At 51.4% G+C, this 461,373-nt stretch carries 419 protein-coding genes, 2 tRNA genes, 2 pseudogenes and 1 riboswitch (2 of these 424 cut by a window edge); of the genes and pseudogenes, 230 read left to right on the top strand and 193 right to left on the bottom strand.

What is annotated here, in order from left to right:
* The 6 genes from ACR64Q_RS20480 to ACR64Q_RS20455 all read left to right on the top strand — a co-directional run.
* Nucleotides 1-735 carry the end of a hypothetical protein gene (locus tag ACR64Q_RS20480; protein ID WP_313732937.1) on the top strand. It extends 1,755 nt beyond the left edge of the window, so the window shows 735 of its 2,490 coding nt (coding positions 1,756-2,490); its start codon lies beyond the left edge, outside the window; it ends in the stop codon at nucleotides 733-735.
* 6 nt (nucleotides 736-741) lie between these two features.
* Nucleotides 742-1,077 (top strand): J domain-containing protein, encoded by a 336-nt coding sequence (locus ACR64Q_RS20475; protein ID WP_313732936.1) that lies wholly within the window; start codon nucleotides 742-744, stop codon nucleotides 1,075-1,077.
* On the top strand, nucleotides 1,074-1,724 hold the full coding sequence (locus ACR64Q_RS20470; protein WP_313732935.1) for a nucleotide exchange factor GrpE: 651 nt from the start codon (nucleotides 1,074-1,076) through the stop codon (nucleotides 1,722-1,724). The genes ACR64Q_RS20475 and ACR64Q_RS20470 overlap by 4 nt, the downstream gene beginning before the upstream one ends.
* Nucleotides 1,725-1,741: 17 nt before the next feature.
* The gene (locus ACR64Q_RS20465; protein ID WP_313732934.1) at nucleotides 1,742-3,496 is read left to right on the top strand and encodes an Hsp70 family protein; all 1,755 of its coding nucleotides are present in this window, start codon (nucleotides 1,742-1,744) and stop codon (nucleotides 3,494-3,496) included.
* A complete protein-coding gene (locus tag ACR64Q_RS20460; protein ID WP_313732933.1) occupies nucleotides 3,496-3,900 on the top strand; it encodes a hypothetical protein in 405 nt (134 codons plus the stop codon). The genes ACR64Q_RS20465 and ACR64Q_RS20460 overlap by 1 nt, the downstream gene beginning before the upstream one ends.
* Nucleotides 3,901-3,993: 93 nt before the next feature.
* A complete protein-coding gene (locus ACR64Q_RS20455) occupies nucleotides 3,994-4,464 on the top strand; it encodes a hypothetical protein (protein WP_313732932.1) in 471 nt (156 codons plus the stop codon).
* 24 nt (nucleotides 4,465-4,488) lie between these two features.
* Here the strand turns inward: ACR64Q_RS20455 and ACR64Q_RS20450 are convergent, their stop codons facing one another.
* Nucleotides 4,489-5,238 (bottom strand): zinc ribbon domain-containing protein, encoded by a 750-nt coding sequence (locus tag ACR64Q_RS20450; RefSeq protein WP_313732931.1) that lies wholly within the window; start codon nucleotides 5,236-5,238, stop codon nucleotides 4,489-4,491.
* A 145-nt stretch (nucleotides 5,239-5,383) separates the two neighbouring features.
* Here ACR64Q_RS20450 and ACR64Q_RS20445 point away from each other — a divergent pair, with 145 nt between their 5' ends.
* The gene (locus ACR64Q_RS20445; RefSeq protein ID WP_313732930.1) at nucleotides 5,384-5,905 is read left to right on the top strand and encodes a GNAT family N-acetyltransferase; all 522 of its coding nucleotides are present in this window, start codon (nucleotides 5,384-5,386) and stop codon (nucleotides 5,903-5,905) included.
* Nucleotides 5,906-5,950: 45 nt separating this feature from the next.
* On the opposite strand, the gene ACR64Q_RS20440 is transcribed toward ACR64Q_RS20445, so the two are convergent.
* From ACR64Q_RS20440 to ACR64Q_RS20425, 4 genes are all read right to left on the bottom strand, one after another.
* Nucleotides 5,951-6,871 (bottom strand): response regulator, encoded by a 921-nt coding sequence (locus tag ACR64Q_RS20440; RefSeq protein WP_313732929.1) that lies wholly within the window; start codon nucleotides 6,869-6,871, stop codon nucleotides 5,951-5,953.
* A gap of 298 nt (nucleotides 6,872-7,169) precedes the next feature.
* Nucleotides 7,170-9,554, bottom strand: a complete 2,385-nt coding sequence (locus ACR64Q_RS20435; RefSeq protein WP_313732928.1) for a Lon protease family protein — start codon at nucleotides 9,552-9,554, stop codon at nucleotides 7,170-7,172.
* A gap of 8 nt (nucleotides 9,555-9,562) precedes the next feature.
* A complete protein-coding gene (ribA, locus tag ACR64Q_RS20430; RefSeq protein WP_020484109.1) occupies nucleotides 9,563-10,171 on the bottom strand; it encodes a GTP cyclohydrolase II in 609 nt (202 codons plus the stop codon).
* Nucleotides 10,172-10,198: 27 nt separating this feature from the next.
* Nucleotides 10,199-10,438, bottom strand: a complete 240-nt coding sequence (locus tag ACR64Q_RS20425) for a DUF7230 family protein (protein ID WP_020484110.1) — start codon at nucleotides 10,436-10,438, stop codon at nucleotides 10,199-10,201.
* A 54-nt stretch (nucleotides 10,439-10,492) separates the two neighbouring features.
* On the opposite strand from ACR64Q_RS20425, the gene mnmG reads away from it, so the two are divergent.
* The 25 genes from mnmG to ACR64Q_RS20300 all read left to right on the top strand — a co-directional run bounded on the left by mnmG (nucleotide 10,493) and on the right by ACR64Q_RS20300 (nucleotide 46,178).
* Entirely contained in the window at nucleotides 10,493-12,361 is a 1,869-nt protein-coding gene (gene mnmG, locus ACR64Q_RS20420; RefSeq protein ID WP_036277597.1) for a tRNA uridine-5-carboxymethylaminomethyl(34) synthesis enzyme MnmG, read from the top strand.
* A complete protein-coding gene (gene rsmG, locus ACR64Q_RS20415; RefSeq protein WP_313732927.1) occupies nucleotides 12,361-12,987 on the top strand; it encodes a 16S rRNA (guanine(527)-N(7))-methyltransferase RsmG in 627 nt (208 codons plus the stop codon). The genes mnmG and rsmG overlap by 1 nt, the downstream gene beginning before the upstream one ends.
* On the top strand, nucleotides 12,980-13,756 hold the full coding sequence (locus tag ACR64Q_RS20410) for a ParA family protein (protein WP_026602692.1): 777 nt from the start codon (nucleotides 12,980-12,982) through the stop codon (nucleotides 13,754-13,756). Before rsmG ends, ACR64Q_RS20410 begins: the two co-directional genes overlap by 8 nt.
* Nucleotides 13,753-14,601: a ParB/RepB/Spo0J family partition protein gene (locus ACR64Q_RS20405; RefSeq protein ID WP_026602691.1), complete on the top strand. Its 849-nt coding sequence runs from the start codon at nucleotides 13,753-13,755 to the stop codon at nucleotides 14,599-14,601. Before ACR64Q_RS20410 ends, ACR64Q_RS20405 begins: the two co-directional genes overlap by 4 nt.
* Before the next feature lie 310 nt (nucleotides 14,602-14,911).
* Nucleotides 14,912-15,280: an ATP synthase subunit I gene (locus ACR64Q_RS20400; RefSeq protein ID WP_313732926.1), complete on the top strand. Its 369-nt coding sequence runs from the start codon at nucleotides 14,912-14,914 to the stop codon at nucleotides 15,278-15,280.
* Nucleotides 15,281-15,297: 17 nt separating this feature from the next.
* The gene (gene atpB, locus ACR64Q_RS20395) at nucleotides 15,298-16,062 is read left to right on the top strand and encodes a F0F1 ATP synthase subunit A (RefSeq protein WP_026147085.1); all 765 of its coding nucleotides are present in this window, start codon (nucleotides 15,298-15,300) and stop codon (nucleotides 16,060-16,062) included.
* A 42-nt stretch (nucleotides 16,063-16,104) separates the two neighbouring features.
* Nucleotides 16,105-16,389 (top strand): F0F1 ATP synthase subunit C, encoded by a 285-nt coding sequence (atpE, locus tag ACR64Q_RS20390; protein ID WP_020484117.1) that lies wholly within the window; start codon nucleotides 16,105-16,107, stop codon nucleotides 16,387-16,389.
* An 84-nt stretch (nucleotides 16,390-16,473) separates the two neighbouring features.
* Entirely contained in the window at nucleotides 16,474-16,947 is a 474-nt protein-coding gene (locus tag ACR64Q_RS20385; protein WP_026602690.1) for a F0F1 ATP synthase subunit B, read from the top strand.
* A 3-nt stretch (nucleotides 16,948-16,950) separates the two neighbouring features.
* Complete coding sequence (locus ACR64Q_RS20380) at nucleotides 16,951-17,481, top strand: F0F1 ATP synthase subunit delta (RefSeq protein ID WP_313732925.1); 531 nt, start codon at nucleotides 16,951-16,953, stop codon at nucleotides 17,479-17,481.
* Between the two features lie 21 nt (nucleotides 17,482-17,502).
* Entirely contained in the window at nucleotides 17,503-19,044 is a 1,542-nt protein-coding gene (gene atpA, locus ACR64Q_RS20375; protein WP_020484120.1) for a F0F1 ATP synthase subunit alpha, read from the top strand.
* 11 nt (nucleotides 19,045-19,055) lie between these two features.
* Nucleotides 19,056-19,919 carry a F0F1 ATP synthase subunit gamma gene (gene atpG / locus ACR64Q_RS20370; RefSeq protein ID WP_020484121.1) on the top strand — a complete coding sequence of 288 codons (864 nt, stop codon included), beginning with the start codon at nucleotides 19,056-19,058 and terminating at the stop codon, nucleotides 19,917-19,919.
* Between the two features lie 44 nt (nucleotides 19,920-19,963).
* Nucleotides 19,964-21,337: a F0F1 ATP synthase subunit beta gene (gene atpD / locus ACR64Q_RS20365; RefSeq protein WP_026602689.1), complete on the top strand. Its 1,374-nt coding sequence runs from the start codon at nucleotides 19,964-19,966 to the stop codon at nucleotides 21,335-21,337.
* 24 nt (nucleotides 21,338-21,361) lie between these two features.
* Nucleotides 21,362-21,784: a F0F1 ATP synthase subunit epsilon gene (locus tag ACR64Q_RS20360; RefSeq protein ID WP_026602688.1), complete on the top strand. Its 423-nt coding sequence runs from the start codon at nucleotides 21,362-21,364 to the stop codon at nucleotides 21,782-21,784.
* A 72-nt stretch (nucleotides 21,785-21,856) separates the two neighbouring features.
* Nucleotides 21,857-23,278 (top strand): bifunctional UDP-N-acetylglucosamine diphosphorylase/glucosamine-1-phosphate N-acetyltransferase GlmU, encoded by a 1,422-nt coding sequence (glmU, locus tag ACR64Q_RS20355; protein WP_026602687.1) that lies wholly within the window; start codon nucleotides 21,857-21,859, stop codon nucleotides 23,276-23,278.
* 1 nt (nucleotide 23,279) lies between these two features.
* Nucleotides 23,280-25,109: a glutamine--fructose-6-phosphate transaminase (isomerizing) gene (gene glmS / locus ACR64Q_RS20350; RefSeq protein ID WP_313732924.1), complete on the top strand. Its 1,830-nt coding sequence runs from the start codon at nucleotides 23,280-23,282 to the stop codon at nucleotides 25,107-25,109.
* A gap of 48 nt (nucleotides 25,110-25,157) precedes the next feature.
* Entirely contained in the window at nucleotides 25,158-25,436 is a 279-nt protein-coding gene (locus ACR64Q_RS20345) for a hypothetical protein (protein ID WP_313732923.1), read from the top strand.
* A 398-nt stretch (nucleotides 25,437-25,834) separates the two neighbouring features.
* Nucleotides 25,835-26,746, top strand: a complete 912-nt coding sequence (locus ACR64Q_RS20340) for a zeta toxin family protein (protein ID WP_313732922.1) — start codon at nucleotides 25,835-25,837, stop codon at nucleotides 26,744-26,746.
* Nucleotides 26,747-26,756: 10 nt separating this feature from the next.
* On the top strand, nucleotides 26,757-27,074 hold the full coding sequence (locus tag ACR64Q_RS20335; protein WP_313732921.1) for a hypothetical protein: 318 nt from the start codon (nucleotides 26,757-26,759) through the stop codon (nucleotides 27,072-27,074).
* Nucleotides 27,075-27,387: 313 nt separating this feature from the next.
* On the top strand, nucleotides 27,388-27,858 hold the full coding sequence (locus tag ACR64Q_RS20330) for a hypothetical protein (RefSeq protein WP_313732920.1): 471 nt from the start codon (nucleotides 27,388-27,390) through the stop codon (nucleotides 27,856-27,858).
* 917 nt (nucleotides 27,859-28,775) lie between these two features.
* Nucleotides 28,776-29,993, top strand: a complete 1,218-nt coding sequence (locus ACR64Q_RS20325) for a glycosyltransferase (protein WP_483823417.1) — start codon at nucleotides 28,776-28,778, stop codon at nucleotides 29,991-29,993.
* A gap of 720 nt (nucleotides 29,994-30,713) precedes the next feature.
* Nucleotides 30,714-31,277, top strand: a complete 564-nt coding sequence (locus ACR64Q_RS20320) for a hypothetical protein (RefSeq protein WP_171697108.1) — start codon at nucleotides 30,714-30,716, stop codon at nucleotides 31,275-31,277.
* A gap of 645 nt (nucleotides 31,278-31,922) precedes the next feature.
* Nucleotides 31,923-41,183 carry a calcium-binding protein gene (locus ACR64Q_RS20315; protein ID WP_313732918.1) on the top strand — a complete coding sequence of 3,087 codons (9,261 nt, stop codon included), beginning with the start codon at nucleotides 31,923-31,925 and terminating at the stop codon, nucleotides 41,181-41,183.
* 144 nt (nucleotides 41,184-41,327) lie between these two features.
* Nucleotides 41,328-43,469 (top strand): type I secretion system permease/ATPase, encoded by a 2,142-nt coding sequence (locus tag ACR64Q_RS20310; RefSeq protein WP_313732917.1) that lies wholly within the window; start codon nucleotides 41,328-41,330, stop codon nucleotides 43,467-43,469.
* Between the two features lie 3 nt (nucleotides 43,470-43,472).
* The gene (locus tag ACR64Q_RS20305; RefSeq protein ID WP_313732916.1) at nucleotides 43,473-44,906 is read left to right on the top strand and encodes an HlyD family type I secretion periplasmic adaptor subunit; all 1,434 of its coding nucleotides are present in this window, start codon (nucleotides 43,473-43,475) and stop codon (nucleotides 44,904-44,906) included.
* Between the two features lie 624 nt (nucleotides 44,907-45,530).
* Entirely contained in the window at nucleotides 45,531-46,178 is a 648-nt protein-coding gene (locus ACR64Q_RS20300) for a hypothetical protein (protein WP_313732915.1), read from the top strand.
* 415 nt (nucleotides 46,179-46,593) lie between these two features.
* On the opposite strand, the gene ACR64Q_RS20295 is transcribed toward ACR64Q_RS20300, so the two are convergent.
* From ACR64Q_RS20295 to ACR64Q_RS20285, 3 genes are all read right to left on the bottom strand, one after another.
* Nucleotides 46,594-51,228 (bottom strand): EAL domain-containing protein, encoded by a 4,635-nt coding sequence (locus tag ACR64Q_RS20295; RefSeq protein WP_313732914.1) that lies wholly within the window; start codon nucleotides 51,226-51,228, stop codon nucleotides 46,594-46,596.
* 69 nt (nucleotides 51,229-51,297) lie between these two features.
* Entirely contained in the window at nucleotides 51,298-51,987 is a 690-nt protein-coding gene (locus ACR64Q_RS20290; protein WP_026602679.1) for a tetratricopeptide repeat protein, read from the bottom strand.
* Nucleotides 51,988-52,218: 231 nt separating this feature from the next.
* On the bottom strand, nucleotides 52,219-52,692 hold the full coding sequence (locus tag ACR64Q_RS20285; RefSeq protein WP_313732913.1) for a CYTH domain-containing protein: 474 nt from the start codon (nucleotides 52,690-52,692) through the stop codon (nucleotides 52,219-52,221).
* A 124-nt stretch (nucleotides 52,693-52,816) separates the two neighbouring features.
* Between ACR64Q_RS20285 and sodB the strand changes: the two genes are divergently transcribed.
* Nucleotides 52,817-53,398 carry a superoxide dismutase [Fe] gene (gene sodB / locus ACR64Q_RS20280; protein ID WP_020484147.1) on the top strand — a complete coding sequence of 194 codons (582 nt, stop codon included), beginning with the start codon at nucleotides 52,817-52,819 and terminating at the stop codon, nucleotides 53,396-53,398.
* A 213-nt stretch (nucleotides 53,399-53,611) separates the two neighbouring features.
* Here sodB and ACR64Q_RS20275 read toward each other — a convergent pair whose 3' ends face one another.
* The gene (locus ACR64Q_RS20275; protein ID WP_313732912.1) at nucleotides 53,612-54,262 is read right to left on the bottom strand and encodes a glutathione S-transferase family protein; all 651 of its coding nucleotides are present in this window, start codon (nucleotides 54,260-54,262) and stop codon (nucleotides 53,612-53,614) included.
* A 115-nt stretch (nucleotides 54,263-54,377) separates the two neighbouring features.
* On the opposite strand from ACR64Q_RS20275, the gene ACR64Q_RS20270 reads away from it, so the two are divergent.
* Both ACR64Q_RS20270 and ACR64Q_RS20265 read left to right on the top strand, forming a co-directional pair.
* Complete coding sequence (locus tag ACR64Q_RS20270; RefSeq protein ID WP_313732911.1) at nucleotides 54,378-54,950, top strand: TetR/AcrR family transcriptional regulator; 573 nt, start codon at nucleotides 54,378-54,380, stop codon at nucleotides 54,948-54,950.
* Between the two features lie 105 nt (nucleotides 54,951-55,055).
* Nucleotides 55,056-56,537 carry an oligosaccharide flippase family protein gene (locus tag ACR64Q_RS20265; protein WP_313732910.1) on the top strand — a complete coding sequence of 494 codons (1,482 nt, stop codon included), beginning with the start codon at nucleotides 55,056-55,058 and terminating at the stop codon, nucleotides 56,535-56,537.
* Here ACR64Q_RS20265 and ACR64Q_RS20260 read toward each other — a convergent pair.
* Both ACR64Q_RS20260 and ribF read right to left on the bottom strand, forming a co-directional pair.
* On the bottom strand, nucleotides 56,534-56,764 hold the full coding sequence (locus tag ACR64Q_RS20260) for a DUF1289 domain-containing protein (RefSeq protein WP_313732909.1): 231 nt from the start codon (nucleotides 56,762-56,764) through the stop codon (nucleotides 56,534-56,536). The genes ACR64Q_RS20265 and ACR64Q_RS20260 overlap by 4 nt on opposite strands.
* Nucleotides 56,761-57,705: a bifunctional riboflavin kinase/FAD synthetase gene (gene ribF / locus ACR64Q_RS20255; RefSeq protein WP_313732908.1), complete on the bottom strand. Its 945-nt coding sequence runs from the start codon at nucleotides 57,703-57,705 to the stop codon at nucleotides 56,761-56,763. Before ribF ends, ACR64Q_RS20260 begins: the two co-directional genes overlap by 4 nt.
* A 156-nt stretch (nucleotides 57,706-57,861) precedes the next feature.
* Here ribF and ACR64Q_RS20250 point away from each other — a divergent pair, with 156 nt between their 5' ends.
* The gene (locus ACR64Q_RS20250; protein WP_026602672.1) at nucleotides 57,862-58,452 is read left to right on the top strand and encodes an LOG family protein; all 591 of its coding nucleotides are present in this window, start codon (nucleotides 57,862-57,864) and stop codon (nucleotides 58,450-58,452) included.
* A 107-nt stretch (nucleotides 58,453-58,559) separates the two neighbouring features.
* Entirely contained in the window at nucleotides 58,560-59,444 is an 885-nt protein-coding gene (locus tag ACR64Q_RS20245; protein WP_197026965.1) for a PilZ domain-containing protein, read from the top strand.
* Nucleotides 59,445-59,522: 78 nt separating this feature from the next.
* On the opposite strand, the gene ACR64Q_RS20240 is transcribed toward ACR64Q_RS20245, so the two are convergent.
* Entirely contained in the window at nucleotides 59,523-59,879 is a 357-nt protein-coding gene (locus ACR64Q_RS20240) for a hypothetical protein (RefSeq protein ID WP_026602670.1), read from the bottom strand.
* Nucleotides 59,880-60,287: 408 nt separating this feature from the next.
* On the opposite strand from ACR64Q_RS20240, the gene ACR64Q_RS20235 reads away from it, so the two are divergent.
* The 8 genes from ACR64Q_RS20235 (at nucleotide 60,288) to ACR64Q_RS20200 (ending at nucleotide 69,011) form a co-directional block, all read left to right on the top strand.
* A complete protein-coding gene (locus tag ACR64Q_RS20235) occupies nucleotides 60,288-61,280 on the top strand; it encodes an SPL family radical SAM protein (RefSeq protein WP_313732907.1) in 993 nt (330 codons plus the stop codon).
* Nucleotides 61,268-61,981, top strand: a complete 714-nt coding sequence (locus tag ACR64Q_RS20230) for an SDR family oxidoreductase (protein ID WP_313732906.1) — start codon at nucleotides 61,268-61,270, stop codon at nucleotides 61,979-61,981. The genes ACR64Q_RS20235 and ACR64Q_RS20230 overlap by 13 nt, the downstream gene beginning before the upstream one ends.
* A gap of 6 nt (nucleotides 61,982-61,987) precedes the next feature.
* Nucleotides 61,988-63,592: an NAD-binding protein gene (locus ACR64Q_RS20225; RefSeq protein ID WP_020484158.1), complete on the top strand. Its 1,605-nt coding sequence runs from the start codon at nucleotides 61,988-61,990 to the stop codon at nucleotides 63,590-63,592.
* On the top strand, nucleotides 63,589-64,293 hold the full coding sequence (locus tag ACR64Q_RS20220) for a potassium channel family protein (protein WP_026602667.1): 705 nt from the start codon (nucleotides 63,589-63,591) through the stop codon (nucleotides 64,291-64,293). The genes ACR64Q_RS20225 and ACR64Q_RS20220 overlap by 4 nt, the downstream gene beginning before the upstream one ends.
* A complete protein-coding gene (locus ACR64Q_RS20215; protein ID WP_026602666.1) occupies nucleotides 64,274-64,771 on the top strand; it encodes a disulfide bond formation protein B in 498 nt (165 codons plus the stop codon). Before ACR64Q_RS20220 ends, ACR64Q_RS20215 begins: the two co-directional genes overlap by 20 nt.
* Nucleotides 64,772-65,202: 431 nt before the next feature.
* On the top strand, nucleotides 65,203-67,410 hold the full coding sequence (locus ACR64Q_RS20210; protein WP_313732905.1) for a primosomal protein N': 2,208 nt from the start codon (nucleotides 65,203-65,205) through the stop codon (nucleotides 67,408-67,410).
* Nucleotides 67,411-67,585: 175 nt separating this feature from the next.
* Nucleotides 67,586-68,338 carry a DUF5765 domain-containing protein gene (locus ACR64Q_RS20205; protein WP_026147088.1) on the top strand — a complete coding sequence of 251 codons (753 nt, stop codon included), beginning with the start codon at nucleotides 67,586-67,588 and terminating at the stop codon, nucleotides 68,336-68,338.
* Nucleotide 68,339: 1 nt separating this feature from the next.
* Nucleotides 68,340-69,011 (top strand): NAD(P)H-dependent oxidoreductase, encoded by a 672-nt coding sequence (locus ACR64Q_RS20200; protein WP_313732904.1) that lies wholly within the window; start codon nucleotides 68,340-68,342, stop codon nucleotides 69,009-69,011.
* Here ACR64Q_RS20200 and ACR64Q_RS20195 read toward each other — a convergent pair.
* From ACR64Q_RS20195 to ACR64Q_RS20155, 9 genes and pseudogenes are all read right to left on the bottom strand, one after another.
* Nucleotides 69,008-69,502, bottom strand: coding sequence for a C40 family peptidase (locus ACR64Q_RS20195; protein WP_026602662.1), 495 nt, complete (start codon nucleotides 69,500-69,502; stop codon nucleotides 69,008-69,010). The two genes, ACR64Q_RS20200 and ACR64Q_RS20195, sit on opposite strands and share 4 nt — an antisense overlap.
* A 353-nt stretch (nucleotides 69,503-69,855) precedes the next feature.
* Nucleotides 69,856-70,365 carry a hypothetical protein gene (locus tag ACR64Q_RS20190; protein WP_313732902.1) on the bottom strand — a complete coding sequence of 170 codons (510 nt, stop codon included), beginning with the start codon at nucleotides 70,363-70,365 and terminating at the stop codon, nucleotides 69,856-69,858.
* A gap of 72 nt (nucleotides 70,366-70,437) precedes the next feature.
* Nucleotides 70,438-71,448, bottom strand: coding sequence for a hypothetical protein (locus tag ACR64Q_RS20185; protein WP_155931130.1), 1,011 nt, complete (start codon nucleotides 71,446-71,448; stop codon nucleotides 70,438-70,440).
* A 368-nt stretch (nucleotides 71,449-71,816) separates the two neighbouring features.
* Nucleotides 71,817-73,241 carry a hypothetical protein gene (locus ACR64Q_RS20180; RefSeq protein WP_313732901.1) on the bottom strand — a complete coding sequence of 475 codons (1,425 nt, stop codon included), beginning with the start codon at nucleotides 73,239-73,241 and terminating at the stop codon, nucleotides 71,817-71,819.
* The gene (locus tag ACR64Q_RS20175; RefSeq protein WP_026602658.1) at nucleotides 73,241-74,632 is read right to left on the bottom strand and encodes a bifunctional glycosyltransferase family 2/GtrA family protein; all 1,392 of its coding nucleotides are present in this window, start codon (nucleotides 74,630-74,632) and stop codon (nucleotides 73,241-73,243) included. Before ACR64Q_RS20175 ends, ACR64Q_RS20180 begins: the two co-directional genes overlap by 1 nt.
* Before the next feature lie 98 nt (nucleotides 74,633-74,730).
* A complete protein-coding gene (gene dinB, locus ACR64Q_RS20170; RefSeq protein ID WP_026602657.1) occupies nucleotides 74,731-75,825 on the bottom strand; it encodes a DNA polymerase IV in 1,095 nt (364 codons plus the stop codon).
* A gap of 6 nt (nucleotides 75,826-75,831) precedes the next feature.
* Nucleotides 75,832-76,135 (bottom strand): annotated as a pseudogene (locus ACR64Q_RS20165) (DUF4389 domain-containing protein).
* A gap of 7 nt (nucleotides 76,136-76,142) precedes the next feature.
* The gene (locus tag ACR64Q_RS20160; protein ID WP_020484171.1) at nucleotides 76,143-77,162 is read right to left on the bottom strand and encodes a DUF2333 family protein; all 1,020 of its coding nucleotides are present in this window, start codon (nucleotides 77,160-77,162) and stop codon (nucleotides 76,143-76,145) included.
* A gap of 108 nt (nucleotides 77,163-77,270) precedes the next feature.
* Nucleotides 77,271-77,543 carry a YcgL domain-containing protein gene (locus ACR64Q_RS20155; protein WP_313732899.1) on the bottom strand — a complete coding sequence of 91 codons (273 nt, stop codon included), beginning with the start codon at nucleotides 77,541-77,543 and terminating at the stop codon, nucleotides 77,271-77,273.
* An 86-nt stretch (nucleotides 77,544-77,629) separates the two neighbouring features.
* Here ACR64Q_RS20155 and ACR64Q_RS20150 point away from each other — a divergent pair, with 86 nt between their 5' ends.
* From ACR64Q_RS20150 to ACR64Q_RS20120, 7 genes are all read left to right on the top strand, one after another.
* On the top strand, nucleotides 77,630-78,220 hold the full coding sequence (locus ACR64Q_RS20150) for a CPBP family intramembrane glutamic endopeptidase (RefSeq protein ID WP_020484173.1): 591 nt from the start codon (nucleotides 77,630-77,632) through the stop codon (nucleotides 78,218-78,220).
* Between the two features lie 9 nt (nucleotides 78,221-78,229).
* On the top strand, nucleotides 78,230-78,697 hold the full coding sequence (locus ACR64Q_RS20145) for a hypothetical protein (RefSeq protein WP_036276016.1): 468 nt from the start codon (nucleotides 78,230-78,232) through the stop codon (nucleotides 78,695-78,697).
* 94 nt (nucleotides 78,698-78,791) lie between these two features.
* Nucleotides 78,792-80,258, top strand: a complete 1,467-nt coding sequence (gene guaB / locus ACR64Q_RS20140) for an IMP dehydrogenase (protein ID WP_026602653.1) — start codon at nucleotides 78,792-78,794, stop codon at nucleotides 80,256-80,258.
* Between the two features lie 87 nt (nucleotides 80,259-80,345).
* Nucleotides 80,346-81,305, top strand: coding sequence for a methyltransferase domain-containing protein (locus tag ACR64Q_RS20135; protein WP_313732898.1), 960 nt, complete (start codon nucleotides 80,346-80,348; stop codon nucleotides 81,303-81,305).
* 73 nt (nucleotides 81,306-81,378) lie between these two features.
* The gene (guaA, locus tag ACR64Q_RS20130; RefSeq protein WP_026602651.1) at nucleotides 81,379-82,965 is read left to right on the top strand and encodes a glutamine-hydrolyzing GMP synthase; all 1,587 of its coding nucleotides are present in this window, start codon (nucleotides 81,379-81,381) and stop codon (nucleotides 82,963-82,965) included.
* A 1,377-nt stretch (nucleotides 82,966-84,342) separates the two neighbouring features.
* The gene (locus tag ACR64Q_RS20125) at nucleotides 84,343-84,849 is read left to right on the top strand and encodes an RNA polymerase sigma factor (protein ID WP_313732897.1); all 507 of its coding nucleotides are present in this window, start codon (nucleotides 84,343-84,345) and stop codon (nucleotides 84,847-84,849) included.
* Nucleotides 84,850-84,993: 144 nt separating this feature from the next.
* The gene (locus ACR64Q_RS20120; RefSeq protein WP_313732895.1) at nucleotides 84,994-85,938 is read left to right on the top strand and encodes a FecR family protein; all 945 of its coding nucleotides are present in this window, start codon (nucleotides 84,994-84,996) and stop codon (nucleotides 85,936-85,938) included.
* A gap of 110 nt (nucleotides 85,939-86,048) precedes the next feature.
* On the opposite strand, the gene ACR64Q_RS20115 is transcribed toward ACR64Q_RS20120, so the two are convergent.
* Nucleotides 86,049-86,549, bottom strand: a complete 501-nt coding sequence (locus ACR64Q_RS20115) for a septal ring lytic transglycosylase RlpA family protein (RefSeq protein WP_313732894.1) — start codon at nucleotides 86,547-86,549, stop codon at nucleotides 86,049-86,051.
* Nucleotides 86,550-86,821: 272 nt separating this feature from the next.
* On the opposite strand from ACR64Q_RS20115, the gene ACR64Q_RS20110 reads away from it, so the two are divergent.
* From ACR64Q_RS20110 to ACR64Q_RS20095, 4 genes are all read left to right on the top strand, one after another.
* Nucleotides 86,822-88,123 carry an NAD(P)/FAD-dependent oxidoreductase gene (locus ACR64Q_RS20110; RefSeq protein WP_313732893.1) on the top strand — a complete coding sequence of 434 codons (1,302 nt, stop codon included), beginning with the start codon at nucleotides 86,822-86,824 and terminating at the stop codon, nucleotides 88,121-88,123.
* A 25-nt stretch (nucleotides 88,124-88,148) separates the two neighbouring features.
* Nucleotides 88,149-88,670: a YcxB family protein gene (locus ACR64Q_RS20105; RefSeq protein WP_256606615.1), complete on the top strand. Its 522-nt coding sequence runs from the start codon at nucleotides 88,149-88,151 to the stop codon at nucleotides 88,668-88,670.
* A 46-nt stretch (nucleotides 88,671-88,716) separates the two neighbouring features.
* On the top strand, nucleotides 88,717-89,055 hold the full coding sequence (locus ACR64Q_RS20100; RefSeq protein ID WP_313732892.1) for a hypothetical protein: 339 nt from the start codon (nucleotides 88,717-88,719) through the stop codon (nucleotides 89,053-89,055).
* 126 nt (nucleotides 89,056-89,181) lie between these two features.
* Nucleotides 89,182-89,556 (top strand): cupin domain-containing protein, encoded by a 375-nt coding sequence (locus ACR64Q_RS20095; protein ID WP_313732891.1) that lies wholly within the window; start codon nucleotides 89,182-89,184, stop codon nucleotides 89,554-89,556.
* 34 nt (nucleotides 89,557-89,590) lie between these two features.
* Here the strand turns inward: ACR64Q_RS20095 and ACR64Q_RS20090 are convergent, their stop codons facing one another.
* On the bottom strand, nucleotides 89,591-90,550 hold the full coding sequence (locus ACR64Q_RS20090) for an IS110 family RNA-guided transposase (RefSeq protein WP_026601506.1): 960 nt from the start codon (nucleotides 90,548-90,550) through the stop codon (nucleotides 89,591-89,593).
* A 1,044-nt stretch (nucleotides 90,551-91,594) separates the two neighbouring features.
* Between ACR64Q_RS20090 and ACR64Q_RS20085 the strand changes: the two genes are divergently transcribed.
* Entirely contained in the window at nucleotides 91,595-93,115 is a 1,521-nt protein-coding gene (locus tag ACR64Q_RS20085) for a fumarate hydratase (RefSeq protein ID WP_313735045.1), read from the top strand.
* 43 nt (nucleotides 93,116-93,158) lie between these two features.
* Here ACR64Q_RS20085 and ACR64Q_RS20080 read toward each other — a convergent pair whose 3' ends face one another.
* Nucleotides 93,159-93,728, bottom strand: a complete 570-nt coding sequence (locus tag ACR64Q_RS20080) for a Uma2 family endonuclease (protein ID WP_313732890.1) — start codon at nucleotides 93,726-93,728, stop codon at nucleotides 93,159-93,161.
* Between the two features lie 153 nt (nucleotides 93,729-93,881).
* Between ACR64Q_RS20080 and ACR64Q_RS20075 the strand changes: the two genes are divergently transcribed.
* The 5 genes from ACR64Q_RS20075 to ACR64Q_RS20055 all read left to right on the top strand — a co-directional run bounded on the left by ACR64Q_RS20075 (nucleotide 93,882) and on the right by ACR64Q_RS20055 (nucleotide 98,121).
* A complete protein-coding gene (locus tag ACR64Q_RS20075) occupies nucleotides 93,882-94,886 on the top strand; it encodes an AraC family transcriptional regulator (protein WP_313732889.1) in 1,005 nt (334 codons plus the stop codon).
* A gap of 162 nt (nucleotides 94,887-95,048) precedes the next feature.
* A complete protein-coding gene (locus tag ACR64Q_RS20070) occupies nucleotides 95,049-96,338 on the top strand; it encodes an NAD(P)H-binding protein (RefSeq protein WP_313732888.1) in 1,290 nt (429 codons plus the stop codon).
* Nucleotides 96,335-96,808: a DUF2269 family protein gene (locus ACR64Q_RS20065; RefSeq protein WP_313732887.1), complete on the top strand. Its 474-nt coding sequence runs from the start codon at nucleotides 96,335-96,337 to the stop codon at nucleotides 96,806-96,808. Before ACR64Q_RS20070 ends, ACR64Q_RS20065 begins: the two co-directional genes overlap by 4 nt.
* A 3-nt stretch (nucleotides 96,809-96,811) precedes the next feature.
* Nucleotides 96,812-97,393, top strand: coding sequence for a DUF4166 domain-containing protein (locus ACR64Q_RS20060; protein WP_313732886.1), 582 nt, complete (start codon nucleotides 96,812-96,814; stop codon nucleotides 97,391-97,393).
* 233 nt (nucleotides 97,394-97,626) lie between these two features.
* Nucleotides 97,627-98,121: an SRPBCC domain-containing protein gene (locus tag ACR64Q_RS20055; protein ID WP_313732885.1), complete on the top strand. Its 495-nt coding sequence runs from the start codon at nucleotides 97,627-97,629 to the stop codon at nucleotides 98,119-98,121.
* A gap of 76 nt (nucleotides 98,122-98,197) precedes the next feature.
* On the opposite strand, the gene ACR64Q_RS20050 is transcribed toward ACR64Q_RS20055, so the two are convergent.
* The 6 genes from ACR64Q_RS20050 to ACR64Q_RS20025 all read right to left on the bottom strand — a co-directional run bounded on the left by ACR64Q_RS20050 (nucleotide 98,198) and on the right by ACR64Q_RS20025 (nucleotide 105,349).
* Nucleotides 98,198-99,274 (bottom strand): alkene reductase, encoded by a 1,077-nt coding sequence (locus ACR64Q_RS20050; RefSeq protein ID WP_313732884.1) that lies wholly within the window; start codon nucleotides 99,272-99,274, stop codon nucleotides 98,198-98,200.
* Between the two features lie 970 nt (nucleotides 99,275-100,244).
* The gene (locus ACR64Q_RS20045) at nucleotides 100,245-100,463 is read right to left on the bottom strand and encodes a DUF3820 family protein (RefSeq protein ID WP_020484197.1); all 219 of its coding nucleotides are present in this window, start codon (nucleotides 100,461-100,463) and stop codon (nucleotides 100,245-100,247) included.
* A 58-nt stretch (nucleotides 100,464-100,521) separates the two neighbouring features.
* Nucleotides 100,522-101,568 (bottom strand): bifunctional nicotinamide-nucleotide adenylyltransferase/Nudix hydroxylase, encoded by a 1,047-nt coding sequence (locus ACR64Q_RS20040; RefSeq protein ID WP_313732882.1) that lies wholly within the window; start codon nucleotides 101,566-101,568, stop codon nucleotides 100,522-100,524.
* Nucleotides 101,569-101,579: 11 nt separating this feature from the next.
* Nucleotides 101,580-103,280 (bottom strand): NAD+ synthase, encoded by a 1,701-nt coding sequence (locus ACR64Q_RS20035; RefSeq protein ID WP_313732881.1) that lies wholly within the window; start codon nucleotides 103,278-103,280, stop codon nucleotides 101,580-101,582.
* 20 nt (nucleotides 103,281-103,300) lie between these two features.
* Complete coding sequence (pncB, locus tag ACR64Q_RS20030) at nucleotides 103,301-104,491, bottom strand: nicotinate phosphoribosyltransferase (RefSeq protein WP_313732880.1); 1,191 nt, start codon at nucleotides 104,489-104,491, stop codon at nucleotides 103,301-103,303.
* A gap of 9 nt (nucleotides 104,492-104,500) precedes the next feature.
* The gene (locus ACR64Q_RS20025) at nucleotides 104,501-105,349 is read right to left on the bottom strand and encodes a cysteine hydrolase family protein (protein WP_313732879.1); all 849 of its coding nucleotides are present in this window, start codon (nucleotides 105,347-105,349) and stop codon (nucleotides 104,501-104,503) included.
* Between the two features lie 168 nt (nucleotides 105,350-105,517).
* On the opposite strand from ACR64Q_RS20025, the gene ACR64Q_RS20020 reads away from it, so the two are divergent.
* A complete protein-coding gene (locus ACR64Q_RS20020; protein WP_313732878.1) occupies nucleotides 105,518-106,186 on the top strand; it encodes an NUDIX hydrolase in 669 nt (222 codons plus the stop codon).
* 16 nt (nucleotides 106,187-106,202) lie between these two features.
* On the opposite strand, the gene yfbR is transcribed toward ACR64Q_RS20020, so the two are convergent.
* From yfbR to ACR64Q_RS20000, 4 genes are all read right to left on the bottom strand, one after another.
* On the bottom strand, nucleotides 106,203-106,823 hold the full coding sequence (gene yfbR, locus ACR64Q_RS20015; protein WP_313732877.1) for a 5'-deoxynucleotidase: 621 nt from the start codon (nucleotides 106,821-106,823) through the stop codon (nucleotides 106,203-106,205).
* Nucleotides 106,823-107,608 carry a retropepsin-like aspartic protease family protein gene (locus ACR64Q_RS20010; RefSeq protein ID WP_313732876.1) on the bottom strand — a complete coding sequence of 262 codons (786 nt, stop codon included), beginning with the start codon at nucleotides 107,606-107,608 and terminating at the stop codon, nucleotides 106,823-106,825. Before ACR64Q_RS20010 ends, yfbR begins: the two co-directional genes overlap by 1 nt.
* A 421-nt stretch (nucleotides 107,609-108,029) precedes the next feature.
* Nucleotides 108,030-108,485, bottom strand: coding sequence for a hypothetical protein (locus tag ACR64Q_RS20005; RefSeq protein WP_313732875.1), 456 nt, complete (start codon nucleotides 108,483-108,485; stop codon nucleotides 108,030-108,032).
* 492 nt (nucleotides 108,486-108,977) lie between these two features.
* Entirely contained in the window at nucleotides 108,978-109,238 is a 261-nt protein-coding gene (locus ACR64Q_RS20000; protein WP_313732874.1) for a hypothetical protein, read from the bottom strand.
* A 282-nt stretch (nucleotides 109,239-109,520) separates the two neighbouring features.
* Here ACR64Q_RS20000 and ACR64Q_RS19995 point away from each other — a divergent pair, with 282 nt between their 5' ends.
* A complete protein-coding gene (locus tag ACR64Q_RS19995; protein ID WP_020484207.1) occupies nucleotides 109,521-110,333 on the top strand; it encodes a sulfite exporter TauE/SafE family protein in 813 nt (270 codons plus the stop codon).
* 68 nt (nucleotides 110,334-110,401) lie between these two features.
* On the opposite strand, the gene typA is transcribed toward ACR64Q_RS19995, so the two are convergent.
* The 4 genes from typA to ACR64Q_RS19975 form a co-directional block, all read right to left on the bottom strand.
* Nucleotides 110,402-112,210, bottom strand: a complete 1,809-nt coding sequence (gene typA, locus ACR64Q_RS19990; protein WP_020484208.1) for a translational GTPase TypA — start codon at nucleotides 112,208-112,210, stop codon at nucleotides 110,402-110,404.
* 107 nt (nucleotides 112,211-112,317) lie between these two features.
* Entirely contained in the window at nucleotides 112,318-112,710 is a 393-nt protein-coding gene (locus tag ACR64Q_RS19985; RefSeq protein ID WP_313732872.1) for a rhodanese-like domain-containing protein, read from the bottom strand.
* 12 nt (nucleotides 112,711-112,722) lie between these two features.
* Complete coding sequence (locus tag ACR64Q_RS19980; protein WP_313732871.1) at nucleotides 112,723-113,292, bottom strand: class I SAM-dependent methyltransferase; 570 nt, start codon at nucleotides 113,290-113,292, stop codon at nucleotides 112,723-112,725.
* The gene (locus ACR64Q_RS19975) at nucleotides 113,289-114,191 is read right to left on the bottom strand and encodes a LysR family transcriptional regulator (protein ID WP_020484211.1); all 903 of its coding nucleotides are present in this window, start codon (nucleotides 114,189-114,191) and stop codon (nucleotides 113,289-113,291) included. The genes ACR64Q_RS19980 and ACR64Q_RS19975 overlap by 4 nt, the downstream gene beginning before the upstream one ends.
* 526 nt (nucleotides 114,192-114,717) lie before the next feature.
* Between ACR64Q_RS19975 and ACR64Q_RS19970 the strand changes: the two genes are divergently transcribed.
* The 8 genes from ACR64Q_RS19970 (at nucleotide 114,718) to ACR64Q_RS19935 (ending at nucleotide 120,177) form a co-directional block, all read left to right on the top strand.
* On the top strand, nucleotides 114,718-115,038 hold the full coding sequence (locus ACR64Q_RS19970; RefSeq protein ID WP_313732870.1) for a phosphoribosyl-ATP diphosphatase: 321 nt from the start codon (nucleotides 114,718-114,720) through the stop codon (nucleotides 115,036-115,038).
* A 23-nt stretch (nucleotides 115,039-115,061) separates the two neighbouring features.
* Nucleotides 115,062-115,277, top strand: coding sequence for a twin-arginine translocase TatA/TatE family subunit (gene tatA / locus ACR64Q_RS19965; protein WP_020484214.1), 216 nt, complete (start codon nucleotides 115,062-115,064; stop codon nucleotides 115,275-115,277).
* A gap of 8 nt (nucleotides 115,278-115,285) precedes the next feature.
* The gene (gene tatB, locus ACR64Q_RS19960; protein ID WP_020484215.1) at nucleotides 115,286-115,609 is read left to right on the top strand and encodes a Sec-independent protein translocase protein TatB; all 324 of its coding nucleotides are present in this window, start codon (nucleotides 115,286-115,288) and stop codon (nucleotides 115,607-115,609) included.
* Nucleotides 115,584-116,339 carry a twin-arginine translocase subunit TatC gene (tatC, locus tag ACR64Q_RS19955; RefSeq protein ID WP_313732869.1) on the top strand — a complete coding sequence of 252 codons (756 nt, stop codon included), beginning with the start codon at nucleotides 115,584-115,586 and terminating at the stop codon, nucleotides 116,337-116,339. Before tatB ends, tatC begins: the two co-directional genes overlap by 26 nt.
* A complete protein-coding gene (locus tag ACR64Q_RS19950; protein ID WP_313732868.1) occupies nucleotides 116,332-117,015 on the top strand; it encodes a YggS family pyridoxal phosphate-dependent enzyme in 684 nt (227 codons plus the stop codon). Before tatC ends, ACR64Q_RS19950 begins: the two co-directional genes overlap by 8 nt.
* Before the next feature lie 57 nt (nucleotides 117,016-117,072).
* The gene (gene argS, locus ACR64Q_RS19945; protein ID WP_313732867.1) at nucleotides 117,073-118,830 is read left to right on the top strand and encodes an arginine--tRNA ligase; all 1,758 of its coding nucleotides are present in this window, start codon (nucleotides 117,073-117,075) and stop codon (nucleotides 118,828-118,830) included.
* Nucleotides 118,830-119,471 (top strand): SPOR domain-containing protein, encoded by a 642-nt coding sequence (locus ACR64Q_RS19940; RefSeq protein ID WP_313732866.1) that lies wholly within the window; start codon nucleotides 118,830-118,832, stop codon nucleotides 119,469-119,471. Before argS ends, ACR64Q_RS19940 begins: the two co-directional genes overlap by 1 nt.
* A gap of 145 nt (nucleotides 119,472-119,616) precedes the next feature.
* The gene (locus ACR64Q_RS19935) at nucleotides 119,617-120,177 is read left to right on the top strand and encodes a FlgO family outer membrane protein (RefSeq protein WP_313732865.1); all 561 of its coding nucleotides are present in this window, start codon (nucleotides 119,617-119,619) and stop codon (nucleotides 120,175-120,177) included.
* Nucleotides 120,178-120,267: 90 nt separating this feature from the next.
* On the opposite strand, the gene ACR64Q_RS19930 is transcribed toward ACR64Q_RS19935, so the two are convergent.
* The gene (locus ACR64Q_RS19930; protein WP_313732864.1) at nucleotides 120,268-121,284 is read right to left on the bottom strand and encodes an asparaginase; all 1,017 of its coding nucleotides are present in this window, start codon (nucleotides 121,282-121,284) and stop codon (nucleotides 120,268-120,270) included.
* A gap of 56 nt (nucleotides 121,285-121,340) precedes the next feature.
* On the opposite strand from ACR64Q_RS19930, the gene ACR64Q_RS19925 reads away from it, so the two are divergent.
* From ACR64Q_RS19925 to phoU, 6 genes are all read left to right on the top strand, one after another.
* Nucleotides 121,341-121,847 carry a dihydrofolate reductase gene (locus tag ACR64Q_RS19925; RefSeq protein ID WP_313732863.1) on the top strand — a complete coding sequence of 169 codons (507 nt, stop codon included), beginning with the start codon at nucleotides 121,341-121,343 and terminating at the stop codon, nucleotides 121,845-121,847.
* A gap of 119 nt (nucleotides 121,848-121,966) precedes the next feature.
* The gene (locus tag ACR64Q_RS19920) at nucleotides 121,967-122,956 is read left to right on the top strand and encodes a PstS family phosphate ABC transporter substrate-binding protein (RefSeq protein WP_313732862.1); all 990 of its coding nucleotides are present in this window, start codon (nucleotides 121,967-121,969) and stop codon (nucleotides 122,954-122,956) included.
* Between the two features lie 215 nt (nucleotides 122,957-123,171).
* The gene (locus tag ACR64Q_RS19915) at nucleotides 123,172-125,451 is read left to right on the top strand and encodes an ABC transporter permease subunit (protein ID WP_313732861.1); all 2,280 of its coding nucleotides are present in this window, start codon (nucleotides 123,172-123,174) and stop codon (nucleotides 125,449-125,451) included.
* Complete coding sequence (gene pstA / locus ACR64Q_RS19910) at nucleotides 125,448-127,103, top strand: phosphate ABC transporter permease PstA (protein ID WP_313732860.1); 1,656 nt, start codon at nucleotides 125,448-125,450, stop codon at nucleotides 127,101-127,103. Before ACR64Q_RS19915 ends, pstA begins: the two co-directional genes overlap by 4 nt.
* 36 nt (nucleotides 127,104-127,139) lie before the next feature.
* Nucleotides 127,140-127,973, top strand: coding sequence for a phosphate ABC transporter ATP-binding protein PstB (gene pstB / locus ACR64Q_RS19905; RefSeq protein WP_020484227.1), 834 nt, complete (start codon nucleotides 127,140-127,142; stop codon nucleotides 127,971-127,973).
* Nucleotides 127,974-127,983: 10 nt separating this feature from the next.
* Complete coding sequence (phoU, locus tag ACR64Q_RS19900) at nucleotides 127,984-128,703, top strand: phosphate signaling complex protein PhoU (protein WP_020484228.1); 720 nt, start codon at nucleotides 127,984-127,986, stop codon at nucleotides 128,701-128,703.
* A 199-nt stretch (nucleotides 128,704-128,902) separates the two neighbouring features.
* Here phoU and ACR64Q_RS19895 read toward each other — a convergent pair whose 3' ends face one another.
* The 4 genes from ACR64Q_RS19895 to ACR64Q_RS19880 form a co-directional block, all read right to left on the bottom strand.
* Nucleotides 128,903-129,403, bottom strand: a complete 501-nt coding sequence (locus ACR64Q_RS19895; protein WP_026602610.1) for a YfiR family protein — start codon at nucleotides 129,401-129,403, stop codon at nucleotides 128,903-128,905.
* A gap of 66 nt (nucleotides 129,404-129,469) precedes the next feature.
* The gene (locus ACR64Q_RS19890; RefSeq protein ID WP_313732858.1) at nucleotides 129,470-131,458 is read right to left on the bottom strand and encodes a TOL_0244 family TonB-dependent receptor; all 1,989 of its coding nucleotides are present in this window, start codon (nucleotides 131,456-131,458) and stop codon (nucleotides 129,470-129,472) included.
* A gap of 98 nt (nucleotides 131,459-131,556) precedes the next feature.
* A complete protein-coding gene (locus tag ACR64Q_RS19885) occupies nucleotides 131,557-132,174 on the bottom strand; it encodes a class I SAM-dependent methyltransferase (RefSeq protein WP_026602608.1) in 618 nt (205 codons plus the stop codon).
* A 6-nt stretch (nucleotides 132,175-132,180) separates the two neighbouring features.
* The gene (locus tag ACR64Q_RS19880; protein WP_026602607.1) at nucleotides 132,181-133,152 is read right to left on the bottom strand and encodes a Tim44 domain-containing protein; all 972 of its coding nucleotides are present in this window, start codon (nucleotides 133,150-133,152) and stop codon (nucleotides 132,181-132,183) included.
* 140 nt (nucleotides 133,153-133,292) lie between these two features.
* On the opposite strand from ACR64Q_RS19880, the gene ACR64Q_RS19875 reads away from it, so the two are divergent.
* The 6 genes from ACR64Q_RS19875 to ACR64Q_RS19850 all read left to right on the top strand — a co-directional run bounded on the left by ACR64Q_RS19875 (nucleotide 133,293) and on the right by ACR64Q_RS19850 (nucleotide 140,390).
* A complete protein-coding gene (locus tag ACR64Q_RS19875) occupies nucleotides 133,293-133,688 on the top strand; it encodes a hypothetical protein (protein ID WP_026602606.1) in 396 nt (131 codons plus the stop codon).
* A 127-nt stretch (nucleotides 133,689-133,815) separates the two neighbouring features.
* Entirely contained in the window at nucleotides 133,816-135,126 is a 1,311-nt protein-coding gene (locus tag ACR64Q_RS19870) for a TolC family protein (protein ID WP_026602605.1), read from the top strand.
* A complete protein-coding gene (locus ACR64Q_RS19865; RefSeq protein WP_026602604.1) occupies nucleotides 135,123-136,214 on the top strand; it encodes an efflux RND transporter periplasmic adaptor subunit in 1,092 nt (363 codons plus the stop codon). The genes ACR64Q_RS19870 and ACR64Q_RS19865 overlap by 4 nt, the downstream gene beginning before the upstream one ends.
* On the top strand, nucleotides 136,214-139,276 hold the full coding sequence (locus tag ACR64Q_RS19860) for an efflux RND transporter permease subunit (RefSeq protein WP_313732856.1): 3,063 nt from the start codon (nucleotides 136,214-136,216) through the stop codon (nucleotides 139,274-139,276). The genes ACR64Q_RS19865 and ACR64Q_RS19860 overlap by 1 nt, the downstream gene beginning before the upstream one ends.
* Entirely contained in the window at nucleotides 139,273-139,578 is a 306-nt protein-coding gene (locus tag ACR64Q_RS19855; protein ID WP_026602602.1) for a DUF3240 family protein, read from the top strand. Before ACR64Q_RS19860 ends, ACR64Q_RS19855 begins: the two co-directional genes overlap by 4 nt.
* Before the next feature lie 98 nt (nucleotides 139,579-139,676).
* Nucleotides 139,677-140,390, top strand: a complete 714-nt coding sequence (locus ACR64Q_RS19850; RefSeq protein ID WP_020484238.1) for a DUF3240 family protein — start codon at nucleotides 139,677-139,679, stop codon at nucleotides 140,388-140,390.
* A 92-nt stretch (nucleotides 140,391-140,482) separates the two neighbouring features.
* Here the strand turns inward: ACR64Q_RS19850 and fdxA are convergent, their stop codons facing one another.
* From fdxA to ACR64Q_RS19825, 5 genes are all read right to left on the bottom strand, one after another.
* The gene (gene fdxA, locus ACR64Q_RS19845; protein ID WP_020484239.1) at nucleotides 140,483-140,806 is read right to left on the bottom strand and encodes a ferredoxin FdxA; all 324 of its coding nucleotides are present in this window, start codon (nucleotides 140,804-140,806) and stop codon (nucleotides 140,483-140,485) included.
* 148 nt (nucleotides 140,807-140,954) lie between these two features.
* Nucleotides 140,955-143,060 carry an elongation factor G gene (fusA, locus tag ACR64Q_RS19840; RefSeq protein WP_313732855.1) on the bottom strand — a complete coding sequence of 702 codons (2,106 nt, stop codon included), beginning with the start codon at nucleotides 143,058-143,060 and terminating at the stop codon, nucleotides 140,955-140,957.
* A gap of 220 nt (nucleotides 143,061-143,280) precedes the next feature.
* Nucleotides 143,281-144,219 carry a ketopantoate reductase family protein gene (locus tag ACR64Q_RS19835; RefSeq protein WP_313732854.1) on the bottom strand — a complete coding sequence of 313 codons (939 nt, stop codon included), beginning with the start codon at nucleotides 144,217-144,219 and terminating at the stop codon, nucleotides 143,281-143,283.
* Nucleotides 144,216-144,908, bottom strand: a complete 693-nt coding sequence (gene hda / locus ACR64Q_RS19830; RefSeq protein WP_313732853.1) for a DnaA regulatory inactivator Hda — start codon at nucleotides 144,906-144,908, stop codon at nucleotides 144,216-144,218. Before hda ends, ACR64Q_RS19835 begins: the two co-directional genes overlap by 4 nt.
* Before the next feature lie 11 nt (nucleotides 144,909-144,919).
* Nucleotides 144,920-145,264, bottom strand: coding sequence for a DUF2069 domain-containing protein (locus ACR64Q_RS19825; protein WP_313732852.1), 345 nt, complete (start codon nucleotides 145,262-145,264; stop codon nucleotides 144,920-144,922).
* 106 nt (nucleotides 145,265-145,370) lie between these two features.
* Between ACR64Q_RS19825 and ACR64Q_RS19820 the strand changes: the two genes are divergently transcribed.
* Both ACR64Q_RS19820 and ACR64Q_RS19815 read left to right on the top strand, forming a co-directional pair.
* Nucleotides 145,371-145,937: a YceI family protein gene (locus ACR64Q_RS19820; protein ID WP_313732851.1), complete on the top strand. Its 567-nt coding sequence runs from the start codon at nucleotides 145,371-145,373 to the stop codon at nucleotides 145,935-145,937.
* 86 nt (nucleotides 145,938-146,023) lie between these two features.
* Complete coding sequence (locus ACR64Q_RS19815; RefSeq protein ID WP_313735044.1) at nucleotides 146,024-146,473, top strand: GNAT family N-acetyltransferase; 450 nt, start codon at nucleotides 146,024-146,026, stop codon at nucleotides 146,471-146,473.
* A 269-nt stretch (nucleotides 146,474-146,742) separates the two neighbouring features.
* On the opposite strand, the gene ACR64Q_RS19810 is transcribed toward ACR64Q_RS19815, so the two are convergent.
* The 3 genes from ACR64Q_RS19810 to ACR64Q_RS19800 form a co-directional block, all read right to left on the bottom strand.
* Nucleotides 146,743-149,100: a TonB-dependent siderophore receptor gene (locus ACR64Q_RS19810; protein ID WP_313732850.1), complete on the bottom strand. Its 2,358-nt coding sequence runs from the start codon at nucleotides 149,098-149,100 to the stop codon at nucleotides 146,743-146,745.
* A gap of 98 nt (nucleotides 149,101-149,198) precedes the next feature.
* Nucleotides 149,199-150,155: a FecR family protein gene (locus tag ACR64Q_RS19805; protein WP_313732849.1), complete on the bottom strand. Its 957-nt coding sequence runs from the start codon at nucleotides 150,153-150,155 to the stop codon at nucleotides 149,199-149,201.
* A 110-nt stretch (nucleotides 150,156-150,265) separates the two neighbouring features.
* A complete protein-coding gene (locus tag ACR64Q_RS19800) occupies nucleotides 150,266-150,787 on the bottom strand; it encodes an RNA polymerase sigma factor (RefSeq protein ID WP_313732848.1) in 522 nt (173 codons plus the stop codon).
* A 12-nt stretch (nucleotides 150,788-150,799) separates the two neighbouring features.
* Between ACR64Q_RS19800 and ACR64Q_RS19795 the strand changes: the two genes are divergently transcribed.
* Nucleotides 150,800-150,967, top strand: a complete 168-nt coding sequence (locus ACR64Q_RS19795; RefSeq protein ID WP_160167681.1) for a hypothetical protein — start codon at nucleotides 150,800-150,802, stop codon at nucleotides 150,965-150,967.
* Between the two features lie 463 nt (nucleotides 150,968-151,430).
* On the opposite strand, the gene ACR64Q_RS19790 is transcribed toward ACR64Q_RS19795, so the two are convergent.
* The 7 genes from ACR64Q_RS19790 to ACR64Q_RS19760 form a co-directional block, all read right to left on the bottom strand.
* Nucleotides 151,431-153,812 carry a TonB-dependent siderophore receptor gene (locus tag ACR64Q_RS19790; protein ID WP_313732847.1) on the bottom strand — a complete coding sequence of 794 codons (2,382 nt, stop codon included), beginning with the start codon at nucleotides 153,810-153,812 and terminating at the stop codon, nucleotides 151,431-151,433.
* A gap of 106 nt (nucleotides 153,813-153,918) precedes the next feature.
* A complete protein-coding gene (locus ACR64Q_RS19785) occupies nucleotides 153,919-154,902 on the bottom strand; it encodes a FecR family protein (protein WP_313732846.1) in 984 nt (327 codons plus the stop codon).
* 71 nt (nucleotides 154,903-154,973) lie between these two features.
* Entirely contained in the window at nucleotides 154,974-155,501 is a 528-nt protein-coding gene (locus tag ACR64Q_RS19780) for an RNA polymerase sigma factor (protein ID WP_313732845.1), read from the bottom strand.
* A 370-nt stretch (nucleotides 155,502-155,871) separates the two neighbouring features.
* Nucleotides 155,872-157,086, bottom strand: a complete 1,215-nt coding sequence (locus ACR64Q_RS19775) for a sialidase family protein (RefSeq protein WP_313732844.1) — start codon at nucleotides 157,084-157,086, stop codon at nucleotides 155,872-155,874.
* Between the two features lie 52 nt (nucleotides 157,087-157,138).
* Complete coding sequence (locus ACR64Q_RS19770) at nucleotides 157,139-159,646, bottom strand: TonB-dependent siderophore receptor (protein WP_313732843.1); 2,508 nt, start codon at nucleotides 159,644-159,646, stop codon at nucleotides 157,139-157,141.
* A 176-nt stretch (nucleotides 159,647-159,822) separates the two neighbouring features.
* Nucleotides 159,823-160,815: a FecR family protein gene (locus ACR64Q_RS19765; protein ID WP_313732842.1), complete on the bottom strand. Its 993-nt coding sequence runs from the start codon at nucleotides 160,813-160,815 to the stop codon at nucleotides 159,823-159,825.
* Nucleotides 160,816-160,887: 72 nt separating this feature from the next.
* Nucleotides 160,888-161,403: an RNA polymerase sigma factor gene (locus ACR64Q_RS19760; protein ID WP_313732841.1), complete on the bottom strand. Its 516-nt coding sequence runs from the start codon at nucleotides 161,401-161,403 to the stop codon at nucleotides 160,888-160,890.
* Between the two features lie 61 nt (nucleotides 161,404-161,464).
* Between ACR64Q_RS19760 and ACR64Q_RS19755 the strand changes: the two genes are divergently transcribed.
* The 3 genes from ACR64Q_RS19755 to mtgA all read left to right on the top strand — a co-directional run bounded on the left by ACR64Q_RS19755 (nucleotide 161,465) and on the right by mtgA (nucleotide 165,471).
* On the top strand, nucleotides 161,465-161,713 hold the full coding sequence (locus tag ACR64Q_RS19755; RefSeq protein WP_313732840.1) for a hypothetical protein: 249 nt from the start codon (nucleotides 161,465-161,467) through the stop codon (nucleotides 161,711-161,713).
* A 107-nt stretch (nucleotides 161,714-161,820) separates the two neighbouring features.
* A complete protein-coding gene (locus ACR64Q_RS19750) occupies nucleotides 161,821-164,229 on the top strand; it encodes a TonB-dependent siderophore receptor (protein ID WP_483823416.1) in 2,409 nt (802 codons plus the stop codon).
* A gap of 501 nt (nucleotides 164,230-164,730) precedes the next feature.
* Nucleotides 164,731-165,471, top strand: coding sequence for a monofunctional biosynthetic peptidoglycan transglycosylase (gene mtgA / locus ACR64Q_RS19745; RefSeq protein ID WP_313732838.1), 741 nt, complete (start codon nucleotides 164,731-164,733; stop codon nucleotides 165,469-165,471).
* A gap of 7 nt (nucleotides 165,472-165,478) precedes the next feature.
* Here mtgA and yjgA read toward each other — a convergent pair whose 3' ends face one another.
* Nucleotides 165,479-166,123, bottom strand: coding sequence for a ribosome biogenesis factor YjgA (gene yjgA / locus ACR64Q_RS19740; RefSeq protein WP_313732837.1), 645 nt, complete (start codon nucleotides 166,121-166,123; stop codon nucleotides 165,479-165,481).
* Between the two features lies 1 nt (nucleotide 166,124).
* Nucleotides 166,125-166,307 carry a hypothetical protein gene (locus ACR64Q_RS19735; protein WP_020484262.1) on the bottom strand — a complete coding sequence of 61 codons (183 nt, stop codon included), beginning with the start codon at nucleotides 166,305-166,307 and terminating at the stop codon, nucleotides 166,125-166,127.
* Nucleotides 166,308-166,789: 482 nt separating this feature from the next.
* Here ACR64Q_RS19735 and rdgC point away from each other — a divergent pair, with 482 nt between their 5' ends.
* Entirely contained in the window at nucleotides 166,790-167,698 is a 909-nt protein-coding gene (rdgC, locus tag ACR64Q_RS19730; protein WP_026602583.1) for a recombination-associated protein RdgC, read from the top strand.
* Nucleotides 167,698-168,660, top strand: coding sequence for a L,D-transpeptidase family protein (locus ACR64Q_RS19725; RefSeq protein WP_026602582.1), 963 nt, complete (start codon nucleotides 167,698-167,700; stop codon nucleotides 168,658-168,660). The genes rdgC and ACR64Q_RS19725 overlap by 1 nt, the downstream gene beginning before the upstream one ends.
* Nucleotides 168,661-168,726: 66 nt before the next feature.
* Here ACR64Q_RS19725 and ACR64Q_RS19720 read toward each other — a convergent pair whose 3' ends face one another.
* Together ACR64Q_RS19720 and ACR64Q_RS19715 are read right to left on the bottom strand one after the other, a co-directional pair.
* Nucleotides 168,727-169,005 (bottom strand): Lpp/OprI family alanine-zipper lipoprotein, encoded by a 279-nt coding sequence (locus ACR64Q_RS19720; protein WP_026147103.1) that lies wholly within the window; start codon nucleotides 169,003-169,005, stop codon nucleotides 168,727-168,729.
* Between the two features lie 84 nt (nucleotides 169,006-169,089).
* Nucleotides 169,090-169,644, bottom strand: a complete 555-nt coding sequence (locus ACR64Q_RS19715; protein WP_026147104.1) for a L,D-transpeptidase family protein — start codon at nucleotides 169,642-169,644, stop codon at nucleotides 169,090-169,092.
* Between the two features lie 72 nt (nucleotides 169,645-169,716).
* Between ACR64Q_RS19715 and ACR64Q_RS19710 the strand changes: the two genes are divergently transcribed.
* Nucleotides 169,717-171,351, top strand: a complete 1,635-nt coding sequence (locus tag ACR64Q_RS19710; protein ID WP_313732836.1) for an alpha-D-glucose phosphate-specific phosphoglucomutase — start codon at nucleotides 169,717-169,719, stop codon at nucleotides 171,349-171,351.
* A 46-nt stretch (nucleotides 171,352-171,397) separates the two neighbouring features.
* On the opposite strand, the gene ACR64Q_RS19705 is transcribed toward ACR64Q_RS19710, so the two are convergent.
* Entirely contained in the window at nucleotides 171,398-173,509 is a 2,112-nt protein-coding gene (locus ACR64Q_RS19705; RefSeq protein ID WP_313732835.1) for a hypothetical protein, read from the bottom strand.
* A 295-nt stretch (nucleotides 173,510-173,804) separates the two neighbouring features.
* Here ACR64Q_RS19705 and ACR64Q_RS19700 point away from each other — a divergent pair, with 295 nt between their 5' ends.
* The gene (locus ACR64Q_RS19700; protein WP_020484269.1) at nucleotides 173,805-174,011 is read left to right on the top strand and encodes a cold-shock protein; all 207 of its coding nucleotides are present in this window, start codon (nucleotides 173,805-173,807) and stop codon (nucleotides 174,009-174,011) included.
* Between the two features lie 212 nt (nucleotides 174,012-174,223).
* Nucleotides 174,224-174,490, top strand: coding sequence for a hypothetical protein (locus ACR64Q_RS19695; protein ID WP_020484270.1), 267 nt, complete (start codon nucleotides 174,224-174,226; stop codon nucleotides 174,488-174,490).
* A 228-nt stretch (nucleotides 174,491-174,718) separates the two neighbouring features.
* Here ACR64Q_RS19695 and ACR64Q_RS19690 read toward each other — a convergent pair whose 3' ends face one another.
* Nucleotides 174,719-175,399, bottom strand: a complete 681-nt coding sequence (locus ACR64Q_RS19690) for a zinc ribbon domain-containing protein (protein ID WP_026602579.1) — start codon at nucleotides 175,397-175,399, stop codon at nucleotides 174,719-174,721.
* Between the two features lie 260 nt (nucleotides 175,400-175,659).
* Here ACR64Q_RS19690 and mutY point away from each other — a divergent pair, with 260 nt between their 5' ends.
* The 3 genes from mutY (at nucleotide 175,660) to ACR64Q_RS19675 (ending at nucleotide 177,681) form a co-directional block, all read left to right on the top strand.
* A complete protein-coding gene (gene mutY, locus ACR64Q_RS19685; protein ID WP_313732834.1) occupies nucleotides 175,660-176,727 on the top strand; it encodes an A/G-specific adenine glycosylase in 1,068 nt (355 codons plus the stop codon).
* Nucleotides 176,711-176,980, top strand: coding sequence for an oxidative damage protection protein (locus tag ACR64Q_RS19680; protein ID WP_036275993.1), 270 nt, complete (start codon nucleotides 176,711-176,713; stop codon nucleotides 176,978-176,980). The genes mutY and ACR64Q_RS19680 overlap by 17 nt, the downstream gene beginning before the upstream one ends.
* Nucleotides 176,981-177,135: 155 nt before the next feature.
* Nucleotides 177,136-177,681 carry a globin family protein gene (locus ACR64Q_RS19675; protein ID WP_313732833.1) on the top strand — a complete coding sequence of 182 codons (546 nt, stop codon included), beginning with the start codon at nucleotides 177,136-177,138 and terminating at the stop codon, nucleotides 177,679-177,681.
* Between the two features lie 59 nt (nucleotides 177,682-177,740).
* On the opposite strand, the gene ACR64Q_RS19670 is transcribed toward ACR64Q_RS19675, so the two are convergent.
* The 4 genes from ACR64Q_RS19670 to aceE all read right to left on the bottom strand — a co-directional run bounded on the left by ACR64Q_RS19670 (nucleotide 177,741) and on the right by aceE (nucleotide 183,689).
* Entirely contained in the window at nucleotides 177,741-178,187 is a 447-nt protein-coding gene (locus ACR64Q_RS19670) for a hypothetical protein (protein WP_313732832.1), read from the bottom strand.
* Nucleotides 178,188-178,284: 97 nt separating this feature from the next.
* Nucleotides 178,285-179,700 (bottom strand): dihydrolipoyl dehydrogenase, encoded by a 1,416-nt coding sequence (gene lpdA / locus ACR64Q_RS19665; protein ID WP_313732831.1) that lies wholly within the window; start codon nucleotides 179,698-179,700, stop codon nucleotides 178,285-178,287.
* A 10-nt stretch (nucleotides 179,701-179,710) separates the two neighbouring features.
* Nucleotides 179,711-181,003, bottom strand: coding sequence for a 2-oxo acid dehydrogenase subunit E2 (locus ACR64Q_RS19660; RefSeq protein WP_313732830.1), 1,293 nt, complete (start codon nucleotides 181,001-181,003; stop codon nucleotides 179,711-179,713).
* A gap of 13 nt (nucleotides 181,004-181,016) precedes the next feature.
* The gene (aceE, locus tag ACR64Q_RS19655) at nucleotides 181,017-183,689 is read right to left on the bottom strand and encodes a pyruvate dehydrogenase (acetyl-transferring), homodimeric type (protein WP_313732829.1); all 2,673 of its coding nucleotides are present in this window, start codon (nucleotides 183,687-183,689) and stop codon (nucleotides 181,017-181,019) included.
* Between the two features lie 284 nt (nucleotides 183,690-183,973).
* On the opposite strand from aceE, the gene ACR64Q_RS19650 reads away from it, so the two are divergent.
* Entirely contained in the window at nucleotides 183,974-184,585 is a 612-nt protein-coding gene (locus ACR64Q_RS19650; protein WP_020484279.1) for a VPLPA-CTERM sorting domain-containing protein, read from the top strand.
* Between the two features lie 62 nt (nucleotides 184,586-184,647).
* Here ACR64Q_RS19650 and ACR64Q_RS19645 read toward each other — a convergent pair whose 3' ends face one another.
* Both ACR64Q_RS19645 and ACR64Q_RS19640 read right to left on the bottom strand, forming a co-directional pair.
* Nucleotides 184,648-186,483 (bottom strand): retention module-containing protein, encoded by a 1,836-nt coding sequence (locus tag ACR64Q_RS19645; RefSeq protein WP_313732828.1) that lies wholly within the window; start codon nucleotides 186,481-186,483, stop codon nucleotides 184,648-184,650.
* 112 nt (nucleotides 186,484-186,595) lie between these two features.
* Nucleotides 186,596-188,200, bottom strand: coding sequence for a protein adenylyltransferase SelO (locus ACR64Q_RS19640; protein ID WP_313732827.1), 1,605 nt, complete (start codon nucleotides 188,198-188,200; stop codon nucleotides 186,596-186,598).
* Nucleotides 188,201-188,310: 110 nt separating this feature from the next.
* Between ACR64Q_RS19640 and bamE the strand changes: the two genes are divergently transcribed.
* Nucleotides 188,311-188,655 carry an outer membrane protein assembly factor BamE domain-containing protein gene (gene bamE, locus ACR64Q_RS19635; RefSeq protein WP_026602570.1) on the top strand — a complete coding sequence of 115 codons (345 nt, stop codon included), beginning with the start codon at nucleotides 188,311-188,313 and terminating at the stop codon, nucleotides 188,653-188,655.
* Between the two features lie 12 nt (nucleotides 188,656-188,667).
* Nucleotides 188,668-189,609: a peptidoglycan DD-metalloendopeptidase family protein gene (locus ACR64Q_RS19630; RefSeq protein ID WP_313732826.1), complete on the top strand. Its 942-nt coding sequence runs from the start codon at nucleotides 188,668-188,670 to the stop codon at nucleotides 189,607-189,609.
* Here the strand turns inward: ACR64Q_RS19630 and ACR64Q_RS19625 are convergent.
* Both ACR64Q_RS19625 and ACR64Q_RS19620 read right to left on the bottom strand, forming a co-directional pair.
* Nucleotides 189,606-191,846, bottom strand: coding sequence for a PAS domain S-box protein (locus tag ACR64Q_RS19625; protein WP_313732825.1), 2,241 nt, complete (start codon nucleotides 191,844-191,846; stop codon nucleotides 189,606-189,608). The genes ACR64Q_RS19630 and ACR64Q_RS19625 overlap by 4 nt on opposite strands.
* A gap of 143 nt (nucleotides 191,847-191,989) precedes the next feature.
* Nucleotides 191,990-193,189 (bottom strand): MFS transporter, encoded by a 1,200-nt coding sequence (locus ACR64Q_RS19620; RefSeq protein ID WP_313732824.1) that lies wholly within the window; start codon nucleotides 193,187-193,189, stop codon nucleotides 191,990-191,992.
* Between the two features lie 157 nt (nucleotides 193,190-193,346).
* Here ACR64Q_RS19620 and ACR64Q_RS19615 point away from each other — a divergent pair, with 157 nt between their 5' ends.
* Nucleotides 193,347-194,132 (top strand): dienelactone hydrolase family protein, encoded by a 786-nt coding sequence (locus ACR64Q_RS19615; protein WP_313732823.1) that lies wholly within the window; start codon nucleotides 193,347-193,349, stop codon nucleotides 194,130-194,132.
* On the opposite strand, the gene ACR64Q_RS19610 is transcribed toward ACR64Q_RS19615, so the two are convergent.
* Nucleotides 194,133-194,828: a TetR/AcrR family transcriptional regulator gene (locus ACR64Q_RS19610; RefSeq protein ID WP_313732822.1), complete on the bottom strand. Its 696-nt coding sequence runs from the start codon at nucleotides 194,826-194,828 to the stop codon at nucleotides 194,133-194,135.
* 193 nt (nucleotides 194,829-195,021) lie between these two features.
* On the opposite strand from ACR64Q_RS19610, the gene ACR64Q_RS19605 reads away from it, so the two are divergent.
* Nucleotides 195,022-196,137, top strand: coding sequence for an efflux RND transporter periplasmic adaptor subunit (locus ACR64Q_RS19605; RefSeq protein WP_313732821.1), 1,116 nt, complete (start codon nucleotides 195,022-195,024; stop codon nucleotides 196,135-196,137).
* Entirely contained in the window at nucleotides 196,137-199,199 is a 3,063-nt protein-coding gene (locus tag ACR64Q_RS19600; protein ID WP_313732820.1) for an efflux RND transporter permease subunit, read from the top strand. Before ACR64Q_RS19605 ends, ACR64Q_RS19600 begins: the two co-directional genes overlap by 1 nt.
* A 19-nt stretch (nucleotides 199,200-199,218) precedes the next feature.
* Here ACR64Q_RS19600 and crp read toward each other — a convergent pair whose 3' ends face one another.
* Entirely contained in the window at nucleotides 199,219-199,872 is a 654-nt protein-coding gene (gene crp, locus ACR64Q_RS19595) for a cAMP-activated global transcriptional regulator CRP (protein WP_020484290.1), read from the bottom strand.
* Nucleotides 199,873-200,000: 128 nt separating this feature from the next.
* Here crp and ACR64Q_RS19590 point away from each other — a divergent pair, with 128 nt between their 5' ends.
* Entirely contained in the window at nucleotides 200,001-200,420 is a 420-nt protein-coding gene (locus ACR64Q_RS19590) for an OsmC family protein (RefSeq protein WP_026602562.1), read from the top strand.
* A gap of 4 nt (nucleotides 200,421-200,424) precedes the next feature.
* A complete protein-coding gene (gene speD, locus ACR64Q_RS19585; protein WP_020484292.1) occupies nucleotides 200,425-201,204 on the top strand; it encodes an adenosylmethionine decarboxylase in 780 nt (259 codons plus the stop codon).
* Nucleotides 201,205-201,263: 59 nt separating this feature from the next.
* Here speD and ACR64Q_RS19580 read toward each other — a convergent pair whose 3' ends face one another.
* From ACR64Q_RS19580 to apaG, 3 genes are all read right to left on the bottom strand, one after another.
* Complete coding sequence (locus tag ACR64Q_RS19580) at nucleotides 201,264-201,584, bottom strand: periplasmic heavy metal sensor (protein WP_205451662.1); 321 nt, start codon at nucleotides 201,582-201,584, stop codon at nucleotides 201,264-201,266.
* Between the two features lie 75 nt (nucleotides 201,585-201,659).
* Nucleotides 201,660-202,493, bottom strand: coding sequence for a symmetrical bis(5'-nucleosyl)-tetraphosphatase (locus tag ACR64Q_RS19575; RefSeq protein ID WP_313732818.1), 834 nt, complete (start codon nucleotides 202,491-202,493; stop codon nucleotides 201,660-201,662).
* Nucleotides 202,493-202,870 carry a Co2+/Mg2+ efflux protein ApaG gene (apaG, locus tag ACR64Q_RS19570; protein WP_020484295.1) on the bottom strand — a complete coding sequence of 126 codons (378 nt, stop codon included), beginning with the start codon at nucleotides 202,868-202,870 and terminating at the stop codon, nucleotides 202,493-202,495. Before apaG ends, ACR64Q_RS19575 begins: the two co-directional genes overlap by 1 nt.
* Before the next feature lie 71 nt (nucleotides 202,871-202,941).
* Between apaG and ACR64Q_RS19565 the strand changes: the two genes are divergently transcribed.
* The 4 genes from ACR64Q_RS19565 (at nucleotide 202,942) to ACR64Q_RS19550 (ending at nucleotide 207,249) form a co-directional block, all read left to right on the top strand.
* Nucleotides 202,942-203,463 (top strand): ankyrin repeat domain-containing protein, encoded by a 522-nt coding sequence (locus ACR64Q_RS19565; RefSeq protein WP_313732817.1) that lies wholly within the window; start codon nucleotides 202,942-202,944, stop codon nucleotides 203,461-203,463.
* Between the two features lie 62 nt (nucleotides 203,464-203,525).
* The gene (mpl, locus tag ACR64Q_RS19560) at nucleotides 203,526-204,944 is read left to right on the top strand and encodes a UDP-N-acetylmuramate:L-alanyl-gamma-D-glutamyl-meso-diaminopimelate ligase (protein WP_313732816.1); all 1,419 of its coding nucleotides are present in this window, start codon (nucleotides 203,526-203,528) and stop codon (nucleotides 204,942-204,944) included.
* A 3-nt stretch (nucleotides 204,945-204,947) separates the two neighbouring features.
* The gene (locus ACR64Q_RS19555; RefSeq protein WP_313732815.1) at nucleotides 204,948-205,235 is read left to right on the top strand and encodes an Rdx family protein; all 288 of its coding nucleotides are present in this window, start codon (nucleotides 204,948-204,950) and stop codon (nucleotides 205,233-205,235) included.
* Between the two features lie 43 nt (nucleotides 205,236-205,278).
* The gene (locus tag ACR64Q_RS19550; RefSeq protein ID WP_313732814.1) at nucleotides 205,279-207,249 is read left to right on the top strand and encodes a serine/threonine protein kinase; all 1,971 of its coding nucleotides are present in this window, start codon (nucleotides 205,279-205,281) and stop codon (nucleotides 207,247-207,249) included.
* Nucleotides 207,250-207,402: 153 nt separating this feature from the next.
* Here the strand turns inward: ACR64Q_RS19550 and ACR64Q_RS19545 are convergent, their stop codons facing one another.
* The 3 genes from ACR64Q_RS19545 to ACR64Q_RS19535 form a co-directional block, all read right to left on the bottom strand.
* Entirely contained in the window at nucleotides 207,403-211,446 is a 4,044-nt protein-coding gene (locus ACR64Q_RS19545) for a hypothetical protein (protein ID WP_313732813.1), read from the bottom strand.
* 374 nt (nucleotides 211,447-211,820) lie between these two features.
* A complete protein-coding gene (locus ACR64Q_RS19540) occupies nucleotides 211,821-212,216 on the bottom strand; it encodes a diacylglycerol kinase (RefSeq protein ID WP_026602554.1) in 396 nt (131 codons plus the stop codon).
* Nucleotides 212,217-212,219: 3 nt separating this feature from the next.
* Nucleotides 212,220-212,855 carry a phosphatase PAP2 family protein gene (locus tag ACR64Q_RS19535; RefSeq protein WP_026602553.1) on the bottom strand — a complete coding sequence of 212 codons (636 nt, stop codon included), beginning with the start codon at nucleotides 212,853-212,855 and terminating at the stop codon, nucleotides 212,220-212,222.
* Between the two features lie 513 nt (nucleotides 212,856-213,368).
* Between ACR64Q_RS19535 and ACR64Q_RS19530 the strand changes: the two genes are divergently transcribed.
* Complete coding sequence (locus ACR64Q_RS19530; protein WP_020484304.1) at nucleotides 213,369-213,674, top strand: hypothetical protein; 306 nt, start codon at nucleotides 213,369-213,371, stop codon at nucleotides 213,672-213,674.
* A gap of 109 nt (nucleotides 213,675-213,783) precedes the next feature.
* On the opposite strand, the gene ACR64Q_RS19525 is transcribed toward ACR64Q_RS19530, so the two are convergent.
* The 3 genes from ACR64Q_RS19525 to ACR64Q_RS19515 form a co-directional block, all read right to left on the bottom strand.
* Nucleotides 213,784-214,488, bottom strand: coding sequence for a DUF2490 domain-containing protein (locus tag ACR64Q_RS19525; protein WP_192392673.1), 705 nt, complete (start codon nucleotides 214,486-214,488; stop codon nucleotides 213,784-213,786).
* Between the two features lie 396 nt (nucleotides 214,489-214,884).
* Nucleotides 214,885-215,319 (bottom strand): hypothetical protein, encoded by a 435-nt coding sequence (locus tag ACR64Q_RS19520; RefSeq protein ID WP_020484306.1) that lies wholly within the window; start codon nucleotides 215,317-215,319, stop codon nucleotides 214,885-214,887.
* Nucleotides 215,320-215,505: 186 nt separating this feature from the next.
* Nucleotides 215,506-217,068, bottom strand: coding sequence for a bifunctional aminoglycoside phosphotransferase/ATP-binding protein (locus ACR64Q_RS19515; RefSeq protein ID WP_313732810.1), 1,563 nt, complete (start codon nucleotides 217,066-217,068; stop codon nucleotides 215,506-215,508).
* Between the two features lie 317 nt (nucleotides 217,069-217,385).
* Between ACR64Q_RS19515 and ACR64Q_RS19510 the strand changes: the two genes are divergently transcribed.
* From ACR64Q_RS19510 to ACR64Q_RS19485, 6 genes are all read left to right on the top strand, one after another.
* The gene (locus ACR64Q_RS19510; RefSeq protein ID WP_313732809.1) at nucleotides 217,386-218,213 is read left to right on the top strand and encodes an undecaprenyl-diphosphate phosphatase; all 828 of its coding nucleotides are present in this window, start codon (nucleotides 217,386-217,388) and stop codon (nucleotides 218,211-218,213) included.
* A 62-nt stretch (nucleotides 218,214-218,275) separates the two neighbouring features.
* Entirely contained in the window at nucleotides 218,276-219,259 is a 984-nt protein-coding gene (locus tag ACR64Q_RS19505; protein ID WP_020484309.1) for a calcium/sodium antiporter, read from the top strand.
* 2 nt (nucleotides 219,260-219,261) lie between these two features.
* On the top strand, nucleotides 219,262-221,928 hold the full coding sequence (locus ACR64Q_RS19500; protein WP_313732808.1) for an MMPL family transporter: 2,667 nt from the start codon (nucleotides 219,262-219,264) through the stop codon (nucleotides 221,926-221,928).
* Nucleotides 221,929-222,043: 115 nt separating this feature from the next.
* On the top strand, nucleotides 222,044-222,889 hold the full coding sequence (gene motA, locus ACR64Q_RS19495; protein ID WP_483823415.1) for a flagellar motor stator protein MotA: 846 nt from the start codon (nucleotides 222,044-222,046) through the stop codon (nucleotides 222,887-222,889).
* A gap of 11 nt (nucleotides 222,890-222,900) precedes the next feature.
* Nucleotides 222,901-223,872 (top strand): flagellar motor protein MotB, encoded by a 972-nt coding sequence (gene motB, locus ACR64Q_RS19490; protein WP_483823414.1) that lies wholly within the window; start codon nucleotides 222,901-222,903, stop codon nucleotides 223,870-223,872.
* A 42-nt stretch (nucleotides 223,873-223,914) separates the two neighbouring features.
* On the top strand, nucleotides 223,915-224,655 hold the full coding sequence (locus ACR64Q_RS19485; protein ID WP_483823413.1) for a class I SAM-dependent methyltransferase: 741 nt from the start codon (nucleotides 223,915-223,917) through the stop codon (nucleotides 224,653-224,655).
* 98 nt (nucleotides 224,656-224,753) lie between these two features.
* Here the strand turns inward: ACR64Q_RS19485 and ACR64Q_RS19480 are convergent, their stop codons facing one another.
* The 11 genes from ACR64Q_RS19480 to pyrF form a co-directional block, all read right to left on the bottom strand.
* A complete protein-coding gene (locus ACR64Q_RS19480; protein ID WP_483823412.1) occupies nucleotides 224,754-226,592 on the bottom strand; it encodes a polysaccharide biosynthesis protein in 1,839 nt (612 codons plus the stop codon).
* Nucleotides 226,589-227,620, bottom strand: coding sequence for an MraY family glycosyltransferase (locus ACR64Q_RS19475; RefSeq protein WP_483823411.1), 1,032 nt, complete (start codon nucleotides 227,618-227,620; stop codon nucleotides 226,589-226,591). Before ACR64Q_RS19475 ends, ACR64Q_RS19480 begins: the two co-directional genes overlap by 4 nt.
* A 7-nt stretch (nucleotides 227,621-227,627) precedes the next feature.
* Nucleotides 227,628-228,581, bottom strand: coding sequence for an NAD-dependent epimerase/dehydratase family protein (locus ACR64Q_RS19470; RefSeq protein WP_483823410.1), 954 nt, complete (start codon nucleotides 228,579-228,581; stop codon nucleotides 227,628-227,630).
* Between the two features lie 71 nt (nucleotides 228,582-228,652).
* Nucleotides 228,653-229,111 carry a DUF411 domain-containing protein gene (locus ACR64Q_RS19465; RefSeq protein ID WP_483823409.1) on the bottom strand — a complete coding sequence of 153 codons (459 nt, stop codon included), beginning with the start codon at nucleotides 229,109-229,111 and terminating at the stop codon, nucleotides 228,653-228,655.
* A 10-nt stretch (nucleotides 229,112-229,121) separates the two neighbouring features.
* Nucleotides 229,122-229,541, bottom strand: a complete 420-nt coding sequence (locus tag ACR64Q_RS19460; RefSeq protein ID WP_020484318.1) for a secondary thiamine-phosphate synthase enzyme YjbQ — start codon at nucleotides 229,539-229,541, stop codon at nucleotides 229,122-229,124.
* A 157-nt stretch (nucleotides 229,542-229,698) separates the two neighbouring features.
* The gene (gene hemE, locus ACR64Q_RS19455; protein WP_483823408.1) at nucleotides 229,699-230,763 is read right to left on the bottom strand and encodes a uroporphyrinogen decarboxylase; all 1,065 of its coding nucleotides are present in this window, start codon (nucleotides 230,761-230,763) and stop codon (nucleotides 229,699-229,701) included.
* Nucleotides 230,764-230,786: 23 nt separating this feature from the next.
* Nucleotides 230,787-232,349 (bottom strand): AAA family ATPase, encoded by a 1,563-nt coding sequence (locus ACR64Q_RS19450; RefSeq protein ID WP_483823407.1) that lies wholly within the window; start codon nucleotides 232,347-232,349, stop codon nucleotides 230,787-230,789.
* On the bottom strand, nucleotides 232,339-233,421 hold the full coding sequence (gene aroB, locus ACR64Q_RS19445; protein ID WP_313732797.1) for a 3-dehydroquinate synthase: 1,083 nt from the start codon (nucleotides 233,419-233,421) through the stop codon (nucleotides 232,339-232,341). Before aroB ends, ACR64Q_RS19450 begins: the two co-directional genes overlap by 11 nt.
* Nucleotides 233,393-233,947, bottom strand: coding sequence for a shikimate kinase (locus ACR64Q_RS19440; protein WP_020484322.1), 555 nt, complete (start codon nucleotides 233,945-233,947; stop codon nucleotides 233,393-233,395). The genes aroB and ACR64Q_RS19440 overlap by 29 nt, the downstream gene beginning before the upstream one ends.
* Nucleotides 233,948-234,222: 275 nt before the next feature.
* The gene (locus ACR64Q_RS19435; protein ID WP_483823406.1) at nucleotides 234,223-234,597 is read right to left on the bottom strand and encodes an endonuclease domain-containing protein; all 375 of its coding nucleotides are present in this window, start codon (nucleotides 234,595-234,597) and stop codon (nucleotides 234,223-234,225) included.
* A gap of 240 nt (nucleotides 234,598-234,837) precedes the next feature.
* Nucleotides 234,838-235,563 carry an orotidine-5'-phosphate decarboxylase gene (pyrF, locus tag ACR64Q_RS19430; protein ID WP_020484324.1) on the bottom strand — a complete coding sequence of 242 codons (726 nt, stop codon included), beginning with the start codon at nucleotides 235,561-235,563 and terminating at the stop codon, nucleotides 234,838-234,840.
* Nucleotides 235,564-235,864: 301 nt separating this feature from the next.
* On the opposite strand from pyrF, the gene ACR64Q_RS19425 reads away from it, so the two are divergent.
* The 15 genes from ACR64Q_RS19425 (at nucleotide 235,865) to ACR64Q_RS19355 (ending at nucleotide 254,530) form a co-directional block, all read left to right on the top strand.
* Nucleotides 235,865-237,286, top strand: coding sequence for an undecaprenyl-phosphate glucose phosphotransferase (locus ACR64Q_RS19425; RefSeq protein ID WP_483823405.1), 1,422 nt, complete (start codon nucleotides 235,865-235,867; stop codon nucleotides 237,284-237,286).
* 974 nt (nucleotides 237,287-238,260) lie between these two features.
* A complete protein-coding gene (locus tag ACR64Q_RS19420; RefSeq protein WP_445367273.1) occupies nucleotides 238,261-238,662 on the top strand; it encodes a VanZ family protein in 402 nt (133 codons plus the stop codon).
* 219 nt (nucleotides 238,663-238,881) lie between these two features.
* Nucleotides 238,882-240,240: an O-antigen ligase family protein gene (locus tag ACR64Q_RS19415; protein ID WP_445367272.1), complete on the top strand. Its 1,359-nt coding sequence runs from the start codon at nucleotides 238,882-238,884 to the stop codon at nucleotides 240,238-240,240.
* Nucleotides 240,230-241,726 (top strand): oligosaccharide flippase family protein, encoded by a 1,497-nt coding sequence (locus ACR64Q_RS19410; protein WP_445367271.1) that lies wholly within the window; start codon nucleotides 240,230-240,232, stop codon nucleotides 241,724-241,726. Before ACR64Q_RS19415 ends, ACR64Q_RS19410 begins: the two co-directional genes overlap by 11 nt.
* 22 nt (nucleotides 241,727-241,748) lie before the next feature.
* On the top strand, nucleotides 241,749-242,978 hold the full coding sequence (locus ACR64Q_RS19405) for a glycosyltransferase family 4 protein (RefSeq protein ID WP_445367270.1): 1,230 nt from the start codon (nucleotides 241,749-241,751) through the stop codon (nucleotides 242,976-242,978).
* Between the two features lie 29 nt (nucleotides 242,979-243,007).
* Nucleotides 243,008-243,829, top strand: coding sequence for a beta-1,6-N-acetylglucosaminyltransferase (locus tag ACR64Q_RS19400; RefSeq protein ID WP_445367269.1), 822 nt, complete (start codon nucleotides 243,008-243,010; stop codon nucleotides 243,827-243,829).
* A 53-nt stretch (nucleotides 243,830-243,882) separates the two neighbouring features.
* Nucleotides 243,883-244,650 (top strand): glycosyltransferase family 2 protein, encoded by a 768-nt coding sequence (locus tag ACR64Q_RS19395; RefSeq protein WP_445367268.1) that lies wholly within the window; start codon nucleotides 243,883-243,885, stop codon nucleotides 244,648-244,650.
* On the top strand, nucleotides 244,647-245,534 hold the full coding sequence (locus ACR64Q_RS19390) for a glycosyltransferase family 2 protein (RefSeq protein ID WP_445367267.1): 888 nt from the start codon (nucleotides 244,647-244,649) through the stop codon (nucleotides 245,532-245,534). The genes ACR64Q_RS19395 and ACR64Q_RS19390 overlap by 4 nt, the downstream gene beginning before the upstream one ends.
* 83 nt (nucleotides 245,535-245,617) lie before the next feature.
* A complete protein-coding gene (locus tag ACR64Q_RS19385) occupies nucleotides 245,618-246,514 on the top strand; it encodes a beta-1,6-N-acetylglucosaminyltransferase (RefSeq protein WP_483823404.1) in 897 nt (298 codons plus the stop codon).
* Between the two features lie 178 nt (nucleotides 246,515-246,692).
* Complete coding sequence (locus ACR64Q_RS19380; RefSeq protein WP_445367265.1) at nucleotides 246,693-247,763, top strand: acyltransferase family protein; 1,071 nt, start codon at nucleotides 246,693-246,695, stop codon at nucleotides 247,761-247,763.
* Nucleotides 247,764-247,926: 163 nt separating this feature from the next.
* Nucleotides 247,927-249,060 carry a glycosyltransferase family 4 protein gene (locus ACR64Q_RS19375; protein WP_483823403.1) on the top strand — a complete coding sequence of 378 codons (1,134 nt, stop codon included), beginning with the start codon at nucleotides 247,927-247,929 and terminating at the stop codon, nucleotides 249,058-249,060.
* 73 nt (nucleotides 249,061-249,133) lie between these two features.
* Nucleotides 249,134-249,838 carry a class I SAM-dependent methyltransferase gene (locus ACR64Q_RS19370; protein ID WP_483823402.1) on the top strand — a complete coding sequence of 235 codons (705 nt, stop codon included), beginning with the start codon at nucleotides 249,134-249,136 and terminating at the stop codon, nucleotides 249,836-249,838.
* A gap of 83 nt (nucleotides 249,839-249,921) precedes the next feature.
* Complete coding sequence (locus ACR64Q_RS19365; RefSeq protein WP_483823401.1) at nucleotides 249,922-251,028, top strand: acyltransferase family protein; 1,107 nt, start codon at nucleotides 249,922-249,924, stop codon at nucleotides 251,026-251,028.
* Between the two features lie 645 nt (nucleotides 251,029-251,673).
* Nucleotides 251,674-252,882, top strand: coding sequence for a group II intron reverse transcriptase/maturase (gene ltrA, locus ACR64Q_RS19360; protein WP_483823304.1), 1,209 nt, complete (start codon nucleotides 251,674-251,676; stop codon nucleotides 252,880-252,882).
* 487 nt (nucleotides 252,883-253,369) lie between these two features.
* Nucleotides 253,370-254,530: a glycosyltransferase gene (locus tag ACR64Q_RS19355; RefSeq protein ID WP_445367261.1), complete on the top strand. Its 1,161-nt coding sequence runs from the start codon at nucleotides 253,370-253,372 to the stop codon at nucleotides 254,528-254,530.
* 965 nt (nucleotides 254,531-255,495) lie between these two features.
* On the opposite strand, the gene ACR64Q_RS19350 is transcribed toward ACR64Q_RS19355, so the two are convergent.
* From ACR64Q_RS19350 to ACR64Q_RS19340, 3 genes are all read right to left on the bottom strand, one after another.
* Nucleotides 255,496-257,592: a right-handed parallel beta-helix repeat-containing protein gene (locus tag ACR64Q_RS19350; RefSeq protein ID WP_483823400.1), complete on the bottom strand. Its 2,097-nt coding sequence runs from the start codon at nucleotides 257,590-257,592 to the stop codon at nucleotides 255,496-255,498.
* A 161-nt stretch (nucleotides 257,593-257,753) separates the two neighbouring features.
* A complete protein-coding gene (locus ACR64Q_RS19345) occupies nucleotides 257,754-259,862 on the bottom strand; it encodes a right-handed parallel beta-helix repeat-containing protein (RefSeq protein WP_445367258.1) in 2,109 nt (702 codons plus the stop codon).
* Between the two features lie 813 nt (nucleotides 259,863-260,675).
* Nucleotides 260,676-260,846, bottom strand: a complete 171-nt coding sequence (locus ACR64Q_RS19340) for a hypothetical protein (RefSeq protein WP_445367257.1) — start codon at nucleotides 260,844-260,846, stop codon at nucleotides 260,676-260,678.
* Between the two features lie 397 nt (nucleotides 260,847-261,243).
* Here ACR64Q_RS19340 and ACR64Q_RS19335 point away from each other — a divergent pair, with 397 nt between their 5' ends.
* Together ACR64Q_RS19335 and ACR64Q_RS19330 are read left to right on the top strand one after the other, a co-directional pair.
* Nucleotides 261,244-261,864, top strand: coding sequence for a hypothetical protein (locus tag ACR64Q_RS19335; RefSeq protein WP_033158191.1), 621 nt, complete (start codon nucleotides 261,244-261,246; stop codon nucleotides 261,862-261,864).
* A 355-nt stretch (nucleotides 261,865-262,219) separates the two neighbouring features.
* Complete coding sequence (locus ACR64Q_RS19330; protein WP_026602518.1) at nucleotides 262,220-262,999, top strand: WecB/TagA/CpsF family glycosyltransferase; 780 nt, start codon at nucleotides 262,220-262,222, stop codon at nucleotides 262,997-262,999.
* Nucleotides 263,000-263,244: 245 nt separating this feature from the next.
* Here ACR64Q_RS19330 and gltA read toward each other — a convergent pair whose 3' ends face one another.
* From gltA to ACR64Q_RS19285, 9 genes are all read right to left on the bottom strand, one after another.
* On the bottom strand, nucleotides 263,245-264,540 hold the full coding sequence (gltA, locus tag ACR64Q_RS19325; RefSeq protein WP_026602517.1) for a citrate synthase: 1,296 nt from the start codon (nucleotides 264,538-264,540) through the stop codon (nucleotides 263,245-263,247).
* 346 nt (nucleotides 264,541-264,886) lie between these two features.
* Nucleotides 264,887-266,011, bottom strand: a complete 1,125-nt coding sequence (locus ACR64Q_RS19320) for a HupE/UreJ family protein (RefSeq protein WP_483823399.1) — start codon at nucleotides 266,009-266,011, stop codon at nucleotides 264,887-264,889.
* The gene (locus ACR64Q_RS19315; RefSeq protein ID WP_483823398.1) at nucleotides 266,011-266,682 is read right to left on the bottom strand and encodes a hypothetical protein; all 672 of its coding nucleotides are present in this window, start codon (nucleotides 266,680-266,682) and stop codon (nucleotides 266,011-266,013) included. Before ACR64Q_RS19315 ends, ACR64Q_RS19320 begins: the two co-directional genes overlap by 1 nt.
* 27 nt (nucleotides 266,683-266,709) lie before the next feature.
* Nucleotides 266,710-267,087 (bottom strand): copper resistance CopC family protein, encoded by a 378-nt coding sequence (locus ACR64Q_RS19310; protein ID WP_020484346.1) that lies wholly within the window; start codon nucleotides 267,085-267,087, stop codon nucleotides 266,710-266,712.
* 23 nt (nucleotides 267,088-267,110) lie between these two features.
* Entirely contained in the window at nucleotides 267,111-268,241 is a 1,131-nt protein-coding gene (locus ACR64Q_RS19305; RefSeq protein ID WP_483823397.1) for a sialidase family protein, read from the bottom strand.
* Between the two features lie 434 nt (nucleotides 268,242-268,675).
* A complete protein-coding gene (locus tag ACR64Q_RS19300; RefSeq protein ID WP_483823396.1) occupies nucleotides 268,676-269,230 on the bottom strand; it encodes an HXXEE domain-containing protein in 555 nt (184 codons plus the stop codon).
* A gap of 200 nt (nucleotides 269,231-269,430) precedes the next feature.
* The gene (locus ACR64Q_RS19295; RefSeq protein WP_026602511.1) at nucleotides 269,431-270,843 is read right to left on the bottom strand and encodes an ATP-binding protein; all 1,413 of its coding nucleotides are present in this window, start codon (nucleotides 270,841-270,843) and stop codon (nucleotides 269,431-269,433) included.
* A complete protein-coding gene (locus ACR64Q_RS19290; RefSeq protein ID WP_313732773.1) occupies nucleotides 270,843-271,502 on the bottom strand; it encodes a response regulator in 660 nt (219 codons plus the stop codon). Before ACR64Q_RS19290 ends, ACR64Q_RS19295 begins: the two co-directional genes overlap by 1 nt.
* 136 nt (nucleotides 271,503-271,638) lie before the next feature.
* On the bottom strand, nucleotides 271,639-272,868 hold the full coding sequence (locus ACR64Q_RS19285) for an NADP-dependent isocitrate dehydrogenase (protein WP_313732771.1): 1,230 nt from the start codon (nucleotides 272,866-272,868) through the stop codon (nucleotides 271,639-271,641).
* 291 nt (nucleotides 272,869-273,159) lie between these two features.
* Here ACR64Q_RS19285 and ACR64Q_RS19280 point away from each other — a divergent pair, with 291 nt between their 5' ends.
* From ACR64Q_RS19280 to ACR64Q_RS19255, 6 genes are all read left to right on the top strand, one after another.
* On the top strand, nucleotides 273,160-274,917 hold the full coding sequence (locus ACR64Q_RS19280; RefSeq protein WP_313732770.1) for a GMC oxidoreductase: 1,758 nt from the start codon (nucleotides 273,160-273,162) through the stop codon (nucleotides 274,915-274,917).
* A gap of 23 nt (nucleotides 274,918-274,940) precedes the next feature.
* Nucleotides 274,941-276,680, top strand: coding sequence for an alpha/beta hydrolase family protein (locus ACR64Q_RS19275; protein ID WP_313732769.1), 1,740 nt, complete (start codon nucleotides 274,941-274,943; stop codon nucleotides 276,678-276,680).
* 11 nt (nucleotides 276,681-276,691) lie between these two features.
* Nucleotides 276,692-278,287: a hypothetical protein gene (locus ACR64Q_RS19270; protein WP_313732768.1), complete on the top strand. Its 1,596-nt coding sequence runs from the start codon at nucleotides 276,692-276,694 to the stop codon at nucleotides 278,285-278,287.
* Nucleotides 278,288-278,353: 66 nt separating this feature from the next.
* A complete protein-coding gene (locus ACR64Q_RS19265) occupies nucleotides 278,354-278,938 on the top strand; it encodes a MarR family winged helix-turn-helix transcriptional regulator (protein WP_020484355.1) in 585 nt (194 codons plus the stop codon).
* Between the two features lie 5 nt (nucleotides 278,939-278,943).
* Nucleotides 278,944-279,195, top strand: a complete 252-nt coding sequence (gene ubiK, locus ACR64Q_RS19260) for a ubiquinone biosynthesis accessory factor UbiK (RefSeq protein ID WP_033158177.1) — start codon at nucleotides 278,944-278,946, stop codon at nucleotides 279,193-279,195.
* Between the two features lie 6 nt (nucleotides 279,196-279,201).
* Nucleotides 279,202-280,710: a YifB family Mg chelatase-like AAA ATPase gene (locus ACR64Q_RS19255; protein ID WP_313732767.1), complete on the top strand. Its 1,509-nt coding sequence runs from the start codon at nucleotides 279,202-279,204 to the stop codon at nucleotides 280,708-280,710.
* Nucleotides 280,711-280,890: 180 nt separating this feature from the next.
* Here the strand turns inward: ACR64Q_RS19255 and ACR64Q_RS19250 are convergent, their stop codons facing one another.
* Nucleotides 280,891-281,493: a peroxiredoxin gene (locus tag ACR64Q_RS19250; RefSeq protein WP_313732766.1), complete on the bottom strand. Its 603-nt coding sequence runs from the start codon at nucleotides 281,491-281,493 to the stop codon at nucleotides 280,891-280,893.
* Between the two features lie 250 nt (nucleotides 281,494-281,743).
* Between ACR64Q_RS19250 and ACR64Q_RS19245 the strand changes: the two genes are divergently transcribed.
* Nucleotides 281,744-282,256 carry a hypothetical protein gene (locus tag ACR64Q_RS19245; protein ID WP_020484362.1) on the top strand — a complete coding sequence of 171 codons (513 nt, stop codon included), beginning with the start codon at nucleotides 281,744-281,746 and terminating at the stop codon, nucleotides 282,254-282,256.
* A 16-nt stretch (nucleotides 282,257-282,272) separates the two neighbouring features.
* On the opposite strand, the gene nadC is transcribed toward ACR64Q_RS19245, so the two are convergent.
* The gene (nadC, locus tag ACR64Q_RS19240; RefSeq protein WP_313732765.1) at nucleotides 282,273-283,100 is read right to left on the bottom strand and encodes a carboxylating nicotinate-nucleotide diphosphorylase; all 828 of its coding nucleotides are present in this window, start codon (nucleotides 283,098-283,100) and stop codon (nucleotides 282,273-282,275) included.
* A 105-nt stretch (nucleotides 283,101-283,205) separates the two neighbouring features.
* On the opposite strand from nadC, the gene ampD reads away from it, so the two are divergent.
* Nucleotides 283,206-283,823 (top strand): 1,6-anhydro-N-acetylmuramyl-L-alanine amidase AmpD, encoded by a 618-nt coding sequence (gene ampD, locus ACR64Q_RS19235; RefSeq protein WP_026602500.1) that lies wholly within the window; start codon nucleotides 283,206-283,208, stop codon nucleotides 283,821-283,823.
* A gap of 56 nt (nucleotides 283,824-283,879) precedes the next feature.
* Here ampD and ACR64Q_RS19230 read toward each other — a convergent pair whose 3' ends face one another.
* From ACR64Q_RS19230 to ACR64Q_RS19170, 13 genes are all read right to left on the bottom strand, one after another.
* The gene (locus ACR64Q_RS19230; RefSeq protein ID WP_026602499.1) at nucleotides 283,880-285,811 is read right to left on the bottom strand and encodes a dynamin family protein; all 1,932 of its coding nucleotides are present in this window, start codon (nucleotides 285,809-285,811) and stop codon (nucleotides 283,880-283,882) included.
* A gap of 102 nt (nucleotides 285,812-285,913) precedes the next feature.
* Nucleotides 285,914-286,552, bottom strand: coding sequence for an orotate phosphoribosyltransferase (gene pyrE, locus ACR64Q_RS19225; protein ID WP_313732764.1), 639 nt, complete (start codon nucleotides 286,550-286,552; stop codon nucleotides 285,914-285,916).
* Between the two features lie 48 nt (nucleotides 286,553-286,600).
* A complete protein-coding gene (hemW, locus tag ACR64Q_RS19220; protein WP_313732763.1) occupies nucleotides 286,601-287,776 on the bottom strand; it encodes a radical SAM family heme chaperone HemW in 1,176 nt (391 codons plus the stop codon).
* Nucleotides 287,743-288,183, bottom strand: coding sequence for a VOC family protein (locus tag ACR64Q_RS19215; protein WP_313732762.1), 441 nt, complete (start codon nucleotides 288,181-288,183; stop codon nucleotides 287,743-287,745). Before ACR64Q_RS19215 ends, hemW begins: the two co-directional genes overlap by 34 nt.
* Nucleotides 288,184-288,459: 276 nt before the next feature.
* On the bottom strand, nucleotides 288,460-289,290 hold the full coding sequence (locus ACR64Q_RS19210) for a CheR family methyltransferase (RefSeq protein WP_313732761.1): 831 nt from the start codon (nucleotides 289,288-289,290) through the stop codon (nucleotides 288,460-288,462).
* Nucleotides 289,291-289,340: 50 nt separating this feature from the next.
* A complete protein-coding gene (locus tag ACR64Q_RS19205) occupies nucleotides 289,341-291,275 on the bottom strand; it encodes a HAMP domain-containing methyl-accepting chemotaxis protein (RefSeq protein WP_313732760.1) in 1,935 nt (644 codons plus the stop codon).
* 508 nt (nucleotides 291,276-291,783) lie between these two features.
* Nucleotides 291,784-292,350 (bottom strand): chemotaxis protein CheW, encoded by a 567-nt coding sequence (locus ACR64Q_RS19200; protein WP_313732759.1) that lies wholly within the window; start codon nucleotides 292,348-292,350, stop codon nucleotides 291,784-291,786.
* A gap of 9 nt (nucleotides 292,351-292,359) precedes the next feature.
* Entirely contained in the window at nucleotides 292,360-296,163 is a 3,804-nt protein-coding gene (locus ACR64Q_RS19195) for a methyl-accepting chemotaxis protein (RefSeq protein ID WP_313732758.1), read from the bottom strand.
* A gap of 184 nt (nucleotides 296,164-296,347) precedes the next feature.
* Nucleotides 296,348-301,285: a methyl-accepting chemotaxis protein gene (locus tag ACR64Q_RS19190; protein ID WP_313732757.1), complete on the bottom strand. Its 4,938-nt coding sequence runs from the start codon at nucleotides 301,283-301,285 to the stop codon at nucleotides 296,348-296,350.
* Nucleotides 301,286-301,328: 43 nt separating this feature from the next.
* On the bottom strand, nucleotides 301,329-303,503 hold the full coding sequence (locus ACR64Q_RS19185) for a chemotaxis protein CheA (protein WP_026602489.1): 2,175 nt from the start codon (nucleotides 303,501-303,503) through the stop codon (nucleotides 301,329-301,331).
* A 12-nt stretch (nucleotides 303,504-303,515) separates the two neighbouring features.
* On the bottom strand, nucleotides 303,516-303,803 hold the full coding sequence (locus ACR64Q_RS19180) for an STAS domain-containing protein (RefSeq protein WP_020484375.1): 288 nt from the start codon (nucleotides 303,801-303,803) through the stop codon (nucleotides 303,516-303,518).
* Between the two features lie 70 nt (nucleotides 303,804-303,873).
* Complete coding sequence (locus tag ACR64Q_RS19175) at nucleotides 303,874-304,242, bottom strand: response regulator (protein ID WP_020484376.1); 369 nt, start codon at nucleotides 304,240-304,242, stop codon at nucleotides 303,874-303,876.
* A gap of 11 nt (nucleotides 304,243-304,253) precedes the next feature.
* Nucleotides 304,254-305,336: a methyl-accepting chemotaxis protein gene (locus ACR64Q_RS19170; RefSeq protein ID WP_313732756.1), complete on the bottom strand. Its 1,083-nt coding sequence runs from the start codon at nucleotides 305,334-305,336 to the stop codon at nucleotides 304,254-304,256.
* 264 nt (nucleotides 305,337-305,600) lie between these two features.
* On the opposite strand from ACR64Q_RS19170, the gene ACR64Q_RS19165 reads away from it, so the two are divergent.
* Complete coding sequence (locus ACR64Q_RS19165) at nucleotides 305,601-305,936, top strand: ASCH domain-containing protein (RefSeq protein ID WP_313732755.1); 336 nt, start codon at nucleotides 305,601-305,603, stop codon at nucleotides 305,934-305,936.
* On the opposite strand, the gene ACR64Q_RS19160 is transcribed toward ACR64Q_RS19165, so the two are convergent.
* The 5 genes from ACR64Q_RS19160 to nth all read right to left on the bottom strand — a co-directional run bounded on the left by ACR64Q_RS19160 (nucleotide 305,914) and on the right by nth (nucleotide 309,453).
* Entirely contained in the window at nucleotides 305,914-306,672 is a 759-nt protein-coding gene (locus tag ACR64Q_RS19160; RefSeq protein ID WP_313732753.1) for an HvfC family RiPP maturation protein, read from the bottom strand. The two genes, ACR64Q_RS19165 and ACR64Q_RS19160, sit on opposite strands and share 23 nt — an antisense overlap.
* Nucleotides 306,672-307,523, bottom strand: a complete 852-nt coding sequence (locus ACR64Q_RS19155; RefSeq protein WP_313732752.1) for an HvfB family MNIO-type RiPP peptide maturase — start codon at nucleotides 307,521-307,523, stop codon at nucleotides 306,672-306,674. The genes ACR64Q_RS19160 and ACR64Q_RS19155 overlap by 1 nt, the downstream gene beginning before the upstream one ends.
* A gap of 3 nt (nucleotides 307,524-307,526) precedes the next feature.
* On the bottom strand, nucleotides 307,527-308,108 hold the full coding sequence (locus ACR64Q_RS19150; RefSeq protein WP_313732751.1) for a DedA family protein: 582 nt from the start codon (nucleotides 308,106-308,108) through the stop codon (nucleotides 307,527-307,529).
* Nucleotides 308,109-308,137: 29 nt separating this feature from the next.
* Nucleotides 308,138-308,710, bottom strand: a complete 573-nt coding sequence (locus ACR64Q_RS19145) for a hypothetical protein (protein ID WP_313732750.1) — start codon at nucleotides 308,708-308,710, stop codon at nucleotides 308,138-308,140.
* A gap of 107 nt (nucleotides 308,711-308,817) precedes the next feature.
* Nucleotides 308,818-309,453 carry an endonuclease III gene (gene nth / locus ACR64Q_RS19140; protein WP_313735043.1) on the bottom strand — a complete coding sequence of 212 codons (636 nt, stop codon included), beginning with the start codon at nucleotides 309,451-309,453 and terminating at the stop codon, nucleotides 308,818-308,820.
* Nucleotides 309,454-309,664: 211 nt separating this feature from the next.
* Between nth and smbP the strand changes: the two genes are divergently transcribed.
* The gene (gene smbP / locus ACR64Q_RS19135) at nucleotides 309,665-310,000 is read left to right on the top strand and encodes a small metal-binding protein SmbP (protein WP_020484384.1); all 336 of its coding nucleotides are present in this window, start codon (nucleotides 309,665-309,667) and stop codon (nucleotides 309,998-310,000) included.
* A 56-nt stretch (nucleotides 310,001-310,056) separates the two neighbouring features.
* On the opposite strand, the gene ACR64Q_RS19130 is transcribed toward smbP, so the two are convergent.
* Nucleotides 310,057-310,890 carry a thymidylate synthase gene (locus ACR64Q_RS19130; RefSeq protein ID WP_313732749.1) on the bottom strand — a complete coding sequence of 278 codons (834 nt, stop codon included), beginning with the start codon at nucleotides 310,888-310,890 and terminating at the stop codon, nucleotides 310,057-310,059.
* Between the two features lie 60 nt (nucleotides 310,891-310,950).
* Nucleotides 310,951-311,163, bottom strand: coding sequence for a hypothetical protein (locus ACR64Q_RS19125; protein ID WP_313732748.1), 213 nt, complete (start codon nucleotides 311,161-311,163; stop codon nucleotides 310,951-310,953).
* 229 nt (nucleotides 311,164-311,392) lie between these two features.
* Between ACR64Q_RS19125 and ACR64Q_RS19120 the strand changes: the two genes are divergently transcribed.
* A complete protein-coding gene (locus tag ACR64Q_RS19120) occupies nucleotides 311,393-312,235 on the top strand; it encodes a PEP-CTERM sorting domain-containing protein (RefSeq protein ID WP_313732747.1) in 843 nt (280 codons plus the stop codon).
* Between the two features lie 334 nt (nucleotides 312,236-312,569).
* Here ACR64Q_RS19120 and ACR64Q_RS19115 read toward each other — a convergent pair whose 3' ends face one another.
* A complete protein-coding gene (locus ACR64Q_RS19115; RefSeq protein WP_269319479.1) occupies nucleotides 312,570-313,037 on the bottom strand; it encodes an EAL domain-containing protein in 468 nt (155 codons plus the stop codon).
* A gap of 89 nt (nucleotides 313,038-313,126) precedes the next feature.
* Here ACR64Q_RS19115 and ACR64Q_RS19110 point away from each other — a divergent pair, with 89 nt between their 5' ends.
* The 3 genes from ACR64Q_RS19110 to ACR64Q_RS19100 all read left to right on the top strand — a co-directional run bounded on the left by ACR64Q_RS19110 (nucleotide 313,127) and on the right by ACR64Q_RS19100 (nucleotide 315,092).
* Entirely contained in the window at nucleotides 313,127-313,717 is a 591-nt protein-coding gene (locus ACR64Q_RS19110) for a DUF4124 domain-containing protein (protein WP_026602477.1), read from the top strand.
* Nucleotides 313,714-314,547 carry an SDR family oxidoreductase gene (locus ACR64Q_RS19105; protein WP_313732745.1) on the top strand — a complete coding sequence of 278 codons (834 nt, stop codon included), beginning with the start codon at nucleotides 313,714-313,716 and terminating at the stop codon, nucleotides 314,545-314,547. Before ACR64Q_RS19110 ends, ACR64Q_RS19105 begins: the two co-directional genes overlap by 4 nt.
* A gap of 164 nt (nucleotides 314,548-314,711) precedes the next feature.
* Nucleotides 314,712-315,092, top strand: a complete 381-nt coding sequence (locus tag ACR64Q_RS19100; RefSeq protein WP_020484391.1) for a hypothetical protein — start codon at nucleotides 314,712-314,714, stop codon at nucleotides 315,090-315,092.
* Between the two features lie 81 nt (nucleotides 315,093-315,173).
* Here ACR64Q_RS19100 and ACR64Q_RS19095 read toward each other — a convergent pair whose 3' ends face one another.
* On the bottom strand, nucleotides 315,174-315,995 hold the full coding sequence (locus tag ACR64Q_RS19095) for a 5'-methylthioadenosine/S-adenosylhomocysteine nucleosidase family protein (RefSeq protein ID WP_313732744.1): 822 nt from the start codon (nucleotides 315,993-315,995) through the stop codon (nucleotides 315,174-315,176).
* Nucleotides 315,996-316,104: 109 nt separating this feature from the next.
* On the opposite strand from ACR64Q_RS19095, the gene ACR64Q_RS19090 reads away from it, so the two are divergent.
* Nucleotides 316,105-316,542 (top strand): Rsd/AlgQ family anti-sigma factor, encoded by a 438-nt coding sequence (locus ACR64Q_RS19090; protein ID WP_313735041.1) that lies wholly within the window; start codon nucleotides 316,105-316,107, stop codon nucleotides 316,540-316,542.
* Nucleotides 316,543-316,579: 37 nt separating this feature from the next.
* On the opposite strand, the gene ACR64Q_RS19085 is transcribed toward ACR64Q_RS19090, so the two are convergent.
* Nucleotides 316,580-319,216, bottom strand: a complete 2,637-nt coding sequence (locus tag ACR64Q_RS19085) for a UPF0182 family protein (RefSeq protein WP_313732743.1) — start codon at nucleotides 319,214-319,216, stop codon at nucleotides 316,580-316,582.
* 460 nt (nucleotides 319,217-319,676) lie between these two features.
* Complete coding sequence (locus ACR64Q_RS19080) at nucleotides 319,677-321,407, bottom strand: multicopper oxidase domain-containing protein (protein WP_026602472.1); 1,731 nt, start codon at nucleotides 321,405-321,407, stop codon at nucleotides 319,677-319,679.
* 255 nt (nucleotides 321,408-321,662) lie between these two features.
* Here ACR64Q_RS19080 and ACR64Q_RS19075 point away from each other — a divergent pair, with 255 nt between their 5' ends.
* Together ACR64Q_RS19075 and ACR64Q_RS19070 are read left to right on the top strand one after the other, a co-directional pair.
* Nucleotides 321,663-323,363 (top strand): glycoside hydrolase family 17 protein, encoded by a 1,701-nt coding sequence (locus ACR64Q_RS19075; RefSeq protein WP_026602471.1) that lies wholly within the window; start codon nucleotides 321,663-321,665, stop codon nucleotides 323,361-323,363.
* 237 nt (nucleotides 323,364-323,600) lie between these two features.
* Nucleotides 323,601-324,287 carry a hypothetical protein gene (locus ACR64Q_RS19070; protein WP_026602470.1) on the top strand — a complete coding sequence of 229 codons (687 nt, stop codon included), beginning with the start codon at nucleotides 323,601-323,603 and terminating at the stop codon, nucleotides 324,285-324,287.
* A gap of 126 nt (nucleotides 324,288-324,413) precedes the next feature.
* Here the strand turns inward: ACR64Q_RS19070 and ACR64Q_RS19065 are convergent, their stop codons facing one another.
* The 4 genes from ACR64Q_RS19065 to ACR64Q_RS19050 form a co-directional block, all read right to left on the bottom strand.
* Nucleotides 324,414-325,724, bottom strand: coding sequence for a GGDEF domain-containing protein (locus ACR64Q_RS19065; protein ID WP_026602469.1), 1,311 nt, complete (start codon nucleotides 325,722-325,724; stop codon nucleotides 324,414-324,416).
* 15 nt (nucleotides 325,725-325,739) lie between these two features.
* Nucleotides 325,740-327,266, bottom strand: coding sequence for a diguanylate cyclase (locus ACR64Q_RS19060; RefSeq protein WP_020484399.1), 1,527 nt, complete (start codon nucleotides 327,264-327,266; stop codon nucleotides 325,740-325,742).
* A 125-nt stretch (nucleotides 327,267-327,391) separates the two neighbouring features.
* Entirely contained in the window at nucleotides 327,392-327,997 is a 606-nt protein-coding gene (locus ACR64Q_RS19055; RefSeq protein ID WP_026602468.1) for a thiol:disulfide interchange protein DsbA/DsbL, read from the bottom strand.
* 374 nt (nucleotides 327,998-328,371) lie between these two features.
* A complete protein-coding gene (locus ACR64Q_RS19050) occupies nucleotides 328,372-329,055 on the bottom strand; it encodes a c-type cytochrome (RefSeq protein ID WP_026602467.1) in 684 nt (227 codons plus the stop codon).
* 110 nt (nucleotides 329,056-329,165) lie between these two features.
* Here ACR64Q_RS19050 and yihA point away from each other — a divergent pair, with 110 nt between their 5' ends.
* The 4 genes from yihA to ACR64Q_RS19030 all read left to right on the top strand — a co-directional run bounded on the left by yihA (nucleotide 329,166) and on the right by ACR64Q_RS19030 (nucleotide 331,689).
* Nucleotides 329,166-329,786, top strand: coding sequence for a ribosome biogenesis GTP-binding protein YihA/YsxC (gene yihA, locus ACR64Q_RS19045; RefSeq protein WP_313732742.1), 621 nt, complete (start codon nucleotides 329,166-329,168; stop codon nucleotides 329,784-329,786).
* Between the two features lie 502 nt (nucleotides 329,787-330,288).
* Complete coding sequence (locus ACR64Q_RS19040; RefSeq protein ID WP_313732741.1) at nucleotides 330,289-330,675, top strand: hypothetical protein; 387 nt, start codon at nucleotides 330,289-330,291, stop codon at nucleotides 330,673-330,675.
* Complete coding sequence (locus tag ACR64Q_RS19035; RefSeq protein WP_313732739.1) at nucleotides 330,675-331,070, top strand: glycine zipper family protein; 396 nt, start codon at nucleotides 330,675-330,677, stop codon at nucleotides 331,068-331,070. Before ACR64Q_RS19040 ends, ACR64Q_RS19035 begins: the two co-directional genes overlap by 1 nt.
* A gap of 103 nt (nucleotides 331,071-331,173) precedes the next feature.
* Nucleotides 331,174-331,689, top strand: a complete 516-nt coding sequence (locus ACR64Q_RS19030) for a septal ring lytic transglycosylase RlpA family protein (RefSeq protein WP_313732738.1) — start codon at nucleotides 331,174-331,176, stop codon at nucleotides 331,687-331,689.
* 148 nt (nucleotides 331,690-331,837) lie between these two features.
* Here ACR64Q_RS19030 and ACR64Q_RS19025 read toward each other — a convergent pair whose 3' ends face one another.
* The 5 genes from ACR64Q_RS19025 to ACR64Q_RS19005 form a co-directional block, all read right to left on the bottom strand.
* On the bottom strand, nucleotides 331,838-333,307 hold the full coding sequence (locus ACR64Q_RS19025) for a methyl-accepting chemotaxis protein (RefSeq protein WP_020484406.1): 1,470 nt from the start codon (nucleotides 333,305-333,307) through the stop codon (nucleotides 331,838-331,840).
* Nucleotides 333,308-333,310: 3 nt separating this feature from the next.
* Nucleotides 333,311-333,850, bottom strand: a complete 540-nt coding sequence (locus ACR64Q_RS19020; protein ID WP_313732737.1) for a PAS domain-containing protein — start codon at nucleotides 333,848-333,850, stop codon at nucleotides 333,311-333,313.
* Between the two features lie 157 nt (nucleotides 333,851-334,007).
* Nucleotides 334,008-334,802 (bottom strand): response regulator, encoded by a 795-nt coding sequence (locus tag ACR64Q_RS19015; protein WP_313732736.1) that lies wholly within the window; start codon nucleotides 334,800-334,802, stop codon nucleotides 334,008-334,010.
* Nucleotides 334,803-334,805: 3 nt separating this feature from the next.
* Nucleotides 334,806-336,248 (bottom strand): HDOD domain-containing protein, encoded by a 1,443-nt coding sequence (locus ACR64Q_RS19010; protein WP_313732735.1) that lies wholly within the window; start codon nucleotides 336,246-336,248, stop codon nucleotides 334,806-334,808.
* A gap of 4 nt (nucleotides 336,249-336,252) precedes the next feature.
* Nucleotides 336,253-339,060 (bottom strand): valine--tRNA ligase, encoded by a 2,808-nt coding sequence (locus ACR64Q_RS19005; protein WP_313732734.1) that lies wholly within the window; start codon nucleotides 339,058-339,060, stop codon nucleotides 336,253-336,255.
* Between the two features lie 535 nt (nucleotides 339,061-339,595).
* Here ACR64Q_RS19005 and ACR64Q_RS19000 point away from each other — a divergent pair.
* Together ACR64Q_RS19000 and ACR64Q_RS18995 are read left to right on the top strand one after the other, a co-directional pair.
* The gene (locus ACR64Q_RS19000; RefSeq protein ID WP_313732733.1) at nucleotides 339,596-340,330 is read left to right on the top strand and encodes a PEP-CTERM sorting domain-containing protein; all 735 of its coding nucleotides are present in this window, start codon (nucleotides 339,596-339,598) and stop codon (nucleotides 340,328-340,330) included.
* A gap of 177 nt (nucleotides 340,331-340,507) precedes the next feature.
* Nucleotides 340,508-341,065, top strand: coding sequence for an MOSC domain-containing protein (locus tag ACR64Q_RS18995; protein ID WP_313732732.1), 558 nt, complete (start codon nucleotides 340,508-340,510; stop codon nucleotides 341,063-341,065).
* Between the two features lie 110 nt (nucleotides 341,066-341,175).
* Here the strand turns inward: ACR64Q_RS18995 and ACR64Q_RS18990 are convergent, their stop codons facing one another.
* The 6 genes from ACR64Q_RS18990 to ACR64Q_RS18965 all read right to left on the bottom strand — a co-directional run bounded on the left by ACR64Q_RS18990 (nucleotide 341,176) and on the right by ACR64Q_RS18965 (nucleotide 344,687).
* Nucleotides 341,176-341,448 carry a BrnA antitoxin family protein gene (locus ACR64Q_RS18990; RefSeq protein ID WP_064037249.1) on the bottom strand — a complete coding sequence of 91 codons (273 nt, stop codon included), beginning with the start codon at nucleotides 341,446-341,448 and terminating at the stop codon, nucleotides 341,176-341,178.
* Nucleotides 341,423-341,701, bottom strand: a complete 279-nt coding sequence (locus ACR64Q_RS18985) for a BrnT family toxin (protein ID WP_313732731.1) — start codon at nucleotides 341,699-341,701, stop codon at nucleotides 341,423-341,425. The genes ACR64Q_RS18990 and ACR64Q_RS18985 overlap by 26 nt, the downstream gene beginning before the upstream one ends.
* 110 nt (nucleotides 341,702-341,811) lie before the next feature.
* Entirely contained in the window at nucleotides 341,812-342,573 is a 762-nt protein-coding gene (locus ACR64Q_RS18980; protein WP_313732730.1) for a hypothetical protein, read from the bottom strand.
* 3 nt (nucleotides 342,574-342,576) lie between these two features.
* Nucleotides 342,577-342,999, bottom strand: coding sequence for a YqaA family protein (locus ACR64Q_RS18975; RefSeq protein ID WP_313732729.1), 423 nt, complete (start codon nucleotides 342,997-342,999; stop codon nucleotides 342,577-342,579).
* A gap of 60 nt (nucleotides 343,000-343,059) precedes the next feature.
* Nucleotides 343,060-343,959, bottom strand: coding sequence for a cupredoxin domain-containing protein (locus ACR64Q_RS18970; RefSeq protein WP_313732728.1), 900 nt, complete (start codon nucleotides 343,957-343,959; stop codon nucleotides 343,060-343,062).
* Nucleotides 343,960-344,093: 134 nt separating this feature from the next.
* Nucleotides 344,094-344,687, bottom strand: coding sequence for a hypothetical protein (locus ACR64Q_RS18965; protein ID WP_020484418.1), 594 nt, complete (start codon nucleotides 344,685-344,687; stop codon nucleotides 344,094-344,096).
* A gap of 311 nt (nucleotides 344,688-344,998) precedes the next feature.
* Here ACR64Q_RS18965 and pgi point away from each other — a divergent pair, with 311 nt between their 5' ends.
* A complete protein-coding gene (pgi, locus tag ACR64Q_RS18960) occupies nucleotides 344,999-346,636 on the top strand; it encodes a glucose-6-phosphate isomerase (protein ID WP_313732727.1) in 1,638 nt (545 codons plus the stop codon).
* Nucleotides 346,637-346,847: 211 nt separating this feature from the next.
* On the opposite strand, the gene ACR64Q_RS18955 is transcribed toward pgi, so the two are convergent.
* Both ACR64Q_RS18955 and ACR64Q_RS18950 read right to left on the bottom strand, forming a co-directional pair.
* On the bottom strand, nucleotides 346,848-347,681 hold the full coding sequence (locus ACR64Q_RS18955) for an alpha/beta fold hydrolase (protein ID WP_313732726.1): 834 nt from the start codon (nucleotides 347,679-347,681) through the stop codon (nucleotides 346,848-346,850).
* 149 nt (nucleotides 347,682-347,830) lie between these two features.
* Nucleotides 347,831-348,577, bottom strand: a complete 747-nt coding sequence (locus ACR64Q_RS18950) for an Lcl domain-containing protein (RefSeq protein ID WP_313732725.1) — start codon at nucleotides 348,575-348,577, stop codon at nucleotides 347,831-347,833.
* A 198-nt stretch (nucleotides 348,578-348,775) separates the two neighbouring features.
* On the opposite strand from ACR64Q_RS18950, the gene ACR64Q_RS18945 reads away from it, so the two are divergent.
* From ACR64Q_RS18945 to ACR64Q_RS18905, 9 genes are all read left to right on the top strand, one after another.
* A complete protein-coding gene (locus ACR64Q_RS18945) occupies nucleotides 348,776-349,834 on the top strand; it encodes a hypothetical protein (RefSeq protein WP_313732724.1) in 1,059 nt (352 codons plus the stop codon).
* 145 nt (nucleotides 349,835-349,979) lie between these two features.
* Nucleotides 349,980-350,372 (top strand): hypothetical protein, encoded by a 393-nt coding sequence (locus ACR64Q_RS18940; protein WP_026602448.1) that lies wholly within the window; start codon nucleotides 349,980-349,982, stop codon nucleotides 350,370-350,372.
* A gap of 118 nt (nucleotides 350,373-350,490) precedes the next feature.
* Nucleotides 350,491-350,691 carry a hypothetical protein gene (locus ACR64Q_RS18935; RefSeq protein ID WP_313732723.1) on the top strand — a complete coding sequence of 67 codons (201 nt, stop codon included), beginning with the start codon at nucleotides 350,491-350,493 and terminating at the stop codon, nucleotides 350,689-350,691.
* Between the two features lie 205 nt (nucleotides 350,692-350,896).
* Entirely contained in the window at nucleotides 350,897-351,850 is a 954-nt protein-coding gene (locus ACR64Q_RS18930) for an IS110 family RNA-guided transposase (RefSeq protein WP_483823395.1), read from the top strand.
* A gap of 337 nt (nucleotides 351,851-352,187) precedes the next feature.
* Nucleotides 352,188-352,838 carry a response regulator transcription factor gene (locus ACR64Q_RS18925; protein ID WP_313732721.1) on the top strand — a complete coding sequence of 217 codons (651 nt, stop codon included), beginning with the start codon at nucleotides 352,188-352,190 and terminating at the stop codon, nucleotides 352,836-352,838.
* Nucleotides 352,838-354,655 (top strand): ATP-binding response regulator, encoded by a 1,818-nt coding sequence (locus ACR64Q_RS18920; protein WP_313732720.1) that lies wholly within the window; start codon nucleotides 352,838-352,840, stop codon nucleotides 354,653-354,655. The genes ACR64Q_RS18925 and ACR64Q_RS18920 overlap by 1 nt, the downstream gene beginning before the upstream one ends.
* A 91-nt stretch (nucleotides 354,656-354,746) precedes the next feature.
* On the top strand, nucleotides 354,747-355,151 hold the full coding sequence (locus ACR64Q_RS18915; protein ID WP_313732719.1) for a hypothetical protein: 405 nt from the start codon (nucleotides 354,747-354,749) through the stop codon (nucleotides 355,149-355,151).
* Nucleotides 355,152-355,285: 134 nt separating this feature from the next.
* Nucleotides 355,286-356,341, top strand: coding sequence for a MerR family transcriptional regulator (locus tag ACR64Q_RS18910; RefSeq protein ID WP_313732718.1), 1,056 nt, complete (start codon nucleotides 355,286-355,288; stop codon nucleotides 356,339-356,341).
* 99 nt (nucleotides 356,342-356,440) lie between these two features.
* Entirely contained in the window at nucleotides 356,441-357,238 is a 798-nt protein-coding gene (locus ACR64Q_RS18905; protein WP_313732717.1) for a hypothetical protein, read from the top strand.
* Nucleotides 357,239-357,289: 51 nt separating this feature from the next.
* On the opposite strand, the gene ACR64Q_RS18900 is transcribed toward ACR64Q_RS18905, so the two are convergent.
* Nucleotides 357,290-358,363 carry a class I SAM-dependent methyltransferase gene (locus tag ACR64Q_RS18900; RefSeq protein WP_313732716.1) on the bottom strand — a complete coding sequence of 358 codons (1,074 nt, stop codon included), beginning with the start codon at nucleotides 358,361-358,363 and terminating at the stop codon, nucleotides 357,290-357,292.
* 130 nt (nucleotides 358,364-358,493) lie between these two features.
* On the opposite strand from ACR64Q_RS18900, the gene ACR64Q_RS18895 reads away from it, so the two are divergent.
* Entirely contained in the window at nucleotides 358,494-359,510 is a 1,017-nt protein-coding gene (locus tag ACR64Q_RS18895; RefSeq protein WP_313732715.1) for a GlxA family transcriptional regulator, read from the top strand.
* 22 nt (nucleotides 359,511-359,532) lie between these two features.
* On the opposite strand, the gene ACR64Q_RS18890 is transcribed toward ACR64Q_RS18895, so the two are convergent.
* The gene (locus tag ACR64Q_RS18890) at nucleotides 359,533-360,660 is read right to left on the bottom strand and encodes a GlxA family transcriptional regulator (protein WP_313732714.1); all 1,128 of its coding nucleotides are present in this window, start codon (nucleotides 360,658-360,660) and stop codon (nucleotides 359,533-359,535) included.
* On the opposite strand from ACR64Q_RS18890, the gene ACR64Q_RS18885 reads away from it, so the two are divergent.
* A complete protein-coding gene (locus ACR64Q_RS18885; protein WP_313732713.1) occupies nucleotides 360,659-361,459 on the top strand; it encodes a sterol desaturase family protein in 801 nt (266 codons plus the stop codon). The two genes, ACR64Q_RS18890 and ACR64Q_RS18885, sit on opposite strands and share 2 nt — an antisense overlap.
* Nucleotides 361,460-361,615: 156 nt before the next feature.
* On the opposite strand, the gene ACR64Q_RS18880 is transcribed toward ACR64Q_RS18885, so the two are convergent.
* The 6 genes from ACR64Q_RS18880 to ACR64Q_RS18855 form a co-directional block, all read right to left on the bottom strand.
* Nucleotides 361,616-362,197, bottom strand: coding sequence for a DUF2452 domain-containing protein (locus ACR64Q_RS18880; RefSeq protein WP_313732712.1), 582 nt, complete (start codon nucleotides 362,195-362,197; stop codon nucleotides 361,616-361,618).
* A gap of 189 nt (nucleotides 362,198-362,386) precedes the next feature.
* Nucleotides 362,387-363,949, bottom strand: a complete 1,563-nt coding sequence (locus tag ACR64Q_RS18875; protein WP_409521145.1) for a cryptochrome/photolyase family protein — start codon at nucleotides 363,947-363,949, stop codon at nucleotides 362,387-362,389.
* Entirely contained in the window at nucleotides 363,913-364,062 is a 150-nt protein-coding gene (locus ACR64Q_RS18870; RefSeq protein ID WP_081733800.1) for a DUF2256 domain-containing protein, read from the bottom strand. Before ACR64Q_RS18870 ends, ACR64Q_RS18875 begins: the two co-directional genes overlap by 37 nt.
* On the bottom strand, nucleotides 364,062-365,582 hold the full coding sequence (locus ACR64Q_RS18865; RefSeq protein ID WP_313732710.1) for an FAD-binding domain-containing protein: 1,521 nt from the start codon (nucleotides 365,580-365,582) through the stop codon (nucleotides 364,062-364,064). The genes ACR64Q_RS18870 and ACR64Q_RS18865 overlap by 1 nt, the downstream gene beginning before the upstream one ends.
* Nucleotides 365,583-365,585: 3 nt before the next feature.
* On the bottom strand, nucleotides 365,586-365,822 hold the full coding sequence (locus ACR64Q_RS18860; protein ID WP_313732708.1) for a TIGR02450 family Trp-rich protein: 237 nt from the start codon (nucleotides 365,820-365,822) through the stop codon (nucleotides 365,586-365,588).
* Nucleotides 365,823-365,906: 84 nt separating this feature from the next.
* Nucleotides 365,907-367,046, bottom strand: coding sequence for a S1C family serine protease (locus ACR64Q_RS18855; protein WP_313732707.1), 1,140 nt, complete (start codon nucleotides 367,044-367,046; stop codon nucleotides 365,907-365,909).
* Between the two features lie 366 nt (nucleotides 367,047-367,412).
* On the opposite strand from ACR64Q_RS18855, the gene ACR64Q_RS18850 reads away from it, so the two are divergent.
* On the top strand, nucleotides 367,413-367,679 hold the full coding sequence (locus ACR64Q_RS18850; RefSeq protein ID WP_313732706.1) for a hypothetical protein: 267 nt from the start codon (nucleotides 367,413-367,415) through the stop codon (nucleotides 367,677-367,679).
* A 219-nt stretch (nucleotides 367,680-367,898) separates the two neighbouring features.
* Here the strand turns inward: ACR64Q_RS18850 and tadA are convergent, their stop codons facing one another.
* The 4 genes from tadA to ACR64Q_RS18830 all read right to left on the bottom strand — a co-directional run bounded on the left by tadA (nucleotide 367,899) and on the right by ACR64Q_RS18830 (nucleotide 372,743).
* Nucleotides 367,899-368,363 carry a tRNA adenosine(34) deaminase TadA gene (gene tadA / locus ACR64Q_RS18845; protein WP_313732705.1) on the bottom strand — a complete coding sequence of 155 codons (465 nt, stop codon included), beginning with the start codon at nucleotides 368,361-368,363 and terminating at the stop codon, nucleotides 367,899-367,901.
* A 1-nt stretch (nucleotide 368,364) separates the two neighbouring features.
* Nucleotides 368,365-369,333: an L-threonylcarbamoyladenylate synthase gene (locus ACR64Q_RS18840; RefSeq protein WP_313732703.1), complete on the bottom strand. Its 969-nt coding sequence runs from the start codon at nucleotides 369,331-369,333 to the stop codon at nucleotides 368,365-368,367.
* A 151-nt stretch (nucleotides 369,334-369,484) separates the two neighbouring features.
* Entirely contained in the window at nucleotides 369,485-371,308 is a 1,824-nt protein-coding gene (gene oadA, locus ACR64Q_RS18835; protein WP_313732702.1) for a sodium-extruding oxaloacetate decarboxylase subunit alpha, read from the bottom strand.
* 16 nt (nucleotides 371,309-371,324) lie between these two features.
* Nucleotides 371,325-372,743: an acetyl-CoA carboxylase biotin carboxylase subunit gene (locus ACR64Q_RS18830; protein WP_313732701.1), complete on the bottom strand. Its 1,419-nt coding sequence runs from the start codon at nucleotides 372,741-372,743 to the stop codon at nucleotides 371,325-371,327.
* Between the two features lie 437 nt (nucleotides 372,744-373,180).
* On the opposite strand from ACR64Q_RS18830, the gene ACR64Q_RS18825 reads away from it, so the two are divergent.
* The 3 genes from ACR64Q_RS18825 (at nucleotide 373,181) to ACR64Q_RS18815 (ending at nucleotide 375,933) form a co-directional block, all read left to right on the top strand.
* Nucleotides 373,181-373,660 (top strand): hypothetical protein, encoded by a 480-nt coding sequence (locus tag ACR64Q_RS18825; RefSeq protein ID WP_313732700.1) that lies wholly within the window; start codon nucleotides 373,181-373,183, stop codon nucleotides 373,658-373,660.
* Between the two features lie 200 nt (nucleotides 373,661-373,860).
* On the top strand, nucleotides 373,861-374,943 hold the full coding sequence (locus ACR64Q_RS18820; protein ID WP_313732699.1) for a GNAT family N-acetyltransferase: 1,083 nt from the start codon (nucleotides 373,861-373,863) through the stop codon (nucleotides 374,941-374,943).
* A gap of 39 nt (nucleotides 374,944-374,982) precedes the next feature.
* On the top strand, nucleotides 374,983-375,933 hold the full coding sequence (locus ACR64Q_RS18815) for a glycosyltransferase (RefSeq protein ID WP_313732698.1): 951 nt from the start codon (nucleotides 374,983-374,985) through the stop codon (nucleotides 375,931-375,933).
* A 10-nt stretch (nucleotides 375,934-375,943) separates the two neighbouring features.
* Here the strand turns inward: ACR64Q_RS18815 and ACR64Q_RS18810 are convergent, their stop codons facing one another.
* Entirely contained in the window at nucleotides 375,944-376,543 is a 600-nt protein-coding gene (locus ACR64Q_RS18810) for an arylesterase (RefSeq protein WP_313732697.1), read from the bottom strand.
* Between ACR64Q_RS18810 and ACR64Q_RS18805 the strand changes: the two genes are divergently transcribed.
* The 5 genes from ACR64Q_RS18805 (at nucleotide 376,542) to ACR64Q_RS18785 (ending at nucleotide 383,768) form a co-directional block, all read left to right on the top strand.
* Nucleotides 376,542-377,234, top strand: a complete 693-nt coding sequence (locus ACR64Q_RS18805) for an ABC transporter ATP-binding protein (RefSeq protein WP_313732696.1) — start codon at nucleotides 376,542-376,544, stop codon at nucleotides 377,232-377,234. The two genes, ACR64Q_RS18810 and ACR64Q_RS18805, sit on opposite strands and share 2 nt — an antisense overlap.
* The gene (locus tag ACR64Q_RS18800; protein ID WP_313732695.1) at nucleotides 377,231-379,711 is read left to right on the top strand and encodes an ABC transporter permease; all 2,481 of its coding nucleotides are present in this window, start codon (nucleotides 377,231-377,233) and stop codon (nucleotides 379,709-379,711) included. The genes ACR64Q_RS18805 and ACR64Q_RS18800 overlap by 4 nt, the downstream gene beginning before the upstream one ends.
* 124 nt (nucleotides 379,712-379,835) lie before the next feature.
* Nucleotides 379,836-381,299, top strand: coding sequence for a 4-hydroxy-3-polyprenylbenzoate decarboxylase (gene ubiD, locus ACR64Q_RS18795; RefSeq protein WP_313732694.1), 1,464 nt, complete (start codon nucleotides 379,836-379,838; stop codon nucleotides 381,297-381,299).
* A gap of 40 nt (nucleotides 381,300-381,339) precedes the next feature.
* Nucleotides 381,340-382,476 (top strand): PP2C family protein-serine/threonine phosphatase, encoded by a 1,137-nt coding sequence (locus ACR64Q_RS18790; protein WP_313732693.1) that lies wholly within the window; start codon nucleotides 381,340-381,342, stop codon nucleotides 382,474-382,476.
* 206 nt (nucleotides 382,477-382,682) lie between these two features.
* Nucleotides 382,683-383,768: an HD domain-containing phosphohydrolase gene (locus ACR64Q_RS18785; protein WP_026602417.1), complete on the top strand. Its 1,086-nt coding sequence runs from the start codon at nucleotides 382,683-382,685 to the stop codon at nucleotides 383,766-383,768.
* A gap of 90 nt (nucleotides 383,769-383,858) precedes the next feature.
* Here ACR64Q_RS18785 and ACR64Q_RS18780 read toward each other — a convergent pair whose 3' ends face one another.
* From ACR64Q_RS18780 to rlmKL, 6 genes are all read right to left on the bottom strand, one after another.
* Nucleotides 383,859-385,094: a heme biosynthesis HemY N-terminal domain-containing protein gene (locus ACR64Q_RS18780; protein ID WP_020484454.1), complete on the bottom strand. Its 1,236-nt coding sequence runs from the start codon at nucleotides 385,092-385,094 to the stop codon at nucleotides 383,859-383,861.
* Between the two features lie 12 nt (nucleotides 385,095-385,106).
* A complete protein-coding gene (locus ACR64Q_RS18775; RefSeq protein ID WP_313732692.1) occupies nucleotides 385,107-386,273 on the bottom strand; it encodes a uroporphyrinogen-III C-methyltransferase in 1,167 nt (388 codons plus the stop codon).
* Nucleotides 386,257-387,039, bottom strand: a complete 783-nt coding sequence (locus tag ACR64Q_RS18770; RefSeq protein WP_020484456.1) for a uroporphyrinogen-III synthase — start codon at nucleotides 387,037-387,039, stop codon at nucleotides 386,257-386,259. Before ACR64Q_RS18770 ends, ACR64Q_RS18775 begins: the two co-directional genes overlap by 17 nt.
* Nucleotides 387,036-387,962: a hydroxymethylbilane synthase gene (gene hemC, locus ACR64Q_RS18765; RefSeq protein WP_026602413.1), complete on the bottom strand. Its 927-nt coding sequence runs from the start codon at nucleotides 387,960-387,962 to the stop codon at nucleotides 387,036-387,038. Before hemC ends, ACR64Q_RS18770 begins: the two co-directional genes overlap by 4 nt.
* Nucleotides 387,963-388,164: 202 nt before the next feature.
* Nucleotides 388,165-388,437: an acylphosphatase gene (locus ACR64Q_RS18760; protein WP_020484458.1), complete on the bottom strand. Its 273-nt coding sequence runs from the start codon at nucleotides 388,435-388,437 to the stop codon at nucleotides 388,165-388,167.
* The gene (gene rlmKL, locus ACR64Q_RS18755) at nucleotides 388,434-390,629 is read right to left on the bottom strand and encodes a bifunctional 23S rRNA (guanine(2069)-N(7))-methyltransferase RlmK/23S rRNA (guanine(2445)-N(2))-methyltransferase RlmL (protein ID WP_313732691.1); all 2,196 of its coding nucleotides are present in this window, start codon (nucleotides 390,627-390,629) and stop codon (nucleotides 388,434-388,436) included. The genes ACR64Q_RS18760 and rlmKL overlap by 4 nt, the downstream gene beginning before the upstream one ends.
* Before the next feature lie 364 nt (nucleotides 390,630-390,993).
* On the opposite strand from rlmKL, the gene ACR64Q_RS18750 reads away from it, so the two are divergent.
* Complete coding sequence (locus ACR64Q_RS18750) at nucleotides 390,994-391,629, top strand: chemoreceptor glutamine deamidase CheD (protein WP_313732690.1); 636 nt, start codon at nucleotides 390,994-390,996, stop codon at nucleotides 391,627-391,629.
* 454 nt (nucleotides 391,630-392,083) lie between these two features.
* Here ACR64Q_RS18750 and ACR64Q_RS18745 read toward each other — a convergent pair whose 3' ends face one another.
* The 4 genes from ACR64Q_RS18745 to ACR64Q_RS18730 form a co-directional block, all read right to left on the bottom strand.
* On the bottom strand, nucleotides 392,084-392,758 hold the full coding sequence (locus ACR64Q_RS18745; protein ID WP_313732689.1) for a type 1 glutamine amidotransferase domain-containing protein: 675 nt from the start codon (nucleotides 392,756-392,758) through the stop codon (nucleotides 392,084-392,086).
* Nucleotides 392,759-392,808: 50 nt separating this feature from the next.
* Complete coding sequence (locus tag ACR64Q_RS18740) at nucleotides 392,809-393,096, bottom strand: putative quinol monooxygenase (RefSeq protein ID WP_313732688.1); 288 nt, start codon at nucleotides 393,094-393,096, stop codon at nucleotides 392,809-392,811.
* Between the two features lie 545 nt (nucleotides 393,097-393,641).
* Nucleotides 393,642-394,127 (bottom strand): FKBP-type peptidyl-prolyl cis-trans isomerase, encoded by a 486-nt coding sequence (locus ACR64Q_RS18735; RefSeq protein WP_020484465.1) that lies wholly within the window; start codon nucleotides 394,125-394,127, stop codon nucleotides 393,642-393,644.
* A 36-nt stretch (nucleotides 394,128-394,163) separates the two neighbouring features.
* Nucleotides 394,164-394,754, bottom strand: a complete 591-nt coding sequence (locus tag ACR64Q_RS18730) for a transglycosylase SLT domain-containing protein (protein WP_313732687.1) — start codon at nucleotides 394,752-394,754, stop codon at nucleotides 394,164-394,166.
* A gap of 65 nt (nucleotides 394,755-394,819) precedes the next feature.
* Here ACR64Q_RS18730 and ACR64Q_RS18725 point away from each other — a divergent pair, with 65 nt between their 5' ends.
* Complete coding sequence (locus ACR64Q_RS18725; protein ID WP_313732686.1) at nucleotides 394,820-395,452, top strand: PilZ domain-containing protein; 633 nt, start codon at nucleotides 394,820-394,822, stop codon at nucleotides 395,450-395,452.
* Between the two features lie 36 nt (nucleotides 395,453-395,488).
* Here the strand turns inward: ACR64Q_RS18725 and ACR64Q_RS18720 are convergent, their stop codons facing one another.
* Together ACR64Q_RS18720 and cyoE are read right to left on the bottom strand one after the other, a co-directional pair.
* Nucleotides 395,489-396,487, bottom strand: a complete 999-nt coding sequence (locus ACR64Q_RS18720; protein WP_313732685.1) for a glycosyl transferase family protein — start codon at nucleotides 396,485-396,487, stop codon at nucleotides 395,489-395,491.
* On the bottom strand, nucleotides 396,484-397,374 hold the full coding sequence (cyoE, locus tag ACR64Q_RS18715; RefSeq protein WP_313732684.1) for a heme o synthase: 891 nt from the start codon (nucleotides 397,372-397,374) through the stop codon (nucleotides 396,484-396,486). The genes ACR64Q_RS18720 and cyoE overlap by 4 nt, the downstream gene beginning before the upstream one ends.
* A 107-nt stretch (nucleotides 397,375-397,481) precedes the next feature.
* On the opposite strand from cyoE, the gene ACR64Q_RS18710 reads away from it, so the two are divergent.
* The 17 genes from ACR64Q_RS18710 to ACR64Q_RS18630 all read left to right on the top strand — a co-directional run bounded on the left by ACR64Q_RS18710 (nucleotide 397,482) and on the right by ACR64Q_RS18630 (nucleotide 412,879).
* Nucleotides 397,482-398,852 (top strand): M16 family metallopeptidase, encoded by a 1,371-nt coding sequence (locus ACR64Q_RS18710; RefSeq protein WP_020484470.1) that lies wholly within the window; start codon nucleotides 397,482-397,484, stop codon nucleotides 398,850-398,852.
* Complete coding sequence (locus ACR64Q_RS18705) at nucleotides 398,842-400,140, top strand: M16 family metallopeptidase (protein WP_313732683.1); 1,299 nt, start codon at nucleotides 398,842-398,844, stop codon at nucleotides 400,138-400,140. Before ACR64Q_RS18710 ends, ACR64Q_RS18705 begins: the two co-directional genes overlap by 11 nt.
* A gap of 2 nt (nucleotides 400,141-400,142) precedes the next feature.
* Nucleotides 400,143-400,727: a 16S rRNA (guanine(966)-N(2))-methyltransferase RsmD gene (gene rsmD / locus ACR64Q_RS18700; RefSeq protein WP_313732682.1), complete on the top strand. Its 585-nt coding sequence runs from the start codon at nucleotides 400,143-400,145 to the stop codon at nucleotides 400,725-400,727.
* A gap of 26 nt (nucleotides 400,728-400,753) precedes the next feature.
* Nucleotides 400,754-401,239: a pantetheine-phosphate adenylyltransferase gene (gene coaD / locus ACR64Q_RS18695; RefSeq protein WP_020484473.1), complete on the top strand. Its 486-nt coding sequence runs from the start codon at nucleotides 400,754-400,756 to the stop codon at nucleotides 401,237-401,239.
* Nucleotides 401,240-401,241: 2 nt separating this feature from the next.
* Nucleotides 401,242-401,487 (top strand): YfhL family 4Fe-4S dicluster ferredoxin, encoded by a 246-nt coding sequence (locus tag ACR64Q_RS18690; RefSeq protein ID WP_020484474.1) that lies wholly within the window; start codon nucleotides 401,242-401,244, stop codon nucleotides 401,485-401,487.
* 86 nt (nucleotides 401,488-401,573) lie between these two features.
* Nucleotides 401,574-402,623 (top strand): NAD(P)-dependent alcohol dehydrogenase, encoded by a 1,050-nt coding sequence (locus ACR64Q_RS18685; protein WP_313732681.1) that lies wholly within the window; start codon nucleotides 401,574-401,576, stop codon nucleotides 402,621-402,623.
* Between the two features lie 198 nt (nucleotides 402,624-402,821).
* A complete protein-coding gene (locus tag ACR64Q_RS18680; protein WP_483823394.1) occupies nucleotides 402,822-406,784 on the top strand; it encodes a CHASE domain-containing protein in 3,963 nt (1,320 codons plus the stop codon).
* 134 nt (nucleotides 406,785-406,918) lie between these two features.
* On the top strand, nucleotides 406,919-407,545 hold the full coding sequence (locus tag ACR64Q_RS18675; RefSeq protein WP_313732679.1) for a glutathione S-transferase family protein: 627 nt from the start codon (nucleotides 406,919-406,921) through the stop codon (nucleotides 407,543-407,545).
* A gap of 28 nt (nucleotides 407,546-407,573) precedes the next feature.
* Nucleotides 407,574-408,422 carry a glutamate racemase gene (gene murI / locus ACR64Q_RS18670; RefSeq protein WP_313732678.1) on the top strand — a complete coding sequence of 283 codons (849 nt, stop codon included), beginning with the start codon at nucleotides 407,574-407,576 and terminating at the stop codon, nucleotides 408,420-408,422.
* Nucleotides 408,423-408,479: 57 nt separating this feature from the next.
* Nucleotides 408,480-408,956, top strand: coding sequence for a cupin domain-containing protein (locus ACR64Q_RS18665; RefSeq protein WP_313732677.1), 477 nt, complete (start codon nucleotides 408,480-408,482; stop codon nucleotides 408,954-408,956).
* Nucleotides 408,957-408,971: 15 nt separating this feature from the next.
* Entirely contained in the window at nucleotides 408,972-409,253 is a 282-nt protein-coding gene (locus ACR64Q_RS18660) for an antibiotic biosynthesis monooxygenase (RefSeq protein WP_313732676.1), read from the top strand.
* Between the two features lie 180 nt (nucleotides 409,254-409,433).
* Entirely contained in the window at nucleotides 409,434-410,117 is a 684-nt protein-coding gene (locus tag ACR64Q_RS18655) for a TIGR04283 family arsenosugar biosynthesis glycosyltransferase (protein ID WP_313732675.1), read from the top strand.
* Complete coding sequence (locus ACR64Q_RS18650; RefSeq protein WP_313732674.1) at nucleotides 410,117-410,908, top strand: sterol desaturase family protein; 792 nt, start codon at nucleotides 410,117-410,119, stop codon at nucleotides 410,906-410,908. Before ACR64Q_RS18655 ends, ACR64Q_RS18650 begins: the two co-directional genes overlap by 1 nt.
* A gap of 197 nt (nucleotides 410,909-411,105) precedes the next feature.
* On the top strand, nucleotides 411,106-411,282 hold the full coding sequence (locus tag ACR64Q_RS18645; RefSeq protein WP_020484487.1) for a hypothetical protein: 177 nt from the start codon (nucleotides 411,106-411,108) through the stop codon (nucleotides 411,280-411,282).
* A 158-nt stretch (nucleotides 411,283-411,440) separates the two neighbouring features.
* A complete protein-coding gene (locus tag ACR64Q_RS18640; protein ID WP_313732673.1) occupies nucleotides 411,441-411,716 on the top strand; it encodes a DUF5710 domain-containing protein in 276 nt (91 codons plus the stop codon).
* Between the two features lie 25 nt (nucleotides 411,717-411,741).
* The gene (locus tag ACR64Q_RS18635; protein ID WP_313732672.1) at nucleotides 411,742-412,245 is read left to right on the top strand and encodes a M48 metallopeptidase family protein; all 504 of its coding nucleotides are present in this window, start codon (nucleotides 411,742-411,744) and stop codon (nucleotides 412,243-412,245) included.
* Nucleotides 412,246-412,411: 166 nt separating this feature from the next.
* The gene (locus tag ACR64Q_RS18630) at nucleotides 412,412-412,879 is read left to right on the top strand and encodes a CBS domain-containing protein (protein ID WP_020484490.1); all 468 of its coding nucleotides are present in this window, start codon (nucleotides 412,412-412,414) and stop codon (nucleotides 412,877-412,879) included.
* A 54-nt stretch (nucleotides 412,880-412,933) separates the two neighbouring features.
* Here ACR64Q_RS18630 and ACR64Q_RS18625 read toward each other — a convergent pair whose 3' ends face one another.
* Nucleotides 412,934-413,299 carry a Rieske (2Fe-2S) protein gene (locus ACR64Q_RS18625; protein WP_020484491.1) on the bottom strand — a complete coding sequence of 122 codons (366 nt, stop codon included), beginning with the start codon at nucleotides 413,297-413,299 and terminating at the stop codon, nucleotides 412,934-412,936.
* A 501-nt stretch (nucleotides 413,300-413,800) separates the two neighbouring features.
* The gene (locus ACR64Q_RS18620; protein ID WP_313732671.1) at nucleotides 413,801-414,880 is read right to left on the bottom strand and encodes an AI-2E family transporter; all 1,080 of its coding nucleotides are present in this window, start codon (nucleotides 414,878-414,880) and stop codon (nucleotides 413,801-413,803) included.
* A 154-nt stretch (nucleotides 414,881-415,034) separates the two neighbouring features.
* On the opposite strand from ACR64Q_RS18620, the gene moaB reads away from it, so the two are divergent.
* The 14 genes and pseudogenes from moaB (at nucleotide 415,035) to ACR64Q_RS18550 (ending at nucleotide 425,059) form a co-directional block, all read left to right on the top strand.
* The gene (moaB, locus tag ACR64Q_RS18615; RefSeq protein WP_313732670.1) at nucleotides 415,035-415,556 is read left to right on the top strand and encodes a molybdenum cofactor biosynthesis protein B; all 522 of its coding nucleotides are present in this window, start codon (nucleotides 415,035-415,037) and stop codon (nucleotides 415,554-415,556) included.
* Complete coding sequence (locus ACR64Q_RS18610; RefSeq protein WP_313732669.1) at nucleotides 415,556-415,927, top strand: DUF423 domain-containing protein; 372 nt, start codon at nucleotides 415,556-415,558, stop codon at nucleotides 415,925-415,927. Before moaB ends, ACR64Q_RS18610 begins: the two co-directional genes overlap by 1 nt.
* Nucleotides 415,928-416,470 carry a phosphate-starvation-inducible PsiE family protein gene (locus tag ACR64Q_RS18605; protein ID WP_313732668.1) on the top strand — a complete coding sequence of 181 codons (543 nt, stop codon included), beginning with the start codon at nucleotides 415,928-415,930 and terminating at the stop codon, nucleotides 416,468-416,470.
* Between the two features lie 3 nt (nucleotides 416,471-416,473).
* Nucleotides 416,474-419,116 carry an aminopeptidase N gene (pepN, locus tag ACR64Q_RS18600; RefSeq protein ID WP_313735039.1) on the top strand — a complete coding sequence of 881 codons (2,643 nt, stop codon included), beginning with the start codon at nucleotides 416,474-416,476 and terminating at the stop codon, nucleotides 419,114-419,116.
* Between the two features lie 49 nt (nucleotides 419,117-419,165).
* A complete protein-coding gene (gene hisB, locus ACR64Q_RS18595; protein WP_020484497.1) occupies nucleotides 419,166-419,759 on the top strand; it encodes an imidazoleglycerol-phosphate dehydratase HisB in 594 nt (197 codons plus the stop codon).
* A gap of 47 nt (nucleotides 419,760-419,806) precedes the next feature.
* On the top strand, nucleotides 419,807-420,448 hold the full coding sequence (hisH, locus tag ACR64Q_RS18590; RefSeq protein WP_313732667.1) for an imidazole glycerol phosphate synthase subunit HisH: 642 nt from the start codon (nucleotides 419,807-419,809) through the stop codon (nucleotides 420,446-420,448).
* A 68-nt stretch (nucleotides 420,449-420,516) separates the two neighbouring features.
* On the top strand, nucleotides 420,517-421,263 hold the full coding sequence (gene hisA / locus ACR64Q_RS18585; RefSeq protein WP_026147134.1) for a 1-(5-phosphoribosyl)-5-[(5-phosphoribosylamino)methylideneamino]imidazole-4-carboxamide isomerase: 747 nt from the start codon (nucleotides 420,517-420,519) through the stop codon (nucleotides 421,261-421,263).
* 25 nt (nucleotides 421,264-421,288) lie between these two features.
* Entirely contained in the window at nucleotides 421,289-422,062 is a 774-nt protein-coding gene (hisF, locus tag ACR64Q_RS18580; RefSeq protein WP_313732666.1) for an imidazole glycerol phosphate synthase subunit HisF, read from the top strand.
* The gene (gene hisI / locus ACR64Q_RS18575) at nucleotides 422,059-422,445 is read left to right on the top strand and encodes a phosphoribosyl-AMP cyclohydrolase (RefSeq protein WP_313732665.1); all 387 of its coding nucleotides are present in this window, start codon (nucleotides 422,059-422,061) and stop codon (nucleotides 422,443-422,445) included. The genes hisF and hisI overlap by 4 nt, the downstream gene beginning before the upstream one ends.
* A gap of 10 nt (nucleotides 422,446-422,455) precedes the next feature.
* Nucleotides 422,456-422,531: transfer RNA gene (locus tag ACR64Q_RS18570), tRNA-Thr, on the top strand.
* 250 nt (nucleotides 422,532-422,781) lie between these two features.
* Nucleotides 422,782-423,906: a fatty acid desaturase family protein gene (locus ACR64Q_RS18565; protein ID WP_313732664.1), complete on the top strand. Its 1,125-nt coding sequence runs from the start codon at nucleotides 422,782-422,784 to the stop codon at nucleotides 423,904-423,906.
* A gap of 150 nt (nucleotides 423,907-424,056) precedes the next feature.
* On the top strand, nucleotides 424,057-424,242 hold the full coding sequence (locus ACR64Q_RS18560) for a hypothetical protein (RefSeq protein ID WP_313732663.1): 186 nt from the start codon (nucleotides 424,057-424,059) through the stop codon (nucleotides 424,240-424,242).
* Between the two features lie 352 nt (nucleotides 424,243-424,594).
* Nucleotides 424,595-424,657: pseudogene (locus tag ACR64Q_RS18555) on the top strand (zinc-ribbon domain-containing protein); the annotation flags it as partial.
* A gap of 54 nt (nucleotides 424,658-424,711) precedes the next feature.
* Nucleotides 424,712-425,059, top strand: coding sequence for a DUF805 domain-containing protein (locus ACR64Q_RS18550; RefSeq protein ID WP_026147136.1), 348 nt, complete (start codon nucleotides 424,712-424,714; stop codon nucleotides 425,057-425,059).
* A 74-nt stretch (nucleotides 425,060-425,133) separates the two neighbouring features.
* On the opposite strand, the gene ACR64Q_RS18545 is transcribed toward ACR64Q_RS18550, so the two are convergent.
* Entirely contained in the window at nucleotides 425,134-425,328 is a 195-nt protein-coding gene (locus tag ACR64Q_RS18545; RefSeq protein ID WP_483823393.1) for a hypothetical protein, read from the bottom strand.
* Between the two features lie 12 nt (nucleotides 425,329-425,340).
* Here ACR64Q_RS18545 and ACR64Q_RS18540 point away from each other — a divergent pair, with 12 nt between their 5' ends.
* The 6 genes from ACR64Q_RS18540 (at nucleotide 425,341) to ACR64Q_RS18515 (ending at nucleotide 431,441) form a co-directional block, all read left to right on the top strand.
* A complete protein-coding gene (locus tag ACR64Q_RS18540; protein WP_483823392.1) occupies nucleotides 425,341-425,616 on the top strand; it encodes a J domain-containing protein in 276 nt (91 codons plus the stop codon).
* A gap of 798 nt (nucleotides 425,617-426,414) precedes the next feature.
* Nucleotides 426,415-427,368: a retron St85 family RNA-directed DNA polymerase gene (locus ACR64Q_RS18535; RefSeq protein WP_313732660.1), complete on the top strand. Its 954-nt coding sequence runs from the start codon at nucleotides 426,415-426,417 to the stop codon at nucleotides 427,366-427,368.
* Nucleotides 427,355-428,980 carry an AAA family ATPase gene (locus ACR64Q_RS18530; protein ID WP_313732659.1) on the top strand — a complete coding sequence of 542 codons (1,626 nt, stop codon included), beginning with the start codon at nucleotides 427,355-427,357 and terminating at the stop codon, nucleotides 428,978-428,980. The genes ACR64Q_RS18535 and ACR64Q_RS18530 overlap by 14 nt, the downstream gene beginning before the upstream one ends.
* The gene (locus ACR64Q_RS18525; protein WP_313732658.1) at nucleotides 428,964-429,602 is read left to right on the top strand and encodes an HNH endonuclease family protein; all 639 of its coding nucleotides are present in this window, start codon (nucleotides 428,964-428,966) and stop codon (nucleotides 429,600-429,602) included. Before ACR64Q_RS18530 ends, ACR64Q_RS18525 begins: the two co-directional genes overlap by 17 nt.
* Nucleotides 429,603-429,809: 207 nt before the next feature.
* A complete protein-coding gene (locus tag ACR64Q_RS18520; RefSeq protein ID WP_313732657.1) occupies nucleotides 429,810-430,022 on the top strand; it encodes a hypothetical protein in 213 nt (70 codons plus the stop codon).
* A 1,185-nt stretch (nucleotides 430,023-431,207) separates the two neighbouring features.
* Nucleotides 431,208-431,441, top strand: a complete 234-nt coding sequence (locus tag ACR64Q_RS18515; RefSeq protein ID WP_313732656.1) for a hypothetical protein — start codon at nucleotides 431,208-431,210, stop codon at nucleotides 431,439-431,441.
* Nucleotides 431,442-431,571: 130 nt separating this feature from the next.
* On the opposite strand, the gene ACR64Q_RS18510 is transcribed toward ACR64Q_RS18515, so the two are convergent.
* The 3 genes from ACR64Q_RS18510 to metG form a co-directional block, all read right to left on the bottom strand.
* A tRNA-Arg gene (locus ACR64Q_RS18510) sits at nucleotides 431,572-431,648 on the bottom strand.
* Nucleotides 431,649-431,801: 153 nt separating this feature from the next.
* Complete coding sequence (locus ACR64Q_RS18505; RefSeq protein ID WP_313732655.1) at nucleotides 431,802-432,374, bottom strand: RnfABCDGE type electron transport complex subunit B; 573 nt, start codon at nucleotides 432,372-432,374, stop codon at nucleotides 431,802-431,804.
* Nucleotides 432,375-432,404: 30 nt separating this feature from the next.
* A complete protein-coding gene (metG, locus tag ACR64Q_RS18500) occupies nucleotides 432,405-434,474 on the bottom strand; it encodes a methionine--tRNA ligase (RefSeq protein ID WP_313732654.1) in 2,070 nt (689 codons plus the stop codon).
* A gap of 258 nt (nucleotides 434,475-434,732) precedes the next feature.
* Between metG and ACR64Q_RS18495 the strand changes: the two genes are divergently transcribed.
* The 4 genes from ACR64Q_RS18495 (at nucleotide 434,733) to ACR64Q_RS18480 (ending at nucleotide 438,815) form a co-directional block, all read left to right on the top strand.
* The gene (locus ACR64Q_RS18495; protein WP_026602353.1) at nucleotides 434,733-435,134 is read left to right on the top strand and encodes a hypothetical protein; all 402 of its coding nucleotides are present in this window, start codon (nucleotides 434,733-434,735) and stop codon (nucleotides 435,132-435,134) included.
* Between the two features lie 290 nt (nucleotides 435,135-435,424).
* A complete protein-coding gene (locus ACR64Q_RS18490; RefSeq protein ID WP_020484530.1) occupies nucleotides 435,425-435,673 on the top strand; it encodes an EexN family lipoprotein in 249 nt (82 codons plus the stop codon).
* Between the two features lie 539 nt (nucleotides 435,674-436,212).
* Entirely contained in the window at nucleotides 436,213-436,551 is a 339-nt protein-coding gene (locus tag ACR64Q_RS18485; protein ID WP_313732653.1) for a hypothetical protein, read from the top strand.
* A gap of 71 nt (nucleotides 436,552-436,622) precedes the next feature.
* The gene (locus ACR64Q_RS18480; RefSeq protein ID WP_313732652.1) at nucleotides 436,623-438,815 is read left to right on the top strand and encodes an EAL domain-containing protein; all 2,193 of its coding nucleotides are present in this window, start codon (nucleotides 436,623-436,625) and stop codon (nucleotides 438,813-438,815) included.
* A 13-nt stretch (nucleotides 438,816-438,828) separates the two neighbouring features.
* Here ACR64Q_RS18480 and ACR64Q_RS18475 read toward each other — a convergent pair whose 3' ends face one another.
* Nucleotides 438,829-440,166, bottom strand: coding sequence for a L,D-transpeptidase family protein (locus tag ACR64Q_RS18475; protein ID WP_313732651.1), 1,338 nt, complete (start codon nucleotides 440,164-440,166; stop codon nucleotides 438,829-438,831).
* A 259-nt stretch (nucleotides 440,167-440,425) separates the two neighbouring features.
* Here ACR64Q_RS18475 and apbC point away from each other — a divergent pair, with 259 nt between their 5' ends.
* Nucleotides 440,426-441,517 carry an iron-sulfur cluster carrier protein ApbC gene (apbC, locus tag ACR64Q_RS18470; protein WP_026602349.1) on the top strand — a complete coding sequence of 364 codons (1,092 nt, stop codon included), beginning with the start codon at nucleotides 440,426-440,428 and terminating at the stop codon, nucleotides 441,515-441,517.
* A gap of 43 nt (nucleotides 441,518-441,560) precedes the next feature.
* Here the strand turns inward: apbC and proB are convergent, their stop codons facing one another.
* The 4 genes from proB to rplU all read right to left on the bottom strand — a co-directional run bounded on the left by proB (nucleotide 441,561) and on the right by rplU (nucleotide 444,395).
* The gene (gene proB, locus ACR64Q_RS18465; RefSeq protein WP_026602348.1) at nucleotides 441,561-442,682 is read right to left on the bottom strand and encodes a glutamate 5-kinase; all 1,122 of its coding nucleotides are present in this window, start codon (nucleotides 442,680-442,682) and stop codon (nucleotides 441,561-441,563) included.
* Nucleotides 442,669-443,727: an Obg family GTPase CgtA gene (gene cgtA / locus ACR64Q_RS18460; RefSeq protein ID WP_313732650.1), complete on the bottom strand. Its 1,059-nt coding sequence runs from the start codon at nucleotides 443,725-443,727 to the stop codon at nucleotides 442,669-442,671. The genes proB and cgtA overlap by 14 nt, the downstream gene beginning before the upstream one ends.
* A gap of 81 nt (nucleotides 443,728-443,808) precedes the next feature.
* A complete protein-coding gene (rpmA, locus tag ACR64Q_RS18455) occupies nucleotides 443,809-444,066 on the bottom strand; it encodes a 50S ribosomal protein L27 (RefSeq protein WP_020484554.1) in 258 nt (85 codons plus the stop codon).
* 17 nt (nucleotides 444,067-444,083) lie between these two features.
* A complete protein-coding gene (gene rplU / locus ACR64Q_RS18450; RefSeq protein ID WP_020484555.1) occupies nucleotides 444,084-444,395 on the bottom strand; it encodes a 50S ribosomal protein L21 in 312 nt (103 codons plus the stop codon).
* Nucleotides 444,396-444,601: 206 nt separating this feature from the next.
* Between rplU and ACR64Q_RS18445 the strand changes: the two genes are divergently transcribed.
* Nucleotides 444,602-445,606, top strand: a complete 1,005-nt coding sequence (locus ACR64Q_RS18445) for a polyprenyl synthetase family protein (RefSeq protein WP_026602345.1) — start codon at nucleotides 444,602-444,604, stop codon at nucleotides 445,604-445,606.
* A gap of 4 nt (nucleotides 445,607-445,610) precedes the next feature.
* On the opposite strand, the gene ACR64Q_RS18440 is transcribed toward ACR64Q_RS18445, so the two are convergent.
* Entirely contained in the window at nucleotides 445,611-446,015 is a 405-nt protein-coding gene (locus ACR64Q_RS18440; protein ID WP_313732649.1) for a hypothetical protein, read from the bottom strand.
* A gap of 198 nt (nucleotides 446,016-446,213) precedes the next feature.
* Nucleotides 446,214-446,321, top strand: a riboswitch (TPP riboswitch).
* Between the two features lie 32 nt (nucleotides 446,322-446,353).
* Here ACR64Q_RS18440 and thiC point away from each other — a divergent pair.
* The 7 genes from thiC (at nucleotide 446,354) to yacG (ending at nucleotide 453,886) form a co-directional block, all read left to right on the top strand.
* Nucleotides 446,354-448,222 (top strand): phosphomethylpyrimidine synthase ThiC, encoded by a 1,869-nt coding sequence (thiC, locus tag ACR64Q_RS18435; RefSeq protein ID WP_064010718.1) that lies wholly within the window; start codon nucleotides 446,354-446,356, stop codon nucleotides 448,220-448,222.
* A 200-nt stretch (nucleotides 448,223-448,422) separates the two neighbouring features.
* Nucleotides 448,423-450,138 carry a type IV-A pilus assembly ATPase PilB gene (gene pilB, locus ACR64Q_RS18430; protein ID WP_313732648.1) on the top strand — a complete coding sequence of 572 codons (1,716 nt, stop codon included), beginning with the start codon at nucleotides 448,423-448,425 and terminating at the stop codon, nucleotides 450,136-450,138.
* Between the two features lie 2 nt (nucleotides 450,139-450,140).
* The gene (locus ACR64Q_RS18425; protein WP_313732647.1) at nucleotides 450,141-451,358 is read left to right on the top strand and encodes a type II secretion system F family protein; all 1,218 of its coding nucleotides are present in this window, start codon (nucleotides 450,141-450,143) and stop codon (nucleotides 451,356-451,358) included.
* Between the two features lie 73 nt (nucleotides 451,359-451,431).
* The gene (locus ACR64Q_RS18420; RefSeq protein ID WP_026602340.1) at nucleotides 451,432-452,298 is read left to right on the top strand and encodes a prepilin peptidase; all 867 of its coding nucleotides are present in this window, start codon (nucleotides 451,432-451,434) and stop codon (nucleotides 452,296-452,298) included.
* Between the two features lie 3 nt (nucleotides 452,299-452,301).
* The gene (gene coaE / locus ACR64Q_RS18415) at nucleotides 452,302-452,913 is read left to right on the top strand and encodes a dephospho-CoA kinase (protein ID WP_026602339.1); all 612 of its coding nucleotides are present in this window, start codon (nucleotides 452,302-452,304) and stop codon (nucleotides 452,911-452,913) included.
* A complete protein-coding gene (zapD, locus tag ACR64Q_RS18410) occupies nucleotides 452,910-453,683 on the top strand; it encodes a cell division protein ZapD (protein ID WP_051427004.1) in 774 nt (257 codons plus the stop codon). The genes coaE and zapD overlap by 4 nt, the downstream gene beginning before the upstream one ends.
* Nucleotides 453,683-453,886, top strand: a complete 204-nt coding sequence (gene yacG, locus ACR64Q_RS18405) for a DNA gyrase inhibitor YacG (RefSeq protein WP_020484564.1) — start codon at nucleotides 453,683-453,685, stop codon at nucleotides 453,884-453,886. Before zapD ends, yacG begins: the two co-directional genes overlap by 1 nt.
* Nucleotides 453,887-453,899: 13 nt before the next feature.
* Here the strand turns inward: yacG and ACR64Q_RS18400 are convergent, their stop codons facing one another.
* From ACR64Q_RS18400 to ACR64Q_RS18370, 7 genes are all read right to left on the bottom strand, one after another.
* Complete coding sequence (locus ACR64Q_RS18400) at nucleotides 453,900-454,844, bottom strand: Nudix family hydrolase (RefSeq protein WP_313732646.1); 945 nt, start codon at nucleotides 454,842-454,844, stop codon at nucleotides 453,900-453,902.
* 13 nt (nucleotides 454,845-454,857) lie between these two features.
* Complete coding sequence (argJ, locus tag ACR64Q_RS18395; RefSeq protein ID WP_313732645.1) at nucleotides 454,858-456,072, bottom strand: bifunctional glutamate N-acetyltransferase/amino-acid acetyltransferase ArgJ; 1,215 nt, start codon at nucleotides 456,070-456,072, stop codon at nucleotides 454,858-454,860.
* Nucleotides 456,073-456,497: 425 nt separating this feature from the next.
* Complete coding sequence (locus tag ACR64Q_RS18390; protein WP_313732644.1) at nucleotides 456,498-457,544, bottom strand: hypothetical protein; 1,047 nt, start codon at nucleotides 457,542-457,544, stop codon at nucleotides 456,498-456,500.
* 145 nt (nucleotides 457,545-457,689) lie between these two features.
* A complete protein-coding gene (locus ACR64Q_RS18385; RefSeq protein ID WP_313732643.1) occupies nucleotides 457,690-457,914 on the bottom strand; it encodes a sulfurtransferase TusA family protein in 225 nt (74 codons plus the stop codon).
* On the bottom strand, nucleotides 457,911-458,954 hold the full coding sequence (locus ACR64Q_RS18380; RefSeq protein ID WP_313732642.1) for a tRNA (5-methylaminomethyl-2-thiouridylate)-methyltransferase: 1,044 nt from the start codon (nucleotides 458,952-458,954) through the stop codon (nucleotides 457,911-457,913). Before ACR64Q_RS18380 ends, ACR64Q_RS18385 begins: the two co-directional genes overlap by 4 nt.
* Before the next feature lie 195 nt (nucleotides 458,955-459,149).
* Nucleotides 459,150-460,904: a methyl-accepting chemotaxis protein gene (locus tag ACR64Q_RS18375; protein WP_483823391.1), complete on the bottom strand. Its 1,755-nt coding sequence runs from the start codon at nucleotides 460,902-460,904 to the stop codon at nucleotides 459,150-459,152.
* A gap of 116 nt (nucleotides 460,905-461,020) precedes the next feature.
* Nucleotides 461,021-461,373 carry the 3' end of a putative bifunctional diguanylate cyclase/phosphodiesterase gene (locus ACR64Q_RS18370; protein ID WP_051427002.1) on the bottom strand. It continues 2,194 nt past the right edge of the window, so the window shows 353 of its 2,547 coding nt (coding positions 2,195-2,547); its start codon lies off the right edge, out of view; the stop codon is at nucleotides 461,021-461,023.

The raw sequence follows: 461,373 nt of genomic DNA, 5'->3' as shown, positions 1-461,373 counted from the left end.
GCGTCGCTCGATTATTACGATGAGCAATTGGACGATAGAAGCTTGTTGTTCAAAGCCTTGGATAAAGTCAAAGCGCCGCTGAAAAAGTCGGTGGAATGGCTGCTGGACCATGACACGCTGTTGCTCGGCTGGTGCCAAGCTTTGGAAGCCATCGGTCATTACGAGCTATTGAAACACTGCGCCAAAGCGGCTCAGGCCCGCCGGCACAGGCCAGCCTGGATGTATTACCGGACGCTGGCCGAATGCCAAGGCGATGCCAGCCATTTGGACTTCATGAGCTTATACCGCTTGAAAATTGCGCTGGAAGACGCGCGGGCGGATAACGACAATAAGACCGCCGGGTTGATCGCGCGCCTGCTTGAGCGGGCCAGCGGCGCTCCCGAGCCGCTCGAAGATGAAGCTGAGGACTTCGACCAGCCGCCCATCAGCGACGATCCGATAGAGGATTTGTTCGGCCCCATTCCGGATGCCATGTTCAAGCGCATCGAAAAGAAAATCGAGGAAATCATACGCAAGCGCGGCCCCGATTTTTTCACCGCCCAAATTATGCGTGAATATGGCGAACAGCTCGGCCAGCAACGGCTGGCGATCTTGTTTATGAACCAGGATTTCCTTTGGTCGGTGGCTATACTCGCCGGCGCGGAGGAACTTAAGATCGAGATCGGCGTCGGTTTCGACGACATCCTCGCGCGTTTCGAGCATAACTCCCCGCAATATTCATTGCCTTTCAATTGAGTACCGATGATTTCACCGTACCGTATTCTGGGTGTGTCCGAACAGGCCGCCGACGCCGACATCAAACAAGCCTATTTGCAGCGGGTCAAGGACAATCCGCCCGACCGCGATCCCGGGCGCTTTCGGCAGATTCAAGATGCCTACGCTGCGATCAAGGACGAAGACTGCCGCCTGCGCCACGCACTATTTCATGTTCCCAGCGTCCAATTCGATGCGCTGCTAGAGCAAGCCTTTAGCCGAGACGATGCCATTGGGCCGATGGCCACGGACGACTTCTTAAAACTGTTGAGCACGCTGTCCATCGAAAAAACGCTCGCCAAATTCACTAAAACGCCAACATGACCCCAGAAACCCCGCAAGACGAATTGCTGGCAGCCTTGCAGCACTATCTACAGGAAACCGATTTTGCCCATTTGACCTCGGTCGACCAACCGGATTTGACCGCGTTATTCAGCGATCTGGCCGGCCTGAAAACCGAAGTCAAGGCCGAGTCGCGGCAATTCAAGGCCACGCTGGACAGCTTGAGCGATGCCGTCGAAACCTTGAAAGCCGACAACCAAGCTCTGGCTGGCGAACTGGCGAAAGCCAACGAACGCTTGCAACAACAACGCCGAGACGTCGAGCGGGCTATGCTGCTGGAATGGCTGGATATTTATGACCGGCTCGATGCCGGCTATCGGGCCTTACAGCAGTATCGGCCGGTCGATGGTTTGTTCCGGCATTCCAAACAGCAGGACGTGCGCTTCGTCGCCAGCATTGGCGAAGGCCAGGAAATCACCTTGAAGCGCCTGGAACAAATGCTGCAACGCCGGCGGGTGTTTGCCATCGATTGTGTCGGCAAGCCGTTCGTTGCGCAAACGATGACGACCATCGCCGTCGGCAACGATCCTACGCAGGAAAACGCCGTCGTTCTCGAAGAACTGCGCAAGGGCTTTTTAATCGAAGATCAGGTACTGCGCTTGGCGGAAGTCAAGGTCAATAAACTTTAAGTATTCAGGGAACGCATATGAACGACATCATCATCGGCATCGATCTGGGGACCACCAATTCAGAAGTAGCTATCGTCGAAAACGGCAAAGTCACTGTGATCGCCGACAACGGTCACAAGATTTTGCCGTCTTTCGTCGGACTCGACGATAACGGCGAGATTCTGGTCGGCACCAGCGCACGCAACCAATATCTGATTTACCCGGAGCGCACGGTCAAGTCGATTAAACGCTTGATGGGGCAGGATGCCAGGGTGACGATGGCCGGTCAGTCGTACACGCCGCAGGAAATTTCCGCGATCATTCTGAAACGCTTGAAAGGCATTGCCGAACAGTACGTCGGTCGGTCGATCTCCAAGGCGGTTATTACCGTACCGGCCTATTTTTCCGACGCCCAGCGCCAGGCCACCCGCGAAGCCGGGGAAATCGCCGGGTTGGAAGTGGTGCGCATGATCAACGAGCCGACTGCGGCGGCCCTGGTTTACGGTGCCGGCCGGCTCGACGCCAAACGCATGCTGGTGTACGACCTGGGCGGTGGCACCTTCGACGTGTCGGTGGTCAACGTGCAGAGCGGTGTCGTCGAGGTCGTCGAGGTGCTGGCCAGCCATGGCGACAATCACCTGGGCGGCGACGATTTCGACCAGTTGATCGTCGATCGCATCCTGGCGCATATTCGCGAGCAATTCGGTATCGAAGTCGAGCCGCACGGCAAAGCAATGGCGCGTATCGTGCGGGCGGCGGAACAGGCGAAACTAGTTTTGTCCGACGAGCCGTTTGCGACGATAGAGGAAGAATATTTACTGGAACGCCAAGGCACGCCGCTGCATTTGACGATGGAGTTGGCGCGCTCGGACTACGAAGACCTGATCGCGGACCATATCAACGCCACCATGGACGCGATCCACATTGCGCTGAAGGGTGCCAAGCTCACCGCATCGGACATCGACGAAATCATTCTGGTCGGCGGATCGACGCGCACGCCGTGTATCCGCGAGCGCCTGTTCGACGAATTCGGTTTCGAACCGCACGGCGAAGTCGATCCCGATCTTTGCGTGGCGATGGGCGCAGCGATGCAGGCGGCGATGATCAACGGCGAGGACATCGGCACGGTATTGGTCGACGTAACGCCGTATACCTTCGGCACCTGCGCGGTCGGTTATCTGGACGGCTTGCCGTATCCGTATCAGTTCGTGCCGATCATTCATAAAAACAGCGTGTTGCCGGTACGCAAGGCGGAAGCTTTCGAGACCTATCACGACAATCAACGCGAAGTGAATGTGCGGATTTTTCAAGGCGAGGACCCGGATGCGCTGAACAACGTCGAAATCGGCGAATTTTTGGTCGAAGGTTTGTTGGACGTGCCGGCCGGCAATATCATCACCTTGACGCTGGACTTGGATTTGAACGGCATCTTGCATGTCTCGGCGCGGGAAAAAGCGTCCGGCAAGGAAAAAGCCATCACCATTAACAATGCCATTTCCCGCTTCGATAGCGGTGAGCTTAGTAATGCCAAACAACGTATCGACGGCTTGTTCGGTGAAACCAGCGGTGGCGAGGCGGGTTCGGTTCTGGTTCCGGAAAGCCTGGCTGTGGCCGCCGCGCGCAATGCGATCAAGAAAGCCGAAGCGCTGTTCGAAACCGTTTCCGCCGAAGACAAGGAAGACATGGTCGATTTGATCGAAACCATCTCGACTTGTCTGGAAAACGGCGACGAGGCCGGGCTAAGCGTGCCGGTCGAGCGCTTGAACGACATCATCTACTACCTGGAATCGTAATGCAGTGCTGCCCGGCCTGCAACGCCCGGCTCGGGGCGGCCACGCTCTGCCCACGTTGCGGTGCCGAGCTGAAGCAAATCGTTCGGAGCGAACGAGTAGCTCAGCAGTGGCTGAGCGTGTCCTTACAAAGCGCGGAGGCCGGCCGATTGGATTTGGCGGTGCCGGCCGTGTTGCGCTCTTTGAGTTTCAAGCAAACCCCAGCCGCCAAGCTGCTTAGAGGCTTTTTGGTTCAGCGCCTATATCGGACGCTTTATGATACTGTAGCGCAGCAACGCTGGCCGGAAGCGCGCGATATTCTAGGCCATTTACAAATGTTGGAAGGTCAGAACGAAACCTTACGCCGGTTTGACGAGATGATAGGCCAGCTGTCGGTTAAATCGGCGGCAAATTCCAGTGGTGATTAGCGGCGTGTGTTGCGGCCGGGCCAAGCCGCCTAAATCTGGCGGGCGGGTCCGGCTACGCTAACGTGTCTTGCGTTTAACTTTCGGTAGATGAACATGAAAAAACTCCTGCTTACCCTGCTGGCTATCCTGCTGATCATTGAGGAATGGTTGTGGGATTTTCTGTCGGCCTGCGGTCATTATCTGGCCTTGCTGCTCAGGCTGGAAAGCGCCGAACGCTGGTTGGCGCAAACCTCGCCGGCTATGGCTTTGTTGGCATTTACGATTCCGGTATTGATTGTTACGCCTATTAACCTGGCGGCCTTGTCTTTGCTATTGCACGGCTTGTTGTTGCAGGGCATTTTGCTGGAAGTGTTCGCCAAGTTGCTCGGCACTTTGCTGGTGGCGCGGGTGTTTAAATTGACCAAGCCGCAGTTGTTGACCTTTGCCATTATCGCTTTTGTTTATCACACCGTGATGGGCTGGTTGCAATGGGCGCATGCCAAGATAGTCGATACCGAGATTTACCGTTGGTCGCGGCAGATAAAAGCGCAGGTGAAGGCGAAAGTTAAAGCGTGGTTGGGTTAAATTCTCGGGAGATATGAATCGCTCCTAGTCCGGATTGGCCCCGGTCAACGCTTGCCGTTGTTTGAACAGCACGTAGCCGCAGACTATCAGCGCAGCGATCATCAATATCGCCCCCAGCAGCTGGGATAGTTTTGCCAGAGTATGATCCTGCGCCAACAGGCCGGATTCTGTCAGCAAATATTCCCAATCGTGAAAACCGTAAGGCGCGGAATGGCCGAAATTGCCACCTAGCAAGGGTAGTTGTCCGGCACGAGCGTCGTTGATATACGGCGCAATATCCAGAAAGTTCTCGCCTACCCACCATATACACAAGCTGGCGCCGAACGGATCTCGGGTTTTTAGCAATAAGGTCAGCATGCAAATCGTCGGCATCAGGAGTTGTCCCAGCGTGCCGCCCAGCGAGGTGACAAATTGCCCGAACGGCCGGAAAATCACATGGCCGGCTTCGTGAAACGGCAGGTTGACCAGATGCAGAAACGATTCGCCGACCGCATTGCTAGCCAAGCCCGGCGTAATCAGCAACCAGCTCCACAGCAAAAATCCTGGTAATAATAGGCAGCGGCCCATAAAAATGGCTTCGCTATCGCGATAGGCGTCGTCGCCCAATACTGTGTCTCTAGGGGCATCAATCGTAATGACAACTTGCGGGCGTTCCGCTGCTGGGGTGTGTTTATCGCTGTGGTATTTATAATATTTTGCAAAGACGATGCGGCAGTGCGGGCAGGTACCTTCGGCGGGCGGCACGTCCCGATTACACTTTGGGCATGGTTTCATTGACGGGCTCCTGGCTTGGTGGGTGAAGATGGATGCAGGTTTTGCCACTAAACCTTAGCAGCAAGGCCGGGATTTTTTCTGCTCCGGCAAGATTTATTTGCACGTAAGGTGTTTTGCCGAATGAGCGAGTTTTTTGAGGTTAATCATGTTGGAACTGACATTTTCCAGAGCCGAGCCGGTAGATGCGGAGCAACTGGCGGCGCTGATCAATTCGGCGTATCGCGGCGAATCCAGCCGGCAGGGCTGGACCACCGAAGCCGATTTGCTGGACGGCCGGCGTACCGATGCTACGGATATTCTGGACTTAATCAGCCGTGACGAATCGATGATTCTGCTGTGTCGGCGGCAGGCTGATTTACTGGGTTCAGTGCATTTACAAAAAATTGATCAGCAGGTGCAAATCGGCATGTTGGCGGTTGCGCCGGCTATGCAAGGTCTGGGAATTGGCAAGCGTTTGTTGGCGGAGGCGGAAGCGGAGGCCAAGCAAGCCTGGTTGGTTAAGAATTTGGTGATGGCGGTGATCCCTTGTCGGACCGAGCTAATGGCGTTTTACGAACGGCGCGGCTACCAGCGCACCGGGATTATTAAGGCGTTTCCGGTAAATCCGGCATTGTGGCAACCCAAAGTGGCCGGTTTGTCTTTGGAATTATTGGAGAAGCATCTCTAAGCGGTTGCGCCCGGCTTGATGCCTTTGATGGTAAATTTAGCGCGATCAATTGCTCGGGCTGTTCACCGTGGCTACGACTTGATTGCCGTTTCCAAGATAATCAAGTGAGTCGAAACTCAACATCCGGGATAAAGCAATGCCCCGGCCGTGCAGGTCGGTTGCGCGCTCCGGCGAGAAGGTCAGGAAATTCGAAGGATCGAAGCCCTGGCCCTGATCTTTAATCGTAAAGGTGGTGCGGGTTGCTTCTCTGACAATTTTAACCACCACGAATTTATCTTCATATTCAGGCTGATTGAGCCGGCGTTCGATTTCTTCACGCCAACGACCCTGGCTAACCAATTCGGTTTTTTCTTGATAGCTGATGCCGAGATTACCGTGTTCGACAGAATTTAGCAGCAACTCGGAAAGTCCGGTGGCGACTTTTTCCGGGTTGCATGACAAGTCGGCAAGCAGCGTGGTCAAACCTTTGATTTCATTTAAGGTCCGGAAGCCAAATTCCGCTTTGCGCAGCAAGCTTAGCGCTACACGCTTATTGGTAATCCGGGTTTTCAGCGCTTTGTGGCGACGGCTGTCATCGATAGCTGAGGCCACAAAAGCCAGTAGAACTTTTTCGTCGTAAGGTTTGGTCAAATAATGATAAACCCCGGCATTGATGCCTTCCACAATGGCGTCCCGTGACGAAATTCCGGTCTGAAAAATCACCGGCAGCTCGGCAAACCGCGGATCGCCTTTGATTTTGGCCAACAATTCCATGCCATCCATCTGCGGCATATCCCGATCAGTCACGACGATATCGAAGGGTTGTTCGCTGCCGTTGAGTAATTGCCAGGCATCTAAACCGTTGCTGGCGGATTGAACCAGGTAACCGTCTGACTCCAAGAATTTGCGGAGTATTTCCCGCATAAGTTTCATGTCATCGACGATCAATACCCTGGCTTTAAAGTCATGGTCAGAAAATTTCAACACCAATTCTCCTGTAAAGGCAGCGGTTAAAGTAAGTTGATGCGAAAATTAAATCTAGTGGCTTAAATGATGCTATCTGCGTTCGGGCAAATAAACAACTGTATCGATTTTGCGGAATATCGTTGAGTGATTGGTTTGGAGGGGCTTAGTAATCAATAATTGTTTTGCAATTGTTTGGTCGCGGCATTCGACTGAAGCCGCTTGCAAATCAGTTGCGTTTTTATGCTCCCTACATGGAAGCGCTACCGCATGATTTTACTTGTCAATCGGGCCGTTGCGCCGACCAACTGCCGTGGCTGGTTTAGCCCGTCTCGGTTTCCTTATCTTCGTCAGTGGACATATCGGAAATTTCCTTTAAACGGGCAACGGCCTTGAAGTTGACGCTGCCTTCCGGGTACTGGCCTTCCGCATTGATGGTGCCGGCTTCTTGTCCGGTCAGCAGGCTCAACGCTTCATCGACGCTGGATACGGTGTAAATTGCAAATAGGCCCTGCTCGACCGCGTCTACTACTTGCTGTTTCAGCATCAAATTGCGTTTGTTGGATGCCGGGATGATCACGGCTTGTTTACCGGTCAAACCGCGCGCCGCGCATAGCTCGAAAAAGCCTTCGATTTTTTCGTTGACGCCGCCGATGGCTTGCACTTCGCCGTATTGATTGATCGAGCCGGTCATCGCGAAGCCTTGTTGAATCGGCGTACGCGTCAGTGCGGAAATCAGGCAGCACAGCTCGGCCAGCGAGGCGCTGTCGCCGTCGATGTGGCCGTAAGACTGTTCCATCGCAATGCTGGCGGAGATGGCCAACGGAAATTGCTGAGCGTAACAGTGCCCAAGGTAACCGCTCAAAATCATCACGCCCTTGGAATGGATGGGTTGGCCCAGTTCCACTTCGCGTTCGATGTCGACAATGCCTCTGGAGCCGGGATGAACGGTGGCGGTGATCCGCGCTGGCGCGCCGAAGCTGCTGCCGCCAATGTCCATCACTGTTAAGCCGTTGACCTTGCCGATGGCTTCGCCGTCGGTGTCGATCAGAATGGTGCCTTCCAGCATTTCTTCCAGGATCGCTTCGGCGATGCGGCCGTTGCGTTGCTCACGCGCGGCTAGAGCCAGTTCGATTTCGGTTTTATCGATGCTGGCTGCATCGGTTTGTCCGGCCAGTAAATTGGCTTCGGCGATGATTTCCAGGCAGCTGTTCACGTGCGCGGAAAGACGTTGTTGGTTTTCCGCCAGCCGGCAGCTGTATTCGATTAGGCGCAGCAAGGCGCCATCGGTCAAGGTTTTGGCGCCGGAGTCAGCGGCGTGGCGTTTCAGCAATTGCACGAATTGAGCAACGTTGTCCGGGCTGCGCTTGATGTGGTCGTCAAAGTCGGCCAGCACCCGAAACATTTCGTTGAACTCGCTATCCAGCTCTTCCAGCAGATAGTAAATGTCGCGCGAGCCGACCAGTATGACTTTGACGTTGAGCGGGATCACGCCGGGTTTCAGGGTGATGGTATTAATGCCCAGCTCGGAATAAGGTGATTCGATTTCGACACGCCCAGCTTGCAGGGCCCGCTTCAGGCCTTCCCAAACGAAGGGATAAGTCAGTACTTTTTCGGCATCCAGGATCAGGTAGCCGCCGTTAGCGCGGTGCAAGGAGCCGGGGCAAATGCGCCGGTAACTGGTCACCAAGGTGCCTTGGTCACTGATGTACTCAATGCGGCCGAACAGGTTTTGATAGATCGGATGCGGTTCGTAAATCACTGGCGCGCCGTTGCCGTCGTGTTTGCAATCTACGAGGATATTGGGCAGATATTGCTCGATTAGCGCTAGGCGCTTGGCGATGATCTCCCGGCTATCCTGGCTGCGGCTGGGCATCAGCAACTCGCCGATGGTGTTGCTTAGGCTTTTTTCGATCTCCGCCAGATAAGTAATCACGTCGTCGACGTTTTGGTATTTGGTGTTCAGCTCGGCCAGCAGCGGCTCCAAGGCTTGCTTGATGGTGTCGTTGTCCAGCTGGCGTGTTTCTTCCACCAGCGTGCGCCGCCACTGCGGCAGTTCCAGCAATACGTCGCCGAGAAATTCTTCCAGTTCTTCAGTGTGTTGATGAAAGGCATCGCGTTCGGCTTGCGGCAGCAAGGTGAATTGGTCTTCGTCCAGCGCCTTGTCGTTGCGGATCGGCAGAAAAGTGATGGTATCGCTGTCGCGGTACAGCGCCACGCTCGTCTCGCGGGCTTTGGCGTCCACCAGATCGATGGCGGCGTTGTAACGCTGGTTAAAGCGGCGTTCTATGGCCGTCTTTTTTTGTTGGTAACTAGGACTTTCGAAGGCGGCCGGAAAGGTGGCCAGCACGTCGTCGATCAGCTTTTCGATGTCCTTGGCAAAACTGTGCCCTTCGCCGGACGGCAATTCGATAGCCACCGGCTCGCGCTGATTCTCGAAGTTATCGACGTAAGCATAAGACAGCGGCGATTCTTGCTGTTCGGCATAGGTGCTTAAATAATGGCTGACCATGGACAAGCGGCCGGTGCCGGGATCGCCCATCACGAAGATGTTGTAGCCCGGCGCCTTCATCGCAATGCCAAAGGCCAGAGCCGATTGGGCGCGCGTTTGGCCGAGGATGGCGTTGGGTTGTTCGTTTGGCGCTGCGCTGGGCAAGTCAATCGCCAGCTTCAAGGCCGAGACCGGCAATTTCAATTGTTCAAGCATGTTGCTGGTTATTTGCTGTTAGGCATCGACAGCATGTGGCTCATGCGTTCGGCTTTGGTTTTCAGATATTCAAGATTGTCTTGATGAATGCGGGTTTCGATAGCGATACGGTTGTTAACCTTAATTCCCAGCTTGGTCAGTTCGTCGATTTTCAATGGATTGTTGGTGATCAGTTCGATAGAGCGGACTTGCAGGCTATTCAAAATCAGTGCGGCAATGTCGTATTGGCGTTCGTCGGCCAGGTGGCCAAGCTTGATGTTGGCATCGACGGTATCCAGGCCTTGGTCTTGCAGATTGTAAGCCTGGAGTTTTTTCAGCAAGCCGATGCCGCGTCCCTCCTGGCGCAGATAAATCAAGACCCCGCAGCCGGCGGTGTTGATCAAATCCAGGGCCATATCCAGCTGTTCGCCGCAATCGCAGCGCCGTGAGCCCAGCACATCGCCGGTAAAACACTCTGAATGGATGCGTACCGGCACGTCTTCCTTGCCGGCTACTTCGCCTTTGACGAAGGCTACATGTTCTTTTTTATCGAGGCTGTTGCTGTAGTAGTGCAGAATGAATTCGCCGTGTTTGGTGGGAATCCGGGTTTGAACTTTATCTTCTATGCTTGCTTTCACTGCTGTGGAAATCCTCAATCTGCGGCATTAAGCGGCAAGTGCCCGCGACTGTTTGTTGACAGAAGCGATGGCGACTGGCCTGGAGCCTTTCGTAATTGCTGAGTAGGCAACGATTACGAAAGGCTCCAGGCCTGCATGTTTGGCTTTGCGACGATACCGGGTTTTGTCGGCGAAAATCTGCGCTTTGTTGAACTGATGGGCGAATTTCGCCACCGGGTTTTTGCAGGGCTTGGCTTGCAAGTCCTTGCTGGGGTTTTGTTTTCTCATGCTTTTTTCTCCGCAAGCTATTAAAATAACGTTTTATTTGAACATAGAATGCCTGTGAAATTCCAGAAAGACTTTGATGTGATCGTAGTGGGCGGTGGTCACGCCGGCACTGAGGCAGCCTTGGCTGCTGCTCGTTCTGGTGCGCAAACTCTGTTGTTATCGCAAAACATTGAGACCTTAGGGCAGATGAGTTGCAATCCGGCAATAGGCGGGATAGGCAAAGGGCATCTGGTCAAGGAAGTGGACGCGCTGGGTGGCATTATGGCGCAGGCCATCGATAAAGGCGGTATCCAGTTCCGTATCCTCAATGCTAGCAAAGGCCCGGCGGTACGGGCGACCCGGGCGCAGGCGGACCGGATGCTTTACAAGCAAGCGGTGCGCACTGCGCTGGAAAATCAGCCCAATCTGGCTTTATTTCAGCAAACCGTTTCCGATTTGCTGGTGGAAGGCGAACGCGTGGTGGGTGTAAAAACCCAGATGGGTCTGGAGTTTAATGCTCGAGCCGTGGTGTTGACTGCCGGTACCTTCTTGGCTGGCCGTATTCATATCGGTCTGGAAAATTACAGCGGTGGCCGCGCCGGCGATGCTGCTTCGATTGCGTTAGCCGAACGCTTGCGGGAACTGCCCTTCCGCATCGGTCGTTTGAAAACCGGCACGCCGGCCCGCATCGACGGCCGCACTATAGATTACAGCAAATTGCAGGAACAACACGGCGACACGCCGTTGCCTGTGTTTTCGTTCATGGGTAGCCGCGAGCAGCATCCGCGGCAAATCTGTTGCCACATCACCCGAACCAACGAACAAACCCACGACATCATTCGTTCCGGTTTGGATCGGTCGCCTATGTATTCCGGCATTATCGAAGGTGTTGGCCCGCGTTACTGTCCGTCGATTGAAGACAAAGTCGTGCGCTTTGCGGACCGCGATTCGCACCAAATTTTTGTCGAACCGGAAGGCTTGACCACCAATGAAGTGTATCCCAACGGCATTTCCACCAGTTTGCCGTTCGACATTCAATATCGCTTCATCCGCACCATGCTCGGTTTCGAGAATGCGGAAATTGTTCGTCCCGGTTATGCCATCGAATACGATTTCTTCGATCCACGCGATCTGAAAACGTCTTTAGAAACTAAGCATATGAACGGTTTGTTCTTCGCCGGCCAGATCAACGGCACTACCGGTTACGAAGAAGCCGCCGCCCAAGGTTTGATTGCAGGCTTAAACGCGGCGCGTCTGGCTAAGGGCTTGGAAAGCTGGTGCCCCGGTCGCGACGAAGCCTACATTGGCGTGATGATCGACGATCTGATCACGCGCGGCACTGCCGAGCCGTACCGCATGTTTACCAGTCGCGCCGAATACCGCTTACAACTGCGCGAAGACAATGCCGATTTGCGTTTGACCGAACAAGGCCGGGAGCTGGGTCTGGTTGATGATGCCCGCTGGCAGCGCTTTGAAGAAAAGCGCGAAGCCATTGCTAATCTGCAAGGTAAGCTGGCCAAAAAGTGGATACGCACCGAATCCGACGAAGCTGCTTTGGCCGAGGAATTGTGGGGTAAAAAACTGTTGAAAGAAGCCAGTCTGATGGAAATGCTGCGTCGCCCGGAAGTGGATGTCGAGAGTCTGCTGCGATTCAGCGACGAAACCGAAGTGGATGAGCAAGTGGCCGAACAGGTAGCGATACAAGCCAAGTACGCCGGCTACATTGATCGCCAGCAAACTGAAATCAACCGTACCTTGCGTTACGAGCATTTGAAACTGCCGGACAATGTTGATTACAGCCTAGTGTCCGGTCTATCTAACGAAGTCAGCGAAAAATTGAAAAAGCAGCGACCGGAAACCTTGGGCCAAGCCTCGCGGATTCCTGGCATTACCCCTGCAGCGATTTCCTTGTTGTTGGTGCATCTGAAAAAGAAAAGCGCTTGATGGATGCTTGTCGCGATAAGCTGGAGCTCGGCCTAAAAGCGCTCGGGCTGGATATCGGTGAGCACGGTAACGATGCGTTATTGCGCTTTATCAAGTTGATTGCCAAATGGAACACAGCCTATAACCTGACGGCGGTGCGCGATCCGCTGGAAATGGTCAGTCTGCACATCCTGGATAGCTTGGCGATTCTGCCGTATCTTCACGGTTCGCGCGTCGCGGACATAGGTACCGGTGCCGGTTTGCCGGGCATTCCGTTGGCGATTTGTCGGCCAGATTGCCATTTCACCTTGGTCGATTCCAACTCCAAGAAAACCCGCTTTGTACAGCAGGCCGTGCTGGAGTTGAAGTTGAAAAATGTCGTGATAGTGCATAGCCGCGCTGAACTGCTGCAACCGGCTGAGTTGTATTCCACGGTTATTTGCCGAGCCTTTGCCAGCATGCCCGATATCCTGCAACTCACCGGTCATTTGCTGGCTGACGATGGCGTACTGCTGGCGATGAAAGGTCAGCAGCCCGAGCAAGAGCTGATAGACTTGGCCGCAACATACAGCGTGATTCCGCTGATGGTGCCCGGCATAGACGCCGAACGCTGCCTGATTCGACTGGAGAACCCCAAGCATGGCTAAGATTATTGCGATTACCAACCAAAAAGGCGGAGTCGGCAAAACCACCACCAGCGTCAATCTGGCGGCGGCTTTGGCGGCAACTAAGCGCAAGGTGTTGTTAATCGACCTGGACCCGCAAGGCAATGCGGCTATGGGTTGCGGGGTGAATAAGGAAGAAATCGAATATTCCAGCTGTGAGTTACTGCTGGAAGAAGTGCCGGTTTCCGAGATTGTCGTGAAAAATAAGCAGCTGGGTTTTGATTTGATCCCAGGGAACGCCGATCTGACCGCAGCCGAAGTGCAGTTGATGAGTGCGCAGCATCGCGAGCGCCGCCTGGCCGATGCTTTACTGACGATAAAAGATCAATACGATTACATCTTGATCGACTGTCCGCCGTCTTTGAATATGCTGACCTTGAACGCGATGGTGGCTGCTAATAGCGTGTTGATTCCCATGCAGTGCGAATATTATTCGCTGGAAGGCTTGTCTTCATTGATGTCGACCTTACGCAGCATCCGCGATAGCGTCAATCCGGGTTTGTATCTGGAAGGCATATTGCGAACCATGGTGGATAGTCGCAGTCGCTTGGGTAAGGATGTTTCCGATCAGTTAATCGAATATTTTGGCGACAAAGTTTTCCGAACTACCATTCCCAGAAACATTCGTCTGGCTGAGGCGCCCAGCCATGGCGTGCCGGTGTTGGCTTACGATAAATCCTCGCGCGGCGCGATGGCATACATCGCGTTGGCGGGTGAAATGATCAGAAAAGAAAAAGCGGCAAAAAAATGATGCAAAAAAAACGCGGTTTAGGGCGAGGTTTGAGCGAATTGCTGGGCGACGTTAGCGCGCCGGTGCCCGAAAAATCTCAAGACTCGCAAAGTTTGCCCATCGAGTTCCTACAGCGCGGCAAGTATCAGCCACGCAAGGACATGGACCCGGATAAGCTGAAGGAGTTGTCCGATTCGATTGCTGCGCAAGGCATCATCCAACCGATCATTGTCCGCAAAATAGACGGCGAGAAATATGAAATCATCGCCGGTGAACGCCGTTGGCGGGCGGCGCAATTAGCCGAGTTGCAGGATGTGCCGGTGCTGATCAAGGATTTGGATGATCGTTCGGTGATGGCGATAGCCTTGATCGAAAACATTCAGCGCGAGGATTTGAATGCGTTGGAAGAAGCCGAGGCACTGCATCGTTTGCAGGACGAGTTCGAGCTCACCCATCAGCAGATCGCTACGGCGGTAGGCAAGTCGCGTACGACGATCACCAATTTGTTACGCTTGCTGGAGCTTGCTGGTGAAGTGAAAGGCATGTTGGGCAAGGGCTTGTTGGAAATGGGGCATGCTCGAGCATTGCTGGGGCTGGACGAAGCCAAACAAGTCGAAATTGCCAACAAAGCCGTCAAACACGGTTTGACTGTCAGGGCGGTAGAAAAGTTGGTGCGCGAACAGCATGAAGATAAGCCGGCGGCAGTGAAAAAAATCGACCCGGATACCTTGCGGTTGCAGCGGGACTTGAGTGAAAGAACCGGCGCCAAGGTGGAAATCAATCATCAGAGCAGTGGCAAAGGCAAATTGATTTTTACATACACCAGTTTGGAAGAGCTGGAAGGCATCATAAAAAAAATCAATTGAGTGCTTCGGTGCTGGCAAATGTCGTATTCCGGTCATGATATGGCGCTTTGTCGGGTTTGCTACATTGCCTATTTTGGCAATATTTTAGAAAATCAGTGGCTTACAAAATGGCATGTGTATTGCTGTAAGCGTTGAGATTGAAAGTTCGATATAAAGCCTCTGTGCTTGCTGTTGATCGAGTGTTGGGCAGGGATAGTCTAGCCAAATCAACAAGGTGGCAATGCCAATTGGTTCCTACCGGACGTGCTTACCTTGCTTTAGAAGTGCTGGCTGGATATAATCGCCCAGCTCAAGACGAAAGGGGAAGTAAATGACAGCTAGAAATGATTTTTCTACTGTCAGAAAAGTAGTTTTTGGACAAGTCCTGATGGCTGCATTGGTGGCGTCGGGATTTTTGTTGATAGGCGGTTGGAAAAGTGCAGTGTCTCCGTTACTCGGAGGATTCGTGGCTTTGCTGCCTAATCTGTATTTTGCCTACAAAATCTATCTGGCCAAGGATTTGGGCGCGCAGGGCATCGTTAATGCATTTTATGCAGGCGAAACGGTTAAGTTAATTTTGACGGTAGCCCTGTTTTCTATCGTGTTACAGATTCCCTCTGTTGATTTCTTAACGCTGATGGTGGGTTACATCGCAGTGTTGTCGGTTTTTTGGTTTGCGCTGTTTTTGTGGCGTGATTAGTTTTTTTGCGAGGACAAATGAGTACTGAAGGTGGCGCAACAGGTTATATAGTCCATCACTTGACACCATTGTCGGTGGGTGAGGGATTTTGGACATTGCATCTGGATACCTTGTTTTTCTCCGCGTTTTTGGGCGGATTGTTCATTCTGTTCTTCAAAACGGTGGCGGAAAGAGCGACATCCGGTGTGCCTGGCTTGGCGCAAAATATTGCGGAAACCTTGGTGGAGTTCGTCGATACCCAAGTTAAGGACAGTTTCCACGGTCGCAGTCCTTTGATCGCGCCGCTATCGTTGACGATCTTCTGCTGGGTGTTCATGTGGAACGCCATGGACATGTTGCCGGTGGATTTGTTGCCCATGATAGGTAGCTTGATGGGCATGGAATACATGCGTGTGGTGCCGAGTACCGATTTGAACGGTACCTTTGCATTGTCGATCAGCGTATTTTTCCTGATCTTCTTTTACAGCATCAAGGTTAAAGGATTGATGGGGTTTGCCAAGGAAATGACTTGCACGCCTTTCGGCCCGAAAATGATGCCGTTCAATCTGCTGCTGAAAACAGTCGAAGAATTGGCAAAACCTATCTCGCTGGGTCTGCGGTTATTCGGTAACTTGTATGCCGGTGAACTGGTATTTATCCTGATCGCCTTACTGCCGCCTATCGTTCAGCCGTTGCTGGGCTTTCCATGGGCTGTATTTCACATCCTGGTTATTACTCTGCAAGCCTTCATATTCATGGTGTTAACCATCGTTTATTTGAGCTTGGCCCACGAAGATCATTAATAGTTTTATTTTCAACTTTCATATCAATATTTAGGAGACACTATGGAACTCGCATCATTAATTGCCAACGTACAAGGCTTCACAGTTATCGCAGTTGGCATCATTTTGGGCTTGGGCGCAATCGGTACTGCTATCGGCTTTGGTCTGCTGGGCGGTAAATTCCTGGAAGGTGCTGCTCGTCAACCTGAGTTAGTTCCAATGTTGCAGGTCAAAATGTTCATCATCGCCGGTTTGCTTGACGCGGTAACCATGATCGGTGTTGGTCTGGCGCTGATGTTGACCTTCGCAAACCCATTCCTTTCAGCCGTTCAATCTGTCGCAGGTTAATTAGCAATTATCGGATTGAGATGAATAGGCTAAACACTATTCACATACCGATAGAATGACAACGGCATTACGAGGAAAGCATCAATGAGCATCAATGCTACTCTGATCGGGCAGATGATAACTTTCACACTTCTGGTTTGGTTTACCATGAAGTATGTCTGGCCACCGATCATTGCCGCTCTGGAAGAGCGCAAAACCAAAATTTCCGAAGGTTTGGCCGCGGCCGAGAAAGGCCAGGAAGAAATTAAATTGGCCGAGAAAAAAGCCAAGAGCCTGCTGAAGGAAGCTAAAGAACAATCGGCGGAAATCGTCAGCGCAGCGCAGAAACGCGCCAATCAGCTGGTTGAAGAGTCGAAAGATCAAGCCAAAAAAGAAGGCGAGCGTTTGCTTGAAGCAGCAAAAGCCCAGATAGAGCAGGAAATGCTGCAAGCCAAAGAGAGCTTGCGTAAAGAAGTATCCTCACTGGCTTTGCGTGCCGCTGAACAGATTTTGAAAGAAGAAATCGACAAAGCCAAGCATCAAGACATTCTCAGCAAAGCAGCGGATCAATTGGGTTAAGCAATGGCTGAATTATCGACATTAGCAAGACCTTACGCGGAAGCAGCTTTCAAGCGCGCCAAGGAAACGGGGTCGTCCAAGCAATGGTCCGATTCGTTGACGTTTTTGTCTTTGGTCATTCAGGATGAGGCATTGGCTAACATTGTCAAAAATCCTCGGGTTGGCAAACAGCATACAGCACATTTGATTCTGGATATATGCCAGGATCAGATACAAGACGAAGCCAAGAATCTTCTGAAAGTGTTGATAGAAAATGACAAGCTGCCCTTATTGCCGCAAATTTCGGTGATGTTCGAGCAGTACAAAGCGGATGATGAAGGCTACGTCAATGTTGATTTATACAGTGCGTACTCGCTAACAAAAGCCGAGCAAGGCAAATATGTCGCCATGCTGGAAAAGCTTTTGCATAAAAAGGTCAATGCATCCGTTTCTGTCGATAAATCGTTAATTGGGGGCATCCTCGCTAAAGCGGGCGACAAAGTCATCGACGGTTCTATCAAAGGCCAGCTTCATCAATTAGCTAAAAGACTTTAAGAGTTAGAGCGGGAAAATAAAATGCAATTAAATCCATCAGAAATAAGTGATCTGATCAAAAAGAAGATCGAGAACTTCGACGCCCATATTGAGGCACATACCGAAGGCACCGTAGTCAGTGTCACCGACGGTATTGTTCGGGTTCACGGTCTGTCGGAAGCAATGCAAGGCGAAATGCTGGAATTCCCTGGCGGCTCTTACGGCATGGCTTTGAACCTGGAAAGAGACTCGGTCGGTGTGGTAATGCTCGGTGCTTACCAACATATTACCGAAGGCGATACTGTTAAATGTACCGGTAGAATTCTGGAAGTGCCGGTTGGTGAAGCCTTGCTGGGTCGTGTGGTCGATGCCTTGGGTAACCCAATTGACGGTAAAGGCGCTATCGAAACCAAATTAAGCTCGCCTATCGAAAAAATTGCTCCAGGCGTTATCGCCAGACAATCGGTAGATCAACCGGTGCAAATCGGTTTGAAAGCGATTGACTCGATGATTCCTGTTGGTCGCGGCCAACGTGAATTAATCATCGGGGACAGACAAACCGGTAAAACAGCCATTGCGATTGATGCGATCATCAATCAAAAAGGTACCGGTATCAAATGTATCTATGTGGCTATCGGCCAAAAACGTTCTTCTATTGCCAACGTGGTTCGCAAACTGGAAGAGCACGGCGCGATGGAGCACACCATCATCGTGGTGGCTTCGGCTTCTGAATCGGCGGCGCTGCAATTTATTGCGCCCTACACCGGTTGCTCGATGGGCGAATATTTCCGCGATATCGGCGAAGATGCACTGATCATTTATGACGATTTGACCAAGCAAGCTTGGGCGTACCGCCAAATTTCCTTGCTGTTACGTCGTCCGCCAGGTCGTGAAGCGTATCCTGGTGACGTGTTCTACATTCACTCTCGCTTGCTGGAACGTGCAGCTCGCATCAACGCGGTTGAAGTAGAAAAATTGACCAACGGTAAAGTGAAAGGCAAAACCGGCTCATTGACTGCGTTGCCGATTATCGAAACGCAAGGCGGCGACGTGTCGGCTTTCGTTCCGACCAACGTGATTTCCATCACCGACGGCCAGATCTTCCTGGAAACCGGTCTGTTCAACTCAGGTATTCGTCCAGCGGTTAACGCCGGTCTGTCGGTATCGCGGGTGGGTGGTGCAGCACAAACCAAGATCATTAAAAAGTTGGGTGGCGGTATTCGTCTGGATTTGGCGCAGTTCCGCGAGTTGGCGGCGTTTGCTCAGTTCGCTTCCGACTTGGACGAAAGCACACGCAAGCAAATTGAACGCGGACAACGCGTTACCGAACTGATGAAACAAAATCAATACGCGCCGATGTCGGTCGCGGACATGAGTGTTTCCTTGTATGCGGCTAACGCTGGTTTCCTGGATAGCCTGGAAGTTAAAAAAGTCCGCGATTTCGAAGCGGCTTTGTTGGACTTCATGCATGCTGACGAGTCAGCTTTGATGGCTAAAATTAACGAGAAAGGCGACTATAACGACGAAATTCAAAAAGGCATTCACAGTGCCATTGAACGTTTCGTCAAGACCGGTAGCTGGTAAAGGGTCCGCACATGGCTGTTGGCAAAGAGATACGTACCAAGATCGCGAGTATTAAAAATACTCAGAAGATTACTCGGGCCATGGAAATGGTGGCCGCGAGCAAGATGCGTAAAACCAAAGACAGAATGCAGGCCACCCGGCCTTACGCGAAGAAGATAGGCCAGATCATCAAACATCTGGCTTATGCCAATCCCGAATACAAGCATCCTTTTTTGATCGAACGCGAAGTCAAGCGCATCGGCATTATCGTAGTGAGTTCAGATAGAGGTTTGTGTGGTGGTCTGAATGCCAATTTGTTCCGGAAAGTGTTGGGCGAAATGCAACAATGGCAAAGCCAGCAAATCGCAGTAGACGTCTGTACTATCGGCAGCAAGGCTGCGGGCTTTTTCAGCATGATCAAAGCCAATTTGATCGGACAAGTCTCCAAATTGGGCGACACACCGCATCAGAACGACATCATCGGCACGATCAAGATCATGTTGGATGCGTTTACTGCCGGCGAGATTGATGAATTGTTTTTGATCAGTAACGATTTCGTAAACACTATGACGCAAAAACCGGTCGTGCAAAAATTGTTACCGGTTGCTGTGGGCGATTTAGGCGAAGAGTCCAAAGGTCGCTGGGATTACTTATACGAACCTGATGCTAAAGAAGTATTGGATAGTTTATTGATCCGATATGTGGAATCCGCGGTTTTCCAAGGTTTAGTGGAAAACAACGCCTGCGAGCAGGCTGCCCGAATGGTGGCAATGAAAAGCGCATCCGATAACGCTGGGAATATCATTAAAGAATTGCAACTGGTTTATAACAAAGCCAGACAAGCGGCAATTACGCAAGAGATTTCCGAGATCGTGGCCGGCGCTGCTGCTGTTTAGAGCATCACGACAAGTTTAGATAGATTTTAAAAGAGGACGACATAATGAGTTTGGGTAAAATCGTTCAGATCATCGGTGCGGTCGTAGACGTGGAGTTTCCACGCGATAACCTGCCGAGAGTATATGATGCGTTGAATGTTAAGGGCGGTCTGGTTTTGGAAGTTCAGCAGCAATTGGGCGACGGCGTAGTCCGGACCATTGCGATGGGTTCCACCGATGGCTTGAGCCGAGGCGTTGAAGTCAGCAATACCGGCGAAGCGATCAAGGTGCCGGTCGGTCAGGCGACACTGGGACGCATCATGAATGTCCTCGGCGAAGCTATCGACGAAAAAGGTCCTATTGGTGAGAAAGAGAAGTGGACTATTCACCGCGATGCACCTTCTTACGATGAGCAAGCGCCAGCTAACGAACTGTTGGAAACCGGTATCAAGGTTATCGACTTGGTCTGCCCTTTCGCGAAAGGCGGTAAGGTCGGTCTATTCGGCGGTGCTGGCGTAGGTAAGACCGTTAACATGATGGAGCTGATCCGTAACATCGCGATCGAGCACAGCGGTTTCTCGGTATTTGCCGGTGTAGGCGAGCGGACTCGTGAAGGTAACGACTTCTATCACGAGATGACCGACTCCAACGTTATCGACAAAGTATCGCTGGTTTACGGCCAAATGAACGAGCCACCAGGCAACCGTTTGCGTGTCGCGCTGACCGGTTTGACCATGGCTGAGTTTTTCCGTGACGAAGGTCGTGACGTACTGTTCTTCGTTGACAACATTTATCGTTATACCTTGGCGGGTACCGAAGTATCGGCGCTGCTGGGACGTATGCCTTCCGCGGTAGGTTATCAGCCTACACTGGCTGAAGAGATGGGTGTGTTGCAGGAACGGATTACCTCGACTAAAACCGGTTCTATTACCTCTATCCAAGCGGTATACGTACCTGCGGACGACTTGACCGACCCGTCGCCTGCTACTACCTTCGCCCACTTGGATGCGACCGTAGTATTGTCTCGGCAGATCGCCGAGCTGGGTATCTATCCGGCTATCGATCCGCTGGATTCCAGCAGCCGTCAGCTTGATCCTTTGGTGATCGGCCAAGAGCATTATGACGTTGCTCGCGCGGTACAGGGCATTTTGCAACGCTATAAAGAACTGCGCGATATTATCGCCATCTTGGGTATGGACGAATTGTCTGAAGACGACAAGCTGACTGTATCCAGAGCGCGTAAAATCCAACGTTTCTTGTCGCAACCGTTCTTCGTTGCCGAAGTCTTTACCGGTTCTCCTGGTAAATACGTCTCTTTGAAAGATACCATTGCTGGATTCAAAGGCATTATCAGCGGTGAATACGACAGTCTTCCCGAGCAAGCTTTCTACATGGTCGGCACAATCGACGAAGCCATTGAAAAAGCCAAAGGCATGTAAATCAGCTCATAGGAGAGTTTTAACATGGCAATGACAATTCATGTGGATATCGTCAGCGCGGAGCAGGAAATCTTTTCCGGCTTGGCTGAAATGGTCTTCGCACCGGCTGAAATGGGCGATGTCGGTATTGCGCCGCGCCACGCGCCGTTGATCACCAAGCTAAAACCCGGTGAAGTACGGGTTAAGTTGAGCGACAAGGAATCGCAGGCGTTTTATGTCTCGGGCGGTTTTCTGGAAGTTCAGCCGCATTTGGTGACCGTTTTGGCGGATACTGCGATTAGAGCAAAAGATATCGACGAAGCCGCAGCCTTGCAAGCCAAAGCCCGAGCGGAAGAAATGCTGAGCGATAAATCGGGTAAATACGATTACGCGATTGCACAAGCCGAATTGGCGCAAGCTGTAAACCAGTTGAGAACTTTGGAAAGACTAAGAAAACGTGGTGCGTAAACCATTCATTACGTAAAAATATAAGCCCGATGACGATTCGTTATCGGGCTTTTTTTGTTTTAAGGAATAGCAATGTCGATTAAAACCATCATCTTGGCAGCCGGCCAAGGCACTAGAATGCGTTCGTCGCGGCCCAAAGTACTGCATGAAATCGCCAATAAGGCGCTGCTGCAACATGTCTATGAAACCAGCCTCTCGCTCGAGAATAATCAGATTTTCATCATCTACGGTCACGGCGGCGAGACGGTCAAACAAACCTTAAGCAGTTTGAGCGCCACCTGGATCGAGCAAAAGCAGCAGCTAGGCACCGGACACGCGGTACAGCAAGCGATCCACCATGTGGACGATCCGGATACTGTTTTGATTCTGTACGGTGATGTTCCGCTATTAAAAGCCAAAACCATCCAAACCTTATTACACAAGGTCAGCTTGACGTCTTTGGCTTTGCTAACAGTCAATCTAGACGATCCAACCGGTTACGGGCGCATCGTTCGCGACAAAGATCACGCCGTCGTCAAAATAGTTGAGCAAAAAGACGCCAACGAAGTGGAATTGCAAATCACTGAAGGCAATACCGGCATCTTGGCCTGCAAAGGTAGCCAGTTAAAGCAATGGTTGTCCCGGCTGAGCAATAACAACGCCCAAAATGAATACTATTTGACCGACATTATCGAAATGGCCGTGGAAGATGGCTTGAGTGTAGAAACTACACAAGCCGGCAGCCAGGATGAAGTGCTGGGTGTAAACAATCGCAGCCAATTGGCGCATCTGGAACGCGTGTATCAACTGGAACAAGCGCAAGCGCTAATGGAAAAAGGCGTCACGCTACGCGATCCGGCCCGGGTAGATGTGCGAGGCAGTTTTGCGGAGATTGGTCAGGATATCGATGTGGACGTCAACGTAATCTTCGAGGGCACAAATCGTATTGGCTCCAACGTTAAAATCGGTCCCAATTGCCTGATTAAAAACGCCAGCATCGCCAATGATGTCGAGATATTCGCCAACAGCGTGATCGAGGACGCCACAGTCGGCGTCGGTAGCCGAATCGGCCCATTCGCCCGTCTACGTCCGCAAACCGAACTGGCCGATCATGTACATATCGGCAATTTCGTGGAAATCAAGAAATCCACCGTCGCCACCGGCAGCAAAATTAACCATTTAAGCTATATTGGCGATAGCGAAGTGGGTAGTAAAGTCAATATCGGCGCCGGCACGATCACCTGCAATTACGACGGCGTGAATAAATTTAAAACCATCATCGAAGATGGCGCGTTTATCGGATCGGATACCCAATTGGTGGCGCCGGTGACGGTGGGTAAAAATGCTACGATTGGTGCCGGTTCGACCATTACTCGCGATACGCCGGAAAATCAGTTAACCCTTAGCCGGACCAAACAGCTTAGCGTGCCGACCTGGCAGCGTCCGGTTAAACAGGCGGAGATTGTTCCCGACAATTCTCCGCACTCCTTACCTCCTTGTAAGTCGGAGAAATAGTATGTGTGGGATAGTCGCGGGAGTTGCACAGCGTAATGTCGTGCCGATTTTGCTGGAAGGCCTGAAGCGCCTGGAATATCGCGGCTACGACTCAGCCGGTTTGGCCGTGGTCAGTCAGGGCGAAATATTCCGAAAACGTGAGTTAGGCAAAGTTAAAGGGCTGGAAGCCTTAATCGCCGCCGATCCTATCGAAGGGACTATCGGTATCGCGCATACGCGCTGGGCCACCCACGGCAAACCCAGCACCCGCAACGCTCACCCCCATGTTAGTCGCGATAAAGTGGCGGTAGTGCACAACGGTATTATCGAAAATCACGATCATTTGCGTACGGCCTTGCAACAGAACGGTTTCGAATTCACTTCAGAAACTGATACCGAAGTCATCGTGCATAAAATTGCCGAAGATCTGCAAACCACCGACAGCCTGTTAAGCGCGGTAAAAGCCACGGTCGCCACTTTACGGGGTGCGTATGCGCTGGGCGTGGTATTCATCGACTGCCCGGATACCTTGATCGCCTGTCGCAAAGGCAGCCCCTTGGTGATTGGCGTCGGCATCGGCGAATATTTCATTGCATCCGATATAGCCGCCCTCTTACCGGTTACCCAGCGCTTCATTTTCCTGGAAGACGGCGACATTGCCGAACTGAAAATCGACAGTCTGGTGATTTATGATGAAAACGATCACCGCGTTGAACGCCCTATCGTCGAAAGCCAATTAAAAGCCGATTCGGTCGACAAAGGCAAATACCGCCACTACATGCTCAAGGAAATTTACGAGCAAGCCTGGGCGGTGTCGGAAACGCTGGAAGGCCGTTTCATCGACAACCGGTTGCAGGACAATGCGTTTGGCCATAACGCCGCCGAAGTATTCGACCAAATCAAATCGGTACAGATTCTGGCTTGCGGCACTAGCTATCATTCCGGCTTGGTGGCTCGTTACTGGTTCGAGAAACTGGCACGGGTGCCATGCTCCATAGAAGTGGCTAGCGAATTCAGGTATCGCAATCCGGTTATTTCCCCGGATACCCTGGTCGTCACCATTTCCCAATCCGGGGAAACCGCCGACACCTTGGCAGCGTTATTGGAAGCCAAACGCCTGGGCGTCAAACATTCGCTGGTGATTTGCAATGCACCGGAAAGCTCGCTGGTGCGCGAATCCGATCTGGTCATGATGACCCGCGCCGGCCCGGAAATTGGTGTGGCTTCCACCAAAGCCTTCACCACCCAGTTGGTGGCCCTGCTGATGTTGATCATTGCCGTGGGCCGCCGCTTTGCATTGACCAAGGAAACGGAAGAGGAAATCGTCTCCGAGCTATTCAGCTTACCCGGCCACATCGAAAAAGTGCTGAAACTGGATAACGCTATCGAATTGCTGTCGCAGCGCTTTGCCGATAAACACAACGCGCTCTTCCTCGGTCGCGGTACCCATTACCCGATCGCGATGGAAGGGGCATTGAAGCTGAAGGAGATTTCCTACATCCACGCCGAAGCCTACCCAGCCGGCGAGTTGAAACACGGCCCGCTGGCGTTAATCGACTCGGAAATGCCGGTCGTAACCGTGGCGCCCAACAACAACCTGCTGGAAAAACTGAAATCCAATATCCAGGAAGTCAGCGCCCGTGGCGGGCAATTGATCGTGTTCATGGATGAAGAACTGGCGGAAAGCAGCGACGAAAACGTGCAAATCGTCAAAATGCCCAGCGTCGCCAACATCATCTCGCCTATCGTCTACACCATCCCGCTGCAACTGCTGTCCTACCACGTTGCCGTGCTCAAAGGCACCGACGTGGATCAGCCGCGCAACTTAGCCAAGTCGGTCACGGTGGAATAGCAGACAGTTGGAAGGATCTTCTAGAATAACTATTACAGCGAGGTCGTTATGTTGAGCATTAAATCAAAAGAAAGTAGATTGGCAGTATGTCTTTGCACACTATTAGTACTGTTCACTCCAGTGGCAACCCAGGCAGACACAGTAATGTTGTTGGCTGCGGCAGAAACCGGGTCGGTAGCGGCGAGACAGGCGGCTGATCAGAAGGCCGCGCTGGCAAAAAAGGCGGCAGAGAGAGAGGCAAAAAAGGCAGCTGAGGCACAAGTGCCAGCTGAGGCGGTAGTGCCTGCCGAGAACAAGGCGCCTGCTGAGGTTCAAAAGGAAAAATAATCGGTGTGTAGAAACCAATGGAGTCAGACTCCATTGGTTTTGAGTAGTCGTCTAATTCAACGCGCCAGGGAACTGCGCTAAACATAGCGTTATTTCGAAGCCGATTTTAGTTTCAAGTCTGTGCTGAATGGCGGTTTATCTCACGGTTGCCAGCCGATCTATTGTCTCCGGATAAGATTTAATTTGCGGTGATAATAAAAGGCCAATGAGCTGTCATTCAAAATGTAAGTGCGATTAGCTTGCCTACTCGCGCATTTCGAAGTCAACCTTCCTCCGATTACGCTATCGCTAATCGGAGCTACGCGGACTGAGCACTTATATTTTTAGATTTCCATGCAGATAGTCTGCTAGAAAAGCTTAGGCTAATTGATTTGAAAGTTTTTTGATAAAATAACACGATGAGCAATAATTTTGCGAGACCACTCAACACCAATGATCTTGTTTTTAGGTTTTTAACTAAAACATTGGAGATCGATAATGATGATGCCGCTGAATATACCCAAGATGTAACTAAGGCGGAAATTTTATTAGAGGAAATGAAGTGTCGGCCTACTTTAGAGTTTTCTGATAATCGTAATCCAAAATACAAACAAGATGAAATTAGGAAAATATTACGATCGCGAATATTTGATGAATTGCGCCAACTCAACCGCCTTGAAGACGATGAAAAAATAAGCCTGGGAAATGGGGGGGCAAAACCAAATAGCGCTGTAAGAAAAGAAAACCAGGCATTTTTAGTTATTGGATTACCTGCATCAGGGAAATCGAGCATTTCATCAAAAGTTGCTGATTATTACGGCGCCTATGTTGTAGACTCAGATTATGCAAAGCGAAAATTCCCTGAATATAAACATGAGTTTGGAGCGTCGATATTGCATGAGGAATCAACATTAGTTACCTATGGGTCATCTGATAATCCAAAGCACAATGATGAACCATGCCTAATAGAGTATTGTTTGTCTAGTGGAATAAACATAGTTATTCCGAAGATTGGGCATAGTATGGAATCTTTAAGCAAGCTTTTCGCTATTGTGAAAGCTTTTGACTATAGTGTTCATCTTACGTTAGTTAGTCTTGATAGACAGGAATCATGTAGGCGGGCGCTCGATAGATATCTGAACACTAAGAGATACGTCCCTTTGGGATTAATATTCGATGATTATGCGAATGATCCGGTGCTGACTTATTATCGGTTGAAGAGCAAAAAAGATTGGGCCTCAACGGGAAAGATATCAACATTGAACTTAAGAGAGCAAGGGCCAACCTTTATTGAAGGTGATTACAATAATCCTGCGTGTATATTTAAGTAGGGTGGTAAATGTGAAAAAAAACAATTCTTTAAGAAATAAAAAATCGGGAAAATATGTTTTTAAAAGAGATCCCAAAACAGGAAAATATATTATCGTGCGCACAGATGACCATTCCGTTATTGCGATAGATCCAAATGGAGCGGTCAGTATAGGGACGAGCGCACGTACTGCAAAGCATAAAGCAAAGAAGATGACTACATACACGAATAATGTAAGAAGGATTTATTCGCGAGATGGCGATGAAATCTCTGCCGCTTGGGCTCTTGTCAATCTGAGTAAGGAAAAGCTGAAAGAAAAATATAAAAGATACCAAGAAGAAGGTATATAAGATAGCCGGGCCGTAGGATGCGCTGAACAGCGTGAAGCGCATCGTTCGCGTTAGTGTATTTGTCCGGCAGTTTTGGCCGCTTTAAGCCTTTCCTTTCAGGCCACAGCAAGTATGGCCTGAATCAAGAACAGCCATCAAATGTGACTCTCAACCCCGGATTCCGCTCCACTCAATCCCGATCACAAGCTTTGCCGAATAAAAACGCCAATCTCTAACATATAAAATCATTCCTTTTTAGAAATATAGCCTACGCTTTTTCTCTGCGGACCGGCGCGGTCGGTGCGCGTTTTCGGCAACTTTGCAGGAGATTGAGATGAGTCAGAATTTGTTATCGTTAACTTTCAGCGATGCGGCATTGGCGGAGATCGATGCGGCTTTGAATACCTTGGAAGCCCACTTTACCGGCTTTGCGTCGCTGTCGCCCGACCAGCGCCGCAATATTCTGAAGATGGGTGATAAAACTGAAGCGTTCTGTCGGCAGACCATGCTGTTGGCAGGACAAAACGCTCAAGCGATTCCGCCCAATTTGAACATGGCAGAGGCGCAAGCGGACATGACCAGCCTTGACCAACTGCGGCCCAGGTTACATCGGCTGCGGGATTTGCAGGCGCGCGGCGACGATACCGACATGGCGCTGGGCAGTGATATTTACAGCTTCTGTCTGGACGCCTACGCCTCACTGAAAATTGCCGGCAAAGGCGCGGCGCTGGAAACTTTACGCCAAGCGATGGCGGTGCGCTTCAATCGCGGTGCCAAGAGCAAAGTCGAGTCAGCCGCCGGCTAAGCTTTTCGCTGGAATTGACAGCTGGCCGTGGGGGACGGCCAACCGTCATACTAGGCCGCTTAGCTTCAACGCTACTGTTGCCAGGCTGTTCGCTCCACCCCAATACCTTTTATCTTTAAGTGCCGAGCGTTGCGGTAGAGAGGCGAGCCAAAAAGCCGGTCGTGCAAGGCAAATAGCTTCAAGCGCAAGCAAAGATAAGCGTGTTCGCCAGGTAAAAAGCGATTCGGGCAAGCCACATTGGTGCAACCCCAAATCTCGACGACCTTGCGCGCAGGCCAACAAGCCGTTCGTACACGGCAAATAGCGTCAATCGCAAACCGGACTAAGCAAACGCGCAGGCAGAAACGGTGTTCGCCAATAGCAAATTACCTTAACCGCAAGCCACGAAACGCTTGCGCGCAGGGTAAAAAGCTAATCGGGTAAGCCAAATCGATTGAAATTCTAGCCTCCAGTACTTGCGCGTTGGCCACCGAGCCATTTGCACACGGCAAATCGCTGCAGCCAATAGCTGTCCGACTGTTAGCTGCAGGGCTTTCGGTGTCGCCCCAATTTCAAAACAGTGTGTGCGCAAGGTGTTAGGGGCGTAAGGTCTTCAACAGAACGGTCACCTGACTGTTGGATTGATGATGCTGCGAAAGCTAACGCAGTCTGGCAGGCCGTGGCATTCTTGTTGTCGCCCATCGCTCTTTGTAGATGAGACTACAAATATTGGAGATGTCACCATGTTTAAGGCAGTCTGTTGTCCACACCTATCTGCCTAATCGTGCATAGGGACGGGGGCTCGCAATTTTCAAGAACTCGTTTATAGTGCCGTGTCATCGCCGATATAACCGGGTAATGCGAGTTTTATGGCATCAACTTTAGCTATGACCGCGCCCCTGGCCCACTAGCATATTGACAGAGTAGGTAAAACTGACATGAGCCGTATCCTGTTCGCCTGGGAATTGGGCGGTAACCTTGGGCATATTACTCGCCAATTGCCGATAGCCCGGCAACTGCGGCAAATGGGACACCAAATTTTCTTTGTGGTGCGGGACACCGCCGTGGCGGCCCAACTGCTCACGCCCGAAGGATTTGCTTACGCCCAAGCCCCCATCAATGTCGACAAGAAGCGGCTTCCCCACCCGGTCAACTACGCCGAAATCCTGATTGCGTCAGGCTATGCCGACCGGGCAGTTTTATTGGGCTTGGTGCAGGGCTGGATTAGTTTAATCCGGCTGTTCAAGGCCGATCTCATAGTTGTAGACCACGCGCCCACTGCCCTCGTTGCCGCCCGCCTGACCGGTTTGCCCGCCATCACCATCGGCACCGGTTTTGAGATACCGCCCAATTGTTTACCGCTGCCTTCTATCCGTCCGTGGGAAACCATCCCGACGGAACGGCTGTTACGAGCTGAACACTATGTCCTGGAACGGCTTAATACCCTTTCGACCTTTTTAAAGGGTGGCGCTATCGAACGCATCACCGATTTATTCCAAGGCGCTCGCAAAGTATTGGCAACCTTCGCCGAGTTAAACCATTATGGTGTACGCGAAGGCGAAAATTACGTTGGCCCGATATATACAGGTAGCACAGGGCAAGCCATCACCTGGCAACTAACCGACAAACCCCACGTATTCGCCTATTTGCGGCCTGACGTGCCTGGTTTTGAAAACCTGCTTAAAGCCCTATCAAAACTCTCGGCGGAAATCATTGTGGTTGCGCCTGGGACCAAACCCACCCACATTCAGGCGTTTGCCAAACCAAACTTGCGCATCCTCACCCAACCTGTCCAAACCGAACAGCTTTTTAAAATGACACACTGTGCCGTAACCACCGGCGGTACGGGCACCGTGAGTCAATGCCTATTGGCAGGCATCCCGCTGTTGCTCGTGCCGCAAAATGTCGAGCAATTTCTGATGGGCCTGCGCGTTGAGGCGTTGGGCGCCGGGATAGCGGTAAGGAACAGCCGTCAGGAACACGATTTCGCCGGGCTATTGGAGGACGCATTAAATAAATCGCGTTACCGGCAATCCGCACAAGCGTTTGCCCAACAATACGCCGGCTATGAGCCCGGCTGCACCATAGATAAAGTCATTCAGTTGATCGACAACACCTTAAAAACGTCGGCGTGCAGTGACATGAATGCTAGCTAAGGCAGTGCAACTCAACTTGCAGATAAGCGTCGATATGGATTTCTTGTCGAAATAACGGGTGATCTCCGGCTGTTTTTCAAGCAAAAGCTCATTGGCTGCTGAATTTATAGGCTAGATATTTTTACCCACAGCCGCCCCCTTTTCTGCTAAAAATCGGCGCAATGTTGGTTTACCCAACTTTTTAGAAGCAACGGGTCAGGAATCGCATTCAGCCTGTTTCGACATCTAACCTAATCCGATTGCCATATGCCGCGCATTTAATGTTCGGCGTTGAGGGATTCGTCTCGGTAAAGCGCCTTTTAGTGGATTCCACACACCTATCGTTTTGAGATGCGACTCATATCCCTAGCCGAACACGCCAAATAAAAAAGCAAAACCAATCACACAAGAGCGGTTCGCTAGGCCAAAAACCGAGACTTAGCTCAAAGATAATTTAAATAAATGGCTGCCGATTGGACTTTTGGACAGGCGTAGCCTAAAAAGCTTTCCGTGATAATGCGCTAACGCGGATTGTTATCGGCTACATCAGTCGGATGCAATAAAACGCAACAGCCACTCACTTACAGCCTCTAACTACATTTTATGGAACCGATTATTAATAGGGGACGTTCTTACCATATGTATACCAACAACCTTTTGTACGATAAATCGATTTGATGCCTTCAGGTCTTTTAGGAAACGGTAACCATTTTGACGATCACGGGAATAACTGAGATTGATATGAATTTGAATAGTTTGAAAATACGGCGCAATGCCCGCTGGTTATTGCGCCTTACGGCCTTGGTAATAGGACTATTTATTTATCAGAAAATATCAGCAAATGATGAACCTATACCTGTTTTTGAGCTAACAGAATCATTTATGGGACAACCTTATTACGTCATCAAAATTTATCGTGATGGTAAAGTCTATTACCATGGTGATATGGTCTTAGCACGAGGTAAATCAACCCAATCGGTTGGTGTTATCGGTGACCGTTATGCCGAATTAACACAAACGCAGCAAAATGAATTAATCGTATACTTTTTATCGATGCCCTTCGAGCTTTCTAAAAAATATGAAATGAAAAGAGGTAATGAAATTACTGGGCACAGAATAAATTACAAAGATTTTTACATGAGCATCTACATGAATGACCCTGTGTTTTACGCCGTATTAACAAAAAGATTAGATAAATTGATCAATATCCGACAGTGGGTATGCTTTCCGAAAGATCATCCAGAATACAAGACTTGTTTACTTCGCGATGATGCCCCAGATACTATCGAATCTTTTTTCAAGTAACTCATTTTAATTTTTACAATTTTCATCTGGATCAAACACATGGCTGATGTTAACGAAGATCAAATAAAAGCTGCACTTATTAGAAGCAACGGCTGGAATGGCGGCGGAAAATTGAATACCCCTCTAAAACTGACTTATAGTTTTGGCGAAAAGAAGATTCCCTATTGGAATGGACTTGATTATGCAATTGGTGAAGTTGTGCCTGGTACATTTGGTAGCCTATCACCGGGTCAAAAAGCTACTTTTGAAACTGCAGTTAAGCTATGGATGAATGTGGCAAACATTAATCTAATACCAACAAAACCTGACACCGCGTATACCGTTACCAACGGATCAACTACATTATCGTTTGGCGATATAGTCGTCGTAGGCGGCGAGCTAAAAGACAATATTTTAGGTTCTACTATATCAGCAACAAGTACTCGATCTGCTGATTCCGCTGGAGATATTGTTATTGGCAATACCGGGTCGGCAATTTACAAAAACAATCTCCTTCAGCCCGGCCAAACTGGTTTCAATACGATTCTCCATGAATTGGGCCATGCATTAGGTTTGAATCATCCTGTAGATTACGACGCATTAGATAAGGGCTTACCTTCGTCACTGCCTTTTCTGCCATCTGATCCGGGCCAACGCTACACCGTTATGTCATACAAACCAGTGACGGGAATATCGGGCTTTTTGGAATGGTGGGCTTCTAAACCCATGCTCTACGATATATTAGCGATACAAACCTTGTATGGTGTAAATACAACTGAGCCAAAACTTGATAATACCGGGGACAAAGCTTACAAATTCAAAACCGGTGCGGATGCCATCCAAGCAATATGGGATAGTGGTGGCACTGATACCATTGATGCCCATGAGCAAACCGACTCTGTCACAATCGATCTGCGACCCGGACATTTTAGTTTTGTTGGCACTGACGAAGGCAGCAGTCAACAGCAAATAGCTATTGCCTACCAAGTTGCAGGCCAAGAAAACAACTGGATCGAAAACGCTATCGGCGGTTCCAAAGACGACCATTTGATCGGCAATGCTGGCGACAACCGGCTTGAGGGCGGCGCCGGTGCCGATACATTAATCGGCGGCGACGGGATCGATACCTACGTAATTGAAGGCGACGACATTATCGTTGACAGCGGTCTAAACAGGATTATTTACCAGGGAAAACTTATTTCCGGTTTGTTTGTCGGTAACGGTAGTGGAACAACCTTTACTTCTCTTGACGGCGAGATTATACAGTTCCATTCACCCGGCCATCTGACGCTAAGTGCCGAAGATAGCATAACCTTTCTAAACCAAACTAGCGCTAGTGCATTTGCAGATAACGACTTCGGCTTTCATCTGCAAGAAACAGCAATCAATATTTCGGGTAGTCTTATTCCCCACGGTGACATCAAACCCCTCGACCAAGACCCCAACACCGACGGTATCCAGATTGGCACGGACGCCTTGGGCAACGTCATCGTCGGTACAGAAGCCGATCCGGGCCATGAAGATACTCTCTACGACGACATCGGCAACGACCGGTTGGAAGGCTATGCCGGCAGCGATATTCTGCTGGCGAATCGCGGTGGCGACAATCTGCTTTACGCCGACCAACAACAAGACTTTCAAGCTCTCTATAGCCAAGGCCAAACCACAACGGGAACTGGACAACGCGGCGACTTGTTGAGTAGCGGTGCAGGTAGCGATCAACTCTACGGCAGCAATGGCCGAGACGCCCTGGCAGGCGGGGACGGCGCGGATATTTTGCTCGGTGGCGGCGACGACGATTTGCTCTACGGCGATGGCGGCTTCGTCGGGGTCGGCAGCGGATGGAGTGTCAATGCCAGTGTACAACTTAGCGGAGCCAACTATCAGGCCTCAACCCTGAGCGGCAATGACATTCTTTACGGCGGTACCGGTAACGATATCCTGAACGGCGGCCAAGGTAGCGACGTGCTGGATGGCGGTGCCGGGCGCGATATTTTGCAAGGCGGCGACGGCAACGACGTTCTCTACTCTGACGAACAAAACAGCGAGGCCGCCAATGGGACGGATCAGGCCAATCTGAGCGGCGACTTTTTGTCGGGCGGTCTTGGCGACGACATGTTGATCGGTGTCACCCTATCCAATGCCTCCACGGGGGAATCCGGCGGCAACGACTTGATGCTGGGTGGCGATGGGCAGGACTGGGTCGATGGCGGCGGCGGTGACGACACCCTTTACGGTGATGCCAGCGGCTACGCCAACAGCAATTGGGCGGTGATACGCGAATTGACCACGGTCGGTACTACCACGACCGCAAGCGTGCAATTCTCGAATGCGGATGCGACAGACCTAGGGATTGGTTCTGCTGACACTATTTACGGTGGCGCTGGTAAAGACTGGATTTTTAGCAATCAGGGCGATGATGTTGTCGATGCGGGGATAGACGATGACGTGGTGTTTGGCGGATTGGGTCAGGACACTATTTTCGGTCGGGACGGCAATGATTTGCTCTTGGGCAACCATGGTATCAGCAGCCAACTCGGCGATGGTTCAGACTACCTTGATGGGGGTGACGGCGATGATAGGTTATGGGGAGACGGCGGCGATGATGTGCTGCTGGGAGGCTCTGGAAATGATGGGCTGCAAGGGGATGGCAATGGAACCATTAGCCAAGAACAAGGCGACGATTTGCTGGACGGCGGTGCAGGCAATGACCAGCTCTACGGCGACGGTGGCAACGATACTCTGATCGGTGGAACCGGAAATGACGATCTCTACGGCGGCTCGGGTTTTGATACCTACATCATCAATGCCGGCGACGGTATCGACCACATCATCGATAGCGATTCCGAGAAAAACAGCAAGATCATCTTCGGTAATGGCGTGAAGTCGAGCGATGTTAAATTGCGTTTGGGTTCGCTGATGCTCGATCTGGGCAACGGCAACGCCGTGCACATCGAAAACTTTGACCAGACCGACGTGTTCAACACCTCATCGGTCAGTAGTTTTGAGTTCGCCGACGGTACCACGCTCAGCATAGACCAACTCCTAGCGCGCGGCTTCGACCTGGACGGTACCGATCAGAACGATACCGTTCTCGGTACCAATACCACCGACCGCATCAACGGGTTGGACGGCAATGACCAGTTGGTTGGCGGCGCCGGCAACGACACCCTTTTGGGGGGTGCCGGCATGGATTATTTGCAGGGTGACGATGGGGATGATTATCTTGACGGCGGGGATGGCGATGAGCTCAGCACCCTAAATGGTAATGTACTGTTCAACGGCGGCCTTTCAGGCGGGGCCGGCGACGATACGATTTATGGCCGAGCAGGAAAGGATGAGCTGGTGGGAGGAGACGGGCAAGACCTGCTTGACGGCGGCACGGAAAACGATTTTCTGTTTGGCGAAGCCGGCAATGACAGGCTATTAGGAGGGGATGGCGATGACCAACTGAGCGGCGGAGAAGGCAACGACACGCTCACAGGCGGCGCAGGTGTGGATTATTTCAATGGCGGCGGCGGTGACGATACTTATCTCGATCTCACTGCCGAGGACGTGATATTTGACAACCAAGGCAGCGACACTATCGAATTGTTAGGTGCGAATGGGCTGGCTGCAACTGGCGGCCTCAGCAAAACCGGCAATTCAAGCGTGGCCGTCAAGCTGGATAACGGCGACACTCTAAACCTGATCAATGCATTTTATGGCACCCATTACAACCTAAAATTTGCCAATAGCTCGATCATCGACCTTGAGGCTATGATCGGCAACACTCTTACTACTGCCGTTTCCTTGGGGCTGGACGACAACGGCGGGCGCTTGTACGGTGGTGCCGGGGCGGATAACTTATACGGCGGTGCGGGCAATGACGCACTTAGCGGTGCCTTGGGTGCTGACAAACTCTATGGATATGCGGGTAACGACACTCTAAACGGCGGGGCCGGCAACGACACCCTGGATGCCGGCGCCGGTGACGATACTCTGATCGGCGGTGTCGGCCAGGACTTGTTGTTGGGCGGTGCCGGGAATGACGTGTATCAACTGGATGCCAATTCCGGTCCCGATCTGATTACCGATAGCCAAGGCCAAAATTTGATCCGTTTCGGTGCCGATCTCGATCAGGCCGCGCTGACCGTTTCGGTTCTAACCATTGCCGGCCAAACCGCGCTCACCTTGAAAGTAGCCGGCGTCGAACTGGCCACTATTACCCAAGGACTGACAACTTACCGCTTCGAATTTGCCGACGGCAGCCAAATGAGCGCGGACGAATTCACGTTGAATTTTCGCACCGATGCAGTCACCCAAACCGGCAATGACAGCGATAACACTTTATTCGGCGGACGCGCCGCCGACAGTCTTTCCGGCAATGCCGGCAACGACACACTGTGGGGCGGTGCCGGCAACGACCAATTGCTCGGCGGTTTGGGAAGCGACGACTATCACTACCGACTGGGCAACGGCCACGATATCATTCAAGAAACCGATGGCGCCAATGCCGGCCAAAGCTCGCAAGACCGCGTCGTGTTCGGTCCCGGCATCGAGGTAAGCGACGTGGTCTTTAGTCATCGAGCCAACGGTGATCTTTCGCTTAGCGTCGCCGGTCTGGCCGATGCCATCACCGTGGTCGGCTGGTACGCGGATCCGGCTCAGCGTGTGGAAAATTTTGTGTTTGCCGATGGCCAACAAGTCGGTGCCGATACCCTGCTTCAGCTGCCTTTAGCGCCGCAGCTTGGTGGCGGCGGCGACGATAAATTGATCGGGAGCGCGTTTCGCGACATTTTGCGGGGCGGCAACGGCAACGATCTGTTGGCTGGTAACGGCGGCAACGACGAACTGTATGGCGAAACGGGTACGGATAGCTATGTGTTTGCTATGAACAGCGGCGCCGATCAAATATTCGAAGTGGCCGGCGAAACCTCTATCATCGAACTTAACGATTACGATTTATCGCGCTTGGCCGGTACCCGCGTCGGCGACGACTTATTACTGAGTGTCAGCGGTGCCGGCGACAGCATGACCTTGAAAGATTTTTATACGCAAAGTCACGATTGGCAAGTTAAAACACCCTCAGGTACTTCGCTTAGCGTTGCCGAGCTGCTATCCAACAACGCAGCCTATCTGACCAGTCGTAGCGAGCTGACAGGCTTGCAGGATCATTGGCTCGCGGGTGTTCGAGATAGTGTCACTCAGGCGCAAAAAGCGGCAGGCATGGTAAGCACCGCCGGAGAGATGTCTTTTCAATTTGATATTAGCCAAACGGCGACCAGTTACACTCGGGCCAACGGTTACGGCGGATGGATGCCGTCGAATGGGGCTAGCTACACGTTTAATAGGCCAGCAGTGGCGATTGGTGGCGTCAGTTTTATACCTTATGCGAGCGACAACGCCAATATTAACTATCAAGTCGATTCACCCGGTTCTGTTCTGAAGAACGTAGTTGTGGACTGGAGCGGGCCGGAAGTGGCATCAAGCTCACGCGTATACTCCTCGACAACCGGACACTATCTGTACACTACGGAGCAAATAGTTAATCTTATTCTATCGCTAGGGGTTAGCGGTATGGAAAATCCTTATGTGTATACCGAAACCCCGCTGTATACCGCCACCACAACGACTACCCACTATATCGGCACGGTGCGGTCGATGACACCAGCGGACGGCACAGGCTACAGTGTCGACAATGTTCAGGCGCAAAACTTTTTCCAACTGGGTAACTATCCGACTACGCTGTCCATGTCCGTAGCAAACTCGGCTATCATCATTGACCAGATTACGGCGGGCGATAGTGATAACACTATTCATTATTCGGGCGACTTAGGCATTGTGCAAGGCGGGGCCGGCAATGACACCATTCGGGCAAATGGTTATGATGTTTCGATTGGCAATCAGTCGTTCGATAGCCAACTTTTCTTGGATGGCGGTGTCGGTAACGATTTGATTGTCGGTGGTCTCGATAGCGATACTATCGTCGGTGGCAGAGGTGACGACATGCTGCGTGGTGAAACGGGGGATGATCGTTACTACTTCCTCGCTGGCGATACCGGCACCGATCTAGTCTATGACGTGGGCTACGGTGGTCCAGTGGACAATGATACGGTGGTGTTCGGCGCGGGCATCACCTTGGCCAATCTCAGCTTCTCGTGGGGTAACGAAGCGTTGCCGGGTTACACCTATGGCAATTACGACGAATCGCGCCTCCGGATGTTTCAAACCTTAGACATCACTTGGCAACCCGGCTCTGTAGCCAGAATTGTCATGCCCACACCGTTTGTTAATAGCTATGGAACAACCGTTGTCAGCAACGATTGGGAGCAAACCGGCATCGAGTATTTTGAGTTTGCCGATGGCAGTCGCATGAGGATGACGCAAATATTGGCGTCGGCCAATGTGCCGGTTCGGCCTACTCTGGGCCGTCCAGGTGACAATATGGTGGCTGGTACGGTGGGCGCTGAAGAGTTGCTAGGATTATCAGGGGCCGACGATTTGTATGGTGGCTTTGGCGCGGATACGCTGATTGGCAACGCCGGCGACGATTGGCTGTTTGGCGGAGCCGGCGATGACCGCCTGGAAGGTGGGATGGGTGATGACAGTTATTATTTTCTAGCGGATGAAGTCGGGACAGATTTGCTGTATGACTTGGGGTACGGTGGAAACTATGGCGGCGGTTACGGCGGCGGTTATGGAGGAAGCTACGGCGGTGACTATGGTGGAAGCTACGGCGGCGACTATGGAGGAAGTTACGGCGGTGGCTATGGTGGAGATTATGGCGGAAATAACGACACTGTCGTGTTCGGTGACGGTGTCAGTCTATCTAACTTCAATTCTGCTTGGAACGAGGAAGCGCTGACCTCAGCAGCTGATGGCAGTACTCAGTGGTATCAAACCTTGGATATTACCTGGCAACCGAATTCTACCGTCAGAATCGTCATGCCGCGCGTCGATAGAAACGACGCCGAGAAGATAGGCATTGAATACTTCAAATTTGCCGATGGCAGTCAGATGACAATGGCACAAATGCTGTCGCTAGCCGGACCATCTCCTGAACATAGTCCCATCATTAACACCCCGTTGGCTGATCAAGTGGCGACGGAAGATATGCCTTTTTCTTACACTATTCCACAGGATGCATTTATCGATCTCGATGCCGGAGACAGCTTGCGCTATAGCTATGATAGCTGGCCTGGGTGGTTGAATTTTGATCCGGAAACCTTGACCTTTAGCGGAACACCGCCTTTTAGCGGCGCTACGGATCTTTACTCACCCAGCGATTGGTGGAACGTTAGAGTTACTGCCACTGATCGATTCGGCGCATCGATCAGCAATAGCTTTACGTTAACCGCAAATCCTATTAATAAAGTCACGGGGACCACGAGCGGCGACAGTCTGTTGGGAACGGCCCTAGCCGATGAATTAATCGGCCTGGCCGGTTCCGACCAACTGGATGGCGGATCAGGCACCGATAAGCTGATCGGTGGTTTAGGTGACGATAGGTTAAATGGCGGAGCCGGTGATGATCTGCTTTACGGTGGCGACATCTTGGATAATTCAGTTGCCACGCCGATTAATCAGTTAGTGGTCAATGCCAAGGCTAGTTTACTGAACGACGGGGTCGGTGCTCGGATGGATGTGTATATTGATGGCCTACTTAAAACCAGCTTTAGTGTCACCAATACCCAAAACTATCAAGCCTACACGGTCGACCCGGCATTGCTGGGTGTCGACGGACACCGGATCGAGGTGGTTTTCGGTAACGATAGTGCGATTGCTGGTCCACCGGCACAAGACCGCAATCTTTTCGTCAGCGGTATTGTTTTGAATGGCTCAGTCATTGCCTCCACTGCAAATGGTGTTTATTACGACATTGGCGCTGGGGCCGCAGCGTTGGACGGTCAAAACTTGTTGGCCGGTCAAGTGACAATGCCGTGGAACGGTGCTTTGCGCTTCAATCTGGATGGCAACGACCGGCTGGATGGCGGCATAGGCGCGGACAGCATGATAGGCGGATTCGGGAACGATGTATATGTCGTGGATAATGTTGCCGATACGATTAATGAAACGATCGATGCCGGCATAGACATGGTGCAGAGCAGCATAGACTATGATTTGAAAAACGCCGTTAATGTCGAAAATCTTATGCTACTCGGAACCGAGGCGTTCGACGGTATTGGCAATTCGCTAAACAACACCCTATTTGGCAACATGGTTGACAATTGGCTGGACGGCGGTATTGGAAGGGATCGTATGGTTGGTGGTAAAGGCGATGACTATTATATTGTCGACAACATTGGGGATATCGTCGTGGAAAACAGCGGTGAAGGTACCGATACCGTGTTGTCTGAGGTGAGTTACAACTTGTCCGCCAATGTCGAAAATCTTTCCTTGACCGGTACTGCCGCAATTAACGCTACCGGCAATACGCTGAACAATGTCCTGGAAGGCAACACCGGCAATAACACTCTGAATGGCGATGCTGGCGACGATATTCTGAAAGGTCAAGCCGGTAACGACAGCGTTAATGGTGGGGCCGGAAATGATGTGCTCTACGGCGGCGATGTCATTGATGCCCTGCCGGCCACCCTTGTTAACCAATTGGTGATCAACGCCAAGGCCAACCTGTTGATCGATGGTGTCGGCGCCCGGATGGACGTGTATATCGACGGCGTGCTGAAAACGACCTTCAGCGTCACCAACACCGCTGCTTACCAAAACTACACCGTTGACCCTGGTTTGCTGGGTATCGGCGCGCATCTTATCGATATCTCCTTTAGCAACGATGCCGCGATTGCCTCGCCACCTCAAGACCGCAATCTGTATATCAATACGCTCACGGTCAACGGGCAGAGCATCGCGAATACCGCCGACGGCGTTTATTACGATATCGGCGCGGGTACGGCGGCTTTGGACGGTAAAAACCTGATCGCCGGCCAAGGGGTCATGCCGTGGAACGGCGCGCTACGTTTTAACCTGGATGGCAATGATCGATTGGACGGTGGAATCGGCGCGGATACGATGGCGGGCGGATTAGGCAACGACATCTACATCGTTGGCGAAGCCGGCGACAGTGTTATCGAAGCCGCAAACGCCGGCATCGATCTTGTGCAGAGCAGCATCAGCTACGATCTGACTCAAGCCGCCAACGTTGAAAATTTAACCTTGACTGGTTTGGCAACTATAAACGCCACCGGCAACGCGCTGGACAATACCTTACTGGGGAATGCGGCAGACAACCGGCTGGATGGCGGCTTGGGCATCGACCGTTTAGCCGGTGGCCTAGGCAACGATACCTACGTGGTCGACAGTAATAGCGATGTGATAGTGGAAAACGCCAATAGTGGTATCGATACGGTCGAGTCTTCCGTCTCATGGACGTTGGGTGCTGAACTGGAAAACCTGACCTTGACCGGCTCCACAGCCATCAATGGCACGGGCAACGCGTTGAACAACGCGCTAAAAGGCAACAGCGCCGTCAACAGCTTATCCGCTGCGGCGGGTAACGATACCCTGGATGGTGGTGCAGGCGTGGATACGTTGACCGGCGGCACCGGCAACGACACCTATCTCTTGGGCCGGGGTTACGCTGCGGATACGGTAGTGGAGAACGATGCGACGGCTGGTAACACCGACATCGCCCAATTCTTGTCGGGGATCACAGCCGACCAAATCTGGTTACGCCACGTTGGCAACAACCTGGAAGCCAGCATTATCGGTACCGACGACAAGCTGATCGTTAAGGACTGGTATACCGGCACCGCCAACCACGTCGAGCAGTTCAAAACGACTGACGGTGCGTTGACCTTGCTGGACAGTCAAGTGGAAAACCTGGTGTCGGCGATGGCCGCTTTTGCCCCGCCGACCGCCGGCCAGACCACCTTGCCAACCGATTACCAAGCCGCGTTGGCACCGGTGATTTCGGCTAACTGGAAATAAGCTATAGGCAAGGCGCAGGGATCAGGTAAAAGCCGCTCGGATTAGTTAGTCTGACTCGATGCGGCTTTAGCCTTGGTTTGGTGCTCCGGGTCCCAATAACCCGTTTAATATTTTTACTCTCTTTTCAAGCTATTTTCGCGTGTAATGACAACTAATTCTCCCGCTAGCGGTGCTCCCACCGCTACCCTCGACACCGGCCTGGCCTGCCTGGCGATGCTGGCCCGTCTGCACGGCGTTGCCGTCGATCCTGACCAACTGGCTCACCAGTTTCGACCCAGTGGTCAGCTATTGGGTTGTGACGATATTCTGCTAGCTGCCAAGAGGCTGGGTTTGCAGGCCAAACGGGTCAAGACTTCACTGGCCCGCTTGGATAGGACGCCATTGCCGGCGGTGGCCGTTTCAGCTGATGGGACGTTTTTCGTCCTGGCCCGCGTCGATAACGGCCAAGTCCTGATTCACGACCCGGTCGCTGCCCGCCCCGAACAAATGCCGTTAGAGGCTTTCGCCGAGCGTTGGTCCGGCGCCCTGATCTTGTTCACCTCGCGGGCCTCGCTGGCTGCCGAGTTGGGCAAATTCGATTTCACCTGGTTTATCCCGGCCATCGTCAAATACCGCAAGCTGTTGTTGGAAGTGTTGTTGGTCAGTCTGGTCTTGCAGTTGTTTGCCCTGGTCACCCCGCTGTTCTTTCAGGTGGTGATGGATAAGGTCCTGGTGCATCGAGGTTTTACCACCTTGGATGTCATCGCCATCGGCCTGCTGGTAGTGACCTTATTCGAAGTGCTGCTGACCGGCTTGCGCGGCTATGTGTTCGCCCACACCACCAGCCGTATCGATGTCGAGTTGGGAGCCCGTCTATTCCGGCATCTGTTGAATCTGCCGATGGCCTATTTCGAAGCGCGCCGGGTCGGTGATTCGGTAGCGCGGGTTCGCGAATTGGAAAACATTCGGGCCTTTCTGACCGGCAATGCGGTAACGGTCGTGTTGGACTTGTTGTTCTCGGTAGTGTTTCTGGCGGTGATGGCCTATTACAGTGTGGACTTGACCTTGATCGTGTTGGTGTCCTTACCCTGCTATGTCTTACTATCAGTATTGTATACCCCGCTATTACGGGGCCGCTTGCACGAGAAATTCAATCGCGGCGCTGAGAATCAGGCCTTTCTGGTGGAAGCGATTTCCGGCATCGGTACCGTCAAGGCCATGGCGGTAGAGCCGCAACTGACCCGGCATTGGGACAAGCAGTTGGCCGGTTATGTCTCGGCCGGCTTTCGTACCGCCAGCGTCAGCCTGTTCGCCAATGCCGGTGTCACCTTTATCGGTAAATTGGTCACTGTGGCCACCATGTGGCTGGGTGCCCGCTTGGTGATTGATGGCGAACTCAGCGTCGGTCAATTGATCGCCTTTAACATGCTGGCCGGCCATGTCGCCCAGCCGGTGATGCGGCTATCGCAGCTGTGGACCGACTTTCAGCAGACCGGCATCTCCATGCAACGGCTGGGCGATATTCTCAATACCCGTGGCGAAGCCGCCGGCAATAAGAGCAGCTTGCCGCCGATACAAGGCAAAATCGGTTTCGAACAAGTGATCTTCCGCTACAATCCAGACGGCTCGGAAGTGCTACGCGGCATTACGCTGGACATCGCCGCCGGCGAAGTAATCGGCATCGTTGGTCGCTCCGGTTCCGGCAAGAGTACCTTGACCAAATTGCTGCAACGCCTCTATGTCCCCGAACGTGGGCGGGTGCTGGTGGACGGCATGGATTTGGCCTTGGCCGACGTCTCCTCCCTGCGCCGGCAGATCGGCGTGGTATTGCAGGAAAACGTGTTGTTTAACCGCAGTATTCGCGACAACATTGCCTTGACCGATCCCGGCGCGCCGTTACCGCAAGTGATCGCCGCCGCCAAACTGGCCGGCGCCCACGACTTTATCCTAGAACTGCCGGAAGCCTACGACACCATGGTCGGCGAACACGGCTCCACCCTGTCCGGCGGCCAACGCCAACGCATCGCCATCGCCAGAGCCTTGATCAGCAATCCGCGCATCCTGATCTTCGACGAAGCCACCAGTGCGCTGGACTATGAATCCGAGCGCATCATCCAGAACAATATGAAAGCCATCTGCCAGGGCCGCACCGTGATCATCATCGCCCACCGCTTGAGTGCGGTGCGCGATGCCAACCGCATCGTGGTGATGGATAGAGGCCAGATCGTCGAAGCCGGTAGCCATAGTGAACTGCTGACTCATGAGTTGGGGCATTACAGCCGGCTGCATCGGTTGCAGATGGGATAAGCGATGATTAAACTCCAAGCAACTTTAGATCTGTTACACCGCTACCGACAAGCCTTCCGGCACGCCTGGTCACGGCGCGCGGAATTGGACAGTGTACCGCGCTTAGCGCACGAAAGCGCTTTTATGCCGGCCGCGCTGGCTTTGCAGGAAACTCCCGTCTCACCGGCACCGCGTGTGGCAATATGGTTGCTGATTGGCTTTGCGCTGTTGGCGGTGCTGTGGGCCTGTTTCGGCCGGATCGACATCGTCGCCACCGCCCAAGGCAAGATTGTCCCCAACGACAGGGTCAAGACTATTCAGCCCTTGGAAACCGCCACGGTCAAAGCCATCCACGTCAACGACGGTCAAGCCGTTAAGGCCGGCGATGTGCTGATAGAACTGGACGCGACCGCCGCCGATGCCGATACCGCCAGCATTGCCAACGATTTACGTACCGCGCAACTGGCAGCGGCTCGCGACGGCGCCTTTTTGCAGAGCCTGGTAGCGCTGCAAAACGGTAAACCGCAAAAGCCGCAACTCCAGGCGCCGGACGCGATGCCTTCTGAGCAAGTCCAACACGAGCAACGGCTGCTGGATGGCGAATGGCAGGAACTGACCAGCAAGCTGGAACGGCTGGAAGCGGATAAATCCAGCCGTCAGGCGGCTTTGCGTTCGGTACAGGCCACTGTGGCTAAACTGGCGCAGTCCGCTCCGATTGCCCGCCGATTGGCCGAGGATTACCAACAATTACAAGCCAAGAAATTTGTCTCCAGCCACAACTACCTGGAACGCGAACAGGCCCGGATCGAACAAGAAGGCGAACTGGCGACGCAACGGGAAAAACAACAGGAACTCAGCGCGGCGATTCAGGAAGCCGCCAAACAACAAAGCGAACTGTTGGCCGCCGCTCGCCGCACGGCATTGGACCGGCTGCACGACAGCGAACAGAAAATCGAAACCTACACCCAGGCCGGCATCAAGGCCCGCCAGCGCGGCCAACTGCTGACCCTGACCGCGCCGGTGGACGGCATCGTCCAGCAACTGGCGATTCACACCGTCGGCGGCGTGGTCACCCCGGCGCAACCATTGCTTATCGTAGTCCCGGCCGACCAAGCGATGGAAATCGAAGCGTTCGTTGAAAACAAAGACATCGGCTTCGTCAATCCCGGCCAGGAAGCCGAAATTAAAATCGAAACCTTTCCTTACACCAAATACGGCACCCTGCACGGCGAAGTGACGCATGTCTCCAGCGACGCCATCAACGACGAGAAACGTGGTTTGATTTATTCATCCCGAGTCAAACTGCCGCGGACCACGATGCAAGTCGAGAACAAAACCGTCAACCTGACGCCGGGCATGGCGGTGACGGTGGAAGTCAAGACCGGGCAAAGGAGAGTCATTGAATATTTCCTAAGCCCACTGATCGAACACGTCGGGGAAAGTTTACGGGAGCGATAAGTTTGAATGCCCAGTCAGCATTGGCACAGCCAACTTCATCGTCGGTGTCACCAGCTGTTTGGTATCTGAAAATGCATCGTTGACTACGCAGCTCCGGGGCGGTATGAAAATGCAATAGTCGATTGCCATGCCGTCTAAGTGCTATTCGGATCAGTATGATACTTCATTTTTAAGTGCCGATTTATGGCGCCGTTAGATAAGGCTTTCACGGTGTTTTAGTATGAAACTTTATTGCCTTCCTACAATTCCGTATGTGTTCGGTTTGAATTTAAGGGTTTGTCGGGCTTTCGCTCGGCAAACCCTTTTTTGTCGATTTGGAGCCGATTAGCTTTGTTCGGGAGTGAAATAAAGGGAAGAGCGGAATATCATCCCAATGCTGGCCTTTGTGAGCGAGCACCATCAGGCGGTCAGTTGGTCAACAGCAGAAGGCTGGGTTGAATGATAATGAAACCCAGCTTAGAAGCTGATAAGTTTGCTACTCCAAAGAGCCGTTGGAATGTTAAGAATTTTAATTATTTCAAAGCATTTGCTGGGTTTCGCATTGCTCTAACCAGCCTACGGCCCTGGCTTTGCCATCGGCATTTATCGGTTATGTCAGACGTTGGACGCCAAATTTGGAGAAGCATGAATATTTCATTTCGGATCATTGCGGCAACTTTTGCTCTCGCATCAGTTTCCGCATGCACGAAGTACAGTGGAGATAGTTTGTTGAATCTCCCCGAGCACGAGAGCGCTTACGATCAGAGCAGCATTATTTCGAAAGCTAAAAGCGAAGTGTCTGACATATTCGATAACCTTGGAATTTCCGAAGAAGCAAACAACTCGCTTCGGAACATTTCCCCAAAGAGCGTTATTCGTGACAGCGAGCCTCTCAAATTGACTCAAGTAGATAATCAGCTTGTAGTTGCAGGGGCAGATACGAATATCGCTTTCGCAACCAATTCCATCATCATTTCAACCGGTGCCGTGCATATCGCCCACAGCAGCAATAGCGTTGTTGTTTGTGGCAGTGACGTAGATATCAGTCACGACGGAAGTTTAGGTAATGGAAGCCTCGTCATATCGAAGGGTAAAGCCAACATCAGTCATGCTGAAAACACCTTGATATATGCCATAAACGGCGTGGAAATTTCACATGCCAATAATGTTAGGGCGTATAACACAAAGGAGCGTAAGACGTCGTGGGGACACATCAATAACAACCTCGTGAAACTACTATTCCATGAAGAAACGAAGTCAAACCTGGCAGTCCACACGGGCGCTGTGCAATAAAGCCGCGCAGCGGCCTCATGCCCTATTATTAGGAGCCTCTTGATGACCGAGCATTTGAAGAAACATTTTGACGAGTTGCTCTCCCAAGCCGATGCAGTAGCGGCCACCAAACAACGAAAGCAAGCCTCGATGTAATCGAGTACTCGAAGGCAACCCCCTCGATTCCGCTAACGCTGCATCAAGGTTACGCAAGGGCCATAGATGTGTTGAACAGCGTGAAGCGCATCGTTCGCGATTGGTGGCGGTTACCCAGCTGGGCAGGCCGATCACGTGCCATGCCCAAAATTCGTCTAACTGATTTGTGGGGAGGCTAAGGGGTAGTTTGGTTTTCACAGGATTTATGCAAAAAAGTCCGAACACAGCAAGACTAAAGTCAGATCGTCGCAAACGAAGTCTGCATGTGATCAGAATAGGCTTAGGCCGCTGATTCTAGGCGCTCCAGTAACTGCACTATTTGCAGATTGGCTTCGCGTAATTGGCTGAAATCTGCGCTGTCGCCGCTCTTGCCTTCCAGCCGATGCCGCTGGAGATTTTCCGCCAGCATTTGTTGTCGGGATTGCGCCCGCTCCAGTTGTTCCAGTAAACGCGCATCAATGCCGCGTTCGTGTTTGAGCCGTTCCAGCCACCTACCCAGATGCGATTTTTTCGAGTTCAGGATAGGCCAGCGCGGACTGCTGCCAGCTGGGGGGTGCAGACATTGTTCCAGACGGCGCAACCAATACTGCTGCTGAAGTTTCAGTAATTCCAATTGGTTTTGCCAATTAGTCAGCGAAAGTCTGGCGCAATCAGTCCAGGCCGGATGGTTGCAATAACTGTTGACCCAAGCCAACACCGCGTCGGCCGGCATGGCTTCGGCGATGGCGCAACCCTGGGCGATGCTGCATCCCAAATCGATCAGAAAAATACCGTGTTCTATATCTTCTACGCCTTCGGCAACCGCTTCGCGTTTGAAGGCCTTGGCTAACGCAATCACGCTTTCGACAATGGCCATGTCATCCGGGTCGTCTATCATGTTGCGTACAAAACTCTGATCGATCTTTACCGTGTTGATGGTCAAATGCCGCAAATGCGCCAGCGACGAATAACCGGTGCCGAAATCGTCCAGCGCACTGGGTACGCCCAGGTCGTGATAGCATTGTTTCAGGGTCTCGCCCACCGAGATCAAATCCTCCAGTACGCTGCTTTCCAGTACTTCCAATTCCAATTGGCTGGAAGGAATTTGCGGGTATTCCGTCAGCAAGGTTTCCAGGGTTTTGATGAAATCCGGCCATTGCAGATGGCGCGGGGATATGTTCACGCTGACTTGGAGATTCAGACCGAGATCGTGCCAGATCTGCAATTGCTTGAATGCTTGTCTTAGTACCCAATTGCTCAGGTCGATTTCCAAAGTGGTGTTTTCGACTATCGGCAGAAATTCGGCCGGCGGCAACACACCGCGTTCAGGATGGTGCCAGCGGATCAGGGCTTCCGCTCCCACGACTTCACCGGTTTTGATATTGACCCTGGGTTGGTAGTACATGCAAAACTGATTATCCATCAGCGCCTGACCGACCTCGGCCAAGGCTTGCTCCAGACGGCTGGGGCGATGATTGATGCTAGTCGATTGTCCAGACAAATGATCGTAAATCCGATAGCGATTGCGACCGTCCAGTTTGGCTTGGTACATCGCTTGGTCGGCATGACGCAACAGAATATCCGGATCTTCCAGGTCGAGGGGATAGATGGTAACGCCGCTGCTGGCGGCAATCCGCACATGGCGGTTTTCCAACTCGAAAGGTTCGGCCATGGCCTGATGAATGCGGGTCAAGGCATCTTCGCATTGCTGCACCGATTGCAAGTTTTCAAATAACAACGCAAATTCATCGCCACCCAGCCGGCAAACCGTGTCGCCTTCGCGCAGCTTTAACTTGATGCGTTTGGCTACTTCCACCAATAATTGATCGCCGGTCTCGTGGCCGAAGTTATCGTTGACTTGCTTGAAGCCGTCCAAATCCAGATAGCACACCGCCAGCAACGATTCGGCCCTTTTGCTGTGGGCTATAGCCTGGGCAAAGCGGTCGGCAAACAGGGCGCGATTGGGGAGTTGGGTGAGCGGGTCGAAATGCGCCAACACTTCCAGCGCCTGCTGCTGTTGCTTGCTCTCGGTGATGTCCGAGAACAAACCCAGATAATTGATGATATTGCCTGCATCGTCGCGCAAGGCCGAAACCGTTAACAATTCGGCATACAAATCGCCGTTTTTTCGGCGATTCCAGACTTCGCCTTGCCAATGCCCGGTCTGGTTTATGATCTCCCACATGGCTTCATAAAATTCCGGCGCTTGCCGCCCGGATCTCAGAAAGCTTGGATTTTGCCCAAGTGCTTCCTCGCGACTATAGCCGGTGATGTCGGTGAAGGCAGCGTTGACATCGATGATCGACGCATTGATGTCGGTGATGATGATACCTTCGTGGGCGTCCGAAAATACCCGCGCCGATAGCCGCAGTTTCTCCTCGGCCGCTTTGCGTTTGCTGACATCATGGACAATGCCGCGCATCCGCACCGGTTTGCCGCTGCCGTCTCGCTCGACCTGACCCACCGAGCGCATCCAGCGTTTTTCGCCGCTAGGGGTTTGGATACGATATTCCACATCGTAATTGGCGCCGCATTCAAGATGTTGGCGGGTCGCCTCCAAGATTAAAGCCCTATCTTCCGGGCAAACCACTTCCAGGAAATCGTTCCAGGTATGCAGTGCCTTATGCGGAAAACCCAATTCAGTCGTGACAATTTCCGACCAAAACTGGCGGTTTTTCAATAAATCCGCTTCCCAGATGCCTACGCCGCCATAGATTTGGCTGATACGAAAGCGTTCTTCACTTTCTTTTAGCGCCAGTTCGGTCTGTTTGCGCGCGGTAATGTCCTGGACCAATACCACAAAACGGTCGGGACCGGCTTTATAGCTATCGATGGCATACCAGCGGCCCAGATCGGTCACGCAGTTTTCAAAATGTTGGGGCTCGCCACTGGTGTCCAGACCGTCAAAGCTAGCGATCCAGGCTCCCTCGGTATTCGGTAACACCTGCTTAACGGTTTTGCCTATCCAGTTGTCGCGGGCAATGCCGGTCATTTTTTCAAAGGCCGGGTTGATATCCAGATAGCGATAGTCGACGATTTTACCGCTGTCGTCGCGTATCACCTGATGCAATGCAAAGCCCAGCGACATATTGGTGTAAAGCCGGGCCAGGTCGGCCTCGCTACGTTTGCGGGCCTTGATTTCCTTCCGTAGCCTGAACACCCAATAGACGAAAAACAACAGGGCCAGCAGGACCACGGCGGCGGATCGCAACAACGCGTCAACGCGAATGCCTTGCTCGACCTTTAGTCCCATCCAGCGGTTAATAATGGCATCGTGTTCGGTTTGACTGATACTGGCCAGGGCCTTTTCCAGCAGCGACAGCAATTGTGGATGGGATTTGAGCGCGGCCATCCGGGTTTCGTTGACATACCCAGGTTGGCCGGCAATATGCAGATTCAATAAGCCTTGTTGCTTGATCACATAACCGGCCGAAGCCGCATCGCCGATATACGCTTCCACCTTGCCTTCGGCCAGCAGATTCAGCGCTTCTTGTACCGAGGGGGCGGTCAGCAGTTGTATCCCTGGGTAGTCTCTGCTCAGCAATTCCTGAACAAAATATCCTTGTTCGATGGCTACACGTCCCCCCGTTAGGAGTTGTAGAGAATTAATATAGCCACTGTTTTTGTCGCCGATGATTACAGTCGGCGTGCTGATATAGGGTTGGGTAAAATTCAGATATTGTTCTCGCTCGGGGGTTTTGGTTGCGCCGGCGATCATGTCCAATTCGCCGTGCTTGGCCATGTCCAACACTTCCTGCCAGGATTTGTCCATGATCAGAACAAACTTAACCCCCAGTTTCTGCTCGATTAGCTTTAGATGTTCGGCAATCATGCCTTGATGCTCGCCAGCCGCATCCAGCCATTCATACGGCGGAAAATTTCTATCTATACCCACTCGAATTTCAGCATGCTCGGCCAGCCATTGCCGTTCCGCGTCGTTCAATTGCAAATCGGCGGATTTACTGCCGCCGTAGACAAACTCATTGAGCTGGCCGTCGCTTAAAGGGCGCGCTAATTTCAGGTTGGCATAAATGTCGGCTACCCGGCGTAAGCGGGCAGCTTCGATCTGGCCCAGCGGGATGTAGTCCGGCATGATCAGCTTACGGGTTTCCTCGGCTTCGTAGCGCAGTTGCTCCGGACTGAGTTTGCTTGGGTATTTGTGTTGGATCAGCTCGATCAGCAAATCGGGGTGAGACAGCGCATATTCCCAGCCTTTCAGGCTGGCCCGGCGGAAGCGCTCGGCACGGCCGGGATGTTGCTGTAGCTCTTTGCGGCTGGTGAAAAGCAAGTCGCCGTAAAAGTCGATACCGTAATTTTGCGGATTGATAATGTTGAATTTGATGCCGGCGGCGCGAAAGCTAAATGGCCGGTCGGTGATATAGCCGGACATCACATCGACTTTATCCGCGATAAAGTCGGTGTTGTTAAAGGTCTCGGCAATTTTTTGATAGCGGCTTTCGGTTAGATTGGCTTCGGCGAGTAAGGCGCGAATCTGCGCATTATTCTCGCCGACCACATCGTACATGATGCGCTTGCCGGCCATTTCGTAGGGGCTGACGATGCCGGAAGCTTGTTTGCTGAACAGCACCAGCGCATCGTGCTGAAAAATGGCGGCTAGGGCCGCGATGGGCTTGCCGTTGGCATACTGGGCGATGATGCCGGAATCGCCGATGCCGTATTCGGCTCCCCCGGATGCGACTTGTTCTACGTAGTCCTGGTCAGGATTGCGCTCGCGTATCGCTACCTGCAAGCCTTCCTCGGCATAATAGCCTTGCTTGATAGCAGCGTAATAACCGGCAAATTGGAACTGGTGAAACCACTTTAATTGCAGCGCTACTGTTTCCAGCGGTCGATTGGCTGCGGGTGTGTCTGCGGCGCTGGACGTACAAAACAGTAAAAAAAATACCGCGGACAGTCCGAAAATGGTTTTTTTCATAAATGCCAGTCGTGGCCCGTTTTGAAAGTAGGGTTATTCTACAGCCAAAGGCAAACGGGCCAGGCGGATTTAGTCGGCTGTCGCGGAAGTGAACAACGATTGAAATTTATTTTTGCCGGCGTTGGATTTACGTTGCTGGGTATGTGCCAGCGCAAGTTTGGCTTCGTTTTGCAACTGGCTATCGGCAAATACTTGCTGTTTGCGCAGCGGGGCCTGGACGGCCTTGTACAAATATTCCTCGGCTTCGGCGTTGCGATCCTGTTGTAGTAGATAATCGGCGTAGAAGTAATTGGCGTCGATACCGTTGGGGTTGATTTTCAAGCTGGCTTTCAACATTTGCTCGGCAAGCTGATTATCCCCAAAAGATACCGGCCAGCCAGGCACCATGTAATACAGCGTGCCCAGCGTCACATAGGCCGCGCCATCCAGCGCATTGGGATTTTGGGCAATGGCTTCTTCCAAAAGGGTCTTGGCGGTTTGCAGGCTGGACAAGGCGCTCAGCGAAGATTGAAACGCCGCATTGGTGGCGATAATCGTCGCTTGCCAGATTTTCGGCTCGGCAGCATTCGGATAGCGTTTGGTCAATTCGGCGGCTTTCTCCAGCAATTGCGGATAAGTTTGTCTTTGCCGGGTCTCGTCGCTTTGATAATAAACGCTGGCCCAGTCGCTTTCCAAACGGGCGATAGCGGTCGCCAGCTCCGATGCATGCAGCGGGCCGGCAAAAAGTATCAATAAAACAACAATAGTAGCTTTGCTCATACATTTAATATAGAGCATTGCATTTTGGATTTCAATACGTCCTTTAAATTATTGTTTTAACAAAGTATTGCCTGTAGCAAAAATTCGCTAAGCGCCAGGCTTCAGTAAGGCAGCTTAGGTCTGTGTTTGTAGCGCTGTAGCGACTCTGCGAATATCTTGTCCCAGTTTTGCAACAAGCGCCGCAAACCTCTGAAAACGGCAACTTTTATCGCCTGTCTGGATTGTTGCCAGTTATTTGCCCCAATCCTTGAACGGATGCTTGCAGAGATTATTGTTGTAATAGCGTATATCGTCGGTAACTTCCATTCCGACCCAGTCCGGCTTAACAAAGGCCTCGCCTACTGTCGACAATTCGATTTCCGCGACAATCAAACCTTGGTTATCGCCCATGAACTCGTCAATTTCCCAAACGTGCCGATCCCGATAAACAAAATGACGGGTTTTTTCCACCAACGGCTTGTGGCATAGTTCGTCGAGAATACTGTTGGCGTCAGGCAAAGGGATTTCATACTCAAATTCTTGACGATGGGTGCCGATAGTGGCGCTCTTGATATTCAGCCAAGCCTGGCTATCGGAAATCCGCACCCTTACTGAGCTAAGCGGACTGCTACTCAAATAGCCCTGTTTGTAGTGTACGGAATGATCGATTTCGTCGCGCCAGTCGTCGTTCGCCAGTAAAAACTTATGTTCAACCTCAAGTGCCATCGTTGTTTTCCTTAGATTAGGTAGTGTTAAGCAATAATTCTTTATTATAATGCTGGGTAATTAGGTTTGGGCTGTAAGTCCGCACCTAATCACTGCTGCTGTTCAATCAATCTGGAGAATAAAGATGGCTTTTGAATTACCTGCATTACCGTACGCAAAAGACGCATTGGCGCCGCATATTTCCGCAGAAACAATCGAATTTCACTACGGCAAACATCACCAAACTTATGTCACCAATCTGAACAATCTGGTTCCCGGCACCGAGTTTGAAGGCTTGTCTCTGGAAGAGATCGTGAAAAAATCCTCTGGCGGCGTATTCAACAACGCAGCGCAAATCTGGAACCACACCTTTTATTGGAACAGCCTGTCTCCCAACGGCGGCGGCGAACCTACCGGCGGTTTGGCGAATGCCATTGAGAGAACTTTCGGTTCTTTCGAGAAATTCAAAGAAGAATTTACCAAATGCGCGGTCACCACTTTTGGCTCAGGCTGGGCGTGGTTGGTGAAAAACGATAAAGGCGGTTTGGAACTGGTTAGCACCAGCAACGCCGGTTGCCCGTTAACTGCCGGCCAAACGCCGTTGTTGACTTGCGATGTTTGGGAACACGCTTATTACATCGATTTCCGCAATCTGCGTCCTAAATATCTGGAAGCTTTCTGGGCATTGGTTAACTGGGAATTCGCCAGCGCCAACTACGAAGCTTAAGCATTAAAAAGGCGCGGGCCGGCGTCCTCACAGGCCCGTCCGCGCCATTCTTACTGTCGTGCTGGTGCAGCCGGCTTCATTGCTCAACGTCTATTCAGTCTTGGCTGGATCATTTCTTTACCCAAACCTATAGTCGTCGAAAGACTTGCTGGCCGGCGGCCGGGCTCGGATGATTAGACAGCGCTAAACCTAAGGTGAAACGCGGCAAAGGCCCTACTTGCTACTAAAAAACGCCTCCAACGCCTTTGCCCGGTCTGCACTGACTATTTGCGCGTGCGGCCGGCTTTCGATTAGTTGTATATAAGCCTCAATGCCAGGAATATGTGTGTTCACCAAATTCTCGCCGTAGATTTTTTGGGTGGCAAAGCCCACCAGTTGCAGATGCGGCCAAGCCACGATGTCTGCCGTACTAAAACTGTCGCCCAACGCATAGGGAGATAATTTCAGCAGCTTGGCTAAACCGGTTAAACCGGTATCGAGTTTGGCTCTGACTTCGTCTTTGGTTTCTTGCGACGCGGTGTTGCCGAACAGGGCTTCTCCATACAGACGGCGGGCGATCAGTTCAACATTCAGTTCGATATGTTGAATGAACTCCCGACATTTGCCGCGTTCGTAAGCATCGGCCGGATACAGCGGATGCTCCGGAAATGCGTCTTCCAAATATTCCAGAATCGCTTGCGATTCGGATAGATAACCCTCGCTGGTTTTGATGAACGGGACTTTTCCCAGCGGTGAACGTTGCAATAACTCCTCGTTCTGGCTGGGTGCGGTAAATTCTTCAATGAACGCTATATCCTTTTCCATCAACGCAAATTTAACTTTGTTGTAATAGTTGCTAATTGCCACGCCATACAAAGTAATCATCGAATAATCTCCAGTAGTTGAATTAAAGACTGCGCCATAACAGACCGGTCAGTCTATTGAAATAATACATACCGGTCTGTATAGTTGCAACATGTTTTTTCCCCGGTACTCAATTATGGCCCGCAATCTCCAAGATCACATCCTGCAAACCGCCTCTGCGCTGTTTTACAGCCAAGGCATTAAGGCCACCGGCGTCGATGCGATAGTAAAAGCCGCCGGCACCACCAAGATGAGCCTGTATAAGTACTTTCCATCAAAAGACGATCTGGTCTTGGCGCATCTAAGCAAAAGCCGAGAGGCCATGCTCAATCGCATCCTGGCCGGCGTAGAATTGCGCGCCAGCGAACCCAAGCAAAAGTTGCTGGCGGTGTTTGCGGTATTCGAAGAATTATTAGCCAGCCCGGAGTTTCGCGGCTGTCCGTTCATCAATGCCTCGGCCGAATTTGCCGAAGCGTCCAACCCGGTGCAACTGGCTGCTGCTGAATTTTCCGACACCTTCCGGGAAATATTGGCGGATTTGGCCCGGCAAGCGGGGGCATGGAACCCGGAACAACTTTCTCAACAACTAGCAATGCTGATCTCCGGCGCGATCGTCAGCGAACAAGTGCGCAGACAATCCGGGGCGATGCATATTGCTTCGGCGGCGGCGGAAATCCTGATAGAACAGAGTTTAAGCAAAGCCGGTTAGATTCAGCGGAGCCGGAGACAACAACCCTCTGCCCGCAACTGACTTACAATATCGCCACCCTAGACCTCACCCAGAGGTCGCATCATTCTTTGGACTTAACCGCTTTTGAGCTCACTACGCCAACTCGTTTCGCAAACCGCCATTTACGGTCTCAGCAGTATCGTCGGCCGCTTTTTGAATTATCTGCTGGTGCCGCTGTATACCTACACCTTCAGCGCCGGCGAATACGGCGTAGTTTCCGAGTTTTACGCCTATGCCGGATTTTTTGCGGTGCTCTTAGTACTGGGTTTGGAGACCGGCTATTTTCGGTTTCGACAACGACAAGAGTTTAGTAGCGACGAAGTCTATCGCAATGCCCTAGGCTTTCTGTTGATTACCAGTCTCGGCTTTATCGCGGCAATCTACTATTGGCAACAGCCGCTGGCCGACTGGTTGCAATATCCGCGACATCCGGAGTATTTGCTCTGGTTCGGCTGGATATTGGCGCTGGATGCCTTGTCAGCGCTGCCGTTCGCCCGGTTGCGCGCCGAGAACCGGGCCTGGCGTTTCGCCGGCATCAAAATGACCGAGATTTTTATCGCCATCGTATTAAATCTCCTGTTTTTGTTAGCCTGGCCCAAGTTGCAAAGCCTCTGGCCGGATAGCGAACTGGCTGCTTATTACGACCCTGAACTGGGCGTAGGTTACATATTTTTAGCCAATCTGGCCGCCAGTGTTTGCAAGTTGCTGCTGTTACTGCCGCAATTTCGCGCGGTGCGCTTCCAGCTCGACCCGCGCGTGCTCGGACCGATGCTGCGTTATTCTCTGCCCATGGTCATTATCGGCTTTGCCGGCATGGTCAACGAGATGCTGGATAGGGCCATTCTGAAAGTCTTGTTGCCTTACGATTTGCCCACCAATCTGAAGATGCTGGGGATTTACGGTGCTTGCTACAAGCTTTCGATTTTGATGAGCTTGTTCGTACAGGCCTTTCGGTATGCCGGCGAACCGTTTTTCTTTTCCTATGCCGGCCGTGCCGATGCCAAACGCGCCTACGCGCTGGTGATGCAGTATTTCGTGATTGCCGGGGTATTTATATTTTTAGTCGTGATGCTGTTCATCGACCTCTTCAAGTATTTTATCGGTGAAGAGTATCGCGCCGGCTTGGAGGTGGTGCCGATTTTACTGATGGCCAATCTGCTGCTGGGGATTTATGTCAATCTGTCGGTCTGGTACAAGCTTAGCGACCGCACCGGCTTGGGTGCCTGGGTATCGCTGGCCGGGGCAGGCCTGACGATTGTATTGAATATCTGCTGGATACCGGTTTGGGGTTATGTTGGCTCGGCGTGGGCAACGCTGGCTTGCTATCTGTTTATGGTGGTTATATCTTGGGCTTTGGGCCGGCGCTATTATCCGGTGAGCTATCCGGTCGGCAAGATAGCCGGCTATTTTGTATTGGGTTTGGCGCTGTATTTTGCCAACCGCTATGTGTTGGATAGCTATCAGATAAATGTTTGGTTGGCTGGCGCTGTGGGCTTGTTGCTTTATTTGAGCGTTGCGGCTTGGTTGGATGTTCGACCGATATTGCGCAGCCGCCGTCCGAATTAAATGCCCGGCAACTGTTCGGGATAGAAAGGTCCAAGCCGGCGGGTTTTTAAAATATCGACGCGGCGCTCAGCAACGCGCTGCAAAAACACGTTACGTGTCTGCGCGTCCGCGGTAGACCAAAGGCGGATTTCATCCAGGGAACGAAAGCAGCCCAGGCAAATATCGTCGTCGTTCAGGCAACAGTTTCTGACGCATGGCGATGTTGGGTTGGATTCTGAATTCATCATGGTCTGGCCGTATGTTGTTGAAAATACTGCTGAGCCTGCTCAACATCGCGGTGTATCTGCTGTTTGAGCTCGGTCAGCGAGGCAAAACGGATTTCGTCGCGCAGCTTCTTTTTAAAATGCACTTCAACGTAATGACCATAAATGTCCTGATTGAAGTCGAATAAATGTGTTTCCAACACCACTTTAGCACCACCGTCGAAGGTGGGGCGGGTGCCCACATTGGCGACACCTTGGTACTCGCTGCCATGCAAGCCGGTCATCGTCACCGCGAACACGCCGACGATAGGCGTGTTCTTCCTGAACATTCTGACATTAGCGGTCGGAAAACCCAACTCTCGGCCGCGCTTGTCGCCGTGCGCCACCCGGCCGCATACAGAATAGTCCCGGCCCAGCATTAGTTTGGCTTGTTCCAGTTGGCCTTCGCCGAGGGCATCGCGAATCAGGGTGCTGCTGACTCTTAAACCGGCCAGCTCGAAAGAATGACTATCTTCCACCGCAAAGCCGTAATCCTGGCCGCGATGCTGTAACAGCGCGAAATTGCCGCGCCGCGCCTTGCCGAAGTGAAAATCGTCGCCAACCACCAGATGCTTGACGCGCAAGCGCTCGACCAAAATGTCGCGAATGAAATGCTCGGCATCGCAATCGGCCAGGCTGCGGTTAAAGGGTAAAACCAGTAATTCGTCGACAGGTAATTTAGCAAATTGAATCGTTTTCTCGCGCAACCGGGTCAATCTGGACGGCGCATGATCGCCAAGAAAATACTCTAAAGGCTGAGGTTCGAAGACCATGGCTACGGTCGGTAAGTTCAGACGCCGGCCGTGCTCGGCCAGCTTTTCGATCACTAGCCGATGCCCAAGATGCAGGCCGTCGAAATTGCCTATGGTCAACACGCAGCCGTCGCGTAACGGCTCAAGATGATTCAAACCCCGAATTAAGCGCATGATGCCTGTCTGACTAAAAAGCCTAATTCTATCAGTAACAGCCGGTGAGCGGCCATGTCGGCAGTGACCAACACATTTGGCGGCAGTAAAATTCGTCTTGCCGCCTCATGGTTTTCCACCGAATATAAGCCACCCTGATTTTTCGGCATACCCGACATGACAACGATAAACAGTATTTGTATCTATTGCGGTTCCAGCCCTGGACGGATTGAGTCATACGGCACGGCCGCGCAAGCCTTGGCCGCCGCGCTGGTCAGCCGTAATATCCGCTTGGTATACGGCGGGGCCGGGATCGGCATTATGGGTATGGTCGCGGACCAGGTCTTAAAGCTCGGCGGCCAAGCGATTGGCGTTATTCCCAAAGCCTTGGCACACAAGGAGGTCGCCCATCCCAATCTGACTGAATTGCACGTCACCGAATCCATGCACGAACGAAAGATGCTGATGGCCGAACTAGCGGACGGCTTTATCGCGCTGCCCGGCGGAATAGGTACGTTGGAGGAATTATTCGAAATTTGGACCTGGGCGCAGTTGGGTTTTCATCAAAAACCCTGCGGCGTATTAAATGTGGCGGGCTATTACGATGCCTTGATTAGCTTTCTGGATCATGTTGCCGCCGAACAATTCGTCAAACCGCATCATCGGGCCATGTTAATGGTGGAGGCCGATCCAAATTTGTTACTGGATCGCTATGTCAATTATCAGCCGCCTGCTGTAAAACATTGGGTGAATAAACACGAAACCTGAACAAACGCGCCAGTCTGCGTCCGGGTTATTTTTATGCGGATTGAGAGTTTGCAGTCTTGGACTATCATCGACAGTATGTAATACGCGATTTTTAAGGTTTGATGGATATGGCTAAGGTAAACGGCAAAAAATTGAATCGCAGAGTGGCTTTTCGCATTTATGAGCAAGCCAATCTTTTCTACCGCAAGCTTGATTATGATGGGCAACTGCAAGCGCCGGAAAACTTCGATGATTTGCTACACAATAATCCGCCGGACATCGACCAAGCGTTACCCGATTCGCAAAGCAGGGAAAACGACACGCTAAACGTCAATATCAGTGCCAGCGGCATCGCCTTTACCTCGCAAGAGCCGCTGCAAGCCGGCGATTATCTGATGCTGCGGATATTGCTGTTATCCAGCATGACCGCAATCATGACCTGCTGTAAGGTGGTGTATTGCAAGCCCAGCAACCCCTTCGAAAACGACCGTTATCCGTATTTAATCGGCGCCCAATTCGTCAATCTGACGCCGGAAGATACGGCGCTGTTAAGCAAACATATCGACAGAACCAAAAAACAACAGTGGGCCGTTAACGGCGTACTGCTAAGCCTGGTCTTATTTGTCCTGGCGATGCCGGATGCCGCATTCGGGCTGTTAATGGGCTTGGTTCATCATATTTTCGAAGTGGTTTTACACGTCATACATTTGATCTTTGAGTATGCCGAATACAATCTGGACCATGTCATCGAGCATGCATTCCATACCGATACCCACACTACCCAAGTCATCGTGTTTTATATTCTGTGTACGGTCGGCCTGATCGGTCTTTTCTTTCTTTGGCGGATTGTTCCGCATAACTGTCGGCGGGCGGGCAATAGTCTGATAGCCTTCTGGTGCCGCAAAAAAGCCAGTTGTCTTTACTTTTGGGGCCAGCAAGCGCTGGTGGATAAGGTCAAGATTGTCGGAATCGGCGTTATAGCCGTTACTGGCTATGCCTATTTTGGGATGTGACTGTGTTGCTTATTAGGGGTTGCGTTTCTCCCCTGAATTTAGGCTGGACCGACGTAACAGCCCAGCCCTGTTCAAGCTTTAAAGTGCTTTATACAGTTCGATAGTCTTGGTCAATTCTTCGGTTGCTTTGGCTACGTTACCGCTTTTAGACAGGATCTGTCCTTGCATCAAAGATGCGTGGGCTTTTTTCGCGGCTTCGGAGTTGCCGGCAATTGCTTCGGAGCTGGTTCTGGCGGCTTTCAGATGAATCTGCGCGGCGGAGAAATCACTTTTGCTGATTTCAACCAGCGCTTTTTCGATGTGAGCGATAATGCCGGCGCTACCGGATTGCGCTGCGGCAGCTGGTGCTTCTTCAGCAGCAAATGCGCAAACGTTGGTCAGACTCAAAGAAGCTGCCAATGACAAGGTTAATACTGCTTTTGTAAATAATTTCATTAAGTAGATTTCGTGTGATGGTTAATAGGTCCAATGCCCTAAAAAACACGTCATCACAGAATAGATTTTTTGTACCGGCAACTTATAGGTCTAAGTTCGTCTTGAAATAGCACCGGCACAGCACCTTTTGCCATATAGCCGACAAGAGGCTTGAAGCAAATCCATGCTGATGGGAAGTATCTTTTTTCCTACTGGGTCCAATTGAAAAACTTTATTGTTTCTCAGGGACCATCATAACGGATTTAGCGCGCCTGCAACGGACCATTTGCACAGGGTGGTTGCGACAAGTTGCCGCAGTGCTCCGATTCGCTGTTTTCTAAGGTGCAATTCGCGCCCTATCGCCGTCACCACGCCCTGTCCGGCAATCATTTATAATGCCCAACCGCCTTTTTGCCGCATTCAGTCATCATGATAGACACCCTTTATATAGAATCCGCTATCGAGCAGCATCCGCGCGTAGCGACGATTCGGCGGCGTTTTCCGCAAGCGCGGACGGTGGTCTGCGAGCGATTCGGCGAGGTGTTTAATCCCAAGGCGCAGAATTTTCGCTTACAAAAGCAGCATCCGGCGCTGATTCTGGCGGAAAAGTACCAGAAGTTCGTGTTGCCGGCGCCGTCTGGTTATGGCATCGGCGGCCAGCGCAATTATTACTTTTCGCACATGCTGAATTGCTTGTACGACTGCCGATATTGCTTTTTACAGGGCATGTATCAGTCGGCCAATTACGTGCTGTTTGTGAATTACGAGGATTTTCAGGAACAGATTCGCCAAACCTGCCGGGAAACGCCGGATCAGGATGTGTACTTTTTCTCTGGCTACGATTGCGATAGCCTAGCGTTTGAGCCGGTCACCGACTTTGCCGAACAATTTTTGCCGGTGTTTGCCGAACTACCTAATGCCTGGCTGGAATTGCGCACCAAGAGTACGCAAATCAGAAGTTTGTTGAATCGGGACGTGGTGCCGCGCTGCGTGGTGGCTTTCAGCCTCTCTCCGGATGCGGTGGCCGAGAAGGTGGAAGCGAAAGCGCCGAATGTGGCCAAGCGTATCGAAGCGGCGGCTAAATTACAGCAACAAGGTTGGCAAATTGGTTTGCGTTTTGATCCGTTAATTTATCAGCACGACTACCGCCAGCAATATCGAGCCTTGTTCGAGCAAGTATTTGCGGCAATCGATGCGCAGGCCTTGCACTCGGTCAGCTTGGGTGTGTTTCGATTGCCGGAGCAATATTTCAAAAAAATCCACAAGCTGTACCCGGATGAAAAACTATTCGCCAGCCCGCTGCAAACCGCGTCCGGCATGGTGTCTTACCGTGCCGATTTGGAACAGGCGATGATGGCCGACTGCTCACAAATGCTGCTGGAATACATCCCGCAAAGCGCTTTTTTTCCATGCACGCTCTAAAGCGCACGGTACTGGTGACCGGCGCCAGCTCCGGCATTGGCCGGGCGATTGCCCGACAACTGCTGGCGCAGGGGCACCAAGTCATTGGCACGTCCCGGGACTGCCGGCGGTTTGCCAAGCTTCACCCCAATTTTGTCGGCCTCGAGCTGGATCTGGCTAAATTAGCCGGCGTTCCGCCGTTTGCCAAACAACTGCAAAGTGATTTCCCGGCACTGGATGCGGTGGTCTTCGCCGCCGGTTTCGGCCAATTCGGCGGCCTGGAGCAATTTTCATACGCACAAATCGAAACCTTGATGACCGTAAACTTCACCGCCCAAGCCTGTCTGACGCGGGCGTTGTTGCCGACACTAAAGCAAAAATTACATGCTAACCTGGTGTATATCGGTTCGGAAGCGGCTTTAAAAGGCAGCCGCAACGGCAGCATTTATTGCGCCAGCAAATTTGCGTTGCGCGGCTTTAGTCAGGCTTTGCGCGACGAGTGCGGCAAAAGCTCGGTGCGGGTGTCTTTGGTCAATCCGGGCATGGTCGATACCGCGTTTTTTGATACATTGTCGTTCGCACCCGGTAAACAATCCGGCCAAGCCTTGATGGCTGAGGATGTTGCCGACGCGGTTTCTTATATCCTGCAAGCCGGCTCGCATTGCGTGATAGACGAAATCAATCTAAATCCCTCCAGCAAAGTGATCGAATTTAAGAAATAAGCCCAGATGCTAGCCAAACTCATCGTTTATTGCGCGTACTACTTAAAATCCGCCGATTGGTATCGGTCAGCCAAGCTGTTTTTTTACGATCTGCTGGAAAACAGTCATAGCCGGAAGAAGAAGTATTTCGACGCGACGATGATAGCCCTGCTGATTTTGAGCGTAATTTTTCTGATTTACGACATCGAACACGAAGACAGCAAAATGGGCGGCTATTTCGAGCTGGCGATTCTGATGGTGTTTATCGTCGAATATTGCCTCCGGGGCTGGATTTACTCCGACACCTACAAAGTAATCATCGAGGAATATGAGAAAGCGCTGTATTTGAACCTGGATTTCAATCTGCTCGGGGTGTTTCGCAAAGCCTTTGTCAGGGATATGGAGTACATCACTTCGCCGTTTGCGATCATAGATATCTTGGCGATTCTGCCCAGCTACCGACCGCTGGCGATCTTGCGCATCTTCATCATATTCCGGCTGTTTAAGCTGTTTCGTTATTCCAATAGCGCCAAATTGTTTGCCGACGCCTTGGCCAGTAAGCGCTTCGAATTGATGACCTTGTTGATCTTCACCTGCTTTCTGGTGTTTATCGCCAGCGTGTCGATTTATATGTTCGAGTACCAAGCCACCAACAGCGGTATTCATAATTTATTCGACGCCTTTTATTGGACCATCGTCACCTTGGCCACTGTGGGCTTTGGCGACATTACCCCGCAAACCACCGGCGGCCGCTGGGTGACGATTTTTTTGATACTGGCCAGCTTGGGGGTGCTGTCGTTCTTCACCTCCATCCTGATCGCCGCGTTCAGCGAGAAAATGTTGTCAATGCGCGAGAGCCGAACCTATGCCCAACTTGAGCGTTACGATAGCTTCATCATCATTTGCGGTTTCGGTCGGGTCGGCCAGGAGATCGCCCGCCATTTGCAGAACGACCGACAGAAGTTTTTAATCATTGATCGAGTCCCTGAACGAATCGAGTTAGCCAAGAAGCGTGGTTATCTGGCGATAGAAAGCGATGCCAGTAATAATGAAGTGCTGATCAACGCCGGTATTTGCCGCGGCGCCAGCGCTATCTTGTGCATCACCGGCGACGATGTGATAAATGTTTATGTGACGTTAACCAGCCGGCATTTAAATAAAAACCTGCGCATAATTTCCCGTGCCAACCGCCACGATAATGTCAATAAACTCTACCAGGCCGGCGCTGATAATGTCATCAGGCCGTTTGAGATTGCCGGTTTGCTGGCGGCGGAATTTGTTGGGCAGCCCGTCGCTTTCGAGGCCATCTCCGGTATTTTGCATAACCAAACCGAGACGGTAATGGAGTCGGTATTGGTCAGCGAAAAGTCGCCTTTGGATAATCAACAAATCGGTCAACTGGATTTACAGCAACGTAAGCTCACCTTGTTGGGCGTGATCAGCGACAATCCGATTCATCTGAAACATAAGAATAAATACCAGGTTAAGCAGCAACATTTTTATTTCAATCCGGAAGTGGACTTTATTCTGCGGCATGGCGATATGCTGGTGTTATTGGGCCGTAAGTACGGCATCGATCATTTTCGCGATCAAGTGGAACAACGCCGTCTATTCAGCAGGAAGCCCAAATGAAAAACATCGCCGTATTCGGTTACAACCGACTGTCGTTCGAGGCCATTAGCCGGTTGGACAAAGAGCTGTATCAAATCACCGTCATCGATCACGACCCGGCCAAAGCTACGCTTGCCCGTGAAAACGGCTTTGAAACCGCCAACATCGATTTCCGTAGCGATGACGATTTGAAGCTGATCGGCATCGGCGCGCATATCGATACACTATTTTGCTTTTTCGACACGGACTCGGAAAATGTATTTCTGACACTGTCGGCGCGGGCGCTGGATAAGCAGTTGAATATCGTCGCGATTGTCGATAGCCCGGAGTCGGCGGAAAAGCTGTTGGCGGCCGGCGCCAACAAGATTATCGACCCTTACGAAATCTGCGGGCGCAAGATTCACGACATGCTGAAGCGGCCGGATATCAACGATATTTTTGATCATACGGTGTTCGGCAGGCACGATTTGCATCTAGCCGAAGTGACGATTCCAGAAAACAGTTATCTGGAAAACACTCATGTCACAGAGTTACAGCTGAGTTCGCAGTACAATTTGATATTGATCGGTATCGTCAATAAGCAGGTTAGCGAACAACTACACTTTGTAGTTGAGGAGTTCGACCGCCGCCTAAGCGTTGGCGATATCTTGGTTATTTTGGGTCCCTCGCGGGAAATTAGAGCATTCAAAAAAGACGTCGAAAATGAATTTAGTAAAAATTAATCCGCGTATTGGTTTTTTTCTGGGCTTTGCCGCCTGCGCTTCGCTGTTGGGGGTTGGCGCGTATTTACAGTTTGTCGAAGAGTTGGAGCCTTGCCCGCTCTGCATTTCGCAACGTTTGGCTATTTTGGCAACAGGCGTCATTTTTTTGATGGCCGGTTTGCACAATCGTGGCCGAAAAGTCTATGCGGTGTGCAGCGCGGTTGCGGCCTTGATCGGCGCCAGCGTCTCGGCCCGCCATGTCTGGTTGCAACATCTGCCGCCCGAAGAAGTGCCGGAATGCAGTCCGGGGCTGGAATACGTATTTCAACATTTCCCGCTGGCCGATACCATCAAATTGATGCTGACCGGCACCGGCGAATGCGCGAAGATCGATTGGACCTTGCTGGGCTTGAGTATTCCAGCCTGGACCTTGTTCGCGTTTTTGTTGTTGGCGGGTTGGGCGGGCCTGCAATTTTTTAACGATGCCGATGCCGTCTAGCTGCGCGATTGGCAAGTTGCTTGGGGAAATCGTTCCTGCTGATAAAGAAGCTTAAGCCATGTCAAGAGTCTTCAGAGTCGGAACCCTGATTTTTTCGGGGCACCCAATTGATGGATCTGCCGCAGTTACCGCGTCGAATCGATACAGCTCCGCAACAGGTTATGCACAAAAACGGGGCATAGCCTGCGCAGCATTGCAATAGCGCCTGCGATATTTAACACAGATTAATTTTTTACGTAAGTCATTGATTTATAATTGGCAAATCAGCTGGCTTAAATTTGCACAATTTAACAAATGTGTAATAAAAACCGACACTAAGCGATTCTCTCAAAAGCCTATCCACAGAGTTATCCACAGTTTTTGTGGGTAACTCAGATTCCTCAATCCTGTTAACGACTTAGCGATCTAATATCAAAAAAACATCACGAGACATGCCTAACTGTGACACTTCCGGCAATTTAATTTTGAAAGTTGCTGTGCCAGTTCCGCTGGACCGGTTATTCGATTACCTGCCGCCAGACGGTGTTAGTGTGACCGCATTGCAAGTCGGTATTAGGGTGTTGGTGCCCTTCGGTAAGCGTCAGCAAGTAGGGGTTTTGCTGGCTGTCGCGGACCATTCCAGCGTCCGGGTGGATAAACTTAAACCGGCTATCGCCATTCTGGATACCCAGCCGCTATTGGCTGACACCGACATCCAGTTATTACGCTGGGCCAGCCGATATTATCACCACCCCATTGGTGAAGTGCTGGCCGCAGCGTTTCCGGTGGCCTTACGCCAAGGCCGGCCGGCTTTGCTGCAACGGCAGCCCTGCTTCGGCCTCAGCCCGCAAGGTCGGTTGGTTGCCCCGGAACAGCTACGCCGCGCGCCCAAGCAACAAGCGCTATTGGCATTGTTGCAATCTACCGGTAGCGCTATGACCGCTGCCGCGCTTAGCGCCTACAAACCCGCGCTGAAAGCCTTGCTCGATAAGGGCTTAGTCACGGCGCAAGACCCAATTCCAGGCTCTGAATTAGCCTTGACCAAAACCGCGTTACCGGCCAATCCGGAGCAACAAGCAGCTATCGCTGCGGTCATCGCCAATCTGGGTCGCTTTGCCGTATCCCTGCTAGAGGGCGTTACCGGAAGCGGCAAGACCGAAGTGTATATGCAGATCATCGCTAAGGTGTTGGCGCAGGGCAAACAAGTCCTGGTTTTACTGCCGGAAATTAGTCTGACGCCGCAATTGGAGCAGCGCTTTCTAAAGCGTTTTGCGGTGAACATGGTGTCCACGCATTCCAAACTAACCGATAACCAGCGTTTGCAGGCCTGGCTGAGTATGCAGCAAGGTGAAGCTGCGATTATGCTCGGCACCCGTTCCGCGCTGTTCACACCAATGCCGCGTCCCGGGCTGATTATTCTCGACGAAGAGCACGATAGCTCGTTCAAACAACAGGAAGGCTTTCGCTTTTCGGCGCGGGACGTCGCCATCGCCAGGGCCAAGGGCTTAGGCATCCCGGTATTGCTGGGCTCGGCAACGCCGTCGCTGGAGAGCATGGCGAACGTCGCCCAGCACCGCTACCAACTGCTACATTTGCCCAATCGGGCCGGCAATGCCACAGCGCCGAGTTTTCAGCTACTGGACATTCGCAATAAACGAATGCAAGCCGGTGTGTCCGAACCGCTGCTGGCAGAAATCCACGCCACCTTGGACAAGAAGCAACAAGCACTGATTTTTCTCAACCGGCGTGGCTATGCGCCGGTGCAGATTTGCCATGGTTGCGGCTGGGTCTCGCGCTGCCGGCGCTGTGACGCCAATCTGGTGATTCACGCCGCCGACCGGTTGTTGAGGTGCCATCACTGCGGCAGCGAACAACCTTTGCCCAAGCAGTGCCCATCCTGTAAAACCGGCGAATTACAGGCGCTGGGTTTAGGTACCGAACGTATCGAACAGACCCTGGCAACCTTATTTCCGGACAAGACCATCGTGCGCCTGGACCGGGATACCACGCAGCGCAAGGGCTCGCTGGAGCAGTATCTGGAGCAGATTCACGATGGCGGGGTCGATATTATTCTCGGGACGCAAATGCTCGCCAAGGGCCACCATTTTCCTGGGGTGACGCTGGTAGCCATTCTGGATATAGACAGCGGCCTGTTCAGTATTGACTACCACGGTAGCGAAAGACTGGCGCAGTTGATTGTGCAGGTGGCGGGGCGGGCCGGTCGGGCGGATCAACCCGGTAAGGTTATGTTGCAAACCCGGCATCCGCAACATCCTTTGCTGGATACCTTGCTAAGCTCGGGCTATCGCGCTTTCGCGCAAAGCGCGCTGCAAGAACGGCGGCAGGCCGGCTTGCCGCCGTTCGGCCATCAGGCTTTGCTTAGGGTGCAAGCCGGCAAGGCCGAGGAGCCGAAGCAGTTTTTACAGGCCGTTTGCCAAAAAATCAGCGAACTGAACCCCGGCATAGTACAGGTCTTGGGGCCGGTGACGGCGCCGATGGCCCGGCGTGCGGGCTTGTTTCGTTACCAGTTGCTATTGCAGAGTCCGCAGCGTAAAGAGCTGCATCATCTGCTGGATAGTTTGTTGCCGGCCATTTATGTCTTGAAGGAAGCCAAAAAGGTGCGCTGGTCGCTGGATGTCGATCCGGTGGATTTGTACTAGTCTGATCCGCCAAAATCCGGCGATTTAGTCCGGTTTATGTAATAATTCCCGCCCTTTACGACGGATCGTAGCAAAACCCATAGACATCTGAATCGGTAAATTAAACGCCGTTGGATTGCACGGTTATAAAACTAGATGCCTATGCCTATAACTAAAATAAAGAAGGTATTTTTCAATGTGTTGGAGTGGAGAAGCGTCAGGCGTTTTGGCTGCCGCAGGTTTAACGACCGCTGTTTACGTGGCCTACAAAGGCGAATCCAAGGAACTGTGGATTCCTTTAACTTATTTTGCCTTGATGGAACTGTTGCAGGCATTAACGTATGTGTACATCAATCTGTGCGATAACCCGAATAACCAGGTGCTCACTCTACTCGGCTATTTACATATCGCCTTCCAGCCGTTTTTCGTGAACATGGTGGCGATGTACTTCATTCCGGAAAGCGTCAAACTAAAGATCAGAACCACGGTTTACACCTTGTGTGCGATCAGTTCGCTGGCGATGTTGATTAAGATGTATCCCTTTGCATGGGCCGGCGACTGTGTGCCAGGTACCGAGGGTTTCTGCGGCGTGCAAACTTGCTCGGTGTCCGGGGATTGGCATATCGCCTGGCAAATGCCTTTAAACGGTTTGATGTCGCAACCGGTGACTTGGCTGTTGGGTTTCAACTGGGGTTTGCATGCGTTTTCGTATATTTTGGCGGCGTTTTATCTACCTATCATGTATGGTTCCTGGCGCTTTGTGGCTTTCCATTATTTGATCGGACCCTGGATTTCAGACGTTACCACCAACGATCCGAACGAGTATTGTGCGGTATGGTGTCTCTTTTCGATCGCGCTGTGCGTATCGGTGATCAAAACCCCGATCAGAAAACATCTGCACGTGAAGAAATGGCCGTTCTATCAACGTGAAGTAGGCGACAGCTTGTAAGATGACCATTAGTAAACAGGACATTCTCGACGCGTATCAATTTCGTCACGCCTGTAAGGAATTCGACGCCGAGCGCAAAATCGCCGGCACGGATTTCGATTTTATTTTGGAAGTTGCCCGGCTCTCGCCCAGTTCCTTTGGACTGGAGCCTTGGCAGTTTCTGGTCGTGCAAAATCCGGATTTACGCGAAAAACTCCGGACTGTTACCTGGGGCGGGCAAAAGCAGCTGCCTACTGCCAGCCATGTGGTGTTGACCTTGGTGCGGAAAAGCCATTTCATGCGCTACGACAGCGCCTATCTGCAACATATCATGCGCAACGTGCAGCAGTTTCCGGAAGACATCATCCAACTGCGTAGCGGTCTGATCGAGAAATTCCAACGTAGCGATTTTGACTTGCTGGGTTCCGAACGCACTTTGACCGACTGGGCGACCCGGCAAACTTATCTACCGTTGGCTAATATGATGACCGCGGCAGCGATGATAGGGATCGATTCTTGTCCGATTGAAGGTTTCGAGCGCGGGGAAGTGGAGCGGATCTTGGCGGAAAACGCCAACGTGAATTTAGAGCACTGGTCCGCCGCTTACCTGGTTGCGTTCGGTTACCGGAAAAATCCGCCGGCTAGACCGAAAACTCGGCAAGAGCGCGATGCGGTAGTGCGCTGGTTGGACTAATTTATCCTACAGCTATTGTTGTCGCTGTCGTTTAGCGACAGGGAATAGCGAGCTACGGGGCGGCGCACCCCGATAAAGCGCTCCCGCCAATACGGCTGCCGGAGGTCGGAGACCATCACCTGGCCGGTCCGGCTACTGGGCGCATGCACGAATTGCTCGCCGCCGATGTAAATCCCGACATGTGAAAACGGTCGCTCAGTGGTGAAAAAGAGCAGATCGCCCGGCTGCCTTTGCTCAGGCTGCACTGCCGGCAGTTGCCGGGCCAACGATTGGGTGTCGCGCGGCAGCCGCACTCCCTGGCGGTTATAGACGTAATAGACCAAGCCGCTACAATCGAAGCCTTGGCTAGGTGACTCCCCCCCATAGACATACGGCGCACCTCGCAATTGTAACGCGTCGTTGGCGGCGATCCGGTTGCCGCCTTCGGGAGCAGGCAATACGGTTAGCGGTGCTTTTTCTTTGCTGGCGCAGCCGGTAAGCTGACTCAGCATGACAACCGCCACTATCTGACCCAGCAGTAATAAAGCACAGCGGTAAGATAGACACGTAGACATCGGATTTATCGGCAAAAAATTTATCAATTTGCATATTATAGACAGGCTATTCGCTGCCCGCTCGCTGTTTGTCGCCAACAGGCACTGCTTTGCGCTTACCGACGTGGCAAACACCAGCCTCCGGGATCACATGTGCGTATTGCGAACAAAACAGCCGCTCCTTACGACTTCAAAACCACCACCAATTCCAATGTAAATCCTGCCAGATTTTGAACGTCTTGGATCGACTATTTGCGGCCTACATGGCTTTCATTTGTCTGGGGATACAGCTTTTTTCATGATCGTTAGTATCAATGAACAAATAATTTTTCGATTTTTGTAATCAGTTGCGCGGCTTCCGCTGGTTGATCGTTAACGATAGTCACGCATTTTTGATAATCGGCGAGTTGAATGCACAGCTTCTTACTGCTGGTATCGGCCATTTTCATGGCCGTGGTTGCAACTAGAAAGTTATTGCGCAGCAACACTTGCTTTTTTACTTGGTAGGTATCGGCTAATTCAAAGAAATGGATGCGATAAAAGTCGTTGAGCATATCGATCAAGGTGACGCTTGAAATGTGCAGTTCGGTTTTTAGCGCATTTTGTAGATAAAAGCCGTTGCCATCGCCCTGAATGGCGATTTCGTAACCGCCCGGAATGCCGTGGCCGGTCTGATGTAGTATCGAAATGGCCACTTGTGCCAACGGATATTGTGTTGGCGGGGCGCTTCGCGCTAACGTTTCGTCTGCTTCCGCGAGATTGAACATGGCTATAACGCCTAACAGCAACAAACTGGAAAGTGACGATTTATACATTTTCATGGACAACTGGAAGGCAACTGGGAAATGAGGTTCCCGAAAAAACCTCATCTTCTAATAGACAGACGAAACCGATCAGACGGCTCTACGTTGGCGATTGACGCCAAACAAACCGAGTAGGCCACTGAGCATTAACCAAGCTGCGGCCGGTACGGGAACTGCTGCTGGCGCGGCGATTTGGGTGTAGCCGATGTCTTTCAGTATACCAAGCTCTATAGCCGATATTTCGCGAGTTTTTAATCCTTCGGAGACGGTTGATGCCATGATCAACTGAGAAAGAGCCGGTGTATCGTCGTCAAGATGCGCAATACTGCTGCCATCAGTCCAAGTAGTCGGTGCATATACGTTAACGCCCACGCCGCCGTTGGCAGCAACGGCATTGGCACCGCTAAACAATACACTGCCGCTACCACCGGTCAGAGCTGCGACCTTAGTGCTATCGAAAACACCGTCGGTACTGATCAGTCGATTTCCTGATGCATCGGTTAAAAAGTTTTCAAATTTGGACCAGGTGTCCGGGGTGCCAGGAGCGTTGCCACCAAATCCTGCACCGGTAGCGTTACCAAATGTAGTAAACCCAAATGAGTGCAATAACTCATGCATGCCGACTTTTTTGAAGTCATACGCATTTGCCGCGACGTTATCAGTCAACCCCCAGTTATAGAAAAAATTCCAATCAATGCTGCCATCGGCATCGCCACCGTTGCCGTCAGTTGCGCCATTAGTCAAAATTTTTGTTTGTACAATGGTTTGTTGAAAGGTACCGGGAACGATGAATGAATCGCTACCCGCCGACGCTAAGGTGTTTTTATTGATACTGTATGAAGTCACGTCATAGGTTAAGTTTGCCGTGTAGTTGCTGAAATAAGCCCCTAACATGCCTGCGGCTTCATTTAGCGCGGTTTTTCTGGCCGCACCAAAAGTGGGGTCATCAAAACCTTGGCCCGGATTCAGATAATTAAAGCTGAAGGTCAACGCTGCTTGCGCCGGTTGAGCCAACAGCCCGAGTGCTAAAACCCCCGCCACGATGACTGGTTTTGTCTTACTTAGCGATCTGTCGTGGTTCTTGTGTCCAATAATATTCATATTTGTTACCTAGGATAAATGTTAGAGTCTGAAGTATAGGTTAACCAAATCAAGAAAACCAATGACAGTCGTGTGACACGGCGTGAGGACATTCATATAGCCCATACATCCCTCCGATTAGCGAGGGCGTAATCGGGGGTGCTGGCTTCACAATGTGCGATTACACCAGCTAACCTACATTTTCAAAGACAGCGGATTTACCTTTCCCTGTCCCCCCAAATTAAATCTTATTTGTCGGAAATGGATCGATTATGACAATTCGTCACTTCCAGAAGCCGTCATTCACTACTGGCACAATTGGCGGCTGACCGTAAATTTGGAACAGAGACGGTTTGGGGCGGTATACGCAATATGCAAAAGCCAAATTATTATTTGGCTTTTGCCATCCAAGGACGCGCCAGCAACAATAAGCTCAGCAAGCTGCAAAAAATCATGTAATGCGAGTAACGAAAGTCCGGTGAGGGTGCGGCCAACATCAAACCCAATTCATGCAAGATGGCGCTGGAAGTTAGGCAAATGACTTCGATATTGGCCGTCACGCGGCGAAACGCAGCGGCAAAAAATAGATAAATTGTCAGGACAAAATAAGGCCAGGGTTGAAAAAACCAGTATTCGACATACTTGGTCATACCTGCCTCAAGCCACTCTTGCAATTTGGTCGCTTTTGGATGAGATCCATAAAAACGTTCTAAGTCGCTGGGAAAATCTTTAGCCATCATCACCGGGCTCCAACTGTTATCCGGCACCAAACCCAGAACATATTTCGATACCGCCAAGCGGTGACGCACCCATAAAACCGGCTCCGCCAGTATGGTTTGTATCCAAAGTGTATGCAGAGTTTGCCGTTGCTGGTCGGAAAGGCTGGCAAAGCCATGTATCTGCGATTCCATAGAATTTTTCGGCAGCTCTAACGTGGGCGGCTTAGTCCGGAAAATTTCCCGCCAATACATTGGCGTATAGGCTTTTAGCAGGGGTTCGACTGAGCCAGTTGAATTCAAGGTGCCGGCCAGTTGATCGAAAATAGCTTGTTGCCGGCCTTTATCCTCAAGCCGTTTGATCACGCCGGCAATATCGAACGAGGCGTTGGCCACCCAGGGATAGGTGTGTCTATCGGCGAGCCGGTTATTTATCGCTCCCGTGACTGCAAATAATACAAGAGCTAGCACCGCGCCCGGAATTGCCGCGCGTACCAAGCCGAATACGCTGTATTTTGGAAATAAGCGAAATATGGCAAAGCTGAGTACGGGAATTGTTGCGAAAAATGCATTGTGTCTCATCAGGATGGCTAACCATAAGCCCAATACTGTTAGTGCGAATAACAGTAACGCCAACCGTAGGGTTTGCCCCTTATGGTTTTTTATATGCCCCGCGATGCCGAAAGCACTGAATAACGCGCCCCACATCAGCATGTCTTTCAAAATTGCGCCGCTGATACCGAACAGTGGTGGCAAAAATAGTAAAACGCAAAGCCATGGTGCGGCAACCTTTGCGCCGTACGGTTTAAAATAAGCCTGAAAGGTCAGATATGCGCCGGTCCACACCAAGCCGAGTTGCAGAAACAACATACCCGCCGGCCCAGGCGTCAGGCTATCGCTGAATCGCCAGATAATAGCCATTAAAGGTGGATGCCAGTCGGAAAAGCGGCCTTCGCGAGCTTCGAGGATTTGATTGACCGCGTCATAACACAGGAAGCCCGGATACATGATGCCGAAATGGATCAGGAATCCGCTGATAAAAATCCATTCGATTGGCAGCGCTCCGGCCAGACTATTTATTTTTTTGGTAACCGTCATCAGGCTTGACGAATTTTCTTAAAAACGATTAATCGTGAAGCCGAAAAATTTAATACCATACCGGCCAATGAACCCACGGCAACAGCCAATGCGGGATGCTGATAAGCAAGGGGTACGCTGAAAATCATCCACAAGTAAGCGCCGTTATTGGCTGTCCAGCCCAGCATATTGGCCAGCACATAACGCAGCCACTCATGATGCATGGCGTGGTGGCTGGCACCAAAGGTAAAGCGCCGGTTAAGCCACCAGGTGACGGTAACGGCTGCCGGAAAAGCCAACATTTGCGCGCGTAACGGCCCCATGTTCACTACTAGGGACTCTACCAAGCCGGCATTCACAATATAGCCGACTACTCCGACCAGTCCGAAGCGCCACATCTGTCCGAGCAGATCATCGTTACCAGCAGATAAAGCAGTATTGTCGGCAGATAGGATAGCGGCGGAATCGGCAAAAGCGTTCGGCACAAAGACCGGTGGCGGATATTGTAAATAGGTCAGCATACGCAACTCCTTGCGCCCGCGCGTCACTGTATCCAAAATCGTGCCGGTAAAAACGCTCAACGACGCCAGCAGCATAATACCCATGGCAAGAAAGGCTGTCGGGAATCTAGGCACCAGCCCCGTATCCAGGTAAGTCAAGATTACGGGCCAGATCAGCAGCAAGGCTAATGCCACCAGCAAACCGGCCAGCCCCCCAAAAAACACCATGGGCCGCTCATGTCTAACCAATCGGATAATCAACATTAGGATGCGCCAGCCGTCGCGATAGGTGCGCAATTTACTTTCCGAGCCTGCAGGGCGTCCCCGGTACTCCCCTTCGATGTGTGCGGCCGGCATCGACAACTCGAGTGTATGCACGGTTAATTCGGTTTCAATATCAAAGCCGGTGGACAGCGCCGGAAAGGATTTAACGAAGCGCCGGGAAAACACTTTGTACCCGGAGAGCATATCGAGAATCCGGTTGCCGAAAATTTGCCGTACCACACCGGTCAACAGCCGGTTTCCGAAGCGGTGTCCGCCTCGGTATGCAGCATCGCCGGTTTCGCGGCGGATACAATTCACCAAATCGTAAGGCCCGCTCATGGCCAACTTGATCATGTCCGGCGCCAAATTGGCGTCATAGGTGTCGTCGCCATCCACCATCAGGTAAAAATCGGCATCTATATCTCGGAACATGCGGCGTACGACATGGCCTTTCCCTTGCTGGGTTTCATGGCGGACCATCGCGCCCGCCGACCGCGCTGCGCTGACGGTGTTATCGCTGGAGTTGTTGTCGAACACGTAAATAGCCGCATCCGGCAAAACCTGTCTGAAGTCGCTTACTACTTTCGCAATAGACACTTCTTCGTTATGGCAGGGAATAAGGACGGCAATTTTTAACTGATTGAACATGTTTGGTAAGTTAGCTTCCAGTGAAAGAGAGTGAATGTATCAATACGGACAAGATTGGGGCAGGCCTATTCCTGCGGGCCTTGCTACGGCGAAGTAGTTCAACCATCCAGGTCGAACAAATCCATTTGCCTATATTGGCGCAGGCGGCTGTCGCCATTTTCCAGACCCGATAAGGTAACGCCCAGTAGTCGCACTTTGGTGGTGCCGATGCCGGTATTTTTCAGTAATTCGCTCAATAGCATTCTAGTAGTTGGGCTATCGCTGATCGGTTCCGCCAAGGTTCGCCCGCGGGTGATCTGCACGAAATTTTGATATTTTATTTTCACAGTCAGCGTGTAGGCCGTCAGCTGTTTTTCGGCCAATCTGCCCAGGGCTTTTTCCAGCAAATCATGTAAATAGCGCAGAATGCTCGTCTGGTCGGCGATGTCTTGATCAAACGTGGTCTCGATGCCCACCGATTTGCGGGCTCGATTGGTATTGACCTGGCGCGGATCAATACCCCGGGCAATGTTGTAATAGTGTTGGCCGGCTTTGCCGAAATGCCGTTGCAATTCCGCTAGCGGCAATTGTTTTAGATCTTTGCCGGTAACGATGCCCAAGTCGTACATTTTCTGTTCGGTAGCGCGGCCGATGCCGTGAAACTTGCCTATAGCCAGATTTTCCACAAACGCCGGGCCTTGTTCGGGTGTAATGAGGTACAAGCCGTCCGGCTTGCCCAGGTCCGAGGCGATTTTGGCGAGAAATTTATTGTAGGAAATGCCGGCGGACGCCACTAACTCGGTTTGTCGGCGTATCTCCTGCTTGATGTGCTTGGCCAGCAAAGTCGCCGAGCCTTGATAAAGCTCGCTATCGCTAACATCCAGATAGGCTTCGTCCAGCGACAAGGGTTCGAAACGTTCACAGTAACGAGCGAAAATCCCACGGATAGTCTCGGACGCTTCCCGGTAAACATCAAAACGCGGCTTAACGAAAATAGCTTGCGGGCAGAGTCGGTAAGCATGCGCGGAAGGCATGGCCGAACGTACGCCAAACTGGCGGGCTTCATAACTACAGGTGGCGACTACGCCGCGCGAATCAGGCTTACCGCCGACAATGATGGGTTTATTTCTAAATTGGGGATGGTCGCGCTGTTCAACCGCCGCATAAAATGCATCCATGTCTATGTGGATGATTTTGCGCGGCGCTGCTTCCATGGAAAATCACTGCTTGCCGATCAATTCCAGTTTGGCGGTTTCGTTCCAATCGGAAAACGGAAACGGCAGCTGCTCGGTATTGAACGTCAAAAACAGCAAAATATGATAATGGTAAGTTGACAGGCTACGGCCAAAGTTCAGGATATTCGCGTTAGCGTCACCGGTAAACAGCACCGAGCCGACCTGCAACAAAATCACCAGCCACAACAATAGTTTAACCAAGCTATCGATGGCCGCGAAAATCAGCATGAAAATGATGCGTTTCCAGGTCTCGATTTTTTTTCAGATTTTCGTTAATTTGTTCCTGCATGATGGCATTAACCTCTGTTCATCACGTCCCGCAAGTCCAGCGCAGCCGCGTTGGCACGAGCAATGTAGTTGGCCATCGCCAGCGAATAGTTGGCGAAGATCCCAAAGCCGTCACCGTTCAGTACCACCGGGCTCAAGGTGGGTGATAAGGCGTTTTCCAGAGCTTGGATCATATTATCCAAAGTGTTCATTGCCCGTTTGTCGAGCAGGATATCGGAAAAGTCATGCTTGATGGCTTTTAGAATATGTAACAACGCCCAGCAGGAGCCGCGCGCTTCGTAGAATACGTTATCGATTTCCATCCAGGGCGTTTGGCCGATGGTCGGCATATTGATGTCGATCGGATTGGATGGGTCGCCGTGGGTTGCGCCGGAAAATTTGTCGGTACTGGCCGCCAAGCGGGTCGAGAGACCGCCGAGTCGCTTGATGACAACCTCGGTATATTGCCACAGGTTATCCGCTCTGGAGTGGAACTGCGCGGCTTTTGACGTGGAAGACGGGTTTTGCAGGCGAACCATATAAGCGTGCAGCGCTTCGATACCTTTTACATATTCCGATTCGGTGGACGGCAAAGCCCAGGAATTGCGTTCATAGTAAAAGTACGGCTCGGCTTTTGCCAAATCAGGGTCTTCCGCGGATTGCGATTGGTCGCGGGCGAAATGGTTACGTAATGCGGTGGTGCCGTCGCGCAACATGACCAGCGCGCCGTACTCGAAGTTTTGAATGTTATCGCAAAACAGGCCGGGCGGGGCCACGTCGTTGGACAGGTAGCCGCCGGATTTAAACAGTATTACGTCGGCGATATGCGCCAGCGTGTTGGCATAGACGTAACCAATCGGCATTTGATCGGTATGGGTGACATTCATACGCTCAATCGCTTCGTCCTGAACGCTGAATTGCTCGGGCTCGCGGCTCCACCATTCGCCTAAAACCAGCATGACAATCAGAACAACGCCTAACAGCGAACCAAAACCCCAAAGTATGCCCTTAGACTTTGCGTCTTCGTAAGCTAATGGATTATCTGACATGTGGTGCGTATCCTGGTCTGACTAAATAAGTGAGCAAAAACCGTGCTTTCCGATAAAGATTTTTTGTGAGCATGTTAGCACGGATATACCAATATGGCGCGTGCGATTTCAGTGCAGCTGCTTGTCCAGCGACGGTGGTAAGGCGCTGATCAATGTCGGTGGCAATTGCACGAAAAAGCCTTTGCTTTGCAGGCTGGCGATTACTTTTTCCGGATTTTCCCTGGCTAATTTGCGATCCGGGCTCAACTGCAACTCCATCACAAATGTTAAGTGGCCAAGGCTTTTGAACAAGGCTTCCGGCACGGCCGAAAAGTCGTCTTTTTTATCCAGATACAAATAGAGTTCGTCTTTTTTCAGGCTTTTATAGATAAAACATTGCATGATGATGACCTGTTATTGCTAATGCTGCCAATTCTAATGGTTTTTGTTTAGAATTTTCAGTCCCCGTTTGCCTAAAGCCCAACATCATGGAAAACCAGCCCGCCGCTTCAAACGCTTTTTTCAGAATTGCCTGTTATTTCGAGGGTTCTTTAGCGGTATTGGCGCTGGCTTTAGGCTGGCTTGCCGACCTTGATCCGTTTGCCAATCTGGAGTTTTCCGAGTCGGCATTGGGTATTGGCTTATTCGCGACCGGGCCGCTACTGGTATTATTTTTTGCGATGCAACAACTGACCTATCCGCCAATCCAAAAAATTCGTGATTTACTGCTGGAAACCTTGGGCGCCAGACTGGCCTACAGACATTGGACCGATTTATTGATACTGGCTGCTATCGCCGGTTTTGCCGAAGAGGCCCTGTTTCGCGGCTTTCTACAACCTTGGCTGGAAAATGGCTGGGGCGCGAGCGTAGGCTTGTGGGTTAGCAATCTGCTGTTTGCATTGGTGCATGCGGTCACGCCGCTTTACGCGGTTTTAGCGATGTTGATGGGCTTGTATATGGGGGTGATGCTGGACTATGGCGGCGAACGCAATCTATTGGTGCCCATGGTAATTCATGCGGTTTATGATTTTGTGGCGTTTGTTGTTATTCTCCGCGATTACCGCAACCGCTCTCGTTAGGAGTTATCGATGTCCGCTCACCCCCAGCCATCAGCCGAAGATCTTAGGCCGCACTGGCTCATCTGCGCCGCCATGCTCTTGACGGTGTTAGGTTATAACCTGGTTTGTCATTTTTGGGCTAGCGAACTGCAAATCGGCGTTGATGAAGCGCAACGTGTGCTGATTAGGAGCGTGCTCTACGGCCTGGCTATTTTGTTGTTTCCGTTCACCAAGTTGCTAAGGCATATCCTGCTGCGGCTAAACCAGACCATGCCGGGGCCCAAAACCGCTAGGCAACGCTATCTGTCGACTATAATCATCACGCAAACTTTGATCGAGTTTGTGAGCTTGTCCGGTTTAGCGATGTTTATTTTGGGCGACGGCTTCAACACTTTATATATTTTCAGTGTGATGGGCGTGCTAGGGATTTTCCTGCATAAGCCCAATCCCAGCGAATATTTGGGCATCGCGGCGGCGCTCTCAATCGAAGACAAATAGAGACCTAAATACCATTGACTATTTCCGATTTTTCGGAATGCGGGTTAGGTTGTACAATGGCTGGCTTATTTACGATTAGCCACCCGGTGTGATTATGCAAATCATTCAAGAAGCTCTGACCTTTGACGATGTTCTATTGGTGCCCGCCCATTCCAGCGTACTGCCGCGCGAAGTCGAACTGAAAACCCAACTGACCCGCAAGATTAAGCTGAACATCCCACTGGTTTCGGCGGCAATGGATACGGTGACCGAAGCGCGCCTGGCTATTGCGATTGCTCAGGAAGGCGGCATCGGCATCATCCATAAAAACATGACTGTTGAGCAGCAAGCCGCGGAAGTCAGACGCGTTAAAAAATACGAAAGCGGCGTGATCAAGGACCCGATTACCGTTTCACCTAACGTGACGGTTCGCGAAGTAATGGAATTGACCCGCGCTAAAAATATTTCCGGCGTACCGGTTGTTGACGGCGAAGAATTGGTCGGCATTGTCACCAGCCGTGATTTGCGATTCGAAACCCGGCTGGACGAATCTATTAGTTCGATTATGACGCCTAAGGAAAAGCTGGTTACTGTCCACGAGTCGTTTAAGCATAAAGAAGTCATCGACTTGCTACACAAACACCGAATCGAAAAAGTGCTGGTCGTCAACGATGCCTTTCATTTGCGCGGCATGATTACCGTCAAAGATATCCAAAAGGCCAAAGACAACCCACAAGCCTGCAAGGACGAACAGGAAAGGCTGATCGTCGGCGCGGCGGTCGGTACCGGTGCGGACACCGGGGAACGGGTTGGCGCATTGGTGGAAGCTGGTGTCGATGTCATCATCGTCGATACCGCTCATGGCCATTCCCAAGGCGTGTTGGATAAAGTGCGCTGGGTAAAACAAAACTTTCCGCAAGTTCAGGTTATCGGCGGCAATATAGCTACCGCTGCGGCCGCATTGGCATTGGTCGAAGCCGGCGCCGACGGCGTTAAGGTTGGTATTGGTCCCGGCTCTATCTGCACCACCCGGATCGTTGCCGGTGTCGGCGTGCCGCAAATTACTGCCGTTAGCAATGTGGCGGATGCGTTAAGAGGAACAGGCGTGCCTCTGATTGCCGATGGTGGCATTCGCTATTCGGGTGATGTTGCCAAAGCCTTGGCGGCGGGGGCGCATGCCGTGATGCTGGGTGGCTTGTTCGCGGGTACTGAAGAAGCACCTGGCGAAGTGGAGCTGTTTCAAGGTCGCTCTTACAAATCCTACCGCGGCATGGGCTCATTGGGCGCGATGTCGCAGTTGCAGGGCTCCAGTGATCGATACTTTCAGGAAGACACCGATCAGGTCGAAAAATTGGTACCGGAGGGTATTGAAGGGCGAGTGCCGTACAAAGGCAGCGTGTTGGCGATTGTGCATCAGCTACTGGGCGGTATCCGCTCCAGCATGGGTTACACCGGCAACAGCACGATCGCCGCGATGCACGAAAATGCCCAGTTTGTGCGCGTCACCAGTGCCGGTATGCGCGAAAGCCATGTGCACGACGTGACGATTACCAAGGAAGCGCCGAATTACCATATGAACTAAGGCCGGCCCAGCGGCGTTTACTCATCAGGTCCGCGTATTTTGCGCGGACTTGGACTTGTTTACAGAAAGCAACCAAAATCCATCGCAATGACCGAAACCTCCTCAACTCCATGCAATCTTTGCGGCGGCAACCACGTTGCCGTGTTATCCATGCGCAGCCGCAGCGGCGCCGAGTTGCGTAGCGTAATTTGCAAGGATTGCGGACTGGTCTGGAGCGATCCGTTTCCGCACGATCCTCGCCAGTTTTACGAAGAAGATTATCGGCTGGAATACAAAAACACGTATGCCCCCAAGACCAAGCATATCTTGCGCGCCGGCCGAGTCGCTGTTACCAGGCATGAGAAAATCAAGCATTTGCTACACAAACCGCAAACCATGCTGGATGTGGGCACCGGCGGCGGCGAGTTTGCCTATTTAATCAAATCGCTGGGACATGATCTGCACGGCATAGAGCCGAACAAGGGCTATGGTCAGTATTCGGCCGCGCAGTACGATTTGAATTTGCAGTTTGGCTTTATTCAAGATGCGCAGTTTACAGAAAGCAGTTTTGACGTGATTACCATTTGGCACGTACTGGAACACACGGAAGATCCGTTTTTTGTCCTCGGCAAGTTGCGCAGTTTGTTGAAGCCGGATGGTGTGTTGGTAGTGGAAGTGCCAAACATAGAAGCCACCTGCCAATCGCCGAGCAGCACCTTTCACGAGGCGCATCTGTACAACTTCAATCTGGCGACACTGCGGCGGATGGGCGAGAAAGCCGGTCTAGTTGAGGATAGGCATGTGTTTTCCGAGGACGGCGGCAATGTCACGCTGTTTTTTAAAAAAGCCGAGTCGGTCGCCGATCAGCCTGACAATTGGGGGCTTCCCGGTAATGCCGAACACATCACCGCGATTGTACGCGGCCATACCAATTTAAGGCATTACATGCGTGCGGCGCCCTATTTGCGGTTCATTAAACGTATGACGCGTTCGCTGCTCGAAAATCGGCACGTAACAGGTTTCGAAAACAATAAAAGCCTGCTCGATCAGTTGTATCGAGGCTTGTAGTACGCTCGTAATTTAGATTTTCCGGTGGGTGCTCGATGCTTGCCCACCCTACATTTTTGAAAGGTTTCCCGTCATGTCATCCCACGCGACCAACATCCATTCCGACAAAATCCTGATTCTCGACTTCGGTTCGCAGTACACGCAATTGATCGCCCGCCGTATCCGCGAAATTGGCGTGTATTGCGAAATCTATTCCTGCGATTGCAGTGCTGACGAGGTCAAAAACTTTGCCCCAAAAGGCATTATCCTGTCAGGTGGTCCGGAAACGGTGACCAGCAGCGACACCCCTCGCGCGCCGCAAATTGTTTTTGAGTTGGGTGTGCCGGTACTAGGCATTTGCTACGGCATGCAAACCATGGCGGAGCAGTTGGGCGGCAGAGTGGAATCGTCCGATCACCGCGAATTCGGCTATGCGCAGATTCGCGCTCGCGGCCATTCCAAATTGTTGTTGAATATCGAAGATCATGCCTCGCCGGAAGGTTTCGGCTTATTGGATGTCTGGATGAGTCACGGCGACCGCGTCGTCGAATTGCCGACCGGCTTTAAACTGATCGCCAGCTCCGACGGCGCGCCGATAGCCGGTATCGCCGACGAAGACAAACATTTTTACGCGTTGCAATTTCATCCCGAAGTGACCCACACTAAACAGGGCGGACGGATCTTGAGCCGGTTTGTGTTGGAGATTTGCGGCTGCCAAGCGCTTTGGAACGCCAGCAATATCATTGAAGACAGCATCACTGCGGTGCGCGAAAAAGTAGGCGGCGACCAAGTTATTCTGGGCCTGTCCGGCGGTGTTGATTCATCGGTGGTCGCGGCTCTGCTGCATCGCGCTATCGGTGAACAACTTACCTGCGTATTTGTCGACACCGGCTTGCTGCGTTTACACGAAGGCGATCAGGTCATGGCGATGTTCGCCCAACATATGGGCATCAAGGTGATACGCGTCGATGCCGAAGACCGCTATATGGCGGCACTAGCCGGCGTTAACGACCCCGAACAAAAGCGCAAAATCATCGGCGGTCTGTTCGTGGAGATATTTGACGAAGAAGCCGGCAAACTGACCGACGCCAAATGGTTGGCACAAGGCACCATTTATCCGGATGTCATCGAATCGGCCGGCGCCAAAAGCGGCAAGGCGCATCTGATCAAATCGCATCACAATGTCGGCGGCCTGCCGGAAAACATGAAGCTAAAACTGGTCGAGCCCCTGCGCGAACTGTTCAAGGACGAAGTACGCAAACTGGGTCTGGAGTTGGGCCTGCCCGCCGACATGATTCACCGCCACCCCTTCCCCGGTCCGGGCCTGGGTGTGCGCATCCTCGGCGAGGTGAAAAAACCATACGCCGATTTACTGCGCCAAGCCGATGCGATATTCATTGAAGAACTGTATCGCCATGATCTTTACCATAAAGTCAGTCAAGCTTTTGCAGTGTTCCTGCCGGTAAAATCCGTCGGCGTGATGGGCGATGGCCGCAAATACGACTATGTTGTCGCCATCCGCGCTGTAGAAACCATAGACTTTATGACCGCGCGCTGGGCGCATCTGCCTTACGACTTCCTGGATTTGATCTCACGCCGAATCATCAATGAAGTGCCCGGTATTTCCCGCGTCACCTACGATATTTCCGGCAAACCACCCGCGACGATAGAGTGGGAGTAGCCGCTTCAAATTAAAATGGAACTTTGAAAATGTCTTCCGGTCATTGCAATCGCGGAGTGTGAAAATTTGCTCCGTGCAATAGCTTATTCATTGTTTCTCCCAAGCCGGTAGTCAATTGTTTTGACTACCGGTTTTTTTTGCAATGTATGAGCAATCTTGGTCGCTATGCCGAACTGAAGTTAATAAAAACGCGGCTTGCCAACGTTAGTTTTTACAGGCAAATGTCCGTCAACTCTCATAACAATCAGCCATTTGCGCACTTCGGTCTTAGCGGGTATGGGCTTGGTCCGGCCATGTCGATGCTGACAGCTCCTTTCTTGAGTATTGAGTTTTTCGTAGCTGGGCTGCAAGTGTTGCACGTTACGAAAAAACCTTAAGTTGAGGAGTTGTCCTAGTAATTTCCTTTGCGGCCGATAAAGGTTCGCCAAATCAACCAGCCATCCACGATTTGTTGGCGATATTAACGTTGGCCAAGCCATCGAATAAACAGCCTGTGTGCGATACGGCAATTAGTGGGCATTAAATGACAATAGCATGAATGTTCCCAGGCAAATTTAGCATGGTTTCAGGTGGAAAACGGTTAGATTATTTAGGCAAAAATGCAAGGGATTAATTTTAATTATGCACAAAAAATTACTTGACACTGCCGGCAGCCAAAGAATGCCTGGTCGTAGGCTCTAATATCCGCATATTGCATGTAAGTTATTGATTTTAAATTGTATAAACTGTTGTCTAAAATTGAGTCAATCTAAGCAAAGGCCCCAAAAATTAGGCATTTAGAGCGTGAAAAAACTTTTTATCCCCAAGGTTATCCACAGCTTTTGTGGATAACACCATAACTTAGTTGCCTGTCAGACAGTTAGCTCTAAAAGCTATATTCCCGTGCAGGTTTTTGTCTTATTTCCGACACGGTCGCAACCTGGCTTGACTTGGATCGGGTAAAGGGATGTAAGGGCATCGCTACAGTGGTAGTGGCTTTGGGATTACAGCATATTAAATGCGGGAATCGTCGCGTTGTTGCTGCTGATTCTAGCGTTATTAACGCCGCCCTTAAATACCGCCGCCTTTATGCCCTTGAGGGTACTGAGCCTGTCGATGGGCACACCCGTCAGGGCTTCGACGAGTTTATCCCGAACGGAATACCAGTGATGAATAGGGCCGGGTTAATCATCTATCGGCTTCAACTGCGCCCGATTCAAATTAACTATGTTAAATAACTTTTCTGAATAGGCCATATCCCGCATTGTTTGAAGTGCGCTGCTCCGGTAATGCTGGTCAATTTGCTGCGAAATGCCCTAAATACCGCTAATTTAGTGCTCTGGCATGAATCTTGGTAGTTCGCCCAATTAACGACACCAAAATTCGCAGATCCTAACCATGAGCAACGCTCTCCACATCTCCCGCCTGATTGAGGCTTACGACGAGGAATTACGCCGGGTGATGTTTAGACGCTGTGGTTGTCTCGATACCGCCGCCGACATCGTGCAGGAAACCTATCAGCGTATGTTTACCGGCAATTTATGGCAGCAAGCCGATAACCCGCGCGCCTTGCTGCATCGCATCGCCGCTAATCTGGCTACCGATTACGAGCGCCGCCGCAATACTCGCAATCAGCATGTAGACCATGGTGATACTGGCGACGCGGCCTTGCAGGTTAGCGACGGCATCGATCCTGAGCAAATCAATCTGGCTCGCGAGCGTTTGGACCGTTTGGTTGCGGCGGTCGATAGCCTGCCCGCGAAATGTCGGACGGTTTTTGTACTGCGCAAATTCGAGGAACTCAGTCATGCGGAAATCGCCCAACGCTTGGGCATATCCCGCAATATGGTGGAAAAACATTTGCGCAATGCTTTAGCCGCCTTGCAAGAACTCGACGATCTTTAGCCGATTCACTCCTGTTTTCACGGGGTTATGCGTCCTATAATGGCAAGCCACCAACCCTGAATTGCTCCCGATGACAATCTTTAGCCTTTATCGCCCATCTGGCGGGATGCGTTGCTCCATGTCGGCTCTAAACAGACACAGGCAATGAAAACCTCTGCCGAGATTAAAGCCGCAGCTCGCGACTGGTGGGTCAGGCTGGATACCGGCAAACTTAGTGCCACTGAACAGGCCGAGTTTAGCCGCTGGTTGGCCGCCGATCCCTTGCATAGTCAAGCTTATGAGCAGTTGCGCGAATTATGGGGAGCGCTGGATGCGGTAGCGCCAAGAATAGAAATTCCGGCCATACGCAAACCCAAACCGACCTTTCGTCCCTGGCAGTGGGCGCTGCCTGCATTGGCCGGCGGCTGTCTGGCGCTGTGGTTGTTTAATCCTTTGTGGGGGATATTGCGTGCCGATTTTCATACCGGCTTCGGCGAAAGGCGTGACGTGTATCTTAGCGATGGCTCTACGCTACATTTGAACAGCAATAGCGCCTTGAATGTAGATATTGCCGGCGCACAGCGGCAATTAACCTTACTGCAAGGTGAAGCCTGGTTTGAAGTCAGCCCCGACAAAGCTCGGCCGTTTCGGGTAAATACCGAGCATGGCAGTGTCACCGCGCTGGGTACGGCGTTTAATGTGCGGCTGCGTGACGGTAAAACCGAAGTCAGCGTTACGCAACACAGCGTGGCGGTAGACCTGGAACAAGCCGACGGCAAAGCACTGCACACTGTTGTCGCCGAGGGCCAGCAAATAAGCTACAACATCGAATCCGGGCTGAGCAATTTGCAAAACATCGATAGCCAGGCCGTTACCGCCTGGCAGCGCGGCAAACTGGTGTTCGAGAACCGGCCTTTGGGCGAAGTGCTCGCCGAGCTGAATCGCTATCATCGCGGATTTTTGCTTATCAACGATGCTGAACTGGCCCAACGCCGCGTCAATGGTGTGTTTCGTACCGACCAAGCTCTATCGGTGCTGGCGGCCTTGGAAACCTCACTGCAACTGCGTTCCACGCGGTTTGGCGATTATCTGATCGTGCTGCACCGCTAAATTTAAGGGCCGGGTTGATAGTTGCGGGTTGCGGTTTCTGGCTGGCTAATGCTTTCGACCAGGCTGGATCTCGCAACTGCACCAGCCAAAACCCTCTCCGCCGCCTGCCCTCATTCGCCACCGGACGGCACTGCCAGATAACTTACCTCTACCTCCGTCAAACCGCTGATGCCGATTTGCTTGGCCGCGCCTTGCGATAGATCGATCAATCGATTCGGACTGAATGGACCTCTGTCATTAATCAGCACATCGACAAAGCGGCCATTGCGCAAGTTGGTAACCCGAACTTTCGTCGGTATAGGCAAGGTTCTATGCGCCGCCGAAAAGGCTTGCGGATCAAAGCGACTGCCGTCGGCGGTGCGATTGCCCGATTCCGCGCCATACCAGGAAGCCAGGCCGGTTTCCCGATAACCATTCGCCGATGCCAGCGGATAATAAGTGACGCCTTTTACGGTATAAGGCTTGTTGTAGGCAGCGTTGCTTTGATAGGCCGGCAGTTGGGCAGGCCCCGGAGACCTCGGCGGCTCTGATGCGCAGCCCGCCAGTAGCCCAAGTAAAACCGGCAAAAGGCCTGGATTGGCAAGCATCTGGACTAGTTGGTTTCGCGGCATTCGATAACTCCACTGGGCACACTTTATTTGGCGCCTAAGCGCAGACAATATCTAAGCATAATTTGAAGCTCTCGTTAAAATCCGTTCGCTTTATCCGCACCTTTTCAGGCTTCATGCTGGCAGACCACAGTCGACACGAGTCCATCCCGTCAAAATCGGCCGGCCCGGACAGGTTTGGTTATAATGCCCGCATCAGGAAATAGACAACTAAGGCCGGGATAGCGATTTTTTTGTTTGCCAACGCGGCAAACAGCACTTGAGGGGAAAGATACATGGCGAATGCATTACCTAAAATCTTGATCGTCGGCGGCGGAGCGGCGGGGCTGGAATTGGCCACGGAATTGGGGCATAAACTCGGCAAAGCCGGAAAAGCGGAAATCACCTTGCTGGATGCCGCCTCCACCCACATCTGGAAACCCTTGCTGCACGAAGTGGCGTCCGGCACGCTGGCCGAGGCCGAGGAAATCGAATATCTGGCGCAGGCGCACAGCAACCACTTCCGTTTCCTGTTCGGCAAAATGGAAGGTTTGGATAGAGCCAATAAGGAAGTCATCGTCAGCGCGATTACCAGCAAGAAAGGCGAAGAGATCATTCCGCAACGCCGCTTCAAATACGACACCTTGGTGATGGCGGTCGGCAGCGTCAGCAATACGTTTGGCATCAAGGGCGTGGATAAATATTGCCGCTTTATCGATACCACTAAGGAAGCCTTCCGCTTTCAAAAACAGCTGGTGGAAACCTATTACATTCAGTCCTACGCCAACCAAAGCCGGCAGCGCGACAAGCCGCTATCAATTGTCATCATCGGCGCCGGGGCGACGGGTGTGGAATTATCCGCCGAGTTGCACGAAGTAACCAAATTGCTGGCGACTTACGGGCTGGAAGGTTCGATAGATGTCAACATTACCATCATCGAAGCCGCCACTAAATTGTTGCCGGCCCTGCCACCGCGCCTGTCGCAAGCCACCCAGGAGCAATTGATTAAGTTGGGCATCCAGTTAAAGCTGGGCCGCAAGGTCACGGAAGTCACTGAAACTGAGGTACACACCTATGATGGCGAGGTATTCGATGCGGACTTAAAAGTCTGGGCGGCCGGCATCAAGGCGCCTGATTGGATGAAAAACCTGGATGGTTTGGAATCCAACCACATCAACCAGTTGGTGGTCGATCAGACTTTGCAAACTAGCGATCCCAACATTTTTGCCATCGGTGACTGCGCCGCTTGCGAATGGGTCGGCCACGGCGGCAACGTGCCACCACGCGCCCAATCCGCGCACCAAATGGCCTCCACCGTGGCCAAAACAATCGTCAACCGCTTGAAAGGCAAACCGGCTGCGAAGTTTGTTTATCGCGACTACGGTTCGTTGGTATCGTTGGGTAAATTCAGCACGGTCGGTTCCTTGATGGGTAGCTTGATGGGCACGGTCAGCGTCGGCGGTTTGATTGCCTATGGCGTGTATTTATCCTTGTACAAAATGCACCAAGTGGCTATCCACGGCTACTTCCGCACTGCGATGTTGACCTTATCCAATCTGTTCCGGCGCAGTACCCACGCCAAAATGAAAATGCACTAACCCACAACTCCACTGAGCGATACACATGTTAGAAATCGAATACGAATTCCGCGAAGAAGACCTGGTCCACTTTAATGAGGAAAGGCTGAAAAAAGACCCGGAAATGCAGAAAAAAATCCGCCAAAACCGCATCTTCGCGCCCGGCGTGATGATGGCCATCGGCTTGTTTTATTACGTGTATTACGTGGACATGACCACCACCGCCTACATCACCATCCTGGCGCTGGCCTGGTCGTTTGCCTCGCCGTTCATCATGAAGATGGATTTACGCCGGCAGTTTTTTGATAAATACACCGAAGCGGAAAAAAAGGCTTTATTCGGCATTCATTGGCTGAGCATCGAGCCGGAATTCCTGCAAGAACGCGCCCCCGGCGGCAAAAGCAAAACCCCCTGGAAAGACATGCTGCGGGTGGAGAAGCATAAAGACTATGTTTACATCTATGTGGATATCGACGCGGCGATTGTGATTCCGCGAGCCACGGTCAAGAAAGGCGATTTGAAGGCGTTTGCTAAGCAGGCTGAGGGGATGATTGAGAGGGCGGGTTGAGTTTGCTGGCAGTTTTGGTGGCATGTCGTTTATTCAGCGTATTTTGATGATATACAGAAACTTTTTAATTATTGTTAGGAGTGTCATGGGCAGGAAGCTATCGCCACCTGACGAAGAACTTTACAGACGAGTCGATGAAGTTCTTCATTACATCTGGGACCCAATTGGTGTCTCTGGCGTCCCGATGGCACGAGACGAGTACGATTCTTACTTTCCACATGTGTTCAGCCTTCTCAAGACGAATGTGAAACCTGAGCCAATTGCAGAATACCTTTTCGAAGTTTCCACAGATCGAATGGGGCTCAAAGAAAACCGAAAAAAGGATTTAGAAGTTGCAGAAATATTGTTGGAGTGGAAGGAAACAATTTATGCAAAACACTCCTAATCCTACGCTCAAGCCTGTAGGTACGATTAGCGAAGCGTAATCGTACGAATTGATTCACTTCCCCCGATTACGCTTCGCTAATCGGGGCTACGATACTGACTCTTTAAGCCATCGCAAGGAACTCCGATGAAAGTCAACTTGACCGATTTGGTTCACAGACAACTCGTGTCTTCTTTGACCGGCGAGGAATACTCCTTGCACGCATCAATCTCCAAGCTGTTTGGGTTTAACCAAGTCGCAATTCATCACGAAATTGTTCCCCCTGGCAAAAGAGCTTCAAGCAAGCACTTCCATACACAACGGGAAGAATTGGTTCTTGTCCTTGAGGGTGAAGTAGTCGCACATCTTTCTTCGGGCAGCATCACATTGAGAAAAGGAGATGTGCTTGGGTTCAACCCAGGAGCACAATCGGCGCATCACGTTGAAAACCACGCTAACACGGTCGCCCATTTAATAGTTATCTCTTCATTGCCCAGTAACGATGAGGTCATCTATGTATAAACTCTCAGCCATGTAGATACCGTCTTAAACCCGCTCATGCAAGGGAAAAATTAGGATCAAAAGGTTTACCGGATTTCAAGATAGCGAAAGCCAGATGAATGAGCTTACGCATGGCGGCGCAGACAATGAGCTTGCCGTTTTTGCCATTAGCTTTTAGTCGTTGGCATTGGACGCGAATGGCTGGATTATGTTGCCAGGCGACCAAAGCGGGTAGATAAAGCGCTTTGCGCAACCGAGCGTCACCGGTCTTGGCAATACGCGTTTTGCCCTGCCATTGTCCTGACTGTCGGATGGCGGGTGCGAGGCCGGCTTGGGCCACGACTTGTTTGGCGTTGGCGTAGCCATGGTGAGGACTTAAGGCCACGAGCAAATAGGCGGTCGTGGCGGGGCCGATACCCGGAATGGAGGTCAGCAGATCGCTTTGCTGCTTGAGATCGGGATCCTTGTCGACATGGTCTTGGATGGCTTGACGGGTAGCCTTCAGTTCGGCCGCCAATGTTGCCAGTACCGTGTTGATGGAAGGGACAATAGCGGTATCAGCTGTCTCCAGTCGGTTTTGCTCCATGCGCTGCATCTCCAGCAAGTGCTCCAAGCGACGCGTGAGGGCTTGCAACTGGCGCAGATTCGCGGGTAGCGGCTTCCAGGCAACCAAGTCGGCTTGCAGGGCATAGCGGGCAATCAGCTTGGCGTCGGCCTTATCGGTTTTGGCGCGGCTCAGCTCGCTTTTTCCGAAGGCATGAATTTGAGCGGGGTTCACCACGCTGACGAAGTAGCCACCGTCGGCGAGAAACTCTGCCAGGGGCAGGCCGTAAGCGCCAGTGGCTTCCAGGCAAAGGCGCCGGTCGGTGTCGCCAAAACCGTCTAGCCAAGCGGCGAACGCGGCAAAGCCCTCGAGGTTGTTGGCGAACTTGGCATGTTTATATTTGCCTTCGGCGAGCCGGGCTACGTCGAATTTGAGCTTGGCAATATCGATGCCGATGATAGTAGAAGTCATGAGCGCTATCTCTGGGTAAAAATGACAAACTTAGACTGCTTGATCAGAATGGACACTCGCAAAGTTCAGCCTTATGAATACAGGGTCAAGGCGAACCAAGCCCTTAGAATACCGTTCGAACTTTAAAGTGAGTGCGGGCGATGGAGAGAACTATCTACAAGGCAGGCTTTCAAGCCTCAGGGTGGGCACGTCTTCCCCATCGCCCCCCGATGATCAGTCGGGGATTCTGCCGCTTTTTTCGGTCAGAATCGAGATATAAGGGTGGGCACGGTTTTTGTGCCCACGGGGTCAATAGGCTTTTTATCGTTCCCACGCTCCAGCGTGGTAATGCATCCCTAGACGCTCTGCGTCGTCTTGCAAAAACAATGTTTTGGTGTCGCTAACGCGACGGCTGGTTTTAATGTCGGGTCTCGGCCCGACAGCCGAGATACTTTCTTTTGCTTGGCCAAAAGAAAGTATCCAAAGAAAAGGCCACCCGGATGCTGCTTATTCCCTGCGCTCCTCGCTTTTGACCGGGGTTGCCGAAAGGGGCTTCCTGCCCCTTCGGCAACGCGCCGCATCCCTGCGGCGCCCCTAGCGGGCTGAACCGTTCAAAAGCTCCGGTGCTCGGCGCAGCATACGGGAACAAAACCATCTCGATTTCACGATAACCCGTAGATACTGTTAGCGAAGCGTAATCGTACGAAAGACTTACATTCCCCCGATTACGCTCCGCTAATCGGGGCTAAGTCCTTATGTAAAAGTATGAGTAATATCATCGTCCGCGCATTTTTCCGTGTTCGTCTCTTTTGAGAATGGTCGGGCTGTGCCGATTATGAATCTCGCACCCTTAGCCAGCAACGCCCCGGATTTGACTGGAAAATCAGCGACTCCGGCAGCTTAGCGCCTATAGCTGGGGGGCAATGACGCCGCCTGACATCCAACTTGTCGTTTTAATTTTTATGCCGATGGCTTGCGCCGGTTTCGGCTACCAGATTTTGATTCAGGGCAGTAGCGGTTCGTGATAAATTTCCAAACATTCTCCTTCATAGCCCGATGACTACCATGACCACCATCCGCCAAACCGAATTTATTCAAAGCATCGCCGATGCTTTGCAGTTTATCTCCTATTACCATCCCAAAGATTTTATAGACGCGCTGTATGCGGCTTACCAAAAAGAGGAAAGCCCGGCGGCGAAAGATGCGATGGCGCAAATCCTGATCAATTCCCGAATGTGCGCCGAGGGCCGGCGGCCGATTTGCCAGGACACCGGTATCGTTACGGTATTTTTGAAGATAGGCATGGACGTGCGCTGGGATGCGGCATTGAGTGTGACCGAGATGGTTAACGAAGGTGTGCGCCAGGCTTATTTGCATCCGGACAACGTCTTGCGCGCGTCGATTCTGTCCGATCCGGCCGGCAAGCGCATCAATACCAAAGACAACACCCCGGCGGTGGTGCATATGGAATTGGTGCCGGGCGACAAGGTGGACGTGGAAGTGGCCGCGAAAGGCGGCGGCTCGGAAGCCAAATCCAAATTTGTGATGTTGAACCCGGCCGACAATATCGTCGATTGGGTGTTAAAAACCGTACCAACCATGGGCGCCGGCTGGTGTCCGCCGGGCATTTTGGGTATAGGCATAGGCGGCACCGCCGAGAAAGCCATGATATTGGCCAAACAGGCTTGCATGGGTTCAGTCGACATTCAGGATTTGATCGCGCGTGGCCCCAGCAATGCGCTAGAAGAATTGCGGCTGGAGTTGTACGACAAAGTCAACGCGCTGGGCATCGGCGCCCAAGGCCTGGGCGGCCTGACCACGGTGCTGGACGTCAAAATCCTCGATTACCCGACCCACGCCGCCAACAAGCCGGTGGCGATGATCCCCAACTGCGCCGCCACCCGCCACGCGCATTTTGTATTGGACGGCTCGGGCCCAGCCGTATTAACTCCGCCCAAATTATCGGACTGGCCGGAAATCACTCAATCTGCCAGCACGGCGCGGCGGGTCAATATCGACGGCCTGACCAAGCAAGACGTTGCCGACTGGAAACCGGGCGAAACCTTGTTGCTCAGCGGTACGCTATTGACCGGCCGCGACGCGGCGCACAAGCGTATCGTCGATCTGCTAAACAAAGGCGAACCCTTACCGAACGGCGTCGATTTAAAAGATAAATTCATCTATTACGTCGGCCCGGTTGATGCTGTGCGCGACGAAGTGGTCGGCCCGGCTGGCCCGACTACTGCCACACGGATGGACAGTTTCACCGACACGGTGCTGGAAAAAACCGGCTTGCTGGGCATGATCGGTAAATCCGAACGCGGCCCGATAGCAATAGCCGCTATTGCCAAACATAAAGCGGTGTATTTAATCGCGGTCGGCGGTGCGGCTTATTTAGTCTCCAAGGCCATTAAGCAGGCGCGGGTGGTGGCCTTTCCCGAGCTGGGTATGGAAGCGATTCACGAATTTGTGGTGGAAGACATGCCGGTGACGGTGGCGGTGGATAGTCGCGGGGAGTCGATCCACAATACCGCACCGAAGGAATGGCAATCAAAAATCGGCAAAATTCCGGTGGTGTTGGCGTAAGTTATAAGTAGATCGGAAAATTAGAGACGCAGGGATTGCGTCTCTAAGCCACATTGTCGAACGCTATCCCCTCATAAATTTCGGCAACCGCCAATTCCAAGCCGATAGACTGCAACACTGCACGATCACCGCCTTGATAAAGCCGTAAGTCCCATTGATTGTCGCGGCTATAGCATTCGACTCGTTGTGTATCTTGAGCAATCAGCACGTATTCTTCCAGACTGGATAGTTTGCGGTAATGGTGAAACTTTTCGGCGCGGTCGTAGCGTTCGGTGGTGTCAGATAACACTTCGATAATCAACTTCGGCTGGCTGTTGTAATGTTCGGCGGTGTCGGTCGCAGAACAGGTAATATGCAAATCCGGGTAAAAGAAACAGTCATCCTGGGCGGTTTGGATATTCACCTTCATATCTGAATTGAAAACCCGACAAGGTGTGCCGCGTAAATGCGAAAAAACCAACCCAGACAGGTTCATGCTGATAATGTTGTGTGACCTTTTCGCCCCTGCCATCGCATAAACATCACCATTAATATATTCATGCTTGATGTCACTGACCAATTCGCCTTGCAGATAATCCGCCACGCTGATCGATAATTTTTCCGCTAACGCCATGTACGTTTCCTCGTGTTCGCCTACCTGTGATTTTAGCGGCTACCGGCGTTAAGCGATAGCACCGAACCAAAACCATGCACTGTACCCGGCTGCCGATTAGCCGGCATGAAAAATAATGGCTAAACTCAAAACGTCTTTTCCGCTTGGTCTGCCATGCAAATCGCTTCTCTACTATTCATCGGATTTTCTTTAGGCGCGGCACTGTTGTTAATCGTCGGTAAGCTCTTGCAGCGCCAGGAACTGCAACGCGGCTCTGCGCCATGGGCCGGATTTTTGTTGATCGCCGGCTTGGCAGGTATTCAAATCCTGCATCTGGGCTGGATATTAAGCCGATTCGATTACCTGCACTCATCGCTGTATTTGCTACTGCTATACAGCATCGCCCCCAGCTTTTATTTCTACAGTCGCCAACTATTACTTACCCAAGTTGACTACCGCTGGCATGACGGCCTGCATGTTTTACCGTTGGCGTTATGTTTTGTTTTTCCTTACCACCTGGCCTTACCCGGTGCATTTTTAATCGGCAGCGGCTATTTGCTCTGGCTGGCGAAAACGGTTTATGCGTTGCGCGAACAACGCCGGCGTTTTCATCTGGAACTGTTGGCGTTGGGGATTTTGTTTGCGATTGCCCTGGCGGTGTTGGTGTTGGGGTTTATTTGGCCCTTGCTCAATGAAACGGACTTTATCGGCGCTTACAGTATCTTGATTGGTATGGCGTTTTTTGCGGTGGCGTTGACCTTACTGCGTTTCCCCGGCATCGCCGCCGACGTGTCGGAAGCGGTGCAAGCGACTTATGCGGAATCGACATTAAAAAATGTAGATAAGTCCGCAGTGCTGGCTAAGCTCGACGTGTTGATGACACAGGACAAACTATATGCGCTGGAAACCCTGAATCTTGCCCTGCTGGCCGAGCAATTGGAGGTGAGTCAGCATCAGTTGTCGGAGCTGATCAATACCGAATTTCAACAAGGCTTTTCCCGCTATATCCGCGAGCAGCGCATAGCCGCAGCGAAACAACTGTTATTGGCAGAGCCCAATGCGTCGGTATTGTCGATAGGCTTGACGGTGGGCTTTAGCACCCAGTCCAATTTTTACGCGGCGTTTCGCGATATCGTCGGTGTGGCGCCAGGACAATTTCGCAAAACGCACGCCGGCTAAAGAAAAAACTCCATTTTTATCATTTTGTAAATATATATGATGTTGATATTTATGGGTTTATATCCAGCTTAAATTATTTATATTCCTGTCCTATCAATCTGGAAGTTCGTCCAAATTGCTGTCGTTAACCTGCTCCTGCCTCTCAACTTTTGGAGCAAAACCATGAATATTCTATTAACCGGCGCGACCGGTTTTATCGGCAACGCCGTACTACGCGAATTGCTGCGACAGGGTCACCGGATCACGGCCTGTTGTCGTCACCCCGAACAGCTGCTGATCGATCATCCAAACCTGACCCCATTAAAATTGGACTTCGCCAAGGCCGGTGCAATCGACTCCTGGCTACCGCATCTGCAAGCTGTCGATGCAATCGTCAACTGCGTGGGCATTATTGCCGAGAACAAAGGCCAAAGTTTTGCCCAATTGCACACCCAAGCGCCGGTAGCCTTATTTGAGGCAGGTGCCCAAGCCGGGGTAAAAAAGATCGTGCAACTTTCAGCTCTGGGTGCCGATGCGGATGCGGAATCGGCTTACCACCTGAGTAAAAAAGCCGCCGACGTTGCCTTACAGGAATTGGTCGTGGATTGGTTTGTCTTGCAACCGTCGCTGGTTTACGGCCACGGCGGGCAAAGTAGTGGCTTGTTTCATGCCTTTGCGGCCTTACCAGTGCACTTGCTACCGGATGGTGGGCACCAGCTTTTACAACCCATTCATATCGCCGATGTAGCCGCTACCGTCTGTCGTTGTCTTGAGCCCGCTGTTTCCGGCCGTAAGACCTTAGCCTTAGTCGGCCCCAGTCCGATAACTTATGCGGACTGGCTGCAAGGACTCAGGCGGCGACTGGGCAAACCCATGGCAAAAACGTGCTCCATTCCTTACCACTATGCGTTGACCATGGCGGGTTTTGGCAAATGGCTGGGCGAGCCGATTTTGAGCAAAGACAACGTAGCGATGCTGAATCGAGGCAATTGCGCAGATCCAGGCCCTCTCACTCAGTTTTTAGGTCGAGCGCCCGTCAACTTGAACGAACAATGGTTCGAACAAGCGGCCAGCCAAGCCGAGCGTTGGCATGCCGGCTTGTATTTTCTCAAGCCTTTGCTGCGATACACGATTGCCTTCGTCTGGTTATGGAGCGGTATCACCTCGCTGTTTTTCTATCCGCATCAGCTCAGTTATCAGTTGCTGGAACCGCTCGGCATCACAGGCTTTGGCGCGCCAATGGCTTTATACGGTTTGGCGGCAATGGATATTGCCTTGGGTCTGGCAACTTTAGTGCGGTTTCGGATCAACAAACTGCTGCTCTGGCAGTTCTGGATCGTATTGGGCTATAGCCTGGTAGTGGCGTTGTGCTTGCCGGCGTTTGTATTCCACCCGTTCGGCCCACTATTGAAAAACCTGCCGTTTTTAATGTGTTTGTTGATGGTTAGAGCAATGGAAGGAGAACAGTCATGATGTATTTATCGTTAAAATTGATCCACATCCTCAGCGCCATCGTCCTGTTCGGCTTGGGTTCCGGCACGGTGTTTTACAAGGTAATGGCCGACAAAAGTGGCGATCATGCGGCAATCGCGACAACCAGCAAACATGTAGTGTTGGCCGATTGGTGGTTCACCACACCGACCGTGATTATCCAGCCGTTAACCGGTGTTTTACTGGCCGAGCAATTGTCGGCCTCGTTCGGCGACGGCTGGCTGTGGTGGACGTTGGTACTGTATTTAATTACCGGGCTGTGTTGGTTGCCGGTGGTGATTTTGCAGATCCGCATGCGCGACATCGCCGTTCAGTCACTGGCCCAAGGCCGCGCCTTGCCGTATCTGTACCACTATTATTCCAAGATTTGGCTGTGGCTGGGCGTGCCGGCCTTCTTCGGCATGATAGGCATCACCACCTTGATGGTATTTCATAACTCACTCTGGAGCTAAGCCATGTCTGTGTCATTAATGCAAAAAGTATTGGGCGACGACTGGCAACAGTTACCAGACGTTATTCAAAGACACTATCGAATTAGCGACGGCCAGCAAAGCCGGTTAGTGGGTACGATGGAGATAGGCTATCCAAGTTATCTGTTTCCATTGATCTGGCTGATTCATTTGTTCGGCGGCTTGTTGTTATGGCGCGGGCAGGCGGCGCAAGCCGAAGTCGACAAGACCGCCAACGGCGAATTATTGGCTTGGCACCGGACGATGACTTATGCGGACGGTAAAACCGATTGCTTCAGTTCCAGGATGAGTTATGCGGCTGACCACGAGTTAGTCGAGCTGATAGGCTTTGGCTTTGGTTTGTGCTTGAACGTCAGCGTCAGGAACGGCGAATTGCTGTATTGCAGCAATGGCCATTTCTGGCAATGCGGTTCGCTACGGATGAACATTCCGGATTGGTTGTTACTCGGTTCGGCAAGCATCAGCGAACGTGCAATTTCAAAGGACGAGTTCTATCTGGACTTCAGCATCCGCCATCCCTGGTGGGGTGTGAGTTATTACTACCGGGGTAATTTTCGTTATCGCTGATAGGTTTATCGGCGGGAAGGGCGGCTAAAGACCAGGATACAAATGGTGCTCTTCCCAAGCGTGATGTGCGGCGTGCATATCCATCAGGCCGCGGTGTTTCAGTTTTTGCAAGCAATCCAGAATAATCGCGGATAGGTTGGAAAAGGCTGTTAAGGTGGGGGTTAAATCGGCTGTAGAAATATTTTCTGGACGATACCGATCAGTTAAAAGTTTTACATCAGGAGAGTTACCTTATGAACGACCAATCAGGCATCCAATGGCCAGAGCATTACCATCCGCAAAATTGCCCGGTGCATGTGCGCAACGAACTGGATATGACGGCTCAGCCAGAGCGGGTTTGGGCTTGGCTGGTGCGGGCGCCATTGTGGCCAAGCTGGTATGTCAACTCGGCCAATCTGCGCATCCTGGAAAATGCCGGTACGGAACTTAAGCCGGGCACGCGGTTTCGTTGGAAAACCTTTGGCGTCACCATTACTTCCACCGTATTGGAGTATGTGCCGAATGAGCGACTGGCTTGGGACGCGAAGGGCATAGGGGTCGATGCTTACCACGCCTGGCTGTTACGACCAAGCGCGAAAGGTTGCGATGTACTTACCGAAGAAACCCAACATGGTTGGCTGGCGCGTCTCGGCCAACTATTTTTACCGAAGCGGATGTCCAAATATCACCAAATTTGGTTGGAGTCATTGCAGGAAAAGGCGTTGTCCGGGCTTCCGGGTGGCGATTAATATCGCCTTGCGAGCATCGCAACCAACTGGCGCGTAGAATTTGTGGCTCCCGCTTGTGCGGGAACCACAAGATTATTTAACCCACTTCTGCTACCAAACTCGGGTAATCGGTATAGCCAACTTTCGGATCTTGCCCCGCAGCGCCATAAAAAGTTTCAGCATGGTAGGGGTTAAGAGCCACATTCAGTTGCAGGCGCCGGACTAAATCGGGATTGGCAATATAGTCCTTGCCAAACGAGACGGCATCCGCTTCGCCAGCCGCAATGACTTGTTGCGCGGTTTCGCGATTAAAGCCTTCGTTGGCAATCAGCACACCGCCGAAACGCTTTTTCAACGCCGGACTGATACGATTTTCTCCGAGCGATTCTCGGGTAAAAATGAAAGCAATGCCGCGTTTGCCTAATTGCTCGGCTACATAGCCAAATGTATTTAATGGATCTGAATCACCCATCGTATGCGAGTCTCCTCTGGGCGCAAGATGCACGCCGACCCGACCCGGCCCCCATACCGAAATAGCAGCATCGGTTACTTCCAACATCAAGCGTGCGCGGTTTTCAGTCGAGCCGCCGTAGGCATCGGTTCTTTTATTGGTGCTGTCCTGCAAAAACTGGTCTAGCAGATAGCCATTGGCGCCGTGAATCTCCACGCCGTCAAAACCGGCCAGTTTGGCGTTTTCCGCGCCTTTGCGGTAAGTCTCGACAATGCCGGGGATTTCGCTGATGTCCAAGGCTCTCGGTGTCACGTAGTCCCGCATTGGCCGGAGCAGACTGACATGCCCCAAGGGCGCAATCGCGCTGGGTGCGACGGGCAACTCGCCGTTTAGGTAATCAGGGTGCGACACGCGACCGACGTGCCAGAGTTGCAGCAAAATTCGTCCGCCGGCTGCATGCACCGCTTGGGTCACCTTAGTCCAGCCTGCCACTTGCTCATCCGACCAAATACCGGGCGTATCGGGGTAACCCACGCCTTGCGCGGAGACACTGGTGGCTTCGCTTAAGATCAGCCCGGCATCCGCTCTCTGCGCGTAGTATTCGGCCATCAACTCGTTAGGCACGCGGCCGACACTGGCCCGGCAGCGCGTTAAAGGCGCCAGAACGATGCGGTTAGGTAAATTGATGTCTCCAACTTTGATGGGCTCAAACAGGTTGCTCATGTAGTCTCCGTATTAAATGCAATTGTTAGCTGTTTTACCTTACAACACGCTATCCAGCCAGGTATTTTATGGAAAGATGAAATCAGGAGGAACCATCGATCAATACCTGCCACCAAAAAAGTCAGTTCAAGAATAATCGTCAGTTAAGAGATGTTTAAGCCTGCGAGAGAACAATGAGCCGCAACTGAAGATCCCGGATAAGGAGGGTTTATGTTCAGGCTTACCACACTATTAGCAATCATCTTGCTCTTTTCGAGTGCAACCTTTGCACATGAAGGCAATTGGGGTGGCAGACATCATCCTAATTATCAGCGCGATAACTGGGGGTATACCTATAACACCCCGTATTACCGGACATATGCGCCGCCGCCCGCAGTGGGCTATTACCAAGCACCGGCAGATTATTATGGGTTGCCGCCAGTTAGAGGATTTGTTTACCAACAACCCATCCGTGCGCCGCGTTGTGATCGGAATATACGGCGAGGTTGGTAGTCGTGAGCACAAGAATACGCCTGGCGCTAATTTTTTTGAGTCTGACGATGTTGAGCGGCTGTGTGGCTTACGCGCCCTATGCCGATTCCTATCCAGCAACGTACAGGCCCTATGGGTATGGTAGCTATGGATATAGTTACGGTTATTCAGCGCCGGTTGTGCCGGTACCCGTACCAATGTTTCGCGGCGGCTGGGGATATGGTGGCCATAGGGGCTATGGCGGGCATCACGGTCACGGGCATTTCGGTCACCACGGGCATCATTAAGCCGAGTTTCGGCCAACTGGAGCGTGACATTATGTCGCATTCTCCGCATTAGAAAACACTGATACTATGTTCGCCATTGCAGAGATGTTCAGCGCAATAACTTCCTCCCTCAATCCGACCTTGTGTCGGAATTTTTTTGCCTAAAAAATCAAGCCATCTGATACCGGGGAAATACCGCCCAATGCAGGTGGTACAGATATCCGACCGACTAATCAAAACCTTATTTGTCTGAGCGGATCGAGCAGAGGCTTAAGGCCGTTGTGATCCATTTCCTGCATCAATGCCAATAACCTGCCTAGTTCACCGCCAGGAAATCCCTCTCGCGCAAACCAGTTGAGGTAGTGGCCGGGCAAATCGGCGATAACGCGGCCCTTGTATTTGCCGTAAGGCATAGTAACACTGACCAGCTTTTGTAAATCTTCGGGTTTCATTGATGAGTTTCCCTGGCTATTCCGTCCGACCTGTTAAGCTTAAATAAAGTACATCGTTCTAATTGGCTTGAAATGACAGGAAGTTGCACAAGATAGCGAAATGGTCTTCAAACAGCGCTTCTTCCAGCGCTGGCAGCTGCGTGATTGGCACCCAGGCCACGCTTTCAAGATCGTCCGCAGCTTTAATCTCAGGCCAAGTCTTATCCGGCCAAGGGGTTGCCAAAGCAAAGTGATGCGCATGAGTAATGACGCGTCCACGGCACGATCTTCTTGGGTGGGAAAAAACTTTAACGTGTTGCAGACAATCTCGCAAACTGGCATCCGGCACGTTCAGGCTGGTTTCTTCCTTTAACTCGCGTATCGCACCTTGTAATAAGGATTCGCGTTTTTCCAGGAAGCCACCGGGGATAGCCCATAAGCCTTTACCGGGATAATACTTGCGTTTGCCAAGTAATACATGATCGTTGTAGGTAACCACGGCATCCACTGTCGTCGAAATAACATCCCAGGGAATGCCGGCGTAGACTTGATTCTCTTGGTCGATTTTGGCGTATTCGGCTTTTAATATCGTGTATTCAGGACTATTGGACCAATCATTTAGAAATTCCCGCACTGGCATAGAAATGCGACTGGCGATATTTGCCAAGGCTGTCCCGGCACTTTCCGCTGCAAAAAGCTGGTTGCGCAACGCCGTGGCATCGATATCCAGCTCGGACTCAATTTCCACCATCGACCAATCGGGAAAATTATCCAGATAATAAGTGGACTCGTCCTTTTTAAAGCCTACCAACGCGACCCGGTCGGCATCGGAAACACATGCGCCAACCTGCCGTCTGACATCGGCATTCCAAAGTGTGTCGTCGTAATAATCCCGCACCGGCAAAAACCGCAGGCGGGCTTGATCGCTCTCCGGCAGCGTGGCTGTGATCATAGCGGCCCGCTCGGTCCATTTGAACGGATTGCGGATGTTTCTGGACTGAAATGAGGAGCCGACAATCACCAATACCTCATCGGCGATTTCCAGCGCCCGGTTGGTAAGCTGCTCGTGACCCTTGTGATAGATTTGGTAACGGCCAATCACAATGGCTTTTTGGTATTTGGTCATCGCGTTTACCCTTAGTGCTTGGCCGCAATCGGCATTTGCCGGCCGGCGCCGAACGCTCTGGGCCGCACCCGAATAATCGGCGGCGCTTGCCGGCGTTTGTATTCGTTGCGCGCTATCATGCCGACGATACGTTGGTACACCGCTTCGCCGGCGGCGGTGGCTCGATAACTAGCCACAAAGTCGCGGGCTTGTTGATATTCGTGGTCAGCCAGCTGCTTGCCTTCGATCAGCAGTTTCAAGATTTCATCCAACACCTCGTAAGGCGGCAAGCTATCGGTATCTTTCTGATCGGGCGCCAATTCGGCGGAGGGTGGTTTCGTTAATATTGCTGCGGGAATAATTTCTCGTCCCGCACGCTGATTGATGTAGGCGGACAAGCGATACACCTCGGTTTTGTAGAGGTCGCCGATCAGGCCCAAGCCGCCATTGGTGTCGCCATAGAGCGTGCAATAACCCACCGATATTTCGCTTTTGTTGCCGGTGGTAAGGACCATCGCACCGGAGTGGTTGGAGTACGCCATCAGGATGGTGCCGCGCAGACGAGCCTGCAAATTTTCCAAGCTCAAACCGCGCAATTCATCGGTAAAACTGTTTTGAAATTGCGTGCCAAAATCATTCACCAGCGTCTTGATCGGGTAGCTGTAAAGCCTCACACCCAAGGCATCGCAAAGCAATTGGGAGTCACTCACCGAACCACTACTGGAGAATGCAGACGGCATCGTGATGGCGATGACGTTCTCCGGGCCTAAGGCCTCGGCGGCTAGGGCTATCGTCAATGCCGAATCGATGCCGCCCGACGAGCCCACCACGACTTGCTTGAAGCCGCAGCGCCGCACATAGTCCCGTAAGCCCAACATTATGTGTTGCAGAATGAATTCCTGATCGTTATCAATTTGGGATTGGGCCGGCTGAGGAATGATTTGAAATCCGCCCTCTGCAAAACGCAACGTGTCTATCACGGTTTGGAAAGCCGGCCATTCGCGCGCAATTTCGCCATCGGCATTCACCGCAAAGGAAGCACCGTCGAACACAATACTGTCTTGCCCACCGACTTGATTGACGTAAAGTATCGGCAAGCCATGTCGGCGGGCCGCGCCGCAAATCACCTGATGCCTTTGTGTGCGTTTACCAATATTGGACGGGCTGGCATTAATGCTGACCACAAAATCCGGGTGAGTTTCAGCAAGCGCTTCGTAAGGATTGACCGGATAATCGTCGGTATTGTCGTTCCAGCCGTCTTCGCAAATCATCAGCCCGACCTTGTAGCTGCCGATCTCGATGCTAACCGCGCCTTGCTGGCCCGGTTCGAAGTGACGGCGCTCGTCGAAAATATTGTAGGTAGGCAGTAGTTGCTTGTGATATTCGGCAATCATTTCGCCGTTATGAACGGCAATCAGCGCGTTATACAGCGGCTTGCCTGGCCCGGTCGACTTTATCGGCATGCCGACAATGGCGGTAATGTCCGGAAACTGTTTCGAGAAAGCGGCCAAGTTCGCCAGCGCCTCGTAGGCTTTACGGATAAAAGCCGATTCGTTCAACAGATCGCCAGGGTAATAACCGCACAAGGACAGCTCCGGAAATACCAAAAGCTGTGCCTGATGCCCGTCGGCTTGTCGGAAAGCGTCCTTGGCAATCTCAAGATTGCCGGCAAAATCGCCGACCATCGGATTAATTTGCGCGATGGCGACAGTCAAGGCATTACGTGTAGACATAAAAAATTCCTATGCAGAATTTAGGCGTAGTGATTAAAAATCTGCCGCAAATAGGCAATAAAGGTTTGGTCATTGCATAAGGTCTTGCCGGGGGCGTCGGACAATTTCGCCACCGGGTCGCCGTTACAGCGCACCAGCTTCATCACAATATTCAAAGGCTTGGGGCCGCCAAGATCATTAGTTAAATGGGTGCCGATGCCAAAGCCCAGTTGAATGCGATCCGCAAAGTGTTCATACAGGCCAATTGCCTTGGGAATATCCAAACCATCGGAGAACACCAGGCGTTTGCTATGCGGATCGATGCGTAGTTTTTGATAATGGGCGATGGCTTTTTCGCCCCAAACCACCGGGTCGCCGGAGTCATGCCGCAGGCCGTCAAACAGCTTGGCAAAATACAAATCAAAGTCGCGCAGGAACGCATCCATACCGATGGTGTCGGTTAAGGCTACGCCTAAATCGCCCCGAAACTCCTGCGCCCAATCTTCCAAGGCCATCCGTTGAAACTCGCGCAGCCGCACCACATGGGCTTGATAAGATTGCAGGTACTCGTGCGCCATCGTCCCAATCGGCGTTAAACCGAATTGTTTGGCCAGATAGACGTTGGACGTGCCTTTGAACAAGCTAGGCACTTCGGCTTGAAACGTGCGCACGACTTCTTCTTGCCAGCTACCCCAGGCGCGCCGCCGTAAACCAAAATCGAAAATCTCAAACGCGTGGGATTTTGTTGGCTGCTCAGCAAAGGCTTTTAGCGTTGCCAATTTTTCCTGCAAACGCCGTCTGCCTTCCGCCAGCAGTGCCGCCTGGTCGAAGCGGCGAAAATACAGTTCCGAGACGATGTACAAACAAAATATCTCGAAATTCATCACATGCACTTGCGGGCCTTGGGCTTGAATTCTCAGGGTGTCACCTTCGGCAAATACCTTGATGTATTTGCTTCTAAACCGAAACAAGGACAAGAACTCGATGAAATCCGGCTTTAAGTAACGCAGCTTGGCTAAATAGGCCAGTTCGTCATCGGCAAATTGCAGGGAACAGAGCTGATCCAGTTCTTGTTTGACATCGTCCAGCAACTCAGCCAGTGGGTATTCCGGTGTGCTCCGACAGATAAAATCGTATTCGGCACTGGCTTCCGGGCGCTTATGCAGCATGGTTTGCCACATCGGAAATTTGTACAAATCGTTTTCTAGCAGGCTTTTGACGATGGCAGTCATGGGCATTCCTTAAAATTTAGTGTTTGGGGGGGCGAGTTCTAAAGCAATTTCGGTGCTGGTCGCCAGACGAATACCCTGTAAGCGCAGTTCGGTAAAAAATTGCTCAACTGCCGCTTCGAATCCACTCACAGGACTCATGCAGTCAGTCAGAATTACCAGCTTGTGTTTTAGCTCTGCGGCACCGAACTGCAAGATGTCGCTAATCGTTTCTTTGACGCAATGACTGCTGGCTTGGCCGGCGATTATTAAACGATCCGACTGAGCGAGCATTTCCAACACGGCCAGATTCAACTGCGTAGCCTGATCGGCAGGATCGGGGATGACCGCCTTTAACGCCGAAAAGCTTTCCGTCCAAATGTTTTCGCCTTTTTGCATAAAGGTAACGGGCTTGCCGGTCCGCGTTTCCCAATTGCTTAAGGCTTGGGCCAGTTCAGGATTAAGATTGTGTCCCGGTGTGCCGATTAAACAATGCGGCGGCCACAGTATAAAAGGCCGCTGCATCTGTTCCAGTTGCGTCAGGTAGTTTAGAACATAGTCGTTTTGCTCTGGTGGAGTTTGCGCCGCTGCCAGTCGGTAGCGACCGGCTATAAAGTCAGCGGAAGTGACCAAGGAAAAGGGCGGCGGGGCTACCTCATGTTCAGTTAGCCAAGAGGTGTTGTGCGCCAGATCTACCATGTGATGGGTATCTAGCGTGGCGACAATCACTCCAATAGCAGATCCTGCCTGATTAATTAACTGTGCCAATCTCAGGCAATCCTGATACGCGCCGGGCACGGGCAAAGCCGGAACGTAAGCCTCTGTGGAGTAATCGCAAAAGTCGTTTTGCGCATCGATGATCAGTAACTGAGTATTTGGCATGGGCTTGAACCTGCAACAATATTTGAGATGGGCTTAGCTTAACCAAGTTAGTTACATTATGCAACTAACAAAAATATTTCACGACCCAGTTTTTATAAAGGTATTGATAGAACTGTTTATAATCCTTTACTAAGTGAGATCTCTCGCATCGCCCAACTCCATATTGATATGTCCGAGCCAATTATTTCAACCGTGGATATCGTCTTGCTGATCATCCAAGAGGATCGCTTGTGCGTCACGCTGTCCAAACGCGATAAAGAACCCTACGAAAACCAGGACGCATTGCCCGGCGGTTATATCCACGCCGAAGACGATAGGGATTGCCTGGACGCCGCAGTACGCATCCTGCAACAAAAAACCGGCTTGCTACCGCCTTATTTAGAGCAACTGAAAACCTTCGCCGGCGCCGCAAGAGATCCGCGCGGCTGGTCAATCTCGGTGGTGTATTTTGCCTTGGTCGATGCCGATTTGATCCTGTCCGCAACCAATCCAGGCCTAACGATTTGTCCTGTGGATGCGTTGCGGCGCTTACCGTTTGACCATAACGAGATTATTGCCGCCGCCGTAGACCGGATTCGTAACAAGTCGCAGTATTCCTCCTTGCCTTGTTACTTGGCCGGTGAAACCTTCAGCCTGCCAAGATTGCAGAAGATTTACGAGGCCTGCTTGGGCGAAACCTTGAACAAAGTCAGTTTCCGACGAAAGATGGACGAATTAGGGGTATTGGAAACAGTCGCCGGGCAAACCGAATCGGCCGGTGCGCATCGGCCGGCGCAGCTTTATCGGCTGAAAAGCGAATTTAAAAATCAGTTGAAACTATTGGTGCGCGGACTATAGCGCCCGATCTTTTAGCTTAGTGCCGGCCTGTTTCGGAATCGTTTTTTTGCATTAAGCCATCCAGGGTTAAGCCGCAACTGGGCGCAAAGGCCTGCATAAAAAACACCACTTCCGGCTGTTGCAGTTCGTGGATATTTTTAGCCAGTTGCTCCGCGGCCATCTCAAACTCGGTATTGCCGGCCTTGAGTTCGGCTTGGCATTTTAAGTAGGCGGAAATCTTGTCGGCCGCTTTAATGATGTGCTGATGAGCATCCGGCAGGTTTTCGTGTTGAATAAATGATCGAAAATCCTCGCGCAATGCGTCCGGCAACAGGTTTAACAGTTCGGTTTCGGCCTGCTGTTCGATTTGCTTATACGCGCCAAGTATCGCCGGCGAATGGTATTTGATCGGCGTCGGCAAATCGCCGGTAATCACTTCGGTTACATCATGATACAACGCGGCGGTGGCCACGGCATTGGCGTCGACTTGACCGGCGAAATAGCGATTTTTGATCAACGCCAGGGTGTGGGCAATCACCGCTACTTCCCAGCTATGCTCCATGACGTTTTCCTCATGGGCATTGCGCTTCAAACCCCAACGCTTGATCCAACGCAAGCGCGATAGGTAAGCATAAAAACTGCTACTAATGGCTGGCATCAATGATCGCTGTAGGTTGTCGTGCAGACCTTATGTTCATCGCAGTGCACGGTCTTTTTGATGGTGGTGGGCTTTTTAACCGGCTGATTGGCGGCCACAGTTTCCAGGCTGGTCATGGACTGATTCGCGGGTCTGTTGCCGGCTTGGTTATTGGCTACCAAGGTCAGCGTATTGCCCGTTTGCGTGATCTGGAAATATTTTAAAGTATTCATGCCAATCAACACTTCATCCAAATGGTCGTTGATGTGCGCCTCGAGATTTTTGATGACAGCACTACCCAGCACAAGGCTCGTGATTTGAGTCGCGCGATCCGCTACTTTGCCGCCGGCGGTGTAGGATTCCACCACGCCGCCGAAGGGCAGACCTGCTTCGATTGCCATACCGCTCGGAATCACGGTTTTAGTCGCGCCGGTATCGATCAGAAAAGGCATGGGCACATTATTGACTAATACCGTACCGCGAAAATGGCCTTGCGGGTCGGTTTTTAAAACCACGCCACCGGCTTTTGGGGAAATGAGATTGGATTGTGGTTGGGCTTGCGGAGCAATAGCCACTGGTAGCGGTATGTCAGCCTGCCTTTTGGCCTTTTCGAACCGCAAAAAGGCATCGGCGCCGTACCACAGCGCGGCAATGGTTAAGACCGGAAACAAAAGATAGCGAATGCCGCTGTTACTTGATTTTCCGCGACCCCGCTGAATCGTCTGATTGGCGACAAAATCAGGACCGCCAACTTTAGACGCTTGTTTATATTTTTCCCGATAGTAGTCGCGATCCTGTATACCCATGTTCTGTTCCGATAATCTGCGTTCAGCGATAAAACTCGTAACATTCTCAGCTACGTGCCGATTATTACCTAAAACACATCATGCCGGTGAGCGGGAAGTGAGAAAACTGCATATCGATACGGAGCATCCGAGACCGAGAGATAATCAAAAATCTGGATCTCCGCCTGAGTGTGGCGGGCGTTTCAGGGAAACCAACTATTCGAAGTTAAGGACAGAATTAGAATTCAAGGTCGATCATGGTTATTCCAAACTTTATATTAGCCAAGCCCTTAAATTCCCTGATACCGTCATTCCCGCGTAAGCGGGAATCCAGTGTGAAAACAGGGCTCCCGCTCACGCGGGAGCGACGATATTTGAGGGCCGGGTTAATAAACTGGGTTTCGCTTGGCTCAACCCAGTTCTATGCCGATCAATCCACCGGTTACGCGAAATACAACGCGCGCAGCTCACTCTGCGATGTAGCGCTTAACTCTTTGCCATCGCTTTTGCGGGTGACGGTGTACACACCTTTGCCGAGAACGATTTCCTCGCCATCGCTGGCAAAGCCGACGACATTATGATTGGCGTCGAAAGGAATACGATGCAGACCGCCGTTGTGGCTGTTGAAGTCGGCGATAATGCCCATATGCGGCGGGTTTTTTACCGAATCCCACCAAGGCAGTTTGCCGGCATCCTGCGCCCAAGTTTCACTCAAGGCTTCAGGCGGCAGGCAACGTTCGACCAAGTACTGGCCGATCACAGCAAATTGCATACGGGCGATTTTCTCGGGTTCGGTGCCGACCATATCCCGAGTTTCCAGAATATCACCGCTTAGAAACGCATCGCTTTTTGAAACAACGCGGTTCCAAGTGCCGTCAAGATTTTTGTGTTCAAACATATTATTCTCCTTAGTCGATTTGATTTGCACAGGCATCAACACCCAAGCAAAATCATGACCAACTTCTGCCAGCTGCAAAATCCGAAAATAACTGTTTGTTTTTAAAAGCTTAAGGACTCTCTGATTAAGTTCTTCGACAGGTTCAAGGCGAACCGTATGTTATTGATTCCGTTCGTGGTGAGCTTGTCGATCCACTAGTGCGACCAGCGTGTTCAGCGTGTCCTTGTAAACAGAAAGTCGGCACTTTCATGGCAACCCCCAAGCCCGCCAAAAAGCCTATCTCCGGGAACGCTTGCCAACTGTCCGACAATTTATCGAATTCCCGACAAAAACGCTCAGAATCATAAGGTAAATCTTAGTGAAAAAATGTCGAAAGCCTGATGCCATTTTTCATGCTAAGGATCAATAATTAGTTTTGCAGCTACCAGCGTCCGCGAGGGTGATTCTCGAACCCCGGTATTTGCTGCGGTTGCGGTGGGTATACGAACCCCCTTACTGGCGGTAATCCATAATAATCGGCTGGAGCCTGATAGCCGGTCGGAGGCTGAGGAATATAGCCCCGATAACCACCTCGATAGCCCTGAAAATCTTGGTTGCCTTGATTTCTTTGATAGTCTTGATAATCACGATCACGATCACGATACTGGTCATGGTCATTGCTGTAATTGTCTCGGCGATTGTATTGCCGCTGTTCGGGTTGCTGCCGGTATTGTCGTTGCTGCGGCTGTTGACGAGGCGTGTAGACCCAGTCATCTTGATCACCGAAGGCCGTACCTGACAAAAACCAGCCAAATACTAAAACTATTGCATGCCTAACCATAAATCCTCCTAAAGTTGGATTTTAGCGAATAAGAGTCAGTTTACTAGAGGATGGCGTCGAGCTCAGGTATTTAGGTGTTGAGTAAATTTGCGCTCAGGCAGATAAATATCTAAAAATTAAATATACATATGCAATTTAATCATTAATAAGCTGAGTGACTGCGCTGGCATAATGAGGTCACTTATCGAATATTATGAAGTTTAAGGTGATTGTCTATGAATTTAATGTATACGGCATCCGGATTTGTCGTGGGTATGCTGGTCGGTGTTACCGGTGTTGGCGGCGGTTCTTTGATGACGCCGCTTCTGGTGTTTTTGTTTGGCTTTAAACCGGCCGTCGCGGTAGGCACGGATTTACTGTATGCGTCGATTACGAAAACCGCCGGCGTGTTTGTTCATCACGGCAAGCATGGTTCGGTGGACTGGAAAATCGTCGGCTGGTTGGCACTGGGTAGTTTGCCGTTCGCCGGTATCACTTTGTATGTGCTGAAAAATCTGATGGAGGTCGGCAAGGAAGTGACCGGCGCAATTACCTTTACTTTGGGTGTGGCCTTGTTACTGACGGCTCTGGCTTTGCTGGTTCGCAGTATTCTGTTGCGTAAAGCCGCCAAGACGGGGGCAATCGATGATGAGCATAGCAACCAGGAAAATAGCGGCCGTTTTTCGCCGCGCTGGGAAAAAGTTGCGACGGTGTTTACCGGTGCGGTACTTGGAGTGTTGGTCACTTTATCCTCGGTTGGCGCCGGCGCTTTAGGAACTGTGGCTTTGTTATTTCTGTATCCGAGAATGACCACGTTGAAAATTGTCGGTACCGATTTGGCGCATGCGATTCCTTTGACCGCAGTGGCCGGTTTGGGGCATTTGAGTTTGGGGAATTTCGATCTGGATTTGTTGATCAGTTTGTTGCTGGGGTCGGTGCCGGGAATCTGGATCGGCAGTCATCTGAGTGCCAAGATTCCGGAATATTTTCTGCGTCCGGTACTGGCAACCTTGCTGCTGGTGATAGGTGTTAAGTTTGTATTGCAGTAGAGCCGGAATGAATGGTTTAGTTTGAAAAAGCCGTTCTCGTTAGTAACGAGAACGGCTTTTTAGTTTGACTATTTCGGGGCGCGTTTGCGTTCGTTTTCAGTCAATAAGATTTTACGTAGACGAATGGATTTTGGTGTCACTTCAACCAGCTCATCATCGCTGATAAACTCCAAAGCTTGTTCCAGCGTCATTTTTTGAATTTTGGCGCAGGTCAAGCTGTCGTCTGTACCCGCGGCACGAATATTGGTTAAAGGCTTGGGTTTGGTTGGGTTAACCACTAAATCACTACTACGGGAATGGATGCCGACTAATTGTCCTTCGTAGATTTCATCACCATTAACCACCAACAACTCACCACGCGCTTGCAGCGGATATAGCGAGTAATCGACCGCTTTACCTTTGGCCATGGAGATCAAGACGCCGCGCACGCGACTGCCAACCGCACCTTCTTTCACGGGGCCATAATGGTCGAAGACATGATAGAACAAGCCGGATCCGGAGGTTGCCGTCAAGAACTCGGTCTGGAACCCCAATAAGCCCCGGGAAGGCACGACGTATTCCAAGCGGATACGGCCTTTGCCATCGGGCACCATGTCTTTCAGGTCGCCTTTACGCTCGCCCAATTTCTCCATGATGGTGCCTTGATGTTGTTCTTCTACTTCAATCGTGACGTTTTCAAACGGTTCCGATTTAACGCCATCAATTTCGCGAATGATAACTTGTGGACGCGATACGCCTAGCTCGAAGCCTTCGCGGCGCATGTTTTCGATCAAGACCGATAAATGCAACTCGCCGCGACCCGATACTTTAAATTTGTCTGGATCATCGGTGGTTTCAACGCGCAGAGCGACGTTGTGCTGCAATTCTTTTTGTAAACGATCATAAATTTGGCGGGTGGTAATGAATTTACCTTCTCTGCCGGCAAATGGTGAGTTATTGACCTGGAAGGTCATGCTCACGGTTGGTTCATCGACCGATAGTGGCGGCAAGGCAACCACATTATTAGGGTCACATAAGGTTTCCGAGATTTTCAGGTTTTCAATACCGCAGAAAGCAATGATGTCGCCCGCTTGCGCGCTTTCCACTTCGACGCGTTCCAAGCCATGGAAACCATACAATTTCAACATCCGACCGCTACGATTTTTACCTTCGTTATCCACGATGGTTAACGGCATATTGCGTGTGACTTTGCCGTGTTGAATGCGACCGATACCGATAACGCCGACATAGGAGTTGTAATCCAGGCTGATGACCTGCATTTGGAAGGGCGCGTCCACCTCAACCGGGGGTGGCGCAACTTTATCAACAATAGTTTGAAACAGCGGTGTCATATCGCCGCCGGATACGTCAGCTTCTAGCCCGGCAAAACCATTTAACGCAGAGGCATACACAATCGGGAAGTCCAATTGCTCATCAGTTGCACCCAAGTTGTCGAACAAATCAAAGGTTTGATCGACCACCCAATCAGGGCGTGCGCCAGGACGATCCACTTTGTTGATGACGACGATGGGTTTTAAACCCAAAGCAAAGGCTTTTTTCGTGACGAAGCGGGTTTGCGGCATTGGGCCGTCAACGGCATCTACTAACAACAAAACCGAATCCACCATCGATAACACCCGTTCAACTTCGCCACCGAAGTCGGCATGGCCTGGGGTGTCGACGATGTTGATGTGATAGCCGTTCCAGTCAATCGCGGTGTTTTTCGCCAAGATGGTAATGCCGCGTTCTTTTTCCAGCGCGTTGGAGTCCATCACCCGTTCGTCGACTTTGGTGTGCGCGTCGAAGGTGCCGGATTGCTGTAAAAGTTGGTCAACTAACGTGGTTTTGCCGTGGTCGACGTGAGCGATGATCGCGATGTTTCTGAGTTTTTCTATCACAATAATTTACTAGATGATTTTTAAGGAACAGATAGGCCGAACGGACAAGCCGCCCAGCGGGATTTAGTTTTGGTTTCCGCGCTGGCGCGGACCGATTGGCTGAGGGATTAACTTTGTTGCCAAGGCAAGCCGTGAAAACGCCAGCCGCCAGTATTGCCGCGGTGCTTGTTTTCATCCAGCGGGCCTTCGAAGCCTTCCAGAATGTTGATTAGATGTTCATAGCCCGCTGCTTCCAGGGCTTTGGCAGCGTCTACAGAGCGCTGTCCGCTGCGGCACAGCAGCAGAATCGGCGTGGCTTTATTCGGGGCGTACTGCCGTACTTGGTCTACGAAACCCGTGTTTAACTGCATGCCCGGAAATTCTTTCCAAGCGACATGAATCGCTTGCGGCGGATGGCCGACAAAGCTGTGTTCGATGGCTGTTCTGACGTCGATCAGTACCGCGGCCGGATTAGTTTGTAATACAGCCCAGGATTGTTTGGGGTCGAGATTTTCTATCATTAATTTACCGCTTCATTTTTGCCCGATAAAACAGGCTTCGTTTCTATTGCCGAATCGCACATCGCCGAGTTTTGCGTATTCTTGGTAAAAAACCACGCTTAAGGGGCTGAATAGCCGCAATAATTCGTTGTTTGCCAGTAAATACTCGGGATTGCTGGGGCCTTGTTGGTCAAGTTTGTTGCGGGTAAATGTTTGATAAAACAGCAGGCCGCCCGGTTTCAAGGCTGCCATTATCGCATTACACAGGGTTCGGTCAAGAAAACGACAGATGACAATCACATCGTAAGCCTGTTGCGCCAGCGTTTCGGCGCTGATATGGCATTGCTGAGTGGCGATTGACAGGCCTTTTTCGGTAGCTTGTTGTTGCAATATTTGTAAAGCGACCAAGGAAATATCCCAAGCGTCCACAGCAAGGCCGGACTCGGCCAGGAGGACGGCGTTGCCGCCCAGGCCGCAGGCCAAGTCCAACGCTTTGCCCTGCTTGGGTAGCAAGTACTGGTGTTGGCTCAGCACCTCGGCAGGGAGTGGCGGAGAGCAGGCATTTCGGTAAATGGTATCCCACTTGTCTTGCAAATCGGTCATGGGTTCATGCCGATCCGATGCGGTAGCCAGGCTTGAATAAACTCTAAAAACGAACGTACTTTGGCCGACAAATATTTGCGGTGCGGGTACACCGCATAAATTTCCAGCGGTGCGATACCGTATTGCTCCATCACTACTTGCAGCCGGCCTTGCTCGATGTCGCGGCCGACGATATAGCGCGGCAACATGATCAGGCCCAAGCCATTCACCGCGGCGTTGCGGATCGGATCGGCCATATTGGCCTGCATCCTGCCCGTGACGGTTACAGTGCGCTCCCCGAGAATGCCCTTGAAGCGCCATTTGTTCCGCGGCGGGATCGCCCAGTTGATCAAGCAGCTATGGTCTTCCAGGTCTTCCGGGTCTTGCGGAGTGCCATGTGCTTTAAGATATTCTGGGGACGCGCAAACGACCAGCGAGGAACTGGCCAACTTTCGGGCTACCAGGCTAGTGTCGTTGAGTTGTCCCAAATAAATAGCCAGATCGACGCCCTCATCGATTAAATCGACTTGTCCGCCTTTCAGCACCATCTCTACGGAGAGGTCGGGGTAGTTTTTTAGATATTCGGTCAAGCCCGGCGAAATATGGCTGGCGCCGATGACCGGTGGCGCCAGAATTTTTAGGGTGCCGCGCGGCTCTGTTTGTAGGTGAGTGATCGCCGATTCCATCTCCGCTACGTCCAGTAGAACTTGCTGGCAACGCTCCAGGTAAGCCTCGCCGGCTTCCGTCAGGCTTAAGCTGCGGGTTGTGCGATTGAATAAACGCGTGTTCAGTTCGCTTTCCAGCTGCATAATATGTTTGGTAGCCATGGCTCTGGAAATATCGAGATCTTTGGCGGCTCCGGCAAAGCTGCCGGCTTTGGCGACGCGGACAAAGACATTCATGCTGGTTAGTTTGTCCATGGTATCTCCTGGAAAGTAAAAAAATCACCAAAAAGCGTTGACATTTCTATTGTTTCTAAATTGTATACAATTTATTTAGTAAAAGCCTAATTGTAAACTTTTTTCTATCCTGTATAGTGCGCTGCAACTGAAGAGCAAGCACATGAAGCCTTGTCAAGCGCAAGATTTAAAAATAGAGAATTTGAGCACAATGAACGACGTTAAAAAAGACATCTTGATCGGCGTTCTTTTTATTGTCGGTGTTTGGAGCTTTATTTCCGGATTGTTCGTCATCTCCACAATGTTATTCGCTGCCACTTCCATATTTAGCAATATGTCGACTAAGGCGCTGCTGAATAGCCGATCCAAGAATTTGTAACTACCTCCTGGTGTTGTAATAACGAGCGGAACCTCCTTCTAAGCACTCCGCTGGTTTTTTTGCCTTCCTCTGCGCAAGCATAGGGAGGCTTTTTTTTGCCGATAGATTTTTTTTGGCTGTTTCGGCAACGTGCTATGATTTTGCAATTTTCAATCTAAACAAAAGCTAATGAGCGAAGTTTTACAGCAATTGGCCCAGGTTCTTGAACAGCGTAAGCTGCAAACTGCCGATCAGTCCTACGTAGCCAGTTTATACGCCAAGGGATTGGATCATATTTTGAAAAAAATAGGCGAGGAAGCCACTGAAACGGTGATTGCCGCCAAAGACGGCGATAAGGATAAAATAGTGTATGAAACCGCCGATCTTTGGTTTCACTGCATGGTGATGTTGGCGCATCAGGAACTCGGGCCGGAACATGTGATCAATGAGTTGCAAAGGCGCTTCGGATTGTCCGGTTTACAGGAAAAAGCGCAGCGCGATGTTTCCTGATGGTTAAAATTAAGGAGTGAACAATGGGTTTAAGCATCCCTCATTTATTAGTAGTGTTAGTTATCGTGATCTTGGTGTTTGGCACCAAGCGTCTGAAGAATATCGGCGCCGATCTCGGCGAGGCGATTAGGGGATTCCGTTCGGCTGTTAAGGAAGGTAGCGAAGATAAGGCGATTGCAAGCAAGGAAGAAGAGCCTTTGGAAGGCGAAGTGACTAATAAAGAAAAAGATCGGGCTTAGTCTGCGATATGTTCGATGTCGGCTTTTCAGAATTGTTGATGGTTGGGTTGGTGGCGCTATTGGTACTAGGCCCGGAAAAATTGCCGAAAGCGGCCCGATTGGCTGGGTTTTGGGTAGGAAAGGCCCGTACTGTGCTGGCGACTGCTAAGGCGGAAATTAAACAGGAATTGCACGCCGAGGAGATGCGCCAGTTAATCCAGCAACAGTCCATAGCCGGCGAATTGCAGAAAGTGGTGCAGGATACTCAGTCGGCCCTTGACGATATTAACTTCAATGCTCAGGCAGCGACCGAAATCAATCAGGACGATGACAAGCCAAGCACCGCTGGGTAACGAGCAGTCTTTTTTTAGCCATTTAGTCGAACTGCGCGACCGCCTGTTGAAGGTGGTGCTATGCGTGCTACTGGTGTTTGTCGCTACCGCAAGCTACGCCAACGAGATTTATGCCTATCTGGCCGAGCCGCTGTTGCAGCACATGCCGAAAAACAGCACGATGATCGCCATTGATGTAGCATCGCCGTTTTTCACGCCGTTCAAACTCGCATTCGTAGTTGCGGTGTTTATTTCCATTCCCTTCATTCTTTACCAGTTCTGGGGCTTTGTGGCGCCTGGCTTATATCGTCATGAAAAGCTGATGGTGGCGCCGTTGCTATTGGCTAGCACGTTGTTGTTTTACAGTGGCGCGGCCTTCGCCTATTTTCTGGTATTCCCGTTGGTATTCGGCTATCTCACGTCGGCGGCGCCGGCCGGGGTGGCGGTGATGACTGATATAGCCACTTATCTCGACTTTGTATTGGCGATGTTTTTTGCCTTCGGGTTGTCGTTCGAAATTCCGATTTTCACTATCGTATTGGTCTGGACCGGCATCATCACCCCCGAGACGCTGTCTGAAAAGAGGCCGTATGTCATCGTCGGAGTGTTTGTCATCGCGATGTTTTTGACGCCGCCCGACGCTTTGTCGCAAACCCTGTTGGCAGTGCCGATGTGGCTGTTGTTTGAATCCGGATTGCTGTTTTCACGCTTATTTGTCAAAAAAGAATCGGCGGCTGAGGATCGTGAATAGTATCGCTCAGCGTTTTGCCAATGTAAGCAAGCAACTCCGCCAGGCCGAAATCGATTCACAACGTCCGCTTGGTAGTGTGCAACTGTTGGCCGTCAGCAAGACCAAGCCAGCGGCTGATATAGCCGCTGCATACCGGATTGGTCAGCGCCATTTCGGCGAAAACTATTTGCAGGAAGCGCTGAAAAAGCAACTGGAATTGGCGGCTTTTAACATTAGCTGGCATTTCATCGGGCCGCTTCAATCCAATAAAACTAAGGCAATTGCCCAGCACTTTGCCTGGGTGCACAGTGTTGATCGTCTGAAAGTAGCCGAGCGCCTCAGCGAGCAGCGTCCGGACTATTTGCCGCCGCTGAATATCTGTTTACAAATCAATATCAGCGATGAAGCCAGCAAATCCGGGATTGAGTTGGCCGATTTGCCGGAGCTGATCGAGCAAGTCAGAAAATTGCCTAACTTGCGTTTACGGGGAGTTATGGCGATTCCGGAGCCGCAGCAGGATTATCAGGCGCAATGCCTGCCGTATCGGCAGCTCTATCAGGCAGTGCGGCAACTTGATCGTAACGATCTCGATACCTTTTCGTTTGGGATGAGTGGTGATTTGCAGGCGGCGGTTGCCGAAGGTTCAACATTGGTGCGGATTGGCACGGCGCTGTTCGGCGAGCGTCCTAGCCAATAATTTGTTTTTAATGGATAATGGCGGCTATTTTCCGATAAATCCCCATTTTTCAACGCGATGAAACAAAAGCTGGAATCCCTGTTACAACAAGCCGTTACAGCCCTTAAAACTCAAGGTATTCTCGAAAACGATTTTATTGCGCAAATCAATTTAGAGCGCACTCGCGATGCGCAACACGGCGACTTCGCCACCAACCTGGCGATGTTACTGGCCAAGCCGGCCAAACTTAATCCTAGACAACTGGCCGAAAAAATCGTCGCCGCGCTGCCGAGCGATGCGCTGATCACCAAGGTTGATATCGCCGGCCCCGGATTTATCAATTTCTTCATCAATCCCGATAGCCAGTTCCAAATTGTCAAACAGATACTCGATGCCGGAGCGGAGTTCGGTTTAAGCAAGATTGGTGCGGGCAAACGTGTCCAAGTCGAATTCGTTTCCGCCAATCCCACCGGGCCTTTGCATGTCGGCCATGGTCGCGGCGCGGCTTACGGTTCGGCTGTGGCGGATTTGCTGGCGGCAGCCGGGTTTCAAGTCGAGCGAGAATACTATGTGAACGATGCCGGCCGGCAGATGGATATTCTGGCTACCAGTGTCTGGCTGCGGTATCTGGAAGCCTGCGACGAGGTTCTGCCTTTTCCGAGTAACGGTTATCGCGGCGAATATGTCCGAGATATTTCCGCTAATTTGCATAAGAAAGCTGGCGACGCCTACCGCCGAGCCGCCGCGCTAGTGATGGCGGATTTGCCCGCCGACGAGCCGCAAGGCGGCGACAAGGAAAAACACATCGATGCGTTGATCGACCGTGCCAAAGCCTTGCTCGGCGACGCTTATAAAGAGGTATTTCAAGCCGGTCTGGACGAAATTCTGGACGATATCAAAAACGACTTGGCCGAATTCGGCGTCAGCTATCAACAGTGGTTTTCCGAGCGCTCGCTGATGGACGATCATTCCGTCGAACAAGCCCTAAAACGTCTGGATGCGGCCGGGTACCTCTACCAGCAGGAAGGCGCCACTTGGTTTGCCTCCAGTCGCCTGGGCGACGAAAAAGATAGAGTAGTGGTACGTGATAACGGTCAGACCACCTATTTTGCTTCCGATATTGCCTATCACATGAACAAGCTGGATCGCGGCTTCGATCAAATCGTCAACATCTGGGGTGCCGATCACCACGGTTATATTCCGCGCGTGAAAGCGGCGATGCAAGCCCTGGGCGCCGACGAATCCAAGCTGAAAGTATTGCTGGTGCAATTTGCGATCTTGTATCGCGGCGACGAAAAAGTACAAATGTCGACCCGCTCCGGCGAGTTTGTCACCCTAAGGCAACTGCGCAACGAAGTGGGTAGAGATGCGTGCCGCTTCTTTTACGTGATGCGTAAATCCGAGCAACATATGGATTTCGATCTGAAGCTGGCTACTTCCAGAAGCAACGAAAACCCGGTTTATTATGTGCAGTATGCGCATGCCAGGGTGTGTAGCGTGTTGCGCCAGATCGACGAAAAAGGTCGGCAACGCAATCCGCATTTGGGTACGGAGCATCTGAGTCTGTTGACCGAAGAGCAGGAAGCCGCGTTACTGACTACACTTTCCAAATACCCGGAAGCTTTGGAACGTGCTGCTGTGAATTACGAGCCTCATCAATTGATTCATTACTTGCGTGAGCTGGCCAATCAGTTCCACAGTTATTACAACGCACACCAGTTCCTGGTAGACGACGACAAACTTTGTAATGCCCGCATTAATTTGATTTGTGCCGTCAAGCAAGTATTGGTCAACGCCCTATCCTTATTGAAAATCAATGCACCTGAAGCGATGTAATGGCCAGAGACTATAAGCACCGCGTTCAAAGCCCCAGTTACACCAACAGTCGCAGAAAGCCGAAAAAATCTTCGGTTGCACCTTGGCGTTGGTTGCTGGTCATCGCGCTGATTGTAGCTTTTGGGGTGTTTTTGAACATGATCCGCAAAATGGTTCCGGAATTAGTTGCCGGCAAACCCGAGGCGGAAACACCGCAAATAGTGGAAAAATTAAAGCAGGAATTACCGGTCAAACCGCAAACTCAAGCGGTCGTTGAGCCGGAAAAACCGGCGGAGCCGTCACAACCTGCGGAACCGGAAGAGCCGCGTTACGATTTTTATACCATACTGCCACAGGCGGAAGTGGTGGTGCCCGATTACGAAATCAAAACCCGGGTACGTGAGCAGCTGGTCGGTAAAACCAAGGCTGCCAAATACATTATGCAGGCGGGTTCCTTCCGGGAGGCCTCGGAAGCCGAACGCCACAAGGCTAAGCTGGCATCGCTCGGCATAGAGTCCCGGGTCGAGAAAGCTAAAGTCGGCAATGTTATCTGGCATCGCGTTAAGGTCGGTCCCTACGATAATCCCGCCAGCGTTTCCACGATTAAGGAATTGCTGCAGAAAAACGGCATCGGTGTGATTGTTACCGAAAGCGGTCAATAAGCGTTCAAAAATATCCAGGGTTTTGCCTGGCATCGTTCAAGCAATTCTCCAGCGCAATGCTGTGTATACTGCGGTAGTAAATTAGATTGACTGGCTTGCTGTTTTAAGCTCTGATAACTTCAACAATTACGAGAGGAGAGGTCTTATGGTTAACAAAAAGACGATGGTGCTGATGCTGTTGGCGCTGATGATGCTGAGCGGTTGCAGCCGAGGGTTTCGGGCTAGCGAAGTCAAAGATGACGATTTGGTCGAGGTAAGCTTCGAGGCGGTTGATCAGCTGATTCTCGATTTGCGCGAACCTTTACCTAAAGGTAGTTTGGTGGTTATCAATTCGCTGGTTAATGTCGGCGAACTGGAGCAAACGCTGGCGTTTGGCCGAATTGTCTCCGATCAAATTTCCTCGGCCTTTCATCGTTCCGGTTACCGGGTGATGGGTATGGAGTTGCCTACCGAAATTTTTGCTAAAAACGAAGCCGGCATTCTGCAGCTACCAGATAAAACCAAGGAAGCTTTAAATAACGTCGGGGCTAAAGCGGTCGTCATAGGATCGTTTGCGCCAGGCTACAACAACGTCTACGTTTCGCTAAGGGTTGTGGACATCGCCAGTCAGAACGTAATTTCCTCCACCGACTATTCTGTGTCGATGGGGCCGGATGCCAAGGTTTTGGTTAAAAAACCGCCAGTACCCGCGCCAGCTAAGCCATAGTGCCCAACTATTAAGCGGATTGCCTTTTGGCAATCCGCTGCTCGCTACAGTTGAGCCATCAGGCTCGACGCACTATAAATCCAACCGTAATCACAGCTGTTCGTGGGCCAAGTTCTGTGCCAAAAACCCAGAAATTGCCGGCGGTGTGTCGAAATTGCCGTAAGCCAATAGTAATTTGGCGTAAGCCGCTTCCAACGACGTATTCCAGATCATTTCCGCGCCCACATCCAACAGCTCGTGAGTTGAGGCGTATGCGCTTTCTGAATATAGCGCCGGTGTCAGATAAATTTTGACTCCCTGTCTGATGCAATGTTTGACGAACTCCACCAGGCTGTATTGCTCTCCTGCTGCACTTGACGCGCAAGCCGTCCCGGAATGGTACAGGTCGTGCAGCACTGCATCGACGTTATCGAGATTGTAGGCAGAGTAATCCAGGCCGGGATAAGGTCTGATCACCAATATTCGCTTGGAAAAGTCGGGTTTAAGCGCAATTGGCGAACGCGTACCTAGCTCCAAAATTTGCAGAGGCTGGAACCGCCCGTCCTCGAAGCGCATCCAGGCCTGCGACTGCACGCTGATGAAATCGCTACTTAACGGCAGGCAGGACGATAGGCGACAGCCGAGATGAATCAGCATCGCTTGTCCTGGATTTCGATACGGCACAAACACGCCGGCTCGGCCGAGTTGGCGGATAAATTCCACTGCACACAGAAAGTTGGCCACGCCGTTGGCTTGGGGATTGTCTAGCGGCAGATCGCTGGAAACCAGCAGTAGCGGAATCGACAAACCATTAAAATACAGGCTCAGCGCAGCGGCGCTAAATGCCAGGCTGTCGGTGCCGTGGGTGACGATGATGCCGTCGAATTGGCTTAAATCCTCGGCTTCAATCGAAGCGATGATCTGCGGCCAGTGGCTGGGATGCAGGTTTTCGCTGAGAATCTGCACGGGCTGCAAGGTCTTGAAGTTTACCGAATTGGGCTTGGGATCTTGTTCTGCAAAGCGTTGCAATAACTTAAAACCGGCGTTGCCGTCGGTACTGATGGTGTCGCCGCGAAGCTGCGAACCAATGGTGCCGCCGGTAAACACCAGCAGGATGTTTTTCTTCATAAACGATGGTTTCTAGTATGATGTTTTGTTCACAAAGCCCATCTTAAACACTCCGCATGAAAATATCACTGATCGTGGCGATGGCCAGTAATCGTGCCATTGGCCTGAGCGGCCAAATGCCCTGGCATCTCTCGGCTGACTTGAAGCGCTTCAAACAAATCACCATGGGTGCGCCGATCTTGATGGGCCGTAAAACCTTTGAGGCCATCGGCCGGCCTTTGCCGGGCCGGGAGAATATCATTGTCAGCCGCGACCCGAGTTATCAACAGCCTGCTTGCCAGGTGTTTACTGACATCGATAGCGTGTTGCAACGCTATGCCGATAGCCCGGAATTATTCGTGATTGGCGGCGCCACCTTATACGAAGCAATGCTGTCGTATGCCGATTATTTGTACCTGACCGAAATCCACAAAACTTTCGCGGGCGACACTTTTTTCCCGGAGATCGATGCCAGTCAATGGCGGGAAGTTGCCAGGGACGATGTTAAAAACGATCAAGCCGTTGATTTTAGCTACAGTTTTTTAAAGCTGGAACACATCCGGGTTGGTTCTGGCGGGCGCTAGATTTTAGCGGTCGGTTAGAATTGGGCATTTTTGTCATAAAACTGTCACATTTGCTTCATACTATTGTCATGCTAGGTTGGCAATATGAATCTTAAGTTTTAAACATTTCGAGAAAATATATGAAAAATACATTCAAGCTGAAATCGCTGGTTTTAGGATTTGGTTTTGCATCGACTGCTTTGCTCGGCGGTGAAGCAGTGGCGGCTCCCGCGACATTGGATCCGGCTTTGCCTGAATATGCGGCAGCCAGCGGCGTGTCCGGCAACATCTCCAGCGTTGGCTCGGATACTTTGGCTAACTTGATGACCTTGTGGGCCGAAGAATTCGGCAAGATTTACCCCAACGTCAACATTCAGATTCAAGCAGCCGGTTCTTCGACCGCTCCACCAGCGTTGACCGAAGGCACCGCTAATCTGGGTCCGATGAGCCGGAAAATGAAAGATAACGAAATCGACGATTTCGAAAGCAAATACGGTTACAAACCGACCGCGATTCCGGTTGCTATCGATGCCCTGGCAGTGTTCGTCAACAAGGATAATCCGGTTAAAGGCTTAAGCATTCCGCAAGTGGATGCCATTTTGTCCTCAACCCGTAAATGTGGTTATGCCACTGATATCACCACTTGGGGCCAAGCCGGCCTGACGGGCGGCTGGGCAAGCAAACCAATTCAGTTGTATGGCCGTAATTCGGTGTCCGGTACTTACGGTTTCTTCAAAGACGAAGCGCTGTGCAAAGGCGATTTCAAAAGCAACGTCAACGAACAACCTGGTTCCGCTTCGGTTGTGCAATCGGTTACTACATCTGCAAACGGCATCGGCTATTCCGGTATCGGTTACTCCACCTCGGGTGTAAAAGCCGTGCCTTTGGCCTTGAAAGATGGTCAGCCGTTTGTTGAAGCTTCTCCTGAGAACGCCACATCAGGTGCGTACCCGCTGTCTCGTTTCTTGTACGTTTACGTCAACAAAAAACCTAATGAGCCGTTGGCTCCAATGGAAAAAGAGTTCATTAAAATGGTGTTGTCTAAAACCGGCCAACAAGTCGTGATCAAGGACGGCTACATTCCGCTGCCAGCCAAGGCCGTAGAAAAAGCCTTGACGCTGATTCAGTAATTAAAACAGCCAAGGATGTCTGATAAAGGGACAATTCTGCATGGATGCAGCAAGGGATTGGCTAATGGAAACAATGTCATTACCTCCTCTCGCCAAGTAATGGCGGATGATCTTGTATAATATCAAGCCGATAATTCCTAAGTTTTATCGGCTTTTTTGTCTCTGAATGCGTTGCAATTTTCCAGCGCCGCTTTGTTAACCAACGATACCTTGTTATGACTGAAGCCCATTTTACTCAAACGAAAGCCACGCTGTTTCAGACAGCGACTAGCGACCGTTACCAGCGCTGGCGTCTGGTCAAAGACAAGATGGTGGCGCGCGGCGTGGTAGCCGGTGGCTTAAGTATCATCCTCGCCGTGGTGTTGATCTTTTTTTACCTATTGTATGTGGTTTTCCCGATACTGCTGCCGTCCCACGCGGAAGCGGTCGCTCGTTACGACGTGCCCGAGCGGGCGCTGGGCAATACCGTTTTCCTGTCGATGGAAGAGCAGAACGAAGTGGCGGTGCGTTTTACCGACACCGGCAAAGCGATATTTTTTAGCGTCGCCACCGGCCAGCTGATTCGCACCGAGGTATTACCGATTCCCGAGCAAGTGCAAATCACCAGTTACGCCCATGGCGGCGTCGATAAAGGTGTTATCGCCTTTGGTTTGTCGGATGGCCGTGCCGTGGTCGTCAGGCACGATTACAAACTGTCATATCCCAATGGCAAGCGGGTAATTACTCCCGCTATTCAATATCCGCTAGGCGCCGAACCGCTGGTGGTGGATAAGCAGGGCCAGGCGCTAGTCAAGTTGGCGGTGAAGTTAGGCGATAAAAACAGCACTTTGCTGGCAAAAACCGCCGATAACCGCATGGTCTTGACTAGTCTCAGTAAAAAAGAATCGCTGTTCGACGATGAAGCCACTTGGGAAGCCACCGATTCGGTGGTTGAGATGGCCGCGGATGAAGTGGATTTCATCCTGCTGGATAAAGAACTGCGCAATCTGTACCTGGCCAGCCGTGCCGGGGATTTGACCGTAGTCGATATTCTCGACAAGAGCAAGCCCGAGATCAAACATAAATTGAATGTGCTGCACCAAGGCGTGCAAATCAGCAGCATGGAGTTTTTGAACGGCGATATTTCGCTATTGATCGGCGATACCAGCGGGGTGATGGCGCAGTGGTCCATGGTCCGCGACCAGCAAAACCATTTCAGCATTGAAAAATTGCGGGCGTTTAAGGTATCCGACGCGCCGATTATTACCATTAACCCGGAACAGCGCCGCAAAGGCATGTTGGCAGCCGACGCCAACGGCGAGATCGGGATATACAGTTCCACCGCCGCACGGGAATTGATCAAGGAAAAAATCGCCGGCGGAAAGCCTGTTTCCGTCACCTTGTCGCCGCGCGCCAATGCCATGTTACTGCAAACCGAAGACGGCAAAATCAATCATTGGACTATCGAAAACGAACACCCGGAAGTATCGTGGAGTTCGTTATGGAACAAGGTTTGGTACGAAAGTTATCCAAAACCCGATTACATCTGGCAATCATCGGCGGCCAGTAACGATTTCGAACCGAAAATGAGCTTAACGCCGCTGGTGTTCGGCACCTTAAAAGCTTCGTTCTACGCGATGTTGATGGGCGTGCCGCTGGCTTTGTTTGGGGCGATTTATACAGGCTATTTCATGGCGCCCAGCGTGCGCCAGTACGTGAAGCCGGGCGTGGAAATCATGGGCGCATTGCCGACCGTGATTCTGGGCTTTTTGGCCGGTTTGTGGCTGGCGCCTTTCGTGGAAGCCAATCTGACCGGGATTTTTGCGTTGTTGATGATCGTGCCCTTGTCGGTGATGATTTTTGCTTATTTTTGGCAATTCGTACCGGAACAAACCCGTCACAAAATTCCCGACGGCTGGGATGCGGTGGTGCTGATCCCGGTGGTGATATTCGGCGCCTGGTTGTCTTTTCAGTTAAGTCCGTCCATCGAAGCCTTGTGTTTTCACGGTGATTTGCGCACCTGGATGCGTGAGGAATTCGGCATCGGTTACGATCAACGCAATACTCTGGTGGTTGGTTTAGCGATGGGTTTTGCCGTGATTCCGATGATTTTCTCCATTGCCGAAGATGCGATTTTCAGTGTACCCAAACATTTGACGACCGGTTCGTTGGCGTTGGGCGCTACGCCTTGGCAGACCATGACCAAGGTGGTGTTACTGACCGCTAGCCCCGGCATTTTTTCGGCGATCATGATCGGTTTCGGCCGTGCGGTCGGTGAGACGATGATTGTGTTGATGGCTACCGGCAATACGGCGGTGATGGATTTGAGCATCTTTCAGGGTCTGCGCACGCTGTCGGCTAATATCGCGGTGGAAATGCCTGAATCGGAAGTGAATAGCACCCACTATCGGGTGTTATTCCTGGCGGCTTTGGTACTGTTCATGTTCACTTTTGTAGTCAACACGCTGGCTGAAGTCATTCGGCAGAATCTAAGACAAAAATACAGCTCATTATGATTAAAGCATGGTTTAAGAGCGGTTCGCCCTGGATATGGATGACCGCCGGCGCGGTCAGTTTAAATCTGATACTGGTGGTGGGCTTGCTGCTGCTGATTGCGGTGCGGGGCTTGGGACATTTCTGGCCGGCTGACATCATTGAATATCGTTATCAAGATCGCGATGGCCCGGAAAGCTCCATCATCGGTGAAGCGGTGGCGACTTCGTTACTGCCCGCAGCGCAAGCCAGGGCCGCCGGCCATGATTTGCTGGATAACGGCGAATATTTGGTGCAGCATCTCGTAAAAACCGGTAACCGCGATATTCTCGGTAGCGATTTTCGCTGGATCCAGCAGCAATACATTCACCGCCAATCCACGCCGGACGATTTGATCATGGTCGAACGCCGTGAGTGGGGCAATTTCTACGGCAGATTGCTGGCGGTGAAGGAAGACGGCGTGGTAATCGCCCAAGGCGAGCAGGCCTGGCAGGTGGCGCAGCAGAAACTGGCGACAGTGTTGGAACAACACGACGAAATCGATAGTTTACAAGACCATGAAGTTGGGGCGATCAACTATGAATTGGAGCGTCTGCGTCTGAAGCAACGCGGCTTGGAACTGAAAAATGCCTGGAACGATGCGGCTAAGCAGGAGTTTGCCGCGCAAAAACAGACTTATGAAAAACAATACCAAGTGATCCAGCAACAAATCGGCAAGCTGAGCAAGGAAAGCAAGCGCTATAGCTTGCTGGTTGCGGAAGCCGGAAACAAGGAAATTAGTCTGCCCTTGAATCGGGTGGTGAAAATGACCCGCCCCAACACGATGAGCGTGCTGGACAAATGCGGCGAATATGTCGCTAATTTCGCCACTTTTGTGAGCGACGAACCGCGTGAAGCCAATACCGAAGGCGGTATTTTCCCGGCTATTTTCGGTACTGTGTTGATGGTGATGCTGATGGCGGTCGTCGTCACGCCGTTCGGGGTAATCGCTGCGGTTTACCTACGTGAATACGCCAAGCAGGGCTTTATTACCCGAGTGATCCGAATTGCCGTTAATAATCTGGCCGGCGTACCGTCCATCGTTTACGGTGTGTTCGGCTTGGGTTTTTTCGTGTACATCATCGGCGGCAATATCGACAGCTTGTTTTTCCCGGAAGCCGCGCCCGCCCCGGTTTTCGGTACGCCCGGTTTGCTGTGGGCCTCGTTAACCCTGGCTTTGATGACCCTGCCGGTGGTAATCGTGGCCACCGAGGAAGGTTTGTCGCGGATTCCCAAATCGATTCGAGAAGGTAGTTTGGCGCTGGGCGCCACCAAAGCCGAAACCTTGTGGCGCACGGTATTGCCGATGGCCAGTCCGGCGATCATGACCGGCTTGATTTTAGCGGTGGCACGCGCCGCCGGCGAGGTAGCACCTTTGATGCTGGTCGGTGTAGTGAAACTGGCGCCGACTTTACCTTTGGACGGCAATTTTCCTTATTTGCATCTGGATAGAAAGTTTATGCATTTAGGGTTTCATATTTACGACGTCGGCTTCCAGAGTCCGAATGTCGAAGCCGCCAGACCTTTGGTTTACGCGACGTCATTATTACTGGTGATGGTGATTATTGGTCTGAATATGTTCGCTATCTCGATACGTAACAATCTGCGGGAAAAATACCGCGCCCTGGAAAACTAATTTCGCATATCCATCCGGAAGACTGGACCCCATACCATGACAACAGCCCAAAAGAATACCCACGCCATTGACATTAGCGCGTTGAAAAGGGAAGACAGAAAAAGCGCCGAGCAGCTAGAGACTTGCATCAAAGTCGAAAATCTGGATTTGTTCTACGGCCAGAAGCAGGCCTTGCATAGCGTGAATATGGAAATGCCGCACAAGAAAGTGACTGCCTATATCGGTCCCAGCGGTTGCGGGAAATCGACGCTATTGCGCTGTATCAACCGGATGAACGATCTGGTCGACGGCGTCACCATCAAAGGCAAGATTCTGCTGGATGGCGAGGATATTTACGATAAATCGGTCAATGTCGCAGCTCTGCGCCGGCGAGTGGGCATGGTGTTTCAAAAGCCCAATCCGTTTCCGAAAACCATTTACGAAAACGTGGCCTACGGCCTAAGGATTCAAGGCATCAACGATCGACGTATACTCGACGAAGTGGTGGAAAAATCCTTGCGCGGCGCGGCGCTTTGGGATGAGATGAAGGATCGACTGAACGACAATGCCTTGGGTATGTCCGGCGGTCAACAGCAAAGGTTGGTGATTGCCAGGGCAATTGCCATTGAGCCGGAAGTGATCCTGTTGGACGAGCCGGCTTCGGCGTTGGATCCAATCTCGACCTTGAAAATCGAAGAATTGATTAACGAATTGAAAGAAAAATATACGATAGTGATCGTTACCCATAATATGCAGCAGGCGGCGCGGGTATCCGATTTCACCGCTTTTATGTACATGGGCGAATTAATCGAATTTGGTGAAACCAGCGAGTTGTTTACCAATCCGGCGAAAAAACAAACAGAAGATTACATTACCGGCAGGTACGGCTAGGAGGTAGACAATGGATAACAGCAAAATCAAACAGCACATTTCCCGTCAATTCAACGAGGAGATGGAAGACATTCGCAACAAAGTGCTGACCATGGGCGGCCTGGTTGAGCAGCAAGTCGATTTGGCGACCAAGGCTTTCATGAGTAACGACATGGAGAATGCCGAAAAAGTGGTGCAGCAGGACCAGTATGTCAACGAGATGGAAAAAGACATCGATCACGAATGCACCGAAATCATGGCCAAGCGCCAGCCGGCGGCTTTTGATTTACGCATGTTGATTGCCACTATCAAAATCATCACCGACCTGGAACGGATAGGCGACGAAGCCGCACGTATCGCCAAAATGACCATGCGTCTGGAAGGTGCCGATTATTATCAAGACAAGTACTATGAAATTGAACATCTCCTGAATTTGGTCAAGGACATGCTGAACGGCGCCTTGGATGCCTATGCCCGAAATGATGTCGAGGAAGTGATTGCCATCACCGAGCAGGACGCCAAGGTAGACCGGGAATACACCAGCATCACCCGCCAATTGATCACGCAGATGATGGAAAACCCGCGTAACATCACCAGAGCCTTGGATATGTTGTGGGCAGCCAGGGCTTTGGAGCGGATAGGCGACCACTCCTGCAATGTCTGCGAGCAGGTAATATACATGGTGAAAGGCAAGGATGTGCGCCATCTCAGCCGCGAAGAACTGGAACGTACCGTTAATTCGGTGCGCTAGTTATAAGGCCAATTTGATTCAGGGTATCGGTTAATCCTGTACCCTGATTTACTTGTTCAGATACTTGGGTGTGCCGCCCATCAGTTCCAAAGTCGCACATATGCATTCGACGGCACAGATACAGACCCGTGCGCGGCGGCGAGTTCAGTAACTCTCGTTGAGCCATGTTCAAAATTGTCCAGAGAATTGCTACCGGCAGCTACTCAATCAGCCGCGAACTGCGCAATAGCTTGGAACTAATCGCCAGCCCTATTCGCGTCACATTTTTCAGTTGTATAACCGGTTGAACCCGAAGGCCGTCGTTAGCCAGACGGATCATGCCGCCTCGGTGTTCGAAATCGGCGATATCGCTGACCGTCAACACCGGAAATGGTCTGACAAACTCCAGGGTCGCGGCGAGAATTCTTTCCTGTTGCGCCGGAATATAAATTACTTGGCATTCGTGCAATTGTTCGGGTATTGGGTCGATAATCAGCTGAATCGGTAAGTCGTTTACCCGCTCGCCTTCGATCAGTTTTGCCAGTATGCCGGTGACCGGCGAATTGGCGTAACTGCAAAACTGAAACGCCTTATTGGCTGTCGGCCAAGTAACGAAGTAGGCAAAGTTGTATAAATACGCTGCTTTAAGTTCTGTCTCGTTAAAGCGCGGCTCGTCCGCTCTGCCCGACTGCGGCGATGGTAAACAGCTTAGCAACAGCATTAACACACACCGCCGCGCAACTGCGCCGGTGTTTGCCAAGAACCTGTGTAGGCTCGGATACCGCATTTAGTAGCGTACCGTCGCTTTAAGGTAATAATTGCGTTCGAATTCGCTACTGATCACCGCGTTATCGATATTAGGGCTGAACTCCAGATGCCGATTGTCCAGCAAATTCTGCGCACCGACAGCCAATTCAAAATGTAGATTCGGCTGCCAGCCCAAGCGCAAGTCCAGACGATGATAGGCCGGCACCTGATTGATCAGGTGATCGGTGTAATACCAATGCGCATCGAATTCCAGTTGATACGGCAGATTGAAGTAGGAGCTGAGGTTGAAACGGTTGCGGGCGCTATTGCCTTCAGCCACCGTCGCGGCGCTATCCAGGCTACCGTCGCGCTGGTGCAAGGCAATCGCAAACAGGCTGTAACTACCTTGTAATCGCCAGCGTTCGGAAACCCGCCAATTCAGCGCTGTTTCCCAGCCGTAGGCTTCGCCGTTTGCCTTGTTGGCAATTAGAAACGGGATAGTGATGTTGTCGCCGTTGATAAGCGGCGTTTGCGGTTCGGTGGTGCTGAGCCGGCCGTAATCGCTATAAAACAGCGTAGTATCCAGGTTAAAGATGTCGTTGGGGAAAAAGCGGTAGCCCAATTCGTAAGTGATTGCGCTCTCCGAGTCAAAATTATCGTCGCCCATAATGTTGGCTGTGGTTCCGGGGGCTACGTTGAACAAGACATTGACGTCGTGATCTGCCCTGGCCGGCACGCGAACTGCTCTGGATACCGCGCCCCACAGGCTGTGTTGTTGACTGGGCACCCACAACAGCCGGGCGGAAGGCTGGATCTCAAAGCCGGTAAAATCGTTATGCTCGACTTTACTGCCGTATATCAAGCGCAGTTCGTCTGCCAGAAATCGCCATTCGTCTTGAGCAAAGACGTTGAACAAGTGCACATCGCGCTCGGATGGATCGAAGTGTAACAACGCCTGTTTTTGCTGAAGTTGATCGCTATTGAAGCGATAACCGGCACCCCACGTTACGTGATGAGCGTGCCAATTGAAATCATGCTGTAAATCCAGGTCGAAGGTGCTGCGCCGATAATCCAGTCGGCTTTGGTTGCGGACGGCATGATCGAAATAACTGCGGATTTGTAGGCGGCTATCGTTTTCCAGGGTTTGTTGCCAACGTAACAGCAGGTTACCGCCATATTTTTTGGTGCTGTCGGGGCTAATGGGCGAAACCGGGTCGAGGCTATTCAGCGACTGCTGCATGTCGCCATTGAAATAGTCGCCCTGCACGATCAGGTTTTTGCGGGCGTCCGGGGTCCAGTCGCTGCGAAAACCGGCGCGGCCCATGTCCAGGCTGTCATTGGCTTTTTCGCCGTTACCGAAATGAAAAGCCTCGCGATGATTGTATTTGCCATAGACTCGATAATTAAAGTCCGGATTGAGTTGGCCGCCATAACGAAAGGTGCCGAATCCGGGTTCTTCTTTGCTGGTGCCGCCTGACAGCAATACACCTTGCGATTCCTGGGCGGAACGAGTGACGATATTGATGACACCGTTGACGGCGTTGGAGCCCCACAACGTTGCGCCGGGGCCGCGAATCACCTCGATGCGGTCAATGTCCTCCAACGGGTAGTCCTGCTCGTTCCAGTAAACGCCGGAGTTCAGTGGGTCGTAGACAGTGCGGCCGTCCATCATCACCAACAGCTTGTTGGCATTTATCCCGTTAAAGCCCCGGCTACTGATCGCCCATTGATTGCCATCCACCCGTGCGACTTCCAGGCCTGGCACCTTGCGCAGCAGTTCTGGTATCGATTGCATGCCGGAACGCCTGATTTCTTCGTGGCTGATGACGAATACCGCCGACGGGGTTTCGCTGATAGGTTGTTGGTTTTTCGAGGCGATGGAAACGGTGGACGCACTCAGCTCTTGGAGAGATAAGGTTTTTAAATGGGATAGAGTATCGTCCGCCCCGGCAGGCGCGGCAGTCCGCAGGGCAATACAGAAAAGCGCCAAACGCTTATTTTTGCTCGCCAATTTTAACTTGTTTGCCATAATTTCCGTCATTTACGCCCGATTAAGCACGCGTGCATTGTAGACGGCGGCGATTAAATAGTAAAAACCGCCCGAATGAGCGGCCTTGCGAAGAAGATTTATTTGATGGCGCGGATCAGTTTGATCATGTCGCTGCTGGCGGGATCGACGAATATTTTTTGGAACGGGCAAGCTTGCACGCTTTTTAACGTCTGCCGGTTTATATTGGCGCCCAAAGTATTCAAAATCAGCGGGTTGAACAAATTCATCATCATCGCCAAAGCTTTGTTGGAGCTTAATACGTGTTCCAACAACAGCACTTGACCGCCAGGTTTGCAAACGCGATAGAGCTCTTTCAGGCCTTTTCTGGGTTTCGGTACCGAACAAAACACAAAACTGGCAATGACCGTGTCGAAGCTGTTATCGGCATAATCCAGAGCCTGCACATCCATCAAAGTCAGATCGACAACAATCTGTTTACGCTGTTGTTTGCGGCGGGCCATTTCCAGCATTTTCGGGCTGAAGTCGATAGCTGTGATCCGGCCATCATCAGGGTAAAACGGGAAGTTCTTCCCCGTTCCGACCCCGACTTCCAATATATGGGCGCCGCTAGCCTGCGACCAGAGCTTTTTACGTAAACGGCGAAACAGCAAGCCTTCCAGAAAGCCTTCCAGACCATCGAAATAGGGCGCAAGCCTATCGTAACGCTGTCTGACTTTAGTGCTGTCCGCCGTCATGCCGGATTATTCTGCAAATTGCTGAATGCCGTCCAGGAACCAGCGGGTTTGATTGCTGTTTATGGGTTTGACGAAATGCCATACTTCTTTGATCGGTTCGGCTTTCGCGCCATCTTCGCTGATCAATGCGTCGAATAACACTACCGCTTCCAACTCCGAGCCGGCTTCGCGGACATCAATTAATTCAGCGTTGAGTTTCAGAACCTCAGTTTTGTTGCTGGCGCTGGATGCTTGCAATTGCTCTTGAATTTCCACAAATACCTTGTCCGTGGTTAAGCCGCGGATTTCCGCCAAGTCGCGACTATCCCAAGCTGCTTGCAGGTAGCGGTACGCACTTTCTGCGCCGCTCAAAAAGGCGCGCTGATCGAATCCAGCCGGCAGGTTGTTCGCGTCGAAGCCAGCGGGCTGTTGATAGTCGCTGCTATTTGATCCCGCCGTTCTGCCTTTTTTGAACAGCACATCGGTATCGAAGCCGGAGCCGCCAGCTGCCGGTTGTTGAGTTTCGCGATAATAATTTTGCGATTCCGCTGGTTGTGAGTGAGCTGGTCCGTAACCGGTCGGTGCGGCGGGTTGCTGACGTGATCTGGCCGCAAACAAGCGATACAGCAGATAGGCGACGCCGGCAAACAGCAGCATGTCCATCAGATTGATGTTTTCGAATGCGCCACCGAAGAACAATGAGCCCAATAGTCCGCCTAAAGCCAAGCCACCCAGCATACCCATCAGGCCGCCGCGACCGGCCCAATTTTGTCTGGCTGTTTGATTTTGTGCGGCGGCTTGTTGCTGGCTAGCCGAACGGGTAGGCTGGCTGCTGGCTCCACTGGGAGAGGTGGAGCGTTGAAACGGTGTGCTATAGCTCGGTTTGCTGCCGAAAGACTTTCCGCCGCCCATGCGTTTCGCCTGCGCTTCCTGGACACTGCCTAGCAGTAAGGCCAGCGCAATGAATAATGTTGCCAAGGTACCGATCTTTCTGTTCATAGGTGTTTGCCTAAAGTGAATAAATGTATGCCGATATTCGGGGTAAAATCGCGTAATTCAAGTAGAATAGCCTTTCGCATGGTCCTATACAACCGCCGTCTACTGATTAACGACATCCAACAGACATTCTGAAAACATAAATGGTTGCATATTTGCGTCAATTTCTAGTTATGTTTTTGCTGCTTTTGCAAGTGGCAGCGCCGCTGGTGCATGCCCATGTCGGTAGAGATGCCATGCAGGGCGGCCTGCATTTGCACGAATTCGAGTCGCTACATATCGACCATGATGGCGACCCCGCCTTGATGGCTGTCGAGCACGACCTGCAAATTCAAAATAGTATTGTCAATCTGGGCTCCGCGATCAAACAGCAGCAATGGCTGGACAGGCTGGAGCCGGTTTTCTACCTGCTGGTCAGCGTGGTTGCCGATTTGGCGGTTACGCGGCAAATCCAAGTCGTTAATTTTTCTCCGCTTATACCGCTGTTCGCGCCAGACCCCGTACTTAGTCACAATCCATCCCGCGCGCCGCCGCTCTGAAAGGGGTTGGCTTCGTTGTTGAAGTACGCTTATTTAACACGTAACAGCCCCTCGTTCTAAAAATGGTCAAAAGCCCATTAGGCCTTTGGCTGCTCAGCCCTATTCAATTATTGCTTTGGAGTGCTCCATGAATGGATACCGTTATCTGAAATGCGGTTTACCTGTTTTACTGCTGGTTACGGCGCCTTGCCTTGCCGAAATAAATCCTGTCGGAGAGAGCTTGGCGGCGACTCGCGGCGAAATGTTTTCGGAAAATTTGATTGTCGAGCACATGGATCCTATCGAAACCGATCAATCGCTCAGCTTGTCGCAATTAGTCGAAATAACCTTGGAGAAATACCCGGATCGATTGGTTGGCGAAGCCTTGACCCAGGAAGCCAACGCCTTGGCCGAACGCAGCGATGCTTGGGTGGCCGGCTCCACGGCTGTTGGTTTAAATTACATGGATGACCGAATTGCCGACGACCTGGGTTCACGTGAGGCCTCGGCCCAAGTCGAAATCACTACCTGGAAATGGGGGCAGCGCGATGCCGGCCAGGCCGTGGCGGAGCGGGCCGGCGTTTCCGCGCAAAAGCAATCGGCGGCGGTTAAGCTGGAAGTCACACGCTTGATCAGAGATGCCTTGTGGAATATGGAAATCGCCAATATCGGTTTGCAACAGGCGCAAAATGCTTTGTCGATTTCCGAGCAATTGATGAAGAAAGTCGAACGCCGGGTGGAACTGGGCGATTTGCCGCGCGCGGATTTGTTGCTGGCCAAGGGTGAATATCTGCAAAACCGGGCGTTGGTAACCCAAGCTGAGGCGGAGGTAATGCATAGCCGTAAAGCCTATGCCAGCTTGACTACTTTGTCGCGGGTGCCGGGCAATTATCAGGAAAAACTCAGCGATATTACCTCCGTGACCAGCAACCACCCGATGTTGGAAGCTATCAATGCCATCATTGACCGCAAACAAGCAGAAATTGAATGGACCAAATCCACCGATCCTATCAATCAACCCAAGCTCAGTGTAGGCGCGAAAAGCCAACGGGATGGCCGCAGCGGGCAAGACATCGAGAGTGTCGGCGTCGGCGTGGTGATGCTATTCGGCGGAGAGGCCTATAACGCGCCGGAAATCGCGAAGGTGAATCTGGAGCTGAACAATGCCAAGGCGCAACGCGAACATCTTTACCGGCAGTTGGAGAAAAATCTGCACGAAGCCGAGCATGCTCTGGAAGTGACGCGGGCGGAGCTGGCAATAGCCAACGAGTTGAAACAAATCGCCGAAACCCATCTGAAAATGACCGAAGTCAGCTTCTCGGCCGGCGAAATCAACCTGTTGGATCTCTTAAAAATCCAGGCTCGCAGTCTGGAAGCGATTCGCAATGCCAAATTGCAGGAGGTTAAATTACAGCGCAACATCGCTTTCTATAATCAAGCGGTAGGCATACAGCCATGAGGCGGTTAATCTTCGGCCTGTTATTGACGCAGGCGTTAAGCGTGTTTGCTCAAGATACGCAGATCAAAATTACTCAGCAGCAGATCGACAATTTGGATATAAAAGTTGCGCAGCTTACCGCTAGCCAACAGATTCCGTTGTTTTACGCGCCGGGCAAAGTGGTGGTGCCGGCAGATCGGGAGGTGTTGATCAGTAGCAGCCAGCCCGGTTTGGTTACCCAATTGCCGGTCAATATTGGCGACAAGGTACACAAAGGCCAACTGTTGGCACAGTTGAACAGCCCGGAACTTGTCGGGTTACAACAAGCATTTTTAACCGCTGCTAGCGAACTGAATTTATCCGGCCAAGAGCGCAGCCGCGATCAAAAATTATTGCAGGAAGGTGTGATTGCGCAGCGGCGCTGGCAGGAAACCCAAATGCTGTACAGCAGCAAATCGGCCAAGGCCGATGAGGCCCGGCAGTTGTTACTGTTGGCCGGCATGTCGGCCGCCGAGATTAAAAGTTTGGGTCAAAACCACAAGCTGGACAATCGTTTGACTATTCGGGCGCCCATCGACGGGGTGGTGTTGGAGCGTCTGACCAATTTGGGTGCCCGCTTGGATATGCAGGCGCCGCTGTATCGGATTGCCGATTTGTCTGAGCTGTGGCTGGAAATCAATATTCCGCAGGAGCGCTTGAGCGGGATTCGGCTCGGCGATTCGGTGTGTCTGAAAGGCAGCGAGATCACTGCCAAAATTAGCTTGCTGGGTCAAAGTGTCGATCGCGATAACCAAACGGTATTGGCCAGGGCGGTGATTGACGGCAAAGCCGAGGGTTTACGCGTGGGACAGAACGTCAATGCGCAGATCATGCAAAACAGCTTAGAGACCGGCTTCCTTGTACCTAATACCGCCATTGCGCAGAACGAAGGGCGCGCTTATGTATTTGTGCGCAATCAAGACGGATTTGCCGTGACCGAAGTGACGGTTACCGGTAAGCAGGACGCCAATTCCTTGATCAGCGGACCTTTGTCCGGCAACGAGCAAATCGCCATAAAAGGCGCGGTGGCCTTGAAAGCCAATTGGTTAGGTTTGGGAGGCGGCGAATAATGGCTGGGTTAATTCGCTTTGCGTTGACCCAGCGGCTGTTGATTTTACTCGGCGTACTGTTGCTGGTGGGCGGCGGTTATTATGCGGTCAAGCATATTCCCATCGATGCCTTTCCCGAGGTGTCGCCTACGCAGGTCAAGATCATCGTCAAAGCCAATGGCATGACGCCGGAAGAAGTGGAAGCTCGGATTACCGCGCCGATTGAAGTTGAGTTGCTGGGCATTCCGCATCAAACCATGCTGCGCTCGTTGGCTAAATATGCCATTACCGATATTACGCTGGACTTTGAAGAAGGCACTGATATTTATTGGGCCAGGCAACAAGTCGCGGAACGGTTGAACGCCTTGTGGGGCAATTTGCCGGAGGGCGTACAAGGCGGCATCGCGCCGATGACCACGCCACTAGGAGAGATGTTTATGTTCGCCATAGAAGGCGGCGATTTAACTCTGATGCAGCGGCGAGAGTTACTGGATTGGACCATCCGCCCTGCTCTGCGTACCGTAAGCGGCGTGGCGGATGTGAATGCGCTGGGCGGGCTGGTGCGCAGCTTTGAAGTGGTGCCCGACAATATTCGCATGGCGTCTCGAAATATCGATACCCAGCAATTAAGAGCGGCTTTGCAAAACAATAATCGCAACGACGGTGCCGGTCGGCTGAGCGAAGGCGAGGAAGCGCTGATAGTGCGCGCCGAAGGCCGTATCAAGAACGAGCAGGATGTGAAGGCCATTGTGGTGGCGCAACACGAGGGCTTGCCGACGCGAGTGGACGATATTGCCGAGGTAAGAATCGGCGCATTGACTCGTTATGGCGCGGTCAGCAAGGACGGTAACGGCGAAGCCGTGACAGCGGTCGTGCTCAGTTTACGCGGCGCCAATGCTCGGCAGACTATCGAGCAACTGGAAAGCAAGTTGGCGGAATTACAACCAAGTTTGCCTGAAGGCGTGCATCTGAATGTGTTCTATAACCGTGGTGTATTGGTTGGCAAGGCAGTAAACACCGTTTCCAAGGCGTTGTTGGAAGCCATCGTTTTGGTAGTGGTGCTGCTGATTCTGTTTTTAGGCGATTTACGCGCGGCCCTGACTGTCGCATTGGCCTTGCCATTGGCGGCGCTGGTGACCTTCATCCTGATGCACGCGTTCGGTATGTCGGCTAACCTGATGAGCCTGGGCGGTTTGGCTATCGCTATCGGGATGTTGGTGGATGGTGCTGTGGTAGTTGTGGAGAACGTGATTACTCAGCTGGCCGATCATCAAAAGGCCGAAAGGTTGCCGCGCCTGCATCTGATTTATCGGGCTACCCGCGAAGTAGCGGTGCCGGTGACATCGGGCATCTTGATCATCATCATCGTATTCTTACCGCTGTTGACCTTGCAGGGGCTGGAAGGCAAGCTGTTCGGGCCGGTGGCAATGACTATCGTATTTGCCTTAAGCGGTTCCTTGATATTGTCATTAACCGTTATTCCGGTGCTGGCGTCGCTGTTGCTGAAACAGGTATCCCATGAAGAACCCTGGTTGCCGCGCAAACTGTTGCAGTGGTATCAGCCAGTTCTGGTCTGGTGTCTGGCTAACAGCACAAAAGTTTTTATCGGCGCCGGCGCGATGTTGGCGGCAAGCGTATTGGTATTCACCCAAATCGGCAGTACCTTCATGCCGACGATGGACGAGGGCGACATCATCGTGCAGTTGGAGAAATTGCCGTCCATTACCTTGCTGGATTCGGTGGCCTTGGATGGCCGTGTGCAGAAAAACATCCTCGAGCATATCCCGGAAGTACAGACTGTGGTGTCCAGAGTCGGTACCGATGAGTTGGGTTTGGACCCGATGAGTTTGAACGATACCGACACTTTTCTGATTCTGAAGCCCAAAGCGGAATGGCGCATGGAAACCAAGGAAGAGCTGATCGAGGAAATCCGGAAGATTATGGACCATACGCCGGGCATTGCTTTCGGTTTCACTCAGCCCATCGAAATGCGGGTTTCGGAAATGTTGACTGGGACCCGCGGTGACGTGGCGATCAAATTATTCGGCGCCGATCTGGATACTTTGAATCATAAAGCGGAGCAAATCGAAGCGGTGCTGAAGACCATACCCGGTGCCAGTGATGTGTTTACCCGTAAAAATGAAGGCATGCAGTTTCTGCAGTTGAGTATTGATCGAGAAGCTGCCGGCCGTTTCGGTTTGGATAGTAATAGCATAGAAGATATGTTGCGCGCGCAGATTGAAGGTGTACAACTGGGTATTGTCCAAGAGGGGGTGAAGCGCACACCTCTGCTTCTGCGCGGCGACAGTAACACCGCCAACTTCGATAATTTACAAATCAGTTTGCCGAATGGCGACCATGTGCCGATTACCGCAGTCGCGAAAATTCAAGCGGTAGAAGGGGTGGTGTCTATAGATCGGGAAAAAGGCCAGCGCTTCGTGGTGATCCGCTGTAATGTTGAGGGCCGCGACTTGGTCGGTTTTGTCGACGAGGCGCGCAAGGCGGTGGCCGAGCGCGTCAAATTGCCGGGCGGTTTCCATGTGGCGTTCGGCGGGCAGTTTGAAAATCAACAACGCGCTTCCGCGCGTCTGTCTCTGGTGATTCCATTATCGTTAGGTTTGATATTTCTGTTGCTGTTTTCCACCTTCGGCTCGGTGCGGCAGGCGGTGCTGGTGTTGTCCAATATCCCGCTGGCCATGATAGGAGGGGTGTTTGCCTTGTGGATGTCAGGCGAATATCTGTCGGTGCCGGCTTCGGTAGGCTTCATCGCCCTGCTCGGTATCGCGGTATTAAACGGGGTGGTGATGGTCAGTTATTTTAATCAGCTGTGCGCGACCGGTATGGAACTGTCGCGGGTGGTGATTATCGGTTCCGGGCGGCGGTTGCGGCCGGTTCTGATGACGGCCAGCATCGCTGCCTTCGGCTTGATTCCATTACTGTTTGCCTCGGGTCCCGGTTCGGAAATTCAACGGCCATTGGCTATTGTGGTCACCGGCGGTCTATTGTCTTCGACATTATTAACCCTAATCCTGTTGCCGATACTCTATCAACTATTCGGCCGCCATCCGGAGCATTGCAGATGAGTCACGAAGCATTTTTACTGACTGTGAATGTGCCGCCCAGCCTGGAAGAGGCGTTGGTCGATTGTTTGCTGTCATTGGAATGGTCTCAGGGTTTTACCAGTTTTCCGGCCAATGTTCACGATCACAATCGGCAGGGTTTGTCGCTGGCAGAGCAGGTCGCGGGACATCAACGCAAAATTCGTTTTCAAATGTATGTGGAAAGACAAAACATTTCCGCATTATTGACTAAGCTAAAGGCGGATTTTAACGGTTCCGGACTTCATTATTGGCTGGTGCCGGCTATCGAACAAGGCATCATCTAAGCATAAAGCATGCAGAAAACGACTGGGGATGCTACAGTTCGGACAAACAGCAGTTAAACATTTTTGAATGAGCTATTTTTCTTGCCACACATAGCCCTATGAACATCTTTTTGCGACGCATTCCTGCTAATACCAGGCATACTGAAATTTCCGAGTTTGTGGCCCCTGCTTTGAAAAGTGGCTTATTCAGAAAATCCGGCCGTATAGTCGATGTGGAGATTCTGGCCTTACAGGATACCCGCATAGGTACTATCGAATATCACGGTGTGGTAACGCTGGATTCCGAGCTTTCCGTGCAAAGAGTTGTTAAAGGTTTAAAAAATCGCCGGTTTAACGGCAGAATGGTGGTGGTTAGGCCTTATTACCATCGTAGCTGGTACAACGACCCTCGCCAAAATCAGACGCCTGTGTCTGCCGATATTATCGAAAAGCGCAAGGGTGATCGCAGGCGCGGTAAGTATCTACAAGTAATCAAAAATGCGTCTGATCGTTTTAACAGTGAAGATGATTTTTTCCGAACCGTGCATCATCAACAGTTCTCCATTTCATTTATCGTGCCACCTGTCATGGAGGGGCCGATGATGGAGTGCCTGATCAGTTTTGAGGAAGAGCTGCTCAATAGTGATACCGGCGAGCACAAAATCACCAAATTTCTCACCGAAGCCGACGATGCCGATCAGCAAACCGCGCGCTTTCAGATTTACGCCGAGAAAATGGCTATTTCCGCCTTGCTGGAAAAGTTGAAGTCCGAATTTGCCGGCTCCGGTATCCATTACTGGATTATGCCAGTGGTCGAGAAGGGTGAAATCTAGTTATTAAGCGGATGCTTTAACGATGGGTTGAACCAATACCCTTCCGGTTGGGAAGAGCATTGGTTCGGTATTGCATTCGATAATGACAGTTCTTACTTTTCCAACAACGCAAGTTTGCCGGGTTTGCCGTTCCACTCGTCGGCGTCCGGCAAAGAGTCTTTCACTTCCGTAATGATAGGCCATTGTTTGGCCAGTTCCGCGTTCAGTGCCGCGAAGTGCTCTTGACCTTCCGGTAGCTCGTCTTCGGCGTGGATGGCGTTGGCTGGACATTCAGGTTCGCACAAGGTGCAATCGATACATTCGTCGGGGTCTATAACCAGAAAATTGGGACCTTCATGAAAGCAATCGACGGGGCATACGTCAACACAGTCGGTAAATTTGCATTTGATGCAGTTTTCGGTGATTACAAAAGCCATATTGTTCTTCCAAGGTTAGGTAAATGAACAAGTGTCCGTGCATAGCGGATACTGTATGGTAAAAATGCACCTGCCGCTTAACGCGGCAGGTGGCTGATCGGCAATATTAAGCAGGGTAAAGGGCCGACAAGGGCAGCCCCTATGATGCTTATTTGTCTTTGTTACGTTCCTTAACTTCTTTGATCACTTCTTCCGCGACGTTACGAGGGCAAGCAGTGTAATGCGAGAACTCCATGGAGAATTGGCCGCGACCTGAGGTCATGGTACGCAAATCGCCAATGTAACCGAACATGTCGCTCAGTGGTACATCGGCTTTGATACGTACACCGGTAATGCCTGCATCTTGCGATTTGATCATGCCGCGGCGACGGTTCAAGTCGCCGATCACGTCACCGACGTGCGCATCCGGGGTGAATACGTCAACTTTCATGATCGGTTCCAGCAATTGCGGATTACCTTTCGGGATCGATTGACGATACGCGGCACGCGCAGCGATTTCGAAAGCGATGGACGAGGAGTCAACTGCGTGGAAGCCACCGTCGGTCAGAATGACTTTGAAATCCAAGCAAGGGAAGCCTGCCAACACACCTTTGTCGATACTGGCTTTAAAGCCTTTTTCAACAGCAGGCCAGTATTCGCGAGGTACGTTACCGCCGGTAACTTGTGATTCGAAAACAAAACCGCTGCCTGGCTCGCCTGGCTCGATGACGTAATCGATTTTCGCGTATTGACCTGAACCACCCGATTGTTTTTTGTGGGTGTAGCTGTCTTCGATACGTTGGGTAATGGTTTCGCGGTAAGCAACTTGTGGCTTACCGACGTTGACGTCTACACCATGGGTACGGCGCAAAATGTCGACTTTGATGTCAAGATGCAACTCGCCCATACCTTTGATGATGGTTTCGCCGCTTTCTTGGTCGGTTTCGACGCGGAAAGACGGGTCTTCCTGCACCATTTTGCCGATCGCGATGCCCATTTTCTCGTTGCTGCCTTTGTCTTTTGGCGAAATGGCAATCGAGATAACAGGATCTGGGAATACCATCGGCTCCAGAGTGGCCGGTTGGTCTGGGTCGCACAAGGTATGACCGGTTTGTACGTTTTTCAAACCGATCAAGGCCACGATGTCACCGGCTTGCGCGGTTTCGATCTCGTTGCGGTCGTCGGCGTGCATTTCCACCATACGGCCGATACGCTCGGTTTTACCGGTAAAGGTGTTCAGCAGGGTGTCGCCTTTTTTGATGCGGCCGGAGTAGATACGGACAAAGTTCAAGGCGCCGAAACGGTCGTCCATGATTTTGAACACCAGTGCGCGCAATGGGCGGTCGGCATCGACGATCGCGTGCTCGCCGGTTGGGACGCCTTCCAGGTCGGTTTCAGGCTGTGGATTAACTTCGGTTGGGTTCGGCAAATACTCGATAACGCCGTCCAGCACCAATTGCACGCCTTTGTTTTTGAAAGACGAGCCGCAGAAAGTCGGGAAGAAATCCATCGCGATGGTACCTTTACGGATGCAACGTTTGATTTCTTCGATGGTAGGCTCTTCGCCTTCCAGATATTTTTCCATGATGTCGTCGTCTTGATCAGCCACTTGGTCGATCAATTTCGCGCGCCATTCTTCGACTTGCTCTGCCATATCAGCAGGGACGTCTTTAATTTCGTATTTCAATGGGTCACCGGAGTTATCCCACACCCAGGCTTTACGGGTCAGCAAATCGACCACGCCGACAAAGTTTTCTTCTTCGCCGATAGGCAGGGTCATCACGACCGGTTTGGCACCCAATACTTGTTCGACCTGTTTAACGACGCGATAGAAGTCCGCGCCCAATCTGTCCAGTTTGTTGACGTAGATGACGCGAGAGACTTTGGAGTCGTTCGCATAACGCCAGTTGGTTTCGGATTGTGGCTCAACGCCGCCGGAACCGCAGAATACACCGACGCCGCCGTCCAACACTTTCAAGGAACGATAAACTTCGATAGTAAAGTCAACGTGCCCAGGGGTGTCGATGATATTGAAACGGTGCGGTTGAAATTGGTTGGTGCTGCCCGGCCAAAAACAGGTGGTCGCAGCTGATTGAATGGTGATGCCGCGCTCTTGCTCTTGCACCATGAAGTCTGTAGTCGCCGCGCCATCGTGCACTTCGCCGATTTTGTGGATTTTTCCGGTCAGCTTCAAAATCCGCTCGGTGGTAGTGGTTTTACCGGCATCGACGTGAGCGAAGATGCCGATGTTTCTGTAAAGCGATAGATCAGTCATGGTTATACTCTAAAAATGGACATAAAAACTTTTAAACCCCAGCACCATTGCCACGGTTGGTTGTGGATCACATAGCTGCTAGTCTAGCGAAATATGCGGCCGGTCTTCGCTTTGCAAGGGTCTGAGGCGAAATTCACACGGCTTCTTCAAAGACAAGGTCAATGAAAATCTTCACATTCTAACCGAAAAATAACAAAAAGCAGAATGTCAATTGTGTGAATTAGTTAAGAAGGCTATTGGAACGGATTTGCAGCTCCCGGAGTTGCATCAATACATAAAGCGATTGTAGGCAGGGGCAGTCTACACCTTGCCGCTGGGCGGCGCGCACCGCGTTACCGAGAATGGCCTCGGTTTCCATGGTATGTCCCCGTTCGAAATCCAGCAGCATGCTGGTTTTGTAGGGCGGCATATCGCGTGTCAGGGCAATGTGATTTTCGACAATATTGGCCGGCAGTGGATGGCTGCAAGCCTCAGCAATAGTACAGACTTCTTGCATGACGCGACGAACAAAATTTTCCTGATTCTGCAATATCGCCTGAGTTGCCAGTCCGCCGGATAATACCGATAGCGGATTGAACGGCGCATTCCAGACGCACTTTTGCCAGCGGCTGGCGACAATATCTGCACTAACCAAACATTCGATGCCGGCCCGCAGGAACAAGTCGCGCAAATACTGCGTTTTCGGCTCATCAATCTCCGACAGATTGCCCAGGATCAGTTTGCCGTAGGCCAAGTGGCTAATCTCGCCGGGAGCCAGTCGGTTGCAGCAGATAAACGCCAAGCCGCTGATTAACAGATTATCCGGGAAAGCTTGTTGGAACTCTGGTTCAATCTCGACGCCGTTTTGGATCAGCACAATCGCCGTGTGCGGCGTTACTGCATCGCGAATCAGCGCAACTCGGTCAATGTCCGGGGTGACCTTGGTGCATAGAATCAAGTAATCCGGTTGACCTTGATACTCCGACGCCTGGTGTAAAACCTGGTTTGGCATGAATTGCCAACTACCCAAGGCATGGCTTTCGATACGGTAACCCTGCTGTTTGACAATAGCATAGTCGGAGCGGCACACCACCGAGACATCGGCACCAGCCTTAGCTAGCAGGCCGCCATAAAACCCGCCGATGGCACCGGCGCCAACAATCAATACTTTGCTGTTCATGTTTCGTCAGCCAGAATCTGCTTTAAAAACGGAATGGTTAATTTGCGTTGCGCAGCCAAGGTGGCGCGGTCGATTTTTTCCAGGAGCAACCATAGCGCCGCCAAATCGTGAACGTAATGATTCAACAAAAACCGCCCCACTGCCGGCGGAATGTCAAAGCCCAGAAAATGGGCTTTATACGTCAGCGCCTCGATTAACTGATCATCGCGCAAGGGCTGAATTTTTAAGGTCAGCCCCCAAGCCATCCGGGTTTTCAAGTCGGGCAAGGCAAAGCTTAAAAACTTCGGCGGGCAATCGGCGGCCAGCAGCAGTTTATGGTTGTTTTGCCGATGGGTGTTGTAAAACGCGAATAGCGCGTGTTCCCAATCACTATGGTCGGCAAGCAATTGAATATTGTCGAAACAGACCAACTCCAGGTCTTCCAAGCCTTCCAGCAAGGTCGGTGCCGGCAGTTTGTCAGCGTTAAAAGCCAGATAAAACGGATCTTTCCCCGCCAGCTTGGCTTGTTGACAACAGGCCTGTAATAAATGGCTCTTACCGCTACCGGCATCGCCCCAAACAAAAATCTGTTGCTCCTGGCCGTTTGTGGCCAAGGCCTGCAACTGAGTGACGATTTCGGTGTTATTGCCGGGAAAAAAACTGGCAAAGGTCTGATCGTTCTGAAACTCGAATTGTAAGGGGACTTGCATGCCGAATATGCTCAGGCTTTTTCCGCTTTGTAGACATACAGGCCGGCGCCGAAGCACAGCAGTAGGCTGAACAACACTTCCAGCAGCGCATAAGGTCGTTCGATTTGACTGACATAAGCTTCGGCGACGCCATGCGCAAAATACGGCAGGCTTAAATAAGTCATCCAAGTACAGCTTTTCAGGTCGCGGTTCAATAAACCTTTAAATGGCAGCAATAGCGGTCCGACTGAGATTAACAATAGCAATGCGGTTGGTAACTGGTTGGATGGGAACAATAGCGTGTGCCAAGCCATCATTAACAAAAACAGGCCGAAAAAGCCGATCAAGGCCGCGTAATAGTAATAGATTCGTTGCATGAGAGCGGCAAATGGCCAGAGTGATGGAGTTAAAGCTGATCTATTATCACAAAGTCTCTGCAATAATGCAGTGCCACTGGTGTTTTAACCCACAAAGGAGATGATCATGATTAGAAAACTAAGCACCGCAACCGCCGCCTGTCTGTTAAGTTTTAGCGTACTGGCCGCCGATAGTTATACCATCGATAGCCATCACACCTTTCCCAGCTTCGAAATCAGCCATTTGGGTTTTTCCACGCAACGGGGTCGGTTTAACCAAACCAGCGGCAAAGTGACATTGGATGCCGCGGCGGGTAAAGGCAGCATAGACATCAGCGTCAACACCGCGTCTATCAGTACCGGTTTGGCGGAGTTGGAAGAGCATTTGCGTGGCAAGGACTTTTTTGACAGTGCGCAATATCCGGTGATGAGCTTCAAATCCGACAAGCTCAGTTTTCAAGGCGAGAAACTGGTCGGAGCGGACGGCATCTTGACCTTGCACGGCATCAGCAAGCCCGTACACCTGAATGTCGAACGCTTTTACTGCGGGATGAATGTCATCAGATTGAAAAATACCTGCGGCGCCGATGCGGTTGGCACGATAAAACGCTCCGAGTTTGGCATCGACAAATATGTACCGGCAGTGGGCGATGAGGTCAAGGTGCTCATCCAGGTTGAGGCCGTTAAGGATTAAGTTGCCAAGTGGTTTGATCTATGCGGAAACAACTCTTTACCAATGTGCCGAACAGTGCGCTCTAAACACTTGGTCGGAGACGGGAGATAGAAGTGGAAATAAGCCTGGCCAGCGTTGCCGACATACCGGCGCTTTGCCGTCTGCTAAGCGAACTATTCACTCAAGAAGCAGAGTTTCGGCCGGATTATGAGGCTCAGAGTCGGGGATTGACGCGCATCATAGCGGACCCGAACATCGGCCATATTTTTGTCGTGCGCCGTGACAGCCAAATTGTGGGCATGGTTAATCTGCTGTACACAGTCTCCACCGCGCTGGGGGAACGGGTGGCCTGGCTGGAAGACATGGTCGTGTCAAGCGATGTTCGAGGCCTGGGCGTTGGTAGCCGGTTGTTGGAGCACGCAGTGGAGTTTGCCCGGCAAAATGGTTGTCGCCGGCTTAGCTTGTTGACCGATGCCGATAACCTGCATGCTCAGCAATTTTACCGGCGACAGGGCTTTCGGGTGTCGGAGATGGTGCCGATGCGCTTGGTTTTTTGAATGTCAGTGCCATATTGCGCAAAAGAAGTACGCCTGATGGTCGAGGTCAATGTGAGGATGGGCAAGGATTATATTTATCCCGATATGTCCGTGGATTGCAGGAAAACGGCCAGCGATGTTTTTTCGGGCGATGCGGGGTTTTTGAGTCCATCGTCGGCGTGGGAATGATGATACGTAGGTCGGGTTAGTGCGATAGCGCGTAACCCGACAAATCGATGTCGACCTATAGGGTTACGCTAGCGCCAAACCCAGTCTACGTGGCTCGTGTTTTAGAACTCATATTTCAACGAACCCAATACGCTGATAGGTGAGCCGGGAATGCTGGTGTGACGTCCACCGGAGGTATTTGCGTAATAGTCCTTGTCCAACAGGTTGTTGATGTTCAATTGCAGCGTCAGCTTGTGCTGCCCGATACGGGGACTGTAAGCCGCCATCGCATCCAGTCGCGCATACCCGGGCAAGGAGCAGGTATTGGCGGTATCGCATGGACGGCTACCGACCGCAACCGCACCTAAACCCGCTTTAAAGGCATCGTTAAATTGCCAAGTTCCCCAGAGGCTGCCTTGATGTTCGGGCACATTCTCCAAACGATTGCCTTTCAAGCCGCTAAAACTTTGCACATAATTAACTTGCGTATAAGCATACGTGCCTAACAAATGCAGCTGATCGGTAATTTGCCCAGCGAGATCCAGTTCTATGCCTTTACTCCTGATCTTTCCGGCCAGAATTTGATAGTCGGGATTGGCTTGGTTGGGGTCGTCGGTAAGCAGATTACCTTTAGTTAAATGGAAAAACGCCAGGGTCGATGAAAAGCGTTTGTCATGCGACTCTGTCTTAAGGCCTATTTCGTATTGCTTGCCTATCTGCGGCTCAAAACTCGTACCTCCGACACTCACGCCGTTGTTGGCACTGAAAGACTTGGTGTAACTGCCGTAAACCGACAGCCAATCCTGGACTTGGTAAAGAATACCTGCTCGCGGACTAAAAGCATTGTCCTCCCGTTCTATGCGTGCCGCTTTGGCCGCATCCAGGGAGGCCGTCGAGGCGATAGCGCCGGTGGTGACGTTATCGTAGCGGCCCCCCAGCAAAATATGCAGCTTATCAAACAGTGTTATCTGATCCTGAGCGTACGCGCCCACCCAGGATTCCTCGCGATAAAAGAATCTGTTGTAGGTGGACAAGGCGGCAAAATCTACTCGCCCATAAACCGGATTGTATATATCGATAGAAGCTGCTGAACCGTTTGCGGACGGGGCCTCGGTCGTGGCATGGAAGCCGTCGACACCGACCAACAGATTATGCTTGCTGCCCAATATTTCGAATTTGCCGTTCAAATCGATATTGCCGGAATGCGTCATCACATCTTGTACACCCACCGAGGCCGAACGATTCAGTATGCGGTTGTTAGCCTGTAAGCCACCATTAAAAATGGCTGGGCCGCTCAGCGACCAATCTTTAAACAAGTAGCGCTGGGTGATTTTCCAATCCTCGTTAAAGTGGTAAGTCCAGTCGAAGCCGACCAGGGTACTTTCCACCGTTTGGCGCTGAAAGCCGTCCTTTAAACTGCGCGTGATTGGGATAGGTGCAGGCCGGTCGCCAATGGCGGGAATGCCAAAATCGGCGTTAAAGTTATCATGCTTGTATTCCAGTTCGAGATTGGTCTCGAACTTTTCATTCGGTCGCCAAGTAACAACCGGCGCGACAAATACCCTTTCGTTGCCGACAAAATCCCTGAATGACTGATTGTCCGTGTAAGAGCCATTGAATCGATAGAGCAGCGTCTTGTCGTCATTAATCGGCCCGGTGGCATCAAGCAAGGTGCGATATTGATCGTAACTTCCGAACTGTTGCTGTAGAGAATAGTACGGTGTATCGCGCGGTTTCTTGGTCACATAGTTCACCAAGCCGCCTGGCTCGATTCTGCCATACAGCACTGCGGCTGGGCCTTTTAGTATCTCGACTTGCTCGATGTTCGCGATGTCGTAAATATCCTGACGATTGAACAAACCATTGCGATAGGCATCGCCAAAGCCGGATCCTGCCAAGCCACGAATGATAAAATTGTCATACAGAAATCCGCCACCCGTGCGGCCCAACACGCCGCTGACATGGCCGTTGACCGCATCCGGTAAGGTCATCGCCTGTTTGTCCGCCAGCACGGCTTTGGGAACCACTTGTATGGAAATCGGCGTCTCCATGATCGGGGTATCGGTCTTGGTGGCGGTCGTGGCGTTGGGGCGGTTGTAATCGGTATTGTAGGGATCGGTGGCGTCGTAAACCGTCTGACCGATGACGTTAACCGGTTGTAACATCGTCGCGTCCTTGCTCGCCGCCTTGATCGATACCGAACCGTCGCCGGCAATCGCAAAACTCAGGCCGCTGGCGGATAACAACCTGCTCAGAGCCTCGTTTAGCGTCATCGTGCCTCGTAACGCCGGTCCGCTGCGGCCGGTCACGCTATCGTGAGCGTAAAAAATTTGTACGCCGGATTGCGCCGCCAGTTTTGGCAGCGCCGCCGCCAATTCCTGGGCGGGGATATCAAAGCTGTAGGTGGTTTCTGTTGCCCGCACTTCACAGGCTAAGGTCAATAGAGCACCGAACAATAGCGGTTGGGTTAAACACTTCATCCATCTTCTCCTTTTGCGTGGGTTTTCAGAATGAAACGCACCAAGCCGAAAAAGACGCCAAAATTTATTCGGGAAGAAGATCGGGGGCCTAACGAGGCTCAGCGTCTGACCAATAACGCCTGCCCCGGCGCGGGCCGTTGAATATTGACCGGCAGGGTCATCGCGATCACATTCAGCGCGCCATCAAGATTACCGATATGGAAGGTACCGCTGACCTTTAGCTTGGCCAGGCTTGGGTCGGCCAAGGTCAGGCGCGTGTCGTGAAAGCGTTCCAGTTCGTTTAGTACTTCGTCCAAGCGGCGGTTTTCGAATACCAGTTGGCCGCGCAGCCAGGCAGTGAGATTGGCCGAACTGTCCGGGCTGTCCTGAAAATTGCCTTGTGAATCGTAGTTGAGTACTTGATTGGCGTTGATTTCCCGACTGCCCTTGGTTTCTACTTTAACGGCGCCTTCCAGCACCGCAACGGCTACCTGCCGGTTTTGCACCTTTACGTCGAATTGCGTGCCGATGTCGACGATAGTGCCGTTACCGGCCTTGACCTCGAAGGGTTGTTGCGGATTATGAGCCACGCTAAAAAATGCCTCACCCTTGATCAGTTCGACCGAGCGCCGCCAACGGTTGACCCGCAGATTCAACTCGGTATCGCCACTCAGCTCCAGACGCGAGCCGTCGGCCAATTGCACGGTCTGGCGGCCACCAGGCTCGGTCACGTAGCTGCTGCGATGACCGTACCAGCCCTGTTCCGAGAAAGTACCCACGCCCAAACCCAGCAACAAACAAGCGGCCAGTGCCAGTTCGGTAAAACGGCGCAGAGGCTTGCGCGGCGGGCGGTAACTTAAGGCTTGCCGGCGCACCGGAAAATCCCCGCCCTTGAAACGATCCAGCTTGCGCCATTTGTCGGCTAATTGCCGGTAAATGCGTTGCCGGTCCTCGCCTAGCGCGAGCCATTCCTGGAAGGCCTGACGCTCCGCAGGCGTGCAGGCAGCCGAATCCAGTCGCAGAATCCACTCTATGGCTTGCTGTTGCAGATCGGGCGAAGCTTCGGTTTTGGGCATGTTAAACAGGGGGCGATGGGTTGCGCTAAGCACAGGCATTCTATCCCTTAGCCGCCCGACATTTAAAATCCGGTATCAGAAACGATGAAAAAAACTCACCAGCCACGGGCTTAGTCATCCGTAGAGTCGAAACGCAGCAGCACATGCTGCGCGGCGAAGCCGACTAGTCTTACGGAATTGCGTTCGGAAATTCCCAGCCGACGACCTATTTCCCTATGTGACAGCCCTTCCAGCCGGTAAAGCACGAAGGCGTTGCGGGTAGTCTCCGGCAGTTCCAATAAAATCCGATTCAAAGATTGCAGTTCCTGTTCGGAGGCCAATTGATCCTCGGGTAGCGGCTCGGCGGCCGTTATGTCATGCAGCGCCTGGTCGTCGTCGGTTTCGATATGAAAACGGTCGCGAACACTCTGGCGGCGGTGTTGATCGACGCTAAGATTATTGATAGTGCGATACAGGAAGGCTCTGGCATTATCGATCGATTCAGGTTCGGGATGTTGCATCAAGCGCAAATAGGCTTCCTGCACCAAATCCTCGGCAAACTCATTGCCGCCGCGCAGGCCGGCAAAGACTCGGAGCTCATGGCTATGCCGCTGAAACAGCCGATCAAACAGCGATGGTTTGGATTTAGGCACTAACAAGTCCCGATGGCGAAAAAGTTAATGGTTAAGCAACGTACCAAGCGTAGTCAGGCCAACTTCGGCTTGGCGGTGTTGACCGAACGAAATGGTCAGCAAAAAATATTCCATCCGGCCGAATTCAGGCATCCTGACGAGCCTGGTGCGCTACAAAGTCTATTTAAAACAAGGCTGTAGTTGTTTGAAAGTGATGATTGCCAATTATGAGCGGCAAACACTGCCACGGAATCGAATGCGGCAAATCACCTAAATTAGGTTTGAAAATGGGCTGAATCACTAGGCCGGTCCCGTGCTATGTAATTCGCGTCGAACTAAAAGGTATCGCCCAAAAACCGGAAGGTCTCTTTGGTAGGGGAGCATGAAGAAATTCGGAAAAATCCCGTGAGATATGGCGATAGCCGCAGAGTAAGCCTGTAACTCGCAACCAGGTTAAGGCCAATACCGATAATTCAAACTAATCTAGCCATTTGCGATGGTCTTAAATTAAGGCTATGTTTGCGTTAATAGTTGCCGTTGCTCCGCTAGGGGTTGCCGAAGTCCAGCGGCCATGGATGGCGAGGTTTCTTCATGTCCTTGTGAACCGGATCCCGGCAATCCCTGCCGGGATGGAGACACATACGTGGAGCCTGATGGTGTAAGCCTAAAACTCCACCTTAACCGAGCCCAAGAAAGTCCGTGGTGCACCGGGCATGGTTTGGTAAATAAAATTACCGTAACCGTTGCTGGATGCGATGTATTCCTTATTCAACAGATTTTCTATGTTGAATTGCCAGGTTATACGGGAAGGTCCGGCTTTGTGCTGGTACTTCAGCATCGTATCGACGCGGGTATAGCCGGGTATTTCGAAGCTGTTATCGACATCCCCCGAGCGCTTGTCAACCACGTAAACGCCTGCGCCGGCACTGAAGCCCTGTGCCCCCAGACCTGAAAAATCATAGGTGGACCATAAGCTGGCGGTATTTCTGGGGATATTCTCTAGGCGATTGCCTGCTTTGCCCACGCCGCTGAACGGCGACTCGTTGCCGCTGGTGACGACTGCGCCTATGTAGGTATAAGTGCCAATGATGTTCCAGTAATCGGTCAACTGCCCTTGCAAGTCGAACTCGATGCCTCGGCTGCGTGCCGCGCCGATTGTGGCGTAAAAGCTGTTGTTAGGGGCCGGCAGTTGCGATTTAATATTGGTTTTGGTTAATTCGAAGAAAGCCAGATTGGCGCGGAGTTGTCCATCCAACCATTCGCCTTTCAAGCCAAACTCCATTTCCTTGGATTTTTCCGGGGCGAAGGCGGAACCGTCGATAGGCCGTCCTGCATTGAAGGCGTTGAATCCATTAACGTAATTAACATAAGCACCTAGCCACGGCACGGGTTGGTACAACAAACCTATGCGGGGACTGAAGTTGTCGTCGTCTGTGTGATTGGTGGAAACGCCTTGCGCATCGTAATTGCTGTGCATGGCATTATCGAAGCGTCCGCCCAGCAATAAATGCCATTGATTCCACAACGAGATTTGGTCCTGAATGTAAATGCCATACCACTCATTGACGGTATCGTTCTGTCCTCCTAGCGGCAGGTCCAGCAACTCGGTAAATCCGTATTGTGGGTTGAAGACATTGATATTGGGAGCGGTCGTATAAGCGCTAAATAGATTTCTGTTCTTGGAATGGTAGTAATCCGCACCCAGCAAAACAGCATGTTTCAACGGTCCCGTCTCGAAATGACCGGTTATGTCCACGGTGCCATATTGATTTTGAAAATCGTCGCTGGTCTTGATAAAACCTCTAGCCAAATTACCCAGAAGATCGACGTTTTCATTCGAAGAAGTCTGTGCGGTTAAAAATGTTTGGTTATGGGTTGAGTATTTTGCCCGCACTTTCCAGTCTTGATTAAACTCGTGGGTCAGGGTTAAGCCGCCGGTATAAGCTTCTTTGTTGGCAAAGTCGGTCGGTTCGTTGCCGGAAAAATGCAATGGAATTTTGCCGGGAATCGCTCCGGACTGTTGTAAGCTGTAAGGGATACCGGAATCGGCGACATCTTTGATGTTCTGATACATAAAATCCAGATCCAATCGGGTTTTGTCGCTAATGTTCCAAGTCAGGCTCGGCGCCACAAAGTCGCGAGTGACCGGATGGTTATCCCTGAATGTCGCGCTGTCCAAATGTTCGTAATTCAGACGATAGGCCAATGCACCGTCTTCGGTGATTTTATTGGTGGCATCCAGCAAAGTGCGGTAAGTATCGAAAGAACCAAATTGCTGTTGTAGCGAATAATAAGCATCTGTTCGCGGTCGTTTAGTCACGATATTGACTAGACCGCCAGGTTGGGCACGACCGTAGAGCATGGCCGAAGGCCCTTTCAACACCTCAATACGCTCGGCATTAGCCAGTGAAATGGGCGTATTGGGTGTTAATACGCCGTCGCGATAAATGTTGTTGGTATTGGTGAAGCCGCGAATGTAGAGATTCTCGTCTTTATCGTTACCAAACCCCCAGCCCTTGGCAACGCCGCTGACGTTTTTCAGGGCATTTTCCAGCCCGATGGCTTGCTGGTCGTCGATGATGGCTTTGGGTAGCACTTGCACGGAAATGGGGGTGTTGAACAAAGGCGTATCGGTTTTCGTGCCGGTCACAGCGTTGGAGACTGCGTAATCTTTATTGTAAGGATCGCTGGGATCGCGCGTGCCTTTGACCAACACGGCCCCTAACATCGTCGCATCGTTGCTGGAGGATGTCGGCTTTAGTGTTACGGTACCATCGTTATCTATGCTGTAAGTTAGACCGCTACCGTTTAACAGCTTACGAACCGCTTCCTCGATAGTGTACTCGCCTTGCAACGTCGGACTGGTTTTGCCGGCAGTAGATCGTTCCGCATACAGCATCGCCGTGCCCGATTGCGCGGATAGTTGTTGCAGGGCTGCGGCCAGGGGTTGGGCCGGAATATCGAAATGGTGTTTGCTGTCGTCGGCGTAGGCTTGCGCCGAGATCAGCGCGATGGCTACGCCGAGGCGCTTGATGGTCAGTGTCATACTCCATGTCTCCTTTATTTGGGGTTCATGGGCATAGACGCGGAGGAGAAAAAAAACCGCCAAGCAACTTCAATTAATTTATTGAATTGAATGGAGGTAGAACGTTTTAGTGCTTGCCCGCAAGCGCTTCCAACACAATCTCACGCTCACCGATGCGTTTAATGTTGACCGGTAGTAGCGTGGCCACCGCATTCAACATCCCGTCCAATTGCTCGGTGCGGAAACTGCCGTTGACGCGTAGCTCGGCCAGTTTCGGATCGGGTAGACGAATCTGCACGTCGTGATAACGGCCGATTTCCGCCAAAACCTCGACCAACCGCCGACCGTTAAAAATTAATTGCCCTTGGCGCCAGGCCGTCGCGGCGGCAATATCGCTTGCGATGACCGGCACGAAGCGATGATCGTCGCTATACGCCAGTTGCTGTCCCGCATGCAATTCGCGATGTTCGCTCTGAACGGACATTTCCACCACACCTTCTTGCACCGCGACACTAACCCGGTCGGCTTGCTTGTACACATCAAAAGCCGTGCCTATGTCGCGCACGCTAAGATTGCCCGCCTGCACACTAAAAGGCCTGTCGGCATTGTGAACGACTTTAAAGAACGCTTCGCCGCGTATCAACTCAACGCGGCGTTGGGCATGATTGAAATGCACCCGCACTTCAGTATCGGTATTCAATTCCAGCTCGCTACCGTCGGATAAGGCCACCACCTGTCTTTGCCCCTTAGCCGTGTTGTAGCTGTGCGGCAGTCCGTACCAGCCTTGCGGCGAAAATATTGCCAAGCCGACGCCGAATAGTAGTGCCGCCGCTGCGCTGTATGCCGGCCATTGCCGCCAAGTGGAATGATGAGTTTGCGGTCGATAGCGCAAGGCTTCGTCACGGGCACGAAACGCCTGATCTTTAAGGGGCTCCAGCCAGTCCCATTGTGCCTGCACCTGCCGGTACGCCGCTTGGTGGGCGGGATCGACCGCCAACCAGTCCGCGAAAGTACGCTGGAGTTGCGCGTCCGCGGGCACATCGCGCAAGCGCAGCAGCCAGGCTATTGCTTGGTCGCGCGCGGTTTGGCTGGTAGATTCGCTGTCGGACACGCTGATTTACTGAAATATGTTTATCGAAGGAACAGTTTACCGGACTTTTTCATAGACGGGCCAGGCGGCAATCACCGCCAATCATGATCCGATTCTGTGCTGAGCTTGGCGCTGATATGTTGCATCGCCAGCATCACATAGCGTTCAGAGCAACGTACTGAAATGCCCAAGCGCTTGGCTATTTCGGCATGCGAGCAGCCTTCTATGCGGTATAACACGAAGGCATGGCGGCGCAATTCCGGCAATTCGTCCAGCCAGGCGGAGAATTTCTCCAATTGTTGATGAGTTTGCCAATAATGCTCCGGCGAAAGGCGCAGGTCGGCAACATGCTCGATGTCTGCGTCGGGTTCATCGAAGCGTGCGCGCGTTTCGCGGCGGCGATGCCGGTCAACCGTTAGATTGGTAGCGGTCTGAAATAAAAACGCCCTGGGGTTTTGAATGGTTTGCGGCTCTGGATATTGCGATAGGCGCAGAAAAGCTTCCTGCACAATATCGTTTACATCGGGTTCTCGCGGCCAACGGCCGCGTAAAAAGCTGCCGATTTCGTGCGCGTGTTGCAGAAACAGCGTGTGCAGAAATCCTGGTGATTCTTTGGACATTGAAGGCATTCGTGGCCGGGGCAAGTAAAGATGCTTTTCAGCAATAACCAAGCCAAGCCAGCCGTGTTGTCATTAGACACCGCACGTTAGCGCGACTATGCCGTCGGTAGTAATGTTTTGGCGGCGCTTAAAAACAAAGTAGATACGTGATATGACCTGTTTTAAGCGGGAATTGCGGCATATGCCGCAGTCTTTGGCAGAGTCTTTGCCTTAAGTGAGCTGGTGACAAGTAATCGTGACCATTACCCGGCCCTTAAATATCGTCGCTCCCGCGAAGGCGGGACCTCGCGGCTATATTGGATTCTCTGCGCGGTTTAACGGCTTCAGGGAATTTAAGGGCTGGGTTAATAATTACCTTCGATCTCTTGTCTTAGTCGATGGTTAAAGAGACTAGCCGCACTTTCTTTTGCATCGGATCGGTCCAGGCGACAAAAGCTTGCTTGCCGACGCGGGCCATCGCCAGGTATTTGCTGGGCCATTTCGGGAAGCTGCCGCGATACACCGTGGTTTGCCGGCTGACTTTGCCGTTGGTCGTCACTTTGGCGACTCGTAACTCATCTTCTGGCCCATTGCGGCCGCGCCAGCTGACCAGGGCCGAGCCGTCGTCCAGCAGTAAGGCGTTGGCATAGCCGCTGGCGTCGGCATCCAGCTCGATAGGTTGGTTAAACTGTGCGCCCTTGTCGGTGGAGAAGGCTAGTTTCACCCGGCCTTTACCGTCGGCGGCAGTGAACCAGGCCGCCACGCCGGCGGTTGGCGTTAGATCGATGGATGGTCCGTTACTGGGGCAGCCGCCGATCACCCAACCGTCCGCATGCACATTAGTGATTTGCGGATTGCCGCCGGCTTGCCAGCGCACCGCGCTGATGTCGCGGACTTCGCCGACGGCATGATCACGGTAGACCGTGACCAATTGCTCGCCCTGCGCGTCGGTATAGCTGCGGCAGCAGGAGCAGACATCGTCATCCAGCACTAGCTCCGGGCCGGCGCGCCAGTTTTTATCGATTACGCTGGCCATCAATTGATAGCGGTTGGTTTTCTTGTCGGCCGCCGGATCGTGGCTGGCGTTGCGCATGTCGGTCCAGACCAGCGCCAGCCGTGCATCGGGTAGCGCGGCCAAGGACATTTGCGCATCGTAGATACGTGCTTCGTCGCCATACGGCTTTAACGGCTGCGACCATGTCAAGCCGCCATCAATCGAGCGCGCCAGATAAATATCCGCCGCGTATCGGCTGGCCGCACCTTGGGTATAGGGCATCCATGCAGCGGCCAGGCTGCCGTCGCTCAGGCCCAGCACTACCGGCGGGTCGGCCAGTTTGCCATCGACCTTGACCACGGTTAACGGCATACTCCAGCCTTGTTCCTCCAGTACGGCAAATTTCGCCGTACTGGTCCCCACATCGGTTTCCACCCAACTGAGCAGCAAATGCCCATCCGCCGTTTTTTCCAGGTGATGCTGCTGGCTAAAGCCAGCCACCGGCAGCTCCAGCTCGCGTAATGGCAACGGCTTTGCCGACACCCCCTGGCAGATGCCGCAATACAGTACAAAGCCGGCGACGGACTTTAAAATTAGCGTGATTTTGGACATGGCAGACTTCTCGACAACGATGACATAGCTGAGCAATTTAGCGGGTTTGCGCTCAATATTCCACCCGAATCGAACCTATCGCGGTCAGCGGCGCACCGGGGTACGCGCCCAGGGCCGGCGCGACGTTGGAATCGGGGTCGGTGGATTCGTAGTAGCGTTTGTCGAGTAGGTTACGAATATTAAACTGCGCGCTTATTCGCGAGCCGCCGACTTTTTGTTTATACGCGACGAAGGCGTCCATCCTGACATAACCCGGCATCTGGAAGCTATTGGCGTTATCGCCTTCGCGCGTGCCGGCGGCCACACCGCCCAGACCGGCGCTAAAGCCATCCCGCGCCGCATAGCCGTTCATGTCGTACTTAAGCCATAGGCTGCCGGAATGTTCGGGGACATTGTTCAAGCGGTTGCCCTGGGTGCCGCCGTTGTGGTCCTTGATGATGCGGGCATCGGTAAAGGCGTAGCTGCCGATCAGGCTGAAGTTATTGCTCAGATACCCGGTCATGTCCAGCTCGATACCTTGGCTGCGTTGTAGATTGGCAATTTTGTCGTAGAGATTGGCCGTGCTCAGATCGTTGACCAAGATGTTATCCTTGGTCAAATGGTAGTACGCCAAGGTTGCCAGCAGGCGTTGATCAAACAATTGGGTCTTTATGCCTGCTTCGAATTGCTCGCCGATTTGCGGATCGAAGCGGTTTCCGTTCGAAGCCGGCGCATTATTGGCGCCGAGCGAAGTTATCCAATTGCCGTATACGCTCAATTGATCAAATGCTTCGTAGAGTATACCGACTCGCGGGCTAAACCCCTCGTCTTTGCGGGTGTTAGGCTTCACCAGTGCGTCGGCGTCCGCAAAGCTGGCGGCATTGCCGCGTCCGGTTTCCGCCCAGTCGTAACGGCCACCGCCCATGATATGCAGTCTGTCCCAAAGCGTGATTTGGTCTTGGAAATAAGCACCGTACCAATTGTTGTATATCACGCTGCGATTCAAACCCGGCTCGGAATCGCTCAAGTAAGCAGCGTCGAATGTCGCCGGCGAGATGCCGTAACTGGGAAATGGGTTATTGATGTCGATTGCCAGGGCCGGATTCGCGTCAACCCATTGTCCTGAAGTGCCGTATCGGTTAAAGGTGCGGTAAAAATCGAAACCGAACAATACGTCGTGTTTGGTTTCGCTGATCGCGAACTTGCCGGTAACATCCAGGTTAGTCGCGTAATGTTCTTGCTCTGAAGTTTGCCGAAAGATGTTGCGTTGCAGAATGCCGGTGGCTTGATTCAACGCTAAGCCAGGATCGAAAGCCGGCGCGGGGTTGACGAAGCTAGTCGTGCTGTCGGATAGGCTGGCCAGGAAACGGTTATGTATCGCCCAATCATCGTTAAAGCGATGGTTAATTTCGCTGCCGACTTTGGTGCTGGATTGATCTCCTATCCGTGTATTCGGATCACCCAAGTTGCGACTGATCGGGATGTTGGCCGGACGTTTGCCTAGCGCGGGAATCCCGAAATCCGCCGGTGCGTTTTTTTCGCTGCCTTCAATATCGACGGTAATGTCGGTAGTGTCGCTGGGGCGCCAGGTGATGCTGGGATTGAACAGCATTCGGTCCACGGATACAAAGTCGCGGAACGAGCCGTTGCTTTGGTACGCGCCGGAAAAGCGGTACAGCAGCGATTTATCGCCATTAATCGGCCCACCGGCGTCCCATTGGGTGCGATATAAATCGTAGGAGCCAAACTGTTGTTCCAAGGAGTAATAGGGGTGGTCCAAGGGTTTCTTGGTAGTCAGGTTGATCATGCCGCCCGGTTCGGTCCGACCGTAGAGTTGCGACGGGCCTTTAATGACCTCGATGTTCTCCAAATTACCGGAGTCCATGTCGCCGAAATAGCCACCGTCTTGTAACAGGCCGTTCCGATAGATGTTATTAGTATTAAAACCGCGCACAATGAAGCCGACACCACCGCCTAATGACGGCTGGGGACGCACGCCGCTAACGTTTTCCAACACCTCTTTAACCTTGCCCGATTTTTGGTCGTCCATCACCGATCTCGGTACGACCTGAATTGAAATAGGCGTTTCTATCAGCGGGGTGTCGGTCTTGGTGGCGGCAAAGGCGTTGGTTACTGCGTAATCCTGGCTGTAAGGGTAGGCTGCGTTGGCATACTGGCGATTGCCGGACACCGTGACCGCCGACAGCGTTGAAACGTCATTGTGTGAATCCGGCGCTCTTTGTAGCGTAATAGTGCCGTTACCGGTGGTACCGGCTACCACGCCGGTACCGGCCAGTAGTTTTTGTAAAGCTTGCTGGGCCGTCAATTGGCCGCTGACACCGGACGATTTCAAGCCTGCCGTCATTTCCGCCGGATAACTGAGCTGTACGTTGGCGGTGTCGGCAAATGCATTTAATGCGCTGCTTAAGCTTTGCGCGGGAATGTCGAAAGCGATGCTTTGTTCGGCGGCAATCACGGTCGGGGTGCTCAGAGCGGTGGCGATTGTCAGCGACAAAGGCCAAAGGTGGTATTGGATCGGTTTGCCCATGCAAGGGGCTTTGCGGAACGGATAAGATGCCATTAGATTCTCCCTAAGCGAATGAATTGATCCCCCGAACGATTGGGGGTGCAATGGAGACGGGCGAAATGAGTTTTCCCTCAGCTTGAGGTAAAACTATTTTTTGAGTCAAACACGGTAAGGCTGAATGACGGCTGGCTTTGTCGGGTGTTTTGGCTAGGCGATAAGCTTTGCGACGCTCAAGCGATCAGTACCAGCCATGGCGTTAATCGATAAATTCGTATCGGCAGTGTTTGCTGTAAAGATTCCAATGCCTTATCGGTATCGCGAATATCGAAACGGCCGCTGACTTTCAGGTTCTGCAATCCCTGATTGCGGATTATCAGGCTACCACGCCGATAGCGGCCAATTTCCGCAATCACCTCCTTGAGCGGAGCGTTGTCGAACGAGGCGCTGCCTTTTAACCACGCCGTGGCGTTGCCGGTTGGCTGGTGGCTGACTTCGCTTTGGTGACGAGCGTCGACCGCGATGCTGTCATTGGCTTTTAAGGTGGCCGGATTTTGCCGATCCCGGCTGACTTCCACCACCCCGCTCACTACGCTGACAATGTCGCTGTCGGCGTTTTCTCTAACCACGAAACGCGTACCCAATACCCGCGTGTTGCTGTAGCGGCCATCCACCTGAAAAGGATGTTGGGGGTCGTGTTGCACTTCAAAAAACGCTTCGCCCCGGGCTAGCTGGACATGGCGCTGACCATTACGTATGTTAACGTTAAGAGCGGTGCCGGAATTTAAAGTGACTTGGCTGCCGTCGCTGAGCTGTACGGTTTTTATTTCGCCGACGGCGGTGCAGTAGTCCGCCTGCCAGCAGCTTAAAGCCGACCGATAAATAATCGCGGCGATGACCAGGCTGGCGGCTGCGGCTAACAACGGTCTGGCGCCGGGGGCGATGCCGAGACGCCGCCATGGGCTTTTGGCCGGTTTACAACACCGCAAAATTTGCGGCGACAATGTCGCGGCGTCTAGCGTTGCGTGGAAATCGGCATCCTCCCAAAATGCAGCGATTTCGGCATAGGCCTCGCGGTGAGCCGGGTCGGCTTGATGCCAGATTCGAAATTGTCTGCGCTCATCCACCGTTACCGACTCGGCGCGCAGTCGCACAAACCACGTCGTCGCCTGCTCGCTAATGGCATCGGGGTTATCAGAGTCTGCGGGCGGTTGGTTTTCGGTCATGGCTGCATTATACGGCGCTGGGGTAGGCGTATGCCTTGGAATAACGGTAAGACGGTTAAGGCGGCAAAAACCTCAATCGGTCCGATAGGGGCGGCCAAAATGACTGCCTAGCTGTTTGCGGCAATACATCAAGCCTTTGACGATGTGTTTCTCCACGGCGCTCTCGGAAATATCCAGAACACTAGCCACTTCCCGATAACTCAATCCATGAATTTTATGCAGGATAAATGCATCGCGGCAGCGCGGCGGCAATTCGTAGATGGTTTGGTGCAACAGGGTGCGCCATTGCTGATCGGCTAATTCGCTTTCCACTCCGGCCAGTTGCAACTCATCCAGATGCCGCGTCGCTTCCTGATGACGCTCGATGACTTTATGGTGGCGCAGGTGATCCATCGCCAGATTGCTGGCGGTGCGGTATAAAAATCCGCGCGGGTGGTCTATGGGCGTATCGTTGGCGGTGCGGGCCAAGATCAAGTAGCTTTCTTGCAGCAAATCTTCCGCGGTTTCCGGGCATTTGACTATCCGCAGCAAATGGTGCAGCAGCTCCTTGCAATGCAGTCGATACAGCGAGCTGATGTCCGGGGTCATGAGGCGGGGCTGGGTTTTAGTCGTTTGAGAAGCTCTGTCCTATGCCTGATTCGTGCCAGTAATGATTCGAATGCCGATCAAGGCGCCGAACAGCCTGCCTTTGCTGGCCTGGAGTCAAACTTGGCGGCTCGCATTCACACTATCCGAACAAATTTTACCGGTGTTGAATGGGCTATATGGCGCACTTGGTGCGGCATATAACCTATTTTTGACGGTGACCGGTACGTTACCGATACCGGAAAGTGAAATATGGTTACTGATTAGCGAAATGCCGAGTAAAGCGTTGGAGGAGCCGACGCCTGCAATGTAAGCATTAGTCGATTAGTTGCAATGAATTTTCATCTCTTACCTCCTGTTTTATGCCTGTCGTGCGTCAAAACAGCGATAGTCATCATTTAACAACAGCGAGGGAAATTCATGACGTTGAAACAAACATTTAGCGGCGGCCTGTTTGGACATGCTTCGGCACTGGTTTTAGGGGCTGCGTTGGCGGTTTCCGGTGCCGCGGCAGCAGATAGCGTCAGTCGGGCTTTCAGTATCCCCGCAGGCTCTCTGTCTACCGCGCTGAATCGCTTGGCGGAATCCGGCGGCTTGCAACTGGTCTACGACACGGCGATCACCGAAGGTCTGCAAAGCAAGGGCCTCAGCGGCAATTACACCCCGGAAGCCGCATTGCAACGTCTGCTGGGAGACAGCGGTTTGAGTTACCGCGTCGCTGAAAACGGCAATATTTTGATCGAAAGACCGGCCCTGAATTACAAACAGGATCCTACGGCGTTGCCGGCGGTGAATGTGGTTGGCAAAAAGGTATATGACCCTAACGACCCTTTCAGCCAAATCTATGCAGTGCCGAATGCATCAACAGCGACCAAAACCGATATTGCGATTATGGACACCCCGGTATCCATCCAGGTCGTTCCCAAATCGATCATGAACGATCAGCAAGCGATCCGCATCGAAGACGCCTTGACGCAAAACGTCAGCGGTGTGCAGCGGGCTTACGGTACGGCGGATATGTACGAAAGCTTCATCATTCGCGGCTTTGCTTCCGACGATCAAATGTATCGTAATGGTTTCAGGCGCTCGATGGGCAAATTCGATCCAGCGAATATCGAACAGCTCGAGGTATTGAAAGGTCCGGCATCCGTGCTTTATGGTCGGTTGCAGCCCGGCGGTATGGTCAACTACGTGACCAAAAAGGCGTTGGATGTGCCGTACTATTCGTTGCAGCAACAATTTGGTTCTTTCAGTGAATTTCGTACCACGGTCGATGCAACCGGGCCGCTGGATAAGGATAAAACCCTGCTGTACCGGTTTAATGCCGCTTACGACGAAGGCAATTCGTTCAGAGATTTTGTCGATCACGAGCGGGTATTTATTGCGCCGAAATTGACTTGGCGGCCCAACGACCGCTTCGAGGCCAATGTCGAAATAGAGAAACGCCATGAAAATTACACGGAAGATTATGGCGTGCCGGTATCGGGCAATCGGCCTATTACAAACCGCAGATCCTTATTTACCGGTGATCCGGCCATCAAGCCCAGCCAAGACACTACGCTGATTTATGCGGATTGGAGCTTCAAATTTAATGATGACTGGGGGCTAAGGCATAAATTTCAGTGGGACGAGACCGACATCGTATTCGGCGGCGTCGCGCCTAACAGTAAAATAAACGCGGATGGACATACTCTGGATAGATTCGGCATTCTTGGTACCAGCAATCGCCGCTCTTACTCTACCAGTCTCGATCTAATTGGAAAGTTTCAAACCTTTGGCCTTAAGCATGATGTTTTAGTGGGGGGGGATTGGTTCTTTTTTAACCAGGATGCGCCGGACAATAACTTTAGTTACGGCACCATCCCTACCTTCGATATCGATAATCCCCAGTATGGTAATTTCGATTTGGCGGCCCTGCGCGCCGAGCCCGCCAACTGGTTTTGGCGCTCGCGCGACGATTGGTACGGCGTTTACTTCCAGGATCAAATTACGATTTTGGATAAGTTACATATCATGGGTGGAGGCCGTTACGATATGGCTGGCTACGGCGGTTACGGCGGTACATCCTGGGACGAAACCAAGGCCGGATTCAGCATGCAGCATGAAGATAAATTCAGTCCGCGGGTGGGTATCGTTTATCAGCCGTGGGATTGGTTGTCTTTGTACGGCAACTACGTCGAATCATTCGGCACCAACAACGGTCGTTCCGCCACTGGCGGCAATTTTGCACCGCAAGCGGCCGAGCAGTACGAAATCGGTTTCAAAACCGAGTTTTTCGATAAACGCCTATCGTCAACGGTGGCGTATTATCATTTAACCAAAAATAATCTGATGACCTTCGACTTGAGTACGCCGGACCCCACCGATCAAAAAACTATCGGCGAGGCGCGTAGTCAGGGCATTGAAGTGGATATTAAAGGTCAGATCACCGACGAATTCAGCCTGGTGACGACCTATGCCTACACCGACGCCAGATATACCAGGGATTACAGCGGTTTGCAGGGCAATCGTTTGTTGAATGTGCCCGAGCATCAAGCCAGTCTGTGGGGTACCTACCAATTCACCGAGCAATTTAAGGCTGGCTTGGGCGGGGTGGTTGTCGGTAAGCGCGAAGGCGACAATACCAACACCTATCAATTGCCTGGATATACTCGCTTGGATGCGATGCTGGCCTATGTACAACCCATCGGCAAAACGCGTCTGACGGCGCAAGTCAATGTCTATAATCTGTTGGATAAGGAATACTACACCGGCTCAACTTCTTGGTTGCCTACAGCCAACGTCGGCGCGCCTATTTCCGCCATGGGATCTTTGAAATTGGAGTATTAATTCAATACTGGTTGACGGTACTGCTGATAGAGCAGTGCCGTTAGCCACCTTTGAATATCGTCGTGCGAAAGCTTCGCTAGGGATAGAGGATGGGCATATGGACAATTCAGCCCTGCGGCTCATCGCTAATTTGATTTGGCTTTTTACTGATTATATTGCAGCAGGCAGGAGGCATAACGAGCTTCGAATCATCCCTGCCTGGATAAAAGCGTTTTTCCGCGCTTCTATCCAGGTATCCCTGGCGTCTTGTTTTCCATGTTCACGGGGGAGAGAACTTAAACATCCCTGACACCGGTCTTTATATAACAATATCCGTGCCAAGCCCTTGAGGCTACATGATTCAGGAAGTTACGCTAAAATCGATGGCCGCCATCTTAATTTCTATGTTATTTGCCACAATAAAGGCCTTGTTTTACGGCATTTCCCGCAAAAACCGCAGTTAGTCAATTCCGCGTTCAATCATGGATAATAAACATCCCAGTCACAACGCTCGAATCGCCCGTGAAGCATTTCCGCCATCCGGCTCGCTATCGCCAATTTTGGCGCCAACCCAAAACGGCGCTTTCTTTGCTGCAACGTTGCAAGCGCGGACTGGTTTATGCGGCGCTGTTTTTTGTACTCAGTTCGCTGGTGCTGGTAGGCGTATTGCGGTACCTACCCCCGCCGACGTCGGCGTTCATGCTGCATCAGCATGTTGATGATCTGGCCGAAGGCCGGCGCTATAGAGGCATTGACCAGCGCTGGGTCAGTCGCCGGCATATTTCGCCGCACGCCTTTGCTGCGGTGATCGCATCCGAAGATCAATTGTTCTATCAGCACAACGGCTTCGATGTTGACGCCATCTCCAAGGCTTTAAACCAATATTTGCGCGGCGGTAAACTGCGTGGGGCCAGTACGATCAGCCAGCAAGTCGCGAAGAATTTGTTTTTAAGTCCGGCCAAAAACTTCGGCCGCAAGGCGTTGGAGATTTGGTTTACGTTGTTGATCGAGGTGATCTGGGATAAGCAGCGGATTCTGGAAATGTATTTGAATATTGCCGAGTTCGGCGATCATTTATTCGGCATAGAAGCGGCCAGTCGCCGTTATTTCGGTGTTTCTGCCCAACAGCTATCTGCCAATCAGGCTGCGCTGTTGGCGGCTACATTGCCGAACCCTATATTGCTAAAAGCCGATCAGCCCAGCGCTTATTTACATAAACGCCAAAGCTGGATCTTGGGCCAGATGAGGGCGTTGGGGAATTGATCGCGAGTTAATCCTCTGCATCCTGATTGTCCTGCGCGTCCTCTTCAAAAGGTGGCAGGCCTGATGCCTCGGCAATCAGTTCTTTCAGATACTTGTATAGCAAGCGCGCCGACTTGGGCGGTTTGGCTTCCTTGGCTTCTTTCTGTGCGTTGCGCTGTAACTGGCGCAGGTGCTGACTGTCCGCGGTAGGAAATTCTTCAATGAATAGGGTCAACTGTTGATTGCCATTGGCTGCCAGCAGCTGGTCGCGCCAGCGCTCGGCCTGGTGATGTTCTCTGACCGCATGGGCGCTGCGGTTTTTCATCCGCGCCAATTTTTCATGAATCGCGGCGGTATCCAGCTTTCTGAGCTGCGCGGTGATGTATTTCAACAAGCGCTTTCTGGCGGAATTTTGCCCCATCTTGCCGGCATCGCGCATGGCTTGTTCTATGCTCTCGGGTAACTCGAATTCGGCAATGTGCGCAGGGGATAGCGCGCAAATTTCTTCAGCCATCGCAAAAACTTCGGCTATTTCTTTTTTGATGCGAGTCTTGTTGGGGCGTACCGCGTAATGATCGGCTTCCTCGTCTTCGCTGTCGCCGTCATACTCGTCCTCGGGTTCGTCGTAATAATCTTCTTCTTCGAATTCTTCTTGGTAATCTTCGTCGTTCATGTCAAACCATTGCTATTAAGAAAAGCACGAACATCACTACCATCAACAGGGGCACAATAACGCTGGGCCAATCGGAGGGTGTTTGTTTGCTGCGCGCGATTGCGGCTTTGATGCCGGGCTGCATCCAGAACAAAAGCAGCAGCGCCAGGGCGCCGAGTATCAGGTTTTCCCAGGTTGACAGCATGATGTGACCGCTTTGTTATGAGTGAGGAACTTGCTACGCGTCATTCTAACAAACCTTGCCATGCAATAAGACATTGCTTGCTGCGACAAATTAAAAGTTGTTTCTCTGGATTTATCGCTAAGCGATTATTGCGGCTGGGTAAATTCAGTTATTCACAGAAGCTGTGGATAACTCTGTGTATTAAATGTCGAAAGCCTTTGCTGTTCCCCGGTAGTACTGGGCTGCGGTCAAATTGTACAACATTAAGGCACTATTATTAATAGATAATAATCAATAGCTTACAAATGATGCTTTGTATTTCAACGGGTTATTTTGTCAAGCGTTTTATGGTCTTGCCGTAAACAGTTTAATGTGCATAACTTGTTTACATGCTAAGCAAATTTGCTGCCAAACTGCATTTTTTGGCTAGGCTTTAAGCGGGTCAGCTTATATGGTCTGCGCAAATTTGCGATAATGGCCGGTTTTTAAAAAAGAGTCATTTCATGTGGTTTAAAAATCTTGCCGTCTACCGTTTTACCGAGCCATTTACTTTGGATGCTGTTGCTTTGGAGCAAAAGCTGCAACAACAGCCGTTCCGATCTTGTGGTAGCCATGATGAGTTCAGTTTTGGCTGGACTGCGCCGCTAGGCAGGGCCTCGGACGCACTGGTGCATGCCAATAACGGTTTCTTGATGCTATGCGGCAAGAAGGAAGAAAAGGTCGTGCCGGCATCGGTGATCAACGAAATGCTGCAAGAACGCATCAACGAAATCGAAGAACGCGAGGCCCGCAAATTACCGGCGAAAGAGCGTAGTCGGATCAAGGACGAATTGATATTCGAACTGTTGCCGCGGGCGTTTTCGTTTTCACGGAAAACCTATGCTTATATCGATAGTCAGGGCGGCTGGCTGGTCGTGGATGCGGCATCGGCTAAAAAAGCCGAAGACATGCTCAGCCAGTTGCGTAAATGCTTGGGGTCTCTGCCCATAGTGCCGCTCACCGCCACCGCCAAACCGGCTAGCGTGATGACGCAATGGTTGATCGACAACACCTCGCCGAAAGATATTTTGATCGAAGACGAGTGCGAGCTGCGTTCGCCGGAAGAAGAAGGCTCGATTATTCGTTGCAAACGCCACGACTTGGCGTTGCCGGAAATCAAGAATCATCTGGATAGCGGCAAGCAAGTGATTAAGTTGGCGATGAGCTGGGCCGAACGCATTTCGTTTGTATTGGACGAGAGCTTGGCTGTCAAGCGGCTAAAGTTTCTTGATCTTATTCAGGAGCAAGCCGCCGATATCGAGGCATTCGACGAAGTCGAACAGTTTGATGCCGATTTTTCTATTATGACTGCGGAACTTGCTCAGTTTTTGCCGCGTCTGCTTGAATTATTTACTGCTGAAGGTAACGCCTAATGAAAACCCGTTTGTTATTCAGTTTGCTGCTGACAGCCAGTACGGCGGCGTCGGCGCTAACGCTGCCGGCACCGGATAGGCCGGGTGACAGCCTGATAGGCAATCCGCCGCATGAAGTTAAATATGTCGCGGCGAAGCATGAAGACACTCTGATCGATATCGCGGTAAATTTTCGGCTTGGGCAAGATCATATCGTATTGGCCAACCCCTATGTGGACCGCTGGTTGCCCCGCGAAGGTACGCAGGTGCGCATCCCCAGCAGCTTTTTGTTGCCGAATGCGCCAAGAGAAGGGATCGTGGTTAATTTGCCGGAAATGCGGATTTACTATTACGCGGATGCCGGCCGGGTTGTGACTTATGCAATCGGTATCGGCCGGGAAGATAACTGGAAAACGCCGTTGGGTAAAACGAAAATTACCGGCAAAACCGACAAGCCTTCCTGGACGCCGCCGCCATCCATTATTGCCGAGCATTTGGCTGATGGCGATGTGCTGGATCCTTATTATCCGCCTGGTCCGAATAATCCCTTGGGTTTGTATGCGTTTAAGTTAGGGATACCCGGCTATCTGATTCACAGTACTAATGTTGTTAATGGCATTGGCATGCGGGTTAGTCATGGGTGCATGCGGATGTACCCTGCTGACATTGAGCAGTTTTTTCCAATGGTTAAAGTGGGCACCACGGTCAATATTGTTAATCAATCGATCAAAGTGGGCTGGTATCACGATACCTTGTACATGGAAGTGTATCCAGAGTTGGAAGAAACGCCGGCAACCTATGAGCAGCGCTTGCATACGGCGTTGAATTTGATAGAGCAAGCCAATGGTGGGCAAATGCCTGTAATCAAAGGTTCTGTTTTAAAAGCGGCAGTAGAAAAAGCGACTGGTATTCCGGTGGCTATTTATGAGCGTCCTACCCAGACGCCTCCTGTGGTTCAAAGCCAAGCGGCACCTGCGAAATAGAGGCAATAAAAAAGCCCGTGGCCTTGCGGCTCACGGGCTTTTTAAAATCAACAACAGCAATAAAGCTTATTTGTGTTGTGATTTTTTGAACATACGGTCCAATTTGCTGTTGGTATCTTGAGCATATTGGGCAGCACGGTTAGCAGCAGCTTCAGCAGCAGCAGCTTTTGCAGCAGCTTCAGCAGCAGCGGCTTTAGCAGAAGCAGCGTCAGCAGATGCAGTAGAAACTTTGCCTTCCAAAGTGCCTACTCTTGCGTCCAAAGCTTCCAGGTCTGAAGTGCTTGCGCAACCGGTTGCCAAAGCTGCAATTGCAACAACTGCTGATAATGTAATAGCTCTCATCATGGTTTTCCCCTTGATTGTGGTTTCAAAAAATAATAAATGAAAAACGGTGGTAATTGTCCAACATTTTTTTGGATTTTACCAACATTATTTCACCGTTACGAGTGTCCCTTTTTCTACCCATTGACTTAACTGATCGATTTGATCGTTAGTCAACGCGATACATCCGTGTGTCCAATTCATGGATCTGTGGATGGACAGACTACCGCTGCCCAAACCATGAATACCGATTTGCCCACCGAGATCGGTATTTTGCGGCGGAATTTGTCCGGCAGAATGCGCTCTGGCAATAGCTTCGTAAGTGTCGAGATCGATTTTGCCTTTTTTCAAGGCATTATCGGCATTGTCTACATTGGGATAGGTCAAGCCGAAGAACTTACGGAAGGCGCTTCTTTCATTTATCCAGCCGATCCGATAGTTACCGAGCGGCGTGATGTCATCGCCGCGATGATTTTTTTCACCCGCGCCATTGCGGCCAATGGCGATATTTTCCAACACGGCAACCGTCTTGTCGCCCTTCCTGACTTCCATGCTTTGCGTCTGCGTATCGACCAGCAACCAAACATCCTCTCCAGCGAAACTGCGCGCCGATACGGTACAGCCCATCACAATCAAAACACCTAATAATTTTTTCTTTATCATGGCAATCTGTAAATAATCAAAGTTTTGGTGTAATTTAACCCTTTCGAAACGAGGTATTACAAAGGGTAGCATATGACAACAACAATCACCAAAACGACTCCCTACGATGATCAAAAACCCGGCACATCGGGCTTACGCAAAAAAGTCAAAGTCTTCCAACAACCCAAATATCTGGAGAATTTCGTCCAATCCATCTTCGACAGTCTGGAGGATTTTCAGGGCAAAACCTTGGTGATTGGCGGCGATGGCCGCTACTTTAACCGTAAAGCCATCCAGATTATTATAAAAATGGCGGCAGCCAACGGTTTCGGTGAGCTCATTATAGGCCAAGGCGGCTTGTTGTCCACTCCTGCCGCATCGAATATTATCAGGAAATACAATGCGTTCGGAGGCATTGTTCTATCAGCTAGTCACAATCCCGGCGGCCCTGAAGAAGATTTTGGCATTAAGTACAACGTCAGCAATGGTGGTCCGGCTCCGGAAAAGTTCACCGACAAACTGTACGAGAATACCAAAACCATCACCGGCTACAAAAAAGCCCGTTTCGGCGACATAGATTTAGACGTTATCGGTGAGGTCGAAAAAGGCGGCGTGAAAATTCGGATTATCGATTCGGTAGCCGATTACGCTGAATTAATGGCCAAGATATTCGATTTCGATCTGCTCAAACAAAGCATCCATAACGGCTTCATCACGCTACGTTTCGATGCGATGCATGCCATCACCGGTCCGTACGCCAAGCATATTCTGGAAGATACGCTGGGCGCTACACCTGGCTCGGTATTTAACGCCGTGCCGCTGGAAGACTTCGGCGGCGGCCATCCCGATCCAAATATGGCCCATGCTCACGAACTTTGTGACATCATGTTCGGGGCCGACGCACCCACTTTCGGCGCGGCCTCGGACGGTGACGGTGACCGCAACATGGTCATGGGGGCGAACATCTTCGTTACTCCCAGCGACAGCTTGGCGATAATGGCGGCCAACGCCAAACTAATTCCGGCTTATGCCAAAGGCATCAGTGGTGTGGCCCGCTCGATGCCGACCAGTCAGGCGGTTGATCGGGTTGCCGATAAATTGAGTCTGCCTTGCTACGAAACCCCAACCGGCTGGAAATTTTTCGGTAACTTGCTGGATGCCGATAAAATCACCATCTGCGGCGAAGAGAGCTTCGGTTCCGGCTCCAATCATGTCCGTGAAAAAGACGGTTTGTGGGCGGTGTTGTTCTGGTTGAATTTAATCGCGCGCAAACGCGAATCGGTAGAAGACATTGTTCATGAACACTGGCAAAAATACGGCCGCGACATTTACTGCCGTCACGATTACGAAGCGGTCGATTCGGAGATTGCCAACGGGATTGTCGAACATCTGCGTAGCCAGTTAAGCAACTTGCCCGGTAAAAGTTGGGGCGATTACGAAGTCAAGTTTGCCGACGAATTCAGTTACACTGATCCGGTCGACGCTAGCGTCAGCAGCAATCAAGGCATCCGCATCGGCTTTGTGAACGGCTCGCGTATCGTGTTCCGGCTGTCGGGCACCGGTACGGTCGGTGCGACTTTGCGTATTTATTTGGAGCGCTATGAGCGTGATGTCAGCAAGCACGATCAGGACGCTCAGGTTGCGCTTGCGGAATTAATAGAAATTGCCGAGCAGTTGTGCGAAGTCAAAAAACGTACTGGCAGAACCGAGCCTGACGTTATCACTTGATCGATCCCGGCTGAATAAAACGTTAGGTCTGGCTTAACTGCCTGACCTAACGGCTCTGTCCGTACGCATCGCGCAAAATCTGTTCTGCGTCACGACCTGCCTCCGCCAAAGCTTGAGCTCTGGCGATGGATAAGCCCAGGCCGTGCCCGGCACCTATGCCTGTAAATTGCCAAGTCTGGTCATCGGCAGCTGTTACCGAATCAGGACAAGAAGGTAGTTTCAGGGTGTTGCGAAAAATCTCGCAACTGAGCAGCTCTTCGCTGGTCGGATAAAATAATCTGATAAACAACTCGCCATCTTTGTGCCGTTCGCGGCGAATATCCAGAATTTGATTTTCCGTAAACACCCGGCGCAACTCCTCGCTTGAGAGCTGCCTTTGCCAGCGCTGATCACCGCCGTTGGCAAACGGCAACCAGTTCAATCCGGATTCGGTCGCCAACTGGTCCAAAAGCTGTATTAAAGCAATATCGATATGACTGCTACGACGTAGCTTGTTCCCAGGCAGTTCGCCGAGATAGACCATGCAATGCGTGGTATCGCAAAGGGAGCTTGATTCATTATGCCTATGGTTACCGTGACTGCCGTTCCAGGCGATCACCGCTCGCATCGCTTCGCGGGCACTGCCAGCCAGATTTTGTGCCTCGGCAGCCAACACACCATCGACATAACTATCGACATCGGTTTCCAGCACAATCGGCCCCTGTTCGTTTGTTTGTCGCAGAACACCTTTCACCACCCGCTCGGATCGGCTGCCACGTGCGCTGGAAACGATCCTGATTTGCCCGCAAACCGTAAAGCGCCCGTGTTGGTTAGCCACTAACGGACAGTCCGGCTCCGCACTCCAGCTATCTGGATCGGTAGGCGTTAACAAACTAACCCTAACCGCAGCAAAACGGGCCGGATAGTCGTGCTGCCAGTTTCTTAACAAGGCTGCGGCTTTACTTAATATTGACGCGCCATTGACGCCGCGTTGCCTAAATATCGCCAGAAATACCGGATGCGTAGCCGGCCAGGCCAGCAGTAAATGACCAGCCAAGGGGTGGCCGTCAACAGTCGAAACCGTGCCGGTTTTGGCTAGAACTTGAAGTTGGCGCAACAGCTTTCTATCTGTCTCGCTTTGCCCCGCCAAGGTGGAGTTGGGCAAGATACCGTTTTGGCTCAAGCCACGAAAATAATCGGGCTTGGATAGCAAGGCTGCCCGCATCGCCAAGGCCAATTCCGGCAAATTGGCTTGTAAGGCAAAATCGCCGTCGGCATTGCGTTCGCCCAGATAAGAGCGCCAGGCTTGCGGATCCGATGGAGCCACTTGAGCTGGAAGATTTTGCTCTTTAATCGGCGACAATAACAGACGATAGCGCTCGATTTGAAATTGCTCGCGACGCTGCAATAGCTTTTCAGTCTCGCTCGCCGCCAGTTCTGCACCCAGCAAATCAGCATCGGCTTGTGCCAATGCCGCAGCATACGGAATTTTCAACAGCGACCCAGGAGGTAAACGACTGGATTGATCCCCGCCGCTCGTCAATATCCGCCCGGACAGTAGGCTCATCAACAGATACGAGCTATCTCCGGCATCGTCGAACGCCACGCCCAGTATTTCAGTTAATTTTGTCGACACGGTACAAGGTTCTCGGGGCCAGCCGGCATTAACCAACAATCGCGCCAATACCGCCCGGTCATTGCCATCTAATTCGGCGCCCTGCCTAACCCGATTCTTGATGCTTTGTAGTTCAAGTTCACTGGGTAAACGTCCGGGCTCGAGATCAGCCAACTCGCCGCTGAAATGCATCGCCCCGGCTTCTTCTGCCCAAGCCGGTAGACGACCGCCACAGCTGCGATGACTGGCTTCGTGAAACAGTTCGTGACGCAGATACACCGCTTCGCTCAGCCCACCCTGCGGTTGTTGTCGCAGATAAATACTGCCCGGCCGCCAGCCGCCGGCATGATTGCCGCTAAATGCCCCGCTAGTCAACGCGGGGAATACCCGCACCGGATCATCCTCGCTAGGTATCTTGTAGCCCTGTGCCGCGAGTTCGCTAGCGGCAACAGTTGCGGTTTGCCGTAATTCAACTTGCTGTGTTAGCGCCCCGAAAAACAAAATAGCCGCACCAACATCAAACAAATATTGCCGCCTGATGCATCGTTTTAATGAAGCATTCATTGGTAGTTGGAGGTTTAAGCTGAGCATGGGTAATCCCGCAAATTGCCGAATAGCGAAGATAGACTAGGAAGTGTCTAAATACTGGATTTTACGATTTAAATTGACAATCAGTCGAATCAGCCTAGAATGCAAGCCAGCTAGAAAATACGATTTACCCTTTGTTTACCAGCTCGATGTCTCTACAGTAGTCCTTCGTCCTAGTTTTTCATTAAGTAATTTCCACATTTACCAGCGTGACCCGCCTTACTTTAGCTAAGGCTTTATCTAAATTTTTATAGGACTTATTATGTCTACAATGACAACTGGCGTCGTAAAATGGTTTAACTCTGACAAAGGCTTCGGCTTTATCGAACAAAAACAAGGCCCTGACGTTTTCGTACATTTCAAAAACATTTTGAACCCAAACAACAGCTACAGAACGCTGGATGAAGGTCAACACGTACAATTCAAATTGGGCCGCGGCCCTAAAGGCCCTCAAGCCGAAGAAGTAACCATCGTTTAAAGATTAAGCCGTAGTTGCCAACAGACACCTACGGCTTTTTTGTTAGATAAAGTGGAAATCAATCGCGGTTTCCACTTTCGTTCTCCCCGTTTCATTCCAGCACACTGGGTAGCTTTCAAAAGCTTCTAGCAAAGCATTCAGCAGACTAAACTTTAATTGTCTGCAATGGTCCAATAGCCATTACAAATTTCAATCAAGCAAAGAGGTGAATCATGTCGTTAAAAAACGAATTCGAAAGTTTGCTCGTTAATCTGGATTCGGTTCGCGAAGAACTGCAACTGAAGCTGCATTTGGCTTCCATGGATGCCAAAGATGAATTTGCAGAAGCGGAAAAACAGTGGTTGCAGATTAAAAGTAAAGCCGCTGAAATTGCCGACGAGTCGATAGAGACTTCCGAAGAGTATATCGCCAAGGCCAAAATTGTTGGAGAGGAGTTGAAGGAAGCTTATCAGCGAGTAGCCAAGCGTCTTTCCGAGTGAACTGCCTAAACTCAAAAAGCTACAGCTTTAATTGATTCAGTGCAAGCCTTGCCGTTAGTGCAGGCTGGTTAATAAGGTTGTCGTCTTTGGGTATGCAGCACGTTCGTACAGGTGGTCAGCAATTTTGCTGACCACTGCGGCTTGAAACCAGTGAATTCAACGTCGATTTTGCAGTGTGGCTAAGATATTGAAGTAGCGTTGCGATTTCCGCTGTAAATCCAGCTTTCCTCAACTGTCAGTAACTGTTGTCTTGCCAAGCTTCGATCCACAATTCTGGCAATATTGTTGATCAACCGGAACAGTGGTTTCGCATGCGGGACATGTATTGGATGACTGGGTTTTGTGTCCGCAGGTATTACAAAAATGAGTATTTGCGGTAATGTCGGCGCCGCATTGCTGACAGGTCAATTTTTGTTGGGGGAGAAACCTTGATAACATTTCAACCAGCTTGGCAACGGTATCGACCAAGTAAGTTGCATGGCTATACGCCCTGACCACAAACCAAATACTGACGCTTACGATCAGAATGATCGCGCTACTATGGTAAATCGTTCTACCTAAGCTATCGACGAACGGCGCCAATAACTCCCAAAACAACGCCTGCACTGTAATCAAAATCAACAGAGCGGTTAACGGCTCCGCAATGCCTTTGGCAAACGACAACGCACCGCCGCTATTGGGAATGGCTTCTATAACGTAGCCGGCAAAAAAATAAAACAAGATTAATCCCGCCAGCCTGGCGAAAAACCAGACTACGGCCGCAGCCTTGAATACACCCGCCACTTCCAATTCCGTCATTACTGGTACTAGCGTAATTAATTTGCCTATTGTCAGAATGCTGGCAATCGTAATGAATAGCTGGGCGGCCCGCTGCCATGCGTTGCTCGATGAGGAAATCAAAGAAAACATAGGCGTTCAACTCCTGTTTTTTAGGGGACTGAATTTGAATCAATCATTAGCTCGTTGAACGAGAGTGATTCCTTAGGTAGAGAATATCACACAAAAAAGCGGATAACCCTCGCTGCTAAAACTGTAGAAGTTCAAACACTGTCTGGCTATTTACGGCTTGGAGACCACAGTCGAAAAACGGTTTTTTGCCTTATCTAAATCCTTTACGGTACTATTCAGTGGCAATGCGTAATTGATTTTCCCTTCTCCCAAACGACATCATGTCCCCCGAACAATTCCAACAAAAACTCTTTAGCTGGTTTGATAATCATGGTCGCAAGGATTTGCCATGGCAACGGGACATTAATCCTTATCGAGTTTGGGTGTCGGAGATTATGTTACAGCAAACGCAAGTCGTCAGCGTGATTGCATATTTCAATCGCTTTGTCGCCAGATTTCCAACGGTGCAAAGCCTGGCAAGCGCAGAACTGGACGAAGTCTTACAGCACTGGTCCGGGCTTGGCTATTATGCGCGCGCCAGAAACCTACACAAAACGGCACAAATCGTTGCCGACAATGCCGGTATATTCCCGCAAACCGTCGCAGAACTCAGTGCCTTGCCCGGTATCGGCCGCTCCACTGCGGGGGCGATACTTAGCATTGCTTGCGGGCAAAGTCAGCCCATATTGGACGGCAACGTCAAGCGCGTACTGGCGCGGTTTCACGCCGTGCATGGCTGGCCAGGCGACAACAAGGTTGCGGGGCAGCTTTGGCAAATTAGTCAGCGCTACACGCCGACGCAAAGAACCGGAGACTATACGCAGGCGATGATGGACTTGGGGGCCACGCTCTGCACCCGCAGTAAGCCGCTATGCGACATCTGCCCTATCGCAGACAGCTGTCAGGCCAGGCAGATGGGTGTAATAAAGCAATTGCCAGGCTCCAAACCTCGCAAGGATTTGCCGGTCAAACAATTGTATTTTCTGCTGTTGCTAGACAAGGAAAATCGGATATTGCTAGAAAGACGGCCACCGACCGGCATTTGGGGAGGATTATGGAGCTTGCCGGAGTTTGCCGATCTCCAGGCTTTGCAAGACTGGTGTCTACAGCGCAATCACCGAATCCATACCTCGCAAACCTTGCCTAACCAGCGCCACAGTTTTTCGCATTATCATCTGGATTACATCCCGTTGTTGGTGAAACTGGAAAACCCCATAAACAATGTGATGGAAGGCGAGCGGGCGGTTTGGTATAAAACCGCCGAGATTAAAACTTTAGGTTTGCCGGCGCCGATCAAGCGTCTGCTGCAACAACATTTCACAGAGGATCAAAATGACGAGAATGATTAAATGCGTAAAACTGGGCGTTGAGGCTGAAGGTCTGGATGCCCCGCCGTTTCCTGGTGCCAACGGCCAACGCATTTTCGATCATGTATCGAAACAGGCCTGGAAGGACTGGCTAGCGATGCAAACCATGATAATTAACGAGCAGCGGCTATCCAGTTTCGATCCGGCCGCAAAAAAAATATTGGAAGCCGAGCGTGAGAAATTTTTATTTGCAGGAGGGTTCGAGTTGCCGGAAGGCTATGTGCCGAAAAAATAGTGCCGGGTGGGCTTTAGACGCGTTGTCAGATTGGTAGTATTAAAAGGCCATCTGTACGGCTTTTGTATAATGTTAATGCGGTTAAAATATTGACAAAATGGCTGTAACTGGAAAGCTCAGGATGTATATCAAAAACTATCCTCCGGAGAAAAGTTATGAGCGCAACTGTAGCAAATCAGATTCATGCCTTGCGAGCCACTCCCGGCGATCATGTCCTGGTCGGTAAAATAGTGGATGTGTTTTATGCAAAAATGCTGGACGACTATCGGATTAACCGCTTCTTCTTCAGCCGCCCGGCTGCTGAGCAGGCCGGTGCCCTAAAAGCTTATTTGAAAGCTTACTTCAATAGCTTCAATAGTGCCGATGAGAGAGTATTAGAGGCATTGGACGGGTATTTTACGACAGCGTTTGCCCGCACTAACGCCAAACCGAGTTTGGTTACCGGTAACGATTTTGCCTTCCTGCTGGATATCGTTGGTGGGCAAGAAATAAGAAGCATCACCTTATTAACGCCGGCTCATTGTTTTTTGATAAAGCTCGGTCCTGACGATTTCCATTACGACATAGTGATGGAGCATTTGGCCGCCTCTTTAAAACAATTGAATATCGCCGAAGATTTGGCTTATCAAATCATGGCTTTGGCGGAAAAAGGTAGAGATGGTTTGTTGGCTAGAGGCGTTGAAGTTAAGAAAGCCGCTTGAATAGCGTTTTAGTAGCTCGGGTTTCTCTCTCTTAGGGATTGCCTAAGAGAGCATTATCACTAGCTGTCGTCCTTGATCATTGCAACAAGAAAATCTACGAAGCTATGAATGGCTAAGCCGGTGCCCACTGCGGTTGCCATGTTTGCCAGCAATTTGCCGACAACGCCTAAAAGCTTTTCAAGCAGTTTGTGGCCGCCGATAATTTCTATTCCGTACAGCAAAAATTCGCCTAAAAAATGATTGATGACTGCGAGCTTTAGATTTAGCTGGGTTCCCAATAAGCCTTGCGCTAACAAAGTGTGGGTTTCGGCACGTTGCAAGCCGTCTTTTAACGCCGAAAAATTCGGATTAAGTTCCATCCAGGCTTTTTTATAATCGTCGCGAAATTTCGGTTGAAAATACTCGCCGTTATTTATCACCTTCTCTAAAAACTGCTGCAGAGCATCAACGAAATTCAGCAACCTTTTTCTGTCATCCTCGCCAGCCCCAAAGACAAATTTTTCCATTGCTGTTCCTTCTATATGATGTCGGCGTTCTCACCGAAAAAAAATTGCAGGCTGACTTTTAACCCGCTCACGAATTTTGCGCTTAGCAAAATAAGGACTATTTCTTTACATACAGGTCGGTAATCGTCCCCTCTATCATTTCCGCCGCAAACGCAAAGGTTTCGGATAAAGTTGGATGCGGGTGGATGCTCAGACTAATGTCCGTCGCATCCGCACCCATTTCCAAAGCCAGCACGGCTTCTGCGACTAATTCGCCCGCACCAGGCCCGGTAAAGCCGGCACCAAGAATACGGCCGGTGGTTTTGTCAGTCAGTATTTTGGTAATACCTTCGCTACGGCCCAGCGCCAAAGAGCGACCACTGGCGGCCCAAGGGAATACGGCTTTGTCGAATTCCACACCTTGCTGCTGTGCCTGGGTTTCGGTTAAGCCCATCCACGCAACTTCGGGATCAGTGTAAGCGACCGAAGGAATGGTTAGTGCGTCGAAACCGGCTTTATGGCCGGCAATGACTTCGGCGGCGATTTTACCCTCGTGCGTGGCTTTGTGGGCCAGCATCGGATTGCCGACGATGTCGCCGATCGCGAAAATATTGCTGACGTTGGTGCGACCTTGCTTGTCCACTGGGATGAAGCCGCGTTCGTCGACATTCACACCGGCTTTATCGGCATCGATCAGTTTGCCGTTGGGACGGCGACCGACTGCCACCAACACCGCGTCGAACACCTCCGACTCCGGTGCGCCTTTACCTTCCATCGTGACTTTGATGCTGGTATCAGTTGCTTCCATGGCCTTGACACTGGTTTGCAGCCACAGGTTTTCATACTGTTTTTTGATCTTGCGTTGTAGCGGTGTAACCAAATCTTTGTCGCAGCCGGGGATAATCTGATCCATCAATTCCACGACGCTGATTTTCGAGCCCAACGCATGGTAAACAGTCGCCATTTCCAGACCGATAATACCGCCACCCACGATCAATAATTTTTCCGGGATCGATTTCAACTCCAGCGCATCGGTCGAGTCCCAAACGCGTGGATCGTCGTGCGGAAAGCTGGGGATTTTGGTCGGCTGCGAGCCGGCGGCGATAATTGCGTTGTCGAAAGTAATGGTTTGCGCGCCGTCTTCACCGGTCACGGTCAAACTGTTGGCCGTGGCAAATTTACCCACGCCATTGATTACGGTGACCTTGCGTTGCTTGGCTAATTTGCCGAGGCCTTGATTCAAGCTTTGGCTGACGCTTTGTTTCCAGGCACGGATTTGGTCCAAATCGATGTTAGGCTTGCCGAAACTGACGCCGTGTTCCGCCATGGCTTCCGCTTCATGTATCACTTGCGCGGTGTGCAACAAAGCTTTGGACGGGATACAGCCCACATTCAGGCAAACCCCACCCAACACCGGATAGCGCTCAATCAATACCACTTGTTTGCCCAAATCGGCAGCGCGGAACGCAGCCGTGTAACCACCTGGGCCGCCGCCAAGTACCAAAACTTCAGCATGCGTGACAGAATCGCTCATATCCTTACTCCTACAATAACAGCCGGCGAATGTCGCCCAGATAAGATTTCAATGCTTCCATAAAACGTGCGCCTTCGGCACCGTCTATGACGCGATGGTCGTAAGTAATATCCAGCGGCAACATCAGTTTCGGTTCAAACGCAGAACCGTTCCAAACCGGCTGCATCTTGGAGCGGGTTACGCCCAAAATCGCTACTTCAGGCGCGTTGACGATAGGCGTAAACGCGGTGCCGCCGATGCCCCCCAAGCTGGAGATGGTCATACAGCCGCCTTGCATGTCGGCCGGTTTTAATTTGCCGGTTCTGGCCAGTTCGCTTTTCTCCGCCAGCTCGTTGGACAACTGGAAAATACCTTTTTTATCGACATCGCGAATCACCGGCACGACTAAGCCGTTCGGGGTATCAACGGCAATACCGATATGGAAGTAATGTTTGAAGATCAGTTTTTCGCCGTCTGGAGACAATGAGCTATTGAAAGACGGGTATTTTTGCATTGCCGCTACCAGCGCCTTCATGATGAAGATTAGGCCGGTGACTTTAACAGCGTCCTTCGCTAAGCCAGCGTTGACCGACTTGCGGAAGTCTTCCATGGCATCGATAGCCACTTCGTCGTGATAAGTCACCAAGGGCAAATTCAGCCAGACGCGAGTCAGGTTTTGGCCGGTCAGACGCTTGATTTTACTCAGCGGTTTTTCTTCAATTTCCCCGAATTGGGTGAAATCGACTGCTGGAATTGACGGAATGCCTGCGCCGCCAGTCGAACCGCCGGAGGCCATGACTTGCTTGACGAAGTTTTTCACATCGTCTTGCAGGATCCGACCCTTACGACCGCTGCCGGTTTGGATCTTGCTCAGGTCCACACCCAATTCGCGGGCAAAGAGTCTGACGCTAGGCGTGGCGTGCGCTTTAAAACCTTCACTGCTAACTGCGACAGGTGCAGCAGGCGCCGCAGCAGGTTGGGCGGATTCTACTTTTGGGGCTTCCGCAACTGGAGCAGGAGTCGGTTCGACTGGGGCTGGCGTGGCTGCCGGCGCCGGTTCGGCGGGAGCCGCAACGACTGCTTCTCCAGCTTCAAGGGTGGCGATCAGCGTACCCTCGGAGACTTTATCGCCCGGTTTAATGTGTACGGTTTTAATGGTGCCGGCCGCGCTGGAAGGTAAATCCATCGTGGCTTTATCGGTTTCCATCACAGCCAAAGTTTGTTCAACAGCGACCACGTCGCCGGGTTTGATCAGTACTTCGACGATGTCGATTTCAGGGACGTTACCGACGTCGGGGACCTTTATTTCAATTACAGAACTCATATGTCGCTTTCCGTTAAATCAACCAAGGAGCGGTTGCGTCAGGGTTGATGTTGTATTTCGCGATTGCCACTTCGACCTTGGCAGCATCGAACTCGCCGGCTTGCGCCAGACTATGCAAAGCGGCGATAGTGACGTGGTACCGGTCCACTTCAAAGAAACTCCGCAGTTTGGCGCGAGTGTCGGAGCGACCAAAACCGTCGGTTCCCAGTACCGTGTAAGACGCTTTTACCCAAGGCCGGATTTGTTCGGCAAACGCCCGCATGTAATCGGTAGCGGCAATAATTGGACCTTTACTGTTGTCCAGGCAGTGCGCGACATGCGTGGTACGCGGTTTTTCGGTCGGATGTAAGCGGTTCCAGCGCTCGCAGGTTTGGCCATCGCGAGCCAGCTCGGTAAAGCTGGGGCAGCTCCAGATATCGGCGTCCACACCCCAATCATCGTGCAGCAATTTGGCGGCTTCGATTACTTCGATAAAAATCGTGCCTGAACCCAGTAACTGCACCCGTGGTTTTTTGCTGTTCGGGCCTTTTTTGAACAAATACATACCTTTCAGGATGTCGGCTTCCGCACCTTCCGGCATGGCCGGCTGGTCGTAGTTTTCGTTCATCAAGGTGATGTAGTAAAAAATGTCCTCCTGTTCGACATACATCCGGCGCAAACCGTCCTGAATGATCACCGCCAACTCGCAAGCGAAGGTGGGGTCGTAGGAGTAGCAGTTGGGTACGGTAGCCGACATCAAGTGGCTGTGGCCGTCTTCATGTTGCAAGCCTTCGCCATTGAGGGTGGTTCTGCCGGCGGTGCCGCCTAGCAGGAAGCCGCGCGTGCGTTGATCGGCCGCAGCCCAGATCAAATCGCCGACGCGTTGGAAACCGAACATCGAGTAATAGATGAAGAACGGAATCATCGGTACGCCGTGAGTCGAATACGCGGTACCTGCCGCGATCCAGTCGCACAGACCGCCCGCTTCGTTGATACCCTCTTGCAACACCTGACCGTGCTTGTCTTCCTTGTAAAACATCAGCTGCTCGGCGTCTTGCGGCGTATAGAGCTGGCCAACCTGCGACCAGATACCCAGCTGACGGAACATGCCTTCCATACCAAAGGTGCGTGATTCGTCGGGAACGATAGGCACCACACGTTTACCGATTTGTTTGTCCTTGACCAAGATGTTCAGGATACGGACGAAGGCCATGGTGGTGGAAATTTCGTGCCCTTCGCCGGTGCCCTCTAACAGACCTTTAAAAGCAGATAAGGCGGGAATTTCCAAGGGATAAGCTTTCGCGCGGCGAGCCGGCAGATAACCGCCCAGATCGACGCGGCGCTGACGCAGGTAATTCAATTCCGCAGAGTCTTCCGCAAAACGCAGGTAAGGCAGATTGATCAACTCTTCGTCGCTGACCGGCAATTGATAGCGGTCACGGATATATTTGATCGATTCCATGCTCATCTTCTTCTGCTGATGGCTGGTGTTTTGCGCTTGTCCCGAATCGCCCATGCCGTAACCCTTGATGGTTTTAGCCAGAACCACGGTGGGTTGGCCGGTATGGTTGACAGCCGCATTGAATGCGGCGAAAACTTTGATCGGGTCGTGGCCGCCGCGATTCAATTCCCAGATGTCGCGGTCGGTGTAGTCTTTCACCAGTTCCTGCAATTCCGGGGTGTTGAAGAATTTTTCCCGGACGTAAGCGCCGTCCTTGGATTTGAAGGTTTGATAATCGCCATCGACGCATTCCATCATACGTTTAACGATCAAGCCGTCTTTGTCGCGCGACAAAATAGCATCCCAGCGCCGGCCCCAGATCACTTTTATGACGTTCCAGTTAGCCCCGCGGAAGTTGCCTTCCAGTTCTTGTATGATCTTGCCGTTGCCGCGCACCGGACCATCCAGGCGTTGCAAGTTGCAATTGACGACGAAAATCAGGTTATCCAGTTTTTCGCGACCGGCCATACCAATCGCGCCCAAGGTTTCTGGTTCGTCGGTTTCCCCGTCGCCCAAGAAGGCCCATACTTTACGACCGTCGGTATTGGCAAAGCCGCGATTTTGCATGTAACGCATGAAGCGGGCTTGGTAAATGGCCATGATCGGGCCGAGGCCCATCGATACGGTGGGGAATTGCCAGAAGTCCGGCATCAACCAAGGATGCGGATAAGACGATAAGCCGTTGCCGCCGACTTCCTGCCTAAAGCTGTCCATTTGTTCTTCGCTCAAACGGCCGAGCAAGAAGGCGTGAGCGTAAGTGCCTGGTGCGGAATGGCCTTGCGAGAAAATCAGGTCGCCGCCGTGTTTGTCCGAGGGCGCGTTCCAGAAATGATTTTGCCCTACGTCGTACAAGGTAACCGCGGAAGCGAAACTGGCGATATGGCCGCCGACATTGGTGTATTTATTCGCGCGCAAAACCATCATCATTGCGTTCCAGCGCACGTAAGAGCGGATGGTGCGCTCGATGTCGGTATTGCCTGGGAATTTGGGTTGTCGATCTATCGGGATGGTGTTGATGTAAGGGGTGTTGGCCGAGAACGGAATGTCCATGCCGGCTTGTCTGGCGGTACTGAGCAGAGTTTCAATCAAAAAGGTGGCGCGGTCGCCACCTTCTTTTTCTATCACCGCTTGCAGTGCCTCCATCCATTCTAGGGTTTCAGCAGGATCAATATCGTGTTTGGCGGCAATATCGGTATTGTTGGTCATTACGGAACCTTGGAAAACGTTGGATTAGCTTAAAAAGGATACCCGAAATGACTGGTTTGAGCATACTTTTTTAGCAATCCGCTGCCAGCAAATCTGGCTAGAATCCAAGTAAAACCTGGATGTGGACAAAAACCGCAGCGGTTTAGTTTTTCCAAACCGGCAAATGGCTGTTGCCTGGTTAGAATTGAATTGGATTTAATCCGTTTCAGCCCTTAAGTACAGGTGGCTTTGCAAGCCGACATGACGTAAAATTTGTGCCAGTACTCATTTTTAAGGAAATCCCTATGCGTAATCAACTAGTTAAACCCTTGGTTGCCTTGTTTCTTTCTACGGCAAGCATAGAAGCTAGCGCTGGGCTGGTCAGTTTTACCTCGACTGAGTTCCAACAAACCCAGGATGGACAGCTCTTTACCTTCACGATTGATAATGCGCCTTTGGCGGATTTAGTGACCGGCAGCTTCACTATCCATGCGCGTGGAGATTATTCCATCAACGCATCTACTGCCAATCCTGAGAACATCGCCGTTACATTCGAAAGCGTTATCAGCAATCTGAAATTCGCCCCTATTGCTCCACCAGTTAACTCTAGTTCTGTCTTTGTCGACGCCAACAATTACAGCACGGTTACAAACGCCGATTTGGTCGAGTGGTCGCGGAGCACGCCGCTACCGGGTGCTTTATTGCAGAGCTGGACACAGGACAATAAAATCCTTATCACCTTGGCACTGTCACCTGATGTGACCGCGGACTTGAATGCTGGACAAGGCAGCAACCCTTTTGTCCAAGCCACTATCACGTATACGACTTCGGCAGTACCTTTGCCGGCTGCAACATGGCTGTTTTTGTCTGGTCTGATTGGTATGGTAGGCTACGGAAAACAGCGCAAAGCAGATTAAAGCTTGTTCCCAGGCAACAAAAAGCCGGCTTATGCCGGCTTTTTGTTGCGAAATGCACTTGATTAATGAATAACGCTATCGGGGTGTTGCAAATCAGGCAGCACACTGCTGATGCCAGTATTGAGCAATGCGCCGGTATCGACGGTAAAGCTACCAACGCCGGTGCTATCGCCATCACCATCTGTTGCACTAAAACCAAACTGTAATTGCAGGTTTTGTGGCGCTACGCTGCTATATTGCAGACCTCCCACCGCGAGTTTGCCAAAATTAACCTGGATTTCCAATCTGTCATAACCACCAACCACATCAATCGGGTCCGTAAGCCCACCTCCAGCAGGCGTGCTAAATATAACCGTTCCAGTATCAACTTGGGTTAGCCCTCTATAAGCTGTCCAGGTAAAAACATCCAAAGCACTACCAACATCGGCTTCATTGAGTTGCACCGAGTTTACTAATTGCGGGGATGTAATATCGAAACCGCCGACAGTACCAAATCTGTAGGTTATTACTTCCGATGTATCCAAAAATCTATCACCCACACCGACGTCATTGTTTGTTGAGTCGATAAACAGGTTGCTGCCCTCAACAAGTAGAGAATTCCCTACAGCAACTTTTCCGGCACCGAAAGCCAGCGCGGCACTGCCAAAATCTAGCGTGGTGCTCGGCGCAGCAGGCAAATCCAAAACATCGTGTAATTCCAATTTGTACGCACCATCTACGGCGCCGTTAACTGTCGGCAGCAGCGAAAATACCATGCGGTCAGCACTGAGGTCGGCAAATGTGGTCGTCAGGGCACCGTTATCGACAAAAGCATAAAGCTCTTGTAACTGGTCGCCGTTGCTATCGACAATCAAATAAGAAATACCGTCCGCTCGAGACGTTAAAGCCCCATTATTGTTTATCAAATTTACACCACCGGCACTTCCAAAGCCATCAAAACCCAGATCGTAATCAATCAAGCCCGTTAATGTTTGACCTGCGGCATCTTGTAAAATCCCGTTGCTGTTTTTGACGAAGGGTGCGTCATCAAACACGTTCGCGCTAAACGTCGTATTCGCGACTCTACCGTCCTGATCGGTTAACGTCGCGGAGAATGTAAAGCCAATAGCCGGCGATTCCGGTGTGCCCGTGTTTATGTGGGTCAAAGCGTTTAGCAAGGTGAAGGTATAACTGCCATTGTTCACAACTACCTGATAAGAGCCGTCGTTAGCTGTCAGGGTTTGCGTATTACTATCCCAAGTCGCTCCAGTTGCCGACAAAGCTACTGATAACGGCGTTTGGCCGTTAATGCTTAGCGTACCGGACTGAGAAAGTAGCTGGCTGGCACTGCTTTCGTCCACAATGACATTAGTAGCGCTGCCGACTATCGGGGTAGTGGCAGTGGCCTGGTCTGGATTCAATATCAAAACTTCCTGCACAATCGGCGGAAATGCCACCTCTGGCCCCGTGGTGTCGAAACCGTTAGTGACAGGTGCCACGGGGTTGAGGTATTCGACAGTAACCGGCACATGGCCTTCGTTACCTGCTCCCGGTGCGCCTCCGGCACCCGGCGCTCCGCCGGCGGCGGTAGCTTCGGCTATTGCCGTCGGATCTGCGCCGGCCAGTAAGGCGGCTTGAATTTCTTCGGCGGAGAGTCCTGCCGGTTGCGGGTTTTGCGCGGTCTGAGTGGCTTCGCCCTGTTCTTGCAATACGGCACCCAGTTGCATGCTGTCATTGCCGCCCATGTCAACGAAGGAGCCATTGGCAAGCTCTATCATCACCGTGCTGCCTTCGGCAGTGGTCAAGAGATCGGTCGGGTAAACGCGGTCGCCCACCTGCAAAATACGTTTACTGCCGTCGGCGGCAATGGCGGTAACGGTGCCGGTTGCGATTTTAACGATGCCGATTTCTTTGGCCATGCTTTGCTCCGGAGATTATTCCAAGTAAATAACGTGATTTAGTGGCCGAATAATAAGCTAATTTGAACAAGTTGACATAGTACCTTGGTTCGAAATTTGCCCAGATGAGTCGTTAGGAACTGCACGACAACATGGAACAGCCGGCGCGCTGCTTAGCCCAATCGGGCCGTTTAGCTGCAAAACTCTGTTTATCCGGTTGTTCGGCGTAAGGGTGGCGCAACACATCGAGCAATTCCCGGACTAAAGAAAAATCGCTTTGTTCCGCCTGGTCAATAGCCAATTGCGCCAGGTAATTACGCAATACGTATTTCGGATTGACCGCATTCATTGCTGAACTGCGCTCCAGCGGTAGTCTAGCGTCGCGCTGACTGCGCAGGCGATAAATGGCGAACCAGCGGGTGGCTTGCTCCATGATGTCGTCGGTCAACGGTTCGTAGCTGGTGCGTTGCAATAGTGCTAAAAATTGCGCCGGCGAATTGGATTCCGCGCCTACATCGATATCGGCCAGCTGCCGATAAAACAAGGTCATATCGGTTTCTGCGGCTTGCATGAGCTGCGTTAGTTCCTTTACCAAGGCATCGTCTTCGCTGGGCTCGAACATTGTTAGGCCCAATTTGGCGGCCATCATCGCCTGCCAGCCGGCATCGAAGGTTTCGGTGTAGGCCAATAAGGCTTGCTGCAAACTTTCGGCACGCATAATCAAGGGGTACAAAGCGTTGGCGAGTTGTACCAAATTCCAATACGCAATTTTCGCCTGATTACCGAACCGGTAGCGGCGGCCTTGCGCATCAGTGGTGTTGGGGGTCCAGTCCGGATCGTAATTTTCCAGCCAGCCGTAAGGACCATAATCGATGGTCAAGCCCAGTATCGACATATTGTCGGTGTTCATCACCCCGTGCACGAAACCGACCCGCTGCCAGTGCACGATCATTTCGGCCGTCTTGCGGCACACTTGTTTAAACCATTCCAGGTAGACGGGAATCGATGGCTCACCCAGCTCCGGAAAATCGGTGCGAATGGTGTAATCCACCAGTTTTTTCAGCGAGTCGATGTCATCGCGCGCGGTGAATATTTGAAAACTGCCGAAGCGGGTAAACGACGGAGCCACCCGGCAGACCACTGCGCCAGGTTCCATTTGCGGATTACCGTCATAGAACATGTCGCGCACCACTTGCTTGCCGGTCAGGATTACACTCAAGGCGCGGGTGGTCGGCACACCGAGATGATGCATGGCTTCGCTGCACAAAAATTCACGTATTGACGAACGCAGTACCGCCAAGCCGTCGGCGCTACGCGAATACGGCGTGACGCCGGCGCCTTTCAGTTGCAAGGTATAACGTTGGTTACGATTGTTAACGACTTCGCCCAAGTTGATGGCACGGCCATCGCCGAGCTGACCGGCCCAATGGCCGAATTGATGGCCGCCGTAGCACATCGCATACGCTTCCATGCCTTTTGCTAGCCGGCTGCCGGCGAATACTTGGCAAAAATCTTCCGATTCGCAAATCTCGGCGGATAAGCCCAAATCTTCCGCGACTTCTCTGGAATAAGCGACTAACCTGGGTTGCTGCGCCGGTGTCGGATTGGCCCTGGAATAGCACGCTGCATAAACTTGGCGCCGAAAATTGTCCGGTTCGGGATCACCTGGCAACTCGCGGATAAAACGATTGTCGAAGTTCAGATTATCTAGGGCTGAATTGTGGTTTTCGGTAGGCATGATGACATCTTATCGGTGGCTAAAAAATTTTCGAATCGCGGCTGGAACCGGCTAAGATAAGCCACTAACAGCTAGTTTATATCAATCAACTTTTCAATTAGGGAATACAAATGAACAATTTTCTTGCAAAACGCGGACCACGCGCTTTTGGCTTTAGTTCACTTCTATTAGTCGCCAGCCTTGCGACTACGCAATTGACGGGTTGCTTTACTGTCGGCCAAGAGTTTTCCCCCGTCAGAGTGCCGGAAATCAAGGTCGGCCAAACCCGTAAGCAAGATATTACCGAAATGTTCGGCACGCCTTGGCGCACCGGCATGGAAGATGGTAAGCCTACCTGGACTTACGGGATCTACAAATATGCCTTGTTCGGCGGTAACGATTCCCAGGATTTGTTGATTCGTTTCGACGCGCAAGGTGTGGTGCGGTCTTACACCTTTAGTTCTACCCGCAAATAATCGCGGTGGCCGGTGCTTGCCCGCGGCATTTTAGCGGTTTCGCTGTTATTGGCGTCCGGTAGCGGCGTAGCGAAAAAGCTTTATAAATATCAGGATGCCCAGGGTAACTGGTATTTTACCGATCAGGCCCCGGCATCTAATCAGCCGGTAGAAGTCAGGCAATTAAAAGCCGCCAATCCTAAACGCGTTTGGCTGGAAAAAACCGCGGATGACTTGCAGCCGAGTTTTTTTGCGCTGAACGCCTATCCGGGGCCTATAGAGTTGGCAGTCGATTGGCGAGAGCGGGAAAATGTCAGCGCCAATCCGGATTTGCCGCGCCGCTTTGTCGTTGAATCCGGACAGTCCGGCAGCTTGTTTTCGCTTATTCCCAACGAGAGCGCCGGATTTTATAGCGTCAATCTGCAATACAGTTATGTGGTTGGGCGGCCGTTACCGGGCTATGTGAGCCAAACGCTTTATAAGCCACCCTTGCCCGCCGGCGCGCAGTTTCAAATTACCCAAGCTTTTAATGGACCATACAGTCATCACGATTCACAAAACCGCTATGCGGTAGACATTATGATGCCGGTTGATACGCCGATTTACGCGGCTCGCGGCGGTATCGTATTAGAAGTGGAAAACGATTACACCGGCAATGGTACCAGCCAGGCTTTTGCCGCTAAGGCCAACAGCATCAGGATCTTGCATGAGGACGGCTCCATGGCCGTTTATGCGCATCTGGCGTTGGAAAAGGCTCAAGTCTCGCCAGGAATGCGGGTGGCAACCGGGCAGTTGATCGGTTACTCCGGCAATACCGGCCTGACGACCGGGCCGCATTTGCATTTTGCGGTGCAGATTAATCACGGTATGGAGCTGATTTCGGTACCGTTTCAATTCGCCGATGCGGAGGGGCTGGCAGTGGAGCCAAGGCTTGGTCTGTGGCTATATGGGCCTTTGCAGGTAAACGGCAATTAGCCTTCTGCTGCGGACCTAAAAAACCGGAAACATCCGCGACCGGCGCATTTGGCTTGATACATGGCATTATCGGCGTTTTTCATCAGGGTATGTGCTTCCAAGCCGTCATCCGGATAAACGGCAATACCTACGCTGGAAGAGATATCCAGGGTGTGTTGTTGAATCACAAATGGCTGATTCAAACTAGCCAAGATGTTTTCCGCTACCAATCCGGCCGCCGCTTGTCTGTCTAATTGACTGAGCAAAATCACAAACTCGTCGCCACCCAAGCGCGACACGGTATCCGTTTCGCGCTTTACGCATGCTTCCAGGCGATTCGCCACTTCCTTCAACAATAAGTCGCCGACATCGTGGCCGAAGCTGTCGTTGACCGGCTTGAATTTGTCCAGATCCAGATAGAGCAAGGCCAGCAAACCGTGCTCGCGTCTGGCCTGAGCGATAGCCTGATGTAGACGGTCGATCAGCAAGGTGCGATTGGGCAGATCGGTTAGTGCGTCAAAGTGGGCCAGATGATGAATGTGTTGCTCTATGGCTTTACGCGCCGTTATGTCCATCATCGTGCCGACATAATGAGTAATTTTGTCATCCGCGCCTTTCACGGCGCTGATGGTGAGCCATTCCGGGAATATATTGCCGTTCTTACGCCGATTCCATATTTCGCCTTGCCAGACGCCCTTGCTATCGATTGATTGCCACATCTCTGCAAAAAACAGCGCGTTGTGAATGCCGGAATTGAGTAAATTCATTTTTTGACCGACGGCTTCTTCGCTGGCGTAGCCGGTAATTTCGGTGAACGATTTATTAACCTTTAAAATCACGGCATTGGCATCGGTAATCATCATGCCCTCTTGCGATTCGAAAGCCGTAGCGGCAATCCGCAGTTCGGTGTCCAGGCGTTTACGTTCGCTAATGTTTTGCACGAAGGTAAAACTCAGTTCCAAGCCATTGTGAGCGATGTAGTGGCAGGTGAGCTCGACAGGGAAAATCGTGCCGTCCTTACGCCGATGCCGACTTTCGTGGCTGACGATTTCGCAGTCGCGCAAACGCCCCCAAATGCTCGACCAGGCACTGGCCGGAAAGTCCGGATCGAATTCCCAAGGGCTCATACCCACCAATTCGTCCCGCGAATAGCCCAAGGACAGACACGCGTAATCATTGACGTACGTCACCATGCCCCTGGGATCAAGACAGAAGAAAGCGGTCTTGCTTTTATCGACCATGGTTTTGGTCAGCCACAACTCGTTTTCGATCTTCTTTAGTTCGGTGATGTCATCGTATACCCCCAATACCCCGATGGTTTCACCCAGACTGTTCCGCAGTGGCGCTTTGGAGGTTCGCAGCAGAATCTCCCGGCCATCGGGAGTGGTTTGCGGCTCTTCGTACGCCAGCTTAGGCACATTGGATTGCATTACGAGGCGGTCATCGGCACGGTAGATTTCCGCCTGATCCCGCCAGGACAATTGGCTATCGACTTTGCCGACAATGTCTTCAGCCCTGGCCAAGCCGCAATCTCCAGCAAACTGGGAGTTACAGCCGAGATAGCGCGATTGCGGATCTTTCCAAAACACCCGCGTGGGTATGGTTTCGATCACCGACTGCAATAGGCTACGCGACTCGGCGAGCGCGTTCATTGCTGCGATGCGTTTGGAAATATCGTAGAGCAACACCAACTGCATTTTATGATCGGCTCCACCTATACGTGTGGCGGTGGCCATTACGTGTTTGGTCAGACCGTTTTTGCAGCGGATTTTGATTTCCAGGGGCTGAAATTCAAGGTCGTCATTTTCGAAGCGCTTTTGCCATTCCGCGCTGATCGTTTCACGGTAAACAGGATCGGGGAAGGCCTGTAGTCGCCATTCGGATAGGTTGGGAATATCCCGGAGCTCGTAGCCGAAGACCTTGGTAAACTCCGGATTCAGCATTTGCAGATTGCGCTTGTCGTCGAATAATGCCAGCGGAATGGGTAGTGCGGTGACGATAGTACTCAACTGGGTATTATCGTCGTTCAAACTGCTCAGTTGATCTAAAAAGACAATAATCATCGCGCAGATCAACGACGCCACAATCAGGGAAGCGACCAAGCCGGTCAGCAGGTAGTCGAAGCTGATTTCGCCTTTCAGCAGCAAATCCATCATCGCCACAATAGATTCGGTGAGCACTGTCGCCAGAACCACCGAAATCAGCCAAAGCTGGTATTTATTGATACGCTGTAAACGGCTGAGAAGGATGTATTTCAAACTAGGCTTTAGGTACTTATTCGGCTGAAAAGCTCGGCCATTTACGAGATTATTTGTACGCTAAAGCTTACATGCTTGTAAGCTTGTTGCAAAATTTTTCGGGAATTTTTCCTTTTTTTAGTCTATGGCTATGCAAATGGCAGTCAATGATCAGCTTTACCTCTGCGCTGAGTGATGAGGATGAATAGCGCAATCAAACAAAATCCGGCCCCGGCGTAAAACGTAAATTCGGCACCGTAGCTATCCCACAGCAAACCCGCCATGACGCTAGCCAACAACATGGCGATACCGCCGACCAGATTGAAAAACCCGTAAGCGGTGCCGCGCAGGTCGGCCGGCGAAGTATCGGCGACCATTTTTGCCAGCAAGCCTTGGGTCATGCCCATGTGCCCCCCCCAAAGTCCTACGCCGCCCAGCACGATTCGCCAGTCGGCGCTACTAGCCAGCACCAAGTCGGCGGCGATTAGCACGACCAGTCCCCAGCCCAGCAATTTGCGATGCGATACGCTGTCGGACAGGCGGCCGAATGGGTAGGCCGTGGCCGAATAAACGATATTCATCGCCACCATTGCCAAGGGTAACAGCGCAATTGGAATACCGCTTTGTTGTGCACGCAATACCAAAAATGCCTCGCTGAAACGCGCCAGCGTGAAAACCGCGCCGATAGTCACTACTCGCCAATAGCCGGCGCGCAAGCGTTGCAGATTGGCGCGCTTGATCGGATTGCCGTGTTGCGAACGCTGTATACGCTTGGGTTCCCGCACGCCAAACAGTAACATCATGACCGATAACAGGCCGGGAATGACCGCCACCCAAAATACCGCCCGAAAATCATTAGCCCACAGTAGCATTAGTGCTACTGCCAGCAGTGGCCCGAGGAATGACCCTACCGTGTCCAGCGATTGCCGTAGGCCAAAGGCCGCGCCGCGAATTTCCGGCGGGGTAATGTCGGCGACCAGCGCGTCGCGCGGGGCGCCGCGTATGCCCTTGCCGACCCGGTCCAGCAAGCGCGCCGTCAGGACCATACCGCTGCTGCCGGCAATCGCAAACAAGGGTTTGGTCAGTGCGCCCAGGCTATAGCCGATCAAAGCCAGGCTTTTGCGCTTGCCCAGATAATCGCTGAGCACGCCGGAAAACACCTTCACGATTAGCGCAGTCGCTTCCGCAGCGCCTTCGATTAAGCCGATGCTCAAGCTACTGGCATGCAAGGTGGTGAGCATGAATATCGGCAGCAGGCTGTGGATCATTTCCGAGGAAATATCCATCAACATACTGACAAAGCCCAATGCCCAAACGCTTTTGGGGATTTGTCGCCAGATGGGTTTTGCGCCGGAGTGCGTCATGGAGTTTAATTTTGCCGTTCGTTTATAGGAAATCAGTGTGTCTAGTTTGCTGTAAAACACGCCGCAAAGGTGGAATTTTATCGTCGCAAGGCCCGAGAGATTGACAATGCCCGTTAGCGATGTAAACGTAAGGACATTTTTTGAATGGGAGGTTTTTATGATGCGCGGTTTATTCTTTTTGGCTTTATTGTTCAGTTCCGGTTTGCAAGCGGCATTACAGGAGCAAACCGTGAGTTATACCGCCGGCGATACCACGCTGAAGGGCTATCTGGTATGGGACGACACCAAGGGCGAAAAACAGCCCGGCGTGTTGGTGGTTCACGAATGGTGGGGCTTGAACGACTATGCCCGGCAGCGCGCGAAGATGTTGGCGGAGCTGGGTTATACCGCGCTGGCGGTCGATATGTACGGCGAAGGCAAATCCAGCGAGCATGCCGCCGAAGCCTCAACCTTCATGAACAGCGTCGTGGAGCGGGCCGGTGTTTCGCAACTGCGTTTTACGGCGGCTTTAGCCTTTTTGCAAAAACAAGCCAGTGTCGATAAGGGCAAGATTGCGGCTATAGGCTATTGTTTCGGCGGCGCGACAGTCTTGAATATGGCGCGGCTAGGTACCGATCTGGCGGCGGTGGTGAGCTTTCACGGCAATCTGGCAACGCAAACCCCGGCGCGGGCCGGGCAGGTGAAGGCGCGGGTATTGGTGTTGAACGGCGCGGCCGACGAATTCGTCAGTGCCGATAGCATTACGGCTTTTGAAAAAGAAATGACCCAAGCCGGTGTGGATTATCGTTTTGTCAACTATCCCGGTGTACGCCACGGTTTCAGCAATCCCGATGCCGACAGGTTGGGCAAAGCCAACAATTTACCTATTGCTTACAATGCCGACGCGGATAAACAATCCTGGGAAGCCATGCAGCAGCTGTTTCGCGAAGTTTTCAAGCAATAGCTAGTCTTGATTCAAATCGCCGGCAGTCGGCGCGTAGGCTCTGATAAACACGCTGACGGCGCGTTCGACTGTCGCTTTAACTTCTTTGGGTTTCAATTCCCGGCGGGCGTTGAACAAGCCCGATTCGTACACTTCCGATTCCAGTAGGCCGCGAAAATGCGCGGCCGCCACATGAGGATCGGCACGCCGCAACTGGCCGGCATTCATTGCTTGTTCGAAAAATTGCGCGGTAAATTGCATGCCTTTGGCGGGGCCGTTTTCGAAAAACAGGCGGCCGGCTTCCGGCTGATTGGCGGCTGCGGCGATCAACATGCGCCGGGCCGCCAAGCTTTTCAAGGTCAGAAAATTACTCATCACACCTTCGCCGAAACGTTGCAAAGTTGCCGTCAAGTCGTCGGAAGGTTGCAATAGCGCCAGGACCTGGTTGACCTGGTCTGGCAACGTATCAAGAGGCGCACTGCCGCAGTTCGGCATCAGTAACGAAAATAATTGCTCACTGTGGCGATCTGCGGAACGCCGCGCCAATTCCAGGAACAGCTGTTCCTTGGAGCTGAAATAGTTATACAGCGTGGCCTTGGAGTGGCCGGCGGTAGCGGCGATTTCCGCCATGGTCGCTTGTTCGAAACCGACTTTTTCAAACATGGTTTTTGCCGCATCCAGAATGGCTTGGCAACGTTCTCCACTTTTTTTCCGCATGGAACCTCCCTTATTCAAACGTGTCGGCTGAGTTTCGAGCGATAGGCCATTGTTTGGCTTATTCTAAACCCGATGGTTCAGTTTTAAATTGTCGTATAGACTTGGAGCTGAGTAATGTTTGCCGAGATTTTTCGTCATGATGACACACCTAACGCGTTCTATTAGCTTTTATACCCTTCATTCCCAGCGCGGTATGGCACGCGGCTCATTACTTATCGGGATTTTTACCGTACTGGCATGCTGTGCGATGCTTATAGTTTGGTTGTTAAGGCCGGAAAGTCCAGATGCTTCCACTCCGGTGAAAGCGGTGCCGGCGCTAACGGTGACGCGGGCAATGCCGCAATGGCGGCAATGGCCGACAACCATAGAGGCGTCCGGAGCGATTGCGGCTTGGCAAGAAGCCGTAATCGGTGCCCAGCAGACCGGATTGCGGCTAATCGAAGTCAATGTCAATGTCGGCGATCAAGTAAAACGCGGTCAACTACTGGCCCGTTTCGATGCTGATATGCTGCGCGCCGATCTGGCGCAATTGCAGGCCAATCTGGCACAGGCACGGGCCACCGCCGCGCAAGCCGAAATCAACAAACAGCGGGTGTTAAAACTGAAAAACGCAGCGACGCTAAGTCAACAGGAGTTGTTGCGTTACGAAACCGAAGCGGAAACCTCCCGCATCCAGGTCGATGTCATCAAGGCCCAGTTGGCAGCTAAGCAGTTGCAACTAAGCTATGCCGAGGTGCGGGCGCCGGACGACGGCGCGATTAGCGCGCGAATGGCAACCCTGGGCGCAGTGGCCGGCAGCGGGCAGGAATTGTTTCGGTTAATTCGGCAAAATCGCTTGGAATGGCGCGGTGAATTGACTGCCGGGCAAATCGCGCAAATCCAGACAGGGCAAGCGATTCAACTCAGTTTGCCGGACGGCAGCGTTGCCCAAGCCAAGGTGCGGCAACTGGCGCCAGCCTTGGACGAGCAGTCGCGGTTGGGCGTCATGTACGCCGATATCGTGCCCGGTAGCCAGGCGCGGGCCGGTATGTATGCCAATGGCCGAATCGAGTTAAGTCAACGTCCGGCACTAGTGGTGCCGGCCGCCGGCGTGGTGATCCGAGACGGACGCAGTTATGTACTGAAGCTGCATAGTGATGCAGACACCTCACCGGTTAGTTTGCAGGCGGTCGCTACCGGTCGTCGGTATGGCGTGGAAATTGAAATTGTGCAAGGTCTGAGCGAAACAGATCGCGTGGTGGTAGAGGGTGCCGGTTTTCTTAACGATGGCGATCTTGTGCACATCGCGCCGGTGGCGAGGGTTGATTGATGAGTTTTGCCTCTTGGTCGATTCGCAACCCCATCCCATCGATTTTACTGTTTATCTTACTGTCACTGGCGGGACTGCGCGGTTTACAACAGCTATCCATACAGAGCTTGCCGGATCTGGATTTACCCAGTGTCATCGTTAAGCTCAATCAACCGGGCGCGGCACCGGCACAGCTGGAAACCGAAGTGGCGCGTAAAGTCGAGGATTCGATTGCCACCCTATCCGGGTTGAAGCATATCCGCACCTCGATTACCGATGGCTTGGTGCAAATCAATGTCGAATTTATCCTGGAGAAAAAACTTTCCGATGCCTTGATCGAAACCAAGGACGCGGTGGACCGGGTGCGCTCGGACTTGCCTACCAGCGTTTTGCAACCCAGCATCAGTGCGGTGACAGTGGGTGGTGCGCCGATTTTGACCTACGCGATTGCCTCAACCAAGCTGGACGAGGAGGCCTTATCCTGGCGGGTGGACGATAACGTCAGCAAGGCCATGTTGGGCGTGGCCGGCGTCGGGCGTTTCGAACGGCTGGGCGGTGTGCAGCGTGAAATACAACTGGAAGTCGACCCGGTGCGGCTGGCGTCGCTGGGGGTTACCGCGACCGATGTCTCCCGAGCCTTGAAGCAGGTGCAGCAGGAATCTTCCGGCGGTCGGGGTAATTTAGGCTTGGCGGAGCAATCTGTGCGTACGCTGGCCACGGTGCGGCAGGCCCAGGAGCTGGCGGCTTTGCCTGTGGCGATAGCCAATGGCCGCGAGGTGCGGTTGGATCAAATCGCCACGGTCCGCGACACCGTTGCGGAGCGTACGCAATTGGCAGCATTGGACGGCAAGCCGTTGATCGGTTTCAACATCTACAGGGCCAAGGGGTTTGACGAAACCCGCATCGCTAATGATGTGGAACAGGCCTTGGCGCGGATGCGGGAAGCCGATCCGTCCCTGAGTTTTACCCTGATTTCCGGTTCGGTAGCGTATTCGCAAGAGCAGTATGAAGGCTCGATGATGATGCTCTACGAAGGCGCGTTGTTGGCGGTGCTGGTGGTATGGTGGTTCTTGCGCGATTGGCGGGCGACGTTAGTGTCGGCTTCGGCCCTGCCTTTGTCGATTCTGCCGACCTTTGCGGTGATGCATTGGCTGGGGTTTTCCTTGAACATGCTGACCATGCTGGCCTTGGCTATCGTGGTCGGGATCTTGGTCGACGATGCGATCGTGGAAATCGAAAACATCGCCCGGCATGTGCGGATGGGCAAAAGCATCCGTCAGGCCGCCGCCGAGGCGGTTGATGAAATCGCGCTGGCGGTGATCGCCACCACCTTGACGCTGGTGGTGGTGTTCATGCCTACCGCGCTGATGAGCGGCGTATCAGGATTGTTTTTTAGACAATTCGGCTGGACGGCGGTGGTGGCGGTGCTTGCGTCTTTGCTGGTTGCGCGCTTGCTGACGCCGATGCTGGCGGCTTATTTACTCACCGAAGGGCATCATCCGGCCAGCGTCGATGGCAGATTGATGCCTATTTACCTGCAAGCCGTGCAGTGGACCTTGCAGCATCGTCAGGCCACGATGCTGCTCTCCACGCTATTTTTTATCGGAGCTTGCTTATTGCTGCCCTTGATTCCGGCGGGTTTCGTACCACCTGCTGATCGCGGCTACACCACCGTGCAACTCGAGTTGCCGCCGGGCAGTTCGATAAACGATGCCGGTCGAGTTGCCGAAGCGGCGCGAACTGTTCTGCAAGCGCTGGCAGGTGTCGAACACATTTTTACCGCAGTCGGCAGCAGTCAAATAGTCGGTGGCGGCGTGACCAGGCCGGGCGAACAACGCAAGGGGGCGCTGACCTTGACCTTGAGCGAGCGGGGGCAGCGGCCGCATCAATCGCAGATTGAACAGGCAGTGCGGGCAGTATTGCGCGATGTGCCCGGCGCCCGATTTTCCATTGGCATTGGTGGCCCCGGCGAGAAAATGTCTTTGATACTGTCCAGCGATAATGCGGGGGCCTTAAAAGCCAGTGCACAGGCATTGGAGCGCGATTTGCGTACCGTGGGTACCTTAAGCAGCATCAGCTCCACCGCGAGCCTGGAGCGGCCGGAGATTGCGATTCGGCCGGACTGGCAGCGCGCTGCCGAACTGGGCGTGACGGCCGAGCTGATCGGTGAAACGGTGCGGATTGCCACCAGCGGCGATTTCGATGCCCAATTGGCCAAGCTGAATCTGGATAACCGCCAACTGGCGATTCGGGTAAGGATAGCCGATGCCGCGCGGCAGGATTTACAGGTGCTGGCCAATCTAAGGGTTAGGGCCGGGGATAAGCTGGTGCCGCTATCCAGTGTGGCTGAGTTGTCGCTGGCTAGCGGCTCAGCACAGGTGGATAGGTACGACCGGCGCCGCTATGTCACGGTCAATGCCGAATTAGGGGGAATGTCCCTGGGTGAGGCGCTGGCCGCCGCCAAAACTTTGCCGGCGGTGGTGAATATGCCGTCCAGCGTTAAATTGATTCGTACCGGCGATGCGGAAATTATGGCAGAACTGGTTAGCAGTTTTGGTATGGCGATGCTGACCGGCTTATTGTGCGTGTTTTGCGTGTTGGTGCTGCTATTCAAGGATTTCTTTCAACCCCTGACCATCCTGTCGGCGATACCCTTGTCGATGGGTGGCGCGTTTATCGCCTTATTGCTGACCGGCGGCGAGTTGAATATTCCGTCGATGATAGGCTTGATCATGTTGATGGGCATCGTCACCAAAAACTCGATCTTGTTGGTGGAATATGCTTTGTTGGCGATACGCGAACACGGCCTAAGTCGGCACGAGGCTTTATTGGATGCCTGTCATAAACGCGCCAGGCCGATTGTCATGACCACGGTGGCAATGATTGCCGGCATGTTGCCGATTGCGTTGGGTTGGGGAGCCGACGCCAGCTTTCGTCAGCCGATGGCGGTGGCGGTGATCGGCGGCTTGATCAGCTCCACTTTGTTAAGTCTGCTGGTGGTGCCGGTGGTGTTTACCTATGTCGATGGTGCTCGGCAAAGTCTGGTAAAACAGTTTTTCGGTAGTGTCTCAAAGGGCGAATGATTTCGCCCTTAACTCGGCGTTAACGCGTGCCGAATACCACGATGGTTTTACCGTGGGCGGTGATTAAGCCCTTGTCTTCCAGTTCTTTCAATACGCGTCCAGCCATCTCGCGGGAACAACCAACTATACGGCCGATTTCCTGACGGGTGATGTGCAACTGCATGCCGTCCGGATGAGTAATCGCGTCAGGTTCCTTGGCTAGATCCAACAGCGTGCGGGCAATGCGGCCTTCCACGTCCATAAATGCCAGGTCGCGGTATTTGCGGCTGGTGATCAACAAACGGGTCGAGAGTTGTTCACCGAGTACGGTCAGAATCTCCACGGCCTGATCGCGCAGTTCGGCGTTGAGCAGCAATTTGAAACGTTCATAACCAATTTCCGCCATCTGGCATTTGGTGCGGGTTTTCACCAGTACGCTCCGCGTTTCGGCGTTTTTGAACACCCCGATCTCGCCGACGAAATCGTGCTTGTTCAAATACGCCAGTATCAATTCGCGGCCTTCCTCGTCTTCTACGCTGACGCTGACCGAGCCATCGACCACAAACAATAGTTTGTCGCCGACATCGCCAGGGCGAACGATGGTGATTTTGGCTGGATAGCTCCTAACATGGCAGAAGCGTAAAAAGGCGTCCAGGGCGGATGGTGAAATCTTGTTTTGTTTAACGAAGCTCATAATTTGTAATAATTCTGTGAACTAGATTGGTTACCCTATCAAGGTGCAGTAGTTTTACAAAAAAATCAAGACATTTGACGGGTTCGTTGTAAAATTCCCGACAATTTTGATTTTGGTTGGGATATGTCATGCAGGCAACGATTAAATGGGTCGACGGTAGATTGTTCGTCGGCGAGTCCGGCAGCGGGCACACGGTAGTGATGGATGGACCGCCGGATCACGGCGGCCGCAATCTCGGGGTGCGCCCTATGGAAATGCTGTTGTTGGGCGTGGGTGGCTGTTCGTCGTTCGACGTCGTGGATATTCTGCAAAAAGGCCGCCACGAGATTGTACATTGCACTGCCGAGCTGACGGCGGAACGCGTAGACACAGTGCCGGCGGTATTCAGCAAAATTCATTTGCACTTCAAGGTGACGGGTAAAAATCTGCCGGTTACCGCGGTGGAACGGGCGGTGAAGTTATCCGCCGAAAAATATTGCTCGGCGTCCATTATGTTGGGCAAAGCGGGTGTGGAAATAAGTCATGATTTTGAAGTTATAGAGGGTTGATCGGTTGAGCAAATTACAGTTACACGGGTTTAATAACCTGACCAAATCGTTGAGTTTTAATATTTACGACGTTTGCTATGCGCCGAAAGAGCAAGAAAAAGCCTACATCGAATATATCGACGAAGCCTATAACGCCAAGCGTTTGACGCAGATTTTAAAAGACGTGGCCAATATCATCGGCGCGCAAATTCTGAACATCGCTCATCAGGATTACGACCCGCAAGGTGCCAGTGTGACGATGTTGATTTCCGAAGGTGCGGTCATTCCCGCCGGCATGAACTCCGAGTCGCCAGGCCCCTTGCCCGATACCATCCTGGCGCATTTGGATAAAAGCCACATCACTGTGCATACCTATCCGGAAAGTCATCCGGATACCGATATTTGTACGTTTCGAGCGGACATCGACGTGTCAACCTGTGGTCAAATTTCACCGCTGAAAGCCTTGAATTATTTGATTCACAGCTTTGAGTCCGACATCGTCATCATGGACTACCGAGTGCGCGGTTTTACCCGTGACGTGTCCGGGCAAAAGCATTACATCGATCACAAAATCAATTCTATCCAGAATTACATCGCGGAAAGCACTAAAGAGCTGTACCAGATGATCGACGTGAACGTGTATCAGGAAAACATCTTCCACACCAAGATGATGTTGAAAGAAACCGAACTGGAAAATTACTTGTTCGAGAAGGAAAGTAATTTCAGCGACGAAGAGCAGGAAGAAATCCAAGGCATGCTGCAGGAAGAAATGGCCGAGATTTTTTACGGCCGGAATTTCTCTTAAAAATACGCTAGCTCAAGCAACAGCCTCAGCAGTAACAGCTACTGCTGAGGCTGTTTTGTTTATGGGGCCGGCTTACGAGGAGCTTGCTCGCGCATCTGTTCCTGGTGTTGCTTGCGCAAGTCGTCCATTTTCTGCATTTGTTCCGGGCTTAACACCTCCTTCATCCGGCTGTGCGACTCTTCGTGGATGGCGCGGAATTTTTCGTGCTGCTCTTTAAAAATCGCTTCCAGTTTGGTTTTTTGCTCAGGGCTGAGTTGCAGCAGTTTGTTCAAATGTTCTAGTTTGTGATCTACCGGCTGGCCGTAGTCGTTTTCGCTTGGATAGGCGAAGGCGGTTAACGGCAAGGCCAGGACGATGGCGAGGAACAGGTTTTTTCGCATGGGCTACTCTCGAGTTAAGTTGGTGTGGTGCTTGATGTGCGAGCAAATTGATGCCGGAGCGCCGGCAAAAGTTCACTACTCTGAAAAAGCCTTGGGATTATGTGAGGCCGCGCAGTCGATGCTGAAACGTCTGGGTGGCTCGGACAGCTCTAGTGCCGTTAATTGTCCGCCCCACAAACAGCCGGTGTCTATTGAGTAACAGTTATAGCCGTCGAAATAGCCCAGCGTCGACCAATGACCGAAGATGATGCGCATATCGATACTTTTGCGGCCCGGCACTTCAAACCAGGGTAGTAAATGATCGGGCTGGCTGCCGGGCGCGCCTTTCGGCCCAAAATCCATGACGCCGTCTACGGTGCAATAGCGCAGCCGGCTGAAACAATTGATGGCAAAGCGCAGCTTTTCGGTTTTCAGCAAATCGTCGCGCCAGACCACGGGTTTGTTACCGTACATGGAGCGGAAAAAGCGTTCGTGATCCGGGCTTTGCATGGCCTGTTCGGTTTCACGCGCCATGCGCAGCGTGGTTGCAAAATCCCACTGCGGCGGCAGGCCGGCGTGCAACATGCAAAATTCATCATTGTGATGAAACAGTTTTTGATGGCGCAGCCAGTCTATAAGCTCTTCGCAATCCTCGGCTCTTAAAATGTCGCCCAGCGTGTCTTTTTTACCGGCCTTGCCTAGCGACACCACGGTGGCGATCAAGTGCAGATCGTGATTGCCGAGCACGGTAACGGCCGCCGAGCCCAAACCCTTCACAAATCGTAGCGTCTCTAGCGATTTTGGGCCACGGTTGACCAAGTCGCCGGCCAGCCACAGTTGATCCCGGCCGGGTTCGAAGCTTATATGGTCCAGTAAGCGGCGGAACTCGTCGTAACAGCCCTGAATGTCACCAATTGCATAAATCGCCATTAGTGCAGGGTTCTAGGTATCGACAGGGTGAATTTGGGAATGGCTGCGTTAAAATTTTCGCCGGCGTCCGACTGCATTTGATACTTGCCCTGCATCACGCCGACTGGAGTTTCTATCATCGCCGCGCTGGTATAGCGGAATGAATCGCCGGGGCTGAGATGCGGGTTTTCTCCCACCACGCCGTCGCCGTTTACTTCCTGTACCTTGCCGTTGGCATCGGTGATCAGCCAGTGCCGGGTCAGCAATTTTGCCGGCGTGGAGCCGACGTTGGTGATGGTAATGGTGTAGGCAAACACATAGCGGTTCTGTTCGGGGGACGATTGGGCCTCGATATAGTAGGGTTGGGCTTCAACTAAAACTTTGTTTTTTTCGCTCATTGATAGATGATGTAAATCAGTATTTGCCTTATTTCAACCCAACTCATACCCAAACGCAAGCAAGCAATCCGATGAACATCCGCAGATTTCTAAGTGCCGGGCTAATCGCCTGGTCCGTGCAGGCGCTTGCCGAGGACAATAAGGATTTATTTGCCGCCGCAGCCACCGGCAAGCTGGAGCGGGTCGAGGCCTTGTTGGCGCAAGGACTGGACGTCAATGGTAAGTTGGAAACGGAGCGCACAGCGCTTATGGCGGCCAGTTTTAACGGCAATTTGCGGATTGTCAAGGCGCTGCTGGCTTATGGCGCTGACGTTAATCTGGCGGATAAACTGGGCTCCACCGCGCTAACGGATGCGGTAATGTTCGGCAGTGCCGACATTGTTGGCGTGTTAATCGCCGCCGGCGCCAACGTCAATGCCGCGGATAGCCAGAGTGTGAAAATACTTGATAAGGCTAAAAAGCTTGGACGTGAAAACATCATAAAACTGTTGGAAGCGGCCGGCGCCAAGGGCTCGGAAGCCAAGGTCGAAGAAAAAATCGAAGGCGAGCCCAAGCCCGCGGAAGAAAAACCGCCGGAAGAACCTAAAAAATGATGTTGCACGTCAAACCGCATTTTCGCATTTGCATCTATTCAAACCCCGCTAAAATTATCAGAATGACAGACTCACAAAAGCCATTACACATTCACATCCTCGGCATTTGCGGCACCTTCATGGGTGGCCTAGCCTTAATCGCTCGCGAATTGGGCTACACCGTCAGCGGCTCGGACCAGAACGTCTATCCGCCGATGAGCACGCAACTCGAAGAACAAGGCATCCGCTTGATGAACGGCTATAAAGCCGAAAACCTGGATTGCAAACCCGATTTGGTGGTGGTGGGTAATGCAATGTCGCGCGGTAATCCGGAAGTGGAAGCAGTATTGAACTTAAGCTTACCGTATATTTCCGGCCCGCAATGGCTTGCGGAACATGTGTTGCAGCACAAATGGGTGCTGGCGGTGGCCGGTACCCACGGCAAGACTACTACCAGCAGCATGCTGGCCTGGGTGCTGGAATACAACGGTTTCAAACCGGGTTTTCTGATCGGCGGCATTCCGCTGAATTTCGGCATCTCCGCGCGCTTGGGCGAGTCGGATTTTTTCGTGATCGAAGCCGACGAATACGATTGCGCCTTTTTTGATAAGCGCTCCAAGTTTGTACATTACCGGCCCAGAACCGCGATCTTGAACAACCTGGAATACGATCACGCCGACATCTTTGAAAACCTGGATGCGATCAAAAAACAATTCCACCATCTGGTGCGCACCATTCCCAGCCAAGGGCTGATCATTGCGCCGGCTTGTGAGCAACATGTTTCCGAGGTACTGGAGATGGGCTGCTGGACGCCGATCGTGAAGACGGCTATCGACGGCGAAGGCGACTGCATGGATGCAGGAGGTAGGGCAACGCAGGGAGCGGTTGCCGACGATTGGCAAGCGCACTTGTCAAAAGCCGACGGCAGTAGTTTTAGCGTTAGTTTTGCAGGTGAAGATCAAGGTACAGTCGATTGGACCTTAACCGGCCGCCACAGTGTCTATAACGCCTTATCGGCCATCGCCGCCGCCCGGCATATCGGCATCGCGCCGACCGAGGCGATAGCCGCCTTGCAGCAATTTCAAAGCGTAAAGCGGCGGATGGAAGTCATCGTCAAAAGTGCCGGTGTTACCGTTTACGACGACTTTGCCCACCATCCGACGGCGATCAAGACCACGCTGGACGGCTTGCGTAAACAAGTTGGGAGCGAAAAAATTCTGGCCATCGTCGAGCCGCGCTCCAACACCATGCGCCTAGGCGTGCATACTCAATCGTTGGCTGAATCCTTGGGACAAGCCGACCAGGCCATCGTTTATCAGCCGGACAATCTGGGTTGGGATTTAAGCCAGTTGCTGAAATACGCTAACAACATTGAGATTTGCAATAGTCTGGAAACCATCGTCGCCACCATCAAAGCTCAGGCTGGCGGCGCTTGTCATGTGTTGTTGATGAGTAACGGCAGTTTTGGCGGGATTTATAAACGTCTACGGGACGAGTTGTAAACCATGAACCGCGTCGAAATTCGCTACTGCACCCAATGCCGCTGGTTGCTGCGCGCGGCCTGGATGGCGCAGGAATTGTTAAGTACCTTCGAGCAGGAGTTAGACGAACTAGTGATGCAGCCGGACACTGGCGGCATCTTTGAAGTGCGCGCCAACAGCGAATTAGTCTGGTCCCGCAAGCAGCAAGGCAGGTTTCCGGAGATTACCGAGTTAAAGCAATTGGTCCGCGATCAGATTGCGCCAGAGCGCGATCTGGGGCATGCCGACCGTAAGCCCGTTTCACAGCCTTGATTCGGCTGCACTAACATCAAATTTGGCCAAGCTGTCTGAGATTATGCTCCCGGAAGACGACGCCACCATCATCAAACCCAACGACGACGATCTGACCCGGATCAAGCCTCGCCCCTACCCACAGGTGTTGAATGGCAGTCCGGGGCAGGACGGTAAATTCAACGATGATTATTCCTTACGCGGCGCCGTGGGCGTGGGCGGCGGCGGTCAGGTGTTGCTGGGTTTTGACGAGCGCATCGGTCGCGAAGTGGCGATCAAAGAATTACTGGATCAGGCTGCGAATGAGGATGTCGAACTAAGTGCGCGTTTTCTGCGGGAGGCCCGCATCACCGGTCGCCTGGAGCATCCAGGCATTGTGCCGGTTTACGATTTGGGTAAGAAACAAAGCGGCGCGCCCTATTACGTGATGCGCTTGGTGCGCGGCGATACGCTGGCCAAGGCACTAAAAGCCTGCAATGCCGAGGTGTTGGCCGAGCATGCTCTGGCGCGGCGCCTGAGTTTGCTGGACAGACTGATCGACGTTTGCGAAGCCGTGGCTTATGCTCACTCAAAAGGCGTGATTCATCGAGACCTCAAGCCCGGCAATATCGTCCTGGGCCCGTTCGGTGAAACTATCGTCCTGGATTGGGGCTTGGCCAAGGTCGAAAACGAAGCCGATCTGGCGCCGCTGCTGCATGCTGCATCTACTCAGGCTGCCGACGATGCGGATCTGACCCGGATGGGCGACATTCTCGGCACCCCCGCCTATATGGCGCCGGAACAAGCCAATCCCGATTTCGGCATCGTGGATACGCGCTCCGACGTATTTGCGCTTGGGTGCATTCTCTATTATCTATTGGCCGGCCATCCGCCGCTGCGCGGTAGCGCCGATGAGATTTTGGCACAACTCAGTTCGCTGTCGCCTATGCCCTCGGCGCGGGATCCGAAGCTGCCAATGCCGCTGGAATTGATCGCCATCTGCGACAAGGCCTTATCCAAGGACAAATCGCTACGCTTTCCAAACGCGGCTGCGTTAGCCGACGAGTTGCGGGCCTATCGCGACGGCCGCTTGGTGAGTGCCTATGCCTACTCGCGCGGCGAACTGCTGCGCCGCTTCATTGCCCGCAATAAAGTCGTGCTGGCGGCCAGTCTGGCGGTATTGCTGGCGATTTTGATCGGCGCCGGGCTGGCCTTCAAATTTGGCGTGGAGGCGCATAAAGCGCGGAATTTGGCGGTGGCTGAAGGCGAAATCGTCAAGCAGGAAAAGAAAAAGATCGAGCGTGCGCTGGCCGATGTCACCCGCATTTCCAACCAGAACCTGACGGCCGCCAACCAAATCGCGGACAGCATCTTGGGCAACCTAAACGAGATGCGCATGGGTATGCAGCAAGCAGCCGAGTCCCTGCGTACCAATGCCGATTTAGCCGCATCCAGTGGCTTGCTGGATAGCTTGCGGCAACGTTATCCGCGCGGCGAAAGTTTTGCCACGACGCGCGCGCCCGGCACTATCGTGGCGGTGGTTCCGGGCAAATATCGACAAGCGTTGGGTGCCGATACCTCGCAACTTGAGCACAACCGGATGACTTTGGAACGGGGCGTGCCGATTCTGAGCCGGATTTATCAAGCTCCGGAAGGCTTCGCCGCCGTCACGATGGTGGTGCCGATCAAACAGGGTAAAACTATCCCGGGCTTTATCTCTATGCGCATCAAGCCGGTCGATTTTCTCGGTGGATTGTTGACAGAGGATACGCAGAGCAAAAAACGCACAGTGTGGGTCGTGCAGGATGATGGTCTGTTGCTTTACGATACCGATCCTCAGGAGATTGGCCTTAATTTGTTCCGTGAGGAACGCTTCAATCAAATACCGGAACTTCGGCAGCTCGCCGCTGAAATCGCCGATCAAGATGCCGGAGTGGGCTATTACCAAAGCCAGTCAGCCGGTCAATCCGAGCCTTCGCGGCAGATCGCAGCCTGGGTAAGCTTGCGTCCGGCGGAGAATCGGGGGTGGAAAGTGGTGGTTTTGGAGGCTTGGTGACGAGTTTTTATTCCAAAATGCCGCTGTTGGAACTTGTAAAAGTTGTTGCGAAAGCATTTAAGTGAAGTGTTTCGGGGATTAGCCAGTTAGAGACAATCTTGCAGGTTATTGCTCGTGATAAAGCCCCCGGCTTTGCCGGGGGTATTTACGATGTTAAGAGCCTGATTTCGGCACGATAGCTTGGACCGGTGATTTTTTCCAAAGCCCGCCGCCGGCAAAACAGTTCCAACCCCAGCGCAGCCAATTCAACAAGGCTGCGGCCATCCACAACGACCAAGCCAGCATCAAAATCCGGTAGGCCAGTAAAGGCAGGCTGACTACCGTGGCAATGGCCAACTGCGGACCATTGCGATCCTGATACCAATTTAGCAAGGTCGCAGACGATTGATTCCCGGCAATTTGCATATCCGGATTACCCAACAAACCTTGCTCGACCGCTATTGCTATCAGCAACAAGGACAGCAGCGTCAAACCGGCCAAACCGATTTGCGCTAAATTGAACCAGCGCGGCCGTTCCGGTGCATGCTCGGCGCGGAAACCCAGAGCAAACAACCAGCCCACCACCAAAAATGCAGCGGCAATATGCAACTGGCTCAAGCCGATCAGCAACAAAAACCACTGCCAATGCTTTAGCGGCGTGATACTCAGCTTACCCAAGCCCAGCGCCAATACGGCCAGCACTATCAATAAGCCCCAGATCAACGCGGCCGGCCCGAACTTCGGCCCAAAGGTCCACAACAACCAACGCTCTTGCGGCATCAGCAACTGAATACGACTGTTCACGCTGGCAACGCCGAGATCAACCAGCGGCGTGCGTAACAGCAAACCGGGTTCTTGCGCTGTCTGCCAATTCAACACAATTTGCTGAGTGCCGGGATGTATCGGCAAACTCACCACAGCACCTTGCTGACGAATCGGCTGACTCACGCCGTCTATCGTCACACTTTGCAGTTCCGCCTGCTCCGGCAGTTTCACGGGGTGTTGTCCACCTTTGGAACTACGGATGCTCAAGGTCAATTCCACCGTTTCACTACGCTGCCCAGGTTTGACCATGAGCTCACTTCTATCGATGGTCAAGGTCGCCCCTGCCACCGCTTGCGGACGGCTGATAGTTAGATTGACCCGCTCGCCCGGCCAAGGCCGCCACTCCGGTAGCCATTGTCCTTGACTATCCTGATGATGCACCACCGCAATACCGTCAGCCTGCAAATGCCAGATTGGACTAACATCGGCACGCCAAACCTCGTGCCATTCCGGCGTATCGGCGGCCTGCAATAACAATTGCTCGGTTTTAGCCAATGCGGACTCCCATTCCATAGTCGCCTGGCCGGCCGCCATGTTGACTAATACTTTCCCGTCCTTGACCCGCACTTGCGGACTGGTGACGGCTTCACCGGGCAACAACGGTAGCTCCAATAACACCGGACTGAGAGCGCCGGCCAATTGCTCGACTCGGGTGGTCACGCGCCAATCCAAACCCAAATGCAGGGTTCTTTCCACCCGTACAAACGCCGGCAAGGCGGTTTGTTGTAGCTTATTTTTGGGCCCGCTATCGAGTTGCAAGCGGCTGAACTCCAGTTGCGGACCCACCTTGCCGTCTTCATATAAACCGTCCACCCGCCAACCGTCGGCATTGACGCTGGCATGCTGCGGCGGCAACAGCAACGGCACACTGAATTTATCCTGTGCGGCATAGCGGCCTTGCATAGCCACCTTGTGAACACCTTGCGCCACCATCAACCATAAGCTGCCATCATCCTGTCTGATCAAGGCTTGCGCCTCACTGCCATCGACAGTAACCTGCTCTGGAAACCATTGCTCAAGCTGAGCCGGCAGCGGTACCGCCAGATCCTGTTGTGTGTGCAATTGCAATTCGATGCGCAGCAGCTCAGGCTTAACCCATAATTGCATGTCGGCTATCTGCGCGCAGGTGGGCAGACATTGCGGTGCTTGCAGCAAGCGGGTTTTCAATTGCTCGAGCATTGGCGCGTCAGGCAGATCGGCATAGGCCTTGTCGCTGGGCGCCATCAACAGCGGCAACAGCAACAGGCAGGTCAAGCTCGGCAAGGACAAGCGCCAGTTGCTGGCGATAGCGCCGAGCATTTTCAAAACCAAAACCGTCACCAGCATGGCTTGGGCAAAGTGCAGCAACATCATCAAAAATGGCGACAAATACCAGAGCCGGATTTGCTGCCCGCTATCGACCGCGCCGTTCCAGCTCAACTCCACGCGCTGCCAGCCCCATTGCGGCAGGCCGGGACCGGTTTGCAGATTGGCTTCGGGATCGATACGTTGCAAACTGGCGGCGCTGCCGCCGTAAGAACTGGATGCCTTGGGTTTAGCTGAATACTCGGGCTCCGTTTTGGCAAGTTCCCTTATTTCCGGCTCCGGCGCCATCGCCGAATCCGCCATCTGTTCTACCTGCAACGCCATCGGTGCAGCGGCAGCCACCACCGAATGCAGGCGCTGAATGGACTGCCCGGGCAGTTCCAGCTGCGGGTAAATACCGATGCGAATCTGCTCTATCATGAACGGAATGGTCAGCATCAGCAGGGCCAGCCAACTGACGTTGCGATACCATTTCAACCATTGCCAAAAGCTACCCGCCGGCAATACTCGCAGCAAGGCGATCACTGCCAGCACGTTCAACCAAATCAAGCGCGGCGCATCCGCCTCATGCCAAATCAGTGCCAAACTGAGCAACGCAAACCCGCCCCATTGCGGCGACCACAGCCGCCCGACGGCCAATGCGGCGATCAAGACCAAAAACAAGTCCAGCAAAGTCCAGCGGTTCAACCAGCTATTCGGTACATTGTCCACACCGCTGACCGCCAGCAAGCGCCAGCCGGGCGGGATATTGAGTTCGGCCTGCACCTGTTGAAAGCGCTGCTGCCAGCCGCTGGCGCTGAGCACATGCAAATCGGCTTCGATTCGGCTATCGGCGTTGAGGCGAATAGCGCCGCGCCGCACTTCCACACCTTGGCTGCCATCCGCCAACTGGGTAATCAATTGGCTCTGGCCATCCAGTTGCACCTGACCCAGCCCCAGTTCCGGCACCGCATTCATGCGCCAGTCGCGGCTCATGTTGCCGGTAATGTTATCGCTGACGGTATAACCGCCGCCTTCGAAATCCAGCCACAGCGTGCGCTTCAGTTTGAGTTGATTCGGCTCGGGTTCAGGGTCGCCGCGGCGCACCACTTTAAACCTCATACTCTCGCCCTGTTTCAGTTGATAGGTAGGCAAATGCTGCCATTCGGCGGGCAGATTGGTTTGGCTGCCGTCTATCGCAGTCAAATTCTCGATTTCCACCAAGCGCAAGGCCGGCATGGCCTGGAACGCCCATAACTCCTCCGCCGGCCAGTTCTGGTCTGTTACGGCCAAATCCAGTTGCGTCAGGGCTTGCGGGTGGCGGCCATGAATATCGATACTCCAGCGCCCCGGACGCACTTGCACCAATAGTCTCCCGTTACCGTCCAATCGAGCCGGTAAGGGGCTATTCAGGGCCACCGGGATAAAGTTAGGCAACAAGGCATAAGGAAACTCGATCTCCCGCGCCTTGCCGGATACTTCCAGATCCAGGCGCGTGATGACCTGTAGCGGCACCTCGTCCAGCACCTGCCGGAATACTTGCAGGTCTAGCCTGTCTTGCTCCCGGTCAGCGGTGTCGGCTTTCTCAATATGCAGCCACAATGCACCTTGTTTGATTGATGGATAAGCGACCGGCTTATCGTTGACGCTGAGCTGAATCAGGCCGCTGGCCTCCGGCAAGGCTAATTGTTCCGGTAAGTTTTCCCAGAAAAATTCGCCGCTAATTTGGTAGCGACCTGCCGACAATTGCAGGGCAGGCTTACCGTCTTTTTCCACGACCGGCTGCGTTTGTTTGTTGACGGTGACGGCTTGCGGCCAATGTTGCGTGTCGCCCGGCAAGATAATCCAATCCTTGCGGTACACGGTCCAATCGGCAACGAAGCTGCCGTGCTTAGCTTGTAAATTCAGGTGCAGCGCACCGGGCCAGGAGCAGCGTTTTTGTTGAAAATCGTCGAAGAAAAACGGGCAACGGTACTGGGATTCATCGGCCAACACCCAGTTGACCCAGGGCTTTAGCGGTTCAGGAACATCTTGCATGTCCAGCGCCCTTGCCGTCTGCAACGACGCCTGCCCAACCAATAGCCACAGCATAAAAACAAATCGTCCCATAGTATCCTCCAGCCCTAATCCCATTTAAGGGACTTATAAACATCATAGAAAACTCTCTCCCACTGCACCCAGGGGCATAAAGGGATCTATGTATCTTAACATTCGCCATGCTTATATAGCGTGGGAGCGACTTGTCTTCAGCCTCAGGGCTAAAGCTGGTGAAATCGACCAAGTTCAGGTTCTTGCTGTTGAGGCGGGCTAAGACATTGCACAGTCTGCTTCTATGTGTACAAGGCAAGTGGCCTCAGTTGCCTTGCTATTTGTTCGATTATTCCAGGGAAGTCTCTATCAACGTAGGTAGGCCGTAGGCAAAACCACGACATTCAAGCTCCGATACCACAGGCCACATTGATTACGCTGCTTGTGATTGATGTCTAGGAGGACCAGCCGACTAATGACCCTAAGTAGCTGAGCTCCGATAGCATTACCACTGCCCAAATCAGGATGCTGATGCCGGCGGCGGCTGCGGCAATATCCTTGATGACGCGTATTTTTTCATTTTGCCGCGTTTCCACGAAATCGCAGAGGGCTTCTATGGTCGTGTTAAACATTTCGCATATCAGCATCAGGCCGGTGGCGGTAAGTACCGAGATGAAATCCACCCATTGGCGAAAATAAAAGCATACGGCTAAAATCAAAACGGAAAGTATGACTTTATAGGCCACACTAAAATCATACACAACCGCGTAGCGCAGACCTGACAAACAGACCTTCAATTTTCTTAAAGGGTGATAACCGCTTTGTCCGGTATTAAGAAACTTGTTTCGCATGACTCACCTCATGAAGATGCCGCCGTTTTGCAGCAGATTAATTAATCCCAGCACCCACAGCAAGCTCAGCAAGGCGCCACCTAGTACATCCGAGGGAAAATGAACTTGCAGATAGACCCGAGAGACGGCAACCAGGGATACCATCAAAAGAGCAAACCCCGTCAAAGCGTAAAAATTAAGCCCCAGTTTGTCGGGTTTGAGCATCCACCATAAGGCCGCAGCAAAGGCAACGATTTGCGCTGTGTGGGCGCTAGGGTAAGAGGCGTCCAAGGGGATTTCACCCACAACGGGGAAAAAATCGGGGCGTGGCCGGGCGAACCAAAGTTTGGCAAGCCGGCTGAACAAGGCAACACCGGCTAGGCTCAAGACTATCAGCCAAGCCTCTTTGGTTCGGCTATTTCTCGCCAGAACACCGCTTAGCACTGCGGTTATCGGGGCCAGAACAAACAGCGAACCAGCCCAAGTAATCACTGCAAAAAAACGATCAAGCAAGACACTTCTAATGCCGTGCGCGGTACTAAGTAAAAAGCGATCCCATTGGCTCCAGTGCGCACTGAAGCGCTCGATAAAAACCATCACTGCGATTGCCGCTAACCAAAATCCAAACGTCGGGAGATATTTCAAACCTAAAATTTTCATCGTTTTGCCTCCGCGTTGGCCAACTACTATTAACCCGGCCCTTAAATACCGTTCGCCTGTATGCCCTTGAGGGTACTGAGATTCTATGGTTTTTTGTCAAGCAGCACCTTCGAGACAGTCGAAGAGCCAGCCAGCCTGGGCTTCGGCGAGCTCAGCCCGAACGGAATGCCAGTGATAAATAGGGCTGGGTTAATAACTCGGCCTTTGAGTCTCGCTGCTTCCGTGCAGTCGGGAATCCTATTGATACCATGGATTCCGGCTTTCGCCGGAAACATCTACCTCCACACCGCGGCTTTTCGCTTCGCCTGTCGTGCGCCTTGGCGTATTACCGACAAATTGTTTGGAAAACGGCAGGGTTTTAGTCGGTGGCAAATTATTTTTCACTTATTTAACAGTGCTTTATGTGTGTTGGGTGGTGGCATTTTAATTGCTAAGCAAGAGTCGCCGGTGCAGGCCGGGTTGACTTGGCAACCTGGTTTGGCCGGTATTCTTTACTAGTCATGAGGTGTTGATATGTTCGAAGCCATTGTATTGTTCATACTAAGCGGCCTGGTCGCTGCGTGCGCATACTCGTCTCAGGGTTGCGGACTTTCCTTTTTCGGCAAACTATTCCGTTCCGCTAAAGGCCAAACGCCGGCGACGTTGACCAGCCAATCTCTCGCTATTGACAGCCCAGAGCCAACCTCTAGTTTTCTGGAGCAACTGCAAAGCGAAATTGAAGCCACCTTATTCCCGCGTCCTACCGACTCGGTATTGCGGCGTCATTACGATGCCCTGGTCGCTGTGGAAGTGAAAAACCGGTTGAGCTTTTTTAGCTGAGAGCCGAGGATTCTATATGCAGCCCAGTCGGGCTGCATATAGAGTCAGTCCTAAGCTCAGTCTTAGAGCCTCGCTGGGGTTAGCGAAAAATCCCCGCATTTTTTCTGACTTAGAAATTGACATTAATATTGGTTAGCCAGACGTGATTGGTTACATCGGGCGAGCCATAGTTATGGATGTATTGCAATTGATAGCCGGTATCGACATTCAAATTTTTTGTCACTTTGTAGCCCACCCCGACATAGCTGCGATTTTGGTTGATACCGGTTTGCACTGATCGCGCCAGTCGGCCCTCATCTATCGAGTTGAAGTACACAAACAGCTCATCAAGCGCGATTAGATAAGCTTGGCTGTCCGGTATTGAATAGACTAAACGGAATCGGTGCCGCATGCGATGGCCGACGTCGCCTTCGTGGGCAAAGAAGCGTTGCTCGAGACGAAACCGGTATTGAAAATTCAGTTGTTGCGTCCAGTTGTCTATCCACTGCACCTGCTGCATCGCATCGTTAGTGGCCATTTCAAAGTCGGTCTGTTCGCTGTATTCGCCTTGCCAGGTGTAGCCCAACCAGAGTTGCAATTTGTTAGTTAGCTTATAGCCGAGCAGCGGGCGGACAATAATTTGATTAAACAATGTATTGTCGGTTTTGGTGCGAGGTGCCAATTCCAGAAATGCTAAATAGGGGCTGCCGCCGAAATCGGTTTGGTAGGTATTGCTGATCCAGGTGCTGAAATCGTCTTGTACAGGGCCTGCCTCTGCCGCAAGCGATGTCAGCGTAAGGCCGGTGAACAGCAGGGCTAAGTGAGTTTTTTGCATGTTTTTATACCGAAGAACTGGATTTGAAACGAACTGCGTCACGGTCAGCGAAGCTTTGCGTGTGAGGGTGCACGGTTTATCTGCTGGAGATAAGCTTATCTCAATTCTTGATAAATGTGCTTAATCAGGACTGGTATTCTGCGTGTTGCGCGGCAGGCTAGTTTATAAGTTGTTTGATTCAGGGTGTCGAGCGCAAGTCATCTACTTGCTGGAATGCGGCTTAATGTAGGAACGGGAAACCCTAAAAGATTATTCAGGCTGGGTTGCATTGCAAATCAGCGGGTTGCCAAAGAGACCGGCAACAGGAAAAGATATTGAGCGGTGATGTGGTGCGGACCTAGTTATCGACAAGCCCTCCGGTTGCCGGAGGGGATGTGTCAGCGAAATGAATGCGGCTTAATCGGTCAATCCACTTACACCTTCAATAGACCAGTTTTCGAAATCGTTTGCTCCGGAGGTGTCGTCGCCTTTGCCGTATTGGATCCGGCAAGCGTAGTGACGCATCACGTTGGGGCTGTCTTTCCCGCTGATTTCCACGTCGGCATTCACAATATATTCGTAGTTGCCGAGAGTCCAGGCGTTGGTAGGTTGGCTGGCAAATGACAGGCTTTGATCTTCGTCGGCTTCGTTTTTGATGTAGGTGTTGCAGTGGGCGAACGCCAGGGCGGTCATGTCGGTACTAATGGACATTGGGTTGGCCGCGTCCTTGCTTTCCACCAAAAATAAATCGGAAGCGGCGATGTCGTACATAAACGGCAGGAAGAACTTGATCTGGACGGCAAGCAGGGCTGCCAAACAGACGGCAAATAATATAATTTTCTTTTTATTCATGGCTCAAATGGTGGTTTTTATTGGTTTAATTATCTAGCGATCACCCGCGATTCTAACAAAGATCGTGGACGGTAGGAAATGCCAACCCTCGCCGGCTAATTTACCGTGAATTTAATATTGTCCAAGCGTGTGCTTTTATAGCGCCCTTTGCCGCAAAGGCCGGGCCGAGACAGTCAGCAGCTTAAATTATTCCAGTGTTCGTTCCAGCTCGCGCCAAGCTGCTTGTTGATCGTTTCTATCCAGGCCATCAGTGTTGTTAGTCAATATTACGTTGTACGGCAGCTCCTCGGTTTGCAATGCTTCGGCGCCGGCTGTGGCCTCGTCCAGCACCGTCAAGTCGGCTTCCGACGCATCGCGTCCTTGTTCTTGCCGGCGCCGAATGCGTTGTCGTAACACTTTATCTTTGGCTTGTATCGAGAGAATGACGAAAGGAATTCCCAAATTCTGCGCCAACAGCTGAAACGGGCGACGTTGTGCGTGTTTTAAAAAAGCGGCGTCGACAATAACCGGAAACCCGTAACCAAGTAGGGCTTGTGCCAGGTCTAATAAATGTTGGTAGGTTTTTTGGCTTGCTTGTGGATCGTATATGCCGCTATTGATTGCCGAACCGCTTTTTTGCAGAGCGTTTAAGCCAAATAGCCGTTTTCTTTCGACATCCGAACGCAAGCGGATTAGCTGATGTTTTTCCAATAGTATTTGCGATACCACGCTTTTGCCGCAACCGGGCAGGCCGTGGGTTAGAATCAACGCCGGTTTACGCGGGCATAAGCTGCTACCGGCCAAGTCTAAATAAGTTAGACATTCTTGTCTGGCCGATCCCTCAGCGGTTTGTGCGAACCTATACCCGGCAATTTTCGCGCGCACGGCAGCTCGATAACTGAGATAAAAGCGCAGCACGCCAAGGCCGGCGTAATCGCCGCTGATTTGCAAATAGGCGTTCAAAAACCGGTATGCCAAATCGCCGCGGCCGCGATGGAGCAAGTCCATGATCAAGAATGCCGCATCGCTGATCGTGTCGATCCAGCGCAATTCCGGAGAAAATTCAATACCGTCGAATGCGACCGGCCGACCTCTTAACAGCACGATATTGCCCAGATGCAGATCGCCGTGACATTCGCGAATAAAGCCTGATTGTTGCCGCTGCTCAAACAGGTTTTCGGTTGTCAAAAATGCTTGCCGGCAACGCTCTTGCAGCGGCTTAATCGATGCGGCATCTTCGGGTTTCATCAACTCAAGCAACTGTTGGAAGTTTTGCCGGGCCGGCGCTTCGATACCGGTCGGAGAGCCGTAGTTCGAATCTGGAGTTGCCGGCGCCAAGCCCATATGAAAACGGGCGATAGTGTCGGCCAAGCTGTCAATATGCGCCGGCCTTACTTCCCCGCGGGTCAGCAACGTATCCAGCAACTTACCAGCCGCAAATCGGCGCATTTTTACCGCATATTCAAATGCCGGTTCGGCGTTGATTCCGGGTTGTCCAGGGCTGCCGCCAATGGCTGTCACTTGTAAATAAATGCCGGGTGCCAGACGCCTATTAATGCGAATCTCTTCCTGGCAATAAAAATGTCTTTGGCTGAGTTGGCTGAAATCCAGAAAGCCCAGATCGACCGGTTTTTTAATCTTGTAAGCGTAGCGGCCGGCCAGCAACACCCAGGAAATATGGGTTTCCAGCACGGTGACCCGTTTGACCGGATGCGGGAAACAAGCCGGGTCGCAAAGCGCGGCTATCAGTGGTGGGTATGCATTGGCCATGATTAAACACCTTTACGCGGATTGAGCGCGACTGACACCGCAACGGCAGTATCAGTATTGTTGACGATTCTGGCAGATCGGCGAGTGCTATGCAAAGCAGGTCTAAACCTAAATTACTGGCGGGCATGTAAGTCATAAATGCCAGGATTTGCCGTGGCTTACAGGGTAAAGTTACGTAATGGTTGAGATTTCGACTATAATCCCGCCCCGCTTATATGGCTTTTTCATAGGCTTACCAAATTCGACTGGTTTACATCAACTTCATCGACATGCTGATTTCGACCCTGGTACCTGACTGGTACGGAGCCTGATAAAAAATGGACATTACCCTCATCATCAAATCCCTGATACTCGGCGTAGTTGAAGGATTAACCGAATTTCTTCCGATTTCCAGCACCGGTCATTTGATTCTCGCCGGCGATTTGCTGGATTTTAACGACGACAAGGCCAAACTGTTTACCATCGTGATTCAGGTTGGCGCGATCCTGGCGATTTGCTGGGAATATCGGGCCAAGATCGGCTCGGTGCTGAGCGGTCTGACCAGCGACAGGCAGGCGCAAAAGTTTGTATTAAACCTGATGATTGCCTTTATGCCGCTGGCGACGCTGGGCTTGTTGTTTGGCAAGCATATCAAGGCCGCGCTGTTCAAACCGGTGCCCGTGGCGTTGGCGTTCATCATCGGTGCGTTCGTGATTATCTGGGCGGAAAAGCGCGAGCATAAAATTCGCGTCGAAAGCGTGGACGATCTCAGTCCGTTGGATGCATTGAAATTGGGTATTGCCCAAGCGTTTGCGTTGATTCCCGGCACTTCCCGTTCCGGTGCCACCATCATCGGCGGCTTGTTGTTTGGGCTGTCGCGCAAGGCTTCCACCGAGTTTTCTTTCTTTTTGGCGATTCCGACCTTGGTGGTCGCCAGTCTTTACGATTTATACAAACACCGCGACTTGCTGCATGTCGAGAGCGACGCACTGTCGTTCGCGGTCGGTTTGATCGCAGCTTTTATCAGCGCCCTGCTGGCGGTTAAGGGTTTACTGCGTTACATCAGTCATCACGATTTCATTATTTTTGCCTGGTACCGGATCGTGTTTGGCGTGGTGGTGATAGCCAGCGCCTATAGCGGTCTGGTGCAGTGGACAGTGGATTAACATCCGGCGTTACGCGGGGCAGTATTTCGATTTTTTTGATCTTTAAAATTTAAGGGTAGGTTATGGCTTTGCCACTGTTGATGATAGTCATCGGTCTGATTGTGTTGGTTTGGAGTGCCGATATTTTTGTCGAAGGAGCTGCCGCGATAGCGCGTTTTCTGGGTATGTCGCCGTTATTGATCGGCATGGTGGTGATAGGTTTCGGCACCTCCGCGCCGGAATTGACGGTGTCCGCCCTGTCGGCCTGGCAAGGGAATCCGGGTATCGCGTTGGGTAATGCTTACGGGTCGAATATTACCAATATCGCCTTGATTCTGGGGACGGTGGCATTGATCAGCCCGATTATCGTCCATTCGCAAATTGTAAAAAAAGAGCTGCCGGTATTGTTTGCCGTCACCTTGTTCGTGCTGGCGCAGTTATACGACGGCGAGTTGTCGCGAACCGATGCGATTCTGGAGCTGGCGGTATTTATCGGGGTGATGACCTGGATGGTGCGCCAAGGTCTGAACAAAAAAGCCGAGACAACTGATGTGTTGGGCGAAGAAGTCGCAGACGAGATGGAAGAACATCCGATGTCCTTCGCGCAGTCTGTGATTTGGTTGGTCGGCGGCCTGCTGTTCTTGATGCTCAGTTCCAGGTTATTGGTTTGGGGTGCGGTAACGATTGCCCAGGATTTGGGGGTCAGCGATTTGGTGATCGGCTTAACCATCGTCGCCATCGGCACCTCTTTGCCCGAGTTGGCGTCGTCGATTGCCGCTGCCCGCAAAGGTGAACACGATCTGGCCTTGGGTAATATCATCGGCTCCAATCTATTCAACACTTTGGCCGTGGTGGGATTGGCCGGGGTGATTCATCCGATGTCGATTCCGCTGGAAATCGTTAATCGCGATTGGCCGCTGATGGCCTTGCTAACGTTATCGCTGTTCTTTTTGGGATACGCCAGAAAAGGCGAGCAAGGCCGGATCAATCGGGTTGAAGGCGGCATCTTGTTAGCCATTTACGCCAGTTACACCGTGTACTTGATTAACACCGTCGTGAGCGCTTAAGCATGTCCTTGGAAAAACGTTTGGGAAATATCGCCTTTCGTTGGGGCAACTGGCTGCTGTATTCGCCGGGATTAGTGTTACTTGCCTCGATAATCTTGGCTTATCTTGCGGTTCAGTACACCGGCAATCATCTGACCGTCAACACCGATACGGCGGAACTGATCGCCCCAGAAGCGCCGTTTCAGCAAAACCGGCGTAAATTCGAACAGCAATTCGGTCAGGAAGTGCATACGCTGCTGCTGGTGATCGAGTCCTCCAGTCCGGAATTAACCAAGGCCGCTGCGCAACGCTTGAGCCGGGAGCTTAGAGCGGATACCGAACATTTCACCAAAGTCTATCGGCCGGATGAAAACGCGTTTTTCCAACGCAATGGCCTGTTATATCTGGATACTGATAAGTTGCAGGATTTTTCGGTGACGCTGGCGCAAGCCCAGCCGTTTATCGGCCGAATCTCTCAAGATCCCAGTCTAAACGGTTTTTTCTCTATCTTCGAAGACGCGCTGAATGCGGAAACCAAAACCGAAGAAGTACCCATAGACCTGATGTCACTGATCGACAAGGTCAGCAATTCCCTGCATAAAACTCTGAACGGCGAAACCGATTTACTGTCCTGGCAAAAACTGATCGCCGAAAACAAGATCAGCGAAGAGCAATCGGACAAGGCCTTTATTTTCGTCACGCCAAAATTCGACTACAGCCAGATTTTGCCAGTGGAGCCGGCGATCAAGGTTATCCGTCAAGCGGCCGACAAAATTCAAGACCCCAATATGCCGGCTGTCAAAGTTTGGGTGACCGGCGAAGTCGGTTTGGAGCACGACGAAATGGCCGGGATGAGCGAGGGTACCTTCACCGCCAGCATTTTTTCTATTGTGTTGGTCTGCGGCATTTTATTGGTTGCGTACCGCTCCTGGCTGTTGATGCTGGCTACCTTGCTGACATTGGCCTTGGGTATGGTGTTTTGCGGTTTGTTCGCCTCCGTGGCGGTGAAACAGCTGAATCTGATTTCGGTGGCCTTCGCGGTGTCCAATATTGGTTTGGGCGTCGAGTATGCGATCCATTTTTGCCTGCGTTATCGCGATAATCTGGATTTATACGGCAGCGACAAGGGCAAGGCGATTCGTTCGGCCTTATTGGCGACCAGTCCGTCTTTAATTCTGTGCGCCGGTACTACCTCCATCGGTTTGTATGCCTTTATTCCCACCGATTACCAAGGCATTTCCGAGTTGGGTTTGCTGGCCGGCACCAGTTTGTTTATTTGCCTATTCATTACGCTGACCGTGTTGCCGGTACTGCTCAAGGTCTTGCCCAATCCGCCCGTGCATCAATTGCATGGCGAACAACCCGGCGAATCGAAATTTACCCATCTGCTGGCGCACTTTACCTTGCACTATGCCAAACCGATTTCCTTGCTGACTTTGCTTGGCGCAGTGGTTGCCGTGTACTTCGTGTTTCAGGTGCAAACCGATTTCAATCCATTAAATCTGCGCGATCCGCATACCGAATCGGTAATTGCCTTCAAGGACTTGATGAAGGAGCGCGATACTTCACCGATGACGTTGACCGTTTTGGTAAAAAACGAAGACGAAGCCAGGGCTACTCAGAAAAAACTGGAGAGCCTGAAAACCGTCGATAAAACTGTCAGCTTGTTCGATTTTGTGCCTGACGACCAAGAAAGCAAATTGGGTATCATCGACGATATGGTGCTGACGCTGGGCCCGCAAAGTCAGTTTTTCCCGCAACTGAAAACCGGCACCGATCCATTGCCGGCCATCAAGCGGATGATTGCCGCAATCGACAATAATCTGCCGAAAAAAACCAATCCGGCGGACATCAAATCACTGCAAACTTTTAAACAGCAGTTGCAAGACGTGATGGTGGAATTGGAAGCCAGATTTCAGCCTGACCGCGGCGTGTTTATCGAGAAGATTCAAACCTCGTTGCTCGGCACTTTGCCCACTGTAATGAACCAGCTTCTGATCGGTTTCCATGCGGAAGAAATCATACCCACCAGTATCCCGCCTGAAATCAAGGAGCGTTGGCTGAGTAAAGACGGTTTGTACCGCATCCAAATTTTTCCCAAGGAAGATTTGAACGATCTCGGTAACTTGCAGACTTTTATCACCGACGTGCAGGCCGTGGCGCCCAATGCCACCGATTTGCCGGTGATGTATTGGGAGTCCATGAAAGCCGTGATCGGCGCCTTCCAGGAAGCCATCATCATCGCGTTGGTGGCGATTGCCTTGCTATTGATGTTCATACGCCGCAGCTTGGTCGATACTCTATTGGTGATGACGCCTTTAGTATTGGCCGGCTTATTCACGATGGCGACTACCGTGTTTACCGGTACACCGATCAACTTTGCCAATATTATTGCTTTGCCTTTATTAATGGGTCTGGGTGTCGATAACGGTATCCATATGGTTGAAAAACTGCATCACTCCCTGTCGGAAGATCAGAACATTTATCAATCCAGTACCGCGCGCGGCATGTTCTACGGCGCGTTGACCACCATTTCCAGCTTTGTCGGTCTGGCATTTTCGCCGCACCAAGGTATATCCAGCATGGGACTGGTGATCACTATCGGTATTTTCTGGATTATGACTTGTACGTTTGTGGTGTTGCCGGCTATCAGCAAGCTGGTTTTAAAAAAAACTGAGCATTTAGCCTGAGAGTTTGAAAAGCATAGCCTAGACTTATCCGGCAGCTTACATGGCGGCCGGTAAAGCGAGAGAATCCAGGGTAAGTTTGAATTTTATAATTAACTTTTAGTTTTTAGAGGCAACCATGTTTGTAATCATTGGTTATGTGATCATTTTGGGCTGCGTATTGGGCGGCTTCATGATGGCTGGCGGCCACTTGGGGGTACTTTGGCAGCCGGTGGAGGTGCTGATCATCGTCGGCGCCGCCTTTGGTTCCTTTTTGGCCAGTAACTCTTTGGCCAACAGCAAGGCGGCGATGGCTGGCGGTACCGCCACATTGAAAGGCAGTACCTACACCAAGGAATACTATATGGAGCTGCTGATGAGCTTTAACGCGCTCAGTCAGAAGGCCCGTAAGGAAGGTTTATTGTCTCTGGAAAAAGTGGTGGACGATCCGGAAGGCAGTTCGATTTTCGGCGAGAAAATCGTCCACGACCACCATTTGATGGAGTTCATTTGCGACAAGCTCAGGCTGATCCTGACCGGGGTTGATGTCAATCAACTCGAAGACATCATGGATGCAGAAATCGAAGTGCACCATGCCGAAGGCAACGAGCCGATCAAGGCCGTGCAAAAAGTCGGTGACGGTATGCCCGCTTTCGGTATCGTCGCGGCGGTAATGGGGGTCGTGCACACGATGGAATCGGTGGGGATTCCGCCGGCGGAATTGGGCAAACTGATCGCCGCGGCGCTGGTCGGTACCTTCCTGGGTATTTTAGTGTCATACGGCTTTATTGGCCCGGTGGCATCGGTGATGGAAGCGCGGCTGGAAGAAGAAAGCAACGCCTATAAATGTACCCAAAAAGGCCTGTTGAACTGCGCGAAAGGCACATCGCCGGCGATGACGGTGGAATTCATGCGCACCGCCATTCCGCACGGTGCCAGACCGAGCTTTACCGAGCTGGAAGAGCAATTAAAAGCCGGTAAATAAGGTAGATAGCGATGGCCGAACAACCCATAATCATCAAAAAAATCAAGAAAGGCGGTCACGGCGGTCATCACGGTGGCGCCTGGAAAATTGCCTATGCCGACTTCGTGACGGCGATGATGGCCTTCTTTTTATTGATGTGGCTGCTCGGATCCACCGATGAAAAAACCAAAAAAGGTATTTCCGAATACTTCCAGAATCCGTTCGGCGTCGCGATTACCAATAGTAGCGGCGAGGGTACGGGTGATCGGACTAGTATCATTCAGGCCGGCGGTCAGGATCTGAAGTCGCAAGAGGAGGGGCAAGTGCATCAGGGGGAAAATACCCCTGCCGAACCAACCCCCGAGGATATCGAAAAACTGGCGGAAGAGCAGGAAAAGCTCAAGCTGGAAAAGTTGCAGGAAAAAATCGAGGACATGCTGAAAGCCAATGACAAGTTGGCCGAATATAAGGATCAGATCAAGCTGGAAACCACGCCGGAAGGCTTGAAAATCCAGATTATCGATGCGCAAAACCGGCCGATGTTCAAGCTGGCTAGTTCAGGTATAGAAACCTATGCGCAAGCCATCCTGCGCGAACTGGCGCCGGTTATTAACGAATTACCGAATAAAGTCACCATCAACGGTCATACCGACGCGTTGCCGTTTCCCAGCAATCGCACCGGCTATTCCAACTGGGAGTTATCCAGCGACCGGGCCAACGTGGCGCGCCGCGAATTAACCCAAGGCGGACTCAGCGAAGATAAGGTGCTGCGCGTAGTCGGCTTGGCCTCCAGTATTCCTTACAAGGGAGACGTCCCCAACGATCCGATGAACCGGCGGATTTCCATCGTGGTAATGAACAAAAAGACCGAAAATCAGGTGTTGCACGATGGCGCCGAAGATAAGCCCGGAAGCAGCGATACCTCGGTTCCCGGTCTGCCGGCCATATCGCCAACGATTCAGCAAAATACCAAAATTACCGGGGCGGACGGCGCTGCGCATTAGCCTGACTCGGTCAATAATCGGCTGACCGCTCGGTAAGGACTGATGCAGTTATTCAAGGCGCTGCTGAGCCAGCTACTAGCCTGCGTCGTAGTGCTGGGTCTACGCACCACATTCCCCCTGTCCGTTAGCGTTTGGCAAGCTGTCGCTATTCAGGCCGGCTTGGCCGCACTGTTCTCTCGCGGTTTTCGCCAGCCTTACTGGTGGCTACCGATTCATTTGCTATTTATACCGACCGTATTACTGGGGCTTAGCTGGCAAGTGCCTGCTTGGCTGTATCTGCTGATGTTGCTGCTGCTGACTCTATTATTTTGGGGAACAGTGAAAGGCGATGTGCCGTTGTTCTTATCGTCTTCCGCCGTCAGCCAGGCGCTGATCGAAATAGTAAGCCGCGAACAGGCGCAAGCGTTTGTCGATATTGGCGCCGGTCTGGCTACCGTTGTCGTGCCGCTTGCAAAAGCCCGGTCGGATATGGCTGTAGTGGCCTTGGAGCGAGCGCCGCTGCCCTGGCTTCTGGCAACATGGCGTTGCCGCAATCACGCCAATGTCCGGGTCGGGCGATCCAGTTTTTGGGAGCAGGATTTACGCGAGTTTGATGTGGTGTTCGCCTTTCTGTCGCCGCTGGTGATGGCGAAAATAGGCGAAAAAATTCGGCGGGAAATGCGGAGTGGTTGCTTGTTTGTCTCGTCATCTTTTCCGATACCGAATAGCTGCCCCGAGTCGGTACTCGAACTGAACGATAGCCGGAAAACCAAGCTGTATTGCTATCGGATAGGCCGGTTATAGACGATCCCTGGTAAGTTAAGAACCCCCCAACCTTCTTCAGCAGGAGAGGGAGCTTAGTCCAACGACATTGCCTGGAGAGAGTGTGAATTTTAGCGCTGTTATTTAGGCGCCGGCGTACTCGTAAACTCGGGGACCAACTGTTTCAAGCCGGCCAACAGTTGCCGGTTATCGTAGTTCCGGCACACCTTCTGCAAATCTTCAATCTGTTTAGCCCATTCCACGGAGTCGTAGAGTCGGGCTTTGGCCAGGCGCAATTTCGCATGGCTGGTTGCCAGTAATTGTTCCTGATCGTGGAATAGCTCTTCGTAGAGTTTTTCGCCGGGCCGCAAGCCGACAATCTTAATCGCTATGTCCTTATTCGGGACTTTGCCGCTCAGGCGGATCATTTGTTCGGCCAGGTAAGTGATTTTTACCGGTTCGCCCATATCCAGCACGAATACCTCCCCGCCCTGGCCTATGGTTTCCGCTTGCATGATCAGCTGGCAGGCCTCCGGAATCGTCATGAAGTAGCGGGTAATATCCGGATGCGTCACCGTGATAGGGCCACCGGCCTTGATTTGTTCCCTGAACAGCGGCACCACGCTGCCGGCCGAATCGAGCACGTTGCCGAAACGTACCGTGGTGAAGCGGGTGTTGCCCGTCTGATTCAGGTTTTGACACAGGATTTCCGCCGCGCGCTTGGTCGCGCCCATCACGTTAGTGGGATTGACGGCCTTGTCGGTGGAAATTAATACAAAGCGCGCCACGCCAGCGGCAATAGCCGCTTCCGCCAGTATCTTCGTGCCGATCAGATTGTTATGCACCGCCTCGCGGATTTGATTTTCCAATAAGGGCACATGTTTATACGCCGCAGCATGAAACACGATTTCCGGCTGCTGCGTGGCAATTAACTGTTTTACCGCAATCGGATCGGCGACGTCGCCCAGCACGGCCTGATGCACTAGCTCCGGAAACAGCCGATTCAAATCGGCATTAATTTTGTATAAATTAAACTCGCACTGATCGAACACGATCAGCTTGCGCGGTTGGGCTCTGGCCAGTTGCTTGCAAAGTTCGGAGCCTATGGAGCCACCACCGCCCGTGACTAAAATAACTTTGTCGCGCAGATGATTTTTTATGCCGGGCCAATCCAGCTTTACCGGTGTGCGGCCCAGAATATCTTCGATGGAAACGCTACGCAGATTGGCGGTGGTGACCGCGCCGCTTAGCAATTCTTTAACCGAGGGTAGGGTCTGAAAATCCACCGAGCAGTTTTCGCAGATTTCCACGATACGGCGCATTTGCTGATCGCTGGCCGACGGCACGGCAATCAGCACAGTTTCGATATTCCAGCGTTCGATTAATTCGGGAATTTGCTCGACTGTGCCGGCAACGCGGATGCCGCGAATTTCGCGCTTGTATTTGCCATGGTTGTCGTCGACGAACACTATCGGCACATAATCGCTATCGACATTGGCTAATAAATCCCTCACCAGCATTTCGCCGGCGGAACCGGCGCCGACAATCAAGGCGCGCTTACCCACGCGCTCCGCAAACGTCTGTTCCTTCCAAAAGCGATAAACCAGACGCGGAATGCTGAGCAAGGAAAACAGGATCAGCACATACAACGGTACGACCGAACGCGGTACACCGTGCAGGCGGTCGTATAAAAACAAGGCGGAGGCAATAAAAAAAATCCCGGTCAACACGGCTTTGCCGATGCGGATCAGGTCGGGCAGCGAGGAAAACCGCCAAACGCCGCGGTACAAACCATACACCCAGAATAAACTGACCTGGATGGCGATGACCCAAGGCAGGAATAATAATGCTGAATAAAAAAATTCGTCAGGGATGTCTTGCAGATTAAAACGCAGCCAGTACGCGCCGAACCAGGCCAGAGGGATCATGGCCAGGTCGTGCAAAAAAATGGTGGTGCGGGAGCGGAATCTTAAAGTCACGAAATAACCAACTCGGATTGGCCGGCCTTAAACCGGTAAGCCAGATAGATTAAGGGCAGATAAGCCAAGGCAATCCCGGCCAAAGCGTGGCTGGGATGCTTAAATATCCATAGAGAGATAGGCAACAGCCAGCCGCAATTGATTACCCAGGTTGCCAATAACACCGGCAAATGCCCGTAACGTTTGGCAGCGTGTTGATAAGTATGCGAGCAGTGCGCCGCATACCATTTTTGTCCGCTGAACATTCTAACCGCCAAGGTATAGCTGGCATCCACGATAAACACGCCGAATAAAACCAGCCCGCAATACAGCAGCACGGCGGCCTGTTGTGCGGCCAGTAAAATCAATAAACCCAGCAACAGACCGATAAAACCGCTGCCGACATCGCCCATGAAAATCTTGGCTTTCGGCCAATTCCACAGCAAAAAGCCAGCGCAAGCCGCCGCCAAACCCAAGGAAACAGCGCACAGGTTTTGATCGGTAAAAAACAGATAGCCGGCCAATGCCGAGGATACGAACAGCGCTTCCGACGCGGCAATGCCGTCGGTACCGTCCATGAAATTGAACAGATTGAGAGTCCATACCAAAAACAGTGCCCCCAAGGGATAGCCCAGCCAGCCAGGATTAAAGCTTAATCGCCCGAAGATGGCGTCGAATGGCGCGGGGATCAATATCACAGGTAGATCATTCAATAATTCCAAGGCGATGACGGCTGCCAATAAATGCGTCAAAAATCGCCAGCGCGCGGCCACTTCGCCGTGATCGTCACAAAAGCCGATAACGGCTACCAATAGCGTGGAGCTCAGCAAGGCCAAGAAACTTCCTGTTAATTGATCAGCAAAAAACAGCCAGAGAGCTGCCGTAAAGAATGCCAGTACGACTGCTAAGCCGCCGCCGCGTGGGGTTGGCACGCTGTGTGAGCTGCGTTGGTTGGGAATATCCAGCACCTTGTAAGTTAAGGCGTAGCGGCGAATCAGGCCGGTCAATACGGCGGCGAGCAGCAAGGTAACAGTAAAAAGCAGTAGCACGCAGGATTTAACTTAGATGGCGAATAATATCGGGCAGGGCTTTCCAGAGAGTATGCCGAGGTTGAAAACCCAATTCGCGGCTGATTTTAGCAGACGAATACCACGCCGAACCGGTTAATTTTTCCAGACTATCGCTATCGATGGGAAAGCGTCGCCCCGTCAGTTGGCCAAAGCCATCCCCCAATTTGGCTAAGCTGGTTAGCAACGGCATCGGTATCGACCAGGCAACAGGCGGCTTGCCGAGAGCGGCTCTGATCGCGTCGTAAATCTGCCGGGTGGAATAGCTTTGTTCATCCGTGACGATATAAACCTGCCCGGCGGCTGCGGGTTTCTCGGCCGCCAGCAATGCCGCTGCAACTATATCCGTTACATGCACCATAGAGCGCTGGTTACCGGACTCGGACAATGGCGGAAATATCCCGCGCCGGACTGCTTTGATCATCCTCGGCAAGTTACCTTTCTCGGAACCGCCATAGACCATGCTGGGCCGCAACACCACCGGATGCCGGACATAGCCGCCATTTAGCACCAGTTGCTCTGCTTCGTATTTGGATAAGCCGTAGGGATCTGTGGCCGGGTCGTTAACCGTTTCATCCATGGGTTGTTGGCTAGCCTGGCTAACGGCTTTGACGCTGCTGAAGAACACAAAGCTTTTTACCCTGGCTTGTTGTGCGGCTTCCAGCAGTTTGCGCGTGCCTTCGGTGTTGACCTGCCGGTATTCGGCCGCATCTTGCCGACTTTCCGCCAAGGCGTGGGCTTTGCCGGCCAGATGAAATATCACGTCTATGCCCGCGCACAACTCAGGGGGGCAAGCTCCCGGTTCAGCCAAATCCAAGGCGATGTTGTCCGGGCCATACCCGGCGCGACTGCACGTTTTGACCGCGTAACCCTGGTTTACCAACGCCTGGTATAGTTGCGTGCCGATAAAACCACTGGCGCCGGTAACGAGGGCCTTAGTCATGCTAGATGTTGCCAAAAAGACATAATGCTTGGCGGCGAATTAAGCGGACGGCTGAGAGTACGTAAGTTGAGTTATTGCTTGCTGCCATGCTCTGCAAACACTTCATACTTACCTTCCTTATCAAAGGATATCACCTTGTAAGCGTCTTGCTGCCCGCCCATTTCCATGCCGGGGCTGCCCATCGGCATGCCCGGCGCAGCGATACCGGCGATGTTGGATTTACTTTGTAAGAGCTTCTGAATATCGGCAGCAGGCACATGGCCTTCGATCACGTGGCCGTCCACGATGGCTGTATGGCAGGACGCCAGCTTTTCAGGCACGCCGAAACGGGCTTTGATGGTTTCCATGTCATCGCTAACCACGTCGTTGATTTTAAAACCGTTTTGCTTGGCATGTTCCAGCCATTTGCCGCAGCAACCGCAGGTGGGACTGCGATAGACCGTCATTTCCAGCGGCTTGCCGACTTCTTCCGCGGATAGGTTTTGGCTGCAAGCCGCCAGTAATAAAACAATTAGTTTTGCTGCTCTCATAAATACCTCTTTATTCGCCGTGTAGCGTTACGATGATAGTGCGATTGCCGGCATGATTGCGATGCTCACATAAATAAATGCCTTGCCAAATCCCCAAGGCCAATTGGCCGTCGCTGATCGGAATGCTCAGCGAGCTGCCTAAAATAACGGTTTTAATATGAGCGGGCATATCGTCGGGCCCTTCGAGCGTGTGGCGGTAGTATGGTTCATTTTCCGCTACCGCTCGGGAGAAATAACTTTCCAGGTCCCGGCGCACGTCAGCATCTGCGTTTTCGTTGATTGCCAGCGATGCCGAGGTGTGTTGCAAAAACACATGCGCCAAGCCTATTTCAATTTTATCCAGTTCGGCCAACTGACCGACTATTTCCCGCGTGATCAAATGAAAACCGCGCGGTTTGGCGGCAAGCTGGATGCGTTTTTGGATCCACATATGGAATACTAAAAATTGGTAACTATTCAGTGTGAAGGGCCGTTCCTTCTCCCCCTCACCCCAACCCTCTCCCGCGAGGAGAGGGGGCTTTTTACAAGACCCGCCGGTAAGAGGTGCTTAACTTAACGGCATTACCCTCAAGTATAAACGCCCTTATTTATCGATGATATTGCGGACTCAATTCCCGCACCGCATCGACCATGGCTTTGACATGTTCCGGGTTAATATCCGGCAAAATGCCGTGCCCCAGATTGAATACATGCCCCGAGCCATTACCGAAACCTTGCAGCACTTTGCCAACTTTTTCGCGGATTACGTCCGGTTGCGCGTACAAGGTGATAGGGTCCATGTTGCCCTGCAAAGCGACCCGGTCGCCAACGCGGGCGCGCGCCTGAGCAATGTCGGTTTGCCAGTCCAGGCCCAACGCGTCGTAGCCGGTATCGGCCATTGCTTCCAGCCACAGGCCGCCGCCTTTGGTAAACAAAATGGTGGGGATTTGCTTGCCGTCCTGACGGGTGTTTAACAACTCGCGAACCTGCCGCGCATAGCGCAAGGAAAACTCCAGATAATCGTCGTGGCTGAGCATGCCGCCCCAGGTATCAAATACCATCACCGCATCCGCGCCGGCAGCGATTTGCGCATTTAGATATGAGGCAACCGATTTTGCCAGCTTATCCAGCATTTGATGCATCAGATGGGGTTGTTCGAACATCAGGCTTTTCACTTTTTGAAAGCTTTTACTGCTTTTGCCTTCCACCATGTAGGTGGCCAGCGTCCACGGACTGCCTGAGAAGCCGATTAATGGTACCCGGCCGTGCAAATTGGTTTTGATCAAGCGCACTGCGTCAATCACATAGCGCAATTCGGATTCCGGGTCGGGAATCGGCAGTTTGGCGATGTCGGCAGCGGTTCTGACCGGGTTGGCGAACTGTGGGCCTTCGCCTTCGGCAAACGAGAGGCCCAAGCCCATCGCGTCGGGAATGGTCAAAATGTCGGAAAACAAGATGGCCGCATCGAAGTTAAAACGCTCCAGCGGTTGCAGTGTCACTTCGCAGGCTAATTCCGGATTGGTGCAGAGCTGCATGAAGCTGCCGGCCTTGGCGCGCACTTCCCGATACTCGGGTAAATAACGTCCGGCTTGGCGCATCATCCAGACGGGGGTGCGGTCGACGGGCTGTCTTAACAGGGCTTTTAAGAATAAGTCGTTTTGTAAGTTGGTCATTCGTTTTGATTGGGGGGTGAGAATCAGCGGCGGCTTTCTTTTTGTACGGCCCGGAAGCGCTTTTCCATGGCCTGCTTAAATTCGCCGGGCATGACGGCTTTAAGCTGGATCGCTTCGGCGGCGGTTTGGAAAGAGCCGTAAATTACCACGTATTTTTCCTGCTCGCTTTGTTTGATGGGATAGAACTTCAGGCCGTCGCGGTAATCGGCGTATTTTTTTTGGAAACGCAGCGCCGCATCTTTACTGGACAGTACCATGACTTGCAGCGTGAAGTTGCCAGCCGGTTGCGCCATGATCCAATCTTGATCGCTGCCTTCGAATACTGGTTTAGCAGGTTTGCGTTCGATAGGCTTAGCCACAGCTTGGACGGGCGGCGGCTCCACAGCAGGTGTTGCGTCTGCGGCAGGTGTCTCGGGTTTTTCAATCGGCGGCTCGGGTTTGGCTGGCACCGGGTTGGCGACGACTGGTGTACTGATAATTTCGCTGGCAACGGGTTGGCCTACCGGTTGTTTTGCCGGGTCATTTGGAACAGGGGCGACCGGCTTGGGCTTATCGGGAACGGGAACAACGGGGACCACAACATTGGTTGGCGCTGGTTCCGGCTCGGGGACTTTGGGTTCGGGCAAGGCTGGAGCAGGAGGTGGCGCGATTGCTACCTCGTTGGTCAGTATTGACGCCGATGGCTTTATTGATTCCGGCATCGCCGGCACGGGCAGACTTTCGATCGCAAGTTTGTTGGTGCTGTCGTTTTGGCCGCTAATCGGCGAATTGCCGGTTGTTTGCTCAATAAGCTGGTCAAGCGGTATTAACGAGTTTACCGCGTAGCCAGTGCCGGCTAGCACGCCGGAGATCGCCAACCATAAGCCCAGCTTGCTGCGTTTATGGCTTTGGGAATTAGCCAGTTTAGGCAATTGCCCGAGAATCTTGCCGGGGATGCCGTTGCTGCTGCGGTATAAATCCTCGATCAGGCTGTCGCTGATGGCATTGAACGACACCACTGCGCCCGGCTGCGCCGACAGGTTTTGCAAATACTCGCCGCATTGTTTTTTGCTGAGCGGCGGAAGTTCGATGAAATGACATTCATCCACCAGTTTGTCGGTACCGCTTTTGATGTGGAATTGATCGTGATTCATCGCAAATACCAACCGCAAGCCGGGCAGCGAATCGGCAAATTCGATCAGCATCGTCGTCAGGCCGGGTACCAAATTGCCGGCATCGTCGATTAACAGCACTACTTTTTGTCTGGCGCATTTGTCGCGCAACGCGCTCAGATCGAAAGCCGAAGCTTTGGCGATGTTCAGACCTCGCAACAAATCGTTAATCAGACTTTCGAAGCTGGAGTCTGGCGAGGCCGGCAGTAACACGACCTCCCACATATCCTTACGGCTTTGCTTGACAGCCTCCAATAACGTGGTTTTACCGATACCTTCCGGGCCGCAAACGATCAGCGATTGCTGCAAATTAGCCAGCAAATGCAGTAGCAAATCCAGCTTTTGCGAGCGCTCCAGCGTAATCAAGGCCCGCTCGGTGCTGTTGACCACAGAGCGCTTTTGGTAGCTGTAGGTCAGGTCGTCGTTATCCAGCATAGCTGTTCAAGGTTGCCTGCAATTGCGCCAGATCGACGTTGACGGGAAGAGAGGCTTTGCCGACCGCTTCCAATAAAATGACCCGAATTTTGCCGTCGACATTTTTCTTATCCACGGCCATCAAATCCACATATTGCTCGGTCGTCATTTCCTTAGGCGGAGTGACAGGCAAATTGGCGGCCTGGAAAACGTCGATAATTCGCTTAACGTCGGCATCGTTCAGCCAGCCCAGGCGCCGCGATAAATCGGCTGCAAAGCAGGTGCCGATAGCTACCGCCTCGCCGTGCAGATAGTGGCCGTAGCCGCTGCCGGTTTCGATGGCGTGGCCGAAGGTGTGACCGAGATTTAGCGTAGCGCGCACGCCGGATTCGAACTCGTCTTCGCCGACCACTTCGGCTTTATTGATGCAGGAACGCTCTATGGCATAAGCCAAGGCATCTTTATCGCGCGCCAGCAATTTCGGCATATTCGCTTCCAGCCATTCTAAAAAGCCGGGGTCGCGGATCAGACCGTATTTAATGACTTCCGCCAGGCCAGCCGACAACTGCCTGTCGTCAAGAGTATCCAGCACATCGGCGTCGGCGATGACGCATTGCGGTTGATAAAACGCACCTATCATGTTTTTACCCAACGGATGGTTCACGCCGGTTTTGCCGCCGACGGAGGAATCGACTTGGGCCAACAAAGTGGTGGGGATCTGGATAAAGGCGATGCCGCGTTGATAGCAAGCTGCCGCAAAGCCGCCCATGTCGCCGATCACACCTCCGCCCAATGCAATCAAAGTGGCGTTGCGGCTAAATTTTTTGGCGAGCAATTGATCGAAGACTTTCTCCAAATATTGGAGCGTTTTGTATTGCTCGCCGTCCGGCAGGATCACCGTTTCGACTTGATAATCGCCCAATGCCGTTTGCAATTGGGCTAAGTAAAGCGGGGCGATAGTCTCGTTGCTGACGACCAATACTTGCTTGGAGCGTATATGCTTGGTCAACAGTGCCGTTTGGGCCAGCAAGCCGGCGCCAATGTAAATCGGGTAACTTCTGTCGTTATTTAGTACAACTTGCAATTCTTTCATGATCTTCTAAAGCAGCCTGATATTGCTGCAAAATGGTTTTAACCACGGTTTTAGTGGGCAGGACGCCGGAGTCGATTTTAAAATCGGCGCATTCCGTATACAGCGGGTCGCGCTGCGCCAGCAAGGTTTGCAGGCGTTGCCTAGGGTTGTCGGTACGCAATAGCGGGCGTTGCGTATCGTGTTTGGTGCGGTGCAGGATTTTATCTATCGAACAGTGCAAATAGACGACGAAGCCGTTTTCCTTGATTGCCGCCCGATTCTCCGGCATTAAAACCGCGCCGCCGCCGGTGGCCATCACTATCCCTTGCAACGCCGATAAATGTCGGATCACAGTTTGCTCGCGCATCCGAAAACCCTCCTCGCCCTCGTAGGAGAAGATCGTCGGAATATCGACACCGGTGCATTCCTCGATGACTCTATCGCTGTCGTAGAACGGCCATTGCAAGGCTTTAGCAAGCTGTTTGCCTATGGTGGTTTTACCCACACCCATCAGGCCGATCAAGTAGATGTTTGCCGCTGGTTTCATTGCATTGGCTGGTTGCGCGCATTAAAAACCGAAGCATTATGCCCACTTTTTGCAGGGAGTTAAATTTTAGATGTTGGGCGTTAGCTTTTGAGGGGCTATAAAAATTACACAAGTCCCCTTCTCCCTGAGGGAGAAGGTTGGGATGAGTGGGGGTAAAACCCATTATTTACATCCCTCGCCCCAAGAGGCTTTTAGAGGGCTCCCTTATTTAATTCTCCTCACCCCAACCCTCTCCATCAGGAGAGGGAGTTATTACCTTCCACAGGCGAGTGTTATTAACTTTGGCGTATCCCCTCTCCATCAGGCAGAGGTGGCTCAGTTTGTAACTGAAGAATAGTCAAATGAATGGCTTCCATCGCGGCAGGCGTGGCTTGTAAAACCTCATGATTCCAAAATCTCAGTACTCGATACCCCAGCCGCTGTAAATAATGGCTTCTGTTTTGATCGTATTCCTGTTGCTCGGCATGCTGCCCACCATCAACTTCAATTACCAGCTTGGGTTCCAGGCAAACAAAATCAACGATGAATGGGCCGATAACTTGCTGTCTACGAAATTTACAGCCCAACAATTGCCGATTCATCAGCTGTTGCCAAATCACTCGTTCTGCGTCGGTTTGATTTTTGCGTAATGAACGGGCCAATTCTTTCATTGCAAAAGCCTTTTTTGGATTCCCTCACCCCTGCCCTCTCCCGGGGGAGAGGGAGTTATATTTCCGAGCTAGATGAGGCGATCCAAATTTAGTCTAGCTAACAAAAATACCGGTATCCCCCCTCTCCCCTTGGGAGAGGGCTGGGGTGAGGGGAGTTAAAAGTCCCGGCAAAATTAAATTTTTTGCCCTTCAAACAAACAATACCCAGAATAAAATTCCAGAAAGCTTTAGCGCAAATACTCAACCAAACTGCGCTGCAATCTGCCCCTGGATTTTTTCCGCCATGGCTTTACGGTCAGCTGCGTCGCGGATGGGTCTGCCTACTACTATATAATCCGCGCCGTTTTGAATCGCTTGCTCGACACTGACCGCGCGTTTTTGATCATCGTCTTCGCGGTTATCCACCGGCCGGATACCGGGAGTAATCACCAACAGCTTTTCGCCCAACTGCTCCCGAATCATTGCCACTTCCAAGCCCGATGAAACAATGCCGTCGCAGCCTATTTGTAAGGCCCTTTTTGCGCGTGACAACACCAAGTCGCGCACATCGCATTGAAAGCCCAAGTCATCCAAATCGCCGCGATCCAGGCTGGTTAATGCGGTGACGGCCAACACCTTTAAGTCGCCTTTCGCCGCTGCCGCTGCTTCCATAATGGAATCGTTGCCGTGGATAGTGGCCAGATCCACGCCTTTGTTACTTAGCGCTTTAATTGCCCTGCCCACTGTGGCCGGAATGTCGAAGAATTTAAGATCGACAAACACTTTTTTGTCGCGGGCCTTTAGCCATTCGATAAATCCGAAATAATCGCCCGACATGAATAGCTCCATGCCCACTTTGTAAAAAATCACCGCTTCCCCCAGTTCTTCGACCAAGGCTTGCGCTTCAGCGATGCTGGAAACATCCAGAGCCATGATCAGGCGTTCGCGGACGGGAATGGCTTTATTTGATATGAAAGATTCTGTCATAAGGATTATGAAATAGTCTGTTTACTTGGTTAAGAGTAGCGTTTTTATTGGTGAGCTTGGCAAGACCTGCTAAAGTGGTTTACAAGCAACGTTGATTTTCAAGCCGGTTTTTGAGTGTCAATTGTCGCGCTTGCGATGTCGCCAAGAAGTGGCATGCAGGAAGAACTTGTATGCGCCGAACGGTTTATATGCCGCCGCCGGTGTTGCATTAAACTTTCATTAAGCTGAAATAATTTTGGCTTAAAGTCCTATAATCAGGCAGGCAAATGATCAACTCATTAAGCTAACCAGTATATTTGATATGAATCAGTTTCGCCCAAAAGGATTTATCAGGCCGCTGCAGCCCGAATTGCAGAGCATTAAGCGGGCCATGGATACCGCGTTGATTTTTATCACGCTATACATCTCGCTACACATCTATGGCGAGCCGTTCGACCGTGAATACCTGGGTTTATTTATTGTCTGTACCGTGCTGTTCGGTATTTTTGCCGAGCATCAAGAGATCTATCACGGCTGGCGCGGTGACCCCCTATTTGATGATGCCGTGCGGATATTATTGTCGTGGATAGTGGCCTTTGCACTGATTGCCAGCAGTTTTTTCGTATTTGACCTTGGCTTTGAATATTCGCGGCAAGTCTTGGAACTGTGGCTGCCGCTGGCGCCGCTCAGCATCATCATGCTGCACTCGCTGCGCCGCTCGACATTGTCTTATTTGCGGATGCACGGCCTCAATACCCGCAACTACGCGATTTTGGGCGGTAATTCGCTAGGCAAACGCCTAAATGCCGCGCTGACTGAAATGCCTTGGCTGGGCTATAGCTTTGTTGGTTTTTTTGACGACCGCATCGAGAACAAACAGCGCAGGCAGGATGAAGACATGGTCGACGTCATCGTTGGCGACTTTAAAGAGCTACTGGAAAGAGCGCAGCGTGGAGAAATCGATCATATCTACATCACCTTGCCCTTGCGTGCGGAAAAGCGAATCAACCAATTGATTCGAGAGCTGGCCGATAGTACGGTGTCGGTCAACATAGTGCCCGACTTTTTTACCTTTAATCTGATGCAATCCAAACTCAGCAGCGTAAAAGGTATTCCGGTGGTCAGCGTCTTCGATACGCCTTTAAACTCGTCGCTGGACGGCGCGGCCAAACGGCTTGAAGATTTGTTGTTATGCGCGATCATTTTGCCGATTATCGCTATCCCGATGATGATCATCGCCATTGCGATCAAGCTTACCTCGCCGGGGCCGGTCATTTTTAAACAGATGCGTTATGGCGTGAAGGGTGAGCAGATTGAAGTTTGGAAATTTCGGTCGATGTCGGTGTGTGAAAATGGCGACAGCATCAAACAAGCCACCGCCAACGACAGCCGGGTGACGCCGCTAGGCAACTTTTTGCGGCGTACCTCGTTAGATGAATTGCCGCAGTTTCTAAACGTACTGAGCGGCACTATGTCCGTGGTCGGCCCAAGGCCCCATGCAGTGGCGCACAATGAATACTACCGCAAGCAGATCCAGGGCTACATGCTGCGGCACAAAATGAAACCCGGCATCACCGGTCTGGCGCAAATCAGCGGTTGCCGAGGCGAAACCGAAACCATCGACAAAATGGAAAGGCGGATTCATCACGACCTGGAATACATTCGCCAGTGGTCAGTCATTTTAGATTTAAAGATTGTGGTATTGACTGTTTTTAAAGGGTTTGTGGGGCAGCAGGCTTACTGACTAAAAGCTCCTCTCTTTTGAAAAAAGAAAGCTATTAAGTTTAGCCCCCTCTCCTTGCTTGGGGCGAGGGGAATTAAAAAGGAAGCTATGACTAAGTCCTTAGACAGGCTAATCACGAACAGTATTTTATTAATTCCGGTCGGGGTAGCCTGTCGAACCACCTGTACTCTGAGGGTCTGATCGGAACCAACTTGTTTAGAGCGTCCTAAGGCGAATTACTCGTTTTGATTCCCTAACCCCAATTTCCATTTTGTGCCCTTTGGGTATGTATGAAGGCAATGTAGTTAAGTTAAGAGTTGAATATGCTGTAGGGTCGAATTTATTCGCCCTTTGGCGCCCATAGCGAGAATAAATTGGCACCTACAAGTTTTAACTTAGCGGCATTTAGTATGAAGGGAGAAAAGGTTACTTTAATTTTTAAGCGGACCTTTTCATAAGCTTTAATTCGACTTTGTCAGATTTGGGGTATCACATTGCCGAAGGTCGTTATTCCGGCATGGATTGCCGGAACCTAGGCTTCATGGATGGTTAGAAGCCCGCCATTCATGGCACTGGACACCAGCTCTTGTGACCTTTTGGTGTCCCGGCGGATATGACGGACTCTGACCAAGTAGAATTAAGAGCGCCCAACAGAAATCGGTAGCTGGAGTGTGGGGGCCAAATAATGAACCAAGGACATCCAAGGCCAAGTTACGGCGCCGCAACACACGGACATGAACCATGCGATTAACGCAACTGCCGGCTATTCGGCAAATATCAAGAGAATGGCGCGAAAGTGAGGCTTTATCTGACATGATGATAAGGCACAAAAAATCGGTGTCCCTCTTACCTTGAAGGATTGGTTGTTCTTGAAAAATTACTTAATCAACAGCGCACGAAGCTTCCATAAGCCCGCGAAATGCTAACCTTCAATCTCCGGCATCTTGTGATATAAACAGATAGTGCAAAAATATTTACCCTAAAACAATGAATCGATGGTTAATTCTAAAGGAAATCGCAAGGTGGCAATACTATTTGTGTTATTGAGTATTGTTTGGATAGGAATCCTATTAATGGAATCATCACAGCCTCCTGCTAAAATTATGAGTGAGATTTTCGGGCTGGATAAAGTGGCTCACTTTGTTGCGTTTAGCGTGCTGGCGTTGCTAATTTGTGCTGCGGCTTTTGGTTTCAGTGGAAAGCCCTATATTCCGATACTATCAATGCCTTTGTTATTTACGATCTTGTTCGGCATAATTGAAGAAGGTTACCAGATGACGATTCCTGGTAGAACTGCAAGTTTGCTGGATCTTTTAATCGATATTTGTGGGGCTTTTTTTGCTATAGCCGTAGCTAATCGACTACTACTTTTGCATAAAACCAAGTCGCAGCAATGATGTCTGTAATAATTAGAAAGCTCTCAATTGTAGCAGTTAAAGGCATTGGTAAATTCGCTTTAAAGCTAAGAATGTTTAGTATAAAACTAGCTTGACGTGTTCCAGTGAAGCTTCAGAGTGTTGCTTAATTTTGCGTAGCTGTTTGGTAAAAATAGACTCGGCCGCTATGGATAAATCTATTAAAGATTATATTTTTACGATAGCGTCATATTATAAGTTATGAGAAAAATCCTTTCTTTTATTGTTACCTGTTATCTCGGAGTGCTTCTTTACTTTCAAAGCTCTACATGGGGGCTTGCAGCAGGTGTCGATGTAAGCAATATTTATGATAGAGGTACTGGTGTTCTTCCATTTTCACTTATAACAGCCGTATTATACTTTCTGTATTTATGTACTGCATTTCTAGGTTATCAGCAGCGTAATCCTTCTGTTTATTTTAATCTAAGGCCTTATTTTTTGGGGTTTGTTTTCTTATTTTTTGTATTTGTATTTTTTGGTGTTGTTATAGGCGAGCCTTATCAAAAAGTTATTACTACAAGAGGTTTGATTCCTGTTGTTAACATGTATTTGCTTATGTTGGTTTTATTAAAAATAATTTCTACGCCAAATAAACTTGAAAAGTTAACTGATTTGATTGTTTTTTGCGCGTTAACCAGGGGCATCTGGGGATTGATTCGATGGGCATTTTTAGGAGGTGACCCAGCTAATATCTATGCAACCTCTCAAAAAATTGCAGTCAGGCTTACATTTTTTGATATTAACGATAGCCTTATCGCAACGATAGGTGTTTTTTTGGCTGCGTGGTACTTGCTATATCAAAAGCCAGGCCTAACGGCATCTCGTAAATTGTTTTACTACCTAACTATTGGAATTGGGCTTGCTGTTGTTCTTTTATCGTACCGTCGTACTGCTTGGGGTGGATTAGTTTTGGCAGGATCTTGGCTTGTTTGGCTACAACCCCTTAGAAAGCGTCTGCAAGTAGGCCTAATAATCGGGCTAATTGGTACCTTAGCTCTGCCAGTCTTGATTGCGGAACGCTTTGCAAATCTCAAGGGTAGTGGAGGGCATGGAGGACTTCTGTACGACATCACCTCAAAAAAAGGTGATATAGCCACATCTGAAGGGCGGTTTTCTGAACTCAATCTAGCTTGGCACTATATTTCAGAAAGTCCCTTTACCGGCGTTATGCCTTGGGGTGGAATTGGACTAGGGGGTACCCATGATTTTGTGCATAGTGGTTTGGTACATTTGTGGTTAAAAGGTGGGATATTTGCGTTAGTGCTTTTCTGTTTAATCTTATGGAATTATGTTCTTTTTACTAGAAAAGTAAGGCGAGAGATTCCGGCGCAAGATCGAGGCTTGGCGGAAGCAGCATTCGCGGGACTGCTATTCAGTATGCCAAACATTTTATTTGGTACCCCTTTTATTGAATTCAGAACAACACAGTTATTGGGAGTATTGTTAATTTTGCCATATATAGTCTACGGAATTAAGGCGGTAATAGCGGAGCCTAAACGATCTCCTTTTGCTTTAAAGTCACCTTCGTCAATGACAAAATCCATGTCCAATGCAGCATAAATTTGCTCGAAACTCAATTTTCAACTTTATGGGGGCTGCTACGCCCGCTCTAGCAAACCTTATTGCTGTGCCTGTTCTTGTTAATAGCTTGGGAGATGCAAATTATGGTTTGCTATCGCTTGTTTTGGCGGTAGTAGGTTATTTTGGATTGTTGGACATAAGTGCCACTCAAGGCTCTACCCGGTTTATTGCTGAATATGATAGCCTTGGACAGCCAAGGCAAGCCAATGAGGTCATTAGTTTTGGCCTCATCATTTATTTGGTAATAGGGCTATGTGGCATGACTCTGATTTATTTTGGAGCTCCTCTGCTGATAAAAAATGTATTTGAAATACCTGCGGAAAATATAGACACTGCATTAGCTACACTTAAATTGGCAGCGGTGGCATTTCTTTTTTCGCAAGTGCAATCTTATTTAATCAGTGTGCCTCAAGCGATGCAGCGTTATGCGATATCGGCAACCACAGAGGCTATTTTTGGTTCTGCAGCCCCGATAATAAGTATGGGTGTTGCTCTTTTAACGGGTAGTATCGAAGACGTTGTCGCAGCACGCCTTGGACTAAGTGTAATTAACGTTGGCGTATTGTCAATTTGTATCCTAAGAATAAGACCTGATTTTAAAATTTCGAAAGCAGGCAAAAGCATTCGTAGACGTCTCCTGTCATTTAGTGCCTTTTCTTATTTAAGTACCATAACCGGAATTTCTTATGCTCAATCCGATCGCCTGATATTGGGCATACTGTTAGGGCTTGGGGAGATTACGTTATATACAGTACCAACAACTTTGGTCAACCGATTGTTCGGCATGACTTACCGTTTGGGGAGTGTAATTTATCCTGCGGCAAGCAAGCTCGCGGCTTTGGGAGATCGGGATGGTGTAAGGAGTGTTTATTTGCTGACATCTCGATATATGACCGCAATAAACAGCCTGTTAATTTTGATGCTTACTGTTTATGGCCAAGACTTGCTGAATTTATGGGTCGGACCACAATTTGTTGAGCAGGGCTACCCTGTGTTGGTGATAATCGCACTTGGAATATTCATCGATTCCATGACCAACTTGCCTTCATTAGTAAACAATGCTATTGGACATCCCAAGACAACCGGATTATTCGCAGTTGCTAGAGCGGTGTTTGGCATAGGAGCGCTTATTGTTGGAACTCAAAAAGGAGGTATTATTGGCACTGCTCTATCACATTTAGTTGCATCTGTTCTAGCAACTTCAGCATTTATGTTTTATGTGCATGGGCGTTCAGTACCTGCATCGTTATTTGAGCTGATCCGTAAGGCCTATATCCCGGTCTTGCTTGTCGCAGTTTTCACATTTTCTGCCGCCTGGTTCACCAAGCCCGTCTACCCAGCACATTTTTTTGATCTATTAATTCATGGGCTTTTGATATTAGCACTTTATATATTATCTGCAGTTTTTTTTATTCTAACACCTGAGCATAAACAAACTGTTTTCATTCGATTATCAATTCGATAAATGTATTTTTATTAATAAAGCGATGCGTATTTTACTTGTTAGTGAACATGTACCTCACCCCAGTATGGGGGGGTTGGCAAAACATGTGTTGACATTGGCCTCGGCCCTGATTAAAGCTGGACACCATGTTGATATTATTGGCAACAACGAATATCCACTTGGGGTTGTTGGTGATGAGGGACAATTTGGAGGTCAATTCTTTGCGGAATTATATGCACATACCGTTGGATGGAAAGAAAGTAAACTTGGCTTGTTCTTGCCACCCAAAAGAGGTTGGATAGCAAAAAAATTGGCGCAACGCATTATGAATTATGCCGCAGATTATGATGTCGTTCATTATCACGGACACTACCCCAATATTGCTAAATACATTCCCTTAAATATCAATTTTGTTCAAACACGCCATGATCAGGGCGGAGATTGTGTTAAGAACACCCGTTTTCGTAACGGCGCAATGTGTAATTTTCTCGATCCAGCAGACTGTGCAGGGTGTATTACAGCACGACCGAATGGTTTACAGCGCTTAATTTCTAAATTTGCTGTGCGCAATTATCGGCGTGATGTTGCGGAGGCTTTTCGGCGACATAAGACTATTTTTGTTTCGGATATGTTAAGGCGCAATTTTTCCAGAGTTGCGGGAAATGAGGATTGGGGAGTTGTATTGCATCATTTTATCGATCTCGACAAACTCAAAGCAATATCGAATGATAAATCAATACCGGCAGATAAAGGAAACCAGTCGATCAAATTATTCTTTGCTGGTACATTATATCCACACAAAGGAATAGATTCGTTCTTGCAAAAACTGGTACCTGTGATGCCAGAAAACATGTCTTTGATCATTGCTGGAACCAGCCCCATTGAAGCGGTATTTAGAGAGCAATTTGAAAGTGATCGAGTAATCTTCTTAGGTTGGTGCGATTACCCCACCGTGTTACAAAAGGCGGCTTTGTGCGATGCAATGATTGTTCCATCAATTTGGGAAGAGCCTTTTGGTGCAACTACATTAGAAGGGCTACTGCTGGGTAAGCCTACCTATGCGTTGGAAAGAGGTGGTACTCCAGAACTTAAAGTATACGAGAGGTATCCAGGGCAATTGCGCTTGCATAAGGATATAGATTCGCTAGTCAACTCGCTAATAGGTTTCAAGCCTAATAAAATTACTTGTTTTGAGTTAGATGAGCGTGGTGGTGTAGACCAAGCTATTCGCCACCTTTTGAGTATTTATCAGGCTCCATCCCATCCAATATAGTTCTGGCCTTTAATATACATAGTTAAAGCATGAATAAAATTTGTTTTTTGATATTAGCCCATACAAATCCTCGTCAACTGAAAAGATTGATAGATGCGCTTTCATTCGATCTCTTTGATATTTATGTGCACATTGATAAAAAATCAAATATAACCGAGTTTTTGCATCCTAAAGCTAATTTTATTGATGAAAGGGTTTCTGTATCCTGGGGTGGCTTTTCTATGGTACAGGCTACGCTTAATCTTGTTAGTTATGCATATGATGGCGGAAAATATCAATATTATTGTCTGTTGAGTGGTACGGATTATCCGATCAAGAGTAATAAAGATATATTTAATTATATAACTCAAGATGGCAATTTTGAATACCTTGATTTCTTTAAAAGTGATGATAGCAAATGGCACGATAGGTATAAGAAATACTATTATTATGAATGCTATCCTATAAAAAGAATTTTAGATGTTGGCGTTAGAAAGATACTCCCTGATAGAAGGTTTCCAGCCGGATACGCACCGCATTGGGGGTCAAGTTGGTGGACTTTAAGCAATTACGCAATTGAGTACATATTAAATGTGCTGAATAGCGACCCTAGCTTGGTAAGCTTTTTTAGATATTGTTCATCACCGGATGAAATGATGTTTCAAACAATTTTATGTAACTCCAGTTTCTTTGAAAAAATACAAAAAGAGTTTAGGTATCTTGATTGGTCCAAGGGGGGGAGTCACCCAAAAACATTGATTTATAGTGAGGATTTTGAATCATTGAAAGTCAGTGCCTCGCTGTTTGCGAGGAAATTTAATAATGGGGATGATGCTTTTTTGGATGCAATTGATTCGGAGTTGAGACAGTAGCTAACCGTCTTTTAGTTTTATTATCAATCTAATTAAATTTTTTAGGAATAAATATGTCCAACCCCTTTCCTAGTATCTCAATTATAACATGTACGTGGAATAGTATAGAGTATTTGCCGCAGTGTATTGACTCTATTCTTAGTCAAACTTATGCGCCTGTAGAAATTATATTTGTTGATGGTGGCTCAACTGATGGTACGCTGGAATTAATTAGTAAGGTTCCTGGGAATATAAAAGTCTTAAATAATATTCGCGGTGGTATTAGTCGTGCGATGAACGCTGGGATAGAAGTAGCTGCTGGCGATGTTATTGCGCATTTACATTCAGACGACTATTACCTAACGCCAAACGTGCTTAATGAAGTTGCACAGACATTCGTCGATACAGGTGTGGACTGGCTATTTGGTAGCCATATGAATGAAGTAAATGGAAAGCTTGAGCCATTAAATTACAAAATGCCAGTGTATTCTTATAAGCGCTTGGTTCAAGGTAATTTTATTTCTCATCCTGCAACTTTTATTAAGCGTACATTACTAGAAAAGTCGGGATTATTTGACACCAACTATCGCTATGCCATGGATTATGATTTGTGGCTAAGATTGGCTAAGCTCTCGGAGCCAATTCAATTGGATACCCCGTTTGCAGCATTCAGACGCCATACTGGAAGTTTATCGACAGCTAATCCGTTAGCGGGCTTGGAGGAGGGGTTTAAAATACGTATGAGCCAATCCGGAATTTCGACAATAGATTGGTTACTTCATCATGCGCGTCATATCGTAAGGAAACGTAGAATTCATAAACGGCTAAGAGCGGAATCATGAGTAAAGTATCTCTAGTCATGGGCACAATGGGCCGTGCGGAAGAACCGATAAGATTTATCGAAAGCTTATCTCGGCAGAGCGTACCTGCACTCGAGTTGTTGATCATTGATCAAAATGAGGATGAACGTCTTGCCCCTGTCGACACAAAGGCTACAGAGTTAAATATTCCAACGCATAGAATTAAAGAGTCAATTAAAAACTTGGCGCATGCTCGGAATATAGGTATTTATAAGTCCACAGGCGAAATTATTGGTTTTCCAGACGATGATTGTTGGTACGAACCTGAGGTAATAGAGTTGGTGGAGGAGTGTTTTACTAAAAATCCTAGTATTGATGCTATAAGTGGCTTATGGCTAGAGGCCCCTGCTCAAAACCTACCTGAGGGTATTATATTGCCAAAGGAGTTATTAGATTTTAAAGGTGCAAGAATCAACTCTAATACATTGTTTGTCAGGCGTAGAACGCTCCATGAGTTGGGAGGTTTTGATCCTAGGCTAGGAACCGGGCAGTGGTTTGGTGCGGGAGAGGAAACTGACTTTGTTTTTCGCTTAGCAATAAAAAATAAACAGATTTATTATTTTCCTGAAATCAAAATACATCATCCTTATTTCAATACTACGAAACAGCCTGCTCATAGGGTTAGATCATATTCTAGAGGTACTGGAGCCTTATATGCGAAGCTTAAATTGCCTACAAAAACTATATTGCGCGGATTTATAGCTCCTATAATTAAAAGTATTTTACCACCTTATTCAGCATCAAATACGCTTAGAGGGGTGCAGCAATCAATAGGTAGGTTCGAGGGATGGCTGGAATGGCGGAGAAAATATGGGAGCGGTATAAATTCATGGAGTAGTCATCTCGATAATAATTTGTTTGATTAAAGGTTGATGGTTTTAGTTTGAATTGTTTAATAAAATCTTGAAATTTTAAAAATTACTTAATGCCCGCCAGAAAATAAAATTTTATGAAGAAAATAGGATATTTAATAGCGGCTCATGCGGACCCCCAGCAGTTGAATAGGCTAGTTAACGCAATAGACTACAATTCCGACATCTATATCCATATAGATGCAAAATCAGATATACAGCAATTTAAGCAGGCGGTAACATCTAAAAGTGTAGTGTTTTTAGAAAATAGAGTCATAGTTTCCTGGGCTGGAATATCGCAAGTGGATGCGACATTGCGATTAATAAAAGTTGCGCTGAATAGTGGAAATGATTACAGCCATTTGGTTTTGTTGTCAGGTACCGATTACCCTATAAAAAAAATTGAATATATCAATGGTTTTTTTAATCAGAACTCTGGGCGGGAAATTATCCGTTTTATTGATATGCGAGAAAGCCCGCAACATTATATGAAGCAATTAAAATTTAAATGGTTTAAAGAGCCGTTTTATCGAGGATCTTATAAGGCAATGGTATTATTAGATAAGGTAATTCGTAGATTCGCCAACTCTTTAAGGCTGCAGAATAGTTGGGATGAGACACTTGTTCCATATTATGGCTCAAATTGGTGGGCTTTGACTCCTGAGTGCTGCAAATTTATATTGGAATACATAAACAATAACAGAACATATTATGAGATCAACAAATTTAGTTTTGCACCCGACGAGCACTTTTTTCATACCTTGGTTGGCAACTCTGTCTATGCGCTAAAGTCGGATGGGTTGCAAGCTTATGAAGGTAGAGGTACGTCAAAACTAGCTAATTTCCATATTATTCATCCATCATTAGCTAAATGGTATGACTTAGCCGATTGGGATGAAGTTGCCGCTTCAGATAAATTATTCGTCAGGAAAGTAAATTCTTCAAAAAGCAAAGAATTGCTAGATAGAATTGATAGGGAGCTATTAAATTTTTAAAGTTGTGATAAGCATTATTTTTGATTTATGCGCCAAGCTATATAGTAGTTTGCAGTTTTTTATGCGAATAAGTCGGTTGGTAGTTATCGCTTGCTAAGCTAAATATCTTAAGTTAACTGATAATAGTTATTTATTGCCTGCTATGTAGGATTGCCTTTGGGCTAAGATGGAGCGTTTTATGAAACAGATACAACATGCAAAATTAGACGCTATACAAATATTACGTGCTATAGCTGTATTGGCAGTAGTTTTTTGGCATTCTGACGCAGTAATATTTTCGGTTAAAGACCGTTTGGATTTTACAAATTTTGAATTTCCGGGAGTTAGTCTTTTTTTTGCTATCAGTGGATTTATTATTTGTTATATTGGATTAGCCGACGGGATGACCGTCAAAAAATTCATCATGCGCAGGGTTGTTCGCATTGTACCTATTTACTGGGTGTTTACCATTGCGATAATTTTATTGTTTGTTATAAAGCCTAGCTCTGCAATTGCTAAGCAATCGAGTGATCTAAATACGGTAATACAGTCTTTTTTAATACTCCCGCAAGCTGGATTTCCAGTCCTTGGGGTGGGGTGGACGCTTGAGCATGAGATTATATTTTATGGTCTTTTTGCAATCATGTTGTCCCTGCGTCTCCAACAGAAAATATTTTGGCTGATCGGTGCGTTGGGCTTAGTTGGTATGTGGTGCCGATGGAATGGGCCAATTGAGTTTTGGGATTATCATGTTTTTTCACTACTTCATTTTCAGTTCTTAATAGGAATATTTGTATATCAATACAAGCTACTATGGAGAGCGAAGACGGTCTTTTTACCTATTATACTATTGATTGTGGCGGTAGCTTTATTATCACTTACCAAATGGTATAAATTTGTTTTTCCGGAGGGTGTTGGGTCAATTTATATAGCTGGGGATATTTCATCATTTGTTGATATTTTTGGAACAGCTATTTCATGCGGGATGTTGTTAGTTGCTGCTTTGCAACTTGAAGGGCTTGGATATTTCACGTCATACCTTTCCAAGTTTCTTATTAAAGTGGGTGACGCCTCGTTTACAATTTATTTGTCACATCAATTATTTTTTGTAGGTTTCAGGCAAATCTTAAGTCGTTATCCAGATATGCCATGGTTTGCTGCCGAAGGAGTTAGGATAACAACTGTTTTGACGGTGATTATAGGTGCTATTTGGTTCTATGATCACTTTGAAAAGCCCTTGCTAAGAGCATTGCAGAAAAGAGTTGCCTAGGACTATCTATTAGGTGCGATTGATAATGAAAAATACTGGATTATTTATTCGAATATGCTGTTCATGTATTTATATGGCGATATAAATAAAACTTTTGTATTTCAATTATATTTGCAAGAAATTAATGTTGGCCAAAATTGTAAAAATGGCTTAGTGGAAGAATATGAAAATAGTTATTTTCCAGCCCATGCTGAAACAGTACCGTGTGCCATTATTTGAGATGATGGGAGGGCTTTTAGAAAAACAAGGGCATCAACTGCGGGTGGTTTGTGGCTATCCACCGCCTAACGAGTTAAGTAAAGGTGATAATGTTATTTCAAGTACTGGTTATTGTATTGTTGAGAAAAGCATTTGGCTTCTCGATGGAAAAGTACATTTTTTACGCAATGCGATTTCGCATGTTTTTTGGGCTGATCTGGTCGTTACTGAGCAAGCCAATAAACATGTGCATAATTATATATTAATGATTTTTCGAATGGCCGGGTTTAAGCCATTTGCTTATTGGGGGCATGGCAAGAATAGACAAGGCTACCGGCATAGTTTTCGAGAAAAATTCAAAAGGAAACTTTCGCTGCAATGTAGTTGGTGGTTTGCGTATACGCAAGGTGTGGCTGACTACATAGTTAGTTTGGGGTATCCGAGTTCAAGAATAACTGTACTTAATAATAGCATTGATACTTCTGAGTTTAAACGACTTCTCAGTAAACAAACTCCAGATAACGTGGCCGAATTTAAACGACAGGAAGGGATTGATTCAGATGCCAGAATTGGGCTTTTTTGCGGAAGTCTGTATTCTGAGAAGAAGATTGATTTTTTACTGGAAACGGCTCTGAGTATACACAAGAAGAATTCGAAGTTTGTGCTGTTGATAGTGGGTAATGGCAAAGATCAAAAAATGGTTGAGGATTTTGCCAAACAGCATCTATTTATTAAATATCTGGGGGCCTTGTTTGGTGAGAAAAAAGCCTTGGCATTTAAGTCGGCAGAGTTGTTTCTATGTCCTGGATTAGTTGGCTTGGCTATTTTGGACGCTTTTACTGCCGCTTTACCATTGTTTACTAGTGATATTCAAAATCATAGTCCTGAAATCGAATATCTAAAACAAGGATTAAATGGGGTGATGACTGCGCCGATTCAAGAAGAATACGCTCAGGCCATTGTTGACGTTTTAGACAAACCAAGTGAACTAGAAAAATTACAAAATAATGCTTTGGCAAGTGGTAATATGTTTTCTATAGAAAACATGGCGCAGAATTTTGTGGAAGGTATACTAAATTATTTTAATTCAGGTTATTAATATTCTAATTAATAAGGTTGAGTACGTTTGACCGGAACTATTTTATTTAAATAAATTACATAGGTTGGCGATTGTGAAGGCTAGTAATAAATATGACCAGTTTTATGCATCAGATTTAGCCAAGGAACAGCTCAAAATAAACTCATATGGGGGTTGGCCGAGAAACAGAGCCGAGGCAATTGTTGCTGTCAAGGGTGCTGGAACCAGAGTTCTGGATATAGGTTGTGGTAATGGTTATTTAATTTATCAATTTAAAGACTCTTATGCGCAGTTAATCGGTCTGGAGTTTTCAGCGCATCGTTTGCGGCAAGCAAAAATCAATTTACAGGATTTAAACTTTTTAGGGTTGCAGGGAAGTGCTGAGGATATGAGTAGTATAGATTCGGGAAGTATAGACAGGATTGTTTCCGCAGATACCATTGAGCATATTCCCGATGTCTATGCGGCCTGCGCTGAAATGTTTAGAGTTCTTAGGCCGGGGGGCGATCTGATTATAAATACACCGAATATTGCATTTATTAAAAAAAGAGTTTTATTGATGTTAGGCCGTTTTCCCTCTACGTCACAGCCTAACGAAGGGGTTGGTGATGACATACTCTTCGATGGTGGGCATTTGCACTATTTTACTTATAGATCGCTTCGAATAATATTAGAGCGAGTGGGATTTGAAATGGTTAATAAAATAGGCTATGGAAGGTTCGGTAAAATACATAATATATATCCATCGTTATTAAGTGAAGGAGTTCAGTGGGTTGTCAGGAAGCCACAGAGAATTTGATTGTGTTATATGATAAATGGGTGTCTTAAATATCATTTAGACTAGTTTCTGGCAATGATCGAATATTAAAGTTTTGATTAATTATGATAACAAAACATAAAGAAAGTCCTTCGGCATCCATAAAACCTCGTGAGATTTATCTTGATTTTGTTAGAGGTATTGCCATCTTACTTGCTATGGGATGGCATTTTAACGGTTCTGATACAAGCATTCTGGTTTTAGATTTTTTGTTGATACCTGGGCGGATGCTTGGGTGGGCGGGTGTTGATTTATTTTTTGTGCTCAGTGGTTTTCTTATAGGTGGGCTAATATTTGGTGAATATAAAAAAACCGGTGGCTTTAAAGTAGGTCGTTTTTTAATAAGGCGAGTCTTTAAAATATGGCCTATTTTATATTTGTATTTATTTCTATTGATAGTTTCTGGTCGGTATCAGTGGGAAGTCTTTCTATGGCAAAACCTTCTGCATATCCAAAACTATTTCTTGACGCCACTTTCTCATCTTTGGAGTTTGGCGGTAGAGGAGCATTTCTATTTAGTCTTCGCTATTGGCCTTGTGTTACTAAAAAGGTCAAAAAACACAGACATCAAGGTATTAGAAATAATCTTGCCTATTGTTCTGGTGGCTGCATTTTTATTTAGAATATTTGCTTATTTTTATTCGGTAGATTTGCATCATATTCAGATTCAGACACAATTCAGGATTGATGCCCTAGCTTCTGGTGTCTGTTTGGCTTATCTGAAGACTTTTTATCAAGATAAATTTCAAGATATTGCGAGTAAAAAGAAGCTTATATTGATTTTATTTGCTTTTTTAGTAGCTATGCTTATTTCTTTTCAAGAATATAAGTTTTTTAAAGCGACCATTGGATACTCCGCAAGTTATTTGGCTGGAGCGCTACTGCTATTATGCTGTTATGGCAATGAAATTATTACAGCTCGAAACTTTGTGGTTCGATGGGTTGCATGGATTGGAGTGTATTCATATGCTATGTATGTTTATCAGTTTGTTATGATGAGACTGGTAGAGGCTTTTTTCAAAAAATATCACATAACGTATGAGTCAGTGGTGTTTGATTTATTTGTAAGATATGTTGGTACAATTGTCTTGGCTGTTATGCTCACAAAAATAATAGAACACCCATTTTTAGCTTTGCGCGAGAAGATATTTCCTTCGTATTCTTCTAGGTAGTAAATATGCTTTTTTTTGCCTAGCCTACGCTGAAAATCTTGGAGTGTGCCACAGGCACACAAACTGAGGCTGTAAGGAAATAGCGATCAGATGTGTATAAGCTCATTGGAAGATGATGGTAGGCCCATCAAAGTCTGTTGTCGGAAACTGGCTTTAAACCACCTCAAGCTGCTTGTATTAAGAGTGCAGGTAGTGAGCGTTGAGGAAAAGCTAATTCATAATTAGTAGGTAGGGTACAGAGAGACGAGTTAAACCGAACCTATGTTGACGCGTCGTTATTCAGAGATTTGACATCAAAACCAGGGGCGTCCAAGACTCTTGGGATTAGCCTGTAAGCGAATCCGAAGGCTGTGCAGGCGGTGTCCGGCGTATAGTGGGCGTGACTCTGTACTGGGCTTTCAATGGGAACTGTGGGAACCAGTCATCATGATGCTAAGGGAGAAATGCAAATAACTCAATTTATGAGCATGAGAGTACCGATGCGTGATACTGGGGCGGAGTTGCCCGTAGTAGCGAGGAAACGTTTGTAATGAACGTGGAGCGAAGGGGCAACATCAGGCAGCCTTTGTTGATGTCACAACTGTCTAATGGCAGGAGGATGATGTGAGCGGGGCAAAGCCATTTGTCATCTCAAAAGGACAAGTCATGCGCGCATTTGAATTGGTGAAAGCCAATGCCGGTGCCGCTGGCGTTGATAAGCAATCGTTAGCAGATTTTGAAAGAAATCTGAAAGCCAATCTTTACAAGCTATGGAACCGGCTATCGTCTGGCAGTTACTTCCCGCCGCCTGTGAAAGCGGTAGCCATACCAAAGAAAGCGGGCGGCGAACGGATTTTGGGCATACCCACCGTGAGTGATCGTATTGCTCAAATGGTCGTCAAGCTGGAGTTTGAACCCCAGGTTGAGCCGCACTTTTTGCCTGACTCGTACGGATACAGGCCGAATAAGTCAGCATTGGATGCGGTGGGCGTCACGCGAGAACGTTGTTGGCGTTACGACTGGGTGCTTGAATTTGACATCAAGGGGTTGTTCGACAATATACCGCACAATTTATTGCTTAAAGCGGTCTATCAACATACGGATACACCCTGGGTGAGGTTATATATTGAACGTTGGTTGACGGCGCCGATGCAGATGCCAAATGGAGAGTTGATCAGTCGGGGAAAAGGCACGCCACAAGGTGGGGTTGTCAGTCCCGTGCTCAGTAATCTGTTTCTGCACTATGTATTCGACAAATGGCTGCAAACTCATTACCCGAATACAGTCTGGTGCCGTTATGCCGATGATGGTCTGGTGCACTGCTGTAGCGAGGCGGAAGCCCAACGTATGCTGGAAGTATTGAAACAACGCTTTCAGTCCTGTGGACTTGAACTTCATCCGGTGAAAACCAAGATCGTTTACTGTAAAGATGGTAGTCGCAAAGGGCAATATGAGCATACATCCTTTGATTTTCTCGGATATACGTTTAGACGGCGACTTTGTAGGAATCGTAAGAGAAACAGCGTGTTTGTAAACTTTACGCCCGCAGTGAGTAAAGCGGCGCTGAAGTCAATGCGGCAAAAGATTAGAACGTTACGGGTGCGAACACGTACCGAGTTGAGTTTGGGAGAGATCGCTAAATGGTTGAATCCCATCATCAATGGGTGGCTAGCCTATTATGGTTGTTATACCCGCTCAGCGTTGTACGGACTGTGTCGCCACGTGAATATGACTCTGGTGAGGTGGGCGAGGCGTAAGTTCAAGCCGCTTCGCCAGCACAAGATCAAGGCTATGATGTTTCTGGCGAAGATTGCTGATCAATATCCAAACTTGTTCGCTCATTGGCGAGCGGGAATGATAGGTGCGTTTGCCTGATGGGAGCGGTATGAATCGAGAGGTTCACGTACCGTTCTGCGAGAGGCTGCGGGGGAAGTGCCTGCGGTCTACTCAACAACGGCGCGTTAGCGAAGTAAAGATTTTTAGTCCCCGATAGCCGTAGCGCCGGGCGGGTTTTCGCAGCGAAGCGGAGAAAACCTGCAAGGCATCGCGACACGGCGTTAAGTCATGCGAGAGCCGATGTTTCGACCCCTTGTTGGGTCGGAACGAGGTGACGCGGACGAATCGGGGCGCCGAAGGCATAAGCGGTCGCGTAATTTTTGCCGATTTTTTCCAGCAGGATGCCCGAAAAAATCTTTCGGCAAAAATAGCGACTCCCCGGTGTTTTTCTATATTGTGATTTATTGCTTATTTCTGATATGTACTACTTTTTTAGGATGGAATATGAATCAGCTATATATGAGGTTCGAAACTTAAGCTTTCTTTGTTATATCTAGCTATTATTTGAAGTACATTGGGTAATGTAATGAAAGTCTTGTTTGCACATAATCGCTATCAACAAGCAGGTGGGGAAGATGGCGTCGTTAATGCCGAAATCAAGTTGCTTACAGAACACGGTAATGATGTTGAATTATGGTGTGTCGATAATAAAGATATTCTAAAAGGGAGCGTCGGTAAAATTAAAACTGCTCTAGCAACCCGTTACTCTTCAAATAGTCGAGCAGTTGCTTCCGAGAAGCTCAGAAGTTTTAAGCCTGATGTTGTACACGTACATAATTTTTTCCCACAAATCAGCCCTTCTATTTACGATGCCTGTCTGGATGAAGGAGTGCCGGTGGTCCAGACATTGCACAATTATCGGTTGATATGTCCTGGGGCTATGCTGATGCGGGATGGTATGGTCTGCGAGCAGTGCATTACAGGTTCGCCTTATCACGCTGTCTTATATGGTTGTTATCGCGATTCCAAATTAGGCAGTTTGGTAGTTGCACATATGGTCGCTGAACTTCGCCGAAAGGACACTTGGCGGCATAAGGTCAACCGCTTTATAGCCTTGACCGATTTCGCCAAGAGCAAGTTTGTTCAGGCTGGATTCCCGGCGGACAAAATTTCGGTTAAATCTAATTTTCTGGAAGATCCTCTAAAGGGCGCGCCTTGCGCTGATCGGGAAGGAGCCGGGTTTGGGTTGTTTGTCGGTCGTATTAGCGCTGAAAAGGGAATCAAAACCATGCTACACGCCTGGTCAAACTTAGGGGGTATAGCCTTGCTGAAAGTTGCAGGCTCTGGACCACTTGAAGGTTTACTACAAAATACAGCTAATATCGCTGCATTAGGGATACAAAATGCCGTAGAGGTTAGTGATTTGATGCGGAAGGCAAGCTTTCTGATTTTGCCTTCCGTATGGTACGAAGGATTCCCGCTTGTACTAGTGGAAGCGTTCGCTCATGGCTTGCCGGTGTTGGCATCAAGATTAGGCAGTATGGCCGATATTATTCAAGATGGGGAAACCGGTTTGTTATTTAATCCCGGCGATGCAAATGATTTGGCCATTAAAGCCAGATGGTTGCTGGAAAATCCCCAGCATACGCAAAAACTCGGTGAAAATGCCAGAAGAGCGTTTCTTGAAAAATATACAGCGGAGCGAAATTATGCGGAACTTATGGCAATTTACGAATCCGCTAAATAATTAATATTATTCTGGCCGTTCACTTTAAAGTCCTTTGGCTACGGAGTCGGTGGAAAAGAAGGCGCCTTGACTTAGCGGCCCTGGAAGAAAAGTTTATTATTTAAGGGGGGCTCTATAAATAAAACAAATTCCTTCTTCCTCCGTACCCGTAGGGCATAAAGGAGGAGGTTGGGGGATGAGGGTGTTAAAATCAATTATTTACATCCCTCACCCTAGCTCTCTCCGGGTGGGAGAGGGAATTTTTAGGGGTTTCCTAAAAACATCCCGCTTCGACGCATGGTAAGCGGCTCCGATTTAAACTGTATTTTCATGTAAGCGCCTTTTACCTCTGCTGCATAAAGCGCTAAATAGTAATCCTCCAAAAGCGCTACCAAATAATGTAAAGCCGCCAGGGAGCGGTATTACACTGCTAGTACTGCGGGTCCACGTGCCTGGGTTGTTAGAGACAATAGCCTCGTAGCCTCCCAGTGACGATGTCCCGTCCAGCGAGTTTGTCGAACTTATAGCATCGTATAATGAAAGTCCATATTGATTGCCATGCGCGCGCGAGCTATTTGCCGCCCAATTTCCACTGATATTGCCGCTACTATCGGTATCGAATGATATGTTTGAGGACGTGTAAATCCAAAAATTTGGCTCCAGATTAGGGTTGTTGGAAAGGTTTTGGTAACCATTGCTAAAGTAAAAGTCGTTTATTGTTTTCGAATTATAGCTGTCGAGAACTATATGGCTGTTTTCGAATATTATACTGCTGTCGACCGTAAACCATATTGATACACGAAATACTGGAAAGCCTGAAGAAATATTAGTAAACGGATTTCCGACGTAACTATATCTTATCAACTCAGCATCGGCAGGAGAACTTAGACTGGTACTTAAAACTATTGCAACAGCTGGTGTAAGATTGCGATTAAGTTTAAACATTCTGCGGCTAGTATCGCTATTAATTAAATGGCCTGATTTTCTCAGTGGGGATAAATTAGGCCTATATCTGCGGGTATGTTTTGAAACCCGATTTTTTCGGCGGGAGATTGGGGGCAGAATGAAACCTGATTGCCGGCTATCGTGACACATGGGTCAGCATAATTACTTCCGTGTTCCACCCCGGCGTCAAGCCATTCTTGCCAGGAGGCGTTGCTACGTTTTGCTAAGCCGTCCAGCACATTAAAGTCGAGCTTAAATTGGCCATTGGTACTCCATACTAAACTATTAGCCAAGATGTTACTTTGTTTGGGCATGAAGTAGCGTAAGGATGAGCCTCCTGGATTGCTGGTAACAATAATATTGCGTTGCAAACTGTTGCCTTCGGGCCAGGTTTCATTGAACATAGGCTCGCTTAGTTTCGGGTATTTAGTCCGCCAAATTGCACTTTGGTACGGCACTTGTAATAGTCCTTTTTTATTTTCCGACCAAGAATAGCCTGGCCAGCGATTGTCAATCCACAATGCATTACTGTCGGTGAGAATAACATTGTTTTCTATAATATTGTCTCGCCCGCCACCCAGTTGGATCGCCATAGAACCAGCCTTGTTGAAGATGTTACCGATTATGCTGAAGCCACTCACTGCATCGTCAAGATATACTCCACGAGCACCGTCAGGTTTGGCATACACAACTTTGTTATTAGCAATATCGACACTTTTTAGGCCATAGCCTAGCAAATCGTGAATACTGTTATAACGGATAACATTTCCATGAAAGGTCCAGTTTCGGCCGGAATAAATTGCTCCGCAATCGGATGCTTGTTCGCAGACATGCTGTACTTCATTTTTCTCAATTAAATGGTCATTCCCATTTATTAATATGCCTGCTCCAGGGCTATGCTCAATAAGATTATGCGTAATGTGTGTGCCCACCCCAGATACTTCGATCCCGGGTGTATAGGTCATGAGTATTACACCGAAATTATAAATGTGGTTGTTGTGGACAATATTGTTGGCCGGCACCAATGTAGCTCTATCTCCACCGCTAATTAAGACTCCCGCTTCGCCGGTATCGTTTATTTGGCTGTTTGAAATATTGATATGGTCGCAATTTTTTACTTCTATTGCTGTTCCGCCTATATGACTAATTTCAATTCCATCAAATAAGATATGGCTGGCCTTGTCTATATTAATTGCCGTCTCAGTGCTGTGTCTAAATACTAAGTTATTGAAACTTATATAGTTTGCTCCATTTATGGATAAGATGTTTTTCAGTTGCGAGACAATGGCTTTATTTGGTTTTGAGCTGTCGTGTGGAATAAATAATATTTTATTATTTGTTTGGTCGTAAAACCATTCGCCTGGCGCGTCTAGCTCTGATTGAATATTTTGCAGGTAGAATCTTCGTCCGCTAGTTAGCGGATATTTTGTATTGCTGGAAAGGCTAATATTATTTTGGCCTTGATCTAACATAGCTATTCCTATATATTCATCGAACCAGTCATTTCCCGCCATTATGTGTATTTGTGCATGATTTGTCTCGTTACCCAATGTCGGTAAGTTTTCCATGCTGCTGAACTTAGTGTTTTCATTAATAGGTAGTTTAATATGAGCCCAATCCGTATTTGGCCAGCGAGCGAGATGCATGGATTGTTGGTCCACAAATAGCTGAAATCCTGGAATATTGCCTTTTTTTCGGTATGTATTGGGATATTTAATGCCATCCAGTTTTAGTGTCGAAGTAGGGCAGTCCCAAATTTTATTATTTCCTTTTTTGCAGTTTTGTAGAGTAGTACCCCCACTAATTAACACTGGACCGTTTTCAGCTTGCCAACGGATTTTACGGTCAGTAAAGCCCGAATCTCTAAGGTCAAACTCTAACGGTTTTTGTAACGTGTAGTCGCCGGTTTGAATATGAACAGTAACCGGTTCTCTGAATAACCCATCTTTTTTTAAGTCCCGGATAGCTTGTTGCGCGCGGCTAAAGGTCAGAAAAGGACCTGATGCTTCCGAATGAGAAAGTTCGGGGGATAAGCCATTTGCCTGATCGCTACCCGCAGGATCAATGTAAAAATCCTGGCTCATCGCTGTTGTAGAGAAGCAAAGCAAGGCAATTTTTGAAAAATTATTGCATAACATATTAATTTTAAATAATAATTAATAAATTTTAATGGATAATATTAAATTATTTCGTTGTTGATTATTTCGAAATAATAAATATATTTATTTGTGGAGAGGTAATTATAGTCCAGCCGAAATAGGTTGGTATCAATCGGCTGGATTATAGGGCGTGTACTTTACTATTTGATAAGTCCAATATCAGTTGGCAAGGTTTGGAAGCTTATTTTAGAGATTGGGGAGTTTGAACAAGTTAAGCTGATTTTGCCCCCAGATATTCTTAGGCACGGATCTGCAAAAAAACTGTTTTGTTCTACTTTTTTGTCAACCCATTCGCTCCATAGGTTTTTGGGCGGCTCATTTGATACTAAATCCAGAAACTTGTAATCAACTCTAATATTGGTAGTTGCATTCCAAACTATATTATTTCCTATAATGCTGGTTTCCCTAGGCAATATATAGCGAAATGCATTGCCACGTGGTTCGGTAGAAATTATTATATTTCGCTGAATTTTAGTACCTTCGGGCCAAGTGTCATTCGTCATGGGTGTGCCCAGCTCAGGGTATTTTTTCAGCCAAAGACTGCTGGTTATGGGCATGCTCTTTAATGTGCTTCTCAAGTAATCCCAATTGAAGCCGGGAAATCGCTGGTCCAACCATATTGCCCGGTCATTGGTTTTGATAATATTGTTTTCTATGCGATTGTCACGTCCGCCACCGATCTGAATTGAAAAAGTGCCTATATTGTCCAATATATTGCCGAATACGAGAAAACCACTAACGGCATCGTCGAGATAAATGCCGCGAGCGCCTATGGGTTTATATAATATAGTCCCTTTGGTGCTATATAAGGTAGTGTCAAGCTCATAGCCATAAAAATCATGAATATAATTATAACGAATAATATTGCCGCGATAAGTCCAGTCTCTTCCTGAATAGATTGCGCCACAATCACCGGATTGTTGACAAATCTGCGATATTTCGTTTTTCTCAATTACATGATCATTTCCATAAAGTGTGATGGCTTTGCCGTTGCCATTTTCAATAAGATTGTGAGTGACTATTGATGCAACACCTTCAGTCTCTATTGCAGGGGAGTAATTGAATAAAATGTTGTCATAGTGGTGGATATGGTTGTTTTCGACGATATTTCCAGACGCCGTCAGTGTTGGTCTATCCCCTCCAGAAAATAAAATACCACCTTGGCCGGTGTCGTGGATGTGACTATTTGAAGTGGTTATATTAGTGCTATTTAGAACACGTACCGCTTTACCACCAATATTGTTTAATTCCAAATTGTCTAGTACTAAGGAATCGCCCCCGTCGATTTTGATTGCATCTCCCGCACTATATCTAAGAACTAGGTTATTAATGTCAATGTGGCTAGCATCTTTGATAGTAATTAGATTCTTAGCCGAAGAAATTAAAATATTGGTTGGAATTATGCCTTTAGGGGGTATCAATAATAATCTGTTATTGGTCTTGTCGTAATACCATTCTTCTGGGGCATCAAGTGCCGATTCGATATTTTGTAAATAAAAACGTCTGCCGCCATCAAGCGGATAGAAAGTTTTATCCGACACAGTGATTCGATTGTTAGCTAGATCGATTGCGGATGCGCCTAGATATTGGTCAAAAATATCATTGCCTGGAAAAATATGAACTTGGGCGTCGCTTACATCACCTGAAAATGATGGCATTTTTTCAAATACACTAAATTGAGTGTATTTATCGAGGGGGGTTTTTATATGAGCCCAGTCAGAATTTGGCCATCGGGCCATATGCATGCGGCGTTCATCGACAAAAACATCTAGCGCTGGTGTGTTGCCTAAAATACGACCATTTGTCTCGCCTTCGATATTAGCTACGGTATCGGCGCTTAGAACGCAACTTAAAATTTGGTTAGAATTGATACTTCCGTATTTTTGGCAATTTTTAATTGTAAGGCCGCCAGAAATAGTGCTAATACCATTTTCCCCTTGCCAGATAATTTCCTGGCCAGGTAAGCCTGAGTCTCTTTCGTCGAATTCCAGCGCAGACTGAAGTTGGTAAGTTCCCTTGCCGACATGGACCGTAATCGCTTCATTAAATTTCCCAGTTGCTTTTAATTGCCGAATTGCGTTTCTTGCACGGGTTAGGGTTTTGAAAGGGCCGGTTTTGGTCCAGAAATTGACGCTGGGGGACAGGCCATTCAGGCTGTCGCTGCCCGAGGGTGATACGTAGAAATCCTTTGCCGCCGCTGCCGAGCAGAACGCCGCTAAGGTTAGGGTAATGACAAGTTTAATAAACATAGTTTTCTCCTTTTATTAACTCATGCTCCAATAGCCTGACAGACCACGGAATACAGTCAGCTAATTCAGTTAATATTTGAGGGGTAGTGTTCCGGTCCTTGGTTACGAAGATACTTTGGAATTGTTTCAGAATTGGGTCAACTGCGGGCTAGTCCATTCAGTCTGCATCGCCAACACGGAATCAATACTAGCAGCTCTTTTCAATAACGAAATACGTAACCTCACGAATACCGCTTTTTCAACCGCAGTCAGGGTGTAATAAATTTTGACGAGCCAAATTGGTGCGCTGGGCTAGCATCTGAACTAAAGCGCACCGTTCTGACATGCTGTTGAAATGTGTTGGTAACAGCCTATCTCGATTGCATGTGTCGATAATGGCTTTTTATGTGCCCATCCAAGCTTATATCGGCAGCCTCTAAAAATCCCTTTTCCTACTTAACCGCAGGGCATAAAGGAGAGGGTGAGGGATGAACATATTTCATATTTAATTCCCTCATCCCAACCTTCTCCCGATGGAAGAAGGAGCTTTTTTAATTTTTAAAGGTTCCCTATAACTATGTGCCACCAATGAGTACATTCGTCAGGTTTGGCGAGAGTGACGTTGTTGATGCGTGCATCAAGCTAACTGTTCTAGCCTTGCCTGGTGTGTCGAATTATAAGCGGATGATATTGGGGGTTAGGTAAAGGCTAAAACATAATGGCTTGATAACCAAGCCATTTTTTAATTTTAATTAAATCTTAATGGTGTGCCGAAGCCTGCTTTCTGGTCTGATCTGGACGACTTGGGAGTATTCACAGGGGCTAGGAGGCACGCTACAGGCCTTGATTGGCAACGCCGGAGGCTTTATCGGCACTGATGAAGCGTCTGGGGTTACCGCCAGGAGCGTGGTTGGCGCCGCTGAGCCTTCTGTGGGTACCTCCAGGTGTTTTGTGGGTGCCGATGAACTTTTTATGGTTGCCGCCAATTAGTTTGTCGGCAACCATGAGCTAGTCGTGGGTGGGGACGCGACATTTAGCCGCACCACCAAAGGCTTGTAGAGCTTCTTATAATGTATATAGAATTAATTAAGCCGTTAGAGTTTCGCCGTCGATTTTGGTTAGCTCTACGGTGAAGTCTGCCGCGCCGATGTCTGTGCGGTATTGCGTATTTTAAGCGTCTAAAAATCCCTTCTCCTCCTGCTCCCACTGGGCATAACGGAGCGGGCTAGAGTGAGAAGGCAATAAACTAGTGTTTTATATACCCTCATCCTAACCTTCTCCTTTATGAGCTGCGGGTACTGGGGAGAAGGGACTATTTCGTTTTTTACGACATACCCCAGAGTGAGAAGGCGGTTTCTTAATTTTTTGAGGTTTCCTCTGATAACAATATGGAGAATTCAAAATGGCTAAATCCGATTATTTTCCGCACCCTGATAGCGATTTATTGATTTGGCATGATCGTTTTAAGGTCAATCTCGCCGCGCGTCAGGCGGAATTTGGTTTATCCGCCGAGGATATTGCTAGTGTCGATAGCGATAATCAGGAGTTACATACCAAGATCAGCGAAGTAAATGCCGCTTCTGCGGCAGCAAGGCATGCCACGGCGGCTAAAACTGCCAGTCGCAATAATATCGAAAGCCGAGTGAGAGCCCTAGTCAGACGCATCAAGGCGCATCCGGCTTATTCCGATGCTTTGGGTAATTTGCTCGGCATTATAGGCTCGGAAGATACCACCAAGCTTAACGACGCTAAACCGGTTTTGACCGGTGTAGATCAAACGGGCGGCGTGGTGGTTCTCAATTTTGTTAAATCCAAGAGCGACGGTATCAATATCTATTGTCAGCGCGAGGGGGAGGCGGAGTTTGTGTTTTTAGCCAGGGATACGATACCGCCGTATATCGATAACCGGCCTTTACTGGTTGCCGGCAAGCCGGAACTGCGCCGCTATACAGCGGTTTATATCTTGAAGGACGCCGAGGTTGGTCAATATAGTGATGAGCTGGTGGTTAATTGTGCACCTTGACCGCGCTGGTTTTCTGAACGCTTTAGCTATGGCAGCGCTCCTTAAACTTATAGGAGACTGCTAAAAATTTAAAAATCTCTTATCAGCAAGCCACAAAGGAGAAAGTTGGGATCGGGGGTTAAAATCATTATTTACCCCTCACCTTAGCCCTCTCCCATAGGGAGAGGGATCTATTATGGTTCAACTTAAGTTAATGGCATTGTCCGCAGGCGGAATACAGGCGTACTTGATTGATACCTCGTTGATTTAGTCGAATTGGTCTGCTCTGAATTGACTCCGGAGGCAAATATAGCGATGCTAGGGGTGACAAAATTAAAAACATCACTTTTCAATTAACCGCCCGATGGAGCACGGAATGCAAGCAATCAAGTCAGTAGATATTTTCGGAATACGCTTCCCTATCCTGGATTACGAGCTTACGTTACAACTATTTCAGGAGTGGATCGCCAGCGGCCAAGCCCATCAGGTCTGTATCGCCAATGTGCATACCACCGTGGCCTGTCTCACCGATCATGAGTTGCGTGATATTTCCAACAACGCCTTGTCCACCATGGATGGCCTGCCTTTGGTTTGGTACGCCAAGCTGGTGCATCAAGCGCCGATTAAAACCCGAGTTTGCGGGCCGGACTTGATGTTGAAATGCCTGGATCACGGGCAGCAGTTGGGCTGGCGGCATTTTTTTCTCGGCGGTAAAGACGAGGTCTTGGCGGATTTGGTCGCCAACATCCGCAAGCGTTATCCGCAAGCAGAGCTTGTGGGCTGGCATTCTCCGCCGTTTCGGCCCTTGTCCACAGAAGAAGATCAACAATTGGTCGATTTGATCAACGCCGCCAGGCCGGATTTTCTCTGGGTGGGCTTAGGCGCGCCCAAGCAGGAAAAATGGATTGCGGCGCATCTGGACAGAGTGCATGTGCCGGTGCAATTGGGGGTGGGCGCGGCTTTTGATTTTCACTCCGGACACATCAAGCGGGCGCCGCTGTGGATGCAAAAAAGTGGGTTGGAATGGTGCTATCGGATGGCTAAGGATAGGCGGCTGGTTAAGCGTTATTTTTCCACCAACCCGGTGTTTCTACTACGTTTTGCCTGGGATTTTTTGCAGATTAGAGTGTTGAAGCGCTCGGCGGTTACTTCTTGAAGGTCATCAACCAATGCGCTAAATAACCTCCAAAAAATCCCCCTTACTAAGGGAGAGAGCTAGAGTTAATACCGTTTAGTTAAGCCCCCTCTCCTGCTGGAGAGGGTTGGGGTGAGGAGAATAAATAAGGCAAAGAACTTTATTGATCCCCTCATCCCAGCCTTCTCCCTGAGGGAGAAGGGGCTGCCCGTCTTTAAGTTAGGTGCAGTTGTCCAGAAGGATAGGGGACTTAACTATTTGTTTTATCACCGATTAGAAATCGATTTCACGTCCCTAGTCGTCACACCTTTATATAACTGCCGCGGCCGGCCGATTTTCAATTCGGGATCGGAGATCATTTCGTCCCATTGCGCGATCCAGCCCACCGAGCGGGCCAAAGCAAAGATGGCGGTAAACATTTCGGTCGGGATGCCTAGAGCGCGCAGGACGATGCCGGAATAGAAATCCACGTTGGGGTAGAGTTTTTTCTCCACGAAGTACGGGTCTTCCAGCGCAATGCGCTCCAGTTCCATCGCCAGTTTGAACAGGCGGTCGTCGTTCAGATTCAATTCGTCCAACACTTCGTGGCAGGTTTGCCGCATTAACTTGGCTCGTGGGTCGTAGTTTTTGTAAACCCGGTGGCCAAAACCCATTAAGCGGAATGGATCGTTTTTGTCTTTGGCTCTGGCGACATATTCGCCGATTTTCGACACGTCACCGATTTCTTCCAGCATGTTCAGCACCGCCTCGTTGGCGCCGCCATGCGCCGCGCCCCAAAGGCAGGCAATGCCAGCCGCCACGCACGCGTATGGATTGGCGCCGCTGGAGCCGGCCAGGCGCACGGTGGAGGTGGACGCATTTTGTTCGTGGTCGGCGTGCAGGATCAGGATTCTATCCAGCGCTCTAACCAAAACCGGGTTGGCCAGATAATCTTCGCCGGGGTCGCCGTGCATCATGCGCATGAAGTTTTCCGCATAGCCCAGTTTGCGTTTGGGATAGATAAACGGCATGCCGATGCTGTATTTGTAGCACATCGCTACCATGGTCGGCATTTTCGCGATCAGACGGATGGCTGAAATATAGCGGTCTTCCTTGCAGGTGATGTCCATCACTTCGTGATAGAACGCCGATAGCGCGCCGACTACGCCTACCAGCACCGCCATCGGATGCGCGTCGCGGCGGAAGCCGCTGTAAAATTTGATCAACTGTTCGTGCACCATCACATGTTGGCTAATGGTAGTGACGAAGCCTTTCATTTCCGAGCCGTTGGGCAGATCGCCGTTCAGCAGCAGATAACAGACTTCCAGAAAATCGCATTTTTCCGCCAGTTGTTCGATGGGGTAGCCCCGGTACAACAGCACGCCGGCGTCGCCGTCGATGAATGTGATTTTTGAAGTACAGCTGGCGGTGGAGGTAAAACCGGGATCGTAAGTAAAATGGCCGGTCTGCGCGTACAAGGAACGAATATCGATGACGGACGGACCCATGGTGCCGGGTGTGACCGGTAATTCGATTACGCGGTCTTGGTCTTCCTGTTTTAACGTCACTTTTTTATCAGTCATGTCAAATTCTCCGGAGAGCTAGCTGTTGAGAAGGGGATGGTTTGTATTCTATTGCAAATAGCGAATAAACACAGCTTTAGATCGGGATTGTTTACAATTTAACGAAAAACGAGGGCCTGATTGATGGATTTCGCGTTGCGCTACCCGGCCTACGGGACTGGGATGGCAAATTTCGAGGATGGGTAGCGCAATGCGAAACCCGTCGCCTGCGCTGTCACAGTGGGCTGGGCAGGCATCTTTGCAGACGGCAAGGGCCTTGGATGTTCAAACGTTCCGGAGTCGCCAATATGCTGGGTCAACTGGGTGTTTGTCTCTTCTCATGCTCGGCAACCCAGCAAAGGGCGGTTTACAAAACCGTCCGCTCCAACAGCCAATAAGCCCCCATCAAGGCCACCATCGCCGAACAACCTTTCAAGAATTTCTCGGCAAAAGCCGGCTTGTTGTTTAGCCACCAGATGATCGGCAACACCACCGACGCCACTGCGATTTGGCCGGTTTCTATGCCTAAGTTAAACGACAGCAAGGGCAACAAGATGCCGGAGTCGCCGCTGGAAATGTTCATTTCCCGTAGCACACTCGCAAAACCAAAGCCGTGAATCAAACCAAAGCCGAAGGTCAGCCACTGCCGGCCTTTCGGGTGATCGCCACGTATAATGTTTTCTACCGCCACGTAAATGATGGTCAGCGCGATTACCGGTTCGACAAAGCTGCTGGGTAACTCGATGATATTAAGCCCTGCAAACGCCAAGGTGATGGAATGGGCGATGGTAAAGAAGGTGACGATCTTGATTGCCGGCCAGAAACTATGCGTGACGGCCAGCAAGGCAAACAAGAATAACAGGTGGTCGTAACCGGTGAGGATGTGCTCGATGCCCAGCTTCAAAAAATCCGCAAACGCGGAAAATCGGGAATCGTTTTGCGCCACGGATTGATCCACAGGGGACAATACCAATTGCAACTGGTCGTCCGCCCTGCTTAGCATTTTCTCGCTCAGTGTTTTACCGGCGGCGTCGCGTACCGTGACATACTGCTGATGCCCGTCAGGTAGCCAGGCCAATAACTTGGATTGCACCTGCAACTGTTGGTGCGGCACAGATTGAAAAATAAATTCGACATGAGCATTGTTCTGTTCATCGTAAACGACAGTCCCTGGCGCCACGGCTTGCACATCAGCGCCATCAATATTGACCCGCAACTGCGCAGCCAGCATTTTGGCGATGTCCGGCTTGGCGGCTTCACGCTCGGCAGCGCTAACCTCCGCATCCAGATCGCTGTCCATCGGCGCAAAGGCTTCGATGTCTTGCAGGGCAAAGGTCAATTTAGCTACGACTTGCTCGGATTTGACAGACACATCTATCGAACTTAGACCAGGATCGTGCGCGGCTGCCCAGCCCGATTGCAGCAGCAAACAAACCAGCAGCAGGCATTGCCAGCCGGCAAACAGCCTATGCATTTTCAATCCGCTCGTCATTAGGGCTGTTCCCCATTACCATTGATTTGAGCAGCTTTTTTACGTTTGTGCAGATAAACCAAAAATCCCAGCACCAGCAACACCAGGGCCACGACGCCGCCGCCAATTGCCACTAGTGGTAAATCGGCGCCATTGGGGTCAACCCCCACTTCCAGCGCAATGCGGAATTTATCATCGTCTTCCATCGCTTCGCCGATCAATAGATACAGCACATAATCGCCGTTTTTATCGACATCGGCTTGCGCTTCTACCGCGCCTTTTGGATAAAGCTTGGAAGGGATTTCAGTGACGGTGCGAATTTCGCGCACATCATCCGGGGCTTTCTGGCCGGTTTTTTCCACTTCCACCAATTTAATGCCAATCGGCGTGGCGCGAATATCGCGGTCTATCAAATCGGCGGTGAAAAACATCTTGCCGGCTCTGGGGATTTTCTGACAAAACGGCACGAAAGCGGCTTTAGGATCGGGATTTTTATCGTTCTTATCCGGCTGCAAATACGCACTGAAATGCACGGCGTAAAAATCGTTGGCGATGATGCAATCCAGGTCCGGGCGGTTGCCCAGTGCATTGGATTGTTTGGTACCGAAGCCGAGTTTGTCGCAGCCGCTCAGTAAAACGACGCAGGCCAGAAGCCCGGCTATAAAAAGAGCGGGATGTCGCTGAATAGTCATAGATTTAAGCCGATGGAAGAATGCAGACTAGGGTTTGACGGTAAACTCGAACTTACCGGTGACGATGTGAGTATCCTCTGAGACTACCCGGTAGCGAATGGTATACGTGCCGGGCGCTAGTGTCGGCACCGTCGCGTAAATGTTGGCACCATTGGTCAGGCTTTGCGCGACATCGTGGTTATCCACGCGCTTGCCGGTGCTGTCGATGACGGCCAGGGCTTTGTATTCGCTGCGCACTGCGTCGTTAAACCACAGATCGATTTGCTTGGGTGATTCTGTGACGACTTCGTCTTTGGCCGGTTGCGATTTCACCAGAATAGCGTGCGCAAATGCCGAGACCGGGCTGAATAACGCGAGCGCCAACAAGCCGGGTTTTATTATTTTTGTTATATCTAACTTGGGCATGACCACCTCTTAAATTATAAAAATCACTGTAAAACTGCCGCCGACCATTGCTTGCCGGCCGCTGTTTGCTCTAACCACATCGCCAGCAAACCAGTCGGCGTGGCGACGATGCGCGGGAAGGTCGCCGAAGCGTTGGCGGATGATAGCAACTTGCTTGCCGACCACTGCTCGCCATTATCGACGGATTCCGAGACAAACACTTTAGAGCCTTCCGGCCCCAGCGCATCCCATACCGCGACTAAGCGCCCGGCCCCGAACGCGATGTCCTCATGAAGCGCGCCGGCATCGCCGAGCCGTTGCGGCGGCGTCCAGCTTTTGCCGCTGTCCGCTGATTGCATATGATACAACCCCACCTGGTTTTCCGCGCCGGTCCATACCAAACTATGCAATGAACCGTCGCCGGCCACGCTCAAACCGCCGCCATTATGCGGACAGCCGTCGAAAATCCAGTTGAACTCACCTACCGTACTCAAGCGTTGCCAACTGGCACCCGCATCAGTGCTTTGTGCCAGCGCCATATCGCGTGGTTTCATATCCCGGTACAGCACATTCAATCTGCCATCGGCGCCAATAGCCAGGCGGTTCCAGCAACACGAGCAACTGGAATCGTCGATAGTCTGTGCCAACTCCCAGCTTTTGCCGATGTCGCTGCTGCGCGCATAGCGCACGCCCTGGTAACCGTTTTCGTCTCTATCGTCCAGCCACACCGCATGAAAGCGGCCTTCCTGGTCTGCCAACAGTTCATGATGGGATTGGTCCGCGTCGCTGCCGGTTGGCTTGGCGCCTTGTTGCCAAGTTTTGCCGGCATCAGTGGAATAAGCCGTCAATAGTGGGCCCATGCCGGGCAATTCGCCGGTAGTTTGCCAGACGATCAACAATTTGTCGCCGGCTGCGGCAATTTGTATATCGTTGCCGATTTTCGCCTCAACAGGCTGGTTAAATTGCGGGCTTAAAGCGTTGGGTTGCGACCAATGCAGGCCGCCGTCTTCGGAATGCAGATAGCCGATATAAGGTTGTTTGCTGCCGGTTGGCATCGCGACGAAGGCTGCATGCAAGGTCTGCCGATCAACATAGACATCGAAACTGATCACGTTTTGAATCGCCAGCGCTTGTGGGTCGATGGGGCGGATCGGAGTGACTCCTAGTGATGGCATGGTTGCAACCGACTCAGCGCCTTGCTCAACACAGCCACACAAAGCCAGGCCGGCTGTCATAACGTAGCCTAAATAATTCGCCTTGAAATTCGGCATAAATGTCACAAGTGCTTAACGGAAAAGGCGCAGATTAGACCATATTTAAAGGGTAATGCAGAACAGGGGATTGTTGATTACTGGTCGGTAGATTTAAGGGGGGCGAAACGTCATACACCTGGGAGGACGTTCTAAGGGGGGACCAGTAGCCCGATTCTCAAGTTCCAGCTTATTGTCTGGTAGTCTGGTTAGTCTGGTTCCCAAGCTCCAGCTTGGGGAACCCACGCCTCGGAAGCTCCAGCTTCTGGAATGAGGGAAGCCAGAGCTTGAGAGTCAGGTGAGTTGTGCGGAATATCGATACTATTTCGTTTTCCCTAAATTCCGTATCTTCGTCCGGCCTAAAGCCGCCGCCGCACATGCAGCAAAATAGCCGCGTGGATCGCGATGGCCATTACCAGGCCTATCGCATGAAATGTCGGCGTTCCTCCGCCCGCGATTTGCACCTGCCGCCAGGCATATGCGCCAAAGGGGATGAACAGCGCCAACGCAGTACCCAATCCGGGATTGTAGCCGCGAAAGACGAAGGCATGGATGACGTGGACTAGCGCATTGACCAACACCAGATATACCGCGATTAGCGCCCAGCCGACGTTGTCTGCTGCCGCCAAATACAACGACAGGGTGATGACGCCCCAAACGCAGGGAACATTGGTGATGAATACCGCAGTTGGCGAGAGCACATTCTTGCCTTTGCCTATCGTCGCATTGAAGAACAGACGGAAACGATCATGGTCGTGTTCTTCGTATTGATGCAGCATATAAATCGGTAACAGAACAAATGTTGTCGTCAATGCTGTTGGCCATGTTGCTGTCAGCAAGGGCGCAAGCAACAGCAAAAGCAGGCCGGCCATGAAGCCCCCATAAACCCAGTTTAGGATGATTCGATTAAGCATGATCAAGATCCGAGGAGTGATGATGGATAAGCACAATGTTGTGCAGGTGGCTGGAAAAATCCAAAACGCCTGAAAAGTATAGTCGCACTGTTCGCCTAGTTTCCAAGCCCCCAACTTCCCAAATCCAACGGAAACAAGAGCTTCCAAGCGTTGGATTCCCAAGCTGGAGCTTGGGAATCAGCGGATCGGTGGAAAAGGCCCTACTTCACAGACGGAAAACCCGCCAAATCCATTTGTAACCGCGCTTGCAACCCACCCAACCCCGACTTGGCAAAATCGATCTCTGCCGCATGCAAGGCCACGATGCGTTGCACAATCGATAGCCCCAAGCCGCTGCCCTCAACGCTATTGGCGGTTTCCACGCAACGGTAAAAACGCTGGGTGATGCGCTGATAATCGTCATCGGCAACACCAGGGCCGCTGTCGTCTACCGTCAGCTGCAAGCGGTTTTTTTCGCGGCGACAAGCTACTTTGATGTGTCCTTCAATCGGCGAATATTTAATGGCGTTATCGATCAAGTTGCGTATCAACACTTGAAATAACTGCGGATTGGCGTCGATCAACAGACCTGGTTCGCCTTGCAGTTCTATATCGATACGCTTGTCACGGGCGGCGTGGTCCAGGTCGGAAATCACTTCGATCAAGGCTTCGTTCACGTCTACTGCCTGCTTGGCAATCCCGGCCTGCTGATGTTGCACCCGTGACAAGGTCAGCAATTGCTGTACGGTATGTGTCATCCGCGATACCGCTTGCTGGGCTTTTTGCAAGGCTTGGTCGCGCATTTGCGTATCGGTGGTTTTTTGTGCCACCTGAATTTGTGTCAACAGACCCGCCAATGGCGTGCGCAGTTCGTGGGAGGCGTCGGAGGTAAAGTTGCGCTCATTAGCAAAAGCCTGTTCCAGCATCGCAAACAAGCTATTGATTTGCGTGACCACCGGCAACACTTCGTCCGGCAAACTATCAACCGACAGCGGTTGCAGATAGCCGGCGGCGCGGCTGGCCAGTTGTTCCTTGACCTGATTGACCGGCGACAAGGTACGACTGACGATCCACCAGATCATCATGCCCAATATCGGCAATGCGATCAAAAAACCGATCACTTGCTGGCCGGCGATGCCTTCCACCAATTCCCGGCGGATATCGTCGCGCTGGCCAACATGAATCACATAATTGCCGTTTTCGGTACTCAAACTGAATACATGCCATAGCTGCCCATCCAGCATGGTTTCGCTGTAGCCGTTTCGCGTCAAGGACAGCGCAAATTCCGGTGCGCTTTCCGAGCGCAACACCAGCCCCTCTTTCACTGAACGTAGCTGAAAGGCAATCTTGCGTTCGTACTTGTGACCGAGGATGGGCGTGTCGAACAGCTCCGGAGTTTTGTCGCGCTCCCAGAGCTTGGTCAGAGCCCGTTGCCGGACCATGTTCTCGACAAAGGCGTGTACCACGCGTGCCGACTGAGCTAATTCGGCGTTGAATAGTTCGGTGATTTCGTCGCGGGTTTGTTTGTAACTGATGTAGGCGGTAACGCCCCAAACCAGCAACAGCGAGGTTAGCAGCGACAGCAGCAGCTGCTTTTTTAGTGAGCGTGGCGCCAGACGAAAACGTTTGGCCATTAGTTCTCGTCGATGATGTAACCGACCCCGCGTATGGTGCGGATCAGATTGGTATCCAGCTTTTTGCGCAGATGATGGATATGCACTTCCACGGCATTACTTTCCACTTCCGAACCCCAGGCGTAAAGTGACTCTTCTAGGCGAGCCCGGGAAATAACCTGGCCGATATGGCCCATTAGGTAACTAAGTACTTCAAATTCTTTTTGTGCCAAATCAACCGGTTTGCCATTGAAATACACCTGATGCGCGGCGGGGTCTATGGTGACGCCTTTATGTTCGACCAAGGGCAGGTTATGACCATCGTGACGCCGGGCCAAGGCCCGCAAGCGCGCGCAAATTTCCGCTAGGTCGAAGGGTTTGGTGACAAAATCGTCGGCACCATTATCCAATCCGGCCACCCGTTCGGCGACGCCTTCGCGAGCGGTCAATACCAAAACAGGGGTACTGTCCTTACGGCGGCGCAGGTTTTTCAACACGCTCATACCGTCCATGCGCGGCAAGTTCAGGTCCAACACCACCAGATCATAATGGTTCAATTTCAGTGCTTCGTCGGCTTGCGCGCCGTCGATCAACCAATCCACCGCATAACCTTCCAGCGTCAAGCCGGCTTTCAAACCATCACCGAGGATGGCATCGTCTTCTACCAATAATAAGCGCATGATCTGTATACCTATGGGCTGAGTGATTAACTTAGCCTGGATTGTAGCAATGATTCCGTAGTGTTCTGTGAGCGAGTAGACAACTTAAAAGTTCGCTGGGCTTACGGCTAATACCCAGCGAATTGCAAAAACCGCATCACGCGGAAAGGCTTTGCTCCAGATTGACGCGCAGGGCCTCCAGAAAATCCTCAGTCGTTAAGTAATGCGAGTCGTTTAAATCGTCGCCGTAGATGCACAAGGCCAAATCCTTGGTCATTTGCCCGGCTTCGACGGTATCGACACAAACTTTTTCCAAGGTTTCGCAGAAATTGATCAACTCGGCGTTGTCGTCCAACTTGCCGCGAAATGCCAAGCCACGGGTCCAGGCAAAGATCGAAGCGATTGGATTGGTAGAGGTTTTTTTGCCTTGCTGATGCATCCGGTAATGGCGGGTAACTGTGCCGTGAGCGGCCTCGGCTTCCATCGTTTTGCCGTCCGGTGTTACCAAGGTAGATGTCATCAAACCCAGCGAACCGAAGCCTTGCGCCACGGTGTCGGATTGCACATCGCCGTCGTAGTTTTTGCAGGCCCAGACAAAGGCGCCGTTCCATTTCAACGCCGATGCCACCATATCGTCTATCAACTTGTGTTCGTAGACGATGCCTTTGGCTTCATATAAATCTTTATATTCGGCTTGGTATATTTCTTCGAAGATGTCTTTGAAGCGGCCGTCGTATTTTTTCAGGATGGTATTTTTGGTAGATAAATACAGCGGCCAACCTCTATCCAGCGCCACGTTGAAACAACTCCGGGCGAAACCGGCGATGGATTCATCGGTGTTGTACATTGCCAACGCCACTCCGTCGCCTTCGAAATGATAGACCTCGAAAGATTGTTCGGCGCTACCGTCGTCCGGAGTAAAACTGATTTTTAATTTACCTTTGCCTTTGGTGACGAAATCGGTGGCGCGGTATTGATCGCCGAATGCGTGCCGGCCGATGCAGATTGGCTGAGTCCAATTAGGTACCAGGCGCGGTACGTTTTTGCAGATGATTGGTTCGCGAAACACGGTGCCGTCGAGGATGTTTCGAATCGTACCGTTGGGCGATTTGTACATTTTTTTCAGGCCAAACTCTTCCACCCGCGCTTCGTCTGGAGTGATGGTGGCGCACTTGATACCCACACCATGCTTTTGGATAGCGTGGGCGGCATCGATGGTGACCTGATCGTCAGTGGCATCGCGCTGCTCTATGCCTAAGTCGTAATAATCGATTTGCAGATCCAGGTAAGGCAAAATCAATTGGTCTTTGATGAAATGCCAGATGATGCGGGTCATTTCATCCCCGTCGATCTCCACCACCGGATTTTTGACGGATATTTTCTTCATAATCGCTCCTCACCTATCGCTAAAAATGGCCTCAAGTATAGCCTGCCTGCCTCTGAAGCACGGAATGTTTAACGTCTTACTCCCCACTGGCGACGACGCTTTTCGCATTAATCGAATCACGACACGAACTAGGCTATACTGCCGAAACAGCGTCGGCGCATGACGCTGCAAGGCATTGTTCTGTACAGGGTTTTAGCGATAAGCTTAGCTTGGCAACACCGCTTTTTTTAACTTTTTACCGGCAGCACAATGAACCAAAAATAATAAAAAATCATTCTTGAGGAGGTGTACATGGCTAATCAGAACTTCGATTACGAAGCGATAGTCATCGGTAGCGGCTTCGGTGGCTCCATCAGCTTTTGCCGACTGGCGCAAAAGTGGGGCTCCAAGGTGCTGTTACTGGAACGCGGTAGGCATTATCCGATGGGCTCTTTCGCCCGCTCACCCAAGCAAATTTCCGACAGTTTCTGGAGTGTGGAAGGCGACGCGGTAGAGCGACCGCGTCACATTCAAAACAAAAACCTGCGCGGCCTGTTCGACATCCGTAACTACAAGAAAATGGATGCGGTAATTTCGGCGGGCCTGGGCGGCGGTTCGCTGATTTACGCCAACGTCTTTCTGGAACCACCTGAACAAGTATTCGAGCAAGGCTGGCCGACAGGCTTAGATAAAACCACCCTCGCCCCCTATTATAAAATAGCCAAACAAGTCTTGGGTGCCCGCCCGGTGCCATCCTGGCAAACCGACGACCGCCGAAAAATCGTCCGTACCGAACTTTTTCAAGAGTTTGCCGCTCACGATAACCGCACCAGCAAATTGGCCGACATTTGCGTGTTCTTTGGTAACGATTACAACTACCAAGGTTCAGACACACCCATCCCTATCGGTTTGCAAGAGAAAAACCGTTACGGCGCCACGCAAACCTCGTGTACCTATTGCGGTGAATGCGATATAGGTTGCAACACCCATTCAAAAAACACGCTGGACCTGAATTACATTTACGCCGGCCAACACCAGCATGGTGGTCAGGTACTTACCGACTGCCAAGCCGAAAAAATCATCCCGCTCAACCAACATGGCGATGACGACACATCCGCCACCGGCGAATTCGGCTATCGGTTGGAATTTCAAAATCTTGTCACGGGCAAACTGGAAAGCTTGAAAACCCGCCGCGTGGTGGTTTCGGCAGGCACCTTTGGCAGCAACGAGTTATTGCTGCGCTGCCGCGATGTGCATCGCAGCCTACCCAAACTCAGCGAACAACTGGGACGCTGGTTCTCCGGCAACGGCGACTTTTTATCGTTCGCGATCGAAGGCAAAAAAGACGCCGATCCCAACTACGGACCGGTGATTACCCAATACACCGATTACAACCTGTTCGACCGCTTCAACAGACAGCAGGCTTTTGTATTGGAAGATGCCTCCTATCCGGCTTCACTGGCCTGGTATATCGAAGGCGTATTCCCGACCAGCACCTTGCGCAAGCTGGTCCGCGCCGCGAAAGCCCTGATCGAATGGCTGAAAAAATACCTGAGCAACGGCGTGTGGAACGGCACTTTGGGGTTCTCGCTGCACGAGATATTAAAGGACGATTTGTCTTCAAAATCCGTAGTGATGCTGTGCATGGGCCTGGATAACGGCGACGGCACACTGACACTCAATAAGTCAGACCGTATCGATCTGGATTGGCCGCAAGACACCAGCATGAGCTTGTACCAAGCCATTCTCGCCGCAGGCGAGCGCTTCAAGAAATTTGTCAAATCCAATTGGTTTTTCCCGTTGCCGACCTGGGAGTTACCGATTCGCCATAACGTGACCGTACACCCTTTGGGCGGCTGTATCCTGGCCGACTCGCCGAATAAAGGGGTAGTCAGTGGCCATCCCGAGCAGCGCGGCCAAGCCTTCGGTTACCAAGGCTTATATGTGGTAGACGGCTCGATCTTACCGAGCGCAGTCGGCGCCAACCCGGTGGCCACCATTTCCGCAACAGCGGAATGGATTGCTGAAGGTATCACCGGCATCAAACCCGATGCCAGCCTGGGCGTGTAAACCCAATTCACAGGACTACTGACATGACAACTAGCAACCAAACCTCGTTCGAATTCACCGAAGAAATGAAAGGCTATCTCAGCCTGGGCCAAACCGCTTTCGAAGACGGTTACAAGCAAGGCAAAGAGGACAACCATTACTTCATGTTTCATCTGACCATCCAAAGCGACGATTTGGATACTTTTTTAGAATCCGACGCCCACGAGTCGGCGGCCATCGGCTATGTGGAAGGCGATTTGATCGGCGGTCGCCGTACTGTCGATAAAGGCGTGTTCAATTTGTTCGTCGATAGCGCCGATGCCGACCGTAAACAAATGCTCTATCGCCTGTTTTTCACCGACGCCAACGGCCAGGCCTTGACCTTAAGCGGCAGAAAGCAAATTCAAAACAACGTCGGCCCTGATTTGTGGGCAGACACCACCACCCTGTTCACCAACTTATTCAAAGGCCACGTGGAGGCCGATAAGGAAGCCAAAGCCAAGGTCTACGCCACCGGCTTGCTGTATATCGAAGTGATGGACTTTGCCAAGCAATTGACGACGATACGGGCCAGCGGCGAGACCTTAAAAGACCGCTTGCACGCGGTGGAACGCTTTGGCGGTTTCTTTTTAGGCGCGTTGTGGGATGTTTACAAACCTTCCATGACGCCAAAAATGGGAGGTTTCGAACGGGAAATTCCGCTATACACCACCGAGGGTGTCAAGGATGCCGAAATCAGCACGCATGCGTTCACTACGGCTGATCGCTTAGGTCTCAGCTTGTTGCGTTTCAAACGCGCAACGTGCGACGACGTGGTGGTTCTGGTGCCGGGCCTGACTGCCGCCAGCGATATGTTCATCATGCCGGAACATTACAATCTGACCAGCTATCTGCTGGACCATGGTTTCAGCGACGTGTGGACACTCGATGGACGCATCAGCAACCGTTATTCCTACAATCTGCACCGGCATAATTACAATGTCGACGATCTTGCACTCTATGACATGCCGGCGGCCATTGCCACCGTGCGCGCGGCGGTCGGGCCGTCTGCTCGCATCCATGTCATCAGCCACTGCTTTGGCGCTTTGGCGTTTACGATGGGTTTGTTCGGCAAAGCCGTCACCGGCGTGCGCAGCTTGATTGCCAACGGCGTGGCGCTGACACCGTGCGTGCCAATGCCAGCCAAGGTCAAGCTGTATCTGGGGCCGCTGGCCGCCGATTATATTTTGGGTGTGGATTATCTGAACCCTTACTGGCGGCGGGAACCGGGTTGGGGGGCAGGTAAATTGCTGGCGACGGCGATTTCGGCTTTTCACAAAGAGTGCGACTCGCCGGAATGTCACATGCTCAGTTTTATGTGGGGCTGGGGTTTTCCGGTGTTGTACAAACACGAAAATCTGCACGATGTGACGCATCGCCGCTGCGGCGATTTGTTTGGCGGCTGTAGTGTCAATTACTACCGGCATGTGTTGAAAATGGTCAACGCCAATAACACCGCCGTGAAATATCAGCCTAACGAACCGCGCTACCGCAGTTTGCCGGACAATTATTTCCAACATGCCGCCGAGATCGACACGCCGTGTCTGTTCGTCGCCGGCCAGGATAATGCTTTGTTCCGCAATTCCAATATCGTCTGCCACCAACGTCTGGAACAAATCGTGCCGGGCCGCCATGAACTGCATCTGTTCCCCGATTACGGTCATGCCGATGTGATCATGGGCAAGAATGCCGCCCAGGACATCTATCCACGTTTCGTGGAATTTTTACAAAAACACCGTAATTGAGGAGCTCAGCTATGACAATTACCCAAGAAGATTTACAGCTGACGCTAGCCACCTTGCAACCAGCGCGGGCGACGAGCGCTGGCCAAAACCGCTTGTGCGTCTGCATTAGCGACGTGCATTTCACCGACGACACGGTCGGCAGCCAAAGCGCGGAAGAAACGGTTTGGCCGATTTTTTTCGATGAAATTGTCACGGTCTGCGATAAGCAGAAGATTACCGAATTGACCTTGATCCTGGACGGCGACGTGGTGGATATGATTCGCAGCGCGGAATGGGCCATGGCCGGCGTATACCCGTGGCAACGTGAGCATCCGGAGTTTAAGCCCTGCTTGCGCCGCATTATGGCCAGTATCATAAAGATACATTGCCGTGCCCCTGACCCCAGCGACCCCGATGGTGCTTGCGGATTTTTTTATCGTTTGCAGGAAACGGTAAAGTTTTTAAAAAAACAGCATATCAGCGTTGAAGTGTTGACCTTGCTGGGTAATCACGACAAAGAAATTTTTGCCGACCCGGACGTGCTGAAAAGGTATTACAAAGACTGCGTGGGGCAGCCGATTGAAGAGCTATCGGCGGCTTATCGCAGTTGGGTCGGCAAGATGTATTTCAACGACGAGCAACATTTCGCTGCGCCCGACAGCGTACCCTGGCTGCCGTTTTACTGGGGCGACGCGGAACTGCGCACCTTCATCACCCACGGCCACTGGCGCGACCGCGACAATTGCTTAAGCATTAGTGCCGCAAATGGTCAGCCGGGCTGGACGACCAAGGACGGCTGGCGCGCACAAGCTTGGCAGCAATTGAACTACCGACCTTTTACCGAGCCATGTTTCGGCGACACGGTTGCGGCTGGTGCCTTGTCGACCTTCATTTACCGCTGCCAACTGGCACTGGAAGACTACCGAATAAGCAAAAACGACCCGCAGCTCGATTTAAGCCGCATCAAGCGTATTCTGGCTGAATTGGACTTGTATAGACCCACCTCCGCAGCGGTAAGCAGAATACTGGAAGAAACCCGCAATAAATCCAGCGAGGAATTGCGCGACATCATCGAATCCGAGTTGTATAAAGCCTTGTGCCTCTGGCTACGTGACGATTTTACGCTGGAAAGTTCGCCGTCAGGGCGCCGGTTGGGCCTGAAAATAGCCAGGGTATGGCTGATGCTGACCGGCCGGTTTGATAAGGTTCGAATCCAGTTGCATTTAGTGCGTGCGGTGTTGCTGATCGCGGATATGCTGGAAAAAATCCAGCCCGAGTCGGTTTACAGCGAAGACGGCGCCAGCTTTAAGAATTTGCAAGCCTTTCCCACCTTTCAGGACGCATTTCTGGCCCAAGGTTTTCATCTGCACGGCGAAGGCCACACGCACATTCCACTGCAAGCGGAAGCCGACATGGATTACCCGCCGGACCGTTCGTATAACAACCTAACCTACATCAACTTCGGCACCTGGCGCGATCAAGTTGTCGATAAAGAGAAGGGAGGCTATCGGCGGCGCGGTATTGGTCGCACGTTGTATGTGTTGAATTTGCAAAATCGACAACCTCCGGAGTATCGCTATTTCGTCAGAGACAATTTAAATTGGAGCGACAATATGGATCGCCTATAGGGGTCTAAACCTATATGCCGCGCTGCTTTAAGGCCTGGCAGCGCGGCATGTGTTAGAATCCGGCCAATGCAGGAATTAGACACATTTAAGCTGATCGAGCGGATTAGCGCCTTACTTCGCTCGGAAGAACGCAAAAAATACGCGGCGATCGGTTTGCAACCGGTACATGGTCAGGTATTGGAATATCTGGCCAAGTGCAACAAATACAGCAACACCCATGCTGCGGTAGCCGAATATTTGGGCTTAACCAAGGGCACGGTGTCGCAGACTATTCAGATTTTGGAGCGTAAGCACTATCTGGATAAGACCACGTCCGTTTTGGACGGCCGGGTGGTGCATCTAAGCCTGACCGAGGCCGGCAAGAAGTTGATCGACGAGTTAAAACCGCTGGATATTTTCAAGCAGGCCGAATCCAAAGTCAGTCGCCAGGAATTCGATACCATAGGCCAAGCACTGCAAACCACGCTGGGTGTGCTGCAGAAAGTCAATGACTCGAAGAGTTTTGGTTTGTGCCGTTCCTGCCACTATTTTTCGGTGGAACAGCATCACTATCAATGCGGCTTAACCGAACAACCCTTGGATCGTGAGGATACTGATAAAATATGCCGCGATCATTTACCCATTCCCAATTCATTCATAGACCAAGAGTAGCCACCATGTTTGATCCTAAAGCCATAGACAACCTCGCCGAGCGTATCGCCGGCGCCATCCCTCCCGGTTTGACCAATCTGAAAGACGACGTGGAAAAAAACGTCCATGCCTTGCTTCAAAGCGGCCTGTCCAAACTGGACCTGGTCAGCCGCGAAGAATTTGAAGTGCAAAAAGCGGTATTGGCGAAAACCCGCGCCCGTTTGGAAGAACTGGAAAAACGCGTCGCCGAACTGGAACAACGGATTCCGCAAGCCTAAAATTCCATGTCGCTGGCCGTCGTTTACAGCCGGGGCCGCTCCGGCATAGACGCTCCGCAAGTGATGGTGGAAGTGCATGTCAGTAGTGGGTTGCCGGCGCTCAATATCGTCGGTTTGCCCGAGACGGCGGTTAAAGAAAGCAAGGACAGAGTGCGCGGCGCGATCATCAATTCGCACTTCGAATTTCCGTTTCAACGCATCACTATCAATCTGGCACCCGCCGATCTACCCAAAGAAGGCGGCCGTTTCGACCTGGCGATAGCGCTGGGCATCTTGGCCGCTTCCGGGCAAATCCCCAAAGACGGGCTGCATGAATACGAATGCATAGGCGAGCTATCGCTAGGCGGCGAGTTGCGACCGATTCCCGGCGCACTACCGGTGGCGATTCATTGCCGCAATGCTTTTAGGCAACTGATTCTGCCTGCTGGTTGCGCGGCGGAGGCGTCGTTAATCAAGGATGCGCAATTGCTGCCGGCCAGGACACTGCTGGAGGTTTGCGCCCACTTGGCGGGCCGGCAAGCGATCACGCCACCCGACATTAATCTCAGCTTTGAGCAAGCGGTTCACACCGTGGACTTTGCCGACGTGCACGGCCAGTTTCACGTCAAACGGGCGATGGAAATCGCCGCCGCTGGAAAGCATAATTTACTGATGCTAGGTCCGCCCGGCACCGGCAAGTCGATGTTGGCGGCACGTTTGCCGACCATTTTGCCGGAACTCAGCGAACAGCAAGCCCAGGAAACCGCCGCGCTGGCTTCGATCAGCGACCACGGCCTGGACGTCAGCCGTTGGCGGCAGCCACCCTATAGAGCGCCGCATCATACCGCGTCAGCTGCGGCGTTGGTTGGCGGCGGAAGCAATCCTAAACCCGGCGAAATTTCCTTGTCACACAATGGCGCATTATTTTTGGACGAGCTGCCGGAATTCGACAGAAAGGTCTTGGAAGTGTTGCGCGAACCTTTGGAAACCGGCCACATCACCATTTCCCGCGCCAACCGCCAGGCCGATTTTCCAGCCAGCTTTCAATTGATTGCCGCGATGAATCCTTGTCCATGCGGGTATCTGGGCGACGCTTCCGGCCGCTGCCGCTGCACCTCAGAACAAGTGGCCCGCTATCGGGCACGCGTTTCCGGGCCGTTGCTGGACAGGATAGACATGCATATGGAAGTGCCGCGCGTCGCACTGGACGTATTGCGTAAAGGTTCGGCGGACGGCGAAGAGCTTAGCGAGACCATTCGTCAACGCGTCGTCGCGGCTCGAGAAATTGCTTATCGACGCCAAGGCAAGGCCAATGCTGGGCTAAGTGCCGCGGAGGTAAAGGCTATATGCATCTTGTCCGAAGCCGGCCACCAGCTACTTGAGCAAGCGCTGGAAAAATTCGGATTGTCACACCGTGCTTACCACCGGATTTTGAAACTGGCGCGAACTATCGCCGATCTGGCTAATTCTCCGAATATTGAAATCTCCCACCTCAGCGAAGCCATTGGCTATCGCAAGCTGGATAGAACCCGCTAGGCTAAGTTTTAGGGTAACAAAAAGCGGTTGGCCAAACACTACAGCTTTTGAGTTGCGGCGCTAGATTTACTGAGCAGGCTCTGTCTAGGTTTCTTCAGCGTGTTCAGCAAGATAACAGATAGGGGCAAAAAAAGGCGCATTGCCTAGACAATGCGCCTTGTCTCAAAGTAAAGCTAATGCTTACAGTTTGTCAGCATTTTTACTCAGGTATTCAGCCACGCCGGCAGGGTTGGCATTCATGCCGGCGTCACCTTTGTTCCAACCGGCTGGGCAAACTTCGCCATGCTCTTCGTGGAATTGCAGCGCGTCAACCATGCGCAACATTTCGTCAAAGTTGCGGCCCAGTGGCAGGTCGTTGACAACTTGGTGACGGACAACACCTGCTTTGTCGATCAAGAAACTACCGCGGAACGCTACACCGATAGCTGATTCAACGTCATAGTCTTTGCAAATGCTATGCGTCATGTCGGCTGCCAGTGTGTAACGAACAGGACCGATGCCGCCTTGATTGACGGGGGTGTTACGCCAAGCGTTATGGGTAAAGTGCGAGTCAATTGACACGCCGACCACTTCAACGCCGCGGCTTTTGAATTCGTCGATACGATGATCCAAAGCAATTAATTCGCTTGGGCAAACGAAGGTGAAATCCAATGGATAAAAGAAAAGTACTGCATATTTACCGCTAGTCGCACCCGAGAAACTGTACGAGTCAACAATTTGACCGTCGCCTAATACCGCAGGAACTGTAAAGTCAGGGGCTTGCTTACCTACTAAAACGCTCATCAATTTTCTCCAAAATTATTTACAAAACAAAAGGTTAAGAGGATGTTTGCGCCTCTGCGAGAAGGCTGATTCCTATTCTACACCAATTTAGTTGGTATTCACCTAATAATCCCGGCAAATTCCGCTTGCAAGACAGCCGATTTCGCGCTAATTTGTAATCCATAGCTTACACAATTAACAGGCGGTCTGCGTGCTTCGCGCTGCTTAAATTCACTATGCAGACCTTTGTGAATTTTTTAGGGTACGACAAATGGCAAAAGTAAAACACATTACAGAACCCGATACTTTCGGCTTTCAAGTTCGTATTGTTCGGCGCGGCAAGGAGAGCAGCCGTTATTTCTCTCACAAGCTCTGGGGCAGCAAAACCAAGTCGCTGAAAGCCGCGATTACTTGGCGCGATCAGATGCTGGTGGTGTTGAAAGGCAGTAAGACTCGCTTCTTGAAGCCGCCGAAAAACAAAACTACTACCGGTGTGACCGGTGTATCCAGAACTATCAAGTTTGATCACCGCAAGGATAAAAGCTATCTTTGCTACACGGTGTTTTGGGTAAAAGATGGAAAGTCCCGGAATAAAACCTTCCAAGTGGGTAATGTAGACACGGTAACCGCCGATGACGAATTACACGCGTTTCGGACTGCCCGACTATTTCGTAGTTGCTACGAGCATGCCATCGACCACGATGCGCCGTTCGACGACAGCAAATTCGCGAACTGGAAAAAACTGCGGTTATACGAAAATGAGATGCTGAACGCTGTCAACTGAGCGCATCAGCATGGGATTAATCGATGCGCATCTCAATGCGCATCGACAGATCGACCGCAACTACGTTTTTCGTTAAAGCACCTATCGAGATAAAATCCACCCCGGTCTCGGCAACAGTTCGGATAGTATCCAAGGTAATATTTCCAGACGCTTCCAGCTCCAGTCGTTTCTGATTTAGCTCTACTGCTGTACGCATATCCGCCAGTGAAAAATTATCCAGCATGATCCGATCCGGTTGCGCGGCAAAAGCCTGAGCAAACTCGTCAAGATTTTCCACCTCTACCTCGACTGGCACATCCGCATAGCCCCTAGCCAGCCTGATCGCATTGGCGATTGAGCCGGCCGCGAGGATGTGGTTTTCCTTGATCAAGATAGCATCGAATAAACCGATACGATGATTGAAACAACCTCCGCATTTGACCGCGTATTTTTGCGCCAAACGTAAACCGGGCAGAGTTTTGCGGGTATCCAAGACCTTGCAGCCAGTACCCGCCACGGCCTCCGCATAGTGGCGCGCAACAGTCGCCGTCGCGGATAAGGTTTGCAGTAGATTCAGCGCCGTACGCTCCCCAGTCAGCAATGCCCGAGCAGGGCCATGCAAGCGGCATAGCAGGGTATTGGCAGAGATGCTCTCGCCCTCAGCACATTGCCAATCGACGATGACCTGAGGGCTCAATTGTCGAAACACCTCATCGAACCAGGCTCTACCGCACAGCACCATGGGTTCGCGAGTTACCACTGCGGCATTAGCTTGAGTCTCGGGCGAGACGATGCTGGCGGTAATGTCGCCGCTACCGATATCTTCAGCCAGATAAAGCGCGATTTCCTTTGGGTTTGGTTTCATGGGCGTTTAATTGACGATGAACAAGGTGGGTAATTATAAACCGCATGCGGTGACAGCTGAATCAAACTCGGGCCAATCAAGTAGGGCAACTAAAAGCGTAGGGTTATGGCTGGCAAAGCTTATAAAATACCGCATCACTTACAACGCTTGAAAACCATGATAATTCGCGGCCACTACTTGAGCAGCGCTTGCCAGGTCGCTTCGCCGAACTGCGACGACAGGCCGGACTCCGACGATATTTCGTTGTTGGTAATCCATTGCATCAGCCTGCCTCCGGAACAATTCGCGGGCGACTACATCGATGACTTGTTTTGTAACAGGCTGGATCCCAGCGCACATCCTTATTTCCAGGACATATATCAGCTAAAGGTATCCTCGCATTTGCTGATTCGCCGGGATGGCAGTATCAGGCAATATGTACCGTTTCACCGCAGGGCCTGGCATGCAGGCGTCTCCAAATACCAAGATCGGGAACGCTGTAACGACTTTTCTATTGGTATTGAGCTGGAAGGAGCCATCAGCGTGGCTTACACGGACGTTCAATATCGGTGTCTTGCCGATGTAGTTAGAAAATTACTGGAAGATTATCCGAAATTATCGAGCAGGCGCATTGTCGGCCATAGCGACATCGCCCCGGGCCGAAAAACTGACCCTGGACCATATTTCGATTGGCACTACTTTCACAAGTTGCTGGACTCTTGCGCCGCAAATCCATCACCATAAGCGGATGCGCGCAACACAAGCAACAGACAATTAAACTGCGGACAGAAAAAGCCTAACTAATCGGCTTTTATTTCCAAATGCACAGCTTTAAGGATCTCGAGTAACTCTTGATACTGGACTTGTAGCGGACCCAATTCGCTCTCTAACTGGGCAATGCTTTCGTTGACATTGCCTTTGGATTCGTTGATTTTCCTGAGCATGATCAAGCGGCTTTCGATTTGTTTTTTGTGGTCTTTGATTTGGTGCATCAGTGGCGACAGTACGCTATTACTCCAGGTAACCGCATCGCGCTGGGCTTGTTGCAAAATGTTTCTCGCCTTCGCAATCAGCGTACCGTATAGCTTATTGACCACTATGCTTTGCTCGGTCATCGTGGTTTTGGCGCTATTGCGAAACGCTTCGCCTTCGTCAAAAATCTGCTCCAGTTCGAACTGGTGTTGTTTGATCGAAAACAACTGCGGCTCAATCTCCTTAAAGCCGTATTCGTCCTGAAATTTCTTATGGATAGCCTTGATCAAGCGGCGCGTTTCTTCGGTCATATCGACTGAATCCTGGAGCAAATCGCGCAACTCGTCAAACAACCTACGCATGTTCTGTTTCATGCCGTAAGTAGTCAGACTTTTACTCATATCGTCTTTGGTGCGCCGAATTATGTCGTCGATTTTTTCTTTGGCAAACGAATCGATCAACATTTTCGCTTGTACCGCAAACACTTTCCGGCTGGCCTGAAAGTTCTCGATATTAGCCATGTAAGCGTTTTGACGGTCACGGGTCTCAGCCATCAATTTGCCGGTCAACTCCTGATTCTCGAAATCAACCTGTTTGAATTCATCGAGCTGCTTTTGCGCGTTGGTAATCTTGGAATCCATCAGCTTGACGGACTCACTGACCAGAAAACCGATCTCCTTATCAACCACAGCTTTCAGAATGTCGCGGCGTTGATCAAGAATATCGTCCGACAGATAACTTTCCAGCAGATTGAGACGACTTTTTTGCAGCAAGGCATCATCGCCTTTCACCTTAGCCAATAGCGCCTGTTTCGCTGAGACCGGAAAAATAACTTCCTTCTCCAGATTCAGTATCATCGCGGAGGTATCGATTTGCTTTTGAATCGCGGCTTCATAGCCGGTTTCACCGGCCAAATCGTCCCACATCGAGTCGATTTTATTCATCACCACAGCCAAACCCTGGCGACGATTGCCTCTGGAGCTACAGACGTGGCTTTTCCACATTTCCAAGTCGCTTTTGGTTACTCCGGTATCGGCGGCCAACACGAAAATTATGGCCTGAGCGCTAGGCAACATGCTTAAGGTTAACTCTGGCTCCGTACCCAAGGCATTCAAGCCCGGTGTATCCAGAATGCATAAACCTTCTTTCAACAAAGGATGCGGGAAACTGATCATCGCATGCCGCCAACACGGCACTTCAACGGTTTCAGGATTGATGATGCCTTGTTCGGCAGCTTCTCGCTCGTTCCACAAACCAAGCTTATCGGCCATTTCCCGAGAAACTTTTTTCGTGGCAATCAACTCTCTGAATGCTTCCTGCATTTGTGTGGGCGACTCGCAATTCAATTCGATTTGCGTCCACCGATCAGGATTGCGCTTGTAATCCATCAAGGAAATATCTTCCAAGCGGCTCTCGATGTTGAGCAGCCGAATGTAGCTGCCGCCTTTTTCATCCCAGAACAGCTCTGTGGGCGACATCGTGGTGCGGCCCGGCGACGACGGCAACAAGCGCACGCCCGTTTCAGCAAAAAACAGCGCGTTGATTAACTCGGTTTTACCTCTGGAAAACTCCGCCACAAACGCCAAGGTGACTCGATCGTTGTGTAATCCTTGCAATATATTTAACAACGTATCAGTACTTTGTGGATCACTGAAGCGATAACGATTGCGCCAGTCCCGATACAATTCGATACCCTGAATCAGTTGTTCGCGCCAATGCGTGTATTCGTGCAACTGTTCTTTAAATTCCAGATTTCTCATGGCTCGCCTTTGTTCCGACTGTACTCAATATAAGGGGCAAATTGTAACGGCTAAGTGTAGACCAATAATCCATAAGCAAAAGCCTAAGGCACGCATGACTACTCAAATTCCGTACTGCTGTCGATAGGCCTGAATAATAGCCAACTTATCAGCCGAACCGTTCTGTTGGGAAATAAACTCAATGATGTCGGCCAAGCAGATTATCGCCAACACCGGAATGCCGAATTGCGCCGACACTTCCTGGACGGCCGACAATTCGTTCTGACCTTTTTCCTGGCGATCCAACGCAATTACCACACCTGCCACTTTTGCGCCGGCGGCATTGATAATCTCCACTGATTCGCGCACCGACGTACCTGCGGTAATAACATCATCCAGAATCCAGACTTTGCCTTGCAGGGGTGCGCCGACCAATACGCCGCCTTCGCCATGATCCTTGGCTTCTTTGCGGTTAAACGCAAACGGAATATCGCGCTGCAAGCGGGAATAGGCAATCGAGGTGGTACTGACCAAGGGGATGCCTTTATAAGCCGGCCCGTACAATACATCGACCTCGACACCGGCGCTAATCAGCGCCTGCGCATAAAACTGCCCTAATTTATCCAGCTGAGCGCCGCTGTTGAATAGGCCGGTATTAAAGAAATAAGGACTGACTCGTCCGGACTTTAAATGAAATTCGCCAAACTTTAATACGCCGCAATCCAAAGCGTACTGAATAAACTGTTTTTGGTAATCGAGCATTGTGGAGTGTTACAAATCTAAAATGAAAGCAATTATACCCGCGCGTGTTTAATCGATGAACTTTTCTAGGACTACGTCCAAAAAATCCCAACCTTTTTCGCTACAGCTATAGACCAAGCCATCCCGGTGCAGTAGACCTTGGGCGAGACAGCGGGATAAATTAGGCTCCAAGCTATCTGCCGCCAATCCGGTAGTCAGTTCAAAATCCTTCAGACTAAAGCCCTTCTTTAGTCGCAACTGGTTCATCAGAAACTCTAACGGCAATTGTGCGACCTCAATCGCTTCGCATTGTGATCGACCGGGTTGCGATAAATACTGTTCCGGGCTTCTCGGCTTAATCGTGCGCATTATCTCATCCGGCAAGGCGCGGCTGATTTTGCCGTGCGCGCCTGCGCCTATCCCCAGATAATCGCCAAATTGCCAGTAATTGCGATTATGTCGGGATTGCTTGCCAGGCTTGGCATACGCAGACACTTCGTACTGCTGGTAACCGTTTTCCGCCAACAGTTGCTGGCAGCGCTTTTGCGCGGCGAATATCACGTCGTCTTCCGGCAATTTCGGCGGAAACTTATAAAAATACGTATTGGGTTCCAGCGTCAGTTGGTAAAAGGAAATATGGGTTGGAGCCAAGCTAATGGCAATTTCCACATCGCTCAAGGCCTCGCTCTCGCTCTGATCCGGCAAACCGAACATCAAATCCAGATTGAAATTATCAAACCCGGCTTTACCGGCGATGTCCACCGCAGCCATGGCTTCGGCGGCGGAATGCACCCGTCCTAATGTCCGCAAATGCCGATCCTGAAAGCTTTGAATGCCTATCGACAAGCGATTAATGCCTAAAGCCCGAAACTCATGAAATTTTGCGCTTTCAAAGGTGCCGGGATTGGCTTCCAATGTGATTTCGCACTGTTCGTCAACAATTACTGACTGCCTGACTCCGGCCAACAAACGGTCTAACGCTTCAGGCGAAAACAAGCTAGGCGTACCCCCCCCCATAAATATACTGTTGATGCTTCGTTGCCCACCCAGCAGTTCCAAATCAGCATACAGGTCGGTCAGCAAGGCATCGATGTAAGCCTGTTCGGGAATCGGGTTTTTAACGGCGTGGGAATTGAAGTCGCAATACGGGCACTTCTGGATGCACCAGGGGAAGTGGATATATAGACTCAGAGGCAACAACTCGGCAGACCTTACCACACGCCGACATTCGCCATGGACGCCCACGGCTCTTGCGGCGGCAAAGCCTGGTGTTTTTGTAACAATTCGATAGAAATTTGGTCGGGCGAGCGCAGAAATGCCATATAACCATCGCGCGGCGGCCGGTTAATCGTTACCCCTTTAGTCATTAAGTCTTGGCAAACCGCATAAATATCCTCCACTTCGAAGGCTAAATGCCCGAAATTACGGCCACCACCGTAATCCTCCGTATCCCAGTTGAACGTCAGTTCCAGCAATGGCGCGTCAACCGCTGCGGCGTTCTGCCGGTCGCCAGGTGCAGCGAGATACACCAAGGTAAAACGTCCGGTTTCGCTTTCCATGCGCCGCACTTCAACTAAACCCAATTTATTGCAATAAAAATCCAGCGATTCGGCAAGATTCTTTACCCGAACCATGGTGTGTAAATAACGCATATTTGCCGCCCCAGAAAATAAAAGCGCGATTATGAACGAGTCGGCGGTGGAGAATAAAGTTTCCTGATCAATAACAGGCTTCCGCTCAACCAAGAAAGCCCGCCATGCCCGCCATCCAGGGCCATGGATAGCAAGCTTCGAACTATCCATGCGGCCTGGATTTCGGTATTCGCTGCCAAAATGACGATTGCAAGGATGGGGGCAGCGCACACGTGAAGCGGCTTGCTGATCAGGTAAAGTTATACTCGCAAGCCAGACGAGCTCGCCGCAACCCAATTAATCCAAAGCTTTGCGATACACCGACGGCATGATGGTTTGCAGCTCGGTTTTCATACCGCTCAAGGATTCGGAATGACTGATAAAAAAATAGCCGCCGGGCCGCAGGTATTTAACAATTTTGTCCAGCAGACGTTGCTTGGTTTCAATATCAAAATAAATCATTACGTTACGTAAAAAAATCACGTCGAAGGTACCCAAGTCCGGCAGCGTTCCAATCAAATTGGCATATTCGAACTTAACGCGACTGCGTAGCTCAGGCGCCACCAGCAAAAAACCGTCATATTCACCTGTACCTTTCAGACAATACTTTTTCAATAACGGAAGAGGAATTTTTTCGGCGGCATTACTGGGATACAGGCCACGCCGGGCTTTTTCCAGAATTCGCGTGGAAATATCTGTTCCGACAATATCCCATTGCCGGGATCTCAAATACTCCGCCAATAGCATCGCCAGCGTGTAAGCTTCCTCGCCGCTAGAACTGGCCGCGCTCCAAACTCGAAACGGCTTGGCCGCGGAGTGCTGCGGCAAAATCTTTTCAACCACATAATCGAAATGCTTGGATTCGCGGAAAAAATAGGTTTCATTGGTGGTTAGCAAATCGATAGCCATCGTCGTTTCATTTTCGAATCCCGGCTTACCGAATTGCCGAAAATACTCGCCATAGCTATCGATGCCATGATGACGCAAACGCTTCTCCAAACGTCCCATCACCATGGCCTGCTTACTGTCGTTTAAGACAATACCAGCGTGCTTGTAAAGATAGTCCCTGATCCAGGCAAACTCTTGCTTATGCAATATCGGCGCGCCGACACGATGGATTGACGACACTCTATACTCCTATTTGTAGCGTATACACATCAACTCTCCCAATAATACGGTTAAAACCGCTCGAAGTGATTAAGATCGAATTCCGGTTCGTTGTTTTCGTGGAATTTAGGTTTTTTTGTGTACAGGGTTTTTTTCGTGGTTTGCCGACGATTCGAGTACGCAACTTTCTGGCTTGGAGACTGCTCGCCCGTCATCCTAAAAAAGCTCATCAACAGTTGTAATTGTTCGGATTGTCCGGTCATTTCTTCGGCTGTTGCCGCCAATTCTTCGCTTGCAGAGGCATTTTGCTGTGTCAGCTGACTCATCTGACTCATAGCGGTGTTAATCTGACCAGCACCTGCCGATTGCTCCTGAGACGCGGCGGCGATTTCCTGCACCAAATCGGAGGTTTTGGCGATACTCGGTACGATTGCATCCAGCAGCTTGCCGGCGCTTTCAGCCGTCATTACGCTGTTTTCCGCCAATTCACCGATTTCCTGCGCGGCTATTTGACTCCGCTCGGCGAGTTTGCGGACTTCCGCCGCGACCACTGCAAACCCCTTGCCGTGGTCGCCCGCCCGCGCCGCTTCTATAGCGGCGTTTAAGGCCAGCATATTGGTTTGATAGGCGATGTCGTCAATGATGCCGATTTTGCTGGCGATTAGTTTCATGGCCGAGACGGTGTGCTTAACCGCCTCACCACCTGCGATGGCTTCCCGAGATGCTTGACTGGCCATGCCTTCTGTAATCCTGGCGTTTTCAGCATTCTGATTAACACTAGCTGCCATTTCTTCGATACTGGCACTGGATTCATCGACACTTGCGGCTTGCTCGCTCGCCGACTGCGCGAGGGATTGGGACGTAGAACTGATTTGTTCGGACGCGTTCAACAACTCGCCGGCGGAGGACGTCACCTCGCTTACAATCTTCGACAAAGCTTCAACGGTGCCGTTTATGCCGTCTTTGGTTTCGCCGAACAAACCAGGATAGGCCTTGATTATGGTTTGCGACAAGTCGCCATTAGCCAGCGCACCGGCCACCCTGCTAATGTCCTGCAATGCGACTTCGGTCGTATCGGTCAGCTGGTTTAATAACTGGGCAATTTGCAGATCGCTACCTTGCTTGCTGTCCAAACTCATCTTGGTACTAAAATCGCCATTCACCGCATCCTCCACTATCATGCGAATTTCGGCAACATTGCTTCCTAGTCTAGCCTGCATGGCTTTTAAACCCAATAACACCTGACTGACTTCGTCTTCGCCTGCGGCGTCAATCTCCGAATTCAATTGCCCGTTGGAGATTTTGTCAAATACCGCCAATGCCTGTCCCAGCGGCCGGGTGATTGAACGCGTGATGACCATACCCAGCCACACCAAAATAGCGATCGCTCCAACCAGCAAACTCAAAGCAACGATCTTGGCGGTTTCGAAACGCTCAACACCAGCTTTGTACTCAGCCGCTGCTACGTCGCCTTGCAAGTTTTTCAGCGCTTCAACATCAGCATCCACCGATTCGTATAAGCGCTCAATATCAGCCACGAGTTTACTGGCTTGGTCACCGCGGCCCAAACGCAACGCTTCTAACCCAGGTTGTAATGCCTCTCGATCAAACTTGACGCGAGACTCATTAAACCGCTCCGCGAGAATTTTCTCGTCGGGGGTTAAATAAGTTGCCATGTAACCCTTCCACAGCTCGTTTACAGTCGCGTTATTTTTTTCCACAGTCGACATTGCATTTGTCTTGCCCTCTTGTGTACCACTCGTTGTTTTTGGACTATTCGCCAATTCTCCCAATGCATCCAACAACACATATTTATTTTCTTGTAATGACTCATTAAGCAAGCTCAGATCCCGCAATGGCACCATACGGTCCTCATAAACGGTCTTCAAACTCTGTTGGCTGGCGTTCAAACCCGTATAACCTTGAACCGCCAGGACAACAGCAACCAATACGCCAAATCCGATCATGCAGGCCAGACGTGCGCCGATATTAAATTTAAGTAACATTTTTCGCTCTCCGAGCCAGTGTGTTTTTAATTATTTTGACCGGGCAAATGCCTAAAGCCTTTGCCTTACCTTCAGGGTTATTAACCCGGCCCTATTTGTCACGGTTATTCCGTTCGGGCTGAACTCGTCGAAGCCTAGGCTGGTGTGCCCTTCGCCAGGCTCCGGACGCACGGCATCCAAAGGCCGGGTTAATAATTAGCCCGTCAAAAAGCAATATTCATAAGACTTTGCCACGGTCTACCCGCAAGGAATCAAGTTGAGAAGAAATTGACGCTTCTCAACGCGCCATCCCTTTTGCTAATGCCTAAGATTCAGAAAGACGAGCATTCAGCCCGATTAAGTTGTTCGAGAAGCCCCGCAAAGGTAAATTCCGTTCATTAAGAGATTGCCGTATCAGGAACGGAACCACCTCTTGGTACCGTATGTTTTCCCGCCTACATACGGCAACAAGCTGAAAGGCAGTTAGCCAGCATGTTGATAAATTTAAACGTCTCAAGTACTGGATCGATTAAGCGACGTTTGTATCCGGCAACGCATGACGGTCTTGGCGAACTTTACTCAAAGCCGCCATTTCATCCACCGACAGTACCTTACTGACATTCAATAAAATAACAAAGCGGCCATTCCGTTTGGCCATGCCGTTAATAAAGTCAGGTCTAATCCCCGCCCCAAAACTTGGCGGCGGCTCGATGTCCTGTTGACTGATTTCGACCACTTCGTTGACTGCATCCACGATGATCCCCAGATCCTGGGATACGCCATCCTCAGTTTCGCTGGCGGTTTCGACGATAACGATACCGGTGCGCTTGGCAACAGGCGTCGATCCCTTACCGAAGCGCGCCAGCAAATCCACCACCGGCACCACGCTACCGCGCAGATTAATCACGCCGCGCACAAACACCGGCATCATAGGTACTTCGGTAAGATTGCCGTAATCGATGATTTCCTTACTACTCAAAATGCCTAGTGCGTAAAGCTCGCCCCCAAGGGTAAAGGTTAAGTATTGACCCGCCAGCGCAGTCTGTTTGCTCTGCGCAGCCGGTAATTTTTCCTGAGTTGTTGCAAGTTCTGTCATGGCCCGCTCCTAGAAACGTTCGAACTGGTTTAAATCGAAGTCATGATCGATATTCGCACTTGCCTGAGCGACGGGCTTTACCTTGATAGTCTTTTTTGTGGCTTTGACTTCAGTTGGCGTCGTAGCTCTTCGACCGCCATTGTCGAGTCTAAAAAAGCTCATCAACGATTGCAGCTGTTCAGCCTGACTGGTCATTTCTTCCGCAGTTGCCGCCAATTGTTCGCTGGCCGAAGCATTCTGCTGGGTAATCTGGTTCATCTGGTTCATCGCATTGTTGACTTGGCTGACACCGGCCGATTGCTCTTGCGACGCGGCGGCAATCTCCTGGACCAAATCGGAGGTTCTGGCTATGCTGGGGACGATTTCATCCAACAGTTTGCCGGCCGATTCGGCTGTTTCCACGCTGGTTTCCGCTAATTCGCCGATTTCCTGCGCGGCCACTTGGCTGCGCTCGGCCAGCTTGCGGACTTCCGCCGCCACTACCGCGAAGCCTTTGCCGTGATCGCCGGCCCGCGCCGCTTCGATGGCCGCATTCAGTGCCAACATGTTGGTCTGATAAGCAATGTCATCGATGATGCCGATTTTCTTGGCGATCTCGCGCATGGCGTCAACGGTCTGCTTAACGGCTTCACCGCCTTGGCTGGCTTCGGTAGCGGCTTTGCTGGCCATGCCGTCGGTGACTTTGGCATTGTCGGCATTCTGGTTGATGCTGGCCGCCATTTCCTCGATGCTGGCGCTGGTGATCTCGACACTGCCCGCTTGTTCGCTGGCGGCTTGCGACAGCGATTGGGAGGTGGAACTGATCTGCTCTGAGGCATTACCCAGCTGATCCGCTGCCGAAATAACCTCGGAAATGGTTTGGGAGAGTTTGGCGACGGTGTTATTCACGGTGTCTTTAAATTCACCCAACTGGCCTTTGTAGTTACCTGTCACGTTGCGGGTCAAATCGCCTTGTTCAACCAACGCCAGCACTTCGACGGCTTCATTCAGCGGCAAGATCACGCCATCCAGGGTGTCATTGACGCCTTCGACGATTTTGCGGAAGTCGCCTTGGTGCTTACTGGCGTCGGCACGCGTTTGCAGACGGCCTTCGACGGCGGCGGTGGCCAGCATATTGGCGTCGGCCACCAGTGCATTGACCGCATCGATACAGGTATTGAGGTTGTTTTTAATCGTGTTGAAATCGCCGTTGTAGCTATCGGTGATTTTGGCCGGAATGTGTCCTTTGGAAATGTTATCGACATAGTCAGCCGCTACATTCAACGGGCCTATGACCGCATTCAGGGTCAGGTTCACGCCCTCGACAATCTTGCGAAAATCGCCTTGGTGTTTAGTGGCATCGGCTCTAGTTGCCAGATGGCCTTCTACGGCGGCGGTCGAGAGCATATTGGCGTCGGCGACCAGGGCGTTCACCGCGTCGATGCACGTGTTCAGATTGTTTTTGATGACATTGAAATCACCGTTGTAGTTATCGGTGATTTTGGCCGGGATCGCCCCTTTGGCGATATTGTCCACGTACTCGGCCGCGACGTTGAGCGGGCCGATCACGGCGTCCAGCGTGTTGTTGACGCCTTCGACAATCTTGCGGTAATCGCCTTGGTATTGGCTGGCATCGGCGCGGGTGGCTAAGCGGCCTTCGATGGCCGCTTTTTCCAGCGCAGCGGCTTCGGCCACCATGCTGCTAATCGCGTCGATACAGTTATTCAGGTTGTTTTTGATGGTGTTGAAATCGCCGTTGTAGTGGTCGGTGATTTTCGCCGGAATCGCCCCGCGAGAGATGTTGTCCACGTACTCGGCCGCGACGTTCAAGGGTCCGATCACCGCATCCAGGGTGCTGTTGACCCCTTCGACGATTTTCCGGAAATCGCCTTGGTGTTGGCTGGCATCGGCACGGGTGGCCAAGCGACCTTCGACGGCGGCAGTAGACAACCGGTTGGCGTCGGCCACCAGGGCGTTCACCGCATCGATACAGGTATTCAGGTTGTTTTTGATGGTGTTGAAATCACCGTTGTAGGTGTCGGTGATTTTGGCCGGAATCGCCCCGCGAGAGATGTTGTCCACATACTCGGCCGCGACGTTGAGCGGGCCGATCACGGCGTCCAGCGTGTTGTTGACGCCTTCGACAATCTTGCGGTAATCGCCTTGGTATTGGCTGGCGTCGGCGCGGGTGGCTAAGCGGCCTTCGATGGCCGCTTTTTCCAGCGCAGCGGCTTCCGCCACCATGCTGCTGATCGCGTCGATACAGTTATTCAGGTTGTTTTTGATGGTGTTGAAATCCCCGTTGTAGTGGTCGGTGATTTTCGCCGGAATCGCCCCGCGAGAGATGTTGTCCACGTACTCGGCGGCGACGTTCAAGGGCCCGATCACCGCATCCAGGGTGCTGTTGACCCCTTCGACGATTTTCCGGAAATCGCCTTGGTGTTGGCTGGCATCCGCTCGGGTGGCCAAGCGACCTTCGACGGCGGCAGTAGACAACCGGTTGGCGTCGGCCACCAGGGCGTTCACCGCGTCGATACAGGTATTCAGGTTGTTTTTGATGGTGTTGAAATCGCCGTTGTAGTGGTCGGTGATTTTGGCCGGAATCGCGCCTTTGGCGATGTTGTCCACATACTCGGCCGCGACGTTGAGTGGGCCGATCACGGCGTCCAGCGTGTTGTTGACGCCTTCGACAATTTTACGGAAGTCACCTTGGTGTTTACTGGCGTCGGCGCGGGTAGCAAGACGGCCTTCAACGGCGGCGGTGGAGAGCATCTCGGCGTCGACGACCAATGCTCTGATGTTATTTCTTACTACGTCAATGGTATCGTTAATAAATTTTTTCTTGCCAGGCAGCTTTTCCACATCGGCGTCGAGATTACCTTTCCCAAACTCCACGAAACAATTCATCGCCATCTTTTTGACGGCGATATGCCCGTTCACCATGTCGTTAACACCTTTGGCAACAGTCTTAAAGCTGCCGTGGAATTTTTGTTGATCAACCACGACATCGATATCACCTTTTTCATGCTCGGTGGCCATATGGTCCATCTCGGCTAACAGCGCTTTGATGTTATCGCTAAGCTGCTTCATATTCGCCATAACGCTAGTTTCATCGCCTTGTTTAGGTTGAATGGCAGTAGATAAATCTCCCTGCGAAATTTTATAGGCCAAATCCGCAACAAACGCCGGTTCCCCGCCCAGTTGACGCATCAGGTTGCGTAGGATAAAAAAGCCCAGCACCCCCATTACCATCATGGTCAAGAAAGCAATAAAGAACGAAAGTAAGACTGCACTGGACTTGGTTGAAGCCGCGGTATCACTTGACGTTTTACCTAGCTTCTGGTTGTAACCACTATGATCTGCGAACCCGTCGATGAGTTTTCTAATAGCTGCCTGACCGTCTATCATGGCATCGCGAGCATCTTCCATCTTACCTGCTCGAGACAAGTCGCGGACCTTCATTCGTAAGGCATCGTATGCCATTAAATTTTCTCGGTCTGCTGCTAAAAGCCTTCCGTCCTCTTCGTCGTAAAGCAGCGGCTCATACTCTTTAAGCACACTATCTATCTTGGCCCGGTTGGCGTCGATCTTTTGCTCCAACGCGTCTTTGGCGGTTTTATCCGTAAGTAAAATATGCTGCCAGACCTGAGCGCGAATATTGGATATTTCGTCGGCGACATCATTCAGCATTAACACACTGGGTAAGGTGTTAACACTATTAAAATTAGCAGCCGTGTAGACCTTATCGATCTGAACATAACTGAATCCCGCCAATCCGGCCAAGCCCAAAACGGCCGAACCGATCAGTATTAACAAGCGTTGTGTGACTGTCATTGTTGTACCCTCATTAGTTTTCTTAAATGTATAACGTCGCTCACGCGATAAAGTAGTACGGCATTCCTTACCGCGCTGATTTCACAACATCAGGCTGACCACTTCTCTTTTAGTCGCCCGTTGCTTGAGTCATTTCGCTCAGCTGATTCCAGTTATCAAAACCCAAGTTCTACAAGCCGCTGTTTTACAACTTCGCTTGTTTTTTCAATGTCACGATTGCAACACTGACTTGGCTGGACGCCAATGCAAAGGCGCTGCCCGCATCTAACAAGGACTCGGCTGTTTCATATTGGCCGCTATTAATAACCTCGGCCACTTTTCCGGCTTCGCGATGAAACTGGGCATGTCTATGCAGACAGTCCTGAAAACCCGACAAATGTTGGTATTGCCGTTGGCCGCCACCGTGTAACCATTTGCCCAACTTGCAACAATCGTCCCGGCCAATGGTGACGGCATCCATGTGCTCATGTTGGCTGATACCCCGTCGCAATTTAACTTTCCACTCGCTGTGCGCTTGAATGGCTGCATCCAAATCGATAGTGTCATCCTCTGCGGCTTTCGCGCTTGTCGGCTTTGCACTTCCTGACTGACGCGATGTTGCCTGGGTCGCAGACCGGCTAACACCATGTCCGGAAGCGGTAATTTTGAAAAAACTCATCAATGTTTGCAGTTGTTCGGTTTGCCCCATCATTTCTTCCGCAGTTGCCGCCAATTGTTCGCTGGCCGAAGCATTCTGCTGGGTAATCTGGTTCATCTGGTTCATCGCATTGTTGACTTGGCTGACACCGGCCGATTGCTCTTGCGACGCGGCGGCAATCTCCTGGACCAAATCGGAGGTTCTGGCTATGCTGGGGACGATTTCATCCAACAGTTTGCCGGCCGATTCGGCTGTTTCCACGCTGGTTTCCGCTAATTCGCCGATTTCCTGCGCGGCCACTTGGCTGCGCTCGGCCAGCTTGCGGACTTCCGCCGCCACTACCGCGAAGCCTTTGCCGTGATCGCCGGCCCGCGCCGCTTCGATGGCCGCATTCAGTGCCAACATGTTGGTCTGATAAGCAATGTCATCGATGATGCCGATTTTCTTGGCGATCTCGCGCATGGCGTCAACGGTCTGCTTAACGGCTTCACCGCCTTGGCTGGCTTCGGTAGCGGCTTTGCTGGCCATGCCGTCGGTGACTTTGGCATTGTCGGCATTCTGGTTGATGCTGGCCGCCATTTCCTCGATGCTGGCGCTGGTGATCTCGACACTGCCCGCTTGTTCGCTGGCGGCTTGCGACAGCGATTGGGAGGTGGAACTGATCTGCTCTGAGGCATTACCCAGCTGATCCGCTGCCGAAATAACCTCGGAAATGGTTTGGGAGAGTTTGGCGACGGTGTTATTCACGGTGTCTTTAAATTCACCCAACTGGCCTTTGTAGTTACCTGTCACGTTGCGGGTCAAATCGCCTTGTTCAACCAACGCCAGCACTTCGACGGCTTCATTCAGCGGCAAGATCACGCCATCCAGGGTGTCATTGACGCCTTCGACGATTTTGCGGAAGTCGCCTTGGTGCTTACTGGCGTCGGCACGCGTTTGCAGACGGCCTTCGACGGCGGCGGTGGCCAGCATATTGGCGTCGGCCACCAGTGCATTGACCGCATCGATACAGGTATTGAGGTTGTTTTTAATCGTGTTGAAATCGCCGTTGTAGCTATCGGTGATTTTGGCCGGAATGTGTCCTTTGGAAATGTTATCGACATAGTCAGCCGCTACATTCAACGGGCCTATGACCGCATTCAGGGTCAGGTTCACGCCCTCGACAATCTTGCGAAAATCGCCTTGGTGTTTAGTGGCATCGGCTCTAGTTGCCAGATGGCCTTCTACGGCGGCGGTCGAGAGCATATTGGCGTCGGCGACCAGGGCGTTCACCGCGTCGATGCACGTGTTCAGATTGTTTTTGATGACATTGAAATCACCGTTGTAGTTATCGGTGATTTTGGCCGGGATCGCCCCTTTGGCGATATTGTCCACGTACTCGGCCGCGACGTTGAGCGGGCCGATCACGGCGTCCAGCGTGTTGTTGACGCCTTCGACAATCTTGCGGTAATCGCCTTGGTATTGGCTGGCATCGGCGCGGGTGGCTAAGCGGCCTTCGATGGCCGCTTTTTCCAGCGCAGCGGCTTCGGCCACCATGCTGCTAATCGCGTCGATACAGTTATTCAGGTTGTTTTTGATGGTGTTGAAATCGCCGTTGTAGTGGTCGGTGATTTTCGCCGGAATCGCCCCGCGAGAGATGTTGTCCACGTACTCGGCCGCGACGTTCAAGGGTCCGATCACCGCATCCAGGGTGCTGTTGACCCCTTCGACGATTTTCCGGAAATCGCCTTGGTGTTGGCTGGCATCGGCACGGGTGGCCAAGCGACCTTCGACGGCGGCAGTAGACAACCGGTTGGCGTCGGCCACCAGGGCGTTCACCGCATCGATACAGGTATTCAGGTTGTTTTTGATGGTGTTGAAATCACCGTTGTAGGTGTCGGTGATTTTGGCCGGAATCGCCCCGCGAGAGATGTTGTCCACATACTCGGCCGCGACGTTGAGCGGGCCGATCACGGCGTCCAGCGTGTTGTTGACGCCTTCGACAATCTTGCGGTAATCGCCTTGGTATTGGCTGGCGTCGGCGCGGGTGGCTAAGCGGCCTTCGATGGCCGCTTTTTCCAGCGCAGCGGCTTCCGCCACCATGCTGCTGATCGCGTCGATACAGTTATTCAGGTTGTTTTTGATGGTGTTGAAATCCCCGTTGTAGTGGTCGGTGATTTTCGCCGGAATCGCCCCGCGAGAGATGTTGTCCACGTACTCGGCGGCGACGTTCAAGGGCCCGATCACCGCATCCAGGGTGCTGTTGACCCCTTCGACGATTTTCCGGAAATCGCCTTGGTGTTGGCTGGCATCCGCTCGGGTGGCCAAGCGACCTTCGACGGCGGCAGTAGACAACCGGTTGGCGTCGGCCACCAGGGCGTTCACCGCGTCGATACAGGTATTCAGGTTGTTTTTGATGGTGTTGAAATCACCGTTGTAGGTGTCGGTGATTTTGGCCGGAATCGCCCCGCGAGAGATGTTGTCCACATATTCGGCGGCCACGTTCAAGGGCCCGATCACGGCATCCAGCGTGTTGTTGACGCCTTCGACAATCTTGCGGTAATCGCCTTGGTATTGGCTGGCGTCGGCGCGGGTGGCTAAGCGGCCTTCGATGGCCGCTTTTTCCAGTGCCGCTGCTTCGGCCACCATGCTACTAATCGCGTCGATACAGTTGTTCAGGTTGTTTTTGATGGTGTTGAAATCGCCGTTGTAGTGGTCGGTGATTTTGGCCGGAATCGCCCCGCGAGAGATGTTGTCCACGTACTCGGCGGCGACGTTCAGAGGTCCGATCACGGCCTCCAGTGTGTCATTAACGCCTACGACGATTTTCCGATAATCACCCTGGTGTTTAGTGGCATCTGCTCGGGTAGACAGTTGGCCTTCTACAGCAGCGTGAGACAGCATAACGGCATCGGCAATCAAAGATTGCACGGAGAATACCGCGGCTTTGACACCCTCATTCAGTTGATTGAATTCCAAGCCGTAGTTATGGCTATCGTTTTGCGGCATTTGGCCGCGCCCGAACAAGGTCATGGCATGAATCATTGCATTCACTGGACGGAGCACCCCCATGACGATGTACCAACTCATCGCCAGGAAACCCAACAAGAACAATGACACAACTATCAGCGTGGTGTTGATAGTGCCTCCTAATCGCGCCAAACGTGCATCCAAACCGGCATATAGCAACTTACTAAATCCGCCTGATAACGAGAAGTTTTGTTGGATCGCCTGAGTCAAGCTATTGAAATAATCGCTACCGGCAAGCTCGAGTTGCCCGCGTTGTAAAATTTCTGTTTCAGTCAAGGTCAGCGCTTGCTTGGCAAAGGCGGCGGCTTTTTGCAAATCCGTGCGGAGTGCGGGATCCATACTGCCGATTTTGGGAATATTCTCGTCGATCATCATCAGGGTTTCTTCGGCATTCGCGATTAACGCCCGCAGATAAGCGGCTTCTGCAACAGTCACGGTTTTTCGCTGCAAAATCGGAGACCCCACGCCTCTGAGCATACCCAATTGTTCGGACAGCTCAGGAAATAAGTTAATTGCCAACACTTGGGCGTAATAGGTATCGGTTTCCGGATCCAACCCTAATCCCGAGGCATCAGCCACTTTGCGGTTAAAAGCATGCAATTGACTAATGAATTCGCCATGCTTTGCAAGATTGGTTTGTGCATCAAATCTGCTAGCCGAAGCGGACAGCTCTTGCCATTTTTCCCTGAGTGCCTGCCAGGCCAAAGTCAGCTTTAATTTAGCCAACCGCCCGTCCAATGCGGATATACTGGTGATTTGCTGATTGACTTCGTTGCGTTTCGCCTCCCGACGACTCGCTTCCTGTGCGTTGCCTGCGATCACCATCGCGTTCAAGCCACGGTGCTCCACCACCAGTTGCATCAGTTTGATGGTCTCCGTGGCGTAATCGACACCTTGTTTTTCCTTTAATGCGAAATCCTTGTCTGCGATATTGTCATTTATCAAAAAGTAGGTTGGCACTGCGAACATAGCAATAGCCAGAACCACTAAGGCAACAAACTTTTGCCAGAGCTTAATTTTGCTAAATACGCTAGAAATCTTTCCGTCTTTAAAGGGGTTTTTAACTCGACCGGCTTTGATATCAGCATAAAGTGCGGCCGCCGCATCAACTTCGCTGCGTGCTGGTTTGAAGCGGATAGACCGGTAACCAATCAACTGGCCTTCGTTGTAAATTGGCGCGACATTGGCTTCCACCCAATAAAAATCGCCATTTTTGGAACGGTTTTTTACCAAACCGCGCCAAGTACAACCGGACTCTATGGTTCGCCACATCCATTCATAGGCCTCTTCCGGCATATCCGGGTGACGCACAATGTTATGCGGCTGCCCCAGTAATTCCTCTTCAGTGAAACCACTCAATTTTATGAAAGCTGGGCTGACACTGGTGATATAGCCACTCAAATCGGTGGTAGAGGTGAGAATGTCTTCTTCGGAAAAATGTAATTCGACGTCAGTAACGGGTTGATTATTTCTCATGGCTATTTTCCTTTGTGTGTAATTGGCGTTTTCCCAATTTGGCTCAAGCCTGAGCTAAGTGCATATTGCCCTGAAGTTTATGTTCAAAGGCACTCACCAAGACCGGTACATCCAGAATTAAAGCGACTTCGCCACTGCCTAAAATAGTGGATCCACCCAGCCCCTCCACATGGCCGAATAACTTGCCAAGGGGCTTGATAACAGTCTGAAACTCGCCGATTAAGCGATCAACGACCAGTCCCGTCTTGACACCCGCTGCATGCACCACGACGACATTAGGTCTACGCGGTTGATCTCCGCTAATGTTGAACAGATCGCGCAAGCGGATAAAAGGCAACACTTCGCCGCGCAAATCCATGTAATCCCTATTATTCAAATCGCCGGACAACTCCAGACACTCGACAACCCGGTCAAGAGGAATCACATACGATGACTTACCCACCCCCACCAGGAAGCCATCGATAATGGCTAATGTCAGTGGTAAACGAATTCGGATGGTGGAACCTTGGCCAGGCCGGCTTTCAACTTCGATATCGCCGCGTAAATCGGTAACGTTCCGCTTGACCACATCCATGCCCACGCCGCGCCCGGACAGATTGGAAATTTGGCTGGCGGTGGAAAAACCGGGTTCAAAAATCAAGCTATAAATGTCTTGATCGCTTAGCTTCGCATCGGGTTGAACCAAACCTTTTTCGATGGCTTTTGCCAAAATACGATCACGATCAAGGCCGCCACCGTCATCGCTGACTTCTATGGCGATACTGCCCGACTCGTGGTAGGCGTTTAATCTGAGTTCGCCGCGACTGGATTTGCCACGCGCCGCGCGGACTTCGGCAGACTCGATACCATGGTCCATGGCGTTGCGGACCAAGTGCATCAGCGGATCGCCGATTTTTTCGACAACTGATTTGTCAACTTCGGTATCGCCGCCGGTAATGACCAAGCTAATATCTTTGCCCAGCTCTTTGCCGACATCGCGCACCACTCTCTGGAAGCGGCTGAATGTGGCGCCTATCGCCACCATGCGTAGTTGCAATGCACCGTCGCGTACTTCTTCGACCAAGCGCATCATTTCGCTGGTGGCTTCCAATAGCCCGGAATCGCTGGTCTGTAAGGCACGCAGATTAACGCCCGCACCCGAAATAACCAGTTCGCCTATCACATCGATTAGTTTGTCCAAGCGTTCGGCGTCGACGCGTATGGTTTGGTTTTCTCGGGCTTTGTTGTCTTTAATCTGCTGTTGCTTTTCCAGCGCCGCATTAACCAGCGGCTGTTGCACCACTTGTTGATCGACCAAGATTTCGCCTAGGCGTGTGTTCGGTTGCGGTACCTGCGCCTGTTGCGCATTGAGCCCTTCTTGTAGTTCGCGTTGGGTAATTACCCCGCTTTTCAGCAATAGCTCGCCGAGTTGGGCATTGTCTTCGCCCAACGAATTGATCAGTTCGACGTAGTAGGGTATTTTGTCTTCCAGCGGCAAAATGTGGATGTAACTGCCTTCGCGCACAAAATCGAACACGCTTTCGATAGCGGCTTTGTCTGCGTCGCTTTTTAGGACAATTTCAAACCCCAGGTAGCTGCTTTCGGGATCCATGCTCTCGGCATCCGGCATCGCGTGGCTGAAAGTAGTCAGCGACATAATTTCACCCAGCGTTGCCAAATAACGGATGAAAGACAACGGATCCATACCGTCGCGTAGACAGTTCTCGCCGAATTGAATAAACAAATGCCAATTGCCGCTGTCGATTACACCGCCACCGCTGACTTCGAACTGCTCGCCAGCAGTCTGCGCGGTAGTCATAGCCTGCTTCGGCTCCGGCTTCAAAAAAGACTCTAATCCATCGAGCAACTGTCGTTCAGCATTCGTCATTGATGGGTTGGCGCTGACATTACCGTCGGCCACAGCTTGAATCAGCTCAATCATATGGTCGCAGCAAGGTAGTAGGATGGCGACCAGTTCCGGTGAAACGCTCAACTTTCCGTCGCGCAAGGTATCGAGCACGCTTTCCACCACATGGGTGAAGGCAACGATGTGATCCAGTCCGAACAATCCCGCCGAACCCTTGATGGTATGTGCGGCTCGGAAGATGGCGTTAATTCGTTCGGATGGCTCCTGATCGTCTTCCAGACCGAGTAAGCCGTCTTCCATGTCTTGCAACAACTCCAGACTTTCAATCACAAAAGTCTTCAGAGCATCCCGCATTTGGTCATCAAAACTCATTTCGCATACTCCTTAATTTTGCGTCAGTACAACCTGATCGCCAAAAGCACCCGTCAGATTCGCTAGTTCCAATACATCCAACACGGCTTTGCTGTGCATGACGAAGCGCAGGCTTTTGCCTAAATGCGCGGCTTCCCGTTTGATTAGAATCAACAACTGTAGGCCGGCAGTATCGATTTCGGTGACGTTGGCAAGATTGATTTCCAAATCGTCACCCGCCGTTAGAAACATCAGCAGGTTGGATTTCTGATCCGCCGCGGTATAAATGGTTAACTCGTCTTTAATAGTTAGGCTTGGCATGGGCGATCTCGATGGAAATGGCTGAAGTAACAGCATGAAACAGCGGAAAACTCCGCCCTTCATACGCCTATCAAGGCAAAATTAACTTGGAAACCGCCGCTAACATTTGCGCGGGCTGAAATGGTTTGACCACCCAGGCTTTGGCGCCCGCCGCCTGGCCTTCCTGTTTTTTGCCTTCCTGGGATTCGGTGGTCAGCATAATTACCGGGGTAAATTTATAGGCCGGCAGCTGCTTGAGTTCCTTAACGAAGGTAATGCCATCCATGTTAGGCATATTGACGTCGGATATGATTAGATGAATCTTCTGGCCGTTGAGCTTACTTAGCCCATCCTTGCCGTCACACGCTTCTATCACCTCATAACCGGCGCCCTTCAGCGCAATACCTACTACCTGACGGACTGAAGCCGCATCGTCTACTACCAATATCGTTTTTGCCATATGCTTAAATCCTAGAAAAAAGTAATTTCTTGCGTTTGAGGTTCAACTGTTCGACCGCCATGACCATGGGCTTGGTGTTCGGATTCCATGGTGTAGGTACTGGTCAAGCCGCTTAATATGTGATCCGCATCTATCGGCTGCAATGCAAATACGCCACCGGCATGGCTGCGGTTGAGTTGCTTGGGGAAATCGGCAATGCTGTCTTTGACGTGTTGCAGAATTTGGCCGATCCGATCTTGAAATTGAAAATGCACTAAGGATTCGTCTATCTCACCTTTTATGGCGAGCGCCGAATGGCTTAGGTTGCTGGAATAGCTCTGCAATTTGGCAAACACATCATGCAAGTTATCCATTACTGTTTGAATATTGCCGTTACAGGTCGATACGGCTTCGGCCTCGTTTTGCGCACTTTTTTCCACCGCTACCAACGCGGTTTGAATAGCTGAGCTAACTTGCTCAACTTTGGAGCCGATCTGCTTACCGGTTTCGCCGGACAAGTTGGATAGCTTTCTAACTTCATCCGCTACCACGGCAAAACCGCGGCCGGCTTCGCCCGCTCGAGCCGCTTCGATAGCGGCATTTAAGGCAATCAGATTGGTTTGTTCGGCAATCCGCGCCACCTCCTTGGCCATCTGTTTTAATTCATCTATAAATCCAGCCAAGGAGCGGATTTTTTGCAAGACCGCCAAATTCTCTTGCAAGGCCGCATCCATGGAGCTAACTACTTTTTGCAAATGGGCGTTGCTGTTTACGAATACTTCTTCGCCATTGCCACCGAGAGTGGAATGAGAAGATCTCAAAGCCGTATCCAGATTACTGGTGATCCCGGCAAAGCGTTGGGTCAACAAAGTAATCGCCTGCTCGATTTGTTGCCGGGTCGAATCGATTTGCGCTGCCCATACCGGCGTGACTTGCTCGGCAAACCGATCCAGACCGGAAATATATTTTTCTACTTCGGCTACCGATAAGGCGGGCGCTTTGTCGGCCAAGGTGTTTTGGGCGGCGGTAATACAGCGTCCTTTGGTAATCCAAGCGGCGATTCCTGCCGAAATCAATGCAACGCAAATCATTATTGCGAATTGAAATATAGACATGTTGGCTTAATCTCCCTGGTTTTTTATGATTTCGCAGCACACTTACCGTCGATCATTTCGGTTCAGTGGCCTTGAATTCAACTTGGAAAAAAAGTATAGGCAGGAAAAGTCGGTTTATCTACAAAGCCCCCGTTAAACTGTAGTACTAATCCCACTACTTATATTTAATTTGCGAACTTGCTAACGGATGTCGCTTGCAATGCGTGTTCAAGGCTTTTAAAGTGCCGAGCTGTTTTATCCAGTATTACAAGGACATTCGCTTTCATGACTCAATACCCCGAAAAATCTTGCAGCATCGATCGATTGGTTCGTCACCCGAAATTGGTGGCGGCAACGTTGGCCGGCGAAAAAACCCAGCAACGCCGCGACGGTTTATATGCTTACCCCGGCGAAACCTTTGTATTGGAAGACGTAGTATTTGAAGTAACTAGCGTGGAGCGGCAGAGAATAGGGGATATGAGCGATGCGGATGCCAGGGCGGAAGGTTATCCGAACTTGGCAATGTACAAGGATTTAATACTGAAAATGCACAGCGGCATGGAGTGGAACGAGGACGGACTGGTCTGGGTACACAGCTTTAGGCGTCAACAGCTGGAATAAGAATGCCTTTCTCGGCTAACTCCCGCAGCATTGGCGGGCCGTTGGCCATTAAGGCTTGGCTATCGAGGTGCGGGAATTCCGTGGCAACCGTTTGTAAACAGCTCTCGCCTGTCATCGGTCCTCTATCCTGCAAAATTTGCAGCAGGCGTATCGTCAAACCGGTGGTTTTCAGGAAATGCACATGATCGAGATTGTCGCGGTAAACGATCAAACAAGTGGGTTGCTCCGGCGGCTCTAACGGTAAAAAGCCTGGGCCTATTGCCTGCACCGGATAGCGGTACAGCAGGGGCCAGGCCAAGGGCGATAACGCCATGTTGCGCGGCAATAAGTTCTCCAGAAAATTGCTGTCGCCCAATATCGGTGTGTCCTTGGCAATCGACAAGGCCATTTCCACCCATTCGTAATGCGCCAACTCCAACACAAACGGATAATCGGCCGAATTGTGACGTTCGTTTTGCAGATAGGCTAAAAACTCTTCGGCAATTTCCGAGAAATAGGGCGTTTCGCAGCGATGCCGGGTAAAAAAATCCTGGGTGATTTCCAGCCATTGCGTGTCATCGAGGATAGCTCGTAATACTGGAAAATTACTGGCAATAAAACTATCGATATTATTGAAAAACAACTCCCGATACATCGCCATGCGCCGTGGCTCGACATCTGCCGGCGGTGGATTGTTTTCCGGATCGCGAATATAAGCGGCAAATTGGCCTTGGGTAGCCTGAAAATCGGCAGCCATCAGGCCACCTGTTTTTGCCGGTCAGCCGCATAGTGCTGCTGTATGGCTTGGATGGTGTCTACTTCTTTGCTTAATTCAAGCAAGGAAGGAATGTTGAAATCCCGCTCAAGCAGGGTAGGGAATACGCCGAACAGCTCGTAAGCCTTGCCCAGCAAAGTCCAGACCGGATCGATCACCGGCGCGCCGTGGGTATCGACCAGAAAATCCTCTGCTTCCACATAATGACCGGCAATGTGTGCGTAAGCGATGCGCTCGGCAGGCATGGCCCGCAGAAAGGTCTCGGCATCGTAGCCGTGATTGACGCTGTTAACGTAGATATTGTTGATGTCGATCAGCACATCGCAGTCGGCTTCAGTGACTACCGCGTTGAAAAAATCGATCTCGGCCATTTCCTGTCCCGGCGCGGCGTAATAGGAAATATTTTCGATAGCCATGCGCTGTTCCAGAATATCCTGCACCCTGCGGATACGCGCGGCGACATGCTTAACCGCGTCTTCGGTAAACGGCATCGGCATCAAGTCATACAAGTGCCCGCCGTGACTGCAATAGCTGAGGTGCTCGCTGTAGAACTTGATACCGTGTTCGCGCATGAACAGTTTAAGTTGGCGCACGAACTGTTCGTCGAGCGGATCGCTGCTGCCTATCGACAGAGACAAGCCATGACAGACAAAATTAAAACGTTCGGTCATGGCCCGAAACTGCTTGCCGAACTTGCCGCCTATGGTCATCCAGTTTTCCGGCGCCACTTCGTAAAAATCGACGTTACCGGGCGGTTGCTCGACAATCTCACCCAAAAATGACCGCCTTAAACCCAAGCCGGCACCGTGAACGAGATTGCGAACGCTATCCATGGCTTACTCTTCCGGCGCTTCTGGCGTTTCCGGTTTGTGCGTAGACCGCCAAAATAAGGCCACGCCAATGGCAACCAGTACGCCGAGGATATACATTTCGTATTTTTTGACCTGGCCCATGATGGACTCGGCAAATTCGCCGAAGGTGTAGCCCAGATACCCGACAGCTATCGCCCAAATGCCGGCGCCGAGGAAGTTCAGCAAGAAAAACTTCAAGGGATGAATCTTGCTGGCACCGATCACAAACGGCGTGACGTTACGCACGCCGTAGAGAAAGCGAAACCCCAATATCACCGGTATCTGATGCTTGTGCAGCAAATCGAAAACCTTGTCGGTTTTGCTGTGCCAAAGCGGACGTTTCTCCAGAAAAGCGATACCTTTCCAACGGCCCAGATAGAAAAAAGTCTGGTCGCCGGCAAAGGTACCCAAAAACGCCGTCAGCATCACCCATTCCAATTCCAGATAGCCACCATGCGCCAAAAAGCCGGCGATAACCAAAATGGTTTCGCCTTCCAGATACGTACCGATAAACAAGGCTAGATAGCCGTAATCGATAACCAGCTGCTGTAAATCATTAAAATCCATAGTGTCGGTCTATTGGCGATAAGTCGAAATTAATGGCTGGCCGCTTTTTCGGCATCCATTTTGCCTCCGCAACTGCCTTCCTCGCCTTTCATCATGGCGCCGCAGCTATGTTCGCCGGCTTTTTTGTCGCCACCCATCATGGCGCCGCAGCTGCCTTCTTCGGCTTTTTTAGGCTTGTCTGCACCGTGATCCATGCCGCCCATGCTGCCCATACTCATCATGCCGCCACCAGTCATCATACCCATACCGCAAGCACCTTCTTTACCCTTCATCATCGCCCCGCAAGCGCTCTCCATGCCTTTCTTCATTTTGCCGCCGCTCATCATGCCGCCGCACATGCCTTCACCGCATGAGCCTTCGGTTTTCTTGGCTTCGGCTTTTTTTGCTTCGCCTTTTTTAACGCCGTTGCCGTCCATCGCGTTGGAACCGCAAGCGCCTTGGCTAATTTTGCCGTTGGAATGATTGTCGGCAACTTGCATATAGCCGCTGGACAACTCGGAAACAGCGAATGGGTTGGCATCGGCTTGCACGTTGACAGCCATACCGGACAAAAGCGCACCACCCATCGCGGCGGCCAGCGGAGATTTATTAAATTTTTTCATGCGTTTATCCTCTCGTGTGATTTTTTAATTATATTGCTCCAGCATATAACTGCCGGGGCTTACGACTGACGCGTAATCTTTATGGCTCTACTCTGATTATTGCATATTCAGTCTAAATTCTTTGCCTTAAATTCGCAGACATCGGCGATGCAGCAAGCACCGCAACGCGGCTTCCTGGCCACGCAAATATAGCGACCGTGCAAAATCAATAAATGATGTGCGTCTTTCTTATATTCCTTGGGCACGGTTTTATCCAGCTTCCGCTCGACTTCCAGTACATTTTTGCCCGGCGCCAGACCTATGCGGTTGGCAACCCGGAAAATATGCGTGTCCACGGCAATGGTCGGCTCGCCGAATGCGGTGTTTAAAATCACATTCGCGGTTTTGCGGCCCACTCCGGCCAGCGCCTCCAAGGCTTCCCGTTCTCGCGGCACTTCTCCGCCATGCTGTTCCAGCAGAGTCTGACAAAGTTTTATGACATTTGCCGCCTTGCTGTTGAATAAGCCGATAGTTTTGATGTGCTCCTTTAAACCGTCTTCACCCAAGGCCAGGATCGCCTGCGGGGTATTCGCAACGGGAAACAGCTTGGCAGTCGCCTTGTTGACGCCCTTATCGGTCGCTTGCGCCGACAACACCACCGCCACCAATAATTCGAACGGGGTAGTGAAATTTAGTTCGGTGGTCGGATTGGGCGTGGCTTCTGCCAAGCGCTGGAATATCAACAGGCGTTTTTCGTTATTCATGCTCAAAAATGGATTCAAAGCCAAGCTTTCCAGGATTATCCCGGCTTGCAAGGTAAACATTGGTAGCGTCCTTATTCGCCCGCTAAAGCGATAAGAAAACGAGTAATTTAAATTGCCACATTTATTTTGGAACCAAACTCCCGCGCATCAAGTCACTAGCTAGCATTCAGAACGGGTGCGAAAAATCACAACAATTCAATTCGGGGGAATTATGAAAATATTTACAGCTATTTCTATTAGTGCATTACTGTTCGCTAGCACCGGCGTATTCGCCGAAGAACACGCTGCCGCGGCACTGGAGCACGCAAATCAGGCGGTCACTCACGGTAAAGCCGGCCATAGCCCAATTTTGGTGGAACATGCCGAAGCCGCCTTAACCCATGCCAAAAAAGGCGCCGAAGTCGCCAAGGGCGAATCTAAAACGCATCTCGATGCCGGGGTAAAATCGTTGGAAAGTGCGATTGAGCACGGCAAAATGGGCCATGCCGACGTAGCTACGAAAGCGGCGGAAGAAGCCGTCGGCCATATCAAGGCCGGCAACAAATAGATCCATTCGCGATCAAATAGGTAGAGACGCATAATTCAGCGTCTCTACCTACTTCCCTAAACTGAAACAGCACCGGCGATATGCCGATGCGCTTGATAACCCAGCAACTCGAAGTCGGCAAATTCATAGGAAAATAGCGATTCCGGGCGACGCTTGAATTGCAGTTGCGGCGGCGCCAATGGCTGCCTGCTGAGTTGTAATGCAACTTGCTCGAAATGGTTGCGATAGATATGCGCGTCGCCGAACGACATGATCAACTCTCCCACGTCCAAGTCGCATTGTTGCGCCAGCATATGTGTCAACAACGCCACACTAGCCTGATTGTAAGGCACACCCAAAAAGCAATCGGCACTGCGCTGGGTCATCATGCAGGACAACTTGCCGTTCGCCACATAAAATTGATACAACACATGGCAGGGCGGTAGGGCCATGCGCCCGGCAGCAGCATTCTCGCGCGGGCCTACGGTTTCATCCGGCAAAAATGCCACATTCCAACCGCTGACGATATGCCGGCGCGAATCCGGTTTGTTTTTTAAACCGTCCAGCAAAATCTGCATCTGATCGTAACGCTCGCCATGCGGCCCCAACCAGTTACGCCACTGTGCACCGTATACCGGCCCCAGCTCGCCGTCCGGCGTGGCCCATTCATCCCAAATCGTTACACCGTGATCGTTCAAATATTGGATATTGGTATCGCCGCGCAAAAACCATAGCAATTCGTAAGCAATGGATTTGAAATGCAACTTCTTGGTGGTCAACAGCGGAAAGCCGTTCGCCAAGTTGTAGCGTATCTGCCGACCGAACAAGGAGCGAGTACCGGTACCGGTGCGATCGCTTTTGTCGATGCCGTTAGCCATGATGTCGGCGAGGAGATCCAGGTAGGGTTGCATAGTGCTCTTAGGTCGAAAATTGGCGGGCAGTATAACTTGCCGGCTTGATGAATACGACTGTCACATGGTGGTGTTTAAGCAGCACTGATGGCTGCCACCGAGAAGCTTAGCGGCACGGCAAAACCGCTTGTCGGTAGCCATAAACGTTTCGTGGGCACCGCCAACGGATAAAATGGCGCCGCTGAAAAGCTCGGAGGCAACAACCGAGCGTTGGCGGTTGTTGCCGGGATGCTCATCGACACCATTGAACAAAGTGGCGGTGCCATCAATCAATTCGCTGTAGCATCCAAGCGAAAGTGTTGGTTTTTTTTACACTGGCGACCAAAATCAACGCGGCTTCCGCTGCCGCTCTTCAATAACCCGATTAGTTTTAAACACTTAACCATGAGTGGCGCCAATTTTGCTGGTGGTTTTACGAATAGTCGAAAACCTTTAGGCACTGACTACGCAAACCCTTGAAATCAAACGATAGACCAACAGCGCAGCAACTTCGGAGAACGCCATGCAATTTAAAATTTTATTACCTTCAGCTTTATTGGCACTTTCCGCCATACCGACCGCAAGTTCCGCGCAAGGTGTGAGTTTGGCAGCGGGCTTTACAGACTTCAGCACATGGAGCCTTTATGGCTCGGCAACTGCAATTAACGCAACTCCCGGCAATGGCTTTACCTACAGCAACTTGGAGTTGACCGTACCGGGAACTGGCGGTAGCGCCGGCGCCGGATTTGCTCCGGCCGCGATCACGCTAGACTTCAACCAAGCCTTCAGCTTTGACTTTCATTTCTTTATTCCGGCCAACACCGGTATTCGCGGCGACGGTTTAACTTTCACGTTATCGGATGCACCCGGTATTGGCGGCGGCGGTTCGGATTTGGGCTACGCCGGACTATCAAACAGCCTGGCATTCGCTGTCGATACATTTAATTTCGGCGGCGAACCGGTATCTCCCAGTATTCAGATTCTACAAAATGGCGATGTCAATCCGCTGGCCTACACCGAAACAGGCTTGGGGGATTCAATCAGAGACCCAAACTGGCAATGGCGCGCTACTTTTACCTACACGCCATCGGGTTTGCAGGATGAAACTGGCGATCTGACCGGCACTATTTACCATACAGATTTGGGCACGTTTTCTGTCACCGCTACGTCAGTGGATTTAAGCAACCTGGGTACGGCAGTGGCAGCTGGTCATCAGTTGTATTATGGCTTTACTGCCGGGAACGGTTTAGCCGACGACGGCCATTTTGTCACTTCGGCGACCCCCGTGCCTGTTCCGGCTGCGATATGGTTGTTCGGCACTTCTATCGCCGGGTTGTTTGGGTTCAACCGTCGCCGTTCGGCATAACAGCTTTCGAACTCTTTCCCATTAGCCAAATTGGCGTGATTTTCACGCCAATTTGTTTGGTTGGACTAAATCATTAGGCTAGCAAAAACAAATAGCCGCCATTACGGAAACTCTGAAGAAGTTGATTCCACAGATACCCTAAAGGGCACAAGTGACTTCACAAGCTCTCGGCAACTGCTCCTGCGAACTCCCGCATTCTTGCAGTGGATCACGAACGGAATCAATAACATACCTCGTCTCCATGCCCTGCGGGTACTGAGCCTGTCGCAGGACTAAGCACGTTGGACTCAACAATTCCGCTAAAAGCTCAACCGTTGGCAGATAGAAATATGCCTCAAAGTGTCTCAACCAAAGCCCTGGAACTCCTAAATTCCAGCAATTTGCCATAGGCCATCGGCTTGGCATGCGGATAACCCTGCCCAAATTCGCAAGCCATTTCCCGCAAAATCAATTCTTGCGCGGGCCGTTCGACGCCTCCGGCTATGGTTTTTAGTCCCAGGCTTTTGACCATGGCCGAAATCGCCCGAATAATGGCTTTACTTTCCGCGGCCATATCAGCGTCCGAAACAAGGGATTTGTCGATTTTCAGAAACTCCAATGGCAGACGGCGAAGATTATTCAAAGAAGAATAGCCGGTGCCAAAATCGTTGATCGCGGTCTCAACCCCGTGCGACTTTAATTCCCGCAAACGATCAGAGTTTGAAGCGGCTGGATATTGCCGAAAAGACTGATACACTTCGCCGTCAAGCTCATGCCCGGAAATTAGTAGCCGGCAAAACCACCGCTTTTTTGCGCGATGCAAGACTGGCGCTGAGCAATAGAAAAAATTTATTTACACTGATCGCGAGCTGAGTAATAGTTTTGCCCTAGCGTTTAATCAACAGGAATCCAATGAAAAATCTGTTCTTCGTTTTTGCCCTGTTCCTGTCCGTCGACAGTTGGGCCGGGGTTTTTAAATGCACTGACGCAAGCGGTCACACTAATTATCAATCGTCGCCCTGCACGGTGGAACACAAAGCGGTGCAGATGAATACTAAAACCGGCAGCAGCGTCGATTTAAATGCGCTGGAAAGGCAGCAAGCCGCGGAAGCCGAATTGAAAAAGCAGCAGTCTGCGCAGGAACAAGCCGAGCACCAGGCCAAACTCGACGCCATCGCCAAAAATAAGCAAGATGCCAGAGTTCAGAGTGAAATGACCCAGACGCTAATTAAGCAAAACCCCATGCAATTTTCCGCATTCGCCATCCCACCTTACGACCCGGAAAAACTACCCGCGCAAGTCAAACCCTTCGAAACGCGCCTGCCGGATGTCGAAAAATTCCGAAGGCTGGCCGCACAAAAAGCCTTAGCCAGCGGCGAGTGTCAACGCATCGAAGCCGATGAACTAACCGGGAAAAGCAAACCGGATCAGCTAAATTTTCTGATTAATTGCAGCAGCGGCAAAACCTTTTTGTTCAACGAGGCTGATCTCGTTCAACCATGATTGTCGGCAAAACGCTGTTTATCACCGGCTGCTCTTCCGGCATCGGTTATCACACCGCTCTGTTTTTGAAACAGCGCGGCCATCGGGTGATTTGCTCCGCGCGTAAGCCCGAGGATGTAGAGCGTTTGCGTGGTGAAGGCTTCGAATGTCTGCAACTTGATTTGGCGGATTCTTATAGCATTTGCCAAGCGGTGAGTGAGCTAATCGCACTGACCGACGGCAAGATCGATGCGCTGTTCAACAACGGCGCCTTTGGTCAGCCGGGTGCCGTGGAAGATTTGAGTCGGGATGTGCTGCGGCATCAATTCGAAACCAATCTGTTCGGCACCCACGAATTAACCAACCTGCTATTACCGCTGATGCGCAAACAGGGCCATGGCCGGGTGATCTATAACAGCTCGGTACTAGGGTTCGTGGCGATGAAGTTTCGCGGCGCGTATAACGCCAGCAAATTCGCGTTGGAAGGCTTGGCGGATACCTTGCGCTTGGAATTGCGCGGCACCGGCATTCATATCGTGTTGATCGAACCGGGACCGATAGCAAGCCGTTTCCGGGAAAATGCCTTTGCTTTGTATCAAAAACATGTCGATGCCGAGCATAGTTTTCATAAAGACACCTACAAAGCCATGGAAGTCCGGCTGCAAAAGCCCGGCCCGGCCGCACCGTTTACGTTACCGGCCACCGCAGTCGCGGAAAAAGTGGCGCATGCCTTGGAGTCGAATCGGCCGAAAATTCGCTACCGGGTGACAGTGCCCACACATTTGTTTGCTTGGTTGAAACGGCTGCTGCCCAGCGCATGGCTGGATAAGCTGCTAGTCAGCGTCGAATAAGGCCGCAGCGGCATTTTTCCACCGCCGAAAAAACCATAAAAACCGCTATAAACAGACTAGCAAACAGAATGAACTGTGCTATCATCCCGGCCCAACATGTAGTGGTTAAAGCGGTTGGGTTAGCAGCTATATGTTCTTATAAAAATAACTGTGAGGTTCAATACATGAAAATTTTAAAAAGTGCTGTTATCGCGTTCTCTTTAGCTGCTGCCATGGGTTCTTTCTCTACCGCTGCGGTTGCCGAAGCAGGCAGAACTAGCTACAAACCTATCGATGCAATCAATATGGTTCTGGAGCGTATTGCTACTGCCGAGACTGCGATTAACAATGGCGCTGAAGACGCTGAAGTTGCAGGTCTGATCAAAAAAGCGGCTGATATTTCCGAAGAAATCAATGCCAACGATAAAGTTGCCAGAGATAACTCTAAAGTTAGACAACACCTGAAAGCAGCCATCTCTTCTGCTAAAGCTGCTAATTTGCAAGAATCCAAAGAACATTTGGCTAAAGCGAAAGCAGGCACAGAAGCTTTGAAAAAATTGCTGTAACTCATTACGCGCAGGGTGTCTTGCTTCAGGACACCCTGTTTTTTCACCTCCGCCAAGCTCTCGTCGCCTGATCAGGCAAATCTACAAATAAAACAGTTTTTTCTCTATCTGGCTTTCCAGCCAAACCAACAGCTCTGCAGCGCTTCCAGCGTTCGCCTCACCTGAATCAAACACCGCACCAGCACTTAATACTTGCCAGCGATTCAGCAACGTATTTAATTTGGCCGCATTAGTCGCGGTGAAATGAAACTGACGAAGCACCTGTTTGTATAACTCGGTTCCCGTTGCCGGCAACGCTCCCCTGAGCTTAGTCAGCGCAGAGATCATAGCTTCCACGCTAGCTAAACGCGCCTGCACCCACGCAGCCACCGATTCTTCATTGATATTCTCCAGTGCCGATTCGGCATTATCCGATACCACTTTTAAACAGTGAATCAATTCGCTGGAGCTGAATTTAACGGCTATTTCGTAAAACGCCGCAGCCTCCATATCGCGCAGATTATCGTCGCTATACTCGGCATCGGCCCTGGACAAGCTGATTAGCGGTAGCGTCGGACAAGGTGCATCGAAAGCCAATTGCGGATAAAAACGCCGTTGGGTTTCGGTGTCGGTGATTTTATCGGCCAAAAAACAACTGCCTAGCGCCTGGTGGCGATGCCCGGCTATGCCGAAATTGAGCAGAATAGGTTGAGCAACTTCAGGAAACTGCGCCAGCGTATAAGCCACCGCGCCAGCCATCGCAATTTTGCCCACACCGCTAATCACCACAGCAATGTCAGCGTTACGGTATATTGCGAAGGGTCGTTTTTGCGGCAGTTTTTTTAACCGCCAAGCCTGGATTAACGGCTTGGCCTCACAGGGCAATGCGACAAAGATAAAAGTTGATGGTGCAAAGTCAATCACAGTTTTTAAGAAAAATTCCCTTATATTTTAATCAATTGTTGAATATTCATGATAATTCACATAAATTTAAGGTTCGTCAATTTTCAAGGGGAGACGTGCCGTGACTGAAATGAATTCCGTAGCTAACAACACCAGTTCAAATAACTTGCATCTGGTGACAGCATTGCAGGAAGAACGCTCCGCCGTATGGACTTTGTATTGCCAACTTGCCGAAATGAAACCATTCTCCAGCGAGAACGCGATTAGGCCGATGCTGTCTGAGTTTTCGCAATTGCTGATAGATTACATATCGTTTGGTCACTTCAGCATCTACGAACATCTAATAGCCGAAAAGCAGCATCAAACTTCAGCGCTGTCTCACGCTGAAAAGATATATCCGGCATTCTCCAGCACTACCGCGTCGGCTGTCACTTTCAGCGACACTTACGATGACGGCAGGCGTAAATTTAATACCGAGAATCTGGCGCAGGATTTATCCATGCTTGGCGAACGGCTGGCTGAACGCATGGAGTTGGAAGACCGGCTTTGCTCCATGCTGCTGCATTGATTGGCTGATATTGCCCCTGAGAAGGCAGCTGAATCGCCTATTTGCCTTCGGCTGCCGAAATCCCTGAAACAGATCCGGCTGCGCCCTTAATAAACAAGTCCTTCAATCGACTGAAGGCCGCCTGCAAGGTTTTGTCCATCACCACCTGATTGCCTATCGAAACAATTACCCGCGCCAGCTCAGGCATCTTGGTTTTGGTCGCCAGCATATAAATAGGCTGCACATATAAAATCGAATTACCCATCGTCAATATCACCATCCGGCCTTTTTTAACTTCCGAGCCTTGTTGATTCCATAAGGTAAACTGCGAGGCAATTTCCGGATTTTGATCGATCAGCGCATTGACCTGCGACGGTCCGTTAACCTGCACGGCCTTAGGAAATTTGAAAATAGTGATACCCGGCTTGTAACTGTGGTCGCAACTTTTTTCGTCAACTGTGCCGGCAATCCCAACCATGCTTAAATTGTCCCTATGGATCGGGGTCATCGGATTAATCATCACAAACTCCTCCAAATCGTTGCAACGATCAAAGTCCATCGTAATGAAATAGGGCAATACCGGCTGACCATCCACGGAGGCGAATTGCCAGGTTTCCGCCTGCTCATAAAACAACTCCGGGCTGTTTTGATGATATTTAGCGTAAATTTTCATCTGCATATAGTACAAGTCGCGCGGATAACGCAGGTGCTGCATTAGCTCGTCGGGCATTTCCCGCAAATTTTTGAAAACGCCCGGATACGCGCGGTTATAAGCGTTGATGATCGGATCCTTTGGGTCGGAAATATAGTAATCGACGCTGCCGTCATAGGCATCGACCACAATTTTTACCGAGTTACGGATGTAATTGAACTTGTGCTGGCCGTCCAGATAATCGTCGGCTGCCGGTTTGGAGACCGGGTAATAATTGGATAAGGTATAGGCGTCCTGTATCCAGTAGAAGCGTTCTTTGTTAACGACTAAATACGGATCTTTATCCAGATGTAAAAACGGCGTTAGCGCGGTAATTCGCTCGTCGATATTACGACGCAGCAGTAACTTGCTTTGCGCGGATATGTTTGGCGAGAAAAAGATTTTTTCGTCTTTCAGATAAAACGCGAACAACATTTTTCTGAACAGCGACGGAATCGGTATGCCGGAGATACCCTGATAATCCAGCGATTCCCCTGGCGCGGTGCTGGAAATGTCGGTGACAGCCAAATTGTTTGGCACGATCGCGTAGCGATATTTCTCCAAGCCGTAATAAATGTCGGGATATTTCACGGAAAATCCGACATCCGAGGTCATGTTCAAATCGCGCAAGTACCAAACGATAGGAATGCCGGCATCCTGAGCAGCCGGCGATATGACCGCGCCGTACCCATGGGTGTAGCGCAAATGGGTGTTTTCCCAGTTTTGCGCCTCTTTGGGTAGTTTGTCGATGTTGACTTCACGGGCCGCCAAATTGACCTGTTGATGATGTCCGTTAATGAAATATCGGTCTTCATCGACAGTCGGAAAGCCATAATAAGGCCGAATTCCTTGTAGCTGCATATAGCTGTCGATCAGAAATTCGCGATCCCATACCGGAATATTTTCGAAATGCTTTTTGGTCGACCAGGCTTCTATATCTTTGGTGGCGTCCAGATTGACCTGAAAATCGACGGTTTTAATATTGTTTAAATCGAATGCCGCCATGGTGGCATCAATGTTATGCCGAATCGAATCACCTTCGGTGCGGGTAAAATTAGGCTTGACGATAAATTTTTCAATCAACTCCGGTATGGTATGGGAGCCTTGCAAGCCCCAAACTGCCAAAAACCCTAAGGAGGCAACGATTACCGGGGTTTTGCTACGATGTCTCTCCGACAAGGCGTAAAAAACTACCGATATGGCAATCGCCAAAAAGAACAGGACTTCAAGCCAAATCATCGGCAACTTGTAACGCAATTCGACAAAACCGGGGCCAAAAAACACCGGCTCATTACCCGCCGAATATAACAAGGCGAAGCGTTCCAGCAAAAAGCCCCAAATCACAAATAACACTACAAATGCAAATAGCATCGTCAAATGGATCTTCGCTCCCAGTGGAAATTCCTTGCTTTGATTGGGTACAAACACATGCTCCATCCAGTACAGCACACCGGTCGCCAAGAACACAATAACCGCCGTGGTTAGCAACTCCTTCTGAATCAGCATGTAAATCGGATAGGAAAACATGTAGAAGCTGACATCGTTGCCGTATACCGGATCGACGATACCCGATGCGCTACCGAAGAAAAACAGCAGCGCCTGCTCCCATTGCAAATAGAACGGTACAGCAATAACTACGGCAAGTAGCAATGAAATGGGGGTATAGACTCGGGCCGAACCGCTCATGAACACATCGGCAAAGCGTTGAAAACGCCGACGCTTGGAATCGTCCATCAATATTTCATCGGGTGGGTTCAGGCCCAGGTAGCGAGAGGCAATCCAGAAGTGGAACAGGAAAACAGCAAAGAAAAATGCAGTAACCGCACCGGAAAAAATAAATCGGTAGAGTAATTTCAACCAAAAGTAAGCTTCGAATTCCAGCGAACGGAACCACCATAAATCCACGAAAAAATCGAGAAACACGAAGTAGAACGCGACGTATAGCACAATAGCAGCCGCCAGGGTTGCTAAAGTGATCGCCGGCAACAGTTTCCAGTTACGCATAATTTCCTCTTTACTTAGATATCCGAGCGCCTACTTGCGGAACATGGCGCCAACCAATGGCCGACAATGTCCCCTTAACATCAATGGCTGAGCATTCTAACACCCAAATCCCGATTGTGATTGTCCGGCATATTGCCTGATTGTTGACTGGATTGCCGAGTTGTTTGCCGCGGGGAAAAGAGGCGCGATCAAACCGATATCAAAAAGTTGATTGTCTCGGTCAAATGACAGGAAGCGGGAGATGTGCCAAATGAGAGCAACGGCAGTAGGTCGCCAATTTTTGCCGGATTTTAGGGCGCAGGATGGTGAACAATTCGACATGATCATAACAATACAGCCTTGTTTTGTATCACCGTCACAGCTTAAGACATCATGCGGCTTTCATGTAGGCCGATAGCAAAACGCCGCTGCCGGGCTTTAGCTCGGCAGCGGCGCTGGTTTGACGCGAAGCAGTGACAGACTACTTTTTAAACATCGCCATGATCCGCTGGCGATTGGCAAAGCCGACATAACTCAAGCCACCCAATATCAAGCCATACAGCAATTGCCCGAGAAATGACGACTGAGTTCCGGCTGCTTCCGCTTTCGCTGCAGCGTCGCCCGTATTCAACGGGGGAGGCGGTGGCGGCACAAAAGCCACTTGCTTTTTATTATTGATTTCCGGCAAGCCTAAGCTTTTCCAGGCATCGTAATCCTGCCAGGCCGGATATTTACCTTGCCAGAATTCTCTGGTGAAGTAAGGCGCTAAGCTCATGCCATGGACTTTTGGGATACCTTTCTCATCGGAAAAGCCTTTGTATACCACCAAACTGATGTCGCCGCCCTCGCCGATACCGTTAGTCGTGAAGGATTTCTCGACGTGGTCGTGAAACATCCAAACGCCTTGGCCGAAGCTGTTCAAACCGTCATCGACCCCGCTCAATTCCAGATCGATACGCTGGGCCGGCACCATGCCGTGCACGTCGCGTTTAATATAAGAGGATGGACCGTTATCGACGCCGTCGTAATGGGTCACCATCGGCTTGTGACCGTGCACGTGCAGTGCAAATGCTTCTTCATGACCGTTCAACACCCGCAATTTGACCTTTTTGTTTTCTTCCATCAGGATCAGCGATTCCCTTAAGGTATAAGGAAATGAGCGACCATTCAGCATGAAATAATCGGGGGTAGCATCAGTAATGTCATATTCCTGATTCATCCGCCGGGCAACGATCCGCGGATCATTAGCGGATCGCACCATTTCATGCAATTCCTTATCAACCGATTGATAGTGTAGATCGAACTCGGCCGCATATTTTTCTTTGACCGCTACCGAGGGATGGCGAACCTGTCCATTACCGACATTGAAAACCTGTACCCAGTTATTGGGGCGATTTTCCTCGACCACAAACATACCTTGCAAACCCATCGGAATATGGGTGTGCGGCTGTACATGGCAGTGATAATACATGGTGCCGGGTTGGCGCGGCTTGATCACATAAGTTTTGCTTTGGCCGGGCAAAACATCCATCTGCCCGGTTTGACCGACACCATCGTTACCTTCACCACTATGATCCATGTACGGATGATCCACACCATGCAAGTGGATTGAGTGCGGAAAGTAATGGCTGTTTTCCAGAACCAACCAAACAATATCGCCTTGTTCGACCCGTATCGTCGGTGATGGCGCGCGCAATAAAGGGTTCGCCACCGGCTCGTACAAGCTCAAGGTAGACATATCGCGAGTTTTCGGCGCGTAGACCCAGAAAGTCGGTTGGATGCCGGGGGCAACGTCAAAAGTGGTGGTGGGATCTTTCATGTCTGGCGAATGGCCGTTCAGTTCGGCAATTTCCAGCTTAATAATATAGTGGTCGGGGTCGCCGTCGCCGTCCATATCTTCGCCGAGCGTGATGGCATCAGCGGCGAGTTGTGTCTCCATTAGGGTAGACATTGAAATGTTATTGGTGCCTTTAACAAAAGCAGCGATTTCAGCAGGATTATCGGGGTTACACATCCGTGATTCTTGTATTTCGACTCCGTCGATCACTTGCGCATCACGCCACTTGGCATCGGTAAATTCGGAACAAACTTCCTCTGCCGCACCCATCTTGACGCTATTGGTCGCCGGTAGTTTGTCTACCGCTGCCATAGCCCATTGCGACGCCGGAAGCAGGATGGCGCCACACAGAATGGGGATAACCTTTTTATGCATACAAAACCTCATAAAACAGACGAATTGACGGAAGCCTTAAAAAGGTTTCCGAATATCAGAAAAGCCAGATACTGTAACCAGAACCCATGGGTAAAGTACAGTAATTATTTAATAAACTCGCGACAATCCTGACCGTTATTACACAGCTACCAAACGATGTAATTCGGGAAGGCGGCTAATGCCTTATAATTCCATGACGAGCGATTATTGCCAGTCAATCCGCGACATTTTTGCAACAGACCACTCAGCCAGATTATGCCCAGCATCAGAGTATTGCTTTGTTTGATTTTCATTTTTTTAGTTCACGGCAGTTTCGCCTGGTTGAACAATCAGCCGCAAGACGCTGGTACTGACGTACCCTCCGGCAAGTTGATGAGCCTGTCCTTCGCGCCGTTCCGGGAGGGCTTTAGTCCGCTGGAGGAAAAATTCCCGTTGCCGGAGCATATCGATGAAGACTTGCGCCTGCTGGCCGACAAAACCGAAAGCATCCGCACTTACTCCAGCCTTGGCGGCCAGCAACCCACCCCGGGGTTAGCCCGCAAACACGGATTGAAAATGATCCAGGGCGCCTGGCTTGGTTACGGTTACAAAGACAACAGTAATGAAGTCAATGCGTTGATCAAATCGGCCAATGAAAACCCCGACGTCGTGAAACGAGTGATCGTCGGCAACGAAGTGCTGTTGCGTGGTGATATGGATGTCGACCGACTGATCGGTTATATCCGCGAAGTGAAGAAAGCGGTCAAGCAACCCGTGTCTTACGCCGACGTTTGGTCGATGTATATGAAATACCCCAAACTGATCAATGAAGTGGATTTCATCACTATCCACATTCTGCCGTACTGGGAAGACGAGCCGATTTCAGTGGAAAACGCTTCGCAGCATCTGGAAAAAATTGTCAAACAGGTGGAAGACGAAGCCCGCGGCATCGCCCCCGGCAAACCTATATTGATAGGCGAGTCCGGCTGGCCCAGTGCCGGCAGGCAGCGCGGCATGGCCATTCCCGGCGTAGTCAACGAAGCCAAATTTATTCGCGGCATGATTCAGGTCGCCAATCGCCATGGTTTTGATTACAACATCGTCGAAGCGTTTAACCAACCCTGGAAAAGCGAGTTGGAAGGTGTAGTCGGCGCCAACTGGGGCTTGTTCTCGGCGGACCGCGAACCGGTATTCCCGTTGACCGGTCCGGTCAACGAAACGCCCAATTGGCCGATCCGCTTTGCCGTCGCCTCGCTGATCTGGTTGCTGGCAATCGTGAAGTATGCCAAAAAGCTGGAGCAGGTCTCGCTGATCCGCATGTTAGCGTTTTTCACTCTGGCGCAAGTCTTTAGTGTTTGCGTGGTGACATTGGCCGACTTTCTTTGGTACACCAGTTATAGCACCTGGCAAAGGCTTTATACCGTAGCGCTGGTAATCGCGAATACAATTCTCGGCGCGCTACTGCTTGAGCGTGGTAGCGATATTTTGATTGATAAATCAGGCTGCATTAAGTTGGCCAATAGCTTGAGAGCCGGTTATTTAATCTTTATATTGCTAGCGCTTTATAAAACCTACGGACTGGCTATGAATGGCCGTTATTTGAGCTTTCCGATCGAACAATTCACCGTTCCGGCTTTTGGGGTAATCGGTTTGATTGCTTGTTTATGGCTAAGTGAGCGCAAATTCAATGGCCGAGTTTTGGCGTTTGATAGCCTAATTGGCGGGGGGTTGCAAAGCCGCCGTGACCGGTTCTTTGCTTATTTACTTAGTTTTGGCGCTATCGCACTGATACTGGGAGAAGCCAAAGCCTTTCTGGATGGTCGCGATTTCATTCAAGCCCATCCCGGCTTATCCGAGGGCCTTCCCGTTGCGTTGAGCTATACCCTATATAACCAACAACTCCTTGGCTGGCTTGCTTGCCTGCTTATCCTATCCTTGCCGTTCTGGACTAACAATCCTAGTAAGCAGGACGCTTAAGTTTTCCGTTAACGGGTATTACGCCGTAATACCCGTTTTTTCCCGAACAAATCGCATCCAATATCGAGTGACAGTTTGCCGCGCGTCAATTTGTCACATTTTCAAAACACACATCCGCCATTAAACTGTATGCAACTCTTATGTATGCGCTCCCTCTCCTAAAGGGTAAAGAGTTTTAATATCCTTCCTCAATGCGGCCTCTGGGCCGCATCTTTTTTCTGGATGAGGTCGCTGTCTATGGAACGAAACTACTACTCGACTACGTCAACTTTCGTGCATCCTAACGAACTAAATTGGCGCACAGCTTTTCATGAAGCCGGACATGCTGCGGCTATCCATCTTGGCAATCGCCAAAAACAATTACCTCCGGTATTTTTCGAAATACATGTCAAACGGCCAGTTAACGCTTACGACGATTTTTTTGCGAAAGTCGTAGACGGCAACTTAATCCAAAACTTGCCGATTGCCGTCGTGGAAAGCTTTAACGACTTATCTGACGACAATCAGCAGCACGCCTGCCAACGCGCTTACGAAGCGGATGTAGTCAACTTATTGGTTGGGCCGTTGGCTGAAGCAAAATACGTGTCCATTCGCGACGACGAAGTTTTTAATATTAATCTAATAAGTTTCAATGCTTTACATAACTACGGCGGCTACAGTGATTTGGAAAAGGCGCTCAGCTACCTGGATCACTTTATCGCGTCAAAAACCCAGCGCGAAGAGAAAATGCAGGAATTGTTGCTCCAGGCTTATCGCTTTATCGACAATCGCCGCCATTGGAAATGTATCCTTAATTTAGCCCACTATATCCTGGACAGTCAGCAGGAAATCATCTCCTGCGATGAGGCAATCGGCATATTTGATCGCTGCCTGACTGCCAATACACCGTTCAGATCGGTTCGTTACCCATTTCTGTTTGGCTGAAAGTAAGCGAACAAATTGTTCAGGTGTGGGGAGCGATTTTGTAGGGGCGGCGCTAAAAAACTAACTTTTCGCGCTAGATAGTCTGAGAGTCTAAACGAACCGCCAAAAAGTGGGCGTCAGTAAAGACTATGGCTCGAACACCGTACAGCGATTACGCCCGCCTTGTTTTGACTGATAGAGCGCCTGGTCGGCCCGCACGAACACATCGTCATGCATATCGCCCTCATTAAACTCACTGATACCGCAACTCAGGGTTAGATTGACATTTTCGCCGTTAGAATTAAATCCGCAACTCTGAATCATCTTGCGGGTGTTTTCCGCCATTTCCAGCGCCTGAAACGCATTAGTATTCGGCATCAGCATGACAAACTCTTCGCCGCCGTAGCGAGCCACGAAGTCTGTTTCCCGACAGTTATTCAGTAATAATTGCGCAACCAAAGCCAGGGTTTTATCGCCGGACTTGTGGCCGTAGGTATCATTGATTTGCTTGAAAAAATCAATATCCCAAATGATCAGCGCTAGCGGCGCTTTATAACGCTTCCAACGCTTCAATTCCATTTCCGCGCGATTGTTGTATGCCAAGCGATTCGGCAAGCCGGTCAAGGAGTCGTTTAGGGCTTTGTCGTGCTCTATCTTGAGTTTAACGCGCAGGGTCTCGGTCTCGGTTTCCAACTCCTGCAATTTTTGCGTCATTAACTCAATTTTTTCTTGCGCATCCCGCTGCCTTTCATCTTCTATTTGTTTATGCTCAAGTAACCGCTCCAATAACCGATCAAGATGCTCGGCTGTCTGGTTCTTTAACATATCAAGTTCATCGGCAGCTTGTGTTGAGTCCTTTAGACTGCCCACTTGCCTATGAATTTCTGTATTCATAATCTCGCGATCATCAATCAATGCTCGATTAGCTTGCCCAGCTGTTTCTACGTCTTGTCCGAGCTCGTCCAGCTTCTCGCTCAAATCGCCTAGAAACACATCGATGCCTTTCTGCTCGGATGCGCTGTAATCTTTGATATTCAGCAGCAAGGTAATCGCCGAGTCGATGACTTTCTTATACGAATCCTCACTGAGATTAGCCCTGACCCGTTGCTTTAACAGCGAGGTCTGTTGCTGAAAACGCAAGGGAACCTCGGCATCGCTGAGCAGTTCATCCAAACGCTCCAGCAAATAGTTGTTTTGCAACGCAGGACCATCGTCTTCCCCCGCGCTAACATCCTGCTTGGCTTGCTTGGAAATGTGTAACAAAGTTTTAGATACAGCTTGCAATTCGGACAGTAGTTCATGGGAGTTCGCACCGCTCCGCAATTTGGCGCCTATCGCAAGCAGATGCGGCTCCAGCAACTTGTGGCTGCCTTGGCAAAAAATCAACAGCTGGATGACCAGCTTGTATAAAAACTTTTCGTTATCGAGCGGAGCGGAGTAAGGGGTAGCAGTCGCCATGTCTATCCGACTTGGTTACACGACAACACAGCGGTTACGGCCGGTTTGTTTGGCGCGGTACAAGCCTGAATCGGCTCTGTTGAAAATCGATTCATTATTATCTCCATCGATAAACTGGCTAATTCCGCACGATAAGGTAATAGACACTTTGTTGCCATTCGCATTGAAACTACTTTTTTCCACGGTTTTTCGAAGTTTTTCCGCTATCACTAAGGCGGATTTGGCATCTGCGCCGGGCAATATCATCACAAACTCCTCGCCGCCGAAACGGGCTACAAAATCGGTTTCCCGGCAGTGTTTGAATAATAATTCGGCAATAACAATCAGGGCCTTATCCCCGCACTTATGTCCGTAAGTGTCGTTGATGTTCTTGAACAAATCCACATCCCAAACCATCAGCGTCATCGGCAATTTATGCCGTCGGCAACGCGCCATCTCATCCGCCAAACGATCCTCGAATGCCAACCGATTCGGCAGATTAGTCAACGGATCGCGGGTTGCGCGATGTTGAGCAAGATCCAGCTTCGAGCGCAAATCAGAAGACTCGGACTCCATTTCCCGCAGCCTTTGCGACAAGATCTGCATTTCGCGCTGGGCCTTATCCCGTTCCTGTTGTTCCTGAAGATTGTGCGCTTGAATTTGTTGCGTGATAGTGGTTAATCGACTACTGACAATTTGTTTCAGCGGCTCAAGCTGCGTCGCGTTCTCCGACTTTTCGCGTAGCTCCATGATTTGCTCGGATACGGCCTGATCCAGCAGATTACGCTTCTTAACTCTTATTTCGTTTGCGGCGTTAACGCCGGTCGCTTTTACACCTAACTCGGTTAATTGCTCGGTCAATTTCGACAAAAATGCCGCCATCTCCTGCTGTTCCGATTCCAAATGTTTTTTTACCGCCAACAGCAAGGCAACCGTATCGTCAAAAATAGGCCCTAAGGCTTGATCAGCATGCAGCCGGTTTTTGATCTTTTCGGCATCTTCGGCAAACACCAACGGAATTTCAGCATTGTCCAACAAGCGGACCAGTTGAATATTGATAGCTTTAGCATCTGCCCCGGTCAGTTCCAAGGCCAAGTCAATGTTGGCAGGCGGCTTGTTGTCTTCTATAAGCTCCAACAGGGCCAGATAAAAGGCCTGATTGTTACTGAAGAGGCGGTTTTCGTATTTTTCGCGAATCTCATCGAGCTGATCCAAGTGTCGGGGATATTGCTTGCCAAGAAACTCGAACAGCAATGAAGCGTCCATGAGGGTAGGCTCAGGCGATTCTTCCAGCATTATCAGCGCGTTGGAAAATGCCGATAGCTCTTTCTGCAATTGCTGACTTTGCAGGCCGCTTTTTAATAAATTGCGAATACGGTTTAAGTGAGGGTCGAGTTGCCGGTTCAGGCCTTTAACGGCCAGCGCAAAACGGACGATGGTTTTGCACAACAATTCTTCGTTGGCTTTGTATTGTTTTTCAGTGTGTTCCTGGTCGTCCAACAGCTTGAGGTATTTTTCCTTCCACCTGTCCGGACCCTCATCCTTGTTTTTAAAAAAAACCATGAAACGTGCCCTAATTCTGAAATTCTTAGTCGCTTGATTATAGACTATCGTTGAATTTGTGAAGAATATCCTACAATCAGCATTCGCCCCTCACGTCCTTGTGCGGCAATTCGTTAGTTGGCCGTTTATTTTTTCTGACTTTCTTGTGCTATCAATTGATTAACAACGGTCAACATATTGGCTTGGGATTTGGCGGACTGCGCAGTGACTTTGTATTTACCGTTGACGATCAACGCAGGTACACCGCTAATACCATAACGCGGACCGGTAGACTCGGCCTGACGCAATTTGGCATCGACTAAAAATGAGTTAAAAGCGCTACGAAACTCCTCGTCCTTAACCCCATGATCGGCAAAAAACTTCGCGAGTTCGTCTTCGCTGACTAATTTTTGCTTCTTGTTTTGAATCGCATCGAACAGATCGGCATGGACTTTATCCAAAACGCCCAACGCTTCGGCAGTAAAATAAGCCTTGGCATGCTTGCCCCACAGATCGCTGAATACCGCCGGTTGACGGATAAACTCAACATGGGCCGGCTTGGTTTTCAGCCATTCCACCATGGCCGGCTCCAGGCTATAACAATGTGGACAGCCGTACCAAAAAAATTCTATCACTTCGATCTTGTCCGGATTTTGTACCGGCTGCGCCGGCGTTATGGCTTCGTAACCGCCTTCAGCATTTGCCAGAGAAGAAAAGCTCAACAGTCCCAATAATGCGATTATTTTTAACATCAACGTTCTCCGTAATAATGTATTCCCGATAAAAAACCATGTTCACGCTAAAATGCGCAAACAATTTGACAACAAACCGAGCGCAACCATCAAGCCAAGGACTTGTCATATCCACGCTTCGTCAAGCTCTCACGCAGTCATACCGCATCTTTCAAGCAAATGACAATCCCACAATCTATCGGCAATAAACCCCTGCGAAGACTGACCTTACCCAATTTTCAAGGGTAGGCTAGTTACGCTCCAGCCGTCAGGGATAGCGGTATTCAGTGCGAGGACGGTAGATTGCGACATGAATGAGGAAGAGAGTTTAATCCTTGTGAATTAAGGACTGGATCAAATCCGGCAGAGCAGCGGCTCCGCCGGACAACGAATGCTTATTTCATCGTGGAGATGTAGTAAGCAACCGCTTTAATATCCTCGTCAGTCATTTTGGTGGCGATCATGTGCATCATGTTTTCCCGATTATTGCTGCGCGCGCCGGTTTTGAAATCAGTCAGACTTTTAATCAGATAATCAGCATGCTGAGAATGCAAGGACGGGAACGAGGCCGGCTTATTGCCTTCCGCATAAGGGCCGTGGCATGCCACGCACGCCGATACTTCGCGGCTGATATTACCGTTACGGTATAAATCGCTACCTTGCGTAATTAAGGCGTCCAGCGCGGCTTTTTCTTGCTCGGGTGTTTTAGCAGGCGCATCGTCGTCATCACTCGGCGGCAGTTTCGGCGCCGGATTGGTGGAAATTTTGTTGCCGGCATAATAACTGGCAAGTTCCTGAATTGTCTGATCATCAAGGCCCGCCGCCAATGGTGCCATCATAGGCGCCAAGCGCGCGCCACTCTTGAACGCTTGTAATTGTTTAACCAAATAAGTTTGGTGCTGTCCCGCTAATTTCGGAAACGCCGGCATCGTGCTGTTACCGTCTTCGCCATGGCAGCCCGCGCAACTGGCGGCTTTGGTTTTTCCGGCGCTGGCGCTGGCATTACCTTGCGCGTTTACATGGCCGGCGGCGGTTGCCAACAACAAAGAGATGGAAACAGTCAGCAATTTTTTTATCATTATGGGCCCCTGCTCAGGAAGGTTGATCGACATTAAGCAAGCTGATGTCAGCCGCCGGACGTTATAATGCCCGGATTCTAACCGATTTATAAACACTAAGCGAGACTGTGATGAATCCCATCTACCACCAGGCCAAGTTCATCAACAGCGCCCCCAAACTGAAGGACGCACCGCCCGACCAAGGCATGGAGATCGCTTTCGCCGGCCGTTCCAACGCCGGTAAATCCAGTGCGATCAATACCCTCGTACAACAAAACGCCCTGGCACGCGTCAGTAAAACCCCCGGGCGCACGCAATTGCTGAATTTTTTTGAAATCGACGCGAAGCGCAAACTGGTCGATCTACCCGGTTACGGCTACGCCAAAGTCCCGGAAGCCATCAAAAAAGAGTGGCGGCACATGATGGAAAGCTACTTGCATGATCGCCAAGCTCTGTGCGGCATCGTCCAGGTCATGGATATCCGTCACCCGCTCACCGACTTCGACTGGCAAATGGTCGAGTGGTGCGAGCACCGTAAACTGCCCTTGCACATCCTGTTGACCAAGTCCGACAAACTGAAATTCGGCGCGGCCAAGACGACTTTACTACAGGTGCAACGGGACTTGAGTCAGGCGGATATTGTGGTGACCTTGCAGTTGTTTTCGGCTTTGAACAAAGTCGGGATTGACGATGTGCACCAGGTTTTGGATGAGTGGTTTGGATTCCGGAAGATGGTGGTTTCAGAGGATTAGGCTTCCCCGTTCTAACGAGAAACCCAATATCTCCTTTCAAATACCAAATATCTTCTTGCTTAAGCGACAGGAGATAGAGAACAGCGGCTCTGAATCCGCCTGAACGACCAGCAAACCTTTCAACTTCGAATGCATGCTAAAAAGAACAGATCTAACTGTTTTGCAACCCAGCGCGACTGCATGCTGATATGGCCCGTTCCGGTTAATTGCGAATCATGGCATTGAGGTCAGTCAATAATATGTCCGGGTTGTTACTGATTTCCTTGCTTAGCTGACTGTTAACCAAGCCCTAAAATTTCCTGGTACCGTCATTCCAGCGGAAGCGGGAATCCACCGTGACAACTGGGCTCCCGCCTACGCGGGAGCGACAATATTTGCGGGCCGGTTTAATAGTCGGCGCGGCGATATTCTTAATCCGATCATAATCTGCCCTTAATTCTGTTTTAAGCCAGCCTCCCTAGAATTTGCCGCAACTGAATAATTTCCCAACAAGGAGTCGTATATGTTCAGAATGACAAATATCATGTTGATCGGTTTGTTGTTTTCGTCAATGGCTTTGGCCGACGACGATTGGGGCGAGCATCGCCATCATCGGCACCACCATCATCATGAGCACGGCTACGGCCGCGAGTATTATCCGGCTTACCCGGTGGAGCGCGTGTACGTGCCCGAGCGAGTAGTAGAATACGTGCCCATGCAACAGCGCTATTACGCGCCACCGTCACCCCCGCCCGTCAGATATGGTGGTTACGACCAGCGTTCTCCGCAGGGCTTGGTTGGCGGTTTGGTGGGCAGTGCTATGGGTTATGAAATGGGTCGGGGCGACCCATTGGCGGCCGGTATTGGTGCTGCGGCCGGTTCGTGGATTGGCAATGGGATGAATAGATAATGAAGAAGCTCACAGTCTGTTCAGTCACTGCTGCTTGTCTGTTGTTATCGGCTTGCGCTTCGCAAACCGGTTGGGCGCCAACCGTCGACACTTACAATAACCAGAACTCTTATCGCTTGAATCAGGATATGCATGAGTGCCAGCAATTGGCATCGCAAGCGTCCGGTGGCACCGCGAAGGAAGCCGCGATAGGCGCCGGCGTTGGCGGTCTGATTGGCGCGGCCGGTGGCGCCGCTTTGGGTGCTGTGCTCGGCAGCCCTGGAAAAGGTGCGGCTATCGGTGCGGCTGCCGGCGGTATCGGCGGAGCATCCAAACAAGGTATTCAATCCGAAGACCGCTATAAAAATGCCTATAACAACTGCCTACGCCAACGTGGCCATCGGGTAGTTAACTGAGCAATCCGTCAAGTCAAACCAGCTCGGCAATCTCTTCTGAATTTTTCAAGTCAATCCATTGAAGACTGCTTGTTTGAGCAGTCTTCCTCGCGGAGAAACAGTTATGTTTTTAGATACGGTATCGGTTTTTTCAAGCCGATTTAGCCTCAACGTGCGGCGATGGCGCGCGGTTATGCCGCTGATGTTTCTTAGTCTGCTTAGTGCTTGTTCCGGTATTCCAACGCTGCAACGCAATGATGATCAAGCGATGCTGCCCGGTACTACCAAGACCACTTACACTAAATCTTACAAAGTTAAAGGTAAAACTTATTCACCCATGCACAGCGCGTTGGGTTACAAGGCGCAGGGCCTGGCTTCCTGGTATGGCGCAGAGTCCGGTAATTTTACTGCCAATGGTGACCGCTTCGATCCGCGGGGTATGACGGCGGCGCATAAAACGCTGCCGATTCCCTCTAAAGTTCGGGTGACCAATCTGCGTAACGGCCGTTACGTGGATGTGGTGATCAACGACAGGGGGCCTTTCAAAGCTAATCGACTTATCGATCTGTCCCAGGGCGCGGCGGAACAGATCGGCATGCGCGGATTGGCGGAAGTGACGGTGGAATATTTGGGAAGTTAGGCTGGTTCAGGCTTTTTGCTGCGCTTGGCCGTCTCCTTTATGCCCTGTGGGTACGCAGATAGGGGGTTTATGGGAGATTAGGAATGACGCAACGCCGGCGCTTGGCACCGAAGCCACTGAAGTTGCGACGATTCGGTACAGCTGAGTGCTATACGTTTTTGTGTCTTTCTTCCACCATTGCATCGATATATTGCATCACCTCGGCGCTGGCGGCCTCGGCCAGTTGCATTTGCCGAATGATCTCATCGAGCATGCCTGGATCATCCACCCATTTGTCGCGAGAAACTTCATAAGCCTTTTGTGTAGTCCTATGCACATCGGCATGCGGTTGATTCAATTTAGCGTAAGCGCTGGTCGAGCGGAATTTTTCATAACCCAGTCCCTCGTAATACCATTTTCCTAAGCGGCAATTATGGTTGTCTACCATGATGGCTTGGTGATGAGGGCATTCGTTGGCTGTTTCGACGGCCACATAGCCGTTTTGTTTGTAGACCACATGATCGAGTTTAGCCAGGACGCCGAAAGATTTGTCTTTGGCATAAGAAATGTAATCGACCGAGATCTTTGCGGACCGGGATAAATTGGAAAATTGTTGGCGGAAGGAATTGACTTGCGCCAGTATCTCTTGCGAAAGCGCAGAGGAGCTTTCCGCTTCGGTTTGCATTTGTTCAACCCGCTTATTGAACGACTTGAGGGTTCTGGACACCTCAAGTGCGGCGTTCTTGGTGTGTTCGGAGAGATTTTTGACTTCGTCGGCGACCACCGCGAAGCCTCGGCCGTGCTCGCCGGCGCGTGCCGCTTCTATCGAGGCGTTTAAGGCCAGCAGGTTGGTTTGATCGGCAATCCCGGTAATCATCGATAAGGATTCGGTGATTTTTTTACTGTCGTTAATTAGCGCGCCGATTACATCCGATACCGAATGCACATTGGAGTTGATGTCCGACAGGGAATTACTGATGGTTTCTACGGCGGATAGGCTGGCGTTGGCGTTCTCGCCTGTTTCCACAGCAATATTCTCTACCTTCTGCATTTGCTCGGTGATATTGAGCAAGTCGCTTTGATTACCTTTCAGATTGTTGAGCAGATTGTTGGTGTTGAGCGCATGCAGGCCTGCCGATAAACGCCGTTTGATCGTCAGTTTGTCGTTTTCATCCATTAATTTGATGGCGTCGTTCATATTCTTCGCCGACTTTTTCAGTATGCCTGGAAAGCCGTCAACCAGCGCATAACGGTCATAATTGCCTTCTGCGGCGTGTTTAAAACAAGAGTTCATTTCTTTGAAGTAAGACTCCATGATGTCCAGGGTCTCATTCAGCTCCCAGGCTATCTTGCCGACTTCGCCCATGCCGCGCGTTTTGGTGACGCGATGATAGAGTTGGCCTTGATTAGTGTGTCTTAACACTTCTTCGATCCGCTCTAAGACCAGCAGGCATTGTTTGCCGGCGTGCCAGGCATCGAAGGCCACCACCGGTAACGGCAGTAGCAAGCCAAGCATGAGCCAGGAAAATCCATGCGTAATAAGCGTGTCGATGAAAGCGGCAACAGTGAAAAATATAATGGTTGCCACAGCATAATTCAGCTTGGTTCTTAAAAACGGAATATTGGCGTTTGAATTCATGGCTTACACTCCGTTGGGTTTATACAGGCTTAACACCAGGCTATTGTAATTTTTAGCGCCGGCTTGCTGAACCACGTCGAATAGGTATTCCAGCGATTTATCCGGGGCATCTTTAACTGAATGGCGTTTCTCGATGGCCAACATTTCCTGATAAATCGGTATGATGACCCCAAGTGCGTTACGGGGCGGGTTACGGCGCACCGAATAGTAACCCTGCAATTTACCGTCTTTGTCATAGTCCGGTGTAATGTTGGCAAATACCCAATAATATCCGCCATCCCGGCATAGATTTTTGGCAAACCCGAAAAACTCGTCACCGGCTTTTAAGGTATTCCACATGAATCTAAACACGCCGCGCGGCATATCCGGGTGTCTGATGATGTTGTGTTGTATGCCCAGCAATTGGTGTTCCGGATAGCCGGCGATTTCCATAAAAATGCGATTAGCGTAAGTGATCCGCCCCGATGTGTCGGTCTTGGAAACGATAAAATCGTCATCCGCGAGTTTTTTTTCGTTATTGTTAGGCGTGATAGTCGGCTTCATATTCCGTACCTTAATTTGGGGCTATTGGTGGTCAGTCCAGGCATATTTTGTGCGAAAACCGGATGAGCTTGATCATGAGCGCATCGGACATTGCTTCGATCCGGGGTTGCGATAGCCGCGCATGTTGTGTGGTATTCGCTCGCCACACAAGATTAGCTCAATTGAGCAAATTAATCAGGAGGCGTTTGATTGAAGTGGCTTCGAAGGGCTTGTCAAGTATGGCTGATACTTCGGATTTCTCTATCGCCGCCAGGCGATTTTGGTTTTGCTCGCTGGTGACCATGAGAATGGGCACCGAGCCGCGCTCGGGATGATTGCGGATATGGTCTATCAACTGCAAGCCGTCCATCTCCGGCATGTTGTAGTCGGTAACGACCAGATCAAAATACTGCTGATTGAATATCTGTAAACCCTGTTTGCCGTCATGAGCCGTAACGATCTGGTAGATGCCGATGTTTTCGAAAACCCTGGTGAGATATTTCAACGAGAATTCGCTGTCGTCCACCAGCAGTACTCGCAGGTCTTCGACATCCAGGTGCGTCAGGTTAAGTTTTTCCGGGCGAACATATTCCAGCGTGGAATGCAGGGCGGTTTCCAAGGCCTGACGGGTAAACGGCTTGGGTAATATGGCAATCGCGCCGGCCTGGCGGATCGGTTCAAGGTATTTGATATTCGTCTCGCTGGAAATGAGCAAAAAGGCCATTTCATACGAGGCATCGTCGTTGCGCAGTGCGTGCACCAATTCCACGCCGGTCATGTCCGGCAGGTACATGGAGCTGATAATCAGATCGGGGCGGGAGTGCTGTAAGCGTTCGAATAGCTCGGCGCCGCTTTGCACACAGGTAATATCGTTTATATCGCAGTCGAGTAAAAAGTGGGAGATGATCTGCTGCTGAGTATGGGACGGTTCGACGAGAAAAACCTGTAAATTGGCAAGCTGATGGTCTGACATGGATTAGTGGTTTTTCATGCAGTATAGGGTTAAACCGATATGCGCTTGTTTGGCAAAGTGCTTGGCTGCGATGAAATCCTCGCGAGTTAAGGGTAGTCCATGAATAGAGTGGTCGCAATAAATAAGGCCGACAGTCTTTTTTTCCGCATAAACCGGGAAAACGAAGCACTCGTATTCGCCGATATGCTGGCGGATCTGCGCGGTGTAAAGCTCATGATGTTGCTGGGGAAACAGCCAGACACCTTCTTGCTGTTGTAGGGCGTGAAACAGTAAGTTTGCCGAGGGTTCGGAATTGTATATGCGGATTTTTTGGTCGAGCGCGATTTTGTGCCAGCCCAGGGAAAATTTTTCGTTTAGCGTCTGTTTATCCGGACTGAGCAGCATGAATAGGGTTCTGTCCATTTCCACACCGCGATGTATGCCTTCCAACACCATTTCAAATAGGCCGTTCAGATCGATCTGGCCGCTGATGTGGCTGCTGATGTCCTGCAAAATTTGAAATTGCAGCTGCTTCTTATCGGCCTTTTCCTCTTCAGCGTCTTCGAATTTGGCGATGATAGCTTCGGTGCTGATGAATTTGGAGGCGTCGTTAGCGCCGAATTGCCGGGCAATGTGCACCGCTTCCAAAGTGTTTTTGTCGATCTTGGCTTTTAGGGTTGCCGGCGGCAGGCCGGAAAATTCAGCAACTTTTGCCAGACAAGCCTGCATTGCTTCCGAGTCTTTGCCCGATTTAAGCGCCGCGCAGATCTGATGACCCAGTTGCACCATTTGCACCCGTCTCTCCGCGGAATCCGGTTTGGCGATGGCTTCTTCGATCAAGCCGCTCAGGCACCAGGATTTGCTCAGTTTTTTGCCCAAGTCCTGCAAGGTAAAACCCAGTATTTTTTTCTCGGCTTCGCGATTGTTCAGCCCGCTTTTTTCTATCAGTTCGTGGACTTTTTTGGATTGCGGATTGCCGGAGCACCAGAAGGCAATATGGCCGATATTGTGCAGTAGGGCCGCGATAAACACTTCTTCCGGCGAAGTGTCGCCCATGCTCAGCGCCAAGTCTTTGGCTTGCACAGCAGCGTGCAGAGCCAGTGCAATTTCCCGATTGGCCCTGTCCTTGTTGGTGGACGACAGCATCGCTTCGAAAAACGAACAGGCCAGGGTCAGTTCCCGTATTACTTCTGCACCCAGCACGACAATGGCCCGCGATACGGTGCTCATCTTTTGCTTGGAGGGGTTGTAATAAGGACTGCTGCCGACCTTAAGCAGTTTGGCGGTGAGATTAGGGTCTTGCAGAATCACCGTCGCCAGCTCAATGGCCCCCTTGTGCCTGTCGTCCAACGCCGCGTAGATGTTATGCGCGGTGTTGGAGAAGATCGGCATTTCCTGCACGCGGAGCAGCTCTGTCCATTCGTCCAGAGTTTGCGGTGGCTTTTGCGCGGTGCCGGTGGGGGTCATATGTTTACAAAGCTTTGATTTTGGCGAATTGCTCGTTCAGGCTTTTTAAGGATGATTGTAAGCCCGCTAGTTTCTCGCGCTCTTTCTCGATCACTTCCGGCGGCGCTTTGTCGACAAACGCAGCATTGCCTAGTTTGCCTTCGATGCGTGGTAGTTCTTTTTCGATGCGCTGAATTTCTTTTTCCAGTCGTGACAATTCGGCATCCTTATCGATCAAGCCGGCCATCGGGATCAGGATTTTCATGTCGCCGACCAATGCAATGGCCGATTCTGGTGTGTTGTCGTCCGCTGCCAGCCAGGTAATGCTTTCCAGTCTGCCCAGTTTCAACAGATAACTTTCCCCTTCTTTCAGGTAGACCTGGTCGGTAGCGCTGCCGTTTTGCAGTAATACGTTCAGCGGCTTGCCGGGGGCGATGTTCATCTCACCACGTATTCTGCGGATGCCGAGGATGAAGTCCATTGCCCACTGAACTTGGGCTTCGGCATCTATGTTGATCGCCTCACCGTCGCTTTCCGGATAAGGCTGCAGCATGATAGTGGCGGCGGTAACGCCGGCCAAAGGCCCAACCCGTTGCCAGATTTCCTCGGTGATGAATGGCATGATCGGATGCGCCAACCTTAGAACGGTTTCCAGCACGCGCAACAGCGTTTGCCGGGTACCGCGTTGCAAGGTTTCATCGTCGCTTTGCAGCGAGATCTTTGCCAGTTCCAGATACCAGTCGCAGTATTCGTTCCAGGTAAATTCGTAGATGGCTTGCGCGGCAAGGTCAAAGCGGTAGTTGTTAATCGCGTCGGTAGTAGTAGCGATAGTGCGATTCAAGCGTGACAGAACCCACAAGTCGGCTTGGCTGTAAGTACACTCAGCGCAATCGATGCCGTTGTCTTGATCTTCGGTATTCATCAAAACATAGCGGGCCGCATTCCACAATTTATTGCAGAAATTGCGGTAGCCTTCGGTACGTTGCAAGTCAAAACGGATGTCGCGACCGGTCGAAGCCAATGAGGCAAAGGTAAAGCGCAGCGCGTCGGTGCCGAACGATTGAATGCCATCCGGGAATTGCTTGCGGGTGGCTTGTTCGATTTTCTTGGCCAGATGCGGCTGCATCATGCCGGACACCCGTTTGGCAACCAAGTCTTCCAGAGCGATGCCGTCGATGATGTCGATTGGGTCCAGCACGTTGCCCTTGGATTTGGACATCTTTTGGCCTTCGGCGTCGCGCACCAAGCCGTGGATGTAAACTTCCCTGAACGGCACTTCGCCTTGAAACTTCAAGCCCATCATGATCATCCTCGCCACCCAGAAGAAAATGATGTCGAAACCGGTGACCAATACACTGGTGGGGTAATGCTTCGCCAATTCCGGGGTTTGCTCCGGCCAACCCAAAGTCGAAAACGGCCACAGCGCCGACGAGAACCAGGTGTCCAGTACGTCTTCATCCTGTTTCAATGGGTAATCGGCGGCCAGGCCATGCGTGGCGCGGATTTCCGCTTCGGAATGGCCGACATAGGTATTGCCTTGGTCGTCGTACCAGGCAGGGATGCGGTGACCCCACCAGATTTGCCGGGAGATGCACCAATCCTGGATGTTGCGCATCCACTCGAAATAGGTGTTTTTCCAGTTGTCCGGTACGAATTTGATTGCGCCGGTTTCGACGGCTTCGATCGCTGGCTTAGCCAGCGGGGCGATTTTCACGTACCACTGGTTGGTCAATAACGGTTCAATCACCGCGCCGGTGCGGTCGCCGCGCGGTACCATCAATTTATGATCGGCGACTTTTTCCAGCAGGCCTTGGGCGTCCAGATCGGCGACAATTTTCTTGCGGGCTTCGGATCTGTCCAGGCCGATATAGGCCTCAGGAATAATAGGAAAGCCGTCGTCGTTGCCGTGTATCGCCGCATCGACGGTAAAAATATTGATTAAGCCGCCATGCGGTTGATCGGCAATCACTGACATTTGTTTATGGCGAGTCCAGACTTCGTAGTCATTGAAGTCGTGGGCCGGGGTGATTTTGACGACACCGGTACCGAATTCAGGATCGACGTACTCGTCGGCAATAATCGGAATGCGGCGGCCAGTCAGCGGCAGTTCGACGAATTCGCCGAGCAGATGTTTATAGCGCTCGTCATCGGGATGTATCGCCACTGCCGCGTCACCCAGCATGGTTTCCGGGCGGGTGGTTGCCACCAATAAATGGCCGGTGCCGTTGGTCAGCGGGTAACGCATGTACCACATCGAACCGTTTTCTTCTTCCGATAACACTTCCAGGTCGGAAACGGCGGTGTGTAATACCGGGTCCCAGTTCACCAGGCGCTTACCGCGATAGATCAGGCCTTCTTCGTACAGTTTGATGAACACTTCCTGCACCGCGTCCGACATGCCGTCGTCCATCGTGAAGCGCTCTTTTTCCCAATCCAGCGACGAACCCATCCGCCGCAATTGGCGGGTGATGGTCCCACCGGACTCTTCTTTCCATTCCCAGACTTTCTCGATAAACGCCTCGCGGCCTAAATCATGACGGGTTTTGCCGTCGGCGTTGATGATGCGTTCCACCACCATCTGCGTCGCTATACCGGCGTGGTCGGTGCCCGGTTGCCACAGCGTGTTGTAGCCTTTCATTCGGTGATAACGGGTCAGCGCATCCATGATGGTGTCTTGAAACGCATGCCCCATATGCAAACTGCCGGTGACGTTGGGCGGCGGAATCATGATGCAATACGACTCGCCATCTTGCTTGGCGGCAAAATAACCGCTCTCTTCCCAAAGTTGATACCAGCGTTGTTCGATAGCGTGCGGGGAATAGGTTTTTTCCATGTTTTTGTTGGATGAGCTTGGGTTGAATTCTAAAACCTTATTTTAACCGTAAATTGGCTGCGGACTGGAATTTAACCGGCAATGTAGCCGCTCTTCATCGAAAGCACTCGATGCGAGCGCTAGAGTAAATTACTCCGGCACTGCTTGGGAAATGTATCTTGTCGAAAAAATTTACATTTAAATCAGATTTTAGCTGTGATAGCGGCAAGGTTGGCTTGTTAGGCGATTTAGATAAAGAACGGTTAGCTCGGATTAGGCTATTGCAAGAAAGTCGTGCTTTTATATCTGATTGATTTTTCGTGTTTTTTGACTGTCAGTTGCCCATGACTCAGGCGCGCTATCGTTAGATAAAACTAACTGGTCAGCTGCTTTTTTACTATTGGCCCAGTAAATGCTTGGGATTTTTGGTCAACAGCTTAAGGCGGGCGACGTAATAGCGACGAGTGTCTTTTCATCATGCATTTCCTAAACGTCCGTAATTTCTTGACTTGGACAGTCGTAGTCAATGTCGAATTTTTTTACAGGAGAGATATCCATGCAAAACAGTAAACCAACGATTAATGCAGTTAACAGATTGCGCCGACAAGTAAGCTCTCACTCGCTTGCAGCTATATTTGGCGCTGCGTGCGTCTTAACCTCATGGTCTAGCCAAGCTTCAGTGCTTGATTTTAACTATACAACGAAGCAAATTACCGCAGCCGATGCCAAAGGGTTGGGCCCTTTGCTTCCAACCGGTCAAAGCAATCAGTATATCAGCCAATCCTATGGAGACCAATCTGGTTTGGATGTGTCTATTCGTTATTACAACACAAGCGGAGTCTATACTAGTAGTCTGCAAACTTGGCCTAGTGGTTACGATGAGCTTCCGTTTGCCGCTTGGTTCGGTGATAGTTCTGGTGGTGACAAAGCCCAGATCGAACTTGCTTCGGTCGGCGGTAGTAGCGTAACTTTGAACAGCTTTAGGCTGGGGTCTTGGTCTGGAAGTGCAGCAGGAAGAGCTGAAACCGTCAAAGTTTATGAGTTGGGTGTGGCAGTTCCGGTGTATGAATTCTCCGGATTGATTGGTGTAAACAATTTATCGAATCTATTCAGCTTCAGCAACTTGACATCAACTAGTGGTTACTTGATCGAATGGAGTAACCCATGGTGGACCGGTATCGGTTCGGTAAGCTACGATGTGGTGCCAAGTTCTGTGCCCGTACCTGGCGCTGTTTGGCTGTTCGGGTCTGCCTTGGCGGGCATTGTGGCTCGCAGTCGCCGTTCAGCATAGGGCCCCAAGGATGTCCTGAACAAAGTGAAGCGCATCTGTCGCGACAGATGCGCTTCCTAACGTCGGCACACCCTTTTAGGACCACTGGGTTGAACAGCGTGAAACCCAGCACCGAAGGCGTTTTGCTGGGTATCAACCCAGCCTACAGAGCTAAACGCACCAAATCCCCACCCAATCATGACTCTCCACGATCTCACCCAACAATTCGCTTCAGAAGGCCGGATCGAAGCAATTATCATCCGTCCGGCACGTGGCGAGCCTGCGGTTGTGGTTGATGAAGCCCGCGCAGAGCTTGGGAGAGGATTGCTGGGCGACCGGCGGGCAACCGCTGCGCGTTCCGGCAGGCAATCGTCAAAACGGGAACTGACTTTGTTTCAGGCCGAACACTTACCTGTTGTCGCCAATTGGTGTGGCCTCGTGGAATTAGAGCCGACTCAACTGCGGCGCAATCTCGTGTTTTCGGGGCTCAATCTTATCGGTATGCGCTCGCCGTTCCCGGATGCGATATTGGAATGGGCGGTGGGCGATGAGGTGATTATTCAAGTCACCGGGCCTTGCGATCCGTGCTCGAAAATGGCTGCGGAATTGGGCTTGGGAAGCTATAACGCGCTACGCGGTCACGGCGGGATGACGGCTCGGATTTTGGCCGGCGGCTTGATTCGAGTAGGTGACCGGGTACGCTTGAATGCGATTCAAAATGTGGAACCGAAGGCTAGGCTGGGTCAAATAAAGTGAAACCCAGAACTGGTAGCTCCGATTGGCGATAGCGTAATCGGAGGAATGGGATGTTTCAAATTCGTGCGATTGCAAATGCCGGGCAAATTTTGCTAATCAGCCATTTGATATCAAACCAGCGAATGTTCCTTGAGCCATTCTTTCAAAGCGTCGTTCATCCGAGTTTGCCAGCCGCTCCCTGTCGCGCGGAAAGCAGCGATGACATCGGCGTCAAAACGAACAGTCGTGGAAACCTTGGTTGGTGCCTGTTGTTTGCCTCTGCCGCGCAACACATTCTGTAACGACTCTGGCAATTCGGAAAACGTTGATGCGTTTTTAAAATCGTCGGACGTCAATTCACGGACTTCACCATCCGCATCAGTCAAGGGTAAGGGATTTGCCATGTTTGCGAGCCTCTCTCGAATTAGCTTTGCGAAAACTGATCACCCGGATGCCATCGGGAATATATACAAAGCACAGAATATGGAGTCTATCGTCGAGATAACCAATTGTGATCCAGCGAATTTCGCCATAGTCGCGCCGGTCATCGATCAAATAGACAGCGGTTTCAAAGTCGAATTCGTCGGCCCGTTCAAAGCTTAAGCCACGTTCCCGCAGGTTTTTATCGCTTTTAGCGTGATCGAATTCGATGAGCATGGCTTACTGTAACGGTCATAAGCGCAATTGGGCAACTATTTTGTTACTACATGCTTGTGATGTAGTAATTGCTAAAAAGAAGGAATAGGGGCTAGCTGGTTTGGCGCTTGTCAGGCCCGCTGCCGCTGCAACACCAGTGCGGTTTTGGTGAAGGCCTGCAATACCGGCCCCGCGCCGGCAATAGCCACCGCATCGACCAAACAATACCAGGCGGTAACGCCGCTGGGCGGGTTGCCTTGCGGCAGGTGTGAGGCTGGATCGATCTCTGCCCAGGCCCAGGTGCCGGCGCTGGTGCCGACGATTTCCAGCCAGGACGTGATAAAGAACGCTCCCAAGTAAACCATAGGCGAACGGCCCTTGAATAAGTAGCCCAAAAACACCACAAACAGCACGGCGCCGATAATGTCTAGGCGCCCAATGCCACTGAGGCCCCAAGCGACCCAGGTACCGCAGACAGCAACAACGAAAACCGCAATGCGGCGGGCGTGTCTCTGGAACAGTCCGGAACGACCCAGTGCCACCGCGGTGAGATACACCAAGCCATGGCCGGCGGGCACGTAGGCGGGGACGTTGCCGAAGCGGTAGATATAGCCTTTCATATACACGGATGCGAAGTACTCGCCGATCACCGCAAACGTCACCGCCACCGCTACTTGGGTGCGCACATATTTGCATTCGCCGCGCAACCAGGCAATCAAGAACAGCCAGCCAAAAAATGCCAACACATATTGCATGAATTGCGGCACGAAGCCGTCCATCGTCAAACAGATGGTGGTGGTTACAAAAGTGAATGCGGCAATCTGATAATCGCGTTTGTGGTGCTTGGCGACGATATTGGCGGCGGGGAAGTGCGGTAAGGAAAAGAAACTCATGATTTATACGAAGGCGTAGGCGACGGCGATATAACGCAACACTTTACCTAAAAAAATCGCTAACAGCGAGGACAGTATCGAAAGGCGCAACCAACCGCCGGCAAAACACAGGCCGTCGCCAACCAGCGGCAGCCAGGAAAATAGCAACGCCCAACTGCCCCAGCGGCGCACGGTGTTTAATGATTTTTGATGTTGTTTTGCTAAAGCATCGGCGGGATATTTTTTGGCGGCCCACAGCCCTAGCCACCAAGTCGTCATTGCGCCCAAGGTGTTACCAATAGTGGCGATGGCTACCAATTGGCTGACCGAGTGCTGTTGGCTGTTAACCAGATAGGCCAGGATCGCTTCCGAACCACCCGGTGCAACAGTGGACGAGATGAAGGCGCTGATAAATAGTCCCAAAGGGCCGAGCGATTCTAACTGCATTTGTTTGGCTCATAAAAAAAGCCCCTGAAACAGTTGTTTCAGGGGCTTTTTGCTTAGTCTTTATTTATCCGGTAAGGCGATGACGTTTTTGCCGGATACCATTTTGATCAGCCTGCCAATCAATTGCATGACATAGCCAACGCCATGCGCGACTTGCTCCAGCACGGTGGCGATAATCTCGCCGGCACTCATGCCTTTAAAACGTTTTGCCAACCAAGGCGCGGCAATAAAGCCGATAGCTAAACCGATCACTGTGGTGCCGGAAATAATTGAATCATCGACTGCTGCAGCCGGTGCGGGGGCCGCCGCGGCTGCTGGGGTTGCCACAGGTGTGCTGCTGGGAGCCGGCGCATCAAGCACGGGGTCATAAGGTTTGCCGCTGTAATCGTCCGGGAAAATCGCTGCGGTTACGCCAGGAATGCTGGGTAAGTCTTCACTACCTTTGCCGACTTTCAATTGGGCTTTCATGCCTTTTTCCATGTGCTGAGCGATGTCGCAATGCACTAAATAGGTTTTGTCTCCCGGAGGCAGGATCAAGGTACCGGATACTTTGCCGGGACCGCTAACTTCCAAATGGAACATGCCTTTCGGGTACAAATATTTCGGTAAGCCATGCATCATCCATTGATGGCGGATATCATCATCGTTGATGAAATGTACTGTTAGCTTGGTGCAAGGTTCGAACTGAAATTCCTGCTGGTCGAACGCAAACATGGTGCCGGGGAATTTCTCGGAATATTTGTGTCCGGCATGCACGGTAATTTCCTTGGTCGCGGCGATTTTGTCGCAGCCGCCGGGCAGAGTGTCGGTGTTTTGGCCCATGACCATGCCGCCATCCATATCCATCAAATGACCGTCGCCGTGATTCATCATCTGATTGTGATCCTGGATTTCTTTTGCGGACACAGTATTAACAGACAAGGCACAGACCAGTGTGGCAAGTGATACGAATTTCACCATTATTGCATTACCTCGAAGGGGCGTTATGTATAGCGTCGATTATGCCGCGATAGTTCTGATTGACAAGGCTGCCGGAAAGTACGTTATTCCGCCGCGCAGCATAGGCGGAATAACGATTCTTGCGGCGTGTTTCTTTAGATTTCTTTGGCTTTACCGATCATCTCGTCGACTTTGCGTTTAAAGCCGGCGTTAGACAGATAAAAAATGTACAAGCCAGCGAACAACACCAATGCATACAAGGCATAGCTGCCTTTGCTGGTCGGTTGACCTGCGCCGGCTTTAAAGCTCATGTGGGCATCCAATCTTTCGCCGTTATCCTGCAGTAGCGTGATGTGGATCAGATGTTTGCCGGCTTCTTGTACGCCTGATGGCAGGTTCAATATGACGGTGCCGGATTTGTGTTTTTCGGCTGCTTGGAAGAAAACCCGTTTACCTTCCGGCTCTTTGGTCACTTCAAATTCGATAGCCATGCCGCGATAGCGCTGGTCTTGATAGTCGAAGACCAATTGAGTCAATGTATTGACATCGGGAATATTGCCGCAGAACTCTTCCGCCGGGTAGGCATTAGGCTGGTAAGCGGTGTAATGGATCCAGTGGTCTTTTTCCAGTTCGAACTTACATTGGTCAGTATCGGTACCCGCCGCACCGCCGTGCGCCAATACTGCTGATGAAAAAATCAGGCCCAACAAGCCCAGTAAACCGTTTCTTAATATGCGAGAGCTTCTCATAAATACCCTTCCCGTGTTAATAAATGCTGTAGTTTTTATTATTTTTCATGTGGTTATACATGAACGTGTTTAAATCATTGGCGAACGTAACTGCCTGATTTCGATCAAAACAGCGCCTAACTCTAGCACATCGCCCTAGCCAAAGAAAGGCTATCGTGCCGTAGTTGAGATGATCGATTCAAGCTGTAATTTTTTTTGTCAGCAATCAAAGACAATCCTTATAATGGGGTTATGAATCATTCCTTTAAATTGTCTCTGCCTGTTCAGGTCTACTGAAATATCCCCTATCCGGTTAATTAAATAACAACAATATGTCCAAATTAATAAACTCTGCCGAATGGAATGCCGTTAAGCAACATCACCGCGAGATTGCCGGCAAATTTTGCATGAAGGATGCGTTCGATAAAGATCCGCAACGCTTCGACAAGTTTTCCGTGACATTTGACGATTTGCTGTTCGATTTCTCTAAAAATCTAATTACCGAAGAAACGTTGCCTTTGTTGATTGAATTGGCAAGCCGCGCGGAGCTTTCCGCTAAGACCGAAGCTATGTTTTCCGGTTCCATTATTAATACCACGGAAAAACGTGCTGTCTTGCATACAGCCTTACGCAACCGCAGTAATAAGCCGGTATTTTTTCGCGGCGAAGACGTCATGCCGGAAATCAATAAAGTTTTGGCAAAAATGCGGGTATTTACGGAACAAGTCCGTTCAGGCGCCTGGACCGGCTACACCGGCAAAGCCATTACCGACATCGTCAATATCGGTATCGGCGGTTCGGACCTGGGACCGAAAATGGTCGATACCGCGCTGGCGCCCTACGGTAAAGACGGTTTGAAAGCCCATTTCGTTTCCAACGTCGATCAAACCGATATCGTCGAAACGCTGAAACCGCTGAACCCGGAAACCACGCTGTTTTTGATTTCCTCAAAAACCTTTACCACGCAAGAAACCATGACCAACGCCCGTTCGGCGCGCAACTGGTTCTTGCAGGCGGCTGTCGATCCCGCGCATATCTCCAAACATTTCGTGGCCATCTCGACCAATGTCACCAAGGTGAAAGAATTTGGCATCGACCCGGACAATATGTTCGAGTTCTGGGATTGGGTCGGTGGCCGCTATTCCTTGTGGTCCGTGATCGGCATGTCGATTGCCCTTTACATAGGTATGGACAATTTCGAAGAGTTGCTGATGGGCGCGCATATTGCCGACGAACATTTCCGTAGCGCGCCATTCGAAAAAAATATCCCGGTTATCATGGGCTTGCTGGGTATCTGGTACAACAATTTCTTCGAAGCTGAAACTTACGCGATTCTGCCTTACGCCCAGTCCTTGAAATACTTCGCCGATTATTTCCAGCAGGGCGATATGGAAAGCAACGGCAAAAGCGCCACGATCAGCGGTGACAAGGTCGACTACAACACCGGCCCGATTATCTGGGGCCAGCCCGGCACCAACGGCCAGCACGCTTTTTTTCAGTTGATTCATCAGGGTACCAAACTGATTCCCGGCGATTTCTTGGCGGCTGCGCAAAGCCAATACAATTTACCGGATCATCACGATATCCTGATCTCCAACTTTCTGGCGCAAGCCGAAGCCTTGATGCGCGGCAAAACCGAGGCTGAGGTTAGAAAGGATTTGAGTCATGAGCCCAATCTGGATGACGCGTTGATTGCCTCGAAAATTTTCGAAGGCAACAAACCGTCCAACTCGTTTTTATTCAAAAAACTTACTCCCAGAACCTTGGGCACCCTGATCGCGTTTTACGAACACAAAATCTTCGTGCAAGGCGTGATCTGGAATATCAACTCCTTCGATCAAATGGGCGTGGAATTGGGGAAAGTGTTAGCGCGGGCGATTCTGCCGCAGCTGAAAAACGAAGACGTTGTCACCGACCACGACAGCTCCACCAACGGCTTGATCAATGCTTATAAGCGCCTGCGTAAATAAGCTTACCCAAGCCGGTAGGCTAATTTAGAAGGCGAGCAACCAGTCTGTGTTGGGCAAAGCCGTTATCTAAACCTGAAGGTTGCAGCATATTTCCGCAACCTTCAGGCGCCTTAACCCCTCCAAGTAATTATTTGTATCGTTATCCTTGCCGGTCGCGCAAATTGATTCAAAAAGGAAAACCTAGGTTGAGTTACTAATTGGCAGATCCCGCTTAGGGCTTGTTGGTTACAGCATTGGGCTTAGTGGAATTCGGCTGCGTGGTCAACAAGACTTCGCGGATCGCGGAAATAATAGACTCCGGCTTCTCCAGCGGAATGACGTGGCCGCTATCTACCCAGCGTTGAATTGCCCCTGGATATAGCTGCGCAATATCCTTGCGTTTTTGATTGGCATCGAGCGCCAACTCCGAGGTGTCCTCCAGAGGTTGCGCAGCGCTCAGCACTATGATCGGTCCGCCGCTATAGGGCGGGGCGGCCAATACTTCGTCACCGGTTAGATCCAGCGCCGCCAGCTCTTGTTCGGCAGTTGCCGATGTCATCAAATCGAACAGCAAACGCACCCAGAGCGGCCAGTTTTCGATTGCCCCGGCGCCTTTGAGTTGAGCAGGGTGAGTCGAATCAACCAGAATCAAGGCCGCCACGTCCTGTGGGTGATGCCGGGCATACCATTGCATATACAAACCGCCCAGCGAATGCCCCACCAGCACATAAGGCGGCGTTAGACCCTGGCTGGCAAGCAAACCGCGCAGTTCTTCAATAATATGCCGGCCGTCCCTTGGCGTTGTCGCCGCTGCGCTATTCCCGTAGCCGGCGCGGTTATAAACCAAGGCCGTGGCATCGCTCGCTATCGTGGGATAAATTTCTGTCCAATACTCGAAAGTCCCGCCTAGTCCGTTTTCGAAGATGACCGGTACAGTCTGGTGCTTGCTAAGCGCAAATTCCACCTGCTGGCCGGTGACTTCTGCCGTTGTGATGTCGGGGATGGTGGCGGCGCAGCCGCTCAGCGAGAGCAACAAAACGGCCAATAGTGGTGATTTAAATTTCATCGGTTCAGTAACGGGTTTTGGCTGATTCGCCCTTTTTACTACAGATTGCTTCCGAGATCATTCGCCCCAAACCTTCATGCTTCGATTGGGTTCTCGGCTATTGCTCCTGCATTCATGCAAGCCCAGCACGAATGGTTTGGCGGGAAAAGTCATTTCGGGAAGTTGTTTTTAGCGAAATCCTCAGCGATTTTGCGGCGGGAAGCGTTGATCGAAAATCCCGCCAAGAGGCTGCCGAAGAGCAAGGCAGCGCCGGGCAGTGGCACCGCGGTTACGTCGCCGCTGCGGACTGCCAGAACATAAAATTGGTTGCCCTTGCTGATGTAGTTTTGCATGCCGGTGGCGGTGCTCAAATACCAGGCTTTGTTGGCATCATTGTAATAGCTGCTGCCTAGCCAATAGCTGAAGGATTGCAGGTTGCTGAACAGGCTTTCGTCATTGGGCGTGGACGGGTCGTCGACGAGGCCGTGGCCGGGTTGGGGCAAGCCGCGCGAATCGGCGTACCCCTTATTCGCGAAATCGCCGTAGAACAGATGCGCCAGTTCCGAGCTGGCCAAATCGACGTTGTAACCACAGTCTGTGCCACTGTAACCATAGTCGCAGCCCTGGGCGCCCAGGTCGTGAAAGGTCGGCAGACGCCAATCGCTGTAGGTGCTGCCGCGCACGCTGTCCGCATAGCTTAGGCCTTCCACCCAGGCCACGGCGTTTTGCCAGCTCATTTTGCCGGGATTATATGAGCCGCTAGTATTGGCGTAGTTGGCGTCTGCCAGCCAGGTAACGTTGAGCTCGCTGTCGTAAATCAGGCCGCCGCCGCGGTCGAACAACTGGGCTTGGGCGCTACCTGCCGCCAATATGCAGAGCCCGGATAGCGCGGCGTATATAGCTTTCTGTTTCATCATTTTTTTCCAAAAAGTTAGTTCTCGAACGGATGTAAATACTCGGAAACCTGCCTAGCGGAGCCGAGTTTGGGCGGCATTATCGGAAGGCGCGTGTAGCCAGGGAACCCTACCGGAGTAGGGTGTTGGAACGTTAGAGAGTTTTGTTAACATGTATTTCTAATTCAACTATTGGCTCGATAATTTAAAGAGGAATTTACAATGAAACGCAGTCTGAGATGTCTTGCCCTGGGCTTAATGCTGCCGGTATTACCGGCACACGCCAGTGTTTTGTATACGTTGGTGGATATCATGCCGGATAGCCCGTTAGTCAGTTCGGGGGCGGTCTCTATCAGCGATGCCGGGCATGTTCTGGGTTTTACGGGGGATGGTGAAAGCTTTGTTTACAAAAACAATAGCGTGAGTTGGCTGTCCGTACCCAGATATTCAAGTCCTACCGGGATCAATTCAAGCGGTGTGGTGGTGGGCAATTCTGGCGGGCGCGGGATTGTGCACAGTAATGGTGTCACCCAAATAATCGATGGTTTCAGCGGCAGTCCTTATTCCAGTGTGGCCTACGGAATCAATGATGCCGGGCAAATAGTCGGCAGTGCATGGAATGCCGAGGGCAACCAACGAGCCACTATTGCCGGCAACGGCAGCTTGACTGATCTGGGAACTTTGAATGGTGGCCACTGGAGTGCGGGTAATGCGATCAACAATAGTGGGCAGGTCACTGGCGAGAGTCAAACACCTAATGGTGGTCACGCTTTTATCACCCGTAATGGCCAAATGGTGGATCTGGGCGCGTTTGCCTGGGGTGTCAGCAGAGGTTATGCCATCAACGACCTTGGTCAGGTGGCCGGCACATCCCATGTTACCAACAATGAAAAGCACGCATTCATTACCACAGCCGATGACCAGATGATGGATATAGGTTTGTCCGGCTATAGCAGCGAGGCATTGGGTATCAATAATGCCGGACAAGCCGTGGGATATTTCGGCGATAATTTTGGTGGATCGAAACGTGCTTTCGTCACGCTCAATGGCGTCATGACAGACTTGAACACGCTGATTGCAGCCAATATCGGCTGGACGCTGATGACAGCTTACGATGTCAACAATAGTGGACAAATCGTTGGGGTGGGAATTGCCGCGAATGGCGTGCAACGAGCCTTTCTATTAAATCCGATTGCGTCCGTGCCGATACCTGGCGCCATCTGGTTGTTTGGTTCCGCGTTGCTGGGTTTCCTTCCGCGTCGTCTGCGTGCTCGATTCTGAAGTCACATGGAGGTTTTAGAGATAGCGTTTAGCTGCGTTGTATTGGTCGCCGAACGGCACTAGAACGCTTTTGGTTACCTGCGTTAGGCATATTTTTCGCTCCTATGCCCAGCGTTTCTATCACACGGAGCGCTGGAGAATCAAAATGCTGCAAAAACTTGTAACGGTAACTTTCTTCTTGATCCTTTCCGGCTGTGCAACAACGGCAAGTAACCCTTCCGCCCAGGGAAGCAACAAAGCCGAAAGCAAAATATCAATGGCCATTGGCCGTGAAATTGGCAACTTCAAAATCACCAATTCGCAGGCAACCGAAGCTCCCGCTGGATATAACGGCATGCAGTACACCGTTAAAACCGACGACGGAGCGACCTTTAAATGTGAGATTTTAGAGCCATCCGGTTTCGGGAAAGTCGCAACTTGGGGCATGGCAAGTGGGGCGGACGCCATGTGCACCGATTTCACCAAAGGGTCAAGCGACGTAGGTAAAACCAACAAGGCAAGTTGCAACGCTTTGCTGCAGGCGGCGGGCAAATGCTGACTTAAAGCCCCGCGCGGCCTTAGACTGCTCTAATTGGCCAAAGGCGGTTAGGGCAAGAAACAATGTTTTCAAATAGTTAACAATTCATCGCGCAGCTCTAAACCGTAGGCGTACAAAAATGCATCTAAGAGATACCGCTATCCAATACTTTTTGATGTTTATCCTGCTACTCGCGCTCGCTTCAAAAGCAGCGATTGCAGCGCCTGTAATTGTTGATTTATTAACCCGGCCATTAAACTTCGTTCGCCTTTATGACCTTGAGAGTACTGAGTTTATCGAAGGGAGCACCAGCCTGGGCTTCGACGAGCTTGTATGGTAGAGGTTAAGAGAATCGGGGAGACTTTGGTTGTCGGGATGGAGGGACATCGACAAGCATCTGCTAAGACAGACCTCACTGAGAAATCATCCCATCGCGTCTTCCAGAGTCGATGAAGAATCTAGCGGTTAGACCGCCGATTTGTGCACAAGCTTACTCGGCAGACGCACCACCCCGACTCTCTTATTTTTCAACAGGGGGAGGACGTATGACAAGCGAAATGTTGATCGGTATCGATGTAGCAAAAGATGAACTGGTGATAGATTCAGAGCAGGGTTTGTTGACGCTTGCCAATACGGCAGAGGCCATCGATGCCTGGCTGAAGACGTTACCGACCGGGAGTTATATTGGCCTGGAAGCCACCAGCGATTATCATCAACTCATGGCAGAGCAAGCGGTATTGATAGGCATGGTCGTCTATGTGCTGAACCCACGGGATATGCGCCATTATGCCCTGGGTTTGGGCAGACGGGGCAAGACGGATCGAGTGGACGCCCAAATGATCCGGCGATTTATCACCGCTGAACGGGATCATTTACGTCCCTATCAACCTGCTTCGGCGATGCAGCACCAAGTGGCTTTACTGCAACGGCGCCGTGCGACGGTCGTCAAGCATCGTCAAGCTCTGCAAAAAGCCTTGCGAAGCGTGAAGGAACTTGAAGCGCCACTCATTGATACCGTGGCCGCCTTGGACGGATTGCTCAAGCATATCGATCAGCAACTGGATGACTTATTAACTTTGCAGCCTGCACTGAAAGCCGAGGCCCGACGTCTTGAGAGCATACCGGGTATTGGCCGGCAAACCTCAACACAGCTGGCTGTCTTGTTTGATCGGGTCCCGTTAAGCCGCAGCGATGCCGTAGTAGCCTTTGTCGGGCTGGATCCCCGAGCCTGTGACTCAGGCCAAAAGCGGGGCCGCCGACGCGTATCCAAACGGGGACCGGGTGAACTGAGACGGCTGTTATACAACTGCGCCCAGGCAGCCGTCAAAACGGCTGTGTGGAAACCCTATTACCAAGAGTTAAGAGCCAGAGAGTTCTCGGCAACTCAGGCGCTAGTGATTATCGCCAGAAAATTATTACGCATCGCATTCTCGCTTTGGCAACAAGCCGATGCCCGATTTGACGCTCAGAAAATTGCTTGCCTCAACAATGCAGCTTGACGAAAACCATAGAATCTCAGCCCGAACGGAATACCAGTGATACATCGGGCCGGGTTGATGACCTCTGGTGCGTGGCTGGTCTTAGATGTTGACTCTAAAGGGGTTACTTGGAATAGTTCGACTCTGATTTTTGAAACAAATGCAGCAATCGGGGACGACTTCGCCTTAACCCAGTGTGAAAATCGGGCTCCCGCCTAAGCGACAATATGTAAGGGCTGGGTCAAGACAAGATGGCGTTTTTGCATTTGCTATTCGCGTGTGTTTAGGCTCTAAACCGGAAACCGGAAACCGGAAACGACGCCAAACGTCGTCTATCAATGTTAATGAGGGGATTTGCGTGAAAAACGGGTTGAGCGCACTGGTGATAGACGATCATCCTTTGTCGGCCAGCGGCATTGCGGAGTTTTTGCTTTCCCATTGCGGATTTAGCGCTGCGCGACCGGTGTCTGCCGTCGCCGAATTTTGGGCTGCTCTTGATCCTGTCAACCCGCCGACTTTGGCCGTGGTGGATTTCTGGTTGCCAGACGGCGCGTCTCTGGGCTTGCTGGCAGAATTAAAACAGCGCAGCCTGGCCACACGCCTACTAGCCATCAGCGCCGACGATGACGCGGCGGTGCTGGACAAAGTAAGGCTGGCGGGGGCAGACGGCTTTTTGCATAAACAGGAGTCGCCGGAGGTTTTCGGTCGGGCCGTTGCCGCGCTGTTGCAGGGCGACAGTTGGTTTTACGGCGGTGTAAAGTTCGCCGGGCGCGAGTTGCAAAATAAAGAATTGCCTGTCACCGCGCGCGAACTCGGCTTGACCGCCCGCCAGGGCCAAGTGCTGGCGATGATGCTCAAGGGTTTGCCGAACAAGCGCATCGCGCTGAATTTGTCGTTATCCGAGCAAACCGTCAAGGAACACGTCACCGGCATTTTGGAGCGCTTGGGTGCGCGAAATCGGATTGAGGTGATCACTATGTTGCGCGGCAAAAAGCTGGAAGGTTCCTGATGCAAACCGCCCAGCCTGAATCTACTGCCGACCAGCTATTGCGCTTTGCCGACATCAGCCCGGCCGGCCAAGCCCGACTACTGGACATGACGCATAACCGGCTGGTGTACGGCATCACCATTATCCCGTTTGTAGGCTTGCCCTTCGTGTACTGGAAGCATCAACTCGATCAAAACGTCTTGGGATTGCTAGTTTGGACGGTGTCGTATTTTATCGTCGTGCTTGCCGTGCGCCTGCAACAGCGGCAATACCTGCTTGATAGGGCCCGTCTCGATCCGCTTGCGGCAGTCGCCCATTGGCTGCCCGTCATTCTGCGCATGGCCTTAGCGCATGGGCTGGGCTTGGCGGCGCTGGTGCTTATCGTCGCCGGTCGGGTCCCATTCGAATATACGTTGCTGCTTTACATGAGTTTGGCGGCAATCATGGCCGCCAACGCCACCCACCAATCACCCGTATTCAGTGCGTTTCAGCGGTTTTTTGGTGCCGCTTGGGGCGGCTGTACGTTGTTGACGCCTTGGGCGTTTCCCGAGCACTGGCATTTAATTATGCCCTTGTGCTTCAGTTACGTCTTGTCGATACACCGGCACTCTTCTATTGCCCATGGTTTTTTCCTGCAACAAATAAAACTGGAAGAAGATAGCGCCAAGTTGGCCGAGAATTATCGGCGCGCCAAGGATGAAGCCGAAGCCGCGTTGCATGCCAAAATCCAATTTCTGACCACCGCCAGTCATGATCTGCGCCAGCCGGTGCATGCCATGGGCTTTTTGATCGAATCGATTTCCCGCCGCAATCAGGAACCGACTTTGCAGCCCGCTTTGCAAGATCTGCAACAAAGCGTGCAATCGATTACGCAGATGTTCAATTCGCTGCTGGACTTGTCGAGAATTGAGTTGGGCGCCCAGCCGGTCAATCTGCAAACTGTGGCGCTGGACCCGCTGATGAACGATGTCGCCACGCTGTTTCGGGAAGAAGCCCGCTCACGGCAAATCGATCTCAGAGTGCGCTTGAGCGGCGGTCGGGCGCTCGTCACCGCCGATGCTATGTTGCTGCGCCAGTCCATGATCAACCTGATGCAAAATGCCTTGCGCTATACCCAGCAAGGCGGGGTGCTGATGGCGGCGCGGCGGCGTAACGCTTGCTGGCAGTTCGAGGTGTGGGATACCGGCGTCGGCATCGCCGAAGACGACCAACAGCGGATTTACTCACCATTCTTTCGTCCCGAGCATGCCTGGCGCATCGACAACGCCGGTCACGGCTTGGGCTTGGCGGTGGTGGCGCGTTGCGCCGATTTGATGGGCGCCAGCCAGGGCCTGCGTTCTCGGGAAGGCCGCGGTTCGCGCTTCTGGTTGCGGTTGCCGGCCGCCGCTCCCAGTCACGAGCGGTGGGCTATGGCGGCAGACCAACACATCGCACCTGCCGAGCAAGCCGCAACGCTTAGCGGCCGCTGCCTGGTGATCGACGACGAACCGCAAGTGCGCAACGCCTGGCAAGCTTTGTTGAGCGCCTGGGGCGTGGAAACGGCTTGCGCGGCATCGGCCAAAGAAGCGCTTGGCTTGCTTGATGGCGGTTTCGAGCCCCACACCGTTTTTTGCGACCAGCGCTTGCGCTCCGGCGAAAGCGGCTTCGAGTTGTTGCAAGCCTTGCTGGAACGCTGCCCGGACGCCGCCGGGGCCATGATCAGCGGCGAATTCGATTCGCCGGCTTTGGCCCAAGCCGAGCAGGAGGGCTATCTGGTCTTGCACAAGCCGTTGGACCCGGAGGCCTTATACACCTTGCTGAGTAGGCTCTTGCCGGCGGCCAACAACGGCTACTCGTAAAAAGACGCCGCTTCGATTATCCCAAGCCGCAACAAATGGCGCCTATTTTGCTGGGTGCGATGGATACTCACCCTTAAATCAGGAGTTTGCGATGAATATTTCGCCTATAGGAACCAACCTTGCCGCTAACCAAGCAGTCAGCGGAAAAACTTTGCCGCCTCAGTCCATCGGTAAAGTTGTCGAGGTAGCCGAGCAAAGCCAAGCGTCGCGGACCGTTAATATGCGCCAGGTCTCGCTCAATGAAATCAACGCGTTGATCAAATCCGGCGTGGACGGTTTGCTGGACGTAGTGCCTTATATTCCAATCTCCACCAGCAACCCATTCGCCGCACCGGATGCCGGCGACCTGAAGGTAGATTATTTGGGCCAGATCGAGGGGATGATCGACTTCCAGAAAAGCCGTCACGAAGACACCACTTTTCTGGAAAAAGTGTTGAACAACGTTAAACGTATCGACGGCATGGCCTTGCCGCCGAAACTGGATGTGATGGCTTGAGGCCCAGGGCCCGGGCCATCAAAACCTGGCTAACCCAGCGCCAATCGGCAATCGATTTATCTTAACCATGGCCCTTGACCCTCACGCAACGTCACGCTTTATGCTAGCGGCACGCATAAGGAAGGAGCTAATCCATGTTGCTTAAAGTGGGCGATCTCGCCAAACGTTGCGGACTGACGGTCCGTACCCTGCATCACTACGACAGCATCGGTTTGCTTAAGCCTTCCGCGCGTTCCGATAGCGGCTACCGGTTGTATAACCGGGCCGACATTTCCAGATTGCATCAAATTCAAGCCTTACGGCGGTTTGGTTTGTCGCTGGCCGCTATCGGAGACATTTTGGCAAACTCCGGACTGAATCTCGCGACTATCGTCGAACGGCAGATTGACGCCTTGGACCAACAGATCGCGCAAAGCAAAGCCTTGCGCGACCGCTTGTCCGGTCTGCAACTGCAATTGACGCGCGGAGAAGAACCGGAGCTTGCCGATTGGCTAACCACACTGGAGATGATGACCATGTACGATAAATATTTTTCCGCCAACGACTTAAAGCGCTTGCCGCTACTGGATATAGACGAAACCTCCACCGCCGGCGAATGGGCGGCACTGGTTCAAGCGGTGCACGAGGCAATGCGGGCCGGGCTCGCGCCGGAGAGTGCCGAGGCCCAGGCGTTGGCAAAGCAATGGATCAGCATGCTGGAGCGCGACACCCAAGGCGATCCTCGGCTGCTGGTCAAACTCAACGCGATGATGGTCGGCGAACCGACGGTACAAGCTAAAACCGGCGTGACGCCGGAGCTTGTCGCTTACATCCAGCGCGCCTTCATCGAGACCAAATTGACGATCTACGAAAAATACCTCGCACCGGATGAATTTGACTTCATGCGCGAGAACTACGGCAAGCACGCCGACGACTGGCCGCCGCTGATTGCCTCCATACGCCAACATCTGGAAGATGCCACGCCGCCGAACGATCCACGCATGCAGCAACTGGCGCGGACCTGGCTGGAATTGTTCCGCGCCTACGCCGGCGATAACCCGGAAACTCATGCCAAAATTCGAGCCGCCAATCAGGCAGAGCCTTATCTGTTCTTCGGTACGTTTATCGACCAGCCGCTGCTGGCTTACGTGTTTCAGGCGATGGCCGAACTGGGTCAAGCCCGATTGCCGGGGAGCGGTGATGCCTATTAATCCGGCCCTGAAACTCTCTGTAGCCGTCATTTCCGCGAAAGCAACTGGACTCCCGCCGGCGCGGGGGAGACGATATTTCTCTTAATCTACGGAGTATGCATGACATTAAAAAATCTGGTTCGCAAGCTGGCTGCCCGAAAGATAATTACCGGTTGGCCTTTGGTTTGGGTGCTGATGGCCGGGTTGCCGGCCGGCGCACAGGCGTCTTATATCTGTCCCAACGGGCCGGGGCCCGGTGAAGTGCAACTGGGCATCACTGGCGGTTCGCATGGCGTCGCCGCGATGCCGGTCTGCGAAGAGAATATTAACAACGTCTACGAATCCGCCGAAGATGCCGAAGCATCGGCACCGCGCGCCGATCCGCTGCAAACGCGTATCGGGGCGATGAGTTCGGTGCTGGAAGCAATGTCCATGGGCTATGACCGCTTACATGCCGCGCTCAATAAAGATCCGGAACTTAAAGCCATGGGCAATGGCATGTGGCAATATCAGCAAAACGGTCAGCCGCCGCGTCCTGGCGAAGGTTGCAGCGCGCTGTATACCAACCTGAAGGGCGCGCTGGTACTGTCGGGCCCGGATGGCGACTACAAAGGCGCGCTGATGACTTTTTGGGGACCGGATATTCCCAGCCCCCAAGCGGTCGGCACCATCAAAGTGACGCTGGATCAAGCGGACGGCCAGCCGCAAACGGTAACCGCCTTTAACTATGCCTCGCCAAACGGCAAGGTCGGCGCTATTGCGCTGGCGGTGCCGACCATACAAGCGCTATTGGATAACATGACGGACCAGCAATCTTTCGATATTGCTATCGACGGGAAATCCGTAATTCATCTCGAATGGCAACACGGACTGGCAGCACGCGACCGGTTACGCCGTTGCGTGGCTGGGCAAGGTTGACCATGATCGGTTCGCTGTCGATAGGATTGACTCATCCCATCGGGCAACTTGCTACACTTTGGCCTCCAAAATCAGGTTGAACGGCGTTTCCGCTGCCCGGCGCAGACTGTTGAAACCGGCCTCGCGGAAGATGCCGGCCCAGCGCGCTTCGCCGGCTTGTGCGCCCAGAGCCAGACCTACGTCTTCTGACAACGAGTGGGCGCAGCAAATCGTCGTGGAGGCGGCGTAAAACAGGCGGCCGACGGTATTCAGGTTGTCCTCCACCCGGTCGTTGGCGTAAGGTTCCACCAGCATCACCGTGCCGCCCGGAGCTAGGGCTTCGGCGGCATATTTAGCCGCGCCCAGCGGATCGCCCATGTCGTGCAAGCAATCGAAAAAGCAGATCAGGTCGAAGCCGGTCTTCGGGTATGCCTGAGCATGCGCGACTTCGAAACGCACCTGTTCAGCCCGTCCCTGGCGCTCGGCATGCCGTTGCGCAGCTTGGATCGAACCGGCATGGCTATCGAAACCGTAAAATCGGGATTTCGGAAATGCAGTAGCCATTTGCAAGGTGGAATGGCCGTGGCCGCAGCCAATGTCGGCCACATTGGCGCCGGCGTGCAGGCGTTCTTCGATACCGGCCAAGGCAGGCAGCCACTGCGATACCAAGTGCGCCTGGTAATAATTGCGGTAAAACGCCGAAACGCCGCAATACAGCCTGTCGTGGTGGTCGCCCCAGCCGACGCCGCTGCCGGTCTTAAATGCATGCAGGGTTTTCTCCTCGTCCAACCACATCGACGCGGCGACGTTCCAGGCCGGCGCCATGAAAAACGGGCTGTCCTCATCCGCCAGAACCAAGGCTTGTTCCGGGGTTAGTTCGTAGCTTTGGCTGACCGGATGATACAGGACATAGCCGGCGGCGGCTTGGCTGTTGAGCCATTCGCGGACGTAGCGCTCGGCACAACCGGCGCGTCGGGCGAGTTGTTGCGGACTCAACGGTCCCGCGTTGGCCATGGCCTGGTACAGCCCCAGCCGGTGGCCGAGGCTGACCATCACGCCGCCGTACGAGGCGGCCAGATCGCCGACCGCGCGGTCAAGAAAGTGTTGTAATTGTTCCGGATCGGGTTGCTGCGCAGAAGCGGCCATCTGTCCTCCTATTAATCGGGTAAAAAGTGGTGACCATAGTTTGCGGCTTCTAACATCATCGGGCGAGTGTCAAAATGGTCAAGTTCGGTTCATTTATGCCAGGGTATGCTCCCGGCACGAGGTTTTAACCATGGCCAAGATTCACGTCAGTATCGTTGCGATCCCCGATGCTATGTTTTCGACACTCAGCGGGATTTATGATGTCTTGAACGCCTTTTCGATGTTGAGCGGCTATGACGATGTAGTTCCCGAAACCTCGCCGTTTCAAGTCGATATCGTCGGCCCTTCCCGCGAGGCCTTTCGCACCGCCAGTGGCTTGACGCTTCAGCCGCACCGCACGTTCGAGGAGCTTCGCGCCAGCGACGTGGTGATAATTCCGTCGGTTGCGGTCCCGGAAGCCGTCTGGAACAGCGGGCGTTATCCCGAAGCCGTGGCATGGCTGCGGGCGATGCATGCGCGGGGTGCGATCTTGTGTTCGGCCTGCTCGGGCGTGTTATTGATGGCGGAAACCGGCTTGCTGGACGGCAAGCCGGCGACGGTGCATTGGGCTTTTGCGCCGACCTTTCGGCAAAACTTCCCGCAAGTGTCGCTACGTCTGGAGAAAATGTTGGTGATTGCCGGATACCGCGAGCAGTTCGTCATGTCCGGCGCCTCCGCGTCCTGGCACGATCTGGTGCTTTACCTGGTCGCGCGCTTCGCCGGCCCCGCCACCGCGCAAGCTTTCTGTAAGTTTTTCGCACTGGAATGGCATCGCGACGGTCAAACGCCGTACTTGGTGTTCGAACAACCCGCCGACCATCAAGACGCCGTGGTGAAAGACGCGCAAAGTTGGCTGGCGCGGTATTTTGCAGTCGCCGCGCCGGTCGCGGCACTGGTAAAGCGGGCCGGGATTCCGGAACGCAGTTTCAAACGCCGCTTCAGCCAGGCCACCGGCTATTCGCCGATCGAATACGTGCAGCGGCTGCGCATCGAAGATGCCAAACGCCGCCTAGAAAGAAGCGACGCCACGGTCGAACAGATTAGCTGGCTGGTCGGCTACGAAGACTCGGCTTCGTTCCGCCGTTTGTTCAAACGCATCGCCGGTGTGGCGCCTGGGGATTACCGCAAAAAATTCAGTCTGCCCCGTTTCGTACAGGACGCCGAATAATTAGTGCCGGGCCGGCTTGGATTTACCGTCGAGCCGGCCCGTTCAACGACAGCCGCAAACCGCGAAAGTGCTTGCGGTACTGGGCCGGCGTCAGTTTGACCTGGCGTTGAAACAGCCTGTTGAAGAAACCGGCATCTTCGTAGCCGACATTGCGGGCGATGGTTTCGACCGGCTGGTCGCCGGCTTCCAGCATCTGCTTGGCTTCTTCCAGACGTAGCGTATGTACATATTCCAACGGCGACAAGCCGGTCGCGGCTTTGAAGCGACGATTCAGGCTGCGCTCGCCGAGGGCGCTGAGCCGGGCCATCGCCGTAACCGGCGCGGGGCTACGGTAGTGTTCTGCAATCCAAACCTGACAACGCGCGATAAGCGCATCCTCGACCTGGCGAGTCTGCGCCAACCGGGCATAAGGTTGTTGGCCGATTTGGTGCCAGTCGATCAGATTCAGTCTGGCGACCTGCATCGCTGCTTCCACCGACACCAGCCGGGCTATCAGAAACAAGGTCAGATCCAACCAGGAAGTACCGCCGCCGGCCATGATCAGGCGCTGACCGTCGCCGGAACACACCAGCGAACGCTGGCCGTGCACGTTGACCTTGGGAAAGCGTTGCCGCAATGTCGCGCAATAGGCCCAGTGGGTGGTGGCATCGTGGCCGTCCAGCAAACCGGCTTCCGCCAGCAGCATCGCCCCGGAGCAGGAAGCGGCTAAGGTAGCGCCGGCTTGATAGCGCTGTGTCAGCCAGGCAATTTCCCGGTCGAACAAGCCGGCCATCGGCTCGCTGGGCGGAATGTTGACTTCCGGCACGCACACCACTGCCACCGGCGGGCAGTCGGCCAGCGCGTAATCGATCGACACTGGAACGCCGTTGCAGACAGTTAGCGGGCCTGAGTCGGCGGCCACCAGCAGCGGCCGGATGGCTTGCGGGCCGGCTTGACCGCTGACGATTAACGGCCAGTCCCGACCTACCGACAGTAATAAATCGTACAAACCGAAAATCACCGATGCACTGGCGGCCGGAAAAACCAGAATTGCCACCGGTATGGGCGCAATGGCCGATTCGTCGGTTTTCGCGCCGATTTGGCGATGGCCCGGTGCATCGGCTTGGGCTAAGGTATCGCCTGTATTGGAATCAATCGAGTGTGTCGCCATGCCTACCCCTATCGAATTATTGCTGGACCCGATTTCGCTAACCCTGTTTGCGCTGTACGCGCTGCTGATAGCCTGGGAAGCCTTGCTACCGGCGCGGCCGTTACCGACCGTGCCAGGTTGGCGCTGGCGCGGTATCGCCGCGTTCGTCTGCTACTGGTTATTATCGTCTTATCTGCCGCTGCTGTGGAATGAATACCTGTTGCCGCATCAGAGGTTCGATCTGACCGGCCTCGGCGATGTTTACGGTGCGTTGGCCGGACTATTGCTGTACGAGTTTGGCGTTTACCTGTGGCATCGGGGCATGCATGCGTCGAACGGCTTGTGGCGTAGTTTTCATCAATGGCATCACAGCGCCGAGCGGCTGGACAGTTACGGCGCGTTCTGGTTCAGTCCGCTCGACATGCTGGGCTGGACGGTGTTGTCCAGTTTGACGTTGACCTTGCTGATCGGCATTACGCCGCAAGCCGCAACCTGGGTGCTATATGCGACGACGTTTTGCAGCGTGTTTCAGCACACCAACGTCAAAACGCCGTGCTGGTTGGGCTACCTGTTGCAACGGCCGGAAAGCCATTCCGTGCACCATCAGCATGGGCTGCACGCCGGCAATTATTCCGACCTGCCGTTATTCGACATACTGTTCGGCACATTTCGCAATTCGGCGGATTTTGCCGAGCAGACCGGTTTTTACCCCGGCGCTTCGAACCGGCTCCGGGATATGCTGCTGATGCGCGACGTCACGCGGCCGCGATTCAGCGCGCCGAGTACGATTACCGACAGCGAGCGGAGGAGTCCGTCCTGAATTATTGTCGATTTACATTGGCGACAGCGGCGATCTGTATATTCACCCTGATTGGCACGGTTTGGCGCATCTGCAGGGGTTGGCCGAAGCCCGCCGCCGGCGCTAGCACGTCGGCTTTCATTCTGTTCACGCAGAGTATTTTGGTAGAACTGCTCGCTACACTGATTGATCGCTACGGTTTATCAGTAACGTCTCCGCTTGCCGAAAACTCAAACCCAAAATACCCGATTTTTGCATGGATTGCTTCAGCGAATAGGCCAACGCCGTTGCTAATACTCGGGAGTAATACGGCAGGGTTTCCAGATATACCGGCAATAGGTCGTCGATTTTTTCGGCCTGTTGCAGTTTCTGTTCAAGTTGCAGGCGGCGATTTGCTATCTCTTGGATAAAAGCGCCATCGTTGGCGCAAGCGTTGGATAACGCCAAGGTCCAGGTTAAATCCGACTGTAATTCGCAGGTGCCTATGAAACGGCCGGATTGGCTTGGCGCCCATTGTTCCGGCGCAATCAACGATAGGCGGTATTGGCCATCCTTAAAATACAGCCAATACGCTTGTCCCGTGGTCGGTTTAAAACGAATATGGCTATTTAAAACAAACAACGAGGTAAATAAATCGTTGCTGATTTGCTGAATGTTTTTGGCGGGTGCGATCAGCTGCTTTTTGGCTTGCTGCAAACTGTCCAATACAGCAACAGCTCCCTTTCCCTGAGGATTGGCTGGTTTAATCATTAAACTCATAATTCAAGGTATCCGCTAAGTTTGCAAAAACAATTTCCAGCCGGCAGGAACGATTCGCTACCCGTAATCGTACGAAAGTTGAGATTTATAATTTCCCCGATTATGCATCTACGACGAGGAACATCATACAGTTTGCCAAGAAATAGCAATAAATCGCACCATAGAGAAAATCGAAAATGGCGAATACCTTCAAAGCCTCTCCAAATCCGCTAAAACCGTTTCCGCACGCAGGGCTATCGCATCGACCTCAGTCGCCGCAAACCGATCCAGATTGCGATAGACCATGCTCAGGCGCGGATTATGGTTTAGCTTATCCCGATGACGAATGAAGAAATACCAATACAGAGAATTGAACGGGCAGGCGCGATCGCCGCTACGGGCTTTTTTGTCGTAATGGCAGCACTTGCAGTAATCGCTCATCCGGTCGATGTAGGCGGCGCTGGACACATAAGGTTTGGTGGCGAGTAGGCCGCCGTCGGCGAATTGGCTCATGCCCAACGTGTTAGGCAATTCCACCCATTCGAAGGCGTCGATATACACGCCCAGATACCAGCGATGCACGGCCTCGGGTGCGAGTCCGGCCAGCAGCGCGAAATTGCCGATCACCATCAAGCGCTGGATGTGGTGGGCATAGGCGTACTGCAAGGATTGGCCGATGGCCGCTGCTAGACAATTCATTCGGGTTTCGCCGGTCCAGAACCAGGAGGGCAAAGGTCGGTCATGACCGAAATAATTGTGCTCGGCGTACTCCGGCATCTTTGCCCAATACACGCCGCGCACATACTCGCGCCAACCCAGAATTTGGCGGATGAAGCCTTCGGTGGCTGCCAGCGGCGCTGCACCCTGGCGATACGCCGTTTCCGCCCGCTCCACGACTTCACGCGGGTTGAGCATTTTGGTGTTCAGCGCAAACGACAGCAGCGAATGAAACAGTCGCCAACTGCGCCTACTCATCGCGTCCTGAAAATCGCCGAACTGCGGCAGGCCATCGGCGATAAAAGCTTCGAGTTGCTGTAAGGCTTCTGTCCGATTCAGCGACCAGCGGAAATCGTCGGCGTCGGCGGTGCCGAAACTGTTCACGCCAGCCGTGCGGATGTCCTGCCAAAGTTTGGCGTGATTGTGGCGCGGCCGAGTGTCAACAGGCACCGCCGGCGCGCCGGGCCAAGTCTTGCGGTTGTCGTGGTCGTAATTCCATTGTCCGCCGATTGGGCGTTGATGGTCTTCCAGTAACACGCCATGTTTGACTCGCATGCGCCGGTAAAACATTTCCATCAGCCAATGCAACTTGGCGCCGAACAGCTCTGCCGCTTCGTGCCGTTGACTGTAGAAATGTTCGCTGTCGCACGCTTGGCTAGAGATAGCCAGCGTTTGACAATAAGTCAGCAATTGCTGATCTAGTCGCCATTCGTCGGGTAGCTGGTACTCAAAATGTCGCACCTGGTAAAGCCCGATCAAGTCATCCAGATTGGTAGTCAGCGACTGCCGGTTCGCGTTATCGTCGATTTTTAAATAATGCACCTGATGGCCTTGGGCCTTCAAACTCTCAGCAAAATCGCGCATCGCCGCGAAAATACCGATGATTTTTTGTGCGTGGTGCAGCACGTAATCGGTTTCCTGGCGGATTTCCATCAGCGCGTACACCACCTTGCTATCGGTTTGCCCAAACCAGCTGTGGAGTGGGTTTAGCTGATCGCCCAGAATCAGGCGCAAGGTCGTCATACTGTCGCCAGCGTGCTCCGCTGCCGGCGGCAACGCTCTGAGCAGTATTTCACCGCATCCCAATCCCTGGCCCATTTTTTACGCCACACGAAGGGGCGGGCGCAGACGACGCAGGTCTTGGCGGGTAGCAGGGCTTTTTGATGCATTAAAACTCCAACTGGGTTTGTACCCAGTCGCCGACAGTGTTTTTGGTTTTACGGCGGCTCGGCTGTTTGCGCGAGCCGTGTTTTTCGACGATAGCAGCCTTGGCAGCTTTGACTTCGGCGCGGCCGCGTACTTGGTAAAGACGGGCTTTGGCCTGCCGGGTGGCGCATTCAAGATCGACCAGCGGTTCGGCAATATCGACACCGACGCTTACGCCGCATTGCTGTTGCAGTTTTACAGGCATGCGCCACGGTTCAAATAGCCATTCTTTGGGTACCCGGCGTAAGGCCGGCAGCCAATGTCTCACGAAATGGCCGTGCGGACCTTGGTCCCGGGCCTGTTTTATTGGGTTATACACCCGCGTGGTATTGATGCCGGTGGTACCGGCTTGCATTTGCATCTGGCTCCAGTGGATGCCCGGTTCGTAATCCAGAAACTGCTGCGCCAGCCACGTGCCGACCGGCTGCCAATGCAGCCATAGCGGATAACTAGCCACAGAGACCAGCATCGCCCGCATCCGGAAGTTCAGCCAGCCGGTCTGGTTAAGCATTGCGACGCAAGCATCGACCAGCGGCCAACCTGTTTGGCCTGCAGTTAAGGCCTGAAAATGCGCTGGGTTCCAGTCTGCTTCGCGCAATCCATCATAGCCACGATGCAGATTGGTAAATTCCAGTTCCGGCTCGCTTTCCAGTTTTTGCATGAAATGGCAATGCCAATACAAGCGGCTAACGAAGGCCGTCAAACCGGCACGTCGGGCATCGCCGCGAGGTAAAGTATCCAGCTGGCGGCGGGTGGCTTGCACCACCTCTCGCAGACTCAAACAACCAAAGGCTAAGTAAGGCGATAGCCGCGAACAGGCCGTCGGTGCGGATAAGGGTGAGGAGATGCCGCCGCGGTAAGTACTGCAACGGTCGAACAGAAAATCGCGCAAGGTTTCGATACCTTGGCGGCGACCGCCTATTTGCCGCAGTGGCGGGTCGGACTGGATTAAGCCAAGGGCTTGCGGCTCGGGCAAGAGCGGCAGTTGAGGTGCTGCTAGCCAATCACAAGAGGGAGGATCTAGGCAGGGTTCTGCCATCAGCGCTTCCCAATGTTGTTTCCACAAGTTTCGATTTTGCAAGCGCCGCACCACGCCGAACTGTGCAAACTCATGCCACTTTAAGCCGTGCGACCGGCACCAGCGTTGCACGGCCTGGTCGCGCTGGAAGCTCAGCCAGTTGCCGGTTTCCTGATGCGAATACAAAGCCATGCAGGGTGATTCGTGCCAAAGCTGGTCCAACACTTCCACTGCTTCACCCACTTCGATACGTAAACCGCCGCCGCGTTTGCGTAAGGCAGCATCCAAATCAAGTAGGCTTTCGCGTAAAAATAGATAGTGTTGCGTGGCGGTATCGGCTGTCTCCCACAGGCTGGGTTCGACGATAAATAAGCACTGCACCGGCCCGTTGCGGCTGGCGTGCAGCAGCGGCGCATGGTCGTGCACCCGCAGATCGCGCTTGAACCAGACCAGGTTGTAGCTCATCGCTCAAAGCCAGCCCTGGCGCCAAATGTTGGTGTCGCGTAAATCCCGCCACAGCAGAATTTGCACTCGTTTGCTAAACACCGCTTCCAGTTCGATCATTTCCAGCGGCGCGTCAGGATCGTCTGGCAGCAGCAATTTACTGACGATAAAGTGTTTTTCCTTGTTTTGCGGGGTAACGGCGGTCCATTTGCTGAGCAGCAATTTGTTCGGGTTCAGCCTGGGTGGTTTGGTGGTCGGCATGGCGTGGTTTGCTTAAGGAATTTAGTTTCCGAGCATACCAGCCGATCCCGAAATGGCGAGATCGGCTGCCACGCAGCGGAATAATCAATTCCCCGGTTGCAAGGTTACTTCGACTTCCCGGGTCTGGCCATTGTTGAACAACTGGACTTTGACGACATCGCCAACCTTCTGGTCGTCCAGCCGGGCGAACAGTTTCGATAGCGAGTCGACTTCCTTGCCGTTGATCGCGACGATGATGTCGCCCGGGGTCAAGCCGCTCGCCGAAATTTTCACACCCTGCAAGCCGGCTTTTTCAGCCGCAGAACCGGGCTGTACCCGCAACACCGCGACACCAGCCTTGCCAGTCAAGGCGGCCAGTTGTTCGTTCATTTGTTGATCTATCTCGATGCCTAAGGCCGGGCGGATGTATTTACCCTGCTTGATCAATTCCGGCACCACACGCATCACCGTATCCACCGGCACCGCGAAACCGATACCTGCCGAAGCGCCGCTGGGACTGTAAATTGCGGTATTGATGCCAATCAGGCGGCCGGCAGAATCCAGCAGGGGACCACCGGAGTTGCCAGGATTAATAGCTGCGTCAGTTTGGATCAAGTGCTCGACTGCCGGCCCATCCTGGCCGCCCAGCGAGCGGTCCAATGCGGAGACGATGCCGCCGGTTAAAGTCCAGTCCAAACCAAACGGGTTACCGATTGCGAACACTTTCTGCCCGACCTTCAGATCACGGCTGGTGCCGACCGGTACCGGCGGCGGCCGTTTGAAGCCGACGCCGATTTTCAACACCGCAATATCATGCACCTGGCTGGCGCCGACCAGCGCGGCCTTGTAATCGCGGCCGTCGGCCAGTTTGACCGTGGCTTCATTGGCACCGGCAATGACATGAAAGTTGGTCACCACGTGGCCGGCTTCATCCCAGATAAACCCGGAGCCGGTACCCTTCGGCACCGAGAACACGTCGCGGGTCCAGACATTGCGCACCAAGGCGGCGGTACTGATGTAAACCACCGAGTCGCGGGATTTTTCGAACAATTCGATAGTGCTCTTTTCGTCCGCCGCCAAGTCGCCGCGCGCGGCGACGGTTCTGACCGGGGTGGATTCGGTCGCCGGTGCCCTCGACTGCCAATGCCAATGCCAAAGCAATATCAGCACAGCCGCTACTGCGCCGACGGCGAATACGCGTTTAATGAATATATCGGGCGAATGGGGATGGTTGGGATGTTGCATGTCGGCCTCCGGTTTGTTGGTTCCTACCCAGAATCGTGCGAACTGATCAAAGCGATTTTAAATGGCGGCACTGCTGGACATTCAATTCCACTGAGCCACTACGTCGGCAAAGTGGGAGCGCGTTTATCAAATTTCAAGCGAGTCGGTGCGCGTGCTTTTATTAACCCAGTCGTATCTACCACTATTATTCCGTTCGGGTTGAGTTCGTCTAAGCCTTGGCTGGTTTGCCATTCGACAGGCAAGGACATTAAGGCGAATGGTATTTAAGGGCGGGGTGAATAATCAACAGCGGATTTAGGAACTATAGTCAATTCGCAAAGTCTCGAAAAAGCCTGGATCGTTTGCTACTGGACAGGAGTGATCATTATGAAAATAGTTAACAACACCATAAAATTCGTCATATTTGCATTTTTGAGCATGGGGTTAACCAGCGCTGCTATCGCGGAACATCATGAAAGCGCCAAGCTAAAAGCGCAATTACAAACCGAGGACGAGGCTGAAGTGGAGCTTTACGATTACCATTCGGGTGTTACGTATACCGGGACGCTACAACGTTTTATGTTTCATCGGCATTTAGAAAACCTAGTCGAAGAGCCAGAGGATAAACATGCGGAATCGGTGCGAATTAAGTAACACCGCTGTCGAATTCAGAGGTTCCGACACTTACCGCCGTGATTTCGGCTAGTACATACCAATTAAAAAGCCGGCTCACCAAGTAATTACAGATTTAAGAGGGTTGTTATTAGAGTATTTAACGCATCAATAACTGCAAGCGGATCCAGGCAATCGGCAGGCAGCTATTTGCAACGATAGCAGAGCGGTAAATTGAACAAATTGTCCGGGTCGGATGTGTTATCGACCTTTCGACTGATTGCGTCTGGCTTTGAAAAAATCGCTGAGCAGTTCCGCGCAATCCGCCTCCAGAATTCCCCCCGTCCACTCCACGTTATGATTTAAAAACGCGGCATCGCTGAGTTGCAACGCGTGGCAGACTGCGCCGCGCTTGGGATCGTAGGCGCCGAATACCAGACGTTTGACGCGGGCGTGGGCTATGGCGCCCATGCACATCACGCAGGGTTCCAGCGTCACATAGAGCGTGGTGTCTATCAATCGGTAGTTGTTTAAGGCTTGGCCGGCTTTGCGCAGGGCGACGATTTCGGCGTGCGCGGTGGGGTCGTTGGTTTGGATCGGTTGATTCCAGCCTTCGGCGATACTGCGGTTGTCATGCACCAGCACCGCGCCGACCGGGACTTCGCCCTGACTTTCGGCGCGCTGCGCCAGGCGGATGGCATAGCGCAGCCATTCCTCGTCGGTCATCTCAAACCGTGGCTTTGTTCAGGCGGTCGTTGACGGCTGCCCAGGCTTCGTTGTCGGGCGGCTGTTCGATCAGGATGGTATCCAGTTGCAGGTTATCCAGGGCACGTAGCGAGCTGTACAAAGCCGGTTCGTAAAGTTCGGCATCGGCCGGTAATCTCAGCAAATGCAGGCAGGGAATCTCCGCGATTTCGGCACTGAACGCCAGGATGCCGATATGTTTGCCTTGTGCGCACAAATCGTCAGTCATCGTGATTAGGGTATCGGCCGGGCACAGCAAGGCCATTGTATTGGGCGCGTAATGCACCGCCATCATACCCGGCGCGCGAATCTTGCTCTGCGGCGACAGACGTACGTCGGTTTGCAGCACGGCTTTAAGTTGACTGCGGGTAATCCGGCCGGGTCTGAGGATGGCGGGAACGCCGTCGCTGAGGTCGATGATGGTCGATTCCACGCCCACGGCGCAGGGGCCGCCGTCCAGAATGCAACCGACTTGATCGCCCAGCTCTTCCGCGACATGCTCTGCTTGTGTGGGGCTGATATGGCCGAAGCGATTGGCCGATGGTGCGGCGATGCCGCCGCCGAAAGCTTGTAATAGTTGTAACGCGACCGGATCGGCCGGCACCCGCAAGCCCACCGTATCCTGACCGCCGGTAACGGCAGATGGTACCGTCGATTTTTTGTTCAAGATCATCGTCAGTGGGCCGGGCCAGAAGTGTTCGGCCAGCCGCAGTGCCGAGTCAGATACCGCATCCGCCCAATCGTGCATTTGCGCGGCGCTGGCGATATGCACGATCAAGGGATGATCGGCCGGTCGGCCTTTCGCGGCAAAAATTTTGGCAACCGCATCGGGGTTGGAAGCATCGGCGCCCAGTCCGTATACGGTTTCGGTCGGAAACGCGACCAATTGGCCTTGCCGTAACAGTTCGACGGCGTGGCGGATGGATTCTTCGGTGACGGGTTTAGGATTCAAAGTAATCAGGCGAAAGATGAAAAGCTAAAAAGACGAGTAGCCGACATAATTGTAGTGGCGAATTCATTTGCCAAAGCAAACAGCTGCAAATATATAAAAGCCATCGTCATGGCAAACGCGTCATTTTACCTTTCGCCTTTAGGCTTTTCTCCTAATTAATTTCCACCAACACTTCATTAGGGTTAACCGCGTCACCTTTTGCGACATAAATTGCCTTGACGATGCCGGCTATCGGTGCGGTGATCTCGGTTTCCATTTTCATGGCTTCGGTGACCAGCAAAGATTGCCCGGCATTGACCTTCTGGCCTTCCTTGACCAAGACGTCAATGATATTGCACGGCATGCTGGTCACCACATCGCCCGGCTGGCTGGGCCGGCGGCGTTTGCTGGCGATGGCGCTTTGCACCGCGCCTTGCGCGCCGCCGTCCAGCACGATCTCGTCCAGGGTCTCGATGACGATTTCTTCCGGCATGCCGTCCACTGTGAAATAAAAATGCCGCAAGCTCTGGTTTTTCGGGCCGGCGCCAGTCACTTTGACGTGATAGGATTCGCCGTGCAGCGCGACATTGAACTCGGTCGGCGCCTTTTTAACTTCCGCGGATGCCGGTGCTTCGTCCAATTCCAAGGGTTCGGCGACCAGGCTGTCGGTGGAGCGTAGTTCCAGAAATTGTTTACCGATTTCCGGGAACATTGCAAAGCTCAACACATCTTCGTCGTTCGTAGCCAAATGGGCGATTTCGTTACGCAGGTGTTCGAACTCAGGTTTGAGTAAATCCGCCGGACGGCATTCGATCACTTCTTCTTTACCGACTGCTTTGGCTTGCAGTTGCGGATTCACCGGAGCCGGGGCCTTGCCATAACCGCCGTGCAGGTAGCGTTTCACCTCGTTGCTGATGGTTTCGTAGCGTTTACCGGTCAACACGTTCAATACCGCTTGGGTGCCGACGATTTGCGAGGTAGGTGTCACCAAAGGCGGATAGCCCAGGTCTTTGCGCACTTCGGGGATTTCTTTGTACACCTCGGCCATGCGGTCCAAGGCGTTGCGTTCCTTTAGCTGATTGGCCAGATTGGAGATCATGCCGCCCGGTACCTGAAAGATATGCACACGGGTGTCGATACCGGTAAATTCGCTTTCGAAGCGGCGGTATTTTTTCCGCACTTCCAGAAAATATTGATTCACCGCTTGCAGTTTGTCCAAATCCAGCCCAGTGTCGTATTCGGTGCCGCGCAAGGCGGTGACCAAAGATTCGGTAGGCGGATGGCTGGTGCCGCCGGCCCAGGAAGATAGAGCGGTATCGACATGTTCGCAGCCCGCCTCAATGGCCTTGAGCTGACACATTTCCGCCAAGCCGGCGGTGGCATGGCAATGCAGATGCAAAGGCAGGTCGATTGCGTCTTTCAGGGCTTTTACCAGTTCGCCGGCAATATACGGGGTCAATAGACCGGCCATATCCTTGATGGCAATCGAGTCGCAGCCTAAGTCCGCCAAACCTTTGCCCAACTTGATGAAACTGGCAATGTCGTGCACCGGGCTGGTGGTGTAACAGATCGTGCCTTGGGCGTGCTTGCCGGCTGCTTTGGTGGCTTCGATGGCGGTTTCCAGGTTGCGGATGTCATTCAGCGCATCAAAGATACGAAACACGTCCATGCCGTTGCGGGCCGCAGTCTCGACGAATTTACGCACCACATCGTCGGAATAATGCCGATAGCCCAGCAAGTTCTGGCCGCGCAACAGCATTTGCAGGCGGGTATTGGGTAGAGCGGCTTTCAACTTGCTCAGCCGTTCCCATGGATCTTCTTTTAAAAATCGCAGACAGGCGTCGAAGGTGGCGCCGCCCCAGCATTCCAGAGACCAATAGCCGATATCGTCCAGCATCGCGCAGGCTGGCAGCATGTCTTCGGTGCGCATCCGAGTGGCGATGAGTGATTGGTGGGCGTCGCGGAGGATAACGTCGGTTACGTAAACTTTGCTCATTGGGGTTTCCTTGGGTTTACAGGCCAGTATGGGAGGCGACAACCGCCGCCAGCACGCTAGCCAGAATTTCCGGTCGCGGCTTGTTGGAATAGTTGATTAGGTCTGGATTAGCTTCGACAAAGCCGGTGTTGAACCGACCGCGGCGAAAGTCCGGATGACCGAGAATTTTCAAGTAATAGGGGATAGTGGTTTTGATCCCGAACAAGCCCATGTCTTTCAAGGCGCGCTCGCCGCGATTAATCGCGTCTTCCCAGGTCATCGCGCTGACGATCACTTTAGCCAGCATCGAGTCATAAAACGGCGGTACCTCGTATCCGGTGTAAATCGCCGTGTCGGTCCGGACGCCGGGTCCGCCGGGGGCGTAGTAACGGGAGATGTGGCCGAAGCTGGGCAAGAAATTGTTTTTTGGGTCTTCGGCATTCACCCGAAATTGCATCGCATAGCCGCGCCTGACAATTTCTTCCTGCTTGAAACGCAGCGGCAAGCCGGCGGCGACGCGAATTTGTTCCTCAACGATGTCCACGCCGGTGATGGTTTCGGTGATGGTATGCTCGACCTGCACGCGGGTGTTCATTTCCATGAAATAGAACCGACCGTTTGCATCCAGTAAAAACTCCACGGTGCCGGCATTGGTGTAACCCACCGCTTTGGCCGCCATGACTGCTAAGCCGCCCAGATATTGCCGTTGAGCTTCATCCAGTTGCGGCGAGGGCGCGATTTCGATCAATTTTTGGTTGCGGCGCTGTATCGAACAATCGCGTTCGTAGAGATGAATGGTGTTGCCAAAATGATCGGCCAGCACCTGCACTTCGATATGAATGGGGTTAACCACGCATTTTTCCAAAAACACATCGGCGCTGCCGAAGGCTTTCGTCGCTTCAGAAATCACTCGTACATAATTCTGACGCAGTTCGTTGGGGGTGTCGCAGCGTCTGATGCCGCGCCCGCCACCGCCGGAGGTGGCTTTCAGCATGATCGGATAACCGATCTGCTCCGCCACCTGCAAGGCATGCTCGACGCTATCCAAGTTACCGTCAGAGCCCGGCGTGACGGGTAAGCCGGCGGCGATCATTGCGCTGCGGGCTTCGGTTTTGTCGCCCATCCGCTGAATGACTTCTGCGGAAGGCCCGATAAACACCAGGCCGCGTTCCTGGCAGGCCCGCGCGAATTGCGCGTTTTCCGATAGAAAACCATAGCCGGGGTGAATCGCATCGCAACCCGTGCGCAGGGCCAAATCCACTAAGCCGTAGATATTCAAGTAGCCGGCCAGCGGTTCGCTGCCGATGTAATGGGATTCGTCAGCCTTTTTGACGTGCAAGGCAAAACGATCGGCCTCCGAATAAATAGCTGCTGAACGAATGCCCATTTCTGCGCAAGCCCGAATGATACGGACAGCAATTTCGCCGCGATTGGCGATAAGTATTTTGCGTAACATGATGCTCCCGAGTCGTAGTATTCAGTAACTTGCCTACTACTCTAACAATTTATGGCTATCTTTCAACAGGAAAACCGCCGCTTGCCGATTCGAGATTAGCCTTTAGCTTGAGTGGTCGCGGCATTGCCGGCTAGTGGGTTCGGTCAGAAAAAATCGGCTAATTCGGCGATATTTGCTGCGTAGGCATTGAAGAAATTTCTAGCCGCTAAGTTGTTGTGTTAGCGGCATTTAATCGGCTTTTTGTGGTTTCTGTGCCAACAAGTTTTAAGGGTGAATGGGAAATATTGATAGAAAACAGCCTCTTGCAATTGGCACACATAGTGCTATTCTCCTATGCATGGACGCCTATACCATGAGCCGCAGCCTTCAGTAATCGGTCCGGTTTGTGTGAATAGGGCTTCACCTCTTAACTAATTGATTAATTCTGGGGTTTTAATATGGACACAAACAAGCCGTTACTTTCCGCATTATTTTTTATCGGTCTATCGTTTTGGGGGATTCAGCTGGCGCAAGCGGCGACTACCGCAAACACGCTAAACCCGCTCGAATCCTTCAAAACCGTTTTGCCGGATTTGCCAAGCGCTTATCAGGAGCAGCCATCGAATCCATCAGCGGATAAGCCCTTGCAGGACTATGCGTTAACGCTGTTTACTCGGGTCAAAACTGGAGCAGTAGCGACATTTCAGCAAGCCTTGCTGGAGATAGAGGGGCTTGGCGACATTGTTTCGCAAACAGGTTTGCTCGGGTTGCTTGGTACTGTATTCCAGCCAGTGATGGATGAGAGCAAAACAGCTGAATTGAAAGCTGCCTTGCCTACCGCGGCCTGGTTTTTTCTCAGCGGCATGCTGGGCATTCTGGGCTTGAAAAAACGCAGCAATTTGCTTGATGCCAAATCGGTGTTTAAGCCACTCCGGTAAATGCTGTTACAGGTATGGTGTGGACTTGGGTCGCGCCCGCGTGTTGCCCAAGCCTTGCCCCATCAATCCTTTTAAAACGTATGTTGTAGTTTGGTATTACAGCAAGTTTGCACCGATAATAGTTTTCGATTTTCGGTGATGCCTCCGCTAACAATATTTAGGCCTCGCTAATAATTTTCCGCATTTTTTCGAGAAAGCCTATGTCCGCTGTTGCCGAACATTTTGTTTATGGACCTATCCAACTGGCGGATATTCCGGATTGCATTCGAATTGCCGTTGCCAATTTCGACGAGTTTCAACAACACCCAGAATACATCCAGCAATGGTTCGAGCGCCGTATCGTGCATAACCCTTGGCAGAACGCCTTGCCGTGCGTCGGCGTCGGGGTTTGGCACAATGGACGTTTGGCAGGTTTCCGGGCCATGTTCGTGCAACCCTGGTGGTTGAACGGAGAATCCGTAACGATTGCATTCGGTTCCAATACCTGCGTCGATGAACAGTTTCGCGGGCAGGGCTTAGCCACCAAGTTGATCGAACACAGCCTCGAGTTTGCCCGGTTCAACGGCACAGTGACTGCCGGCGTAATTACGCAGAAAGCCTTTAAAAAATGCGGCTTTGTGGAGATCGGTGGCAGCGATAACGATTTTTATCGTTTGCGCGTTGGTTATCGCGGCTCTTGGGAGAAACGCGCCGGCAAATCGTTGGGCTATTGGTTGGGCAGCCTATTTGACATCAACTTGCGCTTACGCAATGTCAAATTGCATAGCGGCGGTTTTAAATTTGCTGAGGTTTTGCATTGCGAGACTGAGTTTGATGAGTTGTGGGAGCGGGCTAAAGCGGGTTATGCCTCGTGTCTGGAACGTAGCAGCCGCTATTTAAACTGGCGTTTATTCGATTTTCCTACCTGTCCTTTAAGACTTTTCGCGCTGCGCGATGCTACAGGCAAGTTGCGTGCCTATGCTATCTGGCATCAGCAAGGTTTTGGGGATGCTATCAACATGGCAGTATTGCGCGACGTTTTTTCTCCTTTGGACGATGAGCCGGCCTTAAAGACCCTGTTGTATTACCTATTTGCCTATTGGCGAGAGAACGGGATTAGCTGGGGCAGTCTGGAAGTCGCCTCGCCGTCATTGACCAGTCTGTTTCGCAGTCTCGGTTATGAAGCGGTGCCGTCGCGCGGCAATCGCTATCTGATCTATCGCCAGCCGCCGCTAGCCGACAACATTTTGCAAAATTGGTACCGCAGCGGGATCGATGGCGATTATTTCGATCATCCGCTGTAATATTGCTTAATCCAACATTCTAAACCCGGCCTGTACCCTATGTTAAACGCCTCCGTGATTATCAGCACCCGCAACAGAGCGTCGATATTGCCGCGCTTGTTCGACGCATTGGCCGCCATGCGGCTGAATAGCGAGACCCGCTGGGAATTGCTGATGGTTGATAACGGTAGCAGCGACGATACTGTTGCGGTGATCGCGGCCGAAGCGGAGCGTGGTCGACTGCCGGTGCATTGCGTCTCTGAGCCGATTCCCGGTAAGTCCCGTGCTTTGAATCGCGCCATCAAGCAAGCGCAAGGCGAATTGCTGGTGTTCACCGACGACGATGTCGAACCGCAAGCAAGCTGGTTACAGGCCTATATCGATGCCGCCGCCGCGCATCCGGAAGTCGACGGATTTGCCGGCAAAGTATTACCCAAATGGCTGGGCGACATCCCCGCCTGGCTGCATACCGAAGGCGAGTTTGCCTTGCCGCGCGGCATTACCAATACCCGCGATTTTGGCACGTCGCAGCAATTTTTGGATGAACAGGTTATTCCGGGGGGCGTCAACACCGCGTTGAGAGCGGAGGCCGTAGCCAAAAACGGTTGGTTTCGCGAAGAGCTCGGGCCGGGCACCTCGGTGCCGTTTACGGAAGACACCGAATACATGGGTCGTTTTCGGCGGGGCGGTGGCGAGTTTTGGTATGTGCCCGAGGCGTTGCTGTATCACTGCAACATCCCGGAGCGGATGACGAAGGCCTATGTGTGCCGCTGGATGTTCGACGTGGCCCGTTGCCAGGTGCTGGCTTATGCCGATGAGCCTGCCGGGAAGAATATAGCCGGTATCCCGCTGTATTTGCTGCGGCATTATCTGAGTAGAAGCGTGAGTTTTTGTCTGGAGCCGCGCGAGCAGCAACGCTTACAAAAAAAAATGAAATGGAGGTTTACAGCCGGCGAAATCGCCGGTTATCGGCAATTGCCGGCGTTTAAGCAAGCGTTGGCGACAAATTAGCGATTCGCGTTCATAGCAACGCTTGTAAATATCCCCAAACTTTCTCGGCAATCACCGGTTGCGCCAGCTCATTCGGATGCAGGCCGTCAGCCTGCATCATCTCCGGGTTTAATGCCACCTCTTCCAGGATAAACGGCACATAAGGAATCTTCAATTCCGCGGATAGCTGCGGAAAAACCTCGTAAAACATCTCGACATAACGCTTGCCGTAATTGGGCGGGATTTTCATCCCCAGCAGCATGACTTTGGCGCCGACGTTTTGCGAGCGCCGGGTGATTTCGGTCAGATTATTTTTCATTTCCGCCGGCGATAAACCGCGCAAACCGTCGTTGGCCCCAAGCTCCACCAACACAATATCCGGTTTATGTCGGGATAAAATTTGCTCAAGTCGCGCCAGGCCGCCGGCCGAAGTATCGCCGCTGATGCTTTCGTTACTGATAACATAACCGCTATGCAGGTCGGTCAGCTTGTTTTGCAACAAAGCCACCCAACCCAGCTGAACTTCGATGCCGTAACCGGCACTAATACTGTCACCCACTACCACTATCGATTTCGCCATGGCGCTAATCGGTAGTAAACCCAGAATTACGGCAAGGACCACGCTATACATGTTAAATACTCATATTGATAAGACCAGTTCCCCGATTATCGTTACCGAACAACTCGGCAAATCGGTGCCAACTTCCGAGGGCATTTTACACATCTTGTCCTCGGTGAATTTAATCATCAATCCGGGCGAGAGCCTGGCCATTGTCGGCGAGTCCGGTTCCGGTAAATCCACCTTGCTTAGCTTGCTGGCCGGCCTGGATACGCCCAGTACCGGTCGAGTGGTCGTCAATGGTCGCGATCTGACCAAGTTGGACGAAGACGGCCGCGCCTTGTTGCGCAACGAATTAGTCGGTTTCGTGTTTCAGTCGTTTCAACTGTTGCCGGGTTTGACGGCTCTGGAAAACGTCATGCTGCCGCTGGAGCTCAGTGGCCACCCTCAAGCAGCTTCTGCGGCCCGGGCTCTGTTGGACAGAGTAGGCTTGTCGCAGCGCCTGACTCATACACCCAAGCAGTTGTCCGGCGGCGAACAACAACGGGTGGCCTTGGCGCGGGCCTTTGTCACCCGTCCGGCCATTCTGTTTGCCGACGAACCGACCGGTAATCTGGACAGCAAAACCGGTGCGCATATCATCGATCTGCTGTTTGAGCTCAATCAAGAACAACATACCACTTTGATTTTGGTGACTCACGACATGACTTTGGCCGGGCGTTGTCAACGCATCATCCGTCTGGACGCCGGGAGTATGGTATGAAACGCGTCAATCTGGCGCTGAAACTGTTGTGGCGCGACAGCCGTTCCGGAGAGTTGACCTTGTTATTGCTGGCTTTGCTGATTGCTGTCAGCAGTTCCACCGCCATTTCACTATTCGCCGACCGCTTGCATCGGACCATGACAGTACAAGCCGCTGAGTTTTTAGCCGGCGATTTGGTGGTAGCCGCGCCGGCACTTATCAACGAAATTTGGCTAGCCAAGGCCGGCGAATTGGGCTTATCCCGTTCGCAGACCAGCGAGTTTGCCAGCGTTTTGCTGGAAAACCAGGAAATGCTGTTGGCTTCGGTAAAATCGGTCAGCGGCGGCTATCCGCTGCGCGGCAAATTGAAAACCAGCGATGCCGAGTCGCAGGATGAAACCGTCGTCAGCCAGGGCCCGGAACCCGGCTCGGCTTGGGTGGACAAACGCATTCTGCCGGCTTTGCATTTAAAAATTGGCGACACGCTGACCGTAGGCGAAAAAGCGCTGACCATCAGCCGGGTGTTGAGTTACGAGCCGGACAAACGCGGCGACTTTTACAGCTTTTCGCCGCGGGTGATGATTAATCAAAGCGACTTGGCTGCCACCGGCGTGATTCAACCCGGCAGCCATGTTCGTTACGCCTTCCAGTTCAGCGGCGACGAGCAGGCCTTGGCTACCTTTAAGACTTGGTTGAAACCCCAACTAAACAGTTCGCAAAAAATCCTGGATATACACGAGGACCGCCCGGAATTGGGATCGGCATTGCAGCGCGCCGAGCGTTACCTGGGCCTGTCCAGTATCGTGGTGATCTTAATTGCCGGCGTGGCGATTGCGATGGCCACCCGCCGTTATACCGAGCGACATTTCAACGCCACGGCCTTGCTGCGCTGCCTGGGGTGTAAACAAGCGGAAATTCTCTGGCTTTACGGTTTGCAGTTTTTGGTGCTGGGCCTGCTAACCAGTGGCGTCGGCTGTGGCCTTGGCTGGTTGGCGCAGTTCGGTTTATTCGAACTGTTAAAATCTTTGTTGCCGCAAGAGTTGGCCAGCCCCAGTTGGTTGGCAGTGTTTTTTGGCTTGATTACTGGTTTGGCAATATTGCTGGGTTTTGCCTTGCCGCCGTTGCTGCGCTTGCAAAAAGTCTCGCCCTTGCGAGTCTTGCGCCGCGAGTTGGAACCGTTACCCACTAGCGGCTGGTTGATTTACGGTTTAGCGCTGGCGATTATCGGTGGCTTGATTTGGCGCTATACCGAAGACCCGAAAATGACTTCGCTCATATTGGGTGTCGGGACGTTGGCATTATGCGGCTTAGGGGCGGCGATATACAGTTTGTTATTGCTGGCGCGCAAGCTGTTGCCGAAGATGGGCTTAAATTGGCGTTTTGGTTTGCAGGGATTGCTGAGGAACAGCCAGGCCAGCATAAGTCAAATATTGGCTTTCAGCATCACACTAACCGCCATGGCCCTGAGTTTCACTGTGCGCAGCGACTTGATCGATAACTGGCAACAGCAATTACCGGAACAGGCGCCCAATCATTTTGCCTTGAATATCCTGCCGGAACGCCAGCAGTCATTTCAAAACGAATTAGAGCAAGCGCAAATCCCCAGCAGCCGGTTTTATCCGGTGGTGCGCGGGCGCTTGGTAACGATCAATAACGAAGCGGTGCAAGGCCGGGTCAGCAAAGATACGCAGGGCGAAGGCGCTACCCAACGCGAGTTGAGTCTGACCTGGGCGGTGCAATTACCGGACGATAACAAAGCCACCGATGGCGGTGCTTGGCAAGCCGATCAGCCGGGCCTGGTATCGGTGGAGCAAAAACTAGCCGAAAGCTTAAAAATCAAGGTGGGCGATGCATTGACCTTTACGGTGGGGAGCGCGCAATTCAGCGCCAAGGTATCCCAGCTTCGTAGTGTGCAATGGGACACGATGCGGCCTAACTTTTACATGATCTTCTCGCCCGGCACGCTGGACAGTTTCCCGACCATGTACATGACTAGTTTCTATCTGGCCGACAATCAAAAAATTCTGCTGAATACGTTGCTGAAAAAATATCCGGCCATCACGATATTGGAAGTCGACCAGATCCTGAAACAGTTCAAGATGATCCTGACGCAGCTGACCAAAGCCATCAACCTGTTGCTGTATTTTGCCTTGGCGGCCGGTTTTACCGTGTTGTTCGCTGCCGTTTACGCCACACTGGATCAACGGATTTATGAAGGTGCGTTGATGCGTACCTTGGGTGCGCGGCGCGGCTTTTTACGTGCCACGCATGTGATTGAGTTTGGCTTGCTCGGTACCTTGGCTGGCGTTTTGGCGGCATTGGCAAGCGAGGCGATTTTATATGCGCTTTATATCCGCGTGATGCATATCGACTACCGTCCGGGCTACTATTTGTGGGGCGCACTGCCAGCCATAGGCGCGATAACGGTGGGGCTGGCAGGTTACTGGGGTGTTCGCCAGGTGGTCAATCAGCCGCCCTTGCAAGTGTTGCGGCGTTAATCTCCGGCGCTTTGGTTTTACTTTCCGCCCTCTGCTTCCTCGCCCGGCTTATCTCAGCGTATGATTGCCGCTTTAATTTTGCACCTCCATGGCACGAAGTTCGGCCCCTTTCTAAGGACAATGCATGAAATATAGAGATTTACGAGACTTTATCGCCCAGTTGGAAAAACAGGGTGAACTGAAGCGCGTCAAACAGGAAGTCGATCCGGTGTTGGAAATGACGGTGATATGCGACCGGGTATTGAAACAGGGCGGGCCGGCTTTGCTGTTCGAGAATCCGAAAGGCTCCAATATTGCCGTGCTTGGCAACTTGTTCGGGACCCCAAAACGGGTGGCAATGGGTATGGGCGCCAAAGACGTTTCCGAATTGCGCGGTATCGGCGAGTTACTGGCCTATCTGAAAGAGCCGGAGCCGCCGAAAGGCATGAAAGACGCGCTGGAAAAGTTCCCCGTGTTCAAACAAGTGCTGAATATGGCCCCGAAAATAGTCAGTTCCGCGCCTTGCCAGGAAGTGATTCGGGTTGGTGATGAAGTCGATTTAAGTGTTTATCCGATTCAAACCTGTTGGCCGGAGGATGCCGCGCCGTTGATTACCTGGCCGCTGGTGATTACCAAAGGGCCGAATAAAGACCGGCAGAATCTGGGGATTTACCGCCAGCAAGTCATCGGCAAAAACAAAGTCATAATGCGTTGGCTGGCACATCGCGGCGGTGCCTTGGATTTTAAAGAATGGCAGCAAGCGCATCCGGGCAAGCCGTTTCCGGTGGCCGTGGCCCTGGGCGCGGACCCTGCGACGATATTGGCATCGGTCACACCAGTGCCGGATTCCTTGTCCGAGTACGCCTTTGCCGGCTTGCTGCGCGGCAGTAAGACCGAAGTGGTCAAATGCTTGTCCAATGATTTGCAAGTGCCGGCCAGTGCGGAAATCGTGCTGGAAGGCTTTATCTATCCTGGCGAAACCGCCCCGGAAGGCCCGTATGGCGATCATACCGGCTACTACAACGAGGTCGACGAATTTCCGGTATTTACCATCGAACGCATTACTCAGCGGCAAGTGCCGATTTATCACAGCACTTACACCGGCCGCCCGCCAGATGAGCCGGCGATTTTGGGTGTGGCGTTAAACGAAGTCTTCGTGCCTATCCTGCAAAAACAGTTTCCGGAAATTGTCGATTTTTATCTGCCGCCGGAAGGCTGTTCCTATCGGATGGCGGTGATCAGTATGAAGAAGCAATACGCCGGCCACGCCAAACGGGTGATGTTGGGTACCTGGTCGTATTTGCGCCAGTTTATGTACACCAAATTTGTCATCGTAGTGGACGAGGATGTGGATGTACGAAACTGGCAGGACGTGATTTGGGCAATTACCACCCGCATGGATCCGGCCCGTGATTTGACGATTTTGGAAAACACGCCTATAGATTATCTGGACTTTGCTTCGCCGGTGTCTGGCTTGGGGTCCAAGGTCGGTTTCGATGCTACCAACAAATGGCCAGGCGAAACCAACCGGGAGTGGGGACGTCCGATTGTAATGAGTGAGGACGTGATCAAAAAAGTGGATACGATGTGGGATACCTTATTTAACTAGGGTAGACTGCCGGTTGGCTTGTGGAACGGTACAAATCCTAATGAAAATATTGGTTGTCGACGATATCTACGAAAACAGGTTATTGCTCGATAAATTACTGAGCAGGATGCAGCATGAAGTCATTTCGGTCGAAAATGGGGAGCAGGCGGTTCAAGCTCTGACCAGCGTTAATCCCGACCTGATTCTGATGGATATTATGATGCCGGTGATGGACGGGCTGGAGGCTATCAAAGCGATTAGAGGGCTGACCCAGGACAAGTGGGTGCCGATTTTTGTGCTCAGCGCGTTAGCCGATGACCAAAATGTATTGGATGGTCTGCAAGCCGGTGCTGACGATTATCTGCAAAAACCGTTCAGTCGGGCCATTCTTGCAGCTAAGTTGGGCTCGGTACAACGCGTGATCGATATGCAAAATCTGATTATTGCCGATACCCAGTTACTTAAAGCCTATCGCGACGAAAATGAAGCGGAACAGCAGTTTTTGCAGAGTATTTTTGAGAGGTTAATTAAACAGAGCGATCTGAAAGACGATCATTTGCAGTTTTGGTTATTGCCGGCCAAGCGTTTTAGCGGCGATTTGATTTGCGCCAGACGCGTCAGCGCCCAACAAATTTACTTTATGCTCGCCGATTCGACCGGCCATGGTTTGGCGGCGGCGCTGCCGACGGTCATTGTCAATCAAGCGTTTCAGGCGATGACCAAAAAAGGTCTGGCCGTCTCTATTATCGTTCGCGAGATTAATCGCCTGCTGTACAGTCAGATGCCGCCGGGCCGTTTCGTGGCATTGGCATTGGGCATGATAGACAGCGAAAAAAAGTCGGTGGAGTTGTGGAATGGCGGCTTACCCGATGTTTTTGCGCTGGATGGCGAAGGCAATCCGGCTCACGCTTTTCGTTCCACGCACCCCTCTGCCGGCATTCTCGACAACCGGCAATTCGACGATACATGCGAAATCTGGCATTGGCGGGAGGCTTGCGAGTTATTTATGTACTCTGACGGCTTGACCGATGCCCAGGATCCTGACGGCGGTTTATTCGGCCAGGAGCGCGTACTGCAAATTCTCAGGACTGCACCGCCCGGTGCTGAAGTGACGGCGATACAACGGGCCTTGGAAGCGCATATGCTGAACCGGGAAGCGCAAGACGATATTTCCTGTATGGCAATTCGCTGTCGTTGAATGCTTCGACGTTGGGCCGGGTAGCTTTTTTTATGGAATCTTTTTGGCTGTTAGATTGAATGTTTGGGTCAGGTTGTAAAAAGCAGACTCAGCTAATTTGTCTATACTCAGAATTTCGCGAATAACCCACTCAGCAGGGACGGCTCGGCACGCGCCGGACTGCTAGGTTTTCGCTCCCAACTTGATGATCCTTTGAAAACAGCAACGTGGACTTAAAACAGCATATTCTGCAAGCCGCCATTCTTATCGTCGACGACGAACCCGCTAACGTCAAATTGTTGGAAAAAATTTTGCAGCGCCAGGGTTATCGGAATATTCAATCGACCTGCGATTCTCGCGAAGTGACTTCTCTGTGCGATACCACTCGTTTCGATGCCTTTTTATTGGACATCCGCATGCCGTATTTAAGCGGCTTCGAGGTCATGGAGCAGCTGCAACAGCGCTTTAGGGACGACTATTTACCCGTGTTGGTGCTCAGTGCGCAACCGGACATGGAGACCCGCTTGCGAGCGTTAAGTTTGGGCGCCAAGGATTTTTTGACCAAGCCCTTCGATCAATTGGAAGCCGTCACCCGCATCCACAATCTGCTGGAAGTGCGCTTGATGCATAATCAGGTTCGCGATCAAAACCGTCTGCTCGAACAACAGGTTAAATCCAGAACCGACGAGTTGTATCGTACTCGTCAGGAAGTCATACGCAGATTGGGGCTGGCCGCCGAATATCGGGATAACGAAACCGGCAACCATATTATTCGCATGAGTAAATATGCGCAGTTGTTGGCTTTGGCTTATGGCTTAACTGAGCAGGATGCGGAAATTATTCTGAATGCGGCACCGATGCACGATATAGGCAAGATCGGTATTCCAGACCGGATTCTGCTGAAAACCGGCAAACTGGACCCCGAAGAATGGCGGATCATGCAGACCCATGTGCAAATGGGCGCAAATATTTTATCCGGCTCACCGACCGAGTTGATGCGCGCCGCGCGCACGATTGCTCAACATCACCATGAAAAGTGGGACGGTACCGGCTATCCGAATGGCTTGAGAGAAGAAGATATATCTATTGCCGGCAGGATTTGCGCGCTCGCCGATGTGTTCGACGCACTGACGTCGCAACGTCCGTATAAGCCGGCCTGGAGTGTGGAGGATACTTTGACCTATATCGCGTCCGAGTCCGGCAAACATTTCGACCCTAAATTAGCGCCGCTGTTAAAAAGGAATTTGCCGGAAATTTTGATTATCAAAAGCGAATACGCCGATGCCGAGGTTATTCGGGATTTGGACTATTAACTCGGCCTTGCTTATCGCTGGTATTCCTTCAGGATGAGCTCGTCTAAGCCCTGACTGGTGTGCCCTTGACAGACTCGTTGCGAACGGTATTTAAACTGCGCGAATGGATTCTACACCGCTGATTAGCTCGGCTGATGCCAACTCCATGCCGCGTTTGAAGTAATCGCAGGCTTGATCCTTGTCGCCTTTGCTAAACAATAATTCGCCCAGTAATTGGTAGGTCGCCACCGACGCTTCAGTATTCAGGCTTTTCAACAAATATTGTTCGGCTTTCTCCATTTGCTCGGCTTTCAGAGCCAGCTTGCCCAGCACTCTTAACAACACTGCATTGCTGGGGTAAACCGCCAGCCATTGTTCGATCGACTGCAATTGCTTGGCTTTATCTTCGGCTTCAATGTTCGAAACCAACACCAGCAAGGTGTCGTCCCAATGCCGGCCCAATTGCTTGAGCATCGCCGATTCGACGCTACTGCCGGCGCCCGCTGCAATCATCGCCGCAAAATAGATATTGGCGATACCCGGCAGGGCTTTGATGTGATCGGGGATGCCTTCCCAGCAGGTTTGGATCGCTTGGCGGTCGCCCTGGGCGATGGTCTGTTTCAGCAAGCGGCTAAAGGTTTCCGTTTCCAGCAATTTAACTTCGGTTTCCATCAACACTTTATGCTGTTGTAGCGAGGGCAATATCTTGCTCAAGCCTTCCCAGTCGCCCAAATGTTGATACGCCTGATGCATCATTTTCAAAACCCGGGCATGGCCGGGATTGATCGAGTGCAATTTGCCCAGTGTTTCCAAGGCTTGCTCGAATTGTTTTTCAGACAGATGCAATTCGGCTTGGGTCAAGCCGACGGTCATATTGGTGTCCGAGGATTGTTCGCTGGCTTTTTGCAGATATTCGTCGCGCTTGTCCAGTGCGCCGCGCGATTGCGCCGCTCTGGCGGCAGTCAAATAATGCAGTAATGGTGCACCGCTATGCGCGGCATGCTTGATCAGCACTTTCTCCGCGCGCTCCCAATTACCGTCTGCCGCGTCGAATAAGCCGGCCACCAGGGCTTCCTGTGAACGATTGAAACGAATATTGCGGCGGCGCTTGGCAAATTGGTTGGGCATGCGAATCAACACACCCATCAAGCGGAAAAAATTGTAGAGAACGAAAAAACCGATCACTTGCGCTACCGCAAACACGGTCAAAGAGGTTTCCAGCGACCAGTGGCCGAAACCGATCAACACATAACCGGGATCGTTTTGTTTGACCAGCCAGCTGTGCAGCAAAAACGCCACTAAAATCGCACAAAGCAAGGAGCCGAGAAAATACATGAGATTTTTCATAATGCCACTCGCTTATTGCTGACCGGCAGTGGGATTTGCCGGTGCGGCTGTTTCCGCTGGCGGATTATTCAGCACGGCTTTATCGGATTCGATACGCAATTTACTGATGTCTTTCAGCATCTTCAACGAACCGCTAACATCCGGATATTGGCTGCGGATTTGCACACTGGCAAGTTTGTCGAGTTCGGCGAGGAATTTATCGGTTTGTTGGTTTTCCGCAAAATTTTTCTTCAGCCACTGTTTAGCGTCGGCGATGCTGCTGGAAAACAAGGTGTCGTTTTGTTGTACCAGGGCAATTTCGATCATTTCCAGCCTGACCTTCAACTGCTGCTTGATAAAGTGTGCTTCCTCCGGAGTGAGGATAGCGTTGACCGGTTGCTCGGTGTGACGCAGCACCACGTAGCCTTCCAGTTGTTTGGCTACAGTGCTTAAAATTTCATGACCATGTTCGGACAGGTCGCTGTTGGGTTCAGGCTTTTCCGGTTGCTTGCCGGCATGCGGCAGAAACACCGATAAGCTTTCTACGGCATCCTGTAAATGTTGAATGCCGCTGTAGATGCCGACGATATCCGGCACGGTGGCGCCGTTTAACAAGGCAATTTCCTTGGCAATTTGCTCGCGGACTTTAAATACCGCCGCGTCGCCACTTTCTCTAAGCCTTTGATCGGCAGCTTCCAACGCTTCGCGGGTGGTGGTGACGTCGCCGACTAGATGCAAACGCTGATTGGCAACGGTCAACAGATATTCGGCATCGGCCAGCAGCCAGTCGCCGCGGGTTTTACCTAGTTGCCGTTGCAAGGCTACTATTGATGCTTCCAATTCTTTGCGGGCGGTGTTGAGCCGCTCTTCATGTAGTTTGGAGAAGTCGGCCAATGTTTCATTGAAATGGTTGTCTTTGCCGGTCATTTCGGCATTAACGTTGGCGATTTGGGTTTGCACGCCGTTCAGTTGGTCACGCAGGCCGTTGAGTTCCTTATCTAGCTCAATCAGTTTTAGATTGTCCTGATTGTTTTCAGTGTCTTGACTGAAGCGCAGCTGCTGGAAAAAGAAAAAACCCGCACCAGCCAAAGCAATCACCAAGACGATAGAGGTAATGCCTATCCATAATCCGGCGTGAGACTTTTTAACCACCACTACCGGAGCTGGATTTTCTTGTTGTTCTTCAATTACTTCGGCCACTGTTTTCCCCGTTCAATAACGTCGTCAAGGTCTTTAAAATCGCTGCATCCGTGGGCTGTGCGCTCACGGCAATCTGGTTAAATCCGAAATCTTCGGCCGCTTGGCCTATCCGCTCGCTCATGACGATTAAAAGTATCGATTTCAACAATACTATCGACTCGTCATCCAGCATCGCCAACAAGTTTTGTAAAGCTTCGACACTGGTGATCGTTACTGCGTCCAGCCGCCCTTGGGATATGTCTGTCCGCAAATCCGTGCTGTTCGCCATTGGCTGGCGGCGGCTATACACTTCCAGATAACTCGCTTCCGCGCCGCGGCTACGCAAGCTTTCCGCCAGTTTTTCCCGGCCACCGACACCGCGCACAATCACGCAACGCATGCCAGCTACCGTTTGTAATTCAGGTTCGGCGAGCAAGCCCTCACTGTTAAATTCGCTGGCCGGCACGCAATCCACCGGCCATTCCGCTTGCTGCAATGCGCAGGCGGTTGCGGCACCGACAGCCGCGACTTTGAATTTACGCAAGGCCGGCATTTTGCCACCGAACGCCTTGATAGCAAAATCCACAGCATTGGTGCTGGTAAAAATCAGCCAATCGCTGGCGGCGGCTTGGCTTAACAAATCCGGGTCGGGCTGGGTTGCGACGATTTCCAGTGTCGGAAAGCGTATCGGCACACCGCCGTGTTGTTCTATCAAATGGCACAGATTTTCAGCCTGCGCCGCGGGTCGCGTCACCAAGATCCGCGCGCCGTTTAAAGCCTGATTCACTGGTATAGCTCGCGCAATATCCGGTCCGCGCCTTGCGCTAATAAATCCTCGGCCACAGCCTTGCCCAACGCTTCAAAGTCGGTGAGGCTGCTTTCCGCTTCGGCCCGATATAATAAGGAACCGTCCGGGCTGCCAACTAGGCCACGCATGAACAAACGCTGGCCTTTGATTTCCGCAAAACCGGCAATCGGCACCTGACAACCGCCGTTGAGTCGGGCATTCATCGCCCGCTCGGCGCCGACTCGGATGCTGGTGTCTTCGTCGTGCAATACCTTTAAATACTCATGAATCTCGGCGTCGTCGATCCGGCACTCGATGCCGATAGCACCTTGGCCCATCGCCGGCAAGCTTTCCGTCGGTTCCAGTTGGGCCGTGATACGCTTGCCCATCCCCAATCGTTTCAATCCGGCGGACGCCAAAATAATCGCATCGTATTCGCCGGCATCCAATTTTGCCAAGCGAGTGTTGACGTTGCCGCGCAGGCTCAGAATTTCCGCATTTGGGAATTTTTCCTTGATTTGGCATTGGCGGCGGAGACTGGAAGTGCCGATCCGGGCATTGGCAGGTAATTCGGCCAAACTGCGATAATTGTTGGAAACAAAGGCGTCGGTCGGATCTTCGCGGTCCATGATGACTGCTAGATGCAGGCCTTCCGGAAATTCCACCGGCACGTCTTTCATGGAATGCACCGCGATATCGGCCGTGCCTTCCAGCATGCCTTGTTCCAGTTCTTTGACAAACAAACCCTTGCCGCCGACTTTCGCCAATGGCGCGTCGAGGATTTTGTCGCCGCGGGTGACCATTTTTACCAGCTCGGTTTGTAATCCCGGAAACGCCTGCTCAAGCCGCGCCGCGACATGCTCGGCCTGCCACAAGGCCAGCGGGCTTTGCCGGGTAGCGATACGAATAATTCTGTCTGCCAAAACTGCTCCTGCCGATTGCTGGCGGGCGTCTAAGCTGCGCCCTTTGTTGGGAATAAATGTTCGCTATTGTAATCCGATTTGGGGGGGAAGGTGCTTAGAAGTTGTTTGCATAGATAAGTAGCAGGTAACCGGTTGCCAGGTTAAAGATTGAGACGTAGCTATTAAGTTGAGCGAATCAAAATGTCGCCTGACATTAGAGCACCTACCTAACCTCAAACACCTCAAAATGCTCGCCTGCATCATAAGTGTTAGCAATTACCTCTGAAACCTTAGCCAATATCGGCCCTTTATGGCACCAAGCCACTAGTTTTTGTAGTTCCTCCGCATGGCCGCTGGCGACGATTTCGACACTGCCGTCGGCCAGGTTTCTGACAAAACCTTTTATATTCAACTTCACGGCCTGTTTTTGGGTGTAGGCACGAAAATACACGCCTTGAACTCGGCCCTTGACGATGATATGCAAACACTCGCTCATCGAGTAATCCTCCAGCAATAATGAATTTTTTGATCGCGGGCGAAATCCTCCGGAATCGTTTTCGCGCTGATGTCTGTTATCTGCAAATCCGCCAAGGCTTGCCTGTCCAGTTTGAAGCGGCGGAAATTAGTCGAAAAATACAGCACGCCGCCCGGCGCAAGCAGGGCAACGGCACTGCGCAGCAAATGCAGATGATCGTTCTGAATATCAAAGGCTTCGTCCATTTTCTTGGAATTGGAAAAGGTCGGCGGATCGAGAAAGATCAGATCAAATTGCAGTTTGTCTTTGGCGCCGGCCTGTTCCGCCAGCCATTCCACACAATTGGCGCGCAGCAGCTTGTGATCGCCTTGAATGCCGTTCAAATCAAAATTGCGCTTGGCCCAGTCCAGATAGGTGTTGGACATATCCACCGTGACGCTGGAGGCCGCGCCGCCCACCGCCGCATGCACGCTGGCGCTGCCGGTGTAAGCAAACAGATTCAGGAAGCGCTTGCCTTTGGCTTGTTGTTGTATCAATAAACGGATCGGCCGATGATCCAGAAACAAACCGGTATCCAGATAATCTTCAAAATTCACCCAAAACTTGCAACCGCCTTCCTCGACCACATGAAAGCGGCCGGATTCGCCTTGTTTCTCGTATTGATCGGTGCTTTTCTGCTTGCGGCGGATTTTTAAAAACACCTGCTCTTTGGGTATTTCCAATACTTTGGGGATTTCCACCATCGCCCCAGCCAGGCGTTGATTGGCCTTGGCCGGATCGATGGTTTTCGGCGATTCGTATTCCTGCACATTGACCCAAGTTTTCTCGCTTTGATAAACGTCCACCGCCACCGCATATTCCGGCAAATCCGCATCGTACAGCCGGTAGCAACTGACCTGATTTTGTTTGGCCCATTTGCCGATTTTTTTCAGATTCTTACGCAAGCGGTTGGCGAACATCTCCGCCTGATTGTCGGGTTGCTCAGTCTCCGTACGCCGGCTGATTTGCTCGATGCGTTCTTGCTGGGATTTGGCTTTGGGTTCGAAGAAGGTCTGTTCTTCGATATTAAAACGCAGCAATTTGCACTCCAGCGCGCCGTTGAACAAGGTAATCGGCTTTTGCGAACGTACGCCCAAGCGAAAACCCAATTCCGGATTGCTGATGATCATCGCCACCTGCCAGCCTACAAAGCGCTGTTTCAGCACCTCTCCAAAGCGCCGATACAACTCGGAGGTTTCCGCCTCGTCGCCCAGCCGTTCGCCGTAGGGCGGGTTGCAGGCGATCAAGCCTTTGGGCCAACTTTCCGCCGTTGTTGCATCGCCGATGTCGCGCCGTTCGATATGAATCTTGCCTGCCAAGCCGGCATTTTCCACGTGCTGCAAGGCGGCTACCACGGTGCGCCGGTCCTGATCGAAACCGACTATAACAGGCATTTTGCTCAAGCCAACATCCCGGCGTTGCTTGGCTTCGTCCAGCAGGCTTTGCCAAAGCGCGCCATCGTGTTTTTTCCAGCCCAGAAAGCCGAAATAATCGCGTTGTAAACCCGGCGCATAATCGGCGGCAATCATCGCGCCTTCTAACAACATGGTGCCGGAGCCGCACATCGGATCGAGCAGCGAACCGCCTTGCTCGGCAATTGTCGGCCAGCCGGCGCGCAGCAAGATCGCCGCTGCCAGGTTTTCCTTGATCGGCGCGGCAATGTTGACGTCACGGTAACCGCGTCTGTGCAAACTCTCGCCGGATAAGTCCAGACTGAGTTGCGCAGTTTCGTTATGTAGATAAACATTCACGCGAATACTGGGCCGGTCGGTGTCGATATTGGGCCGTTTATTAAACTTGGCGCGCATCTGATCGACGATGGCGTCCTTGACTTTCAAGGCACCGAAATGGGTGTTATTGATGGCTGGGTTGTTCTTGCTGCTGAATGATACCGCCAAGCTGTCGTCGGGCTTGATATGCTCGAACCAGTTGATTTTTTTGACGCCATCGTACAAATCTTGCTGCGACTTGACCTCGAAACTGCTCAAGGGCAGAAACACCCGGTTGGCGGTGCGAGACCATAAACAGACGCGGTAAGCCAGCGCCAGATCGCCATCGAAGGAAACACCGGCCATTTTTTCCCGGACGTTCTGGCCGCCCAGGGCTTTGATTTCGTTGGCAAGAATACCTTCCATCGCTTTCGGCGTGGTGGCGAACAATTGGTATTGGGTCATGGTCTACGGGCTGGGTACGGAATGGCTGGCTAGGATACTAAAATGTGTTGCTACTGCGGCGGATATTTTTATAGCAACACTGCAAACAACGGCTCCATTCGACATCATTCGCTCGGTCTGCCGAAGGATTTGCCGGTAACGACTCGGGTGGGGTAATAACAAAATCAGTCTTGCGCCAATCGGGAGCGCTACGCACCACTCCGGCTCGAGGGTAGTTCTGAGTGTCGACCACCTTGGCGCCTGCGTTTTGCGCAACCAAGGCAGATAACTAAATCAATCAATAGTTGTCAAAGCGTTTTACAATCGCTTCGGCAAGCGCGCGCGTTGAAATGCTAAAGATTTGAGGCGGCAAGCAAAACGCGTAGTGGCCGATTTATTGCTTGATAAGCATCAATGTTCTACAACCCTGAAGACGGCCCTGGCTATGCATCCGCAAAAATACTCCGAAACCTACTACGACCCGCACCAACGCATCCGTGCCTGCAAAATCACTCCCGGCGAATATTGTGTTACCGATTCCGGCGAGCTTATTGTTACCGTGCTGGGGTCCTGTGTGATTGCCTGTATTCGCGATTGGCGGCTGGGCATAGGCGGGATGTATCAATTCATGGTGGTGAACGTCAACGAAGACCAGCCACTCAACCAACGCATGGAGAACATGGCTAGTGCCGGTATGGATAATTTCATCAATCATCTGGTCGACATGGGGGCGGAAGAGAGCGAGTTGGAAGCTAAGGTGTTCGGTGGTGGCAACATACTTAACGGCATGCAGCGTAACAATGTCGGCGCTCGTAGTGCTCAGTTTTTACGCAGTTATCTGGCCGGCCGGAACATTCCGGTCCTCGCTGACGACATGCTCGGTATATATCCCCGCAAGGTGTATTTCTTTCCGGAAACCGGGGAAGTTTTGGTGAAAAAACTCAAGGATATAAAAAACGAAACTATCTTGCAGCGGGAGCAGGAGTATTCTCACAGGCTGTTTGCTAGGGTGTTGGCGTAGGGTTTTGTTGTTGTGTCGCTGGCGCGACGGCTTGATTTAATGTCGGGTCTCGGCCCGACAGCCGAGATACTTTCTTTTGCTTGGCCAAAAGAAAGTATCCAAAGAAAAGGCCACCCGGATGCCGCTTTGATCCTGCGCGCCGGAACTTTTATCGAGGGTCGGCAGAAGGGGCTTCCCAGCCCCTCCGCCGACGTGCGGCATCCTTGCCGCACCCCTTCGGGCAATTCTCGCCAAAAGCTCCGGTGCTCGGCGCGGCATACGGGAGAAAACCCTCGCGCGATTTGCGGGGTTTGAGTTTGAAAAAATGTAGCCTCATTGGAGTAGCTCCGAATAGCGAAGCGTATTCGGAGGAAAGAAGGATCTTCCAAGCATCGTTTGGCTAGCGAAATGCTCCGATAGATTTAATCCAACAGGCGTCCGATTACGCTGCGCTAATCGGACCTACGGCTCTGCTTCAGACGGCTTCCAACAGCTTGATCATTTTTTCGGCGACGCCTTTGGCAGAGGCAGGATTCTGGCCGGTGACGAGATTTCCATCGGCAATGCTATGAGCCTGCCACGGTCCCGCTTTATGGAAGATCGCGCCTTGTTTGGTCAGAGCGGTTTCCAATTCAAACGGCACATCCGCTTTGGCGTAATTATCTTCCTCGTCGTTTGTGAACGAACTGATGTTCTTTCCGGCAAGCAGATAGGTTCCGTTGCTCAGTTTCACATTGAGCAAAGATACCGGGCCGTGACAGACGGCGCCCAAGATGGCTTTTCTCTCGAACGTCTCCTTGATGACCTGTTTCAGAAGCGGATGTTCCGGCATATCAACCATCGGAGCCAAACCGCCGGGAACGAAAACGGCGTCGTAATTCCTGACGTTCACATCCGAAAGTTTCCTGGACTTTTGCATCGCAGCCCATCCTTTCCCCACCAGAAAGGACAAATTGTCTGGATCATCAGCCAGGTTCAGCGCGTCCAGATACGGGGCCTCGCCGGTCAGACTAGCAAAGTCGATTTGGTATTTTGCCCGGTCGAATTCAGCGTAGGGATGTGCCACCTCCGGTAAAAAAATGCCGGTTCGTCGTTTATTTGGACCAATGGCGTTGGCGTTTGATGCGATGATTAATACTTGTTTTGACATAACTTCTCCGATGGTTTGTTGGTTGTGATGTTTGGTTCAGGCAAATTTTCTTATTGGAGTTCCTTCACAGGTGTTACATCGCGCACGGCAAGATGCGGGACGATTTGGTTCACAACGATCCGCTGGTAGTGTTCCGATTGCTTGTGCGTTTCCGCAGCAGCGGCATCGGTGTATTGCTCGTAAAGGATCAGTTCGTTGGGATCGTTTTCCGACTGGTAGATCGAGTAGAAAAGATTGCCTTCTTCTTTCCTGCTCTTCTCGACCAGTTCCGGCAGCAATTTCAAAATCCGGATCGTTTCCGATTCCTTGATTTTCCATTTTACGATGATCGTCTTCATTTGTGATGTCCTTGCGTGACGGGTAGCAACGCCTAACAAGTGATTAGATAGTTTCTGGATACCTCCCCGTATCGGGTGATATACATGTTATGTCAATTCAGGGGAAAGTTTAGCTGGAAAAAGGATCCAGATTTTGTTCGAGCCAAAAACAATATTCCAGCATGCTTAAGGACGAAGCTCGACGTATGTTGGTTTGATCTTGGATTGTGGAATGGGTTTACCCCGTATGCCGCGCCGAGCACCGGAGCTTTTGGCGGGACAAATCGGCAGGATAGCCGATTTGCATGCGCAGCACCCGAAGGGCGAGGCACAGGGAGGTGCCGAGTGAATAGCCCGAAGGGGCGCCGCAGGGATGCGGCGCGTTGCCGAAGGGGCAGGAAGCCCCTTTCGTCAACCCCCGACGAAAGCGAGGAGCGCAGGGAGCAAGCGGCATCCGGGCCGCCTTTTCTTTGGATACTTTCTTTTGGCGGAGCAAAAGAAAGTGTCTCGGCTGTCGGGCCGAGACCCGACTTCTAAATAAACCGTCGCGTTAGCGACACCAAAAATCAGTTGACCTTAATCAACTCAACATCAAAAATCAGCGCCGCATTAGGCCCAATATCCCGCCCGGCACCACGCTCACCATAAGCCAGGTTAGAAGGAATAAAGAAGCGGTATTTCGCGCCTTCTTTCATCAATTGCACACCTTCGGTCCAGCCGGCGATGACTCGGTTCAGTGGGAAAGTGGCGGGCTCGCCGCGGCCGTAGGAGCTGTCGAATTCTTTGCCATCTATGGTGGTGCCTTTGTAATGGACAGTGACGTTGTCGGTGGCTTTGGGTTGCGCGCCGGTGCCTTCGGTGAAGACCAGGTATTGCAGACCGCTGGCGGTGGTTACCACGCCGGCGGTTTTGGCGTTTTCGGCCAGAAATTTTTCCCCGGCGGCTTTATTTTCGGCTGGGGTTGGGGCATTGGCGTTGGCCAGTGAGAACATAGCAAATCCTGTAATAAATGCGATTAAAATGGCGATAACACGTTGTTTCGTGGATTTCATGAAAACTCCCGTTAGATGATTGGGGCGGCTAGTTTATCAGTTTTTTTGTTCCAGCTCCTGTCGGCAGCTTGCCAGTTGCGCGTCGTAACGCAAGGCTCGCTGATGGACTTTTTGCGCGGTGTTCATTAACCATTGCTTGGATAAAAAGCTGTTGCGCTGATAGCCGCCTAAGCCTTCGTGATAGGTTAAATACAGATTGGTAGTATCGGAGGTGGGGATGCCCAGCTTGCGGTTGCTGGTCGCGCAATACCAGGCTACAAAATCGCAGCTGTCGGCAAAATCCTCTCTATCGGCCCAGCCGTTGCCGGCTTTTTGCTGATAGTCTGCCCAGGTTTCGTCCTTGGCTTGCGGATAGCCGTAAGCGCTGCTGGCACGAAACCAGGGGATAAACCCTAAAATCAACGGCCTTGGCGGCTGGGCGTCGGCAACGAAGCTGGATTCCTGGTTGATGATGGCCATCTGCACCGCAATGGGCACGCCCCAGCGCCGCGCGGAGCTTAAGGTTGCTTGATACCAGTCGTCTTTTTCCCGGAAAATTTGACAGATATTTTCCGGGTTTTTCGGCGGCATGGTTGTGCAGGCCGATAAAACCGCTAGACTTGCGAGACAAATTGTTCTGCTTTTCATATCCCAACGCATCAGATTGTAAAATGGGCTCGCGCTTAGAAGGCCCTGTAAATATAAGGATTATTATGCCAACGACCGAAAATCGCGCCTACCGCAAAAATCTGACCAGCCAGGGATTATTGTATCTGGGCTTTGAAGAGCACGAGATTTGGGTCGTGAATCTGTCGCTGTCCGGGTTGCTGGCGGTGTTAAAGGTTAATCCCCAGGTCAACGACATCAAAGACATTTTCAATGCTTTGCAAGTTTCGCCGATAGTCGATTTTTATCTGCCGAGTATGCGCTTGGCCGGCGAGGCTGAAATGGCGCGCGCCGAAGCGACCGAAGACGGGTTTGAAATTGCCATCGAGTTTCGTAACCTGTCCTACGATACCGATAACTTACTCTACAGCCGCCGCGCCTACCGCAAAAATATGACCGCGCCCGGCCATATCGTTTTCAACGATACCGACTATGCGTTCAACACCGAAAATGTCTCGGTGGACGGCTTGATGATACGCATGTTGGGCAGAGTTGAAGTGCCGGACGGTACGGTGGCTAGATTCGACTATAAGCATTTGAATCTGGAAGGCGAGGTGAAAGTGGTCTGGATAGATCACGACGATATTTCCACGCTGATGGGTCTGCAATACCTGCATATGCAGCGCGACTACATCAAGGGGATTCCTAACTTCAGCCACCCGCCGCTGGAAGCAGGCTAAACTATTTCACTTTCTAAACCGCGGTTGTCCTGAGATTTAAAAACGCTGCCGATTTCGCGCCGCCCAAAAGTCCGTCGCCAATTGCTGAGCTTGTTCTTGGTCGTCGGCTTTCCCGAGCAGCTTCAATGCCACCGCCGCAGTCGCTATCACGGTTGCTTCACCAAAATCGTCGTTAAACTCGCCTCGCCAGAATTGCGCCAATAACTGCGGGTCCATGTCTTCGGCTTTCATGTGCCGGCGTTCAAATAAGGCCGGCCAGGTTTCATCGTTAAGTTCACCGTCATTGACGCTTTGCACCAGGCATTCCACATCCGGATTGCGCTCGGTTTCGCCGCCTTCGCCTTTTAGCACCGCCATGTGTTTTTGATTAAGCAGCAATGCGGCTTTTTGATGCACTTGCCGGTAGCTGGGATGAAAGATGCCTTGAATGCTGGCTGTGGCGTCGAACGGATTCAACAATCTAACCAAAGTATGTACCGGCGAACGCAAACCCATAATCGGCCGCAGATTGATCATGTCGTACAGTTTGGGGCAAATATATTCCAGCGATAGATAGCTGAAATTGTCTTGCTGCAACTGTTGGCCGGCTTCGGATATCGATGTTGCGGCCTTAATGCCTAGGGCTTGCAGCGCGTTCTCGGTATACAAACGGCCTTGGGTGTGGCCGCCGGCGCCGTGCATGAAGACTCTGATGCCGTTTTCGGCCAGCAGCAGAGTGGATAATAAAAACCAGGGCAGATGGCGGCGTTTGCCGGCGTAAGACGACCAGTCAAGATCAACAGCCACTTTGGATTCGAAAGCAAAACTCTCCCGCGCGGCTTGCACAAAGCCGGCCAGCTCTTCGCAGGTTTCTTCCTTGACGCGCATCAGCATCAAAAATGCGCCAAGTTGAATCGGCTCAACCTGGCCGTCGGCCAAGATCATTTGCATGGCCCGGTAGGCTTCGTCTTGGGTCAGAGGCCGGGCGCCTTTTTTGCCCTTGCCGAGTATCTTGATAAATTCCGCGAACGGGTGTTCCTGGGTAGACAAACTCATGAGAATGACAGTGGGAAATAATGATCGATTAGCAATGCCGCGAAAATCAGCATCAGATAAACAATGGAATAGCCGAAGGTGCGCATCGCGGTTTTATTGTCTTTCTTACGCATCATTTGAATCGCGTAATAGATAAAGCCCAAGCCCAGCAATACCGCAGCCAGTAGGTAAATCACACCGCTCATGCCGGTCAGATAAGGCAGCAGGGTGGAGATCAGCAACAGGATGGTGTACAGCAAAATTTGCAGACGGGTGAATTCCACGCCGTGAGTTACCGGCAGCATAGGAATGGCAACTTTGGCGTATTCTTCGCGCTTGGCAATTGCCAAGGCCCAGAAATGCGGCGGGGTCCAGACGAAGATAATCAAAAACAACAGCAAAGCATGCGGATGTACTTCGCCGGTGATCGCCGCCCAACCCAATACGGGAGGCGCCGCGCCGGCCGCGCCGCCGATGACGATATTTTGCGGCGTCATTTTTTTAAGGTATACCGTGTAAATCAGCGCGTAACCGATCAGCGACAAAAAGGTCAGGAAGGCGGTCAACACGTTGATCTTGATGGTTAAGATGGCCATGGCGACAAAGCCGATCAGACTGGCGAACACCAATACCTGGTGAGAGTTCAAATGTCCGGTGGGTAGCGGTCTATTCTTGGTGCGGCCCATTTGCGCATCGGCTTTTTGATCGATGAAATGATTGATAGCCGCTGCCGAGGAGGCCGCTAGGGCGATGCCTATGCTGCCGTAGAAAAAGTTATCCAGCGGCGGCATGCCCGGCACGGCCAGCAGCATGCCGACAACGGCGGTAAACACGATCAATGCCACGACTCTGGGCTTACAGAGTTCTAAGTAGTCTTTCCAGGATAGCGCGGAGGTTGTGTCGGTCATCAAGTACCAAATGGATTTGCAGGTCTTTAAACATATAGAATAACAGTGAACCATTGATTATTAAAATAATCACAAGCGCTCACCATCTTTTAGTCAACGAGGGATTTATGAACTATAGGCTCGCGGCGTTAGCGCTGCTTTGCCCTGCTGTCGCGGCGCATGCCGAGGCCGGCAAGGTACACGAACATGTTTTTAGCAACGGCTTGAAACTATTGGTAAAGGAGGATCATCGTTCGCCGGTGGTAGTATCGCAAGTCTGGTACAAGGTCGGCTCCAGTTACGAGCCCGGCGGCATCACCGGTATCTCGCACATGTTGGAACACATGATGTTCAAAGGCACCGCAAAATATCCGGCCGGCGAGTTTTCCCGGATCATCGCCGAAAACGGCGGCAACGAAAATGCCTTTACCGGTCAGGATTACACCGCCTATTTCCAAACCCTGGAAAAGTCCCGTCTGGAAATCAGCTTTAAACTGGAAAGTGACCGGATGCGCAATTTGGATTTGAAAGCCGAGGAACTGAAAAAAGAACTCGAAGTGGTCACCGAAGAGCGGCGAATGCGCACCGATGACCAGCCGCGCGCCAAAGTGCATGAGCAATTCATGGCCACCGCATTCACCAACAGCCCCTACCAAAATCCGGTTATAGGTTGGCCGTCCGATATTGCCAATTATAAGGTCGAAGACCTGCAAGCCTGGTATCAGCAATGGTACGCGCCGAATAACGCCACACTGGTGGTGGTGGGCGACGTCGATGCGCTGCAAGTGGAAAAACTCGCCGAGCAATATTTCGCGCCGCTGCAACCTAGTGTGTTGAAACCGGTAAAACCCCAAGACGAAAGCGAGCAACGCGGCGTACGCCGGATTACCGTCAAAGCCCCAGCCAAACTGCCCTACCTGATGATGGGCTATAAAGTGCCGGTTTTAAAAACCGCCAAGCCGGAATGGGAAGCCTACGCATTGGAAGTATTGGCGGGGGTGCTTGACGGCGGCGATAGCGCCCGCTTGTCTTCGCGTCTGGTCAGGGGCAAGCAAATCGCAGTATCGGCTGGTGCGGGTTATGATTTTACCTCGCGCTTACCCGAGATGTTCCTGCTGGAAGCGACCCCTGCCGAAGGCAAGACCGTCTTCGATCTGGAATACGCCTTGCTGGACGAAGTCTATCAATTGAAGAACGAACTGATAGCCAAGGACGAATTGCAACGCATCAAGGCACAAGTCCTTGCTAGCGCGGTGTATCAAAAGGATTCCAACTTCTATCAGGCCATGCAGCTGGGTACTCTGGAAACCGTGGGTATCGGTTGGCAGAAAGCCGACGAGTATGTGGACAAGATCAATCAAGTCACCGCTGAACAGGTCAGGGACGTGGCACGGAAATATTTGATCGAGGATACGCTCACCGTCGCTTATCTAGACCCGCAACCGATCACCCAAGCCGCCAAACCAGCAAAAGCCATAGGAGGCCATCATGCGTTTTAATTTAATCGGCTTGGCGCTATTGCTGTTGAGCCAAACCGTCTGGTCCGCCGCCAAAATCGAAAAATGGCAAACTCCGCAAGGCAGCCGGGTTTATTACGTGCGCACAGCCGGCTTGCCGATGGTGGATGTGCGGGTGGTATTCGATGCCGGCAGTGCCCGCGACGATGCGCAATTCGGCGTCGCCGCGCTGACCTCCGCCTTGCTGGACAGTGGTGCCGGCGAGTTGAGCGCCGATGACATTGCTCAGCATTTCGAATCGGTAGGCGCCAATTATTCGGCCGGTGTCAGCGAAGACATGGCTTGGCTGGCGGTACGGACCCTAACCGAGAAAGCCTTGTTTGACAAAGCCCTGGCGACCTTCGAAACCGTGTTGAGCAAGCCTGCCTTTAACCAAGCCGACTTTGAACGCGAAAAAGCGCGTACCCTGGCTGGCTTGAAACATCGGGAAGAATCACCGGGCGAGTTGGCCGGTATTGCCTTCAACAAAGCACTCTACGGCGATCATCCTTACGCGCATCCCGAAACGGGGGTGGTGGAAACGGTGGCCGGTTTTAGTGCTGACGATCTGAAAAGCTTTTATCAAAAATACTACGTGGCAGCCAACGCTATGGTGGTCATCGTTGGCGACGTCAGTCGCGAACAAGCAGAGCAAACCGCTAACCAGGTGCTAAGCAAATTGCCGGTCGGTAGCAAACCCGCCGAAATTCCGGCGGTAACAATGCCGAGCAAAGCCAGCAAACAGCACATCGAGTTTCCGTCCACGCAAACCCATGTCCTGGTCGGTTTGCCCGGCACCTATCGCAAAGACCCTGACTATTTTGCTTTGTATGTCGGTAACCACATTTTGGGCGGCGGCAGCATGGTTTCCCGTCTGTTCGAAGAAGTGCGGGAGAAGCGCGGTTTGGCCTACGGTGCTTATAGCGTGTTCGCGCCGATGTATCGGCAAGGACCGTTCATGATGAGTTTGCAAACCCGCAACGATCAGACCGAGCAGGCCTTGGATGTCTTGCTGAAGACCTTCAATGAGTTTCTGGATAAAGGTCCGAGCGATAAGGAACTGACCGCCGCCAAGCAAAACATCACCGGCGGCTTTGCGATGCGTTTCGATACCAACAGTAAGTTGACCGACTACGTGGCGATGATCGGCTTTTATCAGCAACCCTTGGATTATCTGGATACCTTTCAAAGCAATGTCGAAGCCGTCAGCATCGAGCAAATTAAGGATGCTTTCAAACGCCGGGTAAAACCGGAATTGTTGCAAACTGTGACGGTCGGTGCCGGTAAGTAAGTATGTCGAATCAAGTCCGCATCATCGGTGGCGAATGGCGTAGCCGGCAAATCGTATTCGACGACGCGCCCGGCTTGCGGCCGACGCCGTCGCGGGTGCGGGAAACCTTGTTCAACTGGCTGCAAGCCGACATTTTAGGTAGCCGCTGCCTGGACCTGTATGCCGGCAGCGGCGCCTTGGGCGTGGAAGCCGCTTCCCGAGGTGCCAAGCAGGTCGTGCAAGTGGAAAACAACCCGGCCAGTTGCCAAAAGCTGCGCGAGAACGTCGCCAAATTGGCGGCAACGCAGATTAAGGTGGTGCAGCAAGATGTCGGTCAGTTTTTAAACGGACCGGCGCAGCCTTTCGACTTGGTGTTCCTGGATCCGCCGTTCGGACAGGATTTGATCGGTCAGGCCTGCCTACTGTTGGATAGCAAGGGTTGGCTGGCCAATTACGCCAAAATCTATCTGGAATGCGAGCGTCATCGACCGCTGGACAATTTGCCAGCCGATTGGCGCTTGCTGAAAGCCAAGACGGCCGGCGAAGTCAGCTATAACCTGCTGCAAAAGCAATCGGATACTTTTGCCGCGGCGAATGGTTTAAAATAAGCCGCTTTTGCCTGTTTCTAAAGCCGATGAACATTACCGCGATTTATCCCGGCACCTTCGATCCCATCACCAACGGTCACCTGGACTTGATCCACCGCGCCTCTCGGCTTTACCGGCATGTGATTGTTGCCGTTGCGGTCAGTCGTGGCAAAAAGCCGCTGTTTACCTTAGAAGAACGCGTCGCTTTGATTCAGGAAGTGGTCACGGAATTCAGCAACGTCAGCGTGATTGGTTTCGACATCTTGCTGGTCGAATGTGCCAAACAACATCAAGCCAGCGTGATTATCCGCGGCTTGCGCGCGGTGTCGGACTTTGAGTACGAGTTCCAATTGGCCGGTATGAATCGCCGCCTGTCGCCCGATATTGAAACGGTATTTCTAACCCCGGCCGAACAATACGAATTCATCTCGTCCAGCATGATCCGCGAAATCGCCCAACTGAACGGCGACGTGTCCAGCTTCGTGCCGGACGTCGTCAAACAACGCTTAACCGAAAAATTTTCCGAGGAGTAATCATGGCGCTCATTATCAGCGACGACTGTATCAACTGCGATGTCTGCGAACCGGAGTGCCCGAACGGCGCGATTTCGCAAGGCGAAGATATTTACGTGATCAACCCGTCCCTATGTACCGAATGCATAGGTCACCACGACAAACCGCAGTGTATGGAAGTTTGTCCGGTGGATTGTATCGATAAGGATCCGGATGTGGTCGAGGATAAGGACAGCCTGTATCAGAAGTATTTGAAATTGACGAGTTAGCACCCGGAATTGGCTGTTGCCCCGTCCGGTCAAGTTAATTGGCTAGCGCGGGCATTAAGTGCACCCTCAAAACGCTGGAGATCGATATGCTTAAAACGGTTGGCTATGCTGCCTACAACCCGCAAACCCCACTACGCTCTTTTCATTTCGAGCGGCGGCAACCCGGCCCAGAGGATGTGCGTATCGAAATTCTCTATTGCGGGGTTTGCCATAGCGATCTGCATCAGGTGCGCAACGAATGGCGCGGCACCACGTTTCCGATAGTGCCGGGCCACGAAATTGTCGGCAGAGTCGTGGAAGTCGGCTCTCAAGTGACCAATTTCAAGCTGGGTGATTTGGCTGGGGTGGGTTGTATGGTCGATTCCTGCGGCGTTTGTCCTGATTGTCAGGATCATCAGGAGCAGTTTTGCGACCACACCATATTCACTTACAACAGCCCGGATAAACATACCGGCAAAATGACTTACGGCGGCTACTCCAATCAGATCGTGGTCGATCAGGGTTTTGTGTTGCATGTTTCCGATAAATTGGAGCTATCAGCGGTAGCCCCCTTGCTATGCGCCGGCATCACCACCTATTCGCCGTTGCGGCACTGGAAAATCGGCAAAGGCCACAAAGTTGGAATCGTTGGTTTGGGCGGGCTGGGTCACATGGGACTGAAGTTCGCGCACGCTTTTGGCGCGGAAGTCGTACTGTTTACGACTTCGCCTGGCAAGGAAGCCGATGCCAAACGCTTAGGGGCTAGCGAGGTGGTAATTTCCAAACATGCCGACGAAATGGAAAAGCATTTAAATAGCTTCGATTTCATTTTAAACACCGTCGCCGCGCAGCATGATCTGGATCAATATCTGAGTCTGTTGAAGCGCGACGGCACGATGTGTCTGGTTGGTGTGCCGTCCGAGCCGCATCCGTCCCCGAATGTCGGCAACCTGATCTTCCGCCGCCGCGCACTGGCGGGTTCGCTGATCGGCGGCATCCGCGAAACTCAGGAAATGCTGGATTTCTGCGCTGAGCACGGCATCGTTTCCGACATTGAGCTGATTCCGATGGCCGGTATCAATGATGCCTATCAACGCATGTTGAAAAGCGACGTGAAATACCGCTTTGTGATTGATATGGCGACCTTACCAGGCTAAGCGCCTGTCTATAAAACTATCCCCGCTCCTTAAATATCGTCGCTCCCGCGCCGGCGGGAGCCCAGTTGCTAAACTGGATTGGCGATGAGGCTTTCTAATATCGGATGGTTCAGGTTTTGGCCTATCCGCATCTCTAGCAAAGCATTTGACCTATAATCACCTTCTCTCACTTTTCTTAGCTTGTTGGGCAGAGAAGGAATGCGTTTGAGCTTTTACCGATATATTTTTGTGACAGTAAGTATGGTCGTGGCGGGTTGGGCCGCGCTACGCCTGGCATTGCCGCCGGGCTATGCCAGTCCGATCTGGCCGCCGGCCGGGATTGCATTGGCTGCGTTATTGCTTTGGGGTAAGAAAGTCTGGCCGGCAATATGGTGTGGATCGTTCCTGACAAATCTGTTCTATGGATACGATTTAAGCGGCTATTTGACCCCACAGACGGTTTTTGTGGCGTTGGGCATTGCTGTCGGTAGTACTTTGCAAGCATTGTTCGGTGCTTGGCTGTCGCAACGCTTTCTGGAGCAAGGCGCACCGCGTCTGGATAACGGCAAAAAAAATTTTCGGTATGTGTTATTAGCTGGCCCTTTGAGTTGCTTGATCGCCGCCTCCGTCGGGGTCAGCACCTTGCTTGGATTTGGTGTTTTAAGCCATGCCAACATTTTGGTTGCTTGGTGGAATTGGTGGATAGGCGATTGTTTGGGGTCCATCATTATATCCCCCTTGGTTTTTTGCTTGTTTGCAGAGCCAAGAGCACTCTGGCGGCCAAGGCTGATAGGCGTAGCTATGCCTCTGGTGGCCATGTTGGCCGGGCTGATCGTTACGTTCCTGCTGGTTTTGCGAGCGGAAGACAGTCGGCTGCAACTGCAATTTGACAGCAATGCCACTGCGATCAATAAAGCCTTGGCGGAGAATTTTTCCGCAGTGCTAAACGCGTCTTTTTCACTCAATAGTTTTTTTCAAGCGGCGGGGCCGGTTGACCGGGATAAATTCGGCGTTTTTGCGAATGGCGTGCTGACACAGAATACGCACATTCAAGCGCTGAGCTGGGTACCGCAGATCACCAACGAACAGCGGGCGTCTTACGAACAGTCGTTCCGCGATGAAGGATATAAAGATTTTACGATCAAGGAGCTGGGTGCGGATCGCCAGTTTATCAAGGCTAATGAGCGTGCCGAGTATTTCCCGGTCACCTACATCGAGCCTTTATCAACCAATAAACCGGCGTTGGGTTTTGATTTGAATTCCGAGTCCAATCGCCGAGAAGCTCTGACGGCAGCCAGGGCCAGTCAAGCAGTCAGCGTCACCCGGCCTATTCAACTGGTACAAGACGGGCAAGCCAACCAAGCCTTATTGTTGATGATGCCGGTATATCTTGCTAATGCCAAAAGCTCGGAGCCGGCGTTTAGCGGGTTTTTGTCCACAGTGGTGCGTATCGATTCCTTAGTGAACGCGGCCATGCAAGGCTTAAATCTTGACGATATGAACGTGGCGTTACTCTATTACGATGCGGAAAACCACGCCATAGCGTTACACGGGGTGCTGAAATCGTTGACGTCCGGCCTAAACGAGTCCAGGCATTCCATCCGTTTTGGCAATCGGTTGCTGGAAATTGTTGTCCAGCCTGAAGCCGTGTTCATTTCGACACATGCCTCCTGGCTACCGTGGATGGTCTTACTAGGCGGATTGCTGTTTACCATGCTGTTAAGCGTGTACCTGTTATCGGCCACCGGCCGGGCGGCGATGGTGGCGGCACTAGTCGATCAGCGTACCGCCGAGCTTGATGCGGCAAACTCAAGCTTAAAAAATGCGTATATCCGCTTGGCGGAGAAAGGCCAAAAGCTTCGAGATTTATACGAACTATCGCCCTTAGGCATAGCTTTGCTGGATGTACACGGCAAATTCGTTGAATTCAATCATGCTTTCCAACGCATGACGGGGTACACGGAAGAAGAACTTAAACGGCTCGATTATCTGAGCTTATCCGCCGATAAAGAGCAGAGTTTGGACGAGCAATTAAACTGGTTGGCAAAAACCGGGCAATATGGCTCCGACGAAGCTACGTTTATTCATAAAAGAGGGCGGCCGGTGTCATTGCAATTGAGCGGTACCAAGGTCGCCGGCAGCGAGGATCACAATTATATTTGGTTCATCGCTGAGGACGTTACGCAAGCCAAAGCCAATAAGGAAGTGCTGCGGCAAAGTGAGTTGAAATATCGGAAGCTGTTCAATAGTTCGCATGATGCGGTGATGATGGCTGACAACAGCGGATTTCTGGATTGTAATCAAGCCACCTTGGATTTATTTGGTTACGACGCCGTTTCCGAGTTCTGCCGCTTGCACCCAGGTAAGGTTTCCCCGCTAAACCAGGCAAACGGCAGGGATTCAGTAGAATTGGCGAACGAGTATATGACTACGGCGATCAAAAACGGCCACTTGGAGTTCGAGTGGCTACATCGGCGTGCCGACGGCAGTATTTTTCCGGCTTTGGTGACGCTGGCGCGCGTTAGCCTGGACGGCCACCTGGTGTTACAAAGCGTGGTTCGCGATCTTAGCGAACAGAAGCGGGTGGAACAGGCCTTGATTGAGGCCAAAGAAGCCGCCGAGAGCATGGCGGCCTTCAAATCGGAGTTTCTGGCGAACATGTCGCACGAAATCCGCACGCCGATGAACGCAGTGATCGGTTTGTCGCAGCTGGCGTTGAATAAGCCGGTATCCGATGAGGTAAGGGATTATCTGCAAAAGATTCACAGCAGTTCGGTAAGTTTACTCGGCATACTCAACGATATTCTAGACTTCTCCAAAATGGAGGCGGGTAAACTGGGTGTCGAGCAGGTCGAATTCAACCTGAATAATGTGTTGGATAATTTGCATAGTCTGTTTGCCTTGTACGCAGCGGAAAAACGTCTGGACTTCAAGATAGAAGTCGCGCCGGACGTACCCTTAAGTTTGGTCGGTGATGCACTGCGTTTGCAACAGATTCTCTCCAACCTGCTGGGTAATGCGCTCAAGTTTACTGAGCGCGGCAGTGTCAGTTTGCGGGTGGCCTTGCTGGATTTAAACGAGGCTCAAGCCAGACTACGATTTAGCGTTGTGGATACCGGTATCGGCATTCCCGAAACCGACTTGCCCAAGTTGTTTCAATCCTTCAGCCAACTGGATGCGTCGATTACTCGTCGCTTCGGTGGTACCGGGCTGGGCTTGAGCATCAGCCAAAAGCTGCTGCAATTGATGGGCAGCGATTTTCATGTCGAAAGTACTCCGGGGCTGGGGTCGAATTTTAGTTTTGACTTAGTGCTTGGTGTTGCCGCGCAGCAAGCCGACTTGTCGGCGGTGCGGCCACATACCGAAACCCAGGCCGCTGGCTTAACGAAGGCGCTTGCCGAGCAAGGTAGCGCATTGCGGGGCATGCGTATCTTGGTGGCCGAAGACCATGCTATCAATCAGAAAATTTTGCAGGAATTTTTGGCCTTATGCGGGGTTAGTGTCGATCTTGCCGGCAATGGTCGCGACGCCTTGGCCTTGCTGGCAGAGCACGCTTATGATGCGGTGTTGATGGATATTCATATGCCGGTGATGAGCGGTCTGGCCGCCACCGAAGAAATCCGCCGTAACCCGGATTATAAAGCGCTGCCGATTATCGCGCTGAGCGCCGGCGTGACCGAGGAGGAGCGGGACAAATGCCTGGCCAGCGGCATGAACGAATTTGTGGTTAAGCCGATTCAACCGATGCAGTTGGTTGAGGTGTTGTGCCGGCAGATAGGTCGAGGCCCGGCCGGCGATTCGGCAAACGGGGCCGTTAAAAATGAGCGTGACGTTTCAGCGTTTAGCTTACGGGATTTGCCCGGTTTTGACTTCAGCAATCCCCTGGATCTGTTGGATGGCGACGAAGGTTTTTTGAGCGAGTTGCTGGGTAGTTTCAGAGATAGCACCGCAAGAACGTTGATAGAGCTGGGTGATTTGCTGGATAAGCGGGATTTTCAAATGGCGCGAGATATGCTGCACGGTTTGAAAGGCGTCGCCGCTAACTTGGGGGTAAGGCGTGTGGAACAGGCCGCGACTAAATTTTGTATTTCGCTCGAGCAGGACAGTTTAAATCAGGCCGACTACGCCGAGTTCAAACGGGTAATGACCGAAGCACTGACTGCACTGGAGCCGCTGGGATAGTCGCTCAATATTTTTCCTGAAGGGTCAAAATCTACGCTGGCCCCAAAAGATCGTCTGAGTCCGGTCAAGTTTATCGGTGTAAAATCCCGCGCCATATTGGCTTTAGTTCAACATCCCCCCAAGGAGAACGCACAATGAATGATCTGGTGTTTTATACCAATCCGCAGTCGCGTGGCCGTATCGCCCACTGGATGCTGGAAGAACTGGGCGAGCCTTACGAAACGGTCTGGCTGGAGTTCGGCGCCGCGATGAAAAACGCCGACTATCTGGCTGTTAATCCGCTGGGCAAAGTGCCGGCGCTGAAACACGGCGCTGCGCTCGTCACGGAAACCGCCGCCATTTGCGCGTATTTGGCTGATCGTTTTCCGGAGAAAAATCTGCTGCCGGCCGTCAACCATCCCGCGCGCGCCGATTATTTTCGGTGGCTGTTTTTCGCGGCCGGTCCGCTGGAGCAGGCCGTTACCGCCAGAGCGCTGGGTTGGCAGGTGCCTGAGGGTAAGAATGGCTTTGTCGGCTTTGGCAGTTACGAGGCAGCAATCAATGCTGTCGAAAAAGCGCTGTTGCCCGGACCGTATATTTGCGGTGAGCAATTTACCGCGGCGGATGTATATGTCGGCTCGCAGTTGGGTTGGGGCATGATGTTTGGCACCATCGACAAGCGCCCGTTGTTCGAAGATTATGTGGCGCGGATCTATGCGCGTCCGGCGGCCTTGCAAGCCATCCGCCTTAACGAAGCGTATTTGCAACAGCGCCAAGCCTGATCAACTTAATAAAATGCAGCATCCATCGATGACAGCGTCGCACACTGATGCCCCTATTGGCGTATTCGATTCCGGTGTCGGCGGCCTATCCGTGTTGCGGGCAATCCGCGCGGAACTGCCCAGGGAAGACTTGCTCTACGTGGCGGACTCCGGCTATGCGCCCTACGGCGACCGGGATGCGGATTTTATTGCGGATAGAGCGACAACGATTACCGAACTGCTGCTCGACGCCGGCGTGAAGGCGATTGTAGTAGCGTGCAACACCGCCACGGTGGTCGCAATCGAAAAGCTACGTGCTTGGTGTCCGGTGCCGGTGGTGGCGATGGAGCCCGCCATCAAACCGGCCGCGCAAACCACACAATCCGGGGTGGTCGGTGTGCTGGCCACCAGTCGCACACTAGCCAGCCCTAGCGTAGCCCGGCTGTGTGCGGCCTACGGTAAAGACATCGAAATATTGTTACAGCCTTGCCCCGGTCTGGTCGAACAAGTTGAAAAGGCACAATTACACAGTGAGGCCACGCGGGAGCTTTTGGTCGGTTACCTGTCGCCGCTGTTGCGGGCTGGCGCGGATACCATCGTGCTGGGTTGCACGCATTACCCGTTTCTGGCACCGCTGATTCGCGAAATCGTCGGGCCGGACCTGACGATAATCGACCCGGCCACCGCCGTGGCAAAAGAGCTGGCGCGGCGTCTGCAAGGCAATCTTCTGTCTGTTTCCGCTGAGCGAGCCGCAGAGGTCAACTTTTTTTCCAGCACCGCTGCGGAACAGGCGAGCTTGATCATATCGGCGCTCTGGGGTAGCGGTGTGCTTGTTAAGGAGGCCAGCCAACTCGGCCATCGCGGTCAGAGGCCTGGGCTAATATCCACCGGATTTTAAAAAAACCGGGTGTGAGGCCTTAGGCTCTGCGCGCGGATTTCTACTTGCAGGATAAGCATGAACGCTAAACATACTCCAATCGCCGTGCCGGCGGCAGATGTGACGGCACGGACTACATCACTCTACCCGGAGCCGTTTGCTTCGCGCGTGGCGGGGCGAGAAAAGCGCCGCCTCGGCGAGGTATTTGGCCTGGCAAATTTTGGTGTCAACCTAACCACGCTGGCACCCGGTGCCAGTTCAGCTTTACGCCACGCGCATTCGCTGCAAGACGAGTTTATTTACATACTCCAAGGTCACCCGACACTGGTCACAGATGAAGGTGAAACACCGCTTGCGCCGGGTATGTGCGCCGGATTTAAAGCCGGCACCGGCAATGCGCATCAATTGCTGAACCGTTCGAACGCAGACGTGCAGTACCTGGAAATCGGCGACAGGACCGCTGGGGATGCGGTCATTTACCCGGACGATGACTTGCAAGCGCTGCTGGTTGACGGCAATTGGCGATTCACCCACAAAGACGGCGAGCCATACTAAAAAGCGGGAGTCTGCATGCCACACGTATTAATCATCCATGAGGTTGCCGCCTATCCGGCCTGGAAGCAGATTTTCGATCAGGCCGCCGGGATCAGAAAACGTGCCGGAGAAATCAGCTACCAACTGCTGCGCTATGATGACGATGCCAATAACATCGTCCACTTTTCTGCTTGGACCTCGCTGGATGAGGCCCGGCGTTTTTTCGAGTCTGCGGAGTTGGTGGAAATTAGAAAACAGGCCGGGGTAAAAGCGCCGGAATTTATCTATTTGCAAGAGATAGAACGGGGTGTACTTTAATCGCAGCCTGGGCGAACAAGCCGGGCAGGAAATGATGAGCTATACGCGTAGCCGAGATTATCGAAAACGTGGAGGCGGGGCTGGCGTGTTTTCGAGAGATTGTCGGGGTGCTGGCTTAAATGCAAAGCGCAGCAAGGCTTTAGGTGGAGTCACTTCAAGTAACATCGCCATGCACGCCCAATGAAACCGCAAATCAGCATCATCATGCCGGTGATCAACGAGGCAGCTCAACTTGCGGATAAATTGCAAGCCTTGCAGGCGCTCAGAACGCGCTGCGAATTGCTGTTGGTCGATGGCGGCAGTAGTGATGCCAGTCCGGCTATTGCCAAACCTTTGGTTGATCTGGTTTTGCCCTGTCAGCGTGGCCGGGCCAGGCAAATGAATCTGGGGGCGGAACATGCACAAGCGGAGGTGTTGTTGTTTTTGCATGCTGACACCCGGCTGCCCGAACGGGATGTCGAGTTGATTATGTCGGCGGTGGCGCGGGGCGCAGCTTGGGGCCGTTTTGATGTGCAGTTCGACAGCCCGCAAGCTATTTTTAAGTTGATCGCCTGTCTGATGAACGCGCGCTCCCGGTTGACCGGTATCGCTACCGGCGATCAAGCTATCTTCATCACCCGCCAGGCCTTTCGGGCCGTGGGCGGTTTTCCGCAGATTGCCTTGATGGAAGATATTGCCATCAGTGCCGCGCTGAAAAAAATCGGCAAACCTTGCTGTCTGAAGGCTAAGGTGGTGACTTCCGCACGGCGTTGGCAACAACACGGTATCCTCAGAACGATTTTATTGATGTGGTGCTTGCGGCTGCGGTATTTTTTCGGGGTCCATCCGGATGAGTTGGCGGCGCGGTATTATCGGAGGCAGTGATGGAAGCAATGGTGCGCTTGGGCGTGTTTTTGGGGATATTCGTGTTAATGGCGGCTTGGGAGTGGTTTCGGCCCAAGCGCCAATTAAGTTTGGAGCGACGCCTACGCTGGCCGGTCAACCTGGGCTTGGCGATTTTGAATGTCGGGTTGATGCGCCTCAGTATCGGTGCTGCGGCTTGGCTGGCGGCGAACTGGGCAGCCGGACAACAAATTGGATTATTCAATCTGTTGCCGGTGCCGCGTTGGTTGTCGATAACGCTGAGTCTGCTGCTGCTGGATCTGGCGATTTACGCCCAACATATTGCCGCCCATCGCTGGCGCTGGTTCTGGCGGTTGCATCAAGTGCACCACAGCGATATGGATTTCGACACCACGACTGCCGTGCGCTTTCATCCTTTGGAGATCATGCTGTCGATGCTTTATAAGGTCGCGCTGGTGGTGTTGCTCGGCGCCGATTCTGTCGCGGTGATTGCTTTTGAGGTGATATTGAACGGTTGCGCGTTATTTAATCACGGGAATGTGGGCCTACCGCCCGCGGTCGAGAGCGGGTTGCGCTATTTGCTAGTGACACCCGACATGCACCGCATTCATCACTCTGCCTTTCAAGTTGAGACCGACAGCAATTACGGCTTCTCGCTGTCGTGTTGGGATAGATTATTTAAAACCTATTGTCCGCAAGCGCGAGAAGCGCAGACCAAAATGACGATAGGTTTATCCGAGTTTCGCGATAGTGCCCAGTTGGGCTTTGTCGGCCTGTTGGCGCTGCCGTTTCGGCGTCTAGGCGGTAGATAAGCTAAGTTAAACCGGCCTGTAAACCGCTTGGAGTGCCACGCAAGCTTTGAGGTGTCTATGTCGCTGATCTTAAAAGCGTGATTGGGCTTAAGTTTGAATCGGCTTGGGGGTTGATTTATTTGGTTGTTTCCTTTTAGCGATTAATCAATGTATTTTTAGTGTCATTGTTAATTAATGTAGTCGGGCATATAGTCTAAATGCGTTTATTACTTCGGGAAGCGACCATGAACCGCTTACACAAAGACATTTTGACCGGGCTGGTGTTTGTTACTGGCGTTATCGAATTTATTTCGGGCGATTTTATTATTTCCTCAGCATTGCTCGCAGCGACCACGTTTGCCAGCACTATGGGTTCGAATCGCAAAAAACCGTAAGATTTGATTTTCCAGCGGCTTGGCCGAACCGGCCGTTGTTTCGGCAAAGCGCGTTTAGCGTGAGGTTTTCACCAGGTAAGATTGGATTATCCGCGTCGTTTGCATACGCAATGATTTACAATATTGCGATGCAATTAATTTTGAACCGGCTGCGGTAAATGGCTGACGCGAAAACTTACCTGAACGTACCCTATGCCGAGAAGGACGCCGCGAAAGCGCTGGGCGCCAGATGGGATGCTGCTGCTAAGAAATGGTATGTCCCCGCCAATAAAGACATGGCGCTGTTTGCCAAATGGCAAACCGAGCCTGGTCTTGCTCAATTGCCCAGCGACGAATCGAGAAAACCAAAAGCCGATAGCGTAGTCGGCGGAACAACTCGGTCCAGCGATAAAAACTTCGTAGCCTATGACGGAGACGAGCCGCCATGGGACTGAACCAACGGGTGCGTGGTTTTAGCTTATGCGCCCGTTAAAATACCTGGCCGGCTATGCGCCTGCCATCACCGCCCAAGTCCATACGCTGATCGACAGCGACAAACTGCCCGCGCTGCTGCTAAAAAAATACCCCCGACCGCATGATATAAAGACCGACAAGGCGCTTTATGCCTACACGATGGTTCTTAAAAATCAATTTCTGCGGCAATCCGGTCCGCTCAGCAAAGTTGTTTACGACGACAAAATCGATGTATTACATCAGGCCTTGGGTTTGCACTCGGTGGTTTCGCGTGTGCAGGGCGGCAATTTAAAGTCGAAAAATGAAATTCGCATCGGCGCGATCTTTAAACTTGCGCCGCCGGAGTTTTTGAAAATGATCGTCGTCCACGAGCTTTCGCATCTACGCGAAAAACAACATAACAAGGCGTTTTACAAATTATGCGAGTACATGGAACCGGACTATCACCAGTTGGAATTTGATATGCGGCTTTATCTGACCTATCTGGATTTAGGCGGGACGATTTATTGAGTTCATTCAAACTCCATGAGCTAACGGTTCACGGCCTGTTCTCCGCGACTTAATGGCTGTGCATATCCATGACGATGCGATATTTCTAAATTTTGCCTGGCTATAGTGTCACTATTGCGTCAGAATTTACTTACTTTTTTACAGACATTTTTATTGGAGAAGCATCATGCGCGTAGCAGAATTAATGACTACCAAGGTATTTACCGTCGAACCGCACGATCTGATTGATCGCGTGTTCTTTTTGATCCATTACGAAAAAATCCGCCATTTGCCAGTGGTTGAAAAAGGCAAATTGGTCGGCATCGTTTCCGACCGGGATTTATACAAAGCTCTGGGGCCAAAAAGTAATTCCAATGCGGTGGAGGCCAGTAAAGACAACAGTCAATTGCATGTGGTTTCGCAAAAAGTCGTGCACATCATGCACCGCGGCGTTTACACCGTTACCCCGGAAACTCCGGCGTCGGAAGCAGCGGCAATGATGGCGGAACACCGGGTCGGCGCTTTGCCTGTGGTGGAAAAAGACAAACTGGTAGGCATATTGTCCGCTACCGATATTTTAAGAGTGTTTGCCAAACTGGAGCGCGCGCACGAAAAGCTGGAACAACAGATCAAGGAAGGCGCCGCGCACGGCTAAAACGGTCTGAAATAAAAGGGGGCGATGCTGGTTGTTTCGCCCCGGGCCAAAGCCTCAACCGGTAATCGCGGCTCGTTTATCCACTAAGTAAATCCATTCGTCTTGTTCTTTGACTTTCAGCGCGGTCAGTTTTTTGCCCAGGCAAATTTCGCTTAAAGACTCGCCGCTGACTGGGTCGTAGCAAATGCTGTGCATGGAACACTGCAAATAGCGTCCCGATTCGTCGAAAATGTTGCTGTTCTCACAATCCAATGTTCGGGGCATGTGCACGCATTGGTTTAGATAACCGTAGACCTCGCCTTGGAAGCGAATCAGGACCGCATGTTGCGGCGCGCCTCGATAGAGCAGTTCAAACGAAAATTTGCCGAGTTCGGGAAGTTGTTGCGTGGGGCAGATGGTAAATTGGTGTTTCACCGACATGATTATTATCCTCCGTTAGTTTCGGAAGCAAACCCCGGGCCATAAAGCTTTCGGCTTACATGACTGGTCGTCGGCGAATTAGCGTTTGTCGCTAAGGTTTAGCGAGCGTATCCGAACTAGCGGATATTAAGACGCGGAGCCTGTTTCTTGGTTTTGTTCAATTGCGCCAGGAAATAGGTGTCGTAGTGCCAGCCGATACGGGGTGGCGGTGGTGTGCGTAAAATCATAAAACCTCGATTTTTGCTGGGGTAGTGCTGAATTAATTAAGACGTTTCTTCGGGCTGCCGGAAGGCAATTACAAGAGGAGACGGTAGGAGTACGAGGGGCAAGGTTGCAGTTTTGCTGTCATTGTCGGTCGTTTGTAATCTCACTGCGGTTCGATCACGGCTTCGAATCTACCAGGAAACTGGCGACAATGATAGCAATAACTTACTTTGGCGTATTTCAGTCTAGTGTGGGGCCGGCAATTAGCGTTGGTATTGCAGGTAAATAGCCGGAAAATCAGCTGTCATTCAAGCCGGCTTCGTTGTTTTGTTCCTCGTGTTCGTTACGAATCAGCCAGTCCAGAATCAAGGCATAACTGGTTGCCAGCAAGGTTGGGCCGATAAATACGCCGATAAAGCCGAAGGCCAACAGGCCGCCGAAAATGCCGAATACGATCAACACAAACGGCAATTCCACTTCCCTGCTGATCAATATCGGCCGCAGCCAGTTGTCGATAGTGCCGACGAACAGCAAAAACCACAGTGCGATAAAGATCGCCCAACCGGTCTCGCCTTCCGCCAGCAACCACAAGGCAATCGGCAGCCAGATCACCGTACCCGCTGCGGGAATGATCATCAAAAAGAACGCGATTACGCCCAGCACAAAGGCGTAAGGCACGCCGGCGATGACAAAGCCCAGGATAGAGGCTAGCGCTTGCACCAGCGCGGTACCGAGTATGCCGTATACCACCGCGCGCAGACTGGAACGAACGATGTGCAGGATGCGTTGGGTGCGCTCGCCGGCCAGGCGTTCGACGCCAATTACGACATGTTGGGCTACGTGTTCGCCGTCGCGATAGAAAAAAAACAGCACCAAAATAGCCAGGCCCATATGCATCAGTTCGCCGGCTAAGCCAATCCCCTGTTGCAGCAACCAGCTACTGGCGCCCAAGGCGTATTGCCGGGCCAGATTGACGAGACGGCTGGAGTCTTCGCCGACACTTTGCCAGGCAGCGACAGCGTTGTCGCCGACTACCGGCAACGATTGCAACCAAGCCGGAGGCTCCGGCCACACATGCCGGCTTTGATTAAGCCATTGCAGCAAGTGGTTAATATCTTCGGTAAATGTCAGCGTGGCGGCGACGAACGGCGTCAGCAGCAATATGCCTATCGGCAGGACCATGGCGGTGGCGGCCCAGTTGGCGGTTAGCTTCCAGTCGCGCAAACGCGCATACAGCGGCCAGGTGACAAAACACAGAATGGCCGCCCACAACAAATCGAAAATAAACGGTCTCAACACCTGGTAGCAGGCAAACAGCAGCAGGCACAAGGCGGCCAGACTGGCGATTTTTTCGTAACGGGAAATCTGGATAGGCATGATCGAGTAGACGGCAGCTAACTGAATTGGAATCAATATCCGGAGTTTACGGCATTATCGGTTAAGCCGGTATGACAGCCGGCGAATTAAACAATGCTTGCTTGTGCGGCGGCGCTTTACATAGAATGCGGTAGCCTTTATCTGGAGCCCTGCCGTGAGCGAAGTCCGAGAGTTTATTCCTATCAATATCGCCGTGTTGACGGTATCCGATACACGGACTGAATTAGACGACGTATCCGGGCAAACCTTAGTTACTGGTTTGACCGCGGCCGGGCATAACTTGATCGACAAAAAAATCGTTCCCGACGATATTTACCAAATCCGCGCCGCCGTCAGTCATTGGATCGCCGATCCGCAAGTCAATGCGGTGATTACGACAGGCGGCACCGGCGTGACGGGCCGCGACGGCACACCGGAAGCGATTCTGCCTTTGTTGGATAAGGTGTTGGATGGCTTTGGCGAAGTGTTTCGGATGATTTCCTACCAGGACATCAAAAGCTCAACGATGCAATCACGGGCTATCGCCGGGGTGGCCAACGCCACGTACATATTCTGCGTGCCCGGTTCATCCGGCGCCTGCCGGACTGCCTGGGATTCATTAATCAAGGAACAATTGGATTACCGCACCCGGCCGTGTAATCTGGTGCAACTGATGCCGCGCCTGTTGGAGAAATAATGCGCCCACCTTTTTTATTTCTGGCCGCCGTCGGCGGTTTTATCGGCGTGGCGATGGGTGCATTCGGTGCGCATGGCTTGAAGCATTTATTATCCGAGCATCTGCTGGAAGTTTATAAAACCGCGGTAAGCTACCAGATGTGGCATGTATTGGCCTTGGCCTTGATTGCGGTGTTACCGGAACATAAATTACTGCGAATGGCCGGCTGGTGTTTGGTGGCAGGCGTCGTGCTGTTTTCCGGCAGTCTATACTTACTGGCGATATTCAATATCGGTTGGCTGGGCATGATTACACCGTTTGGCGGCCTGGCCTTTTTAGCGGCATGGGCCTTATTGGCTTATGTGGCTTGGCAGAAAAACCAGGAGCTGTAGATGGACACTAAACCGCCCGTTCGACCTTCCATGCCGCCACCGGCATCCACTCGGCCCGGTGCGACTCGCCGTGACGATACCCACGAAGTAAAAGTGCCGCCGGTTCCGGAAGATGCCATGCTCAAAGTCCTGCACGCGGTGATTCACTTTGCGGTCAGAATATTGGCGGTACTGATGGTGCTGGTGATTTTGTGGGGCGTGGCTGACGTGGGCTACGTGATGTATCAGCGAGTGGTCGCGGCACCATTTTTGATGCTGACGGTCTCCGACATACTGGTGATCTTTGGTTCGTTCATGGCAGTGTTGATCGCGATCGAGATATTTATCAACATCACGCTGTACATTAAACACGACACACTACCGATCAAAATGGTCATAGCCACTGCCTTGATGGCCGTGGCCCGAAAAGTGATCATGCTGGATTTCAAGGATTTGGATCCGGCTTACATTATGGCCATTGCTGCCGTCATCGTGGCATTGGGCCTTACTTACTGGCTGATTTCCTATAAACCGCCACAACCTGTCAAACAAGACGAGCGATAAATGATGCGCGATGCAAGCCCGCAAACTGTTTTCCTGAAAGACTACACCCCACCCGAATATCTGATCGAACAGATTGAACTGAATTTCGATTTGGACGAGCAACACACGCAGGTCCGCTCGACCTTGAGTCTGCGCCGCAATCCGCAAAGCCAGGACAGCAGTACCGCATTGACCTTGCTTGGCGAGGAATTGCAGTTGGTCAGTATCGCGATAGACGGCCAATTGCTGGAGCAAAGCCAGTATGTCCTGGGCGAAGAAGCCTTGGTCGTGCATGAAGTGCCGCAGGATAGGCCGTTTCAGATCGTCATCGAAAATGTCATCAATCCGCAAGCGAACACGGCGCTGGAAGGTTTGTATTTATCCAGCAGCATGCTGTGTACCCAGTGCGAGGCGCAGGGCTTTCGGAAAATCACCTGGTTTTTGGACCGGCCGGATGTGATGAGCCGGTTTAAAACCACGTTGACTGGCGACAAGAGCAAATATCCGGTCTTACTGTCCAACGGCAACAAAGTCGGCCAAGGCGAGCTGGAAAACAATCGGCATTGGGTCAGTTGGGAAGATCCATTCGCCAAGCCCTGCTATTTGTTTGCGTTGGTGGCAGGGCAACTGGAATGCGTGGCGGACGAGTTCATCACGATGAGCGGTCGGCGTATCGCACTCGAGATTTTTGTCGAGAAGCACAATGTCGACAAATGCGCTCACGCGATGCAGTCCTTGAAAAACGCGATGCGTTGGGATGAAGAAACCTACGGTCTGGAATACGACCTAGATTTGTACATGATCGTCGCGGTCGACCATTTCAATATGGGCGCGATGGAAAACAAGGGGCTGAACGTATTCAACACCAAGTTTGTGCTGGCTCGGCCGGATACCGCTACCGACAGCGATTACGAACATATCGAAGGCGTGATCGGTCACGAATATTTCCATAACTGGTCCGGCAACCGGGTAACTTGCCGCGACTGGTTTCAGTTGAGTTTGAAGGAAGGCTTTACCGTCTTCCGCGACCAGCAATTCAGTGGCGATCGCACCTCGCCAGCCGTGAAACGCATAGAAGACGTCAACGCCTTGCGCACTCGCCAGTTTGCAGAGGATGCTGGCCCGCTGGCGCATCCGATTCGTCCGGAAGCTTATATCGAAATCAACAATTTCTACACGCTGACTGTCTATGAAAAAGGCGCGGAAGTGGTGCGGATGCTGCACACCTTGCTGGGTGCGGCCGGTTTCAGAAAGGGCTGTGATTTATATTTTCAACGCCATGACGGTCAGGCGGTAACTTGCGAGGATTTTGTCAAGGCGCTCGAAGGCGCTAATGGCGTGGAATTAAACCAGTTCCGTCTTTGGTATTCGCAAGCCGGTACGCCGGTGTTGACAGTCAGTCAGCAATACAACGCCGAATCGCAACAACTGCATCTGACCATTCAGCAAAGCTGTCCGCCCACACCCAACCAGCCGGTGAAAGCGCCGCTGCATATTCCGGTAAAGCTGGGCTTACTTGCCGCCGACGGTTCGGCTGCGCAGATTCACTGCAACGGTGCCAGCCAGGCGGAAATTACCTTGAATGTCACGGAAGCGGAGCAAACCTTTAGCTTTGATAAGTTGGCACAGCAGCCGGTCGTGTCCTTGCTAAGAGGCTTTTCCGCGCCGGTTACGCTGAAAATGGAGCGTAGCCTGGACGAATTGGCATTTTTGCTGCGGCACGACAGCGATACCTTTAATCGCTGGGAAGCCGGTCAGCAATTGGCGGTGCAGGTGATTTTCAAGCTGATCGACGCAATAGAGTTGGGCCGGCCTTTGCAGTTGGAACCGGTTATCGTCGATGCTTATCGTAGCGTGTTGACCGATAGCAGCGGCGATTTGTCTTATCAAGCACTATTGTTGGCGTTACCGGAAGAAAGTTATTTGTCCGGGCAGATGGCTATCATCGATGTCGAAGCCATCCATCAAGCCCGCGAATTTGTGAAAAAAAACCTGGCCGAGCAATTGCAAGTCGAGTTTAAACAGTTGTACTCGGAACATCATCGGGACGAATCCGGCAGTTTCGACGCCGGTGCAGTGGGGCGGCGGCGTTTGAAAAATGCTTGCTTGAGTTATTTGAGCAAACTGGAAAATGCGGACGTTTATCATATCGCCGAGCAGCAGTTCTACAGTGCCCGGAATATGACCGATCAATTGGCGGCTTTGTCGGCGATTGTGAACAGCAATCATCCGGCCAAGGCCAGAAGTTTGGACAGTTTTTATGTGCAATGGCGGCAAGAAGCGCTGGTTATCGACAAATGGTTTACCTTGCAAGCCACCAGTAGCATGCCCAATACCTTTGCGACCGTGCAGGCCTTGATGAAGCATCCTGCTTTCGATATGAAGACGCCTAACCGCGTGCGTTCCTTGATCGGCGCTTTCAGTCAAGCCAATCCGCTGCACTTCCATGCCCAAAACGGCGAGGGTTATCGCTTCCTGGCCGATCAGGTCTTGGCGCTGAATACCCTAAATCCGCAAATCGCCTCCAGGATGGTGACCGGGTTGGCGCAATGGCGGCGTTATGACGCAGCCCGGCAGGGCTTGATGAAACAGCAATTACAGCGTATCGTCGCTACCGAGCATCTGTCCAAGGATGTTTATGAGATCGCCAGCAAGAGTTTGGCGTAGTTGTCACAATCACGTAAACTAGCGCCGAAATAAGCCATTCGCATCAAGCATGAACCCACGCACCGCCCAGGTTGAGCGCAATACGCTCGAAACCCAGATCAAAGTTTCCATTAATCTCGACGGCAACGGCACAGCCGCGTTTACCACGGGCTTACCGTTTTTGGATCATATGCTGGATCAGATCGCTAGGCACGGCTTGATAGACATTGAAGTCGTGTCGCATGGCGACCTACATATCGATGCCCATCACAGCGTGGAAGACATTGGCATTACGCTCGGTCAAGCCTTTGCCAAAGCGCTGGGCGATAAAAAAGGTATCTATCGTTATGGTCACGCTTATTGCCCCTTGGACGAATCTCTGTCGCGGGTGGTGGTGGATTTCTCCGGCCGTCCCGGCTTGTTTTATCAAGTGGAATTCAAACGCGCGTTCATCGGTAATTTCGACGTGGATTTGTTTAAAGAGTTTTTTCAAGGTTTTGTGAATCATGCCGGTGTGACCTTGCATATCGACAACCTGAAAGGCGGCAATGCTCATCATATTGCCGAAACCGTATTCAAGGCATTCGGCCGGGCCGTGCGGATGGCAATCAGCCATGACGAGCGGATGGCCGGTATCATGCCTTCCACTAAAGGCAGTCTATAATTCCCCCATTTTTCGCCTAGAAACCCCGACCTTGTATCTCTAGTTTTATGTCATCAGTAGCCGTTATCGATTACGGAATGGGAAATCTGCATTCCATTGCCAAAGCGCTTCAACATGCCGATAGCCGGGTAAATGTGCAAATAACAGCCGATGCCTCGGTGATCCGCACGGCCGATCGCGTGGTGTTTCCCGGTGTTGGGGCGATACGCGATTGTATGCAGGCCCTGAACGAGAGTGGTTTGGCGGATGTGATTCGTGACGTAGCGCAAAACAAACCTTTTCTGGGTATCTGCTTGGGTATGCAGGCCTTGCTAACCGACAGCGAGGAAAACGACGGCATTACCTGTCTGAATATATTCCCCGGTCACGCCCGCCGTTTTGCCGATCACATGCTGGATGCCGAGGGTAATGTTTTGAAAATCCCGCATATGGGCTGGAATCAGGTCAAGCAAAACCCGCATCCGCTCTGGCACAATATTCCGGATCATAGCCGCTTTTATTTCGTACACAGCTATTATGCGGCGCCGGACGATTCGCGCGACAGTGTTGCAACGGCCGATTATCCGCAAGCATTTACCTGCGCACTGGCAAAAGATAATAAATTTGCCGTGCAATTTCATCCCGAAAAAAGCCAGACCGTAGGATTGCAGCTATTGCAAAACTTCCTGGCCTGGGATGGGATTGCGTAACTCCCCAACCCTTAGATGTTGGCTTTACTAACCTTTAGACTTAGTGTTTTAACTGTCGAGATTTAAATATGTTGCTGATACCCGCAATTGACTTGAAGGAAGGAAAATGTGTCCGTTTGCGCCAGGGTCGTATGGAAGACGACACCGTATTCTCGGACGATCCGGTGGCTGTGGCCGGGCGTTGGGTAGAGGCAGGGGCAAAACGATTGCACCTAGTCGATTTAGACGGCGCCTTCGCCGGTAAACCGAAAAATGCCCAGGTTATTAACGCCATTGTCCAGGCTTATCCCGATGTGCCGGTGCAAATCGGCGGCGGCATCCGTGACGAAGACACCATCCAGGCCTATTTAGAGGCCGGCGTACAGTACGTAATTATCGGCACCAAGGCCGTCAGCGAACCGCATTTTGTCCGCGACGTATCGATTGAATTTCCTGGTCATATCATCATCGGTCTGGACGCCAGAGACGGCAAAGTAGCGATAGATGGCTGGTCGAAACTGTCTCGCCACGACGTGATCGACCTGGCGCAAAAATTTGAGTCCAACGGCGTCGCCGCCATTATCTACACCGATATTTCCCGCGACGGCATGATGCAAGGCGTCAATGTCGAAGCGACCGCCAAATTGGCGCGTTCGGTGCATATTCCGGTCATCGCCTCGGGCGGCATTACCAATTTGGACGACATTCGCGCCCTCGGCGAAGTAGCTCACGAAGGTATCATGGGCGCTATTACCGGGCGGGCCATCTACGAAGGTACGCTGGATTTTGCCGAAGGCGAAAAACTAGCCGAGTCTTTCGGCGGAGCCGATGTCTGAGCTATTAGCCGGTAAATCGTAAACAATGAGCTTAGCCAAACGTATTATTCCCTGCCTGGATGTCGATAACGGCCGCGTAGTTAAAGGCGTGAAGTTCGTGGATATCCGCGATGCCGGCGACCCGGTGGAAATTGCCCGTCGCTACGACCGCGAAGGGGCGGATGAAATCACTTTTTTAGACATCACCGCTACCCACGACAACCGCGACACCATCGTCCATGTGGTCGAGCAAGTGGCCAGCGAAGTGTTTATTCCGCTGACCGTGGGCGGCGGCATCCGGGTGTTGGAAGATATTCGCCGCATGCTCAATGCCGGTGCGGACAAAGTGGGTATCAACAGCGCTGCGGTATTTAGGCCGGAATTCGTCAAGGAAGCCGCTGAAAAATTCGGCTCGCAATGCATCGTAGTGGCCATCGACGCCAAGAAAGTCAGTCAGGAAGGCGAGGAAAACCGCTGGGAAATTTTTACCCACGGCGGCCGCAAGCCAACCGGCATTAATGCGGTGGAATGGGCCGTGAGAATGAAAGACTACGGGGCCGGCGAAATTTTGTTGACCAGTATGGACCGCGACGGTACCAAATCAGGGTTCGATCTGGCTTTGACCCGTGCCATCAGTGAAGCGGTCAGCATTCCGGTCATCGCCTCCGGCGGTGTCGGCAATCTCGACCATCTAGCTGACGGTATCATCGAAGGTAAGGCCGATGCGGTCTTGGCTGCCAGTATTTTCCACTTTGCCGAATTTACTATAGAGCAGGCCAAGAAGCATATGCAAGCCAGAGGCATAGAGGTGCGTTTATGAGCGTCGCTTGGCTGGAAGAAATCCAGTGGACCGAAGACGGTTTGGTGCCGGTCATCGCGCAACTGCACGATAGCGGACGCGTGGTGATGTTTGCCTGGATGAACCGCGAATCGCTGGCCTTAACGGTTGCCGAAGGTTATGCGGTATATTGGTCTCGCTCCCGCCAGCGTTTGTGGCGCAAGGGCGAAGAGTCCGGTCATCGGCAAAAGGTTATCGATATACAATTGGATTGTGATGCCGACGTAATATTGCTTAAAATTGAGCAGGAAGGCGGTATCGCCTGCCATACCGGCCGGGAAAGCTGTTTTTTTCGTAGTCTAACAGACGGCGAATGGCACGCCACCGAGCCTGTGCTGAAAGACCCCAAAGCCATCTACAAATAGATAATCATACGCCGGCATAGCTCAGCAGGTAGAGCAGCGCACTCGTAACGCGAAGGTCGTAGGTTCGATTCCTATTGCCGGCACCATTAAAATCAACCCATTACCTTTTTTAAAATTTGCAAAAGTTGCCTCGTTACACTCACGTGCAAAGCGCCGGGAAGTTTGAGAAAGCAGGCAAAAATACTGATGGTGTATAGACTTATGCCATCTTGCCCAGCCAGTCAATTTGTCTAAGCGTCGGCTGGTTTTTAGCACCTTCCGGAGCCTTCCAATCCTGACTTTTTTATCCGAAGGAATCCAACATCCTTCCCTTGCACTTTACAGAGACAACACATTTTGAGTTTAAATAGTTACCAGTCGGTTGATCGCGAGCAATTAGCCAAAGACATCAGTCAAATCCACAAACAAGCGTTAGCGGATATTGGTCCCGCAGATTTCGACCACTTAAAAAAGGTGGAACGTTGGGGAAAGGTTTGTTCGCTCATCGGCTACGCTACCGCCTGGATTTTTCCCAATCCGATTTCCGCGTTGTTGATCAGTCAAGGTAGTTTTTCCCGCTGGACCGGGGTAGGCCATCCCATCGTGCATAAAGCCTTCGATAAAATGCAGGACGTGGATAAAAATTACACCAGCAAGAAGTTTGCAAAGGGTTGGCGGCGGTTTTTGGATTGGCCGGATTGGATGACGCCGGCCGGCTGGCATCACGAACATGATTTATTGCATCATTACAACTTGGGTGAAGAAACCGACCCCAACAATGCCCAGCACAACATGGAATGGTTGCGGCAATCCAAACTGCCCATGTGGCAACGCTATGCCATCGTGGCGTTTTTTTCCGGTATCTGGAAAATCATTTATTACACACCGCGCACGCATAAAGAATTAGTTTTAAATGCCGCCCGCCTGCAAGGTAAGCCCAAGCCGGAAACCACGCGTATCGGCGCCTGGAGCCTATTTACGCCCCAAGGTAAGGCGTTGTGGCTGCAAAGTGTGTTGCCTTATACGGCCTATCGGTTTGTGTTGTTACCGTTACTGTTCTTACCGTTGGGCAGCTTCGCTGTTGTCAGTGTGTTGATCAACTCCATTCTGGCGGAAATTCTCACCAATATGCACAGCTTTTTGGTGATGATCCCCAATCATGCCGGCGACGACGTGATGATGTTCGATGAAAAATCGCATAGCAAGGGAGAGTTTTATCTGCGGCAGATTTTGGGTTCGGTCAACTACCCAACCGGCTCCAATTTCAACGACTTTTTCTACGGCTGGTTGAATTATCAAATCGAGCACCATTTATGGCCGGATTTGCCGCTAAGCCAATACCAAAAGTTGCAGCCGCAAGTGAAAGCGCTGTGCGAAAAGCATAATATTCCATACTGCCAGGAATCGGTATTTAAACGCATGTTGAAAGCAGCGGATATTATGGTTGGCAAAACCTCAATGCTGAAGCCGGCGGTTGTTTAATACGTCCAGCGCAAGTTACTTAAATAACCACTGAATCAAAATAACGTTTTAGGCAATTAGCCTATTTGATCCCTGGTCATTGGCGATACGCGCTAATTTATGTCAATGCAGTTAATCTGCCCACACACGAGTGTAATCAACGAAAATACTATGAGCGACATCAGAGATACCAAACCCGAACCCATCGCAGCAAAACCAAACTGGAATTACGACTCGTATTTTCTAGCCCAACTTGAACGCATCAATCAGCAGTCGGCTAGTAAGCAGCCGAAAAAGCGCGTTGCCGAGCAGACTCCGAAAGACGACGCCGACACAGTCGACGAACAGAATAAATAGTTTATCCGCGTAAACCGCGCAATACGGTTTAGTCTGCTTATGCCGCCTATTAGCGGACAGGACTACCAGCCGTTTTTTTAAACTAATTTAGGCGAGCTCCCACCTGATTTTTCTGAATCTACCGTCTCTTGCAAAGTGGCGACAAACTTGCTGAGGTTGTACGTTCTCTATTTGCCGGGATTTGTTGGGTTACCGGTGTGCAGCGCCAGGATGGTAGTCGGCCAGCATTGCCAAAGGCTTTATCCCTATCGTCAAAGCGGCTAAACGAAACTGAATGAAAATGTGCGAACGGGCTACACATTTTTCTATATCGCAGTAATATCGTTACTTAAAAATTCTGTCGGAGAGCAAAATGTACTGCCCAAATTGTGGAAAGCAAAATCCGGATAATGCGAATTTCTGCCTTGAGTGTGGCGCAGCCATGCAATCGAATAACGGCTATCGCGGGCCAGTAACTAACGGACGGGACATGACGTTTACCGAATCGGTGTCCGGTTGTTTTGCGAAGGCATTTGTTTTTACAGGTAGAGCCTCGAGAGCCGAATACTGGTGGTTCGCGCTTTTCACGCTATTGGTATCGATGATAGCGGGGATCATAGATCAATCGGCCTACGGCGAGCCGGCAACCGTCACGGCAATCACCAACTTGGTTATTCTATTTCCTTCGCTGGCTGTTAATATCCGCCGATTACACGATACCGGGCATAGCGGCTGGTGGTATCTGATTATTCTGACCATCATCGGCATCATCCCGTATGTCATCTGGATGGTGTCAAAAGGCGATGACCGTGCGAACGAGTACGGGGCGCCTGTTTAACGCCCTCATCGTTTTAAATTTCGTCGATCAGTCAATTAGCCGGGATGATGACCAAGATTGCGTTGTTCGCATCGCTAATATTGAACATTATTTTGGTCGGGCTTCTTGTCTGCAATGCCAGAAAAACTCGACGCAAACATCAAAATCAAAAACAGCCCACCCTTAGAACGCCTGCCAATGTAAGGACAATTTCCTGTCCATCCTGCGCGCAGCACATCAAATTTACCTTGCCCATCGAAGGTAACAAAGCGCGATGCCGAAAGTGTCATGCACAATTCAAATTGGACATCGACGAACATCGCAATGTGTATATAACCGAAATAAAACTGCCTGAAGACGAGCAACACATCAAATCTTTGGCGGATTGTTATTTAATTCTTGGCCTGACGGCTGAAGCCCTACCGATAGACATCAAAGCGGCATACAAAAAGAAAATTTCCGAATACCACCCGGACCGCGTCGGCGTGTTTGGCGCAAAAATCAAACAACTCGCCGAGGAAGAAACCCGACAAATAAACGCCGCCTACGCCATTCTGCAAGAGCAGGGCATGGTGTGACATTGTCAAACCGAGTTCAGGCGACAACCGCTAAACGATTTTGAGTGGCTTAACATTGGCGTGTAAACATAACCAGCGGTACAGCGATTAACAAACGCCGAAATCATCCTATGCCGAGTCTATTCATTGTTGATGAATGCGTGCGAGCGAATACACTAGCTGGCGGCGTAGCATATCTGTCAGATATGGATTTCAATCAAATCAGGGGCTGAGCGTCACAGCATCGTATTTCCACTATTGGGGTAAAGCCAAGCCAGAAGCCGATGACGGTCCGGTTTACCATTGTGTGGATGTGGTGGTGGAGTGGAAATTGTTTAAGTTACTGACCGGCAACGATGGTTCACTGAAGTTGCGTATTTCGACCCTTTGCGGCCTGAGACGCTCCTTGTTATCAGTCAACAATCGGGCCGAAAGCTGACATTGATTTTGAGGTAAAAGACTGTAATCAACCATTTCGCAAGTAACATTATCTCGTTAATCGAAGCTACGCGTGCCAATCTTTCTTTGGAGCATACTAGAGGTTTAACTATCATAATTGCTGACAAGAGAAGACTCCTATAAAATTAGTGAGATCTCTTTAGCGAATTGAACTAATGATCAATTATTAGTTTAGTCGGGCGTTTAGCCAGACTCCAATTTATTGAGTACTTTTAGGGGCGCGGAAGCTGTTTTTCGCGCTTCTTCCGCTCATAGCTCCAGAATCGCGAAAAACAGCTTCCGCTTTATCAATGTAAAGAGATTGAATAAGGCTTTAACGAGCTTTTCTCGTTAAAGCCTTATACTTCTACAGGACAATTGATGCAAATTCTTCAATTCTTGCGCAAAGAATTATCCGTTACAGAACGAGAAATAAAATCCTTTGTAGTTTCTGCTCCCAAAAAATATAAAGTTTATACTATCCCAAAAAAGTCGTCTGGCACACGAGTTATCGCGCAACCAGCTAGGCGATTGAAAGATTATCAGCGGTGCTTGATTAAACTTCTTGAAACGAAACTACCGATTCATGATGCTGCATTTGCCTATAAAAAAAATATAGGCATCAAAGAAAATGCTGAACGGCATAAGAAGTCAAATTATCTGTTGAAAATGGATTTTCAAAACTTTTTTTATAGTATTTCGCCAAAGCTATTTTTCGCAGTTTTAAAAAATAATAATATTGAACTTACGACAGAAGACAGGTACTTGTTAGAGAAAATCTTGTTTTTTAATCCAAGCAAAAAAACTGGCGGCAAGCTAGTTTTAAGCATCGGTGCACCGAGCTCTCCATTAGTCTCGAACTTCATAATGTATTTTTTTGATGAAAGTATTAGCAAAGCATGCGTCAATTTAGATGTGGCTTATACTCGTTATGCAGATGACCTAACTTTCTCAAGCAACGCTAAAAATGTTTTATTTGCAATTCCTGCAATGGTCAAGAAAACACTGAGAGATCATTTCAATGGCGCTATTACAGTGAATGAAGTAAAGACTGTTTTCTCGTCTAAGGCTCATAACAGGCATGTAACAGGAATAACTATTACTAACGAGAACAACTTATCGATTGGACGGCAAAGAAAACGTTATATATCTTCGTTAATTCATCGGTTTTCAATCAATCAATTGGACAACGAAGATGTAAAATATTTACAAGGACTACTTGCCTTTTGCCTAAATGTAGAGCCAGATTTTGTTGAGCGTATGAAGAAAAAATATTCCACAGAAGTTTTGTCTGCAATACAGATTGAGGCTAGGAAAACTAATGAAAAAAAATAGCTCAATAAGAGCCCTTGAGAATAAAGCGAGTAAAGGTGATCTCGAGGCGCTTTTTCAATTAGGTGAATCTTATTTACAAGGCAAAAGTGTAGAAATTGACACGGTTATTTCCAGTCAATATTTTGATAAATTTATTGAGGCATTCAGAGAGCCTAAGCTGATAATATCCTCGTTAAAAATAATTAACTTTCGCGGATTCATAGAGACGGAAGAAATTAAGCTGTCTGGCTCTAAAACAATCGTGTTTATCGGTAACAATGGGGCAGGTAAAACAGCCCTATTGGACGCAATTGCTAAAACATTAACATGGTTGCGTATGTATCTGGTCAGTCATGATGGAAAGGGGCAGGAAATTGATTCGTTGTTTGATATTAATAATTCATCCGCTGAAAGTTACGCCTCTATCATTTGCAGATTTAATTTGCTTAACGCGACGTATAATGTTGAGCTATCAAAAGCAAGAGATGGTAGTAATGTCAAAAGAAGCGGGCAAATTCAAAAAGTTAAACTATTGGCGAGCTTTTATAAATTAGCAAGATCGAGAAATCCACAATTCGATTTCCCTATATTAGCCTATTATGCTGTTGACAGAACCGTTGATTTAAAACGCCGGCAGCTAATTCAAGCCAGTGAAATTATTAATCCGATAATGGCTACACAACTTTCCGCCTACGACAATTCGCTTAACGGTTCCGCTGATTTTAAAACCTTTTTTCAGTGGTTTAAGGATTTGGACGACATCGTCAACTCCGAAAACCAACTCAATCAGGAGGTTTTGGTTGCTATTGCCAAGCTGGAGGCTGAATTGGATAGCGATTTGATTAGGCAAATGGAGCAACAGGCACAGTTGGATGAAAATACTAGAAAAGTATTAACTAATTTTAAAAATACAAAGCAAAAGGAAATTGATGAGCTTAAATCAAGTTTTAAAAAAACTGTGCCAGTTCTCGCCAAAAAAATTATTGCCAATGTAGCTAATGCTATTTATCAATTCTTGCCAGAGTTTAGTGATTTGCGCATCCAGCGTTTGCCGAATCTTGATTTGTTAGTCACAAAAAACGAAGTTCCTCTAAGTATTCATCAATTGTCACATGGCGAAAAAACCTTATTGGCATTAATTTCCGATATCGCCCGACGCCTAGTGATATTGAACCCATCATTAAGCAATCCATTATTGGGTAATGGTATTATTCTGATTGATGAAATTGAATTGCACCTACATCCTAATTGGCAGCGCGCCGTGATAGGAAAGCTGAACAAAACCTTTCAAAATTGCCAGTTTATATTGACCACCCACTCGCCAATCGTTATTAGCGAATCCTGCGATTTAATATGTTATTCGCTTGAGAACGGTGTGGTACAAAAACTTGAAAATCTATACGGCATGGATGTCAATCAAGTTTTACTGCAAGAAATGGATGCAGATATTCGCAATGCCGAAATTCAAAGCGCTTTCGATAATTTGCGCGACAAGTTACAAGATGGAGATGTAGGTAGCGCGAAAAAATTGATTGCTGAACTTGAACAAAAAATCGCAATTGATCATATAGAACTCAATAAAGCGAGATTGCTGATTAGGCGCTTGGAGGTTCAACGTGCGGCAGATCGTTAAAGTTGAAGGAAGGGAACCGGAAGAGCTGGCCGTTTGGAAAAGAGCTAATCCTCACGGCCGTTATCATGAGTTGGACCACAGCAGTCAAGGTAAATTAGCCCGACAAGCCATCCGCCGCGACGCAATCAAAGAACAATTCGGTTTGTGTGGTTATTGTTGCAAATGTATAAATTTGGAACATAGCACCAACGAACACGTTATCAGTCAGCAAGTCGATCAAAATCAAACACTGAATTTTGCCAATATCATCGCGTCTTGCGATAAGAAAAATCGCTGTAACCAAGCCCGCGGCACCAAAGAACTAACATTAACGCCGCTAATGCCGGAATGCGAAATCGAATTAAAGTTCTACCCATCCGGTAAAGTGAAAGGCAAAACGGAACGCGCTTCTGAAGTCATTGAGGTTCTTGGGTTGGACAAGAGAGCGATTCGGGAAGAGCGTAAACAATTGGTGGATGCACTTATTTACAATACAGGTTCTGAACCAGACGATTTAGAGCTATTAGGTGTCGATTTGCTGAACGACCTGGTTAGTATACTGGATCAGCCAGATGAATCAGGGATTTTGCCGCCTTACAGTCCTGCTTTAATAAATATCATTAGAGGATTTCTGAGTAATTAATGAGTTATTTCTTCGAAACAAAGGAAGCGTTAATAATTCATTGGCGAAGGTGCGTTGCGAGTTTTGTTAAAGGGTTAATAGCTCTACATCTAAACTCTAGGAACCAATTTCGACACTTAAATAAACCAAAATCCAGCTGAATTTCTGAGTTCAACTTTTTTTTTGCTAGAAAGGGCCTCTTTGCAGTCATTGATAAACGTTGGCTCTATGGCAGGTCATGCCCAGTCGGCGATGTTGATGGGTTTCGATTGGAATGCGCTTGTTGGTCAAGAGCGCCAGCATTTTTCGGTAAAGCTGAAATGGGTCCCATCCGATTTCAGCGCGAAAAATTTGCTGGCAGTTTATGCCTTCGGCGCCCCGATTCGTCCGCGTCACCTCGTTCCGACCCAACCAGGGGTCGAAACATCGGCTCTCGCATGACTTAACGCCGTGTCGCGATGCCTTGCAGGTTTTCTCCGCTTCGCTGCGAAAACCCGCCCGGCGCTACGGCTATCGGGGACTAAAAATCTTCACTTCGCTAACGCTCCGTTTCCAAGATTTTCAGCGTTTGACATTGGAATCGGTGGCGGATTTCATCGGAATACTCAAGCTGCAAAAACTCATGCTTTGCATGGTTTACAGCAAAAAGCCGCCCAAAAAGGCGGAAAAATCCGGCTTCAGTTCCGTCAATTTCACAGGGGAACTGCAATCACCGACCCTGATAAATTCCGTTAAACCCTTTTTGGCGACCTGGATTGGGCCAAGGCCTCAGATTACGGCTGGCTGATAGTAATACAACCGGGCAACGGGTAGTTTTTGGGGGTGTGTTCCAACGCTTTGTGGGGGCTTACAGAGGGTTTGTCGGTGCGCACAAGCGTTTCGGAGGTGCCGACGCGCGTTCTGTGGATGCCCCCAAACGGTCTGTGCGTGCGTCCAGACCTGTCGGGAGTGCCGCCAAACGTTTCGGGCGTACATCCGAGCCTGCCGTGCGTGCGCTAGAATGCTTCGTAGGTACGCTCGAACCTTCTGTGGTTGCCCATAAAGGCTTCGGAAGTGTCGCTGTTTCCGGATTGATTTTGCTCGTACCGTGAATAAGAAATGAACTTAAACCGGCGATAGGCGCTTTTTTACCGGCGGGGTATGCGGTTTGGATGGCCGACGCAACCAGCAAACCCCTGTCTAGCGATTGATTGGCGCCGACTACTTACTTTGTCACTTGAAGAAGGACTGTTCGACAGGCTCCCACGGATATTATTCAGTCTAAGCTGCTATTTCTGAGCGGCTTGCGGGCAGGTAAATTGCTAAAATGGCGCGTTGGCAGGCAGAAGTGGTCGAGCCCTGCTTTAACCTGGATCCCTTATTCATACCTGGAGTCGGTCACGCAACGGGGGTATCGAATGGTGATGTGGTGTAGTGGTATGTTGATTGAGCGCATCCGTATCAGGTGGCGTATTGGTGCCGGTATTCGTTGATTCGGTTTGTATTGGCTCGGTTCCCCGGGATTAGAAGAGGAATTTATATGATGTTGCAGCAAGGCTTCGCCGAAGTTAACAGGGTCGATGCGCCGGATATGGTGGCCTTAAGCGGCCGCAAATGCCGCGGATTTGCTGTTGTCATTAACTTGATATGAACAATATTCCCCCCAAACGCGGTCTGGGCCGCGGGCTTGAAGCTTTATTAACCGATATGCCGGCTAAACCGGTAACGGATAAACAAAGGATTAAGGCTGATGCAGTGCCGGTGCGAGCCGTCCGCCAAGAAAATAGCCATTTGCTTCAAGAAGCCGAAGCTTTAAAGACCATGTTGGAGGAGCTTGAAAACGTGTTGAGTGACTTCAACCCGGATTCGCCTACATATTAGTCTTTAAATATCGTCGCTCCAGCGACTATATTGGATTTCCGCCTTCGCGGGAATGACAACAGAGTATTTGGTACTGGAGCTTTCTAGGCACCATGATACGCAGGGTCAAGATACGGTAGGAAACATCAAATGGCGCGCCCGAGAGGATTCGAACCTCTGGCCTCAGCCTCCGGAGGGCTGCGCTCTATCCAGCTGAGCTACGGGCGCAATGTGATTTGCGGTCAAGCGGTGTAGGCTTTTTACCTTAATCCTGAAAACCTAAGAGGATTTACTTTCAGGATATATAACGGCTACTGGGCCGAATCGGGTAAGCGCGCCATTATAAGATTAAATGCCGTTAAAGTCATCGCCAATCCGGGTTTAAACGGCGGATTTTCCTTTATTGAGTTTTGCCAGCAGTTGTTTTTGCCGATTCAGCCGTTCGGATTTTTCCGCTTCCGCTCTGGCTTGGCGCCGGTTTTTGGCTTGGTGGCGCTGTCTGGATTGGTCCGCATTAGCGGTGGTCCATTCGCTGTTTGCAGGGATTATGCTGATGCAGTTGACCGGGCAGGGGGCGATGCATAATTCGCAGCCGGTACACAAGGCGGCGATGACGGTATGCATATGCTTGGACGCGCCGAGGATGGCGTCGGTGGGGCAAGGCGGCAGGCATTTGGTGCAGCCTATGCAGGCGGCCTCGTCTATCACGGCTACGTGTAGCGGGTGCTGGACACCGAATGCCGGATTCAAAGGCTTGGCGGGTACTTTTAATAAATCGGCCAGCAACTGGATGCCTTGGTCGCCGCCCGGTGGGCACTGGTCTATGTCCGCTAGACCGTTACTGATGGCTTCCGCATAAGGCCGGCAACCCTGATAGCCGCATTTGCGGCATTGGGTTTGCGGTAGTAGTGCGTCGATTTGGTCGGCTAGCGATGTCTCGTTTAGCGCGCTCATTGCCAATTAATCAATCTCCACGGCTTTGCGTTATTTAACCCGCATGCCAGGCTGTGCGCCTTGGTCCGGCGATAGCACCCAGATGTCTTTGCCGCCGGGGCCTGCCGCCAGCACCATGCCTTCCGAGGTGCCGAAGCGCATTTTGCGCGGCTTTAGATTTGCCACTACCACGGTCAGTTTGCCTTCCAGCTCTTCCGGTGCGTACGCTGATTTGATGCCGGCGAAGATGTTGCGGGTTTCACCGCCCAGATCGACGGTCAGTTGCAGCAGTTTTTCCGCACCTTCCACCGATTCGGCTTTGACGATACGGCCGATACGCAAATCTATTTTGGCGAAATCTTCGATCTCTATCGCTTCGGCAATGGGTTCGGAGATGGCTTTTGCCACTTGCTCGGGATTGGTTTCCACTGCGGCAGCTTGTTTGACTGGTTTGGCTATAACCGGTGGCGTCTTTTCCAGATTTTCTTTGGAGGCCTCTACAATCGCGGCGATTTTGTCCGGTTCTACCCGGGTCATCAACGGTATGAAGCTGTTGATTTTATGGTCGAGCAGCGGTTGAGCATCGCTCGGCCAGCTTTGTGCGGGAATGTTCAAAAAGCTTTCGGCGTTGTTTGCCAGCGTCGGAATCACCGGGCGCAGATAAGCTACCAGCATCCGAAACAGATTCACGCCCATGCTGCACACGGCATGCAACTCGGCGTCTTTGCCTTCTTCCTTGGCGATCAGCCAAGGCTTTTTCTCGTCGATGTACTGATTAGCTTTGTCGGCCAGCGCCATGATTTCCCGCATCGCTTTACCGAACTCACGGCTTTCGTAAAGATCGGCGATGGTGCTGTTGGAGTCGACAAACTGTTGGAATAAGGCCGGTTCCGCGCATTCCGCCGAAAGCATACCGTCGAAACGTTTGGCGATAAAACCGCTGCATCTGCTGGCGATGTTGACCACTTTACCGACCAGGTCCGAGTTAACCCGTTGGCTGAAGTCGTCGAAGTTTAAATCAATGTCATCCACGCCGGCGCTGAGTTTGGCGGCGAAGTAATAACGCAGATATTCCGGATTCAGATGGTCCAGGTAAGTGCGGGCCTTGATGAAAGTGCCGCGTGACTTGGACATTTTTTCGCCGTTCACGGTCAAGAAGCCGTGGGCAAAGATTGCGCTGGGCGTGCGGAAGTCGGCGCCGTGCAGCATGGCCGGCCAGAACAGCGCATGGAAATAAATGATGTCCTTGCCGATGAAGTGATACAGCTCGGCGGTGCTGTCTTTTTGCCAAAAGCTGTCGAAGTCCAGGCCTTGCCGGTCGCAGAAGTGCTTGAAGCTGGCCATGTAGCCGATGGGCGCATCCAGCCAGACGTAAAAATACTTGCCCGGTGCGTCCGGGATCTCGAAGCCGAAATACGGCGCATCGCGGGAGATGTCCCATTGCTGCAAGCCGTTCTCCAGCCATTCCGCCATCTTGTTGCTGACTTCCGGTTGCAAGTGGCCGGCAGTGGTCCAGTCGCGTAACATCTCGGCGAAATGGCCCAGCTCGAAAAAGTAATGCTCGGAGTCTTTTTCGATGGGGCGTTCGCCGGAAATGGCGGAGACGGCGTTTTTCAGTTCGGTAGGCGAATAGGTCGCGCCGCAGGCTTCGCAGCTGTCGCCGTATTGGTCGGCCGCGCCGCATTTCGGGCATTCGCCCTTGATGAAACGGTCCGGCAGGAACATGTTTTTGACCGGATCGTAAGCCTGGGTGATGCTGCGTTGGCTGATGTGGCCGCCGTCGCGCAGGCGCTTGTAGATCAGCGCGGAGTATTCTTTATTTTCCGCGGAATGGGTGCTGTGGTACTGATCGAAAGCGACGCCGAATTCCTGGAAGTCGGCACGGTGCTGCTTTTCCACATCCGCAATTAATTGTTCCGGAGTAATGCCTTCCTTGTCGGCGCGTAGCATGATCGGCGTACCGTGGGTGTCGTCGGCGCAAACGTAATAGCAATTGTGCCCGCGCTGTTTCTGGAACCGCACCCAGATGTCGGTTTGGATGTATTCGACGAGATGGCCCAAGTGGATAGGGCCGTTGGCATACGGTAAGGCGCTGGTAACAAGGATTTTTCGGTTAGACATGGGGTTAAAACAGCCTGGGAAAATGAGGGCGGATTATGGCATAAATCGCCAGGGCTTTCATGGTTTGGGCGGCGCTTTGCCGATTGCTTGCGTGTGGCACAGATGTGGGGGCGAGGGATGTTTGGTAATAGGGATCAGTAAGGTACAATCCCAATCAAGCCTCCAGCTTAAGCGCTATACCGTCCGGCATGGCATACTAAAGTCGGATAGGCCTTAGCCCTTTTTGAACCACTTAAACTTATAAGAAGAGGTAACATCATGAGAAAAACGTTGTTTCTGGCCATCGCGATGCTGGCTTCCGGTACTGCTGCGGCGGCTACCGATCATTATCTGTTGCGCGACGGCAATCATGTGCAGCATTTGAAGGTCACGACCTTAGGTAAAGAAATTAACGCCACGGTGGATGTGGATTTCGAACCCAATCCCGACGAAGCCGGCAAGCACGCCTGTTCCGCAACGGTATCCGATGAAGCTAAGAGCGTCGGCGAAAACGAATTGGTATTGAAAAAACACATTGAGGGCGAAGCACGCTCTTGCTCTGTGAAAATTCATTTGACGCCTAACGGTGCCAAATTGGAGCAATCGGAGGAATGCACTTACTTCGCGGCCGGTATTTGCAGTTTCTCCAGCAATGGTAAGGAACTGGTCAAAATCAAATAAATTCCTGGCGCAATGGCTTCGGCTGATTGCGCCGTTTTTTATTTTTCTCCTCGGGTTTGCCAGGACTGGCAGCTTGCCTTTTTAATAGCTATTGTTAACGCTTTTCATCAGTTGCTCGCATGGTTGGTTTTCAAAAATTGTGTGATATGCCGCACTGTAGAGACATATTGTCGCGCGGCAATCGGCCACATTTTAAACGTTAGGATTCTTTGCTAGATTATCGCCAGCTCATGCGGGTTTGCATGGGCTTTAATCGTCCCCCCGATAATCGAGAAGCCAAGGAGTTTTTTATGAAAAAAGCACACATGATGATAGTAGCCGCAGCTGTTGCCGCGCTGGGTTTGACCACTGCGTTGAATGTTACTAATGCTAATGAAGCGGCTGGCGAGGATGTCAAAACCGTCGCCTGGTACGTAGCCAACATTAAGGAGGCGCGGGCCCAAAACCAAGCCTGTCACGATGATCCGGCTATTCAAGGCAGCGCCAATTGCGCAAATTCCTTGCACGCGTTGGAAATTACCTTTAAAGGCGGCAACTGAGACCTGGTTTGGTCTGGCTTTTACCCATTAAACCATCTGGTTCGGCAGCTTGCCGGCTAAGACTTGCTAACCCTGCCCTTAAATATCGTCGCTCCTGCTCTCGCGGGAATGACGAATCCAGTGAATTTAAGAGCCGGGTTAATAGATGGTTTTGATCGGTTTGGCCTGGTCCGAGGTGATTGTTTTTGGCGGGCACTTCCGCCTGTTTTGTGACCGGATAATCTCCCCTTTCATCGATTGTCCGGATAGCGTTTACCGGCTTGCTTAGTTGACAGCTGTCGTCTAATTAGGCAAGCCGGCAAACGCAATGCAAATTCCCTCTTTCCGAGTGCTTTCTTTAGCCGCTGCGGATGAATAGTCGCTAAAGCGCATGATTTTAGCGGTAACTTTTAAGTCCTTCCTTTCTTCATTTCCATAGCATGCGGCCGAGCGGCAAGCGAAGTCTCTGAGCTAGCGTAGGCTGTTACTGAAATAATTCTCAAAACTGAAAATCTGCTAAATTAACCTTTTAATTTGTCAGACAATTCGATCATTCGACCATGTACAAAGCCAGCCAAAATCAAATTCATATTTCTGCCAACTTGGGCGAATACGCTATTCCGCCGTTAAAAGATATGTTGGTATTAGGCAAGGAGTCGCCGATTGGCTGTATTGCCATGCGCCGGGCAATCGAATTATTGGTAAAAGCACCGTTTGAGCATATTGAGTTCGATGACGATGTGATCAGCGATATTTTGGTGAGACAAAGCTTGCTAAAACGCATCAGCAAAGGCGCGTTGATCGACTTTGTGTTGAATCAGATAAAGCCGTTGATGAGTGTCGATGAAATATTGCATGCGGAGATGGATATTTCCGTTCAACTAAATACCAAGTTATGAAACAACTGGCGGTTGGCGATTGTTTATGGCCGCATGTTTCTCGGGTCAAGGAGGAGGATCGTCCATATAGCGTGGCATGCGATATTGTTTTTGCCGTGTTTCGAGATGCTCCGGCGGAAGAGTTTTGCGGTTTGGCCACCGATCACGATATATCAAAACATCCCAATTGGATTTTTGCCGATTTGGTGGAGCATCGGCCGATGCTTAGTGTCGCTCCCAAGCTTGGCGTCCGCAAAGCCCTATGTCTGATGGATGAAAATCAGCTGGGAGCCTTGGCTGTGCTCAACAAAGGTCAATTCGTCGGCGTGGTTACCCGGCAAAGTATTTTGGAAGCTCTACTAAACCGCGAACGGCAATTACTGAAAGAGACTATGCGCCTTAAGATTGCGGCGGAAACCAACCACGAGCAAACTGTAGTGTGGGTTGAACGTTTGGCGGCATTGAACGATGCTGCGCGCAGTTTATTGGGAGTGTTGGCGCACACGTCAATCGAAACCGAGTTATTACAGGCCGGCATCGATGCGCTTTGTAATTTGTTGGATGCCCGTTATGGTGCTATTGGGATAGTTGACAACGGCGGCGCGTTGACGGAGTTTATTTATGCCGGTATCAGCGACGAACAGGCTCAGCAAATCGGGCATTTACCGGAGGGCAGGGGCTTGTTGGGGGTCGTGATTGAGGAAAATGTCTCGTTGCGGCTTGAGGATATGGGCAAGGACCCGCGCAGCGCCGGTTTTCCGCAGCATCATCCGCAGATGAAATCCTTATTGGCGGTGCCTATTTCCCATCAAGGCCGGGTGTATGGGCGTATCTATCTCAGCGATAAATACAGTGGTGAGCTGTTTACCAAGAACGATGAAGAGTTGGCGTTGAGTTTTGCGCATTCATTGTCGCTGGTAATCGATAACGCCCGGGAAATTGAGGAAGTGAAACGTGCACGGCAACGCCTGGATTACATTGCCCATTTCGATGCGCTTACCGAGTTGCCGAACCGAACTTTGTTAACCGATAGAGCCTTGCAGTTCATTACGCAAGCGCAGCGCAAGAATGACATTATCGCGTTCCTATTTCTCGATCTGGATAACTTCAAGGCGATCAACGATACCTTTGGACATGCCGTGGGTGACGAATTGCTCAGAGCTGTTGCCAAGCGAATTTCGGATTGTTTGAGGGAAGGCGATACGCCCTCCAGAATGGGCGGCGATGAGTTTATTATCATGCTGCCCAATATTGCAGATAGTCTGGACGCCGCCAAAGTGGCCATCAAAATATTACATGCCTTGAACGAGCCTTTGCAGGTTCAACAGCATCAAATCTATTCCCGGGCCAGTATCGGTATCAGTATTTATCCGGATAATTCGCTTTCGTTTGACGAATTGCTGGCACAGGCCGACTCTGCTTTGTATCACGCCAAAAAGCTGGGCAAAAATAATTATCAATTTTTTACCCCGGAAATGAACAGCGCCGCTCAGCATTATCTGAAGCTGGAGCATCATTTGCGCCAGGCCCTGGAGTTGGAGGAACTGGTGTTGCATTATCAGCCGCAGGTGAAAATCGACAACGGTTGCATCATCGGTATGGAGGCCTTGATCCGGTGGCACAATCAAGCCTTGGGTATCGTCATGCCGGATCAATTCATCGGCTTGGCGGAAGAGACCGGGCTGATCGTCCCGATAGGAGCTTGGGTATTGCGGACTGCCTGCAAACAAGCGCGGGCCTGGCAGTTGGCCGGTATGCCGATTCGAATTGCGGTCAATTTGTCCGGGCGGCAGTTTCATCGTTTCCAAGATCAGCGTCAGCTGCTGGATGTAGTGTTGGATGTGCTGAAAGAAACCGAACTTTCGCCGGAGTTGTTGGAGTTAGAGATTACCGAAAGCATCTTGATGCATAAGCTGGATACGACGCTGGACACGCTGAATCAGATCAAGCAGCTGGGAGTGCGGATTTCGGTGGATGATTTCGGTACCGGTTATTCTTCGCTCAGTTATTTGAAGCGTTTTCCGCTCGACACCTTAAAAATCGATAAATCGTTCGTGAAGGATATTTGCACCGACGCCAACGATAGAGCGATTGTGTCGGCTATTTCGGCAATGGCGGGCCAACTGAAACTGGAGTTAGTAGCGGAAGGCGTCGAAGATCAGAGTCAGTTGGATTTTTTGGGTGGACAGCAGTGCAATTACGGACAAGGGTATTTTTTCAGCAAACCCGTGCCGGCCGAGCAGGCGTCGGCCTTGTTGCGGCAGTCCTTGCTGGGCCGGCAATAAGTCCTGGCCGCACTTAGTTTCTTGCAGCCTGTTTCGGATCGATGGCTTTAACGTCCATATCGAAATTCTGCTTGATGCGTTGCGCTACGGTTTTGGCTTCTTTCTTATTCTTAAACGGTCCGGCTACGACTTGGAAACCACCATCCTTGGCAATTTTTCGGGCAGGAATCGGCGGTCCTTGGTGATTGAGCATGGCTGCCAGCTTTTGGGCGTCGGTCTCATTTTCGAAGCTGGCGGCCAGAATCGACCAGTCGCTGTCGCTCAATTCGTTGATGACCGGTTGGCCGTAGAATTGCTCAGGATGGGCAAGTTGCACCGCATCGGCTGATAATTCGGGTAGATCGGCACTGCCGGGTAGTACTGGAGTGGGGACGCCGTCGGCACGTTGCAAGATGCGCTCGACTTTGCTCCAATCAACCGTTGTTTGCTTTTCGGATGCTAGCTGTTGCAATTTTTTTCGAATATCTTTTTGCAGCTGTTTTTGTTGTTTTTCCCATTTGTCTAATGGGCGGTGGGCTTCCAGATAAAGCATGTCATCTTGCCAGGTTGCCATGTACGGCTGGTGGACGATACGAACCGGGGTGCCGACTTCTACTTTGTTGAATAGGACTTCTATGTCTTCGGGGTATAGCTGTACGCAGCCATGACTGACTTGTAAGCCGATTCCGTAAGGCTTGTTGGTGCCATGGATCAGATAGCCGCTGAAACCCAAAGGCATGGCATAACTGCCCAAGGGGTTGTCCGGGCCGGAACGTATCACTTTCGGCAGCGGGTCACCCAATGCCTGGTGTTCGCGGTGAATGGATTCCGGCACCGTCCAGTCCGGATTGGCCTTTTTTGCGACAATTTGGGTTTGTCCTAACGGCGTGTTCCAGCCTTGGCGGCCGATGCCCACCGGATACGTCAGTACGGTATTGGCTTGATTTTTGGGGTAATAGAACATGCGCATATTGGCCAGATTCAGCACGATACCTTTGCGTGGGGCGTCGGGGAGCACGAAACGCAAAGGCAGCAACACGGTTTGCTCGGCGGGCAAGGTCCATGGATCGAGATGGGCATTGGCGATGGTAATGTCGTTGTAACCCAAACCGTAATGGCGGCCGATGTCGGACAGCGTATCGTTTTCGCGGCTGCTGATACTGGCAAGCGTACCGACCATGCCTTGGTCACTGCTCAGGTTAAATTCATGACTGGCTATATTGTCCGGTTTGGAGTTCCAGACGATGTGTTCCGGCTGGTTGTCGGAAAATAACGGTATGCTTTGACAGCCGCTAAGCAGGGCGCTGACTACTGCTACAACGAAGACTAGCGGTATTGGTGAAACAGTACGGTTTTGAATGACTGCTGACATGTTTATGATAGGCGCGGATAGTGACGGAGCTGGACGTTTGAAGTTAAGCGATCCAAATTAAAATCAGATTAAGGCGGCATTAAGTCTTAATTAAGAATTAACTGTTAAGGCTAATTGTTAAGTCGTTACGATAAATCATTATTCTGCAAGAGAAAACTATTTTTTAACAATGGCGCGGATTTAATGGCTTCCTGTTAAGGTGTTATCATATTCGCACTATTTTACTTGGTTATTATTTCCCTTTACTTCGGAGTTCCGCATGGCGAGCATTGACAAAACGGCTGTCGAAAATTTACTCAAACACTTTATCGATCCGAATGTAGAAACCGACTTGGTTTCGGCAAAATCCGTTAAAAAAATCAGTGTGGATGGCAATGATGTCAGCGTCGTTATCGAGTTGGGTTATCCGGCTAAAAGCTATCTTGAAGAATTGAAGGCGGCGGTAATACAGCGTCTGCAAACTTTGCCGGACGTCGGCAAACTGGATGTGTCGGTTAGTTTCAATATCGTTTCGCATTCCGTACAAAAGGCATTAAAACCCCTGCCGAACGTGAAAAATATTATTGCGGTGGCTTCAGGCAAGGGTGGGGTGGGTAAGTCCACCACTTCCGTGAATCTGGCTCTGGCGTTGGCAGCGGAAGGTGCCAATGTCGGTATTCTGGATGCGGATATATACGGCCCCAGCATTCCGACCATGTTGGGCTTGTCCGGTAAGCCCGATAGCCCTGACGGCAAAAGTATGTTGCCGAAAATCTCGTTCGGCGTGCAGACTATTTCGATCGGTTATTTGATCGACCCTGACCAACCGATGATCTGGCGTGGCCCCATGGTTACTGGTGCTTTGCAGCAATTACTGAATCAAACCCAATGGCACGATGTGGATTACTTGATCATCGATTTGCCGCCCGGCACGGGTGATATTCAGCTGACGCTGGCGCAACAGATTCCGGTGAGTGGTGCGGTGATTGTTACCACGCCGCAAGATATTGCGCTAATCGATGCGCAACGCGGCTTGGGGATGTTCGAAAAGGTCAATGTGCCGATATTGGGGCTAGTGGAAAATATGAGTGTGCATATTTGCAGTAACTGCGGGCATGAAGAAGCGATTTTCGGCCAAGGCGGCGGCGTAGCGATGGCAATCAAGAATAAGCTGGATTTGTTGGGCTCTTTACCGCTGGATATTCACATCCGCGAGTATGCCGATAGCGGCAGGCCTACAGTGGTGGCCGATCCGGATGGTCGGCCGGCGCAAATCTACAAAGCGATTGCACGGAAGATGGCAGCCAAGTTGGCGATGCGGGCGCGGGATTATAGCGGCCGGTTTCCAAATATTGTTATTCAGAATACCTGAGATTGATGACAGGCGACTTGGCTAGTAGCTAAGTCGTCCGGCCTCAGACTAACACTAAATTATCGCGATGGATAAGTTCGTCTTCGTCGGCGTAGCCCAGCAAAATTTCGAATTCGCTGCTGGGTTTGCCGGCAATTTTATTGGCGTCGTCCGCGCCGTAATTAATTAAGCCGCGGGCGATTTCGTTGCCCTGTAAATCCAGGCAAGACACTAAATCACCACGTTTAAAGGAGCCTTGCACGGCCTTTACGCCGACTGCCAGCAGGCTTTTGCCGGCGTCTTTCAGGATTTTTACCGCGCCGTCGTCCAATACCACGCTGCCTTTCAACTGCAATTGCCCGGCCAGCCATTGTTTGCGAGCCACCAGCGGTGCAATGTTTGGTATTAAATAAGTACCTAAGTCATTGCCGTCGAATACCGCGTGGATGACGTTGTCAATTTTGCCCGATACAATCACTGTCGCTGCTCCGGAGCGCGCGGCCAGCCTGGCGGCACGGACTTTTGTGTACATGCCGCCGCGTCCCAGGCCGCTGATGCTGCCGCCGGCTACTTCGTCGAGCAGGCTTTCGTTGACGCTGATACTGGAAATCAGCTTGGCATTGGGATTCAGGCTGGGATTGGCGTCGAATAAACCGGTTTGGTCGGTAAGAATGATCAACAAATCGGCTTCTACCAAGTTGGCAACCAAGGCGCCCAAGGTATCGTTGTCGCCGAAGCGGATTTCTTCGGTAGCGACTGCGTCGTTTTCGTTAATAACCGGTATTACACCGAAATCGAGTAAGGTCAGCAAAGTGCTGCGGGCGTTAAGGTAGCGTTGGCGGTCGGAGAGGTCGTCATGGGTCAGCAGTACTTGCGCGGCCAGCACGTCGTGTAGCTGGAACTCATCTTCAAAGCGTCTGACCAAGCCCATTTGTCCTACAGAGGCTGCTGCCTGTAATTCATGCAAGGTCTTAGGTCGGGTTTTTAGCTTTAAGCGGGACATGCCTTCCGCGACGGAGCCGGAAGATACCAGCACCACATCGACACCCTGGCGTTTGAGGGCGGCCATTTGTGCGACCCAGCCGGCAATGGCTTGTTTGTTAAGGCCGCGTCCGCCGTCAGTCAGCAACGAGCTGCCAATTTTGACGACAACTCGCTGGGCTTGGGAAAACTCAGAACGGCTCATGACGCGGCTCCTCTGCCTGCAGATCCCGCTCGGCCTTTTGTTGGTCGAGGAAGTCCATGATGGCGTATATCAGTGCCTGTGTGCCTTGACTTTTTAACGCGGAAATCAGGAATACCGGGCCAGTCCAGGCGAGGTCGTCGACGATGGCTTGGCAATGTTGCTCAACTTCGTCGTCGGGCACATTGTCGATCTTATTCAATACTAGCCAGCGTGGCTTGCTGGACAGATCGTCGCTCCATTTCTCCACTTCGTGGATGATTTTACGGGCTGCGCTAACTGGCGTTTCGTCGCTTTCGTAGGGGGCGATGTCGACGATATGCAGCAACAGGCCAGTTCTGGATAGATGTTTTAGAAACTGTAAGCCAAGGCCTGCACCTTCTGCGGCGCCTTCAATGACACCGGGGATGTCTGCGATGACAAAGCTGCGTAAATCGTCTACACGCACGACGCCCAAATTGGGGTGTAAGGTTGTGAACGGGTAGTCCGCGACTTTGGGGCGTGCTGAAGAGACGGTGCGGATTAGGCTGGACTTGCCGGCATTGGGCATACCGAGCAAGCCAACATCGGCGATAACCATTAATTCCAGGCGCAACATCCGGTGTTCGCCGGCCGAACCTTTACTGGTTTGTTGCGGGGCGCGATTGACGCTGCTTTTGAAGCGCGTGTTGCCGAGGCCGTGGAAGCCTCCTTTGGCGACTAACAGTTGCTGACCGGGTTTGGTAAGATCGCCGATTTTTTCGCCGGTATCTGCTTCGTAAACGATGGTGCCGGGTGGGACCGGGACGAAACAGTCGTCGCCTTTCTTGCCGGTGCAGTCGCGACTGCCGCCGTTCTGTCCGCGTTGGGCGCGATGTGTCGAGTGATAGCGAAAATCCACCAGCGTGTTGACGTTTTCGGTAGCGACCAGATAAACGCTGCCACCGTCACCGCCATCACCACCGTCTGGGCCGCCCAAGGGGATATATTTTTCACGGCGAAATGAGGCCTTGCCATTGCCGCCGTCGCCTGCTTCTACGCGGATTTCCGCTTCGTCAACAAATCTCATAATCTACCGGTATAAACAAAAAAGCCCCGCTGAAAACGAGGCTTTTCTTTTCAGTTGTGCCAATCAGCACAGCCAAGAAATTTACGCTGCTGCAATGCTGACGTATTTGCGGTTTTTAGGACCTTTTTCTTCAAAAACCACTTTGCCGTCGACTGTTGCAAACAAGGTGTGGTCTTTGCCGATTCCGACGTTGGTGCCGGGGTGAAACTGGGTGCCACGTTGACGAACCAGAATGTTGCCGGCTTTAACAACTTGACCGCCGAAACGTTTGACACCGAGGCGCTGTGCCTGTGAGTCGCGGCCGTTACGAGTACTACCGCCTGCCTTCTTATGAGCCATTTTCTATCCTCGTTATATTAAGCAGAAATGCCAGTAATCTGGATTTCTGTGTAGTATTGACGATGCCCCATTTGTTTCATGTGGTGCTTACGTCTTCTGAATTTAATGATTCTGACTTTTTTGTGTCTGCCCTGGGAAACCACAGTTGCAGTCACTTTGCCGCCTTCGACAAATGGCTGACCTACTTTTATGGAGTCGCCTGATTGGACCATCAGCACTTTGTCGAACTCTACGCTGTCGCCTGCGCCCAACTCAAGTTTTTCTATTTTTAAGGTAGTACCCTCTGCGACCCGATACTGTTTACCACCTGTTTGAATTACCGCATACATCAGCGTAAGCTCCATCAAGCATAATCTGTTAATAGTGAACAGAGGATTATATTTTTTATTTAAGCCACAGTCAAACTAAAATTCCAGGAGAAACCTGCTGTCCAGCAGGTGTATGCGGGAAGTACTATTGACACTACTCGGTATTCTTCATAGCATGACCGGTTATTCACGTTATACGCTACCGAGCGACAAGTTCACAACATCACATGATAGCTAAAGTTTCAACGCCAGCGTCAGTCACTATAGACTTCGATTCCATCAAAAATTTAACCAGTGCGGAAACTCAAGCCGTCGACCAGTTGATTTTAGAGGAACTGAGTTCCGATGTTGTGCTGATTAATCAAATTGGACATTACATTATCGGTAATGGCGGAAAGAGATTGCGACCGATGCTGTTGCTGTTGGCGGCAAAAGCCTTGGGCAAGGTTGATGATCACCATCTGATCTTAGCGGCGGTGATCGAATTCATCCATACTGCAACCTTATTGCACGACGATGTGGTCGACGAATCGGCTCTGCGGCGCGGCAAAGAGTCGGCCAATGCGGTATGGGGTAACGCCGCAAGCGTGCTGGTAGGCGACTATTTGTACTCCAGTGCCTTCGAAATGATGGTCCGCACCGATAATATGCGGGTGATGGCGATTATGTCCAAAACCACCACCGCAATTGCCGAGGGTGAGGTATTGCAATTATTGAATTGCAATAATCCGGAGACCAGCGAAGCCAGGTATTTAGAAGTTATCGCCCGCAAAACCGCCATTTTGTTCAGTACGGCCACCCGCTTGGCGGCAGTCGTATCAGCGACGGACCCAGCTACGGAAGAAGCGTTGGCGGTTTATGGTCAGCAATTGGGTGTGGCGTTTCAGTTGATAGACGATGCCTTGGATTACAAGGCCACCAGCGAAGAGCTGGGTAAAAACTTGGGCGATGACTTGGCTGAAGGTAAGCCGACCCTGCCATTAATTTATGCCATCCAGCACGGCAACGAGCAGCAAGCCAAAATTGTGGTTGATGCGATTCGGCAAGGCTCGCGTGATGCGTTTAACGAGGTCTACGAAGTCGTCAAAGCCACTAACGCCATCGAGTATACCGAGCGATGCGCGGACAGGGCAGCAGAGCAGGCGATTGCAGCATTGCAATGTTTGCCTGATTCAGAATACAAGCAGGCCCTTGAAGAGCTGGCGCGCTTCTCTGTGCAACGCAGTCACTGACGGTTTATAGCTTATCCTGCATAGCAGTTAATTGCTGGATTGACGACAGTAGCGGCGAATACAGTTTTTCGATTTTATCGAGCAACTGTTGAAAAAATTCACCTACTTCGTCCGATTCTTGATCAGCATGAACTGCAAACAGCCGTTGTTCCAGTGTGCTGATCGGATCACTATCAATCAGCTCATCCAATATCTCGAGTATTTCCGATTCTGCCAAAGTGGCGTTGAATTCTGCTTTTTTTAAGCCGGCTAATTGTTGGTTCAATGCCTCGATGTTTGTTTTTAGGCTTAGCGCCAGTTCATGTGTGTCTGCAAGCAAGGTTAAATCGCTGGTCAATCGTGCTAAATGATTTGCTGAGTCCTGTATGTCGTTTAGTAGGCGTTTGCTTTGTTTTTTTAGGGATGCCATGTTTTCTCCTGGTTTTTTCTGTACGTTGATTGCTGTGGCTGCATAGGTTCTGGCTTAGAGGTGAATCCTTATGATAGCAAGAGTGTTGGGAGTGATTGATCGGCTTATAAAACCCATTGTTTTATAAGCTTTTTGCGCCTTGGGAGCTTGGCGCTGCGCTTGCAATTGGCTCGATTATCATTTAACTTAACCAGTCACCTGAAAGGCTAGGGGTGCTTTCCGTTGTATGCAAGCCCGGAAAGCTGAGAAAAACCCTTCGAACCTGAACCGGTTAACACCGGCGTAGGAAAGCCCTATCTTCCCTGCGCTTGCGATTTATTGAGATTTTGGAGATAAGCATGAGCGCTGTCCGCAATGAGATTACTACCGATACCGGTAGTAGCGTAAGAATCGATTCCTACCCCGCTTCCGAGAAAATTTATATCCAGGGCAGTCGCGCGGATATTCAAGTGCCGATGCGTAAAATCAGCATGTCGGATACGCCGGCCCACTTCGGCGCGGAAAAAAATCCGCCGATTTTTGTGTACGATACTTCCGGTGTTTACACCGACCCGAATGTGGATGTTAACTTGCATAAGGGTTTGGGTTCGATTCGCGGTAACTGGATTGCAGAACGAGGCGACACAGAATTATTGAGCGGTCCGACCTCCAAGTATGGTCACGAGCGCTTGCACGATCCTAAAACCGCGCATTTGCGTTTCGAACTGACGCGCAATCCACGCCGTGCCAAATCAGGGCATAACGTTTCGCAGATGCATTATGCCCGTAAAGGCATTATTACTCCCGAGATGGAATACATCGCCATCCGCGAGAACCAAAATCTCGAAGCGATGCGTGACCGTTATCAAGGTCAGCATCCCGGTTTTTCTTACGGCGCCAATATTCAGTCGTTTATCACGCCGGAATTTGTTCGCTCCGAAGTTGCCCGTGGTCGCGCGATTATCCCTGCCAACATCAACCATCCCGAGTTGGAACCGATGATTATAGGCCGCAACTTCCTGGTGAAGATCAACGGTAATCTGGGTAACTCTGCCGTGACTTCTTCCATCGAAGAAGAAGTGGAGAAAATGCTGTGGGGTATTCGTTGGGGCGCCGATACCATTATGGATTTGTCCACCGGTAAGAACATCCACGAAACTCGCGAATGGATTTTACGTAATTCACCTGTGCCTATTGGCACCGTGCCGATTTACCAAGCGCTGGAAAAAGTCGACGGCAAAGCTGAAGAATTGACTTGGGAAATTTTCCGCGACACATTGATCGAACAAGCCGAGCAAGGTGTGGATTACTTTACTATTCACGCTGGCGTGCGCTTGCACCACGTGCCATTAACCGCCAAACGCCTGACCGGCATAGTCTCGCGCGGCGGTTCCATAATGGCCAAATGGTGTCTGGCTCACCATACCGAAAGTTTCCTCTATACCAACTTCGAGGAAATCTGCGAAATCATGAAAGCCTACGATGTATCGTTCTCGCTTGGCGACGGTTTGCGTCCGGGCTCGATTTACGATGCTAACGATGCAGCGCAATTTGGCGAATTAGAGACTTTGGGTGAGTTGACTCAAGTAGCTTGGAAACACGACGTACAAACCATGATCGAAGGCCCCGGCCATGTGCCGCTGCAAATGATCAAGGTTAACATGGACAAGCAATTGGAAGATTGTTTCGAAGCGCCGTTCTACACCCTGGGACCTTTGACCACGGACATTGCGCCCGGTTACGACCATATCACTTCGGCGATTGGCGCTGCCAACATCGGCTGGTATGGCTGCGCGATGCTCTGCTACGTGACCCAAAAAGAACACTTGGGCCTGCCGAACAAGCAAGACGTGCGCGAAGGGATCGTGACTTACAAAATCGCCGCGCATGCTGCGGATTTGGCGAAAGGCCATCCCGGCGCGCAGATTCGCGACAACGCGATGTCCAAGGCCCGCTTTGAGTTTCGTTGGGAAGATCAATTCAACATCGCGCTGGATCCCGAAAAAGCCCGCTCATTTCACGATGAGACCTTACCGAAAGACTCAGCCAAGGTCGCGCATTTCTGCTCGATGTGCGGTCCGCATTTCTGCTCGATGAAAATTACTCAGGATGTACGTAACTATGCCGAGCAAAAAGGTCTGGAAGAAGCGGAAGCCTTGAAAATTGGTATGGAAGAAAAATCCAAGCAGTTCCTGGAAGAAGGCGCTGCGATTTATCACGAAATCTGATTCTCGCCTCATTCGTCAGTGGTGCGGTTCTCCGCATCGCTGACGGCTTCAAGTGTTCGCCTGCTTCAAACGATTGCCCGGCGGCATCACGATACAACCGTGTTAAAGTCTTAAGCATGGCTTGATGAGTTTGGATAAAATCCTTACTTCATCTATAGTTGCAGCACATAGTTGCAGTAAAACCAATCCAGACTTTTTTCATGGCGACAGCACCTTCTAACATCCATTTCAGCGGCTTGGTCAAATGCCTGATTCAGAAAGGTTTGTTGACCGAGGAATCGGCGGCGACCTGCCTGCAGGAGGCGCAGAAGCGCAAACAAGCGTTTATAAGCTATTTGGTGGAACATAAATACGCGGACAGCAAAACCGTGGCCACGCTGGCTTCGGCGGAGTTTGGTGTTCCGTTTTTCGATCTGGACGCGATAGACCCGTCATTTCTGCCAATCAAGCTGGTCAGCGAGAAATTGATTCGCCAGCATCACGCCTTACCTTTATTCAAGCGCGGCAATCGCTTGTTTGTCGCAACCGCCGATCCGACCAATTTTCAGGCGCTGGATGAGATCAAGTTCCATACCCGGCACAATACCGAAAACATTCTGGTCGAAGAAGACAAGCTGATCCGAATGATAGACACGGCGCTGGAAGCTGCCGATACGTCGATGAAGGATCTGTTGGACGACGATCTGGACAATATCGATATTTCCGCAGGAGACGAAGCTAAACCCGCCGACGAGGGGATGGGCTCGGATATTGACGACGCGCCTATCGTTCGCTTTGTGAATAAGATTTTGCTGGATTCAATCAAGCGCGGGGTGTCGGATATCCACATGGAGCCCTTCGAGAAAAAATTCCGCATCCGCTTTCGTGCCGACGGTATTTTATCGGAGGTAGCCAGTCCGCCAGTGGGGATTGCTAACCGGATTATTTCCAGGCTGAAAGTCATGTCCAGAATGGACATCGCCGAACGCCGAGTGCCGCAAGACGGCCGGATCAAGATGCAGATTTCCAAGAATCGGGCGATCGATTTTCGGGTTAACACCTGTCCGACGTTGTTCGGTGAAAAAGTGGTGCTGCGGATACTCGATCCAACCAGTGCGCAGATCGGTATCGAGAAGCTCGGTTTCGAGCCGGAACAGCAAAAAAACTTTTTGGAGGCGATTCACAAGCCTTACGGCATGGTGTTGGTCACCGGGCCGACCGGTAGCGGTAAAACTGTATCGCTGTATACCGGGCTGAATATTTTGAACAGCATTGAAACCAATATTTCCACTGCCGAAGATCCGGTAGAGATCACCGTGGAAGGTATCAACCAGGTCAATGTCAATCCAAAAGCCGGCCTGACCTTTGCCGAGGCGCTACGGGCGTTTTTGCGGCAAGACCCGGACATCATTATGGTCGGCGAGATTCGCGACTTGGAAACCGCCAGCATCGCGGTCAAGGCTGCGCAAACCGGTCATATGGTGTTATCTACGCTACACACCAATGATGCGCCGCAAACTATCAACCGTCTGGTGCAGATGGGTATAGAGCCCTTCAATATCGTTTCCGCGGTGGTTTTGATTATGGCGCAGCGGCTGGCCCGGCGCTTGTGCGAGCATTGCAAGCAAGAAGTCGATTACCCTGAAAGTGCCTTGCTGTCGGCCGGGTTTAAGCAGGAAGAAATCGGTACGTTCAAAGTCTACGGCCCGGTGGGTTGTGAACATTGCAATAACGGTTACAAGGGCAGGGTGGGTATCTATCAGGTGATGCCTATTACTGAAAAAATGCGCGCTCTGATTTTGAACGGCGGCAACTCCATGCAAATGGCGGAATTGTCGAAAAGTGAAGGGATTAACGATTTAAGAATGTCCGGGCTGTTAAAAATCAAGCAAGGCATTACCTCGCTGCAAGAAATTGACCGGGTCACCAAGGAATAAAAATGGCAAAGCAAGAAGAGCAAATCGAGTTCAATTGGGACGGTTTCGATAGGCAAAACAAGAAAACCAAAGGCACCATCAGCGCCAAGAGCGAGGTGATTGCCCGCGCCGAATTAAGGCGGATGGGCATCCGGGTAGTCGGTATCAAAGCCAAGTCCAAGCCTTTGTTCGGCGCCAGAGTGCAGAAAATTACGCCCGGCGACATCGCGGTGTTCGCCAGACAGTTGGCGACGATGCTGGCCGCAGGTGTGCCCTTGGTGCAATCTTTCGACATCATTGGCAAGGGGCACGACAATGCCAGCATGTCGGAGTTGTTGCTATCGATAAAGGCCGATGTTGAAGGCGGCGATACCCTGGCGCAGGCCCTGAACCGCAAGCCGCTCTATTTCGACGCCTTGTTCTGCAATCTGGTTGAGGCCGGCGAACATGCCGGGGTATTGGAAACCTTGTTGGACAAGATTGCCACGTACAAGGAAAAAACCGAATCGATCAAAAAGAAAGTTAAAAAAGCCTTGACCTACCCGATTGCGGTATTGGTCGTAGCGTTTATCGTGACCGCGATTTTGCTGATTTTTGTGGTGCCGGTATTCGAGGATTTGTTTAAAGGTTTCGGTGCCGATTTGCCGGCCTTTACCCAATTCGTTATTGAGCTGTCGGCCTGGGTACAGGAATGGTGGTGGGCAGTGGTCGGCGTTATCGCCATTACTGCGTACGTGTTCAATTATTTTAAAAAGCGTTCCAAAGCGTTTAACCACTTTCTGGATAAGACCCTGCTGAAGATTCCGGTGGTGGGTATGATTCTGGAAAAATCGGCCATCGCTCGTTTCGCAAGAACGCTGTCCACCATGTCGGCGGCTGGCGTGCCCTTGGTCGAAGCCCTGGTTTCGGTAGCCGGTGCCTGCGGCAATATTTTATTCTACGAAGCGGTGATGAAGGTACGAGACGACGTATCCACTGGTCAACAATTGAAGTTTGCCTTGGAGACGACCGGTATGTTTCCGAATATGGTGGTGCAGATGGTGGCCATCGGAGAGGAGTCCGGCTCCATTGATGCTATGCTGGATAAAGTTGCGGATTTTTACGAAGAAGAAGTCGATAACCTGGTCGATAACTTGAGCAGTTTGATGGAGCCCATCATCATGGTGATCTTGGGTATCCTGGTCGGCGGTTTGATCGTCGCGATGTATCTGCCGATCTTCAAGCTGGGCGCGGCTATTTAGTTTTGCTACTCCCCGGCGCTCGTTATCGTTGCGCCGAGCGCCGGGGCCGAATTACAGACATCCTCTCTTCCTCATGGTTTTTGCCACTCTACAACAATATCCGCTTTTTCTGATCGGCGTCGTTTGCGTACTGGGCCTGTTGGTCGGCAGTTTTCTAAACGTGGTGATCTACCGTTTGCCGGTGATGATGCAGGCAAGTTGGCGCCGAGAATGCCACGAATACTTGCAACTGCCGCAGGCCGAAGCAACCGAAGTGTTCAACCTGATGTTGCCGGCCTCCCATTGCCCGTCTTGCAAGACCGAGATCAAAGCCTATCAGAATATTCCGGTCATCAGTTATCTGTTGTTGGGTGGTAAATGCGGTCATTGCGGCGTCAAAATCGCTATCCGTTACCCGCTTATCGAATCTTTTACCGGTTTGTGTTCTGCGGTCGTAGCCTGGCATTTCGGATACGGCTGGGCTTTGGCGTTTGCATTGCCTTTGACTTGGTGTTTGATTGCATTGAGTTTTATCGACATCGATCAGCAATTGTTACCGGATTCGATCACGCTGCCGATGCTGTGGCTGGGTCTATTGTTAAGCCTGTTTGATATTTATACTAATAGCCACGACGCGATTATCGGTGCGATGGCAGGTTATTTGAGCCTGTGGAGCGTTTATCAGCTGTTCAAATTACTGACCGGCAAGGAAGGTATGGGCTATGGCGATTTCAAACTATTGGCGCTGTTCGGGGCTTGGCTGGGTTGGCAATATCTGCCGCTGATTATTCTTCTGTCATCTTTGGTGGGCGCAGTCATCGGCATTGCGATGATCGTGTTCGGCAAGCGCGATGCCGGTAAGCCAATTCCGTTTGGGCCTTATCTGGCCATGGCTGGTTGGCTGGCGATGCTATTCGGACCGGAGCTGAATGCCTTATATTTGCATATTGCCGGCCTGTAGGCGATGCTGAAGATAGGTCTGACGGGCGGCATAGGCAGCGGCAAATCCACGGTCTGTCGTTTGTTTGCTGAGTTTGATGTCCCCATTGTCGATGCCGACCTGATTGCCAGGCAGCTGGTAGAGCCAGGGCAGCCGGCCTTATCGCTGATCGTTACGTGTTTTGGATCGCAGATGATCAACCAGGACGGTAGCTTGAATCGGGCTAGGCTGCGCGACGCGGTATTTGCCGATGCGGATAAAAAACGTGCATTGGATGGCATCATGCATCCCTTGGTTTACGCGCAAATCGCGGCGGATGTAAATGCTCTGACGGCTGACTATTGCATTATTGCCGTGCCGCTGCTGTTGGAGTCGAAAAATCCTTATGCCGTGGATAGGGTTTTATTAATTGATTGCCCGGTGGATCTGCAAATAGCACGAGTTACTGCACGCGATAAACTCACACGCCAACAAGTGCAAGCCATCATCGACAGCCAGATGTCGCGGCAAGAACGATTAAGCAAAGCGGACGACGTCATCGAGAATATCGCCGGCCCGGAGCAACTTGCAGAACAGGTTAAAAGACTGCACAATTCCTACACTTTATTAGCCACCGTCAGGACACAATCGGCTTGAATACACAAACTATCTACGAATTCCCTCTTAATGAACGAATTCGGGTGTTTATGCGCTTGGAGCAACTCTTTCAACAGCTCAGTCATTTCATGTTGGGCGCTTCGGTTTTCGATAAACGCGCCGCCATCTCGGTTTTACTCGACATCCTGATGATCTTCAGCCGCAGCGACTTGAAGTCCGAGCTGATCAAGGAGCTGGATAGGCACACCAAAGTACTGAATCAGCTGGCGCATAACCATGGCGTCGACGACGAAAAATTGCAGGAGATTCTCGCCGAGCTGAATCAGGCCAGTCGCAATTTGTATAGCGCCAACGGTAAAATCGGCATCAGCGTGATGGAAAGCGATTTGTTTCAAAGTATTTCGCAGCGCAACTCCATACCCGGAGGCAGCTGTTCTTTCGATTTGCCGGCCTTTCATTACTGGCTGGAGCAACACGAAGCCGAGCAGCAAAAAGACCTGGAACGCTGGACTCAGCCGTTCGTGGATATTCGGGTAGCCATCGATTTGATCCTGGGTTTTATTCGGCAAAGCAGCGTGCCGACGCAGGAACTTGCCAAGGCCGGATTTTTCCAATTGGCGCTGGACAATAAAAATCATCCGGTGCAATTGCTACGCGTGGGGTTGGCCGCCGATATGCCTTGTTTTGCGGAAATCAGCGGCGGCAAGCATCGGTTCAGCATTCGTTTTATGAACCCGTCGGTCGATGAAAACCGGCCCAGCCAGACGCTTGACGATATCGAATTTTCCTTGACCCGCTGCATGTTCTGATGACTGCGAATACCCCGACTATGGTGGCGTGCCCTACTTGTCGCAAGCCGGTAGCCTGGATAGCTGCCGAAACATTCAAACCGTTCTGTTCCGAACGTTGCAAACTGATCGATTTAGGCGATTGGGCTACCGAAGCCCACAAGATCCCTGGTCCGCCACTGCTTGACGAAGACGACGAAAATTCGGAATTCGACTCCTACTAACTGTTCTTTCAGACTAATCTGCCGTTAAAAATGCGCTGATGCCGGCTACGCCTTGTGCGCCGGCGGCAAGCGCTCGATCCAAGTCGTGCCTGCCTAAACCACCCAAAGCAAACACCGGTAAATTGATGTGCTCAAGCAATTCGGCCAAGGCCTGCCAGCCTAGTGGCGGGGTGCCGGGATGAGATGCGGTTGCTTGGATAGGTGCTAAAACTGCAAAGTCCAAGCCCAGTGTTTCTGCGCGTCTTAGTTCATCAAGGTTATGACAAGACGCTGCCACCCAGCGGTAGCCGTTTGGTCGTTCATGGCAGGCTAGTAAGGCGCGGCTGCTCAGGTGCAGGCCTGGCGTGTTGGTGGTATCGATAGGCAAATCGGCGTTGACCAGCAAACTAACCTGCTGCTGACGGCAAAGCTGAGAAACCTGTTCGAAGACAGTTTGCAAATCGGCAATCGGCAAAGATTTGGCGCGAAATTGCAGCAGTTTTATGTCGTTGGCCAAAATTCGTTGGCAATTGTCTAACGCTTCTGTAGCGCTACGGCCTTCTAATATCGCGTAATAGCACGGCAATTGTGCGGCGGAGATGATCGGTAAGTTGGCGGCCGGGAAGCTGAAATCCCTTAGTTGCTCGGCAGCAATCCAGCGCATTGCCTGGCCTTCGCAGCCTCTAGCCTGGCCGGCAAAAGCCGATACATTCCAGACATCCAGCAACACATGTCTGTCGCCGTAATCGTGGTTGATTTTGATAAGCGGTGCTGCGCTTTGTACCTGAATGCCGACTTCTTCCGCCAGTTCGCGCGCTAGTGCCTGTTGTACCGGTTCACCGGCTTCCAACTTGCCGCCCGGAAATTCCCACAAGCCGCCTTGATGTGCATGCTTGGCGCGTTGGGTGATCAAAATCCTGCCGTCGCCATCACGGATCACCCCGACCGCGACGTGCAGGCGCTGCTTATTAGTTGACATGCTTTTCTAGCGCTTAGGTGCGGTATTCAGCGTTGATTTTTACGTAGTCGTAGGAAAAGTCGCAGGTCAGCACTTCCTCACTGCTCGAGCCGCGCCCCAGCCGCACAGTGACGACGATTTCCTCCTGATTCATCACCCGCTGGCCGTCTTGCTCGGTGTACGAGCGAGCTCTGCCGCCGTTTTCGACGATGCATACCGTGCCCAGATAAATTTCGATTTTATCCAGGTCCATGTTTTCGACGCCGGCCCGGCCGACTGCCGCCAAAATCCGGCCCCAGTTGGGATCGCTGGCAAAAAACGCGGTTTTCACCAGAGGTGAGTGGGCAATGGTTTTGGCGACTTGCACAGCCTCGGCACTGTCGCGCGCTTGTTCGACGACGATGCGCATCAGCTTGGTAGCGCCTTCGCCGTCGCGAATAATCAGTTCCGCCAGGCGTTTGCAAACAGTCATAACTGCCTCGGCGAAGGCCGCATATTCCGGGCTGTCTGGCAGAATTTCCGGAGCTGTGCTACTGGCGCTGGCTAATAGTACGCAAGCATCGTTAGTCGAGGTATCACCGTCTACGGTAATGCGATTAAAGGATTTTTCCGCCGCTGCACTCAGACATTGTTGTAACAGAGACTGCTCGACACTGGCATCGGTGGCGACAAAACCCAGCATGGTGGCCATATTGGGTTGAATCATGCCGGCGCCTTTGGAAATGCCGGTTATCGTCACTGGGTGGCCGGCTATATCGATAACGATCGACGCGCCCTTAGGGAAGGTGTCGGTGGTCATGATCGCGCGCGCGGCTTGGTCCCAATGCACTTCAGCCAAGTTCGCGACGGCGGAGGGCAACGCCGCCGAGAGTTTTTCCACTGGCAAGGGTTCGCCGATTACACCGGTAGAGAAAGGTAAAACCTGTTGCGCCAAGGCCTCAACTTCACCGGCCAGATTGGCGCAGCAGGCAAAGGCGTCTTGCAGACCTTGCTTACCGGTACCGGCATTGGCGTTGCCGGAATTGACCAACAACCAGCGCGGGTTTTGCGATAAATGGGCTTTGGCGATATGTACCGGCGCCGCGCAAAAGGCATTTTGGGTAAATACCGCCGCGCAACTGCCGCCATCAGCCATTTCGATGACTAAAATATCGTCGCGGACGGTTTGTTTGATGCCGGCATTGCAGGTGCCGAGTTTGATGCCGTTTACGGCATGCATGGTGGGGAAGTTGATTTGTCCTACTGCCATAGTTGTAACCTGTCAATTTGCGTCGCTATCGCGACCAGTATTTTAATGTCGGGTCTCGGCCCGACAGCCGAGATACTTTCTTTTGCATCGCCAAAAGAAAGTATCCAAAGAAAAGGCGACCCGGACGCCGCTTTAATCCTGCGCTTCTCGCTTTTGAACGGGGTTGCCGAAAGGGGCTTCCTGCCCCTTCGGCAACGTGCGGCATCCATGCCGCACCCCTGCGGGCTGATCCGTTCAAAAGCTCCGGTGCTCGGCGCGGCATACGGGAGGACAACCATCCCGGGTTTGGCAAGTAATACTTACCCCCCAAAGCCTTTTATTTAACCCTCGTAGGGTGCATTAGCGATAGCGTAATGCACCGAATAATCGAAGGCCAACATGCGGCGCAATACGGCTTTGCCTATTGACGCCCTACGGATTGCACCTTACCGCGTTGCGTGCTCACAATCTGCACCGTGTGGACTATCATTTGAGCCGGGTCGGCGTAGACGGCACATGTCCGCATGGAGTGCAGAAAAATCTTCGCTCTGCCCAAGCGCATATTGCACAAAAGCAACAATCGCTTTTCCTTCTCTATCTGCCATTTCTTCTGCTGTCTCACCATTTTGCCCGTATCGCCAGACCATCCATAGAGCTCCAAGATCGCCATCGATTCGGATAACTGCACTATGAAATTCATCGTCGTCTCCGCCGTACACCATAGCTTCACAGACCATTACTGCCTCGCGCGGTTTTTGTGGCAAAGGTAGGCGTGGTTTACCATCGTCGCGGCAATTAATCGCGCCACGAGTATTTCCGACCTGCAAACGGCGCAGATCTACTAACTGGAATCGACCGGCGGGAAGCGCCTGCTGGATGGCAGCCCAAGGATTGTCACACACAGACCGCGCCCATTCGCGGGTCAGCAGCGGACATAACGGTTTATGGTGAGTATCTACGTCATCCCATCCATATGTTTTCACAACCACCGAGAGACTATCAAGCTCCAATGGTTTATTTGGGTCAGTCGAATCATACAGAAACTGGCCTAAAGCTTCTTGAGCCCGTTCGCTGTCGCCCTTTCGGTTCAAAGAAAATGATAGCTTTTGGTGGGCGTAAGCATCTGAGGCAACGAATGGAAGAACCAGTGCTTGCTGCGCGACTGAGACGTGAATGTCAGTTGAAAGCAATTCCGTATCGATCGACGAATTATTATCCTGTCCGCATGAGGCGAGGATAACTGCAAAACTGGATAAGAGAAGTGCTCGGGTCATGTTGCCCAATAAGTTATTAAATGGTTTATATATCACCTCATTTTCGAAAGTGAACCGTTTCTTGTTGTCAGGATGGTTTTCCTCCCGTATGCCGCGCCGAGCACCGTAGCTTTTGGCGGGAATAGCCCGTAGGGGTGCGGCATGGATGCCGCACATCGACAGAGGGGCAGGAAGCCCCTTCTGTCGATCCCCGTCGAAAGCTTCGGCGCGCAGGATCAAAGCGGCGTCCGGGTCGCCTTTTCTTTGGATACTTTCTTTTGGCGATGCAAAAGAAAGTATCTCGGCTGTCGGGCCGAGACCCGACGTTAAATCAACCCGTCGCGATAGCGACACAACAACTCAATCGACCAGAACCACAAATAACTCAAACAACTTCCAAAACAATCACATACTCCCCATCACCCGTACGAGTGTCCAAAACCTTATGCCCATTAATCCGACACCAAGCCGGAATATCCTGCATCACCCCCGGATCGGTGCACTCCACCGTCAACACGTCGCCGGCTTGCAAGGTCTTGACCTTGTCCTGAGTGCGGATCACCGGCAACGGGCACAACAAACGGCGGGCGTTTAAAACATGTGCACTCATACGAACCAAGCCTCCGGAATTTCGTCGGCGAGCAAAGGTTTCACAAACACATTACGTTCTGCTCCGTCCCGGTCGCGGATGGTCACTTCCACCTGCTCGGCTTCGCGGCCCTGGCCGTAGCGCGCGGTAATCTGCGCGGCTTGAATCAGGTCATCTTCGCTGGGCGTGCCGTCGATTAAGGCTAGCGGACCGCGATGGCTGGCGCAGTTCATGCTGACAAACTCTTTTTTATAACCGCTCATGAAACGGGCCTCGCCGTCCTCGCGAGCAATGATGACTTTAAAATGCGGTTTGGGGCGAATATGCCTACCCACTTTCAGCAGCATCACATCGTCCAGATCGTAATCGCGTTCGCCGCGCGCCTTCCATAGATCGACCAGCTTTAAAGAATAAGCTTCGTCGGTCAAAAAACAGCAGCCGCCGGCCGGTTGGGCATAGTCGGTAAAACCATATTCTTTAGCCAAGGTCATTTGCGGTTTGCGCGAGCGGCCGCTGAAGCCGAACAGTTTTCCCCGACTGATCCAGCCTTCGCGTTCCGGCAAGGTGGCGGGCAGGTTTTGCGCAGATAGGGGCCTGACCAATAAATCGTCAGCACCCGATTCGGCAGCGACGATGGGCATGGTTTGCTTCCGCTGCGACATGGGCCGCTGGCCGACCACTTCGCCGGTAATGATGAAATCGAAACCGTTTTCCTGCATCCACTGCTTGGCCTTGTTGACCATGAAAATCTTGCAGTCCAGACAAGGGTTCAAGTTGGCGCCATAGCCGTGCTTGGGGTTAAGCAGCACGTTTTTGTATTCTTCGATGACGTCGATGATGTGCAGTTTGATGCCCAATTGCTCGGCCACCCACAGCGAGTTGTTGCGCTTGACCTTGTCGGCGTCTTGCTTGCGTATCGCATGGGTGTGGCCTTCCACGCAAAAGCCGGTGAAAAAGTTGATACCTTCGACGTGGATACCTTGCTCCATGATGGCCTTGCTGGCCAGCATGGAATCTAGGCCGCCGGAAATCAGCGCCACCGCTTTTCTTTGTTGACTCATAACTCAGATGTCTAGCAGGAAAAACGGCGCATTATACTGTGGATTTCAGCAAGATGCGGCCGCCAGCAACGCTGGCAAGCAATTAATTTGGCAAATTCCAGCCGGAAAAACCACTAAAAATCAGCGGTTTGATTCCAGTTGATCGGCGATATGCCGGCCGCTAACGGCCGGCGAATCACAGGCGCCGCGATGGCGTCAAATTCTAAAATGACCGACCGTCTGGCGTAATTGATTGGCCAGCTCAAGCAACTCGCGGCAGGCCTCGGCGGTATGTTTGGCGCCGTTGGAGGTTTCTCCGGACACGTGGCTGATATTGCTGACATTACGGTTAATTTCTTCCGCTACCGCCGTCTGTTGCTCTGCGGCGGTGGCGATCTGATTATTCATGTCGTTGATGGTAAATATTCTCTCGCTGATGGTATTGATCGAATCGCCGGCCGAAGCGGCTTGCTCAACACTGGATGCGGCACGCTTTCTGCCATTTTCCATCACCGATACGGCTTGTTTCGCCCGGCCTTGCAGCCGTTCTATGGTTTGGCGGATTTCCAGTGTCGAGTTTTGTGTGCGGCTGGCCAAGGTACGGACTTCATCCGCCACCACCGCAAAGCCGCGGCCTTGTTCGCCGGCGCGCGCCGCTTCAATGGCCGCATTTAACGCCAACAAATTAGTTTGTTCTGCGATGCCCTGAATCACACTCAATACTTCGCCTATGCTGTTACTGTCGGTTTCCAGATCGTGAATCACATTCGCGGCATTTTCCACTTCGGTAGCCAGTTCGTTAATGCCGCCAACCGCTTGCGTGACGATGTTTTTTCCCGACGTCGCTTCCCGGTCCGCCGTTTCCGCGGCTTCGGACGCCTTGATCGCGTTCTTGGCAACCTCTTGTACTGTCGAGGTCATTTGTTTCATCGCATTGGCCACCAGCGTGGTTTCTTGCAATTGCCGCTCTACGCCTTGTTGGGTGGATTGGGTGATAGTCGCCAGCTTATTGGCGGCCTGCGCCAGCCTGTCGCTGGTCACGCTGATTTCTTCAACGGTTTTGGCGATCTTTTTCACGAAGGCATTAAAGCTTGAGGCCACCCAGGCAAACTCGGACTTACCCGAGGCGCTGAGCCTGGCGCGTAAGTCGCCGTCGCCGCTGCAAATGGCTTGCAGATTCAGCGCCAATGCGGTTAATGGGCCAATGATAATTCTGCTCATCACCAGATAACCGGTGATACCGATAATTAAAAGTGTCAAACCCAAAAAGCCGATAGCGTAAAACACGGTTTGCTTTAACTCGCCAAATGCGGTGCTGAAGGGGGTGATGATTTCGAATGCGCCGTGCAGCTCGCCGGCCCGGCGGTTTTCCATGGCATAACCGAGTAAATCCTGGCCCTTGTCGTTGCCCCACAAGGCTTGCGAGGTATTCGGGTCGCCGTGGCAAAGCTCGCATTGCTTGACCATTTTCACCGGCCTGAAATAGCGAATTTCTTGTTTTTCTTCGTCAACAATACTGTATTCGCTTACCGAAGGCTCTTTTTGGAATTTGGCCAGAACCTGTTGTTCCAGTTGATCCGGCATGTTTCTGGGCGGGTTACGCGGATTAAGTGCTGGCGCCTTAAAACGAAAACCGCCTTCCTTGGCTTTGGCCTCGATTACGTCCCAGGCGTTGGCGGTGGGGACGGTAGCAATAATCAGGGAGCGGCGGCTGGCGTCATCCTTGTCTTGCACCAACTGCCGGAGGTATGCCGGCGAGTAAAGACCGCTTTCCCACTTCTTGCTTACATTGTCGCGAATCGATTCGGAAAGCAGTAGCAATTGCCGAGAAGATTCAATCTTACGGTCTATCAGTTTTTGTTTTTCGATGTTGGCAAACATCAACAACAAGCCCAAGCCCAGGACGAAGAGGATGCCCGTGGTTATTGCTACCACTTTGACTCCGACCGAATGCCAGTTCATCAAGAACATAAGATTTCCCCGTTAAATTTATTGTTATAAGACTCAGCAAATTGGTAGATGGATGATCAAGTATTCCTTCCGCCAAGTAGTGTAGAAAATCAATTAAGGCTTGAAATTACGGCCATTTAGGTGCCGGTGTGGATGTTTTGTGGTCGAATCGCCCTGTTCAAGCTGCGAATAACGCGTTCGAACTCAGGTAAGGGCATGGGCTTACCGAATAGGTAGCCTTGAAAGGCATCGCAGCCTATACGCTCCAGGCAGATGCGTTGATCCTGGGTTTCCACCCCTTCCGCAATGACATTCAAGCCCAGGTTGTGGCCCATGCCGATAATGGTTTGGGCAATCACCGCATCGTTAGGGTCAACGATAAGGTCACGCACAAAGCTTTGATCGATTTTGAGTTGGCTAAGCGGCAACTTCTTCAGATAACTCAATGAGGAATAACCGGTGCCGAAATCGTCCATCGAAAAACGTACGC

The organism is Methylomonas sp. 2F7, from assembly GCF_057126975.1.
The sequence above is the reverse complement of the archived record's forward strand: the minus strand, read 5'-3'. Positions and strand labels throughout refer to the sequence as shown.

Bases quoted from the DNA above. Each gene is read 5' to 3' on its own strand.
- ACR64Q_RS20475 (WP_313732936.1), top strand. From the start codon at position 742: ATGATTTCACCGTACCGTATTCTGGGTGTGTCCGAACAGGCCGCCGAC.
- ACR64Q_RS20470 (WP_313732935.1), top strand. From the start codon at position 1,074: ATGACCCCAGAAACCCCGCAAGACGAATTGCTGGCAGCCTTGCAGCAC.
- ACR64Q_RS20465 (WP_313732934.1), top strand. From the start codon at position 1,742: ATGAACGACATCATCATCGGCATCGATCTGGGGACCACCAATTCAGAA.
- ACR64Q_RS20460 (WP_313732933.1), top strand. From the start codon at position 3,496: ATGCAGTGCTGCCCGGCCTGCAACGCCCGGCTCGGGGCGGCCACGCTC.
- ACR64Q_RS20455 (WP_313732932.1), top strand. From the start codon at position 3,994: ATGAAAAAACTCCTGCTTACCCTGCTGGCTATCCTGCTGATCATTGAG.
- ACR64Q_RS20450 (WP_313732931.1), bottom strand. From the start codon at position 5,238: ATGAAACCATGCCCAAAGTGTAATCGGGACGTGCCGCCCGCCGAAGGT.
- ACR64Q_RS20445 (WP_313732930.1), top strand. From the start codon at position 5,384: ATGTTGGAACTGACATTTTCCAGAGCCGAGCCGGTAGATGCGGAGCAA.
- ACR64Q_RS20435 (WP_313732928.1), bottom strand. From the start codon at position 9,554: ATGCTTGAACAATTGAAATTGCCGGTCTCGGCCTTGAAGCTGGCGATT.
- ACR64Q_RS20425 (WP_020484110.1), bottom strand. From the start codon at position 10,438: ATGAGAAAACAAAACCCCAGCAAGGACTTGCAAGCCAAGCCCTGCAAA.
- rsmG (WP_313732927.1), top strand. From the start codon at position 12,361: ATGGATGCTTGTCGCGATAAGCTGGAGCTCGGCCTAAAAGCGCTCGGG.
- ACR64Q_RS20410 (WP_026602692.1), top strand. From the start codon at position 12,980: ATGGCTAAGATTATTGCGATTACCAACCAAAAAGGCGGAGTCGGCAAA.
- ACR64Q_RS20405 (WP_026602691.1), top strand. From the start codon at position 13,753: ATGATGCAAAAAAAACGCGGTTTAGGGCGAGGTTTGAGCGAATTGCTG.
- ACR64Q_RS20400 (WP_313732926.1), top strand. From the start codon at position 14,912: ATGACAGCTAGAAATGATTTTTCTACTGTCAGAAAAGTAGTTTTTGGA.
- atpB (WP_026147085.1), top strand. From the start codon at position 15,298: ATGAGTACTGAAGGTGGCGCAACAGGTTATATAGTCCATCACTTGACA.
- atpE (WP_020484117.1), top strand. From the start codon at position 16,105: ATGGAACTCGCATCATTAATTGCCAACGTACAAGGCTTCACAGTTATC.
- ACR64Q_RS20385 (WP_026602690.1), top strand. From the start codon at position 16,474: ATGAGCATCAATGCTACTCTGATCGGGCAGATGATAACTTTCACACTT.
- ACR64Q_RS20380 (WP_313732925.1), top strand. From the start codon at position 16,951: ATGGCTGAATTATCGACATTAGCAAGACCTTACGCGGAAGCAGCTTTC.
- atpA (WP_020484120.1), top strand. From the start codon at position 17,503: ATGCAATTAAATCCATCAGAAATAAGTGATCTGATCAAAAAGAAGATC.
- atpG (WP_020484121.1), top strand. From the start codon at position 19,056: ATGGCTGTTGGCAAAGAGATACGTACCAAGATCGCGAGTATTAAAAAT.
- atpD (WP_026602689.1), top strand. From the start codon at position 19,964: ATGAGTTTGGGTAAAATCGTTCAGATCATCGGTGCGGTCGTAGACGTG.
- ACR64Q_RS20360 (WP_026602688.1), top strand. From the start codon at position 21,362: ATGGCAATGACAATTCATGTGGATATCGTCAGCGCGGAGCAGGAAATC.
- glmU (WP_026602687.1), top strand. From the start codon at position 21,857: ATGTCGATTAAAACCATCATCTTGGCAGCCGGCCAAGGCACTAGAATG.
- glmS (WP_313732924.1), top strand. From the start codon at position 23,280: ATGTGTGGGATAGTCGCGGGAGTTGCACAGCGTAATGTCGTGCCGATT.
- ACR64Q_RS20345 (WP_313732923.1), top strand. From the start codon at position 25,158: ATGTTGAGCATTAAATCAAAAGAAAGTAGATTGGCAGTATGTCTTTGC.
- ACR64Q_RS20340 (WP_313732922.1), top strand. From the start codon at position 25,835: ATGAGCAATAATTTTGCGAGACCACTCAACACCAATGATCTTGTTTTT.
- ACR64Q_RS20330 (WP_313732920.1), top strand. From the start codon at position 27,388: ATGAGTCAGAATTTGTTATCGTTAACTTTCAGCGATGCGGCATTGGCG.
- ACR64Q_RS20325 (WP_483823417.1), top strand. From the start codon at position 28,776: ATGAGCCGTATCCTGTTCGCCTGGGAATTGGGCGGTAACCTTGGGCAT.
- ACR64Q_RS20320 (WP_171697108.1), top strand. From the start codon at position 30,714: ATGAATTTGAATAGTTTGAAAATACGGCGCAATGCCCGCTGGTTATTG.
- ACR64Q_RS20315 (WP_313732918.1), top strand. From the start codon at position 31,923: ATGTCATACAAACCAGTGACGGGAATATCGGGCTTTTTGGAATGGTGG.
- ACR64Q_RS20310 (WP_313732917.1), top strand. From the start codon at position 41,328: ATGACAACTAATTCTCCCGCTAGCGGTGCTCCCACCGCTACCCTCGAC.
- ACR64Q_RS20305 (WP_313732916.1), top strand. From the start codon at position 43,473: ATGATTAAACTCCAAGCAACTTTAGATCTGTTACACCGCTACCGACAA.
- ACR64Q_RS20300 (WP_313732915.1), top strand. From the start codon at position 45,531: ATGAATATTTCATTTCGGATCATTGCGGCAACTTTTGCTCTCGCATCA.
- ACR64Q_RS20295 (WP_313732914.1), bottom strand. From the start codon at position 51,228: ATGAAAAAAACCATTTTCGGACTGTCCGCGGTATTTTTTTTACTGTTT.
- ACR64Q_RS20290 (WP_026602679.1), bottom strand. From the start codon at position 51,987: ATGAGCAAAGCTACTATTGTTGTTTTATTGATACTTTTTGCCGGCCCG.
- ACR64Q_RS20285 (WP_313732913.1), bottom strand. From the start codon at position 52,692: ATGGCACTTGAGGTTGAACATAAGTTTTTACTGGCGAACGACGACTGG.
- sodB (WP_020484147.1), top strand. From the start codon at position 52,817: ATGGCTTTTGAATTACCTGCATTACCGTACGCAAAAGACGCATTGGCG.
- ACR64Q_RS20275 (WP_313732912.1), bottom strand. From the start codon at position 54,262: ATGATTACTTTGTATGGCGTGGCAATTAGCAACTATTACAACAAAGTT.
- ACR64Q_RS20270 (WP_313732911.1), top strand. From the start codon at position 54,378: ATGGCCCGCAATCTCCAAGATCACATCCTGCAAACCGCCTCTGCGCTG.
- ACR64Q_RS20260 (WP_313732909.1), bottom strand. From the start codon at position 56,764: ATGATGAATTCAGAATCCAACCCAACATCGCCATGCGTCAGAAACTGT.
- ribF (WP_313732908.1), bottom strand. From the start codon at position 57,705: ATGCGCTTAATTCGGGGTTTGAATCATCTTGAGCCGTTACGCGACGGC.
- ACR64Q_RS20250 (WP_026602672.1), top strand. From the start codon at position 57,862: ATGACAACGATAAACAGTATTTGTATCTATTGCGGTTCCAGCCCTGGA.
- ACR64Q_RS20245 (WP_197026965.1), top strand. From the start codon at position 58,560: ATGGCTAAGGTAAACGGCAAAAAATTGAATCGCAGAGTGGCTTTTCGC.
- ACR64Q_RS20240 (WP_026602670.1), bottom strand. From the start codon at position 59,879: ATGAAATTATTTACAAAAGCAGTATTAACCTTGTCATTGGCAGCTTCT.
- ACR64Q_RS20235 (WP_313732907.1), top strand. From the start codon at position 60,288: ATGATAGACACCCTTTATATAGAATCCGCTATCGAGCAGCATCCGCGC.
- ACR64Q_RS20230 (WP_313732906.1), top strand. From the start codon at position 61,268: ATGCACGCTCTAAAGCGCACGGTACTGGTGACCGGCGCCAGCTCCGGC.
- ACR64Q_RS20225 (WP_020484158.1), top strand. From the start codon at position 61,988: ATGCTAGCCAAACTCATCGTTTATTGCGCGTACTACTTAAAATCCGCC.
- ACR64Q_RS20220 (WP_026602667.1), top strand. From the start codon at position 63,589: ATGAAAAACATCGCCGTATTCGGTTACAACCGACTGTCGTTCGAGGCC.
- ACR64Q_RS20215 (WP_026602666.1), top strand. From the start codon at position 64,274: ATGAATTTAGTAAAAATTAATCCGCGTATTGGTTTTTTTCTGGGCTTT.
- ACR64Q_RS20210 (WP_313732905.1), top strand. From the start codon at position 65,203: ATGCCTAACTGTGACACTTCCGGCAATTTAATTTTGAAAGTTGCTGTG.
- ACR64Q_RS20205 (WP_026147088.1), top strand. From the start codon at position 67,586: ATGTGTTGGAGTGGAGAAGCGTCAGGCGTTTTGGCTGCCGCAGGTTTA.
- ACR64Q_RS20200 (WP_313732904.1), top strand. From the start codon at position 68,340: ATGACCATTAGTAAACAGGACATTCTCGACGCGTATCAATTTCGTCAC.
- ACR64Q_RS20195 (WP_026602662.1), bottom strand. From the start codon at position 69,502: ATGCTGAGTCAGCTTACCGGCTGCGCCAGCAAAGAAAAAGCACCGCTA.
- ACR64Q_RS20190 (WP_313732902.1), bottom strand. From the start codon at position 70,365: ATGAAAATGTATAAATCGTCACTTTCCAGTTTGTTGCTGTTAGGCGTT.
- ACR64Q_RS20185 (WP_155931130.1), bottom strand. From the start codon at position 71,448: ATGAATATTATTGGACACAAGAACCACGACAGATCGCTAAGTAAGACA.
- ACR64Q_RS20180 (WP_313732901.1), bottom strand. From the start codon at position 73,241: ATGACGGTTACCAAAAAAATAAATAGTCTGGCCGGAGCGCTGCCAATC.
- ACR64Q_RS20175 (WP_026602658.1), bottom strand. From the start codon at position 74,632: ATGTTCAATCAGTTAAAAATTGCCGTCCTTATTCCCTGCCATAACGAA.
- dinB (WP_026602657.1), bottom strand. From the start codon at position 75,825: ATGGAAGCAGCGCCGCGCAAAATCATCCACATAGACATGGATGCATTT.
- ACR64Q_RS20160 (WP_020484171.1), bottom strand. From the start codon at position 77,162: ATGTCAGATAATCCATTAGCTTACGAAGACGCAAAGTCTAAGGGCATA.
- ACR64Q_RS20155 (WP_313732899.1), bottom strand. From the start codon at position 77,543: ATGCAATGTTTTATCTATAAAAGCCTGAAAAAAGACGAACTCTATTTG.
- ACR64Q_RS20150 (WP_020484173.1), top strand. From the start codon at position 77,630: ATGGAAAACCAGCCCGCCGCTTCAAACGCTTTTTTCAGAATTGCCTGT.
- ACR64Q_RS20145 (WP_036276016.1), top strand. From the start codon at position 78,230: ATGTCCGCTCACCCCCAGCCATCAGCCGAAGATCTTAGGCCGCACTGG.
- guaB (WP_026602653.1), top strand. From the start codon at position 78,792: ATGCAAATCATTCAAGAAGCTCTGACCTTTGACGATGTTCTATTGGTG.
- ACR64Q_RS20135 (WP_313732898.1), top strand. From the start codon at position 80,346: ATGACCGAAACCTCCTCAACTCCATGCAATCTTTGCGGCGGCAACCAC.
- guaA (WP_026602651.1), top strand. From the start codon at position 81,379: ATGTCATCCCACGCGACCAACATCCATTCCGACAAAATCCTGATTCTC.
- ACR64Q_RS20125 (WP_313732897.1), top strand. From the start codon at position 84,343: ATGAGCAACGCTCTCCACATCTCCCGCCTGATTGAGGCTTACGACGAG.
- ACR64Q_RS20120 (WP_313732895.1), top strand. From the start codon at position 84,994: ATGAAAACCTCTGCCGAGATTAAAGCCGCAGCTCGCGACTGGTGGGTC.
- ACR64Q_RS20115 (WP_313732894.1), bottom strand. From the start codon at position 86,549: ATGCCGCGAAACCAACTAGTCCAGATGCTTGCCAATCCAGGCCTTTTG.
- ACR64Q_RS20110 (WP_313732893.1), top strand. From the start codon at position 86,822: ATGGCGAATGCATTACCTAAAATCTTGATCGTCGGCGGCGGAGCGGCG.
- ACR64Q_RS20105 (WP_256606615.1), top strand. From the start codon at position 88,149: ATGTTAGAAATCGAATACGAATTCCGCGAAGAAGACCTGGTCCACTTT.
- ACR64Q_RS20100 (WP_313732892.1), top strand. From the start codon at position 88,717: ATGATATACAGAAACTTTTTAATTATTGTTAGGAGTGTCATGGGCAGG.
- ACR64Q_RS20095 (WP_313732891.1), top strand. From the start codon at position 89,182: ATGAAAGTCAACTTGACCGATTTGGTTCACAGACAACTCGTGTCTTCT.
- ACR64Q_RS20090 (WP_026601506.1), bottom strand. From the start codon at position 90,550: ATGACTTCTACTATCATCGGCATCGATATTGCCAAGCTCAAATTCGAC.
- ACR64Q_RS20085 (WP_313735045.1), top strand. From the start codon at position 91,595: ATGACCACCATCCGCCAAACCGAATTTATTCAAAGCATCGCCGATGCT.
- ACR64Q_RS20080 (WP_313732890.1), bottom strand. From the start codon at position 93,728: ATGGCGTTAGCGGAAAAATTATCGATCAGCGTGGCGGATTATCTGCAA.
- ACR64Q_RS20075 (WP_313732889.1), top strand. From the start codon at position 93,882: ATGCAAATCGCTTCTCTACTATTCATCGGATTTTCTTTAGGCGCGGCA.
- ACR64Q_RS20070 (WP_313732888.1), top strand. From the start codon at position 95,049: ATGAATATTCTATTAACCGGCGCGACCGGTTTTATCGGCAACGCCGTA.
- ACR64Q_RS20065 (WP_313732887.1), top strand. From the start codon at position 96,335: ATGATGTATTTATCGTTAAAATTGATCCACATCCTCAGCGCCATCGTC.
- ACR64Q_RS20060 (WP_313732886.1), top strand. From the start codon at position 96,812: ATGTCTGTGTCATTAATGCAAAAAGTATTGGGCGACGACTGGCAACAG.
- ACR64Q_RS20055 (WP_313732885.1), top strand. From the start codon at position 97,627: ATGAACGACCAATCAGGCATCCAATGGCCAGAGCATTACCATCCGCAA.
- ACR64Q_RS20050 (WP_313732884.1), bottom strand. From the start codon at position 99,274: ATGAGCAACCTGTTTGAGCCCATCAAAGTTGGAGACATCAATTTACCT.
- ACR64Q_RS20045 (WP_020484197.1), bottom strand. From the start codon at position 100,463: ATGAAACCCGAAGATTTACAAAAGCTGGTCAGTGTTACTATGCCTTAC.
- ACR64Q_RS20040 (WP_313732882.1), bottom strand. From the start codon at position 101,568: ATGACCAAATACCAAAAAGCCATTGTGATTGGCCGTTACCAAATCTAT.
- ACR64Q_RS20035 (WP_313732881.1), bottom strand. From the start codon at position 103,280: ATGTCTACACGTAATGCCTTGACTGTCGCCATCGCGCAAATTAATCCG.
- pncB (WP_313732880.1), bottom strand. From the start codon at position 104,491: ATGACTGCCATCGTCAAAAGCCTGCTAGAAAACGATTTGTACAAATTT.
- ACR64Q_RS20025 (WP_313732879.1), bottom strand. From the start codon at position 105,349: ATGCCAAATACTCAGTTACTGATCATCGATGCGCAAAACGACTTTTGC.
- ACR64Q_RS20020 (WP_313732878.1), top strand. From the start codon at position 105,518: ATGTCCGAGCCAATTATTTCAACCGTGGATATCGTCTTGCTGATCATC.
- yfbR (WP_313732877.1), bottom strand. From the start codon at position 106,823: ATGCCAGCCATTAGTAGCAGTTTTTATGCTTACCTATCGCGCTTGCGT.
- ACR64Q_RS20010 (WP_313732876.1), bottom strand. From the start codon at position 107,608: ATGGGTATACAGGATCGCGACTACTATCGGGAAAAATATAAACAAGCG.
- ACR64Q_RS20005 (WP_313732875.1), bottom strand. From the start codon at position 108,485: ATGTTTGAACACAAAAATCTTGACGGCACTTGGAACCGCGTTGTTTCA.
- ACR64Q_RS20000 (WP_313732874.1), bottom strand. From the start codon at position 109,238: ATGACTGGGTCTACACGCCTCGTCAACAGCCGCAGCAACGACAATACC.
- ACR64Q_RS19995 (WP_020484207.1), top strand. From the start codon at position 109,521: ATGAATTTAATGTATACGGCATCCGGATTTGTCGTGGGTATGCTGGTC.
- ACR64Q_RS19985 (WP_313732872.1), bottom strand. From the start codon at position 112,710: ATGATAGAAAATCTCGACCCCAAACAATCCTGGGCTGTATTACAAACT.
- ACR64Q_RS19980 (WP_313732871.1), bottom strand. From the start codon at position 113,292: ATGACCGATTTGCAAGACAAGTGGGATACCATTTACCGAAATGCCTGC.
- ACR64Q_RS19975 (WP_020484211.1), bottom strand. From the start codon at position 114,191: ATGGACAAACTAACCAGCATGAATGTCTTTGTCCGCGTCGCCAAAGCC.
- ACR64Q_RS19970 (WP_313732870.1), top strand. From the start codon at position 114,718: ATGAGCGAAGTTTTACAGCAATTGGCCCAGGTTCTTGAACAGCGTAAG.
- tatA (WP_020484214.1), top strand. From the start codon at position 115,062: ATGGGTTTAAGCATCCCTCATTTATTAGTAGTGTTAGTTATCGTGATC.
- tatB (WP_020484215.1), top strand. From the start codon at position 115,286: ATGTTCGATGTCGGCTTTTCAGAATTGTTGATGGTTGGGTTGGTGGCG.
- tatC (WP_313732869.1), top strand. From the start codon at position 115,584: ATGACAAGCCAAGCACCGCTGGGTAACGAGCAGTCTTTTTTTAGCCAT.
- argS (WP_313732867.1), top strand. From the start codon at position 117,073: ATGAAACAAAAGCTGGAATCCCTGTTACAACAAGCCGTTACAGCCCTT.
- ACR64Q_RS19940 (WP_313732866.1), top strand. From the start codon at position 118,830: ATGGCCAGAGACTATAAGCACCGCGTTCAAAGCCCCAGTTACACCAAC.
- ACR64Q_RS19935 (WP_313732865.1), top strand. From the start codon at position 119,617: ATGGTTAACAAAAAGACGATGGTGCTGATGCTGTTGGCGCTGATGATG.
- ACR64Q_RS19930 (WP_313732864.1), bottom strand. From the start codon at position 121,284: ATGAAGAAAAACATCCTGCTGGTGTTTACCGGCGGCACCATTGGTTCG.
- ACR64Q_RS19925 (WP_313732863.1), top strand. From the start codon at position 121,341: ATGAAAATATCACTGATCGTGGCGATGGCCAGTAATCGTGCCATTGGC.
- ACR64Q_RS19920 (WP_313732862.1), top strand. From the start codon at position 121,967: ATGAAAAATACATTCAAGCTGAAATCGCTGGTTTTAGGATTTGGTTTT.
- ACR64Q_RS19915 (WP_313732861.1), top strand. From the start codon at position 123,172: ATGACTGAAGCCCATTTTACTCAAACGAAAGCCACGCTGTTTCAGACA.
- pstA (WP_313732860.1), top strand. From the start codon at position 125,448: ATGATTAAAGCATGGTTTAAGAGCGGTTCGCCCTGGATATGGATGACC.
- pstB (WP_020484227.1), top strand. From the start codon at position 127,140: ATGACAACAGCCCAAAAGAATACCCACGCCATTGACATTAGCGCGTTG.
- phoU (WP_020484228.1), top strand. From the start codon at position 127,984: ATGGATAACAGCAAAATCAAACAGCACATTTCCCGTCAATTCAACGAG.
- ACR64Q_RS19895 (WP_026602610.1), bottom strand. From the start codon at position 129,403: ATGCTGTTGCTAAGCTGTTTACCATCGCCGCAGTCGGGCAGAGCGGAC.
- ACR64Q_RS19890 (WP_313732858.1), bottom strand. From the start codon at position 131,458: ATGGCAAACAAGTTAAAATTGGCGAGCAAAAATAAGCGTTTGGCGCTT.
- ACR64Q_RS19885 (WP_026602608.1), bottom strand. From the start codon at position 132,174: ATGACGGCGGACAGCACTAAAGTCAGACAGCGTTACGATAGGCTTGCG.
- ACR64Q_RS19880 (WP_026602607.1), bottom strand. From the start codon at position 133,152: ATGAACAGAAAGATCGGTACCTTGGCAACATTATTCATTGCGCTGGCC.
- ACR64Q_RS19875 (WP_026602606.1), top strand. From the start codon at position 133,293: ATGGTTGCATATTTGCGTCAATTTCTAGTTATGTTTTTGCTGCTTTTG.
- ACR64Q_RS19870 (WP_026602605.1), top strand. From the start codon at position 133,816: ATGAATGGATACCGTTATCTGAAATGCGGTTTACCTGTTTTACTGCTG.
- ACR64Q_RS19865 (WP_026602604.1), top strand. From the start codon at position 135,123: ATGAGGCGGTTAATCTTCGGCCTGTTATTGACGCAGGCGTTAAGCGTG.
- ACR64Q_RS19860 (WP_313732856.1), top strand. From the start codon at position 136,214: ATGGCTGGGTTAATTCGCTTTGCGTTGACCCAGCGGCTGTTGATTTTA.
- ACR64Q_RS19855 (WP_026602602.1), top strand. From the start codon at position 139,273: ATGAGTCACGAAGCATTTTTACTGACTGTGAATGTGCCGCCCAGCCTG.
- ACR64Q_RS19850 (WP_020484238.1), top strand. From the start codon at position 139,677: ATGAACATCTTTTTGCGACGCATTCCTGCTAATACCAGGCATACTGAA.
- fdxA (WP_020484239.1), bottom strand. From the start codon at position 140,806: ATGGCTTTTGTAATCACCGAAAACTGCATCAAATGCAAATTTACCGAC.
- fusA (WP_313732855.1), bottom strand. From the start codon at position 143,060: ATGACTGATCTATCGCTTTACAGAAACATCGGCATCTTCGCTCACGTC.
- ACR64Q_RS19835 (WP_313732854.1), bottom strand. From the start codon at position 144,219: ATGAACAGCAAAGTATTGATTGTTGGCGCCGGTGCCATCGGCGGGTTT.
- hda (WP_313732853.1), bottom strand. From the start codon at position 144,908: ATGCAAGTCCCCTTACAATTCGAGTTTCAGAACGATCAGACCTTTGCC.
- ACR64Q_RS19825 (WP_313732852.1), bottom strand. From the start codon at position 145,264: ATGCAACGAATCTATTACTATTACGCGGCCTTGATCGGCTTTTTCGGC.
- ACR64Q_RS19820 (WP_313732851.1), top strand. From the start codon at position 145,371: ATGATTAGAAAACTAAGCACCGCAACCGCCGCCTGTCTGTTAAGTTTT.
- ACR64Q_RS19810 (WP_313732850.1), bottom strand. From the start codon at position 149,100: ATGAAGTGTTTAACCCAACCGCTATTGTTCGGTGCTCTATTGACCTTA.
- ACR64Q_RS19805 (WP_313732849.1), bottom strand. From the start codon at position 150,155: ATGCCCAAAACCGAAGCTTCGCCCGATCTGCAACAGCAAGCCATAGAG.
- ACR64Q_RS19795 (WP_160167681.1), top strand. From the start codon at position 150,800: ATGGCGAAAAAGTTAATGGTTAAGCAACGTACCAAGCGTAGTCAGGCC.
- ACR64Q_RS19790 (WP_313732847.1), bottom strand. From the start codon at position 153,812: ATGACACTGACCATCAAGCGCCTCGGCGTAGCCATCGCGCTGATCTCG.
- ACR64Q_RS19780 (WP_313732845.1), bottom strand. From the start codon at position 155,501: ATGTCCAAAGAATCACCAGGATTTCTGCACACGCTGTTTCTGCAACAC.
- ACR64Q_RS19775 (WP_313732844.1), bottom strand. From the start codon at position 157,086: ATGTCCAAAATCACGCTAATTTTAAAGTCCGTCGCCGGCTTTGTACTG.
- ACR64Q_RS19770 (WP_313732843.1), bottom strand. From the start codon at position 159,646: ATGGCATCTTATCCGTTCCGCAAAGCCCCTTGCATGGGCAAACCGATC.
- ACR64Q_RS19765 (WP_313732842.1), bottom strand. From the start codon at position 160,815: ATGACCGAAAACCAACCGCCCGCAGACTCTGATAACCCCGATGCCATT.
- ACR64Q_RS19760 (WP_313732841.1), bottom strand. From the start codon at position 161,403: ATGACCCCGGACATCAGCTCGCTGTATCGACTGCATTGCAAGGAGCTG.
- ACR64Q_RS19755 (WP_313732840.1), top strand. From the start codon at position 161,465: ATGATTCGAATGCCGATCAAGGCGCCGAACAGCCTGCCTTTGCTGGCC.
- ACR64Q_RS19750 (WP_483823416.1), top strand. From the start codon at position 161,821: ATGACGTTGAAACAAACATTTAGCGGCGGCCTGTTTGGACATGCTTCG.
- yjgA (WP_313732837.1), bottom strand. From the start codon at position 166,123: ATGAACGACGAAGATTACCAAGAAGAATTCGAAGAAGAAGATTATTAC.
- ACR64Q_RS19735 (WP_020484262.1), bottom strand. From the start codon at position 166,307: ATGCTGTCAACCTGGGAAAACCTGATACTCGGCGCCCTGGCGCTGCTG.
- rdgC (WP_026602583.1), top strand. From the start codon at position 166,790: ATGTGGTTTAAAAATCTTGCCGTCTACCGTTTTACCGAGCCATTTACT.
- ACR64Q_RS19725 (WP_026602582.1), top strand. From the start codon at position 167,698: ATGAAAACCCGTTTGTTATTCAGTTTGCTGCTGACAGCCAGTACGGCG.
- ACR64Q_RS19720 (WP_026147103.1), bottom strand. From the start codon at position 169,005: ATGATGAGAGCTATTACATTATCAGCAGTTGTTGCAATTGCAGCTTTG.
- ACR64Q_RS19715 (WP_026147104.1), bottom strand. From the start codon at position 169,644: ATGATAAAGAAAAAATTATTAGGTGTTTTGATTGTGATGGGCTGTACC.
- ACR64Q_RS19710 (WP_313732836.1), top strand. From the start codon at position 169,717: ATGACAACAACAATCACCAAAACGACTCCCTACGATGATCAAAAACCC.
- ACR64Q_RS19705 (WP_313732835.1), bottom strand. From the start codon at position 173,509: ATGAATGCTTCATTAAAACGATGCATCAGGCGGCAATATTTGTTTGAT.
- ACR64Q_RS19700 (WP_020484269.1), top strand. From the start codon at position 173,805: ATGACAACTGGCGTCGTAAAATGGTTTAACTCTGACAAAGGCTTCGGC.
- ACR64Q_RS19695 (WP_020484270.1), top strand. From the start codon at position 174,224: ATGTCGTTAAAAAACGAATTCGAAAGTTTGCTCGTTAATCTGGATTCG.
- ACR64Q_RS19690 (WP_026602579.1), bottom strand. From the start codon at position 175,399: ATGTTTTCTTTGATTTCCTCATCGAGCAACGCATGGCAGCGGGCCGCC.
- mutY (WP_313732834.1), top strand. From the start codon at position 175,660: ATGTCCCCCGAACAATTCCAACAAAAACTCTTTAGCTGGTTTGATAAT.
- ACR64Q_RS19680 (WP_036275993.1), top strand. From the start codon at position 176,711: ATGACGAGAATGATTAAATGCGTAAAACTGGGCGTTGAGGCTGAAGGT.
- ACR64Q_RS19675 (WP_313732833.1), top strand. From the start codon at position 177,136: ATGAGCGCAACTGTAGCAAATCAGATTCATGCCTTGCGAGCCACTCCC.
- ACR64Q_RS19670 (WP_313732832.1), bottom strand. From the start codon at position 178,187: ATGGAAAAATTTGTCTTTGGGGCTGGCGAGGATGACAGAAAAAGGTTG.
- lpdA (WP_313732831.1), bottom strand. From the start codon at position 179,700: ATGAGCGATTCTGTCACGCATGCTGAAGTTTTGGTACTTGGCGGCGGC.
- ACR64Q_RS19660 (WP_313732830.1), bottom strand. From the start codon at position 181,003: ATGAGTTCTGTAATTGAAATAAAGGTCCCCGACGTCGGTAACGTCCCT.
- aceE (WP_313732829.1), bottom strand. From the start codon at position 183,689: ATGACCAACAATACCGATATTGCCGCCAAACACGATATTGATCCTGCT.
- ACR64Q_RS19650 (WP_020484279.1), top strand. From the start codon at position 183,974: ATGCGTAATCAACTAGTTAAACCCTTGGTTGCCTTGTTTCTTTCTACG.
- ACR64Q_RS19645 (WP_313732828.1), bottom strand. From the start codon at position 186,483: ATGGCCAAAGAAATCGGCATCGTTAAAATCGCAACCGGCACCGTTACC.
- ACR64Q_RS19640 (WP_313732827.1), bottom strand. From the start codon at position 188,200: ATGCCTACCGAAAACCACAATTCAGCCCTAGATAATCTGAACTTCGAC.
- bamE (WP_026602570.1), top strand. From the start codon at position 188,311: ATGAACAATTTTCTTGCAAAACGCGGACCACGCGCTTTTGGCTTTAGT.
- ACR64Q_RS19620 (WP_313732824.1), bottom strand. From the start codon at position 193,189: ATGACGCACTCCGGCGCAAAACCCATCTGGCGACAAATCCCCAAAAGC.
- ACR64Q_RS19615 (WP_313732823.1), top strand. From the start codon at position 193,347: ATGATGCGCGGTTTATTCTTTTTGGCTTTATTGTTCAGTTCCGGTTTG.
- ACR64Q_RS19610 (WP_313732822.1), bottom strand. From the start codon at position 194,828: ATGCGGAAAAAAAGTGGAGAACGTTGCCAAGCCATTCTGGATGCGGCA.
- ACR64Q_RS19605 (WP_313732821.1), top strand. From the start codon at position 195,022: ATGGCACGCGGCTCATTACTTATCGGGATTTTTACCGTACTGGCATGC.
- ACR64Q_RS19600 (WP_313732820.1), top strand. From the start codon at position 196,137: ATGAGTTTTGCCTCTTGGTCGATTCGCAACCCCATCCCATCGATTTTA.
- crp (WP_020484290.1), bottom strand. From the start codon at position 199,872: ATGAGCTTCGTTAAACAAAACAAGATTTCACCATCCGCCCTGGACGCC.
- ACR64Q_RS19590 (WP_026602562.1), top strand. From the start codon at position 200,001: ATGCAGGCAACGATTAAATGGGTCGACGGTAGATTGTTCGTCGGCGAG.
- ACR64Q_RS19580 (WP_205451662.1), bottom strand. From the start codon at position 201,584: ATGCGAAAAAACCTGTTCCTCGCCATCGTCCTGGCCTTGCCGTTAACC.
- ACR64Q_RS19575 (WP_313732818.1), bottom strand. From the start codon at position 202,493: ATGGCGATTTATGCAATTGGTGACATTCAGGGCTGTTACGACGAGTTC.
- apaG (WP_020484295.1), bottom strand. From the start codon at position 202,870: ATGAGCGAAAAAAACAAAGTTTTAGTTGAAGCCCAACCCTACTATATC.
- ACR64Q_RS19565 (WP_313732817.1), top strand. From the start codon at position 202,942: ATGAACATCCGCAGATTTCTAAGTGCCGGGCTAATCGCCTGGTCCGTG.
- mpl (WP_313732816.1), top strand. From the start codon at position 203,526: ATGACAGACTCACAAAAGCCATTACACATTCACATCCTCGGCATTTGC.
- ACR64Q_RS19555 (WP_313732815.1), top strand. From the start codon at position 204,948: ATGAACCGCGTCGAAATTCGCTACTGCACCCAATGCCGCTGGTTGCTG.
- ACR64Q_RS19550 (WP_313732814.1), top strand. From the start codon at position 205,279: ATGCTCCCGGAAGACGACGCCACCATCATCAAACCCAACGACGACGAT.
- ACR64Q_RS19545 (WP_313732813.1), bottom strand. From the start codon at position 211,446: ATGGGACGATTTGTTTTTATGCTGTGGCTATTGGTTGGGCAGGCGTCG.
- ACR64Q_RS19540 (WP_026602554.1), bottom strand. From the start codon at position 212,216: ATGCGAAACAAGTTTCTTAATACCGGACAAAGCGGTTATCACCCTTTA.
- ACR64Q_RS19535 (WP_026602553.1), bottom strand. From the start codon at position 212,855: ATGAAAATTTTAGGTTTGAAATATCTCCCGACGTTTGGATTTTGGTTA.
- ACR64Q_RS19530 (WP_020484304.1), top strand. From the start codon at position 213,369: ATGTTCGAAGCCATTGTATTGTTCATACTAAGCGGCCTGGTCGCTGCG.
- ACR64Q_RS19525 (WP_192392673.1), bottom strand. From the start codon at position 214,488: ATGCAAAAAACTCACTTAGCCCTGCTGTTCACCGGCCTTACGCTGACA.
- ACR64Q_RS19520 (WP_020484306.1), bottom strand. From the start codon at position 215,319: ATGAATAAAAAGAAAATTATATTATTTGCCGTCTGTTTGGCAGCCCTG.
- ACR64Q_RS19515 (WP_313732810.1), bottom strand. From the start codon at position 217,068: ATGGCCAATGCATACCCACCACTGATAGCCGCGCTTTGCGACCCGGCT.
- ACR64Q_RS19510 (WP_313732809.1), top strand. From the start codon at position 217,386: ATGGACATTACCCTCATCATCAAATCCCTGATACTCGGCGTAGTTGAA.
- ACR64Q_RS19505 (WP_020484309.1), top strand. From the start codon at position 218,276: ATGGCTTTGCCACTGTTGATGATAGTCATCGGTCTGATTGTGTTGGTT.
- ACR64Q_RS19500 (WP_313732808.1), top strand. From the start codon at position 219,262: ATGTCCTTGGAAAAACGTTTGGGAAATATCGCCTTTCGTTGGGGCAAC.
- motA (WP_483823415.1), top strand. From the start codon at position 222,044: ATGTTTGTAATCATTGGTTATGTGATCATTTTGGGCTGCGTATTGGGC.
- motB (WP_483823414.1), top strand. From the start codon at position 222,901: ATGGCCGAACAACCCATAATCATCAAAAAAATCAAGAAAGGCGGTCAC.
- ACR64Q_RS19485 (WP_483823413.1), top strand. From the start codon at position 223,915: ATGCAGTTATTCAAGGCGCTGCTGAGCCAGCTACTAGCCTGCGTCGTA.
- ACR64Q_RS19470 (WP_483823410.1), bottom strand. From the start codon at position 228,581: ATGACTAAGGCCCTCGTTACCGGCGCCAGTGGTTTTATCGGCACGCAA.
- ACR64Q_RS19465 (WP_483823409.1), bottom strand. From the start codon at position 229,111: ATGAGAGCAGCAAAACTAATTGTTTTATTACTGGCGGCTTGCAGCCAA.
- ACR64Q_RS19460 (WP_020484318.1), bottom strand. From the start codon at position 229,541: ATGTGGATCCAAAAACGCATCCAGCTTGCCGCCAAACCGCGCGGTTTT.
- hemE (WP_483823408.1), bottom strand. From the start codon at position 230,763: ATGACCAACTTACAAAACGACTTATTCTTAAAAGCCCTGTTAAGACAG.
- ACR64Q_RS19450 (WP_483823407.1), bottom strand. From the start codon at position 232,349: ATGCTGGATAACGACGACCTGACCTACAGCTACCAAAAGCGCTCTGTG.
- aroB (WP_313732797.1), bottom strand. From the start codon at position 233,421: ATGAAAGAATTGCAAGTTGTACTAAATAACGACAGAAGTTACCCGATT.
- ACR64Q_RS19440 (WP_020484322.1), bottom strand. From the start codon at position 233,947: ATGAAACCAGCGGCAAACATCTACTTGATCGGCCTGATGGGTGTGGGT.
- ACR64Q_RS19435 (WP_483823406.1), bottom strand. From the start codon at position 234,597: ATGAAAGAATTGGCCCGTTCATTACGCAAAAATCAAACCGACGCAGAA.
- pyrF (WP_020484324.1), bottom strand. From the start codon at position 235,563: ATGACAGAATCTTTCATATCAAATAAAGCCATTCCCGTCCGCGAACGC.
- ACR64Q_RS19425 (WP_483823405.1), top strand. From the start codon at position 235,865: ATGAATCAGTTTCGCCCAAAAGGATTTATCAGGCCGCTGCAGCCCGAA.
- ACR64Q_RS19420 (WP_445367273.1), top strand. From the start codon at position 238,261: ATGGTTAATTCTAAAGGAAATCGCAAGGTGGCAATACTATTTGTGTTA.
- ACR64Q_RS19415 (WP_445367272.1), top strand. From the start codon at position 238,882: ATGAGAAAAATCCTTTCTTTTATTGTTACCTGTTATCTCGGAGTGCTT.
- ACR64Q_RS19410 (WP_445367271.1), top strand. From the start codon at position 240,230: ATGCAGCATAAATTTGCTCGAAACTCAATTTTCAACTTTATGGGGGCT.
- ACR64Q_RS19405 (WP_445367270.1), top strand. From the start codon at position 241,749: ATGCGTATTTTACTTGTTAGTGAACATGTACCTCACCCCAGTATGGGG.
- ACR64Q_RS19400 (WP_445367269.1), top strand. From the start codon at position 243,008: ATGAATAAAATTTGTTTTTTGATATTAGCCCATACAAATCCTCGTCAA.
- ACR64Q_RS19395 (WP_445367268.1), top strand. From the start codon at position 243,883: ATGTCCAACCCCTTTCCTAGTATCTCAATTATAACATGTACGTGGAAT.
- ACR64Q_RS19390 (WP_445367267.1), top strand. From the start codon at position 244,647: ATGAGTAAAGTATCTCTAGTCATGGGCACAATGGGCCGTGCGGAAGAA.
- ACR64Q_RS19385 (WP_483823404.1), top strand. From the start codon at position 245,618: ATGAAGAAAATAGGATATTTAATAGCGGCTCATGCGGACCCCCAGCAG.
- ACR64Q_RS19380 (WP_445367265.1), top strand. From the start codon at position 246,693: ATGAAACAGATACAACATGCAAAATTAGACGCTATACAAATATTACGT.
- ACR64Q_RS19375 (WP_483823403.1), top strand. From the start codon at position 247,927: ATGAAAATAGTTATTTTCCAGCCCATGCTGAAACAGTACCGTGTGCCA.
- ACR64Q_RS19365 (WP_483823401.1), top strand. From the start codon at position 249,922: ATGATAACAAAACATAAAGAAAGTCCTTCGGCATCCATAAAACCTCGT.
- ltrA (WP_483823304.1), top strand. From the start codon at position 251,674: ATGCGCGCATTTGAATTGGTGAAAGCCAATGCCGGTGCCGCTGGCGTT.
- ACR64Q_RS19355 (WP_445367261.1), top strand. From the start codon at position 253,370: ATGAAAGTCTTGTTTGCACATAATCGCTATCAACAAGCAGGTGGGGAA.
- ACR64Q_RS19350 (WP_483823400.1), bottom strand. From the start codon at position 257,592: ATGTTATGCAATAATTTTTCAAAAATTGCCTTGCTTTGCTTCTCTACA.
- ACR64Q_RS19345 (WP_445367258.1), bottom strand. From the start codon at position 259,862: ATGTTTATTAAACTTGTCATTACCCTAACCTTAGCGGCGTTCTGCTCG.
- ACR64Q_RS19340 (WP_445367257.1), bottom strand. From the start codon at position 260,846: ATGGTTGCCGACAAACTAATTGGCGGCAACCATAAAAAGTTCATCGGC.
- ACR64Q_RS19335 (WP_033158191.1), top strand. From the start codon at position 261,244: ATGGCTAAATCCGATTATTTTCCGCACCCTGATAGCGATTTATTGATT.
- ACR64Q_RS19330 (WP_026602518.1), top strand. From the start codon at position 262,220: ATGCAAGCAATCAAGTCAGTAGATATTTTCGGAATACGCTTCCCTATC.
- gltA (WP_026602517.1), bottom strand. From the start codon at position 264,540: ATGACTGATAAAAAAGTGACGTTAAAACAGGAAGACCAAGACCGCGTA.
- ACR64Q_RS19320 (WP_483823399.1), bottom strand. From the start codon at position 266,011: ATGACGAGCGGATTGAAAATGCATAGGCTGTTTGCCGGCTGGCAATGC.
- ACR64Q_RS19315 (WP_483823398.1), bottom strand. From the start codon at position 266,682: ATGACTATTCAGCGACATCCCGCTCTTTTTATAGCCGGGCTTCTGGCC.
- ACR64Q_RS19310 (WP_020484346.1), bottom strand. From the start codon at position 267,087: ATGCCCAAGTTAGATATAACAAAAATAATAAAACCCGGCTTGTTGGCG.
- ACR64Q_RS19305 (WP_483823397.1), bottom strand. From the start codon at position 268,241: ATGCCATCACTAGGAGTCACTCCGATCCGCCCCATCGACCCACAAGCG.
- ACR64Q_RS19300 (WP_483823396.1), bottom strand. From the start codon at position 269,230: ATGCTTAATCGAATCATCCTAAACTGGGTTTATGGGGGCTTCATGGCC.
- ACR64Q_RS19295 (WP_026602511.1), bottom strand. From the start codon at position 270,843: ATGGCCAAACGTTTTCGTCTGGCGCCACGCTCACTAAAAAAGCAGCTG.
- ACR64Q_RS19290 (WP_313732773.1), bottom strand. From the start codon at position 271,502: ATGCGCTTATTATTGGTAGAAGACGATGCCATCCTCGGTGATGGTTTG.
- ACR64Q_RS19285 (WP_313732771.1), bottom strand. From the start codon at position 272,868: ATGAAGAAAATATCCGTCAAAAATCCGGTGGTGGAGATCGACGGGGAT.
- ACR64Q_RS19280 (WP_313732770.1), top strand. From the start codon at position 273,160: ATGGCTAATCAGAACTTCGATTACGAAGCGATAGTCATCGGTAGCGGC.
- ACR64Q_RS19275 (WP_313732769.1), top strand. From the start codon at position 274,941: ATGACAACTAGCAACCAAACCTCGTTCGAATTCACCGAAGAAATGAAA.
- ACR64Q_RS19270 (WP_313732768.1), top strand. From the start codon at position 276,692: ATGACAATTACCCAAGAAGATTTACAGCTGACGCTAGCCACCTTGCAA.
- ACR64Q_RS19265 (WP_020484355.1), top strand. From the start codon at position 278,354: ATGCAGGAATTAGACACATTTAAGCTGATCGAGCGGATTAGCGCCTTA.
- ubiK (WP_033158177.1), top strand. From the start codon at position 278,944: ATGTTTGATCCTAAAGCCATAGACAACCTCGCCGAGCGTATCGCCGGC.
- ACR64Q_RS19255 (WP_313732767.1), top strand. From the start codon at position 279,202: ATGTCGCTGGCCGTCGTTTACAGCCGGGGCCGCTCCGGCATAGACGCT.
- ACR64Q_RS19250 (WP_313732766.1), bottom strand. From the start codon at position 281,493: ATGAGCGTTTTAGTAGGTAAGCAAGCCCCTGACTTTACAGTTCCTGCG.
- ACR64Q_RS19245 (WP_020484362.1), top strand. From the start codon at position 281,744: ATGGCAAAAGTAAAACACATTACAGAACCCGATACTTTCGGCTTTCAA.
- nadC (WP_313732765.1), bottom strand. From the start codon at position 283,100: ATGAAACCAAACCCAAAGGAAATCGCGCTTTATCTGGCTGAAGATATC.
- ampD (WP_026602500.1), top strand. From the start codon at position 283,206: ATGGCTGGCAAAGCTTATAAAATACCGCATCACTTACAACGCTTGAAA.
- ACR64Q_RS19230 (WP_026602499.1), bottom strand. From the start codon at position 285,811: ATGAGAAATCTGGAATTTAAAGAACAGTTGCACGAATACACGCATTGG.
- pyrE (WP_313732764.1), bottom strand. From the start codon at position 286,552: ATGCTCGATTACCAAAAACAGTTTATTCAGTACGCTTTGGATTGCGGC.
- ACR64Q_RS19215 (WP_313732762.1), bottom strand. From the start codon at position 288,183: ATGCGTTATTTACACACCATGGTTCGGGTAAAGAATCTTGCCGAATCG.
- ACR64Q_RS19205 (WP_313732760.1), bottom strand. From the start codon at position 291,275: ATGTTACTTAAATTTAATATCGGCGCACGTCTGGCCTGCATGATCGGA.
- ACR64Q_RS19200 (WP_313732759.1), bottom strand. From the start codon at position 292,350: ATGACAGAACTTGCAACAACTCAGGAAAAATTACCGGCTGCGCAGAGC.
- ACR64Q_RS19195 (WP_313732758.1), bottom strand. From the start codon at position 296,163: ATGACAGTCACACAACGCTTGTTAATACTGATCGGTTCGGCCGTTTTG.
- ACR64Q_RS19190 (WP_313732757.1), bottom strand. From the start codon at position 301,285: ATGAGAAATAATCAACCCGTTACTGACGTCGAATTACATTTTTCCGAA.
- ACR64Q_RS19185 (WP_026602489.1), bottom strand. From the start codon at position 303,503: ATGAGTTTTGATGACCAAATGCGGGATGCTCTGAAGACTTTTGTGATT.
- ACR64Q_RS19180 (WP_020484375.1), bottom strand. From the start codon at position 303,803: ATGCCAAGCCTAACTATTAAAGACGAGTTAACCATTTATACCGCGGCG.
- ACR64Q_RS19175 (WP_020484376.1), bottom strand. From the start codon at position 304,242: ATGGCAAAAACGATATTGGTAGTAGACGATGCGGCTTCAGTCCGTCAG.
- ACR64Q_RS19170 (WP_313732756.1), bottom strand. From the start codon at position 305,336: ATGTCTATATTTCAATTCGCAATAATGATTTGCGTTGCATTGATTTCG.
- ACR64Q_RS19165 (WP_313732755.1), top strand. From the start codon at position 305,601: ATGACTCAATACCCCGAAAAATCTTGCAGCATCGATCGATTGGTTCGT.
- ACR64Q_RS19160 (WP_313732753.1), bottom strand. From the start codon at position 306,672: ATGGCTGCCGATTTTCAGGCTACCCAAGGCCAATTTGCCGCTTATATT.
- ACR64Q_RS19155 (WP_313732752.1), bottom strand. From the start codon at position 307,523: ATGGATAGCGTTCGCAATCTCGTTCACGGTGCCGGCTTGGGTTTAAGG.
- ACR64Q_RS19150 (WP_313732751.1), bottom strand. From the start codon at position 308,108: ATGGATTTTAATGATTTACAGCAGCTGGTTATCGATTACGGCTATCTA.
- ACR64Q_RS19145 (WP_313732750.1), bottom strand. From the start codon at position 308,710: ATGAAAAAATTTAATAAATCTCCGCTGGCCGCCGCGATGGGTGGTGCG.
- nth (WP_313735043.1), bottom strand. From the start codon at position 309,453: ATGAATAACGAAAAACGCCTGTTGATATTCCAGCGCTTGGCAGAAGCC.
- smbP (WP_020484384.1), top strand. From the start codon at position 309,665: ATGAAAATATTTACAGCTATTTCTATTAGTGCATTACTGTTCGCTAGC.
- ACR64Q_RS19130 (WP_313732749.1), bottom strand. From the start codon at position 310,890: ATGCAACCCTACCTGGATCTCCTCGCCGACATCATGGCTAACGGCATC.
- ACR64Q_RS19120 (WP_313732747.1), top strand. From the start codon at position 311,393: ATGCAATTTAAAATTTTATTACCTTCAGCTTTATTGGCACTTTCCGCC.
- ACR64Q_RS19110 (WP_026602477.1), top strand. From the start codon at position 313,127: ATGAAAAATCTGTTCTTCGTTTTTGCCCTGTTCCTGTCCGTCGACAGT.
- ACR64Q_RS19105 (WP_313732745.1), top strand. From the start codon at position 313,714: ATGATTGTCGGCAAAACGCTGTTTATCACCGGCTGCTCTTCCGGCATC.
- ACR64Q_RS19100 (WP_020484391.1), top strand. From the start codon at position 314,712: ATGAAAATTTTAAAAAGTGCTGTTATCGCGTTCTCTTTAGCTGCTGCC.
- ACR64Q_RS19090 (WP_313735041.1), top strand. From the start codon at position 316,105: ATGAATTCCGTAGCTAACAACACCAGTTCAAATAACTTGCATCTGGTG.
- ACR64Q_RS19085 (WP_313732743.1), bottom strand. From the start codon at position 319,216: ATGCGTAACTGGAAACTGTTGCCGGCGATCACTTTAGCAACCCTGGCG.
- ACR64Q_RS19080 (WP_026602472.1), bottom strand. From the start codon at position 321,407: ATGCATAAAAAGGTTATCCCCATTCTGTGTGGCGCCATCCTGCTTCCG.
- ACR64Q_RS19075 (WP_026602471.1), top strand. From the start codon at position 321,663: ATGCCCAGCATCAGAGTATTGCTTTGTTTGATTTTCATTTTTTTAGTT.
- ACR64Q_RS19070 (WP_026602470.1), top strand. From the start codon at position 323,601: ATGGAACGAAACTACTACTCGACTACGTCAACTTTCGTGCATCCTAAC.
- ACR64Q_RS19065 (WP_026602469.1), bottom strand. From the start codon at position 325,724: ATGGCGACTGCTACCCCTTACTCCGCTCCGCTCGATAACGAAAAGTTT.
- ACR64Q_RS19060 (WP_020484399.1), bottom strand. From the start codon at position 327,266: ATGGTTTTTTTTAAAAACAAGGATGAGGGTCCGGACAGGTGGAAGGAA.
- ACR64Q_RS19055 (WP_026602468.1), bottom strand. From the start codon at position 327,997: ATGTTAAAAATAATCGCATTATTGGGACTGTTGAGCTTTTCTTCTCTG.
- ACR64Q_RS19050 (WP_026602467.1), bottom strand. From the start codon at position 329,055: ATGATAAAAAAATTGCTGACTGTTTCCATCTCTTTGTTGTTGGCAACC.
- yihA (WP_313732742.1), top strand. From the start codon at position 329,166: ATGAATCCCATCTACCACCAGGCCAAGTTCATCAACAGCGCCCCCAAA.
- ACR64Q_RS19040 (WP_313732741.1), top strand. From the start codon at position 330,289: ATGTTCAGAATGACAAATATCATGTTGATCGGTTTGTTGTTTTCGTCA.
- ACR64Q_RS19035 (WP_313732739.1), top strand. From the start codon at position 330,675: ATGAAGAAGCTCACAGTCTGTTCAGTCACTGCTGCTTGTCTGTTGTTA.
- ACR64Q_RS19030 (WP_313732738.1), top strand. From the start codon at position 331,174: ATGTTTTTAGATACGGTATCGGTTTTTTCAAGCCGATTTAGCCTCAAC.
- ACR64Q_RS19025 (WP_020484406.1), bottom strand. From the start codon at position 333,307: ATGAATTCAAACGCCAATATTCCGTTTTTAAGAACCAAGCTGAATTAT.
- ACR64Q_RS19020 (WP_313732737.1), bottom strand. From the start codon at position 333,850: ATGAAGCCGACTATCACGCCTAACAATAACGAAAAAAAACTCGCGGAT.
- ACR64Q_RS19015 (WP_313732736.1), bottom strand. From the start codon at position 334,802: ATGTCAGACCATCAGCTTGCCAATTTACAGGTTTTTCTCGTCGAACCG.
- ACR64Q_RS19010 (WP_313732735.1), bottom strand. From the start codon at position 336,248: ATGACCCCCACCGGCACCGCGCAAAAGCCACCGCAAACTCTGGACGAA.
- ACR64Q_RS19005 (WP_313732734.1), bottom strand. From the start codon at position 339,060: ATGGAAAAAACCTATTCCCCGCACGCTATCGAACAACGCTGGTATCAA.
- ACR64Q_RS19000 (WP_313732733.1), top strand. From the start codon at position 339,596: ATGCAAAACAGTAAACCAACGATTAATGCAGTTAACAGATTGCGCCGA.
- ACR64Q_RS18995 (WP_313732732.1), top strand. From the start codon at position 340,508: ATGACTCTCCACGATCTCACCCAACAATTCGCTTCAGAAGGCCGGATC.
- ACR64Q_RS18990 (WP_064037249.1), bottom strand. From the start codon at position 341,448: ATGGCAAATCCCTTACCCTTGACTGATGCGGATGGTGAAGTCCGTGAA.
- ACR64Q_RS18985 (WP_313732731.1), bottom strand. From the start codon at position 341,701: ATGCTCATCGAATTCGATCACGCTAAAAGCGATAAAAACCTGCGGGAA.
- ACR64Q_RS18980 (WP_313732730.1), bottom strand. From the start codon at position 342,573: ATGAGTTTCTTTTCCTTACCGCACTTCCCCGCCGCCAATATCGTCGCC.
- ACR64Q_RS18975 (WP_313732729.1), bottom strand. From the start codon at position 342,999: ATGCAGTTAGAATCGCTCGGCCCTTTGGGACTATTTATCAGCGCCTTC.
- ACR64Q_RS18970 (WP_313732728.1), bottom strand. From the start codon at position 343,959: ATGGTGAAATTCGTATCACTTGCCACACTGGTCTGTGCCTTGTCTGTT.
- ACR64Q_RS18965 (WP_020484418.1), bottom strand. From the start codon at position 344,687: ATGAGAAGCTCTCGCATATTAAGAAACGGTTTACTGGGCTTGTTGGGC.
- pgi (WP_313732727.1), top strand. From the start codon at position 344,999: ATGTCCAAATTAATAAACTCTGCCGAATGGAATGCCGTTAAGCAACAT.
- ACR64Q_RS18955 (WP_313732726.1), bottom strand. From the start codon at position 347,681: ATGAAATTTAAATCACCACTATTGGCCGTTTTGTTGCTCTCGCTGAGC.
- ACR64Q_RS18950 (WP_313732725.1), bottom strand. From the start codon at position 348,577: ATGATGAAACAGAAAGCTATATACGCCGCGCTATCCGGGCTCTGCATA.
- ACR64Q_RS18945 (WP_313732724.1), top strand. From the start codon at position 348,776: ATGAAACGCAGTCTGAGATGTCTTGCCCTGGGCTTAATGCTGCCGGTA.
- ACR64Q_RS18940 (WP_026602448.1), top strand. From the start codon at position 349,980: ATGCTGCAAAAACTTGTAACGGTAACTTTCTTCTTGATCCTTTCCGGC.
- ACR64Q_RS18935 (WP_313732723.1), top strand. From the start codon at position 350,491: ATGCATCTAAGAGATACCGCTATCCAATACTTTTTGATGTTTATCCTG.
- ACR64Q_RS18930 (WP_483823395.1), top strand. From the start codon at position 350,897: ATGACAAGCGAAATGTTGATCGGTATCGATGTAGCAAAAGATGAACTG.
- ACR64Q_RS18920 (WP_313732720.1), top strand. From the start codon at position 352,838: ATGCAAACCGCCCAGCCTGAATCTACTGCCGACCAGCTATTGCGCTTT.
- ACR64Q_RS18915 (WP_313732719.1), top strand. From the start codon at position 354,747: ATGAATATTTCGCCTATAGGAACCAACCTTGCCGCTAACCAAGCAGTC.
- ACR64Q_RS18910 (WP_313732718.1), top strand. From the start codon at position 355,286: ATGTTGCTTAAAGTGGGCGATCTCGCCAAACGTTGCGGACTGACGGTC.
- ACR64Q_RS18905 (WP_313732717.1), top strand. From the start codon at position 356,441: ATGACATTAAAAAATCTGGTTCGCAAGCTGGCTGCCCGAAAGATAATT.
- ACR64Q_RS18900 (WP_313732716.1), bottom strand. From the start codon at position 358,363: ATGGCCGCTTCTGCGCAGCAACCCGATCCGGAACAATTACAACACTTT.
- ACR64Q_RS18895 (WP_313732715.1), top strand. From the start codon at position 358,494: ATGGCCAAGATTCACGTCAGTATCGTTGCGATCCCCGATGCTATGTTT.
- ACR64Q_RS18885 (WP_313732713.1), top strand. From the start codon at position 360,659: ATGCCTACCCCTATCGAATTATTGCTGGACCCGATTTCGCTAACCCTG.
- ACR64Q_RS18890 (WP_313732714.1), bottom strand. From the start codon at position 360,660: ATGGCGACACACTCGATTGATTCCAATACAGGCGATACCTTAGCCCAA.
- ACR64Q_RS18880 (WP_313732712.1), bottom strand. From the start codon at position 362,197: ATGAGTTTAATGATTAAACCAGCCAATCCTCAGGGAAAGGGAGCTGTT.
- ACR64Q_RS18870 (WP_081733800.1), bottom strand. From the start codon at position 364,062: ATGCATCAAAAAGCCCTGCTACCCGCCAAGACCTGCGTCGTCTGCGCC.
- ACR64Q_RS18865 (WP_313732710.1), bottom strand. From the start codon at position 365,582: ATGAGCTACAACCTGGTCTGGTTCAAGCGCGATCTGCGGGTGCACGAC.
- ACR64Q_RS18860 (WP_313732708.1), bottom strand. From the start codon at position 365,822: ATGCCGACCACCAAACCACCCAGGCTGAACCCGAACAAATTGCTGCTC.
- ACR64Q_RS18855 (WP_313732707.1), bottom strand. From the start codon at position 367,046: ATGCAACATCCCAACCATCCCCATTCGCCCGATATATTCATTAAACGC.
- ACR64Q_RS18850 (WP_313732706.1), top strand. From the start codon at position 367,413: ATGAAAATAGTTAACAACACCATAAAATTCGTCATATTTGCATTTTTG.
- tadA (WP_313732705.1), bottom strand. From the start codon at position 368,363: ATGACCGACGAGGAATGGCTGCGCTATGCCATCCGCCTGGCGCAGCGC.
- oadA (WP_313732702.1), bottom strand. From the start codon at position 371,308: ATGAGCAAAGTTTACGTAACCGACGTTATCCTCCGCGACGCCCACCAA.
- ACR64Q_RS18830 (WP_313732701.1), bottom strand. From the start codon at position 372,743: ATGTTACGCAAAATACTTATCGCCAATCGCGGCGAAATTGCTGTCCGT.
- ACR64Q_RS18825 (WP_313732700.1), top strand. From the start codon at position 373,181: ATGGACACAAACAAGCCGTTACTTTCCGCATTATTTTTTATCGGTCTA.
- ACR64Q_RS18820 (WP_313732699.1), top strand. From the start codon at position 373,861: ATGTCCGCTGTTGCCGAACATTTTGTTTATGGACCTATCCAACTGGCG.
- ACR64Q_RS18815 (WP_313732698.1), top strand. From the start codon at position 374,983: ATGTTAAACGCCTCCGTGATTATCAGCACCCGCAACAGAGCGTCGATA.
- ACR64Q_RS18805 (WP_313732696.1), top strand. From the start codon at position 376,542: ATGTTAAATACTCATATTGATAAGACCAGTTCCCCGATTATCGTTACC.
- ACR64Q_RS18810 (WP_313732697.1), bottom strand. From the start codon at position 376,543: ATGTATAGCGTGGTCCTTGCCGTAATTCTGGGTTTACTACCGATTAGC.
- ACR64Q_RS18800 (WP_313732695.1), top strand. From the start codon at position 377,231: ATGAAACGCGTCAATCTGGCGCTGAAACTGTTGTGGCGCGACAGCCGT.
- ubiD (WP_313732694.1), top strand. From the start codon at position 379,836: ATGAAATATAGAGATTTACGAGACTTTATCGCCCAGTTGGAAAAACAG.
- ACR64Q_RS18790 (WP_313732693.1), top strand. From the start codon at position 381,340: ATGAAAATATTGGTTGTCGACGATATCTACGAAAACAGGTTATTGCTC.
- ACR64Q_RS18780 (WP_020484454.1), bottom strand. From the start codon at position 385,094: ATGAAAAATCTCATGTATTTTCTCGGCTCCTTGCTTTGTGCGATTTTA.
- ACR64Q_RS18760 (WP_020484458.1), bottom strand. From the start codon at position 388,437: ATGAGCGAGTGTTTGCATATCATCGTCAAGGGCCGAGTTCAAGGCGTG.
- rlmKL (WP_313732691.1), bottom strand. From the start codon at position 390,629: ATGACCCAATACCAATTGTTCGCCACCACGCCGAAAGCGATGGAAGGT.
- ACR64Q_RS18745 (WP_313732689.1), bottom strand. From the start codon at position 392,758: ATGTCAAAACAAGTATTAATCATCGCATCAAACGCCAACGCCATTGGT.
- ACR64Q_RS18740 (WP_313732688.1), bottom strand. From the start codon at position 393,096: ATGAAGACGATCATCGTAAAATGGAAAATCAAGGAATCGGAAACGATC.
- ACR64Q_RS18735 (WP_020484465.1), bottom strand. From the start codon at position 394,127: ATGAAATCCACGAAACAACGTGTTATCGCCATTTTAATCGCATTTATT.
- ACR64Q_RS18730 (WP_313732687.1), bottom strand. From the start codon at position 394,754: ATGAAAAGCAGAACAATTTGTCTCGCAAGTCTAGCGGTTTTATCGGCC.
- ACR64Q_RS18725 (WP_313732686.1), top strand. From the start codon at position 394,820: ATGCCAACGACCGAAAATCGCGCCTACCGCAAAAATCTGACCAGCCAG.
- ACR64Q_RS18720 (WP_313732685.1), bottom strand. From the start codon at position 396,487: ATGAGTTTGTCTACCCAGGAACACCCGTTCGCGGAATTTATCAAGATA.
- cyoE (WP_313732684.1), bottom strand. From the start codon at position 397,374: ATGACCGACACAACCTCCGCGCTATCCTGGAAAGACTACTTAGAACTC.
- ACR64Q_RS18710 (WP_020484470.1), top strand. From the start codon at position 397,482: ATGAACTATAGGCTCGCGGCGTTAGCGCTGCTTTGCCCTGCTGTCGCG.
- ACR64Q_RS18705 (WP_313732683.1), top strand. From the start codon at position 398,842: ATGCGTTTTAATTTAATCGGCTTGGCGCTATTGCTGTTGAGCCAAACC.
- rsmD (WP_313732682.1), top strand. From the start codon at position 400,143: ATGTCGAATCAAGTCCGCATCATCGGTGGCGAATGGCGTAGCCGGCAA.
- coaD (WP_020484473.1), top strand. From the start codon at position 400,754: ATGAACATTACCGCGATTTATCCCGGCACCTTCGATCCCATCACCAAC.
- ACR64Q_RS18690 (WP_020484474.1), top strand. From the start codon at position 401,242: ATGGCGCTCATTATCAGCGACGACTGTATCAACTGCGATGTCTGCGAA.
- ACR64Q_RS18685 (WP_313732681.1), top strand. From the start codon at position 401,574: ATGCTTAAAACGGTTGGCTATGCTGCCTACAACCCGCAAACCCCACTA.
- ACR64Q_RS18680 (WP_483823394.1), top strand. From the start codon at position 402,822: ATGCGTTTGAGCTTTTACCGATATATTTTTGTGACAGTAAGTATGGTC.
- ACR64Q_RS18675 (WP_313732679.1), top strand. From the start codon at position 406,919: ATGAATGATCTGGTGTTTTATACCAATCCGCAGTCGCGTGGCCGTATC.
- murI (WP_313732678.1), top strand. From the start codon at position 407,574: ATGACAGCGTCGCACACTGATGCCCCTATTGGCGTATTCGATTCCGGT.
- ACR64Q_RS18665 (WP_313732677.1), top strand. From the start codon at position 408,480: ATGAACGCTAAACATACTCCAATCGCCGTGCCGGCGGCAGATGTGACG.
- ACR64Q_RS18660 (WP_313732676.1), top strand. From the start codon at position 408,972: ATGCCACACGTATTAATCATCCATGAGGTTGCCGCCTATCCGGCCTGG.
- ACR64Q_RS18655 (WP_313732675.1), top strand. From the start codon at position 409,434: ATGAAACCGCAAATCAGCATCATCATGCCGGTGATCAACGAGGCAGCT.
- ACR64Q_RS18650 (WP_313732674.1), top strand. From the start codon at position 410,117: ATGGAAGCAATGGTGCGCTTGGGCGTGTTTTTGGGGATATTCGTGTTA.
- ACR64Q_RS18645 (WP_020484487.1), top strand. From the start codon at position 411,106: ATGCGTTTATTACTTCGGGAAGCGACCATGAACCGCTTACACAAAGAC.
- ACR64Q_RS18640 (WP_313732673.1), top strand. From the start codon at position 411,441: ATGGCTGACGCGAAAACTTACCTGAACGTACCCTATGCCGAGAAGGAC.
- ACR64Q_RS18635 (WP_313732672.1), top strand. From the start codon at position 411,742: ATGCGCCCGTTAAAATACCTGGCCGGCTATGCGCCTGCCATCACCGCC.
- ACR64Q_RS18630 (WP_020484490.1), top strand. From the start codon at position 412,412: ATGCGCGTAGCAGAATTAATGACTACCAAGGTATTTACCGTCGAACCG.
- ACR64Q_RS18625 (WP_020484491.1), bottom strand. From the start codon at position 413,299: ATGTCGGTGAAACACCAATTTACCATCTGCCCCACGCAACAACTTCCC.
- ACR64Q_RS18620 (WP_313732671.1), bottom strand. From the start codon at position 414,880: ATGCCTATCCAGATTTCCCGTTACGAAAAAATCGCCAGTCTGGCCGCC.
- ACR64Q_RS18610 (WP_313732669.1), top strand. From the start codon at position 415,556: ATGCGCCCACCTTTTTTATTTCTGGCCGCCGTCGGCGGTTTTATCGGC.
- ACR64Q_RS18605 (WP_313732668.1), top strand. From the start codon at position 415,928: ATGGACACTAAACCGCCCGTTCGACCTTCCATGCCGCCACCGGCATCC.
- pepN (WP_313735039.1), top strand. From the start codon at position 416,474: ATGCGCGATGCAAGCCCGCAAACTGTTTTCCTGAAAGACTACACCCCA.
- hisB (WP_020484497.1), top strand. From the start codon at position 419,166: ATGAACCCACGCACCGCCCAGGTTGAGCGCAATACGCTCGAAACCCAG.
- hisH (WP_313732667.1), top strand. From the start codon at position 419,807: ATGTCATCAGTAGCCGTTATCGATTACGGAATGGGAAATCTGCATTCC.
- hisA (WP_026147134.1), top strand. From the start codon at position 420,517: ATGTTGCTGATACCCGCAATTGACTTGAAGGAAGGAAAATGTGTCCGT.
- hisF (WP_313732666.1), top strand. From the start codon at position 421,289: ATGAGCTTAGCCAAACGTATTATTCCCTGCCTGGATGTCGATAACGGC.
- hisI (WP_313732665.1), top strand. From the start codon at position 422,059: ATGAGCGTCGCTTGGCTGGAAGAAATCCAGTGGACCGAAGACGGTTTG.
- ACR64Q_RS18560 (WP_313732663.1), top strand. From the start codon at position 424,057: ATGAGCGACATCAGAGATACCAAACCCGAACCCATCGCAGCAAAACCA.
- ACR64Q_RS18550 (WP_026147136.1), top strand. From the start codon at position 424,712: ATGACGTTTACCGAATCGGTGTCCGGTTGTTTTGCGAAGGCATTTGTT.
- ACR64Q_RS18545 (WP_483823393.1), bottom strand. From the start codon at position 425,328: ATGACACTTTCGGCATCGCGCTTTGTTACCTTCGATGGGCAAGGTAAA.
- ACR64Q_RS18535 (WP_313732660.1), top strand. From the start codon at position 426,415: ATGCAAATTCTTCAATTCTTGCGCAAAGAATTATCCGTTACAGAACGA.
- ACR64Q_RS18530 (WP_313732659.1), top strand. From the start codon at position 427,355: ATGAAAAAAAATAGCTCAATAAGAGCCCTTGAGAATAAAGCGAGTAAA.
- ACR64Q_RS18520 (WP_313732657.1), top strand. From the start codon at position 429,810: ATGGCAGGTCATGCCCAGTCGGCGATGTTGATGGGTTTCGATTGGAAT.
- ACR64Q_RS18515 (WP_313732656.1), top strand. From the start codon at position 431,208: ATGAACAATATTCCCCCCAAACGCGGTCTGGGCCGCGGGCTTGAAGCT.
- ACR64Q_RS18505 (WP_313732655.1), bottom strand. From the start codon at position 432,374: ATGAGCGCGCTAAACGAGACATCGCTAGCCGACCAAATCGACGCACTA.
- metG (WP_313732654.1), bottom strand. From the start codon at position 434,474: ATGTCTAACCGAAAAATCCTTGTTACCAGCGCCTTACCGTATGCCAAC.
- ACR64Q_RS18495 (WP_026602353.1), top strand. From the start codon at position 434,733: ATGAGAAAAACGTTGTTTCTGGCCATCGCGATGCTGGCTTCCGGTACT.
- ACR64Q_RS18490 (WP_020484530.1), top strand. From the start codon at position 435,425: ATGAAAAAAGCACACATGATGATAGTAGCCGCAGCTGTTGCCGCGCTG.
- ACR64Q_RS18485 (WP_313732653.1), top strand. From the start codon at position 436,213: ATGTACAAAGCCAGCCAAAATCAAATTCATATTTCTGCCAACTTGGGC.
- ACR64Q_RS18475 (WP_313732651.1), bottom strand. From the start codon at position 440,166: ATGTCAGCAGTCATTCAAAACCGTACTGTTTCACCAATACCGCTAGTC.
- apbC (WP_026602349.1), top strand. From the start codon at position 440,426: ATGGCGAGCATTGACAAAACGGCTGTCGAAAATTTACTCAAACACTTT.
- proB (WP_026602348.1), bottom strand. From the start codon at position 442,682: ATGAGCCGTTCTGAGTTTTCCCAAGCCCAGCGAGTTGTCGTCAAAATT.
- cgtA (WP_313732650.1), bottom strand. From the start codon at position 443,727: ATGAGATTTGTTGACGAAGCGGAAATCCGCGTAGAAGCAGGCGACGGC.
- rpmA (WP_020484554.1), bottom strand. From the start codon at position 444,066: ATGGCTCATAAGAAGGCAGGCGGTAGTACTCGTAACGGCCGCGACTCA.
- rplU (WP_020484555.1), bottom strand. From the start codon at position 444,395: ATGTATGCGGTAATTCAAACAGGTGGTAAACAGTATCGGGTCGCAGAG.
- ACR64Q_RS18445 (WP_026602345.1), top strand. From the start codon at position 444,602: ATGATAGCTAAAGTTTCAACGCCAGCGTCAGTCACTATAGACTTCGAT.
- ACR64Q_RS18440 (WP_313732649.1), bottom strand. From the start codon at position 446,015: ATGGCATCCCTAAAAAAACAAAGCAAACGCCTACTAAACGACATACAG.
- thiC (WP_064010718.1), top strand. From the start codon at position 446,354: ATGAGCGCTGTCCGCAATGAGATTACTACCGATACCGGTAGTAGCGTA.
- pilB (WP_313732648.1), top strand. From the start codon at position 448,423: ATGGCGACAGCACCTTCTAACATCCATTTCAGCGGCTTGGTCAAATGC.
- ACR64Q_RS18425 (WP_313732647.1), top strand. From the start codon at position 450,141: ATGGCAAAGCAAGAAGAGCAAATCGAGTTCAATTGGGACGGTTTCGAT.
- ACR64Q_RS18420 (WP_026602340.1), top strand. From the start codon at position 451,432: ATGGTTTTTGCCACTCTACAACAATATCCGCTTTTTCTGATCGGCGTC.
- coaE (WP_026602339.1), top strand. From the start codon at position 452,302: ATGCTGAAGATAGGTCTGACGGGCGGCATAGGCAGCGGCAAATCCACG.
- yacG (WP_020484564.1), top strand. From the start codon at position 453,683: ATGACTGCGAATACCCCGACTATGGTGGCGTGCCCTACTTGTCGCAAG.
- ACR64Q_RS18400 (WP_313732646.1), bottom strand. From the start codon at position 454,844: ATGTCAACTAATAAGCAGCGCCTGCACGTCGCGGTCGGGGTGATCCGT.
- argJ (WP_313732645.1), bottom strand. From the start codon at position 456,072: ATGGCAGTAGGACAAATCAACTTCCCCACCATGCATGCCGTAAACGGC.
- ACR64Q_RS18385 (WP_313732643.1), bottom strand. From the start codon at position 457,914: ATGAGTGCACATGTTTTAAACGCCCGCCGTTTGTTGTGCCCGTTGCCG.
- ACR64Q_RS18380 (WP_313732642.1), bottom strand. From the start codon at position 458,954: ATGAGTCAACAAAGAAAAGCGGTGGCGCTGATTTCCGGCGGCCTAGAT.
- ACR64Q_RS18375 (WP_483823391.1), bottom strand. From the start codon at position 460,904: ATGTTCTTGATGAACTGGCATTCGGTCGGAGTCAAAGTGGTAGCAATA.